420 protein-coding genes, 1 tRNA gene, 1 other RNA gene, 6 pseudogenes, 1 riboswitch and 2 other annotated features (1 of these 431 only partly in view) are annotated in these 461,373 nt (G+C 44.6%); of the genes and pseudogenes, 160 read left to right on the forward strand and 268 right to left on the reverse strand.

What is annotated here, in order from left to right; all coding sequences use genetic code 11:
* Positions 1 to 549: 549 nt before the first annotated feature.
* The 3 genes from clpB to rluD all read right to left on the reverse strand — a co-directional run bounded on the left by clpB (position 550) and on the right by rluD (position 4,975).
* Complete coding sequence (clpB, locus tag R7Z78_RS12040) at positions 550 to 3,123, reverse strand: ATP-dependent chaperone ClpB (RefSeq protein ID WP_104975872.1); 2,574 nt, start codon at positions 3,121 to 3,123, stop codon at positions 550 to 552.
* Positions 3,124 to 3,267: 144 nt separating this feature from the next.
* Positions 3,268 to 3,996 (reverse strand): peptidoglycan editing factor PgeF, encoded by a 729-nt coding sequence (gene pgeF / locus R7Z78_RS12045; protein WP_005381874.1) that lies wholly within the window; start codon positions 3,994 to 3,996, stop codon positions 3,268 to 3,270.
* A gap of 1 nt (position 3,997) precedes the next feature.
* Positions 3,998 to 4,975 carry a 23S rRNA pseudouridine(1911/1915/1917) synthase RluD gene (rluD, locus tag R7Z78_RS12050; RefSeq protein ID WP_005381875.1) on the reverse strand — a complete coding sequence of 326 codons (978 nt, stop codon included), beginning with the start codon at positions 4,973 to 4,975 and terminating at the stop codon, positions 3,998 to 4,000.
* Positions 4,976 to 5,111: 136 nt separating this feature from the next.
* On the opposite strand from rluD, the gene bamD reads away from it, so the two are divergent.
* From bamD to yjjX, 5 genes are all read left to right on the forward strand, one after another.
* Complete coding sequence (gene bamD / locus R7Z78_RS12055; RefSeq protein ID WP_169644206.1) at positions 5,112 to 5,840, forward strand: outer membrane protein assembly factor BamD; 729 nt, start codon at positions 5,112 to 5,114, stop codon at positions 5,838 to 5,840.
* Between the two features lie 148 nt (positions 5,841 to 5,988).
* Positions 5,989 to 7,470: a lytic transglycosylase F gene (locus tag R7Z78_RS12060; protein ID WP_309473959.1), complete on the forward strand. Its 1,482-nt coding sequence runs from the start codon at positions 5,989 to 5,991 to the stop codon at positions 7,468 to 7,470.
* A gap of 325 nt (positions 7,471 to 7,795) precedes the next feature.
* Positions 7,796 to 8,122, forward strand: coding sequence for a ribosome hibernation-promoting factor, HPF/YfiA family (gene hpf / locus R7Z78_RS12065; protein ID WP_005381889.1), 327 nt, complete (start codon positions 7,796 to 7,798; stop codon positions 8,120 to 8,122).
* 108 nt (positions 8,123 to 8,230) lie between these two features.
* Positions 8,231 to 8,352 (forward strand) — a sequence feature (Phe leader region).
* Positions 8,353 to 8,364: 12 nt separating this feature from the next.
* On the forward strand, positions 8,365 to 9,543 hold the full coding sequence (gene pheA / locus R7Z78_RS12070) for a prephenate dehydratase (protein ID WP_086046542.1): 1,179 nt from the start codon (positions 8,365 to 8,367) through the stop codon (positions 9,541 to 9,543).
* A 24-nt stretch (positions 9,544 to 9,567) separates the two neighbouring features.
* The gene (yjjX, locus tag R7Z78_RS12075; protein WP_025768441.1) at positions 9,568 to 10,101 is read left to right on the forward strand and encodes an inosine/xanthosine triphosphatase; all 534 of its coding nucleotides are present in this window, start codon (positions 9,568 to 9,570) and stop codon (positions 10,099 to 10,101) included.
* A 110-nt stretch (positions 10,102 to 10,211) separates the two neighbouring features.
* Here the strand turns inward: yjjX and trpR are convergent, their stop codons facing one another.
* The gene (trpR, locus tag R7Z78_RS12080; RefSeq protein WP_005381892.1) at positions 10,212 to 10,520 is read right to left on the reverse strand and encodes a trp operon repressor; all 309 of its coding nucleotides are present in this window, start codon (positions 10,518 to 10,520) and stop codon (positions 10,212 to 10,214) included.
* A 13-nt stretch (positions 10,521 to 10,533) separates the two neighbouring features.
* Positions 10,534 to 12,480, reverse strand: coding sequence for a murein transglycosylase (gene sltY, locus R7Z78_RS12085; RefSeq protein WP_042521869.1), 1,947 nt, complete (start codon positions 12,478 to 12,480; stop codon positions 10,534 to 10,536).
* Between the two features lie 364 nt (positions 12,481 to 12,844).
* On the opposite strand from sltY, the gene ettA reads away from it, so the two are divergent.
* From ettA to R7Z78_RS12100, 3 genes are all read left to right on the forward strand, one after another.
* Complete coding sequence (gene ettA, locus R7Z78_RS12090; protein WP_005381894.1) at positions 12,845 to 14,512, forward strand: energy-dependent translational throttle protein EttA; 1,668 nt, start codon at positions 12,845 to 12,847, stop codon at positions 14,510 to 14,512.
* Positions 14,513 to 14,742: 230 nt separating this feature from the next.
* Entirely contained in the window at positions 14,743 to 15,102 is a 360-nt protein-coding gene (locus tag R7Z78_RS12095) for a PilZ domain-containing protein (protein ID WP_065274196.1), read from the forward strand.
* Between the two features lie 39 nt (positions 15,103 to 15,141).
* Positions 15,142 to 16,143, forward strand: coding sequence for a M23 family metallopeptidase (locus R7Z78_RS12100; protein ID WP_005381900.1), 1,002 nt, complete (start codon positions 15,142 to 15,144; stop codon positions 16,141 to 16,143).
* Positions 16,144 to 16,220: 77 nt separating this feature from the next.
* On the opposite strand, the gene tyrA is transcribed toward R7Z78_RS12100, so the two are convergent.
* The 3 genes from tyrA to nagZ all read right to left on the reverse strand — a co-directional run bounded on the left by tyrA (position 16,221) and on the right by nagZ (position 19,637).
* The gene (tyrA, locus tag R7Z78_RS12105) at positions 16,221 to 17,348 is read right to left on the reverse strand and encodes a bifunctional chorismate mutase/prephenate dehydrogenase (RefSeq protein WP_005381901.1); all 1,128 of its coding nucleotides are present in this window, start codon (positions 17,346 to 17,348) and stop codon (positions 16,221 to 16,223) included.
* Between the two features lie 21 nt (positions 17,349 to 17,369).
* A complete protein-coding gene (locus tag R7Z78_RS12110; RefSeq protein WP_005381904.1) occupies positions 17,370 to 18,446 on the reverse strand; it encodes a 3-deoxy-7-phosphoheptulonate synthase in 1,077 nt (358 codons plus the stop codon).
* Between the two features lie 207 nt (positions 18,447 to 18,653).
* A complete protein-coding gene (nagZ, locus tag R7Z78_RS12115) occupies positions 18,654 to 19,637 on the reverse strand; it encodes a beta-N-acetylhexosaminidase (RefSeq protein ID WP_104975871.1) in 984 nt (327 codons plus the stop codon).
* 99 nt (positions 19,638 to 19,736) lie between these two features.
* Between nagZ and R7Z78_RS12120 the strand changes: the two genes are divergently transcribed.
* Positions 19,737 to 20,849, forward strand: a complete 1,113-nt coding sequence (locus R7Z78_RS12120) for an anhydro-N-acetylmuramic acid kinase (RefSeq protein ID WP_104975870.1) — start codon at positions 19,737 to 19,739, stop codon at positions 20,847 to 20,849.
* 36 nt (positions 20,850 to 20,885) lie between these two features.
* Positions 20,886 to 21,815 carry an N-acetylmuramic acid 6-phosphate etherase gene (murQ, locus tag R7Z78_RS12125; protein ID WP_169644213.1) on the forward strand — a complete coding sequence of 310 codons (930 nt, stop codon included), beginning with the start codon at positions 20,886 to 20,888 and terminating at the stop codon, positions 21,813 to 21,815.
* Between the two features lie 51 nt (positions 21,816 to 21,866).
* Here the strand turns inward: murQ and R7Z78_RS12130 are convergent, their stop codons facing one another.
* Entirely contained in the window at positions 21,867 to 22,139 is a 273-nt protein-coding gene (locus R7Z78_RS12130) for a hypothetical protein (RefSeq protein ID WP_005381911.1), read from the reverse strand.
* Positions 22,140 to 22,253: 114 nt separating this feature from the next.
* On the reverse strand, positions 22,254 to 22,595 hold the full coding sequence (locus R7Z78_RS12135; RefSeq protein WP_005381912.1) for a DUF2799 domain-containing protein: 342 nt from the start codon (positions 22,593 to 22,595) through the stop codon (positions 22,254 to 22,256).
* A gap of 280 nt (positions 22,596 to 22,875) precedes the next feature.
* On the opposite strand from R7Z78_RS12135, the gene R7Z78_RS12140 reads away from it, so the two are divergent.
* The 4 genes from R7Z78_RS12140 to R7Z78_RS12155 all read left to right on the forward strand — a co-directional run bounded on the left by R7Z78_RS12140 (position 22,876) and on the right by R7Z78_RS12155 (position 27,529).
* Positions 22,876 to 24,360: a carbon starvation protein A gene (locus R7Z78_RS12140; protein WP_005381914.1), complete on the forward strand. Its 1,485-nt coding sequence runs from the start codon at positions 22,876 to 22,878 to the stop codon at positions 24,358 to 24,360.
* Positions 24,361 to 24,553: 193 nt separating this feature from the next.
* Positions 24,554 to 26,224, forward strand: coding sequence for a sensor histidine kinase (locus R7Z78_RS12145; RefSeq protein WP_104975869.1), 1,671 nt, complete (start codon positions 24,554 to 24,556; stop codon positions 26,222 to 26,224).
* A gap of 31 nt (positions 26,225 to 26,255) precedes the next feature.
* Positions 26,256 to 26,984 (forward strand): two-component system response regulator BtsR, encoded by a 729-nt coding sequence (gene btsR / locus R7Z78_RS12150; RefSeq protein ID WP_005381917.1) that lies wholly within the window; start codon positions 26,256 to 26,258, stop codon positions 26,982 to 26,984.
* 74 nt (positions 26,985 to 27,058) lie between these two features.
* The gene (locus R7Z78_RS12155; RefSeq protein ID WP_017821496.1) at positions 27,059 to 27,529 is read left to right on the forward strand and encodes a low molecular weight phosphatase family protein; all 471 of its coding nucleotides are present in this window, start codon (positions 27,059 to 27,061) and stop codon (positions 27,527 to 27,529) included.
* A gap of 46 nt (positions 27,530 to 27,575) precedes the next feature.
* Here the strand turns inward: R7Z78_RS12155 and ispH are convergent, their stop codons facing one another.
* From ispH to murJ, 6 genes are all read right to left on the reverse strand, one after another.
* Positions 27,576 to 28,541, reverse strand: a complete 966-nt coding sequence (gene ispH / locus R7Z78_RS12160) for a 4-hydroxy-3-methylbut-2-enyl diphosphate reductase (RefSeq protein ID WP_017636164.1) — start codon at positions 28,539 to 28,541, stop codon at positions 27,576 to 27,578.
* 24 nt (positions 28,542 to 28,565) lie between these two features.
* Entirely contained in the window at positions 28,566 to 28,997 is a 432-nt protein-coding gene (gene fkpB / locus R7Z78_RS12165) for an FKBP-type peptidyl-prolyl cis-trans isomerase (protein WP_005381922.1), read from the reverse strand.
* Between the two features lie 144 nt (positions 28,998 to 29,141).
* Positions 29,142 to 29,648 (reverse strand): signal peptidase II, encoded by a 507-nt coding sequence (gene lspA, locus R7Z78_RS12170; RefSeq protein ID WP_005385948.1) that lies wholly within the window; start codon positions 29,646 to 29,648, stop codon positions 29,142 to 29,144.
* Positions 29,649 to 29,721: 73 nt separating this feature from the next.
* Positions 29,722 to 32,550 (reverse strand): isoleucine--tRNA ligase, encoded by a 2,829-nt coding sequence (gene ileS / locus R7Z78_RS12175; RefSeq protein ID WP_017821497.1) that lies wholly within the window; start codon positions 32,548 to 32,550, stop codon positions 29,722 to 29,724.
* 64 nt (positions 32,551 to 32,614) lie between these two features.
* Positions 32,615 to 33,550 carry a bifunctional riboflavin kinase/FAD synthetase gene (ribF, locus tag R7Z78_RS12180; protein WP_005381933.1) on the reverse strand — a complete coding sequence of 312 codons (936 nt, stop codon included), beginning with the start codon at positions 33,548 to 33,550 and terminating at the stop codon, positions 32,615 to 32,617.
* A 69-nt stretch (positions 33,551 to 33,619) separates the two neighbouring features.
* Positions 33,620 to 35,182 (reverse strand): murein biosynthesis integral membrane protein MurJ, encoded by a 1,563-nt coding sequence (gene murJ, locus R7Z78_RS12185; RefSeq protein WP_104975868.1) that lies wholly within the window; start codon positions 35,180 to 35,182, stop codon positions 33,620 to 33,622.
* 305 nt (positions 35,183 to 35,487) lie between these two features.
* Between murJ and rpsT the strand changes: the two genes are divergently transcribed.
* Entirely contained in the window at positions 35,488 to 35,748 is a 261-nt protein-coding gene (gene rpsT / locus R7Z78_RS12190) for a 30S ribosomal protein S20 (protein WP_005381938.1), read from the forward strand.
* A 304-nt stretch (positions 35,749 to 36,052) separates the two neighbouring features.
* On the opposite strand, the gene R7Z78_RS12195 is transcribed toward rpsT, so the two are convergent.
* Together R7Z78_RS12195 and nhaR are read right to left on the reverse strand one after the other, a co-directional pair.
* Complete coding sequence (locus R7Z78_RS12195; protein ID WP_005381940.1) at positions 36,053 to 36,361, reverse strand: ArsR/SmtB family transcription factor; 309 nt, start codon at positions 36,359 to 36,361, stop codon at positions 36,053 to 36,055.
* A gap of 288 nt (positions 36,362 to 36,649) precedes the next feature.
* Positions 36,650 to 37,540, reverse strand: coding sequence for a transcriptional activator NhaR (nhaR, locus tag R7Z78_RS12200; protein WP_005381942.1), 891 nt, complete (start codon positions 37,538 to 37,540; stop codon positions 36,650 to 36,652).
* A 386-nt stretch (positions 37,541 to 37,926) separates the two neighbouring features.
* On the opposite strand from nhaR, the gene R7Z78_RS12205 reads away from it, so the two are divergent.
* Together R7Z78_RS12205 and R7Z78_RS12210 are read left to right on the forward strand one after the other, a co-directional pair.
* Positions 37,927 to 39,072: a Na/Pi symporter gene (locus R7Z78_RS12205; RefSeq protein WP_025768431.1), complete on the forward strand. Its 1,146-nt coding sequence runs from the start codon at positions 37,927 to 37,929 to the stop codon at positions 39,070 to 39,072.
* 147 nt (positions 39,073 to 39,219) lie between these two features.
* Complete coding sequence (locus R7Z78_RS12210; RefSeq protein ID WP_104975867.1) at positions 39,220 to 40,362, forward strand: flavohemoglobin expression-modulating QEGLA motif protein; 1,143 nt, start codon at positions 39,220 to 39,222, stop codon at positions 40,360 to 40,362.
* Positions 40,363 to 40,432: 70 nt separating this feature from the next.
* On the opposite strand, the gene R7Z78_RS12215 is transcribed toward R7Z78_RS12210, so the two are convergent.
* The 5 genes from R7Z78_RS12215 to rppH form a co-directional block, all read right to left on the reverse strand.
* On the reverse strand, positions 40,433 to 41,284 hold the full coding sequence (locus tag R7Z78_RS12215) for a thymidylate synthase (protein WP_104975866.1): 852 nt from the start codon (positions 41,282 to 41,284) through the stop codon (positions 40,433 to 40,435).
* 9 nt (positions 41,285 to 41,293) lie between these two features.
* Positions 41,294 to 42,115, reverse strand: a complete 822-nt coding sequence (gene lgt, locus R7Z78_RS12220) for a prolipoprotein diacylglyceryl transferase (protein ID WP_005381948.1) — start codon at positions 42,113 to 42,115, stop codon at positions 41,294 to 41,296.
* An 87-nt stretch (positions 42,116 to 42,202) separates the two neighbouring features.
* Positions 42,203 to 42,994 carry a sulfite exporter TauE/SafE family protein gene (locus R7Z78_RS12225; protein ID WP_005385965.1) on the reverse strand — a complete coding sequence of 264 codons (792 nt, stop codon included), beginning with the start codon at positions 42,992 to 42,994 and terminating at the stop codon, positions 42,203 to 42,205.
* Between the two features lie 6 nt (positions 42,995 to 43,000).
* Positions 43,001 to 45,247, reverse strand: a complete 2,247-nt coding sequence (gene ptsP, locus R7Z78_RS12230; RefSeq protein WP_104975865.1) for a phosphoenolpyruvate--protein phosphotransferase — start codon at positions 45,245 to 45,247, stop codon at positions 43,001 to 43,003.
* A gap of 2 nt (positions 45,248 to 45,249) precedes the next feature.
* Positions 45,250 to 45,771, reverse strand: coding sequence for an RNA pyrophosphohydrolase (gene rppH, locus R7Z78_RS12235; protein ID WP_005381953.1), 522 nt, complete (start codon positions 45,769 to 45,771; stop codon positions 45,250 to 45,252).
* Positions 45,772 to 46,389: 618 nt separating this feature from the next.
* On the opposite strand from rppH, the gene mutH reads away from it, so the two are divergent.
* The gene (gene mutH, locus R7Z78_RS12240; protein WP_017821501.1) at positions 46,390 to 47,070 is read left to right on the forward strand and encodes a DNA mismatch repair endonuclease MutH; all 681 of its coding nucleotides are present in this window, start codon (positions 46,390 to 46,392) and stop codon (positions 47,068 to 47,070) included.
* 15 nt (positions 47,071 to 47,085) lie between these two features.
* On the opposite strand, the gene R7Z78_RS12245 is transcribed toward mutH, so the two are convergent.
* Positions 47,086 to 47,397 carry a DUF6482 family protein gene (locus R7Z78_RS12245; RefSeq protein ID WP_005381772.1) on the reverse strand — a complete coding sequence of 104 codons (312 nt, stop codon included), beginning with the start codon at positions 47,395 to 47,397 and terminating at the stop codon, positions 47,086 to 47,088.
* A gap of 154 nt (positions 47,398 to 47,551) precedes the next feature.
* Between R7Z78_RS12245 and R7Z78_RS12250 the strand changes: the two genes are divergently transcribed.
* Positions 47,552 to 48,586 (forward strand): NADP(H)-dependent aldo-keto reductase, encoded by a 1,035-nt coding sequence (locus R7Z78_RS12250; RefSeq protein ID WP_005381774.1) that lies wholly within the window; start codon positions 47,552 to 47,554, stop codon positions 48,584 to 48,586.
* A gap of 131 nt (positions 48,587 to 48,717) precedes the next feature.
* On the opposite strand, the gene R7Z78_RS12255 is transcribed toward R7Z78_RS12250, so the two are convergent.
* From R7Z78_RS12255 to xerD, 7 genes are all read right to left on the reverse strand, one after another.
* Positions 48,718 to 48,969: a hypothetical protein gene (locus tag R7Z78_RS12255; RefSeq protein WP_005381776.1), complete on the reverse strand. Its 252-nt coding sequence runs from the start codon at positions 48,967 to 48,969 to the stop codon at positions 48,718 to 48,720.
* Positions 48,970 to 49,497: 528 nt separating this feature from the next.
* Complete coding sequence (vpsR, locus tag R7Z78_RS12260; RefSeq protein ID WP_017635067.1) at positions 49,498 to 50,832, reverse strand: cyclic-di-GMP-binding transcriptional regulator VpsR; 1,335 nt, start codon at positions 50,830 to 50,832, stop codon at positions 49,498 to 49,500.
* A 243-nt stretch (positions 50,833 to 51,075) separates the two neighbouring features.
* The gene (gene lysS / locus R7Z78_RS12265) at positions 51,076 to 52,593 is read right to left on the reverse strand and encodes a lysine--tRNA ligase (protein WP_005382861.1); all 1,518 of its coding nucleotides are present in this window, start codon (positions 52,591 to 52,593) and stop codon (positions 51,076 to 51,078) included.
* Positions 52,594 to 52,627: 34 nt separating this feature from the next.
* Positions 52,628 to 53,726 (reverse strand): peptide chain release factor 2 gene (gene prfB, locus R7Z78_RS12270; protein ID WP_100068604.1). Its coding sequence is split into 2 segments (ribosomal slippage): positions 52,628 to 53,650 and positions 53,652 to 53,726, totalling 1,098 coding nucleotides; the frame shifts between segments, so codons are not numbered across the junction.
* A gap of 173 nt (positions 53,727 to 53,899) precedes the next feature.
* Positions 53,900 to 55,639, reverse strand: coding sequence for a single-stranded-DNA-specific exonuclease RecJ (recJ, locus tag R7Z78_RS12275; protein WP_104975864.1), 1,740 nt, complete (start codon positions 55,637 to 55,639; stop codon positions 53,900 to 53,902).
* A 43-nt stretch (positions 55,640 to 55,682) separates the two neighbouring features.
* Positions 55,683 to 56,471, reverse strand: a complete 789-nt coding sequence (dsbC, locus tag R7Z78_RS12280; protein ID WP_005381786.1) for a bifunctional protein-disulfide isomerase/oxidoreductase DsbC — start codon at positions 56,469 to 56,471, stop codon at positions 55,683 to 55,685.
* A 59-nt stretch (positions 56,472 to 56,530) separates the two neighbouring features.
* Positions 56,531 to 57,448, reverse strand: a complete 918-nt coding sequence (gene xerD, locus R7Z78_RS12285) for a site-specific tyrosine recombinase XerD (RefSeq protein ID WP_005381788.1) — start codon at positions 57,446 to 57,448, stop codon at positions 56,531 to 56,533.
* Between the two features lie 157 nt (positions 57,449 to 57,605).
* Between xerD and fldB the strand changes: the two genes are divergently transcribed.
* Positions 57,606 to 58,124, forward strand: a complete 519-nt coding sequence (gene fldB / locus R7Z78_RS12290) for a flavodoxin FldB (RefSeq protein ID WP_005381790.1) — start codon at positions 57,606 to 57,608, stop codon at positions 58,122 to 58,124.
* Between the two features lie 85 nt (positions 58,125 to 58,209).
* Here the strand turns inward: fldB and brnQ are convergent, their stop codons facing one another.
* Positions 58,210 to 59,520: a branched-chain amino acid transport system II carrier protein gene (gene brnQ, locus R7Z78_RS12295; RefSeq protein ID WP_104975863.1), complete on the reverse strand. Its 1,311-nt coding sequence runs from the start codon at positions 59,518 to 59,520 to the stop codon at positions 58,210 to 58,212.
* A 330-nt stretch (positions 59,521 to 59,850) separates the two neighbouring features.
* On the opposite strand from brnQ, the gene R7Z78_RS12300 reads away from it, so the two are divergent.
* Positions 59,851 to 60,570 carry a tRNA1(Val) (adenine(37)-N6)-methyltransferase gene (locus R7Z78_RS12300; RefSeq protein ID WP_104975862.1) on the forward strand — a complete coding sequence of 240 codons (720 nt, stop codon included), beginning with the start codon at positions 59,851 to 59,853 and terminating at the stop codon, positions 60,568 to 60,570.
* 107 nt (positions 60,571 to 60,677) lie between these two features.
* Positions 60,678 to 61,901 carry an ATP-dependent RNA helicase SrmB gene (gene srmB / locus R7Z78_RS12305; RefSeq protein ID WP_005381797.1) on the forward strand — a complete coding sequence of 408 codons (1,224 nt, stop codon included), beginning with the start codon at positions 60,678 to 60,680 and terminating at the stop codon, positions 61,899 to 61,901.
* 109 nt (positions 61,902 to 62,010) lie between these two features.
* Here srmB and yaaA read toward each other — a convergent pair whose 3' ends face one another.
* Both yaaA and R7Z78_RS12315 read right to left on the reverse strand, forming a co-directional pair.
* On the reverse strand, positions 62,011 to 62,787 hold the full coding sequence (gene yaaA / locus R7Z78_RS12310) for a peroxide stress protein YaaA (RefSeq protein WP_005382848.1): 777 nt from the start codon (positions 62,785 to 62,787) through the stop codon (positions 62,011 to 62,013).
* Positions 62,788 to 62,897: 110 nt separating this feature from the next.
* The gene (locus R7Z78_RS12315; RefSeq protein ID WP_005381800.1) at positions 62,898 to 64,331 is read right to left on the reverse strand and encodes an alanine/glycine:cation symporter family protein; all 1,434 of its coding nucleotides are present in this window, start codon (positions 64,329 to 64,331) and stop codon (positions 62,898 to 62,900) included.
* A 721-nt stretch (positions 64,332 to 65,052) separates the two neighbouring features.
* Here R7Z78_RS12315 and R7Z78_RS12320 point away from each other — a divergent pair.
* Positions 65,053 to 65,238 (forward strand): DUF3545 family protein, encoded by a 186-nt coding sequence (locus tag R7Z78_RS12320; RefSeq protein ID WP_005381805.1) that lies wholly within the window; start codon positions 65,053 to 65,055, stop codon positions 65,236 to 65,238.
* A 236-nt stretch (positions 65,239 to 65,474) separates the two neighbouring features.
* On the opposite strand, the gene R7Z78_RS12325 is transcribed toward R7Z78_RS12320, so the two are convergent.
* The 3 genes from R7Z78_RS12325 to nfo form a co-directional block, all read right to left on the reverse strand.
* Positions 65,475 to 66,026 (reverse strand): hemerythrin domain-containing protein, encoded by a 552-nt coding sequence (locus tag R7Z78_RS12325; protein ID WP_169644218.1) that lies wholly within the window; start codon positions 66,024 to 66,026, stop codon positions 65,475 to 65,477.
* 113 nt (positions 66,027 to 66,139) lie between these two features.
* Positions 66,140 to 66,820 (reverse strand): uracil-DNA glycosylase, encoded by a 681-nt coding sequence (gene ung, locus R7Z78_RS12330; RefSeq protein ID WP_005382846.1) that lies wholly within the window; start codon positions 66,818 to 66,820, stop codon positions 66,140 to 66,142.
* A 289-nt stretch (positions 66,821 to 67,109) separates the two neighbouring features.
* A complete protein-coding gene (gene nfo / locus R7Z78_RS12335; protein ID WP_017821508.1) occupies positions 67,110 to 67,994 on the reverse strand; it encodes a deoxyribonuclease IV in 885 nt (294 codons plus the stop codon).
* Between the two features lie 326 nt (positions 67,995 to 68,320).
* Between nfo and grcA the strand changes: the two genes are divergently transcribed.
* Positions 68,321 to 68,698 carry an autonomous glycyl radical cofactor GrcA gene (gene grcA / locus R7Z78_RS12340; protein ID WP_005381814.1) on the forward strand — a complete coding sequence of 126 codons (378 nt, stop codon included), beginning with the start codon at positions 68,321 to 68,323 and terminating at the stop codon, positions 68,696 to 68,698.
* A gap of 111 nt (positions 68,699 to 68,809) precedes the next feature.
* Here the strand turns inward: grcA and R7Z78_RS12345 are convergent, their stop codons facing one another.
* The 5 genes from R7Z78_RS12345 to thrL all read right to left on the reverse strand — a co-directional run bounded on the left by R7Z78_RS12345 (position 68,810) and on the right by thrL (position 74,508).
* Positions 68,810 to 69,469 carry an NADPH-dependent FMN reductase gene (locus R7Z78_RS12345; protein ID WP_053350217.1) on the reverse strand — a complete coding sequence of 220 codons (660 nt, stop codon included), beginning with the start codon at positions 69,467 to 69,469 and terminating at the stop codon, positions 68,810 to 68,812.
* 139 nt (positions 69,470 to 69,608) lie between these two features.
* A complete protein-coding gene (gene thrC / locus R7Z78_RS12350; protein ID WP_104975859.1) occupies positions 69,609 to 70,889 on the reverse strand; it encodes a threonine synthase in 1,281 nt (426 codons plus the stop codon).
* Positions 70,886 to 71,842, reverse strand: a complete 957-nt coding sequence (gene thrB / locus R7Z78_RS12355; RefSeq protein ID WP_017635074.1) for a homoserine kinase — start codon at positions 71,840 to 71,842, stop codon at positions 70,886 to 70,888. The genes thrC and thrB overlap by 4 nt, the downstream gene beginning before the upstream one ends.
* A gap of 20 nt (positions 71,843 to 71,862) precedes the next feature.
* A complete protein-coding gene (gene thrA, locus R7Z78_RS12360; protein WP_104975858.1) occupies positions 71,863 to 74,322 on the reverse strand; it encodes a bifunctional aspartate kinase/homoserine dehydrogenase I in 2,460 nt (819 codons plus the stop codon).
* A gap of 53 nt (positions 74,323 to 74,375) precedes the next feature.
* Positions 74,376 to 74,495 (reverse strand) — a sequence feature (Thr leader region).
* Entirely contained in the window at positions 74,431 to 74,508 is a 78-nt protein-coding gene (gene thrL, locus R7Z78_RS12365) for a thr operon leader peptide (protein ID WP_074192076.1), read from the reverse strand. It overlaps the preceding feature by 65 nt.
* Before the next feature lie 423 nt (positions 74,509 to 74,931).
* Between thrL and R7Z78_RS12370 the strand changes: the two genes are divergently transcribed.
* Entirely contained in the window at positions 74,932 to 75,402 is a 471-nt protein-coding gene (locus R7Z78_RS12370) for a hypothetical protein (RefSeq protein WP_047102035.1), read from the forward strand.
* On the opposite strand, the gene R7Z78_RS12375 is transcribed toward R7Z78_RS12370, so the two are convergent.
* Both R7Z78_RS12375 and R7Z78_RS12380 read right to left on the reverse strand, forming a co-directional pair.
* Positions 75,399 to 75,881, reverse strand: a complete 483-nt coding sequence (locus R7Z78_RS12375; protein ID WP_005381822.1) for a putative 4-hydroxy-4-methyl-2-oxoglutarate aldolase — start codon at positions 75,879 to 75,881, stop codon at positions 75,399 to 75,401. The genes R7Z78_RS12370 and R7Z78_RS12375 overlap by 4 nt on opposite strands.
* Before the next feature lie 64 nt (positions 75,882 to 75,945).
* A complete protein-coding gene (locus R7Z78_RS12380) occupies positions 75,946 to 76,353 on the reverse strand; it encodes a DUF3293 domain-containing protein (protein WP_053306886.1) in 408 nt (135 codons plus the stop codon).
* A 361-nt stretch (positions 76,354 to 76,714) separates the two neighbouring features.
* On the opposite strand from R7Z78_RS12380, the gene arcA reads away from it, so the two are divergent.
* Entirely contained in the window at positions 76,715 to 77,431 is a 717-nt protein-coding gene (gene arcA / locus R7Z78_RS12385) for a two-component system response regulator ArcA (RefSeq protein ID WP_005381824.1), read from the forward strand.
* Between the two features lie 85 nt (positions 77,432 to 77,516).
* Here arcA and R7Z78_RS12390 read toward each other — a convergent pair whose 3' ends face one another.
* The 4 genes from R7Z78_RS12390 to R7Z78_RS12405 form a co-directional block, all read right to left on the reverse strand.
* Entirely contained in the window at positions 77,517 to 77,966 is a 450-nt protein-coding gene (locus R7Z78_RS12390; protein ID WP_005381825.1) for a hypothetical protein, read from the reverse strand.
* 1 nt (position 77,967) lies between these two features.
* Positions 77,968 to 80,322, reverse strand: a complete 2,355-nt coding sequence (gene arcB, locus R7Z78_RS12395; RefSeq protein WP_053306885.1) for an aerobic respiration two-component sensor histidine kinase ArcB — start codon at positions 80,320 to 80,322, stop codon at positions 77,968 to 77,970.
* Positions 80,323 to 80,559: 237 nt separating this feature from the next.
* Entirely contained in the window at positions 80,560 to 82,305 is a 1,746-nt protein-coding gene (locus tag R7Z78_RS12400) for a GGDEF domain-containing protein (RefSeq protein ID WP_033906101.1), read from the reverse strand.
* Positions 82,306 to 82,340: 35 nt separating this feature from the next.
* Positions 82,341 to 83,300, reverse strand: coding sequence for a TIGR01212 family radical SAM protein (locus tag R7Z78_RS12405; protein ID WP_017633631.1), 960 nt, complete (start codon positions 83,298 to 83,300; stop codon positions 82,341 to 82,343).
* A gap of 550 nt (positions 83,301 to 83,850) precedes the next feature.
* Here R7Z78_RS12405 and gltB (R7Z78_RS12410) point away from each other — a divergent pair.
* The 10 genes from gltB (R7Z78_RS12410) to R7Z78_RS12455 all read left to right on the forward strand — a co-directional run bounded on the left by gltB (R7Z78_RS12410) (position 83,851) and on the right by R7Z78_RS12455 (position 100,953).
* A complete protein-coding gene (gene gltB, locus R7Z78_RS12410) occupies positions 83,851 to 88,401 on the forward strand; it encodes a glutamate synthase large subunit (protein WP_104975857.1) in 4,551 nt (1,516 codons plus the stop codon).
* The gene (locus R7Z78_RS12415) at positions 88,401 to 89,870 is read left to right on the forward strand and encodes a glutamate synthase subunit beta (RefSeq protein WP_104975856.1); all 1,470 of its coding nucleotides are present in this window, start codon (positions 88,401 to 88,403) and stop codon (positions 89,868 to 89,870) included. Before gltB (R7Z78_RS12410) ends, R7Z78_RS12415 begins: the two co-directional genes overlap by 1 nt.
* 448 nt (positions 89,871 to 90,318) lie before the next feature.
* Positions 90,319 to 94,782 carry a glutamate synthase large subunit gene (gene gltB / locus R7Z78_RS12420; protein WP_033906097.1) on the forward strand — a complete coding sequence of 1,488 codons (4,464 nt, stop codon included), beginning with the start codon at positions 90,319 to 90,321 and terminating at the stop codon, positions 94,780 to 94,782.
* Positions 94,783 to 94,802: 20 nt separating this feature from the next.
* Entirely contained in the window at positions 94,803 to 96,215 is a 1,413-nt protein-coding gene (locus tag R7Z78_RS12425; protein WP_053304346.1) for an FAD-dependent oxidoreductase, read from the forward strand.
* 91 nt (positions 96,216 to 96,306) lie between these two features.
* Positions 96,307 to 96,735, forward strand: coding sequence for a DUF1499 domain-containing protein (locus tag R7Z78_RS12430; protein WP_047102022.1), 429 nt, complete (start codon positions 96,307 to 96,309; stop codon positions 96,733 to 96,735).
* Between the two features lie 63 nt (positions 96,736 to 96,798).
* A complete protein-coding gene (gene mtnN, locus R7Z78_RS12435; protein WP_005381837.1) occupies positions 96,799 to 97,494 on the forward strand; it encodes a 5'-methylthioadenosine/S-adenosylhomocysteine nucleosidase in 696 nt (231 codons plus the stop codon).
* 11 nt (positions 97,495 to 97,505) lie between these two features.
* Positions 97,506 to 98,459, forward strand: a complete 954-nt coding sequence (locus R7Z78_RS12440; protein ID WP_104975855.1) for a cobalamin biosynthesis family protein — start codon at positions 97,506 to 97,508, stop codon at positions 98,457 to 98,459.
* Positions 98,459 to 99,280 (forward strand): vitamin B12 ABC transporter substrate-binding protein BtuF, encoded by an 822-nt coding sequence (gene btuF / locus R7Z78_RS12445; protein ID WP_169644355.1) that lies wholly within the window; start codon positions 98,459 to 98,461, stop codon positions 99,278 to 99,280. Before R7Z78_RS12440 ends, btuF begins: the two co-directional genes overlap by 1 nt.
* Positions 99,281 to 99,349: 69 nt before the next feature.
* Complete coding sequence (locus R7Z78_RS12450) at positions 99,350 to 99,970, forward strand: TRIC cation channel family protein (RefSeq protein WP_005387377.1); 621 nt, start codon at positions 99,350 to 99,352, stop codon at positions 99,968 to 99,970.
* A 128-nt stretch (positions 99,971 to 100,098) separates the two neighbouring features.
* A complete protein-coding gene (locus R7Z78_RS12455; RefSeq protein ID WP_064353625.1) occupies positions 100,099 to 100,953 on the forward strand; it encodes a LysR family transcriptional regulator in 855 nt (284 codons plus the stop codon).
* Here R7Z78_RS12455 and R7Z78_RS12460 read toward each other — a convergent pair.
* On the reverse strand, positions 100,895 to 101,674 hold the full coding sequence (locus tag R7Z78_RS12460) for a TSUP family transporter (protein WP_005381847.1): 780 nt from the start codon (positions 101,672 to 101,674) through the stop codon (positions 100,895 to 100,897). The genes R7Z78_RS12455 and R7Z78_RS12460 overlap by 59 nt on opposite strands.
* Before the next feature lie 249 nt (positions 101,675 to 101,923).
* Between R7Z78_RS12460 and R7Z78_RS12465 the strand changes: the two genes are divergently transcribed.
* Positions 101,924 to 102,838, forward strand: a complete 915-nt coding sequence (locus R7Z78_RS12465; protein ID WP_104975853.1) for a hypothetical protein — start codon at positions 101,924 to 101,926, stop codon at positions 102,836 to 102,838.
* Entirely contained in the window at positions 102,828 to 103,247 is a 420-nt protein-coding gene (locus tag R7Z78_RS12470; protein ID WP_169644219.1) for a hypothetical protein, read from the forward strand. The genes R7Z78_RS12465 and R7Z78_RS12470 overlap by 11 nt, the downstream gene beginning before the upstream one ends.
* 75 nt (positions 103,248 to 103,322) lie before the next feature.
* Here R7Z78_RS12470 and carB read toward each other — a convergent pair whose 3' ends face one another.
* From carB to secA, 5 genes are all read right to left on the reverse strand, one after another.
* Positions 103,323 to 106,556, reverse strand: coding sequence for a carbamoyl-phosphate synthase large subunit (carB, locus tag R7Z78_RS12475; protein WP_104975852.1), 3,234 nt, complete (start codon positions 106,554 to 106,556; stop codon positions 103,323 to 103,325).
* 16 nt (positions 106,557 to 106,572) lie between these two features.
* Complete coding sequence (carA, locus tag R7Z78_RS12480) at positions 106,573 to 107,712, reverse strand: glutamine-hydrolyzing carbamoyl-phosphate synthase small subunit (RefSeq protein ID WP_017821483.1); 1,140 nt, start codon at positions 107,710 to 107,712, stop codon at positions 106,573 to 106,575.
* Positions 107,713 to 108,193: 481 nt separating this feature from the next.
* Complete coding sequence (gene dapB, locus R7Z78_RS12485; RefSeq protein WP_005381860.1) at positions 108,194 to 109,003, reverse strand: 4-hydroxy-tetrahydrodipicolinate reductase; 810 nt, start codon at positions 109,001 to 109,003, stop codon at positions 108,194 to 108,196.
* Between the two features lie 110 nt (positions 109,004 to 109,113).
* Positions 109,114 to 109,512 (reverse strand): 8-oxo-dGTP diphosphatase MutT, encoded by a 399-nt coding sequence (gene mutT, locus R7Z78_RS12490; RefSeq protein WP_005387387.1) that lies wholly within the window; start codon positions 109,510 to 109,512, stop codon positions 109,114 to 109,116.
* 155 nt (positions 109,513 to 109,667) lie between these two features.
* Positions 109,668 to 112,397: a preprotein translocase subunit SecA gene (gene secA, locus R7Z78_RS12495; RefSeq protein WP_047102008.1), complete on the reverse strand. Its 2,730-nt coding sequence runs from the start codon at positions 112,395 to 112,397 to the stop codon at positions 109,668 to 109,670.
* A 407-nt stretch (positions 112,398 to 112,804) separates the two neighbouring features.
* Here secA and R7Z78_RS12500 point away from each other — a divergent pair, with 407 nt between their 5' ends.
* On the forward strand, positions 112,805 to 113,263 hold the full coding sequence (locus R7Z78_RS12500) for a DUF721 domain-containing protein (RefSeq protein ID WP_033906094.1): 459 nt from the start codon (positions 112,805 to 112,807) through the stop codon (positions 113,261 to 113,263).
* A gap of 113 nt (positions 113,264 to 113,376) precedes the next feature.
* Here R7Z78_RS12500 and lpxC read toward each other — a convergent pair whose 3' ends face one another.
* The 16 genes from lpxC to rsmI all read right to left on the reverse strand — a co-directional run bounded on the left by lpxC (position 113,377) and on the right by rsmI (position 131,685).
* Positions 113,377 to 114,294, reverse strand: coding sequence for a UDP-3-O-acyl-N-acetylglucosamine deacetylase (gene lpxC, locus R7Z78_RS12505; RefSeq protein ID WP_005381871.1), 918 nt, complete (start codon positions 114,292 to 114,294; stop codon positions 113,377 to 113,379).
* A 101-nt stretch (positions 114,295 to 114,395) separates the two neighbouring features.
* The gene (ftsZ, locus tag R7Z78_RS12510) at positions 114,396 to 115,634 is read right to left on the reverse strand and encodes a cell division protein FtsZ (RefSeq protein ID WP_017633617.1); all 1,239 of its coding nucleotides are present in this window, start codon (positions 115,632 to 115,634) and stop codon (positions 114,396 to 114,398) included.
* 30 nt (positions 115,635 to 115,664) lie between these two features.
* Complete coding sequence (gene ftsA / locus R7Z78_RS12515; RefSeq protein ID WP_005372946.1) at positions 115,665 to 116,927, reverse strand: cell division protein FtsA; 1,263 nt, start codon at positions 116,925 to 116,927, stop codon at positions 115,665 to 115,667.
* Entirely contained in the window at positions 116,920 to 117,702 is a 783-nt protein-coding gene (locus R7Z78_RS12520; protein WP_005387393.1) for a cell division protein FtsQ/DivIB, read from the reverse strand. Before R7Z78_RS12520 ends, ftsA begins: the two co-directional genes overlap by 8 nt.
* 192 nt (positions 117,703 to 117,894) lie before the next feature.
* Positions 117,895 to 119,352, reverse strand: a complete 1,458-nt coding sequence (murC, locus tag R7Z78_RS12525; protein WP_085569655.1) for a UDP-N-acetylmuramate--L-alanine ligase — start codon at positions 119,350 to 119,352, stop codon at positions 117,895 to 117,897.
* A gap of 23 nt (positions 119,353 to 119,375) precedes the next feature.
* Complete coding sequence (gene murG / locus R7Z78_RS12530; RefSeq protein WP_012842153.1) at positions 119,376 to 120,443, reverse strand: undecaprenyldiphospho-muramoylpentapeptide beta-N-acetylglucosaminyltransferase; 1,068 nt, start codon at positions 120,441 to 120,443, stop codon at positions 119,376 to 119,378.
* Positions 120,430 to 121,626: a cell division protein FtsW gene (gene ftsW, locus R7Z78_RS12535; protein ID WP_005396444.1), complete on the reverse strand. Its 1,197-nt coding sequence runs from the start codon at positions 121,624 to 121,626 to the stop codon at positions 120,430 to 120,432. The genes murG and ftsW overlap by 14 nt, the downstream gene beginning before the upstream one ends.
* An 18-nt stretch (positions 121,627 to 121,644) precedes the next feature.
* Positions 121,645 to 122,958, reverse strand: coding sequence for a UDP-N-acetylmuramoyl-L-alanine--D-glutamate ligase (gene murD, locus R7Z78_RS12540; RefSeq protein WP_104975850.1), 1,314 nt, complete (start codon positions 122,956 to 122,958; stop codon positions 121,645 to 121,647).
* Between the two features lie 39 nt (positions 122,959 to 122,997).
* Positions 122,998 to 124,080: a phospho-N-acetylmuramoyl-pentapeptide-transferase gene (gene mraY / locus R7Z78_RS12545; RefSeq protein WP_005372931.1), complete on the reverse strand. Its 1,083-nt coding sequence runs from the start codon at positions 124,078 to 124,080 to the stop codon at positions 122,998 to 123,000.
* Positions 124,080 to 125,444 carry a UDP-N-acetylmuramoyl-tripeptide--D-alanyl-D-alanine ligase gene (locus tag R7Z78_RS12550; RefSeq protein ID WP_005372928.1) on the reverse strand — a complete coding sequence of 455 codons (1,365 nt, stop codon included), beginning with the start codon at positions 125,442 to 125,444 and terminating at the stop codon, positions 124,080 to 124,082. The genes mraY and R7Z78_RS12550 overlap by 1 nt, the downstream gene beginning before the upstream one ends.
* On the reverse strand, positions 125,441 to 126,922 hold the full coding sequence (gene murE / locus R7Z78_RS12555; RefSeq protein WP_104975849.1) for a UDP-N-acetylmuramoyl-L-alanyl-D-glutamate--2,6-diaminopimelate ligase: 1,482 nt from the start codon (positions 126,920 to 126,922) through the stop codon (positions 125,441 to 125,443). Before murE ends, R7Z78_RS12550 begins: the two co-directional genes overlap by 4 nt.
* 62 nt (positions 126,923 to 126,984) lie before the next feature.
* On the reverse strand, positions 126,985 to 128,778 hold the full coding sequence (locus R7Z78_RS12560; RefSeq protein WP_086046525.1) for a penicillin-binding transpeptidase domain-containing protein: 1,794 nt from the start codon (positions 128,776 to 128,778) through the stop codon (positions 126,985 to 126,987).
* A complete protein-coding gene (ftsL, locus tag R7Z78_RS12565) occupies positions 128,775 to 129,092 on the reverse strand; it encodes a cell division protein FtsL (RefSeq protein ID WP_005372920.1) in 318 nt (105 codons plus the stop codon). The genes R7Z78_RS12560 and ftsL overlap by 4 nt, the downstream gene beginning before the upstream one ends.
* Positions 129,093 to 129,097: 5 nt before the next feature.
* Positions 129,098 to 130,048 carry a 16S rRNA (cytosine(1402)-N(4))-methyltransferase RsmH gene (rsmH, locus tag R7Z78_RS12570; protein ID WP_017633610.1) on the reverse strand — a complete coding sequence of 317 codons (951 nt, stop codon included), beginning with the start codon at positions 130,046 to 130,048 and terminating at the stop codon, positions 129,098 to 129,100.
* 175 nt (positions 130,049 to 130,223) lie between these two features.
* Positions 130,224 to 130,654: RNase P RNA component class A (gene rnpB, locus R7Z78_RS12575), an RNA gene on the reverse strand.
* Between the two features lie 167 nt (positions 130,655 to 130,821).
* The gene (gene rsmI / locus R7Z78_RS12580; protein WP_005372907.1) at positions 130,822 to 131,685 is read right to left on the reverse strand and encodes a 16S rRNA (cytidine(1402)-2'-O)-methyltransferase; all 864 of its coding nucleotides are present in this window, start codon (positions 131,683 to 131,685) and stop codon (positions 130,822 to 130,824) included.
* A gap of 68 nt (positions 131,686 to 131,753) precedes the next feature.
* On the opposite strand from rsmI, the gene R7Z78_RS12585 reads away from it, so the two are divergent.
* From R7Z78_RS12585 to R7Z78_RS12600, 4 genes are read left to right on the forward strand one after another with little or no spacing between them, the layout of a single operon-like run.
* Positions 131,754 to 133,565: a penicillin-binding protein activator gene (locus R7Z78_RS12585; RefSeq protein ID WP_005372905.1), complete on the forward strand. Its 1,812-nt coding sequence runs from the start codon at positions 131,754 to 131,756 to the stop codon at positions 133,563 to 133,565.
* Positions 133,552 to 133,920, forward strand: a complete 369-nt coding sequence (locus R7Z78_RS12590) for a YraN family protein (protein WP_005372903.1) — start codon at positions 133,552 to 133,554, stop codon at positions 133,918 to 133,920. Before R7Z78_RS12585 ends, R7Z78_RS12590 begins: the two co-directional genes overlap by 14 nt.
* 3 nt (positions 133,921 to 133,923) lie before the next feature.
* A complete protein-coding gene (locus R7Z78_RS12595) occupies positions 133,924 to 134,514 on the forward strand; it encodes a phosphoheptose isomerase (protein ID WP_005372901.1) in 591 nt (196 codons plus the stop codon).
* Positions 134,515 to 134,535: 21 nt separating this feature from the next.
* Positions 134,536 to 135,204 carry a BON domain-containing protein gene (locus R7Z78_RS12600; protein ID WP_005387407.1) on the forward strand — a complete coding sequence of 223 codons (669 nt, stop codon included), beginning with the start codon at positions 134,536 to 134,538 and terminating at the stop codon, positions 135,202 to 135,204.
* Positions 135,205 to 135,275: 71 nt separating this feature from the next.
* On the opposite strand, the gene sspB is transcribed toward R7Z78_RS12600, so the two are convergent.
* The 8 genes from sspB to zapE form a co-directional block, all read right to left on the reverse strand.
* Positions 135,276 to 135,761, reverse strand: coding sequence for a ClpXP protease specificity-enhancing factor (gene sspB / locus R7Z78_RS12605; RefSeq protein ID WP_005387408.1), 486 nt, complete (start codon positions 135,759 to 135,761; stop codon positions 135,276 to 135,278).
* A gap of 17 nt (positions 135,762 to 135,778) precedes the next feature.
* A complete protein-coding gene (sspA, locus tag R7Z78_RS12610; RefSeq protein WP_005372897.1) occupies positions 135,779 to 136,414 on the reverse strand; it encodes a stringent starvation protein SspA in 636 nt (211 codons plus the stop codon).
* Between the two features lie 96 nt (positions 136,415 to 136,510).
* Positions 136,511 to 137,248: a cytochrome c1 gene (locus R7Z78_RS12615; RefSeq protein WP_005372881.1), complete on the reverse strand. Its 738-nt coding sequence runs from the start codon at positions 137,246 to 137,248 to the stop codon at positions 136,511 to 136,513.
* Positions 137,245 to 138,510: a cytochrome b gene (locus tag R7Z78_RS12620; RefSeq protein WP_005372880.1), complete on the reverse strand. Its 1,266-nt coding sequence runs from the start codon at positions 138,508 to 138,510 to the stop codon at positions 137,245 to 137,247. The genes R7Z78_RS12615 and R7Z78_RS12620 overlap by 4 nt, the downstream gene beginning before the upstream one ends.
* A complete protein-coding gene (petA, locus tag R7Z78_RS12625) occupies positions 138,510 to 139,100 on the reverse strand; it encodes a ubiquinol-cytochrome c reductase iron-sulfur subunit (RefSeq protein WP_005372877.1) in 591 nt (196 codons plus the stop codon). Before petA ends, R7Z78_RS12620 begins: the two co-directional genes overlap by 1 nt.
* Positions 139,101 to 139,773: 673 nt before the next feature.
* On the reverse strand, positions 139,774 to 140,166 hold the full coding sequence (gene rpsI, locus R7Z78_RS12630; RefSeq protein ID WP_005372876.1) for a 30S ribosomal protein S9: 393 nt from the start codon (positions 140,164 to 140,166) through the stop codon (positions 139,774 to 139,776).
* 15 nt (positions 140,167 to 140,181) lie between these two features.
* Positions 140,182 to 140,610: a 50S ribosomal protein L13 gene (rplM, locus tag R7Z78_RS12635; RefSeq protein ID WP_005372872.1), complete on the reverse strand. Its 429-nt coding sequence runs from the start codon at positions 140,608 to 140,610 to the stop codon at positions 140,182 to 140,184.
* Positions 140,611 to 140,860: 250 nt separating this feature from the next.
* Complete coding sequence (zapE, locus tag R7Z78_RS12640) at positions 140,861 to 141,964, reverse strand: cell division protein ZapE (protein WP_104975847.1); 1,104 nt, start codon at positions 141,962 to 141,964, stop codon at positions 140,861 to 140,863.
* A gap of 195 nt (positions 141,965 to 142,159) precedes the next feature.
* Here zapE and zapG point away from each other — a divergent pair, with 195 nt between their 5' ends.
* The 3 genes from zapG (at position 142,160) to degS (ending at position 145,426) form a co-directional block, all read left to right on the forward strand.
* Positions 142,160 to 142,603 carry a Z-ring associated protein ZapG gene (zapG, locus tag R7Z78_RS12645; protein ID WP_005379861.1) on the forward strand — a complete coding sequence of 148 codons (444 nt, stop codon included), beginning with the start codon at positions 142,160 to 142,162 and terminating at the stop codon, positions 142,601 to 142,603.
* Between the two features lie 200 nt (positions 142,604 to 142,803).
* On the forward strand, positions 142,804 to 144,171 hold the full coding sequence (locus R7Z78_RS12650; protein WP_025768400.1) for a Do family serine endopeptidase: 1,368 nt from the start codon (positions 142,804 to 142,806) through the stop codon (positions 144,169 to 144,171).
* Between the two features lie 190 nt (positions 144,172 to 144,361).
* Complete coding sequence (gene degS, locus R7Z78_RS12655) at positions 144,362 to 145,426, forward strand: outer membrane-stress sensor serine endopeptidase DegS (protein ID WP_017633606.1); 1,065 nt, start codon at positions 144,362 to 144,364, stop codon at positions 145,424 to 145,426.
* A gap of 37 nt (positions 145,427 to 145,463) precedes the next feature.
* Here degS and parC read toward each other — a convergent pair whose 3' ends face one another.
* The 6 genes from parC to nudF form a co-directional block, all read right to left on the reverse strand.
* Positions 145,464 to 147,749, reverse strand: a complete 2,286-nt coding sequence (gene parC, locus R7Z78_RS12660) for a DNA topoisomerase IV subunit A (RefSeq protein ID WP_017633605.1) — start codon at positions 147,747 to 147,749, stop codon at positions 145,464 to 145,466.
* Between the two features lie 3 nt (positions 147,750 to 147,752).
* Entirely contained in the window at positions 147,753 to 149,633 is a 1,881-nt protein-coding gene (gene parE / locus R7Z78_RS12665; RefSeq protein ID WP_005387417.1) for a DNA topoisomerase IV subunit B, read from the reverse strand.
* A 249-nt stretch (positions 149,634 to 149,882) separates the two neighbouring features.
* On the reverse strand, positions 149,883 to 150,467 hold the full coding sequence (gene yqiA, locus R7Z78_RS12670) for an esterase YqiA (RefSeq protein WP_104975846.1): 585 nt from the start codon (positions 150,465 to 150,467) through the stop codon (positions 149,883 to 149,885).
* 47 nt (positions 150,468 to 150,514) lie between these two features.
* Positions 150,515 to 151,321 carry a 3',5'-cyclic-AMP phosphodiesterase gene (gene cpdA / locus R7Z78_RS12675; protein WP_005387419.1) on the reverse strand — a complete coding sequence of 269 codons (807 nt, stop codon included), beginning with the start codon at positions 151,319 to 151,321 and terminating at the stop codon, positions 150,515 to 150,517.
* Positions 151,322 to 151,382: 61 nt separating this feature from the next.
* Positions 151,383 to 151,826, reverse strand: a complete 444-nt coding sequence (locus R7Z78_RS12680; RefSeq protein WP_017633603.1) for a DUF1249 family protein — start codon at positions 151,824 to 151,826, stop codon at positions 151,383 to 151,385.
* On the reverse strand, positions 151,826 to 152,473 hold the full coding sequence (gene nudF / locus R7Z78_RS12685; RefSeq protein WP_104975845.1) for an ADP-ribose diphosphatase: 648 nt from the start codon (positions 152,471 to 152,473) through the stop codon (positions 151,826 to 151,828). The genes R7Z78_RS12680 and nudF overlap by 1 nt, the downstream gene beginning before the upstream one ends.
* Positions 152,474 to 152,702: 229 nt before the next feature.
* On the opposite strand from nudF, the gene tolC reads away from it, so the two are divergent.
* Positions 152,703 to 154,031, forward strand: a complete 1,329-nt coding sequence (gene tolC, locus R7Z78_RS12690; RefSeq protein WP_005379884.1) for an outer membrane channel protein TolC — start codon at positions 152,703 to 152,705, stop codon at positions 154,029 to 154,031.
* A 178-nt stretch (positions 154,032 to 154,209) separates the two neighbouring features.
* On the opposite strand, the gene hldE is transcribed toward tolC, so the two are convergent.
* The 3 genes from hldE to R7Z78_RS12705 form a co-directional block, all read right to left on the reverse strand.
* Positions 154,210 to 155,640 carry a bifunctional D-glycero-beta-D-manno-heptose-7-phosphate kinase/D-glycero-beta-D-manno-heptose 1-phosphate adenylyltransferase HldE gene (gene hldE / locus R7Z78_RS12695; RefSeq protein WP_017633601.1) on the reverse strand — a complete coding sequence of 477 codons (1,431 nt, stop codon included), beginning with the start codon at positions 155,638 to 155,640 and terminating at the stop codon, positions 154,210 to 154,212.
* Between the two features lie 67 nt (positions 155,641 to 155,707).
* A complete protein-coding gene (gene glnE / locus R7Z78_RS12700) occupies positions 155,708 to 158,551 on the reverse strand; it encodes a bifunctional [glutamate--ammonia ligase]-adenylyl-L-tyrosine phosphorylase/[glutamate--ammonia-ligase] adenylyltransferase (protein WP_064368976.1) in 2,844 nt (947 codons plus the stop codon).
* A 113-nt stretch (positions 158,552 to 158,664) separates the two neighbouring features.
* The gene (locus R7Z78_RS12705; protein WP_005379890.1) at positions 158,665 to 159,921 is read right to left on the reverse strand and encodes a methyl-accepting chemotaxis protein; all 1,257 of its coding nucleotides are present in this window, start codon (positions 159,919 to 159,921) and stop codon (positions 158,665 to 158,667) included.
* Positions 159,922 to 160,026: 105 nt separating this feature from the next.
* Between R7Z78_RS12705 and R7Z78_RS12710 the strand changes: the two genes are divergently transcribed.
* Complete coding sequence (locus R7Z78_RS12710) at positions 160,027 to 160,800, forward strand: potassium channel family protein (protein WP_025768395.1); 774 nt, start codon at positions 160,027 to 160,029, stop codon at positions 160,798 to 160,800.
* A 41-nt stretch (positions 160,801 to 160,841) separates the two neighbouring features.
* Here the strand turns inward: R7Z78_RS12710 and R7Z78_RS12715 are convergent, their stop codons facing one another.
* On the reverse strand, positions 160,842 to 162,374 hold the full coding sequence (locus tag R7Z78_RS12715; protein WP_104975843.1) for an inorganic triphosphatase: 1,533 nt from the start codon (positions 162,372 to 162,374) through the stop codon (positions 160,842 to 160,844).
* Between the two features lie 212 nt (positions 162,375 to 162,586).
* Here R7Z78_RS12715 and R7Z78_RS12720 point away from each other — a divergent pair, with 212 nt between their 5' ends.
* The 3 genes from R7Z78_RS12720 to R7Z78_RS12730 all read left to right on the forward strand — a co-directional run bounded on the left by R7Z78_RS12720 (position 162,587) and on the right by R7Z78_RS12730 (position 165,448).
* Entirely contained in the window at positions 162,587 to 163,267 is a 681-nt protein-coding gene (locus R7Z78_RS12720; protein WP_005379896.1) for a TIGR00153 family protein, read from the forward strand.
* 131 nt (positions 163,268 to 163,398) lie between these two features.
* Complete coding sequence (locus R7Z78_RS12725) at positions 163,399 to 164,658, forward strand: inorganic phosphate transporter (RefSeq protein ID WP_005379898.1); 1,260 nt, start codon at positions 163,399 to 163,401, stop codon at positions 164,656 to 164,658.
* A 178-nt stretch (positions 164,659 to 164,836) separates the two neighbouring features.
* Positions 164,837 to 165,448 carry a TIGR04211 family SH3 domain-containing protein gene (locus R7Z78_RS12730; RefSeq protein ID WP_005379900.1) on the forward strand — a complete coding sequence of 204 codons (612 nt, stop codon included), beginning with the start codon at positions 164,837 to 164,839 and terminating at the stop codon, positions 165,446 to 165,448.
* Between the two features lie 87 nt (positions 165,449 to 165,535).
* Here the strand turns inward: R7Z78_RS12730 and ggt are convergent, their stop codons facing one another.
* The 3 genes from ggt to R7Z78_RS12745 all read right to left on the reverse strand — a co-directional run bounded on the left by ggt (position 165,536) and on the right by R7Z78_RS12745 (position 169,842).
* A complete protein-coding gene (gene ggt, locus R7Z78_RS12735) occupies positions 165,536 to 167,266 on the reverse strand; it encodes a gamma-glutamyltransferase (protein ID WP_169644221.1) in 1,731 nt (576 codons plus the stop codon).
* Between the two features lie 273 nt (positions 167,267 to 167,539).
* Entirely contained in the window at positions 167,540 to 168,226 is a 687-nt protein-coding gene (locus tag R7Z78_RS12740; protein WP_104975841.1) for a general secretion pathway protein GspB, read from the reverse strand.
* Positions 168,226 to 169,842, reverse strand: a complete 1,617-nt coding sequence (locus R7Z78_RS12745; protein WP_104975840.1) for an ExeA family protein — start codon at positions 169,840 to 169,842, stop codon at positions 168,226 to 168,228. The genes R7Z78_RS12740 and R7Z78_RS12745 overlap by 1 nt, the downstream gene beginning before the upstream one ends.
* A gap of 138 nt (positions 169,843 to 169,980) precedes the next feature.
* Here R7Z78_RS12745 and R7Z78_RS12750 point away from each other — a divergent pair, with 138 nt between their 5' ends.
* On the forward strand, positions 169,981 to 171,201 hold the full coding sequence (locus R7Z78_RS12750) for a multifunctional CCA addition/repair protein (RefSeq protein WP_005379907.1): 1,221 nt from the start codon (positions 169,981 to 169,983) through the stop codon (positions 171,199 to 171,201).
* Between the two features lie 52 nt (positions 171,202 to 171,253).
* Here the strand turns inward: R7Z78_RS12750 and R7Z78_RS12755 are convergent, their stop codons facing one another.
* From R7Z78_RS12755 to folB, 3 genes are read right to left on the reverse strand one after another with little or no spacing between them, the layout of a single operon-like run.
* Positions 171,254 to 172,057 (reverse strand): undecaprenyl-diphosphate phosphatase, encoded by an 804-nt coding sequence (locus R7Z78_RS12755; protein WP_017820255.1) that lies wholly within the window; start codon positions 172,055 to 172,057, stop codon positions 171,254 to 171,256.
* A gap of 14 nt (positions 172,058 to 172,071) precedes the next feature.
* The gene (folK, locus tag R7Z78_RS12760; protein WP_005387457.1) at positions 172,072 to 172,554 is read right to left on the reverse strand and encodes a 2-amino-4-hydroxy-6-hydroxymethyldihydropteridine diphosphokinase; all 483 of its coding nucleotides are present in this window, start codon (positions 172,552 to 172,554) and stop codon (positions 172,072 to 172,074) included.
* A complete protein-coding gene (gene folB, locus R7Z78_RS12765; RefSeq protein ID WP_005379859.1) occupies positions 172,551 to 172,910 on the reverse strand; it encodes a bifunctional dihydroneopterin aldolase/7,8-dihydroneopterin epimerase in 360 nt (119 codons plus the stop codon). Before folB ends, folK begins: the two co-directional genes overlap by 4 nt.
* A gap of 250 nt (positions 172,911 to 173,160) precedes the next feature.
* Between folB and plsY the strand changes: the two genes are divergently transcribed.
* On the forward strand, positions 173,161 to 173,772 hold the full coding sequence (plsY, locus tag R7Z78_RS12770; RefSeq protein ID WP_005379857.1) for a glycerol-3-phosphate 1-O-acyltransferase PlsY: 612 nt from the start codon (positions 173,161 to 173,163) through the stop codon (positions 173,770 to 173,772).
* A 34-nt stretch (positions 173,773 to 173,806) separates the two neighbouring features.
* Here the strand turns inward: plsY and R7Z78_RS12775 are convergent, their stop codons facing one another.
* On the reverse strand, positions 173,807 to 174,622 hold the full coding sequence (locus tag R7Z78_RS12775; RefSeq protein ID WP_005379855.1) for an alpha/beta fold hydrolase: 816 nt from the start codon (positions 174,620 to 174,622) through the stop codon (positions 173,807 to 173,809).
* Positions 174,623 to 174,798: 176 nt separating this feature from the next.
* A complete protein-coding gene (tsaD, locus tag R7Z78_RS12780) occupies positions 174,799 to 175,815 on the reverse strand; it encodes a tRNA (adenosine(37)-N6)-threonylcarbamoyltransferase complex transferase subunit TsaD (protein ID WP_005379854.1) in 1,017 nt (338 codons plus the stop codon).
* Positions 175,816 to 176,045: 230 nt separating this feature from the next.
* Here tsaD and rpsU point away from each other — a divergent pair, with 230 nt between their 5' ends.
* The 6 genes from rpsU (at position 176,046) to R7Z78_RS12810 (ending at position 181,893) form a co-directional block, all read left to right on the forward strand.
* Complete coding sequence (rpsU, locus tag R7Z78_RS12785) at positions 176,046 to 176,261, forward strand: 30S ribosomal protein S21 (RefSeq protein ID WP_001145625.1); 216 nt, start codon at positions 176,046 to 176,048, stop codon at positions 176,259 to 176,261.
* 27 nt (positions 176,262 to 176,288) lie between these two features.
* Positions 176,289 to 176,732, forward strand: coding sequence for a GatB/YqeY domain-containing protein (locus R7Z78_RS12790; RefSeq protein ID WP_005379720.1), 444 nt, complete (start codon positions 176,289 to 176,291; stop codon positions 176,730 to 176,732).
* 149 nt (positions 176,733 to 176,881) lie between these two features.
* A complete protein-coding gene (gene dnaG / locus R7Z78_RS12795; RefSeq protein ID WP_104975839.1) occupies positions 176,882 to 178,648 on the forward strand; it encodes a DNA primase in 1,767 nt (588 codons plus the stop codon).
* 99 nt (positions 178,649 to 178,747) lie between these two features.
* On the forward strand, positions 178,748 to 180,610 hold the full coding sequence (gene rpoD / locus R7Z78_RS12800; protein WP_005395986.1) for an RNA polymerase sigma factor RpoD: 1,863 nt from the start codon (positions 178,748 to 178,750) through the stop codon (positions 180,608 to 180,610).
* Between the two features lie 155 nt (positions 180,611 to 180,765).
* A tRNA-Ile gene (locus R7Z78_RS12805) sits at positions 180,766 to 180,841 on the forward strand.
* 248 nt (positions 180,842 to 181,089) lie between these two features.
* On the forward strand, positions 181,090 to 181,893 hold the full coding sequence (locus R7Z78_RS12810; RefSeq protein WP_017633488.1) for a MetQ/NlpA family ABC transporter substrate-binding protein: 804 nt from the start codon (positions 181,090 to 181,092) through the stop codon (positions 181,891 to 181,893).
* 95 nt (positions 181,894 to 181,988) lie between these two features.
* On the opposite strand, the gene R7Z78_RS12815 is transcribed toward R7Z78_RS12810, so the two are convergent.
* Together R7Z78_RS12815 and R7Z78_RS12820 are read right to left on the reverse strand one after the other, a co-directional pair.
* Positions 181,989 to 182,264, reverse strand: coding sequence for a hypothetical protein (locus R7Z78_RS12815; RefSeq protein WP_005383040.1), 276 nt, complete (start codon positions 182,262 to 182,264; stop codon positions 181,989 to 181,991).
* 223 nt (positions 182,265 to 182,487) lie between these two features.
* Positions 182,488 to 183,207 (reverse strand): SIMPL domain-containing protein, encoded by a 720-nt coding sequence (locus R7Z78_RS12820; RefSeq protein WP_005379714.1) that lies wholly within the window; start codon positions 183,205 to 183,207, stop codon positions 182,488 to 182,490.
* Between the two features lie 233 nt (positions 183,208 to 183,440).
* Between R7Z78_RS12820 and R7Z78_RS12825 the strand changes: the two genes are divergently transcribed.
* The 5 genes from R7Z78_RS12825 (at position 183,441) to dhaR (ending at position 191,700) form a co-directional block, all read left to right on the forward strand.
* Positions 183,441 to 185,204: a lysophospholipid acyltransferase family protein gene (locus tag R7Z78_RS12825; RefSeq protein WP_017820256.1), complete on the forward strand. Its 1,764-nt coding sequence runs from the start codon at positions 183,441 to 183,443 to the stop codon at positions 185,202 to 185,204.
* Between the two features lie 595 nt (positions 185,205 to 185,799).
* Complete coding sequence (locus R7Z78_RS12830) at positions 185,800 to 187,752, forward strand: PTS mannitol transporter subunit IICBA (protein ID WP_005379710.1); 1,953 nt, start codon at positions 185,800 to 185,802, stop codon at positions 187,750 to 187,752.
* 111 nt (positions 187,753 to 187,863) lie between these two features.
* Positions 187,864 to 189,012, forward strand: coding sequence for a mannitol-1-phosphate 5-dehydrogenase (locus tag R7Z78_RS12835; protein ID WP_062730758.1), 1,149 nt, complete (start codon positions 187,864 to 187,866; stop codon positions 189,010 to 189,012).
* Between the two features lie 86 nt (positions 189,013 to 189,098).
* Positions 189,099 to 189,629, forward strand: a complete 531-nt coding sequence (locus tag R7Z78_RS12840; RefSeq protein WP_054701003.1) for an MltR family transcriptional regulator — start codon at positions 189,099 to 189,101, stop codon at positions 189,627 to 189,629.
* 145 nt (positions 189,630 to 189,774) lie between these two features.
* Complete coding sequence (dhaR, locus tag R7Z78_RS12845; protein ID WP_053306862.1) at positions 189,775 to 191,700, forward strand: dihydroxyacetone kinase operon transcriptional regulator DhaR; 1,926 nt, start codon at positions 189,775 to 189,777, stop codon at positions 191,698 to 191,700.
* A gap of 80 nt (positions 191,701 to 191,780) precedes the next feature.
* Here dhaR and ptsP (R7Z78_RS12850) read toward each other — a convergent pair whose 3' ends face one another.
* Genes ptsP (R7Z78_RS12850) through dhaK form a run of 3 tightly spaced genes read right to left on the reverse strand, consistent with a single transcriptional unit; the run spans position 191,781 to position 195,891 of the window.
* The gene (gene ptsP, locus R7Z78_RS12850) at positions 191,781 to 194,180 is read right to left on the reverse strand and encodes a phosphoenolpyruvate--protein phosphotransferase (RefSeq protein ID WP_169644222.1); all 2,400 of its coding nucleotides are present in this window, start codon (positions 194,178 to 194,180) and stop codon (positions 191,781 to 191,783) included.
* Between the two features lies 1 nt (position 194,181).
* On the reverse strand, positions 194,182 to 194,817 hold the full coding sequence (dhaL, locus tag R7Z78_RS12855; protein WP_005379705.1) for a dihydroxyacetone kinase subunit DhaL: 636 nt from the start codon (positions 194,815 to 194,817) through the stop codon (positions 194,182 to 194,184).
* A gap of 15 nt (positions 194,818 to 194,832) precedes the next feature.
* A complete protein-coding gene (dhaK, locus tag R7Z78_RS12860) occupies positions 194,833 to 195,891 on the reverse strand; it encodes a dihydroxyacetone kinase subunit DhaK (protein WP_054574262.1) in 1,059 nt (352 codons plus the stop codon).
* Positions 195,892 to 196,244: 353 nt separating this feature from the next.
* Here dhaK and R7Z78_RS12865 point away from each other — a divergent pair, with 353 nt between their 5' ends.
* Entirely contained in the window at positions 196,245 to 197,327 is a 1,083-nt protein-coding gene (locus tag R7Z78_RS12865) for a glycerol dehydrogenase (RefSeq protein ID WP_005379703.1), read from the forward strand.
* Between the two features lie 82 nt (positions 197,328 to 197,409).
* On the opposite strand, the gene glmS is transcribed toward R7Z78_RS12865, so the two are convergent.
* Positions 197,410 to 199,242, reverse strand: a complete 1,833-nt coding sequence (gene glmS / locus R7Z78_RS12870; protein WP_033906046.1) for a glutamine--fructose-6-phosphate transaminase (isomerizing) — start codon at positions 199,240 to 199,242, stop codon at positions 197,410 to 197,412.
* A gap of 110 nt (positions 199,243 to 199,352) precedes the next feature.
* A complete protein-coding gene (locus R7Z78_RS12875; RefSeq protein WP_005379701.1) occupies positions 199,353 to 200,114 on the reverse strand; it encodes a DeoR/GlpR family DNA-binding transcription regulator in 762 nt (253 codons plus the stop codon).
* A gap of 433 nt (positions 200,115 to 200,547) precedes the next feature.
* On the opposite strand from R7Z78_RS12875, the gene pykF reads away from it, so the two are divergent.
* Together pykF and R7Z78_RS12885 are read left to right on the forward strand one after the other, a co-directional pair.
* Positions 200,548 to 201,960 (forward strand): pyruvate kinase PykF, encoded by a 1,413-nt coding sequence (gene pykF, locus R7Z78_RS12880; protein WP_005392243.1) that lies wholly within the window; start codon positions 200,548 to 200,550, stop codon positions 201,958 to 201,960.
* Positions 201,961 to 202,117: 157 nt separating this feature from the next.
* A complete protein-coding gene (locus tag R7Z78_RS12885; protein WP_080659233.1) occupies positions 202,118 to 202,804 on the forward strand; it encodes a GntR family transcriptional regulator in 687 nt (228 codons plus the stop codon).
* Between the two features lie 54 nt (positions 202,805 to 202,858).
* On the opposite strand, the gene R7Z78_RS12890 is transcribed toward R7Z78_RS12885, so the two are convergent.
* The 8 genes from R7Z78_RS12890 to R7Z78_RS12925 all read right to left on the reverse strand — a co-directional run bounded on the left by R7Z78_RS12890 (position 202,859) and on the right by R7Z78_RS12925 (position 213,684).
* On the reverse strand, positions 202,859 to 204,739 hold the full coding sequence (locus tag R7Z78_RS12890) for a GGDEF domain-containing protein (RefSeq protein WP_005379698.1): 1,881 nt from the start codon (positions 204,737 to 204,739) through the stop codon (positions 202,859 to 202,861).
* 110 nt (positions 204,740 to 204,849) lie between these two features.
* On the reverse strand, positions 204,850 to 205,344 hold the full coding sequence (ilvN, locus tag R7Z78_RS12895) for an acetolactate synthase small subunit (RefSeq protein WP_005379697.1): 495 nt from the start codon (positions 205,342 to 205,344) through the stop codon (positions 204,850 to 204,852).
* 1 nt (position 205,345) lies between these two features.
* The gene (locus R7Z78_RS12900) at positions 205,346 to 207,070 is read right to left on the reverse strand and encodes an acetolactate synthase 3 large subunit (RefSeq protein WP_005379695.1); all 1,725 of its coding nucleotides are present in this window, start codon (positions 207,068 to 207,070) and stop codon (positions 205,346 to 205,348) included.
* A 449-nt stretch (positions 207,071 to 207,519) separates the two neighbouring features.
* On the reverse strand, positions 207,520 to 209,328 hold the full coding sequence (locus tag R7Z78_RS12905) for an AMP-dependent synthetase/ligase (RefSeq protein ID WP_005379694.1): 1,809 nt from the start codon (positions 209,326 to 209,328) through the stop codon (positions 207,520 to 207,522).
* A 293-nt stretch (positions 209,329 to 209,621) separates the two neighbouring features.
* Complete coding sequence (calR, locus tag R7Z78_RS12910; RefSeq protein ID WP_005379693.1) at positions 209,622 to 210,581, reverse strand: LysR family transcriptional regulator CalR; 960 nt, start codon at positions 210,579 to 210,581, stop codon at positions 209,622 to 209,624.
* A gap of 555 nt (positions 210,582 to 211,136) precedes the next feature.
* The gene (locus R7Z78_RS12915) at positions 211,137 to 212,183 is read right to left on the reverse strand and encodes an MJ1255/VC2487 family glycosyltransferase (RefSeq protein ID WP_047101943.1); all 1,047 of its coding nucleotides are present in this window, start codon (positions 212,181 to 212,183) and stop codon (positions 211,137 to 211,139) included.
* A gap of 3 nt (positions 212,184 to 212,186) precedes the next feature.
* Positions 212,187 to 212,735: a phosphatase PAP2 family protein gene (locus tag R7Z78_RS12920; protein WP_017820266.1), complete on the reverse strand. Its 549-nt coding sequence runs from the start codon at positions 212,733 to 212,735 to the stop codon at positions 212,187 to 212,189.
* A 151-nt stretch (positions 212,736 to 212,886) separates the two neighbouring features.
* Positions 212,887 to 213,684, reverse strand: a complete 798-nt coding sequence (locus tag R7Z78_RS12925; RefSeq protein WP_169644223.1) for an SH3 domain-containing protein — start codon at positions 213,682 to 213,684, stop codon at positions 212,887 to 212,889.
* 517 nt (positions 213,685 to 214,201) lie between these two features.
* Here R7Z78_RS12925 and leuA point away from each other — a divergent pair.
* The 5 genes from leuA to R7Z78_RS12950 all read left to right on the forward strand — a co-directional run bounded on the left by leuA (position 214,202) and on the right by R7Z78_RS12950 (position 220,250).
* Positions 214,202 to 215,749, forward strand: coding sequence for a 2-isopropylmalate synthase (leuA, locus tag R7Z78_RS12930; RefSeq protein WP_005379685.1), 1,548 nt, complete (start codon positions 214,202 to 214,204; stop codon positions 215,747 to 215,749).
* Positions 215,750 to 215,831: 82 nt separating this feature from the next.
* The gene (leuB, locus tag R7Z78_RS12935; RefSeq protein WP_017820268.1) at positions 215,832 to 216,923 is read left to right on the forward strand and encodes a 3-isopropylmalate dehydrogenase; all 1,092 of its coding nucleotides are present in this window, start codon (positions 215,832 to 215,834) and stop codon (positions 216,921 to 216,923) included.
* 194 nt (positions 216,924 to 217,117) lie between these two features.
* Positions 217,118 to 218,518 carry a 3-isopropylmalate dehydratase large subunit gene (gene leuC / locus R7Z78_RS12940; RefSeq protein WP_169644224.1) on the forward strand — a complete coding sequence of 467 codons (1,401 nt, stop codon included), beginning with the start codon at positions 217,118 to 217,120 and terminating at the stop codon, positions 218,516 to 218,518.
* Positions 218,519 to 218,529: 11 nt separating this feature from the next.
* Positions 218,530 to 219,132, forward strand: coding sequence for a 3-isopropylmalate dehydratase small subunit (leuD, locus tag R7Z78_RS12945; protein WP_005383071.1), 603 nt, complete (start codon positions 218,530 to 218,532; stop codon positions 219,130 to 219,132).
* Between the two features lie 335 nt (positions 219,133 to 219,467).
* Complete coding sequence (locus R7Z78_RS12950; RefSeq protein ID WP_169644225.1) at positions 219,468 to 220,250, forward strand: DUF547 domain-containing protein; 783 nt, start codon at positions 219,468 to 219,470, stop codon at positions 220,248 to 220,250.
* Between the two features lie 142 nt (positions 220,251 to 220,392).
* On the opposite strand, the gene djlA is transcribed toward R7Z78_RS12950, so the two are convergent.
* Positions 220,393 to 221,247 (reverse strand): co-chaperone DjlA, encoded by an 855-nt coding sequence (gene djlA, locus R7Z78_RS12955; protein WP_005383076.1) that lies wholly within the window; start codon positions 221,245 to 221,247, stop codon positions 220,393 to 220,395.
* A gap of 266 nt (positions 221,248 to 221,513) precedes the next feature.
* On the opposite strand from djlA, the gene lptD reads away from it, so the two are divergent.
* The 6 genes from lptD to apaH all read left to right on the forward strand — a co-directional run bounded on the left by lptD (position 221,514) and on the right by apaH (position 228,274).
* Positions 221,514 to 223,859: an LPS assembly protein LptD gene (gene lptD, locus R7Z78_RS12960; protein ID WP_017633466.1), complete on the forward strand. Its 2,346-nt coding sequence runs from the start codon at positions 221,514 to 221,516 to the stop codon at positions 223,857 to 223,859.
* Between the two features lie 59 nt (positions 223,860 to 223,918).
* Complete coding sequence (surA, locus tag R7Z78_RS12965) at positions 223,919 to 225,202, forward strand: peptidylprolyl isomerase SurA (RefSeq protein WP_005379672.1); 1,284 nt, start codon at positions 223,919 to 223,921, stop codon at positions 225,200 to 225,202.
* The gene (gene pdxA, locus R7Z78_RS12970) at positions 225,192 to 226,190 is read left to right on the forward strand and encodes a 4-hydroxythreonine-4-phosphate dehydrogenase PdxA (protein WP_005383085.1); all 999 of its coding nucleotides are present in this window, start codon (positions 225,192 to 225,194) and stop codon (positions 226,188 to 226,190) included. The genes surA and pdxA overlap by 11 nt, the downstream gene beginning before the upstream one ends.
* Positions 226,187 to 226,996 (forward strand): 16S rRNA (adenine(1518)-N(6)/adenine(1519)-N(6))-dimethyltransferase RsmA, encoded by an 810-nt coding sequence (gene rsmA, locus R7Z78_RS12975; protein WP_005379669.1) that lies wholly within the window; start codon positions 226,187 to 226,189, stop codon positions 226,994 to 226,996. Before pdxA ends, rsmA begins: the two co-directional genes overlap by 4 nt.
* A 75-nt stretch (positions 226,997 to 227,071) precedes the next feature.
* A complete protein-coding gene (gene apaG / locus R7Z78_RS12980; RefSeq protein WP_005379668.1) occupies positions 227,072 to 227,452 on the forward strand; it encodes a Co2+/Mg2+ efflux protein ApaG in 381 nt (126 codons plus the stop codon).
* A 15-nt stretch (positions 227,453 to 227,467) separates the two neighbouring features.
* On the forward strand, positions 227,468 to 228,274 hold the full coding sequence (gene apaH, locus R7Z78_RS12985) for a bis(5'-nucleosyl)-tetraphosphatase (symmetrical) ApaH (protein ID WP_169644226.1): 807 nt from the start codon (positions 227,468 to 227,470) through the stop codon (positions 228,272 to 228,274).
* 257 nt (positions 228,275 to 228,531) lie between these two features.
* On the opposite strand, the gene folA is transcribed toward apaH, so the two are convergent.
* The 6 genes from folA to rplU form a co-directional block, all read right to left on the reverse strand.
* Positions 228,532 to 229,011 carry a type 3 dihydrofolate reductase gene (folA, locus tag R7Z78_RS12990; RefSeq protein WP_005379666.1) on the reverse strand — a complete coding sequence of 160 codons (480 nt, stop codon included), beginning with the start codon at positions 229,009 to 229,011 and terminating at the stop codon, positions 228,532 to 228,534.
* Positions 229,012 to 229,020: 9 nt separating this feature from the next.
* Positions 229,021 to 229,494: a threonine/serine exporter family protein gene (locus R7Z78_RS12995; protein ID WP_005379665.1), complete on the reverse strand. Its 474-nt coding sequence runs from the start codon at positions 229,492 to 229,494 to the stop codon at positions 229,021 to 229,023.
* Positions 229,494 to 230,294, reverse strand: a complete 801-nt coding sequence (locus R7Z78_RS13000; RefSeq protein ID WP_005379664.1) for a threonine/serine exporter family protein — start codon at positions 230,292 to 230,294, stop codon at positions 229,494 to 229,496. Before R7Z78_RS13000 ends, R7Z78_RS12995 begins: the two co-directional genes overlap by 1 nt.
* A 195-nt stretch (positions 230,295 to 230,489) precedes the next feature.
* Positions 230,490 to 231,665, reverse strand: coding sequence for an Obg family GTPase CgtA (gene cgtA, locus R7Z78_RS13005; protein ID WP_005383091.1), 1,176 nt, complete (start codon positions 231,663 to 231,665; stop codon positions 230,490 to 230,492).
* A 212-nt stretch (positions 231,666 to 231,877) separates the two neighbouring features.
* Positions 231,878 to 232,135 (reverse strand): 50S ribosomal protein L27, encoded by a 258-nt coding sequence (gene rpmA, locus R7Z78_RS13010; protein ID WP_005383095.1) that lies wholly within the window; start codon positions 232,133 to 232,135, stop codon positions 231,878 to 231,880.
* Positions 232,136 to 232,155: 20 nt separating this feature from the next.
* Complete coding sequence (gene rplU / locus R7Z78_RS13015; RefSeq protein WP_005383096.1) at positions 232,156 to 232,467, reverse strand: 50S ribosomal protein L21; 312 nt, start codon at positions 232,465 to 232,467, stop codon at positions 232,156 to 232,158.
* 256 nt (positions 232,468 to 232,723) lie between these two features.
* On the opposite strand from rplU, the gene ispB reads away from it, so the two are divergent.
* The gene (gene ispB / locus R7Z78_RS13020; protein WP_005383097.1) at positions 232,724 to 233,695 is read left to right on the forward strand and encodes an octaprenyl diphosphate synthase; all 972 of its coding nucleotides are present in this window, start codon (positions 232,724 to 232,726) and stop codon (positions 233,693 to 233,695) included.
* 93 nt (positions 233,696 to 233,788) lie between these two features.
* Here the strand turns inward: ispB and R7Z78_RS13025 are convergent, their stop codons facing one another.
* Entirely contained in the window at positions 233,789 to 233,980 is a 192-nt protein-coding gene (locus R7Z78_RS13025; protein WP_005379661.1) for a hypothetical protein, read from the reverse strand.
* A 113-nt stretch (positions 233,981 to 234,093) separates the two neighbouring features.
* Positions 234,094 to 235,029 (reverse strand): malate dehydrogenase, encoded by a 936-nt coding sequence (mdh, locus tag R7Z78_RS13030; RefSeq protein WP_005379660.1) that lies wholly within the window; start codon positions 235,027 to 235,029, stop codon positions 234,094 to 234,096.
* A 359-nt stretch (positions 235,030 to 235,388) separates the two neighbouring features.
* Between mdh and argR the strand changes: the two genes are divergently transcribed.
* The 4 genes from argR to R7Z78_RS13050 all read left to right on the forward strand — a co-directional run bounded on the left by argR (position 235,389) and on the right by R7Z78_RS13050 (position 240,587).
* Positions 235,389 to 235,859, forward strand: a complete 471-nt coding sequence (argR, locus tag R7Z78_RS13035) for a transcriptional regulator ArgR (protein WP_005379659.1) — start codon at positions 235,389 to 235,391, stop codon at positions 235,857 to 235,859.
* Between the two features lie 405 nt (positions 235,860 to 236,264).
* Positions 236,265 to 237,233, forward strand: coding sequence for a TAXI family TRAP transporter solute-binding subunit (locus R7Z78_RS13040; RefSeq protein ID WP_064376671.1), 969 nt, complete (start codon positions 236,265 to 236,267; stop codon positions 237,231 to 237,233).
* A 291-nt stretch (positions 237,234 to 237,524) separates the two neighbouring features.
* A complete protein-coding gene (locus R7Z78_RS13045; RefSeq protein WP_017820274.1) occupies positions 237,525 to 240,104 on the forward strand; it encodes a TRAP transporter permease in 2,580 nt (859 codons plus the stop codon).
* Positions 240,105 to 240,149: 45 nt separating this feature from the next.
* The gene (locus tag R7Z78_RS13050) at positions 240,150 to 240,587 is read left to right on the forward strand and encodes a universal stress protein (RefSeq protein WP_005379654.1); all 438 of its coding nucleotides are present in this window, start codon (positions 240,150 to 240,152) and stop codon (positions 240,585 to 240,587) included.
* Between the two features lie 63 nt (positions 240,588 to 240,650).
* On the opposite strand, the gene R7Z78_RS13055 is transcribed toward R7Z78_RS13050, so the two are convergent.
* Positions 240,651 to 241,727: an alkene reductase gene (locus R7Z78_RS13055; RefSeq protein WP_017633459.1), complete on the reverse strand. Its 1,077-nt coding sequence runs from the start codon at positions 241,725 to 241,727 to the stop codon at positions 240,651 to 240,653.
* A 92-nt stretch (positions 241,728 to 241,819) separates the two neighbouring features.
* On the opposite strand from R7Z78_RS13055, the gene R7Z78_RS13060 reads away from it, so the two are divergent.
* Entirely contained in the window at positions 241,820 to 242,767 is a 948-nt protein-coding gene (locus tag R7Z78_RS13060) for a LysR family transcriptional regulator (protein ID WP_017633458.1), read from the forward strand.
* An 18-nt stretch (positions 242,768 to 242,785) separates the two neighbouring features.
* Here R7Z78_RS13060 and thiQ read toward each other — a convergent pair whose 3' ends face one another.
* The 5 genes from thiQ to mpl form a co-directional block, all read right to left on the reverse strand.
* Positions 242,786 to 243,490, reverse strand: a complete 705-nt coding sequence (thiQ, locus tag R7Z78_RS13065; RefSeq protein WP_005379648.1) for a thiamine ABC transporter ATP-binding protein — start codon at positions 243,488 to 243,490, stop codon at positions 242,786 to 242,788.
* Entirely contained in the window at positions 243,490 to 245,076 is a 1,587-nt protein-coding gene (thiP, locus tag R7Z78_RS13070; protein ID WP_169644227.1) for a thiamine/thiamine pyrophosphate ABC transporter permease ThiP, read from the reverse strand. Before thiP ends, thiQ begins: the two co-directional genes overlap by 1 nt.
* 41 nt (positions 245,077 to 245,117) lie before the next feature.
* Entirely contained in the window at positions 245,118 to 246,110 is a 993-nt protein-coding gene (thiB, locus tag R7Z78_RS13075) for a thiamine ABC transporter substrate binding subunit (RefSeq protein WP_017633456.1), read from the reverse strand.
* Between the two features lie 72 nt (positions 246,111 to 246,182).
* A riboswitch (TPP riboswitch) is annotated at positions 246,183 to 246,319 on the reverse strand.
* A 37-nt stretch (positions 246,320 to 246,356) separates the two neighbouring features.
* Complete coding sequence (locus tag R7Z78_RS13080; protein ID WP_033906022.1) at positions 246,357 to 246,995, reverse strand: flavin prenyltransferase UbiX; 639 nt, start codon at positions 246,993 to 246,995, stop codon at positions 246,357 to 246,359.
* Positions 246,996 to 247,000: 5 nt separating this feature from the next.
* Positions 247,001 to 248,359, reverse strand: coding sequence for a UDP-N-acetylmuramate:L-alanyl-gamma-D-glutamyl-meso-diaminopimelate ligase (mpl, locus tag R7Z78_RS13085; RefSeq protein ID WP_104975823.1), 1,359 nt, complete (start codon positions 248,357 to 248,359; stop codon positions 247,001 to 247,003).
* A gap of 312 nt (positions 248,360 to 248,671) precedes the next feature.
* Between mpl and fbp the strand changes: the two genes are divergently transcribed.
* Positions 248,672 to 249,688 carry a class 1 fructose-bisphosphatase gene (fbp, locus tag R7Z78_RS13090; RefSeq protein WP_005383114.1) on the forward strand — a complete coding sequence of 339 codons (1,017 nt, stop codon included), beginning with the start codon at positions 248,672 to 248,674 and terminating at the stop codon, positions 249,686 to 249,688.
* 127 nt (positions 249,689 to 249,815) lie between these two features.
* Positions 249,816 to 250,346, forward strand: a complete 531-nt coding sequence (gene ppa / locus R7Z78_RS13095; protein WP_064376668.1) for an inorganic diphosphatase — start codon at positions 249,816 to 249,818, stop codon at positions 250,344 to 250,346.
* A gap of 173 nt (positions 250,347 to 250,519) precedes the next feature.
* Here ppa and R7Z78_RS13100 read toward each other — a convergent pair whose 3' ends face one another.
* The 11 genes and pseudogenes from R7Z78_RS13100 to R7Z78_RS13150 all read right to left on the reverse strand — a co-directional run bounded on the left by R7Z78_RS13100 (position 250,520) and on the right by R7Z78_RS13150 (position 265,659).
* Entirely contained in the window at positions 250,520 to 251,194 is a 675-nt protein-coding gene (locus tag R7Z78_RS13100; protein ID WP_213911464.1) for a hypothetical protein, read from the reverse strand.
* Positions 251,195 to 251,542: 348 nt separating this feature from the next.
* Positions 251,543 to 251,923: a hypothetical protein gene (locus R7Z78_RS13105; RefSeq protein ID WP_064376666.1), complete on the reverse strand. Its 381-nt coding sequence runs from the start codon at positions 251,921 to 251,923 to the stop codon at positions 251,543 to 251,545.
* Positions 251,920 to 253,101: a methyl-accepting chemotaxis protein gene (locus R7Z78_RS13110; RefSeq protein WP_064376665.1), complete on the reverse strand. Its 1,182-nt coding sequence runs from the start codon at positions 253,099 to 253,101 to the stop codon at positions 251,920 to 251,922. Before R7Z78_RS13110 ends, R7Z78_RS13105 begins: the two co-directional genes overlap by 4 nt.
* Positions 253,102 to 253,118: 17 nt before the next feature.
* The gene (locus R7Z78_RS13115) at positions 253,119 to 254,396 is read right to left on the reverse strand and encodes an OmpP1/FadL family transporter (RefSeq protein ID WP_081107497.1); all 1,278 of its coding nucleotides are present in this window, start codon (positions 254,394 to 254,396) and stop codon (positions 253,119 to 253,121) included.
* An 11-nt stretch (positions 254,397 to 254,407) separates the two neighbouring features.
* Positions 254,408 to 254,623: a hypothetical protein gene (locus R7Z78_RS13120; protein WP_104975818.1), complete on the reverse strand. Its 216-nt coding sequence runs from the start codon at positions 254,621 to 254,623 to the stop codon at positions 254,408 to 254,410.
* A 657-nt stretch (positions 254,624 to 255,280) separates the two neighbouring features.
* Positions 255,281 to 257,134: a methyl-accepting chemotaxis protein gene (locus tag R7Z78_RS13125; RefSeq protein WP_140367202.1), complete on the reverse strand. Its 1,854-nt coding sequence runs from the start codon at positions 257,132 to 257,134 to the stop codon at positions 255,281 to 255,283.
* Positions 257,135 to 258,230: 1,096 nt separating this feature from the next.
* A pseudogene (locus tag R7Z78_RS13130) lies at positions 258,231 to 258,392 on the reverse strand (transposase); the annotation flags it as partial.
* Between the two features lie 989 nt (positions 258,393 to 259,381).
* The gene (locus R7Z78_RS13135) at positions 259,382 to 259,744 is read right to left on the reverse strand and encodes a DUF2799 domain-containing protein (protein WP_169644228.1); all 363 of its coding nucleotides are present in this window, start codon (positions 259,742 to 259,744) and stop codon (positions 259,382 to 259,384) included.
* 49 nt (positions 259,745 to 259,793) lie between these two features.
* Positions 259,794 to 260,141, reverse strand: a complete 348-nt coding sequence (locus R7Z78_RS13140; protein ID WP_017633453.1) for a gamma-glutamylcyclotransferase — start codon at positions 260,139 to 260,141, stop codon at positions 259,794 to 259,796.
* A 44-nt stretch (positions 260,142 to 260,185) separates the two neighbouring features.
* Positions 260,186 to 263,950: a translocation/assembly module TamB domain-containing protein gene (locus tag R7Z78_RS13145; protein ID WP_169644230.1), complete on the reverse strand. Its 3,765-nt coding sequence runs from the start codon at positions 263,948 to 263,950 to the stop codon at positions 260,186 to 260,188.
* Complete coding sequence (locus R7Z78_RS13150) at positions 263,947 to 265,659, reverse strand: autotransporter assembly complex protein TamA (RefSeq protein ID WP_065274120.1); 1,713 nt, start codon at positions 265,657 to 265,659, stop codon at positions 263,947 to 263,949. Before R7Z78_RS13150 ends, R7Z78_RS13145 begins: the two co-directional genes overlap by 4 nt.
* A 167-nt stretch (positions 265,660 to 265,826) precedes the next feature.
* Between R7Z78_RS13150 and msrA the strand changes: the two genes are divergently transcribed.
* On the forward strand, positions 265,827 to 266,465 hold the full coding sequence (gene msrA / locus R7Z78_RS13155; RefSeq protein ID WP_017633451.1) for a peptide-methionine (S)-S-oxide reductase MsrA: 639 nt from the start codon (positions 265,827 to 265,829) through the stop codon (positions 266,463 to 266,465).
* A gap of 70 nt (positions 266,466 to 266,535) precedes the next feature.
* Here the strand turns inward: msrA and R7Z78_RS13160 are convergent, their stop codons facing one another.
* Complete coding sequence (locus R7Z78_RS13160) at positions 266,536 to 266,736, reverse strand: DUF1107 domain-containing protein (protein ID WP_005379612.1); 201 nt, start codon at positions 266,734 to 266,736, stop codon at positions 266,536 to 266,538.
* 215 nt (positions 266,737 to 266,951) lie between these two features.
* On the opposite strand from R7Z78_RS13160, the gene R7Z78_RS13165 reads away from it, so the two are divergent.
* The 7 genes from R7Z78_RS13165 to R7Z78_RS13195 all read left to right on the forward strand — a co-directional run bounded on the left by R7Z78_RS13165 (position 266,952) and on the right by R7Z78_RS13195 (position 272,573).
* Entirely contained in the window at positions 266,952 to 267,503 is a 552-nt protein-coding gene (locus R7Z78_RS13165; protein ID WP_005383122.1) for a YtfJ family protein, read from the forward strand.
* 227 nt (positions 267,504 to 267,730) lie between these two features.
* Complete coding sequence (locus R7Z78_RS13170; protein ID WP_005379608.1) at positions 267,731 to 268,030, forward strand: DUF2607 family protein; 300 nt, start codon at positions 267,731 to 267,733, stop codon at positions 268,028 to 268,030.
* 134 nt (positions 268,031 to 268,164) lie between these two features.
* Complete coding sequence (gene zrgA, locus R7Z78_RS13175; RefSeq protein ID WP_169644232.1) at positions 268,165 to 268,809, forward strand: zinc uptake protein ZrgA; 645 nt, start codon at positions 268,165 to 268,167, stop codon at positions 268,807 to 268,809.
* Between the two features lie 52 nt (positions 268,810 to 268,861).
* Positions 268,862 to 269,590, forward strand: coding sequence for an ABC transporter ATP-binding protein (locus tag R7Z78_RS13180; RefSeq protein ID WP_042522447.1), 729 nt, complete (start codon positions 268,862 to 268,864; stop codon positions 269,588 to 269,590).
* Positions 269,587 to 270,846, forward strand: a complete 1,260-nt coding sequence (locus R7Z78_RS13185; RefSeq protein WP_053306844.1) for an ABC transporter permease — start codon at positions 269,587 to 269,589, stop codon at positions 270,844 to 270,846. Before R7Z78_RS13180 ends, R7Z78_RS13185 begins: the two co-directional genes overlap by 4 nt.
* Before the next feature lie 4 nt (positions 270,847 to 270,850).
* The gene (locus tag R7Z78_RS13190; protein ID WP_115385702.1) at positions 270,851 to 271,345 is read left to right on the forward strand and encodes a DUF3299 domain-containing protein; all 495 of its coding nucleotides are present in this window, start codon (positions 270,851 to 270,853) and stop codon (positions 271,343 to 271,345) included.
* Positions 271,346 to 271,667: 322 nt separating this feature from the next.
* Positions 271,668 to 272,573 carry a TIGR03899 family protein gene (locus R7Z78_RS13195; RefSeq protein ID WP_104975809.1) on the forward strand — a complete coding sequence of 302 codons (906 nt, stop codon included), beginning with the start codon at positions 271,668 to 271,670 and terminating at the stop codon, positions 272,571 to 272,573.
* An 89-nt stretch (positions 272,574 to 272,662) separates the two neighbouring features.
* On the opposite strand, the gene cysC is transcribed toward R7Z78_RS13195, so the two are convergent.
* From cysC to cobA, 5 genes are all read right to left on the reverse strand, one after another.
* Positions 272,663 to 273,280, reverse strand: a complete 618-nt coding sequence (gene cysC / locus R7Z78_RS13200; RefSeq protein ID WP_104975808.1) for an adenylyl-sulfate kinase — start codon at positions 273,278 to 273,280, stop codon at positions 272,663 to 272,665.
* 24 nt (positions 273,281 to 273,304) lie between these two features.
* Positions 273,305 to 275,029 (reverse strand): SLC13 family permease, encoded by a 1,725-nt coding sequence (locus R7Z78_RS13205; RefSeq protein ID WP_115385701.1) that lies wholly within the window; start codon positions 275,027 to 275,029, stop codon positions 273,305 to 273,307.
* Between the two features lie 251 nt (positions 275,030 to 275,280).
* Positions 275,281 to 276,711 carry a sulfate adenylyltransferase subunit CysN gene (gene cysN / locus R7Z78_RS13210; protein WP_017633444.1) on the reverse strand — a complete coding sequence of 477 codons (1,431 nt, stop codon included), beginning with the start codon at positions 276,709 to 276,711 and terminating at the stop codon, positions 275,281 to 275,283.
* An 18-nt stretch (positions 276,712 to 276,729) separates the two neighbouring features.
* Positions 276,730 to 277,638, reverse strand: coding sequence for a sulfate adenylyltransferase subunit CysD (cysD, locus tag R7Z78_RS13215; RefSeq protein WP_005379592.1), 909 nt, complete (start codon positions 277,636 to 277,638; stop codon positions 276,730 to 276,732).
* 59 nt (positions 277,639 to 277,697) lie between these two features.
* Positions 277,698 to 278,573, reverse strand: coding sequence for a uroporphyrinogen-III C-methyltransferase (cobA, locus tag R7Z78_RS13220; protein ID WP_031780800.1), 876 nt, complete (start codon positions 278,571 to 278,573; stop codon positions 277,698 to 277,700).
* A gap of 275 nt (positions 278,574 to 278,848) precedes the next feature.
* Between cobA and cpdB the strand changes: the two genes are divergently transcribed.
* Positions 278,849 to 280,810: a 2',3'-cyclic-nucleotide 2'-phosphodiesterase gene (cpdB, locus tag R7Z78_RS13225; protein WP_169644234.1), complete on the forward strand. Its 1,962-nt coding sequence runs from the start codon at positions 278,849 to 278,851 to the stop codon at positions 280,808 to 280,810.
* 97 nt (positions 280,811 to 280,907) lie between these two features.
* Positions 280,908 to 281,486: a Crp/Fnr family transcriptional regulator gene (locus R7Z78_RS13230; RefSeq protein WP_169644236.1), complete on the forward strand. Its 579-nt coding sequence runs from the start codon at positions 280,908 to 280,910 to the stop codon at positions 281,484 to 281,486.
* A gap of 54 nt (positions 281,487 to 281,540) precedes the next feature.
* On the opposite strand, the gene dbpA is transcribed toward R7Z78_RS13230, so the two are convergent.
* On the reverse strand, positions 281,541 to 282,920 hold the full coding sequence (dbpA, locus tag R7Z78_RS13235; protein ID WP_005379583.1) for an ATP-dependent RNA helicase DbpA: 1,380 nt from the start codon (positions 282,918 to 282,920) through the stop codon (positions 281,541 to 281,543).
* Positions 282,921 to 283,062: 142 nt separating this feature from the next.
* Between dbpA and R7Z78_RS13240 the strand changes: the two genes are divergently transcribed.
* On the forward strand, positions 283,063 to 283,524 hold the full coding sequence (locus tag R7Z78_RS13240; protein WP_017820295.1) for a GNAT family N-acetyltransferase: 462 nt from the start codon (positions 283,063 to 283,065) through the stop codon (positions 283,522 to 283,524).
* A gap of 91 nt (positions 283,525 to 283,615) precedes the next feature.
* Here R7Z78_RS13240 and R7Z78_RS13245 read toward each other — a convergent pair whose 3' ends face one another.
* Positions 283,616 to 284,212 carry a LysM-like peptidoglycan-binding domain-containing protein gene (locus tag R7Z78_RS13245; protein ID WP_017820296.1) on the reverse strand — a complete coding sequence of 199 codons (597 nt, stop codon included), beginning with the start codon at positions 284,210 to 284,212 and terminating at the stop codon, positions 283,616 to 283,618.
* 232 nt (positions 284,213 to 284,444) lie between these two features.
* Here R7Z78_RS13245 and R7Z78_RS13250 point away from each other — a divergent pair, with 232 nt between their 5' ends.
* Both R7Z78_RS13250 and R7Z78_RS13255 read left to right on the forward strand, forming a co-directional pair.
* Positions 284,445 to 285,065 (forward strand): FKBP-type peptidyl-prolyl cis-trans isomerase, encoded by a 621-nt coding sequence (locus R7Z78_RS13250; protein ID WP_005383137.1) that lies wholly within the window; start codon positions 284,445 to 284,447, stop codon positions 285,063 to 285,065.
* 153 nt (positions 285,066 to 285,218) lie between these two features.
* Positions 285,219 to 285,698 (forward strand): DUF2780 domain-containing protein, encoded by a 480-nt coding sequence (locus R7Z78_RS13255; RefSeq protein WP_017820297.1) that lies wholly within the window; start codon positions 285,219 to 285,221, stop codon positions 285,696 to 285,698.
* Between the two features lie 135 nt (positions 285,699 to 285,833).
* Here the strand turns inward: R7Z78_RS13255 and rplQ are convergent, their stop codons facing one another.
* The 29 genes from rplQ to rpmE form a co-directional block, all read right to left on the reverse strand.
* Positions 285,834 to 286,214, reverse strand: coding sequence for a 50S ribosomal protein L17 (rplQ, locus tag R7Z78_RS13260; protein ID WP_005383141.1), 381 nt, complete (start codon positions 286,212 to 286,214; stop codon positions 285,834 to 285,836).
* 26 nt (positions 286,215 to 286,240) lie between these two features.
* Positions 286,241 to 287,233 carry a DNA-directed RNA polymerase subunit alpha gene (locus tag R7Z78_RS13265; protein WP_005383143.1) on the reverse strand — a complete coding sequence of 331 codons (993 nt, stop codon included), beginning with the start codon at positions 287,231 to 287,233 and terminating at the stop codon, positions 286,241 to 286,243.
* Between the two features lie 24 nt (positions 287,234 to 287,257).
* A complete protein-coding gene (gene rpsD, locus R7Z78_RS13270) occupies positions 287,258 to 287,878 on the reverse strand; it encodes a 30S ribosomal protein S4 (protein WP_005383146.1) in 621 nt (206 codons plus the stop codon).
* 27 nt (positions 287,879 to 287,905) lie between these two features.
* The gene (rpsK, locus tag R7Z78_RS13275; RefSeq protein ID WP_001118870.1) at positions 287,906 to 288,295 is read right to left on the reverse strand and encodes a 30S ribosomal protein S11; all 390 of its coding nucleotides are present in this window, start codon (positions 288,293 to 288,295) and stop codon (positions 287,906 to 287,908) included.
* An 18-nt stretch (positions 288,296 to 288,313) separates the two neighbouring features.
* Entirely contained in the window at positions 288,314 to 288,670 is a 357-nt protein-coding gene (gene rpsM / locus R7Z78_RS13280; RefSeq protein ID WP_005383154.1) for a 30S ribosomal protein S13, read from the reverse strand.
* 149 nt (positions 288,671 to 288,819) lie between these two features.
* Positions 288,820 to 288,933, reverse strand: coding sequence for a 50S ribosomal protein L36 (rpmJ, locus tag R7Z78_RS13285; protein WP_000868186.1), 114 nt, complete (start codon positions 288,931 to 288,933; stop codon positions 288,820 to 288,822).
* Between the two features lie 38 nt (positions 288,934 to 288,971).
* Positions 288,972 to 290,306 carry a preprotein translocase subunit SecY gene (gene secY, locus R7Z78_RS13290; RefSeq protein ID WP_005379562.1) on the reverse strand — a complete coding sequence of 445 codons (1,335 nt, stop codon included), beginning with the start codon at positions 290,304 to 290,306 and terminating at the stop codon, positions 288,972 to 288,974.
* Positions 290,307 to 290,326: 20 nt separating this feature from the next.
* The gene (gene rplO, locus R7Z78_RS13295; RefSeq protein WP_005383155.1) at positions 290,327 to 290,761 is read right to left on the reverse strand and encodes a 50S ribosomal protein L15; all 435 of its coding nucleotides are present in this window, start codon (positions 290,759 to 290,761) and stop codon (positions 290,327 to 290,329) included.
* A 5-nt stretch (positions 290,762 to 290,766) separates the two neighbouring features.
* On the reverse strand, positions 290,767 to 290,943 hold the full coding sequence (rpmD, locus tag R7Z78_RS13300; protein WP_005379565.1) for a 50S ribosomal protein L30: 177 nt from the start codon (positions 290,941 to 290,943) through the stop codon (positions 290,767 to 290,769).
* 7 nt (positions 290,944 to 290,950) lie between these two features.
* Entirely contained in the window at positions 290,951 to 291,454 is a 504-nt protein-coding gene (rpsE, locus tag R7Z78_RS13305; RefSeq protein ID WP_004745894.1) for a 30S ribosomal protein S5, read from the reverse strand.
* A gap of 14 nt (positions 291,455 to 291,468) precedes the next feature.
* Complete coding sequence (rplR, locus tag R7Z78_RS13310; RefSeq protein WP_005379568.1) at positions 291,469 to 291,822, reverse strand: 50S ribosomal protein L18; 354 nt, start codon at positions 291,820 to 291,822, stop codon at positions 291,469 to 291,471.
* A gap of 9 nt (positions 291,823 to 291,831) precedes the next feature.
* A complete protein-coding gene (gene rplF, locus R7Z78_RS13315) occupies positions 291,832 to 292,365 on the reverse strand; it encodes a 50S ribosomal protein L6 (RefSeq protein WP_005379570.1) in 534 nt (177 codons plus the stop codon).
* A gap of 13 nt (positions 292,366 to 292,378) precedes the next feature.
* Entirely contained in the window at positions 292,379 to 292,771 is a 393-nt protein-coding gene (rpsH, locus tag R7Z78_RS13320; RefSeq protein WP_005379572.1) for a 30S ribosomal protein S8, read from the reverse strand.
* Between the two features lie 29 nt (positions 292,772 to 292,800).
* Positions 292,801 to 293,106: a 30S ribosomal protein S14 gene (rpsN, locus tag R7Z78_RS13325; protein ID WP_004410442.1), complete on the reverse strand. Its 306-nt coding sequence runs from the start codon at positions 293,104 to 293,106 to the stop codon at positions 292,801 to 292,803.
* 17 nt (positions 293,107 to 293,123) lie between these two features.
* A complete protein-coding gene (gene rplE, locus R7Z78_RS13330) occupies positions 293,124 to 293,663 on the reverse strand; it encodes a 50S ribosomal protein L5 (protein WP_005379573.1) in 540 nt (179 codons plus the stop codon).
* A 23-nt stretch (positions 293,664 to 293,686) separates the two neighbouring features.
* Complete coding sequence (gene rplX / locus R7Z78_RS13335) at positions 293,687 to 294,004, reverse strand: 50S ribosomal protein L24 (protein ID WP_005379574.1); 318 nt, start codon at positions 294,002 to 294,004, stop codon at positions 293,687 to 293,689.
* A 13-nt stretch (positions 294,005 to 294,017) separates the two neighbouring features.
* Positions 294,018 to 294,389 carry a 50S ribosomal protein L14 gene (rplN, locus tag R7Z78_RS13340; RefSeq protein ID WP_004410450.1) on the reverse strand — a complete coding sequence of 124 codons (372 nt, stop codon included), beginning with the start codon at positions 294,387 to 294,389 and terminating at the stop codon, positions 294,018 to 294,020.
* Between the two features lie 162 nt (positions 294,390 to 294,551).
* Positions 294,552 to 294,806: a 30S ribosomal protein S17 gene (rpsQ, locus tag R7Z78_RS13345; RefSeq protein ID WP_005379575.1), complete on the reverse strand. Its 255-nt coding sequence runs from the start codon at positions 294,804 to 294,806 to the stop codon at positions 294,552 to 294,554.
* Entirely contained in the window at positions 294,806 to 294,997 is a 192-nt protein-coding gene (gene rpmC, locus R7Z78_RS13350) for a 50S ribosomal protein L29 (protein ID WP_005379576.1), read from the reverse strand. The genes rpsQ and rpmC overlap by 1 nt, the downstream gene beginning before the upstream one ends.
* The gene (gene rplP / locus R7Z78_RS13355; RefSeq protein ID WP_005379577.1) at positions 294,997 to 295,407 is read right to left on the reverse strand and encodes a 50S ribosomal protein L16; all 411 of its coding nucleotides are present in this window, start codon (positions 295,405 to 295,407) and stop codon (positions 294,997 to 294,999) included. The genes rpmC and rplP overlap by 1 nt, the downstream gene beginning before the upstream one ends.
* Before the next feature lie 11 nt (positions 295,408 to 295,418).
* Positions 295,419 to 296,117 (reverse strand): 30S ribosomal protein S3, encoded by a 699-nt coding sequence (gene rpsC, locus R7Z78_RS13360; RefSeq protein WP_005383161.1) that lies wholly within the window; start codon positions 296,115 to 296,117, stop codon positions 295,419 to 295,421.
* A gap of 18 nt (positions 296,118 to 296,135) precedes the next feature.
* On the reverse strand, positions 296,136 to 296,468 hold the full coding sequence (gene rplV, locus R7Z78_RS13365) for a 50S ribosomal protein L22 (protein WP_005383164.1): 333 nt from the start codon (positions 296,466 to 296,468) through the stop codon (positions 296,136 to 296,138).
* A 10-nt stretch (positions 296,469 to 296,478) separates the two neighbouring features.
* Positions 296,479 to 296,757, reverse strand: a complete 279-nt coding sequence (rpsS, locus tag R7Z78_RS13370) for a 30S ribosomal protein S19 (protein ID WP_004394525.1) — start codon at positions 296,755 to 296,757, stop codon at positions 296,479 to 296,481.
* Positions 296,758 to 296,778: 21 nt separating this feature from the next.
* Positions 296,779 to 297,603, reverse strand: a complete 825-nt coding sequence (gene rplB / locus R7Z78_RS13375) for a 50S ribosomal protein L2 (protein ID WP_005383168.1) — start codon at positions 297,601 to 297,603, stop codon at positions 296,779 to 296,781.
* 15 nt (positions 297,604 to 297,618) lie between these two features.
* Positions 297,619 to 297,921, reverse strand: coding sequence for a 50S ribosomal protein L23 (gene rplW / locus R7Z78_RS13380; RefSeq protein WP_004398471.1), 303 nt, complete (start codon positions 297,919 to 297,921; stop codon positions 297,619 to 297,621).
* Positions 297,918 to 298,520, reverse strand: a complete 603-nt coding sequence (gene rplD, locus R7Z78_RS13385) for a 50S ribosomal protein L4 (RefSeq protein ID WP_005379556.1) — start codon at positions 298,518 to 298,520, stop codon at positions 297,918 to 297,920. Before rplD ends, rplW begins: the two co-directional genes overlap by 4 nt.
* Before the next feature lie 17 nt (positions 298,521 to 298,537).
* Positions 298,538 to 299,167, reverse strand: coding sequence for a 50S ribosomal protein L3 (gene rplC, locus R7Z78_RS13390; RefSeq protein ID WP_005379555.1), 630 nt, complete (start codon positions 299,165 to 299,167; stop codon positions 298,538 to 298,540).
* Between the two features lie 14 nt (positions 299,168 to 299,181).
* Positions 299,182 to 299,493 carry a 30S ribosomal protein S10 gene (gene rpsJ, locus R7Z78_RS13395; RefSeq protein WP_004410492.1) on the reverse strand — a complete coding sequence of 104 codons (312 nt, stop codon included), beginning with the start codon at positions 299,491 to 299,493 and terminating at the stop codon, positions 299,182 to 299,184.
* A gap of 456 nt (positions 299,494 to 299,949) precedes the next feature.
* The gene (rpmE, locus tag R7Z78_RS13400) at positions 299,950 to 300,171 is read right to left on the reverse strand and encodes a 50S ribosomal protein L31 (RefSeq protein ID WP_005379546.1); all 222 of its coding nucleotides are present in this window, start codon (positions 300,169 to 300,171) and stop codon (positions 299,950 to 299,952) included.
* 296 nt (positions 300,172 to 300,467) lie between these two features.
* Here rpmE and priA point away from each other — a divergent pair, with 296 nt between their 5' ends.
* The 5 genes from priA (at position 300,468) to hslU (ending at position 306,796) form a co-directional block, all read left to right on the forward strand.
* Entirely contained in the window at positions 300,468 to 302,672 is a 2,205-nt protein-coding gene (gene priA, locus R7Z78_RS13405; protein ID WP_169644238.1) for a primosomal protein N', read from the forward strand.
* Between the two features lie 302 nt (positions 302,673 to 302,974).
* On the forward strand, positions 302,975 to 304,003 hold the full coding sequence (gene cytR, locus R7Z78_RS13410; RefSeq protein ID WP_257978021.1) for a DNA-binding transcriptional regulator CytR: 1,029 nt from the start codon (positions 302,975 to 302,977) through the stop codon (positions 304,001 to 304,003).
* 222 nt (positions 304,004 to 304,225) lie between these two features.
* Positions 304,226 to 304,774 (forward strand): cell division protein FtsN, encoded by a 549-nt coding sequence (gene ftsN, locus R7Z78_RS13415; protein WP_025998522.1) that lies wholly within the window; start codon positions 304,226 to 304,228, stop codon positions 304,772 to 304,774.
* A 115-nt stretch (positions 304,775 to 304,889) separates the two neighbouring features.
* Positions 304,890 to 305,441, forward strand: coding sequence for an ATP-dependent protease subunit HslV (gene hslV, locus R7Z78_RS13420; protein WP_005383176.1), 552 nt, complete (start codon positions 304,890 to 304,892; stop codon positions 305,439 to 305,441).
* A gap of 23 nt (positions 305,442 to 305,464) precedes the next feature.
* Entirely contained in the window at positions 305,465 to 306,796 is a 1,332-nt protein-coding gene (gene hslU / locus R7Z78_RS13425; protein ID WP_017633435.1) for an HslU--HslV peptidase ATPase subunit, read from the forward strand.
* 163 nt (positions 306,797 to 306,959) lie between these two features.
* On the opposite strand, the gene R7Z78_RS13430 is transcribed toward hslU, so the two are convergent.
* Positions 306,960 to 307,184: a hypothetical protein gene (locus R7Z78_RS13430; protein WP_064353571.1), complete on the reverse strand. Its 225-nt coding sequence runs from the start codon at positions 307,182 to 307,184 to the stop codon at positions 306,960 to 306,962.
* A 403-nt stretch (positions 307,185 to 307,587) separates the two neighbouring features.
* Here R7Z78_RS13430 and radC (R7Z78_RS13435) point away from each other — a divergent pair, with 403 nt between their 5' ends.
* The 4 genes from radC (R7Z78_RS13435) (at position 307,588) to R7Z78_RS13450 (ending at position 310,585) form a co-directional block, all read left to right on the forward strand.
* Complete coding sequence (gene radC, locus R7Z78_RS13435) at positions 307,588 to 308,061, forward strand: RadC family protein (protein WP_064353570.1); 474 nt, start codon at positions 307,588 to 307,590, stop codon at positions 308,059 to 308,061.
* Positions 308,058 to 308,489: a DUF2787 family protein gene (locus R7Z78_RS13440; RefSeq protein WP_017633432.1), complete on the forward strand. Its 432-nt coding sequence runs from the start codon at positions 308,058 to 308,060 to the stop codon at positions 308,487 to 308,489. Before radC (R7Z78_RS13435) ends, R7Z78_RS13440 begins: the two co-directional genes overlap by 4 nt.
* A 114-nt stretch (positions 308,490 to 308,603) precedes the next feature.
* Positions 308,604 to 309,428, forward strand: coding sequence for a helix-turn-helix transcriptional regulator (locus tag R7Z78_RS13445; RefSeq protein ID WP_169644356.1), 825 nt, complete (start codon positions 308,604 to 308,606; stop codon positions 309,426 to 309,428).
* Entirely contained in the window at positions 309,425 to 310,585 is a 1,161-nt protein-coding gene (locus tag R7Z78_RS13450) for a hypothetical protein (protein WP_169644240.1), read from the forward strand. Before R7Z78_RS13445 ends, R7Z78_RS13450 begins: the two co-directional genes overlap by 4 nt.
* A gap of 375 nt (positions 310,586 to 310,960) precedes the next feature.
* Here the strand turns inward: R7Z78_RS13450 and R7Z78_RS13455 are convergent, their stop codons facing one another.
* Positions 310,961 to 311,617, reverse strand: coding sequence for an inovirus Gp2 family protein (locus tag R7Z78_RS13455; protein WP_169644243.1), 657 nt, complete (start codon positions 311,615 to 311,617; stop codon positions 310,961 to 310,963).
* A 416-nt stretch (positions 311,618 to 312,033) separates the two neighbouring features.
* On the opposite strand from R7Z78_RS13455, the gene R7Z78_RS13460 reads away from it, so the two are divergent.
* The 3 genes from R7Z78_RS13460 to rraA all read left to right on the forward strand — a co-directional run bounded on the left by R7Z78_RS13460 (position 312,034) and on the right by rraA (position 314,466).
* Complete coding sequence (locus R7Z78_RS13460) at positions 312,034 to 312,837, forward strand: hypothetical protein (RefSeq protein WP_169644245.1); 804 nt, start codon at positions 312,034 to 312,036, stop codon at positions 312,835 to 312,837.
* 128 nt (positions 312,838 to 312,965) lie between these two features.
* The gene (locus R7Z78_RS13465; protein WP_169644247.1) at positions 312,966 to 313,883 is read left to right on the forward strand and encodes a 1,4-dihydroxy-2-naphthoate polyprenyltransferase; all 918 of its coding nucleotides are present in this window, start codon (positions 312,966 to 312,968) and stop codon (positions 313,881 to 313,883) included.
* Between the two features lie 76 nt (positions 313,884 to 313,959).
* A complete protein-coding gene (gene rraA, locus R7Z78_RS13470; RefSeq protein WP_005379537.1) occupies positions 313,960 to 314,466 on the forward strand; it encodes a ribonuclease E activity regulator RraA in 507 nt (168 codons plus the stop codon).
* Between the two features lie 135 nt (positions 314,467 to 314,601).
* Here rraA and zapB read toward each other — a convergent pair whose 3' ends face one another.
* A complete protein-coding gene (gene zapB / locus R7Z78_RS13475) occupies positions 314,602 to 314,844 on the reverse strand; it encodes a cell division protein ZapB (RefSeq protein ID WP_005379536.1) in 243 nt (80 codons plus the stop codon).
* 348 nt (positions 314,845 to 315,192) lie between these two features.
* Between zapB and glpX the strand changes: the two genes are divergently transcribed.
* The 3 genes from glpX to R7Z78_RS13490 all read left to right on the forward strand — a co-directional run bounded on the left by glpX (position 315,193) and on the right by R7Z78_RS13490 (position 317,547).
* Entirely contained in the window at positions 315,193 to 316,200 is a 1,008-nt protein-coding gene (gene glpX, locus R7Z78_RS13480; protein WP_169644249.1) for a class II fructose-bisphosphatase, read from the forward strand.
* A 215-nt stretch (positions 316,201 to 316,415) separates the two neighbouring features.
* The gene (locus tag R7Z78_RS13485; protein WP_140362769.1) at positions 316,416 to 317,036 is read left to right on the forward strand and encodes a helix-turn-helix transcriptional regulator; all 621 of its coding nucleotides are present in this window, start codon (positions 316,416 to 316,418) and stop codon (positions 317,034 to 317,036) included.
* A gap of 160 nt (positions 317,037 to 317,196) precedes the next feature.
* Positions 317,197 to 317,547, forward strand: coding sequence for a DUF3135 domain-containing protein (locus tag R7Z78_RS13490; protein WP_104975797.1), 351 nt, complete (start codon positions 317,197 to 317,199; stop codon positions 317,545 to 317,547).
* 56 nt (positions 317,548 to 317,603) lie between these two features.
* Here R7Z78_RS13490 and R7Z78_RS13495 read toward each other — a convergent pair whose 3' ends face one another.
* Both R7Z78_RS13495 and R7Z78_RS13500 read right to left on the reverse strand, forming a co-directional pair.
* Positions 317,604 to 318,026, reverse strand: coding sequence for a DUF805 domain-containing protein (locus tag R7Z78_RS13495; protein WP_169644251.1), 423 nt, complete (start codon positions 318,024 to 318,026; stop codon positions 317,604 to 317,606).
* Between the two features lie 161 nt (positions 318,027 to 318,187).
* Entirely contained in the window at positions 318,188 to 318,535 is a 348-nt protein-coding gene (locus R7Z78_RS13500; protein WP_169644253.1) for a 5-carboxymethyl-2-hydroxymuconate Delta-isomerase, read from the reverse strand.
* Positions 318,536 to 318,805: 270 nt separating this feature from the next.
* Between R7Z78_RS13500 and tpiA the strand changes: the two genes are divergently transcribed.
* Together tpiA and R7Z78_RS13510 are read left to right on the forward strand one after the other, a co-directional pair.
* On the forward strand, positions 318,806 to 319,576 hold the full coding sequence (gene tpiA, locus R7Z78_RS13505; protein WP_017635987.1) for a triose-phosphate isomerase: 771 nt from the start codon (positions 318,806 to 318,808) through the stop codon (positions 319,574 to 319,576).
* Positions 319,577 to 319,964: 388 nt separating this feature from the next.
* A complete protein-coding gene (locus R7Z78_RS13510; protein WP_169644255.1) occupies positions 319,965 to 321,314 on the forward strand; it encodes an MBL fold metallo-hydrolase RNA specificity domain-containing protein in 1,350 nt (449 codons plus the stop codon).
* Positions 321,315 to 321,467: 153 nt separating this feature from the next.
* Here the strand turns inward: R7Z78_RS13510 and galU are convergent, their stop codons facing one another.
* From galU to R7Z78_RS13615, 22 genes and pseudogenes are all read right to left on the reverse strand, one after another.
* Positions 321,468 to 322,346, reverse strand: a complete 879-nt coding sequence (gene galU / locus R7Z78_RS13515) for a UTP--glucose-1-phosphate uridylyltransferase GalU (protein ID WP_169644256.1) — start codon at positions 322,344 to 322,346, stop codon at positions 321,468 to 321,470.
* Positions 322,347 to 322,400: 54 nt separating this feature from the next.
* A complete protein-coding gene (locus tag R7Z78_RS13520; RefSeq protein WP_169644257.1) occupies positions 322,401 to 323,405 on the reverse strand; it encodes an NAD-dependent epimerase in 1,005 nt (334 codons plus the stop codon).
* 66 nt (positions 323,406 to 323,471) lie between these two features.
* A complete protein-coding gene (locus R7Z78_RS13525) occupies positions 323,472 to 324,638 on the reverse strand; it encodes a nucleotide sugar dehydrogenase (protein WP_169644259.1) in 1,167 nt (388 codons plus the stop codon).
* Between the two features lie 459 nt (positions 324,639 to 325,097).
* Positions 325,098 to 325,421, reverse strand: coding sequence for a nucleotidyltransferase family protein (locus tag R7Z78_RS13530; protein WP_169644261.1), 324 nt, complete (start codon positions 325,419 to 325,421; stop codon positions 325,098 to 325,100).
* Entirely contained in the window at positions 325,414 to 325,821 is a 408-nt protein-coding gene (locus R7Z78_RS13535; RefSeq protein WP_169644263.1) for an HI0074 family nucleotidyltransferase substrate-binding subunit, read from the reverse strand. The genes R7Z78_RS13530 and R7Z78_RS13535 overlap by 8 nt, the downstream gene beginning before the upstream one ends.
* Positions 325,822 to 325,959: 138 nt before the next feature.
* Positions 325,960 to 327,909 carry a polysaccharide biosynthesis protein gene (locus R7Z78_RS13540; RefSeq protein WP_169644265.1) on the reverse strand — a complete coding sequence of 650 codons (1,950 nt, stop codon included), beginning with the start codon at positions 327,907 to 327,909 and terminating at the stop codon, positions 325,960 to 325,962.
* A 116-nt stretch (positions 327,910 to 328,025) separates the two neighbouring features.
* Complete coding sequence (locus R7Z78_RS13545; RefSeq protein ID WP_169644267.1) at positions 328,026 to 329,201, reverse strand: DegT/DnrJ/EryC1/StrS family aminotransferase; 1,176 nt, start codon at positions 329,199 to 329,201, stop codon at positions 328,026 to 328,028.
* Positions 329,202 to 329,206: 5 nt separating this feature from the next.
* Entirely contained in the window at positions 329,207 to 329,836 is a 630-nt protein-coding gene (locus tag R7Z78_RS13550; RefSeq protein ID WP_169644269.1) for an acetyltransferase, read from the reverse strand.
* The gene (locus R7Z78_RS13555; protein WP_169644271.1) at positions 329,833 to 330,444 is read right to left on the reverse strand and encodes a sugar transferase; all 612 of its coding nucleotides are present in this window, start codon (positions 330,442 to 330,444) and stop codon (positions 329,833 to 329,835) included. Before R7Z78_RS13555 ends, R7Z78_RS13550 begins: the two co-directional genes overlap by 4 nt.
* Positions 330,441 to 331,649 carry a glycosyltransferase family 4 protein gene (locus R7Z78_RS13560; protein WP_169644272.1) on the reverse strand — a complete coding sequence of 403 codons (1,209 nt, stop codon included), beginning with the start codon at positions 331,647 to 331,649 and terminating at the stop codon, positions 330,441 to 330,443. The genes R7Z78_RS13555 and R7Z78_RS13560 overlap by 4 nt, the downstream gene beginning before the upstream one ends.
* Positions 331,650 to 331,702: 53 nt before the next feature.
* The gene (wecB, locus tag R7Z78_RS13565) at positions 331,703 to 332,833 is read right to left on the reverse strand and encodes a non-hydrolyzing UDP-N-acetylglucosamine 2-epimerase (protein ID WP_169644274.1); all 1,131 of its coding nucleotides are present in this window, start codon (positions 332,831 to 332,833) and stop codon (positions 331,703 to 331,705) included.
* Positions 332,834 to 332,853: 20 nt separating this feature from the next.
* Positions 332,854 to 333,957 carry a UDP-2-acetamido-2,6-beta-L-arabino-hexul-4-ose reductase gene (gene wbjC, locus R7Z78_RS13570; protein ID WP_169644276.1) on the reverse strand — a complete coding sequence of 368 codons (1,104 nt, stop codon included), beginning with the start codon at positions 333,955 to 333,957 and terminating at the stop codon, positions 332,854 to 332,856.
* Positions 333,958 to 334,995 carry a polysaccharide biosynthesis protein gene (locus R7Z78_RS13575; RefSeq protein WP_169644278.1) on the reverse strand — a complete coding sequence of 346 codons (1,038 nt, stop codon included), beginning with the start codon at positions 334,993 to 334,995 and terminating at the stop codon, positions 333,958 to 333,960.
* A gap of 24 nt (positions 334,996 to 335,019) precedes the next feature.
* A complete protein-coding gene (locus R7Z78_RS13580; protein ID WP_169644280.1) occupies positions 335,020 to 336,138 on the reverse strand; it encodes a hypothetical protein in 1,119 nt (372 codons plus the stop codon).
* Positions 336,138 to 336,899, reverse strand: a complete 762-nt coding sequence (locus R7Z78_RS13585) for a glycosyltransferase family 2 protein (protein ID WP_169644282.1) — start codon at positions 336,897 to 336,899, stop codon at positions 336,138 to 336,140. Before R7Z78_RS13585 ends, R7Z78_RS13580 begins: the two co-directional genes overlap by 1 nt.
* 22 nt (positions 336,900 to 336,921) lie before the next feature.
* Positions 336,922 to 337,977: a glycosyltransferase gene (locus R7Z78_RS13590; RefSeq protein WP_169644284.1), complete on the reverse strand. Its 1,056-nt coding sequence runs from the start codon at positions 337,975 to 337,977 to the stop codon at positions 336,922 to 336,924.
* Positions 337,978 to 337,979: 2 nt separating this feature from the next.
* The gene (locus R7Z78_RS13595) at positions 337,980 to 338,450 is read right to left on the reverse strand and encodes a serine O-acetyltransferase (RefSeq protein ID WP_169644286.1); all 471 of its coding nucleotides are present in this window, start codon (positions 338,448 to 338,450) and stop codon (positions 337,980 to 337,982) included.
* Positions 338,447 to 339,748 carry a lipopolysaccharide biosynthesis protein gene (locus R7Z78_RS13600; RefSeq protein WP_169644288.1) on the reverse strand — a complete coding sequence of 434 codons (1,302 nt, stop codon included), beginning with the start codon at positions 339,746 to 339,748 and terminating at the stop codon, positions 338,447 to 338,449. Before R7Z78_RS13600 ends, R7Z78_RS13595 begins: the two co-directional genes overlap by 4 nt.
* Before the next feature lie 49 nt (positions 339,749 to 339,797).
* Entirely contained in the window at positions 339,798 to 340,763 is a 966-nt protein-coding gene (locus R7Z78_RS13605; protein ID WP_169644290.1) for a Wzz/FepE/Etk N-terminal domain-containing protein, read from the reverse strand.
* A gap of 305 nt (positions 340,764 to 341,068) precedes the next feature.
* A pseudogene (locus tag R7Z78_RS25035) lies at positions 341,069 to 342,166 on the reverse strand (SLBB domain-containing protein); the annotation flags it as partial.
* Between the two features lie 107 nt (positions 342,167 to 342,273).
* Positions 342,274 to 343,729, reverse strand: a pseudogene (locus R7Z78_RS25040) (SLBB domain-containing protein); the annotation flags it as partial.
* A gap of 66 nt (positions 343,730 to 343,795) precedes the next feature.
* Positions 343,796 to 344,311, reverse strand: a complete 516-nt coding sequence (locus tag R7Z78_RS13615) for a porin family protein (protein WP_169644293.1) — start codon at positions 344,309 to 344,311, stop codon at positions 343,796 to 343,798.
* 656 nt (positions 344,312 to 344,967) lie between these two features.
* Here R7Z78_RS13615 and R7Z78_RS13620 point away from each other — a divergent pair.
* From R7Z78_RS13620 to waaA, 8 genes are all read left to right on the forward strand, one after another.
* Complete coding sequence (locus R7Z78_RS13620; protein ID WP_136976555.1) at positions 344,968 to 345,192, forward strand: hypothetical protein; 225 nt, start codon at positions 344,968 to 344,970, stop codon at positions 345,190 to 345,192.
* A gap of 73 nt (positions 345,193 to 345,265) precedes the next feature.
* Entirely contained in the window at positions 345,266 to 345,940 is a 675-nt protein-coding gene (locus R7Z78_RS13625) for a YjbF family lipoprotein (protein ID WP_169644357.1), read from the forward strand.
* Positions 345,937 to 346,698 carry a capsule biosynthesis GfcC family protein gene (locus R7Z78_RS13630; RefSeq protein WP_169644296.1) on the forward strand — a complete coding sequence of 254 codons (762 nt, stop codon included), beginning with the start codon at positions 345,937 to 345,939 and terminating at the stop codon, positions 346,696 to 346,698. Before R7Z78_RS13625 ends, R7Z78_RS13630 begins: the two co-directional genes overlap by 4 nt.
* 2 nt (positions 346,699 to 346,700) lie before the next feature.
* Positions 346,701 to 348,899 carry a YjbH domain-containing protein gene (locus R7Z78_RS13635; protein ID WP_169644297.1) on the forward strand — a complete coding sequence of 733 codons (2,199 nt, stop codon included), beginning with the start codon at positions 346,701 to 346,703 and terminating at the stop codon, positions 348,897 to 348,899.
* 141 nt (positions 348,900 to 349,040) lie between these two features.
* Entirely contained in the window at positions 349,041 to 349,982 is a 942-nt protein-coding gene (gene rfaD, locus R7Z78_RS13640) for an ADP-glyceromanno-heptose 6-epimerase (RefSeq protein WP_169644298.1), read from the forward strand.
* Positions 349,983 to 350,108: 126 nt separating this feature from the next.
* Positions 350,109 to 351,098, forward strand: coding sequence for a lauroyl-Kdo(2)-lipid IV(A) myristoyltransferase (gene lpxM / locus R7Z78_RS13645; protein ID WP_169644300.1), 990 nt, complete (start codon positions 350,109 to 350,111; stop codon positions 351,096 to 351,098).
* On the forward strand, positions 351,095 to 352,153 hold the full coding sequence (gene waaF / locus R7Z78_RS13650) for a lipopolysaccharide heptosyltransferase II (protein ID WP_169644301.1): 1,059 nt from the start codon (positions 351,095 to 351,097) through the stop codon (positions 352,151 to 352,153). The genes lpxM and waaF overlap by 4 nt, the downstream gene beginning before the upstream one ends.
* Positions 352,147 to 353,412, forward strand: coding sequence for a lipid IV(A) 3-deoxy-D-manno-octulosonic acid transferase (gene waaA / locus R7Z78_RS13655; protein ID WP_169644302.1), 1,266 nt, complete (start codon positions 352,147 to 352,149; stop codon positions 353,410 to 353,412). Before waaF ends, waaA begins: the two co-directional genes overlap by 7 nt.
* A gap of 49 nt (positions 353,413 to 353,461) precedes the next feature.
* Here the strand turns inward: waaA and rffA are convergent, their stop codons facing one another.
* The 8 genes from rffA to R7Z78_RS13695 form a co-directional block, all read right to left on the reverse strand.
* A complete protein-coding gene (rffA, locus tag R7Z78_RS13660; protein WP_169644303.1) occupies positions 353,462 to 354,604 on the reverse strand; it encodes a dTDP-4-amino-4,6-dideoxygalactose transaminase in 1,143 nt (380 codons plus the stop codon).
* A 111-nt stretch (positions 354,605 to 354,715) separates the two neighbouring features.
* Positions 354,716 to 355,189: an acyltransferase gene (locus R7Z78_RS13665; RefSeq protein ID WP_169644305.1), complete on the reverse strand. Its 474-nt coding sequence runs from the start codon at positions 355,187 to 355,189 to the stop codon at positions 354,716 to 354,718.
* A gap of 83 nt (positions 355,190 to 355,272) precedes the next feature.
* Positions 355,273 to 356,460, reverse strand: a complete 1,188-nt coding sequence (locus R7Z78_RS13670; RefSeq protein WP_169644306.1) for an ATP-grasp domain-containing protein — start codon at positions 356,458 to 356,460, stop codon at positions 355,273 to 355,275.
* A gap of 28 nt (positions 356,461 to 356,488) precedes the next feature.
* Positions 356,489 to 357,529: a TDP-N-acetylfucosamine:lipid II N-acetylfucosaminyltransferase gene (locus R7Z78_RS13675; protein WP_169644307.1), complete on the reverse strand. Its 1,041-nt coding sequence runs from the start codon at positions 357,527 to 357,529 to the stop codon at positions 356,489 to 356,491.
* Positions 357,530 to 358,402: a glucose-1-phosphate thymidylyltransferase RfbA gene (gene rfbA / locus R7Z78_RS13680; RefSeq protein WP_169644308.1), complete on the reverse strand. Its 873-nt coding sequence runs from the start codon at positions 358,400 to 358,402 to the stop codon at positions 357,530 to 357,532. It lies immediately after the preceding gene.
* A 20-nt stretch (positions 358,403 to 358,422) separates the two neighbouring features.
* A complete protein-coding gene (rfbB, locus tag R7Z78_RS13685) occupies positions 358,423 to 359,481 on the reverse strand; it encodes a dTDP-glucose 4,6-dehydratase (RefSeq protein WP_169644309.1) in 1,059 nt (352 codons plus the stop codon).
* Between the two features lie 159 nt (positions 359,482 to 359,640).
* A complete protein-coding gene (locus tag R7Z78_RS13690) occupies positions 359,641 to 360,348 on the reverse strand; it encodes a 3-deoxy-D-manno-octulosonic acid kinase (protein WP_169644310.1) in 708 nt (235 codons plus the stop codon).
* A 5-nt stretch (positions 360,349 to 360,353) separates the two neighbouring features.
* Positions 360,354 to 360,749 carry a diacylglycerol kinase gene (locus tag R7Z78_RS13695; RefSeq protein WP_169644311.1) on the reverse strand — a complete coding sequence of 132 codons (396 nt, stop codon included), beginning with the start codon at positions 360,747 to 360,749 and terminating at the stop codon, positions 360,354 to 360,356.
* Between the two features lie 177 nt (positions 360,750 to 360,926).
* On the opposite strand from R7Z78_RS13695, the gene R7Z78_RS13700 reads away from it, so the two are divergent.
* A complete protein-coding gene (locus R7Z78_RS13700) occupies positions 360,927 to 362,051 on the forward strand; it encodes a glycosyltransferase family 4 protein (protein WP_169644312.1) in 1,125 nt (374 codons plus the stop codon).
* A 59-nt stretch (positions 362,052 to 362,110) separates the two neighbouring features.
* Here R7Z78_RS13700 and R7Z78_RS13705 read toward each other — a convergent pair whose 3' ends face one another.
* Positions 362,111 to 363,157 carry a glycosyltransferase family 9 protein gene (locus R7Z78_RS13705; RefSeq protein ID WP_169644313.1) on the reverse strand — a complete coding sequence of 349 codons (1,047 nt, stop codon included), beginning with the start codon at positions 363,155 to 363,157 and terminating at the stop codon, positions 362,111 to 362,113.
* Between the two features lie 28 nt (positions 363,158 to 363,185).
* Positions 363,186 to 364,100 carry a glycosyl transferase family 90 gene (locus R7Z78_RS13710; protein ID WP_169644314.1) on the reverse strand — a complete coding sequence of 305 codons (915 nt, stop codon included), beginning with the start codon at positions 364,098 to 364,100 and terminating at the stop codon, positions 363,186 to 363,188.
* A gap of 122 nt (positions 364,101 to 364,222) precedes the next feature.
* On the opposite strand from R7Z78_RS13710, the gene coaD reads away from it, so the two are divergent.
* The 3 genes from coaD to R7Z78_RS13725 are packed head-to-tail and all read left to right on the forward strand — an operon-like array spanning position 364,223 to position 366,516.
* A complete protein-coding gene (coaD, locus tag R7Z78_RS13715) occupies positions 364,223 to 364,723 on the forward strand; it encodes a pantetheine-phosphate adenylyltransferase (RefSeq protein WP_169644316.1) in 501 nt (166 codons plus the stop codon).
* Positions 364,724 to 364,750: 27 nt separating this feature from the next.
* Positions 364,751 to 365,731 carry a glycosyltransferase gene (locus R7Z78_RS13720; RefSeq protein ID WP_169644317.1) on the forward strand — a complete coding sequence of 327 codons (981 nt, stop codon included), beginning with the start codon at positions 364,751 to 364,753 and terminating at the stop codon, positions 365,729 to 365,731.
* Between the two features lie 20 nt (positions 365,732 to 365,751).
* The gene (locus tag R7Z78_RS13725; protein WP_169644318.1) at positions 365,752 to 366,516 is read left to right on the forward strand and encodes a glycosyltransferase family 25 protein; all 765 of its coding nucleotides are present in this window, start codon (positions 365,752 to 365,754) and stop codon (positions 366,514 to 366,516) included.
* A gap of 6 nt (positions 366,517 to 366,522) precedes the next feature.
* On the opposite strand, the gene mutM is transcribed toward R7Z78_RS13725, so the two are convergent.
* The 6 genes from mutM to R7Z78_RS13755 all read right to left on the reverse strand — a co-directional run bounded on the left by mutM (position 366,523) and on the right by R7Z78_RS13755 (position 371,371).
* Positions 366,523 to 367,332, reverse strand: coding sequence for a bifunctional DNA-formamidopyrimidine glycosylase/DNA-(apurinic or apyrimidinic site) lyase (gene mutM, locus R7Z78_RS13730; protein ID WP_169644319.1), 810 nt, complete (start codon positions 367,330 to 367,332; stop codon positions 366,523 to 366,525).
* Positions 367,333 to 367,434: 102 nt separating this feature from the next.
* Positions 367,435 to 367,911 carry a hypothetical protein gene (locus tag R7Z78_RS13735; protein WP_025998646.1) on the reverse strand — a complete coding sequence of 159 codons (477 nt, stop codon included), beginning with the start codon at positions 367,909 to 367,911 and terminating at the stop codon, positions 367,435 to 367,437.
* 274 nt (positions 367,912 to 368,185) lie between these two features.
* The gene (rpmG, locus tag R7Z78_RS13740; protein WP_004410866.1) at positions 368,186 to 368,356 is read right to left on the reverse strand and encodes a 50S ribosomal protein L33; all 171 of its coding nucleotides are present in this window, start codon (positions 368,354 to 368,356) and stop codon (positions 368,186 to 368,188) included.
* 13 nt (positions 368,357 to 368,369) lie between these two features.
* Positions 368,370 to 368,606, reverse strand: coding sequence for a 50S ribosomal protein L28 (gene rpmB / locus R7Z78_RS13745; RefSeq protein ID WP_005384783.1), 237 nt, complete (start codon positions 368,604 to 368,606; stop codon positions 368,370 to 368,372).
* Between the two features lie 302 nt (positions 368,607 to 368,908).
* A complete protein-coding gene (gene radC, locus R7Z78_RS13750) occupies positions 368,909 to 369,583 on the reverse strand; it encodes a RadC family protein (RefSeq protein ID WP_169644320.1) in 675 nt (224 codons plus the stop codon).
* 114 nt (positions 369,584 to 369,697) lie between these two features.
* A complete protein-coding gene (locus R7Z78_RS13755; protein WP_169644359.1) occupies positions 369,698 to 371,371 on the reverse strand; it encodes a methyl-accepting chemotaxis protein in 1,674 nt (557 codons plus the stop codon).
* A gap of 193 nt (positions 371,372 to 371,564) precedes the next feature.
* Between R7Z78_RS13755 and coaBC the strand changes: the two genes are divergently transcribed.
* The 3 genes from coaBC to R7Z78_RS13770 all read left to right on the forward strand — a co-directional run bounded on the left by coaBC (position 371,565) and on the right by R7Z78_RS13770 (position 374,483).
* The gene (coaBC, locus tag R7Z78_RS13760) at positions 371,565 to 372,764 is read left to right on the forward strand and encodes a bifunctional phosphopantothenoylcysteine decarboxylase/phosphopantothenate--cysteine ligase CoaBC (RefSeq protein ID WP_169644322.1); all 1,200 of its coding nucleotides are present in this window, start codon (positions 371,565 to 371,567) and stop codon (positions 372,762 to 372,764) included.
* 171 nt (positions 372,765 to 372,935) lie between these two features.
* Positions 372,936 to 373,526, forward strand: a complete 591-nt coding sequence (slmA, locus tag R7Z78_RS13765; protein WP_005379386.1) for a nucleoid occlusion factor SlmA — start codon at positions 372,936 to 372,938, stop codon at positions 373,524 to 373,526.
* 6 nt (positions 373,527 to 373,532) lie between these two features.
* Complete coding sequence (locus tag R7Z78_RS13770) at positions 373,533 to 374,483, forward strand: Kdo(2)-lipid IV(A) acyltransferase (protein ID WP_169644323.1); 951 nt, start codon at positions 373,533 to 373,535, stop codon at positions 374,481 to 374,483.
* 84 nt (positions 374,484 to 374,567) lie between these two features.
* On the opposite strand, the gene pyrE is transcribed toward R7Z78_RS13770, so the two are convergent.
* Together pyrE and rph are read right to left on the reverse strand one after the other, a co-directional pair.
* Complete coding sequence (pyrE, locus tag R7Z78_RS13775; RefSeq protein WP_026000307.1) at positions 374,568 to 375,209, reverse strand: orotate phosphoribosyltransferase; 642 nt, start codon at positions 375,207 to 375,209, stop codon at positions 374,568 to 374,570.
* Between the two features lie 104 nt (positions 375,210 to 375,313).
* A complete protein-coding gene (rph, locus tag R7Z78_RS13780) occupies positions 375,314 to 376,030 on the reverse strand; it encodes a ribonuclease PH (RefSeq protein ID WP_031780917.1) in 717 nt (238 codons plus the stop codon).
* A 184-nt stretch (positions 376,031 to 376,214) separates the two neighbouring features.
* Here rph and R7Z78_RS13785 point away from each other — a divergent pair, with 184 nt between their 5' ends.
* Together R7Z78_RS13785 and R7Z78_RS13790 are read left to right on the forward strand one after the other, a co-directional pair.
* Positions 376,215 to 377,081, forward strand: coding sequence for a YicC/YloC family endoribonuclease (locus R7Z78_RS13785; RefSeq protein ID WP_005384776.1), 867 nt, complete (start codon positions 376,215 to 376,217; stop codon positions 377,079 to 377,081).
* A gap of 170 nt (positions 377,082 to 377,251) precedes the next feature.
* Positions 377,252 to 378,474, forward strand: a pseudogene (locus R7Z78_RS13790) (tyrosine-type recombinase/integrase).
* A gap of 35 nt (positions 378,475 to 378,509) precedes the next feature.
* Here R7Z78_RS13790 and R7Z78_RS13795 read toward each other — a convergent pair.
* From R7Z78_RS13795 to R7Z78_RS13825, 7 genes and pseudogenes are all read right to left on the reverse strand, one after another.
* Positions 378,510 to 378,865 (reverse strand): annotated as a pseudogene (locus R7Z78_RS13795) (transposase); the annotation flags it as partial.
* Between the two features lie 72 nt (positions 378,866 to 378,937).
* A pseudogene (locus tag R7Z78_RS13800) lies at positions 378,938 to 379,105 on the reverse strand (IS256 family transposase); the annotation flags it as partial.
* Between the two features lie 201 nt (positions 379,106 to 379,306).
* Positions 379,307 to 380,467 carry a galactokinase gene (gene galK, locus R7Z78_RS13805; protein WP_169644324.1) on the reverse strand — a complete coding sequence of 387 codons (1,161 nt, stop codon included), beginning with the start codon at positions 380,465 to 380,467 and terminating at the stop codon, positions 379,307 to 379,309.
* A 112-nt stretch (positions 380,468 to 380,579) separates the two neighbouring features.
* A complete protein-coding gene (locus R7Z78_RS13810; protein ID WP_140367271.1) occupies positions 380,580 to 381,632 on the reverse strand; it encodes a UDP-glucose--hexose-1-phosphate uridylyltransferase in 1,053 nt (350 codons plus the stop codon).
* 83 nt (positions 381,633 to 381,715) lie between these two features.
* Positions 381,716 to 382,726: a UDP-glucose 4-epimerase GalE gene (gene galE, locus R7Z78_RS13815; RefSeq protein ID WP_169644325.1), complete on the reverse strand. Its 1,011-nt coding sequence runs from the start codon at positions 382,724 to 382,726 to the stop codon at positions 381,716 to 381,718.
* Positions 382,727 to 382,855: 129 nt separating this feature from the next.
* A complete protein-coding gene (locus tag R7Z78_RS13820; protein WP_140367273.1) occupies positions 382,856 to 384,577 on the reverse strand; it encodes a solute:sodium symporter family transporter in 1,722 nt (573 codons plus the stop codon).
* Positions 384,578 to 384,707: 130 nt separating this feature from the next.
* Positions 384,708 to 386,810 carry an alpha-galactosidase gene (locus tag R7Z78_RS13825; RefSeq protein ID WP_169644327.1) on the reverse strand — a complete coding sequence of 701 codons (2,103 nt, stop codon included), beginning with the start codon at positions 386,808 to 386,810 and terminating at the stop codon, positions 384,708 to 384,710.
* 231 nt (positions 386,811 to 387,041) lie between these two features.
* Between R7Z78_RS13825 and R7Z78_RS13830 the strand changes: the two genes are divergently transcribed.
* A complete protein-coding gene (locus tag R7Z78_RS13830) occupies positions 387,042 to 388,103 on the forward strand; it encodes a LacI family DNA-binding transcriptional regulator (RefSeq protein WP_064377016.1) in 1,062 nt (353 codons plus the stop codon).
* A 1,091-nt stretch (positions 388,104 to 389,194) separates the two neighbouring features.
* Here R7Z78_RS13830 and map read toward each other — a convergent pair.
* The 6 genes from map to R7Z78_RS13860 form a co-directional block, all read right to left on the reverse strand.
* Positions 389,195 to 389,980, reverse strand: coding sequence for a type I methionyl aminopeptidase (map, locus tag R7Z78_RS13835; protein ID WP_169644328.1), 786 nt, complete (start codon positions 389,978 to 389,980; stop codon positions 389,195 to 389,197).
* Positions 389,973 to 390,197: a ParD-like family protein gene (locus R7Z78_RS13840; RefSeq protein WP_047101829.1), complete on the reverse strand. Its 225-nt coding sequence runs from the start codon at positions 390,195 to 390,197 to the stop codon at positions 389,973 to 389,975. The genes map and R7Z78_RS13840 overlap by 8 nt, the downstream gene beginning before the upstream one ends.
* Positions 390,198 to 390,441: 244 nt before the next feature.
* The gene (locus R7Z78_RS13845) at positions 390,442 to 390,708 is read right to left on the reverse strand and encodes a hypothetical protein (protein ID WP_005477168.1); all 267 of its coding nucleotides are present in this window, start codon (positions 390,706 to 390,708) and stop codon (positions 390,442 to 390,444) included.
* A 91-nt stretch (positions 390,709 to 390,799) separates the two neighbouring features.
* Positions 390,800 to 391,054 (reverse strand): bacteriocin immunity protein, encoded by a 255-nt coding sequence (locus R7Z78_RS13850; protein ID WP_169644329.1) that lies wholly within the window; start codon positions 391,052 to 391,054, stop codon positions 390,800 to 390,802.
* Positions 391,055 to 391,056: 2 nt separating this feature from the next.
* Positions 391,057 to 393,663: an S-type pyocin domain-containing protein gene (locus R7Z78_RS13855; RefSeq protein WP_411977550.1), complete on the reverse strand. Its 2,607-nt coding sequence runs from the start codon at positions 393,661 to 393,663 to the stop codon at positions 391,057 to 391,059.
* 613 nt (positions 393,664 to 394,276) lie between these two features.
* The gene (locus R7Z78_RS13860; RefSeq protein WP_014204414.1) at positions 394,277 to 395,182 is read right to left on the reverse strand and encodes a LysR family transcriptional regulator; all 906 of its coding nucleotides are present in this window, start codon (positions 395,180 to 395,182) and stop codon (positions 394,277 to 394,279) included.
* A gap of 179 nt (positions 395,183 to 395,361) precedes the next feature.
* Here R7Z78_RS13860 and R7Z78_RS13865 point away from each other — a divergent pair, with 179 nt between their 5' ends.
* Positions 395,362 to 396,018 (forward strand): LysE family translocator, encoded by a 657-nt coding sequence (locus R7Z78_RS13865; protein ID WP_169644330.1) that lies wholly within the window; start codon positions 395,362 to 395,364, stop codon positions 396,016 to 396,018.
* A 325-nt stretch (positions 396,019 to 396,343) separates the two neighbouring features.
* Positions 396,344 to 397,494, forward strand: a protein-coding gene (locus R7Z78_RS13870; protein ID WP_169644332.1) for an IS3 family transposase whose coding sequence is annotated in 2 segments (ribosomal slippage) — positions 396,344 to 396,587 and positions 396,587 to 397,494 — 1,152 coding nt in all. Because the reading frame shifts where the segments join, the coding sequence is not laid out codon by codon here.
* 69 nt (positions 397,495 to 397,563) lie between these two features.
* Here the strand turns inward: R7Z78_RS13870 and R7Z78_RS25045 are convergent.
* From R7Z78_RS25045 to R7Z78_RS13895, 6 genes are all read right to left on the reverse strand, one after another.
* On the reverse strand, positions 397,564 to 397,842 hold the full coding sequence (locus R7Z78_RS25045) for a YkgJ family cysteine cluster protein (RefSeq protein WP_169644333.1): 279 nt from the start codon (positions 397,840 to 397,842) through the stop codon (positions 397,564 to 397,566).
* On the reverse strand, positions 397,839 to 399,545 hold the full coding sequence (locus R7Z78_RS13875; RefSeq protein ID WP_169644334.1) for an ATPase: 1,707 nt from the start codon (positions 399,543 to 399,545) through the stop codon (positions 397,839 to 397,841). Before R7Z78_RS13875 ends, R7Z78_RS25045 begins: the two co-directional genes overlap by 4 nt.
* A gap of 61 nt (positions 399,546 to 399,606) precedes the next feature.
* Positions 399,607 to 400,671 (reverse strand): hypothetical protein, encoded by a 1,065-nt coding sequence (locus R7Z78_RS13880; protein WP_033905929.1) that lies wholly within the window; start codon positions 400,669 to 400,671, stop codon positions 399,607 to 399,609.
* Positions 400,672 to 400,673: 2 nt separating this feature from the next.
* Positions 400,674 to 401,066 (reverse strand): TerB family tellurite resistance protein, encoded by a 393-nt coding sequence (locus R7Z78_RS13885; protein ID WP_033905926.1) that lies wholly within the window; start codon positions 401,064 to 401,066, stop codon positions 400,674 to 400,676.
* A complete protein-coding gene (locus R7Z78_RS13890) occupies positions 401,047 to 402,033 on the reverse strand; it encodes a helix-turn-helix transcriptional regulator (RefSeq protein WP_081886403.1) in 987 nt (328 codons plus the stop codon). Before R7Z78_RS13890 ends, R7Z78_RS13885 begins: the two co-directional genes overlap by 20 nt.
* A gap of 336 nt (positions 402,034 to 402,369) precedes the next feature.
* Positions 402,370 to 402,699 (reverse strand): hypothetical protein, encoded by a 330-nt coding sequence (locus tag R7Z78_RS13895; protein WP_140367307.1) that lies wholly within the window; start codon positions 402,697 to 402,699, stop codon positions 402,370 to 402,372.
* A 409-nt stretch (positions 402,700 to 403,108) separates the two neighbouring features.
* Here R7Z78_RS13895 and R7Z78_RS13900 point away from each other — a divergent pair, with 409 nt between their 5' ends.
* On the forward strand, positions 403,109 to 403,798 hold the full coding sequence (locus R7Z78_RS13900; RefSeq protein ID WP_140367308.1) for a GGDEF domain-containing protein: 690 nt from the start codon (positions 403,109 to 403,111) through the stop codon (positions 403,796 to 403,798).
* Between the two features lie 155 nt (positions 403,799 to 403,953).
* Here R7Z78_RS13900 and R7Z78_RS13905 read toward each other — a convergent pair whose 3' ends face one another.
* From R7Z78_RS13905 to R7Z78_RS13930, 6 genes are all read right to left on the reverse strand, one after another.
* Positions 403,954 to 404,379: a phosphate-starvation-inducible protein PsiE gene (locus R7Z78_RS13905; protein ID WP_047103769.1), complete on the reverse strand. Its 426-nt coding sequence runs from the start codon at positions 404,377 to 404,379 to the stop codon at positions 403,954 to 403,956.
* Between the two features lie 168 nt (positions 404,380 to 404,547).
* Positions 404,548 to 405,387: an ABC transporter ATP-binding protein gene (locus R7Z78_RS13910; protein WP_005379372.1), complete on the reverse strand. Its 840-nt coding sequence runs from the start codon at positions 405,385 to 405,387 to the stop codon at positions 404,548 to 404,550.
* Between the two features lie 35 nt (positions 405,388 to 405,422).
* Positions 405,423 to 406,280, reverse strand: a complete 858-nt coding sequence (locus R7Z78_RS13915) for an ABC transporter ATP-binding protein (RefSeq protein ID WP_005379371.1) — start codon at positions 406,278 to 406,280, stop codon at positions 405,423 to 405,425.
* 9 nt (positions 406,281 to 406,289) lie between these two features.
* Positions 406,290 to 408,116, reverse strand: a complete 1,827-nt coding sequence (locus R7Z78_RS13920) for an extracellular solute-binding protein (RefSeq protein ID WP_169644335.1) — start codon at positions 408,114 to 408,116, stop codon at positions 406,290 to 406,292.
* A gap of 37 nt (positions 408,117 to 408,153) precedes the next feature.
* Complete coding sequence (locus tag R7Z78_RS13925; protein ID WP_005379369.1) at positions 408,154 to 409,197, reverse strand: ABC transporter permease; 1,044 nt, start codon at positions 409,195 to 409,197, stop codon at positions 408,154 to 408,156.
* A gap of 1 nt (position 409,198) precedes the next feature.
* Entirely contained in the window at positions 409,199 to 410,224 is a 1,026-nt protein-coding gene (locus R7Z78_RS13930) for an ABC transporter permease subunit (RefSeq protein ID WP_005384771.1), read from the reverse strand.
* An 817-nt stretch (positions 410,225 to 411,041) separates the two neighbouring features.
* Between R7Z78_RS13930 and R7Z78_RS13935 the strand changes: the two genes are divergently transcribed.
* The 13 genes from R7Z78_RS13935 (at position 411,042) to R7Z78_RS13995 (ending at position 427,055) form a co-directional block, all read left to right on the forward strand.
* Entirely contained in the window at positions 411,042 to 413,642 is a 2,601-nt protein-coding gene (locus tag R7Z78_RS13935) for a TonB-dependent receptor plug domain-containing protein (RefSeq protein ID WP_047103765.1), read from the forward strand.
* 65 nt (positions 413,643 to 413,707) lie between these two features.
* Positions 413,708 to 414,472: a DUF3450 domain-containing protein gene (locus R7Z78_RS13940; protein WP_005379365.1), complete on the forward strand. Its 765-nt coding sequence runs from the start codon at positions 413,708 to 413,710 to the stop codon at positions 414,470 to 414,472.
* 3 nt (positions 414,473 to 414,475) lie between these two features.
* Positions 414,476 to 415,837, forward strand: a complete 1,362-nt coding sequence (locus tag R7Z78_RS13945) for a MotA/TolQ/ExbB proton channel family protein (protein WP_005384750.1) — start codon at positions 414,476 to 414,478, stop codon at positions 415,835 to 415,837.
* Positions 415,838 to 415,846: 9 nt separating this feature from the next.
* Complete coding sequence (locus R7Z78_RS13950) at positions 415,847 to 416,374, forward strand: MotA/TolQ/ExbB proton channel family protein (protein WP_005379363.1); 528 nt, start codon at positions 415,847 to 415,849, stop codon at positions 416,372 to 416,374.
* 25 nt (positions 416,375 to 416,399) lie between these two features.
* Complete coding sequence (locus R7Z78_RS13955; RefSeq protein ID WP_005379359.1) at positions 416,400 to 416,807, forward strand: ExbD/TolR family protein; 408 nt, start codon at positions 416,400 to 416,402, stop codon at positions 416,805 to 416,807.
* Positions 416,808 to 416,811: 4 nt separating this feature from the next.
* Positions 416,812 to 417,444: an energy transducer TonB gene (locus R7Z78_RS13960; RefSeq protein WP_005379353.1), complete on the forward strand. Its 633-nt coding sequence runs from the start codon at positions 416,812 to 416,814 to the stop codon at positions 417,442 to 417,444.
* A gap of 9 nt (positions 417,445 to 417,453) precedes the next feature.
* A complete protein-coding gene (locus R7Z78_RS13965; RefSeq protein WP_169644337.1) occupies positions 417,454 to 418,677 on the forward strand; it encodes a tetratricopeptide repeat protein in 1,224 nt (407 codons plus the stop codon).
* A 448-nt stretch (positions 418,678 to 419,125) separates the two neighbouring features.
* On the forward strand, positions 419,126 to 419,749 hold the full coding sequence (gmk, locus tag R7Z78_RS13970) for a guanylate kinase (RefSeq protein ID WP_005379347.1): 624 nt from the start codon (positions 419,126 to 419,128) through the stop codon (positions 419,747 to 419,749).
* Positions 419,750 to 419,930: 181 nt separating this feature from the next.
* Positions 419,931 to 420,203 (forward strand): DNA-directed RNA polymerase subunit omega, encoded by a 273-nt coding sequence (gene rpoZ, locus R7Z78_RS13975; protein WP_005379346.1) that lies wholly within the window; start codon positions 419,931 to 419,933, stop codon positions 420,201 to 420,203.
* 39 nt (positions 420,204 to 420,242) lie between these two features.
* Positions 420,243 to 422,363, forward strand: a complete 2,121-nt coding sequence (gene spoT / locus R7Z78_RS13980) for a bifunctional GTP diphosphokinase/guanosine-3',5'-bis pyrophosphate 3'-pyrophosphohydrolase (RefSeq protein WP_005379340.1) — start codon at positions 420,243 to 420,245, stop codon at positions 422,361 to 422,363.
* Between the two features lie 52 nt (positions 422,364 to 422,415).
* Entirely contained in the window at positions 422,416 to 423,099 is a 684-nt protein-coding gene (gene trmH, locus R7Z78_RS13985) for a tRNA (guanosine(18)-2'-O)-methyltransferase TrmH (protein WP_017820702.1), read from the forward strand.
* A gap of 253 nt (positions 423,100 to 423,352) precedes the next feature.
* A complete protein-coding gene (gene recG / locus R7Z78_RS13990; RefSeq protein ID WP_169644338.1) occupies positions 423,353 to 425,434 on the forward strand; it encodes an ATP-dependent DNA helicase RecG in 2,082 nt (693 codons plus the stop codon).
* 232 nt (positions 425,435 to 425,666) lie between these two features.
* Positions 425,667 to 427,055: a uracil-xanthine permease family protein gene (locus R7Z78_RS13995; protein WP_005379335.1), complete on the forward strand. Its 1,389-nt coding sequence runs from the start codon at positions 425,667 to 425,669 to the stop codon at positions 427,053 to 427,055.
* A gap of 72 nt (positions 427,056 to 427,127) precedes the next feature.
* Here the strand turns inward: R7Z78_RS13995 and envZ are convergent, their stop codons facing one another.
* The 5 genes from envZ to R7Z78_RS14020 all read right to left on the reverse strand — a co-directional run bounded on the left by envZ (position 427,128) and on the right by R7Z78_RS14020 (position 432,362).
* The gene (envZ, locus tag R7Z78_RS14000) at positions 427,128 to 428,420 is read right to left on the reverse strand and encodes a two-component system sensor histidine kinase EnvZ (RefSeq protein ID WP_017820700.1); all 1,293 of its coding nucleotides are present in this window, start codon (positions 428,418 to 428,420) and stop codon (positions 427,128 to 427,130) included.
* 102 nt (positions 428,421 to 428,522) lie between these two features.
* Positions 428,523 to 429,242 carry a two-component system response regulator OmpR gene (ompR, locus tag R7Z78_RS14005; protein ID WP_005379333.1) on the reverse strand — a complete coding sequence of 240 codons (720 nt, stop codon included), beginning with the start codon at positions 429,240 to 429,242 and terminating at the stop codon, positions 428,523 to 428,525.
* A gap of 129 nt (positions 429,243 to 429,371) precedes the next feature.
* Positions 429,372 to 429,767 carry a DUF1090 domain-containing protein gene (locus tag R7Z78_RS14010; RefSeq protein ID WP_017635004.1) on the reverse strand — a complete coding sequence of 132 codons (396 nt, stop codon included), beginning with the start codon at positions 429,765 to 429,767 and terminating at the stop codon, positions 429,372 to 429,374.
* 105 nt (positions 429,768 to 429,872) lie between these two features.
* Positions 429,873 to 430,364 (reverse strand): transcription elongation factor GreB, encoded by a 492-nt coding sequence (gene greB / locus R7Z78_RS14015; protein ID WP_005379321.1) that lies wholly within the window; start codon positions 430,362 to 430,364, stop codon positions 429,873 to 429,875.
* 117 nt (positions 430,365 to 430,481) lie between these two features.
* A complete protein-coding gene (locus R7Z78_RS14020) occupies positions 430,482 to 432,362 on the reverse strand; it encodes an ATP-dependent zinc protease (protein WP_155396187.1) in 1,881 nt (626 codons plus the stop codon).
* A gap of 229 nt (positions 432,363 to 432,591) precedes the next feature.
* On the opposite strand from R7Z78_RS14020, the gene R7Z78_RS14025 reads away from it, so the two are divergent.
* Complete coding sequence (locus tag R7Z78_RS14025) at positions 432,592 to 434,913, forward strand: Tex family protein (protein WP_169644339.1); 2,322 nt, start codon at positions 432,592 to 432,594, stop codon at positions 434,911 to 434,913.
* Positions 434,914 to 435,017: 104 nt separating this feature from the next.
* Here the strand turns inward: R7Z78_RS14025 and R7Z78_RS14030 are convergent, their stop codons facing one another.
* Positions 435,018 to 435,482 (reverse strand): hypothetical protein, encoded by a 465-nt coding sequence (locus R7Z78_RS14030; RefSeq protein ID WP_005379316.1) that lies wholly within the window; start codon positions 435,480 to 435,482, stop codon positions 435,018 to 435,020.
* A gap of 124 nt (positions 435,483 to 435,606) precedes the next feature.
* Positions 435,607 to 436,374 carry a pimeloyl-ACP methyl ester esterase BioH gene (gene bioH, locus R7Z78_RS14035; RefSeq protein WP_005384724.1) on the reverse strand — a complete coding sequence of 256 codons (768 nt, stop codon included), beginning with the start codon at positions 436,372 to 436,374 and terminating at the stop codon, positions 435,607 to 435,609.
* A gap of 84 nt (positions 436,375 to 436,458) precedes the next feature.
* On the opposite strand from bioH, the gene R7Z78_RS14040 reads away from it, so the two are divergent.
* The 4 genes from R7Z78_RS14040 to cysQ all read left to right on the forward strand — a co-directional run bounded on the left by R7Z78_RS14040 (position 436,459) and on the right by cysQ (position 439,484).
* Positions 436,459 to 437,184, forward strand: coding sequence for an amidophosphoribosyltransferase (locus R7Z78_RS14040; RefSeq protein ID WP_025998648.1), 726 nt, complete (start codon positions 436,459 to 436,461; stop codon positions 437,182 to 437,184).
* 97 nt (positions 437,185 to 437,281) lie between these two features.
* On the forward strand, positions 437,282 to 437,866 hold the full coding sequence (gene nfuA / locus R7Z78_RS14045; RefSeq protein ID WP_005379313.1) for a Fe-S biogenesis protein NfuA: 585 nt from the start codon (positions 437,282 to 437,284) through the stop codon (positions 437,864 to 437,866).
* A gap of 176 nt (positions 437,867 to 438,042) precedes the next feature.
* On the forward strand, positions 438,043 to 438,612 hold the full coding sequence (gene nudE, locus R7Z78_RS14050) for an ADP compounds hydrolase NudE (protein ID WP_005379309.1): 570 nt from the start codon (positions 438,043 to 438,045) through the stop codon (positions 438,610 to 438,612).
* A gap of 44 nt (positions 438,613 to 438,656) precedes the next feature.
* A complete protein-coding gene (gene cysQ / locus R7Z78_RS14055) occupies positions 438,657 to 439,484 on the forward strand; it encodes a 3'(2'),5'-bisphosphate nucleotidase CysQ (protein ID WP_005379308.1) in 828 nt (275 codons plus the stop codon).
* A gap of 292 nt (positions 439,485 to 439,776) precedes the next feature.
* On the opposite strand, the gene R7Z78_RS14060 is transcribed toward cysQ, so the two are convergent.
* Genes R7Z78_RS14060 through gspC form a run of 12 tightly spaced genes read right to left on the reverse strand, consistent with a single transcriptional unit; the run spans position 439,777 to position 451,085 of the window.
* Positions 439,777 to 440,538: a type II secretion system protein N gene (locus R7Z78_RS14060; protein ID WP_062730773.1), complete on the reverse strand. Its 762-nt coding sequence runs from the start codon at positions 440,536 to 440,538 to the stop codon at positions 439,777 to 439,779.
* A gap of 1 nt (position 440,539) precedes the next feature.
* Positions 440,540 to 441,031: a type II secretion system protein M gene (locus tag R7Z78_RS14065; protein ID WP_005383002.1), complete on the reverse strand. Its 492-nt coding sequence runs from the start codon at positions 441,029 to 441,031 to the stop codon at positions 440,540 to 440,542.
* Positions 441,032 to 441,038: 7 nt separating this feature from the next.
* On the reverse strand, positions 441,039 to 442,241 hold the full coding sequence (gene gspL, locus R7Z78_RS14070; protein ID WP_033905912.1) for a type II secretion system protein GspL: 1,203 nt from the start codon (positions 442,239 to 442,241) through the stop codon (positions 441,039 to 441,041).
* Positions 442,210 to 443,220 carry a type II secretion system minor pseudopilin GspK gene (gspK, locus tag R7Z78_RS14075; protein ID WP_005379302.1) on the reverse strand — a complete coding sequence of 337 codons (1,011 nt, stop codon included), beginning with the start codon at positions 443,218 to 443,220 and terminating at the stop codon, positions 442,210 to 442,212. Before gspK ends, gspL begins: the two co-directional genes overlap by 32 nt.
* On the reverse strand, positions 443,213 to 443,890 hold the full coding sequence (gene gspJ / locus R7Z78_RS14080) for a type II secretion system minor pseudopilin GspJ (protein WP_054574181.1): 678 nt from the start codon (positions 443,888 to 443,890) through the stop codon (positions 443,213 to 443,215). Before gspJ ends, gspK begins: the two co-directional genes overlap by 8 nt.
* Entirely contained in the window at positions 443,877 to 444,266 is a 390-nt protein-coding gene (gene gspI, locus R7Z78_RS14085) for a type II secretion system minor pseudopilin GspI (protein WP_169644340.1), read from the reverse strand. The genes gspJ and gspI overlap by 14 nt, the downstream gene beginning before the upstream one ends.
* Positions 444,253 to 444,852 (reverse strand): prepilin-type N-terminal cleavage/methylation domain-containing protein, encoded by a 600-nt coding sequence (locus R7Z78_RS14090; protein WP_017635010.1) that lies wholly within the window; start codon positions 444,850 to 444,852, stop codon positions 444,253 to 444,255. The genes gspI and R7Z78_RS14090 overlap by 14 nt, the downstream gene beginning before the upstream one ends.
* Positions 444,853 to 444,881: 29 nt before the next feature.
* The gene (gene gspG / locus R7Z78_RS14095; protein ID WP_005379298.1) at positions 444,882 to 445,325 is read right to left on the reverse strand and encodes a type II secretion system major pseudopilin GspG; all 444 of its coding nucleotides are present in this window, start codon (positions 445,323 to 445,325) and stop codon (positions 444,882 to 444,884) included.
* 59 nt (positions 445,326 to 445,384) lie between these two features.
* Positions 445,385 to 446,602 (reverse strand): type II secretion system inner membrane protein GspF, encoded by a 1,218-nt coding sequence (gene gspF, locus R7Z78_RS14100; protein ID WP_053303407.1) that lies wholly within the window; start codon positions 446,600 to 446,602, stop codon positions 445,385 to 445,387.
* On the reverse strand, positions 446,602 to 448,104 hold the full coding sequence (gspE, locus tag R7Z78_RS14105; protein WP_005379296.1) for a type II secretion system ATPase GspE: 1,503 nt from the start codon (positions 448,102 to 448,104) through the stop codon (positions 446,602 to 446,604). The genes gspF and gspE overlap by 1 nt, the downstream gene beginning before the upstream one ends.
* Positions 448,104 to 450,122 carry a type II secretion system secretin GspD gene (gene gspD, locus R7Z78_RS14110; protein WP_005379295.1) on the reverse strand — a complete coding sequence of 673 codons (2,019 nt, stop codon included), beginning with the start codon at positions 450,120 to 450,122 and terminating at the stop codon, positions 448,104 to 448,106. The genes gspE and gspD overlap by 1 nt, the downstream gene beginning before the upstream one ends.
* Positions 450,123 to 450,158: 36 nt before the next feature.
* On the reverse strand, positions 450,159 to 451,085 hold the full coding sequence (gene gspC, locus R7Z78_RS14115; RefSeq protein WP_053303408.1) for a type II secretion system protein GspC: 927 nt from the start codon (positions 451,083 to 451,085) through the stop codon (positions 450,159 to 450,161).
* A 253-nt stretch (positions 451,086 to 451,338) separates the two neighbouring features.
* On the opposite strand from gspC, the gene hslR reads away from it, so the two are divergent.
* The 4 genes from hslR (at position 451,339) to R7Z78_RS14135 (ending at position 456,905) form a co-directional block, all read left to right on the forward strand.
* Positions 451,339 to 451,725 carry a ribosome-associated heat shock protein Hsp15 gene (hslR, locus tag R7Z78_RS14120; protein WP_005379292.1) on the forward strand — a complete coding sequence of 129 codons (387 nt, stop codon included), beginning with the start codon at positions 451,339 to 451,341 and terminating at the stop codon, positions 451,723 to 451,725.
* A gap of 31 nt (positions 451,726 to 451,756) precedes the next feature.
* Positions 451,757 to 452,632 (forward strand): Hsp33 family molecular chaperone HslO, encoded by an 876-nt coding sequence (hslO, locus tag R7Z78_RS14125; RefSeq protein ID WP_005379290.1) that lies wholly within the window; start codon positions 451,757 to 451,759, stop codon positions 452,630 to 452,632.
* Between the two features lie 336 nt (positions 452,633 to 452,968).
* Positions 452,969 to 454,597: a phosphoenolpyruvate carboxykinase (ATP) gene (gene pckA / locus R7Z78_RS14130; protein ID WP_005379288.1), complete on the forward strand. Its 1,629-nt coding sequence runs from the start codon at positions 452,969 to 452,971 to the stop codon at positions 454,595 to 454,597.
* A 190-nt stretch (positions 454,598 to 454,787) separates the two neighbouring features.
* Complete coding sequence (locus R7Z78_RS14135) at positions 454,788 to 456,905, forward strand: AsmA family protein (RefSeq protein ID WP_169644341.1); 2,118 nt, start codon at positions 454,788 to 454,790, stop codon at positions 456,903 to 456,905.
* On the opposite strand, the gene R7Z78_RS14140 is transcribed toward R7Z78_RS14135, so the two are convergent.
* The 3 genes from R7Z78_RS14140 to R7Z78_RS14150 all read right to left on the reverse strand — a co-directional run bounded on the left by R7Z78_RS14140 (position 456,891) and on the right by R7Z78_RS14150 (position 459,265).
* Positions 456,891 to 457,808, reverse strand: coding sequence for a bifunctional GNAT family N-acetyltransferase/hotdog fold thioesterase (locus R7Z78_RS14140; protein ID WP_005379283.1), 918 nt, complete (start codon positions 457,806 to 457,808; stop codon positions 456,891 to 456,893). The genes R7Z78_RS14135 and R7Z78_RS14140 overlap by 15 nt on opposite strands.
* 106 nt (positions 457,809 to 457,914) lie before the next feature.
* Positions 457,915 to 458,349, reverse strand: a complete 435-nt coding sequence (dtd, locus tag R7Z78_RS14145; protein ID WP_005379282.1) for a D-aminoacyl-tRNA deacylase — start codon at positions 458,347 to 458,349, stop codon at positions 457,915 to 457,917.
* Positions 458,321 to 459,265 (reverse strand): virulence factor BrkB family protein, encoded by a 945-nt coding sequence (locus tag R7Z78_RS14150; protein ID WP_005379281.1) that lies wholly within the window; start codon positions 459,263 to 459,265, stop codon positions 458,321 to 458,323. Before R7Z78_RS14150 ends, dtd begins: the two co-directional genes overlap by 29 nt.
* Positions 459,266 to 459,299: 34 nt before the next feature.
* Between R7Z78_RS14150 and R7Z78_RS14155 the strand changes: the two genes are divergently transcribed.
* The gene (locus R7Z78_RS14155; protein WP_005382972.1) at positions 459,300 to 459,941 is read left to right on the forward strand and encodes a DUF2959 domain-containing protein; all 642 of its coding nucleotides are present in this window, start codon (positions 459,300 to 459,302) and stop codon (positions 459,939 to 459,941) included.
* 31 nt (positions 459,942 to 459,972) lie between these two features.
* Here the strand turns inward: R7Z78_RS14155 and R7Z78_RS14160 are convergent, their stop codons facing one another.
* Both R7Z78_RS14160 and typA read right to left on the reverse strand, forming a co-directional pair.
* On the reverse strand, positions 459,973 to 460,515 hold the full coding sequence (locus R7Z78_RS14160; RefSeq protein WP_031779018.1) for an AAA family ATPase: 543 nt from the start codon (positions 460,513 to 460,515) through the stop codon (positions 459,973 to 459,975).
* A 72-nt stretch (positions 460,516 to 460,587) separates the two neighbouring features.
* Positions 460,588 to 461,373, reverse strand: partial view of a translational GTPase TypA gene (gene typA / locus R7Z78_RS14165; protein WP_005379276.1) — the end only. The gene runs 1,044 nt beyond the window's last position; 786 of the gene's 1,830 nt are visible here — the last part of the coding sequence; the start codon falls outside the window, past its right edge; the stop codon is at positions 460,588 to 460,590.

The raw sequence follows: 461,373 nt of genomic DNA on the forward strand, positions 1-461,373 counted from the left end.
GCCGCCAGCGTTCAATCTGAGCCATGATCAAACTCTTCAATTTAAGATTTTGTTCGGCTCAATGAATACTGAACATTACATAAAGTAATGTTTGAATTGACTGTGCTGAATCCGAAGATTCAATGGTCACTTCGTTTCATTGAAACCTAATTTGATACCGAAGTATCTAATTGGATTATCATCAACGAGTGCCCACACAGATTGATAGGTCTATATTTTTAAAGAGCACACTTCGAAGTTCTCTTCAAAGTGGACGGCTATTTTAGCTAGATAACTTATCGTGTCAAACACTTTTTTAAGTTATTTATCTGCGAGTTAATTTTAACTCACTAACCGTAGTTGTTTAGGTTCCGCTTCACTTGCTTTCCCGTGACAACGGAGGCGCATTATAGGGAGTTCATTAAAGAACACAAGTGCATTTTTTAAAAAAACTCACCTTTTTAGTTTATTCGTATAGAAAACAGACAAAAGACTCTAAAAAACTATAGAAAAGGGGCCAAACGGCCCCTTTAGTGTGATTTTTATCTCAATTTTACTGTATCCATACAATTATTGATGAGCACAAATTTGGTCATTAATAACAATTAGCTGCACTGTCTTGTCTGGAACGATTTCACCAGAAAGAATTGATTTGGCTAACGGGTTCTCGACATTCTGCTGAATTGCACGTTTTAAAGGACGCGCACCATACACAGGATCGAAACCAACTTGAGCGATCAAATCGAGTGCTTTGTCGGAAACTTCTAGTTGATAGCCTTTCTCCTCTAGTCGTTTCGCCAAACGTTCCAATTGAATAGAAGCAATGGACTTAATGTGCTCTTGACCAAGTGGATGGAACACCACGATTTCGTCAACACGGTTCAAGAACTCTGGGCGGAAGTGTTTGCTAACCACATCCATCACTTCACTCTTGATACCTTGATAGTCTAATGTTGCGAAATTCTCTTGGATACGAGATGAACCCAAGTTAGATGTCATGATCACAACCGTATTACGGAAGTCAACAGTACGACCTTGACCATCCGTTAAACGCCCATCATCGAGAACTTGCAGCAGAATGTTAAATACATCCGGATGCGCTTTCTCTACTTCGTCTAACAAAATTACCGAATACGGCTTGCGACGAACCGCTTCAGTTAAGTAACCACCCTCTTCATATCCGACATAGCCTGGAGGCGCACCCACCAACCTTGCCACTGAGTGTTTCTCCATGAACTCAGACATATCGATACGGACCATCGCATCTTCACTGTCGAACATAAAGCTCGCAAGTGTCTTACAAAGCTCTGTTTTACCCACACCAGTTGGACCTAAGAATAAGAAGGAGCCAATTGGTCGGTTTGGATCAGAAAGCCCAGCTCGACTACGACGAATGGCATTCGATACAACAGAGACCGCTTCGCTTTGCCCTACCACACGATTATGCAGCACGTCTTCCATACGAAGTAGTTTCTCTTTTTCCGCTTCTAGCATCTTGGATACCGGAATGCCGGTTTGCTTAGAAAGTACTTCTGCAATCTCGTTGTCGGTTACTTTATTACGCAATAGCGTCATTTCCTGCATTTCAGCTTGGGTTGCAAGATCTAACTGCTTCTCAAGTTCAGGAATACGACCATATTGAAGCTCCGACATACGGTTTAGATCGCCAGCACGGCGAGCAAACTCCATGTCCATACGAGCTTGTTCAAGCTCAGACTTAATATGTTGAGTGCCAGAAAGAGCTGCTTTTTCTGTATTCCAAACCTCTTCTAGTTCAGCGTACTCACGTTCTTTTTCATTGAGTTCTTCATTAAGCGCTTTCAAACGCTTTTCACTCGCTTCATCGTGCTCGTTACTTAGTGCTTGTTGCTCAATTTTGAGTTGGATGATTTTACGCTCAAGCTTATCCAAGGACTCTGGCTTAGAGTCAATTTGTAAACGAATGCTTGAAGCCGCTTCGTCAATCAAGTCAATCGCTTTATCCGGCAACTGACGGTCGGAGACATAGCGATGTGACAAACTCGCCGCAGCAACAATCGCTGGGTCGGTAATTTCGACGTGATGATGAAGCTCATAACGCTCCTTCAAGCCACGTAAAATCGCCACGGTATCCTCAACGGTCGGCTCATCCACCAGCACTTTTTGGAAACGACGTTCTAATGCTGCATCTTTTTCGATGTACTGACGATATTCATCCAATGTTGTTGCGCCAACACAGTGCAGCTCACCACGAGCTAATGCCGGTTTTAGCATGTTGCCCGCATCCATTGAGCCTTCACCTTTACCAGCACCGACCATAGTGTGTAGTTCATCAATGAAGAGGATGACGTTGCCTTCTTCTTTAGCAAGTTCATTCAATACTGATTTTAAACGCTCTTCAAATTCCCCACGGTATTTCGCGCCAGCAACCAGTGCGCCCATATCCAGTGATAGCACACGGCGACCACGCAGACCTTCAGGTACTTCATTGTTAACTATGCGCTGCGCTAAGCCTTCAACAATTGCTGTCTTACCTACGCCTGGTTCACCGATAATCACAGGGTTGTTTTTAGTACGACGCTGCAATACCTGGATAGTACGACGGATTTCATCATCACGGCCGATAACCGGATCCAATTTACCTTGCTCTGCACGTTCGGTAAGGTCTATGGTGAACTTTTCCAATGCTTGACGAAGCTCTTCTGCATTCGGATCATTGACCTTTTGACCACCTCTGATCTTTTCGATTGCCTGGCTGACTTTTTGCTCTGTTAAGCCGATCTCTTTGAGCAATTGCCCCAATGGTCCGCGATCTTCTAAAGCGGCAAGCAGGAAGACTTCAGACGAGATATAGGAGTCTTGACGCTTTTGCGCCACTTTGTCACACAGGTTAAACAATGTGCCCATCGAGCTAGAGAGCTGAACATCCCCACCGATGCCACTGACTTTTGGTAATCGATCTAACATTTCACTCAATTTAGAGCGTAAATGCGTTACGTCCACATCCAGCATAGTAAGCAATGGACGAATTGGACTGCCATTTTGATCAAGCAAAGCCACCATGAGGTGAACTGGCTCGATATATTGATGATCGCGCCCTAACGCTAGTGATTGAGCATCAGAGATAGCGATTTGAAACTTACTTGTGAATCGATCAAGACGCATATCTACCTTCCTAACCTCAACTAAAGGAAATTCTTTTGACAGTTAGAAAGATGGATACTCGGGTGGGGAATTTCAAGGGAGTGAATGAATAAAGATAGCTTTGCAAAAATAGTAGTATGCATCTTAGCACTTTGGTGCTTATAGCTAGTCTTCGATCCAAATAAAGGTTGCTTGTCGACCAGTCTTACCATCACGGCGATAAGAGTAAAAAGAGGCTTTATCTTGGTAAGTACAAAGTCCAGAATCAAACACTTGTGTCACACCAGCCCGGTTTAGACGTTGCGTTGCCAGCACCGACATGTCAGCAAACCATTTACCGTCGATATCGCGTGGAGCAAATGCTTGATTCGCCTGTGAATCAAAATCAACAAAAGCTTGCAGAACATCTTCACCCACTTCGAAGGCTTGAGGGCCAATGGCGGGGCCAAGCCACGCTATCACTTCACCAGAAAACAACGCTAACGCATTTTCGACAATGCCATTTGCTAAGCCGCGCCAACCTGCGTGAACAGCGGCTACTTGCGTACCTTGTGTATTAGTCAATAATACAGGTAAACAATCGGCGGTCATCGCTGAACAAACAACATGGCTTGAAGAAGTAAATACACCATCCGCATCAAGCACCTGTGTTGTTGGTTCATTTGCTTGAGCCACAACGGTTGAATGCGTTTGGTTTAACCAGATTGGCGCATTTGGCATGCTTGCCTGTTGCGCCAACCAAGCTCGGTTCTTCTCTACTAAAGACAAATCATCCCCAACGTGAGTACCTAAATTTAGCCCTTGGTAAGGGCCTGTCGAAAATCCGCCTATGCGTGTTGAGGCGAAAGCTTTGACATTTTTAGGCGCTGGCCAATTCGGAATGATCGTCTTCATATTAGAATTCTTCCGGTAAGCCGTGCTCTTCTGTATCTTGACGAAGCGCTTCAGTCATCACAACCATGTCATCAGGCACTGGAGCATGAAACTCAAGAACTTCGCCCGTAATTGGGTGCTCAAAGCGCAGCATTACTGCGTGCAATGCTTGGCGATCGAAACCCCGGATCATTGCCGTTAGCTCTTCAGACGCACCTGTCGGGATGCGAGCACGTCCACCATATGCAATATCACCGAGCAACGGATGCTGAAGGTAAGACATGTGCACACGAATCTGGTGCGTACGACCCGTTTCTAGACGCAAGCGAATACGCGTGTGTTCGCGGAAGCGTTCAGCAACACGGTAGTGCGTTACTGCTGGTTTGCCCATTGGTGCTACCGCCATAAGCGTGCGCTTAGTAGAGTGACGACCAATCGGTTGATCCACTTTACCGCCCGCAGTCATACGACCAATAGCGATCGCTTCGTACTCACGAGTAATATTACGTTTTTGCAGTGCGCGAACCAGACGAGTTTGTGCAGGAACGGTTTTCGCCACCACCATCAAACCCGTTGTGTCTTTATCCAAACGGTGCACGATACCTGCACGAGGTACTTCTGCAATATCAGGGTAATGATGCAACAACGCATTAAGCACAGTGCCATCAGGCGTACCAGCGCCCGGATGAACCACAAAGTCACGAGGTTTGTTGATAACGATAATATCTTCATCTTCATAGACGATATCTAGCGGGATATCTTGCGCTTCCCAGCGTTCTTCATCTTCTAACTCGGCTTGCAATGTAATTTCCTCGCCACCCATTACTTTGGTACGAGGTTTAGTGACAACTTCACCATCAACTTGAACTTTCCCATCAAGCAGCCACTCTTTTAGGCGCGAGCGAGAGAAGTCCGCGAATAATTCGGCGATAGCTTGGTCTAAACGTTGACCTAACTGGCTATCTTTTACGGTATTTGTTAATACAATCTGCTGAGCCATATCGAACTTTTTTAAAAACTGTGAGACTAATGCTCACGACTGTGAAAAAATAGACTATTACGTCATTGTATCTGTTACTGGAAAGAAAGTAACGGCAGCTTAAGAAATATTTAGATTCAAGGAACAGACTCCTGATATGAAACGTCAGACTTTAACAGGCCTTTTAGCGGTATCCCTTCTGTTTGGATGTGCAAGCAAAGAAGAAATCGTTCCTGATGTGCCGCCTTCGGAACTGTATGCAGACGCACAGATTTCTCTTCAAAGTGGTAATTGGCTTTCTGCAATTGAGAAACTGGAAGCATTAGACTCACGTTACCCATTCGGTGCCTACTCAGAACAGGTGCAGCTTGACCTAATCTATGCGTACTACAAAAACGACGACCTTGCTTTGGGCTTGGCAACCATTTCTCGCTTTATGCGTTTAAACCCAACCCATGAAAAGATGGATTGGGTGCTGTACATGCGAGGTCTAAACCACATGGCGCAAGATCGTAACTTTATGCATGATTTATTCAGCGTAGATCGAAGCGATCGCGATCCTGAACCGGTAAAAAAAGCGTTTGATGACTTCAAAAAACTACTTCAACGTTACCCGAATAGCCCATATGCAGAAGATTCACAAAAACGTATGGTCGCGCTGAAAAACCGTCTAGCGAACTATGATTTAGCGACTGCTGACTTCTACCTTCGCCGTGAAGCTTGGGTCGCTGCTATTAATCGCAGCCAAGAGCTACAAAAAGCGTATCCAGACACAGAAGCTGCACGTAAGTCACTGACTATCCAGCTAGAGGCCTACAAGCAACTTGGTTTGGAAGACGCCGTAGCAAGAACTGAAAAGCTTATAGAGCTCAACCCTGTGAAGTAATTGAACTTGCTTTAAACTGAACCGCCACCGTTTTTACCGTGGCGGTTTTTTATTACTCTCAATAGTGTATTCAGCCCTTTCTTGATGATCTTCCTAGCTCCACATATGCTTAAAGTTCTCCTCCCCCCTTTATAAAAAGGATGTGAACGTGACGATATCTAAGCTTTGCGCAGTTATGCTGCTCCTATTGTCTGCTTCCGTTTGCGCACTGCAAATCTCGCCGCTCAAACAGCCTCCTTATACTGGGGACCTCGATGTCATCAAGGAGAAGAATGTACTGCGCGTCTTAGTTTCTGCTGATTTAGGCTTTTACTACATTGAGGGCGGCACACCAAAAGGCATAGGCGCGGAATTGCTGGCGCATTTCGAAAAAGACCTTCGTAAACTCAAACCAAAGCTTAACGTACAAATTATTCCTGTTGCCCGCGACCAGCTACTGCCAGCCTTAGAAAACGGTTCAGGTGACTTAGTTGTCGCCAACCTGACTATTACCGACACGCGCAAACAGAAAGTGGAGTTCAGTTCACCCATTCTCACTGACATTCAAGAGTGGGTAGTGACAAACAAAAGCACACCAACGATGACGAAAATCGAACAACTGAGCGGCAAAGAGATTTGGGTGCGCGCCAGCTCTAGCTACTTTGAAAGCATTCAGACACTAAATAAGAAACTAAACAAAAAAGGCTTACCGCCTGTTATCGTGCACTTTATTGAAGAAACACTTCAAGATTATGAGCTGGTCGGAATGCTCAACAATGGTTACGTCAAAGCCATTGTTCTCGATAGCCATAAAGCCAAGCTTTGGCTGAAAGTGATGGATGATATTCGGGTTCACAAAAAAATCCCTATCCGCAAAAATGGCAAAATTGCTTGGGCAATGCGAGAAAATAGTCCCAAATTAAAAGCCGTCGTGAATAAGTTCATCCAGAAGTCTCGCTCTGGGACACTACTCGGTAACGTTATTTACGGTAAATACATCGATAACACGGGATGGTTGAACAGAGCTCTTAACCCTAAGAAAATTGCTCAACTAGAAAAACTCGCAGCGCTATTTTCACGCTATGGTGAGAAATACGATATCGACTATTTACTGATCGCTGCAATCGCTTACAAGGAATCAGGATTTAATAACGACCTAGTTGGAAGCCGAGGTGCCGTTGGCATAATGCAAGTCCTACCCAGCACCGCTCAAGATCCGAATATCAATATCAAAAATGTTCGACAATTAGAAAACAACATTCATGCTGGAGTGAAATACTTAGCTTTTTTGCGTAAGCAGTACTTCAGTGATCCTGATATTACTGCACAAAATAAACTCTACTTTACATTGGCGGCTTACAATGCGGGCCCCGGCAATGTAGAGCGTATTCGTAAGCGTGCAGCCCAACAAGGTTACGATCCTAATGTTTGGTTTAATAACGTGGAAGTCGTTATGCGGAAAAGTTTAAGCTCAACGGTTGGGTACGTCACAAGCATTAATCGCTACTACATAATATACAAACAACTAGAAAGTTTGGACCAAGTCAAAAGTCTAGAAAGGGTTTCACTAGCCCCAAAAGACCCCATTTTCATGATACCGCTACGAAAAGTCAGCCAAATGCCAGACAGTAAAAAGCCGCTTGTACAGTAAGCGGCTTTTTAAATGGATTCATTGGAAAGACTCAGTGATCGTCATCACACCTTACGTGTAGTTAAATTTTAACCACCTCAAATATTAGGCCGTAAAACTTCCCTAAAAACGAGGCCGTTTTCAGCTGAGTACTCTATTCAATCTACGGATTTACTAACCGATAACAAGCAATTTCACGATAAATCTCAGAAGTTCTTGAGTGAGATCACATTCATTTTTCATCATAAAAAACCCGAGCAAAATAATGATCTGAATCACATTTTTTTATGCTTAAAGCGGTAATCTGAACTCAACCCATGAGGGATGCAACAGAGGAAAAACACTTATGACAATGAATATCACTGGCAAAAACATCGAAATCACCTCTGCAATCCGAGCTCATATTGAGAGCAAATTTAAAAAACTGGAGAAATGGCAAGTAGACCTAATTGGTTGCCAAGCAACTTTCAGTGAGGAACCAAACAAACAGAAGAAATTCGAAGCGGTTATCAAAGTTCCTAAAGGCCAGCTCATTGCCTCAGCAACTCACGAAGATCTTTACGCAGCTATCAACGAAGTGGAGCAAAAACTAGAACGACAATTGAACAAGCTGACCCACAAACCTGAAGCTCGACGTGCAAGTAAGCCTGAGCTAGTGGAAGAAGAAGAGTAAACTGAACAGATTGAGGAAATAGCGCCGAAAGGCGCTATTTTTTTGCTTGACGCTCTCCCCAGCCTTGCTTATTGTGTTTAAACACTCATAAATTAAGCACTATTTATGCATTTAACCTCACTGTTTATTTTTGACTTCTTTTTCCTCCCATAGTTGGAGGGGCGAACTCGTTTGTGAAAGAAAAGTCAAAAACAAACAGAAAGCCTCCCAAATCGGGAGGCTTTTTTATAAGGAAAGAATTGATGACTGACCAACCTATTTCCCTCGAAGAAATTCGTTTACGCTTGAATGAGTTGGATGACCAACTTCTCAGCTTATTGTCTGAGCGCCGTAAACTCAGCATTGAAGTAGCCAAAAGCAAAGTACAAACCTCAAAGCCTGTTCGCGACGCCGTCCGTGAACAGCAATTATTGGTCAAGCTGATTTCTAATGGCCAAGATAAATACGAACTTGACGCGCAGTACATCACCAAACTTTTCCATACCATCATTGAAGACTCAGTTCTGCTTCAACAAAGTTATCTGCAAAATCTCGTTAACCCACAGCAAAGCCGTAAGCCACTTGCTCGCGTCGCTTTTTTAGGAGCCAAAGGCTCTTATTCGCACTTGGCAAGTCGCGAATACTTCAGTCGTAAAAATACGGAGCTTATCGAGCTCAACTGCGAGCACTTTAAAGAAGTGACTCAAACGGTTGAATCTGGCCATGCTGATTATGGCGTTCTGCCAATCGAAAACACCAGCTCAGGCTCTATTAATGAAGTGTATGACTTACTACAACACACGACGCTTTACATCGTTGGAGAGCTAACTCAACCAATCGAACACTGCTTGGTTGCGAAAAAAGACATTCGTCTGGAAGATATTAAAACGCTGTATTCTCACCCTCAGCCACACCAACAGTGCAGTGAGTTTTTAAGCCGTATGAAAGGGGTAAAGCTGGAATCCTGCGCGAGCACAGCAGATGCAATGCAGCAAGTCCAAGAGATGGATCGTGATGATGTGGCTGCAATTGGTAATGCATCAAGCGGTAAGCTATATGGCTTGCAAGCAATTCAAGGCAACATCGCAAACCAAACCGAAAACCATACTCGCTTTATCGTGGTTGCTCGTAAACCGGTTGAAGTTTCTACTCAGATTCCAGCAAAAACCACATTGATCATGTCGACCTCCCAAGAGGCAGGCTCATTGGTTGAAACACTATTAGTGCTGCAACGTTACGGCATCAATATGACCAAGCTGGAATCACGCCCAATTATGGGGAACCCGTGGGAAGAGATGTTCTACGTAGACTTGACATCACATCTTGCTTCGACAGAAATGCAACAGGCACTTGAAGAGCTAACAAAAATCACTAAGCACTTGAAAGTATTAGGCTGTTACCCGAGTGAGAACGTAAAGCCTACGCAAGTAAAATTGAGTTAATAGACACCAGTGAGTAAAAAGATCATGGCAACCCAAAAAGTCGTAATCGCATCGCTAAACCCAGCCAAAATTAATGCAGTTCAAAGTGCATTTCGTAATGCATTTCCGCATCAAGAGTTCAACTTCGTTGGCATCAGTGTACCGAGTGAGGTCGCAGATCAGCCCATGACGAATGAAGAAACTCATCGTGGTGCGCTAAACCGCGTTAAAAACGCAAAAGTAGAGATGCCAAACGCGGATTACTATGTCGGTCTCGAAGCGGGAATTGAAGCAAACGTGACGTTTGCTTGGATGGTGGTTGAGTCAGAGACTCACCGCGGTGAATCTCGTTCTGCAAGCTTAATGTTGCCGCCAAAAGTCTTGGAAAAACTCAAGGATGCGAATGAGTTGGGAGATGTAATGGACAAAGTGTTTGGTACTGATAACATCAAACAGAAAGGTGGCGCTATTAGCCTACTAACCCAAAACCAGCTAACTCGAAGCTCGGTCTATCACCAAGCCTTGATTCTGGCTTTGATTCCATTCACAAACCCTGAGCACTTTCCTTCAAATTTATAACACTCAGCCTATTCTCTAGATACGCAAAAGGGCGGATATTTCCGCCCTTTGTAATACGTTATCTTAGTCAATTGTAACACCAAGGCCTAAAAGCAAATTGGATATACTGTCTACTTAGATACCGCAACTTGTTCTAACAAGACTTTCAACTTGTCTTTTTCTTCATCAGATTTCGACTTTAGTTCGTTAGAGCCACGAGTAATGGTGGCAATGCCCACACCAAGCATCTGACTGATCTGACGTTGAGATAATTCTCCTTTAAGAAGTTCGTTAATTATATTAACGCGTGATATTAATGACTCTCTCTCATCACGTGACATCAGCATAGTTAACAGCATGTCATCTTGCTGGGTGCCCATACTTGTTCGAATTAGCTCAATAATCTGTTGCCAGTCTTTGTACTCGGGTTCGTGCGACATCAAGTTACCTCACTCAATACTTGGTATTGATCTCATGTTGATTCAAGAACGCGCCATCGATACCCAAAAGATCACGATAGTATGTTTCAAACATCAAGATGTTTTGTACATAACCGCGCGTCTCTTTAAATGGAATTGCCTCAATAAAGGCATAAGCATCCACTTTTCCTTGGGTACGCTCTCGCCACGTTTTTACTCTGTTAGGACCTGCATTATAAGCAGCAAGAGCAAAAATACGATTATTATCGTAATCCTCTAATAAACCTTGCAAATAATGGCTACCAATTTCGATATTTTTTCCTACATTGTAGAGATCCTGCGTACCTTGATAACTCAACTTATATTTACGTGCCGTGTACTTCGCCGTCGCAGGCATGATCTGCATAAGACCACGAGCGCCAACTGGAGAGCGGGCTTCAACATCTAACGCACTTTCCTGTCGAGCGAGAGACATCATCGTGACGGGATCAATGTTGTGCTTTTTCGCATAAAAGTTAAACCACCAGCGGTGTGCTATTGGGAACCTAAGTTCGATATTATCCCACATCTGCGCTTGAATACTCGCGGTCACCGTTAGGTGATGCCAACGTTTAAATGATGCATAAGCCGCCAACATCGCCTTTTCATCTTTTCCTACGCGGCGCAGTAAGTGTGCCCATTCACTCTTCGCTGCTGCGATTTTATCCGTCGCGATCAACTCTTCGATACGAGCTAACGAGTCTTGATAGGGTTGAACAACTTTCTTATCCAACTTAACCGTATGCGTTGGGTATTTGATTGATTGTCCGATTGCATTGGCGGCAGCCACACTGTAGAAGTTTCGTTGCCCAAGCAGAGTTGCTAAACGCTGTTTCCCCGCGATGTCATCACCTAACGCTATTTCACTTCTTCCAAGCCAATATTGCCAGCGTAGCGTGGCTTGTTCTTCTTTATTTAGAACAGCAATCCACTCTTGTACGCCTTTCCAATCTGCATTTTGAATCGCTAAGCGGATGCGCGTTTCAATCAACGGTAAGTACTGACTGGTTTTCGTTTTATCATCGCGCCATTTAGCTAATGACTCAGACTCCGTACGAGTCAATCGAAATGCAATATAGTCGGCAAGTTCTTGCGCTTTTTCTGGAGAAAACTTCTGTCCTTTAATGACGGCATCGTACGCACCTTGTGCTTGGCTAGTGTTCATACGAGCCAACTTTTCTAACGCATATTCACTTTGCGCTCGATTAAAATCATTCGCAGGTTTTTTCTTCGCGAATTCCGCAACACTTGAAGGATTATCAAACAACGCTTTCATTTCTTTGGCTTGTTGCTTTGCCTGCGCTGATTTAGGCAGTTTGAGCAAGTAACTCATCAAACCGCCATTACGAGCATCAAACGCCAGTAACATACGCTGTAGAATCAGTTCATCGGTACGCTCACCCGCCTTGTCCCATGCCGCAAATAATGGGTCACACTCATCAGCAATGCTGATGCCACGTAACCACATATGTTCAGCCCCTTTAAATGCCGCGACTTTCTTGCCTTGCTTTAACTGGGCGACGTAGAAAATACATTGGTAACGCTCACCACTAGGAATGACTTTTTGAAACTCAGTAATAGTTTTCCAATCTTTTTGCTTATAAAGATGATTGAGGTATGGAGCGCGAACTCGACGAGAAAATGGAAAAGACTCGTGCTCAGAAATAAACTCGTTTACCTGTTGTGGTGACTTTTCCGGTAACTGTCTAATAAAAGTGCGGTAATCCACATAAGGCGTTAGTGGATAGTCAGAAATTTTAGGACGAATCGAAAGGTATCCATCGATGTCATTTTTATCTAATAAATCTTGAGCTTGCTCATATACTTCGCGCTGCTTTTCCAAACTCAGCGCGGCATTAGCACTCAAACTCATAGCACACAACGCGGCGGCGCAGCATACGTTTTTAGCCAATTCAGATACGTTGAATCTCATTTGTGTCATTTTCCCCAGACATATACTGCCCTAAAGCCTAGTTTTGTTAGAGTTCATGTGATGTTAAGGCAATTTTCACACATGCATCTATTTACACAGAATGCAGATGTCCATGTAAAGCAACTTAGTGTATTAAAAATTGTACTCGTCAAACTTTTAAGACGATGGAGACAAAGCGTTTCTAACTCGCATAGAAAACACTTCGTCATTCTTAACGAATAACAAAAGTGTATACCCTAACCGTGTAAGTTTCCGGTCAGCTCAAAATAAGAAATCCATTCGTTAGGGAAATTCTTGCAATGCGGTAACAAAAACAAAGCAGTTGGTATAAAATGATGGGTTTGAATGACAGTTAATTTAGGAACGATCGGCAATGGCTGAATACGTATATACCATGTCGCGGGTGAGCAAAATTGTGCCACCTAAGCGTCAAATTCTTAAAGACATCTCTCTGAGCTTCTTCCCTGGTGCGAAAATCGGTGTTTTAGGTCTGAACGGTGCAGGTAAATCCACACTGCTACGTATCATGGCAGGTATCGACACGGATATCGACGGTGAAGCGCGTCCACAACCTGGTCTAAACGTAGGTTACCTACCTCAGGAACCAGTATTAGACGAATCAAAAACCGTTCGTGAAGTTGTTGAAGAAGCGGTTGCTGACGTTGCTGACGCTCTGAAACGTTTGGACGCAGTCTACGCAGCTTACGCTGAACCAGATGCAGACTTCGACGCACTTGCAAAAGAGCAAGGCGAGCTAGAAGCCCTTATCCAAGCGAAAGATGGTCATAACCTAGAAAATGCGCTTGAGCGTGCAGCAAACGCACTACGTTTACCTGAATGGGACCAAAAAATTGCGCACCTATCAGGTGGTGAACGCCGCCGTGTGGCTATTTGTCGCTTGCTACTTTCTAAGCCAGACATGCTATTGCTTGATGAACCTACCAACCACCTAGATGCAGAATCAGTTGCTTGGCTAGAGCGCTTCTTAGTGGATTACACAGGTACCGTAGTGGCCATCACCCACGACCGTTACTTCCTAGATAACGCTGCGGGCTGGATCTTAGAACTGGACCGTGGTGAAGGTATCCCATGGGAAGGCAACTACACCTCATGGCTGGAGCAAAAAGACGCTCGTCTACAACAAGAAGCCTCCCAAGAGAGTGCTCGCCAAAAGACTATCGAGAAAGAGCTTGAGTGGGTACGTAAAAACCCTAAAGGTCGTCAAGCGAAGTCAAAAGCACGTATGGCTCGCTTTGAAGAACTGCAAAGCTCTGATCACCAAAAACGTAATGAAACCAATGAACTATTTATCCCACCAGGTGAGCGTCTAGGTGATAAGGTTATTGAAGTGAAGAACCTGACCAAGTCATTTGACGGTCGAGTTCTGATTGATGACCTGTCATTCAGCATCCCTAAAGGTGCAATTGTTGGTATCATCGGTGCTAACGGCGCAGGTAAATCGACGCTATTCAAGATGTTAAGTGGTACTGAACAACCAGACTCGGGCACAATTGAGATGGGCGATACAGTAAAACTGGCATCGGTCGATCAGTTCCGTGACAGCATGGACGATTCTAAAACCGTATTCCAAGAGATCTCTGAAGGTGCTGATATCATTAAGATCAACAACTTCGAAATCCCAGCTCGTGCATACTGTTCACGCTTTAACTTTAAAGGCAGTGACCAACAAAAGATTATTGGTGAACTATCGGGTGGTGAGCGTAACCGTGTCCACCTTGCGAAGCTGCTTAAAGCGGGCGGTAACGTGTTGCTACTCGACGAACCAACCAATGACCTTGACGTTGAAACACTGCGTGCTCTAGAAGAAGCGTTACTAGAGTTCCCTGGTTGTGCAATGGTTATCTCGCACGACCGTTGGTTCCTTGACCGTATCGCTACCCACATCATTGACTACCGTGACGAAGGCCAAGTTAACTTCTACGAAGGTAACTACACAGAGTACATGGATTGGTTGAAGAAAACATTGGGTCCTGAAGCCGCAGAACCACACCGTATCAAATACAAGCGTATTGCGAAGTAATCGCAACCCACAAAGTTTGATTGTAATTTGTACAAAGGCCGCTATCATAGCGGCCTTTGTTTTCTTTGTTATAAAAAGAGCTCATTAGCCCGTCTCGTTCGTTAAGAACATGACATAGCACTTACGTCACTCTGTAGCGACTTCGACACTTTTCAAACAACAATCGAACATTTTTTGTTCGTATTGATATACTATTCAATTCTGTTTGACGACCTGACGAGAATATTCATATGACAGAGAGACGACGCTTTTCACGTATTCTCCATCAAGCTCCAGCTAAGATAGAACAACGTGACTTGGCAATTGAAGCTAGGATTCAAGATCTTTCCTTGCATGGTTTACTCATGAAAGTGGAAGAGACTGAGGCTTTGGATCCAACCCTTCCAGTCCATGTGACTTTTTCATTTGATCAATCCGAACAAGTGATTACGTTAAAAGCGCAAATTGTGAATGTCTCTAAGTGTGAGGTTAGGTTGAAGATCGCTAAGATAGACATCGAAAGCATTAGCCAACTAAAACGATTTATAGAATTGAATGTAGGCAATAACGACCTTCTGAATCGAGAGTTAGAGCACCTCTCTGGTTTTTAGGAGAAAAATAAATGAACGCCTATTTAAGTAACAATAACTATGTCTAAAAAAATCATCATGCAGATCCCGACGAAAGACGGCGATCAGCAGTTCTATTTGGGCCGCAGTTCGGTCCTAGCAGTATTTGCTTCAGTATTGGCATTACCCGCCGTCGTTGGTGGCGCGTGGTACCTTAATCAGCAGCAGATGCACAATAAAGACGAACTAACACAAATCATCGCCAAACTGGAAAGTGAAAAGGCCGAAGTGACGGCTCTTTACGAAGAGCAGCTTGATACCAATCATTCGCTTTCCCAATCTTTGACGGACAAAAACAATCAAATTCAGCTATTGGGCAAACGGGTATTCGACGTTGAATCGGTTTTAGGTCTCGCAGACGAAGAGTTGATGATCGATGAGAACAGCATGGGGTTAGAGGAGCGAATTGACGCAGCCGCTATCGATTCTGCTGTTCGCGCGACGATGTTCCGTTTGATACCAAATGACAGTCCAGTCACATACCAACGTATTTCTTCTTCTTACGGCAGTCGTATTAATCCGATTTCAGGTAAGAGGCATGTTCATACTGGTATCGATCTGACTTGTAAAAGAGGAGAAGAGATCCTGGCACCGGCTGACGGTGTGGTGGAAACCGTTCGCCCGAGCAATCGTGGTTATGGTAACTATGTCACCATTCGTCACTCATTTGGCTTTATGAGCTCCTTTGCTCATCTACAACGCTTCAAAGTGAAAAGCGGTCAGTTTGTTAGTAAAGGCGACATCATTGCTCAATGCGGTAACTCTGGCAACTCCACAGGGCCACACTTGCACTATGAAGTACGCTTCCTCGGACGAGCACTCAACCCTCAATACTTAATGGAGTGGACACCAGAAAACTTCAATGACGTCTTTGAAAAAGAGAAAAAAGTGAAATGGGGACCTTTGGTTCAATTGATTGATAACGTTGTACGCCTACAAGTCAATTTAACCAATTCACCCTATCGCGATACCAGTATCAACACAGTATCAAGTGAAGATACGAGTAATACTGCGACGAACTGATTTGTCCATCAACACGAAAAAGAGCAGCTTACGCTGCTCTTTTTGTTTCGGACTCTGCACAGCTAAATGACCCGTGATTAGCCGCGATGAATATTATCATTCGCCTGTTTGAGTAAGTTTTGGCTCTCATTCATAAATTGTTGAGAATAAGTACCAAACCAATCACTCACCTGCTTAAAGCTTTCGATGAATCGCGCTTTGTCTCTGCTATCCAGAATCGCTACCGCATCACCTAAACGCTGATGGAATCGCTTGATCATATCGATATTCTCTTGAGAAGAGAAAATGATATCACCGTACAAGTTCGGATCCTGACCAAACAGTCGTCCCACCATCGCCAATTCAAGGCGGTAGATTGGCGAGCTTAACTTCAACAACTGATCGATGTTCGGGTTCTCTTTGCTAAGGTGCATACCGTAAGCAAACGAAGTGAAGTGGCGCAACGCCTGAATCAACGTCATGCCATGATCGTGCTCTTGTGCATCGATTTGGCACAAGCTTGCGCCCCAAATTCCAAACTGTTGCAATAGCCATTGGTAATGCTCGTGACCACGACCATCACAGTACACAATAACCTGCTTGGCAAGGCTCGGAACATCTGGGCCAAACATTGGGTGTAAACCAACTACAGGACCTTGGTGCACATTCAACATTGCTTGCAGAGGCTTCGACTTGATAGAAGTCAGGTCACACAGAATGCAGTCTTGCGGCAAGTTCCCCAGTTTTTCGATCACCCCTTCCGTTAGATGAATCGGCACCGTGACCACGACTAAACCCGCGTTGTCTAGAATCTCATCCGCATGATCCCAGTCTTTACTGCCGAGAACTTTGACCTGGTAGCCCGACAATTTGAACATACGCCCAAACAGGCCACCCAATTGACCATTACCACCAATAATAACAACTGAGCGTAAATCAGGGTTCAAACACTTAAAACCGGAATCTTTCTCGCTGGCATAAGACTCACGCATTGTTCGACGCAGAATATCTTCAATAAGCTGTGGAGGAATTCCCATTTTTTCAGCTTCAGCGCGACGAGAAGCTAACATCGCCGCTTCGCGGTCTGGAGCATAAATTGGCAAACCATGTTCGCTTTTTACTTCCCCAACTTTCTCTACGAGCGCTAAACGCTGAGCCAATAGCTCCAACATTTGCTTGTCGACTGCATCAATCTGATCGCGTAATGCGTTAAGTTCAACTGCCATTGATGTTCCTTAAATCCTGTATTAATTAGCCTTTAGACGATTTTCTAAGAAAGGCACTAGCTCTTCATGTGCATGACGTAATAGTGCCTCAGTTGAATCCCAATTGATACATGCGTCAGTGATAGATACACCGTATTTCATCTCTTCAAGAGCTAAGTCAGAAGATTGATTTCCTTCATTGATATGGCTTTCAATCATAAGACCGATAATAGATTTATTGCCTTCACGGATTTGATGAATCACATCCTCCGCGACTAATGGCTGGCGACGGTAATCTTTACGTGAGTTGGCGTGACTGCAATCCACCATTAATGAAGCATCAAGACCAGATTTCGCCATCTCTTGCTCACACTCAGTGACTGATACCGAATCGTAGTTAGTTTGCTTGCCGCCACGTAAGATCACATGTCCATTAGCATTGCCCTGGGTGGTCAACAGTGCGACTTGTCCCTCACGGTTAATTCCCATAAAACGGTGGCTAGAGGACGCAGCTTGCATCGCGTTAATTGCGGTTGCCAAACTGCCATCGGTGCCATTCTTAAAACCGATTGGCATAGACAGGCCGCTTGCCATTTCACGGTGAGTTTGTGACTCCGTCGTACGAGCACCGATGGCTGCCCAGCTAAAAGTATCCGCCAAGTATTGTGGGCTAATTGGGTCTAGAGCCTCAGTCGCGAGCGGGATTTCCATCTCTGCCAACTCCACCAGAAGTTCGCGTCCAACATGCAGACCGTGTTCAATATCGAAACTGCCGTCTAGGTGTGGGTCATTGATCAGGCCTTTCCAGCCGACCGTGGTGCGCGGCTTCTCAAAGTAAACACGCATAACAATATACAGTTGGTCACTTAGTTGTTCAGAGAGTGCTTTAAGTCGCTTTGCGTAATCCTTCGCCGCTTCTACGTCGTGGATAGAACATGGACCGCATACAACAAGCAGGCGGTGATCCTTCTTGTGAATAATATTAGCGATAGTTTGACGAGACTCTTGAATAAAGCGACGTGCTTTTTCACTCAAAGGAAGCTTGGTTTTTAGTTCCTCCGGAGTAATAAGAACCTGTTCTTCGATAATATTAATATTGCTCAACTCACTTTTCTGCATAACTCTAACCTGTATATTTATTTTTACACCCAACCAAACCTTTGGTGAGACAACTAAGCTTTAACGACAAGATAACAGGCTAAAAAAGAAAAACAAGCGTACAGAATAAAAAACATTTAGTGTAAACTTAATCTTACAGTCAAATAAAAAGCCAAAGTATAATTAACTTTGGCTTCTCATCTCTGTTTTGAATCTTTTACAAGAGGTTTAGCTAGTCAAGCGTTTCATCGCTTCACTCGCCGCTTTCCACTCTTGAGATAGCTTAAGTTCGCTTGGAGAAAATGACTGTTTTTTCAGTAATCCATCCGCGAGTGGCACGGTTGAAACCGGTAAGTTGTCTAATACCTCAACGTGCGCTTCTCGTTTATTACACATTAACAACATATCGCAACCAGCTCTCAATGCTTGAGCACCTCGCTCGGCTGAGCTGCCCATAATCGCAGCGCCTTCCATGGTCAAGTCATCCGAAAAAACCAAACCTTTAAAACCCAATTGCTGACGCAGGACCTGTTTTAACCAGTATTCAGAACCGCTGGCTGGTTGAGCATCATAATGTGGGAAAATCACGTGAGCAGGCATCATGGCATCTAAAATACCGGCATCAATTTGCGCTTTGAAGATCGCCATATCTTGTTCAAAAATATCACTGCGCTCATCGTATGGTGTTTCTAGATGTGAGTCTGCAATCACGCCACCATGTCCAGGGAAGTGCTTGCCTGTCGTTGCCATGCCAACACTCTTCATTCCCTGCATATATGCAGTGCTATAGCGAAGAATGGTATCGGCATCTTCACCGAATGCGCGGTTACCGATCGCTTTACATTGATGGCCTTGGTCAAGTACCGGGGCAAAGCTTAAATCAATATCATGGGCAATCAGCTCTGCTGCCATTAACCAACCGCCCATACGAGCAAGCTCTTCACCATTTTGATGTTTAGCGTACTCATCAGCAGCAGGAATTAATGAGAAACCTTCACGAAAGCGCTGCACTCGGCCGCCTTCTTGATCCACACCGATCAAAAACGGGCGCTTAGCCGCCTTTCGGATGGATTGAGTAAGTGCTTGAAGCTGTTCGCTATCATGATAGTTGCGAGCAAATAGAATTAAGCCACCAACCGTAGGATGCTCCAAGATTTCTTTGTCTTCAGCGGTCAGTTCATACCCCGCAACGTCAACCCATAACGGTCCCATGTTTTCTCCTCAAAATCGGCTGAATATCTCGTATTCGATGAGGTTATTCGCTTCAGATTTGCTTTACAATAAGTGAATGAAGAATTGACGAGATCGGCTATGAAATTTAACGAACTGTACATTGGTGTGATGTCTGGAACGAGTATGGATGGCGTTGATACCGCTCTAGTTGAAATAAGCGATGAGCATGTTCGCCTGATTGCGCACGACGACTACCCAATGCCCGCAGCGCTAAAAGACATGCTGTTATCTGTTTGTACCGGTCAAGCAACAAATTTAAAAACCATAGGTGAACTTGACCACCAGCTCGGCCACCTATTTGCAGATGCCGTGTTACAGCTGCTCAATAAGTCTGGTTACGTCGCAGAGCAAATTCGTGCGATTGGTAATCACGGTCAAACAGTGTTCCATCAGCCTACCGGAAACTTGCCGTTTACCACTCAATTGGGCGATGCCAACATTATCGCGGTCAAGACAGGCATTGATACGGTAGCGGATTTTCGTCGTAAAGACATGGCGCTAGGTGGACAAGGTGCCCCACTCGTCCCTGCTTTCCATAAAAGCATTTTTGCGATGCAGGATTCCACAACTGTGGTGCTTAACATTGGAGGCATTGCCAATATCTCTGTACTGCATCCAGAACAACCAGTCATTGGCTATGACACAGGCCCGGGCAATATGTTGATGGACGCATGGTGTGCGCTGCATAAAGGGCAAAGCTTCGACGAAGATGCACAATTTGCACTTAAAGGAACGGTAAACGCTACTTTGTTGACTCAATTACTCAAAGAAGCTTACCTCGCCATGCCAGCCCCTAAAAGTACCGGACGAGAACTGTTCAATATTGACTGGCTGCATCAACAACTGGCCCATCACAATTTACCAATCGAAGACGTACAACGTACACTTTGCGAGTATTCTGCAATTACCATTGCCAACGAAGTCGACAAGTTTTCTCATGGCATCACACCTCAACTATTGGTCTGTGGCGGTGGAGCAAGAAACCCACTTTTGATGCAGCGACTAGCTAAGTTATTGCCACAATGGAGCGTTGCGACAACGGCAGAAAAAGGCGTTGATGGCGACTACATGGAAGCAATGGCGTTTGCTTGGCTTGCGCAGCGCCATATTCACGACCTCCCTAGCAACTTACCGGAAGTTACGGGGGCAAGTCGTCTCGCTTCACTGGGTGTACTCTATTCAAAAAATTAAGGGCAATAGATCCTAAACAAAAAGGCTTAATTCATTATGACGAACGATGCACTTATCGCAGCTTTATCCCATCTGGTATCTGAAGGGCGAAACCCAGACACCATGGACATCGACTTGCTGCCTTCTCTCGATATTGTTCAACGCATCAACCAACAGGACAAACTCGTTCCTCTTGCCGTTGAAAAAGTGTTGCCTGAGATCGCTGAAGCCGTTGATAAGATCACGGAAGCATTTAAGGTCGGAGGTCGGTTGTTTTACATCGGTGCGGGTACCAGTGGTCGACTTGGCGTTTTGGACGCTTCAGAATGCCCACCAACTTTTGGCACAGATCCAGAGATGGTCGTTGGTATTATTGCCGGTGGAAAAGAGGCAATGTTCCGTGCAAAAGAAGGGGCGGAGGACGACCCTACATTAGGCGAGCAAGATCTTAAAGAGAATACGCTAACACAACGCGATGTCGTCGTTGGTATTGCGGCAAGTGGACGAACACCTTACGTGATTGGTGGCTTAGAGTATGCGAACGAGCTTGGTGCCACCACTGTAGCACTATCTTGTAACCCTGACTCTCCGATTGCAGATATTGCTGATATTGCGATTAGCCCCGTTGTTGGACCTGAAGCGTTAACGGGATCCACTCGCTTAAAATCAGGGACAGCACAAAAACTCGTACTGAACATGCTCACTACCGCAAGCATGATTCGCCTAGGCAAAAGTTATCAGAACTTAATGGTAGATGTGAAAGCGACGAATGCAAAGCTAGTTGCAAGAGCGGCTCGTATTGTTATGCAAGCAACAGATTGTACTAACCAAGAGGCTAAAACGGCGCTCAAAGAAACGGACTACGACGCCAAGTTAGCGATTTTGATGATTTTAACCGGGCTGGATAGAGAAAGCGCGACTGAGCAACTGAACGCCAAGCAAGGATATTTAAGAAAAGTCGTGATCGTGCAAACTAATCAATCTTAATCAATAAAGCGCCTCACTTATTTAAAAGTCAGGCGCCTTTTATGGCTTAATTTAGTAGTTCAATCGTTCAATGTGAGTAATACCGACTTTACCTTCAAGGTCACTGAACATATGAACCATTGCTGGGTATGGTTGTGCTCCAGGGTAGACAACTTCTGCATTACAGAAAAACGCATAGTTTTGTCCGGCTACGACTTGAGTAGCCACAACCAAAGGGGAGTATTTGACACCGACAAACCCCTCGATACCTTTAGCAAATACTTCTTTATTCTCTGCTGTGAGTTCATGAAATGGACTCCAGCCACCAGCCATTTGCGTTGACATAATGTGATTCCTTTTTTTCTGTGCTCACTATCAAGCAATATGAACATAGTTTAATAAGGAAGATTTTGCCACATTTATGTGATGCAGACAGTGTAACAACGGCTTTATTGACTATTAATTTGAGTATTCATTCCAACCACGTTGCCATTCCATGCGGAATTTTTGCGCTTGCTCAGTACCTTCACAAACCCCTTCGTAATACTGACCAGATAACCCCATTTGATACGCAAAAGCAGGATTACAGTACTCACGTAAACCTTCTAAATAACCTTGGTCGTAGTCACTTTGCTTAACACTACCCAACTCACGAAGCTCGCTCATCGTGCGCGATGTGTGTCCGGTTATGCCATCTTGATATCCGATCTGATGCCAATCTCCCGACTTGGCAAGATCTGCTGTCGTTGCTGTGCATCCTGCAAGTAAAGCCAGTGCCAGACCTACCGTTACCTTTTTCATGGTTCTTCCTTAAGTAATTGTTTTCAAAAATAAGCTTACCACTAATTATTGGCGCTTGCCGCTGAGCTTGCAGATTTAACCACTGATGACTCAAATCAGCCGCTCAAGACTGTCATCAACCTTTCGCCATTTTTAAAAACCGCTCAAGCAGCATATCGACCACTCAGTGCTCTATTCGACCACTCATCTACTAACCGAATGCATTTAACACAAGCGACGCATAACATGCATCCTGAGATTAAAAAATTACCCTACCCAACTAAGACCAAGGACAATTGCTATGATGTGGTTTCTAACCTGTGTCGCAGCCCTAATCGGCGGATACTTCATCTACGGCGCTTTCGTCGAGAAGATTTTCGGCATCAATGAAAAACGCCAAACGCCAGCTCACACCAAATCGGACGGTGTTGACTTCGTTCCAATGTCAACAAAGAAAGTTTACCTAGTTCAACTACTTAACATCGCAGGTGTTGGTCCAATTTTTGGCCCGATCATGGGGGCACTATACGGTCCTGCGGCGATGCTTTGGATTGTAGTCGGTTGTATTTTTGCTGGTGCAGTACACGATTACTTCTCAGGCATGCTTTCAGTGCGTAACGGCGGTGCATCTGTACCTACCATTACAGGTCGCTACCTAGGTAATGGCGCAAAACACTTTATGAATATTTTTGCCATTGTCCTATTGCTTCTAGTTGGCGTAGTGTTCGTTTCAGCCCCTGCTGGCATGATTACTAACCTCATCAATGATCAAACAAGCTTGAGCGTAAGCATGACTACAATGGTTATTGCTATCTTTGCTTACTACATCATTGCGACGATTGTTCCTGTCGATAAAATCATTGGTCGTTTCTACCCACTGTTTGGCGCCCTACTTATCTTTATGTCTGTTGGCCTAATGACAGCCGTTGCTTTCTCTAGCGAACACACAGTAATGGGTGACTTCCAAGTTTCGGACATGTTCTCTAACCTCAACCCAAATGACATGCCGTTATGGCCTGCATTGTTCATCACTATCGCATGTGGCGCTATCTCTGGCTTCCACGCAACTCAGTCTCCACTGATGGCGCGTTGTATGGAAAATGAGAAAAACGGTCGCTTCGTATTCTACGGTGCAATGATTGGTGAAGGTGTTATCGCGCTAATTTGGTGTGCTATCGCTCTGTCTTTCTTCGGCTCTCTAGACGCTCTATCAGAAGCTGTGAAAAACGGTGGCCCTGGTAACGTGGTATACAGCGCATCATTTGGTCTGCTAGGTGTGTTCGGTGGTATCCTTGCGTTCCTGGGGGTGGTTATCCTACCAATTACGTCTGGCGATACAGCGTTCCGTTCAAGCCGCTTGATCCTTGCTGAATACTTCAACATGGAACAAAAAACGCTACGTAACCGTCTACTGATGGCACTTCCACTGTTCGTTATCGGCGGTATCTTAACTCAAGTAGACTTCGGCATTATCTGGCGCTACTTCGGTTTTGCAAACCAAACAACAGCGGTAATGATGCTTTGGACTGCGTCCGCTTACCTTCTGCGTCACAACAAGCTGCACTGGATTACCACTATCCCAGCTATCTTCATGACCACGGTATGTGTCACGTTCATCTTAAACAACAGCTCGCTAGGTTTTGGTCTGCCAATGCAACTATCAACTATCGTAGGTATTGTGTTTGCCCTAGCTGTGACAGGTTACGTTATCAAAACCTCTAAGGGTAAAGGTGAAACTGAACTGGCTGACGAAGAGAAACCACAAGCCGTATCAGAAACAGCGTAATACTCGTCACATCTGAGTGACTAAGATAGGAGCCTGCCAATTGCAGGCTCTTTTTGTTTTATACCCAAGTCACTTTAAGGTTCAGAAAGCACAGCGCAGCATCATTTACTTAGCTGTTCTTATCTATCTGAGCCAAGCATCTTGAGGTTACTTAGGTATACAATAACAACATTGATTCTAGGTTAGGTTCACTATGGAACTGGTCATCTCCCTTTTACAACAGATGTGTGTGTACTTAGTTTTGGCTTACATGCTAAGTAAAACGCCAATCATCTTACCTTTGCTGAGTATTTCTTCGCGCTTAAGCCACCGCCTAATTTGTTACGTACTCTTCTCTGGCTTTTGTATTCTCGGCACCTATTTCGGTCTGCACATCAACGATGCTATTGCCAATACTCGTGCGATCGGCGCAGTTATGGGCGGGCTGTTTGGTGGACCTGTTGTAGGTTTCGCCGTCGGATTTACTGGTGGCATCCATCGATACTCTCTTGGTGGCTTTACTGACCTAGCCTGCGCAATTTCAACCACCGCCGAGGGCGTAATTGGTGGCTTACTCCACGTTTACCTTATCAAGCGAAATAAAGGCGCATTGCTGTTTAATCCAAGCGTCGTATTCAGCGTCACGTTTGTTGCAGAAGTGGTGCAAATGATTTTGCTGCTCGCCGTCGCGAAACCTTTTGATCAAGCCTATGAACTGGTGTCCGCTATTGCAGCGCCTATGATCATCGCGAATTCATTTGGTGCGGCGTTGTTCATGAGTATCCTGCAAGACAGAAAAGCAATCTTTGAAAAGTTTTCTGCGACGTTTTCGCGTCGAGCGCTCACCATTGCTGATCGCTCAGTGGGAATTCTAAGCAACGGCTTCAACACCGAAAACGCAGAGAAAATCGCGCGTATTATTTACGAAGAAACCAAAGTGGGCGCTGTCGCGATTACTGACCAAGAAAAAATCTTGGCGTTTGTGGGTATTGGCGATGATCACCATAAACCAAACACGCCGATTTCATCGCAAAGCACATTAGACTCCATGGAGAAAAACGACATCATTTATCTTGATGGCGCGGAGCGTCCATACCAATGCTCCATTGCAAAAGATTGCAAGCTCGGATCTGCGCTGATCATCCCACTGCGTGCAGGGAAAGAGGTCATTGGTACCATAAAGCTGTATGAACCGAAGCGTAAATTGTTCTCGACGGCCAACATGTCGATGGCGGAAGGAATAGCCCAGCTTCTATCTAGCCAAATCCTTTATGGCGATTACCAACAACAACAAGCCTTACTCGCCCAAGCAGAAATAAAATTGCTTCACGCTCAGGTGAATCCACACTTTTTGTTTAATGCACTCAATACTATTAGTGCGATTACTCGTCGTGACCCTGACAAAGCGCGCGAGCTAATCCAAAATTTATCGCACTTCTTCCGCAGCAATTTAAAGCAGAACATTAATACCGTGACGTTAAAGGAAGAGCTTGCACATGTGAACTCGTACTTGAGCATCGAAAAAGCGCGTTTTACGGACCGCTTAGAGGTTGAAATCGATATTCAACCTGAATTGCTGGACATCAAATTACCAAGCTTTACACTCCAGCCTTTGGTTGAGAATGCCATTAAGCATGGCATTTCAAACATGCTTGAAGGTGGTAAAGTTCATATCTACAGCGAAGCACACCCACAAGGTCACTTGATTATCGTCGAAGACAACGCAGGCAGTTTTGAACCGCCAAAAGAAAACCACTCAGGGCTAGGTTTAGAAATTGTCGACAAACGTCTCACTAATCAATTTGGACGTGATGCAGCGCTAAAAATCACGTGCGAGCCACATCAATTTACTAAAATGAGCTTTATCATTCCCCCAAAATCATAAAAGCACGCTGAAGCAATAAAGGTAATGTTGGATGTTAACCGCACTCGTCATTGATGATGAACAGTTTGCTCGTGAAGAGCTAGCAGAGTTACTGGATGAAACAGGCCAAGTTGAGGTCGTGGGCGATGCCTCAAACGCAATCCTTGGCCTAAAAAAAATCAATGAACTCAAGCCTGATGTGGTGTTTCTCGATATCCAAATGCCTCAAGTCACGGGGATTGAATTACTAGGGATGCTTGATCCAGAAACCATGCCTTATGTGGTTTTTGTCACGGCTTATGATCAGTATGCGATTCAAGCATTTGAAGACAATGCCTTTGATTACTTGCTCAAACCTGTCGACCCATGCCGGTTAACTAAAACGGTCAAACGACTAAACAAAGTCATTAGCCAATCCGCCCTAACGCAACAACTGTCTGCTATTACACCTGACACGTTGGATCAGATACCGTGCATCGGACACAACCGCATCGTTATCATGGCCACCGACACGGTGGAATGTGCTTACAGTGATATCAGCGGCGTGCATGTACGCTCCACCAGCCAAACCGCGAGCACCCAACTGACATTAAAAACGTTGGAAGAGAAAACCCCTCTAGTCCGCTGCCATCGTCAATACTTAGTCAGTATTAAAGCAATTAGCGAAATCAAGTTACTGGAAAATGGGTTAGCGGAAATCATCACCAAAACAGGCTTTGAGATACCAGTAAGCCGCCGCTACTTAAAGGTGCTCAAAGAGATGCTCGGCATTAGCCACTAACACAAAAACTTCACACATCATCGCTGAGTTTCCGCTAGCGTATAAATAGGACGCTCTGAAAAGACGAGGCGACGATGTATAAAGTATTATTCATATGTAAGCACAACGCTGGACGAAGCGTCCTCGCGGAGTCAATCGCAACCAATATCCTGCCAGCAGATTTTAGTGTCACCAGTGGAGGCTCACATCCCACAGGCAAGGTGCACCCATTGGTGCAAAAATACTTAGATGACCACCAACTCCCCATTCCGCATATCCACACGCATTCATGGGAGGAGCGAACTCAGTTTCTTCCCGACATCGTTATTATTCTCTGTGATTCTTTACATCAAGAAACCGCTCCTCAGTGGCTTGCAGGTGGTGTTCGAGTAAACTGGCAAGTTGATGCTTTTCCGACCGATGGTTCTGATGAAGACATGTACGCACATTGCGAAAAGGTTGCTCAGTCGCTTGAGCGAAGAATCACGAAGATGTCTGATATGATTATCGATGGTTTAGGAAAAGACCAAATTCGTGATTACCTAAATGAGTTAAGAGAGATGTAAAAAAGGCGACCCACAGGTCGCCTTTTGAATATTCGATAAATGGAGACTAATCCACTTGCTTGATTTGCAGTTCTTTAGGTACTTCAAAGAACATATTCTCTTCACGGCCAAGTACTTCATCAACCGCTTCGGCACCGACGAGTTCTTTGATTCGCTCTAGAATCTGATTAACGAGCTCTTCCGGAGCAGATGCTCCCGCAGTCACGCCGACCTTTGTTTTGCCTTCGAACCACTCAGGTTTGATATCTTCCGGACAGTCGGTTAAGTAGCCAGGTGTCCCTAGCTTTTCAGCTAGCTCTTTAAGACGTGTAGAGTTTGATGAGTTTTTAGAACCCACCACAACCATCACATCTACGTCACCAGCTAATTCACGTACGGCATCTTGGCGGTTTTGTGTCGCGTAACAGATATCGTCTTTACGTGGACCTTGGATATCTGGGAACACGCGGCGTAGCTCTTCGATAACATCGGCAGTTTCATCGACAGAAAGCGTCGTTTGGCTTACGTAATGAAGATCGGATGGATCTTTCACAATCGCCTTCAGTTTCTCGACATCGGCTGGAGTTTCAACCAAGTACATACCACCGGTTTCACTGGCGTATTGCCCCATCGTACCTTCGACTTCAGGGTGACCTGCGTGACCAATCAGAACCACTTCCATATTACGACGGCTCGCACGCGCCACTTCCATATGCACTTTGGTTACTAAAGGACACGTTGCGTCAAATACGGTCAAATCACGCAGCTTGGCTTCCTGACGAACCGCCTGCGATACACCATGAGCAGAAAAAATCACAATGTTGTTGTCTGGCACTTCATGCAGCTCTTCAACGAAGATAGCACCACGCTGTTTTAGACCTTCAACCACAAAACGGTTATGCACCACTTCATGACGCACATAAATCGGTGGCTGATACATCTCTAGCGCACGCTCTACGATGCTAATCGCGCGGTCAACACCAGCACAGAAACCACGTGGGTTAGCTAACAGGATTTTCATTTCATTGCTCATGGAAGTTATCTTTTATTTGGTTCGCTATTCTACTGACAAAATTTCAACTTCGAAAGTCACGTCTTGTCCCGCTAGAGGATGGTTGAAGTCCACAGTGACTGAATCGCCTGCAATCTCTGTAATAATGCCCGGGATTTCCATGCCATCAGGGCCACTGAAGGCCATGATTGTACCAACTTCCACTTCTGCATCACCTACAAATTTAGTGCGATCCATATAGTGAATATGATCAGGGTTTGGCATACCAAACGCGTCTTCTGCCTTTAGCTCAATCGCTTTTTGTGCGCCTGTTTCGAGGCCTATCAAGCACTGCTCAAAGTTTTCACTCAAGCTGCCATCACCCATAACAAATTTCGCTGGTTTACCCATGTTATGAGTACTATCTGCAACCGATCCGTCTTTCATTTTAATCGTAAAGTGAAGGGTTACTACCGATTCATTGGTTATTGTTGTCACGTTAATGCTTCCTTGTTCTTGGGTTATTACGCTGTCAGCTTGGTCTTTTTATACATTGATATGCTGATTGGCGCTCCAACATAATAAAAAGCGTCGCTCGAATCAACGGACGACGCTTAGGGTTATTCGATATACCGCAAAAGATTACTTGTCAGCGTCTTTTTTACGGAAGCCATCCAGAATAATCATTGCCGCACCAATACAGATCGCCATGTCAGCAAGGTTGAATGCTGGCCAGTGGTAGTTACCCCAGAAGAAGTCTAGGTAATCAACAACAAAGCCATGAACGACGCGGTCAAACACGTTGCCCACTGCACCACCAATAATCAGTGCATAAGCAATGTTGTTCCATTTTTCTTTTGCTGGAAGCTTACTCATCCAGTAGGTCAAAAGACCCGTAACAACAAACGCGATACCTGTAAATAACCAGCGCTGCCAACCAGCTTGATCGCTCAAGAAGCTGAAAGCGGCACCGTAGTTATGAACGTAAAGTAGGTTGAAGAATGGCAACACCTCAATTCGGTTTGCCCATCCGTAGCCCATGTTGTCCATCACCACCAATTTGATGCCAATATCTGCAATAAATACCAGAATTGCTAACCACAGCCAGCGAACTCCAGATTGCTTTAACGTCAGTGCTTTTTCACTCATTACTTTACCTACAAACAGCCCCAGTAAATACTGGGGCTGTTAATTTAAAAAAAAGTTCAGTCGTTCTAGGCAATTACGCGAATTTACGTACTTCACCTTCGCCGTCTACGTTAGACACACAACGACCACAGATTTTCTCGTGACCTTCAATTGTGCCTACGTCTGGCGTGTGGTGCCAACAACGATCACACTTCTCGCCTTCAGCTGCTGCTACTTCAACAAATAAGCCTTCGATATCTGTGGCTTGTGCTGCATCCGTCTTCTCACCTAGAGGCTTAACTTTCGCCGCAGAGGTTAGTAGAACAAAGCGCAGTTCATCTTCAAGTTTGTTGATCTTCGCCGCTAGTGCGTCATCAGCAAATAGAGTCACTTCAGCTTGTAGTGCACCACCAATGGTTTTCTCTTTACGCGCATCTTCTAGAAGTTTGTTTACCGCACCACGAACCGCTTGGATCTCAGACCAGAATTCGTTGTTCAGCTCTTCACCTTCAGCAAGACCGAATAGACCGTCGAACCACTCACCAGTGAATACGAACTTGTCGCGTTGACCTGGCATTTCGTTCCAGATTTCATCTGCAGTGAACGACATGATTGGCGCCATCCAACGAACTAGCGCTTCTACGATGTAGTAAAGTGCAGTCTGACAGCTACGTTGAGCGTTGCCGCCACGTTTTGCTGTGTACTGACGGTCTTTAATTACGTCTAAGTAGAAAGAGCCCATTTCGATTGAACAGAATTGCATTAGACGCTGAGTTACACCGTGTGTGTTGTACTCTTCGTATGCTTTAACAATCTCTTCTTGTGCTGCTAGTGCACGACCAACCGCCCAGCGATCTAGCGCAACCATCTCTTCAACAGGAACGATGTCTGTTTCAGGGTTGAAGCCGCTCAAGTTAGCTAGGAAGAAACGCGCTGTGTTACGGATACGACGGTACGCATCTGCGCTGCGTTTTAGGATTTCATCAGAAACCGCAACTTCACCAGTGTAGTCTGTAGAAGCAACCCATAGACGAAGAATGTCAGCACCTAGCTTGTTGGTTACGTCTTTTGGCGCAACCACGTTACCGATAGATTTAGACATCTTACGACCCTGACCGTCAACCACGAAACCGTGTGTCAGTACTTGTTTGTAAGGTGCTTCGTCTTTCATCGCAATAGATGAAATTAAAGAAGATTGGAACCAACCGCGGTGTTGGTCAGAACCTTCTAGGTATAGGTCTGCACTGTTGCCGTTGTACTCTTCACGAGCATCAACAACAGAGAAGTGAGTGACACCTGAATCGAACCATACGTCTAGCGTATCTAGCACTTTTTCGTATTGGTCAGCGTCAGCACCTAGTAGTTCAGCGGCATCTACATCCCACCATGCTTGGATGCCTTTCTCTTCAACCAGCTTAGCGACTTTCTCGATCAGCTCTAGCGTGTTTGGATGAAGTTCTGCTGTTTCTTTATGAACAAACAGAGCAATTGGCACACCCCAAGTACGTTGACGAGAGATACACCACTCAGGGCGACCTTCGATCATACCTTCGATGCGGCTTTGACCCCACTCAGGCATCCACTCTACATTCTTGATTGACTCTAATGCTTTAGCACGTAGGCCAGCTTGGTCCATAGAAACGAACCATTGAGGTGTAGCACGGAAAATGATTGGGGTCTTATGACGCCAACAGTGTGGGTAGCTGTGCTCGTAAGCGTGGTGGTGTAGTAGTGCACCTTTTTCTTTTAGTACTTCTACTACTGCATCGTTCGCTTTAAATACGTGCTGACCAGCAAATAGCTCTGTATCTGGTAGGTAAACACCGTTTGAGCCAACTGGGTTTGCTACTTCTAGGTTGTACTTGTTACCAACCGCGAAGTCTTCTTGACCGTGACCAGGAGCAGTGTGAACAACACCAGTACCTGAATCAGTCGTAACGTGATCACCAAGGATCGCCGGTACAGTGAAATCGTAGAATGGGTGTTGGAATTGAGAAAGCTCTAGGTCCGCACCTTTAGCAAAGCCAAGGTTGTGGAAGTGCTCGATACCCGCACGGTCCATTACGTCTTTCGCTAGCTCAGCAGCAACGATGATACGCTCAGCGTTGTCGCCTTCTGTTTGGATAAGCACGTACTCTAGATCATCACGTAGACATACTGCGCGGTTTGCAGGCAGTGTCCAAGGTGTTGTTGTCCAGATAACGATAGATACGTCACCGTGACCTTCATGACCTTCTGTCAGTTCAAATTTAGATAGCAGTGCCGCTTCGTCAGCCGCTTTAAAACGAACGTCGATAGATGGCGATACTTTATCTTTGTATTCTACTTCCGCTTCAGCAAGAGCAGAACCACAGTCTGTACACCAGTGAACAGGTTTGAAACCTTTTAGCAGGTGACCATTGCTTGCGATCTTACCAAGAGCACGAATAATGTTCGCTTCAGTTGCGAAATCCATAGTGCGGTATGGCTTGTCCCACTCACCCATGATACCAAGGCGTTTGAAGCTCTCTTTCTGACCTTCAACCTGACCTGCTGCGTATTCACGACATTTCTCGCGGAATTCCGCTGCTGTCACTTTTTGGCCTGGCTTACCTACTTTCTTCTCTACCATTAATTCGATTGGTAGACCGTGGCAGTCCCAGCCTGGGATGTAAGGTGCGTCAAAACCTGAAAGTGTTTTGGATTTAATAATAATGTCTTTAAGAATCTTGTTTAGTGCGTGACCAATATGAATGTCACCATTTGCGTAAGGAGGGCCATCGTGCAATACGAATGACTTTTTGCCTTTCTTAGCTTTACGGATTTCACCGTAAAGATCTTCTTTGTACCAACGCTTAAGCATTTCTGGCTCACGATTGGCCAGGTTGCCGCGCATTGGAAACCCTGTTTCAGGTAAGTTCAGGGTATCTTTATACTCACTCATCGATTCTTAATTCCGTTATATTGGGCGAAAATTAGACATTATGTTGAACGGTGGAATAAACCGCTCAACGCTTAAGCTGACGCAGCCACACCCTTGCTGCTTCAGCATCCAATTCGATTTGTTGTTTAAGTGCTTCAAACGACTCAAACTTTTGCTCATCTCGAAGTTTATGCAAAAGTTCCACTTCTAGTTGCTTGCCATATAAATTGGCATGAAAGTCGAATAAGTGCACTTCTAACTGTTGGCGAACACCATTGACGGTTGGTCTTTGACCAATATTAGCAACACCACCAACTGGCTTATTTCCTAAGCCAAGCGCTTGAACAACATAGACTCCGGAAACCGGAGAAACACAGCGTTTCAAAGGAATATTTGCAGTAGGGAACCCAATGGTTCGACCTAGCTTTCTTCCGTGAGAAACACGACCGCTGATGCTGTAGTTTCTTCCCAGCATCTGTTGCGCGGAATGCAAATCGTCACGCGCCAGCGCTTGCCGGATAGCCGTACTGCTGACACGTAATTGTTGTAAACAAAAGCTCTGGGTACTTACGACATCAAAGCCGTATTTTTCCCCTGCTTCCTGCAGCATTGCAAAGTTACCTGTACGGCCTTTGCCAAAGCAGAAATCATCACCAACGACAAGAAACTTAACACCCAAACGCTCGACCAACAAGTCACGGATAAACTCTTCCGCGGTTAAACTTGCAAAATGGCGATTGAAATTGACACACAGTAAGCGGTCAATATCGAGCTTACTCAATTGCACGAACTTATCGCGTAATCGCGTCAACCTTGCAGGTGCCTTGTCTTTGGCAAACAGCTCCATCGGCTGAGGTTCAAAGGTCATCACAACAGAAGGCAAGGATAGCCTGTCCGCTTGCTCAGACACTTGCTGCAATACTTGTTGATGGCCTTTATGGACACCATCGAAATTGCCAATAGTCAGCACACAACCATGATGTCGCGGGTTGATATTGTGAATGCCTCTAATCAGTTCCATTGGATACTGCTTTCTGCCTCTGTTTTACTTTACACTGTGTGAAACTGACGGATTATATACTAATCACCCTCAGTCTGTCCCAGCTTTTAGGTCTTTTAAACGCGCACCAGTTAAAAATAGAACCACTAGGTAAACCACGGCTCCTAAACCGATCAACATCCCTAGCACCGCGCTTCGGTGAGCAAAGCTCCAGCCCAGCCATACTGACATATCTTCCAGTTGCCATAAGATTGCCGCCACCATCGCCGCGCCAGCAATAGCTAAACGTATAATAAAGAAGACGGTTCGCTTAGTGATTTGGTATACCTCTGCGATGTGCAGGCCACGATACAGCAGTGCCATATTCACAAATGCCGATAGTGCCGTCGCGATAGCCAAGCCAACGTAGCCATAGAAGTACGCAAAAATTGCATTAAATACCATGTTGGTCACCATCGCAATGATGCCGTATTTCACTGGCGTTTTAGTGTCTTGACGCGAGTAATAACCCGGAGCGAGCACTTTAATCAGCATAAAGTTCAACAAGCCTGAAGCGTAAGCAAAGAGTGACAATGATGCTTGATGTACGTCTTGTGGCGAAAACTCACCTCGCATGAATAACACCATCAACATAGGTTTTGCCAGTACCATCAAACCAAGCATTGCAGGAAGGCCAAGTAAGATCACCATGCGCACCCCCCAGTCCATGGTTTGTGCGAATCCTTCATTTTGTGCGTCAACATGTTTGCGTGATAATGCTGGTAAAATCACCGTTGCAATAGCAATACCAAACAGACCTAACGGGAATTCCAACAAGCGATCTGAATAGTACAACCAACTGATCGAACCGGTTTGCAGAAAGCTGGCAATAAAAGTATCAAACAACAAGTTGATTTGGCTTACCGACACACCGAACAAAGCAGGAATCATTAAGGTTCGGATCTTCACCACGCCCGGAGCGCGCCAGCCCCATTTCGGCTTAACCATAACCCCCGCTTTAATAAGGAAAGGGATTTGAAATAAGAACTGAACCAAACCACCAAGGAAAACACCGATGGCAAGACCAATCTCTGGCTGTGACATCTGCGGCGAGATAAACCATGCTGCCAAAATGATCATTACGTTGAGGAAGACGGGAGTAAACGAAGAAACCGCAAACTTACCTAGTGTATTGAGAATGGCTCCCGATAGGGCAACAAAAGTGATGAACCATAAATAAGGAAAGGTAATCTTGAGCATCACGCTAGCAAGTTCGAACTTCTCAGCCGCGGGACCACCATGCATCCAGTCTAGGAACCAACCAAAACCAAACAGTGCAGTCACCACTCCGGAACCTAGAACACCTAAGATGGTAACAATTGAGACTATCACCCCTAATGTACCCGCCGCACGAGCAATGAGCTCCCGAGTTTTATCCATGTCGCCTTGAGCATGGCTTTCCGTTAAAACAGGTACAAACGCTTGGGAAAAAGCACCTTCAGCAAACAAACGTCGTAAAAAATTAGGAATTTTATTGGCGAAGAAAAAGACGTCTGCGCTTGCTCCTGCCCCCATTAAATTTGCCACTACAACATCACGAACTAGGCCAAGAACGCGGGAAATAAATGTCATAGCACTGACGATCATGCCAGACTTGAGTAGTCGTTTACTCACTGTAACCTCGGAATATCACCATAAGACAGCTAACCCTATACTGTTTCTCTGACAGGTGCTGCAAATAGACGTCAAAAATCTATCCGCGGGTTGTAAGGAATAAGTGTGCCTTTCGCGGATAATTATTAGCATTGGTATAAAAATGCTGTTAGAATCCCCGCCATCTTAACCGCGATAACCTCTCTTACCAAAATTTGTTTTGGCTTAGATCGGTTTTTGCACAAATCATTTGACATTTAAGCGCAAATGAGGGATATTCCTCGCCCTTAAATTGTCACAGAACTAAGTTTTTGGGAGTTAGACCCTTGGCAAATAGTAAATCTGCTAAGAAGCGCGCTATCCAAGCTGAGAAACGTCGTCAGCACAATGCTAGCCGTCGCTCAATGATGCGTACTTACATGAAGAAAACTGTTGCTGCTATCGAAGCAGGCGACAAAGAAGCTGCAACTGCTGCATTCGCTGTAGTTACACCTATCCTAGACCGCATGGCAACTAAAGGCCTTATTCACAAGAATAAAGCAGCTCGCCATAAGTCTCGTTTCGCTGCACAAATCAAAGCTCTTTAATAGAGTCCTGATTTTACAGTGAAGAAAAAACCGACCTTGTGTCGGTTTTTTTATATCTACAAAGTTTTCTTAATAAAAAAAGCTGGCAATGCCAGCTTTTCTTTTTCTGAATGTCCCATTTAAAGACATCAGCTTATTCATTACCCATATAACGCTCAAACTAGAAAGCACTAATAAAACACTTGAGAACAAAGCAAATTGGTCGATGAGTAGTACCCTATCATCAAAATTTTAGCGCCACTCTCAAATATTCCAACAAGTTAGATTCACACTCTAAGATGAGCAGTATATTAGGACTATTTAATTAATGTTGAGCACTCTCAGCACAATAAAGACTATGCAGTGTTTTTATTAACGCTTTCACTTCATCACTCTTTAATGTGTAGTACACCGTCTGTGCTTCTTTCCTTGTCGTGACTAACTCATCACGGCGAAGCCAAGCAAGATGCTGAGATAATGCCGACTGGCTTAGCTCTAACTTTGCACACAGCTCTCCCACGGACAGCTCTTGGTTATGCAGCATACAAAGGATTTGTAGGCGTCTCTCGTTTGCCATCGCTTTGAGCAACACGACGGCTTTTGCGGAGTTCTGCTCCATTTCTTGTAGATTCATGTGTTGGACCTCTAGCTACAACTTACTTATTCCAACCCTGGCCAGCTTGTTGTGTTGCACTGATTTATATATCTAAGAAAATCAAGATACACTTCCAGAGTCTTCATTATTAGAACCTCTAATTTAGTTGTTAGTGATACACCAATATTATCCACCAAGGATTTTAATTGGTGCGCCATCAATAATTAATAGTTTTGCTCACTAAAACAAGTATCTTGCTTACTTAGATATTATTTAGAATTATATTTTTATTGATAGTAATCTATTTATTTACGCAACGATACGGGTTTACTCAAACATTTGACTGAAATCAGCATCACAAACATTTTTTACCGCGGGGTGTTGGATCATTCGTTCCGCAAAAATCACGTAGTACTCTTCTTTTAGCCCATCGACATGGCCAATTAGCTGTAAATTTCGGTCGTCTTCAATCTCCGACATGTATACGGTCGGTGCCAAGAAAATCACATCATCGTGGTACCGAGCAAAAGCTTTCATCAACGCAACATCATCAAACTCCCCCAGCACATTGGGTTGAAGACCTTGACGATCAAACCATTGAATAACTTTACGCCCCATAGCCGTTCGGCTCGCGGGAATCAGAAGTTTTTTTTGTTCCAAGATCTCAGGGAATCGCACATTTTCAATTTCAGAAGAAGCAAAAAAGCTCATGCTACTTTCACCTAACTTTTTGCTATAAAGGCCAGGACTTTGAGTAGAATCAACGGGACAATCCGAAAGGATCATATCTAGCTTGTGCTGAGAAAGGCGTTCAAGTAGCAGTTCGTGGGTCGATTCATAACAGCGTAAATGAATACTGTTATCTTCCGGGACGGTCGTCATCAGTACTTTACTGACCAAGCGTTTAGATAATGCATCGGCTACACCAACTTCAAATAGAATGTTCGAGTGCTGGCTGTAATTGACGATATCTAACATCTCATAGCTCAAACCGAACATCCGGTCGGCGTACTTAAACACAAGCTGACCTAACTCAGTGGGCTCAACTGTACGACCATTGCGCTTGGTTAACTTTCCTTTCATGCGCTCTTCAAGCGCTTTAATCTGTCCTGTCACGGTTTGCGGTGTCAGGAAGAGCGCGTCAGCCGCCTTAGTTACAGAGCCCTGTTTGCACACCATCCAGAAATAATAGAGATGGTTGTAGTTTAGATGTGACATGATCGAGTCCCGAAAAGAAAGTGATACTTTTTATACCAAATGTGACAGAGACAAACAATAAACTCGACAAAACCATACAATACCTTACAAAAGCATAAGTTTTACCGAAAGTATAAAGTCAACACTGTCATAAAAGTTGAACTGAGGCGCATTTTCTCTACAAAAAAAACGCAAAAACCAAACAAAACTAAATCAAAATTTAACCATTAAAATCAACAAGTTAAAAATTAATTTTCTTCCTCTTTTACGCCATTATCAAAAAGAACAATAAAAATCTCTCACAGCAAGAAATCTGTAATATTACTGAAATATTTGTTCTCTAACATCGCCCGCAGATTCAACTACAGACCGAAAAATGAACTGAAAGGTCAACGGAGAAAATTATGATGAACCAAGCTACTTCAACAGTGGCACCAATTTCGAGCACAGCTCGTTGGTTACGCTGGGCTAACTTGGCATTCATGTTATATCTGCTTCTTCTAGCAGTATCTATGGTTGGTAGTGGCTTTAAATGGGCAACTGGCGATCAAGCTAAGGTGCTATTTGAATTTGCCGCACACCCAGTTGCAGGTCTAATGATCGGCTTGGTGGCAACAGCCTTAATTCAGTCTTCAAGTACTGTAACGTCTATTATCGTAGGCTTGGTTGCAGGTGGCTTACCTGTAGAAACCGCTATCCCTATGGTGATGGGTGCTAACATTGGTACCACAGTGACCAATACGCTTGTGTCTCTTGGCCACGTGCGCTGTAAAGAAGAGTTCAAACGTGCATTTGCAAGTGCAACCATTCATGACTTCTTCAACTTGCTTGCTGTCGCTATTTTCCTTCCGTTGGAAATGATGTTCGGCATTTTAGAGAAAGTTTCTCACTGGCTTGTTTCTCCACTGCTTGCTACTGGTGATATGAGCATTAAAGGCTTCAACTTTATTAAACCAATTACAAAGCCAGTCGTAGGCGCAATTAAAGAGCCACTTTCTACCTTCGGTGATACTGTTGGCGGCGTCATGCTTATTGCTTTGGGTATTGCGACTATCTTCGTTGCAATCACAGTGATGGGTAAATTGATGAAGAGCCTAATGGTTGGTCGCGCACGTGAAATTTTGAAAAACGCCATCGGTCGTGGTCCTATTCACGGCATCGTATCAGGCTCAATCGTGACCGTTCTAGTACAATCTTCCTCAACCACGACAAGTTTAATGGTTCCGTTGGTTGGTACTGGCGTGTTGAAAGTACGAGATATCTACCCTTTCACTCTGGGTGCTAACATTGGTACTTGTATTACGGCACTACTAGCAGCGACAGCGGTATCTGGAGAGTTCGCAGTATTCGCACTACAAATCGCTCTAGTCCACTTAGTATTTAACATCATGGCGACGCTGTTTATCTTTGGAATTCCATTCCTACGTGAGATTCCGGTTAAAGGCGCTGAGATGATTTCTGAAATGGCTATTAAGAATAAAGCAGTTGTTGGTGGTTACCTAATGTCAGTATTCGTTATTCTACCAGGTGCAATTCTAGCCCTAACAACGTAACAACAACGACATACCATCGCTTATTGTTTAGGCTCCACATCGTGGAGCCTTTTTTATGATAATTAAACTGTTCAAATCGATTGTCCGGTGATAATTTGAGCCACATCAGCATGCTTATGCTGAGCTATCTCATTTGGAGTCGACAACATGACGCAGCTTAATGACGCTATTTCTGATCAGCTACTCGCAATAGACGAAAACCTAACCCAACTGGTTGCTGATATTGATATCCTCAGTAGCGTGAATCCTCTTAATTATGCTCAAGAAAGAGAACGTTTCATTAAAAACAAATATTCTCAAGAGCCTAATTTTCAATATTCAATTACTAACGTAGATACCCACAGCGCAAAGCGACGTCTATATGAGCTACCTCTAGAAAACATTCAAGACCCCCAATTGCAGAGGCTGTACGCAGATGTAATTCAGTCTTATGCAGATAAACTGGATCAAGTGAATACCATAGGCACGCAAGAGTTTCTTTATAACTCCTTACGCTATTATGGGGAACCGAGCGCCAAAGATATTGCCAACGCCCATTTCATATTGCACCTTCCTACAGAAGAAGAAAAAGAACCTCAGCACGATAGCCGTGCAATAGCACGTTTCATGCAAAATTTTGCTCAACGCAATGGGTATGAATGTGAAATACAGGTGTTGGACGGGATGTTAGCAAACGCACTAGTTTCAGGATCTCGAGTCAAAATTAACCACGCGGCGTACATCACCACTGATGAGCTGGAGGCTCTTGCACATCATGAAATGGGAGTACATCTCCTGACTACGCTTAACGGTCGTCAACAACCGCTAAAAGTCCTGAGCTTAGGTTGTCCTGCCAATACCAACACTCAAGAAGGGCTGGCTATATTATGTGAGTATCTGTCAGGACATTTCAGTATCAAGCGCCTAAGAACCTTAGCCTTACGAGTTCTGGCAGTAGAGTCGATGATCAAGGATCGCGATTTCCGCCATACGTTCATGCTATTAAAAGAACAGTATAAAGCTTCTGATCTTCAAGCATTTACAACGACTGCCCGAGTCTATCGAGGTGGAGGTTTAACGAAGGATTACTTGTATCTTAGAGGATTCCGAGAGGTGCTCAATGCCTATGATAAATTGGGCGATGACTTTTCACTATTGTTGTGCGGGAAAACAGAGCTGAAGTACTTTGAGCTTATCCGTTCATTAGTGAGTAAAGAAATATTCACTCAACCTAAGTTTATTAGCCCGGCACTGTCCACACCGATGCAGACCAACCCAATTCACCGTTATATTGTCAGTGCACTAAAATAATACCTTCTAAGTACAAAAAAGAAAAAAGCTCCATTCGGAGCTTTTTCTATATCTTGAAGAACGATACTCGTTACACTGAGAATGGGTAACGAATAGGATCGTGATGCTCGTACCCTTCAACCCAAAAGTCATCCAGTGTGACCCATGTTTCCAAATCTTCTAGAGATTTAATCTCTGGGTTGATATGGAACGTCGGCGCTTTTAATGGCCCACGCTTCAACTGAACATCGCGCATCAGTTCAAGCTGGTCTTCATAAATGTGAGCATTCACAATCTTATGAAATGCCTGACCAGGTTTCTTGCCCGTAATTTGCGCCATAATCGCCAAGAACACGTAAACTTGAACCATATTGAAGTTTAAGCCAAGCGGTACATCACACGAACGCTGAGTACTATTCAGGTAAAGCGTATCATCCAGCAATGAAAAATGGTGACTGTACATACAAGGACGCAAGCACCCCATGTGGAACTCACCCGGGTTGTAGAAGTTCAAGATTTCACCGCGATCATCAACGCCACGCGTTAAGTCATCCACTATCTTACGTAGCTGGTCAACATGACCACCATCAGGTTTCGCCCAGGCGCGCCCTTGAACCCCATAGACACGGCCCATGTCGTCTTCACCTTTACGGTATGGGTTATTCAACCAGGCATCATTTAGGTTGGCATTGGCATCCCAGGTTTTCGTGCCCAGCTTACGAAAATCTTCCGCATTATCGTAACCACGAATGTACCCTAGTAGCTCTGCAACAGCTGCTTTCCAAAAACTTTTACGTGTGGTGACCAACGGAAATTGATTGTTCGCAACATCGTAGGTTAAATCCGCGTTGATTACGGTCAGGCAGCGCTTGCCTGTACGCTCATTTTCAACCCAAACACCTTGGTCAACGATGCGTTGACACAAATCTAAATACTGTTTCACACCAATACCTTACTTCGTCTTTTGTGGTAATTCGTCTTTGTAATGACCACGTTTGTATGCCCAAACCATCATGAGGACACCGATAACCACCATTGGCAGAGATAAAATCTGTCCCATGGAAATAAAGCCACCGAATAAACCCAAATGAGCGTCTGGTTCGCGCACGTATTCTACTAGGAAACGGAAGGTTCCGTAACCCGCAAGAAAGAGTCCTGAAACAGAACCTAGAGGACGAGGTTTCTTGATGAACCAATTCAAAATGAAGAAAAGGACGATGCCTTCAAGCGCCATTTCATAAAGCTGTGATGGATGACGTGGCAGTGGACCGCCATTTGGGAAAACGATCGCCCAAGGCACATCCGTTACTCGGCCCCACAACTCGCTGTTCATGAAGTTACCTAAACGCCCCATACCCAAACCAAATGGCACAAGCGGCGCGATAAAGTCAGCAACACCGAAGAAAGTTCGCCCGTTTTTGTGTGCATACCAGAACATCGCAGTAATCACACCCAGTAAGCCCCCGTGGAAAGACATACCACCAGTCCACACTTTAAATAGATACAAAGGGTCAGCCAGGAAGAGCTCAAAATTGTAGAAAAGCACGTAGCCTACACGGCCACCAATCACCACGCCAAGGAAGCCTGCGAACAACAAATCAGAAACCTGCTCTCGTGTCCAACCACTTCCAGGCTTATCCGCACGTCGGTTCGCTAACCATAGAGCAAACATAAAGCCAACAAGGTACATCAAACCGTACCAACGAACCGAAACAGGACCAATAGAGATTAAAACCGGATCAATATTGGGAAATTCAATATATCCCTGAGACATAAATCATTCTCTTCTTATCACAACAAAATAAATATACCCAAGTAACCTCTAGATGCTTGGTTCAGCGAGAATGACTTGGGTACAAACTTAGAGCAGCATGGTCGCTGCAACAAACATTAAGAACACCGCGAATATCTTTTTTAATACCGCTGTTGGAAGGTTAGTTGCGAGCTTCGCACCCACTTTTGTTGTGAGCATCGAGGCCATAGCAATCGCTAATAAAGCGGGAAGATAAACATAGCCAATACTGTATGAAGGTAAGCCTTCCACTTTATAGCCATGTAAGATGAAGCCGATCATACCAGAAATAGCAATCACGCAACCACAAACGGAGGATGAGCCCACCGCTTTACGCATCTCTATCCCATGTTTATTTAAAAATGGTACCGACAGTGAGCCACCACCAATACCAGCAAGGCTTGATACGACACCAATTCCCGTGCCGTAAACTACAGTCACAGGGCTGCTCGGCATAGGTTTACTGCTCGTAACTTTAATGGAACGAAACATTTGTACTGACAGGCAAAGAACAATGACACCAAACACTTTCGGCAAATAGTGTGTAGGGATCCACTCAGCAATATTGGCACCAACAAAGCCACCAATGACCACACCAGGCATCAACCATTTTACGACAAACATATCGACATTGCCGAGCTTAAGGTGATTCATCGCCGATGAGCCAGACGTGACAATAATACTCGCTAACGAAGTGGCTAAGGCCATGTGCATACTCATTTCTGGAGAGATCCCAGCAAGAGGAAGCAAATACAACAAGGCAGGAACAACAATCAAACCACCACCGATACCGAGTAACCCCGCCATCACACCCACAAAAGCGCCTAGCGCCAACAATAACAAAAATAAAGAGACGGTCACGATTTCCTACTTTTTACCTGCACGGATAAAGCCCGCAAAGCCCTGTTGAATGAAGAAGTCATGCATCATTTGATGAATGTCCTCCCCATAGGACTTTGTCATTGCTTGCTCCGCTAATTTTTCTAATTCTTCTTGTTGGCTATGACGAATCAAATATTTCACCTTAGCCACATTGGAGGTGTTCATACTCAAACTGGTATACCCTAACCCAAGTAAGAGAAGAGCGCCAAATGGATCACCCGCTAGCTCACCACAAATACACACGGGCACCTGATATTTATCACACACCTCATGGATTTGCTTAAGCGCTAACAGTACCGCAGGATGCATAGATTCATAGACATCCGCTACGCGCGAATTGTTCCTATCTACCGCTAATAAATACTGAGTTAAATCGTTTGTCCCGACAGAAACAAAATCAACACGGTGAGCGATCGTTGGCAACAGATACACCATCGATGGTACTTCAATCATGACCCCAATTTGTGGGAATTGAATTCTATCATCAAGCAAAACGGCTTCGCTGTGAGCTTGATTAATCAAGCTAATGGCATCGTCTAGCTCTTTTACCCCTGACACCATTGGCAATAAGATACTTAAGTTTCCGCTTTCTGCACTCGCTCTTAACATTGCACGCAGCTGGATCAAGAAAATGTCTGGATGATCCAATGTAAAACGAATGCCACGCCAGCCTAGAAACGGATTATCTTCTTCGATGGGCAAATACGGCAAAGGTTTGTCACCACCAATATCCAAAGTACGCATCACTACTCGTTGATTCGGATAGCTGTTAAGTATTGCTTGGTATTGATGATACTGTTCATCTTCCGAAGGAAAGTGATGCTGAAGTAAAAATGCAATCTCAGTTCGGTACAACCCAACACCATCAACACCTGTGTTGATGGCAATATTACTGTCTGCACTGAGTCCCGCATTCAGCATAATTTCGATATGGTGATTATCTTGCGTAACCGCAGGGAGTGCGAGGTCCTTGTTTACCATGGCAAACAGTTCAGACTCTTCGCTTACTAAGCTGCGATACTCTCGCAACAACTGGCGGTTTGGCTCTAAGAAGATCTCACCCGTATAGCCGTCGACTATCCCGAGTTTGCCATTCACCACATCCGGATTAATGTTGGCGCCCATGACTGCAGGGACCCCAAGAGCTCGAGATAAAATGGCAGCGTGAGAGTTTGCGCCTCCCTCTAATGATACGACGGCTAACAAAAACTCTTTAGGTACAGAAGCGAGCAAGGTGGCAGTGAGTTCGTTCGCCACCAAAATAATGGGACGATCAATTGCAGAATTTTCTTGCTCACTGTTGTGCAGAAAATAGAGCAGCCTTTGCCCTAACTCTCGGATATCTTGCGCTCTTTCACGCATGTATACATCCGACATTCTTGCAAATCGATTCGAGTATGACTCTACAACTTGGCGTAACGCCCAGTCTGCCCTGTCTCCTTTTTCAATCTGCTTCTTCAAATCACCGCGAAGCATCGGATCATTCAGTAAGTGAGTAAACAGATCGAAGATCGCCAGCGCATCTTTGTTGATTTCACTGTCCAGTTTTTTCCGCATGCGGCGAAAGTCATTTAACGCTCGCTCTATGGCCACCAGTAGTGTCTCGTGCTCGCGTTCCTTATCTAACGTGGACGAAGGGAAAATATCCGATAAACTCGGCTGGGTATTGTCGAACCAAAACTCTCCAATCGCGACACCAGTAGACGCAGGCAAACCTTTTAATACCGTGGGTTTAGATGCTAACTGCCAATGCCCAAGATTCTGCGCATGTGCAATGAGCACCGCTAACTGAGCGGATAAGGTAACAAGAAACGATTCTTCCATTTCACTAAACAAGCGCGGCGTTTTTTGTTGGATCACCAACACACCTAAAACTTGTTTACGATGAATGATTGGAGTAGCTAAAAAAGAGTGGTAAATCTGTTCGCCGAGTTGAGGAAAGAATTTGAACTCGGGGTGTTTTGAGGCTTCGGCAAGGTTAAGGGGTTCAGCGCTTCGTTTTACCAACCCAACCAAGCCTTCATTGAAGTTGATATGAATACTATCACCTTCAAAAATAAGGCCTTGAGTTGCCATTAACTCAAGGCGCTGCATTTCTTCATTAGCAAGATAGATAGTACAGCACTCAGTACTAAGGGCAGCACAAGTCTCTTTCACCAATATATCGAGTGCCAGATGCACATCATCGACCCTGGAGACTTTCTCAACTATTTCCCTTAGCTGACTGAGCATGATTATCCTCTACGTTGCTTTTTTCTTTTCCCTTTCGCTTTTCTCTCTCGAAAAGGCATGGCTAAGGATGCAAATTCTTTCATCGCTCGTCGATAAACATCTCGCTTGAAAGAAACAACTTGCCTAACTGGATACCAGTAACTTACCCAGCGCCAACCATCAAATTCAGGGGATTTTCCGCGTTGCATATTAATGCGAGACTCATCGCATTCTAATCTCAGCAGAAACCATTTCTGTTTTTGGCCGATACAAACAGGCTTGGAGTCCCAACGCACCAATCGCTTTGGTAGCTTATATCTTAACCAATGACGACTTGTTGCAATGATCTTAACGTCTTTTTTCGTTAAACCGACTTCTTCGTATAACTCCCTGAACATGGCTTGTTCAGGGGTTTCACCTTCGTCAATCCCACCTTGTGGAAATTGCCATGAGTGTTGCCCGTATCGTTTAGCCCAGAAGACCTGACCATGGTTATTACATATCACAATACCAACATTAAGTCGGTAACCATCGCCATCTATCACTGGCTAACCTCTATGAATAAATTTTTTATTACCGTGATTTTTCCACATATCCCCATTACTAGCAAACTTACTGATGTGATATGAGCAAGATTTATTACCTTTTCAGCATTTTTGGATATCTTTTAATCAAACCATACCTTATCAACACAAGAGTGAGACATTGCCCACATTTATTCACCTTTTCTGTGAATAACTTTGTGAAGAATTCAATTCAAATGAGTAATTCAGTTCAATCCCATCAAATGAAAAACAAATGAATAAACAAAAAAACAAACATAAAGCATTGATAAAAAAGTATTTATTTTTAAAAATAACGATAATTCGATCTTCAATTTCTTGATGATCTTTTCACCAAACTCAGATCGGTCAAAGATCCACCAACAGGCTATTTATCCACACTTACCTGCTATTCGTTTAGATGATTACAACAAAATCAACCCCAAAAATGCATTTTAACCCCTGTTTATTCATACAGACCTCGTCAGGATCTTATCAATACCTCCTCCACCTGTGGATAAGTTATGAATTGATCGTTCTTACACCGCCTCGGTGAAATCTTAAACAGTAGATTTGGTCGGAGTTTGATAAACTATATTTTTGTAATACCACCTTGTAACTATGAAACCAGAACCACAAACAGAAGCAGAGCTATTGGAACGAGCGCATGATATGGCAGGACTCAGTTTTGCTGAGTTGGCCGCCGAGGCGAATATGATTGTTCCTGAAAACTTAAAACGTGATAAAGGTTGGGTGGGTCAATTACTCGAATGGCACTTGGGCGCTCCAGCTGGCAGTAAACCTCAACAAGATTTCGCAAAACTAGGGATCGAGTTGAAAAGTATTCCGATCAGTTACTCTGGCAAACCTTTAGAAACAACCTTTGTTTCTGTGGCCCCCCTCACTGGTGTTCATGGTCTTACATGGGAAACAAGTCATGTTCGAAACAAGCTATCTCGTGTGCTTTGGGTACCCGTAGAAGGAGAACGAGAAATCCCACTCGCTGAAAGACGTGTGGGCAGTCCACTCATTTGGTCACCAGATGAAGAAGAAGAACGGATTTTGCGAAATGACTGGGAAGAGTTAATGGAGATGATCGTCTTGGGAAGATTTGATCAAATTTCCGCCAGACACGGAGAAGCGCTGCATCTTCGCCCTAAAGCCGCAAATGCAAAAGCGCTCACCGAAGCATATAACTCAAATGGTAAGCCGATGAAAACTCTGCCCCGAGGCTTTTACCTTAGAACACAGTTTACTGAACAGATCTTACTCAAGCACTACATTAACACTCAACCAGAATAAAACTATATCAGCTATTTAGTGCGTCACGAGCGATAACTCAATATCGCAGTACGAGGCTGCCTCTTCAGTGCCACATTCGTCATACGCATTACGCAGCCTTAAATACGCTTTATCGACCCCTAGCCTCAATAATTCTTCTTTTACTAAGTCTAGAGAGCCAAAATGTATCGGGTCTTCACCGTCTTTAATCGGCTCAAGTTGATGCTTGTACTCCACAGCTAAAAGATAGTCAGAGACATCAGAACACCCAATCACAAATACTTTGGGAGTTTTATAAGTATCTTTATGTGGACCATGTAGCCACATGTCCAATTGATGCTTCTGCATAACATACCTCCTTCACACGATTATTTAAGTGTAGTTAGGCTAACTGTAGCTTTCGAGTTTGCTCTCCCTTTATACGTAAATCATTTGCGATTGCGGCTAAAAATCCCCTATATTGGAGTCACTTATTTAGTCGGTAACTCTTCAAGGACGTGATATGCAATACACAAAACTACCGCACTCATCACTTGAGATCAGTAAAATCTGCCTCGGCACTATGACGTTTGGCGAGCAAAACACAGAAAAGGACGCCTTTGAACAGCTCGACTTTGCCCTCGATCATGGGGTGAACTTCATCGATACCGCAGAGATGTACCCTGTACCGCCAAACTCGGAAACACAAGGGCTCACCGAGCAATACATCGGTAATTGGTTAGCAAAAAGCGGCAAAAGAGAGAAAGTAGTACTGGCAACAAAAGTGGCAGGCCCTCGCAATGTTCCTCACATTAGAGACAACATGAGCCTTAATCGTCGCCACATCCATACAGCAATTGATGACAGCCTTAATCGTCTACAAACCGATTATGTCGATTTGTACCAACTACATTGGCCGCAGCGTCAAACCAACTGCTTTGGTCAACTCAACTACCCATACCCTGACAAACAAGAAGAAGTCACGTTAATTGAAACGTTGGAAGCGCTTACTGAATTAGTGAATGCAGGTAAAGTGCGCTATATCGGCGTATCCAACGAGACGCCGTGGGGTGTGATGTCGCTATTGCGTTTGGCAGAAAAACACGATTTGCCAAGAATTGTCTCCATTCAAAACCCATATAACTTATTGAACCGCAGCTTCGAAGTTGGCTTGTCTGAAATCAGCCATTACGAAGGCGTTCAGTTACTTGCCTACTCTCCTTTGGCATTTGGCTGCCTGAGTGGTAAATACCTAAACGGGGCAAAACCTGAAGGCGCTCGATGCACTAAGTGGGAGCGTTTTGCGCGCTACTTCACTCCGCAAGGTGTTAAAGCGACCGAAGCTTACGTCAATTTAGCTCAAGAGCATGGTCTAAACCCTGCACAAATGGCGCTCGCGTTTGTCAATCAGCGTCCATTTGTTGCTTCTAACATTATCGGAGCAACAAACCTAGACCAATTAAAAGCCAATATCGACAGTATTGATTTGCAACTTAGCGACGAACTACTTACTGAAATTCAAGCAATAGGTACAACTTACTCGAATCCTTGCCCTTAACAGTACCACCTTCAAACGAAAACAGCTGGTCTTCAAGATCAGCTGTTTATCCAATGAAGTCATACTTCATATAAAAAGTTAAGCGTGTTGAATGACTCGTTAGCAACTCAGTCAGCCCAACACGCTAACGATTACGTCATTATTCGCGACGTTAAGACTCGACGAAGGTGACGAACTCGACGTTCAACTTTTACTGCATCCGGAACATTGGCACGTGTAGAACGACCATCGCGATCTAAACCAATATCTCTCAATAGATGAACATTCGTCCATGGAATATCATGAGCAGTTCGGCGTATGGTGCGCTGCCATTGCTTTTCTTCGCGTTTAAGGTCTGCTTTCAATAGCAAAGTGGCCAATTGTAGGTAAATAGAGTGACGCATAATATTTTCTCCGATTATCGATGTATTCGACTGGGAAAAATAGTGCGTAAAATGAACAGAAATATTCTGTTGATACTAAGCCGCTACTTTTCCGCAGCCTAGTAATAAATATGATAGGTTACGGATTAATTTTTATCTTGTGAGCCAGTGGTATTGGTATCATCCGATTTAAGGGTTATCGGAGCGATAGGCATACGATCAGCGCAAGCAGTGGTGTTAACAACGTAATGTTTCATCTTGCGCCTCCTAGCTAAAAATTAATCCGTTTATGAAAGGTATAACTCATTGAGTTACGGTTAAATTGTAAGCTTTGATGGATATATATCAAACATTTTTTGCCTTTTTGATTAAAAACAAATCAATACACCGCAATTTAGTTTCATATACTTTTACGTATAACATATTCACCTGAGGAATATATAAATTTGCGGATTTTATAAATCAAACCAAACAAAAATAAAAAGAGCGGCTCTGTGGCCACTCTCTTTTATTGTATTTATTCGCCTATTTAACACAGGGAAAGGCCAACTACATGGCTTGTTCGGAAATCAAGTTATGTTTATTAAGTAGTCGATACATGGTTGCACGCGAAACTCCGAGCTCTTTCGCCGCATTTGAAACTTGACCAGAATGAGATTCCAAAACAACCAGCAACGCATCACGTTCACTCTTCTCTCGGATTGATTTCAAGCTGCGCTTTGAGTCATTACGTTGAGGTAAATCTAAGTGATGCTCTTCAATCATTACGCTGTCGGACATTAATACCGCTCGCTTCACTTGGTTCATCAGCTCACGCACATTTCCAGGCCAGAAATAACGTGTCAGTGCCTTGAATGCATCCTCAGAAAAGCTTTTTGCTTGCGAGTTGTACTCTTTTGAGAACTCTTGTAAGTAGAAACGAGCCAGCAATGCGATGTCACTCGCACGTTCTTTCAAGCTAGGGACATTGATGCGCAGAACGTTGATGTAATGGTAAAGCTCTTCATTGAAGTCACCGTCAATCAAAGCTTTTTCAACATCCGACGAGTTAGCAGCAAGAATACGCACGTTAACCGCTTTTACGCCATCTTTAGTATCAATGGTGCCTTCTTGCAAGAATCTCAGCAGATTCATTTGCTGCTCTTTTGAAATGGTAAGAATGTCGTTAAACAACACGGTGCCACCATCTGCTTGTTCAAGCAGGCATGCTTCCATATCTTCATCGGCGTTAATACCAAATACTTCAGCTTGGAAACGTTGTTCATTGAGTGCGCGACAGTTAATTGCCATAAACGGTTTATGAGAGCGTGAAGAGACTTTATGGATGGCCCTAGCAACCGCCTCTTTACCAGTCCCACTTTCCCCAGAAATCAGAATGCTGACGTCCGTTGGACCAATGCGCTTCACTTGATCGCGTAAACGTTTCATCGGGATAGATTCACCGATCAAACCCATATCTAAACTGCTACCAAAACTAGGCCAAACTTTTTTCTCCAACTTAAGCATGCCAAGCTGGTGACCTATTGTGCTTAATAACTGTGCATCTGGGATCGGCGCTGTGAAAAAATCGATACAAAAGTTAACAATGAACTGGCATATGGTGTCAGTGCCAAGCTGAGATTCACGAATAAACGCTAACCAACGTACGTGTTTGTGAGAGCTGACTAAGTTCGCCAAGCCATTCAAGCTGAACTCGTCATGGCTGAGATCAACAATACCGATACATGGACCAATATCTTCTAACAGCGTATTAGCTTTGCGTAAATCACCTACTTGGTGACACTTCCAGCCCACTTGCTCCAGTACCGATAACCAAGGCTCATAAGTACCGCCAACTACCACAAGCGATCCCGGGATGGAATCCATCTTAAACTGCCCAGCCATTCTCTAACCCTTTTTCATTGTTAATAGAAATTTTGTGCCACAAACTTATCTTTGCGAGCGGGTAACATTATCGAGACTCCGCCCCCTCACGTCTGTCTCAGTATTAAGACTATGCAATAGATTGAGATTTGGCGAATGTTTATTTGCATATCCCATTAAAAGGCAAGTGCAACAACTTGAATTACCTTAACTAAAAGGCAAAAAAAACCACCCGAAGGTGGTTTTTTTACTCATCCTATCGAATTACGCTTGCGGGCGCATTGCAGGGAATAAGATCACGTCACGGATAGTGTGCGTGTTAGTCAGTAGCATAACCAAACGGTCGATACCGATACCTTGGCCTGCTGTTGGCGGTAGGCCGTGCTCTAGAGCAGTGATGTAGTCTGCATCGTAGAACATTGCTTCGTCGTCACCAGACTCTTTCGCTTCAACCTGTGCTTTAAAGCGTGCATCTTGGTCTTCAGCATCGTTAAGCTCTGAGAAACCGTTCGCTACTTCACGGCCACCGATAAAGAACTCAAAGCGGTCTGTAAAGAACGGGTTATCGTCGCTACGACGAGCCAACGGAGAAATATCTGCTGGGTAACCAGTGATGAACGTAGGCTGCATTAGCTTAGGTTCTGCTGTTTCACCAAAGATCTCTTCAAGAAGCTGACCACATGTCCAGAAAGGTTCTACTTCAACGTGAACAGATTTCGCGATAGAAACCATTAGATCACGGTTTTGTAGGTCTTCTTCTGTTAGCGCTTGGATTTGCGCGTGGTCTGGGTTGTAGTGCTTGATTGCTTCGAACATGCTCATACGAGTGTAAGTACCACCAAACTCAACCGTTTCATCACCGTAAGGCATTGACGTTGAACCTAGAACTTCTTGCGCCACTGAGCTTAGTAGTTCTTCAGTTAGGTCCATCAGATCTTTGTAGTCTGCGTACGCCATGTAGAATTCCATCATTGTGAATTCTGGGTTGTGGCGTGGAGAAAGGCCTTCGTTACGGAAGTTACGGTTGATTTCGAATACGCGATCAAAACCACCAACAACTAGACGCTTCAGGTATAGCTCTGGCGCGATACGTAGGTACATTGGCATGTCTAGTGCGTTGTGGTGCGTGATAAATGGACGCGCACTCGCACCGCCAGGGATAACATGCATCATTGGCGTTTCAACTTCCATGAACTGCTTAGAGATCATGAAGTTGCGGATTGCAGACATTACTTTAGAACGTACTACAAACGCTTGACGAGAGTCTTCGTTAACGATCAGGTCAACGTAACGTTGGCGGTAACGCATCTCTTGGTCAGTTAGACCGTGGAACTTCTCTGGAAGTGGACGTAGTGCTTTGGTTAGCAACTCGTACTCTTCCATGTTCACGTATAGGTCACCTTTACCAGACTTATGAAGTGCACCTTTAACACCGATGATGTCACCGATATCTAGACCTTGGTATTTTTCTTTAAGTACTTTTTGAACCGCTTTGTCAGCATAAGCTTGGATACGGCCAGAAGTTTCTTGAATTACCAAGAATGGACCACGTTTAGCCATGATACGGCCTGCGATTGCTACTACGTGGTTAAGCTCTTCTAGCTCTTCCTTCGTCTTTTCACCGAACTCTTTCTGAAGGTCGCCCGCTAGTGCGTCACGACGGAAGTCGTTTGGATGGCCGTTCGCTTTGCAGCTCTTTCGGATTGCATCCAGTTTAGCGCGGCGTTCAGCAATCAGCTTATTTTCTTCTAGTACAGTTTCGTTTTGAACAGCATCAGTCATTTTCGATGTATCCTGTTTTTGTCGGTGAAAAGCTTTATAGACCTGATTTCAGGCTAGCTTCAATAAATTTGTCCAGATCGCCATCAAGAACCGCTTGAGTATTACGGTTTTCAATGCCCGTACGGAGGTCCTTAATACGTGAGTCATCCAATACGTAAGAACGGATCTGGCTACCCCAGCCAATGTCAGACTTAGCGTCTTCATTAGCTTGTTTTTCCGCATTTTGCTTTTGCAATTCAAGCTCAAATAGCTTCGCTCGAAGCTGTTTCATTGCCTGATCTTTGTTCTTATGTTGAGAACGGTCATTCTGACACTGAACCACTGTGTTCGTAGGTACGTGCGTAATACGTACCGCAGATTCTGTGGTGTTTACGTGCTGACCACCTGCGCCTGACGCACGGTAAACGTCAATACGTAGGTCGGAAGGATTAATGTCGATGTCGATGTTTTCATCAATCTCTGGATAGATGAACGCAGAAGCAAATGACGTATGGCGACGACCGCCTGAATCGAACGGAGATTTACGAACAAGACGATGAACGCCCGTTTCAGTACGTAACCAACCGTACGCATATTCACCAGAGATGCGAACTGTTGCCGACTTAAGACCCGCGACTTCACCTTCAGAGACTTCAATCACTTCAGCTTTGAAGCCCTTCGCTTCTGCCCAACGTAGGTACATACGCAGCAGCATGTTAGTCCAGTCTTGTGCTTCTGTACCACCAGAGCCAGCTTGCAAATCGATGTAACAATCAGAGCTATCGTGGTCGCCAGAGAACATACGACGGAATTCAAGCTTTTCTAGCTTCTCTTCCAACTCAGCAAGTTCTGGTTCAATTTCGTCAAATGTTTCTTGATCTTCTTCTTCTACAGCCAGCTCAAGAAGACCTTCTACATCTTCCACACCTTGCTCTAGTTGATCAATGGTTTCAACAACCGCTTCTAGTGATGCACGCTCTTTACCCAGTGCTTGCGCACGCTCAGGTTCGTTCCATACATCTGGTTGTTCAAGTTCTGCGTTGACTTCTTCTAGACGCTCTTTCTTCGCGTCATAGTCAAAGATACCCCCTCAGGACATTTGTGCGCTGAGACACGTCCTGCAGACGGTTTTTAATTGGATTGATTTCAAACATGTTTACTCAACATTTTAGAATAGAATTTAACCGAGAAATTCTACTGAAAAATGTGACCGAGATACAGGAAAATTTCGGATGAGAAATCAGATTGCGGTGAGAGAGAGCACGGTCATAAAATTTTACGCCCACTTAGGGGCAACCGTACTCTATAAGAAAGGTTGATCTAGGTATTACTTAGCTTCGATATGGTCGATCATCAATTGCAATGATTGATTACCACGAAATTCATTCACATCCAGCTTATACGCGAGATGTACTGTTTTAACCGATGCATCTGGCCATCGACGTAGATCAACATTGAATGCAATACCGTCGATCATCACATTGGTAGGGTGACCTTTATAAAGCGGCTCTAACATCAATTTAAGATGCTTCTCACCCACCAGCTTTTGATGCAGTACTTTAAACTCACCATCAAAGATTGGCTCTGGGAAAGCTTGTCCAAAAGGGCCACCCGATCGCAGCTGTTCAGCAACATGCATAGAGAACTCTTCCGGCTTAAGTTCGCCATCGGACATGATCACGCCTTTTAGCGCCGCTTCATCGAGTTCCTTTTTTACCACTTCATCAAACAAACGACTGAAACGCTCAAAATCCTGCTCTTTAATCGTTAAGCCTGCTGCCATGGCGTGTCCACCAAACTTGATGATCAAACCCGGGTTTTGCGTGTCGATGAAATCCAACGCATCGCGCATGTGTAGCCCCGGAATAGAACGACACGAGCCTTTAATCGTCCCTTCTCCGCCATCAGCAAATGCAATGACTGGACGGTGAAACTTCTCTTTAATACGCGAAGCCAAAATACCAATCACACCTTGATGCCAATCACGTTGGAACAAGGCTAGGCCATAAGGAAGCTCATTGCCTTCACCAAACTGAAGGCGCTCACAGAAAGCCATCGCTTCTTGCTTCATGCCTTCTTCAATCTCTTTACGAGTTTGGTTCAAGCCATCCAATTCACTTGCCATGCGACGAGCAGCGTGGATGTTGTTACACATCAATAGTTCAACACCGAAAGACATGTCATCAAGACGACCTGCAGCGTTAATACGTGGACCTAAAGCAAAGCCAAAATCGGACGCAACTAAACGACGCGCATCGCGCTTCGCGACCTCAATTAATGCCTGGATGCCGGGACGCGCTTTGCCCGCACGAATACGTTGCAAGCCTTGGTGTACAAGAATGCGGTTGTTTTCATCCAATGGAACGACGTCGGCGACGGTACCCAGTGCAACAAGGTCAATCAGTTCCATCAACTTGGGCTCTTGCATCCCCTGTTCTGCAAACCAATTGTGTTTTCGCATATGAACGCATAGTGCCATCATGAGATAAAACGCGACCCCTACACCCGCAAGCGCTTTAGATGGAAAGCTACAGCTCTCAAGGTTTGGGTTCACCATTGCATCCACATCAGGCAACACTTGTCCTGGCAAGTGGTGATCGGTAACAAGCACGGTAATGCCATTTTCTTTTGCGTAACGCACGCCTTCGATTGATGAGACGCCGTTATCCACCGTCATGATCATCTCAGCGCCAAGCTCTAAGGCTTGGTCAACGACTTCTGGGCTTAACCCATAACCGTCTTCAAAACGATTTGGCACTAGGTAATCCACATTGTGACTACCAAGCATGCGCAGCGCGAGTACTGATAATGCTGAGCTTGTCGCGCCATCAGCGTCAAAATCACCGACAACGATGATGCGTTTTTGTTCTTTTATCCCCTGAAACAAAAGATCGACAGCTTGCTCAATCCCCCCGAGTTTTTGATATGAATGCAACCCACGGGCCGACGTTTCTAATTGTGAAAGATCCGTTATCCCACGGTTGATGTAGATACGTTTAAGAATCGGAGGAATGGAATCAGGAAGAAGGGAAAGATCAGGTTCAGGACGTCGTTGAATTTCTATCATGCTTAAAAGAGCCGACAACTTTGCCGACTCTGCTCCTAATGGATTATAGTTGCTTTAAACGTTTCAATAGCTCTGCAGGTGGTAGGTAGCCACCAACCATTTCGCCATTCGGTAAGAAGATTGCTGGCGTACCAGAAATACCCAACTGGCGACCTAGATTGTAATGCGCCTGGATGGTTTCTTTACACTGTTTCAGGTCTTTCGCAGGGTTATCAAATGTACGATTCACTTTCGCGTTGTGCATTGCCGACGCCGGATCTTCAGCACACCAAATCGTTGCCATTTGTTCTGCCACAGGGCCAGTTGCACCTTGGCGAGGGTAAGCCATGTAACGCACTGTAATACCTAGATCATTATAGCCTTGCATTTGGCTATGCAGACGCACACAGTAACCACATGTGATATCGGTGAATACGGTCACAACGTACTTTTCATCGTCGGCTTTGTATTCGATCATGCTATCGGAGAACTGCGCAATTTTCTCGGCGTTAAGCGGCGCTTGACGCTCTGCTATGACATCTTTGTAACTGCCATCATCATTAATGGCATAAAGCGTACCGGCGATAAAATGGCTACCATCATTTGAAGCAAACAGGATCCCGCCATTGGTTTGAATTTCCAATAAGCCAGCGACGTCTGATGGTTGAATATCAACGATAGATAAACCAAGCTTTGAGAACTTAGTTTTTAATGCTGCTTCATCAAAGCCGCTTTGTGCAGCTGGCGCCACTTGTTGCGCAGGAGTCTCCGTTTGAGCCTGACTTTCTTCTGCACCACAAGCGGTAACAAAAAATGGTAAAGTCAGCAGAGTTAGTCGGCGTAATACGCTCATGAAATTCACCTTAATGTAAAATCGTTTTTCCAAGAGGACATGGATGAATCTAACCATTGTTATGCTCTTGGGTGGTGTTGACTGTGGATCTGCTTCAATCGTTCAGTCGCCACGTGAGTATAAATTTGCGTGGTCGATAAGTCACTATGTCCTAAAAGCATCTGTACGACCCTGAGATCTGCGCCATAGTTCAATAAATGCGTGGCAAAGGCATGACGCAGTACGTGCGGCGACAGCTGATCAGTATCAATCCCTGCTATCAAAGCATAGTACTTAATACGGTGCCAAAACGTCTGACGAGTCATTTGTCTTGCGCGTTTACTAGGAAAAACAATATCAGATGATGTATCACCAAGTAACGCAGGACGCCCTTGTTGAATGAACGTCTCGATCCAATCGACCGCATTTTCCCCCATAGGAACCAGGCGTTCTTTACCACCTTTACCAGTCACGCGCACCACCCCTTGGCGCAAGCTAACATTTTCCATGGTCAAACTGACGAGCTCTGTCACACGCAATCCTGTTGCGTAGAGTAGCTCTAGCATCGCTTTATCGCGCAATTCTATAGGGTCATTCGGGTCTGGCGCTTCGAGCAACGCGTCCACTTGTTCTTCACTAATATCTTTGGGTAAACGTTGTGGCAGTTTAGGACTAACCAAGAGCGCACTCGGGTCATCAGCGCGCACCTTCTCACGATGCAGGTATTGGAATAAACGGCGAATCGCCGACAACATACGCGCACGAGACGTCTGTTTGTAATCTAAATCTACAAGGTGGCTTTGATATTCTTGCAAGCCAGACAAACTGATAAAATCAAGACGGTATCGATGTTTCTCCATCCACACGAGCAGCTTCATTAAATCGTTTCGGTAGGAAGCCAACGTGTTCTCTGATAGGCCACGCTCCATCCACATCGCATCTAAGAATTGCTCAACAAGCGAAAAGTCTTGTTGATTGACAGGCTGTTGTGCCGTCATGAATGCTTCCTTATCTGTTTATATTTACAGTATTTAGATTAAAGCACCTGTCAATCCAATACCATAAAAAATCATCCCACATAGGATATTCGCTGCAATCTTCCTCAATTTATGGTTAGAATCTTCCACAACAGCAACACAAATAACGACGAATATAATGAAAATCGGACTCTTTTACGGCTCAACGACCTGCTACACCGAAATGGCAGCAGAGAAAATTCGTACCCTTATTGGTGAAGACCTTGTCGACATTCACAATGTGAAAGAGACACCGTTATCACTAATGGCGGACTACGACTTATTACTCCTTGGCATCTCAACTTGGGATTTTGGTGAAATTCAAGAAGATTGGAACGCGATTTGGCAAGACATCGCGACCACGCCACTGAAAGGCAAAGTTGTAGCGCTGTTTGGTCTGGGTGACCAAGAAGGTTACGGAGAGTGGTATTTAGATGCGATGGGCTTACTTCACGATGAATTGCAAGCCACAGGCGCAACCTTTATCGGTTACTGGCCAAATGAAGGCTACGAATTTGAAGCATCGAAAGCATTGATCGAAGATGGCAGCAAGTTTGTTGGACTTGCGTTAGATGAAGACTCACAGTACGAACTGAGTGATGAACGCATCGAAAAATGGTGTGAACAAGTTCTTGTGGAATTCCACGACACGCTTTAATAGCGCAAACACGTCATCATTAAAAAGTAAAAAGCCCGATGAAGTAATTCATCGGGCTTTTTATTATCTTGATAACGCGAAGTGATTACGCGGTTTCTTGTGCTAGCTCTGGGCGAGGTTTCGCGATGAAGAACATGCACACGATAGCCGCAAATGTTGGAAGCACCCAACCCATGCCGACTTCGAATAGTGGCAACATGTTAAACGCAGAAACATCAATACCCGATACTTTTGCCGCATCAACCAACGCAAACAGCAGAGATACAAGCAGTACTGCACGGTAAGCAAAGCGTGGATTCGGCAGTTTGCTGCGCACAAATGTTAGTGCAACCAACGCAATCGCCACAGGGTACAGCGCAAACAATACTGGCACTGACAGAGAAATCAGCTGCGCAAGACCAACGTTTGCAACCAATGCACAAACAGAACCATTAATCAGTACCCATTGCTTGTATGACAGTGGTGTTTTCGAGCTGAAGAAATCTGAACACGCAGAAATCAAGCCAATCGCGGTTGTCAGACACGCTAGCAATACGATGACAGACAGAACGATTTGACCGTATGGACCAAACAACGCTTGAACGTATTGGCTAAGCACTAGGCCACCATTATCAGCACCAGCAGCAACCGTTGCACTCGTCGCACCTAAGTAAAATAGTGAGATGTAAACAAACGCAAGACCAGCAGCAGCAATACAACCTGCATAGATCAGATATTTAGTAGTTGCAGAGCGCTCAGTAATGCCTTTACCGCGCAGTGCATCAACCATCAGCATACCAAACATCAATGACGCGAACGTATCCATTGTGTTGTAGCCTTCTAAGAAGCCTTTGGTCAGAGGCTGCGTTAGGTATTCACCGTGCGCGCCTATCATATCGCCCTGAGGATCAAGGAAGACAGCGACAGCAAGAATGATCAAACCAACAAACAATGCTGGTGTCAGTACTTTACCGATAAGATCGATCAAACGGCCTTGGAACCATGAGAACATCATCGCTGTGATAAAAAAGATCACTGAGAACGCTGTCAGATGCGTTTGTGATGCCTCAAGGAAGAAAGGTTTCACCGCCATCTCGTAAGCCACTAGGCCAGTACGAGGCGCTGCAAACGCAGGACCAATGATGATGAAAATCAGTGCAGCCATAAGAACTGCCGCTTTTTTCGGAAGATCTTGCGTCAAGTGATCCCAAGAACCACCAGCAACAGCAATAGCAACGATAGTAATAAGAGGTAGACCTACCGCTGTTAGCAAGAAACCAAACATAGCTGGCATTAAGTTTTCACCCGCTAACTGACCCGCTAGAGGTGGAAAGATAATATTGCCCGCACCTAAAAAGAACGCAAATAGCATAAAGCCTACTGCGATAATATCTGTTAGTTTTAACGTCTGCTTCACAGATAACCCTTGTCTTTTAATTAATGAATGTTGTGTATGCTTAGACCACTTTTTGTATACCTAAAGTCAATAAGTACACGTGGTTCAATCTATAAAATTTTCGCCGCATAATGACGAAAGACTCATCATTTGGCAACCTTTAAGAAAAAAACACCATATTAATTTAGTTTTCAAACTTAAAAGCAGTGGATATAACCAGATCCAAATGACAGACCAGTTCTTTATCTCGTTCAATTAACAATACAATTTAATAACCAACAAAACAACAATCTATACAATTAATAAACAATAGAGCAATCCACTTAATTATTGAGCAAATATAAAACAATCATGAAGAACAAAAAACTGAAAACTAAAGGCTTCAATTTTAAGCAATTTTGTATTGAGGGTGGCGAGAGTGGTATGCCAGTCAGCACAGATGGGGTAATGCTTGGTGCTTGGATTCAAAGCCCTAACGACGCTAAAATTCTCGATATTGGCACTGGCACTGGCCTGCTTGCCCTGATGTGTGCTCAACGCTTTACAGAAGCTCAAATAACCGCGGTCGATATCGAATTAACAGCCGTTGCTGCCGCGCAAAAAAATATGGCCCAGTCTCCTTGGTCAGATCGTGTAAGTGTGCATCACACCGACATACTGCACTTTACGCCGACACATCCATTCCAACGCATCATTTGTAACCCGCCCTACTTCAACAGCGGCGAGCAATCGAAACACAGTCAACGTGCAACCGCGAGGCACACTGATACGCTAGGCCATAACGCATTGCTGCAGCGTTGCTATCATTTGCTTGATGACGAAGGGAGGGCTAGCTTTGTGTTGCCAATCACCGAAGGCGAGCAGTTCATTGAGCTAGCATTAAACCAAGGTTGGTATCTATCGAGGATCTGTCGTGTGCAACCATCAGAAAAGAAACCAGTACACAGACTGTTATTTGAACTGTCAAAACGACCTTGCGATTCGCAAACGTCACATTTAATTATTCGTTCAAATGACGGCTATAGTGATGATTTCATCCAGTTAACTCGCGAGTTTTATCTTAAGATGTGAAATAACATGTGATCCTTATCACCAATCACTTTATAATGTGCGACCTTTTTGTATTCTATGCTGTTGTGGCGAACCATTAACCAAGCTTTGCTTGTGGAGAACTCATTGTGATCAGAACCTTTGCTGAACTTGATCTAGACCAAAACCTACTTGAAGCCATTGAAGAGATGGGTTACGAACGCCCAACAAAAATTCAGGCAGAAGCGATTCCACAAGCGTTGGATGGTCGTGACATTCTAGCGTCAGCGCCAACAGGAACTGGTAAAACGGCCGCCTTCGTCCTGCCAGCATTGCAATACTTGCAAGACTTCCCTCGTCGTAAGCCTGGGCCTGCGCGTATTTTGATCCTAACGCCTACTCGCGAACTGGCGATGCAAATTGCCGATCAAGCACGTGCTTTGGCAAAAAATACCAAACTCAACATTTTCACCATCACTGGTGGTGTTCAGTACCAAGAGCACGCCGACATCCTTGCAACAACGCAAGACATTGTGGTTGCGACACCTGGCCGTTTAAAAGAATACATTGATGCAGAACGTTTTGATTGTCGTGCAATCGAATGGTTAATCCTTGATGAAGCAGACCGTATGCTAGATATGGGTTTTGCTCCTACTGTCGATCGTCTATCTAACGAATGTCGCTGGCGTAAGCAAACCCTTCTGTTCTCAGCAACGTTAGAAGGGAAAGGCGTAGAAGGCTTTACCGCTGATCTGTTGAATGACCCAGCAGAGATCGATGCAAAATCACCTCTGCGTGAGCGTAAGAAAATTGCTCAGTGGTATCACCGAGCTGATGATGCAGAACACAAACTGGAATTACTAAAACACATTATTACTCAGCAGGCTGAACGCACTATCGTCTTTTTAAAGACTCGTGAGCGTTTGGCTGAGCTACGAGCGCAGCTTGAAAGCGCACAGATTCCATGTTCTTGGATTCAAGGTGAAATGCCGCAAGATCGTCGTAACAATGCGATTTCTCGCTTCCGCGATGGTACTGTGAACGTGCTGCTCGCGACGGACGTTGCTGCGCGCGGTATCGATCTTCCGGATGTATCACACGTTATCAACTACGACATGCCACGCACGGCTGATGTTTACCTTCATCGTATCGGCCGTACTGCTCGCGCAGGTAAGAAAGGTAACGCTATCTCAATCGTAGAAGCACACGACCAACCAATGATGGATCGCGTTGCACGTTACGTGAAAGAAGACATCAAAGAGCGTTTCGTGAAAGAGATGCGTCCTAAACACAAAAAGCCTGTGTTTAAGAAGAAAAAGAAAAAAGACGACAAGAAAAAAGTAGCGAAAAAGAAAACCGCTAAGAAGAAGTAATCTTGTTGGGGCCAAGTAGCTCAAGCTAGAAAATAACAAAGGGTTGGCAATGCCAACCCTTTTTCGTTTGTGCTGATAGAGATTAACGTAGACTACGTCTCAATCAGCTTTATTTTTGCTCTTCGCGTTTAAATACTAACTCTGTTGGCGTCGATTCATCTTCCACAAAGTAGTAACCCGCCGTATCAAACTTAGTCAGGTCTGCAACGCTCTCAACACGGTTTTCAATGATGTAACGCGCCATCATACCGCGCGCTTTCTTCGCGTAAAAACTGATGACCTTGTATTGACCATTCTTACAATCTTTGAATACTGGCGTGATCACTTGCGCATCTAAATTCTTTGGCTTAACCGCTTTAAAGTATTCATTTGATGCAAGGTTGATAAGGACATTATCACCTTGAGCAGAAATCGCTTCGTTAAGCTTGTCCGTAATTACATTGCCCCAAAACTGGTACAAGTTCGTACCCTTGTCGTTTGCAAGCTTGGTACCCATTTCAAGACGGTATGGCTGCATCAAATCAAGTGGTTTTAGTAAACCATAAAGACCCGATAGCATACGCAGATGATCTTGAGCATATTCGAAGTCCGCTTCAGATAAACTTTCGGCGTCTAGCCCTGTGTAAACGTCACCTTTAAATGCAAGAATGGCTTGTCGTGAGTTTTCCGTGGTAAACGTTTCACTCCACTCTTGGAATCGGCCCACATTTAAATCGGCAATCTTGTCGCTCACTTTCATTAAAGAGGCAACATCAGCAGGAGTCAGTTTGCGGCAAACATCGATAAGCTCTTTTGAGTATTCGACCAACTCAGGTTGAGTAAATTTTTCTGTCGCTAACGGAGACTCGTAATCAAGAGTCTTCGCTGGAGAAACTACGATAAGCATGACTTTCCCTTCTCTAATTTTGTTTTTAATAGGGTACAAAAAAAGCCATGCATTGTCTGCATGGCTTTTTACATCGTACTAATAGCTTTCAACTATGAGTGATAGCTCACTTAGTCTTTTTTATCGTTGTACCAAATGCCTTCTTCAAGCTGAGATTTCAGCTCCGGGAAGTCATTCGCATCAAATGTTGGCACTTTGCCTTCACCAAGCTGGCGGTTGTAATCTTTTGCCAGTTTAATCACGATGCCAGATAGCAAGATGATCGCCACTAAGTTGACTATCGCCATCAGACCCATAGAGACGTCAGCAAGCGACCATACGACTGGTAACGAAGCTAGTGCACCAAACATCACCATACCAAGAACAATAACGCGGAAAATGCTTAAGCCCGCTTTATGATTGTGCTCTAGGAAGATTAAGTTCGTTTCAGCATACGAGTAGTTTGCAATGATTGAAGTAAACGCAAAGAAGAAGATTGCCACAGCAACAAAGATGCCGCCCCAATCGCCAACTTGTGAGCTCAATGCACGCTGAGTTAGCTCGATACCCGTCACTTCTGTTGCTTGACCGACATACTCACCAGACATCAGGATGATAGCCACTGTTGCAGAACAGATAACGATCGTATCCATGAACACGCCTAGCATCTGTACGTAACCTTGAGACGCTGGGTGTGGTGGGTAAGGTGTTGCTGAAGCTGCCGCGTTAGGTGCAGAACCCATACCTGCTTCATTCGAGAATAGACCTCGCTTGATACCGTTAATCATTGCCTGTGCAATTGCGTAGCCAAGACCACCTGCTGCTGCTTCTTGCAGACCAAATGCACTCTTAAAGATAAGCATCAATACATCAGGTAATTTCTCTAGGTTAGAGAACATGATGAACAGCGCTAGGGCTAGATAAAGTAGTGCCATGATCGGAACGATCATCTCAGCAACTCTTGCGATACGCTTGATGCCACCGAAAATAACAATTGCAGACAGTAGAACAACGGCAATACCGACATACAGGTTATTCCAACCAAATGCGTTGCTCATTGCATTGGCAATTGAGTTAGCTTGTACGGCGTTGAATACCAAACCAAAAGCGATGATTAGGAAAACTGAGAACAACACGCCCATCCAACGCATGCCCAAGCCTTTTTCCATGTAGTAGGCAGGGCCACCACGGTAGTTGCCATCATCATCTTTGGTTTTGTATAGCTGCGCCAGTGTGCTCTCAGCAAACGATGTTGCCATACCAAGCATTGCAATCAGCCACATCCAGAAGATCGCACCAGGACCACCCGCAGTCAATGCCACTGCAACGCCCGCCATGTTACCTGTACCAACACGTGCAGCAAGACTAGTACAAAGCGCTTGGAAAGAAGAAATACCAGCTTTGTCTGCTTTACGGCTGTTCTTAAGAACAGAGAACATGTGGCCGAAATGGCGGAACTGAATGAACCCTAATCGAACGGTGAAGTAAATACCAACACCAACAAGAAGATAAACCAGAATCGAGCCCCAGAGGAGATCGTTCATCAAATTGATTAAGTCTGTCATGTGTACCTCAAAGTGAGTTGCGCCAGTCTATGCGTCCTAGCCATCCACCAAATTGCCTGCTAAGTGTCAAAGTGTGCTTAGCTTTTTAAGTAATGTTTATGGGCAATCTAGAATCGTAAACGTCGCTTCATGCATCCATTTTACGTACCAGCGTATTTTTTGACGGGCGGATAATGCAACCTAGGAGCGCAAAAATCAATATGCAACAACAAGAATAACATTGTTATTTTTCACTATAAAGTCACCAAAAAATAACATAAATAGAAGACTTAACACTCAAACTGCGCAACATTTCAATTACCAAACGCCAACATAAATAATTATTCTTCATTAAATGGAATGGCAAACCGTATAAACAAGAACAAGCTAGTATTCACAAGGTGTTACATAAATTTACGCTAGTGACTTACCATCTAATTGAACACTATTTCATCAAACTGATTTTATGCAACTTTAACCTTTGCGCAGTGCACCCATTCATCAAATCGAATTAACATAGAAAATCTCTCTATTTAATCGTTTTCTTGAGATCGTTTGTGCATTTTTTATCCACATAGTTGCAATAAAAAGTGTGATTTTGAGAATATTTTTGCACGAAAATGTCATGCTACCGACACAAATGCGAAATATATCATGGTTATTCTCACGGCTATTGTGGTACTTAAAAAACTCCACAAGGACTGGTTACAACAGTTTAGCTTAAGAAAGGTAAAGGTGGCTTATGGAAGGCTTTCAACTAGATGACATTTTTAATCTGGATACTACCTCAACAACCAAATCTCGTGCCAAACCAGTAAAGCGAAAGTGGCGTGAAATAGAAGAGATGAACGACAGACGCAATTTGCTTAAAGAGCTGCGCGAACTTGATGTCTGTACCGATTATAACTTGGAAGACATTAAACTCTAATTCAAACAAAAGGCACCTTACGGGTGCCTTTTGTTTTTTGTTTACAGTGACCGTAAACACCGTGAGTTTATGTACCAAGGTTTAAGTATGAATACCATTATTACTCAATGAGAATCTTCCGTACTTTTTGCCGAGAAATATGCACACGAAATTTTCGTTTGATTCCCAATAAATAAGAAGTGTATCTCACAAACCCGAGAGACGACTTTCGCTCGCTCAGGTTTCATCATTCAGTCTTAAACATACTCAGTATCACTTTGACGAACACGTTCGGCCAACTGCTTATAACGATCAGCAATCGTGTCACCAAATACAGGGTCATCCTCACTGACGCTCCATAAGCTCTCGACATGCTGCCAATCTTCTGTGGTAAATAACTCTTCAATGAGAGGCAAAATTTTTCGCTCTTCTAGCTCCAAGTGGCGCCTTTGCGATTCAATGAAATCTTCTAGGTGAGCGACGAACATGTCTTGTGGCACAACAGCATCCTGAAGGATCATCTCTATCACGGATGAAAACTCTCTGGTTTTACTCGCTAACTCTAGATGTTCTTTCTCTAAATTTTCCATGGTTTGTTGCTTACCATAGTGTTCAAGAAAGTGGTGATAGAGGATATCTTCTTTCGGGTGGTGTACTTTCTCCGAATGATTAGAGAGGTAATCAACAATCTCGCTTACTAACGTATAGTTGATTACACGTTCTTTTTTTATCTCATTAAGCTTATGGCGCAGTATCGCCAACAGACGAACCATATAACCATGTTCGCGTCGAATTCTTTCGATCATCATAGCGTCTCTCCTTAACACCTACTTTTAGTAAGTGTACATGAGAAATTTACTATCAGCCTCGAGCGTGCTCAAAAAAACAGCGATCATAGCATCCATGATCGCTGTCTCTTCATTTATACAGTTAATGGCAAATGCCAGTTAATTGGTGCTTTTTCTTGTGATGTAAGCAACTGGTTTGCTTGAGAGAAATGCTTACAACCGAAAAAGCCTCGATGTGCAGAAAGTGGCGATGGGTGTGGGGCAGCTAACACATGGTGCTTGTTGCGATCGATAAAGCGCCCTTTCTTCTGCGCGTGTGACCCCCACAGCAAGAACACTACACCTTCTTGATGCTGATTAATGGCTTCAATCACTCGGTCAGTAAACGTTTCCCAACCTGTCTTTGAATGTGAATGCGCTTTACCTTGCTCCACCGTTAATACCGTATTGAGTAACAATACGCCTTGTTCAGCCCAGCTTTGCAAAAAACCATGCTGAGGGATTTGGAAACCTTCAATATCTTGCGCCAGCTCTTTATACATATTAACCAGTGACGGTGGCGTTTTAATGCCAGGAAGTACAGAGAAACACAGGCCATGCGCCTGATTTGGGCCGTGGTATGGGTCTTGTCCTAGAATCACGACCTTAACGTCTTTGAACTCGGTAAAACGAAACGCGTTAAAGACATCTTTTGCGGGAGGAAAAATAGCTTTGCCTGCGGCGCGTTCGGCTTCAACAAAATTCAAGGTGTCTACAAAGTAGCTCTGCTTTTTCTCTTCGCCGATCACATCGTGCCAAGTGGGTGACTGATTCATGGAAAGTTCCTGTCCTAAATTTTGCTTCTATTCTAACGAGCGAAACTCAAACAAACAAAAACTTACCACGAACTTGAGACAAGTAATAAAAGACTAATGCTTCTGTGGCGTTCGAAAATGCCCCTGTCCGGTAATGTGACGATTAGGCATCGGTAAGCGAAGCACACGACGAGTGTAAGTATAAGGAGTAAAAGAGAATGGTCGAGACATGTTGGCATCCTTCTTTGCTAATTCAGAGATTGATGTTCAATGACTAAGAAAGAAAGGTGCCAACTTTGTGGTTACGCCATTAACTGTCAATGGCCGCTAAATGGAATTGACGCAACGTGTTGATCTCTTGCTGCCAAATATCTGGATCAATTGTTTCCAAAATCAGAGGGATACCATCAAAACGAGGGTCTTTCGCGATGTACTCAAAGCAATCCCACCCGATCTCTCCTTTACCTAGAGAATGGTGGCGATCTACTTTGCTGGCAAACTCTACTTTTGAATCATTTAGATGCATTGCTCTTAAATAGTGCATACCTACGATACGGTCGAACTCTGCAAAGGTGCGCTCGCAATCTTCTTTTGTACGTAAGTCATAACCAGCCGTAAAGGTATGGCAGGTATCAATACAAACGCCGACACGATCTTTATCTTCCACTTGCTCGATGATTTCAGCAAGGTGCTCAAACTTCCAGCCTAAGTTAGTGCCTTGACCTGCCGTATTCTCGATAACAGCGATCACATTCGGCACCGCTTTATGCGCAAGATTGATCGACTCGGCGATCGTCGCGAGACACTCCTGTTCAGAGACTTTCTTTAGGTGACTGCCCGGATGGAAGTTAAGCAAAGTCAACCCTAACTGATTACAACGCTCCATTTCATCAATAAATGCCGCGCGGGATTTATTCAGCTTTTCTTCTTCCGGCGCACCCAAGTTAATCAGATAAGAATCATGGGGAAGAATATGCTCTGCTCCGAAACCCAGCATTTTACAGTTCGCTTTAAACGCACTGATGGTTTTTGCTTCTAAAGGCTTCGCCACCCACTGGCGTTGGTTTTTTGTAAATAGTGCGAAGGCATTCGCGCCAATTTCACGAGCTCTCAACGGAGCTTGATCGACCCCACCAGCAGCAGAGACATGTGCACCAATGAGTTTATTCCCAAGCTTGTTTTTCATGTTTGTCATTTAATCACTTTAGACTTTCAGTATTGCTACCTAAATACAGATAGTTGCGTTAACCAGTTTAAACTTTAATCTCAATTTGTAGTAAATTTACAACAAAACCAGTTATTAAATATTTTTTATATTCTCAAATAAATTGTAATTAGTTTGTTTTCAAAGGTTTTATTGATTTAACTCAATAAAATCACCTTAATAAAAATAATGTTTTTGGTTGTTTTTTGACTTAAATCAATATTAAAATAGTGGATATTAGCTATATAATACTCAGCTCAACGAAAATTCGAAAATTAACACCAATAATCACCACGTAAGTGGTCTAGGAGATAGTGATGATCCAAGGTATCCAAATTACAAAAGCGGCAAACGACGACCTACTAAACTCTATCTGGCTATTAGATAGCGAAAAAAATGAAGCTCGCTGTGTTGCTGCAACTGCTGGCTACGAAGCAGACCAAGTTATAGCAATCAGCGACCTAGGTGAATACGAAAGCCGTGAAGTTGCAATCGAAACTGCTCCTCGTATCGAAGGCGGCCAACACCTAAACGTGAACGTGCTTAAACGCGAAACACTAGAAGATGCAGTTGCACACCCAGAGAAATACCCACAACTAACTATTCGTGTTTCTGGTTACGCAGTACGTTTTAACTCGCTAACTCCAGAGCAACAACGTGATGTAATCGCTCGTACTTTTACTGAGACTCTATAATCTCTCAGTAAACTAGCTCGCTAGAATTTAAAAAGCTTGGTCTGCAATGACCAAGCTTTTTTTGTTTCAGAATCCTTCTAAACCCTTTCTATAATGGAAAGCAACTCGCCTCTAAGGTGCATTTCTTTGCGAAGGATCTTTCTGAAACGCTTGCGCTAAAGAGGTTGGATCACGCCTATCTCTTTGCAGTGACGCCCCTTCAGCCCACCAAATCAATTGATGCATAGTGCGATTCATATAGTTATCCCACTGCGTCTGCTCCGACTCATCCTCAGCAACGCCCTGTTCATCAAACACTTCTTGCGCTTTCGGAATGTGGATCATCGCAGAGACAGGTAGACATCCAAGTTCAGATAAGAAGGTACGCATAGAAACGGCAGCTCTAACACCACCCCATTGTCCGGCAGAATAGGTCACGATAGCACTCGGCTTGTAAGAAAACAGCGAACTGCCGAAATGGTTAAGCGTGTTCGCCAGAGCAGGACTCATCGAATGGTTATATTCCGGGCTAACCATCACATACCCATCCGCATGTTTGATTTTGTCTGCCAGCTCACTTAGGTTCTGCGGAACTTTAGAGCGGTGATAAGCAAACTCGGGCTTAAACACATCACCAAAGTCGTAATTCAAAGGGTCGATGATTTCGACCGTATGTTGCGAATGTTGACTCGCGATGAGTTTTTCACACGCTTTACTGACTCGCATTCCTAAACGGGCTGGTCGTGGTGGCGTGCTGTCTCTCACTGAGCCAAGAAAAATCAAAAAATGCATGCTTCTCTTTCCATCTCATTTAGTTAAGTTCGTTTCTCAATCATAAAGAGAGTCAAAACTTACCGACAATAAAAAAGGTGAATGATTACTCATTCACCTCTCGTTATTTCTGTTTTTGATACTTACTATACTTTGAAGCTTACTGCACGCGGCGCAGTACTTGTTTCAATGCGTCAAAGTCTGCGTCGAGATCTTCCGATAGCAGCTCCATCGCAGCGTGCTTCGCTAGTGGCGCAGGAAGCTCGATATCGGATTCTAGAATATCATCCACCACTTCTTTGAACTTCGCAGGGTGAGCAGTACATAGGAACAGACCGGTTTCACCGTCTTGCAGCTGTTCTTCAAGCACTCGGTAAGCAATAGCACCGTGCGGTTCACACAGGTAACCCATGGCGTATAGATCTTTTACTGACTGTGCGCTTTGCTCATCAGATACTGCACCTTTACCTAGCGTCTCCAAGCCCCACTCTTTCACACGGCATAGCTCTTCGATACGAGGCCAGTTGTTTGGTTGGCTCACGTCCATCGCGTTCGATGTTGTTGCGACTGTTGGTTTTGGCTCCCACTTACCTGTTTCTAGGTAGCGTGGCACAGTGTCATTGGCATTCGTTGCAGCGATAAAGCGTTTGATAGGCAAGCCCAGCGCTTTTGCCAGTAGACCAGCAGTTAGGTTACCAAAGTTACCACTTGGTACTGATACCACTAGGTTTTCACGCTCTTGCTTGCTCATTTGCGCAGCTGCTTCAAAGTAGTAACAGATTTGCGCCATCAAACGGCTGATGTTGATTGAGTTTGCAGAGTTCAGACCGATCTCTTCACGCAGTGCAGAATCATCAAAAGCTTGCTTAACCAGTGCCTGACACGCATCAAAATCGCCATCGATCGCGACAGTATGGATGTTCTTGCCAAGCGTACAGAATAGCTTCTCTTGCAGTGGACTGATCTTGCCTTTCGGGTAAAGAATCACAACGTTGATGTCTTCCATACCGTAGAAAGCATGCGCAACGGCTGCGCCAGTATCGCCAGAAGTTGCAGTCAGAATGGTGATCTTGCCGCCGTCCGAAACCGCAGCAAGAGATTGCGCCATAAAGCGACCACCAAAGTCTTTAAATGCAAGCGTTGGACCATGGAACAGTTCCAGAGCGTAAACACCGTCTTTGACCTGATTAATTGGCGCAGGGAATTGGAATGCAGCATCAACCAATGCGTTAACTTGCTCTTCCGCTAGTTCATCACCAATCAGCGCTGATAGGATTTTCGTACTACGAGAGACAAAGTCTTCTGCAAGCAGCGCATCGATATCTTCAAATTTTGGTAATTCCGATGGAAAAAATAGACCTTGGTTACGGCCTAACCCTTGGCGAACGGCTTGGCCAAAGGAAACTTGTTCATCATTTTCTTTTATATTGTAAAGCTTCATAGCTCACTTCCTGTTACTTTCGAACCCTGCTTATCTAGACGACAAACGTGGACGAATCCTTCTTCGTTTTGTACGTAGTTTTGTTCTAACCAGCGAGCAACTCGCTCAGCGACATCTTTCTCTTTGCAAATACTGAACAGTGTCGGACCACTGCCAGAAATACCGGTTGCCAATGCACCCGCAGACGCTGCGTATTGACGTGCATTCGCAAAACCTGGAAGCAGTTTCTCACGATACGGTTCTGCGATCACGTCTTTGATCATTTTTGCAGCAAGTTCTGGCTGACCAGAATGACACGCATGAATAAAGCCCGCAAGGTGGCGACCATGAGCAATGATATCTTGTCGGCGGTATTGAGATGGTAGGATCTCACGCGCTTCCGCCGTTGATACCTTGATACCCGGATACGCCATCACCCAGTACCAATCATCAAAGCAAGGCACTTCTTGACTGATGATACCCAACTCTTCAAGCATCAGTTGCACACCACCAAGGTAACATGGCGCAACGTTGTCGTAGTGAATACCACCAGAGATCTTGCCTTCCATCTCTCCCATCAGCGCCAATAATTCTGTCTCGTTAAGTGGCTGTCCATGGAATCGGTTCAATGCATCTAATGCAGCGACGATAGAACATGCACTTGAGCCTAAACCAGAGCCAATTGGCATGTTCTTTTCTAGCGTCATCTCAAGTGGTTTTAGCTCAACGCCTTTTTTGTCTAACTCACGAGCAAACACGAGCCAACAGTCGTAGACGATGTTCTCTTTTGGTTCAGTTGGCAATTTCTCAACAAAATCACCCGCCGTTTTAAGGCTGAACGGATCAGCCCCAGATTTCACCAATACACGGTCACCCAATAGTGTGCCATCCACTGGAGACACGGCCGCCCCCAGCACATCAAAGCCAACGCTTACATTACCAATTGATGCTGGGGCATAAACCACTACATCCATATCACTTGAACTCATTATTGTTATACCCCTAGTTTCCAACCTAAAGTACGCATCACGTCAGAAAATACACCCGCAGCCGTTACTTCGGTGCCTGCACCATAGCCACGTAACACTAGTGGGATTGGCTGATAGTAACGGCTGTAAAATGCCAGTGCGTTTTCACCGTCCTTGATTTTATACATTGGATCGTTTTCATCCACCGCTGCGATGCTTACTGTGCACTTGCCCTCATTAATTTCACCAACGTAGCGCAGTACTTTGCCCTCTTCCGCTGCCTTTGCAGATAATTCTTTAAAGTAGGCGTCTGCTTCAGGTAAACGCGCCATAAATTCATCAACGCTACCAGAATCATCAAAACCTGGTGGCAGTGCTTGATCAACCACAACGTCTTCTAGTTCTAGAGACATGCCTGCTTCACGAGCTAGGATCAGAAGCTTACGCGCGACATCCATACCAGAAAGATCATCACGAGGATCCGGTTCAGTAAAACCACTTTCTTTTGCGATATTAGTTGCTTCACTTAGGCTCATACCTTCATCTAACTTACCGAAGATGTATGACAGAGAGCCAGAAAGAATACCGCTGAAGCGCTCTAGCTCATCACCCGCTGAGATTAGGTTTTGCAGGTTTTCGATTACCGGTAGACCCGCCCCCACAGTTGTTTCGTACATCAGCTTGCGACGAGAGCTGCGCGCAACATCGCGAAGCTGATGGTAGTAAGCCATGCTTGCTGTGTTTGCTTTTTTATTTGGTGTAACGACATGGAAACCAGCAGCTAAGAAATCAGCGTATTGATTCGCGATATCTTCACTTGATGTACAGTCAACCAATACTGGGTTGATGATGTGATTACGTTGAACCAAAGAAATCAAACGCGCTAGGCTGAACTCTTCTGTCGCAGCCGACATACGATCACGCCAATGATCGAGTGGCAGACCTTCACTATCAAGCAGAAGACCTTTGCTGTTTGCCAAGCCACACACGCGGATAACGATGCCTTTTTCCGCAAGCTTCGCCTGTTGACGCTCGATCTGATCCACCAGCTCACCACCAACGCCGCCAATACCAACCACGAATACGTCTAAGAAGTGCTTAGAGTTGAATAGGTTCTCGTGACACGCTTTGATCGCTTCAGAGATTTTATCTTCAGGAATCACGGCTGAGATTGCACGCTCAGATGAGCCCTGTGCGATGGCTACAATGTTTACGTTCACTTCAGCAAGAGATGAGAAGAAGCGAGATGCAACACCGCGCGATGTACGCATGCCGTCACCAACCAACGTTATGATTGAAACATTATCAATAAACTCGACCGGCTCTAATAAGCTATCTTTCAGTTCCAACTCAAACGCATCGGCCAGTACTTGTTGCGCTTTTGCTTTATCTTCTGCCTCAATACAGAAGCTAATGCTGTACTCAGAAGAAGACTGAGTAATAAGAACAATAGACACACCAGCGGAAGACATTGCGCCAAATACGCGGCTTGCCATGCCAACCATACCCTTCATACCTGGGCCGGAGACGTTAACCATGGTTAGGTCGTTTAGCGTCGTGATACCTTTGATCGCCAGATTGTCTTCACCAGTGTCTTGCCCAATCAGAGTTCCTGCACCTTGTGGGTTAAAGCTGTTTTTGATCAGACATGGGATGTGGAACTGCGCGATAGGAGCAATGGTCTTCGGATGCAAAACGGAAGCACCGAAGTAAGAAAGCTCCATTGCTTCTTGGTAGCTAAGAGATTTAAGTAAGCGAGCATCTTCCACTAAACGAGGGTCGCAGTTGTATACACCGTCTACGTCAGTCCAGATCTCACAACAATCTGCGCGCAGACACGCCGCAAGAACCGCCGCTGAGTAGTCTGAACCATTACGACCTAGTGTAACTAGTTCACCTTTCTCGTTACCGGCAGTAAAACCAGGCATGATGTTCACATGACCTTGAGGAAGAGGATTCTGGCGGAAGTTCTGAGTCGAAACTTCAACATCGACCATGGCCTCTAGGTGATCGCCTTTTGCGTATAGATACTCGACTGGGTCGATAAGATGCGCAGGTTGGCCTTTCGCTTCAAGCACTGCCTTCATCAATTGAATTGAAACGCGTTCGCCTTTGCTGATGATGCGTGCATTGACGTTATTTGGGCACATGCCAAGAAGGTTGATGCCATGAACGAACTGGCGTAATTGAGAGAGAGAAGTTTTCACTTGGTTATCGAAAGCTGAACCATCGATATTGGGTAGTACTGCTTGGATTTGAGTGAAGAGCGTTTTAAACGACTCCTCCAACTCTTTGATTTGTAGTTCTGCTTCACCATTGCGCAATGCGCCTTCAATGACCGCAACCAATTTGTTTGTTGTTTTACCAGGAGCGGAAAGAACAACCGCTACTTCTTCTTGTTGAGCGTTATTGGCAATAATGTCTGCCGCTCTCAAAAAGCGATCTGCATCAGCTAGTGATGATCCGCCAAACTTCAATACTCGCATCCCTTCCTCCGGTATATCTTCTTAAATTTGTCTAAATTCTGGATAAAAAAGCATAAAAAAAGGCCTGTATCTTGTTGGATACAGGCCTTTTTTGTGAATTTCTTTCGCTCAGCAGCCTGCCCCAACATGTGTCGTGTCGGTAATAATAATGGTCGTGGTCATTACTACTAGGCTGTTAGATGGCATAAATAAATATTCAACGTTAATTGTGTTTGCTTAACTCTACGTTTACCGAGTTTCTGATACATAGTCAACAAAAAATTGTTTGTTTTTCCATCTTTCAGAGATTTCTGCTAAGCAATGTCATTGATATTTATAGTTAATTACACATTATTGATCATTTGGAAATCTACAGTTAGTTTTTGTAAAGGACTTAACTATCATCACCAGTTCGGTTTTTTATCTAATAACTAGTCTAATCTTTGCCATAAAACGTACGATCAAATAATTCGAGAGGGTTGTGACACATAACAACAACTTAACTGTGACTTATGTTCATAGGATCGAATTATTTAGAAAATAGGTGAGCTAGCTTTCATATTCTATGCTTTAATAGTGAGAAGCTTTGGGCGCATACTAATAAAAAAGTTGACACAAGGAGTGGTGAACATGAAAAGATGGCTTTTTCTGTTGCTGTTTTTTGTGCCTGGTGTTTGTCTAGCCAACGAGCTTCCGCCGCTTCCAGGTAAAACATCCCCTTCTCCTCATAAACTATTCATTTCCAGCGACAGTTATCAGTCTGACAGTTTTGATGTTTGGAATATCGATACGGGTTACGCCTACGAACTTTTTGATTCGGTAGACGTTTATGTCGGTGCGCGAGTCAATAACTCTCCTACCCAAAATCAAAGTGGTTTTTTGAGTGGGATCAGCTATCACTTTAATGATCGTGTCACGCTGAAAAGTACAGTTCGCTCTTACAAGAACGAAACAGCGGAAGGTATTCGCCAAGACGACAGCAGCCTCGCGGCTGAAGTATCAAGTCGCGTAAAAATTACCGATAAACTGGATCTTCACGCGACTCTTGATTACCAAGATTGGCAACAAGGCTTTGAGGTTGGTTTAGGCTTTCGTTTTTAGAAGTCCAGCTTTTGCTTAGAAATCAATACACCGTTCCAGTCCGCGTAAACGTAGTGCTTAGGTTGAACGATTTGGTTTTGCATCGTTAAGGTTACGTTTACCTCTCCTATCCCGCGTTTCTCTGTTTTAAACGGGTTAGTTCCAAGAGCTTGAACGCCAATGTCCATTTGAGATATTTGTGCTACGTCGCGTATTGCACCATAGACAATGATGCCTTCCCACCCATTTTCTATTCCGAGTATCGCTAATTGATCGCCGAGTAATGCTCTCTGACACGATCCATGCCCGTCAACAATCAATACTTTACCCGTTCCATCTTCGCCCAGTACTTCACGCACTTTCGAGTTATCGTGATAGCAGCGCACCGTAACGATTTCACCGTAAAAAGCGCTACGTTGACCAAAGTTCTGCAATGGTAAAGTAAGCAAGCTCACTTGGTCTTCAAATTGGTCACAAATATCGGGTGTAATGTCTCTCATATTTCCTCCGTGAATTTTCTCACCCAAGCGATGCTTCAGTGAGCAGTATCCTTTTCTATACCTTCTATACGAGCCGAGGTTTAATGGAGCCTAACGTATGAAAAACTTTCGGCTGCGAGCACGCAATAAGATAAAGTTGGTCATTAATGACGTAATAAATCGCGTTTTGTTGAAAGTCATTCGCCAATTCAACGGCTACCTCTGGCGACAACTCGACGGCAAAGCTTTCCTCATACCATGTAAAAGCGCTATCACCTACCGTGACAGGCGCGTAATTAACGTGCTGTAGCTGTTTTTCTAACGCGTGATTGTTTATGCTGTTCTCTTCTTTGGACCTCAAGTTACTGTATGGGTTCCAAGCGGTTATCACAGCATAGTTTGAAACACGCCACTCGGCTTCGAATCTGAAAAAAGATTCTGAATAAGCATTCCATAACGATGCGTCTATGTTCGTATTACTTTTTTCTATCATAAGTCTTAAACGATTAATAACAGTTACATTTCATCAATTGATATAAATCAACAAACTGAATGGAATTAACATTTGAGCATTGTTAGCATGCTGTTAACAATATAAAATCCGCTCAATATCTTAGGGTGTTTACGTTTCAGGCCCCACTGAAAGCAGGAAATGAAAGGTAAACAAGCCCTTTAGAATAAACGTCGCCATTGGATACTGGTGAGTTGGCAAAATTCCATGGAGGGCGGATAACTGAAAGAAGTGTTTTTTTGATCAACTTGATTTATTATCAAAATCACATTACCTGTATGTTATATTTTTGCCTAGAATTTATTCTATTAGCACAATTTTGTCACAAATTTAGGTACCGCCAATGCAAACCCCGCAGATTCTTATCGTTGAAGATGAGCAAGTAACTCGTAACACTCTTAAGAGTATTTTTGAAGCAGAGGGATACGCTGTTTTTGAAGCCAGTGACGGTGAAGAGATGCACCAAGTGTTGTCTGATAACTCAGTCAACTTGGTTATTATGGACATTAATCTTCCAGGCAAGAATGGCCTTCTACTAGCGCGTGAACTACGCGAGCAAGCGAACATTGCTTTAATGTTCCTGACAGGCCGTGACAATGAAGTAGACAAGATCCTAGGTCTTGAGATTGGTGCAGATGACTACATCACTAAACCATTCAATCCACGTGAGCTAACTATTCGTGCACGTAACCTACTTAGTCGCTCAATGAGCTCTAACGCGGTGCAAGAAGAGAAGCGCTCGGTAGAAAAGTATGAATTCAACGGTTGGGTACTAGACATCAACAGCCGCTCTCTAGTAAGCCCTGCTGGTGATAGCTACAAGCTACCTCGCTCTGAGTTCCGCGCACTACTGCACTTCTGTGAGAACCCGGGTAAGATTCAAACTCGTGCCGATCTTCTTAAGAAGATGACTGGTCGTGAACTTAAGCCACACGACCGTACTGTAGACGTAACGATTCGTCGTATCCGTAAGCACTTTGAGTCTGTTTCAGGTACGCCAGAAATCATCGCCACTATCCACGGCGAAGGTTACCGCTTCTGTGGCGATCTAGAAGACTAGATTTAACCGCTAATATCCGAAGGGCTTGCTCATTGAGCAAGCCCTTTTTGTTTTAGGTCTAACGACTAATGCAACATCATTGCGGTTAATAAACCTTGTTAATCTTCACGTACTTTTCGACTAACCAACGCTGTTTACCCGCATCGTCTAGAAGCACTGCGATATCAACCGATTTTTCTGTGTTCACATCAATGTGAGACGAGAACGCCACCTCCCATCGGCTTTCACTGTGCGTTCGAGTATCTAAAGACGCACTGTCCACCAACCACTCTTTTTGCCCCTGTTTAATAATAAGAGCTTCTGCCGTTAGATTTGCAGGAAGTAACTGATCTCCTTCGAGGTAAAGTGCACCTTGAATACTTTGCTCTTCCACGTCCCCAATATTCGGCATGAGGTTAACCCATAAATTACTTTTGAGCTCAACATTAACCTCATTAATCGTAATCTGACTGTTTTGTTGCCAATTCACATTTGGAACGGAACTACAGCCTGCCATCAATGCCATGGCTAATGCCAATGGTGCGATTCTTTTCATGTTATTTCCTTTGTTCCAACCAACTTTTGAGGACTTGAATATCGTTTTGGTATTCATTTTTGATCTCTTCAACCCAGTCTGAAATGTTTTCCCACCATGCTGGCATATCAGGCGATTGCGCTTTTTGCGCCACACTTTGGATACGTTTCAGGCCAATTGAACCTGCAGCACCTTTGATTTTATGCGCTTCAGAAACAATCCCATCTTGATCTTTCGCTGTCATGTTCGAATCTAAGACATCGATATAGTCTGGCATCATATCTTCAAACATTTTTATGCTGTCGTAGACAGGTGTTGCACCAACAATGTCGACGTAAGACTCTAACATATCCATATCGAGCAAATGTGTCTCAATCACAGGAGAAGGCACTGGCTCTTCCACTGTTTCGGGACCGCTCACTACTTCCTTAGGTTGTTCTAACTGGTGAGCGAAGAATTTATCAATCACTGACTGAATGGCATTCACTGCCAGCGGCTTACTGATCGCATCATCCATGCCGTTATCTAAGTATTCACGACGATCTTTCATTACATTAGCAGTTAAGGCGACCAATGGAGGAAGATTGTTATAATGCTCGCGGTAATAATTGGCGACATCAAAGCCCGTCATATCAGGCAGTTGGATATCCAACAACGCTAAGTCGTATTTTTCTGGCACAAAGTTCACTAACGCTTCTTGGCCCGTCATTGCCACGGTGACAGAGTGCCCTAGGCTCTCAAGTAACGATTTAGCCACAGTTACGTTAAGCTCGATGTCTTCGACCATAAATATGTTGAGGCGCACATTGTCGCGTTTCGCATCAATGACTGGCTCAGCTAGTTCAACAATCGGAACGTGGATCGATACAGTAAAAGTGCTACCAAAGCCTTCCTCACTGGTAACCGTAATGTCACCATCCATCATATTGATCAGTTGTTTAGATACCGCCAAACCAATACCTGTACCGACCGCATGCAGGTTGTCCTTGCCTGATTTCACTTGGTAGTACATCGCAAAGATCTTATCTAGCTCTTCGTCTGGAATACCAATACCTGTGTCTTCCACTTCCATAATAATGGTCGCAAAATCGTCTTCGACATCCGCGCTCACTGTCATCACAACGCCACCTTCCTTGGTGAACTTCATTGCGTTGCTGACCAAGTTCCAAATCACCTGACGTAGACGGGTTGCATCCACTTCAATTGCTTTTGGCAAGTCGCTTAAACGTTCTAAGTCAAAGCGTAACCCTTTTTGTTCCGCCATCAGAGCTGAGATACTCTCAATCTCTGCGACGAAGTCTTCGAAGTTAAGTGGCGCAGGTAATAGTTCTAACTTACGGCGATCAAATTTATCCATATCGATAATATCGTTGAAGATGTTACCTAGAGTAATCGCACTCACATTGATGGTCTGCATGTGTTTACGCTGCTCTTCTGTCAACGGACTATCTAGAAGCATACGACTTAAGCCTACAATGCCATTCAGCGGCGTTCGCAGCTCATGACTGATGGTTGAGATGAAGGTAGTTTTGTCGCGGCTTGCTTTCTCTAACGACTCTTCATGGCGCTTACGTTCAGTGATATCACGACCGAACCCAACGAGACCAAGGTGGCGGCCATCTTTGCTGTAAAATGGCACTTTACGCAGCTCAAAGTAATGCTTGCGACCATCTGGGTATTCGAGCCATTGCTCGTAAGTAATTGCTTGATTATCGGCAAAAACCTTTTGGTCAGTATCAACGATATGCTCGGCGATTTCTTTGCTATACACATCCCAAGGGCTTAATCCGACTAACTGGTGCTCTTTCTTGCCCGTTAGCTCTTCCATCGCGCGGTTACAGCCAGAGAAAACACCATCCGCATTGCGGTAGTAAATTAAGTCTGGTGAGGCATCAATAAATGAACGCAGTAATGCGGTACGTTCTGCCAACTCTAATTGAGTACGTTCGCGTTGGAACACCTCATTTTCGAGGTCTTGCATCGCCTCTTCACGTGCTTCTTCCGCTTTAATACGCTCTTCAATTTCTTGGTTAAGCTTTTCAATGTTTTGTTGAAGTTGGTAATTCAGCTCTTGATCTCGCGAACGCATGTCCTTCAGTTTGGACACCAGCTTAGTTAAACGCTGGCGAGACTCTTCTAGTTGATCGACAACCACAGAGAGGAAGTAAACCGCCCAAGGGGTGATCAATAGACCAAAAAACACCGAACGGACAATGTCGATATCATCTACTCGCCCTTTGAGAGCTAAAGTAATCCCTACCTGCACCACAACAGCTAATGCCACCAGCGCAAGGGCTAGCAAAATAGAGAAGCGAACAATCCCCAGTTTGACTAGCAAGTCGACATAATACTGGGCGAGATTTTTCATGGGTTTCATTAACTACTCCATGGTGGTGGCTAGATAGCGCCATTCGATGATGAAAAACAGGTAAATGCACTCGACCTAACGCAATTTAGGTCTGTTTGATTAGTGAAAAACACACGGTGCGATCTGCTCTTGTGATACGAGATAAAAAGATAAACCAACGAGCGCACAGGCTTGTGTAAGTTTAACGTGTTTAATACGGTGATTTAAACAATCAGCTATCAACTTAGAGCAAGCGGTCACAAAGCGTTAGCAAGAACTGGGGTGAATACAAGTGCGATTACGTCCATCAGCTTTAGCTTGATATAACGCACTGTCAGCCATAGCGATGCCCATTTCGGGTTCATCACCATGCTGAGGAATGTAAGAGACTAGACCGATACTGACGGTAAGGCGTTCAGATGCTTCTGAACTGTCGTGTTCCATATCAAGCTGTAGAATTTTCTCATGAATACGCTGTGCTACGTTGCGCGCACCTTCCGTGGTGGTATTCGGCAAGATAAAACCAAACTCCTCGCCACCATAACGCGCAACACAATCCGAAGAACGATTGATGACTTGTGTAAACACGGTAGCAACACTGACTAACGCTTCATCACCTTGTTGGTGACCGTAACAGTCGTTGTAATCTTTGAAAAAGTCGATGTCACATAACATGATGGTGAGCGGCAGCTTTTCTCTAGCATGGTGGTACCACAATACCTGCAGTTGTTCATCGAAACGGCGTCGGTTCGATACTTGAGTTAAGCTATCCATAAAGCTCAATTTTTCTAACTCTAGGTTGGCTTTTTCCAACTTTTGTTCTGCAAGATAACGCTCAGAAATATCACGCGCCATGATCAGCACACCATTCGTTCCTGATGCTTTATCTTTAAAAGGCGATTTCACCACATCAAACCACGTACTTTTACCATCACTACTCACGACTTTATCTATGTATCGAACTGGCTCTAACTGGCGTAATGCTTCTAAGTCACTGTCTGCTAAGCGCGCGTACATCTCTTTAGGAATCACGTCTTGGAGGCGCTTACCTATCAAATCAGAAATTTTTGAAATTCCTAACGCCTTAACAAAAGGCTGATTACACGCTTGATAGACCATGTTCTCATTGAAAATACCAATAGAGTCCGGACTGGCATCCAGAATCGTTTGTAAGATAGTATCTCTTTGCGCTAGCGCCACCTCTGTATCTTTGCGACGCTCCATTTCATCTCGCAGATTCTGTTGCATCTTGTGCCATTCAGTCACGTCATGACTAATAGACAGCGTACCGATAAGCTCACCACTCGGCGAAACAAGAGAGTTTTGATTGACTTCCAGTAAGCAACTTCGACCTTGTGGATCCGTTGTCCATTTACGTTCGCTTTTTCTGGTCATCTCACCCAAGGTCTTGGATGCGCAAGCTTCTTCCCTTCGCCCTTGCCAGAATTGATCAAATGCTCGATTGGTCGTTAACAGATTGCCTTGGCGGTCTTGGGTACAAATCAGCTCTGAAAGTGAGTCTAATGCCGAACGTGCGATGATTAATTGTGCAAGTTCTTGTTGCTGCTCTTGGTGAGTGGCTTGATATGGCTGAGCATAAAGAATCCAAACTCGATGATTGCGCAATAAACTCTTTCTGCCTGACAGCTCCACTTTAATAGATTCACTATCAGATAGTCGCCAGTCAAAAGCCTGCTGACGAAAATGACGACTAGAGAAGCGATCGAGAAACTGCTCAAGCTCATGAATATCGAATAAAGCAGGATACAAATACCCCGTTCCCAAAGAGCGAATGCCTAATAACTGCATCGCAGCCTGGTTAGATAGCAAGAGCTGAGCATGGCTAGTGTCCACCACTATGACTGGATAGGGAGAATCCGTTACTAGTTGCTTAAGTGACGTCTGAAAGTGCAAATAGATCAGTGCTAACGCGCACACGCCTGCGATTAACAACAAGACGACATAGCCATAACCGCCTTGACCACCCCAAAGCCAATTGAGTAACTGATCCATCGTTTAAACCTTCAAAGAACACTGGTTAAAATATATCAGTTATTTATTGAGCGATCTGCTATTAATTCCGGTTTAGTATAGATAAAGGTATTCCCCGTAAGACTCCCTTGAGCACCATGAGCACTGAGATCTCGACCAATTTCCGTCATCGCTAGCCAACGGTTTTCACACCACAGAGGCGATAATAACGTGGGCCTCCTGGCTGCTGATGAAACGCGATGATAAATCACATCTGGTGGTGTCATACGAATCATTTCACTGGCGATCGCAACATATTCTTCTAATTCAGGGGCTTCTAGCTTTCCAGCACGCCAAGCTTTCGCCATGGTGCTACCTTCGACAATATGCAAGCCATGTAACTTGATGCCATCCGTTCCCACGGCCAACACTTTTTGCAGCGTTTCAATATTTTCGGCGCGGGTTTCTTTGGGTAAACCCACAATTAAGTGAGTACAAACCTTGATTCCGAGTGTTCGAGCACGCTTAGTGATTTCGGCATAACACTCAAAGTCATGACCACGATTGATACGTTTGAGGGTGTCGTTGTTGGCGGTTTGAAGACCTAGTTCTAGCCAAATTTCATAACCTTGCTGTACATAGCCCGACAGTAAATCCAATACCGCATCAGGGACGCAATCAGGACGCGTCCCCACACAAAGACCAACCATGTCTGCAGCCTTTAGTGCTTCCTCATACATGTTTTTGAGAACTTGTACTTCTGCATAGGTACTGGTGTAGGCCTGAAAATAAGCGAGATACTTCTTCGCTCTGTGAATTTCACCTGCGCGATCTTTTAACTGTTCGTGAATGCTTTTTATCTGGACTTCTTCATCTGCAAACGAAGCCACATTGCAAAATGTACATCCTCCCCGCCCAATCGTGCCATCGCGGTTAGGGCAACTAAATCCACCGTGCAATGTTAACTTATGAACCTTTTCACCGTATCGACGCTGAAGATCTTGGCCGATTGTATTGACCAACTCATGTAACTGCATAAATTCTCACCAACAATAAATCGTAATCAATCTCACTACGATCTGTGTAAATAAATTACATCCCTGCAAGAAAAAACACACAATATTAATCAATTCAAACACCCATCATGCAGGTCAAAATCAATAAACTTGCATAATTAAAGACAAAAAACGTTCATGTTGCGTAAATGTTAAACTAAAAATGCATAATTAAACGAAAAATTGGGTCACAACGCCGACTTTTTCATTGCATTCTGAAGTGACAAAATTGTAGGATACTTACACAACCCCGTTATTTTTGTGACTTTTATTACAAAGCACACTGCGGGATTTGTCGGTGTTATCCCACTCCTACCTATATAAATCACTAGATAGTGATAATAAATAAAGGGATACCACCAAGGATTGTTTTTCTCGCAAAACTTTTCCTGCGAGATACGGAAAGGAATCAAGACCGGTCAACCTAGATCGGTGGCGATAATAAATATAAAGGACAAGACGTAATCAATAGTCTAGGTAGTATTTGCTGCCCGGTACTTTTGCGTCGACATTGAACTGGAAGGATGTATCTATGGTAGATAGAGAGCAAAATCCACAGGGTCTGTACACTCCGGAACTGGAGCATGACGCTTGTGGTATCGGTTTTGTTGCTCACCTTAAAAACCGTAAATCTCATGAAGTAGTGACTCAAGCATTGGATATGCTGGCTCGCATGGAACACCGTGGTGGTCAAGGTTGTGACCCATGCAGCGGTGACGGTGCGGGTATCTTGTTACAAAAACCTCATGAATTCCTATTAGAAGAAGCCGTTAAGCTAGGCATTAAACTGCCTTCGTTTGAAAAGTATGGTGTTGGTGTCGTTCTTTTCCCGAAAGACGAATACAAACGCGAACAATGCCGTGACATTCTAGAACGCAACGCACAGCGTCTAGACCTTGAAGTTATCGGCTACCGCGTATTACCAACCGACAACTCCATGATTGGTGCCGACCCTCTAAGCACAGAGCCTCAATTTGAGCATGTGTTTATCTCCGGCGGCCCTGGCATCACGCCTGAAGAGCTAGAACGCAAACTGTACGTACTTCGTAATTACACCGTACGCGTTTGCCTAGAAAGCGTTTCGAACATTGGTGACGACTTCTACATTAACTCCATGTCTTACAAGACATTAGTGTACAAAGGTCAGTTAACGACTGAGCAAGTACCTCAGTACTTCCTCGATCTGCAAAACCCGACCATGGTGACTGCACTGGCACTGGTACACTCTCGTTTCTCTACCAACACCTTCCCGAAATGGCGTCTTGCACAGCCTTTCCGTTACATTGCCCACAACGGCGAAATCAATACAGTTCGCGGTAACTTGAACTGGATGAAAGCCCGTGAAGCAATCCTAGAATCAGACCTGTTCACTCAGGCTGAAATCGACATGCTTCTTCCAATCTGTCAGGAAGGCAGCTCGGATTCATCTAACTTCGATATGGCACTTGAGCTCCTAGTTCTTTCTGGTCGCAGCCTGCCACACGCATTGATGATGATGATCCCGGAAGCATGGCAAGAAAACAAAAACATGGATCCTAAACGTCGCGCGTTCTATCAGTACCACGCGAACATCATGGAACCATGGGATGGTCCTGCTTCAGTATGTTTTACTGATGGTGTTCAAGTTGGTGCGACACTAGACCGTAACGGTTTGCGCCCTTCTCGCTACACAGTTACCAAAGATAACTTCCTAGTGATGGCATCTGAATCTGGTGTTGTGGATATTGAACCAGAGAACGTAGAGTTCCGTGGTCGTCTACAACCGGGTCGTATCTTCGTTGCAGACCTAGAGCAAGGTCGCATCATCTCCGATGAAGAAGTGAAAGACACCATCGCAACGGCACAGCCTTACGAGAAATGGGTAGAAGAAAACCTACTGAGCTTGAAGAAGCTGCCAGATGCGAGCAACCAGTTCAGCCAACCTAAGCCAGAACACCTTCTACACCGCCAACAAGCGTTTGGCGTAAGCACTGAAGAAGTGAACGAAATCATCGTTCCAATGGCGAATGATGCGAAAGAGCCATTATCAGCAATGGGTGCCGACTGGCCTCTTGCGGTTCTATCTCATCAGTCTCAACATCTTTCAAACTACTTCAAGCAGCTGTTCGCACAGGTAACTAACCCACCGATCGACCCGATCCGTGAGCGTATGGTTATGTCGCTGAACACTTACTTGGGTAAAGACCAAAACCTTCTGACTGAAACACCACTTCACTGTCAGAAAGTAGAATTGGAATCGCCTGTTCTAGCCAACTCTGAGCTTGAAAAACTGCGTGCGATCGATAACGAGCACCTACAAGCGAAAACGTTGGATATCGTATTCCAAGCTAGTGAAGATCAAGGCAAACTTGAGCGTGCATTAAAACGTATCTGCCAATACGCAGAAGACGCGGTTATCGATGGTTATTCAATCATCCTACTCACTGACCGCGCAGTGAATTCAAACCACGCGGCGATCCCAGCAATGCTGGCAGTTGGCGCAGTGCACCACCACTTGATCCGTAAAGGTCTACGTGCGAAGTGTGACATCGTGGTTGAAACTGGTGACGCGCGTGAAACGCACCACTTTGCAACGCTACTTGGTTACGGTGCGAATGCGGTTAACCCTTACCTAGTGATTGAAACCATCATTGAAATTCAACGTACGAAGAAGTTGGATCCAGAAGCGAACCCTCGTGATCTGTTCAACAACTACCGTAAAGCGATCAATGGCGGTCTTCTGAAGATCTTCTCGAAGATGGGTATCTCAACGCTACAGTCGTACCATGGTGCGCAAATCTTCGAAGCCTTGGGCATCCATAAATCCGTGGTAGACAAATACTTCACAGGTACAGTTTCTCGTATCCAAGGTCTAACCCTTGATGATATCGCCAAAGAAGTGCTGATCCGTCACCGCATCGGTTACCCACAACGCGAAATCCCAATTCAAATGCTGGATGTTGGTGGTGTTTACCAATGGAAACAGCGTGGTGAGAAGCACCTATTCAACCCAGAAACCATTTCTCTACTGCAAGAGTCTACGCGCAACAAGAACTACGATCAGTTCAAGCAGTACGCGACAGCCGTAGATAAACAAGGTGACAACGCAGTAACTCTGCGTAGCCAGCTAGAATTCATTAAGAACCCAGCAGGTTCTATCTCTATCGACGAAGTCGAACCAATTGAAAGCATCGTGAAACGCTTCGCGACGGGCGCTATGTCATTCGGTTCTATTTCTTACGAAGCACACTCCACACTAGCTGTTGCGATGAACCGTCTTGGCGCGAAATCGAACTCTGGTGAAGGTGGTGAAGACCCAATGCGTTTCGAGCGCAAAGAGAACGGCGATTGGGAACGCTCTGCAATCAAGCAGGTGGCTTCAGGTCGTTTCGGCGTAACCTCTTACTACCTAACTAACGCTGAAGAGCTGCAAATCAAAATGGCTCAAGGTGCGAAGCCAGGTGAAGGTGGTCAGCTACCAGGCGATAAAGTAGATGACTGGATCGGTGCAACGCGTCACTCGACTCCGGGCGTTGGCCTTATCTCGCCACCACCACACCACGATATCTACTCAATCGAAGATTTGGCTCAGCTTATCTACGACTTGAAGAACGCGAACCGCGCAGGCCGTGTAAACGTGAAGCTGGTATCAGAAGCAGGCGTAGGTACGATCGCTTCTGGTGTAGCGAAAGCGAAAGCGGACGTTGTACTAATCGCAGGTTTCGACGGCGGTACAGGTGCATCACCAATGTCTTCAATCCGCCATACCGGTCTTCCTTGGGAACTTGGCTTGGCAGAAACGCACCAAACGCTACTGAAGAACGGTCTACGTAACCGTATCGTGGTTCAAGCTGATGGTCAGATGAAGACACCTCGCGACCTTGCAGTGGCAACACTACTTGGTGCAGAAGAATGGGGCGTAGCAACCGCAGCATTAGTGGTTGAAGGTTGTATCATGATGCGTAAGTGTCATAAGAACACTTGTCCTGTTGGTATCGCGACTCAGAACAAGACGCTTCGCGAGCGCTTTGATGGCCGCGTAGAAGACGTCGTTACCTTCTTCCAATACATGGCACAAGGTCTACGTGAAATCATGGCTGAGCTTGGCTTCCGCACTATCGATGAAATGGTCGGTCAAGGTCAGAAACTGAAGATCCGCCAAGACATTTCTCACTGGAAATACAAGAACCTAGATCTGTCTCCTGTTCTCCACGTTGAGCAACCACGTGAAGCTGATGGTGTATTCAACCAAGCTCAACAGAACCACAACCTAGAAGAAGTGCTAGACCGTAAGCTGATTCAAGCAGCGATTCCTGCACTAGAGAAAGGCGAAGCGGTGAATGCCGAGTTCCCTATCGTCAACACGGACCGCTCTGCAGGTACCATGTTGTCGAACGAAATCTCGAAAGTGTACAAAGATGCAGGTCTACCTCAGCCAATGAACGTGAAGTTCAAAGGTTCTGCAGGTCAGTCATTCGGCGCATTCCTAGCTAAGGGCGTGAAGTTCGAAGTGGAAGGCGACGCGAACGACTACTGGGGTAAAGGCTTATCCGGCGGTACTTTAGTACTTTATCCAGATGCGAAATCAAGCATTGTCGCGGAAGACAACATCGTGGTTGGTAACGTGTGCTTCTACGGTGCAACTTCGGGTGAGTCTTTCATTCGTGGTATGGCTGGTGAACGTTTCTGTGTTCGTAACTCAGGCGCGAAAGTAGTAGTAGAAGGCGTCGGTGACCACGGTTGTGAATACATGACTGGCGGTGCAGCCATCATCCTTGGGTCAACAGGTCGTAACTTTGCCGCAGGTATGAGTGGTGGCGTGGCTTACGTATGGGATAAATCAGGTGACTTTGAGTCAAAACTGAACCCAGAGTTAGTAGACCTAGATCCAATCGAGCAAGAAGACAGAGATCTATTACTCGACATGCTAACTAAGCATGTTCAATTCACAGGAAGTGAAGTCGCTCAGTCTTTCCTAGACAACTTTGAAGCAAGCCTAGCCTCTATGGTTAAGGTAATGCCGCGTGACTACAAAGCGGTTCTTCAAAAGCGTAAAGCTGAAGCACAGTCTCAAGGAAACGAAACTCAAGTGGAGGCCGTATAATGGGTAAGCCTACTGGATTTTTAGAGCATGGTCGTGAACTACCACAGAAGATCGACCCAGCTGAACGCATCAAGAACAACAAAGAGTTCGTTCTGAACGAGGAGTTTGGTGACAAGATCAATACTCAGGCTTCTCGTTGTATGGATTGTGGTGTGCCGTTTTGTCATAACGGCTGCCCTATCGGTAACATCATCCCAGAGTTTAACGATGCGGTTTATCGTGATAGCTGGGAAGAAGCTTGGAACATTCTAAGCTCAACCAATAACTTCCCAGAGTTCACTGGTCGTGTTTGCCCTGCTCCGTGTGAAAGTGCTTGTGTACTTGGCATCAACCAAGACCCAATCACTATCTGTAATATCGAGAAAACCATCGTAGAAACGGCGTATCGTGAAGGGTACGCCAAACCAAAAACACCACGCTCTCGCACTGGCAAAACCGTTGCGATCATTGGTTCAGGTCCTGCTGGCCTTGCGGCAGCAGAGCAGCTAAACAGCGCTGGTCATACTGTGACGGTATTCGAGCGAGACGAGAAAGTGGGCGGTCTGCTACGTTTTGGTATCCCAGACTTTAAACTGAGCATGGAAGTCATTGATCGCAAGATCAATCTAATGGCAGAAGCTGGCATTGAGTTTAAAGTAAACCAACACGTCGGTGTTGATGTAAATGCTCAACAATTGCGTCAAGAGTTCGATGTGGTTCTACTAACCGGTGGCTCAACGGTTCCACGTGATTTGCCCGTTCCGGGTCGTGAACTAAAAGGCGTTCACTTCGCGATGGAATTCCTAGGTCAAAATAACCGCCGTGCCAACGACATGGATCTTAAGGGTGAAGAACTTCACGCCGCGGGTAAACACGTTGTCGTTATCGGTGGTGGTGATACGGGTTCTGACTGTGTAGGTACATCAAACCGCCACGGTGCAGCAAGCATCACTCAGGTTGAAATCATGCCGATTCCACCAGAGAAACGTCCTGCCAATATGCCATGGCCACAGTACCCGATGATCCTACGTACTTCGACGTCTCATGAAGAAGGCGTTGATCGTCACTGGAATATCCTAACCAAAGAGTTCATCGGCAATGACAAAGGTGAAGTTACCGGTCTTCGTTTAGCTGATATCGTTTGGCAAGATGCGAAACCAGGCGAGCGTCCAAGCTTCAAAGAAGTAGAAGGCAGCGAGCGTGTGATTCCATGTGATATGGCATTTCTAGCGATGGGATTCCTACACCCTGAACCAACAGGCGTACTTGCTCAACTGGATATCGCGCTAGATGATCGTGGTAACGTAGCAACTCAAGATTTTGCTACTAACCAAGAAGGCGTATTTGCTGCTGGTGATATGCGAACAGGCCAATCTTTGGTGGTTCGTTGTATCAATGAAGGCCGCGAATGTGCCCGTGCTATCGATGATTATCTAATGGGTGGCACAAACCTAGAAGCAAAAGCAGATTCACTGATGCTTTCTGCTTAACGAAGCAGTCACGCTTCTCTCTTTCAATTGCCTAATAGCCATCAGCAATATCGATGGCTATCGGTGAAGAAAGAAAACAATTCCTTCCAATCTTTCTATTTTGACCAGCATTTTATGCTGGTCTTTTTTATCTCCCACAGAATCAAATGTTACTTTTTTGTAACAATTAATTTTCTATCTATTTGAAATTATTAAACTATTTTAGCTTATTAAATGGTAAATCGTATATTCACGTGATGATCCACTAATAACTTGACCTTTTTTACAATAAGCTATAGCTTGTGAAGTTGATGAAAATAAAACACTCAAAAAATGTTAAATATTTCACAACTTTTACTGAATAATTATACATAAAGCTATAAAGATGACGCATAGTTAGTCATCGATATCAACGTAAGCAGTGTTGATATATCTGTCGGGATGACGGATAAGCAAAGGGAGAATTGCAATGGCTCTTTATGATCCAAGTCTTGAGAAAGACAACTGTGGATTTGGCTTGATCGCGCATATGGAAGGCGAACAAAGCCACAAGCTGGTACGTACAGCAATTTCTGCACTTGACCGCATGACTCACCGTGGTGGTATCGCCGCCGATGGTAAAACTGGTGATGGTTGTGGTCTTCTATTACAAAAGCCCGATTCCTATTTACGTCTTATTGCCGAAGAAAATGGTTTCAACCTTGGCAAGCAATACGCCGTAGGGATGATTTTCTTCAACCAAGATCCAGTCAAAGCTCAACTCGCTAAAGACATCGTCAACAAAGAACTGGCGCAAGAGACGCTAACTGTGGCTGGTTGGCGTGAAGTACCAACTAATTCAGAAGTACTCGGTCCAATTGCGGCCAACTCGCTTCCAAATATTCAGCAAGTCTTTATCTCTGCACCGGCAGGTTGGCGCGAGCGTGACATTGAACGTCGCCTCTACATCGCACGCCGTCGCATCGAGAAACAAATCACCGAAGATCCGGATTTCTACATCTGTAGCTTGTCGACTCAAGTTTTGGTGTACAAAGGCCTATGCATGCCTGCGGACTTACCGCGCTTTTATCTTGATCTTGCCGATCTACGTATGGAATCTGCTATCTGTCTGTTCCACCAGCGTTTTTCTACCAACACTCAACCGCGTTGGCCATTAGCTCAACCGTTCCGCTACCTTGCTCATAATGGTGAGATCAATACCATTGAAGGTAACCGACAATGGGCACGCGCTCGTGCTTATAAGTTCTCGTCACCACTGCTGCCTGACCTACAAACTGCAGCACCGTTTGTGAACGAGACAGGCTCAGACTCGTCTAGCTTAGATAATATGCTAGATCTCTTTTTAGCTGGCGGCATGGATATCTTCCGTGCCATGCGTATGCTCGTACCGCCAGCATGGCAAAACCACCCGGATATGGATCCGGATTTGCGTGCGTTTTACGATTTCAACTCCAAACACATGGAACCATGGGATGGCCCAGCAGGTATCGTACTGTCCGATGGTCGTTATGCTGCTTGTAACCTAGACCGAAACGGTCTACGTCCTGCGCGTTATGTAATTACCAAAGACAAGCTGATCACTCTGGCATCTGAGGTAGGGATTTGGAATTACGCCCCAGATGAAGTTGCCAAAAAAGGTCGTGTAGGTCCGGGGGAATTGCTCGTCATCGACACTCGTAAAGGTAAGCTTTGGCAGTCTAGCGAGATCGATAATGACCTGAAATCTCGTCACCCTTATCGCGAATGGATGGAGAACAACGTTCGCAAACTAACACCGTTCTCTCAGCTGCCTGAAGATCAAGTAGGTGAGCGCAGCTTTGATGAAGACTTGCTTAAGACTTATCAAAAGCAGTTTGCCATGAGCAATGAAGAAGTCGATCAAGTATTGCGTGTCCTCGGTGATATGGGGCAAGAAGCCGTCGGTTCGATGGGTGATGACACCCCGATGGCGGTTCTTTCTTCGAAAGAGCGCTTGGTGACTGATTACTTCCGTCAGAAGTTCGCGCAGGTCACCAACCCACCAATCGATCCGCTGCGTGAGAAACACGTCATGTCGCTAGCGACCAGCATCGGCCAGGAGATGAACGTCTTCTGTGAAACCGATGGCCACGCGCATCGTGTAACCTTTGATTCTCCAGTACTGCTCTATTCAGACATGCAGCAACTACTAGAGCTGAGTGACGATCATTACCGTAATACCATTCTCGATATCAACTACGACCCACAACAAAAAGATCTTAAACAAGCCATTAATGATCTGTGTGAGCAAGCAGAGCAAGTCGTTCGTGAAGGCACGGTTTTAGTGGTTCTTTCGGACAGAGCCTTGGTCAAAGGTAAGTTACCAATTCCGGCAGCAATGGCAGTCGGCGCCGTTCAAACTCGTCTGATTGACGCGAACTTACGTTGCGATGCCAACATTGTTGTTGAGACCGCAACAGCTCGTGACCCACACCAATTTGCTGTCTTGCTTGGCTTTGGTGCTACTGCGGTTTACCCATACCTTGCTTATGAAGCTTTAGGTAAACTGATTGATGATAAAGCACTAGAGAAAGACTACCGCGATGTGATGCAAAACTACCAATACGGCATCAACAAAGGCCTGTACAAGATCATGTCGAAAATGGGGATCTCAACCATCGCCTCTTACCGCTGCTCACAACTGTTTGAAGCAGTTGGCTTGAGCCAAGATGTGGTCGATCTGTGTTTTAAAGGCGTCACAACTCGAATTGAAGGCGCGAATTTTGACGACTTCCAGCAAGATCTTACAAACTTATCTCGTAAAGCATGGGCGAAACGCAAATCGATTGATCATGGCGGCTTGTTAAAGTACGTCCATGGAGGTGAATATCATGCTTACAACCCGGATGTCGTCGGCACGCTGCAACAGGCCGTTAAATCTGGCGAAAGTAACGACTATCAGAGCTTTGCTAAGCAGGTAAACCAACGCCCTGTTGCCATGCTGCGTGACTTAATGTCGCTGAAAAAATCAGACTCACCGCTGCCACTTGAGCAAATAGAACCACGCACTGAACTGTTCAAACGCTTTGACTCAGCGGCAATGTCCATTGGCGCACTTAGCCCAGAAGCGCATGAAGCACTTGCAACGGCGATGAACCGTCTTGGTGGTTACTCTAACTCGGGTGAAGGCGGTGAAGATCCTCGCCGTTTCGGTACTGAGCGTAACTCACGTATCAAACAGATTGCTTCTGGCCGATTTGGTGTAACGCCGCATTACCTGACTAATGCGGATGTACTGCAAATCAAGGTGGCACAAGGTGCGAAACCGGGTGAAGGTGGACAGCTACCAGGACACAAAGTCACCGCAGAAATCGCAAAACTGCGTTATTCGGTACAAGGCGTGACTCTGATCTCCCCTCCTCCGCATCACGATATCTATTCGATTGAAGATTTGGCCCAGCTGATCTTCGACCTTAAACAAGTCAACCCGAATGCGCTGGTTTCGGTAAAACTCGTCTCCGAGCCAGGTGTCGGCACCATCGCAACGGGTGTAGCCAAGGCTTACGCTGATCTTATTACCATTTCGGGTTACGACGGTGGTACCGCAGCAAGCCCATTAACTTCGGTAAAATACGCTGGTAGCCCTTGGGAGTTGGGGTTGGCAGAGACACAACAAGCTCTGGTTGCTAATGGTCTGCGTCATAAGATCCGCCTACAGGTAGACGGTGGTCTAAAGACTGGTTTAGACGTAGTTAAAGCCGCAATTTTAGGTGCAGAAAGCTTCGGTTTTGGTACTGCGCCAATGGTCGCTATGGGTTGTAAGTTCCTACGAATTTGTCACCTCAACAACTGTGCAACTGGGGTTGCGACTCAAGACGAGACACTGCGTAAAGAATACTTCAAAGGTCTACCAGAAATGGTGATGAATTACTTCATCGGCCTGGCAGACGAAGTGCGCGGATTACTCGCCGAACTTGGCGTTGAAAAGCTGACGGACTTGATTGGTCGTACCGATTTACTTGAGGCAGTAGAGGGATTTACAGCGAAACAGACCAAGCTGGATCTATCCAATATTCTAGAAGCTCCAGTATCACCTGAGGGCCATCCGCTATTTTGGACAGAGCCAAACAAACCGTTTGATAAAGCTGAGCTCAACCAAAAGATCGTTGATGATGCCATGCATGCGGTCGAAAACAGTCAATCGGCAAGTTTCTTCTACAATGTCATCAACACTGATCGTTCTGTTGGTGCACGCTTATCTGGCGAAATAGCAAAACGCTATGGCAACCAAGGGTTGGCGGCTTCCCCTATCAAAATCTATCTTGACGGCACCGCAGGCCAGTCCTTTGGTGTTTGGAACGCAGGTGGTGTAGAGCTTTACCTCACGGGCGATGCGAACGACTACGTGGGCAAAGGTATGGCGGGTGGTAAAGTGGTTATCAAACCTCACCTTGGCACTGCATTTAAGTGTAATGAAGCAACCATCATTGGTAACACCTGTCTGTACGGCGCGACCGGCGGTAAACTATTTGCAGCCGGTAAAGCCGGTGAGCGTTTCGGCGTACGAAACTCAGGTACGATAGCCGTCATTGAAGGTGCTGGCGATAACGCTTGTGAGTACATGACTGGCGGTATTGTTGCCATTCTTGGTGCGACAGGTGTGAACTTTGGCGCGGGTATGACTGGAGGCTTTGCCTATGTTCTGGATGAGAACCAAAGCTTTGAAGGTCGAGTTAATACTGAGTCTGTCGAAGCCATCTCATTGTCCGATCTTTACATCCACCAAGAACATTTGCGTGGCCTAATTGCGGAACACCTTGAAGAAACAGGGTCGAGTCATGCTGAAAATATTTTGGCGAACTTTGATGAATGGATTCCAAAGTTCTATTTGGTGAAACCACAAGCGGCAGATCTTCGCACGCTACTTGGTCACCAGAGCCGCAGTGCCGCAGAGCTGCGTGTTCAAGCACAGTAATCATGGAGGATGTTTGAATCATGAGCCAGAACGTTTATCAATTTATCGATGTGCAGCGTGTAGATCCTGCGAAAAAGCCTATCAAAGTTCGTAAGATCGAGTTCGTTGAAATCTATGAACCGTTCACTAAACAACAGGCGACTGCACAAGCGGATCGCTGCTTAGATTGTGGCAACCCATATTGTGAATGGAAATGCCCAGTCCACAACTACATCCCTCAATGGTTAAAACTTGCCAATGAAGGTCGTATTCTTGAAGCGGTTGAACTATCGCATCAAACCAACAGCCTACCGGAAGTATGTGGGCGCGTTTGTCCTCAAGACCGCCTATGTGAAGGTTCATGCACGCTTAATGATGACTTTGGTGCCGTCACCATCGGTAACATAGAAAAGTACATTACCGACAAAGCGTTTGAAATGGGCTGGAAGCCAGATATGTCCAAGGTGGAGTGGACCGATAAAAAGGTCGCAATCATTGGAGCAGGCCCAGCTGGCTTGGCTGCCGCGGATATCCTAGTGCGCAATGGCGTTAAGCCAGTCGTGTTTGACCGCTACCCTGAAATTGGAGGCCTTCTGACCTTCGGTATTCCTTCCTTCAAGCTTGAAAAAGGCGTGATGGAAAACCGCCGCCGTGTGTTCACTGAAATGGGCGTCGAGTTCCGCATGAACATGGAAGTAGGCAAAGATGTCCAAATGCAAGAGCTGCTTGATGAATACGATGCTGTTTTCTTGGGCGTTGGCACCTATAAATACATGCGTGCAGGTCTAGATAATGAAGATGCGCCGGGTGTGTATGACGCGCTGCCATTTTTAGTTTCGAACACCTACAAAGTCATGGGTCTTGAGAGTAACCAACCCTTTATCGATATGGCAGGAAAGAAAGTCGTCGTACTGGGTGGTGGTGATACCGCAATGGACTGCGTTCGTACCTCAATTCGCCAAGGTGCCTCCAACGTAGTTTGTGCTTATCGTCGTGATGAGGCCAACATGCCAGGCTCTCGTCGCGAGGTAAAAAACGCAAAGGAAGAAGGCGTGAAGTTCATGTTCAACCTTCAGCCTTTGGGAGTTGAAGTGGATGCGTCAGGCAAAGTCTCGGGGGTCAAAGTGGTGAAAACCGCACTTGGTGAACCTGATGAAGCGGGTCGCCGACGTCCAGAGCCCGTTGAAGGCAGCGAGCACGTTCTACCAGCAGACGTTGTTATCATGGCGTTTGGTTTCCAGCCGCACAAAATGGACTGGTTAGCACCGTTTGATGTCGATTTGGATCAATGGGGTCGTATCAAAGCCCCAGCGAAGCAAGAGTTCCAGTTCCAGACCAGCAACGAAAAGATCTTCGCGGGTGGCGATGCGGTACGAGGTTCTGATCTTGTCGTAACCGCAATTGATGAAGGACGAAAAGCGGCAGAAGGCATTCTCGATTACCTCGAAGTTTAATCACTGTTAACGTCTCAAAAAGGATCCTACTATTGGATCCTTTTTTCTTTTATTACATATAATTAAATTCCTATGATAAGGGATAAAACCAATGAAAAAAGCCGCTCTCCTTTCCATTACTTTGCTCGGCTTAACCGCTTGTAGCCAAGGAGTCAAAACCATGACGGATCGTTCTCAATCACCTTGTGGTGACAAACCAAACTGCGTCTCCACCCAAGACACGCGAGAAAAATACAACCTAACGCCATTCATCTTAGTGGATTCAGCGAACATCGACGCTATTGAGCAAGTTGCGCTTGAACTGCCAGGCGCGAAAACCGCGGTGAAAGAAAGCAACTACCTTCGTATCGAGTGCACATCTAAAATCATGCGCTTCGTGGATGACCTCGAACTAAAAATAGCAGGAGACCAACTGATTGTGCGCTCGGAATCTCGTGTGGGCTACTCTGACTTTGGCGTAAACAGAAAGCGCGCCGATCAATTACGACAAAAGCTCACTCAAGCTAAGCTCATCAAATAGAAAACTGCCAACGGGGAGTGCTATACTCTCGGCCAACTAAAATATTTACCTAAAGAGAGTGTTATGAAAGTTGGTATCATCGGTGCGATGGAACAAGAAGTGACCATCCTGAAGCAAGCAATTACAAACTGCAAAACTGTAAATAAAGCAGGTTGTACGTTTTTCTCTGGTCAAATTAACGATGTCGAAGTCGTCGTACTACAATCGGGCATCGGTAAAGTTGCAGCGGCAGTGGGCACGACAATCCTTCTTGATGAATACCAACCAGACGTTGTGATTAACACAGGCTCTGCTGGCGGTTTCGATTCAAGCTTAAACCTTGGCGATGTAGTTATCTCTACAGAAGTTCGTCATCACGATGCAGACGTAACCGCTTTTGGTTATGAAATTGGCCAAATGGCCGGTCAACCAGCTGCATTCAAAGCGGATGACAAGCTAATGGACTTAGCAGAAAAAGCCCTAGCACAAATGGAAAACACTCATGCGGTTCGCGGCCTAATTTGTACTGGCGATGCGTTTGTTTGTACTGCTGAGCGTCAAGAGTTTATTCGTAAACACTTTCCGTCTGTTATCGCTGTAGAAATGGAAGCATCTGCTATCGCTCAAACTTGTCACCAATTCAACACACCGTTTGTTGTTGTGCGTGCAATCTCTGATGTCGCTGATAAAGAATCACCAATGAGCTTTGATGAGTTCCTACCTCTAGCAGCAAAAAGCTCTTCCGAAATGGTATTCAAAATGCTGGAACTCATTAAGTAAACGACTCATTCATGGAAGAAGTTTTTCAGTCATTTTATGCCAACGGTGCGCTCCTTATAATGTGGGGCGCACTGCTCTTGCACCTTCTAGTGCCAATCCCCCATTCAGCGCACCCCATCACTTTATGGCGAAAGCTAGCAGAACAGCTAGCCAACAAAGTGAACAATAATCACAATTACTCACAGAGTGTAATCTCAGGCAGTCTTGCACTAGGCTTGATGCTGTTTCCTTGTTTGATATTACTGATTGCAGTAAAGCCATTTGTTTGGCAAATCCCTTTATATGAACTGGTTCTATTGATCCTTGCGCTAGACTGGCGCAACAGCGAAACGTTAACGAAACAGCTCGTAACTAGTATGTCTTCGGAAGACAAAGCTCAGTGTCGAGCATTACTGAGACCATATCTTAATCGCGATACTGGTAGCCTCTCGATCGTTGGCATAGGTAAAGCTGGCTCAGAAACCCTGATTATGGCATACAGCCGCAACGTGATCGGTGTGCTATTTTGGTACGCACTAACAGGTGGTATTGGTGCGTTAATGTATCGACTCACAACAGAATTAGCGCGAGTGTGGTCCCCTAGCCGACGCCAATATTTGCCCTTTGGTAAACCTGTGATTCAATTGGTTGCTACTCTGGATATTATTCCACTTCGTCTCTTTGCCATACTTTTAGCTGCCGGAAAGAATACAAGTAATGTGCTCTCTGGAATACAACAGCAAGCGAAGTCTTGGCCCTTACCAGGACCTAGTTGGGTGTTATGTACTATCGGACACAAACTACAACTGTCTTTATGCGGCCCTGCTATCTATCAAGGTGTGCGTGCAGAGCGCGCAAAAATCGGTGGGCGCATTGCGCCATCGGCTATTCACCTTTCACAAATACATACGCTGCTCGTTTGGCGCGTCCTGGCTTGGGTCGCAATCCAAAGTTTGCTTTTAGGAATAATTTATCAAGGATTATGATGAATAAATTATGCTTCGCATTAACGCTATTTGTTTCGACAGCGACCTTCGCTCAACCCGCTCAACGCATTATAAGTTTAGCTCCACATGCCACCGAAATTGCCTTTGCAGCAGGGCTAGGAGAGCAGCTTGTTGCTGTCAGCGAAATGAGCGATTATCCAGAACAGGCAAAGCAGCTAGAAAGAGTCTCAAATTATCAAGGAATTAAATTAGAGCGCCTTATTGCTCTTCAGCCGGACTTAGTGATTGCTTGGCCAGCCGGAAACCCCGCTAAAGAGTTGGAGAAAATTAAACAGTTCGGTATTCCTATCTATTACTCCACTACAGGTTCATTAGAAGATATCGCCAATAATATTGAGCAACTCAGCCAATACAGCGAAACTCCACAAGTAGGAAAAAAGGCCGCTGAAGATTTTAGAACGCAGCTGAGTACACTAAAAGAACAGTACAACACGAACGAGAAAGTTAGTTACTTTTATCAGTTGAGTGAAAAGCCTATCATCACTGTCGCTGGAAAGAACTGGCCAAGTGAAGTCTTTACTTTTTGCGGTGGTGAGAACATTTTCGCCGCATCCAGCGCGCCTTATCCTCAAGTTAGCATCGAGCAAGTCATTACTCGCCAGCCAGAGGTTATTTTTACTTCTCGTCACGCAATGAGTAACGATGGTATGTGGGCTGAGTGGAGTAATGAGCTTCTTGCTCTTAAAAACAAACACATCTGGTCCCTAAACTCTGATTGGATTAACCGTCCGACACCACGCACATTGAACGCGATCAAGGAAGTGTGTGAGCACTTTAAAAGCGTTCGTCAAAAACGCTAACGATTTCGTGGCAAATACCGTACAATTTCCGCCCATTTTTTCTCACACTATTTAAAGGTACTAAGTAACATGGACTCCATGCTGCTTTATATGATCGATTTGTTCGGTACCGCTGTTTTCGCTATCTCTGGCGTATTACTGGCGGGCCGTTTAAAAATGGATCCATTCGGCGTTATCGTGCTCGGCAGTGTGACTGCTATAGGTGGCGGAACAATCCGAGACATGGCGCTTGGTGCCACTCCCGTATTTTGGATAACAGATACGACTTACTTATGGGTGATATTTGTTACGTGTCTACTAACCATGCTTGTTATTCGAAGACCCAAGCGACTCTCATGGTGGGTATTACCCGTTTGTGATGCCATCGGTCTCGCTGTATTTGTGGGAATAGGAGTAGAAAAGGCACTCGCCTACAATGCATCTGGGATGGTCGCGGTGATAATGGGGGTTATTACTGGCTGTGGCGGTGGCATTATACGAGACGTGCTGGCTCGCGAAGTTCCTATGGTATTAAGAAGTGAAGTCTATGCTACGGCATGTATTATTGGCGGCATCTTCCATACGATGGCGGTAAACATGGGTTATGACCACTCAACGGCTTTACTCGCTGGTGTAATCTCAACGCTCATTATACGTCTCGGTGCGATTCGTTGGCATCTATCCCTGCCAACTTTCGCCATTAACCGTTAAACACCAACAACATCACTCATTATGGAGTCGACCAAGTGTCGGCTCCTCTCATTTATGCTCATTTGATTCGCCAATTCTTGGGCAATTCGCTAAATTATCTCAACCATTCCTAACTTTCATTAATCATTATGTTGCTTGAAGGTATTGAAACGTTACTTGTCCTCAGTAAAGAAAAAACCATGAGCCGCACAGGCAGTCAACTCTATATTAGTCAATCTGCCGTGAGTAAACGTATTTCAAATCTAGAGAAGAAGTTAGGAAAAAAATTGATAGAGCCAAATGGTCGGCACATAAAGCTGACCTCCGATGGCCTTGCCCTCATAAACACAATAGAACCCACGTTCAATGAGTTAAGAGGAAAAATCCACGATCAACAACAAATAGAAGATACTTCTTTAATCAAAATGGACTGCTCTGAAACCTTAGTGGCGGGATACCTCAGCATGATCATGGCAGAACACTTTGCCCATGATCAGTACATACGAATATCGACCAATCATACGCCACGCATTATTGAGAATGTGAAATCAGGCAAAGCAACATTGGGATTTTGCGCTGGCTATCTACCACCTCATCATGGATTAATGAGCCTTCACCTCGCCGATGAACCTTTCTCAATTGTCAGTCGACATTCACTTTCACAACTACCTAAAGCTATTTTGACCAATGACCTAACTAACCCTGCCAACACATATCAACAAGCTATTTTATCCAAACACGGAATCGAACCTTTGATGGAAATGGATTCGTATACTGCGGCAGCACAACTGGCTTTGGGAGGTATGGCTCCCGCTTTAATCCCTAAATCTATCCTAACGACACTTAATATCACATCTAAGTTCTGCTATGACTTTGAAGAGCTAGATCAGTTAGTTCGACCAATACATATCTGCTTACGTCACAGCACATATCGTAGCGAACGAGTTAAAGCACTGACAGAATCCATTGCTGATGTTGTTGCCAAAGAAGTTTCGTTGCCATAAGCATCGACATCACTATAACTAGAGGACGAATCCATTTTTGTCCTTTACTTACCACGACCTTCGCTCCTAACTGAGCACCAAGAAAACCGCCAACAGCCATGGTTAAGCCAAGCTTCCACACGGGCAACCCAGCGAAGATAAAAAAGAGTAGTGCCGCAATGTTTGACGTGAAATTGAGGATTTTGGTTCTAGCTGTGGCTTCGACCAAAGAAAAGTGACCTAGTGCAACAAAACAAACAGTAAAAATAGATCCAGTCCCAGGGCCAAAAAAGCCATCATAGAAACCGATCCCGCCACCAATGCATAGCGCAAACATCGCTTCAGATAACTTTGGTTCTCCATCGATTTTTCGCGTACTTGGCGCGAGTAAAAAATAGAGGGAAATGGCTATCAAAAGAACAGGGATCAAACTGGTGAGTACGCTAGCATCAATAAACTGCACAGCCTCGGCACCGATTGCAGCGCCTATAAAAGTGCAGAGTATCGCAAAACGCATTTCCTTTAAGCTAACAATACCGTTACGCACGAAATACCAGCTAGCAGAGAAACTGCCAAACGAACTTTGTAACTTATTGGTTGCTAGAGCTTGAGTCGGACTCAACCCCGCAGCCAAAAGCGCAGGGAGCGTAATGAGCCCTCCCCCACCAGCCATCGCATCAATAAAGCCTGCGGCAGTCGCAACCAAAAATAAGGCCAACAAAATCTCAACCGTGATTTCCACTACACTTCCTTTTTGAAGAGGTATCAAAGAGGAAGAAACGGTAGCACTTATTCACAAAACTACCAATGGAAAGTCAAGACACCAATCTATTCCTAATTTTCATCAGTCAATAAATCTAGAGAATGATACATTAAAAATATCAATTACATCCAAATATAGAGCCTCACCTCAAGAGCCTCTTAATATTCTGATAGAAAAAGAAAATGCTGTCTTAATAGGAAATATTTAATCTGATAAAAAACGAAAATAATGGAAGCCTTACTAACTCGACCATCAATAAAAGAGCAGCAATTACGCTTAAAAATCGAACAGATAGTGAATGTTAATCAGCTATTCAGCGTTATTGACTCTAAACCAGAGACTAGCGGTGCGGGTGTAATTTATATTGATAACAAATTCACCGTTGTACGCTTAAGAGATTTTAAATCCACATGCCATATCAATCCTACCTTTATCATTCTACGAGAACCGATAAAATTACAATCATCTCAAGAATTTGCAAAAAAAATAAAACAGGAAGAGTCAAAATCAAGATTCAATCAAGAGCTTCTATCAGCGAGCATTAGCTGTATTGGTGCAGCGATTGGCTGGATTGGGGTAGTTGGTTCGGGGCTAACAATACCAGTAAGTGGTCCTGTGGGCGTAACTATGTCCTATATCTCACACGCCGCTACTGTTGCTGCCACAGCTCAATGTGCTATTGGAGTAGCAAGAACCCGTATGGTATCTAAATCACCAGACAAATTATCGGATATAGACAGTAATGAGTGGTATCAAAATACAACTAAAGCTTTAGATTACATCTCCTTAGCTGGAGCGGGCGCTAGTGGATATCAAACGATAAAAATGGTTCAATCTCTTAAGCAAACCACTAAGAAAGGCGTTCCCGAGATTCTAAAAGGCTTAAACAGACAAGAAAGAACAAGATTAACTAAAGAAATCATCCGTAAAAACCTTCCGAGCATTTCGAATAAAGCTCGTAAACAGCTAATGTTGTCAGGAGAAATTCCTAAGAGGTATTCACAAGCAACAATATCCGCATCCATTTCTCATCAGCTTCTAGATGCAATTGGAGGCTCAATTAGCATAGTAGGAAGCGGTTATTCGGGAGAGTTAAGAAATCTTGCAATTGGAATCTATGAGGAATTGAAAGTTGAATACTAAATCAATTAGCATAGCAAACATCTCACTAAGTATATGTTTATACTTGGCATTGACTATTGGTCTGGCTATTAGCTTGAGCATTTGGAATGACTGGTTTTCTTTCACTCAACACATTGCTCTAGATACTTACCTTCTTACATTGGGAGCTATTACGGTTGTTGTTGTATGCATTCCAAATATTCTGACAATAAGCAAAGGATTAAGTATTGCTGCAAAAATAAACTTACTTACTATCTCTTTTATCATTCTCACTTGCAGCATTAATTTTGTTGCAGCAAGTGGTAGTACTATTTCTTCATCTTTGGGTACATTGCTTGCCATCATTAGCTTAATGATCTTCAAAAGCGAAGCATACCAATCGTTCCTAGCACACTTTAATGCTCTTCATTTTAGAAAAACCTCGATATAAAAAAGCCCGCTCAAATGAGCGGGCAATGAGGTTGTCATGTAAGCCCTGATTAATGAGCTTACTGATTTTTATCTGTTACGCGTCTAGACTCGCTTTCACTTTAGCGTGTAACTCTTGAACCGAAGTTACTGACGCTTTTGCGTCTGCAGTATGAGACATACATGTTGCGAACGCTGCATTCAGTGTCGTTGTGTAGTTCACTTTTTCTGCCAGTGCACCACGTCGTAGAACTTTCGAATCTTCAATCGCTTGACGACCAGCAGCCGTGTTTACGATGTAGGTGTATTCGTTGTTCTTGATGCGGTCAAGAATGTGTGGACGACCTTCGTGTACTTTGTTTACCAAACGTGGGTTAATACCCGCTTCGCCCAGAATTACAGCAGTACCGTGTGTCGCATCCAACTGGTAACCCAGTTTCACTAACTTAGAAGCTAGGTCAACAACACGCTCTTTATCACCTTCACGTACAGACAGTAGCGCACGACCACCTTCAGGATAAACCGCACCACAACCTAGCTCTGCTTTCGCGTAAGCTTCTGCGAACGTTGCACCCACACCCATTACTTCACCTGTTGAGCGCATTTCAGGGCCCAATAGAGGGTCAACCCCAGGGAATTTGTTGAACGGCAGAACCACTTCTTTCACTGAGTAGTAAGGAGGGATAATCTCTTTAGTAAAGCCTTGTGACTCTAGAGATTGACCCGCCATTACACGTGCAGCGATTTTCGCTAGAGGAGCGCCTGTCGCTTTCGATACGAATGGTACCGTACGAGCAGCACGAGGGTTCACTTCAATTAGATAAACGTCGTTATCTTTCACAGCAAACTGCGTGTTCATCAAACCGCGTACACCGAGTTCGAATGCTAACTTCTCAACTTGCTCACGCATCTTGTCTTGAATTTCCTGACTTAGCGTGTATGCAGGCAGTGAACATGCAGAGTCACCAGAGTGAACACCCGCTTGTTCGATGTGCTCCATGATACCGCCGATAACGACGCGTTCACCGTCACAGATAGCATCAATATCAACTTCGGTTGCATCATCCAAGAAACGGTCTAGCAGAACTGGAGACTCGTTCGATACGCTTACTGCTTCGTTGAAGTAGCGACGCAGGTCTTGCTCGTCGTATACGATTTCCATCGCACGACCACCGAGTACATAAGATGGACGAACAACTAATGGGAAGCCAATTTCTTTCGATTTCTCAACCGCTTGCTCCATCGTTGTTACTGTCGCGTTTTCTGGCTGAAGTAGACCTAAACGGTCAACAGCGGCTTGGAAGCGTTCGCGGTCTTCCGCACGGTCGATAGCATCTGGGCTAGTACCAATGATTGGCACACCAGCCGCTTCTAGAGCACGAGCCAGTTTAAGTGGCGTTTGACCACCGTACTGAACAATCACACCTTTTGGTTTTTCAACGCGAGCGATAGACAGTACATCTTCCAGAGTTACTGGCTCGAAGTACAGACGATCAGACGTATCGTAGTCAGTAGATACCGTTTCTGGGTTACAGTTAACCATAATGGTTTCGTAACCGTCTTCACGCAGCGCAAGTGATGCATGAACACAACAGTAATCGAATTCGATACCTTGGCCGATACGGTTTGGACCGCCACCAAGAACCATGATCTTATCTTTGTCTGTTGGGTTTGCTTCACATTCTTCATCGTAAGATGAGTACATGTAAGCCGTGTCAGAAGAAAACTCTGCTGCACATGTATCCACACGTTTGTAAACCGGATGAATATCAAACTGCTCACGAGCACGGCGAATTTCACTTTCAGCGACACCAAGCAATTTAGACAAGCGAGCATCAGAGAAGCCTTTGCGTTTCATCTGACGAAGCACTTCTTTGGTCAAACCTGCGTAGCCGCCCGCCTTGACTTGTTCTTCGAGTTTTACAATTTCTTCGATTTGAACCAGGAACCAGCGGTCGATTTGAGTCAAGTTGAACACACCGTCGACTGACATACCCGCTCGGAATGCATCGGCGATGTACCAGATACGCTCTGCACCTGCTTCTTTAAGTTCGTGACGAATCTTAGTCAGTGCATCTGGCGCTTCCAGATCGACCATCTCATCAAAACCAGTTGCGCCAACTTCTAGGCCACGCAGTGCTTTGTGAAGAGATTCTTGTTGGTTACGACCAATCGCCATTACCTCACCAACCGATTTCATCTGAGTTGTCAGACGATCGTTTGCACCAGCAAATTTCTCGAAGTTAAAGCGAGGGATCTTAGTTACGACGTAGTCGATAGTTGGTTCAAATGACGCAGGTGTTGCACCACCTGTGATGTCGTTTTGTAGTTCGTCTAGCGTAAAGCCAACAGCCAGTTTCGCGGCAATTTTCGCGATTGGGAAGCCTGTTGCTTTTGATGCTAGCGCAGAAGAGCGAGATACACGCGGGTTCATCTCGATGATGACCATTCGACCATCTTTCGGGTTGATACCAAACTGTACGTTTGAACCACCTGTTTCAACACCAATCTCACGTAGAACGGATAGCGATGCATTACGCATAAGCTGGTATTCTTTGTCAGTCAGTGTTTGTGCTGGAGCAACCGTGATTGAGTCACCCGTATGGATGCCCATTGGGTCAAAGTTCTCGATTGAACATACGATGATACAGTTGTCCGCTTTGTCACGAACGACTTCCATTTCGTACTCTTTCCAACCGATGAGTGACTCATCGATAAGAAGTTCGTTGGTCGGAGATAAGTCCAGACCGCGACGACAGATTTCTTCGAACTCTTCTTTGTTGTACGCGATACCACCACCAGTGCCACCCATGGTGAACGATGGACGAATGATACAAGGGAAGCCAACCATATCTAAAACTTTGTAAGCTTCTTCCATGCTCTTCGCTGTATCTGCGCGAGGACACTCAAGGCCGATAGACTTCATCGCTTTATCAAAACGAGAACGGTCTTCCGCTTTGTCGATTGCATCAGCCGTTGCACCAATCATCTCTACGCCAAACTCTGCGAGAACGCCGTGCTTCTCTAAATCTAACGCACAGTTAAGTGCTGTCTGACCACCCATAGTTGGCAGAACTGCATCAGGACGTTCTTTCTCGATGATCTTGCGTACAACTTCCCACTGAATCGGCTCGATGTAAGTCGCATCTGCCATCTCTGGGTCAGTCATGATGGTTGCTGGGTTAGAGTTAACCAGGATAACTCGGTAGCCTTCTTCACGAAGAGCTTTACACGCTTGTGCGCCAGAGTAGTCAAACTCACATGCCTGACCGATAACAATCGGACCAGCACCAAGAATTAGAATACTTTGAATGTCAGTACGTTTTGGCATTATCTACTACTCCGAATTAAGCGCTGTGTTTTTTGATTAGTTCGATAAAGTGGTCAAATAGCGGTGCCGCGTCATGTGGACCAGGGCTCGCTTCTGGGTGACCTTGGAAGCTAAATGCTGGCTTGTCTGTGCGGTGGATACCTTGCAAAGAGCCATCAAATAGCGATACGTGAGTAGCACGTAAGTTTTCCGGTAATGTTGCTTCATCTGCCGCAAAGCCGTGGTTTTGCGAAGTGATCATCACAACGTTACGCTCTAAATCTTTTACTGGGTGGTTTGCACCGTGGTGACCAAACTTCATTTTCACCGTTTGCGCACCTGATGCTAGCGCCAGAATTTGGTGACCTAGACAAATACCAAAAATTGGCAGGCCTTTTTCTAGGAACACTTTGGTTGCTTCAATCGCGTAAGTACATGGTTCTGGGTCACCTGGGCCGTTCGATAAGAATACGCCATCTGGATTTAGTGCCAGAACTTCTTCCGCTGACGTTTCTGCAGGTACAACCGTTAAGCGGCAGCCGCGGTCAACCAACATTCGTAAGATGTTGCGTTTTGCGCCAAAGTCGTAAGCGACAACGTGGTATGGCAGCTCGCTGTCATCTTTCGCCTCTGGAAGTCCACCTTCAAGCGTCCACGAACCTTGCTTCCATTGATACGCTTCTTTTGTTGTAACTTCTTTCGCAAGGTCCATTCCTTTTAAGCCTGGGAATTCTTTTGCTTTCGCTAGTGCCAAAGCTTCGTCTAGGTTGTTGCCCGCAACAATACAGCCGTTTTGAGCACCTTTTTCACGCAGGATACGAGTGAGCTTACGAGTATCGATATCAGCGATGCCAACGATATTTTGAGACTTAAGATAATCAGAGAGGGATTGTTCGTTACGGAAGTTAGAAGCGATTAGAGGAAGATCGCGAATCACAAGGCCTTGTGCATGAATGGAAGAGGATTCTTCATCTTCGGAAGTGGTTCCGGTATTGCCAATATGAGGATAAGTGAGAGTGACGATTTGCTGAGAATAGGAAGGATCAGTGAGGATTTCTTGATACCCCGTCATCGAGGTATTAAAAACGACTTCACCAACGGAAAGACCATCTGCCCCTATGGACACTCCGCGGAACACTGTCCCATCTTCTAGGACCAACAGTGCTAATTTACCCAAGACAACCTCCAGAATAAAAATGCAAAAAAAATAAATCAAACTGCAAACATGCCTTCCTTTACCTATAAAATCTACATAAATAGGTATTTCAGACAAATTGGCGGTATTCTAAAGTTGGACTCGAAACCTGTCAACCTACAATCAAAAATAAATGATTAATTTCTAGCGAGTAAGGTCATTTTGAATCAATAAGGCCCAAAAAGATAACTTTTACATGCTATTACATAGAGAGGCATAGAGGTTTAATGAATTTTACAAATTTGAACTTTTTAGAGATCACAAAAAAGTATGAGTTTTTCACGCAAACGTTCACTCGACAAAAAAGACATTAGTTTTTAGACATCAAAACCCAAAACACCCACAAAACAACCAAAACAACAACAAAAGTAAGCACCAAAATACTTTCTGTTAGAATCATTTCATTTACAAATAATTCTATAGATATAAAAAAGCCGGCTACCGCCGGCGAATAATTATGTATTTAGAGTTCATTCAATCCCAAAACATCTGTCATGGTATAAAAGCCCGCTGGTTTGGCACTCAACCAAACAGCGGCCTTGACGGCGCCATTAGCAAACGTCATACGATCGGTCGCTTTGTGCGTTATCTCCACTCGTTCCCCGATATCAGCAAACATGGCTGTGTGCTCACCGACGATATCGCCAGCGCGAATTGTAGCAAAGCCGATCTCATCTTTAGTACGTTCACCTGTGATACCTTCTCGCGCATAGACAGCTACATCATTCAGCTTGTTGCCCATCGCACCAGCAATGGCTTCGCCCATCCCGATAGCGGTACCAGAAGGAGCATCAACTTTATGACGATGATGTGCTTCGACAATCTCAACATCGCAGTAGTCGCCCATCACTTTGGCTGCTTTCTCAAGAAGCTTAAATACTAGGTTCACACCAACAGAGTAGTTAGGAGCCATGACAACAGGCACTTGCTTAGCGGCTTCGTCAATCAGTTCACGCTCTGCATCACTGAAACCAGTCGTCCCAATCACAATACTCTTTCCATGCTTCTTACACAGTTCAAGATTCGCCAACGTACTTACTGGGGCAGTAAAATCGATGATTACATCAAAATTATCGACGTCTTTAGCAAGATCATCCGTTAAGAACACATCGAATTTGCCTTCACCACAAAGTTCACCGATATCGACACCGACAAGTGAGGACTCAGGTCGTTCTGATCCCGCGCTCACTGTCGCCTCTGGGTTAAGGTGTGAAGCTTTAACCAAATTACGGCCCATTCGGCCTGCTGCTCCTGCGATTGCAATACGAACCATTGCGCTTTCTCTCCTTCTCTGGATAACGAGGTTTGCTCTCGTTCTCTCGTTTCGCTTAATCTGTTTAAACTAACAACATACCGTGGTTACCACAAGCAAGTTCATCAGGCTTAAGCGAACTCTTTTACGACACGCTCCAAGATAGGCACGTTCGCTTCAGGAAAGGCATAGTTACCCAATTCTCTTATCTCAACCCAGCGACCTTCTTGACCTTCTCGGCCGTAAGGCTCATTACTGAACTTAGATACCGTAATAAAATCAAACTTAAGTGATTTGTCTGGATAGTCATATTCCAAATGCTCGAAAAGGGCTTGCTCAGTAACTTCAATTCCTACTTCTTCTTCAAGTTCTCTTGCTAGAGCATGTTCAATACTTTCTCCTGACTCGACTTTCCCGCCGGGAAACTCCCAAAACCCGCCTTTATGCTTGTCGTCTGGACGCTTTGTAATAAAAATTTTTGATTTGTCTTGGTTAAAAATAATAGCCGCGACTATGTGAATTCTTTTCATAGGGGTTCCTAACTCTCAAGCCGTTACACTTCAACGGTCTTTGCATCTCTAAAACTATCCGATGCTATCAAAACTTATGAAATTCGACAGCCACAGAATTTGCTTAAAAAAAGAGCCGCCTAGGCGACTCTTTAAAAAATTATCTGACTAATACGTTAGTCGATCTTGCCGTGGCACTGTTTATACTTCTTACCACTACCACAAGGGCAAGGCTCATTGCGACCTACTTTACGTTCATCACGTACCATTGGCTGACTTGAGCCTTCTTCAGATTCTTCACCTTCAGAAAGAGGGTTTTGTGCTGCTGCGTGTTGCGCTTGAGCACGACGAGCGGCCTCTTCAGCTTGCGCACGACGTTGCTCTTCCATACGTTCAACTTCTTCTTGTTGCTGGACTCGAACGCGAGATAGAACAGTAATCACATCAGTTTTCAGCGCTTCTAGTAGACCTTCAAACAGTTCAAACGATTCACGCTTGTATTCCTGTTTCGGGTTCTTCTGCGCATAGCCGCGTAAGTGAATACCCTGACGCAAGTGATCCATTGCTGCCAAGTGCTCTTTCCAAAGCGTATCCAGAGTTTGAAGCATAACCGATTTCTCGAAGTTACGAAGCACTTGCGCACCCACCACTTCCTCTTTCTCTTTATACACTTCAACGGCTAGATTGATGATCTTCTCGCGTAGCGCCTCTTCGTAAAGCTTATCGTCTTCTTCAAGCCATTGCTTCACTGGCGCATCAAGATCGAAGTCTGCTTTCAAGCGCTCTTGCAGACCTTCAACGTCCCACATATCTTCTAGTGATTGTGGCGGGATGTACTCATCAATAACCGCTGTTAGCACATCTTCACGGTTTTGCTCGATCATACCGCTGATGTCTTCAACGTTCATCAATTCGTCGCGCAGCTCGTAGACAACCTTACGCTGATCGTTCGCCACATCATCGTATTCTAGTAGCTGCTTACGGATATCAAAGTTACGACCTTCCACTTTACGCTGTGCTTTTTCAATTGAGCGAGAAAGCATTTTCGATTCAATTGCTTCACCTTCTTCCATACCACTTTGGATAAGGCTCGCCATACGATCAGAAGTGAAAATACGTAACAAAGAGTCTTCCATAGATAGGTAGAAGCGAGATGAACCCGCATCTCCTTGACGACCAGAACGACCACGTAGCTGGTTATCAATACGGCGAGATTCGTGGCGCTCAGTACCAATGATGTGTAGACCACCAGCATCTAGTACTTGATCATGTACCACTTTCCACTCTGCTTTAATCGCATCGATTTGTTCTTGAGTTGGGTTCTCCAAAGCTTCCACTTTTGATTGCCAACTACCGCCAAGCACAATGTCCGTACCACGACCGGCCATGTTGGTCGCGATAGTTACCGCACCAGGCATACCCGCTTCAGCAACAATTTCCGCTTCCTTTTCATGGAATTTCGCATTCAGTACGTTGTGTTTGATCTTCGCTTTCTTCAATGCGTTAGAAAGAAGTTCTGATTTTTCAATCGATACTGTACCAACCAATGTTGGCTGACCTTTCGCAACGCGCTCTTTGATATCTTCAATGATTGCAGCAAACTTCTCAGCTTCGGTACGGTACACCACATCCGGCATATCGTTACGAATCATTGGTTTGTTGGTTGGGATAACCACCGTTTCCAAGCCATAAATAGATTGGAACTCAAACGCTTCAGTATCCGCAGTACCTGTCATACCAGACAGTTTTTCGTATAAGCGGAAGTAGTTCTGGAAGGTAATCGAAGCCAAAGTTTGGTTTTCGTTTTGAATCTTAACGCCTTCTTTCGCTTCTACTGCTTGGTGAAGACCTTCAGACCAACGACGACCTGGCATTGTACGACCAGTATGTTCATCAACAATTACTACTTCACCTTCGTCAGTAACGATGTAATCAACGTTGCGCTCAAACAACACATGAGCACGCAAAGCGGCATTCACGTGATGTAACATGCTGATGTTAGTCGGAGAGTAAAGTGTGTCACCCTCTTCCATAAGACCATTTTTCACCAACAGTTCTTCAACGTACTCTTGGCCCGTTTCTGTGAGGTATACTTGCTTTGATTTCTCATCAACAGTGTAGTGACCATCACCACGATATTCTTCAGAGTCTTCTTTGTCTTGCTTTTTAAGATGCGGGATCAAAAGGTTGATTCGGGTGTATAGCTCAGAGCTATCTTCAGCAGGACCAGAAATGATCAAAGGAGTACGAGCTTCATCAATTAGGATTGAGTCCACCTCATCGACAACTGCAAAGAAGCGATCACGCTGTACACGGTCTTCGCTACGGAAGGCCATATTGTCACGAAGGTAGTCAAAACCAAATTCATTGTTCGTTCCGTACAAGATGTCAGCTTGGTACGCTTCTTTTTTCTCTTGAGGAGGCATGTTTGGCACGTTTACGCCAACAGTCATACCTAAAAATTCAAATAGAGGGCGGTTTGTCTCTGCATCACGTTTAGCTAGATAATCGTTCACTGTTACAATATGAACGCCTTTACCAGCTAGGGCATTTAGGTAAGCAGGAAGCGTTGCCGTCAGCGTTTTACCTTCACCCGTACGCATTTCCGCGATTTGACCCGCATTTAGAACCATACCGCCGATAAGCTGGACGTCGAAGTGGCGCATACCGTAGACACGCTTAGATGCTTCACGAACCGTAGCAAAAGCTTCTGGAAGTAGTTTATCAAGAGTTTCACCCTTCTCTAGGCGCTCACGGAATTCAACCGTCTTTGCTTTTAACTCTTCATCACTTAGAGCCTCGAATGTTGGCTCATAGTTATTAATTTCTTTTACAATTTTTCTAAGGCGGCGCAGTGTTCGGTCGTTGCGACTGCCAATCACTTTTGTCAGTAGCTTAGTTATCATTTTTCGTGAATCTCTCTTTATTCAGACCGTTCCCGATCTACTCATAATGCCTTCAGTCTCTGCCAGTTTGGAACTAAGAATACTGAGATAAATCATTTATCAAAGATATTGAGTTCAAACATCCATATTTCAAGGCTAAGTTTTGAAACAATGTGGCTTAGTGTAAGGATTTTTAATCGATACAACCATAAATAGACGTATTTGTTTGAAGCACTCTGAAGTTTTTACTTAAAGTGGTGACTGATTAGCCGATATTGCATACCGCAATATGTGTAATCCATCCAGAGCAAACTTTGCTTTTTACCTTGCTACATTGTAAAACTGAAGCTAAAGACGTTAATGTAAACTATACCTTGATAGAAAGCTGCTCTAGAATAGCTATATCTCAACAAAATTAGATTTTACCTATGCGTGATCACCGTCCAACCTCGACTGAAGATGTTATTGCTGAGTCACAGTTCAAGCAGATTCAAGAACATGCTGGAGAAATCTTACAGCTTAACCAAGCTTTGCAAGAGGTCTTACCCACGGGGACGGCCGATCATTGCCGAGTAGCGAATGTTCGTAACGGCCATCTATTGATCGATGTCTCTAGTGCCGCGATCAAAATGAAGATCGATTACGATCGCCTCATGATCCTAAATAAACTTCGTACTCAAGGCTTTGCCAAGCTGATGAGCGTTGAAGTGAGGATCAATCCTTCACTATATCGAAACCGCTTTCAACAAGACGACAGACCTAAGCGTCCACCACTAACAGAATCTGCAGCAAAGTCATTAATGACGATTGCCGACATGGCGCCACCGAAAATTCAAGAGCGTTTAAAACGATTAGCCGATATGGCAGAAAAGGAAGATCGTAAGTGAACGTTATTTCAATATGCTGAAAGCTTGAATGTTATTGATAAATCCAGGATTAAAGCCAAATAGCAAAAAACCAGGCATAAGCCTGGTTTTTTATTAATTCTAATGCCAAGTCTTTACGCAAGCACCATATTTGGTTCTGCGAATGCTACTGGTGAGCCGACTTCTTCTTCGAATGTAGTCCACTCCCACGCTTCCTGATCTGCAAGAACAGCACGTAACAGTTGGTTATTTAAACCGTGGCCAGATTTAAAGGCACGGAATTCACCAATGATTGGGTGGCCACACATGTAAAGGTCACCAATCGCATCCAACACTTTGTGAGTCACAAACTCATTTTCAAAGCGTAGACCTTCTTCATTAAGAATACGGTAATCATCCAAAACGATAGCATTGTCAAAACTACCACCCAAAACTAGGTTTTGAGATTGTAGATATTCGATATCACGCATAAAGCCAAACGTACGTGCTCGAGAAATCTCACGAACAAAGCCTTTTGACGAGAAATCAAACAGCAAACGTTGCTCGTCTGATTCAATCGCTGGGTGATTAAACTCAATTTCGAAGTCCATACGGAAGCCGTTAAATGGTACAAATTCTGCCCATTTATCACCATCTTCAAAACGAACTGGCTTTTTGATACGGATGAAGCGTTTTGGCGCATTTTGCGTTTCGATACCTGCTTGTTGTAGCAAGTATACAAATGGGCTTGCACTACCATCCATGATCGGAATTTCAGGTGCGTCTACTTCGACAACAATGTTATCGATGCCCATACCAGCAAGTGCCGCATTCAAGTGCTCAACAGTTGAAATACGCACACCTTCATCGTTTACCAATGCAGTACAAAGCATGGTGTCACGAACCGAAGCTGGATCAGCTGGAAAATCTACAGGTGGATTTACATCTGTACGACGGTAAATGATACCTGTATTTGCAGCAGCCGGGCGCAGAGTAAGTGTGACTTTACGACCAGAGTGGAGACCCACACCAGTTGTTTTCACTATTTCTTTCAGAGTACGTTGTCTGATCATCTGCTTGCCTCTCAAAAATTTGCTACAAAACACGGCCGTCTGTAACGTCGACCGTGAATGCTACCATAATTTTGAGCCATGTCAAATTTATGGGTTAAAGATTAATCAGCCTGACGACGCAAAAATGCCGGTATATCTAAATAACCACTTTCCTTTTCTTGCTTTGGAGCCGCAGAACTTTGGCTCGACGAAGCTGGAGAAGAAGGAGCAGTGTTTGTCGGCTGAGGAGTTACCTGTGGCTTCTCTTGCACTTGATTATTCTGCAAAGTCTGTGCCGGTTTTTCTTCAGCTTGCGTTGCCGCTGCTTGTTGCTGTGGTTGAGCTTGCGGCGTCGGTGCCACTTTAGCTTTACCACCCGCAACTAGCGTGATATCTGGCTTTTTCTCATTACCAATACCTGTCGCTACAACTGTTACGCGGATTTCGTCAGTCATATCAGGGTCTAGAGAAGTACCGATAACAACAGTCGCATTGTCAGAAGCGAATGCCTTCACTGTATTACCAACCGTCTCAAACTCGTCAAGACGCATATCCAGACCAGCAGTAATATTGACAAGAACACCACGAGCGCCCGCTAGATCGATGTCTTCCAGAAGTGGGCTAGAAATTGCCATTTCAGCCGCTTCTTCAGCACGGTCTTCACCTTTGGCGATGCCGCTACCCATCATTGCGTGACCCATTTCAGACATTACTGTTCTTACGTCCGCAAAGTCGACGTTGATCATGCCAGGGCGAGTAATTAGCTCAGCAATACCTTGAACGGCATTCTTAAGAACATCGTTAGCGCTTGCAAAAGCTTCTAGTAGTGTTACACCACGACCAAGTACTTTAAGTAGCTTTTCGTTTGGAATCGTGATCAAAGAGTCAACATGCTTAGAGAGCTCATCGATACCTTGCTCAGCAAATGCCAAACGCTTTTTACCTTCAAAACTAAACGGTTTAGTTACTACCGCTACTGTTAGAATGCCAAGCTCTTTAGCCACTTCAGCAATAACAGGCGCTGCACCAGTACCGGTACCGCCACCCATACCAGCTGCGATAAACACCATATCGGCGCCAGTCAGGGAATCTTTAATTCGATCTCTGTCTTCGAGAGCTGCGTCACGGCCAACCTGTGGATTAGCACCTGCACCCAGACCTTTAGTGATATCACCACCGATCTGAATAACATTGCCAACGCTTGTCTTACGAAGTGCTTGCGCATCAGTGTTGACGCTGATGAATTCCACACCTTCGATGGATTCACGCACCATGTGTTCAACGGCGTTACCACCGCCGCCACCAACCCCAACGACCTTGATTACTGCATCGTCAGACATTTCCATCATCGGTTCAAACATGTGTTGTCTCCGTTTATCCTGCAACTCAGGTTAAAACTCTTTTTGTATCCAGTTACGCAATTTATCGAAAAAGCCAGTTACAGATGAGCGTTTAGGTTCATTATAATCGCTATCGTCGCTAGACTGCATGTCTCTTGCGTAATGAAGTAATCCAACTGCCGTAGAATGGTACGGCTCTTTTACATAGTCAGTTAATCCGCTGACTTCGAGCGGTTTGCCGACCCTTACTTGATTGCGGAATACGCGTTCCGCACATTCTACCACTCCGTCCATTTGCGCAGCACCGCCGGTGAGTACAACTCCCGCAGCCAGATGGTGCTTGATACCCTCTTCGCGCAATTTTGCTTGTACAGAGTCGATAGTTTGGTTAACCAGTCCCATAAGCTCAGAGTAGCGTGGCTCAATCACTTCTGACAACGTTTGACGTTGCAGGCTACGTGATGGTCGTCCACCTACGCTTGGTACATTAACCGTGTCATCCTTACTGACCAGTTCACTCAAAGCACAGCCATATTTGACTTTTATTTCTTCAGCATCGCTCACTGGCGTACCAAAAGCAAAAGCAATATCACTGGTTACAGCATTTCCTGCGTACGAAAATACTTCTGTGTGACGTAACGCACCGCCAGTCCAGATGGCCACATCCATCGTGCCGGCGCCAATATCAACCACACAAACTCCAAGCTCTCTTTCATCCTCGGTGATTACTGCATTGCTAGCAGCAAGCCCAGAAAATACGAGTTGTTCTACTTTAAGGCCGCAGCGTTCTACCGCCTTAATAATGTTGCGTGCCATGTCATTATGGCATGAGATAAGGTGGACACTCACTTCCATTCTTACCCCAGATAAACCAAGCGGATTTTTGATTCCTTCTTGGTAATCAATGGTGAACTCTTGCGGGATCACATGAAGAATTCGCTGTTCATCACCGATTTTAATCGATTTTGCGGTATGGATAGCGCGATCCATGTCTTCTTGAGACACCTCTTCATCAGAAATCGTGCCCATACCTTTTTCAATTCGGCTTGCGATATGCTTACCAGACAACGAAATGAAGACTCGGCTGATCTGGCACTCTGCCATTAATTCAGCTTGATCAATTGCACGTTGTACTGATTTTACAACCGACTCCAAATCATTCACGCCACCCTTATCCATGCCGCGTGAGGGGCTACTACCTGCGCCAATAATATTAATTTGACCGTCTGGTAAAACCTCACCCACTAGAGCCGATACGGTTGCAGTGCCTATATCAAGACCAACAATAATGTTGTCATCAGCGGCCTTAGTCATCTGTACTCTCTTCTAACTCTTGTTCAGGAAACCAACCAACTGCGGCTCCTGTATCGTACCTAAGATCGATATAACTGATTCTTTGCGTGTCACTGCCAAGCTTGTTATAGAGCTTAAAAAAGCGCTCTATACGCTCAAGAAGAGACTCTTTACCGAGCTCTAATCGAATACCGTTATCAAGGATGATTTGCCAAGCTCGTCGCTCGTTTAATACCAGAGACGATATCGCTAAACCCAATTGCTGAAACTTAGGACTCAAATCACGGTAAGTCTGTAAGACTTCCGGTCCGCTATCTTTGGGTCCGTACAGCTTCACTTTTTCTTCTTGCAACAGAGCAACATCTCCATCAAAAACGAACCCGTTTTTATCTAACAGTTCGTTGCCATTCCAAATGGCTTCTGGTTGATGCTCCGTCAAAAAAACTTTTACTGTATCCGGCCACTGCTTTCGGATTGCGGCATGCGCTACCCATGGCAGAGCTTCGACACTTTGCTGTAATACATCAATATCCTGAGACATAAATGTACCGATGTGATCAATTCGACTAAATGCAGCCTGCACATCGTCAGCTTGGACATACTCCAGTTTCCCCTGAAGTACTATTTTGGAGAGAGGTAACCTTTGGTCATCCCACATCCAACTGATCGCCGCGTACAAAACAGAACTAATTAAAGTCACAACCACAACGAAAAATAACGCACCCAAGATTTTTTCTTGGCGACCACGGTTGTTACCCGTGTTTGGTCGCTCGTCATTCAGTGCAATATTCAACAACGTCTTCGTTTCCTGACTTTTGTCGTGTACTTTTTACCCATATAATTACGCAGAGGTAAAAGTCTTGACTTTAACCTTGGGATTATACTGAGCTCTTGTAAACTATCAAACACTGATAGCAATAAATCACAATGATATTGACGCAAAATCGAGATCTGAGTCTTTATCTGTCCTTCGCGTCAACAATATGTGTCAGCCAAGCATCTTGTTTATATTCAATTTAAGACCTGCCAGCTGTTTCGCCACTTTACCAATATCACCCGCACCTTGCGTTAAGATTAGGTCGCCGTCTTGTATAACGTTAGCTAAAACTGAAGGTAATTGCTCGATTTCTGGAACAAAAATCGGATCTACCTTGCCTCGGCTGCGAATTGTGCGACATAAAGCGCGCCCATCAGCCCCTGCAATCGGCTTTTCACCCGCTGCGTAAACATCCAGCATGATCAATACATCTACCTGTTCAAGCACATTCGCGAAATCATCGTATAAATCACGAGTACGGCTATAACGGTGCGGTTGGAAAATCATCACCAAACGCTTGTCTTGCCAACCACTGCGTGCTGCATTAATGGTTACATCCACTTCTGTGGGATGATGGCCGTAATCATCAACAAGCATTGCATGGCCGTTGCCAGTATCAAACTCGCCAAGGTGATCAAAACGTCTTCCCGTACCTTGCGTACCAGCCATTGCCTTTAGGATCGCATCGTCTTCAATGTCATCTTCAGTAGCAACCGCAATCGCAGCAGACGCATTCAATGCATTGTGACGACCTGGAATATTCAGCGTGATATCTAAGTTAGCTCGCCCTTTACGTACTACCGTAAATTTGCCTTGCTGCCCCTCTTGACGATAATCTTCAATACGTACGTCGGCATCTTCAGAAAAACCGTAAGTTATCACTTGACGACTAATACGTGGGATTAACTCTCGAACCACAGGATCGTCAATGCAAACAATTGCTTGGCCGTAAAACGGTAGATTATGAAGGAAATCGATGAAGGTTTGCTTTAAGGTTTCAAAGTCACCACCATAGGTATCCATATGATCGGCTTCGATATTGGTAACAATGCTCACCATTGGTTGCAAGTGCAGGAATGACGCGTCACTTTCATCTGCCTCTGCAATTAGAATACGACTCGAGCCTAGACGCGCATTTGTACCTGCGCTTTTCACCAAACCGCCATTCACAAACGTTGGATCAAGACCGGCTTCAGAATAGATTTGAGTAACAAGAGCGGTCGTCGTGGTTTTACCGTGTGTACCCGCAACGGCAATACCGTGACGGAATCGCATCAATTCAGCCAACATCTCTGCGCGGCGTACAATAGGGATGCGTAATTCACGTGCCGCTATCACTTCTGGGTTTTCTTCGTTGATCGCCGTTGACACAACAACCACACTGGCTTTTTCTACATTACTGGCTTGATGACCAATAAATACCGTCGCACCTTTTGATACCAAACGCTCTGTCACAGCGTTCTCTGATAGATCAGAACCTGTGATTTGGTAGCCTTCGTTCAACAGCACTTCTGCAATGCCGCTCATGCCCGCACCACCAATACCGATGAAGTGGATGGATTTCACGCGGCGCATCTCTGGCACCATTGCGCGAATCTGAGCTAAGTCTTGTGTATGTTGGATTGTCATCAATTCTATTCTCAATAATTCGGTTAACGCTTTTCGGTCAAAGCGACAATGGCTTGTGCGACAACTCGGTCAGCATTCAATTTTGCAGCGCCACGCGCTTGCTCAGCCATTGTAAGTAAAGCTTGGCGATCCAATTGTTGGATCTGCTGAGTCAAAGACTCAACGGTTAAATCTGGTTGTTCAATCATTTTCGCTGCGCCGCATTCTACTAGATGATCGGCATTCAGTGCTTGTTGGCGATCTTTATGCATAAAAGGAACAAAGATAGCCCCTACGCCTGCCGCTGATACTTCAGAAACGGTTAACGCCCCTGAACGACAAACTAAAAGATCAGCCCATGCATAAGCCTCTGCTACGTCGTCAATGAACTCTGTGACTTCTGCATTTACCACACCATTAGCTTGGTATGCGGCGTTCACTTCTTCGGCGGAACCTTTGCCAGCTTGATGACGAATACAGTAATCACCGCCCAGCTTTGCCATCACTTCTGGCACAGTTTGGTTAAGAATGCGTGCACCTTGGCTACCGCCCATCACCAAAATACGAATTGGGCCTTGGCGATCTTGCATTCGCTCTGCAGGTGCTTCTAATCTTGTTAGGTCTTCACGCACAGGGTTACCAACTACCTCAGCAGCAGGGAACGCGCCAGGAAAGGCCTGAAAGACTTTCTTAGCAATTTTTGATAGCCATTGGTTTGTCAAACCCGCAACCGCGTTTTGTTCGTGCAGAACAACAGGAATACCGCTCAACCAAGCCGCAATACCACCGGGACCACTCACATACCCCCCCATACCTAACACGGCATCGGGCTTCCAATGCTTCATGTGCGCGCGAGCTTGCATGATGGCATTAATAATTTGAAATGGAGCTGCAAGCAGACGCTTTACGCCTTGACCTCGTAACCCTTTCACTTTGATAAAATCGATTTCAATGCCATGTTTTGGCACCAAATCCGCTTCCATTCGATCCGCCGTGCCTAACCAACGGATCTCCCAGCCTTGCTCTTGCAGCTGTTTTGCTACAGCTAACCCTGGGAATACGTGACCACCAGTACCACCAGCCATCACCATCAAACGTTTATTTTGTTTCATTAGTTTGTTGTTCTGATTGTTGTTGCTCGCGTTTCAAGCGGCATTCGTAATCGATACGCAGCAATATGGACACTGCGACGGACATAATAATCAGACTGGAACCACCATAACTGATTAGCGGGAGTGTTAAACCTTTGGTTGGTACGATACCGGCTGCAGCACCAACGTTAACCAACGTCTGGAACGCAAACCAAATACCGATACCGAAAGCCAGATAACCGCCGAACATTTCGCCTTCTTCAAACGCACGCTTGCCTATGTAAACCGCTTTTAACACTAAGCTAAAAATCAACATTAAGACCAACACAACGCCAACAAAACCAAGCTCTTCAGCAAGTACGGCAAACACAAAGTCGGTATGCGCTTCCGGTAGATATTCCAGTTTTTGAATTGAATTACCGAGACCTTGACCGAACCATTCACCACGACCAAACGCCATCAAAGACTGAGTCAACTGATAGCCACTGCCAAATGGGTCTTCCCACGGGTCAAGGAAGGAGGTTACTCGTCGCATACGGTATGGTTCGACTAAAATCAAACCTACCACAGCGCCGATACCTGCCACCATCAACGCGAGAAACTGAGTCAGTTTTGCGCCTGCGATAAACAGCATGCCAAACAGTGTTACTAGCATCACGACGACCGTACCCAAGTCTGGCTGACCAAGCAGTAATACTGCGAAGAAGGCAAACACCATGATTGGCTTCATAAAGCCACCAAAGAAGGTTTGTCGTACTTCGTCTTGCTTTCGAACTAAGTAACCAGACATGAAGATAAACAGCGATAGCTTCGCGACCTCTGCTGGCTGAAGGTTAAACAGCCCAAGGGGAATCCAACGAGACGCACCATTAACCGACTTACCCGCCAAGAGCACGATGATCAACAGTGCAAAAGAAGCCCAAAGTAAGTAGTGGCTTTTCTTAAACCACTCTTGCAAAGGCACTTGCAAAATAACAGCGGATGTCCCTAGCGCCAGCACAAGAAACGTCGCGTGACGAAACATAAAGTGAAACGGCTGTTCGGTTAATCGTGAGCTGATCGGAAATGATGCAGAGGTTACCATCACCAAACCAGTCAACATCAAACCCAGTGCAATCCACACTAACTGACGATCAAACATCGCCTCTGGGGCTGGATGCTTGAGCCAATTGCCAATACTGCGTTTAACGTTACCTAAACCCACGAAGTGTGTAACCTTTAATTATGCATATTTCTGAGCAAGAGCAGCGAAAGCATCACCTCTTGCCATAAAGTTGTCGAATTGATCAAAGCTAGCACATGCAGGAGACAGCATCACCATATCACCTGGTTTTAACTGCGAAGATACTTGTTGAATCACATCTTCCATGGTGTCGAAACGTATTGCAGATTCATGTAGTGGCATAAATTCATCGCCATCAACGCCAAAGCAACACAGCTGCAAGTTAAGCGTTGCGAAGATCGGTTTTAATGGCGAGAAGTCAGCACCTTTGCCAACACCACCAACGAGCAAGTAGAGCTTACCTGTCGACTCCAAACCAGATAGCGCAGCCATAGTGCTCGCAATGTTAGTTGCTTTAGAGTCATTCACCCATTTTACGCCTTGATTATCCGCAACCACCTGGCATCGGTGTGTCAGTCCCGTGTAATTTTTAAGTGCATTCAATGCGTTGTGATAATCAACGCCCGCAGCCTTTAAGAGCGCTAAAACGACCAATGCATTGGATAAGTTGTGTTTACCAACCAACTTAAGCTCATCACTTGCGACGACTCGTTGACCGTGATCGAGTAGCCAAGTGCGATTGCCATCCACCTCGAGACCAAAGTCCTGATTGTCGCTGCCAAATGTCACCAATGGCACCTCTGCATCTGGGAAGGTTTCTTTATCATCACGGTTCACTACCGCGAGATCAGCATGATCAAAAATACGCAACTTGGCTTGTCGATAGTCAGACATGCCTTGATAACGGTCCATATGATCTTCAGAAAGATTCAGAAACGCAGCGGCTTTGAGCTTTAAGCTTGACGTTGTTTCCAACTGGAAGCTTGAGAGTTCAAGCACATATAGGTCTGCGTCATGTTCTAGTAAATCCAAGGCAGGAACGCCGATATTGCCACCAACGCCAACATCCAAACCCGCGGCCTTGGCCATCACGCCAGTGAGATCGGTGACTGTGCTCTTACCGTTTGAGCCCGTAATCGCAATCACCGGTTTCTGCACCGCCCAGGCGAATAACTCAATATCACCAACTACTGTCGTGCCTTTTGCTAATACGGCTTGGATCTCTGGTGTCGCTAGCGCAATACCAGGGTTGGTCACGATAAGATCAGCGTCAGAAAGCCAGTCTGTATTCCAACCACCACTATGCAGTTGAACACTTTCCGGCAAGCGCTCTGCACCTGGAGGGTTTACACGAGTATCAATGACTTTGACCACAAGTTGTGGCTGATTTTTTCTTAGGTGTTTAACGACAGAGAGCCCGGTAATACCGAGCCCTACGACGACAACACTATATATGTTTTGCCAACGTTCCATATTTGATCACACTGTAAATCTTGTTCTTGGAAAGCGCGATTAACGCACTTTCAATGTCGCAAGACCAATCAGAACAAGAACCATAGAAATAATCCAGAAGCGCACGATTACGCGAGGTTCTGGCCAACCTTTCAATTCGTAGTGGTGGTGAATTGGTGCCATACGAAAAATGCGCTGACCACGCAGTTTGTATGAACCCACCTGTAGAATTACCGACAGCGTTTCCATCACAAACACACCGCCCATGATCACCAACACCAACTCTTGACGAACGAGAACAGCAATAGTGCCTAACGCGCCGCCAAGCGCTAGTGAGCCGACATCACCCATGAACACTTGTGCTGGATACGTGTTAAACCACAAGAAACCAAGGCCTGCACCGACGATTGCTGTACATACGACAACCAACTCAGAAGCATGTGGTAAGTATGGAATATGAAGGTATTCAGAGAAGTTAACGTTACCGGTCGCCCATGCAATAACCGCGAAGCCTGCTGCAACAAGAACCGTTGGCATGATTGCCAAACCGTCTAGACCATCAGTCAGGTTAACCGCGTTACTTGTACCTACAATGACAAAGTAAGTCAGAATGATATACATCAAACCAAGCTGCGGCATGATGTCTTTAAAGAATGGCACCACTAGCTGAGTTGCTGCTGTGTCTTTACCGTAAGCATACAATGCGAAAGCGACGACAAACGCGATCAACGACTGCCAGAAGTACTTCCAACGCGCGATCAAGCCATCGGTATTTTTGCGTACCACTTTACGATAATCATCAACAAATCCGACCGCACCGTAGCCAAGTAAGACTGTCAGTACCGCCCATACGTAAGGGTTGGATAAGTCTGTCCATAGCAAAATCGTGATTGAGATGGCCGCTAAGATCATGATACCGCCCATTGTTGGGGTACCACGCTTACTAAAGTGAGATTCAGGACCTTCGTTACGCACTACCTGACCAATTTGCAGCATTTGCAAACGCTTGATCATGATTGGTCCCATCCATAATGACAGACCTAGAGCGGTTAATACGCTTAGGATTGCTCGAAAAGACAAGTATTCAAACAATCGGAAAAAAGACAGGTATGGCTGTAGCAGCTCGGCAAGCCAAATAATCATTAATAATACTCCTTCAAAGCAGCAGCGACTTCAAACATACGTGCACCATTCGCTCCTTTCACCAATATCGTATGGTTTTCAGGAACGGCTTGGTCTAGATGCTGCTTGATGTATTCAATCATCTCTTGGTGCGTCTCAAAATGAATGCCTTGGCAAAGATCACTGATCACCTTGGCGTCTGCACCATATGTGAGAACATGTTCAAATTTTTGTGGGGCAGCATGTTCCCCGACTTGACGATGAAGTGCAAGACTTTCCTCGCCCAATTCCGCCATATTACCTAAAATCAGCCAGCGTTGACCTGGGAAAGCGGCCAATAAATCAACTGCCGCTTTCATGGCTGGCACGCTCGCGTTGTAGCTGTCGTCAATCAATTTTATCTTTTCGCTCAGCGCTTCAACCTCGACGCGACCTTTCACTTTGTTCAAATGTTTAAGGCCAGCGCGAACCTCTTCTAATGTGGCGCCCATTTGTAACGCAATAATAGAAGCAGCGATCGCATTCGCAACGTTGTGTTGACCTATAATACCCAGAGACAGTTCAATTTCTTGTGAGCTTGCTGCGATATGTAAGTCAAAGCTTGCTTCACCTGCGGCGTTCAATACGATGTTAGAAGCGAAGAAGTCTGCATCAGTATTACTTTGTGAAAAAGTAATGACTTTCTTATCTGCTAACACTTCATCCCACTTGGCTTCACCATTGCTGTCTAGGTTAACAATCGCAATACCACCAGCTGAAAGGCCTTGGTAGATTTCACCTTTGGCTTGTTTCACGCCATCGATAGAACCAAAGCCTTCAAGGTGAGCGGCGGCTACATTGTTCACTAACGCGATATCTGGTTTTACTAACTGAGTCGTGTAAGCAATTTCACCTATATGATTAGCACCAAGCTCAATCACGGCATAATCATCATCCTGCTGTGAGCGCAATAATGTCAACGGAACACCAATATCATTATTGAAGTTACCCGCCGTGAATAACACTTTGCCTTTCAATTGCAGGATACTCGCAACCATTTCTTTTACGGTCGTTTTACCGCAACTTCCGGTGATGGCAACGGTAGGTGTTTTGCATGCTTGATGCACCCAAGAAGCAAACTCACCCAATGCAAGTTTGGTATCCGACACCACAATTTGCGGCACATTCACATCTAAGCGTTTTTCTACGAGTAAAGCACCGGCACCTGCATCTACCGCTTGTTGGCAAAAGTTGTGCGCATCAAAGCGCTCCCCAACTAACGCGACGAATAAAGCCCCACGCTCAATCGTTCGTGTATCAGTAGAAACCGCGTCGATAAGTAGCTCGTCGCCGAATCGCTCACCACGAGTGATGTCTGCAATTTGAGATAACGTTACTTTGATCATGAGGTCAATCCTAAAAGTTGCATTGCGGACTCGCGGTCGGAGTAATGAATCGTTTCGCCATTACGAATCTGATAATCTTCATGGCCCTTTCCAGCTAACAAGATAATGTCGTTTGGCGAAGCATTTTCAATGGCATAAGACAGCGCTTTGAAGCGGTCATGCTGAACAATCGCTTCAGCAGGTTTTGACAGCCCAGCTAACATATCTTTCACAATCTGAACCGGATCTTCGCTGCGTGGGTTATCGTCAGTCAACACCACTCTGTCGCCCAGACGCTCTGCAATTTCCGCCATCATTGGACGCTTACCTGCATCGCGATCGCCACCGCAGCCAAAAATAGCCCACAGCTGGCCTTCACAATGAACTCGTAAAGCTTGCAGCGCTTTTTCTAAAGCATCAGGAGTATGAGCATAATCGACCACGACTTTGGCACGATCCTCAGTTTGGAATAACTCCATTCGGCCGAGTACGGGTTGCAGTTGACCTGCAGTTTCGAGTAACGCTTGTTTCTCTTTACCTAAGCTTAATAAGGTCGCAAAAGCGAGCATTAAGTTGGTTGCATTAAACTCACCAATCAATGGCGCGTGCAATTCACCTGAGCCAAATTTACCATCGAACTTAATAGTAATCCCTGACTCTGCGTAACTGACTTCCGTCGCCCAAATTGCGCTTTCAAATTCAGTGTACGGCTTGAGCGAGACAGCGATCGCATTACTTAACTGCGACGCCCATTGATGACCGACTTCATCATCAACATTGATAATGGCACGTTCACATTGGTGTTGCGTGAACAACCCAAGCTTTGCATTGGCATACGCTTCCATCGTGCCATGATAATCTAAGTGGTCACGACTTAAGTTAGTAAACACGCCCGCCGCAAATGATAATGCTTTGACACGACCTTGCGTCAGGCCATGAGAAGATACTTCTAGCGCGGTGTATGTGGCTTGTTGATTTGCGAGAGAGGAGAGCGTTTTCTGAATTTCAACGGCATTCCCCGTTGTATTCGCAGCTTGTTGCAAGTTATTGAGGAAGCCATTTCCTGTTGTTCCCATTACCGCCGCTTTATGGTCAAGCAGTTCTAGCCATTGCGCTATTAACTGGGTAATGGTGGTTTTGCCGTTGGTGCCGGTGACACCAATCAAATCCATATCAGGGTAAGCATAGATCTTTCCAGCAATTGCGGATAAACGTTGGTCCAACCTATCAATGTAAATGACGGGAACATCATCAATGATTTCCACCGTACCATGTGTTTTGACATCGCAGGCTTGCGCCAGGGCTGCATTTGCACCTTGCTCAATTGCAGAGGCAATGAATTTACGCCCATCCACAACATGGCCAATCACTGCTACAAACGTGGTTCCAGGTTGAACTCTTCGGCTGTCGAGCTCCAATTCAGAAACAAGAACGGACGATAAGCTAGGGCAATCCACCCAAGGGGAAAGCAGCACGTCCATACTGATGGCTTTAGTCATATTTGTTCTCCGAGCTTTGGCTCAGGTTTTCTTAATTTTGTTTGCTCAGTAAACCACAGGGCTTACTGTTGGAATTTGTTTTCGTCAGGTGCAACATTGAGTATTTGTAGCGCGCCTTTCATGATTTCAGAGAAGACAGGAGACGCTACCGAACCACCATAGTAGTCATCGCCTTGAGGCTCATTTACGATCACTACTAAAGCAATTCGCGGATCGCTAACCGGAGCAAGCCCAGCCGTGTAGGTGATGTACTCATCGCTGTACCCACCGGCAGAAGCTTTACGTGATGTACCTGTTTTCGCTCCCACTCGATAACCAGGAACTGCCGCTCTGCGAGCCGAGCCCCCTTTTTGAGTTACGGTTTCCAACATGTCTAATACTTGACGCGCATACTTCGCACTCACCACTTGGCGTGACATGTCATGATCATTGCTTTCGATAATATGAATAGGCTCGTATTTGCCAAGGTTTCCAAGCGTCGCATAAGCATGGGCTAGCTGGATTGGTGTAATTGATAGACCATAACCAAACGCAATCGTGGCGCGCTCGATTGGCGACCAACGAGTTCGTGTAGGAAAAATACCCGTCACTTCCCCAACTAGGTTTAGGCCAGAAAGCTCACCAAAACCCACTGAACTGTACAACCCTAGGAGCGCCTCTACCGGCATTTGCATTGCTAGCTTCGTCACACCGATATTACTCGACTTTTTAAGGATCGTGGTCAAGCTCGCTTTGCCTACGCGAGAGACATCTCTGACTCGACTACCACCTAAACGTAGGACACCATTACCGGTATCTACGATGGTATCTTTATCGGCTATCCCATTTTCTAAGGCGGCTAAAATAACGAAAGGCTTAATGGTCGAACCGGGCTCCATTGAGTCCGTGATCACTCGGTTACGCATTTGATAGCTTTGCCAATCGCTACGATTGTTAGGGTTGTAAGAAGGAGCATTAACCATGGCCAATACGGCGCCCGTTTTTACATCCAACATGACAACAGAACCTGAAGTGGCGCGGTGGTCCGCAACGGCTTGCTTAATCGCACGATACGCAATCGCCTGTAGACGCTGATCGATAGTTAACTGAAGTGATTTACCTTCTTGCTTGTCTTGCCAAGCAATGTTTTCCACAACACGACCATAACGGTCTTTACGAATAGTTTTCTTACCCGCCGCGCCAGTGAGCCACTCATCGTAGCTACGCTCCACACCTTCTAGGCCATGCCCGTCAATGCCTGTCACACCGACTAAGTGAGCACTAACCTCACCTGCAGGATAATAACGACGAGATTCCGACTTAAGGCCAACACCTGGCAGCTTTAACTCACGAATATAGTTCGCCATGGCCGGACTGACCTGGCGCTGCAAGTAGATAAAGCGGCGTTTTTCATTGCGCTTGATTTTGTCTATTAACCCTTGTCGGTCAATACCAAGAACATCCGCTAATGCATGCCAACTTTTGGTCTGGCTTAACGCGTTTTCTTTAAATATCGTGGCAGGATCTGCCCAAACCGCCTCAACCGGTACACTGACAGCAAGCGGCTCACCATTTCGATCCGAAATAATACCGCGAGCAGAAGGAATGGATTTAACACGAACCGAACGTAGGTCACCTTGTTTAATCAGGTTATCTGGCTCAATGATTTGGATGTAGGCTACGCGTGCCACCAAAAGGGCAAATGCACAAAAAACAAAAAACAGTAATAGATGGAAGCGCCAACGAATCAAGAAAGATTCTTCGACCGCCACTTTCACTGCTTTGTTATCGGTTTTCTTATCCCCCGTAGCCGCTTTCTCTTTTGCTACAGGTTTACGCTTATTGGCTTGTTTCGTGTTGGATTTTTTTCTAATCATTTGAGCGTGACAACCACTTCTTTATCGCCATCAGGTCGTTTCATTTCAAGTTCTTTTTTGGCAAGGTCTTGAACACGACTGTGTTCCGCGAGGGCAGTTTCTTCCAACATTAAGTTACGCCATTCGCTATCTAATCGTTCTCGTTCAACCAACGTATGGTCTTTCTCGGTGATCGCTTGACGCGCATGGTGGGTAGCAAATACCACTCCCATTGCCGATGCCACGATCAATAGCAACAACAGTAATGGCCAGCGACCAACAGTGAGGAGATCCGTTGCAATCAACTTAGCAAGATTAGGAGTGGATTTCGTCATAATAATTAAAGCTTTTCTGCAATTCTTAACACAGAGCTGCGCGAACGAGGGTTCATTTCAATTTCTTGTTTGCTTGGTTTAATCGCTTTGCTCACCGCTTTCATATTCGCACTACCAAGAGCACGAATTTGCTCTTCCGTCATTGGAATACCGTGTGGCACTTCAGGCCCTTTGCTCTCTTTACGGATAAAACGTTTGACCATACGGTCTTCCAGAGAGTGGAAGCTAATCACAGATAAACGGCCTTCAGGAGCAAGAATGCTCGCCGCGCCTTTAAGTGCCGTATCAATTTCTTCTAACTCACTGTTGATGTAAATACGAAAAGCCTGGAAAGCACGAGTCGCAGGGTGTTTTTTCTCTTTAAAACTTTTCGGTGCGGCATCTGAAATCAATTTTGCCAGCTGACCAGTGCGAACCATTGGCTCATTTTCTTCATCTTCACGGTAGGCAACAATCGCTTTTGCAATACGGCGCGCATGTTTATCTTCCCCGAACTCGCGAATGACCCAAGTGATATCATCGAGGTCTGCTTCCATCAACCATTGAGATACTGGAATACCTGATGTCGGGTCCATACGCATATCTAGCGGACCATCTTTCATAAAGCTAAAGCCACGCTCTGCGTCGTCTAACTGAGGAGAAGAAACGCCTAAATCCAGAAGAACACCATCCACTTTTCCAACTAGCCCATACTCTTCAGCATACTCAGCAATACCAGAAAATGGACCATGAATAATGGTGAAGCGAGGGTCATTGATTTTGCCTGCCTCAGCGATCGCTTGAGGGTCACGGTCGATACTGTACAGTCGGCCATTTTCACCGAGTTTAGATAGAATTGTCCGGCTGTGACCGCCACGGCCAAATGTTCCATCAATATAGACGCCGTCTGGTTTGATAGCTAAGCCATCAATGGATTCATTTAATAACACGGAAATATGTTGGAAGGTTTCGGTCATAGCTTTCTCGTTGAATGATCTTGAAGCGATTCTTTAGTGTACTGATTTCCTACATCATCGCCACCACAAGTCTAAAGTTAGACGTGATTTACGCCAAGTTTATTGGTAATGACATAGTTTGCGTCAATTAAATGCAAAAAACCCATCACTACCGAAGTAGAGATGGGTCTCGAATAGGTGGAGCCGACACATAAGCCGGGTTCTGTTCCGCTTGCGCGGCGGTAGCCATTCGTCTAGGCCAGCAATCACTCACTGGCTCGAGCAACCTACCCGCCTCCTTACGCGAGCAACGCAATGTGGAGGCCTATTTGGTCTTGCTTCAGGTGGAGTTTACCCTGCTACGAACTATTGCTAGTCGTCCGGTGCGCTCTTACCGCACCCTTTCACCCTTACCTGTACCCTTACGGGCCATCGGCGGTCTTCTCTCTGCTGCACTTGTCGTAGGCTTGCGCCCCCCAGGCGTTACCTGGCACCTTGCTCTATGAAGCCCGGACTTTCCTCCCCTTTGTCAGTCTCCCGAAGGACGTCAACGTCAGTCTCCCAAAGGGACTTCGACGTCAGTCTCCCGAAGGACATCAACAAAGCAGCGACTACCCAGTCAGCTCCGAGGGCGGATTGTATAGAGTTCTCACTTCAGAGTCTAGTTAGATCACAGATATGATGAAATGAATGCACTAAGTGATGACTTTTTAGTCAGCGCGCCAAAAATAGATAATAAAAAGGCCGATTCCTAAACATCAGCCCTCATTGACCATTTATCTCGCTAGCGGCACTTAGTCTAAGTTTTCTAAGCCCCATTTATATAGCGCATTCTTCTTCAAGTTATGTATTTCTGCCACCAAAGCAGCTGCTTTTTTCAAAGGCAGCTCTTTGGTCAAAATGCCTAACGTGCGTAAAGCATCTTCAGGTAGTGAGTCGTCTGTTGTTTCACGATGGCCATGTACCAACAATACCATTTCACCACGCTGTTGGTTATCGTCACTTTTCACCCATTCAATCAGCTCACCTAACGGCATGCCTTGAATGGTTTCAAAGGTTTTTGTTAGCTCTCTTGCCAACACAACTTCTCTATCTGGGCCAAGAACGTCTAACATGTCTTGTAGAGAGTCTAAAATACGGTGCGGTGACTCGTAAAAAATACACGTACGCTCTACCGAAGCAATCTCTAGGAATTTATCCTTACGACCTTTGCTTTTCGGTGGTAAAAAACCTTCGAAGCTAAAGCGATCAGATGGCAAGCCAGAGGCACTTAACGCCGTAATGACCGCACAGGCACCTGGAAGAGGCACAACTCTAACGCCCGCTTGACGACATTTTGTCACCAAATGGTATCCTGGGTCGCTGATAAGTGGCGTACCAGCGTCAGAAACTAAGGCGATAGACTGACCGGAAAGCAGCTTTTCTACCAAAACTTGTGCTTTTTGCTGCTCATTGTGGTCATGTAGAGCAAAAGTTTTGGTTTGAATATTGAAGTGAGACAGTAATTTGCCCGTATGTCGAGTATCCTCAGCGGCAATGATGTCCACAGTCGACAGAATTTCGATAGCACGTTGGGTGATATCCGCTAAATTTCCGATTGGAGTCGGTACGATATAGAGAGTTGGCCCCTCATTCGGCAACTTATTTTTATCTGTCATTTGTTTACCATCACTTCAACGATTAATATAGAGACAATTTTGTACAAAATTATAGAGAACTCACGGCAATGATTAACCATAAGAGACTCAGTGTACCACGCATACTTACTCCTGTTGCACTAGCAATTACGCTCGCCGCCTGTTCTTCAGGTCCAAGACAGCCTGATGGCGTTGATGTAACACTTGAGCCTACTCAGTCTGTTCAGAACTATATGATCCAAGCTGATAGCACGGAAGGCAGTTTACAAAATGACTGGTTGATCATGGCAACCAAAGCCGCGATTCAAGCAAACCAGTTTGATCAAGCAGAAATGTTGATCAAGCGCCTGGCTCGTCAACAGTTAACCGAAGTTCAGCAAGCAGAGTGGCAACTAGCGCGTGCGACCATACAGCAAAAACAGGGTAATTACTCTCAGTTGCTGCAATTGTTGAATTTTAAACCTTGGTGGAAGTTACCAAATGAGCAATGGAAAGACTATTACTTGATGCGTGCCGACGCTTATCAAGGTCTTAACCAAGCGTTTGAGGCAAACCGCCAACTGGTTGCATTTGGCCAATATGCATCGTCCGCGGAGCAGAGAGAGATTTCTAGCCGTATTTGGATGAACTTTGGCAGCTATTCCGAGTACGAACTGACCTCATTAGAAACAGAGCCAAATGAAGATGTTTTGGATGGTTGGCTACAACTCGCTATTTATGCGAAAACGTTGTCGGGCAACTTATCTCAACTAAAAAATACCCTAGAACGCTGGTTAAACGAGAACCCATCGCACCCAGCCGCTATCTACACACCAGAAGAGATTCAAAACATTCTCTCTCTAGACATCGTTAAACCAAACAACACCGCTTTGTTACTGCCGCTTACTGGTAAATTCTCGCCACAAGCGCAATTAATTCGTGATGGTTTTGTGTTTGCGATGATGAATGATCGTAACCGTGATCCAAGCGCTACCCTCACGGTAATAGACACTAATGCGTATAACGCCGACCAAATTAAACAACGTTTGATCAATGAAAACATCGACTTTGTTGTTGGTCCCCTAGAAAAAGAAAACGTTGAGCTATTGCACACAACCATGGATGGCTCAGAAAATGGTCCTACGATTCCAGCCCTTGCGCTAAATATTCCCGAAGATGTGCAACCAGATAGCAATATTTGCTACTTGGCATTATCACCAGAACAAGAAGCCGCACAGGCAGCGAAACACTTGTTCAGCGAAGGCTATAACTTCCCTCTGATCCTGGCACCAAAGGGCAGCTTTGGTGAGCGCGTAACTGAAGCGTTCAACAAAGAATGGCGCAAGTACAGCTCTAATAAAGTCGCAGCAAGTTATTTTGGCGACAAGCGCCAACTTCAAAAAGACATCAATGAAGTATTTGGTCTGCAAGAAAGCAAACAACGTATTGCTCAGATGCAATCACTAATGCGTATCAAGCTTGAAACACAGCCACGTAGCCGTCGTGATGTCGATGCGGTTTATATTGTTGCTAGAAGCACGGAACTGACTTTGATCAAGCCATTTATTGAGGTAGCGATTAACCCAGACGCCAAAGCTCCTCAAATTTTCTCTAGCTCGCGTAGCAACAGTGGCGGCGCGACTTACGAAGATCTAACAGGCATCATCTACAGCGATATCCCATTACTGATTGACCCAGACCCTAGCGTGACCGCTGAAATGAACGAGCTGTGGTCAGAGCAATCTAACATGGAAAAACGTTTGAAAGCACTGGGTATGGATGCGTATAAATTGATTGGGGAGCTGCCACAAATGAAGGTCGTTCCGGGCTACTCAGTTGGCGGCCAAACCGGTATTTTAAGTATCGACAATAATTGTGTTGTACAGCGTGAGCTAAGCTGGGCTGAGCGTGGGGCTCTTTAGTAAGCGCCAAATCGGAAATCAATATGAAGCTCTGGCGAAGCAGTATTTACAACGCCAGGGCTTAAACTTTATTGAACAAAATTTTCTGACTAAGGTCGGTGAGATTGATTTAATCTTCCAACAAGGTGAAACTATTGTGTTTGTTGAAGTCAAATACCGTAAGAACAATCACTTTGGCTCGGCAGCAGAAATGGTGACGCACGCTAAAATGCGCAAGCTAGTCAAAACCGCACAAGTTTGGCTTAGCCAACAAAAGCGCTTAAAACACAATATCGATTATCGATTTGATGTCATCGCCATTCATGATAATGGGCGAGATATCAACTGGATAGAAAACGCAATCTCTGAAGGATAAGCGATGCTAGACAGCATTAAAGACAGCTTTACAGAAAGTATTCAAATTCAAATCGCAGCAGCAGAGGCGCTGCCTGATGCCATTACTCATGCAGCTCAAGCGATGGTGTCGAGCCTGCTTAATGGCAATAAAATTTTATGTTGTGGTAATGGCGGCAGTGCTTCAAACGCTCAACAATTTGTTTCTTGTCTTTTAAACCGTTTTGAAACTGAGCGCCCTAGCCTACCAGCAATGGCCTTAACCGCCGATAATACCACCCTAACCGCAGTGGCCAACGATTACCACTACCAGGAAATCTTCTCAAAACAGGTACGAGCGTTTGGTCAACCAGGCGACATTTTGCTTGCCATGTCGACTAGCGGTAACAGTAAAAATATTATCAAAGCGATGGAAGCAGCCGTAACTCGAGACATGACGATTATCGCGCTAACAGGAAAAGATGGCGGAGAGATGGCAGGACTGCTCGGTGAGAACGACGTCGAAATTCGTATTCCATCACACCGCACTGCACGTATTCACGAAGTACATATGGTAACACTCCATTGCCTTTGTGATCTTATTGACCAAGTGCTTTTCCCTGCTCACGAAGAGTAACCAAGACTGAGAGTCAGAATTATGATACGTAGCCTTGTTATCTTATTAACAGCATTGAGTTTAAGTGGTTGCGCAGGTTTGTTTATCGCAGGTGCAGCAACCACAGCGAATATTGTCACGGACACACGCACGACAAAACAAATCTGGCAGGACAATAACATCGAATTCGAAGTTGCGGCGATCGGCAATAAAGCACCGTTTAAAGGTGAAGTTCGTGTCGTTGCCAGTTCATATAATGGGACTGTAGTCCTTATGGGACAAGCTCCGACACAAGACCTTATCCTTGCTTTAGAGCGAAGGGCTCGAGAAGTTAGTGGTGTAAAAGTCATACACAATCAAATCAAACAAAAAGAGCCACTCACTGTTACCCAGATTAGCAATGACAGCTGGATCACAACCAAAGTAAAGTCAGCTTTGCTTACTGATTCTGAGCTTAATGGTGTTAAGGTTAAAGTGATCACCGAAGATGGCGACGTTTTTCTGTTTGGTTATGTCACGCCAGAGCAAGGCGATCGAGCGACAGAAATCGCGCGTAATATCTCAGGCGTAAAACAAGTCATTAAAGGGTTCCAATACGGCGAAATGGAGCCTGTTGAAGTAGACTTACCGAGTGACGGTGTACAAACAATAGAAAGTGAGGCAAGTACAGAAAGTGAAAAGAACGTCGAAGTCTTTACGATTAGTGAGTAATTTCCAAAGTCTGGCTTGAAATCATCTTCAACAAGTTAAAAAGAAAAAAGCAGCGTAACGCTGCTTTTTTATTATTTAATCACTCTTAAGCTTGGTTTGCCTTTTGGTCGAGGAGCATCGTCCTCTTCGGCATCTGAATCAGAAACTAACTCAGAAGGCTCATCGCTAACCGTTGTGAACGATGGGGATGATTCTTCCTCGGTCATCGCTTCTTCTTCGATGTGAGTGTACGCTTCTTCTGGTTCAAACATAGTACCAGCACCATTCTCACGTGCATAAATAGCTTGAACAGCATACACAGGCACGATCACTGAGTGCGGACGACCGCTAAAGCGAGCATGGAAGGTAATCGCATCATTACCTAACTCAAGATTACCCACTGCACGTGGCGCAATATTCAAAATAATTTGACCATCTTGAATAAATTCAACCGGGACACGCACCCCTGGCATTGTTGCATCCACAACCAAGTGAGGAGTCAAGTCATTGTCTACTAACCAGTCGTAAAATGCGCGAAGCATATACGGGCGGCGAGCAGTCATTTTTGCAATATCCATAACGTGTTTTAAATCGCTTAGCGAACTAGGCGCATTTCACGTTCAGCTTCAGTCAAAGAAGCAAGGAACGAATCACGTTCAAATACGCGGTTCATGTATACCTTGATTTCTTTTGAACCAGGGCCAACAAGATCGATACCAAGTTGAGGCAAACGCCACAATAGTGGAGCTAGGTAACAATCGATCAAGCTGAATTCTTCGCTCATGAAGTACTCATATTCAGCAAAAATTGGCGCTAACGTCAGAAGATCATTACGCAGCTTTGTGCGTGCTTTTTCTGATTCTTCCGCATTACCTTTCATCACTTTTTCAGCGAGTGAATACCAGTTGCGTTCGATACGGTACATCATCAAGCGGCTGTTGCCACGAGCAACAGGGTAAACCGGCATTAGAGGTGGATGAGGGAAACGCTCGTCCAAGTACTCCATGATGATTTTTGAATCGTAAAGAGCTAGCTCACGGTCAACAAGAGTTGGCACTGATTTATATGGGTTTAGCTCAACAAGCTCAGCAGGAAGGTTTGCTTCGTCAACAAGCTCAACTTCAACACTTACGCCTTTTTCAGCTAGTACAATGCGAACCTGATGGCTATACAAATCTGATGCACTTGAGAAAAGAGTCATCACAGAACGTTTATTGGCAGCTACAGCCATGGAGCCCTCCAGTACACTTACAAATAAAAACAATGGAGGCTAAGCCTCCATTGTACATCAATTAAAATTGGGAATTAGCACGGTATTTTAGCACAATTAATGCACATCGCGCCAATACTCTTTCTTGAGCATCACAACAACGATGGTTAGAAGCACTAAGAAGCCCATTACCCACCAGCCTAAAGCATGACGCTCAAGCTGCACTGGGTCACCTGAATAAACTAAGAAGTTAACGAGATCGCCAACCGCTTTGTCATATTCGCCTTCACTCAGCTCACCCGTGCCATCGGTTTCAGTACCAACAACAACTTGTACTTCTTCGCCATCTACGATTTTCGTATCGTAAATCGGCGTCGGGATGCCCTGTAGCTCTTCAAGTACATGCGGCATACCAACACTCGGGAAGACGATGTTGTTCACGCCGAATGGACGAGATGGATCAACATAGAAAGAGCGTAAGTAAGTGTATAACCAATCAGCACCACGAACTCGTGCAACCAACGTAAGATCTGGTGGTGGAGCACCAAACCAGTTTGCCGCTTGCTTCGGTGGCATAGCATTGACCATTAGATCACCGATTTTCGCTTCAGGATTGAAAATCAGGTTTTCTTTCATTAAGTCTGTTGGAATTTCCAAGTCTGTTGCTACACGCTCGTAACGCTGGTATTGCGTAGAGTGACAAGCAAAACAGTAGTTCATGAACAACTTCGCGCCGTTTTGTAGCGAAGCTTTATCCGTAAGGTCAACATTCGCTTTATCCAGCGGAACATTGGCCCCAGCTGCCATCGCTAGTGATGGCAACATAGCAAATAGAATTACAATCCACTTCTTCATTTGAATGTCACCCTCTCTGGTAATGGTTTGGTTGCTTCATTTTTGCTGTAGAAGAACAGCAACACAAAGAACATGAAGTAACACAAGCTAAAGATCTGAGATAGTAGTGTGTACGTTGGTGTCGCAGGTAACGCACCTAAAATGCCCAGAGCGATAAAGGCGATAGTGAACTGTACAATATTCAATAGATGAAGTTTGCTACGGTAACGGTATGAACGAACTTTACAACGATCCAACCAAGGTAGAACAAACAGCACTGCAATTGACGCGCCCATTAGGATAACACCTAATAGTTTGTCTGGAACCGCACGTAAGATTGCGTAGAACGGCGTGAAGTACCATACCGGAGCAATATGCTCTGGTGTCTTCAGTGGGTTTGCAGCTTCAAAGTTAGGCGGCTCAAGGAAGTACCCACCCATTTCTGGGTTAAAGAACAGCACGTAACAGAAGAAGAACAAGAAACCAGCGACACCGACCAAGTCCTTAACCGTGCCGTACGGATGGAAAGGAATCGAATCAATGATGTCATATTTCTTCGTATAGTAATCGTGGAACTTGAATTGCGTTTTGTAATCGTCGCCCATTGAGCCTTTTGGCAGCTTAGTTTCGATACCATCCGGGTTGTTTGAGCCTACTTCGTGCAGCGCCAATACGTGCAGAACAACAAGAAGAAGCAAAACAATAGGCAGGGCAATAACGTGTAGTGCGAAGAAACGGTTTAGCGTTGCACCAGAGATGATGTAGTCACCACGAATCCAAAGCGTTAGGTCATCACCGATAACAGGAATAGCACCAAACAGGGAAATGATTACCTGTGCACCCCAGTATGACATCTGACCCCATGGAAGTAGGTAACCCATGAACGCTTCAGCCATGAGAACAAGAAAGATCAACATACCGAAGATCCACAATAGTTCACGAGGTTTTTGGTATGAACCGTAGATCAAACCACGGAACATGTGAAGATACACAACAACGAAAAACGCTGACGCGCCAGTGGAATGCATGTAACGCAGAAGCCAACCGTACTCTACATCACGCATAATGTATTCGATAGACGCAAATGCACCGTCACCTGAAGGAACATAGTTCATCGTTAGCCAAATACCCGTTAGGATTTGGTTAACAAGAACCAGCATCGCCAGAGAACCGAAAAGGTACCAAAAGTTGAAGTTCTTAGGCATTGGGTATTCAGACAAATGCTTTTTATAAGCATTCATTGCAGGAATACGCTTTTCAACCCAATCTAACATTGCTTGCATTATGCATCTCCCTCATCAACACCCACAATGAGCTTGGTATCGCTCAAATACATGTGCTTAGGAACGACAAGGTTCAACGGAGCAGGTACTCCTTGGAACACTCGACCAGCCATGTCGAACTTAGAACCATGACAAGGACAGAAGAAGCCAGATCTTACGCCCTGCACCTGCTCTGAGAAAGAGTCAGGTAGATAGGTTGGTGAACAACCTAAGTGGGTACAGAAACCAACTGCGACGAAAAACTCTTCCTTAATCGAACGAAACTCATTCTGAGCGTACTCAGGCTGCTGCTCCATTTCAGATTGTGGATCGCGAAGCTTATCACCGATCGATTTTAAGTTATCCAGAACGCTTTGAGTGCGGCGAACAATCCATACAGGTTTTCCCTGCCACTCAACACGAACCAGCTGACCTGGTTCAATTTTACTTATATCCACTTCCACCGGTGCGCCCGCCGCTTTGGCTTTAGCACTCGGATTCCATGATTTGATAAAAGGCACGGCGACGGCGACTGCCCCTAACCCACCAACAACTGCCGTTGTAGCGGTTAGAAAACGCCTGCGACCGTTATTTAAAGGCGCGTTGCTCATCCAAACATTCTCCCATTTGCTCCCTTTGGATCGTTATTATTCCGCTTATAAGAGCATGGCTAACAAATAATGAATTTAGTTCTATTTATTGGAGGGAAATGATAAAGAAAACCCTACTTTTTGACAAGATAAAGCTACCTTTTTGTAACATTTGTGAGGCAAATCGCTCGCGTCGTCACAAAAGCGGCAGAATTATAAAAAATTGATGTGATTTGTAACAAGAAAGCACCACATAGAAGCCCCGCTGAAAGCAGATAAAACCTTTTATCTTGGTAGTTTTCAGTTAATTACACAGAGAAATATTTCGTATTACGCGTTCAGCTTACTGTGTTTATATTTTCAATTTTGTAGCACGCAGAATGCTCAAAAAGGAGCGTAAGTCATTTTAAAACATGTTACAGGAAGAATAAGATACAAAGACATTCTTGCTGATGAATACATCTATGCTGCATCGCAAGAGAAAGCGTGGTGAGTCGCGATTAAATAAGGCACAGATATAAAACGGCACTGGCAACCTTTCGACGAAGAGGACGAATAAGAAGGCCTGCTCGGAGTGTGATGATAAGTGAAGGCTGTTCGTTGCTTTAAATACAAAAAAGCCCGGCATAGAGCCGAGCTTTTGGTACACAGTTTCCAGAGTAACTCTGAAAGCATAATTCCCGATAAGAGGAAATTAACGCTTAGAGAACTGTGGACGACGACGTGCTTTACGTAGACCAACTTTCTTACGTTCAACGCAACGAGCGTCACGAGTAACGTAGCCAGCTGCGCGTAGAGCAGGACGTAGAGACTCATCGTATTCCATAAGCGCGCGAGTGATACCGTGACGGATAGCACCAGCTTGACCAGAAATACCGCCGCCTTTAACTGTTACGTAAAGGTCTAGCTTTTCAGTTAGTTCAACTAGCTCTAGAGGTTGTTGTACAACCATACGTGCTGTTGGACGACCGAAGTATTCGTCAAGGTTACGCTTGTTTACTACAATGTTACCGCTGCCTGGTTTAATGAAAACACGTGCAGCTGAGCTTTTGCGACGGCCAGTGCCGTAGTATTGATTCTCTGCCATTTTCGAAATCCCCAATTAGATGTCTAGTACTTGTGGTTGTTGAGCAACATGGTTGTGCTCAGCGCCCGCGTAAACTTTTAGCTTACGGTACATAGCACGGCCTAGAGGACCACGTGGAAGCATGCCTTTAACTGCAAGCTCAAGAGCCATCTCAGGTTTACGATCGATCAACTTTTCAAAAGTGATAGATTTTAGACCACCTGGGAATTCAGAGTGACGGTAGTACACTTTGTTCTTAGCTTTGTTACCAGTTACAGCAACTTTCTCAGCGTTGATAACGATGATGTAATCACCAGTGTCAACGTGAGGAGTGTATTCAGCTTTATGTTTGCCACGTAGGCGAGATGCAATTTCACTTGCTAGACGGCCAAGAGTTTTACCTTCAGCGTCTACAACGTACCAGTCGCGTTTTACAGTTTCTGGTTTAGCAACGAAAGTTTTCATGCTAACAATAACCCGTTAATTAAATTTTAAACTTTAAAGGAACACCCAATAGTGCTCCCACACTGTCTAAGAGCCCAGTCATCACCCCTTCGAGTCGTTGGTACTCTCGACCTTCAATTTCGAAATAACTTCGATAATCAGGTCTGCAGTAACGGTGGGTCGCAGGATTATAGAGAAGAGCGAAGAAAAAATCACCTTTTTTTGCGCCAAATCACTAATTTTTTCTTCACTTTTTAAGAACCCATTGGATCTAGGCCAAATGTTCACGCGCGAGATACTCATGACTTTGCATCTCAGTAAGCCGAGACAAACAGCGCTTAAATTCGAACTCTAACTGCCCGTCAGTATATAAATCGGCCATTGGCACTTCAGCAGAAATAATCAACTTAACATTGCGCTCGTAAAACTCATCGACCAGCGCGATAAAGCGTCTCGCCGCATCATCTATTTTTCGGTTCATTTGTTGAACATCTGCCAGTAATACCGTGTGGTAAATACGAGACAATTCAATGTAGTCATTTTGACTGCGAGCAGTTTGACACAACTGAGCAAACGACGCATGCAGCACCCCGTCGCTTGCTTCAATCACCGCTAGTTGACGGTGGTTAACTTCGATTTGATGAGCAACAAACTGACGCTCTCCAGTCAGCTGCTGATAATATTTGTTAAGGTTTATGCTAGCCTGCTCATCAAGCGGGTAATGGTATATTTCAGCCTGTTCTAACGTTCTTAAGCGATAATCAACGCCACTATCGACATTCAACACTTCACAACGTGCCAAAATCATATCGATCGCGGGCAAAAAGCGCGCTCTTTGCAAACCGTTACGATATAAGTTCTGCGGCTCAATGTTTGAAGTCGCGACTAGGATCATCTGCCGCTTGAACATTTCTTGAAGTAGCGTTGCAAGGAGCATCGCATCAGTAATGTCGGAAACAAAAAATTCATCAAAACAAACCACATCTGCTTCTTCTTTAAATTTATCCGCCACTTTTGATAGAGGATTTTCGACATCACCTAACAGCTTCAACTCATCATGTACTCGATACATAAATCGATGGAAGTGGACGCGCATTTTTCTTTGGGTCGGTAAAGCATCAAAAAATGCGTCCATAAGGTAGGTTTTACCGCGACCTACCCCACCCCAAAAGTAAAGGCCTTTTGGTGGTTCAGGCTTGTCGATTTTTTTCCCCATTAGCTTTTGCCATTTGGAAAGCTGAGGCACAGGCGCTGACTGAAATTCAACGATAGCATGGTAAAGCTTGTCTAATGCAACGACCGCTTGATACTGAGCTTCATCACGCTGAAATCCGTGTTCTGCTATGTCTTTTTGATATTGTTGTAGTGGTGTCATCGTATTAAGTCGTATAGAGGTATAGAGAAAAGGGTTACCTCGGGGTCAACTTTGAGAATAGAGAGAAGTAGTTATCAGTCCCCGAAGACATACTGCTATTTTTCTTTATCGGCTGTTCAAGCCATAGTAACATGGACGAGCACCGCGTGTAACTAAGTAGTAAAAGACTTGTTAAAACAACTATAAGGAGCAGTTATGCCTTGGATTTATGCCATTGTGGGTTTGCTGGTCGGTACAATCGTAGGCGTAGTCATTAGTAGACTAACCACCCCTGAATACAAGAAACAAAAGTCTGTGCAGAAAGAACTTGAAGCGGCCAAGTTTGAATTAGAGCAACAACGTCAAGAGCTCGTCGATCATTTTGCACAAACCGCAGAAATGTTGGACACCCTAGGTAAAGATTACACCAAGCTATACCAACATATGGCCAAGACCTCTTCTGAGCTTTTGCCAAACTTACCAGAACAAGACAACCCGTTTGATAAGAAAACGGCAATGTCGTCTGAAACCATTGCAGAAGATCAACCAGAGTTTAACGAACAACCAAAAGACTACGCTAATGGCGCCACCGGTCTTTTGAAGGATCAAGAGAAAGAAATCATTAATGCTCCCGAAGCGGTAACCGCAAAAGCATCATAATCCTCTCTTACTTCTATCTAGGGCCGATACATTTGTATCGGCCCTTTTTTGAACTTTTTCACCTCACCTTCGCTCTAACTTGGATGTGCACTGCCTCCCCTTTTGATTGTCCGAACTAGACCCTATATTAGTTATTAACAAAGTGAACTAACCGTTCGGATATTTCTTTTTGGCAGACATGTTTCAAGAGGAGTTATTGGATGAAAAAACCACTGCTTGCGCTCACCGTTCTATCTCTGAGTTTGGGGTCGATTATTGCCCCAGTTCAAGCCACTGCCGCATTACCTTTGAATGTGGATGGCCAACAGTTACCTAGCTTGGCACCAATGCTTGAGAAGGTGACCCCAGCTGTTGTGAGTATTGCTGTAGAAGGTAAACAAGTACAAACCAGTCGCATTCCCGAGCAATTTCAATTTTTCTTTGGCCCAGACTTTCCTATGGAACAAAGGCGAGAGCGCCCGTTCAGAGGTTTAGGGTCTGGTGTCATTATTGATGCGAAGAAAGGCCATATTGTCACTAACTACCATGTGATCAAGGGGGCAGATGAGATTCGAGTTCGCCTCTTTGACGGGCGCGAGTATGACGCTACGCTCGTTGGCGGTGATGAAATGGCCGATGTTGCGTTACTTAAATTAGAGAAAGCGAAAAACTTAACGCAGATTAAAGTCGCGGATTCCGACAAACTGCGTGTCGGTGACTTTACGGTTGCGATTGGTAACCCATTTGGACTCGGTCAAACTGTGACTTCGGGTATTGTTTCAGCCCTTGGTCGTAGTGGCTTAAACGTTGAAAACTTCGAAAACTTCATCCAAACCGATGCCGCAATTAACAGCGGTAACTCTGGTGGTGCATTGGTCAACCTTAATGGTGAGCTGATCGGTATTAATACTGCGATTTTAGGCCCTAACGGCGGTAATGTGGGTATTGGCTTTGCGATTCCATCAAACATGATGAAAAACCTCACTGATCAAATTCTAGAGTTTGGTGAAGTCAAACGCGGCATGTTGGGTGTGCAAGGTGGCGAAGTAACCTCTGAGCTAGCTGATGCATTGGGTTACGAGTCGAGTAAAGGGGCCTTTATTGGTCAAGTCGTACCGGACAGCGCAGCCGATAAAGCAGGGTTAAAAGCCGGTGACGTAATTGTATCGGTGAACGGCAAAGCGATTAATACTTTCTCAGAGCTCCGCGCAAAAGTGGCAACACTGGGCGCAGGTAAAGAAATCACATTAGGTGTGGTTCGAGATGGTAAGAATAAAACCTTTGATGTAACGCTTGGCGAATCTACGAATATGAAAGCTAAAGCGGAGACATTACATGAGGGACTCAAAGGTGCGGAATTAAGCAATACAACACCAAGTGATGTAATCCAAGGTGTTAAAGTATCGAGCGTTGCAGATAACTCTCCGGCTGCTCAATATCAATTACAACAAGGTGACATTATTATCGGTGTGAACCGTCAACGAGTGAAAAACCTTGCCGAGCTTCGTACAATCGTAGAGAAACACAAAGGTGTACTGGCTCTTAATATTCAACGTGGTGAACGTACTATTTATCTTGTCATTCGTTAACCACTTTCAAAGTGATAGAAAATAAGGTTTTCGATGCATAATGCTGAGTGATAAGGCTCGATCACTTTTCCTTATCGCTCAATAACTAATGAAAAGGGCAGCGCGATGACGTGCTGCCCTTTTGTTATTTTTCAATGTAATGCTATTCTTCATCTTCGATGCCATTTTGGCGCTCACGCATGGAGAGGATATGCTCAGCTTTTTATTACGTTCTGTCTTTTTAGGCTTGGCTACTGCCGCAGTGGTATTACTGGCGGTTCCATCTTTGCGCAACAACGTAATTCCTGCCGCGCTTGATCCTCAACCTGTTAATATCGCATCAGTCGAGTTGACGTTTAATCAAGCGGTCCGAAGAGCAGCGCCTGCAGTGGTAAACATCTACAGTCGTAAGTATGTTGAGAATGATCGCAGTAAACTCTCGACTCAAGGCCTGGGGTCAGGTGTCATTGTTAGTGAGAAAGGCTACATCATTACTAACTATCATGTGGTTGCTCAAGCTGATCAAATTGTTGTGGCATTACAAGACGGCAGAGCCGCAGCGGCTCAGCTCGTAGGGACAGACAAACGTACTGATATAGCCGTGCTGCGTGTCGAAGGTTCGAATTTGCCCGTAATCCCTCTGAACTCTAATTACAAACCACAAGTGGGCGACGTAGTACTAGCCATCGGTAACCCATACAACCTTGGACAAACCACAACGTTCGGCATTATTTCTGCCACAGGTCGTTCATCTATTAGCGACGGTCGTCAAGCATTCATTCAAACCGATGCCGCCATCAATGAAGGTAACTCTGGTGGAGCCCTAGTGAACACACAAGGCGAGCTCGTCGGCATTAACACCGCCTCTTTTCAGCAAGCGACAGACTTAGAAACTTACGGTATTTCTTTTGCGATCCCTGCGCCGCTAGCGAGTAAGATCATGCAGAAAATCATCGCTGATGGCCGCGTGATTCGTGGTTATATTGGAATCGACGGCCAAGACATTAATGCGGTCACTGCTCGCCTACTTGGAAATGAACACATAGGTGGTATTGTCGTACTTGGTATTGATCCAAATGGTCCAGCCAATGCGGCAGGCTTCCAAAAGCAGGACATCATTATCAGCATTGATGGCAATAAAGTGCAAGGGCGTCAGAGCGTTATGGATATCGTCACCGATTTACGTCCTGGCACCACCGTGGACGTCGGTATCATTCGCAAAGGAAAAGAGATGACCTTGAAAGTCACCATTGCCGAAGACAAGCAAGAAGCATAAAAAATCCCAGCCATTGGCTGGGATTTTTATTTGTGCGTTACTCGCTATCGCTCGGTGTTTCCGTCGTATCGGAATCATCTAGCTCAACTTCAATGCGAGTGACTCGCTGCAAACCTCTCGGTAATAACCCACCTCGGCGACCACGTTCGCCACGGAAGTTATCAAGATCAGACGGTTTAAGACCCAACTTTCGCTTACCCGCGTACAGCGTTAACGATGCACCTTTTGGTAAAGACATTAAGTGAGATAGTACTTCTTCTCGCTCTTTTGCTTTAGCAGCAGGAATGTTGATGATCTTATTCCCTTTACCTTTCGCCAGTTGTGGCAAGTCTTTGATTGGGAACAGCAGCATGCGACCTTGGTTAGTGATTGCTAAGATTTCATCAGAGTCTAAATCTTCAATCTCTTTTGGCGTCATGATCTCAGAGTTGGCAGGTAAAGTGACGAGCGCTTTACCACTGCGGTTTTTAGACAGCAAGTCCGCACCTTTACATACAAAGCCGTAACCTGCATCTGAACCCACCAGCCACAGCTGATCTTCTTCACTCATGATGACTTGGCGAATACTGCTACCAGCCGTAATATTCAAGCGACCGGTAATCGGCTCACCTTGACTACGAGCAGAAGGCAGTGAGTGCGATTCCAGAGAGTAACTTCGACCGTCACTACCTAGGAATACCGCAGGCTGATTACTCTTACCTCGAGCATGCGCTAAATACTTATCACCCGACTTATAGTTTAAGCCTTCGGCATCCACGTCATGGCCTTTCGCGTGACGAATCCAACCTTTCTCAGAAAGCACAACCGTGATTGGCTCACTTGGTACGAGGTCACGTTCAGTCAGCGCTTTTGCTTCTGCACGCTCAACCATTGGAGAACGACGGTCATCACCGTATTTCTCTGCATCTGCTTTGATTTCTTTTTTCAGTAGTGTGTTCAGACGACGCTCAGAACCGAGTAGCTGTTCTAGCTTCTCACGCTCTTTCTCTAGCTCGTCTTGCTCACCACGGATCTTCATCTCTTCTAGTTTTGCTAGATGACGAAGTTTGGTATCTAAAATTGCATCCGCTTGGATATCGGTAATACCAAAGCGTTCCATCAGCACCGCTTTTGGATCGTCTTCAGTACGGATGATCTCAATCACTTCATCTAGGTTGAGGTAAGCAACCAACAAACCTTCCAAGATGTGTAGACGAGCCATGACTTTGTCTAGGCGGTGTTGTAAACGACGACGCACAGTCGTACGACGAAACTCGATCCACTCAGACAGAATTTGCACCAGACCTTTAACTTGAGGACGGTTATCCAAACCAATCATGTTCAAGTTAACGCGGTAACTGCGCTCAAGATCCGTTGATGCGAACAAATGGTTCATCAACAAGTCACAATCGACGCGGTTTGACTTAGGCACGACAACAATACGCGTAGGGTTCTCGTGATCCGATTCGTCACGAAGATCGTCAACCATTGGCAGCTTCTTCGCACGCATCTGGTTAGCGATTTGCTCAAGCAGTTTGGCACCCGATACTTGGTGAGGCAAAGAAGTGATAACAATATCAGAACCTTCTTTATGCCAAACCGCGCGCATTTTGATGCTGCCACGACCGTTGCGGTAAATCTTCTCGATATCCGCTTGCGGCGAGATAATTTCTGCTTCTGTTGGGTAATCTGGACCTTTGACATACTGCATCACGTCCGGCAGTTCTGCTTTCGGGTTGTCGATCAAATGAATAGTCGCATCTGCGATTTCACGAACGTTGTGCGGTGGGATGTCTGTTGCCATACCAACGGCAATGCCGGTTACACCGTTAAGCAGGATGTGAGGCAGACGTGCTGGCAACATTTGTGGCTCTTTCATTGTGCCATCAAAGTTAGGTTGCCATTCAACCGTGCCCTGGCCAAGTTCGCCAAGCAATACTTCAGCAAACTTAGACAGTTTTGCTTCGGTATAACGCATTGCCGCAAATGATTTCGGATCATCTGGCGCACCCCAGTTACCTTGACCATCCACTAATGGATAGCGGTAAGAGAATGGCTGAGCCATCAATACCATCGCTTCGTAACACGCTGAATCACCGTGCGGATGGTATTTACCTAGCACGTCACCAACGGTACGTGCAGATTTTTTGTATTTTGCTGATGCAGAGAGACCAAGCTCTGACATCGCATAAATGATGCGTCGTTGAACCGGCTTTAAGCCATCACCAATGTATGGCAAGGCGCGGTCCATGATTACGTACATCGAGTAGTTCAGATAAGCGTCTTCAGTGAACTTGCGCATTGGCAATTGTTCGACGCCATCGTAGGTAATTTCTGTAGACATCCGTTACACCTCTGCCAAGTCGCCGTTGTTTTGTAGCCAAGAACGACGGTCATCTGCACGCTTTTTACCTAGCAGCATGTCCATCATTTCCATGGTCGCCGTAGAGTCGTCAATGGTTAACTGCACTAAGCGACGCGTGTTCGGATCCATGGTGGTTTCACGCAACTGAAGTGGGTTCATCTCACCCAGACCTTTGAATCGTTGCACGTTGATTTTGGCTTTCTTCTTCGACAAGCGCTCTAAAATGCCATCTTTTTCATCGTCATCGAGGGCGTAGAACACTTCTTTCCCGCAGTCGATTCGATACAGAGGCGGCATCGCCACATAGATATGACCCGCTTCCACTAGTGCGCGGAAGTGACGAGTAAATAGAGCACAAAGCAGCGTTGCGATGTGAAGACCATCCGAGTCCGCATCGGCAAGGATACAGATCTTACCGTAACGAAGACTCTCGAGGTTGTCGCTATCTGGGTCAATACCCAAAGCAACAGAGATATCGTGTACTTCTTGAGACGCAAGAACTTGATCGGCAGAGACTTCCCACGTGTTCAAGATCTTACCACGCAGTGGCATCACAGCTTGGAATTCACGGTCACGTGCCTGTTTTGCCGAGCCACCCGCAGAGTCACCCTCCACAAAGAAGATTTCCGTGCGACTTAAGTCCTGTGCAGAACAGTCGGTCAACTTACCTGGCAGTGCCGGGCCGGACGCTACTTTCTTACGTACGACTTTTTTCGCCGCTCTCATACGACGGTGCGCGTTAGCGATACAGACTTCTGCCAATTGCTCTGCGAGCTGAGGCTTTTCGTTCAACCAAAGACTGAACGCATCTTTTACAACGCCAGAGACAAATGCCGCGGTTTGACGAGAAGAGAGACGTTCCTTGGTCTGGCCTGCAAATTGTGGATCTTGAATTTTAACCGACAGCACGTAAGAACAGCGGTCGAAAACGTCATCACCCGTTAGCTTCACACCACGAGGTAATAGATTACGGAACTCACAGAATTCGCGCATCGCTTCCAACAAGCCTTGGCGTAAACCATTAACGTGCGTACCACCTTGAGCGGTTGGGATCAGGTTAACGTAGCTTTCGGTGATCATCTCACCGCCTTCTGGCTGCCAAATTACCGCCCAGTTTGCCGCTTCAGTATCCGCCAAGAACTCACCAGTAAATGGTTCTTCAGGAATAACTGGATAGCCTTTTACACCTTCCGCAAGATAGTCTTTAAGACCGTCTTCGTAGTACCACTTATAGTCTTTGCCATTAACTTTGTCGGTTAATGTGATTTCTAAGCCCGGGCACAAAACCGCTTTTGCGCGGAGGTTGTTGACTAGGCGCGTCACAGAGAAGTTAGCCGAATCGAAGTACTTCGCATCAGGCCAGAAATGCACGCTGGTACCGCGATTGCGACGACCACATGTGCCAGTTACGGTCAGATCAGACACTTTCTCGCCGTGTTCAAATGCAATTTCATACACTTGACCATCACGACGAACTGTTACTTCAACGCGTTTTGACAACGCGTTTACTACAGATATACCTACCCCGTGCAAACCACCAGAGAATTGGTAGTTTTTGTTAGAGAACTTACCACCCGCATGTAGCTTACATAGAATTAGCTCTACGCCTGATACTTTCTCTTCTGGGTGGATATCAACAGGCATGCCTCGACCATCATCGATCACTTCGAGTGATTGGTCAGCATGTAGGATGACTTGTACTTTTGAGGCATGTCCGGCTAGCGCTTCATCGACACTGTTGTCGATAACTTCTTGGCCCAAATGGTTTGGGCGCGCTGTATCCGTATACATCCCTGGTCGGCGACGTACTGGCTCTAAGCCATTCAGTACTTCAATGGCACCAGCATTATATTGTTCAGTCATAATACGGAATTATTCTCAAAGTTTACTTGTTGCCTGAGTATCACCAATGGGCGTACCCATACTCAGGAAACGAAAAAGCCACCCTGTTCACATCACTAAGAGTTTGTAAACATGATGCATAACAAAGTAGCCAGGGTCCTCGACCCTTAAGATCTTTTGGCAAAACATAGTCGGAAAGCATACCGCCCATGTCAAGAAACGGTTGGATATATCAATAAAAACTATGAGCCTTTTCCAATCGCTTTCGAATTACAGTTCTAGAAATTCGATAATCTGTGCAGGATAACGCTCAAAGCCTACAAAACTGTGATCACCGCCTTGTTCTACTGTTTGCTTAGCGTCTGCAAACTTATCTACCGCTTGTCGATAGTCTAAAACCTCATCTTCTGTTTGTTGCAATAACCAAAAAGAATGTGGCGACGCGATGCTTTGTACATCAAGAGCTTTTAACTCGTCAATATGACAAGCTTCAAGTGTATAGGTTTCATGCGTATATGGGTTAGTTTGCTTACCCAAATAATCTACTAGCAACTCATAAGGCTTGACTGCGGGGTTGACCACTACCGCTTTAAACCCAAACTTGTCATTTAGCCACGTTGACATAAAACCGCCTAATGAGCTGCCCACTAGACCAATTTTATAGTCGTCTTTATATTGCTCGATAATATCCGACAACATTTTCGCCGCTTGCTGAGGATAACAAGGTAACTGGGGAACAATCACCTTAATATCAGGCCTATGTTGCTCGCAGTAGGCTCTCATCACATTCGCTTTCATGGAGAGTGGAGAGCTATTAAAGCCATGGATATAGAGAAGAAGTGAAGGTTTACTCATAGATATCTCGCACAAAAAAGCGAGCCCGAACAGAGAGCTCGGGCGCGTTAGTAGCCGTTAGAAGAGAAGTCTGGTTGGAACTGGCCATCAGGAAGCCGACCTACTTGGGTCGTAATATCGCCACAAGCGTGTAGTTGCAGCTCCCGCCAACCAGGCGAAGTGGTATCAAGGGCAAAATCATCCGAGTTAGGCTTAAACTGAACACAAGTTGAGGGTGTTGCCATCACTCGAATACCCTTGTGAAGCACATTCATATCTTGATGAACATGGCCACAGAGAATGCCTTTCACGTTATCAAAACGCTCGACAACCTGCCAAAACGCTTCGGCATCTTTTAAAGTATGTTGATCAAGCCACGCGCTTCCCACCAGTAACGGGTGATGATGCAACAAAACAAGTGTGTGTCTTTCTGGGTGTTCGGCTAGCTTTTCTTCGAGTAGCGTTAATTGCTGATCACTCAAGCGCCCATGAGGAACGCCAACCACTTGCGAGTCTAAAAGAATTAACTGCCAATGCTCGCCAAGCAATACATGCTCTGCGGCTTTGATTTGTGGCGAAGGCAAAACACTGCCCATATTAGGCTTGTAATCATGATTACCAGGTAGCCAAAAACAGTCTTTCTCTAGCGGTTCAATGCCGTTGGCAAAGCGCTGATAAGATTCTGCACTATGGTCTTGGGAAATATCCCCCGTCGCCAAGATGTAATCAAACGCCACGTTGCGGCGTAAAACATCAGCAACAACAGCATTGAAGCTATCGACTGTTTTTACGCTTAGCAAACTTCCCTCATCGGCAGCAAACAGATGAGTATCCGTAATTTGTAAAAGTTTGATGCTGTCACTAGATGATTGCAAAATGAAAACCTGATTCGTCCACTATATCGTTATTTGTTATTTTCCTTTAGTGACGTGACGATCAATTGAAGGCAAGTGGTGTTCTACTGATACCACTTCGTAAACAAAACGTCAGCCATTCACCGAGGAATGTGTTTAATTGATGCTTTTCATCTTTCTGCATCAGTTGGTCATTGGGATAATCATACTTAGCTTTTATGCGAGAGAACTCTCCGCTTGAGCATACTTCGGCTACTCTCGCATCATGATAAAGCCTGACAGACATCGTCGGTAAAGGAAACACTGGCGTTTCATCACTCTGACATATCTCAACAACTGTGGTGTATTTTGTGATTTCATTCACGGTCAATTGGTAAACCATGTTCGCCGCTTGGTAGCAACGTACATCCCCAACTTCAGCAGAAGCAGGCAATAAGGCATTCAATTTAGCGTAGTTGGTCTCATAGGTTCTCATAAGACCAGCTAAATCAACATGATATTGTTGTTTTTCAGCCAATTGTGCCATTACTCACTCTCCACCGTTTGGGATTGTCCCCATTCTGACTTTAACTCTTGATGGTGTAATTGCAGCCATTGCAACGCAATAATCGACGCACCATTTTCAAATTTCCCGTCCTTCACCCATTGATACGCCGTTTCACGACTCATGACATGAACTCGGATATCTTCATTCTCATAGTCTAAACCATGAATGCCGTGCGCTTTAGACGCATCCACTTCACCAACAAAGACGTCTAGCTTTTCCGAGCAACCACCAGCCGAAGGATAATAAGAAGTGACAGGTATAACGCGCCCCACCTGAATCCCCGCTTCTTCGACAGCCTCTCGACGAATTACGGCTTCAGCTGATTCATCGCGGTCAATCATACCGGCGACAATTTCTAGCTGCCAAGGGTGTTCATGTTCCAACGCGCCAATACGAATCTGTTCAATGATTACGACCTGGTCCGTCTTTGGATCATAAGGAAGCATCGCTGCTGCGTGACCACGCTCGAACATTTCTCGTTCGACAACTCCACTCCAACCACCAGCAAATAGCCTATGCTGAAAGCGGTATTTCACCATTTTGAAAAAACCTTCAAATAAGGTTTCTTTCGAGATGACTTTTACATCTCGCGAAGTAAAATCTTGTTGTTTGTCACGCTGTTGCATTCAACACCTCTCTGAGTGAATCCTGTAGTTTACTCATTGTTATTCGCTTGCTCAAAGGACTTGGCTCAACTTTTTGTATAATAGTTACAAATTAATTTAAGTCTTCGCTAAAAATTTATTGCACAAGCGGATAATTACGTGTAAAAAAGTGCAAACTTTAGAGTAAATATCGTGCAAATTGAGTTAAACTACTGAGAATTAACCAATCTATGGACCGCGGGAATAGAAAATGAAAAAATTGCTTCCACTATTTATCAGTGCAGCGCTAGGTAGCATGAGTACGTCTGCGTTCGCAGACTCTTTGGCTGAAATCTACGACTTGGCAAAACAAAATGATCCACAATTGCTCAGTGTAGCAGCACAACGTGACCAAGCTTTCGAAGCAATCACCTCAAGCCGTAGTGCTCTATTACCACAGATCAACCTTACTGCGGGTTACAATTTAACTCGTGGTGATACTGAATACGATTCAAATCTAATTAGTGACGTATCAAACGATGGCAACGCGCTAACCGCTGGCGTTAGCTTTTCACAAGCACTTTACAACCGCGCATCTTGGATCTCTCTAGATACTGCTGAGAAAAGTGCTCGCCAAGCAGACGCAACTTACGCAGCGACGCAACAGGCACTGATTCTTCGCGTGTCACAAGCGTATTTTGAAGTTCTACGCGCACAAGATAATCTTGTTTTCGTACGTGCAGAAAAAGCCGCGGTTGGCCGTCAACTTGAGCAAACTAAACAGCGTTTTGAAGTAGGTTTGTCTGCAATCACTGACGTGCATGACGCACAAGCTCAGTACGACCAAGTGCTAGCGGACGAAGTGTTGGCAGAAAACGCGCTAACTAATAGCTACGAGTCACTGCGTGAAATTACAGGCCAAGAGCACAAAGATCTCAACATTTTGGACACTGGCCGCTTCACTGCTAGCCCATCGACCGTACCAGCTGAATCGCTCATTGATGAAGCAAAAACCAAAAACCTGACCTTGCTATCATCACGTATTCTTCAAGACATTGCGCGTGACAATATTTCACTAGCAAGCTCTGGCCACCTACCAACGCTCTCTCTAGACGGTGGTTACAACTACGGTGATACTTCTCATAGCTCTCGTGACAACACGACAGACAACTTCAATATTGGTGTGAACCTTGCTGTACCGCTATACACAGGTGGTAACGTAACCTCTCAAACCAAACAAGCTGAATACGCGTACGTGGCAGCAAGCGAAGATCTTGAAGCACAGTACCGTAGCGTAGTCAAAGATGTTCGCGCACAAAACAACAACATTAACGCCTCTATCGGCGCATTACGTGCGTATGAGCAAGCGGTTATTTCTGCACGCTCTGCACTAGAAGCAACAGAAGCTGGCTTTGATGTAGGTACTCGTACTATCGTTGATGTACTGGACGCGACTCGTCGTCTATACGATGCGAACAAAAACCTATCGAACGCTCGTTACGACTACATTTTAAGTGTTCTTCAGCTACGCCAAGCAGTTGGTACGCTAAGCGAACAAGACATCTTGGACGTTGATGCAGGTTTGAAAGCGGCAAAATAACCGCGAACTGAATACTTCAGGTCTTAATAAATAAAAAACGCCAGTTGAGTTATCAGCTGGCGTTTTTTATTACTTGTAGTTCAGAGCTTAAAAGTGCCTCTGAACTACAAGTATCAAAAAGGCCGCACTTAGCGACCTTTATGAGCAAATAGCATTTCAATGCTAACAAACAGCAGCCTTAGCCCTTACCGCCTTTGATTGCATTAATGATTTCACTGGTCGAGCAGCCATCTTCAAAGTTCAATACACGAACTTCACCACCCGCCGCAATGACTTCTTTACCACCAGCAATCTCTTCTGGTTTGTAGTCACCGCCTTTTACTAGCAAGCTTGGTAGAACTTCTGAGATCAAACGCTGCGGCGTATCTTCACTAAATGGTACAACCCAATCCACAGCGCCCAAACCTGCCAACACCGCCATGCGGCGATCGGTTGGGTTTACCGGACGACCAGGGCCTTTAAGGCGTTTTACTGACTCATCGGTATTTACCGCAACGATTAGGCGATCGCCCAGTTCAGCAGCATGGTTTAAGTAAGACACATGGCCAGCGTGTAGAATATCAAAGCAGCCATTTGTCATAACGACTTTCTCGCCACGAGCACGTGCTTTTTTCACAGCTTCGATCAGTGCTTTTTCTGAAATAACACCGTAATCCGTGTCTTGGCTGCCATGTACCGCTTCTGCTAATTCAATCTCAGAAAGCGTTGACGTGCCTAGTTTTCCAACCACAACACCTGCCGCTGCGTTTGCTAGTGCACACGCTTCTTCAAATGATTTGCCTGCGGCAACAGACGCTGCCAATACAGAGATAACCGTGTCGCCTGCACCTGTCACGTCGTACACTTCTTTCGCTTGAGTTGGAAGGTGGAACGGTTCCTGGCCACGACGAATCAAGGTCATTCCGTTTTCGCTGCGTGTCACTAAAAGCGCTTCAAATTCAAACTCTTCAACCAAAGCCAGTGCTTTCTCTACTAGCTCTTGGTCAGATTTCACTTTACCTACAACGTCTTCGAACTCTTTCATGTTTGGCGTAAGAAGTGTTGCGCCACGGTAGCGTTCAAAATCCGCACCTTTCGGGTCAATGAAAACCGGAATATTTGCTGCGCGCGCTTTTTGAATGTATGCCTGAACATGCTCTAACGAACCTTTTGCGTAGTCAGACATAATCACGGCTTTAACGTTTGGCAGTGCGGCATCCATACGTGATAGCACAGGTGCAGAATCTGTGTTTTCAAACTTGTCTTCGAAGTCGAGACGAATAAGCTGTTGTCCACGGCTCATTACGCGAAGCTTCGTAATCGTTGGGTAATCAGGCAGTGCAACGAAATCGCACTTCACATTGAGTGAGCTCAGCGTCTCCGTCAGCACTTTTGCAGGCTCATCTTCCCCAGTTAGACCAACAATGTGAGCATGGCCACCTAGTGATGCGATGTTCATCGCAACGTTCGCAGCACCACCAGGACGCTCTTCATTGTTTTCTACTTTTACAACAGGAACCGGCGCTTCAGGAGAAATGCGCCCGGTTGGGCCATACCAGTAACGATCTAGCATGACATCACCGATGATGAGCACACCAGCGCTGTTGTAATCAGGTAGAATTGGTTTCATTGTTGGTCTCCAAAAATTAAATCGAAGTGAGTTTATCACAGCCCTTATCGAGGCTAAATATATGGTCTTAACTGAACCACTGATTCCAAGCCTGTTTTACCCACTCCCTTTCGGCAACAAACTTATCTTCCACCACATCAGCGTCTAAATTGAGTAGATTTCGGCGGTGTATTTCGTTGCGCATTGTCGTGTAAGCACGTATCAACTGCATTGCTTGGTCTTCGTCCATAACATCTTGCGCAATGAGCGTTTCAAAGATGCGCACATTATCACACCAACGCGTCAATTTCGGCTTATCGTGACTATAGTTGAGCACTAGGTACTGAGCGAGAAATTCGATATCGGTAATCCCACCTACATCTTGCTTGAGCATAAAGCGGCCTGGCTTTTTCCCCCCAAGATGACCGCGCATTTTTTCTCTCATTTCGACAACGTCTTTTTTCAGTTCAGCTTGATCGCGTGCTTTGCACAACACATCATGCCGCGTATTGTGAAATGCAATTGCCAGTGGTTCATCACCATAAATCATGCGCGCGCGGACAAGTGCTTGATGTTCCCATGTCCACGCGTCTTGATGTTGGTAGTCGTCGAACGCGTCTGTTGGGCTAACCAACAAACCCGATGCACCGGACGGACGCAATCGGGTATCGACCTCGTATAAAATACCGGAAGCGGTGCGAGTGGAGAAAATATGAATGATACGCTGTGCTAAACGAAGGTAGAACTGACGACCATCAATCTCTTTCTTGCCGTCAGTGTAGACATTGACGGGGCAGTCATGCATGAAGACAATATCCAAATCGGAGTTATAGCCGAGCTCCCACCCTCCGACTTTACCATAGCCAATTACAGCAAAGCCTTTACCTTCACGATCTTTCACATGCGTTGGCTCGCCGTACTTTTCAGACACTTGCAACCAAGCCTGACTGATCACCGCATCAACGATAGCTTCCGCTAAATAAGTTAAATGGTCACTCACTTTCATCACTGGCAATGCGCCAGCAATATCTGCCGCTGCAATACGCAAAATACAAATTTGCTTAAACTGACGCAACGCTTCCATTTGCTGTTCCATATCATCTTCAGGAATACGCGCCAAATAATCACGTAGCTCTGTACGGTAACTGTCTAATGGAATGGGATTGTACAGCTGCGCAGGGTCGATCAACTCATCAAGCAAGATAGGATAACGAGACAGCTGCTCTGAAATCATTGGGCTTGCGGTACACAAACGTACGAGCTGCACCAGAGCCGCTGGATGCTCATCCAATAATTCCAAGTAAGTCGTGCGAGTGCAGATGTTGTGTAGCAAGTGAAGTACACGAGATAAACCAAACTGTGCATCAGGATGGGCAAAGACCGCATCAAACACTTTCGGCATCAAACGATTGAGCACTTCGCGTCCACGTGGGCCTAACGTTTTTTTGGCCAGATCGGTTTTAAAGTTGATGATGGTTTTCGCGCATGAAGCAAAGTCTTCAATCTGAATATCCTGCTGCAAGATATGCTCAAGAACATCTTGTTTGTCGGCCATATCCCATAGCTCATGAAAATGACGAGCAACGGTAGTCCCCTCGTCTTCTTCATCATCACCAATTAGTGATTCAAAAACTTGGTGAACATTTGCCATATGCTGCTGGGTTTGCTCAATCAATTGCTCCCAACAGCTCATTTTCATCGCGGTGGCGAGCTTTAAGCGTTCGGTTTCGCAATCAGGCAGCGTCTGGGTTTGCTTATCCGCCATTGCTTGCAACAAGTTTTCTAATTGACGCAAGTACTTGTATGCGGCTTCTAGATCGCTGACTTCTTGTGGAGTAAGCAATGCCAGTTCTTCAATGCCTTGCAGCGTTTCCAACAGCCCTCGATTACGTAAAGAAGGTTCTCGACCACCTCGAATCAATTGAAAAACTTGAGCGATAAATTCAATTTCTCGAATGCCACCCGCACCTAGCTTAATGTTGTTATTCAACCCTCGGCGGCGAACCTCGCTACTGATCATCGACTTCATTCGACGCAAAGATTGAATCGCACTGAAATCAATATAACGACGAAAAACAAAAGGGCGCAGCATTTGGCGTAGCTCTTGATACTGCGGGTACATCTCACATCCCATCACCCGAGCTTTGATCATCGCGTAACGTTCCCAATCTCGCCCCTGCTCTTGGTAATAATCTTCAAGTGCGGCATAGCTCATTACCAAGGGGCCACTTTCTCCAAATGGGCGAAGTCGCATGTCGACGCGGTAGCAAAAACCATCGAAGGTTTGTTGGTCGAGCGCTTTGATGATGCGTTGACCAAGACGAGTAAAGAACTGGGCATTGGCAATGCTGCGGCGTGCGCCTTGGGTTTCGCCATTCTCTGGATACGTGAAAATTAGATCAATATCGGAAGAAAAGTTTAGCTCGCCACCACCCAGTTTCCCCATGCCGATAATTAACATCGGCTGCACTTCACCGTCCTCACTTGTTGGCGTGCCCCACTCCTGACAACACACTTGATATTGCCATTGATAGGTTTCAAAAATCATCGCTTCTGCCAACTCAGATAAGTGGCTTAAAGACGTCTCTAGAGACCATGCATGCGTGAAATCCTTCCACGCAATGTACACCATTTCTCGATTGCGAAACTGACGCAATACGCGATGACCAGACATCTCATCAGGACATTGTTCCAACAGTTCAGCAAGGCGTGAGCGGTAAGACTCCTGACGACTTGGCTGCGCTAACATACTTGGCAACTCACGGGCTAGGACTTCATCGCGATGAATGGCTTCAGTTATAAACTGGCTTAAGCCCGCCACATAACGAAATTGCTGCGCAACCTCATCGGGCCAAAGGGGAAAATAACCTGCGTCTTGGGCGTTTTGTACGGCAGATTCAGCGATAGAAATCAGTGGCGAAGGCAGCTGCATTTTTCTTCCTTGTTTGAAAAGCACGGTAACTCATTCTTTATACCAGACTGAAAGCAAATAAAAACGCCCACAAAAGGTTTGTGGGCGTTTTATCAAAAGTTCGGGATCGAATATTAAACTTGGAAAGATTTGATCTTCTTGTCTAGCTCACCTGCATTATTTTGCATCATTTCAGAGGTTTCTAGCAGCTCGGTAACAACAACAACTGAGGCTTCAACCAACTCACGTACATTGGTGAGGTTTTGGCTCATCTCTTCTGCAACACTGCTTTGCTGACCAGACGCCGTCGCGATCTGGAAGTTCATGTCATTGATTTGCGTCACTTGCCCAACAATACCATCGAGCTCAGATCCAGCATTAGAAACCAGCTCGTTTCCATCTGCCGCTTCTACAACGCTTTTTTCCATGAGTTCTACCGCAGATTCAGCACTGGTTTGCAGCTGTGCGATCATCTCTTGAATTTCTACCGTCGCTTGTTGTGTACGTTGGGCAAGGTTACGAACTTCATCTGCAACCACAGCAAAACCCCGCCCAGCCTCGCCAGCTCGCGCCGCTTCAATCGCCGCATTCAGTGCAAGCAGGTTGGTTTGTTCAGAAATGCCTTGAATCGTCCCTACAACGCTACCAATGGCTTCAACACGTTCTTCAACTTGGTTAACCGCTTGTGCCGATGAAGCGATATCCGACGAAAGTTCACTCATTTTCGCCATTGTACTTTGCAAGAACTGCTGACCAGAAATTGCTTGTGCGGAAGCTTGCTCTGTTAGAGAAGATGCCGTCTGGGCATGTTCCGCAACCGTTTGGACCGTCGACGACATTTCACTCATCGCCGTAGCAAGTTGATCAATTTCGTTAAACTCTTCTTGCGCCGATTCCTTCGTTTCCGACATGCTCAGCGTCATGACTTCGGTGAGCGTTGATAATTCATCAGACGCATTAATTTGCATTTGAATAACATCGTGCAATTGTCGACGTGTCTTTTCTAATTCACGTGCCACGTCTCCGTATTCATCTTTACAATCCATACCAAATGGAACAGAGAGGTTCTTGCTCGCCATCAGTTTGATCGCGTCGCTCAGATACTGTGTTTGACGCAACATCACTCTAGCCGCCGCTAATAAGAGCACGACAAAAACCACAATCAATAAGGCGGTTTGCCAAGCAACTTGCGTTAAATATGCTTCATAATGCTGTTGGGCAACTTGCGCGTTTTGTGTCGCCGCTAAAAGTGAGTCGTAAAAAGTGTTTGCGTCCCACAGTTGTTTTGCCACGATCAGGACAGTACTGAAGACCATCAACATGACCATTTTAGGCACCAGTCGAATGTCGGATATGACCCTTTCCCATGGCTTAAATGCCAGCTTTTCCATTGTCAGTTCTCCACCGAGTCTTATATAGTCTTTATCTATAATCTTTATATTACTTATAGTTATGTTCGCGCTTTGCGTGGTTACGCGATTTATTTTGAGCTTCGTATGAAAAACAATGATATCAAAGACAGCACACGACCGATGGGCCTGTTGTCACTAATATTGTCTTTTATGGCACTATTTGTGATCTCTGGCTTGTTGTTTTTCCCGATCGATCACGAAACCCGTCAAGTTCTTATCGGTCTGGATTTCATAATCTGTAGTATTTTTCTACTACAGCTCACCATTGATTTGATCCGGTCCACAGATCGCTGGTTATTCCTTAAACGTCATTGGATAGATTTCGTGGCGAGCATCCCATTGATAGAGCCCCTGCGCTTTGCTCGTATTTTTCATATTATGCGAGTGGTATTAGTACTGCGTTCGTCAAAGTTCATTTTGCATCAGCTCAAAGAAAACCGCCGCGAAACCACGGTCGCCTCTATACTGCTATTGATGGTTATCCTCATAACACTCGGTTCTAGTGCAATGCTGTTTATCGAAGCGAAAAACCCAGAAGCGAATATTCGTACTGGCGCCGATGCTTTGTGGTGGGTATTTGTAACAATCTCAACGGTTGGTTACGGCGATCATTATCCAGTGACCTCCATAGGAAAGTTTTTGGCTGTCATCATCATTGTTTGCGGGGTGGGTATCTTTGGTATGATCTCGGGTCTTATCACCTCTATCCTTACTGCCCCAACGAAACAACAGACGCACAGTTCAATCAATAAAGAACGTATGCTCGAGCAGCTCCTAACCCAACAAGCGCAAATACTAGAACGACTCGATTTCATGGAAAAAGAGCTACAACAACGTAAAACAGAGACAAAAAAATAGGACCATGCGGTCCTATTTTTTTGTCGTTACCACCAGAACGATCATTCACGCCAATAAGGCTGTACTTCCACACTGATCGCTCGGGTTTGATCCATTGCATGCAAAATTGAGCGCTCTTGACGGTGCAACCAGCGTTCTAACTGCTCTTTTTCTGCGTCTTCCAGCATATCAACCAACGGGAGCAAGTGGTTCAGCATTAGCAGATCATCGATACCATGCACCAGATCCGCCCATGGTAAACGGAAGCTGTTACGCTCATCCGAGTTATACAAACTCGCGAAACCAATGCCGGTATAGAGATTACGCAATAAGCGATAACGCTGATCAACGTACTCTTGCGCCGTCAAATCGCGCTCTGCTGGGAAAGCTTCCATTAGCTCAGCCCAAGTGCGATCGAGCTGAGTAACTGAAAACGGCATGATGTTACTTGCCATTTTTTCACGTGCTTTTTCATCAAGAAATGGCTGCCAACCGCGCGCCAAGATCCAGCGGCTTAGATCCAGCAGTAACCCTGTGTAACGCGCGGAATTGAGCAACCCTAGCACTTCTTCACGGCTTGGCAACTCTTGTAACTGCTGAGTCAACTCAGATACTAAGAACTTACGCGCATCCAACTTGCGCAGCACATTGCCTTTGTCATCTAAAAGCTCTTCAAGGTGTGCATGCTCATCCAACCAACTCAGTTCTTCTTCCAACCATTTAAGCTCTTGGCGCAGAATCGCGCTCGCGCGACGAGGGACAATCCCGCCAAAAATAGTCAATGTTTGACGAATGAAACGAATGGCATTATTGATTTCACGCAGTGCTTCCACGCTGTCACGCTCAGCATAAATTTGCTCGTGATAATGCCAATGAGACAAAGCGTGCTCTAAAGAGTTGATCAAGCAAAATTCAACGGTATCCGTCGGACTACTGTCCACAAGTGCCAATGATTTTACTTCATCACCCGCATAACCACTTGCAAGTCGATAACCTTTCGCCGCTTTGCTCAAGTTACCCAAGCGCATACCGCCTTGCTCGCAAAAGCTGCGTGCCAGCGTGAATAAAGCTTCGGTTTGGCCTGACTTAAGTTCCAGTTCAACTTCGCAAATCGGCTCTTGCTTCTCTTCTTCGTCTTCACCTTTGGCTACAACTAAGCCTTGGTCAAAGGCAACTTCAATCTGACTGCCATCGGGCATGCCAATCAGCCATTGTTCACGTGTGAAGTTGGTCGAGAATAATGGCATAAGCTCGGATTGCAGCGTTTCTGCATCTTTACCTGGAGGCCAAATATCTAGAGGATGAAGCGACAGATTAGGCTCGTCGCTAGTGTGCTCAGCATTGTATTCTGGTCTTTGATGTAAGCCTGCGACGACGCGTCCTGCTGTCTTTACGGTTTGGACGAATACATCATCAAAACGGCGAATTCTTAAACCAATGTCGTGCTTTCGAAGCCATTTATCGGCAGTATCAAAATAGGTGTTACCCAAGTCACGACAACTATGCTGAAGTACTTTTGTCTCAGAAATTTTTTCTTTTAAAGTTTCTGAAAATTCAGGAGAAACAAAAAACTTCAGTTCTATTTCGGTTTCCATAGCTATACCTTTCAAAGCAGATAGAAACAGGATATTGCGTAATTTCTCACACGGCAAGAGAGAAATATCGCCGGAATGATGATCTAAAACAGTTTTAATGAGCGATTTAATGCGTTAACATGCGCGCCTTTATAGCCATCGTTCAACATTTCGCCAAGCACTCAGAAATGGTGTATGTTTTTTTAAGGTTATAGTTATTAGGTTGAATGACCATGCCAGTAAATACAATTATGGGGTTATTTGCAAAGTCCCCAATTAAGCCTTTGCAACGCCACGTTGTGTGTGTCAACGAATGTTGTTCACACTTGGTGAAATTCTTTGAAGTATCTTCAAAGGGTGATTGGGAAAAAGCAGCAGAAATCCGTGCACAAATTTCTCACCTAGAGAAAGAAGCGGATGTGCTGAAACGTGAAATCCGTCTAAAACTGCCTCGCGGTTTGTTCATGCCAGTCGACCGTACTGACATGCTTGAGCTTTTGACTCAACAGGACAAACTTGCAAACCTGGCAAAAGACATTGCTGGCCGTGTATATGGTCGTCAACTTGTCATCCCTGAGGCTCTCCAACCAAACTTCCTCGCTTACGTTCAACGTTGTCTTGATGCTGCCGATCAGGCGCAAAAGGTAATCAATGAACTTGATGAATTGCTAGAAACCGGCTTCAAAGGCCGTGAAGTGACGCTCGTCGCTGAAATGATTCATCAATTAGACGTTATCGAAGATGATACCGATGCCATGCAGATTGAACTTCGCCAACAGTTGATGGTGATTGAAGCTGACATGAACCCTATCGATGTCATGTTCCTATACAAGATTCTTGAATGGGTAGGTGGTATTGCCGACCAAGCGCAGCGCGTAGGTGCTCGTTTGGAAGTCATGCTATCTCGATCTTAAAACATAAAGTTAACGACATAACGAAGAGCATAATTAACACGTGTCATAGGGACGATGACTATTTTCATCGTCTTATGGTTTGGCGCGCGTAAAATTTTGTTCCGCTTGTTATAAAACAACTAGGTATTACGATGGATATCCTTGCGAACTACGGCACTGTCCTGATTATTGTTGCAGCGATTTTTGGTTTCATGATGGCGATTGGTATTGGCGCGAACGACGTTGCTAATGCGATGGGTACATCTGTAGGTTCAAAAGCGCTAACTGTAAAACAAGCTATCATCATTGCGATGATCTTCGAATTTGCAGGTGCTTACCTTGCAGGCGGTGAAGTAACCGACACTATCCGTAAAGGTGTAATCGAAACTTCTTTATTTGCTAGTCAACCAGATGTTCTTGTCTACGGCATGATGTCTGCGCTTTTAGCAGCAGGTACATGGCTGCTTCTTGCTTCTTACATGGGCTGGCCAGTATCAACGACTCACTCAATCATCGGTGCAATCATTGGTTTTGCATGCGTATCAGTAGGTACTGAAGCGGTTGACTGGGGCAGCGTTCAAGGCATTGTTGGTAGCTGGATTATTACGCCAGTGATTTCAGGTTTCTTTGCTTACGTTATCTTTGTCAGCGCACAGCGCCTGATTTTTGATACTGAGAACCCTCTGTTTAACGCGAAACGTTTTGTACCTGTTTACATGTTCATCACAACAATGGTGATTGCACTTGTAACCATCAAAAAAGGTCTAAAACACGTTGGTCTTCACCTGACCAATGGTGAAGCCTGGATGTGGGCAGCAGCAGTTTCAGCACTTGTGATGATTGGCGGCTACGTATACATCCAGAAAAAATTCGCTAATCGCGAAGAAGACCGCAGCTTTTCTGGCGTGGAAGGTATCTTCAGCGTTCTGATGGTTATCACCGCTTGTGCGATGGCATTTGCACACGGTTCAAACGACGTTGCAAACGCCATTGGTCCACTGTCTGCTGTCGTATCGACTGTTGAACACATGGGCGAAATCAGCACGAAAAGCACCATCGCTTGGTGGATTCTACCTCTTGGTGGTATTGGTATCGTGGTCGGTCTTGCAACACTAGGTCACAAAGTAATGGCAACCGTTGGTACAGGCATCACTGAGCTAACGCCTAGCCGCGGTTTTGCAGCACAGCTAGCAACAGCATGTACGGTAGTTCTAGCGTCTGGTACAGGCCTGCCAATTTCAACCACTCAAACATTGGTTGGTGCGGTTCTCGGTGTTGGCTTTGCTCGTGGTATCGCAGCACTGAACCTAGGCGTAGTTCGTAACATCGTGGCATCATGGATCGTTACACTACCAGCGGGTGCGTTATTGGCCGTAGTATTCTTCTACGGACTTCAAGCGATGTTCGCTTAAGACACTCGTCAATAGAATGTAAGCGCTTTGTCATTATTGACTCAAACGCACAGAAAGGGAGGCTTTGCCTCCCTTCTTTGTTGCACCGAAGTTTGAAACTGCATACTATTCGTCTATTTCCGGCTCCAATCATTCGGTGCCAACGCTGTCTCCAAGAAAAATCGTTAAGGGATTTACTGTGAAAAAACTAATCATCACGGTTTTGTTTACTTTGCTAGCAGCGCCAGCGGCCCTAGCAGCAGACCGTTATATTTCTGATGACCTCTTCACTTTTATGCACTCAGGTCCAAATAACACCTACCGTATTATTGGTAGTGTTAACGCCGGTTCTAAAGTACAACTGATTAAAACCAACCGAGATACTGGCTACACGCAAGTTCGTGATGACCGTGGTCGCACTGGTTGGGTACAAAGCAAGTTTGTGACAAACCAAGAGAGCATGGCAATTCGCCTTCCTCGCATTGAGAAAGAGCTAGCCGAAGTAAAAGAGCAGCTTGCTAATGCTCGTCAAACTTCTGATGCAGAGAAAGCAGGTCTTGTTACCTCTCTCGAAACACGTAACCAACAAATTTCAGATCTAGAAAACAAATACTCTGAGATCAGTGATCAGCTTACTTCTGTTGAAACAGAAAACCGCGAGCTACGCGCAAAGCTGGATACACAAAAAGATGACATGCTGCTTAAGTACTTCACTTATGGCGGCGGTGTTGCAGGTTTAGGTTTACTATTTGGTTTGATTCTTCCGCATGTCATGCCTCGTAGAAAGCGCTCTCCTGCGGGTTGGGCATAAACCTCACGCTTTTATCTTTAAAAAGAACGCAAAAGCCAGTCGATATCGACTGGCTTTTTAGTTTGCTTCGTTTGACAGAAGTGAGTATTACTCCCCCATTGAACTAGAGGCTCGACGACGATCCGTTGCGCCATAAAGCTTGCCATCTTTTAGCTCAATTGCATTCAAACCGCTTACCACTGGAATAACGTGCACTGGGTAGCCAAGCTCCATAAACTCAGGCACCAACATTTCTGCGAACGTTTTCTTTTCCACCAGCAAACCAGTCGGGTCATAAGACTTGGTGCGGTCTATCTTAGTGCCATACTGGATGTTTGGTAAGTCAATAGCCTCTTGCGCTGATAAATTCCAATCCAGCACCCCAACCACGGTTTTGAGTACATACCCCGGGATTTGTGAACTACCTGGTGACCCAACCACCAAACGCAAGTTATCATCACTGTCCATCACCATTAATGGCGTAATAGCCGAACGTGGACGCTTGCCCGCTTCAATTGAGTTTTGCGTAGGCTTGCCGTTAACCGTTGGCTGAGGTGAGAAGTTAGCCATCTGCGCGTTCAAGATAACGCCATCGACCATCACACCCGAGCCCATACCCGTTCCTACCGTGCTGGTCATAGCAATTGCATTTCCATCTCTATCGACGATAGAAATATGCCCTGTATCTTTGCTCTCGAAGCCTTTATATTGCGCATACTGAGTTTGCGTTATCTGCCCTGCTTTTGGATCCTCTTCTGAAGTGCCATTACCAGGGATTAAATCACGTCTCTGATCTAGATAGGCTTTAGACAACAACTGTTCAACTGGCGCTTCCACATAATCCGGATCTCCGGCATACGCAATACGATCGGCTTTTGCAATTCGCATCGCTTCAGTCATGAGACGCCAAGGTTCCACATCCGTTTTCGCCATATGGGCAATGTCATAGGGTGCAAGCAGTTCAAGACTCTGAGCGACCATCACACCGCCCGAAGCTGGGTAACCAAAAGAGACGATTTTATTCCCACGGTAGTCGCTCTCAATGATGTCACGCTGCTTCACTTGGTAATGCTTAAAATCTTCTAAAGACAACTTCTCGTGTTGGTCGTCAATACGACTATTAACCGTCTCTACGATGTGCTGACCAAGCTCACCACCATAAAGGTAACGATCGCCTTGTTGCGCGATCTTCCTCAGCGTCTCAGCCATCTTAGGGTTCTTCATCAAGGTTCCCGTCGGCTTAATATCGTCCCCTTGCCAATACAAGGCTTTCACTTCCGGATCTTGCTCAAGTCGGCTTTGCTCTCTTACTACGATGTCGTAGGTGTAGCTGTTCATCGCGTACCCATTGCTCGCCAATGTAATCGCCGGCTTAATCAGCTCTGCCCATGGCAACTTGCCGTATTGTTCATGAGTGGTGTAAAGCAACCGCAACGTGCCCGGAACCGCAACAGAACGAGGGCCTAATATTTCGTTGCGACTGAGTACTTCCCCATTCTCAACAAACATTTCAGGGTTCGCGCTAGAAGGCGCTTCATCTCGACCATCAAGGGCCAGAAATTTTTTCTCGTCATGTTGATAAAACAGCGCGAAAGTCCCGCCGCCAATTCCGGTCATATCTGGCTCAACGACAGACATCACCATCTGCATCGCGACCATAGCATCAACAGCGTTACCGCCTTCTTTCAATATTGAGTAACCGGTACTGCTCACGTAAGGATTCGTCGCACTGACCATGAAATCTTGCCCGCGACTATCTGGTGTAACTGGGAATGGGTCTGGCTTTGCTGCATAGCTTGTCGATGCAACAATACTTAAAGAAAAAATCAGAATACGCATGTGTCTCTGTTTAGACTCCTATTATGTGATGGGGTCTAACGTGGACCAAGTCATTACTCCGAAGTTCGTGAAGATGGTGTCTTTTTACACAACGCTGACTGGAATCGCGCTATCAATAGATGAATGATATTGGTGCTATTTAAACGACTGAGAAAAGCTATATTTTGCTTGTTTGAGTATCTAAAAATCATCACCAGAATAGATGCAAAAGATGCTCTGAAAAATAAAAAGCCAGCGATGTGATTTCGCTGGCTTGATGTGTTTCTACAAGAGTTACCCTTTCCACTCATACAACGCTGGTATACGAATTTTCTCCCCTTGGAACTCAACAATCACAGCTTGCGGTTGTATTTCTCTTAGAGTGACCTGATCATCAACGACATCCCCTTGATGATACTCAACATTGTTAATTTTCACCCAACGGCGATTTTCATCACTAGCGTACATATGGGTTTGCAAATTAAGCGCAGGTAGACGCCCTTGCCACTGGTGAGCGTTGCGCTCTAAATCGTTCACGCGTGCCGTTTGTGATGACGAATTGTCATCATCTCGGGATAAGGCATTTTCGACCTTCCTAGCTAAATCAGGAGATAATGAGGATAAATCCAGATCATCCAAAGACAACCCGAGGTCCTCTTCAGCAGCAGAAGTCGTTTGGGTTGATGCTGAGTTGCGTGTTTCATCTCTGCTTGGTGTATGGCTCGTGTATTCATCGGGGGTGGTAAATGTACCAAAATCACGCGATAGCTCTGCACTTGGCCACTCTCTTGGCAATTGGGCCAACTGGGTGTTCTCTGGATAGTCCAATACTTTGAAAGGTGATACCACTTCGACCTTTTCTATCGGGGACGTTGTATCTACTTCAACACTCGGTGCAAAGAGATCTAAGTACCAAGCGACTCCGATAGCAGAAGCAGTGATTGGCAGCAAGAACAGACCTATATGTTTCACAGCTGACATTATGCGTCCTCCTTCTCGATTCTCGCCAGTTGAGGCGCATCTGGCTGAACATTTTGCTGAAGTCGGTCTAGCGTTCGCTTACCTGCAATACCATCGACACCAATTCCTTGCCAACGTTGAAATAATTCGACTCGCTCTTTCATCGCACCATCAAAAATAGACGTTTCAAGCAGTGGCTCACTCACCGCTTCTGCTAATAATCGGTCTAATACTTCAATCGCAGGGCCTTCCATGTCTAAACGTAATGTTTCATTCAGCGGAGCATGCCACAGTTCGATAATATTGCCCTGCCACAACGGCTTTAGCCACGAAACTGGCAGACGAAGACGCTGCTTACCATTGAGCACTTCAGCTTGGTCATTACCGACGGCATATAGAATGACATACCCAACATCACCTTGATAATTCAACTCCAAGATCACAGGGCGATTTTGTTGCATCAACAGCGGCCAAGTCGCCATTTTACGCTCACAACGCATAGTCGACTGCGGTTCTGACAAACAAAGGTTATCGCGAACCGATGCTTGATACCCCCACAAACGATACAAATCATTTACAGCGAGGTTCGACTGTTTTTGTGTTAACAATAAAGCACGCTGCTCATCCGTTAACTGTTGGCTGACGACGGTTGGTGTTGGCTCTACTCTTGGCTCCGTCACTTGTGTCAACACTGACGTCGCTTGAGCTGGCATATAATTCACGACCGCCCACCCCGTACTTAATGCAGCAATAAGGCCTACCGTGACAGAGCCCCAAGCAGGCCAACGGAAAGTCCGGCGCTCTTTTTTATCTTGCTGATAAATATCTGCCTGAAACTGCATCACCTCTTCACAGGCCTGCTGAACGGTTTGCTTATCCACCACCACATTACCCTGGTGATAACTAATGTTGAGGGATTTGTCACAGATAAGGTTGATGAGCCGCGGTATACCGTGACTGTATTTGGCTATAAGTTTACAAGAAGCACGATTAAACAGTTGCTGGTCGCCACCTGCTGTATGTAGTCGAAATGCGATGTAATCTTCTGTCTCTTTTTCATCCAACGGCAACAGGTGATAACGCCCGGTAATACGCTGGGCAAGTTGGCGTAGTTGTGTTGTTTGTAATAACCGCTGCAATTCAGGCTGCCCGACCAACAACACTTTGAGCAATTTTCTGGTATCGGTTTCCAAGTTGGTCAACAAGCGCAACTGCTCTAGAACGTCGGCAGCAAGGTGTTGAGCCTCATCAATGACCAGTAATGTCTGCCAACCTGAACGATAATTACGCAGCAAATATTGATGGATAACCTGGTTTAGCTGTTTGAGGTTTGCGTCTGGCGGATAGGTGATTTTGAACTCATCACAAATGGCTTCGAGCAAGTCTCTACTCGAAAACGTGGGATTGAGGATAAGACCCGCTTTGGTGTTATCACCCAAATTCGCCAGCATCGCTTTTGCGACAGTCGTTTTGCCTGTACCTACTTCGCCAGTAAGCATAGCAAAACCACCGCCATCGCCTAGCCCGGCTTGGAGATGTGTGATTGCCTCTTTGTGACGTTGGCTTAAATACAAATAACGTGAGTTTGGAACAATCGAAAATGGTTGTTCGACAAACCCAAAAAAGTCCTTATACATTAGGCTCTCCAGCTAAAAAACCACCTGAGAATAGTCAGATATAATATAAACATAGCCGCATCTACTCTCGGGAGTAAAGAAAAGTACCATTGCTTGCTACAATGTCCAACGGCATATCCATAAATTAAGAGGTAATTCGTGCAAGTTTATTTAGTAGGTGGCGCAGTTCGAGATAAATTGCTCGGAATTGATAGTTATGACAACGACTGGGTGGTCGTAGGCGCGACGCCCGAGATGATGCTGTCCCAAGGATACACCGCCGTTGGTAAAGACTTTCCTGTATTTCTGCATCCCAAAAGTAAAGAAGAATATGCCCTTGCACGAACAGAGAGAAAGTCAGGTTCTGGTTACACTGGTTTTGAATGTTTCTTCGATCAAAACGTCACCTTAGAAGAAGATTTGATACGTCGTGATTTAACCATTAACGCGATGGCAATGGAGAGTGATGGCACGATCCATGACCCATATGGTGGCCAGCAAGATCTCAACGATAAACTGCTACGCCATGTATCAGACGCCTTTATTGAAGACCCTCTACGCGTTTTACGTGTCGCTCGCTTCGCAGCGAAGCTTGCTGATCTAAACTTTACGGTTGCCGACGAAACCATGCGGTTAATGCGTCACATGGCAGAGTCCGGAGAGCTGAGCACACTGACTCCCGAGCGTGTTTGGCAAGAATGGCATAAATCTCTCTCTACTCCTCGCCCTGATATTTTCTTATCGGTTCTACGAGACTGTGGTGCATTAACCGTGGTGTTACCTGAAATTGATGCACTATTTGGCGTACCTCAACCTGAGAAGTGGCATCCAGAAATCGATACTGGCATCCATACTTTGATGGTGGCAGAGCAAGCCGCAAAATTGAGTAACTCACTCCCCGTCAGGTTTGCCGCCCAAGTGCATGACTTGGGTAAGGGCGTGACGCCAGAGAGCGAATGGCCAAGCCACAAAATGCATTGCCATACAGGATTAAAACTGATCAAAAAGCTGTGCGAACGTGTCCGGGTACCAAATGAGTTTCGTGATTTAGCCTTGATGGTGTGCGAACAGCACTCCAATATTCATCGCGCGGCTGAACTTAAACCACAAACCATAATTAAAATACTCAATAAACTTGATGTGTGGCGTAAGTCCGAACGTCTGCAAGATATCTTGCTTTGCTGCCAAGCGGATCACGCTGGTCGTAAAGGACTGGAAACGCAACCATATCCACAGGCGGATATTTTTAGGCAAGCCTACCAAGCAGCAGCGGCAGTTGACGTTCAAGCCATTATCAAAGAGGGCTTTAAAGGCCCTGCGATTCGTGACGAGCAAGAAAAACGACGTATTGAAGCAGTGAAAGCAGCACTTAAGAAGTAACGAACAAACAAAAACGCCCGCGGATTTCGCGTGCGTTTTTCGTTAACATCAATTATGCACTTAATAGAAAAGCGAACAAACCGACGCCCAAAATGAGACGGTAAATCACAAACGGTGTCATGCCCATTCGTGAAATCATCTTCAAGAAGAAGTGGATACAGATGTACGCACTGATAAACGATGTGATAATGCCAGTCATTAAGAAACCAACATGGACAGGTTCACCACTGGTTACTAACTTCATGCCTAAGTAGCTACCAGCTAATGTAATGATTGGGATCGACATTAAAAACGAAAATCGGGCAGCCGCTTCTCGAGTAAAGCCAAGGTAAAGCGCTGCTGTGATGGTCGCCCCTGAACGTGAAGTTCCAGGAATCATCGCTAAGGCTTGAGCAATACCGATAAATACAGCTTTCTTCCAACCCGTTTGGTATTCATCGGCAACGAGTTTAGCGTTTTTGTCTACCCACCATAGCAACAGGCCAAATACGATCGTAGTAGTCGCGATGACGTAAGCGCTACGTAGATACACTTCAATGATGTCTTTCATCAATAAGCCGAACACACAAGCTGGAATCGTCGCAATCACGATCATCCAAGCCAATTTAGCTTCTTTACTGCGATCTCCTTTAAAGATCGAAGCAAATAACGCTTGAAACAAAGTGATTACTTCATGACGAAAATAGATCACGACAGCCATTAATGTACCGACGTGAACAGCAACATCAAAGGCTAGACCTTGGTCTTCCCATCCTAAAATAGCGGAAGGCAGGATCAAATGGGCAGAGCTTGAAATAGGCAAAAACTCTGTCAGCCCCTGAATCAGAGCCAAAATAAAGGCTTCAAAATAACTCATGTAAACAACTCAAATTAAAAATGAAAGGAAACGGGTTTGAGCGAATCGACTGGCTGCATAGCATGCCAAATGTCTGCGACTGTGCGTCCATCGCCTGGGATCACTAATTGCGGTTCGAGATCATACAGCGGCTTTGTGACAAAAGGATATTTGTAGATATCACTGCGAGGTAGCTCAGGTTTTTTCTTGGAGACGCGCTCACCGAACAACACTATATCGAGATCCAGTGTTCGATCCTGATACTTTTGCGCGTTTTCTTCGCGTCCCCACTTAAATTCAATCTCGCGTAGTTGATGGCTCAACTCTTCTAATGACAACTCGGTACGCATTGCAACGACAAAGTTGTAGAAATTCTTGCTGCTAAAACCAATAGGTTCGCATTCATATATCGGTGATACGAGGAGATTTTCTCCAAGCCGTTGCAGCTCCTGATACGCAGCAAGCACATGTTGCTCTCTTTCTACGTTCGTCCCAACACCGATATAGGTGGTGATCATGCTCGGCCTCGCTCAATCACCACACCAACAGCACGTGCTTGCGGCACGGCGCCAGGCTTCGCTAGGCGGATTTTCACCCAAGGCACTGAGAAACGCAGCATGATAAGCTCTGCTACTTCTTCAGCCACGCGCTCGACCAGTAAGAAACGACCATTTTCAATGTGGTTAAGTACCGCCTCACTCACCTGCGAATAATCCAGTGCATCTTGCACATCATCACTTTTGCCCGCAGGTTTATTATCGTGTGCCATTTCAATATCTAGAACCAACTTTTGTTTGATTTGTTGCTCCCAGTCGTACACGCCAATTGTGGTGATTACTTCTAACTGTTCAATAAAAACTTTATCCAGAGCCATCTTATGTCCTTCTATTACAGAGGTCGGATACCCGTGAGGGGTAATTTGATCGTAGTATTCTATACCTAAGTAACATTTACTTTGGTCATCACAATGTTACTTAGGTATAAACTGCGAAAGCATCTTTATATACAAGAAATCACATAATGCAAGCTCTATCACAGTGAGGATTTCTGCATTATGTAAATTCGGGGTATGATAGCAACTACGCGGGAACCGAGCATTAAATTCCAATCCATCAAGGACTTCTATGGACGCACTGGCACTGATAATGACAATGGCCGCCTATTTATTAGGTTCGGTTTCCAGTGCGGTTTTGATCTGTCGACTCTTAAAACTGCCAGACCCACGCAGTGTGGGATCTAACAATCCTGGAGCAACGAACGTATTGCGTATTGGCGGACGAGGAGCCGCTGTTTCAGTCTTGTTGTGCGATATGCTCAAAGGCACTATCCCCGTGTGGGGCGGATACTTTCTTGGTATCGACCCTATCATTCTTGGCGTCATCGCCATTGCTGCCTGTCTTGGCCACATGTACCCCATCTTTTTCCACTTTAAAGGCGGAAAAGGTGTCGCAACCGCGCTTGGCGCTATCGCTCCGATTGGTTTGGACTTAACAGGATTGGTGATGTTAACTTGGCTGTCAGTAGCCGCGCTATTCCGCTATTCATCCTTAGCGGCTCTCGTCACGGTTTTGGTCACTCCGTTTTATACTTGGATGTTTAAACCGCAATACACGTTACCTGTTGCTATGCTGTGTTGCTTAATCGTATTTAAGCATCATCAAAATATTCGTCGGCTTTTGTCTGGCGACGAGCCAAAAATCGGCGAGAAGAAACTGACACAAAAAAACTCGGCTTAATGCCGAGTTTTTCGTTTAAAGAGGGATGCATTGGTTACGCATGAACTCGATTCAGGAAGTTCAACAACATTTGGTTGACGAACTCCGGCTGTTCTAAACAACTGATGTGTCCCGCTTGCGGAATTTCTACCAACTCACTGCCCGTGATACAGTCTTTCATTAAATACGATTCGAAAACCGGGCGAGGCTTATCTTCACAGCCCACCGCAATTAACGTCGGCAGAGCGAATTTTTCCGAATCTTCAATCACATCACGGCGACCAAACACCATGCGCCCCATGCGAGCTACTTCCACCGCACGCTCACCGTTCAGCTCTTCTAAACTGCGTTTGAATGAAGCGACAAGTTTAGGGTTATCCTGATTGACGTTGTTGGCAAAGAACAGCGGCACAACGGCTTCAATAATTGGCGCAGGCACTGCTTGGACTTGGCTGATGGTATCAAGCATTGCAAAATACTTTTTATACGTAACTTCTGGCTCCCAGCCAATGAAGGTATCCATCAATACCAGTGACTTAACACGTTGCGGCGCTTGAGCCGTTAGCTCAGCTCCCCACATGCCGCCAACAGATAAGCCCACGATCGAGAATTCTTCGATATCTAAATGATCCATCAATGCCAACATATGTTGTGCATAGTCGGCCAATGACTGTGTCGATGCAGGTGCAGCGTCCGATTCACCATGTGCCCAAAGATCTGGCACAATACAACGGAATGACTGGCTTAAAACCTCAACTTGCGGCGCCCACATTTGGCTATCCCAAAGGTAACTATGACCAAATAGAAGCACTGGGCCCTCACCTTTATCTAGATAAGCAAGTTGCTGACCTTCAATTTCAAACTTATTCATTGTTATATCCATTTCTTATTCTTCCACGTCATCCTAGCACTGAAACAATAGCGAACTGATCGCATCAGTCAGAATGTAAAACGAGGCGGTTCATTGAATAATTAAAAATAAAGGCCTCTGAGGAGCAGAGACCTTTATTACACAGAACCGGTTTCAAACCTACCGCATAAATTTGATTAAGCGACAGGTGTTAGTTGATCAATTGGCCAACGTGGACGAGCCTCTACTGACATATCAGCCACTTCGCCATTCTTCAAGCGCTGCATGCCTGCGTAAGCGATCATCGCACCGTTATCTGTACAGAACTCAGTACGTGGGTAGTAAACTTCGCCGCCAACTTTCTTCGCTAACTTCTCTAACTCAGCTCGCAAACGACGGTTAGCACTCACACCACCAGCAATAACAATGCGTTTCATGCCTGTTTGCTCAAGCGCGCGCTTACATTTAATAGCCAACGTAGCACACACAGCCTCTTCAAATGCCAATGCGATGTCCGCGCGGGTTTGCTCGTCATCACCGTTTGCAGCAATCGTGTTAGCCGTAAAGGTTTTTAGACCAGAGAAACTCATGTCCAAACCTGGCACATTCGTCATTGGGCGCGGGAACTTAAAGCGGCCCGGTGTACCTTTTTCCGCCAGTTTAGATAATAGTGGACCGCCTGGGTAATCCAAACCCATTAGCTTCGCTGTTTTATCAAACGCTTCGCCCGCCGCATCATCAATCGACTCACCTAGAATTTTGTACTCACCGATGCCTCTCACTTCCACCATCATAGAGTGACCGCCCGATACTAATACCGCCACAAACGGGAACGGTGGAGGGTTATCTTCCAACATTGGGGCCAATAGGTGACCTTCCATATGATGAACAGGTACCGCTGGCACTCCCCAAGCATAAGCAATACTGCGACCGATAGTCGCACCCACTAATAGCGCCCCAACAAGACCAGGCCCCGCGGTATACGCGACACCATCGATGTCTTTTGAAGTTAAGTTCGCTTCTTTTAGTGCCTCTTTAATAAGAGGAATGGTTTTCTTTACGTGGTCACGTGAAGCCAACTCAGGCACCACACCGCCGTAATCTGCGTGCAGTTTTACTTGGCTGTATAGCTTGTGTGACAAGAGACCGTTTTCATCGTCATAAATTGCGATGCCAGTCTCGTCACAAGAGGTTTCAATACCAATAATGCGCATGGTTTTCTCAGTATGCTTTCTGTATAGAGGAAATTTGGGCGTCATATTACCTCGCCTTGGTGCTGCAAACAAATTTTGTACAGACAATAATCGACAAAAGGCTTTACAAAGTAGTTGTGATCGGATTAAAATTCCGCACCATTTTTGATCAAGCTGGTAAGAGACCTAACAATTGTGATTTGGTCTGTTGAATACCAGCGTTAACGAATAACCCCTGAGGTGAAAGGCATATGCCAGTAGTTAAAGTACGTGAAAACGAACCGTTCGACGTTGCTCTACGTCGTTTTAAGCGCTCTTGCGAAAAAGCAGGTATCCTTTCTGAAGTGCGTCGTCGTGAGCACTACGAAAAACCAACTACAGTTCGCAAACGCGCTAAAGCAGCAGCTCAAAAGCGTCACGCTAAGAAGCTAGCTCGCGAAAACGCTCGTCGCGTTCGCCTGTACTAATAACTGAGCTCCAAAAGGAATTTAGTTATGGCTCTGATTGATCAACTCAAAGAAGAGCAAAAATTAGCGATGAAAGCCAAGGACAAATTGCGCCTTGGTACTATTCGTTTAGCCCTATCAGCAATCAAGCAACGTGAAGTTGACGAACAGATTACTCTGAACGATGACGACATTCTTGCAGTATTGACCAAGATGGTTAAACAACGTCGCGATTCTGTAGCGCAGTTTGAAGCAGCGGGTCGTCAAGATCTTGCTGATGCGGAACAAGCAGAAATTACCGTTCTTGAGGACTTTATGCCTCAACCACTGACAGACGAAGAAGTAGCGGCTCTCATCGAGAACGCGATTGCTGAATCTGGCGCAGCTGGCATGCAAGACATGGGCAAAGTAATGGGCGTTCTGAAACCGCAAATTCAAGGGCGTGCAGATATGGGTAAAGTAAGCGGTTTAGTTCGCGCTAAATTGGCTTAAGGTACCCCACCCAATTGCAGCAAGCCGTGCTATCCTTTGGAGCGCACGGCTTGTTTGTATCTGGATGGATGGAATGAAATCAATGGGCAATACGCTCATTCTTTTAAGGCATTCACTCCACTCATCATCTTCTTTTTTTGTTAGGTTTTATGGCTGGACACATCCCTCGCAGTTTTATCGATGACCTTCTAGCTCGACTTGATATTGTCGATATCATCGACGCACGTGTGAAACTTAAGAAAAAAGGCAAAAACTACGGCGCATGCTGCCCTTTCCACAACGAAAAGACACCCTCATTCAGTGTCAGTCAAGAAAAGCAGTTCTACCATTGTTTTGGTTGTGGCGCGCATGGAAATGCCATCGATTTTTTGATGGAGTTCGACCGACTAGAATTCGTCGAAGCCATTGAAGAACTCGCTTCATACTTGGGTTTAGATGTTCCTCGCGAACAACGTAGCGGCGGTAATGGTTCGTTTCAATCAGGCCCACAAGCAAGCAGCAGTGAAAAACGTAACCTATACGACTTAATGGGCAGCATTGCTCAATTTTATCGTAACCAACTCAAACAGCCAGCAAGTAAGGTGGCGATTGAGTATCTAAAAGATCGCGGCCTGTCTGGTGAAATCGTCCAGAAGTTTGGCATCGGCTATGTGGCTGATGAATGGGATTTAGTTCGTAAGAACTTTGGCCAGAATAAAGAAAACCAAGACATGCTCGTCACTGGCGGCATGTTGATTGAAAACGATAAAGGCAACCGCTACGACCGATTCCGTGGTCGAGTGATGTTTCCTATTCGAGACAGACGCGGCCGAGTAATAGGCTTTGGTGGTAGAGTATTAGGTGATGGGACACCAAAATATCTCAACTCACCCGAAACCCCGATATTTCATAAAGGTAAAGAGTTGTATGGCCTTTATGAAGTACTACAAGCGTATCGTGAGCCACCACAAATTTTAGTGGTTGAAGGCTATATGGATGTTGTCGCGCTTGCTCAATATGGCGTAGATTATTCCGTTGCCTCATTAGGAACCTCGACAACGGGCGATCACTTGCAGGTGTTATTCAGGCAAACAAGCACCGTCGTGTGTTGTTATGACGGTGACCGCGCAGGCCGTGAAGCCGCGTGGCGTGCCATGGAAAATGCATTGCCTTACCTAACGGATGGTCGCCAGTTAAAATTCATGTTTTTGCCGGATGGAGAAGATCCCGACTCTTATATCCGACAAAACGGAAAACAAGCATTTGAGCAGCAAGTGTCTAATGCGATGCCCTTGTCTGAATTCATGTTCAGCTCATTGACTCAGCAGGTCGATATGAGCACGAAAGAAGGCATGGCAAAACTGAGTACTCTTGCGGTTCCTCTCATTGATAAAGTCCCTGGCGGCACTTTAAGACTATACTTGAGAGAATTGCTTGGCCGCCGTTTGGGTTTGGTTGATGAACGCCAACTACAGCAGCTAATTTCAAAACAAGGTAAAGAGGATAAAAGGCCTCAACCTCATAAAGAAATCAAGCGAACGCCGATGCGAGAAGTGATCGCGTTACTGATTCAAAACCCACAATACGTAAGTATGGTGCCAGATCTAACTAGCGTTAGAGATTTGCCCATTCCTGGTCTAAGTTTATTTGTTGATGTACTTGATAAATGCCAAGCGCATCCCCATATCAACACAGGCCAATTATTAGAGCATTGGCGAAACAGCCAAAATGAGACCCTTCTGTCTCGTCTCGCGAGTTGGGACATTCCACTCGATGAGGACAACCAAGAAGAAATCTTTTTAGACTCACTGGATAAAATTATTGCCCAGTGCGTAGAAAAACAAATTGAAAACCTGCAGGCCAAAGCAAGATGTGTCGGTTTATCAGCCGAAGAGAAAAGGGAGCTGCTAGCACTTATGCTAGATTTAAAAGCGTAACCCTGTTTAATTAGTCAGCAACGATTTAATTTGTTATAGTAAGTGGTTTGCATTTCGCATACTGATTCCTTCACCAGATTACGAAGTTGGATACCGTCTATGGATCACAATCCGCAGTCACAGCTAAAGTCACTTGTTATTAAAGGCAAGGAACAAGGCTATCTGACCTACGCCGAAGTAAATGACCACCTACCTGCTGAAATCGTAGATTCAGAACAGGTAGAAGACATCATTCAGATGATCAACGACATGGGCATTAAGGTAGTAGAAACTGCTCCTGATGCTGATGATTTAGCACTGAACGATGACACAAATATTACCGATGAAGATGCAGCCGAAGCTGCAGCCGCTGCACTTTCTAGCGTAGAGAGTGAGATTGGTCGTACAACAGACCCAGTACGTATGTACATGCGTGAGATGGGTACTGTCGAACTTCTAACTCGCGAAGGCGAAATCGACATCGCAAAACGTATTGAAGAAGGTATTAACCAAGTTCAATCGTCTGTTGCTGAATACCCAGGCACAATTCCGTACATTCTTGAGCAATTTGACAAAGTTCAAGCTGAAGAACTACGTCTTACAGACCTAATTTCAGGTTTTGTAGATCCAGATGCTGACGACACCGCTGCACCAACGGCAACACACATCGGTTCTGAACTGACTGAATCTCAGTTAGAAGAAGAAGACGATGAAGACGTTGATGACGACGAAGATAGCGATGACGATTCAGATGATTCTGAAGAAGATGTAGGTATCGATCCTGAATTAGCGCTAGAGAAATTCAACCAACTACGCAGCACCTATCAAAATCTTCAATTAGCAATCAACGAGTACGGCTATAACAGCCCGAAAGCAACCGTTGCTAATGAAATGATGCTAGACGTATTCCGCGAGTTTCGTCTAACGCCTAAACAGTTTGATCACCTAGTGAATGAACTGCGTACTGCTATGGATCGCGTTCGTACACAAGAGCGTCTGATCATGAAGTCTGTGGTTGAATACGGCAAAATGCCGAAGAAATCATTCATCGCGCTGTTCACTGGTAATGAATCAAGTGAAGCTTGGCTGGATGAAGTTCTTGCTTCAGACAAGCCATACGCTGAAAAGATCAAACGTAACGAAGAAGAAATCCGTCGTTCAATCGCTAAGCTAAAAATGATTGAAGAAGAGACTTCTCTAAACGTACAGAACATTAAAGACATCAGCCGTCGTATGTCTATCGGTGAAGCAAAAGCTCGCCGTGCGAAGAAAGAGATGGTTGAAGCGAACTTGCGTCTTGTAATTTCTATCGCGAAGAAATACACCAACCGTGGCCTACAGTTCTTGGATCTGATCCAGGAAGGTAACATCGGTCTGATGAAAGCGGTAGATAAGTTCGAATATCGTCGTGGTTACAAGTTCTCGACTTACGCAACGTGGTGGATCCGTCAGGCAATCACTCGTTCAATCGCGGACCAAGCACGTACGATTCGTATCCCGGTACACATGATCGAAACGATCAACAAGCTAAACCGTATTTCTCGTCAAATGTTGCAAGAGATGGGTCGCGAGCCACTACCGGAAGAACTGGCAGAGCGCATGCAAATGCCAGAAGACAAGATTCGTAAAGTTCTAAAAATCGCTAAAGAGCCTATCTCAATGGAGACACCAATCGGTGACGACGAAGATTCGCATCTAGGTGATTTTATCGAAGATACAACGCTAGAACTTCCGCTAGATTCTGCAACTGCAACTAGCCTTAAGGTGGCAACAAAAGACGTGCTTGCAGGTCTAACGCCACGTGAAGCGAAAGTACTTCGTATGCGTTTTGGTATTGACATGAACACTGACCATACTCTAGAAGAAGTTGGTAAGCAGTTCGACGTTACTCGTGAGCGTATCCGTCAGATCGAAGCAAAAGCACTACGTAAACTTCGTCACCCAAGCCGCTCAGAGACTCTGCGCAGCTTCCTAGACGAATAATCGCAGCGCATACAAGCTTTTAGAAATCAAAAAAGGTGACTTTAGGTCACCTTTTTTATTATCTACTGTTCTAAGTGGATAAAAACTAAGCGCAATTGCCCTAGTTGGTATCTAGACACCTTGCAACGCTTCCCCTATAATCGTTGTCCTATTAAGGCCCCTTAGCTCAGTGGTTAGAGCAGTCGACTCATAATCGATTGGTCCGCAGTTCAAGTCTGCGAGGGGCCACCATATTTCGAAAGTCGTAGCAGGTTAATACCTACTACGCCTTTTTTGTATCTTATATCTTTGGGTACAGTTGCGGTAACTCGTCACTAACCTCGTAATAGCTTTTCCTCTTCCCCTCTTCTTTAACTATTATCTGGCTCTCTATACGAGCAATAGAAACAAAATGTCTGCTCGTGATTTAAACCATTGACCCTCAGACAACTTCTGATAGGATGGACGTATAGACGTCTAAAACAAAAAATGGAGCTACAATGAAAAGTATTGGTCACTTAAAGAAACTAGCTTTGATTCTCACGGCAGTAGTCGGCTTAAGCGCTTGTGGAGAAAAAGATGACTCTGTCATTAAAGTGGGCGCGACAGTTGGACCACATGCACAAGTAGTCGAGGCGGTAGCGAAGGAGGCAGCAAAGCAAGGTTTGAATGTCGAAGTCATTGAGTTTTCTGACTACGTGACACCTAATGCCGCCCTTAGCGACGGTAGCATCGATATTAACAGCTATCAGCACCAGCCATTTTTAGACAACTTCAACAGTAGCCATAACGCCCAATTAGTATCAATTGGTCAGTCCATTCTTATGCGTATGGGGCTTTATTCCAATAAGTATCGCTCACTGCAAGAGCTTCCAAACAATGCACGTATAGCGCTTCCAAATGACCCTACCAACGGTGGTCGTGGTCTGTTGCTACTCGCCGATGCAGGTTTAATTGAGCTGAAACAGGGTGTTGGCCATAAAGCCGCCCTAACTGATATCACAAAAAACGCAAAATCATTTGAATTTGTCGAGGTAGATGCCGCTCAGCTACCAAGAACATTAGATGATGTGGACGCGGCTGCGATTACAATGAACTACGTAATGTCTTCTGGTTTAGATCCGAAGAAACAAAGTATCTATCTTGAAGCAAAAGACGCCCCATTAGCAGTCATGGTCATCGCCACTCGTGACGCAGACAAAAATAATGAAGCGTATAAAAAGTTCGTTTCTATTTATCAATCTCAAGCGATTCGTGATTATCTCGATCGCACTTTCAAAGGCACAATCGAAGCAGCTTTTTAATCAATAAAGCAGCGAATATTTTACCCCACGAATCAGATAGAGAAGAGGCTAATGTTTTCTCATAGCCTCTTCTTTTCATTACTCACTAAATCGACTCATTGTCGACTTTCAGCCTCTAACTTCATTGCCAAATAAGCTTGGTCAGCAGAAACCAATTCAGGACGGTTAATCAACTTCCAGAGGAAGTATGGTGGGATTAAAAATACGATGAAGTAGAGAGATTCATGGAAGAAAACATCGGCTATCGTTTGCTGATGCTCCCAAAGTGCCGTCAGTGCGAAGAGCTCTAACATCACGCCTAATACGCCAAAGACGACAGAGACAACAATCGCTAAACCCAGTAGTTCTCTAATAAAGTGCTTGTATGCCATGATACTAATTCCTTCTAGCAATAAGTCATACTAACTTACGCTCATAAGAAACAAGTGAGCTTGATTATTATCAAACTCACCTCATCACTGTTAAGAACTTAGTTTTATAAAAAAGTACTTGTATATAGCGTCATCGAAGACTGATTTCCCTATCACAGAGCATAGATACCTCTACAAATAGAAGGTGATGGAACGACCAACTATTGACTATATGAGCGCAACTTTAATCAGATAAGTAATATTGAACCGTCGATACCACTCGTACTTTCTTAATGTAAGGCGTGTTGCTGTCTCGGTCATAAATCGAGAACTGCCCTTGAGTTGCACGTTTGATCTTACCCAGTGAACTCTGTGAGTCTTTCGCAAATTTCTCAGCCACTTCACGCGCATTCTTAGTCGCTTCTTCGATCATGTCTGGCTTCACATCATTCAGCTTAGTAAAGCTGTACTCAACACGATTTGCATAAGGATCTTGGTTAAGCAAAACGCCTTGTTTTCCTAGCTCACCTATTTCATTGATTGCCGCTCGAACAACATCAACACTCTGGCTGTAAACCGTAACGGTTCGCGAGGCCAAATAACGATACTCAATGTCTTGCTCGCTCCCATATTGCTGTGCTTTTCTGTCAATGACCGCTGGGGAAGAAAGGGAAACGCTGGTTTCAGGAAGCCCTTTGGCACTTAGAAAGTCCAAAATCAAACGGGTTTGCTGGTCAATTTCATCAAACATGGCTCCCATATCATTACTCGCTAGAGTAAATTGAATCGGCCAAATCACCGTATCAGCAGGATACTCACGCTCCGACAAACCTTTTACTGTCACGACTCTTTCATAGGCTCGGTATTTCACCGCCGTCTGCTGCATAAAATAGCCAAGGATGCCAAGACCAAGTATCAAACTTAGCCCAATCCAAAGTGCTGCTTTATTGGAAACTCGTTCCATTATTTCCCCCTGATAAATATCAACTTAGCTTAATCTTTGTTCTAGATAAGATAGCCTATCTATTGTTTTAAGAGGGAGACATAACGCGAGTTTTGATTCATAGCACAGTGATATACCGTTTTCTTTAGTCAATAAAGCTTCATTGGTTTGTCACCAAAGGCTCATGCTTTTGCCTCTTAACTGTCATCTGTAATTTCTACTATCCAATCAGCAACTTGTACGCTGAGGTAAATATGGATAGTTCAACCCCTTTTCGTCTCCCTCGTAAAACGCCGTTTGGCATTGGTGAAAACGTTGCTGAATGGGCAACCGGTTTAAACCAGCTTGATAAGTTCTACGCTCAACGCCCCGTTAATGCCGATACCAAAACTTTTCTCCGCTTCACGTTGGATATTTTAGGTATCGATTATCGCATTGCTCATGGTTCACTCGACTCAGTGCCTAAACAAGGTGCTACCGTCATTGTGGCGAACCACCCGCTTGGTTGTGTGGAAGGCGTCATCTTGGCCGAACTCTTGTTGATGGTACGAGACGATATCCAAATTCTAGCCAATCAATACCTGAAAACCGTACCAGAGTTAGATCAGCTCTTCATTGGTGTCGATGTGTTTGAAGGCAAAGACGCCGTCAAATCAAATATGAAGGCCCTCAGAGCGGCTAATAAACACCTCGCAAGTGGCGGCTTATTGCTTGTCTTTCCTGCCGGTGAGGTTTCCCAGTTAGTCGATGCCAAACAGCAACGCTTGGAAGACAAAGCGTGGAGTCGAAGCGTAAGTAGCCTAATTCGCAAAAACAAAGCAACGACAGTTCCAGTATTCATCAGTGGCCAGAACTCGAAACGCTTCTATATGGCAGGGAAAATCCATCCACTTTTGCGTACCCTACTGCTTGGTCGAGAGTTGCTAAACAAACATGCGCAAACCATCGATTTATCTTTTGGCCAAGTGATCAAATTCAAAGAGATCAACACACTTAACGATGATCAAGTGGTGAACTATTTGCGGCTCAACACTTACTTGCTCAATCGTGAAACCCATTCAGTGAAGCCTTCTTCTTCATCAGAAATGCTCTCTCCAATAGCGGCAGGGTTACCCGTAGGCGAATTGCTTGAAGAGCTGAACAACTTACCAAAAGAGTCCAAGCTGCTAACAAGTGGTGAGTTCGATGTTTACTGCACGGAGTCGCAGAGTATCCCTTCCCTACTGCATGAAATTGGTCGCCTACGTGAGCTCAATTTCCGACAAGTTGGCGAAGGGACTGGACTAGCAATAGACATTGACCATTTCGATCATGATTACCTGCATCTGTTTGTGTGGGACAGAGAGAACCAATGCTTGGTGGGCGCGTATCGTTTAGGTCTGGTTGATCAACTGATTGAAAAGCGCGGCGTAGCAGGTCTGTATTCACGAACGTTGTTTAACTATGACCAACGCTTTATCGACCAAATGGGTAAATCCATTGAGATGGGGCGCTCTGTGATTGCACATCAATATCAAAAGAGCATGAGCGCGCTACTGCTACTGTGGAAAGGCATCGCAACGTTCGTTCATCAAAACCCAGATTACACTCACCTATTTGGTCCGGTAAGCATTAGCAACGATTATAGCGATACTGCACGTCAATTACTGGCTCAATCAATGACACTGCACCACTACGACAACAATTGCGCAGAGTACGTCACACCTTCTAACCCACTTCCTGAGCACCACCGTGACTGGAACACCAGCATGCTCACTGCTCTGGGTGATTTACAGCTATTGTCACGTGTCATTGCCAGAATCGATGAAGGGAAAGGAGTGCCCGTTTTGCTGCGTCAGTACTTAAGCCTCAATGGCAAGCTGGTATGCTTCAACGTCGACCCTGCATTCAATAACGCTCTAGATGGATTGATTATGGTGGATTTGCGCGATGTTCAAGAAAAGACGTTGGCAAGGTATATGGGACGCGAGCAAGCTCATGACTACCTCGTCTATCATACTAATAGCAACGATGATTAAGAACAGTGATTAAGTAGAGAGTTGGGAATCACAAGAAGAACCGTGTGGCGACTCTCTTTATTTACCCTTTCATCAACTAATTAGGCGTGCTCCGTGAAGTGCGCCGAAAAGACTCTTATAGATACAATCTATCGAAAGATCTAGATAGCATTTATCTCACCAATTCCGTCACAAACTTTCACAAAAAACAAAAACAGATCCAAGTCACACTTTAAATTCACCACAACTCAACACAAAACGTGACATTGATCATCACAAGTATTTAATTCGAATTTCAAAAAAAATTAAAAGTGATCAAAGTCACAAGGTATTTTAATTTTAAATTTGTCAGAAGATCGGATTGATCACTAAGATTTTTATTGACAGATTTGAAAGTGGCTTTTTGTTATTAAGTTACAAGTTAATAAGTTGAACTTGATCACTTAAAAACCGTTTCTCAGCCTAAGAAATACGGGCGTAGATCACAAAAAACCCGTTGTCAGTTCCAATTGGAAAATGTGTGGTAAATTGATTGGGTACTAAGCAATCAAACAAACGGTTTTGGCGAACCGTTTACTACAACAAGATTCATCAGAACATCGAACGGGGAATTGTTATGATATCACCAGATGCCAAGATCAAGATACAAAATTTTGGTCGTTTTCTGTCAAACATGGTAATGCCAAACATCGGCGCGTTTATCGCGTGGGGCTTTATCACTGCTCTATTTATCCCAACTGGATGGCTACCAAACGAAACGTTAGCCTCTATGGTTGGCCCAATGATTACCTACTTGCTGCCACTACTTATCGGTTACACCGGTGGTAAATTAGTTGGTGGCGATCGTGGTGCGGTAGTCGGTGCAATCACAACAATGGGTGTGATTGTCGGCACAGACATCCCAATGTTTATGGGTGCAATGATGGTCGGCCCAATGGGCGGCTGGGCTATCAAGAAATTCGATAACTACATCGATGGTAAAGTAAAAAGTGGCTTCGAGATGTTGGTTAACAACTTCTCTGCGGGCATCATCGGCATGCTATGTGCGATCCTTGCTTTCATCTTTATCGGTCCATTCGTAAAAATTCTTTCTGGTGGCTTGGCGGCTGGCGTTAACTTCCTAGTTTCTGCTCACCTACTACCACTGACTTCAATCTTCGTTGAACCTGCGAAGATCCTGTTCCTAAACAATGCGATCAACCACGGTATTTTCTCTCCACTGGGTATCCAACAAGCGTCTGAAACAGGTCAGTCGATCTTCTTCCTAATCGAAGCAAACCCAGGTCCTGGTCTAGGTATCCTGCTAGCTTACATGGTGTTTGGTAAAGGTACGGCTCGTCAAACGGCAGGTGGTGCATCAATCATCCACTTCTTCGGCGGTATCCACGAGATTTACTTCCCATACATCCTAATGAACCCTCGCCTAATCCTTGCGGCTATCGCAGGTGGTATGACTGGCGTATTCGTTCTAACTATCTTTAACGCAGGTATTGTTTCTCCAGCATCACCAGGTTCAATCTTTGCAATCTTGTTGATGACTCAGAAAGGCTCAATCGTTGGTGTTCTAGCGTCTATCGCAGCGGCAACAGGTGTGTCATTCGCGGTAGCAGCACTACTAATGAAGACACAAACGTCCACAGAAGAAGACGGTGATGAAGCAGCACTAGAAAAAGCAACATCACAAATGAAAGACATGAAATCTGCATCTAAAAACGATGCGGTGGTAAACAGCCAAAGCAAAGGTGACGTAGACCTAGCGACAGTACAAAGCATCATTGTCGCTTGTGATGCGGGCATGGGCTCAAGTGCAATGGGCGCGAGCATGCTACGCAAAAAGGTTCAAGACGCAGGTCTGAACATCCACGTAACCAACCTTGCCATTAACAGCTTACCAGAGAGTGCAGATATCGTGATTACTCATAAAGACTTAACGGATCGTGCACGTAAGCATGCTCCAAACGCACACCACATTTCATTGACTAACTTCCTAGACAGCGAGATGTACAACCAGCTAGTCACCAAACTACTAGCAGCACAAAACCAATCCGCAGCCAATGACGACCAAATGGTAAAAGTGTCGCTCGTGGCAGCAAACGACGACAACTTCGAGCCACAGCAAACGTCGGTGTTCCAAATCCAGCGTGAAAACATTCACCTAGGTTTGAAAGCTGCCAACAAAGAAGAAGCGATTCGCTTCGCGGGCAACAAGTTGGTCGAACTTGGCTACGCAGAACCAGAATACGTAGACGCGATGTTTGAGCGTGAAGCATTGGTTCCAACTTACCTAGGCGAATCTATCGCAGTGCCTCACGGCACGGTAGAAGCGAAAGACCGCGTGAAGAAAACCGGCATTGTAATCTGCCAATACCCATCGGGTATCCAATTTACTGAAGACGACGATGATGTTGCGAAACTGGTTATCGGCATTGCCGCTAAGAACGATGAGCACATCCAGGTGATTACCACCATTACGAACGCGCTCGATGAGCCGGAGGCAATTGAGAAGCTAACCAGCACCAACGATGTGGAAGAGATTCTAAACATCCTTGGCGGTCAACAAGCGGCTTAATTACCCCTTTAATTTGCTCCTGAGGCAAATGAGGTCAGCTGTCACCCCCTATGCGGTTGGCCTCCCCCTAGTTTCGTAAGTCAACATTTTAGACATTGGTAGGTAAGAATTATGAAAAACGCAGTTCATTTTGGCGCAGGTAACATTGGTCGTGGCTTCATCGGTAAACTATTAGCAGACGCAGAAGTCGAGGTGACATTCGCAGACGTTGACGCTCCACTCGTCGACCAACTGAGTCACAAGCAAGAATACAAAGTAAAAGTGGTCGGTACTGAGTGCCAAATCGACACAGTAACTCACGTCACCGCGGTTAACTCAGCCAGTGAAGATGTCATTGACCGCATTGTAAAAACCGACTTGGTAACAACAGCGGTTGGCCCTAACGTACTGGACATCATTGCAAAAACCATCGCTACCGGCATTGCTAAACGCTTTGCAGCAGGTAACGATAAACCATTGAACATCATAGCGTGTGAAAACATGGTTCGTGGCACCACACACCTAAAAGGTGAAGTGTATAAACACTTGGATGAATCATTGCACGCGAAAGCAGACGAGTTGGTTGGCTTCGTCGACTCCGCAGTGGACCGCATCGTACCACCAGCAGAAGCCGCGAACGATGACCCACTAGAAGTCACGGTAGAGAGTTTTAGTGAATGGATTGTGGATGAGCAGCAATTCAAGGGCGAAATCCCTGACATAGCTGGCATGGAAAGAACCAACAACCTAATGGCATTCGTAGAACGCAAGCTATTCACTCTCAATACAGGCCATTGCATTACCGCTTACCTAGGTTGCTTGAAAGGCCATCGTACCATTCGTGAAGCAATTGAAGACCCAAGCATTCACGCTGAAGTAAAACAGGCGATGCAAGAGAGTGGTGAAGTGCTGATCAAACGTTACGGCTTCGACCGTGACATGCACAACGCCTACATCGAGAAGATTTTAGGACGCTTTGCCAACCCATACTTAGTGGATGAGGTGGATCGCGTAGGTCGTCAACCAATTCGAAAATTGGGTGCAAACGATAGATTAGTGAAGCCTTTACTCGGTACAATTGAGTATGGCACTGAAAATCAAACACTTTTGAAAGGCATTGCCGCTGCGTTGAAGTACACTAACGACACTGACCCACAAGCCGTAGAGCTACAAAACTCATTAAAAGAAGTGGGTGTGAAGAAGACGCTAGCGACATACACAGGTCTTGCAGAAGACAGTGCTGAAGTGGCTCAAATCGAAACACTTTACAACCAACTTTGATTTACCTAGGGGAGCTCGGCTCCCCTTCTATGTCCTTCTCTGCTTGAAGAGTTGGGATAGCTAATAATTAGAAATGTATTCAGTATATGGCAGATAACATCAACGAAACCGAGATCATTGAGCGATTAAACAGCGCCCCATCGGTACGAGGCTTTTTCATTGCAGCAGTCGACGTTTTTAACGATTCGATCGACGGGTTGATGCAAAGAATCTTTCGTAAAGATAACTTCGCTGTTCAATCGGTTGTCGGTCCGCTGCTACAAGACTCTGGACCGCTGGGCGATCTATCTGTTCGTTTGAAGTTATTGTTTGGCTTGGGAGTGCTCCCCGATGACATTTACCACGACATCGAAGACATCATCAAACTCAAAAACCAACTCAATAGTGACGCTTCAGATTACGAATTCACTGACCCGAATATTCTAGAACCAATTAAGAAACTGCACTTGGTGAAGAAAATGGGCATGGTGCAACTGGAAGTCAGCGAACCAGATGACGACATCGACCTTGAGTTTTATCAGCTACAGCTGCAACGTCAACAACAAATCATTAAGTCAGGGCTCTCACTTGCCATTGTCGAGATTTGCAATGAGCTCGGCAAAGACAGCCCTTTTTAATCGAAAAACTGGCAAGGAAGCCTCCTCAACTCGCCCCTCTTTTTGCACATTCTTCTATACAACGTGCGTGAAAGCCATCACAGTCCATATGCCGATGTCTCTGTAACATCAGACCAATCTATCGCTAGTATTGAAACGGGATCGCATGCTTTCAATCGAAGACACTAAAACTAAGTGGGAGTTTTTCCAGAAACACCACTGGGTATCTCCAGAATTTTCCCGCACTCCCGTCCTCGAGTCGTGGGAGCGTTGCATAAAGCAATGCAGCCCTTACACCTGGTCAAAGCCACATATTGCCTCTGGATTTACCTTCTCATCTCTGATGAAACGCAACGAGCACCTCATCGAATGCGCCACGACCGTACTTGAAGACACTTACGACATGCTAGGGGACGAAGACCTGCTATTGATGGTAACCGATGGCAACGGCTGCATTCTATCTGTTGTGGGACATGACTCAATGCGACAAGAGATGCAAGCGCTCGGCATAAAACAAGGCTGTTTTCTCTCCGAAGGAAAGATAGGCACAAATGCAGTCAATCTCTGTATTAGTACTCATATCCCGTGTGAAGTTTTCGCAGCAGAACATTTCAATCGCCACTTACATCCTTATGCCTCTGTAGCGGCGCCTGTTTTCGACCAGTTTGGCAAGTTACGCGGCACAACATGCCTTCTCAAAAAAGCAGAGAGCTATAAGAAAGAAGACTTAGTCATCATCGCGTCGAGCGCGAAAGAAGTCAGCTTGCAAATCCACATTCAGTCGGAACAAGAAAACATGAACCGCCTCACTTGTGCGCATAACGCAACGTTAGAGTGCATGGATGACGGCCTTCTGGCCTGGGATGAAGAAAGCCGTATAACCATGGTAAATCACCAGTCCGAGCGTTTGTTAAACATTGAAGCCAGTCAGGTCTTGGATAAAGAAGTCTTTTCTGTTTTGCGCTTCCCACCGAATGTCCTTACTAGTATTGAGTCAGGTGCGAGCATAAACCGTAAACTCACAACGGTAGAGGTTCGTGGCGAGTTTGTTGAAGCGATCATCACCTTGCGTCCACTCAACGACGGCACACACTTATTGTTCTTGCACCCTATCGATAAAATTCGCGAACTTGCTCAACAACAAATAGGTGGCAGTGCGCGCTATACGTTCAGCACTTTGCCCGTCATTTCACGAAAAATGAAGCATGTCATTACCGTGGCAAAACGGGCCATAAAGTCAAAATCACCGATTCTAATTACAGGTGAAGAAGGCGTAGGAAAAGCCACTCTCGCCATGGCGATTCATAACGAAAGCGCCTACAAAGAAGGACCATTCATTACGCTCAACTGCCGCTCCATCAATACAGAGCAACTGGTCAAAGAAACCCTGGGGTACGACGAAGGGCAAGGCATGCCTTCAAAGTTTGAGCTCGCCCATGGCGGTACGCTCTTTTTAGAAAAGGTGGAATATCTGTCGCCCGATTTACAAGCCGTGCTACTTAAGTTGTTAAAAACTGGGCTCGTCAGCCGCAGCGACAGTTTGCGATTGATCCCCGTAGATTTTCAACTTATTACCAGCACCGCTTCAGAGATCAGCGAGTATGTCACTCAGCGCTCATTTGGTCGGCAACTTTATTATGAAATCTCCTCGAACGAGCTGCATATTCCACCACTACGAAAGCGTAAAGAAGACATTGAATTTCTCGTCCAGCAGCTTATCAGCCATTACGAACGCCGCCACAATGTGACGATCTCGATAGAGCCAGTCGCACTGGAAGCGTTGATGAATTTTCGTTGGTCAGGCAATAACTCCGAATTAAGAAATCGAACTGAGCGAATTTTGCTTAACCGCAGTTCCAACTTAATCAAGCTGAACGATATTCCTGAAGACATTAAACTGAATTCTCGCCATACCGCAGAAAATACGCCAGTAATCACGTTAGAAGAAGCCGAGAGAAGAGCGATTGTTCAGGCTTGGAATCAGTGTGATGGCAAAATGCATGATATGGCGAAAGCATTGCAAATTGGCCGCACGACCTTATGGAGAAAAATTAATAAGTTTGGGCTGCAGGAGCAAATGAAGCTGTATTAAGTCGTGAATTGGCGTTCCTATAACAAAAGTAAAACCGGCGTAAGCACGCCGGTACAGGTGTACTAACGATAAGGTATCGATTAAACATCGACAGACAACTGACGAATCTGCGCTTTTAGTCCCGGTAGCATGCTCGAACTGGCGCTGAATTTTCGCAACCCCACGCGGAGCAATGTTTCTGTGGCATTTGGATCGCCAGCCATCTCACCACACATACTAACCGGTATGCCCGCGCGATCGCCTGCTGCACACGTGAGCTCAATGGCTTTTAGTACCGATGGTTCAAAGTAGTTCACCAATTCAGCAACAGCAGCGTTACCTCGATCGGCGGCCATAACATATTGAGTCAAATCATTGGTGCCAATAGAGAAAAAGTCGACTTCTTGGGCTAACGCATCAGCATTTAATACCGCGGCTGGCACCTCAATCATAATACCAACGGGCAAATGAGTCGCATCCAAGCCGAGTTGGTTTGCTTGATGCGCCAACAGCGCTTTTACTTTTCTCACTTCTTCAACCTGAGCCACCATCGGTATCATCAATTGAATATTCGGTTGCTCGTGAAAGGCTCTCAGAATGGCTCGAAGTTGAGCGGTAAACAATGACTCATGTTGAAGGCACAACCGCACCCCTCTCAAACCTAAAAATGGATTATCTTCCGCTGGCATAGGATAAGCGGCTAAAGGCTTATCACCGCCAACATCTAGACTACGAATCGTAAGTGGCTTATCACCAAGTGCGGCGGCAATATCACGATACACTTGGTATTGCGCTTCCTCAGTTGGCAACTCATCACTGTTTTGAAATAGAAACTCAGTCCGAAATAGACCAACGCCCTCAGCTCCTGATGTTAGTGCATCATCAATATCTTTCGGTCCACCAATATTGGCGAATACTGGAATATGGACACCATCACAGGTGACTGCGGCTTGCTGAGCACTCGCTAATGCACGTTGTCGGATGCTTTGCCACTCAATTTGCTGAGCTTCTAATTCCTGCTGTACGGCATCTGAAGGAGAGAACCATAAATGCCCTCGGAAGCCATCAATAGTCACCACTTGACCAGCACGCACAGCATCAAGGCAGCCCTGAGCTTTAACGATGGCAGGAATCCCCATCGCACGAGCAAGAATCGCACTGTGAGAGGTTTTCCCTCCCTCACTCAAACAGATACCAAGCACTTTCGATTTATCAAGCCCGGCCACATCAGAAGGCATCAGGTCGCGGGCCAACAAAATACTCGGTTCCTGAATGTCGATGGCATTAGGCGTTACGCCTGTCATTTCGACCATAACTTGGCGTGCGATATCATGTACATCTGCTTCGCGTTCCCGCATGTACTGACTTTCTGCCTGGCGAAACTCTTCGGCCAACGTTTGCAGTGATTCTACCCAAGCTTGCTCGGCTATCATGCCCGTTTGAATTCGCGACTCGACCGATGCCCATAATTCTGGGTCACTGAGCATCATGCTATGAGCAGCAAATATTTCCCCTTTCGGCTGCTTCGCTTGCTCCTGCAAATGTTGAACAACCACGCCTATCGCACGCTTAACCCGTTCAATTTCATCTTGTTCACTTTGGAAATCACGTTCAGGCACTGCTGGCATTTCATGAGTAAAAAGGACAGCAGGAGCAGTAGCGATACCGTCATTGACTCGAATACCAACAACAGCACCTTCAATCTGATTTGAGGCCATGCCATCGAGCAGAGTATCTGAACTTTCTTCAGGTTCGATAATGCCTTGCTCAACCGCCTCTTTTTCTCCGAAGTGCTCATAAGCTAAGGCTTCAAATGCCTTGATTGCTTCACTGGATTGAGGTCCAAGTGCGCATAAGGTGATCGTCTCTTGACTACGAACGCCAAGTTTCGCAATGCTGTTCAAGCTTTTCGCGTTCACACGGCGCTCGCCTTTTTTCAACCATAATTGGCAGTCGAAAGGCGCGAGTGCACCAACAATGGCCGCAGCGGGACGAGCATGTAATCCATGCGGATTTTGCACTACCCAATCAAATGTCCGTTCTTGCTCAAAGTTTTCTGATACTGGCGCTATCTCAGCGGATGTTAGTGGCTGATCACCAAGGTGCTCTTGTTTTACGCTTAACGCATTCTGTGCCTCTTCGACTACCGTCGATAAAGGCAGTCCGGCGGCGGCAGCCACCGACGCCGCCATGGTTCCTTCAACAATAGGTGCCGAGATAAGGGTGACATTTTCCCTCACATGATCATCAATCAGATCCAGAGCCATTTCCGTGCTAAGCAACGCGCTGCCAAGATCCATCAACACAACAACCCCTTGTTGATCTTGTACCTGCTCAATCGCTTCCATCACGGCAATGGCATCGGTTCCGATCGGGTTCTCTGAATCATCAATCCCAGCAGCAATCGCAAGCTTGGCTTTGCCTTGCGTCATTTGGGTGGCAAGTTCTGCCACCCCTTCGGCAAGTCGACGACTATGAGATACAACTACAATTCCCACCATCTTAATTACCTGCTATTGCCTGCTGTAGTGCTTTAATCATTAACAAAGAAGAGGTTGCACCGGGATCTTGGTGACCAATACTGCGTTCACCTAAATAGCTTGCTCGCCCTTTTTTCGCCAACATTTCAATCGTGGCAACCGCGTTCGTTTCTGCTAGCTCAACCATTTCATTAAGTAAGTGATCGGCGCTCATGCCATTTTCTAACGACGCCTTCACGCTAACTAAAACGGGTAACCAAACATCACACATGGTTTTATCACCCAGCTCTGCTTTACCACGAGACACCACGCCATCCACACCGCTTTTTAGTGCATCGACCAACTCTTCAAACGTTAGTTGCTCTCGGGTTCCGACAGCGGCAGCCGTGCGAATAAACAGCGTGCCATACAGCGGGCCACTTGCCCCACCGACACTAGAAAGCAAGGTCATGCCCGTATTCTTGAGAATGCTGCCGATATTTTGGTCCGCAAATTGCGGCAGTTTTTCAGCAACTTTTTTAAAGCCACGGTTCATATTGAGACCGTGGTCGGCGTCACCAATATCACGATCAAGGTCGGTCAGAAAATCTTGATTCTCTTGATACGTTTTTGCACATAACTCTAGCCAGTGAACGATATGTTGTTTTTCAATTTGCATGTTTGCTCTCCCCTGTTACCACTTGATCGCGGCCGTATCGACAGGAGCATCAAACAGCTCCAACATCTCTTTGTCTGCCTTCAGCAACGTAATCGAAACGCCTTCCATATCGAGTGACGTACAGAAGTTACCAACCATATTACGCACGATACGGAACCCTGCTTGCTCACAGTTATGAGCCAGACGGCGGTACACTCCGTAAAGCTCTGAAGTTGGCGTACCACCCATACCATTCACCATCACGATGTAGTCGTGTTCAGCGGCGAAAGGCTCAATGCTGGATTCCACTTCATCCCATTCACCTTCGTCACGATTCCAAATACGCAATGTGCGCTGATAAGGCGTGTTTTCAGCAACTTCAGCAAACATCTCATCCACTAACGTATCGGCGTCGGTGTATTTCACTCGCTTGATACCTGGTTCACCATGGATACCAACACCAAACTCAACTTCATCATCTTCCAGAACAAAAGATGGTTTACCCGCCGCTGGTACAACACAAGCATTAAGTGCCACACCAAATGAACGACAGTGATTATTCACGCGACGAGCCAGTGCTTCACATTGCTCCAGCGAATAACCTTTGTTCGCGGCAGCCCCAACTAACTTTTCAACCAATACCGTTCCAGCAACGCCACGGCGACCAGCGGTGTATAGGCTGTCTTTGACTGCAACATCGTCATCCACCAACACCGACCCAACTTTGATACCATCGGTATGAAGCAGCTCCACAGCCGTTTCAAAGTTCAACACGTCTCCGGTGTAGTTTTTAATGATAAACAGCACCCCCTCACCGGTATTCACTTGGTTACCACATTCGTACATTTGATCAGGCGTAGGTGAAGTAAATACCTCTCCTGGGCAGGCGCCTGTCAGCATGCCTTTACCAATAAAACCAGCGTGCAAAGGTTCATGACCACAGCCACCACCAGAAACCAGTGCCACTTGCCCCGGTGTTTCCTCGTGCCACATGTAACGAGGCTCGTAGTTGGCTTTTAGCTCAGGGCGGGACAATGCCAGGCCTTCCATTTGCTGCAATACAACATCATCGACTTGGTTAATTAACTTTTTCATCGTTCTATCTCATTCCATTTATATTTTTATGTAGGGTATGAATTCATCTTAAACAGAGAAAAAGCGTGCTCAACAAAAATCAATCTGTTTCATATTGAAACAAAAACTTCGGCATTATTGTTTCAATATGAAACGAAAAACGACAAATTTTCCTGAATAGTGATCGTCGCCATAAAGCATGCTGATGCTTATTACTTCTGACAGTCGGTTTGACACAGAGGTCATAAAAGCATGGAACAAAACCAGAGATATCCTTCACCACTTACCACACCAAACCTAATATAAACCTTATCCCTACAATGGATATTCATTGCACTCCAAAACACACACAAAAAAGGTTAAAGGTTTGAATTATGGACAAAATTATTATCAGCCCAAGCAAATACGTCCAAGGTGAACAAGTACTTACATCTATCGCTCACTATGTGAAAACATTGGGTGAACGTCCGTTAGTAATTGCCGATGAGTTCGTGACTAACCTGGTTGGTGATGACGTCAAACAAAGTTTTGCTGACGAAAAGCTTCCACTCACTATGAACATTTTTGGTGGCGAATGTTCGCGCGTTGAGATTGAACGCATCACGGACATTTGTGCCACTCAAAAACACGATGTCATTGTCGGTATTGGTGGTGGTAAAACGTTAGATACAGCAAAGGCTGTTGCGTTTTACACCAAAATTCCTGTCGTGGTGGTTCCTACGATTGCCTCGACTGATGCGCCAACCTCAGCGCTTGCGGTGATATACACACCTGAAGGTGAATTTGCAGAATATTTGATGATCCCTAAAAACCCAGACATGGTCATCATGGATACGTCAGTCATCGCCAAAGCCCCTGTTCGCTTACTTGTATCGGGGATGGGCGACGCGCTTTCCACCTACTTTGAAGCTCGTGCCAACATGACTTCTGGTAAGGCAACAATGGCTGGTGGGTTAGCGACGCGTTCAGCACAAGCGCTTGCGAAACTTTGCTATGAAACCTTGCTTGAAGATGGTGTAAAAGCAAAAGCTGCGGTAGAAAATGGTGTGAGCACCAAAGCGGTAGAAAACATTATTGAAGCCAATACATACCTAAGCGGTATCGGTTTTGAAAGCAGTGGTCTAGCGGGTGCTCACGCTATTCATAACGGCCTAACTAAGCTTGAAGAGTGTCATCATCTCTATCATGGTGAGAAAGTCGCGTTCGGCACACTAGTTCAGCTGGTACTAGAAAACGCAGCGATGGAAGAGATTAATACGGTTCTTGCATTCTGCCGCTCTGTAGGTCTACCAACCAACTTATTTGATATGGGCGTTAAAGAGCTTAACCACGCTAAGTTGCGCGAGGTCGCCGAAGCCTCAACGGCCGAGGGAGAAACCATCCACAATATGCCATTCCCAGTGACGGCAGAAAATGTCTACTCTGCAATTCTAACCGCTCACCAGTTGGGTCAATAACTCACCCCCTTAAAGTGGGCTTAAATAAAAAAGCGGCACATACTCTCGCATGTGCCGCTTGGATTTTTGCTGTTAAGCGTAATTACTCAACCGTTACCGCTTTCGCCAGGTTACGTGGTTGGTCTACGTCCGTACCTTTGATCAGTGCTACGTAGTAAGACAGTAACTGCATTGGGATGGTGTAGTAGATCGCCGCCGTGATTTCACTAACGTGAGGCATCGTTATGATCTTCATTGTTTCATCGCCTTCGAAGCCTGCGTCTGCATCTGCGAATACGTATAGAAGGCCGCCACGCGCACGCACTTCTTCAACGTTTGATTTTAGCTTTTCAAGTAGGTCGTTGCTTGGTGCAACCACAACAACTGGCATGTCAGCATCAATTAGAGCCAGAGGACCGTGTTTCAGTTCACCCGCCGCGTACGCTTCTGCGTGGATGTACGAGATCTCTTTCAGTTTTAGAGACGCTTCCATCGCGATTGGGTAGAACTCGCCACGGCCTAGGAACAATGTGTGGTGCTTGTCTGCAAAATCCGTTGCTAGTGCTTCAATTTCTTTCTCGAAAGAAAGTGCCGCGTTGATTTGCTTAGGAAGTGCGTGTAGCGCTTCAACAATCTCTTTTTCTTTCTCTTTGCTGATGCGACCTTGCTCTTTACCCAGTGCCGTTACCAACATAAGTAGTGCAGAAAGTTGAGTCGTGAACGCTTTAGTTGAAGCCACACCGATTTCAACACCAGCGCGAGTCATGAATGCAAAATCTGATTCACGAACCAAAGAGGAACCCGCTACGTTACAGATGGTCATCGCCGCCATGTAACCTTTCTCTTTTGCTAGGCGAAGTGCTGCTAGCGTATCAGCGGTTTCACCAGACTGAGACAACGTGATCAATAGGCTGTTTGGACGAGTCACAAACTTGCGGTAACGGAATTCAGACGCAATTTCTACATCACAGCTAACGCCTGCAATGTCTTCAAACCAGTAACGTGCCGTCATACCTGCGTTGTAAGACGTACCACACGCCACGATTTGTACGTGTTCTACTTTGCTTAGAATGTCTGCCGCGTGCACACCGATCGCGTCTGTCACAACAGAGTCTGCCGTGATACGACCTTCCATTGTGTTGATCAACGCTTTAGGTTGCTCATAGATTTCTTTTTGCATGAAGTGACGGTATTGACCTTTATCACCTGCATCATGCTCTGCATTAGATTCAACTATTTCACGCTCAACTGGCTCACCCGTTGCATCAAACACAGTGACTTCACGGCGAGTAATTTCTGCTACGTCACCTTCTTCTAAGTACATGAAACGGCGCGTAACGTTAAGTAATGCAAGTTGGTCAGACGCTAGGAAGTTTTCACCTACACCAAAACCGATCACGATCGGGCTGCCTGAACGTGCTACTACGATGCGAGATGGGTCTTTGCGATCCAACGCTACCGTGCCGTATGCGCCTTCAAGTTGTTTTGCTGTTTTTTGTACCGCTTCTAATAGCGTTTCTGAAGTACGAAGTTCCCACTCAACCATGTGTGCGATAACTTCTGTATCCGTTTGCGATTCAAACACGTAGCCACGAGATTGAAGCAACTCACGCAGCTCTTCATGGTTTTCGATGATGCCGTTATGGACCACTGCGATATCACCAGACATGTGTGGGTGAGCATTGATTTCAGAAGGTTCACCGTGCGTCGCCCAACGAGTGTGCGCAATACCAGTTCCGCCGATCACTTTTGCTTCTTCTACTGCATCAGCCAATTCTTGTACTTTACCCAAGCGACGAACGCGCGTTAGGTTTGATTCGCCATCAACAACCGCAACGCCAGCAGAGTCGTAACCGCGGTACTCTAAGCGGCGTAGACCTTCAACCAAAATTTCTGCAACATCTCGTTGTGCTACTGCACCTACGATTCCACACATGTGTTTATCTCCGTTTGTAGTTTTGTTCTTCCCTAGCCATGATTTCAAATAGAGGCAGCAAGCAAAGGCCTTTATCCAGAGGGAAGTAAAATATGAAACTGATTACATTATTAGGCGCAAATGACTTTCACGCCATGTTGTTCAATCTGTACTTTATGCTCTGCTTGGATATCTGCATCGGTCACCAACACATCAACTTGATGCCAAGCGAGCTCTAAGTTTGGGATCTTACGGCCGATTTTTTCGGACTCGATCATTACGATCACTTCACGTGACGCTTCTGCCATTACCTTACTTAAGCCAACCAACTCATTAAATGTCGTGGTTCCACGCTCGAGATCGATGCCATCCGCACCGATGAATAGTTGGTCAAAGTCGTAAGCTCGTAATACAGATTCGGCCACTTTGCCTTGAAAGGACTCTGAGTGCGTATCCCAAGTACCACCAGTCATCAGCAGTGTCGGTTCGCTCTCTAATTCATTTAGGGCGTTAGCAACATGCAACGAGTTGGTCATGACCACTAAGCCACGTTTGTCATTCAACTGTTGAATCAGCGCGGCAGTCGTGCTGCCACTGTCGATCACGATGCGATTATGATCGCGAATCAATGATGCAGCTGCTTTTGCTAAGCTTAACTTTCGAGTCGAAACATTAGCGCCCAATTCTTCGTGAATGACTTCCTTTGGGATAGCAATCGCACCGCCATAGCGGCGTAGAAGTTGGCCGTTTTTCTCTAAAGAAGCTAAATCCTTTCTAATCGTGACCTCTGAGGTTTCGAATTTCTGAGCAAGTTCATCAACGCTGACTTCTCCTAGTTCAGAAACCAAGTTAGAAATGGCGTGTCTTCTTAATTGAGTATTTCGTTTCGACATTTAAGTTTTGATTTTAAGTTTCGATGTGAAACTTATTATAGTCAAACCGAAACTTTTAAGTCCATTTATTTCGATCCAAAAAATTAATATTTCTCGATAAAACCTTGTCCTAAGACAATTCTTAAACAGTGATATTGGATTCATTCAGTGGTAGAATTCGCCACCGAAAAGAAAAAAAATTACAGAATTGAAGGCTATTTTTTTGCAACTTTCTGCATATAAAGTGGGATTAGTCACAAAAAGGTAACCAAAATCGCCGATCTTTTAGTCATAAAATGACTAAACTTGGTGAAAGACTTTCAGAATCTGAAGTTCTAATAATGAGACGAAAAATCGGTGGGTGACAGGTACTAAATGTCATCAAAAACGTCCTGACTTCAGAGTAAATAACCGACTTTCAAATTGTAACTATACTTACCGGAGAGTATCTTCCATGAAAAAGACCAAAATCGTATGTACGATTGGCCCTAAAACAGAATCTGTAGAGAAGCTAACTGAACTAGTTAACGCAGGCATGAACGTAATGCGCCTTAACTTCTCTCACGGTGACTACGAAGAACACGGCACTCGTATCGCGAACTTCCGTAAAGTAATGGAAGCTACTGGCAAACCACTAGCAATTCTTCTAGATACTAAAGGTCCAGAAATCCGCACTATCAAGCTAGAAGGCGGTAACGATGTTGATCTAGTAGCAGGTCAAGAATTCACTTTCACAACTGACACTTCAGTTGTAGGTAACAAAGATAAAGTTGCAGTAACTTACGCTGGTTTCGCAGCAGACCTAAACGTAGGTAACACTATCCTAGTAGACGACGGTCTAATCGAGATGGAAGTTATCTCTAAGACTGAAACTGAAGTTAAATGTAAAGTTCTTAACAACGGTGCACTAGGCGAAAACAAAGGTGTTAACCTTCCTGGCGTTTCTGTAAACCTACCTGCACTATCTGAAAAAGATAAGAACGACCTTAAATTTGGTTGTGAGCAAGGCGTTGACTTCGTAGCAGCTTCTTTCATCCGTAAAGCGTCTGACGTTCAAGAAATCCGTGAAGTACTTGCTGCAAACGGCGGCGAGAACATCCACATCATCTCTAAGATCGAAAACCAAGAAGGTGTTGATAACTTCGATGAGATCCTAGAACTTTCTGACGGCATCATGGTTGCTCGTGGCGACCTAGGTGTTGAAATCCCAGCTGAAGAAGTAATCTTCGCTCAGAAAATGATGATCGAGAAGTGTAACCGTGCACGTAAGATGGTTATCACAGCAACTCAAATGCTTGATTCTATGATCAACAACCCACGTCCTACTCGTGCGGAAGCAGGCGACGTTGCTAACGCGGTAATGGACGGTACTGACGCAGTAATGCTTTCTGGTGAAACGGCGAAAGGTAAATACCCTGTTGAAGCGGTAACTATCATGGCTCAAATCGCGAACCGTACTGACTCAGCGCTAAAAGCTGAACTAGGTTCTCGTCTAGACAGCCCACGTCTTCGCATCACTGAAGCAGTATGTAAAGGCGCTGTAGACACAGCTGAGAAACTAGCAGCTCCACTTATCGTTGTTGCAACTGAAGGCGGTAAGTCTGCACGTTCAGTACGTAAGTACTTCCCAACTGCAAACATCCTAGCGCTAACAACTAACAAGAAAACTGCTGCACAGCTAGTTCTAACTAAAGGTGTTACTCCTGTAGTTGTTGATTCAATCGAAAGCACTGACGCATTCTACGTAGCGGGTAAAGAACTTGCTCTAGAATCAGGTCTAGGTAACAAAGGCGATATCGTTGTTATGGTTTCTGGCGCTCTAGTTGCTTCAGGTACTACGAACACAGCTTCTGTACACGTACTATAAGACTGAACTTTTAACACTTCAGTTTCTTGAGAAGGAGGGCTTATGCCCTCCTTTTTTATATGGCTTTCTTGCTCTCATAATAGGCTAATTGTATTATTCACCTCTATCAGAATTTCGTACTGTTTAATTTTATCGTCACGATTAAAGTTTCTATGAGGTGTATGTGTCTAGTCCCACTCTTACCGACAAAGTATTAAGAATGATCCGTCAGGATATTCTCGATGGCGAGCTTAAACCAGGTCAAAAACTCGTGGTTGCCGAACTCAAAGAGAAGTACAACGTAGGAGCGTCACCCATTCGAGAAGCATTGGTGCAATTATCTTGGAGCAAATACGTCAAACTCGAGCCGCAAAAAGGCTGCTGGGTTGCACCTGTATGTAAAGATGAGTTACATGACTTGTACGAAAGCCTGCAAATGGTCTCCGCATGCTTACTCAGTAAGGCAATTATGATTGGCGATGAAAAATGGGAACTGGATGTACTAACTGCTTATCACAAGTTATCCCGAGTAAAACCTGGCGAAAGCTTTTGTTGGAGGGAATGGGAAGAGCGCCAAAATCAGTTTCTTACTGCGCTGTTTGAAGGTGCTGGCTCTGTCAATATGTTTGGGTTTTTCCGCGATCTACTCACGCAAATTAAACGCTACCAATACTTCGCGATGCAGATTTTAGGCACAGGGAACCCTGGGCACTGTAATCTCGATGAGCAAGAAATACTGATGAAGGCATCGCTAGACAAAAAGAGTCAGGATGCTTTAGGTTATCTAGAGCGTTATTTGAGACAGTCAATACAGTGTATCGAAGCCGCCATCGACAACCAATGTCGCATACTGGCTAGCGAATAACGCTCAGACTGAAAAAGCGGGGGCTATCCCCGTTTATTCATTTTTGCAAAAGCGCTAAGCAATATCATCATAACTATGACACAGCGATACGCAGTTACGCCCTGCACTTTTTGACTCATACAAAGCAATATCAGCACATTTATACGTTCTTGTACGATCAGAGGTTAAATCACTATATCCAGCACTGACAGTAATGCCTCTATCACTACGCATTTGAACCGCGACACGTAGCCTGTTCAATACAATTTCAGCCTCTTCTAGTGTTGTATGCGGCATAATCACTGCAAATTCCTCACCACCGACACGAGATACAAAGTCTGTGCTGCGGACTTCTTCTAGGAGGGTTTCTGCGACACTACAAATCACCTTGTCTCCTTCGTCGTGGCCAAGCTCGTCATTAATACGTTTAAAGTGGTCAATATCAAACAACGCCAAACAAGCAGGAGGGCTATCAGGATAGCGTTCAATAATCCCCGCATATTGCGCCAATTGCTCTTCAAATTTTCGGCGGTTCCACAACCCCGTCAAGCCATCTTTTTCGCTTAGGTTTCGTAATTTTTCTTCTAACTCTTTTTGCCCAGAGATATCCACCAGCGACGTAATGTAATAACTCACTTTACCTGATTTGGTTAAATTCGCCTGAATACGCATTATTGCAGTAAAGACTTGATTAAACTTAGTTCGACAACGAATCTCCCCTTCCCATACGTGTTCACTCTTCAGTGTTTTCCAGATACTCAGGTTTGCTTCGAGATCTTCAGGTAAGAGAATTAAATGATGTGCACTCCAACCTTGGGCATGCTTGGTTGAGTAACCCATCATATTTTCAAACTCTTGATTAACCATGATGATTCTATGTGAAGCATCCGAGATCATCACCGCAGTCATACCATCAAGAGCAGCTCGAGCCAACTTCGATTCCATACTATGACGCCGATAATGCAGAGCAAGGGCTGCCGTCGGCAAAGTGAAGCCGAGCACCAAACTTAAAACAAAAAACGCTTCTTGGATTAAGTCATCAATATCCCTCTGAGCTCGGGATAATAACTGCTCATTGGTAAGATCAATAACCAGATGAAGAGGTTCGCTAGAAACAAACTGGATGGTGCGATACGCGACCAAATTCGAACCATTGTAAGCATAGCCCGAATCTTTTGAATTTAAACTACGCCAAATGTTTGGGTACATCCGGCCAAAATTAAATTGAGAGCGAGCGGGAATTATATGGCCATACAAACGAGCTGATTTAGGGCTATCAATGTAAAATCCGTCACTCTTAATCAGCTCAATATGGAAATCAAGCACTGACGAATAGTTGAGTCGAGAGGATAAATAGTCAATATCAACATTAAGCACAAGATACCCTTCGCGCTTTCCGTTAAGCGAAATAGGCATCAAAATACGCAGTGACGGGCTATAGGGATAGACTAACTCGCCATACTCTCGTTCTAAACCTATCCCCCACGAAGCGATTTCGCCATCGTCTAAGTTCTTAGCGAATTGAAAGTAATCTCGCTCTGACTTATTTTGCAATTTGATCGCGGGCAACGCAGCGCCTGTTTCAATCTCATAATTAATCCTCACTTTTTCTCGACCAGAAACATCAAGAAAGCGAATTTGCTTATACAACTTTTGATTGATTGCGACCGAGATCCACATGTCTTCTAAGATGGAACGGTTCACCCGGTTAGGTTGGCGCAGATATTCATACAGACTTTGGCTGTGACCAAGTAGGTCACTGATCGTTTCGATTTGATCCTGAATATTGCTGTATTCACGGCCAGTATAGGCCAATTGATGTAACGCTTCTTGAGCGGTGTTCTCAACATTGTTTTCTAACAACGTCAGATATTTCTGATAGTAGTAAGCGGCAGTGAGTGCACTAAAAAATAGTGCTGTCGCCAATAAGGTGCCGACTCGCTTAGGTACTTTCACACGTCTAATGCCTATCATGCTTACTAAAACGACAATTATATCATTAATTGTTATTTTCTAAACAAAAAAGCCACTTAGATTAAGTGGCTTTTCTATATGCAATCAGAGAGTTAAGGTTTGAGAGCTCGCTCTCCTCGCGCAATGCCAACGACACCACTACGAGCAACTTCGACAACTTCGGTCACTTCGGATATCGCTTGAATGAAGGCATCTAGCTTTTCACTCGTACCCGCAAGTTGTACGGTGTATTGGGAAGCCGTGACATCCACGATCTGGCCACGGAAGATGTCTGCCGTCCGCTTCACTTCTGCTCGCGCAAAACCACTGGCTTTCACTTTCACCATCATCAGTTCACGCTCAATGTGCTCATACTCGGTGACTTCTTGTACTTTCAGCACATCGATCAGTTTGTGTAACTGCTTCTGAATTTGTTCCAACTGCATCTCATCAGATGTAGTGGTAATGTTCATTCGCGACAGGGTTTCATCATCAGTCGGTGATACCGTCAAAGATTCAATGTTGTAACCACGTTGAGAGAACAAACCAACAACACGAGACAACGCACCCGGTTGGTTTTCCAATAGCAATGAAATAATGTGTCTCATATTAAGTTCTCTCCGTTTTGCTTAGCCACATTTTATCCATACCCTCACCTTTGATTTGCATCGGGTATACGTGTTCGGTTTCGTCTACGTTGATGTCCACAAACACCAGACGATCTTTCATATCCAACGCTTTTTGTAGCCCTTCTTCGAGCTGATCAGGCGTTTCGATACGAATACCGACGTGACCATAAGCTTCTGCAATCGCTGCAAAGTCAGGAACAGAACTCATGTAAGAATTAGAGTGACGACCTTGATAAATAATGTCTTGCCACTGTTTTACCATGCCTAAGAATCGGTTGTTCAGGTTGATGATCTTCACTGGAATGTCGTATTGCATGGCTGTAGACAATTCTTGAATGTTCATCTGAATACTGCCGTCACCAGTCACAACCACGACCTCTTCTTGTGGCATGGCAAACTTCACGCCCATACCAGCCGGAAGACCAAATCCCATGGTGCCAAGACCACCAGAGTTTATCCAACGGCGCGGCTTATTGAATGGGTAGTACAGCGCCGCAAACATCTGATGCTGGCCCACATCAGACGCCACATATGCGTCGCCATTAGTTAGCTTGTGCAGCGTTTCAATTACTTGCTGTGGCTTGATTCGTTCTGGAGACGTTTCATAAGACAAGCAGTTGCGGTCACGCCATACTTGAATGTCATCCCACCATGCAGTGATAGCATCTTGATCATTTCCACTACCTTGCTCTGCAAGCAGCCCGAGCATGGTTGTCAGCACTTTTTCCGCAGAACCTACGATCGGCAAATCCACTTTCACGTTTTTCGAGATCGATGACGGGTCGATATCAATATGCATCACTTTTGCGTTTGGGCAGTACTTTTCAAGGTTGTTGGTTGTACGGTCATCAAAACGCACACCGATACCAAAAATAAGATCGGCTTCATGCATTGCCATATTAGCTTCGTAAGTGCCGTGCATACCCAACATGCCCAGTGAGTTTTTATGTGTACCCGGGAATGCCCCCAAGCCCATCAAAGTACTCACAACGGGTAGGTTCAGTTTGTCGGAAAGCTCTAAAATATGTTCATGGGCGCCAGAAATCACCGCACCACCACCGATATAAAGCACTGGTTTTTTCGCTTCTAATAGCGATTTAAGCGCTTTTTTAATCTGGCCTTTATGGCCCGAAGTTGTCGGCTTGTAAGAGCGCATTGAAAGCGTTTCTGGATATTGATAAGGCAGTTTGATTTGCGGGTTCATTACATCTTTTGGCAAATCAATCACAACTGGACCAGGTCGACCTGTAGTCGCGATATAAAACGCTTTTTTGATTGTTTCAGGAATATCTTCCGCTTTTTTTACTAAAAAGCTGTGTTTGACCACTGGGCGGGAGACACCGACGATGTCACACTCTTGGAAAGCATCATTACCAATTAGGCTATTCGGTACGTTACCCGAGATAACGATCATTGGGATAGAGTCCATATACGCTGTTGCAATACCCGTAATGGTATTGGTCGCGCCCGGCCCCGAGCACACAAGTACGACACCCGGTTTACCGGTAGCTCGAGCGTAACCATCTGCCATATGAGTGGCGGCTTGCTCATGCCTTACAAGTACGTGTTTGATTTGATCGGTTTTGGCATGCAGTGCATCGTAGATATCCAAAACAGAGCCACCTGGGTAGCCAAAGATCTGCTCTACGTGCTCTTCTATCAGAGATTGAACCACCATCTCTGCGCCTGACAACATTGCTGTCATAATTGCTCTCCTTAGCCAGTTTCCTCACCGTAAGGTCAACGGATTGGTCTGGTTTTACATAGTCTAGGTCTTATTCGTAGCCTAATCGAAATACTTCCACGTTTTCGGCTATGTCTTGCGTTCGTCATAACATCCCGCAAGGTTACCCAACAAATGTAACGTTTTATTATCAAAGGGTCTAATGAGAGATTGGTCTACTTTTTAAACAAGATACTAGTAATTAGAATGTTAGTAGGAATAGCAGCCACACATCTCCTATTTCACAGTACAACCTAAAAAATTAACGCTCAAAAAAAGAACATTATTTCATAAGCTTTTAGCTACAGGGTGCGAAATAGCGTTATTTGACGAGCAAAACAGAAAAAATCAATACAAACAAAAATCCCCAGTAATGCGCAATCACATCACTGGGGATTTTTTCATCAATATAAAACCTAAGTCAGCTTAAGTTACTTTTTATCCGACTTTTCCTTATACATTTCTTCAATTTCATCTTGGTATTTGTCATTGATGACTTTACGACGAAGTTTTTGAGTTGGCGTTAACTCACCATCATCCATAGAGAAAGCTCTTGGTAACAATTTAAACTTCTTCACTTGTTCAAACTTTGCCAACTCTTTTTGAAGATCGTTCACACGCTTCTCAAGCATTTCGACCACCTGGTGGTGCTTAATCAACTCAACGCGATCGTGATATTTGATATTCAGCTCTTTCGCGTACTCTTCTAGCGAGTCATAACAAGGCACGATAAGCGCAGAAACAAACTTACGAGTATCCGCAATGACTGCGATTTGCTCGATGAAGTGGTCTTTACCAATCGCACCTTCAATCATTTGTGGAGCGATGTATTTACCACCTGAAGTTTTCATCAACTCTTTGATACGATCGGTGATGAACAAGTTGCCATTTTCATCAATGTAACCAGCGTCGCCCGTTTTTAGGAAACCGTGCTCATCAAAGGTCTTTTCCGTCTCTTCTGGCATTTTGTAATAGCCACGCATCACCATTGGACCACGAACCAGAATCTCGTTGTTTTCGCCGATCTTAACCTGTGCGCCAGGCATCGACATACCAATAGAGTCGGGGTTAAAACATTTATCATCCCAACACGATACTGTCGCCGTGGTTTCAGTCATACCGTAGCCCAACTTAACGTTGATACCAATCGCATGGAAGAATCGACCGATGGTTTCATCCAACTTTGCACCGCCACAAGGCATAAAGTTGATTTGCCCGCCAAGTAGCGCACGCAGTTTGCTCAGAACCAACTTATCCGCCAAAGCGTATGACTTACGCAGCAAGAGCGATGGCTGACGTTTTTCTTGATGACAAGCGGCCATTTTTGCGCCCATGTTGACTGCCCAAGTAAACATGATCTTACGGTGAATCGGCGCGCGAGACACTTTCTCGTGAATCGCAGAGAAGATCTTCTCATAGAAACGCGGTACGGCACACATCACGGTAGGTCGCACCTGGCTCAGTGCATCACGTACTTGCATGGTGTCTTGCAAATAGCAGTTGGTCGCCCCTTTGTACAATACATAAAAGGTCCAAGCGCGCTCAAATACGTGTGACAACGGAAGGAAACATAATGACACGTCACTTTGAGAAAGGCTCAAGCGCTGATCGTGTCCTTCCAATTGCGCCGCAATGTTTGCGTAGTCCAACATAACGCCTTTTGGCTGGCCTGTTGTACCCGAGGTGTAGATCAGCGTGAGTAGATCATCTTCTTTTGCCTGATCTAAACGCGCGTCCAATTCAACTTGATATGTAGCGTCGCCTTTGGCAACAAATGCTTGCCAAGAGATAACGAAATCATGATCGCCAAGTTCTATATCATCAGACATCGCAACAATGAGCTCTAACTGTTCGCACTGGTCGAAAATGCTCACTGCTGCATCAAATTGAGGCTGTTCACCAACAAACAGAACTTTGACGTCTGCATTGTTAATGATGTACGCCGACTGGGCGGCAGTATTGGTTGGGTAAATAGGTACTGTCACGCTGCGTAATTGCAGTGCTGCGATATCAGCGATCGTCCATTGCGGCATGTTGTTCGAGAAAATGCCGATCTTATCTTGGACTCCTAATCCCTGAGCCAAAAGTGCAAGTGATAAAGCATCAACTTGCTGACCAAATTGCGTCCACGTAATACCTTGCCACTCCTCACCCACTTTATGCTTGAGTGCAACGCGTGTACCACCGTTCGCAATTTGTTCACGAATACGTTTAACGATATGAAAATCTAACTTGGCCATTCTTTTACTTACCTTTTGGCTTACAGGCGTAAGCTAATTGAGCGAACAAGTGTACTCACGGCTTGCTAAAACGCAACTGACCAGTATCAAACTTATCACTAATAAGAGACAACTATCACTTATACGTCGCGAACGTACCTCAAATTGCTGAATGATTACTCTATTTAACTTACTGTTTAGATTGTTTATTACGAAAACAAAAAGCCCCGAGAGACAAAAATCGCTCGGGGACCAATGAATTGTAAAAATTGATGATTACCAATATGGTCTAATCGAGAAGACCAAACGTCATCTTATTTTGCGGCAACGACTTCACCACAAGTGATCATCAGTTGATCGCGCAGCCAAATGTGGCCTTTATCTTTTTCGCTTGATTCATGCCAGCTTAAGAAGCCGCTGATTTCTTTGTTCGCAAATGGGAAATCAAGAATTTGCAGTTGATCGCTGTTTACCGCATTTTCCGCCATCCAACGTGGTGCAATAGTCACAAGCTCAGATTGACCCACCACGTATAGTAGGTTGCTTAAACTAGAACCTTCATACGCCGCTTGGCAATCCAGTTCACGGTACGCTTGCTCTGAGAAACTACGTTGGCCATGCACTTTCGATAACTTCGCATGCTTTTCGTTAAGCAGTTGCTCAGCCGTCACACCACCTTGAATGCGTGGGTGTGTTTTTGATGCGATAACCACTAATTCATCTTTGAAGATTTCAGTACTTGAGAAACCTTGCTCATCAAAACGAGCGTAGTCGATCACGAAATCAATTTCTTGGTAGCGCATACGCTCAGACAACAAACGGTCAAATTCTGCATCTAGGTGAAGCTGAACGTTTGGTGCTTGTTGATTCACTTTTGCCATGATCTTCGGAGCAAAACGCATGTCACAAGGGCTGCAAATCGCAAGCTTGAATAAGCGAGTCGAAGATTCTGGTTGGAATACAGAGCTAGGAAGTTCATTGCGAATCAGCTGTAGTGCTTGGCGAATAGGGCCAAACAGTTGACGAGCTCGTTGCGTAGGCTGAATACCACGGCCTTGGCGCATGAATAGCTCGTCGTTAAACATCACTTTTAAGCGTGCCACGGCGTTACTTACTGCCGGTTGAGACATGCCTAGGTTATGTGCTGCACGAGTAATATTTTGCTCTTGCATTACAGCATCAAATACAGTCAGTAGGTTTAAATCTACACCACGCAAAGTGCTTTCCATACGGTAGCTAGCAATTGCGCTCATCGCGTCTTTCTTCTCTAACATTGAGTGCGCCTCTTTTGTAATCGTCAACTTTGTTCATTAAATTCATAACGAATAGAATCCCATCTCGCACAAAAGACGGCGGCTGGATTCGAATCATTTTACGAATAGATAACCTAACTTTTTATTATATTTATCGTCCGGATACTTCCGGCTCGAACTGTACTATCAACTAATCGATTGCGGTTTCGCAACTAGATTGATATTTAATCAGTAAATTTTAGCCAATTAGGTATTTATTTGTTAAATAACAAAGACTTGATAAAAACATAAAAAACTATAAAACACGTAAAAATGCATTCTTTGAGGACGTATTTAGCAAATTGATAGGACAGGCGGTCAACACAATCATGCATTTAGCTCAGTTATTAGTTGGAATAAGAACAACAGATGACAGCTATATCTCTGATTGAATTTTGCACTTATCAGTCAAATTATCAGCAAATACACACTGAATAGAAATGAGAGAGGAAGAATAAAAATGCAGCCTTCCAAACAGAAAGGCTGCAACAAAATCGTGTCAAAAATGGAAGGAACAATGTACTTAGAACAACGTACTTAAATGTTCGACACGTAACTTGGAAAATCAACCTGCTCCCACAGCTGTCTGGATAACTCTGCTTTTGAATCCCATGCACCTTGCAGTACCCAATGAACAATAGCCTGAGCAACATCTGGGTATTTCACACTTTCGGCTTGTTGCTCCTTTAGCCACTGGCGTACTGCGGAAATGTCTAAGCTCTCCATCGACATCGCAAGCCCTAAATCTTCTAAGGTCGCAACATTGCTCTGCTGCTCGAATTGACCCGCGAGTGGCTTTAGTAACAATTTTTTCCCCAAAGACAAGGCTTCTGAAGGAAGCTCAAACCCACCATTAGCAATGACACCACTACAGCGATGCAAATGATGCTGGAAGTTGCTGTGGCATAAAGGGCGCAGTTCTATGTTTTCTACCTGCTCACATTCGATCACATCCGGGTGATAACAGATAAACGCTTGTTGATTAAAGTGGAACAATAAGTCTGAGATATCTTCAATCGATTCGAACGGTAGATACACCAACACGAAGTCGTCGTTTTCTGCTTGGCTATCGACGGTATGCACTATTGGTGGTAACAAAGGTTGATCAAAATGATGCCAATGCAAACCAAGGTGATGTTGAGAAGGCGCAAAGTATTCAATGACGGATTTATCTAACCAACTTGCTCCCTTTAGTGGCACCGGATAACGGAAAGCATTTTGGTGGCTGATACCAATAGAAGGCTTATTTTGTTGTCTCGCTGCCCACGCAGTCACAGGTTCGAAATCATTAATGATAAGATCGTAGGACGACAGATCGAGTTGCTTAACTTCTTTGAAAAACTGCACCAAATTGTTATTCAATGCTGTTTTCGCGTAGTTTACAGAGCCTTTTTCGGTAATAAAGGTGAAGCCTCGGCGAGTCTGGTAATCGCCAAATGCTTCCATTGAAAAGTATTTTTCCGGCGCTCGCCCAGAAAACAAAAAGTCGACCTCAACATTGTGCTCTTTAAACGCATGACTCATCGCCCTTGCGCGTGCAATATGTCCGTTTCCTGTCCCTTGAACACCGTACAAGATTTTCATCAATTAGCCTCCTAACATCGCAATCGCTAATCCACCACAAAGACTGCCAAGCAGTGCACCAATGATGACATCGGTAAAAAAGTGCACACCCAATAAGATTCGCGCGGTTCCGATTAAACTTGCCCAAAAGAATGCAGCAACGCCTAGGCTCGGATAGAAATGGTCAATCAGCGTCGCCATGACAAACGCAGCGGCAGTGTGTCCTGAAGGAAGACTGTAGCGATCAGAGGGAGTAATAAAAGCAGGAAGGAGTGCACTAAGCTCCTCAGGGCGACGACGCTTAAAACTATTTTTCAGCGTCCAATAAATTGGTAGCTCGATAGCAAAAGCAAGTAAACCCGCCAGTAAAAACCAGACTCCTTGCTCCTTATCTAAATACCAAGCTAATAAACCCAACACCAAGTAAAGGTGCCCGTCACCACTGTGGGAGACTCCTTTGCTGATATTGGCGACTTTTTGATTAAAACGGTGCTTAAGACAAACACTAGAGAGCGCTAAATCAAACTTAGCGATGGTTGCAATTGGCTGTGTAATTGTCTCTATGGTTCGCATGTGACCTTTCCTTACTTTGACAACGCCTTTGTGTGAAAAGTAGGAGGTTTAGGTGACAACAGCATGACGGGAGTTTGGACAATTAATGACAAAGGCCAAATTAAAGTGTGCCCAACAATTTATCTATTGGGCATAACCATAAAATAGAACACTAAGAAGGGTTTGCTGGTTGCGGTTGAGGGGTATCTATATACCAGACTTTTCTCTTCTTGCGGCAGGCGCGCAAAGAGCCTGTCGTCATGTCACCATCTTTTGTTAGCTCATAGCTCAGTGAGCGGCAAGTATAGTTTCCCGACAGTTCATGCTCTATACTCGTTTGCTCCGTTTTACTCGAGTTAGGCTCTAGTAAAGGGTTAGGCTGTGTAGATAAAATGTCACGATTTATCACATTGCTGCGCGCATAATCCTTATGGACATAACCTTTTATCACTCCTTTCTGTTCAACGAGAAACCAAGGTTGATCAACCACTTTTGCTAGCACATTAAAGACTTCCCCTTTCGATAATACGCCAAGCTTTTCCCCTTCAAGACTCGGTTTGGAGCGTAGGTTTAATGTGGTCTTAGAGCGGTAAGAAACATCCATAAACTCTACTGGGTTTGAGGTATCGACACCTTCAGTGGTTGGTCGGAAAACTTCCGCTTGCTGTTTCTCACTAGGTTGAACACGGATCTTCCACCAAGAATACGTTTCCGTATCTTTACCTTTAAACTTATTTCGGCTGTCAGACTCAAGGGCAACAAGCATCTGATTCAAGAACGATTCGCGTCCCTCATAACTCAAAAATCGATCCATTTGATCATTGATAACCATGACGCTCTGCGAATGATCATTCATAACAACGGGGGAAGCCACTTCCACATAGGTCTGCGATTGAAACAGCTGACAACCCGACAAGCTGACCAGAGTAAATACTATGGCTGAACGTCCAAATTGTTTTGTTAACCTCATTCTTTCCCTAACCCTTATTTCTTTTACCTAGTGCAACTGCACTACTATAAATGGTCATTCAAAACTTTTGCCAAACAATTCGGACCTTTGTGTGACAAGTCGCAATCCCGATGCTTGTTTTGGTAATGAAACGTCGCAAACTTGATGAGAACTTACTTCTTCTAGCACGTTTCTATCGCATCATGTCGTTTCACTTAGTGCATCACTTTTCTCAAGCAAATGAAAAGACTCATCCGATATGAATAAAAAATCGACTTTAGGGTTGACGCGCTTCATGGAGTGCGGTACTAATTTGTTAACTTAATTATGTGGAAAGCTTAACAACTATGTCAGCTCATTTTTCTATCCTGCTTAGCCTCCTCCTGATCGTGACCAGTTCGCGCGGGTAGGCTGTGGAAGAAAAATAACCACACCAATTTCTAAGAACCCGCATGAGAATGCGGGTTTTTTTATATCTAAATACTGGAAGTAAACGATTCACTTGCGCGGAAGTGCAGAAATCAGGAAGGAAGCAAACATGAACGATCAGGTCATTATATTCGACACCACATTGCGTGATGGCGAGCAAGCGTTGTCAGCAAGCTTGACGGTTAAAGAAAAACTGCAGATTGCCTATGCGCTGGAAAGACTCGGCGTTGATGTTATCGAAGCTGGCTTCCCAATCTCTTCACCAGGTGATTTCGAGTCTGTACAAACCATCGCAAAAAACATAAAAAACAGTCGAGTTTGTGCCCTTTCGCGTGCCGTTGCGAAAGACATTGATGCTGCCGCTGAAGCCTTAAAAGTGGCCGACCAATTCCGTATCCACACATTTTTAGCCACTTCCACCATTCACGTAGAAGACAAACTACGCCGCAGCTACGACGATGTACTAGAAATGGCAGTCAACGCCGTTAAACATGCGCGTAACTACACTGATGATGTCGAGTTTTCTTGTGAAGATGCAGGTCGTACTCCTATAGACAACCTATGTCGCATGGTAGAAGCCGCCATCAATGCAGGTGCGAGTACAATCAACATTCCAGATACCGTTGGCTACACGGTACCAAGTGAGTTTGGTGGGATTATTGAAACCCTATTTAACCGCGTTCCGAACATTGATAAAGCGATCATCTCCGTTCACTGTCACGACGATTTGGGGATGTCAGTTGCCAACTCTATTGCCGCCGTTCAAGCTGGCGCACGTCAGATAGAAGGCACGATCAATGGCATTGGAGAGCGAGCGGGTAACTGTTCACTTGAAGAGATCGCAATGATCATCAAGACTCGTCAAGAGTTTTTGGGCGTTCACACTGGCATTAAGCATGATGAAATTCACCGCACCAGTAAGTTGGTTAGCCAGCTATGCAATATGCCTATTCAAAGCAACAAAGCAATTGTGGGTGCAAATGCGTTTAGCCACTCTTCAGGCATCCACCAAGATGGCATGTTGAAGAATAAGAATACCTACGAAATCATGACCCCTGAGTCTATTGGCCTAAAAAACCAAGCTCTGAACTTAACCAGCCGCAGCGGTCGCGCTGCCGTGAAGAGCCATATGGACACCATGGGTTACAACGAAGACGAGTACAACCTAGACGCACTGTATGCGGATTTCTTGAAACTTGCTGACCGCAAAGGCCAAGTGTTCGATTACGACCTAGAAGCCCTAATGCACTTCTCGAACTTGCGTGAAGAAGATGACTTCTACAAATTGAGCTACCTAAGCGTGCAGTCTGGCAGCGTAATGGCTACCACCAGCATCAAAATGCAATGCGGTGATGAAGAAATGTGTGAAGCAGCGGTCGGTAATGGCCCAGTTGATGCGCTATACCAATGTATCTACCGCGTGACAGGCTACGACATCGTTCTGGATAAATTCGACCTAACCGCGAAAGGTGAAGGTGAAGATGGTTTGGGTCAAGCAGACATCATTGCCAACTACAAAGGTCGCAAATACCACGGTACGGGTGTTTCCACCGACATCGTTGAGGCTTCCGGCCAAGCATTATTGCACGTTATTAACAGCATTCATCGTGCAGATAAAATCGAAGAAATGAAGCAGAAAAAGATTGCGACTGTGTAATAACAACCGGGCTACACGGCTCAGGAAAGAACACGCTCGTTGAAATAATTAAGCTCAAAATTAGAAAACTTAAAGGATTAACATGACAGACAAATCGTACAAAATTGCCGTCCTACCCGGTGACGGCATTGGCCCGGAAGTAATGGCGCAGGCACATAAAGTATTGGATGCAATCGAAAAGAAACATGGTATTGCGTTTGAGCGTGACGAGCATGATGTCGGTGGTATCGCGATCGACAACCACGGTTGCCCACTTCCAGAGAGCACAATAAAAGCATGTGAAGAGTCTGATGCAGTCCTATTCGGCTCGGTTGGCGGCCCTAAGTGGGAGCACTTACCACCAAACGACCAACCTGAACGTGGTGCCCTACTTCCACTACGCAAACACTTCCAACTGTTCTGTAACTTACGTCCAGCGCAAATTCACTCAGGTCTTGAAGCTTTCTCACCGCTACGTGCAGACATCTCGGGTCGCGGCTTTGACATCGTGGTAGTCCGTGAACTGACGGGTGGTATCTACTTCGGCCAACCGAAAGGTCGTGAAGGTGAAGGCGCAACAGAAAAAGCATTTGATACTGAGGTGTACCACCGCTTTGAGATCGAACGTATTGCAAAAATCGCTTTTGACTCTGCTCGTCTACGTCGCAAGAAAGTGTGCTCTATCGACAAAGCGAACGTTCTACAAAGCTCTATCTTATGGCGTGAAGTAGTCGAAGAAATCGCAAAAGACTACCCAGATGTCGAGTTGTCACACATGTACATTGATAACGCGACTATGCAGCTTATCAAAGACCCTGCTCAGTTCGACGTAATGCTGTGTTCAAACATCTTCGGCGACATCATTTCTGATGAATGTGCGATGATCACAGGCTCTATGGGTATGTTGCCATCAGCAAGTCTAAACGAAAGCAAATTCGGTCTGTACGAGCCAGCAGGTGGCAGTGCACCAGATATCGCAGGTAAGAACATCGCTAACCCTGTGGCACAAATCCTGTCTGCGGCACTGATGCTACGTTATAGCCTAGGTGAGGAAACGGCGGCACAAGACATCGAAACGGCAGTTTCAAAAGCGCTATCAGCGGGGGAACTAACGGGTGACCTTGCTGGTGACAACCCAGCACTTTCGACGTCTGAGATGGGCGATAAGATCGCTGAGTACGTCTTAAACTCTTAATACAAAACAGATTCATAATAAATACTAAATCCTCGGTCAACCAATGGCTTTCCTCTAAGTCATTGGTGCAATAGCAAGGCAGCAAGCCCATTTATATTAAGGCGTTTAGTTCGCTAAATAAGCTAAATAACTGGATAAACGGGTGTCGCTAACGCAGTTATTGCGGCAACGGCGATGAGGAAAGGAAGCAAACAATGGGCAGAACATTATACGAAAAAGTCTACGACGCACACGTTGCCGTCGAAGCAGAAGGGGAAAACCCAATCTTGTACATCGACCGTCACTTGGTACACGAAGTGACGTCTCCGCAAGCATTTGACGGCTTGCGTGAAAAAGGTCGTAAAGTGCGTCAGGTCAGCAAAACTTTTGCCACCATGGACCACAACGTTTCGACAACCACCAAAGACATCAACGCATCGGGTGAGATGGCTCGTATCCAGATGGAAACGCTATCGAAAAACTGTGAAGAGTTTGGCGTTACGCTTTACGACATCAACCATAAATACCAAGGTATTGTGCATGTTATGGGCCCAGAGCTTGGTATTACCCTACCGGGCATGACCATTGTTTGTGGTGACTCGCACACGGCTACACACGGTGCATTCGGCTCTCTCGCTTTTGGTATTGGTACATCAGAAGTTGAGCACGTATTAGCAACTCAAACGCTAAAACAAGCGCGCGCTAAAACGATGAAGATCGAAGTAAAAGGCAAAGTGGCTCCGGGCATCACGGCTAAAGATATCGTGCTAGCAATCATCGGTGAAACCACAGCTGCTGGCGGTACAGGCTACGTGGTTGAATTCTGTGGTGAGGCGATCACCGACCTTTCAATGGAAGGCCGCATGACCGTATGTAATATGGCAATTGAGCTAGGTGCGAAAGCCGGTTTGATTGCACCAGATGAAACCACGTTCGAATACATCAAAGGCCGTAAATTCTCACCCCAAGGTGCCGACTTTGATGCAGCAGTAGAATACTGGAAAACATTAAAAACGGACGATGATGCTCAGTTTGATGCAGTCGTGACACTAAACGCAGCGGATATCAGACCACAAGTCACTTGGGGTACTAACCCAGGCCAAGTGATCGCAGTAGATCAACCGATCCCAGCACCAGAAAGCTTTGCCGACCCAGTAGAAAAAGCATCGGCAGAAAAAGCATTGGCTTACATGGGTCTGGAGGCAGGCAAGTCATTGTCTGATTACAACGTCGATAAAGTCTTCGTTGGTTCTTGTACTAACTCACGTATCGAAGACATGCGCGCAGCCGCTGAAGTAGCGAAAGGTCGCAAAGTCGCGCCTCACGTTCAAGCGCTGATCGTTCCTGGCTCTGAGCAAGTAAAAGCGCAAGCAGAAGCGGAAGGCTTGGACGTTATCTTTAAAGAAGCGGGCTTTGAGTGGCGCCTACCAGGTTGCTCGATGTGTCTAGCAATGAACAATGACCGTTTGGGCCCACATGAACGTTGTGCGTCTACTTCAAACCGTAACTTTGAAGGCCGCCAAGGTCGTGATGGCCGTACCCACCTAGTGAGCCCTGCGATGGCAGCGGCAGCAGCAATTGCTGGTCACTTTGTAGATATTCGTGAACTAGACTAAGGAGCAAACCAATGTCAGGCTTTAAACAACACACAGGCTTAGTTGTTCCTCTAGATGCAGCGAACGTTGATACTGATGCCATCATTCCAAAGCAGTTCCTACAAAAGGTCTCCCGCCTAGGGTTTGGTAAGCACCTATTCCATGACTGGCGCTTCCTAGACGATGCTGGCGAACAGCCAAATCCAGAGTTCGTGATGAACGCACCTCGCTACCAAGGCGCGTCTATCTTGCTGGCTCGTGAAAACTTCGGCTGTGGCTCATCTCGTGAGCACGCACCGTGGGCACTAGCGGATTACGGCATCAAAGCGATGATCGCACCAAGCTTTGCCGATATTTTTTACGGCAACTCGATCAACAACCAAATGGTGCCAGTTCGTTTGACTGAACAAGAAGTGGATGAAATCTTCCAGTTTGTTGAGGCAAATGAAGGTGCAGAAGTCGAGGTCGACCTAGAAGCGAATGTCGTTCGTGCCAACGGCAAAGAATATGGTTTTGAAATCGATTCGTTCCGTCGTCATTGCTTGCTAAACGGTTTGGACAACATTGGCCTAACCCTTCAACACGAAGATAAGATTGCTGAGTACGAAGCGAATATTCCAAGCTTCTTGCGTTAAGACGCGTTAGTAAATACACAAATCAAGGGCTGGCAATTGTCGGCCCTTGATTTGTTTTGGGTGACTGATCTCATATCGCTTTGCTTACAGAATACCGAACGCCTCTGTTGAAATTCGTCATCCTGAACAGCGACGAAGGAACGTGATTCAGGATCGACTACCAGAGCGCACTGTACAGATTCATACTGTCTTTACTCAAGAGTTTGTGGGTATTAGATTCCTGATATCGCTTATGCTCCTCGGAATGACAGCGAATAAAGGCCACTGATTACTGAAAGAAAACAAGCACTAAACTGGTCTACACTATCAACAATATCTCATTCAAAGGTATCTCTATGAAGCGTCTGTTATTGCTGTTGTGTGCTCTGGTTTCTTTCTCGACATTGTCCGCGCCTAAATCCGACTTATGGCCATATTGGAAACAATCGAATCAAGCCAACCAAACCCAAATTTCTCATCAAGAATGGCAACAACTGCTCGATACTTATTTAGTTGAACAAGGCGAGAATACCTTGTTTCGTTATAGCCAAGTCTCCTCTGTCGATAAAACTAAGCTGAAACAATACATCCAGCGTTTGGCAAAACTAGACCCTCTACAATACAGCCAAGCAGAGCAATATGCCTATTGGGTAAACCTTTACAACGCCATCACGGTAGATCTTATTTTGGATAACTATCCAGTCGAATCAATCACCAAGCTAGGTGGTTTATTTAGCTTTGGTCCTTGGGGAGACGATGTGGTCGTGGTCAATGGGAAGGATCTAACTTTAAACGATATTGAACATCGAATTTTGCGTCCAATTTGGAATGACCCAAGGACGCATTACGCCGTAAATTGTGCAAGTTTGGGATGCCCTAACCTACAAGCTCAAGCATTCACTGCTGACAACACGCAAGCTCTACTGGATAGTGCCGCCAAAACATTTATCAACAGCAGCAAAGGCGTATCTATCCAAGGAAACACGGCGCAGCTGTCTTCTATTTATGATTGGTTTGCAGCGGACTTTGGTGGAGAGAAACAAGTCTTCAACCACATCGCAAAGTATGCTCCGCAATACAAAAACTTCTCTGGCAAAGTGAAATACGAATACGATTGGGACTTGAATCAAGCCAACTAAACTGGGGGGATGTGAGGTCAATTAGCATTAGGGACATAATAGGCCAAAAGATAAAGACACCGGCAACTCAAAGACTAAGACATGAAAAAAAGGGCACTGAGTGCCCTTTTTTACATCCAAATGTTTGATAGAAAACGTCCGACTACTTAAAGCCTTTAACCTTCTTAATAAGATCGTAAGCGTTTTGAATCTCTTGAGATTTCTCTTTCGCGACGTTCATCATCTCTGGTGGTAAACCTTTAGCCATCAATTTGTCCGGGTGATGCTCGTTCATCAGTTTACGATAAGCACGCTTAACGGTTTTACTGTCGGCATCTGAAGACACATCCAGAATTTTGTACGCGTCGGCCAACTGATCCGCTTGTGAAGCTTGTTGCCAGCTACCACCTGAAGATTGGCCTTGATGCTGACCATGAAAACCGCCCTGGCTTTGGAAACGAAATGCGGCTTCTTGCATTTGCAAACGACGCTCTAATTGCTCAGAAGAGAAACCCAAACCACGTGCAATCTTGTGTAGTACATTTCGTTCACTCGGGTGGATCGATCCATCGGCAAAGGCCGCCGAGATTTGCAGCTCTAAGAAAAATTGCAACAAGTCAAAGCGACCAGCTGTCGAAATTTTCACACGAACAAGAACATCTTCTAACGGAAAGTCGCTGTCTTTACCTTCACGAAACGCGTCTTGCGCTGCGCGACGCTGTTCGCCATGCAAATTCATGCGGTCCATCATGGCAGAAGCCAGTTGGATTTCCTCTTTGGTGACTTGGCCTTTCGCTTTTGCCACATGTCCCATTACCGCAAACGCCGCTTTAAAAAACTCTTCCTGGCGTTGAGCTTGACTTGGCCCTTTTCCAAAGCCGCCAGTAGAGAATCCGGCTTGACTCAAGCGACGTGCTTTATCGAATTGATGGCCAATAAATAAGCCAAAGAGTAAACCTAGCGGCCCGCCAAGTAACAAGCCAAAAAAGGCACCCAGAATTTTGCCAAAAATATGCATTATGTGTTCTCTATCAATGAATTTTTATCGACGACGGCGGTCTTATAGTGCCGGATGCAACGATTTCCTTTATGATAATGGAATTAGTTTTATTTCGGCTAGGCCATTTCGCCTGCTTATCTTTGCAGCTATTTTGTCGTCATTATGCCACAGTGAATCAATACGCTGGGATAAATGCGACTATAGTTGATTCATTTGGCTATTACGCTAGGGTACAACAAGCCCTATAGCCATCGAGTAGTAGTGACACAGGAAAGTTCAATTCAATGCAACATTTCTCCCGCACATTTTTAGCGGCCTCTATCAGCACCGCCTTGTTTGTACCCACCACTCAAGCTGAAGCGAATATCCATGATAGTGTGCAGGAAATGCCCGCCACAGATCAATGTTTGGTCGACACAAGTGGCGAGGAGGACGCTCTTAATACCCCAGTAGTGGTAGAAGCTGACACCCTGCAAGCCATCAATGGTGACAAAGCTCAGTACTCAGGTAATGTACAAGTCACCCAAGGCCCGAAGAAAATTACCGCAGATAGCGTAACGCTGCACCAACAAGACAACGTCGTGGTTGCCGAAGGCAACGTGACTTTCAATGACGGCCAAGTCAAAGCTCGATCTGATCGTGTTACTAACGACATTAATCAAGATACGTTTTCACTTGAGAACACCGATTATCAGTTCCTTTGCCAACAAGGCCGAGGCACTGCAGCCTATATCGCTCGCACAGGTCAGTCGGTTTATGAACTCGAAGATGGCTCTATCACATCGTGCCCTCAAGGCGATAATTCATGGCGATTGGTTGCGTCAGGCATCGATGTTGACCAAGATGAAGAGACAGCGACGCTGCACCATCCTCGATTTGAAGTGTTAGATGTGCCTGTTTTCTATGTGCCGTATCTAACCATGCCAATTGGAGATACGCGTAAAACGGGTTTCCTCTTCCCTTCTTTATCGTATGGTTCTAGCGATGGTATGGAAGTCGAGGTGCCATTCTATTGGAACATCGCGCCTCAATATGACATGACGCTCACCACGCTCTATATGCAGCAGCGTGGAACAAAACTCGATACTGATTTCCGCTACCTAACGGATGGTTGGGGGAATGGTGAAATCAAAGGCGAATACCTCAATAGCGATCGCAAATATCAAGACGAGTCTCGTTGGGGCTACCAAGTTAAACACGACGGTATCATCAATAAACAGTGGATAGTCAAAGTCGATTACTCAAAAGTGAGTGATATTGATTACTTCCTCGATCTCGACTCCGACATTGGTAACCGTGAAGATGGTCAACTGGTTCAAGAAGGACAAGTACAATATCGTTCTGACTTCTGGGATGCCTCGTTAACCGTTCGTGACTTCCAAATCTTATTGAAAGAAGAGAACCGCCCTTATCGCCTGCTTCCCCAGTTAGACTTGAACTACTACACGCCGTTGTGGGGAGATTACCTTAACTTTGACGTGAAGAGCCAAGTCAGCCGCTTCGATACGAGCGATGCTGCGCGACCAAATGCGACCCGTGTTCACATTGAACCAGGGCTTACATTACCACTCTCAAACTCATGGGCAACGTGGACAACAGAAGCGCGTGTGCTCTCTACGTATTACTCTCAAGACTTAACGGGTTTGACTGATGTAAACTTGCAAAACCAGTTGGATGATGAAGTTTCTCGTGTTATTCCTGAGTTCCGTACGCATGCGCAACTTTACTTAGAGCGAGATACAAGCTGGATCAAGGGCTACACACAAACACTGGAGCCTCAGCTGCAGTACTTGTACGTACCTGAAGAAGATCAAACCAATATCTACAACTACGATACCACCTTGCTACAAACCGACTACTACGGGCTATTCCGCAGTCGTAAGTACAGTGGCATTGATAAAATCGCCTCGGCGAACCAGTTAAGCTACGGTGCGAGTACTCGCTTCTTTGATGATGACTATAAAGAGCGTCTTAACGTTTCATTTGGTCAGATTTACTACTTCGATAAAAAGACCAAACTGAGCAACAGCCCAAATCTTCCGGATGAGACCACCAATTACTCATCATGGGCGATTGAAGCTGATTTCAACTACAACGATTACTTGTTCTATCACGGTGGAATTCAATACGATATTGATTTGAGCTCCATGCAGTTGGCAAACAGTACCTTGGAATACCAATTCAACGGCGGCTTTATTCAGGGTAACTATCGCTACGTTACGCGTGAATACATCGAAGATACGATCATTCTCGAAAACCTAGACACAATTACTCGTAAAGGTATTTCTCAAGCAGGTATTGTAGCGGCCTACGAGTTCAACCCGAACTGGTCTGCGAGTGGTCAATACTACTACGACCTCAATGAAAATGCGGACCTAGAATGGTTAGCGAGCCTGCGTTACCAATCTGACTGTTGGTACATTGGCGTCACTTACTCAAACCAATTGCTTGGTTGGGAAGACCAAGCTATCGGCAGCACCGGGGCATCACCTGAATACGAAAATAACTTCAGCGTTAACTTCGGTATTCAAGGCTTTGCGACCAACCAGCGTGAAGACACTGCTGTCAAAGAACTGGATGGTTCTGACAACGCGATTAAGTACGGCCGCCCATTCTATCTGAACAATTAATCAAAATAGGCGTCTTAAATGAATAAGACGCCTATTCAAAAATACTGACGGAATTTTAAATGAAAATTTGGAAATCAATCTTATTCACGACCCTACTCTCTTGCGGAGCGGTTGCAGCACCAGTAGAGATCGATAAGGTTGCGGTCATCGTGAATGACGGTGTAGTTCTACAAAGCGACATCGAAACAGCGATGAAAACGCTGCAAGCCAACGCACGTCAAAGTGGAAAGAGCTTACCTTCTACCAGCGTGTTAAAAGAACAAGTCGTTGAAAAACTTATCATTGATACGTTGCAAGGCCAAGAAGCAGACCGTATTGGTGTGCGTATTGACGACAACCGTTTAAACCAAGCGATTGCAGAGATCGCGCGTAATAATGAGCAATCGGTAGAACAACTCGCCGCTTCTGTAGAAAGTGAAGGTTTAAGTTACCCAGAATTCCGCGAACAAATTCGTAAGGAAATCGCCGCATCAGAAGCTCGCAATGCACTGGTTCGTCGCCGTATTAATATCCTTCCAGCAGAGGTCGATAGCCTTGCTGAGCAACTATCACAAGAAACCAATGCGACTGTTCAATACAAAATTGGACACATTCAACTGCGCTTCTCTGACGATAAAGAAAAGTCAGCTGTAGAAGCAGAAGCTAAAGCGCTCGCGAAAAAGCTAAACGAAGGTGCAGACTTTACGGAGATGGCCTACACCTACTCAAAAGGTCCTAAAGCTTTACAGGGTGGTGATTGGGGATGGATGCGTAAAGAAGAGATGCCAACCATCTTTGCTGATCAGATCAAGATGCAAAACAAAGGCAGCATTATTGGTCCATTCCGTAGTGGCGTTGGTTTCCACATCCTAAAAATAGAGGATGTAAAAGGCCTAGAAACGGTTGCGGTAACGGAAGTAAATGCGCGTCATATTTTGATTAAACCAACCGTGATTCTGAGCGACGAAGGGGCGAAGAAGCAACTGAATGAATTTGTACGCCGTATCAAAGCCGGTGAAGCAACGTTCGCTCAATTGGCAACACAATACAGTCAAGATCCTGGCTCGGCAGCACAAGACGGTGAACTAGGTTATCAAACACCAGATCTTTACGTGCCAGAATTCAAGCACCAAGTAGAAACTCTGCCAGTTGGCTCAATCAGCGAACCGTTCAAAACCGTTCACGGCTGGCATATCGTTGAAGTGTTGGATCGTCGCCAAGTTGACCGCACTGACTCAGCGATGAAGAACAAAGCTTACCGTATTCTATTTAATCGTAAATTTAATGAAGAAGCGGGCGCATGGATGCAAGAGCTACGCGCAAGTGCGTTTGTTGAAATCGTGGATGACAACAATGACAACTAATACAATTCGTAGAATTGTCGTAACCGCAGGGGAACCTGCGGGTATCGGCCCAGACTTAGTGCTTGCCCTATCGAAAGAAGATTGGGCGCACCAAATTGTCGTCTGTGCCGATAAGAATATGCTGACGGAGCGAGCCAAGCAGCTTGGCATCGAAGTCCAACTGTCTGATTACAATCCAGAAGAAGCACCTAAAGCACAAAAAGCGGGCACGCTTATCGTTGACCATATCCAAATATCGGAACCTGCGGTCGCAGGCGAGCTCAATGAAGCGAATGGCCACTATGTACTAAAAACGCTAGAAAGAGCGGCTTTAGGCTGTATGAATGATGAATTTGATGCTATTGTCACCGGCCCTGTTCATAAGGGGGTGATTAATCGCGCAGGTGTTGCATTCAGTGGTCATACTGAATTTTTCGCCGAGAAGTCACAAACGCCGCTAGTCGTAATGATGCTAGCAACGGAAGGACTACGCGTGGCGCTGGTTACAACACATATTCCTTTAGCTTATGTGTCCAAAGCTGTCACCGAAGAGCGATTAGAAAAAATCATCGATATTCTTCATAAAGACCTTGTAGAAAAGTTTGCTATCGCACAACCAAACATCTACGTTTGCGGGCTTAACCCTCATGCTGGCGAAGATGGCTGCTTAGGTCGTGAAGAGATCGAAACCATCACTCCGACACTGGAAAAAATTCGACAAGAAAAAGGTATCAACCTGATCGGCCCTCTGCCGGCTGATACCATTTTCAATGAAAAATATTTAAATGATGCTGATGCTGTTTTAGGCATGTACCATGATCAAGTGTTGCCAGTATTAAAATACAAAGGCTTTGGTCGTTCAGTAAACATTACTCTTGGTCTACCTTTTATTAGAACATCGGTGGACCACGGTACTGCATTAGATCTGGCAGGGACAGGTCAAGCGGATACAGGGAGTTTCCGAACAGCGCTCACGCATGCGATAGATTTGGTAGAGAAGAAACAATGAGAAATGATGTCCATTTAGGACACAAAGCGCGTAAACGTTTTGGTCAAAACTTCCTGAACGATCCATACATTATTGATGGAATCGTATCAGCGATTAACCCAAAACCAGGTCAAAACCTGGTTGAAATCGGTCCTGGTCTTGGTGCAATCACTGAGCCAGTAGGTCGTGAAGTAGATAAGTTCACAGTTATCGAATTAGACCGCGATCTGGCGGAACGCCTACGTACTCACCCTGAACTGGCAGATAAGTTGACCATCCATGAGGGTGACGCTATGCGTTTTGACTTCACTCAACTAGTGAAGCCAAACAACAAGCTGCGCATTTTTGGTAACTTGCCATACAACATCTCTACACCATTGATGTTCCACCTTTTTGAGTTCCATAAAGACATTCAAGACATGCACTTTATGCTGCAAAAAGAAGTGGTAAACCGCTTAGCCGCCGGCCCTGGCAGCAAAGCTTACGGCCGCTTAACGGTAATGGCTCAGTACTACTGTAAAGTGGTACCAGTACTGGAAGTACCGCCAACGGCATTCGTTCCACCACCGAAAGTGGACTCTGCCGTTGTTCGTTTAGTGCCTTACGAAGAGCTGCCATGCCCGGCGAAAGATCTGCGTTTGCTCGATCGCGTTTGTCGTGAAGGCTTTAACCAACGTCGTAAAACAGTTCGTAACTGCTACAAATCGTTGTTAAGCACAGAAGTACTAGAAGAGCTAGGTGTTAATCCAAGCATGCGTCCAGAGAACCTGACGCTAGAACAATTCGTCGCAATGGCGAACTGGCTTGCGGATAACCCGCAGCACTAAGAACTCAAACAATGAGCCAAACCCTTGTAGGTTTGGCTTATTATTATTGGGATATTACGTTTCTGAGGAGTGCACATGGACGTCATTCAACCTTGCATCAAAATTCAAGTTCACACCAAATACATCGAAGAACAGTCCAACCCAGAGCTACAACGCTACGTTTTCGCTTATATCATCACCATCAAAAACCTTAGCCAACAAACCGTACAGTTAGTGAGCCGCCGCTGGCTAATCACAGACTCGAATGGCAAGCAAATGACGGTTGAAGGTGACGGAGTGGTAGGCCAGCAGCCCTTTATTCCAAGCAATGATGAATACACGTACAGTAGCGGAACCGCGTTAGAAACCCCTGTCGGCGTTATGCAAGGACACTACAAAATGCTGGATGAGAAAGGGCAAGAGTTCATCACCGAAATCGAACCATTTCGCTTGGCTGTTCCAAATGTTTTAAATTAGTAAATTGGAGATTCAGTGGCTACCTATATTGTTGGTGACATCCAAGGCTGTTTTGATGAATTGCAGCGATTACTAGAAAAAGTATCTTTCTCTGCGAAAAAAGACCAACTTTGGCTTGCTGGTGATTTGGTCGCCAGAGGGCCTAAATCACTAGAAACGTTACGCTTTGTGAAGTCACTTGGCGCAAGCGCAATCGTGGTGCTTGGTAATCACGACCTTCACCTTCTCGCAGTGGCTCACGGGATAAAAAAGGTCAAAGACAAAGATAGAACCGCACCTATTTTCACGGCCCCTGACAAAGAGGAACTACTGACATGGCTAGCTCAGCAACCTCTAATGGCCGAGCATGACGAGTTCGTGATGTGTCACGCTGGCATATCACCGCAGTGGAATCTAAAAACAGCGAGAAAGTGTGCCCGTGAAGTTGAGCGCATCATCCAAAGTGAAGAGCTGCCTTGGCTATTAAAAAACATGTACAGCAATCAACCTGATTCCTGGGATGACTCTCTACAGGGTTTGGACCGATACCGTTATATTATCAATGCTTTTACGCGGATGCGCTTTTGTTTCCCTGATGGTCGTTTGGATATGGATTGTAAATTGCCACCGCAACAAGTTTCCGGTAACGAACTTATTCCATGGTTTGAGGTGCCTAAACGTATCCACTTAAACAAAGCGGTGCTCTTTGGGCACTGGGCTGCACTGCAAGGTTATATGAACAACGAAGTCATCGGGCTAGATACTGGCTGTGTTTGGGGCGGAAGCCTAACCATGATCCGTTGGGAAGATAAGAAAATTTTTACTCAGGATGCGTTAAGTTAAACACTGAATAACAGTCGATAATCCATAGTAGGAGGAATACCTGTCACTTAACACCTCCTGTAGGGTCATTCCAACGAGCCTTAACGAGACTAGGAATCTAATATCCTCGCGCTGCGAATAGATAGAAATACCTTTGACAACAAAGTACTCGTATAGAGGCTCCTGAACCTCGCTCGTTCGTCGCTTTTCAGGATGACGGTAGGTTGGGATGACCGCTCGCTGCTATACGAACGGCATTACCCCGTTTTAATCTCGAATTACTTCTCTAACACCGTAAAACGCATGTTGTAGGCGTTCTTCTCATCGGCTTGATACATTTCTGAGTAAGTTTCCTTAAACTCGTCTCCCCAATCTGGGAACTGAGTATCACCATCAATGGCCGCTTCAATGTGTGTTACATACAGTTTATTGGCCATAGGCAGACAAGTGGTGTAAATCGCACCACCACCAATGATCATCACTTCTTCCACATCACCTGCGACTTCCAGAGCCTGCTCAATCGATGTTACGGTAGTGACACCTTCGATCTTTAGTGTCTCATCACGGCTAATAACAATATTCAAGCGACCAGGTAAAGGGCGACCAATAGACTCATAGGTTTTGCGTCCCATCACAACCGGTTTTCCCATGGTACAACGCTTAAACCAAGCGAAATCGGCGGGAAGATGCCAAGGCATTTGATTGTCTTTGCCAATGATGCGATTGTCGGCCATCGCGGCAATCATACTAATGATCATGTTAGGTCCTTATACAATTGGTCTGCGGCGATAGAATAACAGCCCTGGAACCGCAAGACCAACAGCTAAACCTGCAATAATAAACATGGCCTTAAGAAAGTTTTCCATACAGGTTGCGACAAGCTCGGGTGAGTAGCCAACATGATTGATTTCTACCATAGCGATCATTGCTTTGTACGCAAACACACCCGGCACCATCGGGATCAAAGCAGCCACAGTAAACACTTTTGGATGCGCGAGAAAACGGTGAGACCAGTACACACCAATCATCCCAACTAACGTCGCAGCAAAAAAGGTTGCCCACTCAATAGGAATGCCAAACTGCATCATCAAGTAGCGGCTACCATGACCAATCGCGCCACCAACAGCGCAATACACTAAAGCTCTTTGTGGTACGTTAAAAACCAATGCAAATCCTACAGCGGGAATCGCCGCAAAAAACATGTCATTCAAAAGGCCAAACATCAAATCAAATAAACTCATTAGATAGCCCACCCCCAAATTCCAGTTACACTCATCGCAGCAACGATCCCCAAACATGTCGCCAACGTTAGTAAACTAGCCATCACAAATCGAGCAATCCCCATATTAATGTGGCCTTTCAACATATCTGCGACAGAGTTAATGAGTGGGAAACCAGGTACAAGCATTAATACTGACGATGCCATTGCTACGGTAGGTAGATTACCGATTTGGTAAATTTCCGCCTGTGCTGAAATTAAGGTGGTCACAAAAGCGGTCGCAGCAAAGTTCAATAGAGGGTTGAAATGACGATGACCAATTTCTTGGCGAACGATCATGCCACCAGCTGAAGCTAAAAAGGTCATAATGAATACTCCCCAATCACCACCAGCTAGATGACTGAATGCCGCACAAGACAAGCCAATCATAAACACCACCAACCAGCGGTTATAACGCTCTGGACTGATAGCGTTCAGCTTTTTCTGCGCCATGGTTGAATCGAGCAAACCACGTTCCATCATGATACAGATTCGTTGAATTTGCGTAATAACGCGCATATTGATGCCACGATCAGCGCAGCTTCGGGTGGTGGTGATGCAATGCCCATCCATTACCGTCGTCACAACCAATGCATTAGCTGATAGTGCTACCGCAACTTCATTCACCCCACAAGCAAGGCCAATACGACGCATAATATCGCTCACAAGAGTACTTTCAGCACCATGAGCAAGTAGCATTTGTCCGGCTTGGGCGACAAGACGAGAAATCGATCGTTGAGTAGATACCGCCAACTCTCTAGGCGGTATGGTTTCTAGAGTCATAAATAAGTCTAATTCCTTTTAGGGTGTTACTCATTCATACGCGCGAGGGCCAAACTAACCCTCAAAAAACACGACGTATCGGTTATTGTGCCGTAAATCACATCACCTAAATATGATTTAGATACAAAAAAAGCCGCAATAAATAATTGCGGCTTAATGAATTATAGGCAAACAGGCATTGTTTGACCGTTCTGATTAGTCACGAACGTAGACAACGTGACCGTCATCTTCTTCATCGTCCCAGTCATCCCAATCGTCGTCGTCATCTTCAGTGATAACGTCTTTACCCGCCATCGCATCTTTATGGTAATCATCCCACATGAAGTTAACTTTATCTTCTTCAGCCACTTCTTCCTCTTCGCGAGGTAGGTTATCCATAAAGTCAGCCAGTTTGTAACAAAGCTCTTTAGTACCGTTACGATTGATCGCCGAGATCTTAAAGTACTCGTCTTCCCAACCTAGTGCGTCTAAGATTTCTTGGATCTTCTCATTCGCTTCTTCTTCAGGCATTAGATCAACTTTGTTGAACACTAACCAGCGCGGCTTACTTGCCAGTTTTTCGCTGTATTGTTCTAGTTCATCAATGATCGTCAATGCATTTTGCACCGGATCGGACTGATCAATTGGCATAATATCGATCATGTGCAGCAACACTCGACAACGCTCTAAGTGCTTCAAGAATCGAATACCAAGGCCAGCGCCATCTGCTGCACCCTCGATCAAACCAGGGATGTCTGCAACAACAAAACTTTTCTCTGGTACGACACTTACGACACCCAAGCTTGGGATCAAAGTCGTGAATGGGTAATCAGCGACTTTCGGTTTTGCTGCTGATACTGCGCGGATAAAGGTTGATTTACCAGCATTAGGTAGACCAAGCATACCCACATCAGCAAGAAGCAATAGCTCAAGGCGAATTTCGCGTACTTCACCTTTTGTACCCAATGTTCTCTGACGAGGCGCGCGGTTTACTGAAGATTTGAAACGCGTGTTACCTAGACCGTGCCAACCGCCTTTTGCGATCATCACTTTCTTACCGTGTTCAGCAACTTCCGCCACGATTTCATTTGTGTGGATATCCACAGCGCGCGTACCCACAGGTACACGAAGAACGATGTCTTTACCACGCTTACCTGTACAGTTACCACCGCGACCGTTTTCACCACGCTCAGCTTCGTAGAAGCGCTGGAAACGGTAATCAATCAGGGTATTTAGGTTTTCATCAGCTTGGATATAAACATCACCACCGTCACCGCCATCACCGCCATCAGGGCCACCTTTAGTGATGAATTTTTCACGCCAGAAACTGACAACGCCACTACCGCCATCACCAGCCTGAACTTTTACTACCGCTTCATCTACGAACTTCATCTTTTACTCCGACTACTTCGTGCGTGGATTAAATCTTACTATGTCATCCGACAATTTTAGCAGATGACAGATCTAAGCTCCCAGATTCAAATCGCTTAGGATCTTAGCGAGAAACTTCGATATGTCGACTGCCACAAATAAAAAACCCCGCCGATTCGGCAGGGCTTTTGAATTCAGCTTAAAGCTATTAAGTAATTTGGTTAAAAACCTAATTACTCAGCTTCGATGCTTACAAACTTACGGTTCTTAGGACCTTTCACTTCGAACTTCACTTTACCTTCAGTAAGAGCGAATAGAGTGTGGTCTTTACCGATACCTACGTTGTTACCAGCGTGGAACTTAGTACCACGTTGACGAACGATGATGTTACCTGCAAGTACAGATTCACCACCGAAACGCTTAACACCTAGACGTTTGCTTTCTGAATCGCGGCCGTTACGAGTAGAACCACCAGCTTTTTTGTGTGCCATTGTTAAACTCTCCTAATAGATTAAGCGTTGATACCAGTGATCTTCACTTCAGTGAACCACTGACGGTGACCCTGTTGCTTACGAGAGTGCTTACGACGACGGAACTTAACGATTTTAACTTTATCGCCACGACCGTGTTGCACAACTTCAGCAACAATTTTGCCGCCCTCTACAAGAGGAGCACCAACTTTGATGTCTTCGCCGTTAGCAACAAGAAGAACTTTATCAAATTCTACAGTTGCACCAGTTTCAACGTCTAATTTCTCTAAACGAAGAGTTTGACCTTCGCTTACACGGTGTTGTTTACCACCAGATTGGAAAACAGCGTACATATTTTACTCCGCTTTTTCCGCACAGCCTTTCTTGAGGGTGTGCGCTAAACTAATCATCAATAGGGCGCAGATTCTACAGAATAGATGCTCCTATGACAAGCCATATTTTGAAAAAATTGGCGAAAAGCTAATCGCCAAAGAAAAGTGCGGCAATCATGCCCTTTAGTAATGTATTAATCAACGTTTTTTAGTGTATTATTCGACAATTATATAAATCGAATAAGCCTTGCAGGGTCTAACTTCAGCCGGATATACGATGGATTTTAAAACTATCCAAGCGCTTACTGCCGATGACATGGCAAAAGTGAATGAAACAATTCAAGCCCAACTTAATTCTGATGTCTCTTTAATCAACCAGCTCGGTTTTTATATCGTGAGTGGTGGAGGCAAACGTCTAAGACCGCTTTTAGCGATACTGTCAGCCCGTGCACTTGGTTACCAAGGCAATGGTCATACAATGGCAGCTGCGTTTATTGAGTTCATCCATACAGCGACTTTGCTGCATGATGACGTGGTAGATGAATCAGACATGCGCCGTGGTAAAGCCACTGCGAATGCAGCATTTGGCAATGCGGCTAGCGTATTAGTTGGGGACTTTATCTATACACGCTCATTTCAGATGATGACGGAACTAGGATCCATGAAGATCCTTAAACTAATGAGCAATGCCGTAAACGTGATCGCCGAAGGTGAAGTACAGCAGTTGATGAACTGTAACGACCCTGACACGACAGAAGAAAGCTACATGCAAGTCATCTACTCTAAGACTGCGCGCTTATTTGAATCCGCAACTCAAATCGGTGCAATCTTAAATGATGCTCCTGAGCATGTGGAAATCGCAATGCAAAATTACGGTAAGTATCTAGGCACTGCGTTTCAGCTCATTGATGACGTCATGGATTACACTTCTGATGGCGAAGACATGGGTAAAAATGTGGGTGATGACTTGGCCGAAGGCAAGCCAACTTTACCTCTACTCCATGCTATGCGTAATACCACACCAGAAAACGCCATCATGATTCGTGAAGCGATTGAGAAAGCGAATGGCATGGATCGCTTAGAAGAAATTCTTGCGGTCATGAAAGAAGCAGGCTCTCTGGAATACACAACGCAAAAAGCTCTAGAAGAAGCAGACAAAGCAATCGCAGAACTATCAGTGTTGCCAGAGTCTGAATACAAACAAGCGCTTGTTACTCTGGCTCATGTCGCAGTACAACGCACGAAGTAATCAATAGCTACCCATAACGCAAGACTTATAGCAAAAAGGAAGAGCATGCTCTTCCTTTTTTACGTTTGATACCTAATGACGACGCCGGAGGCGCTAGTAATATCTGTCACTACCGCCATGCAGTTGTGGATCATCTTCTATTTCATCAAAGCTAACGGCGAGCTGCTGTTCAGTCCCTTGTTTGGACAACAATACCGTCTCTGCTTCATGGTCGACCACTAATATCGTACCGACGCCTTGTTGGCACTCAACAACCATGCCTTTACGGATTCGACTCGCTTCCATCATCTTCTCCTTCACTACGTGGTTTTATTCGACCATTTTTACGAAGTTGAGAAATCAAGGATCAAAAAAGCCGATCAAAATGATCGGCTTTCTTCTTATATAGGCTTTCTAGATTACTTTGCGAATTCAACACCAATGTTGATGTCGCCATTTAGTGTTTCTAGCATACCGTCTAATGCAGACTTTTCGTAATCGCTGAGTTTGCCGTAGCTTAGTACTTCTTCAACGCCTTCTTTACCCAGTTTCACAGGTTGCGCGAAGTAAGTCGCGTGTTCGCCGTCGCCTTCAACGTAAGCGCACTCAACTACGCCTTCTTCACCTTGAAGAGCACGAACCAGAGACAGACCAAAGCGACATGCAGCTTGGCCCATTGATAGTGTTGCACTACCACCACCCGCTTTCGCTTCTACAACTTCAGTACCTGCATTTTGAATACGTTTCGTTAATGCTTCTACTTCTTCAGCTGTAAACTCAACACCTTCTACTTGAGACAGTAGAGGTAAGATCGTTACGCCAGAGTGACCACCAATTACTGGCACGCGAACGTCACCTGGATCTTTGTCTTTTAGCTCAGCAACAAACGTTTCTGAACGGATAACATCCAACGTTGTTACACCAAATAGACGACGCTTATCATAGACACCCGCTTTTTTAAGAACTTCAGCAGCAATTGGCACTGTTGTATTTACAGGGTTTGTGATGATACCAACACAAGCTTTCGGACAAACAACCGCGATCTTCTCCGCTAGCGATTTAACGATACCAGCGTTTACATTAAATAGATCCGCACGATCCATACCTGGCTTACGCGCAACACCAGCAGAAATTAGCACAACATCCGCGCCTTCTAGTGCTGGAGTAGGATCTTCACCAGCGTAACCTTTGATAGAAACTGGCGTAGGGATGTGGCTAAGATCAGCGGCCACACCAGGAGTTACTGGAGCAATATCATATAGGGCTAGATCAGAACCAGCAGGAAGACGGTTCTTAAGTAGAAGGGCCAGGGCTTGACCGATGCCACCAGCGGCACCAATAACGGCTACTTTCATGTAGTTCTCCTTGAGAGTATTTCTCTTATAAACGTATTCGTAGGGTAGTTTGTAACCAACTTAAATAAAGCTATCGGAATCACAACTTGATTACAATCAATTAACGCTAGCTTTGCGACCTCGCGCAACTCGCTGTTACCGTGCTACAAATGGGGCTTGGATTATTCTTTTATTCTGTTGAAATGACAAGGAATTCAAGAAAACAGATACAGCCCTACTTCAGCGCGCTAAAGAATTCTATGTGGTATATAGTTTACAGTGACGCATCTAACATAATCCTGGGACTCTTTGGCACCGCCTGAATATATATGCGAGAATATGCAAAATTGCTGACCCGTAATAAGAGATTTGTAATGACTATGCGCAATTCAGAAAAACAAGACAACTTAGTTCGCGCCTTTAAAGCCCTGTTAAAAGAAGAAAGCTTTGGCTCACAGGGCGAGATTGTTGACGCACTCAAACAGCAAGGGTTTGAGAGTATCAACCAATCTAAAGTCTCACGTATGCTGACTAAATTTGGCGCCGTCCGTACGCGCAATGCAAAAATGGAAATGGTTTACTGTCTTCCTGCTGAGCTAGGTGTCCCAACAGTCAGCAGCTCTCTGCGTGAACTGGTACTAGACATCGATCGTAACGCAGCGTTAGTGGTAATTCACACCGGCCCAGGTGCAGCACAGTTGATTGCTCGCTTGCTTGATTCACTCGGTAAATCCGAAGGTATTCTTGGCGTTGTCGCGGGTGACGATACCATTTTCATTACGCCAACCATGGCAATTACGACTGAGCAACTCTTCAAATCAGTGTGCGAGCTGTTCGAATATACTGGTTAAGTTCTATAAAGCTTCAATCAGCTAACTCATTGTGGGTTATAAAAGAAGTCTCATTTTGTAGCCCATAATTTATGTAAATTTTTTGCTTACTCCGCTCATTCTTTAACCACCCATTTTGTGATTAACATCACGCAATTGATCTTTTTCATTTCAGTCACTAAACGTTAATTAAGTAATTGTTATAAAAAGAATTAAATCACAAATTGAATCCTATCTCCTGATACAAAATTCAGACTTATCAACTATAACATTTAACAATTGGATAATTTTCTGCCAATTTTTTGTTATGATTCGCTCGCTTTTTCAAACGATTGGATTGAAAAAGGTGCCGTTTCCAAATAGGAAACTCCAGAAGTGATTTATGGTTATTTCCGGGTAAATAATGAATATAAGGAAGGGAAATTCATGGCATTTAACAAACTTCTCAAAGTAGGCGCTATCGCTGCAGCCGTAATGGGCGCAGGCGCAGTTAACGCTCAAGAGTTTATTACCATCGGTACTGGCTCTGTGACAGGTGTTTACTACCCAACTGGTGGTGCTATCTGTAAGTTGGTAAATAAAGGTCGTAAAGACCACAACATCCGTTGTTCAGTAGAATCGACTGGTGGCTCAATTTACAACGTTAACACTATCCGTGCAGGCGAATTAGATTTTGGTATCGTGCAATCGGATTGGCAGTACCACGGCTACAACGGTACGAGCAAGTTTGAAGAACAAGGCCCGTACAAGAAGCTACGCGCAATGTTCTCTCTTCACACAGAACCTTTCAACATCATTGCGCGTGCAGATTCAGGTATTGAAAACGTCCAAGACCTAGCAGGTAAGCGTGTCAACATCGGTAACCCAGGCTCTGGTGACCGTGCAACGATGGGCGTTGTCATGGAAGCGATGGGTTGGACAAACGACAGCTTCAAATTGGCGTCTGAGCTAAAAGGCTCTGAACGCTCTCAGGCACTTTGTGATAACAAAATTGACGCCTTCATTTACATGGTCGGCCACCCGAACGGTTCAATCAAAGAAGCAACCACATCATGTGATGCGAAGCTAGTTTCAGCAACAGGCCCTAAAATCGATAAAATTGTTGCCGACAACCCATACTACGCCTTTAGCTCAGTACCGGCTGGTATGTACCGCGGTACAGACAAAGACGTAAACAGCTTTGGTGTTGCAGCAACAATGGTAACGACCTCTGATGTTTCAGACGATGTCGCTTACAACGTGGCAAAAGCTGTGTTTGAAAACTTTGATACCTTCAAACGTCTACACCCTGCATTCGCAAACTTGAAGAAAGAAGACATGGTGAAAGCTGGTCTTTCTGTTCCTCTTCACCCAGGTGCAGAAAAATACTACAAAGAAATGGGTCTAATTAAGTAATTTCCTCAGACTCTACATACAGGCAGGAAAGAATATTTTCTGCCTGTTTGAGCATACAGGTTGTAGCACGTTCTAACTGTATGCTTCATTCGCCAGTTTTCTTCTGAAAACTGCGAGCTCATACCCAAGAAAACTTAAACGCCGCCTAACAGAGTATCCAACAATCAACACTTTGAGTTCAGGCAGCAAAATACTCGAAAGCAAACTTCGCTCCATTCACTACACTGATAGAGGCGAAGTGTGGTTCTCGATAAAAATCAGACAGGACCATCAATAATAAGGAAAAAGTACATGGCGACGAATCAAGCTCCGTCACAAGATGTGCAAGAAATGGTGGCTCAGGCAGACACAGGTGCACGTAGCCCTTCGGGAATGCAAGGACGAATCCTTTGGTTTGTTCCTCTGTGTTGGTCACTATTTCAATTATGGTACGCATCCCCGTTACCATTTATTTTCAATTTTGGCGTACTGAACGACACGGAAGCGCGATCTATCCACCTTACTTTCGCGATCTTTTTGGCTTTCACTGCTTATCCAGCGATGAAGAATTCTCCTCGCGATCATATCCCTCTTGTTGATTGGATACTCGCGTTGGCTGGCAGCTTTTCAGCAGCCTATATATACCTTTTTTATACCGAGCTAGCAGGACGCTCAGGCGCACCGACAACGGTTGATATCGTTGTTGCTGTTATCGGTATGCTCCTCCTTTTAGAAGCAACACGCCGAGCACTTGGTCCACCATTAATGGTCGTGGCTGCTGTTTTCCTTACTTACACCTTTGCAGGCCCTTACATGCCTGACGTTATCGCGCATAAAGGGGCAAGCTTGAACAAGGCCATGTCTCACTTATGGCTAACAACTGAAGGCGTATTTGGGGTTGCGCTAGGTGTTTCTACCTCTTTTGTCTTCTTGTTTGTATTGTTTGGAGCAATGCTGGAACGCGCTGGTGCTGGTGCTTACTTCATTAAAGTTGCCTTCTCGTTACTTGGCCATATGAAAGGTGGTCCAGCTAAAGCGGCCGTTGTTGCTTCAGGTTTATCTGGTCTGGTTTCTGGCTCTTCAATCGCAAACGTAGTAACAACTGGCACCTTTACCATTCCACTGATGAAGCGTGTTGGCTTTCCCGGCACAAAAGCGGGTGCGGTAGAGGTAGCGGCTTCAACCAATGGTCAGTTAACACCGCCAATCATGGGTGCAGCAGCATTTTTGATGGTGGAATACGTCGGTATCTCCTACGTTGAGGTGATTAAAGCCGCCCTACTTCCAGCGCTAATCTCTTATATTGCTTTAATTTACATTGTTCACCTTGAAGCGTGTAAAGCAGGCATGACAGGCCTTCCTCGTCGCCACAACCCAACACTAGTACAAAGTCTGCTGTCCTTTACTGGCACAATCTTAGGATTGTGTGTGATCAGCGCATTGGTTTACTACGGAGTGGGTTGGACAAAGGACGTCTTTGGTGATGCCGCGACACCAATTGTTACCGTCGCACTATTAATCGCGTACGTTGGGTTGGTGAAAGTCTCAGCAAATCACGTGCAAGATGGCGCAATTGAGATTGATGCAGAATTAACAGAAGTACCTGATCCCGGCCCAACCGTTAAGTCTGGCTTGCACTATCTACTGCCTATCGTTGTATTGGTTTGGTGTCTAACTGTAGAGCGCTTCTCGCCAGGTCTTTCGGCATTCTGGGCAACGGTGTTCATGATTTTCATTTTGCTGACTCAACGTCCGTTGATTGCACTGCTGTCAAAGCAAGGTGACATGCTTCAGCAAACCAAAGATGGCTTTGTCGATCTTGCCGAGAGCTTAGTTTCTGGTGCGCGCAATATGATTGGTATCGGCGTTGCAACCGCGGCAGCGGGTACCGTTGTTGGTGTTGTTACACTAACGGGTATCGGCCTAGTGATGACCGACTTCGTCGAGTTTATCTCTGGTGGCAGCATCATTCTTATGCTGCTGTTTACCGCCATCATTAGCTTGGTTCTGGGGATGGGTCTGCCAACAACGGCGAACTACATCGTGGTCTCTACGCTAATGGCGCCGGTTATTGTTACGCTCGGCGCAGCGCATGGCTTGATTATTCCGTTGATAGCTGTGCACTTGTTCGTTTTCTACTTTGGTATTTTGGCCGACGATACCCCACCTGTAGGTCTTGCGGCTTTTGCAGCAGCAGCAATTGCGAAATCAGATCCAATTCGTACCGGTATCCAAGGTTTTACTTACGATATTCGAACCGCTATTTTGCCGTTCATGTTTGTGTTCAATACCCAGTTATTGTTAATGGGGATCGACTCTTGGTGGCATTTGGCACTCACGGTCATCTCATCGATCATTGCAATGCTGATATTCTCTGCGGCAACTCAAGGGTGGTGGTTCACGCGTAACAAGTGGTGGGAAACAGTCCTATTATTAGTACTGACGTTTTCGTTTTTCCGTCCAGGTTTTTGGTGGGACATGCTGTACCCAGCGAAAGTTCTTTCTCCTGGCGTTGAGGTAGCTCAAATCACGGAAACACTAAATGTAGGAGAATCATTGGAGTTACGTGTTGCCGGTGAAAACCTTGAGGGCGACTACATTGAGAAAACGGTTCGTCTTCCATTCGAAGACAGTGCGACAACAGCAGACGCACGTATTTCATCTATGGGTCTGATGCTGACCGAAAGTGACAACAAAATGATTGTCGATATGGTTGAATTTGGTAGTCCAGCAGAGTCCGCAGGTATCGACTTTGATTGGGAAATCAAGTGGGTTATCCAGGATGCAGACCGTCCGATGAAAGAGTGGGTGTTTGTACCATGCTTAATGATTTTGCTGGTGCTTGCAATGAACCAAAAACGTCGTGCTCGTAAGGAACAATTGAGCGCATAACCGATTTGGCCCCGAGGATAAAGGGGCCTTAATGAGAGACATTGAATGTACAAACAAATTCTTGTTCCGGTTGATCTAAATGACCAAGGCTTTTCAGACCGAGCGGTTGAACTAGCGGTTTGGCAGGCAAAGCAAGCAAATGCTCAAATCCATCTTCTGACGGTACTACCTGGTATTCACATGTCGATGGTTGCCACATACTTTCCGAAAGATGCTGCGGCCAAAATGAAGCAAGACGTGAAGCAGCAACTAAAAACTTTCGCTAATGAGCATATTGCTGAAGATGTGGTTTACCAAGTGCATGTTGCTGAAGGCAAGGCCTACGCGACCATTCTTGATTATGCAGAACGCTTAGGCGCTGATCTCATCATTATGCCAAGTCACAAGCGCTCTAAAATCAATAAAGTAATGCTTGGCTCCGTCGCGAGTAAGGTTGTGGAATATTCTCCAATCAATGTGATGGTCGTAAAACCGCAAGGCTAAGTAAATACAGAAACGAAAAAGGACGCTAACATTAGCGTCCTTTTTATATTAAACAAGTAAGGGTTATACCATCACTGGGTAATCGGTATAACCTTCTGCTCCACCCAAATAAAAGTGTTCTGGTTTCGCCTCATTAAGAGGTGCATTTTTCTTAAATCGCTCAACTAAATCTGGGTTTGCGATAAAGGGAACGCCAAATGCGACCACATCCACTTTGTTTTCTGCAATTGCTGTTGCCGCTTCTTGTGCACTGTAGCCCACGTTCGCCATTAAGTGACCTTTATAGTTTTCGCGTGCTGGCTTGAGAACATCTGCTTTTTGTACGCCTTTCAGATCCGCACGCATCACGTGCCAATAAGCAAGATCGAAAGAATTAAGTTGCTCTGCTAAGTAACGCACCAAGCCAACTGGATCACTGTCTTTCATGTCATTAAATCCATTTAGCGGAGATGTGCGCAGACCGACTCTTCCAGGTCCCCACACCTCAACGACTTCTTTCACTATCTCAAGTAAAAATCGAGCACGATTTTCAACCGAGCCACCGTATTCATCGGTACGTAAATTTGAACCGTCACGAAGGAAGTTATCAATAAGATAACCATTGGCGCCATGTATCTCGACCCCATCAAAGCCGGCTTTCTTGGCGTTTTCTGCACCTTGTTTAAACGCCGCAACAATGGAAGCTATCTCATCCACTTCGAGTGCTCGTGGTACCGTATATGCTTGCTTACCCGAAGGGGTATGAACTAATTCATCACGAATGGCCAATGCGCTCGCCGCTACAGGTGTTTTTCCTTCATTCAGATCAGGATGACAAGCTCGTCCCGCATGCCAAATTTGCAGTACAATCTTACCGCCTCTCTCATGAACCGCATCCGTTACCTTTTTCCAAGCTGCGATTTGCTCTTCGTTGTAAATGCCCGGCTCTGCCATGAAAGCAGACGTACCTTCCATCACCATGGTGCATTCAGCAATGATAAGTCCGGCACTCGCACGTTGAGCGTAGTATTCAACCATAAGGTCATTAGGAATATGGTCTGCGCCAGCACGAGCTCGCGTTAAAGGCGCCATAATGGCACGGTTATCTAATGCTAATTGACCGAGTTCGATAGGAGAAAATAAGTCTACAGCGTTGGACATGGTGTTTACCTCAAATGACAATAACTTGATGGCTAAGGATGAGGTGCCAGACTATAATCAGATTAATATTGAAACAATATGGATAATTGAAAGTGATTGTTCGCAATTTAGAAACAATTGACTTTAGAACGCTTTCTATCTTTGTCACAAGCTGTCGACTACTGAGCTTAACCAAGTGCGCGCTGGAGTTAAACCTACCAAAATCTACTGTTAGCAAAGCCATAACCAAACTCGAACAACACTTTGAAGCCAAACTGCTAGAGCGCACAACCCGAAAGTTAGTGATCACCGAAGCTGGCCAAATGGTTTTAGAGCGTGCTGCAAGCTTAGTTGAGGAATTCCACTCAATTGGCCATGACGTTCAGGAGATGGAACAACAGATCCAAGGCCGGCTGCGTATTTCCGCGCCACCAGCGTTGGATGCGTATATGGCGGAGCACATCTTTTTGCCATTTTTAAAACAATGGGCAAAAGTACAAATTGCGTTAGAAGCATCGAACGATTTTGTTGATCTGTTTTCACACGGCTTTGATATGGCAATTAGAGTCGGTCAGATAGTTGATGATCGATTAATCGCGAAAAAATTAGGCTATACCACTCGAGTCCTGGCTGCTAGCCCTGAGTATTTAGCTGAGTTCGGCGTACCTGAAACGCCAGAAGACCTGACAAAACATAACTGTTTGAGGTATCAATATGTTTCAGAAATAGGACCTTGGACGCTGATCTCACACGATAATACCGTCAATGTTTCAATAACCAGTAACTTCTCAAGTACAACTGTAGAAGCAATATTGAAAGGCGCACTTAAAGGACTAGGCATCGCGAACTTACCTGTGCAGAACATGACGCAAGAGCTAGAAAGTGGCACCTTAGTCAGAGTGTTACCGCAATGGCACACGGTACCAATGCCTATTTATTTAGTGTATCGTCCTGGAGCAAACCGCCCACGGCGTGTACAAGCAATGATTGACCATATCATGAGCTTAAGATCTCAATTTGAATTTGGCCCTAGGCATGGTTTGTGTTGCGGAGAAGCATAACCTAGCAACTATCAGGCACTAGCATGCTGCTCGGATAAATGCCGCAAGCTTCTCACTAGCATGCTGTTCACTCAATGCAGACATATCACCCGCGGCTTCCACTTTACCATCTGCCACAAACACAAAGTGGCTGGCAATCGCTTTGGCATCGCTTAAATGGTGCGTGACCATCAATACGGTTATTCCCCGCTCTGCTGCGAGTTTTTTTACCAAGCTCAGCATCTCTTCACGCAACACCGGATCAAGCGCCGAGAACGGCTCATCCAACAGCCACATGGGATGAGGCTGAACAAAACAACGCGCTAAGGCAACACGTTGACGCTGGCCACCAGAAAGATGCTCTGGCAAACGGTCGAGGTACTCTGCAACACCAACTTGCTGCGCGGCTTGTTCAATCTGACGATTTTGGTCCACCGTGAGCTTTAGCCCCGGGTGTAAGCCCAAACCGATATTGTCACGCACCGATAAGTGAGCAAACAAATTGTGCTCTTGGAACAACATAGAGAACGGACGCAGATAAGGCTCTTTACGCACAATGGACTCACCATCAACACAAATATCACCACGGTCAGGATGGATGAATCCTGCCACCAACGCCAGCAAGGTTGACTTCCCTGCCCCACTTGGTCCCATCAGCGATACAATCTGTCCTTGCTCAATCGTTAAGTCAAAACGAAACAGTTCACGTTGGTAGGTGTACTGCACATCATCCAACACTAACATTACGCTCTCTCCTTCGTTTTCAATACTTTCTCAATCAAGGCAAAACAGCCCACACTCAACAACAATAAGGTCACCGATACCACCGCAGCCGCGTCCATCTGATAGCTGCCAAGCAGCTGGAATAAATACAGAGGTAAAGTGCGGAACTCTTGTCCGCCAAACAACGCAATAGCACTTAAATCGCCAATCGCAAACATAAAGCTGATCGCAAACGCATGTGCAAACGGCTTGCGTAGCGCCTGCCACTCCACCACTTTAAACCGTTGCCAGCCACGCATGCCTAAGCTGGCACATACATACTGATACTGTTGTTCAATGTGCAGCATTGGCTGCGCTAGCGTTTTGATCACGTAAGGCAAAGCCATCAAACCGTTCACCAAAATCACGACAAAAAATGTCAAGCTAAAAACATCGGTAAATGCGCGCAGTAGTAAGAATAAACCGGTGCTAATCACCAGACCTGGAGTCACCAAAATAATGGTGCCGATTAACTCTATCTGATCGGCTCGCGTGTTTTTGTACTGCAACCGCCAACGGCGACTGGTCAATAGTATGGACACCCCTGCAGCGACCGCAAGCGCGCTAGCGACACAGGCGACTTTGAGAGAGTTCAATAGCGCAGACCAAAAACGCTCATCGGTTAATACTGTCCAAACTTGTTGGTTGATGCCACTCAGTAACACCATCAATAACGGCGGTATTACCAGTAAAAAGGCACCTATGATCCAAAAGCTATCCCAAGCTTTTGACCACCCATGATCCTTCGTTAAATATTGCTGTACCGATGTGCTTCCAGCACTGATAGAAACAGGCCTTGTTAACTTCTGCACTCCAATAGCAAGCAGTCCACATAACAGCATCTGCCACAGCGCCAATAACGCCCCAGCTTGTAAATCAAAATCAAACTTAATCGCTTGGTAAATGGCCAATTCAATGGTGGTGGATTTTGGCCCTCCCCCCAACGCCATTACAGTGGCAAAACTGGTAAAGCACAACATAAACACCAACCCACAAACGTGGGGAAGCTGCTGCCTTAAACGCGGCCATTCTACCCAACGAAACTTATCCCAATGGCTCATCCCAAGATGCGCGCAAAGCTTATGCTGCTCGGCAGGAATAGACTCCAAGGCTTGCAGAAGCAATCGTGCCGCGTAAGGTAAATTAAAGAACACATGGGCGAGTAAAATGCCGTTCAAACCGTAAATAGAGAATGGCAGTTTAGTGTCGAAACTTTGCAACCACTGCGCCAACAAACCACTGTTGCCATAAATCGCTAACAGCCCAAAAACACCAACCAAAACCGGCAAAACCAGTGTCGATGCAAACAGCTTAAGCAGTAATGATTTACCAATAAATTGGCGACGCGAAAGTGCGTGCGCTACTGGAATGGCAAAGCCAACACTGAGCAATGTGGAAAGAAACGCTTGGTAGAAACTGAACTTGGTGACATGTTGATAGTACGGGTCGCCCCATACCACAGACACATCAAGTGAAGGGGCTTGAACAATCAAAGCACCTAGGGCAGAAATAACAAAGGTCGCGATGATCATCGCGACCCCTAAACCTATTTTTGGAACAGAATTCAAAGGTAAAACCTATCTCATTCAGATGAGGATGGAAACGTCAGCTAAAACGTCAATGCGCTTTGCCATTCGCGAATCCAAGACTTACGCATTTTTGCCACTTCATCAGCACTAAAGCTCAACGACTTGCTTGGAACATTCAAGGTTTCAAAACCTTTAGGTAATTCAACGTCAGTGACTGGGTACATCCAGTTACCCGTTGGCATCGCCGATTGGAACTCATCACTTAAAATGAAACTCATAAATTGATCAGCAAGTTCTGAATTTTTTGCCCCTTTCACTTTGGCGGCGACTTCAACTTGCATGTAGTGGCCTTCAGCAAAATTCGCCGTCGCAAACTTCGAGTCGTTTTCCGCAATTAAGTGGTACGCAGGTGAGGTGGTGTAAGAAAGTACTAAATCGGACTCACCATTGAGGAACATAGAATACGCCTCAGACCAACCTTTCGTGACCGTTACGGTTTTGCTCGCTAGCTTCTGCCACGCTTGCGTCACATCGTCGCCATAAATAGATTTCATCCATAGCATCAAGCCTTGGCCCGGCGTTGAAGTCCGTGGATCTTGGTAAATCACTTTCAGATCGTCGCGCGTTTCCACCAGCTCTTTCATGCTTTTCGGCGGATTAGCCAGTTTCTCTTTGTTGTACACAAACGCGAAGTAGCCGTAATCGTACGGTACAAACGTCGTGTCACTCCAACCGTTTGGTAACACTGTGTTAGCCGTATCCACATTGTGCTCGGCAAGCAGACCGGTTTTCTTCGCTTCTGCCATCAGGTTGTTATCCAAACCTAACACGATGTCGGCTTTGCTATTACCGCCTTCAAGACGAAGACGATTCAGGATCGACACACCATCGTCTAATGCCACGAAGTTAACGTCACAGCCACATTTTGCTTCAAAAGCTTGCTCGATTGTAGGACCCGGCCCCCAATCTGCGGCAAAAGAGTCGTAGGTATAGATGGTTAATGTGTTTTCAGCGGCAAACGCTGAAGTAGAAGTGATTGCAGCTAGGGCAATCAGATTTAGAGTGGTTTTCACTGCTCGCTCTCCATGAGTATTTCAGAGAAATAAGTTGAGCGGCACAGGGTTTGAGGCGGCTATTAAGGATTTCCAATATCCAGACTCAATTCCTACGCCAGCATTATCTGGTTCAGGTAATACGGGTCCCTAGTAAAGCACTTAGGTCTCAGCGCCCAAATGCATTGATTGACTCAATGCAAAATGGGTTTGCTCCCCGATGAGTTGGATGGATTGTAAAGGTATTTGAGTGGTTACACAATCAGCTCACGAGCGCTGGTCATAACCCCAACGAGGCACCAAACCTTGCTCAATACCTAAGTGGTCAAGAATTCTCGCCACCATAAAATCCACTAAATCTTCAATACTCTTTGGCTGATGATAGAAGCCTGGAGCTGCTGGCATGATGGTGACGCCCATTTGCGACAGTTTGTGCATGTTCTCCAGATGTAGCGTTGAAAATGGTGTTTCGCGAACCACGAGCAACAGCTGCCCGCGCTCTTTCATTACCACATCAGCGGCCCGCTCGATCAAGTTATCTGACATACCATGCGCAATCGCTGCAACGCTTCCCGCAGAACATGGGCAAACCACCATTTGCTTTGGTGCAGCAGAACCAGACGCAACCGGTGAGAACCAGTCATCTTTACCGCAAACGGTGATGTTATCGGGATTGCAGTTCAGGTGCTCTACTAATGCTTGCTGCGCCGCTTCTGGGCCACTTGGTAGCTTAAGATTATGCTCGGTTGCCATCACAACACGAGCCGCCGAAGAAATCAGAACGTAGACATGATAATCCGCCGCAACCAAGCATTCTAAAAGACGAAGGCCGTAGGGAGCACCAGAAGCACCCGTTAATGCCAACGTGATGGCTTTTTTGTGAGAGGGTTGTGTTTTGTTTTGCATATCAATCAGGCTTTTTGTTTTAACTGCTCAAGAAGTTTTCCGTGAATACCACCAAAGCCACCGTTACTCATGACTAGAATTTGGTCACCTGGTCGCGCACGTTCGACGATCTTGGCTACAAAGTTATCTATATCGGCATCGACAAACGCTGGCTGTTTGCATTGGTCGGCAATGTCTTGCACAGACCACTCGATATTATCTGGCTGGAACAAGAAGACTTCATCTGCACTGTGTAGTGACTCTGCAAGTGTGTTGTTGTGTACACCACGCTTCATGGTGGCAGACCGCGGCTCTAACACAGCAAGGATGCGTTTTTCACCTACCTTGTTACGCAAACCACCGACAGTAAGTTCAATTGCCGTTGGGTGATGCGCAAAATCATCGTAAACCGTCACACCTTGTTCTTCACCTTTCAGCTCTAAACGGCGCTTGGTATTGATGAAACGCCCTAATGCCTGGCAAGCAAGATCCGGAGTGACTCCAACATGTCGTGCAGCAGCGATTGCCATCAGCGCATTATCCACATTGTGGTCACCCACCAAATTCCATTCGACGGTACCAACCTTCTCGCCTTGCAACGCAACGTCAAATTTTGAGCCATCAAGCACTAATTTGTGCGCTTGCCAGTCACCATTCTCACCAGAGAACTGTTTTTCAGTCCAGCAGCCACGCTCTAATACATCCGCTAACGCCTGATCTTTTCTCGGCGCTAAGATCAATCCATTGCCCGGTACAGTTCGCACTAAATGATGGAATTGGCGCTTGATCGCTTCTAGATCATCGAAGATATCAGCATGATCAAACTCAAGGTTATTCATGATTAAAGTGCGAGGATGGTAATGCACAAACTTAGAACGCTTATCGAAAAAAGCACTGTCATATTCGTCCGCTTCAACGACAAAAAACATACTTTCACCCAAACGAGCAGACACTCCGAAGTTACCGAGTACCCCACCGACTAAGAAACCCGGTTGATAACCACAATCTTCAAGTATCCAAGCAAGCATGCTCGACGTGGTCGTTTTCCCATGTGTACCCGATACCGCCAATACCCAACGATCATGCAGCAAAAACTCGTTGAGCCACTGCGGGCCAGAGGTGTAACGCATGTTAGTGTTGAGCACATGCTCGACACAAGGGTTGCCACGGCTCATCGCATTACCAATCACCACAAGATCTGGTTGAGGGTCGAGTTGAGACGGGTCAAAGCCTTCAATAATTTCAATACCTTGAGACTCAAGCAGTGTGCTCATTGGCGGATAAACGTTGGCATCAGAACCAGTGACTTTATGTCCTAATTGGCGCGCTAGAATCGCTGCGCCGCCCATAAATGTGCCACAGATACCCAAGATATGAATGTGCATAAACTAAACCTTGTAATGCGTTTTTTAATGCTTTCATTATCGCGATTACCGCCTGAAAAGCGAGTGACTTTAGCCTTCTTCTTGCAGTCCCTTTCACAAATATGACAAGGTTGAACACAGACTGTACAACCTCTTGCTTACTGATGAATCCCTCAAACAAGTCTACAAATAAATTGAGATCTCAAACAGTTACTTCATTACCATTAAAAAGATCTGCGACTTAAACTTACATCCAGCGCAATCGTTTAACATCCATAAAGAGATGCTCACTTGCGCACTACCCCCAATGAAATGAAAATGTAAGGATTAACCATGTCAGGACTGCGCACCCTAGGCGAGTTCATTGTCGAAAAACAAGCGGATTTCCCCCACGCTAGCGGTGATCTATCATCCCTTTTAGCCTCCATTCGTTTAGCTGCAAAAATCGTTAACCGCGAAATCAACGCAGCGGGTCTCGGTGATATCACTGGTGCTGTAGGCACGGAAAATGTCCAAGGTGAAGATCAGCAAAAGCTCGATGTTTACGCGAACGATAAGTTCAAAGCCGCGCTTGAAGCTCGTGATCAAGTGTGTGGCGTTGCCAGTGAAGAAGAAGACGAAGCAGTTGCGTTCAATAAAGAACTCAACCAAAACGCCAAATATGTAGTACTGATGGACCCACTTGATGGTTCTTCTAACATCGATGTGAACGTCTCTGTTGGTACTATCTTCTCGATTTACCGTCGTGTTTCTCCAATCGGTACTCCACCAACTGAAGAAGACTTCCTACAACCTGGTCACAAACAAGTGGCTGCGGGCTACGTAATTTACGGCTCCTCCACCATGTTGGTATACACAACAGGTAACGGCGTAAACGGCTTTACTTACGACCCATCTATCGGCAGCTTCTGTCTTTCTCATGAAAACATGATGATTCCTGATGATGGTAAGATCTACTCCATCAACGAAGGTAATTACATTCGTTTCCCTCAAGGGGTGAAGAAGTACATCAAGTACTGCCAAGAAAACGTGCCAGAAGACGGTCGCCCATACACTTCTCGCTACATTGGCTCGCTGGTTGCTGATTTCCACCGCAACCTACTGAAAGGCGGTATCTACCTTTACCCAAGCACACAAAGCCACCCACAAGGCAAGCTACGCCTGCTTTACGAATGTAACCCTATGGCATTCCTCATTGAGCAAGCTGGCGGCATTGCATCGGACGGCGTGAATCGCATTATGGACATCAAGCCTACTGAGTTGCACCAGCGTGTACCTTTCTTTGTGGGTTCGAAGAACATGGTTCGCAAAGTTGAAGAGTTCCTTGAACTGCACCGCGACGAAGAATAATTTCAGACCTTTGTCCAACGCGGCAGGTGTTTACCTGCCGCGTTTTTGTCGCTAAAGTGAAACGCGAATTTATCATCAGATGAAGCCGCTTTTGTGTGACTCATCGTTAATGAAAAGGAATATTCTAATGAGCTTAAACCATGTACCAGCAGGCAAGTCGCTGCCTGAAGATATCTATGTCGTTATCGAAATTCCTGCAAATGCAGATCCAATCAAGTACGAAGTAGATAAAGACTCTGGTGCTGTATTTGTCGACCGTTTCATGTCTGCACCAATGTTCTACCCATGCAACTATGGCTATGTGAACAATACCCTGTCTCTTGATGGCGATCCAGTCGACGTATTGGTACCAACACCATACCCACTCATGCCAGGTTCAGTCATTCGCTGCCGTCCTGTTGGCGTTTTGAAGATGACAGATGAATCGGGTGAAGATGCAAAAGTGTTTGCGGTTCCCCACTCAAAAATCTCGAAAGAGTACGAGCACATCCAAGATGTGGACGATATCCCAGAACTACTGAAAGCGCAGATCACGCAATTCTTTGAGCGTTACAAAGAGCTTGAAGCAGGCAAATGGGTGAAAGTGGATGGTTGGGCAGATGTTGCTGCCGCTAAAGCTGAAATCCTAGAATCTTACGAGCGAGCTCAAAATAAATAAGCGCTCCTGATGCTAAAAAATTACAAAGGCTAACTCATACGAGCGGTCCTTGATAAGGGCCGTTTTTTAGATATGACGCCACCAGATGTTTCAGGAGCACTCTCATCCAGAATTACGGATACTTTTCAGGTGTTGGAACTGGCATCTTCAAGTTGAACTGGTATATATAAAAATCATGATGTCACATCAAAGTAAGCATTTAAGCCGTTAATCTTATGAGTTAACTGACAGCGCTTAGCTTTAAATTTATAACTAAGAGTATCGCCGCCAGAAAACGATCTAACAGCAATTAATAGTTTAAATACTGAGCCGTTAAAAAAAGCACCTTGCAAGACTACTTGACCTGATTTTCTTGATGCTTGGTATTTTTGAAGGTGTTGTAGGTTTAAGCTTAAACGGTAGCCACGAACATTTGGTAAAAACACTTCTTCCGTAGATAGAGTCAATGGAAATTCATCGTCAAAGTTACTATCCGTTCGATGTCCGTATCTTTGAGAATGCATTTCAGCAAACAATTGTCCGAATTTGCTTGTAAACAATGACGGGAATTCAATGTTTAAGTTTTGTCCTGCCCTGCAAGCACTGACTGCTTGCATTATGTATTCCGGATCGGCGAACGAACTACCCGCAGTTTCAACAAAGTGAGCAATAATGTGCATTAGCGCTTTTTTGGAAACGCTATTCGTTGCGTTATAAGAATCCCACACCATGGGATCAAAAGCATCGTTAGCAAGCAAAGCAATTTTGCTTACAAGCGATTTATCATAGGATTTCTTCGATGCGTACCGACTATTTACGTAAAAGTAAAAGAAGTCGCGATGTATACTTTGTGGTGCTATATATTTCATATTTATATGTTTTTCTTCATCAATAAATATCGTAAAGGCTAGCTGAAAACTACCCTGTATTTTTAATCCACATTAACGCATTCTCCAATGAGAAATAAGACTACTCGGTTATGTTCATAAAATTCATGCCAATACCCGTGATCATCAAAAATGCTTAAATCAGATTCATGCTAAGCACCAAATAATGGCTTATGTACAAGCTAGTTTGGTATCTCTTATACCGTAGATGGAATGAATAAATTGAATGAGTATAGATAGCGAATATGATATTTTAATTGATGGTTAAATTTTACAAAATTTCGGTTTAATACAAGTTTTAAAAGGAGGAATTAACCCTCCTTTTTATTCTTATTCCTCAATTTGAATAAATGAAGACAAAGAGGAATGAACAGAAACATCTTCAACGTGATCCTGTCCTTTATCTATTACATCAATCTGCACAAGTGAATTACTCAAAGTGCAGAAGTTCATACCAAGAAAGATGCTCTCCCCATTTATTTCACTATTAGTGACAACTTTACCTAAAGGTGCAAGTGGTATGAATTTAGAAATGATAAGTTTTACTAAATGATGATCGAGGTCATACTCGAAATTAACAACTTGAAATTCAAGAGGTTTATATACTAAACGTCCTATTCGTGAGACTTCTGGTTTTAGATCAACAACAACGACAAAATCCAGATTTGACAGCATCGATTCTAGAACTAACCCTAAACCATGAATATTCATACTTGCCCCTTAGTTTTAAAAAATGCTAATTGGTTTGATAATTCGTTCAAACGTACATCTCTAATTTTCATATCGTCTGAAGCTTGATATACATTCTGAATATTTTCTTCAAGCCCACGATTAATCTCGTTAATACGCATGGAGATCTCCTCAGTCACCGTCGATTGCTCTTCGGATGCCGCCGCAACCATAGCATTAATTGAAGTCAGTGTTTCTACCTCTTCAGAGATACTGCTAAATGCATGATTTAGTTCACTAGCAATCTTAATTGACTCGTCATTTAAATTGCTATTTACCGACATAATCTCATCAGCCTCATTGGACTTAACCTGCAAACGAGCAACCACTTCTTGAATATTAACCGTAGACTTTTGTGTCCTTTCAGCGAGCGCGCGGACCTCTTCTGCTACAACAGCAAAGCCGCGCCCATACTCACCAGCCCTAGCCGCTTCAATTGCTGCATTAAGTGCTAATAAATTGGTTTGTTCGGATACTGAAGCAATCATTTCTACTATAGGGTTAATTTCTTCACTATAAGCACGAAGCTCACTGACAATATCAGATGACGAACTCAAAGAACTATTAATCTCTGTTATGATCTGTTGGGCACGGCCTAGGACTGCAACACCACCTTGTATTGCCTCATTCATAGTACTGTTTGCACGCTCAGCATTAACAGCATTATCAGCAACTTCACGAGCAGTAGCGGATAATTCTGCAGCTGCAGTAGCAACTTGTTCAATTTCCAAACGCTCTTGTTCTGAATTGGCAATAAAAGTTCCAACAATGACTTTTGTTCGTTTGTCGCTAGCCAGAATAGCAAGCGTAGTATCTTTTACTGCATCAATTGTTTCCGATATAGTTTCTTTTGACGAATTAAGAATATTAAATATAATATCAAACTCATTAGTGAATTTCGGTAGATCTTGACTAGCGCACAAATCACCACCCTTCATTTCATTGATTTCATTAAGTAAATGACTTATGCATAAAAGTTCTTTTCTTAAAATCCAGAATAAACCACCGCACAAAAAAATAGCTTGCAAAGATGAACTCACAATAGCTCCAATGAGTTCATCAGAGGGAAGATGTTGAGCGATGTAATACATAGCATATTGGACGATTGCAGAGCTAATCACAAAAAGCACTATGAATAATTTGATTATTTTTTTAATCATTTTTCCCCCTACATTGTTTAAAATGCGTAATTCAATACTGCACCAACAAAGTGAACATTCAAATCGTAAACACCATTTAATTGAGTTAAATGGCCATTAGTTAGGTTATCTGGAGCTTGAGTACGAACTGAATTACCATCTAGATGTTCATAGTAGAACTGAGCTTTCATGGCCTCATTAATAAACCAAGTTAAACCTGTTGAGTACTTTGAGATTGGTCCAGTTGGAACGTCCACATTGATTTTCGTAGGATCATCTTGTGGTGACGTCTCGTACGAGTAACCTAGTTCAAATCGCAAGGATTTATTGATCTTAAAATGACCACCGATAGCAGTTGAATATGTATCTTTCCAGCTACGAATAATAGGTGAGTTAGACCCATGGACAATAACATCCGTTTGTTGAACTGCACTTAAATCTTGCCAACCCAAAGTCCACAGTAACGCAACATTATTCTTAACTACGTGATAACCACTAAGTTTTACCTGAGCTGGCATAATTACATTCACTTGAGCAGGAAGTGAACTTTTACCTGAAGGCAACCCTATATAACGTCCTTCAACTTTAAGAGCTAAGTCACCTTCTAATTCATGTTCTATTTGTGAGCGATAGGCAAATCCAATACGGTTAGCATCACTAAACTGGTACATAACACCAATATTCCAACCAAAAGAAATATCGTCGGCAGAAATCTCACCATCTATAACATTGAGTCCGCCGTCGATAGCCGTCGTATTTAATGTTTGATTGATATATGCCATTTCAGCACTTACACCAATACCCAACGATAGTTTGTCATTCACTTTGTAAGCAACGCTTGGGTTTAATTGAGCAGTCAGTAGCAGACCATCTTGTGCCATGATTGAGCCTGAAAATCCGCTACCATAGCCGAAACCAGCCCCTCCAGTGGCCCCCATTGCAATACCGAAGCTAGACTTATCATCTATCTCATTTGTAAAGTAGAAACTGCCGATTGGAAGTAGTTTTTTAAGTGACGTTTCTTTAAAGGAACTTTCGTGCCCACCTACGTTTGATCCCATATCGTAATAAGTACTATCAAGATTAAGCAGGCCTAAGTTGGTCGCAATATGTTTTCCTTTTAAGCGAACCATACTCGCAGGGTTTACAAAAGCAGCTTCAGCGCCTTCAGCTACGGCAGCAGAACCTGCGCCAGCCGTACTTGTGCTCAGTTCGCCAAGCTCAGAGAACATATATCCTCCCGCAAACACTTGCGATGAAAAACCACACAAAATTAACACCACTGCTAAATTTTTACTAACTTCATTTAATAACATAATTATTTAATCTAAATGTTTATATTTAATTTCTGAAAGAAATTTTTTTTCGATGAAGTGGACAGTTTTCTACCACCTTTTTTTAAAAATAATTCTTCCATAAATTTTTTTTCATCTTCATTAACAAAAAACGTGCAGTGAACGTTTAAATTATTCACCAACTCGTTATCGCACATATCGAAGAAACTACCAAAATTACGTACAATAATTGTTTTAGTTGCTTCCATATCAATCACCTATACCTAATTACTTACAGGCAGATCATATAAATTAAGTAACGTTTCCAATTGATTTTTTTGTTCGTACAAATGCTCCATTATCGATTCGTGTATCTCGTTCTCTGAGCTATCAAGGATTCGTCCTAATGCTGATACTGCGCCTGTTAACTCACTAGTTAGTTCGCTGAATTGATGATGCTGTATAAGTTGAGGTAAAGTTTTTCTTAATAATATTAAACTGCAATGTGCATTAAAAATCGAAGCCGCAACCTCTGGCAACAAATCAAAAGTATTTTCACAATGTAGAAAACTCAAATATTCAACGCAATCCTTACAAATGAACATTTTGTCGATTCCTAGCTCAATAATAATACCATCACCCTTACAGAGCTTACATTTATTTACCATTAATCAATTACCCGAAAAATTATTTTTATATATCATATCTACGAAACATTCATAACACTTATGATTATTTCCATGACGTTCAAATAATTTAATTGATTTATAAACCAAATCATCTCAACGCCCTGTAATACTCACAGTTATCCGATTTTAAGTTTTTTTCTAACTCGAAGAATCACATTCATATCGCTTGAAATTTCTTTGCTGGTTAATATTTATCTCAGTTATTTATGATGTTGTATTTCGTTACTTATACTCGCTCTATTCGCTTTTAAAGAACTCTAAAGATTTGTTTAGTTGGTTTATTCTTTCTGAACTTTCAGCACAGGACTTCTCTGTTTCATTGAAAGCGTTCGAATAGCTCTTAACGTTACTGTTGATCCCATTAATCTGCATTGAAATATCTTGTGTTACACATGACTGTTCACTTGATGCTGTAGCTACCATTGAATTGATTTGCGAAATGTTATCTATTTGTACCGTTATTTCTTGGAATGAGGTATTAAGCTCATCACTCGTCTTTGATGATTCATCCATTAAGTGCGAGTTATGCTTCATTAGATTATCGGCAGTTTTCGATTGCTCTTGCAGTTGGTTAATAAAGTCTCTTATTATGTCGGTAGATTCTTGGGTGCGGCTTGCTAATGTTCGAACTTCATCAGCCACTACCGCAAAACCTCGACCTTGTTCACCAGCCCTTGCAGCTTCGATGGCAGCGTTAAGTGCAAGTAGGTTAGTTTGTTCAGACACAGCGCTGATCATTTCAAGTACGGTTCCTATTTCTTCCGAATAACCGCGCAATTGACTAACCACTGCGATACTTTCTGCAATAGAAGAGCGTACTTGTTCATTTGTATCCCTTGCGCGCGTTAATACCATAGAACCACGACTAACAGCATCAAGTGCTTCATTTGTTGCTATCTCTGCATCTGAAGCGTTTTTAGCAACTTCCTCGGCGGTAGCGCTTAACTCTGTTGCTGCGGTTGCAACTTGTTCGACGGCAGAAAGCCCCTCGTTTATTTCTTGGGTAACATTTTGCACAACATTAGAGACATTAGCTTGCTTTGTTAACACATCATTGCAGAGTGATTTAGTATCGCCAATGAACGAGCTCATACTTTGTTGCATGGTTGATAATGAGTTAGATATTAGATTTATCTCATTATTACTCTTTTTGATCTCGAAACTTCCAAATTGTCCATTAGCCATGTCTCCGATGACATCAACAATCTTTGGTAGTTGATTAAGTTGGCGTTTTAGAACTGCCCCAAGCGCAATACAACAAATAGCACCACCAATAAAAATCAAGCCAACGAGCCATGTCATTACCGAATGCATATTTTTGATGCTTTCATCCAATGATGTGAACGCTAGAACGTCAAACTGATCATTGATTTCATCTTTTAGAGCAAGGAATGTTTCTCCGCTTTGGTTGGTATACATCATTGAAGATTTATACCGAATTCCTTTTAACATTGGACGTACGTCGTAGATGGATTTAGCTACCCAAGACGCATCGAGTGCAGTTACAATCGTATTGTCTTTTGTTGTAATAGCATAGCTACCAAAGTCTTTACTAAATAGGTATTTACCTAGGTCAATATCCATAGCGTAAACTCCTACTATTTTCCCTCGTTCTTTTATAGGGGCAGATACTGAGACGATAAAATCACCGGATAAGTTCTCTTGTGGAGGGGTCATGTTAAAAGCCGCTCCGTTGACGATGGGCATGAACCAAGATTTATTAAGGCTGCGTGCGTTGTAGCCTTCGATATGCCCTCCTTCTTGAGCAGAAATGGTCTCACCGTCAGGCTTAGCTACATAAACATCGATAACATAATCTTGTGCTTTTGTTGCTTCTACCAACTGATCAAATAGTTCTTTTTCGTTCACAGATTCATTAAAGATAACTAAACTCGCCATACCGATAGTTTGCGTTTCAAGTCTATAAATAGCTGAGTGATAGTTAGTTTTGATTCTTTCAGAACTAGTTTCTACTTCACTGTTAGAAACTAAAGATTGTTCTGAACTAAGTAATATATAGATGGCACCAGTGGTTATTATCGTTATTAATAATAAAATTGATATATATACGTAATAAATTCTTTTTATCATCGTTACATTCGTCTTAATTATGTTTTTTTTTCAGTCGATGGGGAGTATTTATTTTTTAAATTTAAAGTATCACTTATTCACACTAACTCAACCAATTGCATATTTTTCGATGGATATTTAGCAATAACTTTCGTATAAATCTTTGAGTTCTTTGACTATTTCTTTCATAGGCGCATGTAAATTGGCATCAGATGGAAGTTGAGCAAGCTTTATTTCTAGATTTTCAATATTTCTCCTTAATCTTTTTAACTGAAATGGAAAACTATCGAGTTTACTTATTTCTGGATAAGTTATCTTGAATATTCTCAGGCTCATTTCCGCGTGAAATAAAATCTCAAACTCATCATAATTATGCGTTTGTTCTTGGTTATTATATAACCGATTAATAGATGTTAGGCATTCCTCGCAGATAGTTATTGTTCCTATACGTACATGCTTAACGGATACCAATTGGCATATGTTGCAATGCAAAACAAACCCCTGATTAATATTATTGTTTGTTAATGATAAATTTTATCTTTTTCTGAACCATCATCCGATCAGTTATTCATTTTCATCTGAAACTTAAGCAAAGTACAAGGTCGGAACGAAAATAAACATAATATAAAATTAAGTTTTGTGTACCACTATGGCAAAATTGAACACCCTAGGACGTTAATTCATTTCTTGAAATGTTTTTCTGGTTATTGCTTACGTTATATCAAGTATCGATTGATGAGGTTATAATTTTTACTTAACATATAACAAGCTTGAATATTTGAAAAATATCGAGACTTTTGAATAAAACATATCGGTAATGAATATTCTCGTAAGAACTATAGGTGAGATAGAACCATAGCACTTAAGCCAAGTCGTTTCAGCCGGAGAAATAAAGAAAGACATCGAACAGATTCAGGTAAAAAGCAGATGGCTATCGACGACACAGCTTTAAGAGGAAACTGAAATACATAGTCACTAGGCGCTCCTCACAGTATTACGGCGTAGAATAAACCGGAGGTTTTAGGCTTAGCGAAACTGAAGCCCTCCGCGAGAAGAGTAAATTACCACCTTCTAAAGAAGGTGGCTTTGTGTGAGCCCCCTAAAAGGGGGCCTTTGTTTAGTCCAGCGCCAATTGCTGCTGCTCTACTCGCTCTTGCTTCTCTTGATGTCTTACATATCGGCGTATTATTTCTTCATTGATTCCAACACTATCGACAAAATAGCCTCTTTGCCAAAAGTGATTACCCCAAAGCCTGTTCTTCCTAAGGTGAAGAAACTTGATTGTATCTACTCATGTTATTTGTCCTCTTTGACTTCTGGAAAAATCAAAGATGCATTTAGCATGAGTAGTTTTACAGGCAAATCCGAAGCGGATGATAACCACCTACTGAAGTAGGTGGTTTAGGGCTGAAAATAAAAATGCAAGCATTCTTGAAGTACTGAATGTGTTGAATATTAAAAGAGCAACAGTTGCTCTATTTTTTCTACAAAGCATCCATATTTTCGTTTCTCAGCTGAATGCTAATGTAATCTATTACCCAAAACATAATTCTTTATGGCTAGTCAATTGGGCACAGGAAGTCATAAACAGTCTTAGCTGATAGAAACATGTTTTCATTTATCCTTAAATATTACGATTAAAGATTGAAATTTATTTATCAATCTTTCATATTCTGTTAGATAAATAAGATATTCGGCATTATGTAACTCAAGAAGGCGTGTACAGAGATAAAGAGAGCTTCACTCGTTTAGAGTCTCACACAAAAGCAGGACTCGGTAACCATCTTCGCAGCAAATTTTGAGCATTGTGGCGTCTTGTGCTTGAAACCAGAGTGAGAGGAATAAGATACCTAATTTCAAAGGTCGCTCCTTTTCTGGTTAAGCTATTCTCTTTAGACAGTTAGTTGTTTTGCAAGTATGGCGTAAGTTATCGTGAACTTGCAAATATGCTCGAATACATTGACTCAGTTACGCGCTCCCAAGCTGGGTTTTGAAATAGGTGCCTGAAAAGAAGAAATGCTTACGCTGATATTAGAAGCCTGGATGGACTTCTTGATGACAGATTAATGATACCTACATTCGTATCAAAGGACGATGGAGTCAACTTTATCTAACTATCATTGAGTAAGGTGGGACGTTACATTCTACAAAAACACCCTCCTCCTTAGATCAACGGCTGTTCGTATGAGTAAGACTCACTATCCAGTTATTTCCAGAAACGTCAATTGATAGAAATTAACCCTAAATTTTTCATCTTACCAGCGTAGACTAAATAGATGTGCTTGCTGAAGACATTCGTCCAGCGTCGTAGTCATGTTGAAAGAAGGGGTCAACGTCATCACAAATGCCAAAATACGGACGCCCGATAACACCGAGCATATAAGCACTTTGCTCACAATACTCTTGCTTGCCTTGCTGGTAACCCGCTTGATAAGCCATTATGAGTTCTGACGTCGCATGGTTAACATCATCCAGCTTCGCAATTCGCTCCTCAGATAACTCCCGTAATCCATCTAAAGCTGACTGCTTACCAAACACTTGCCAATCGGTCACATTATTCGAAGTCGGTAGTGTTGTTTGTGCGCATGCAGCAAGAAGCAACGCCATGACTCCAATTACGAATGCTTTCATCGTGACTCCTTAGTGTTTAGCTCGTTGCTATTGATAATGTCAGTATAGCTCACACCTTTTGACACCAATCGCCGGAAGCGATTTCTTCGGTTAATTGCTCAGTATCTTGATATAAGTAGATCCAAGCTTGGCCAAAAGGCGTAACGATGCTCTCTCGGCGATATTCCACTGGCACATCTTCTAACCTATCTAGCTCAGATAAGGTTTCACTGTCAATCAGGTACACCTCACCTTGAATCGAGCGTTGCCCAACAGACAACGCTGGATAAGGACCTAAGTCATACATTGCAAATTGAGCATCCGTTTCATGTAAACCAAGAAACTGCGCCGAGCGCAAATACTGATGGTTGTACTCTCCCTTGCGTAACGTGCCGTAGACAAAAATCAAATGCTGCATAACCACTCCTTAGTCATGACTGTGTATACTTAGGTTAAAGCACTTTAATCGAACTCAAACTGATAGAGTAGGTCAACGGCGCTATCTACACCAGATACCGCTTCTAAATACAAGTCTTGCATCAATCGGTAACGCACAGTGAACTCACCTAGGGAGTTAAAGATGCCGACACCATATTTCACCTGCAAACCTGGCAGAATATAACCACTCACCGTCACTTGCGAATCATCGCCCGAACCAGCAGTGTCCAGCTGTAAATCCTGTACGCCAAAGGCTTCACCGATTTCACCAACCACACGACCACTCTTCGCCAAGCTTAAACCAATTAAGGTAGTCGTCATTGCATTACCACCGGCTTCACCATCAATATCTTGACCACGAAGTAGATAAGAAAGTGCATTGGCTTGGTTCATCGCGGGCTCTGAGAAAATTTCTATACTCGGATCAGATGCTGGGCCCGACACTTGTACCCCCGCAATGACATCATCTTGGGTATTGTCTGGATTACGAATCGCTTTGATAGACAAGTAAGGTTGATCTGGTGGACCATTCATCAGAATCTTACCTTCTTTAATCAATAAGTCCTGACCAAACGAACGATAAGAACCGTCAACAACATTCACTTCACCAACGATGAAAGGACCTTTGTCTTTTTGTGTCACGTTTAGGTTCCCTTTCAACCCACCTTTTAAACCAAAAGCGGCAAGTTGGAAGTCATCACCAATTTTAATGTTGATGTTCGTTTCCACATCAAACGGCATCGCAGCCACATCGTCCACTGGCTGCAAGTTTTTATCGAGAATAACGGTATCACTCGATACGCCTACCGCACTTGGTGGAAGCTCTTCGACGACAATTCTGCCCCATGGCAAATTAATATCACCCTCAATTTTCGCAAGCTGAGGGGTCACATCTATTGTCATGTCAGGCTCCACTTTGATTTTTACCATTGGAGGCAAATCAACATTGAGCTCTTTAGCAAATACACGCGCTTTAGTGCGCCAGTTCTGTAAGTCCTGCCAGTCGGCATCACCGGTAACGTTCAACTCACCATCCGGGGTTAAAATTCCGGCATCCAAGTCCGCTTGATGGCCTTTAAAGTTGATGACGACCTGCCCTGAGTTTATATCTATCGGTGTGACTTCACCCTGTAGCTTCATTTGGTCAATCAAGAACTGACCATTCACCTTCGGATGCATGATGTCACCTGATATCGCTAGGTCAGTATTCATCTTTGCTTTAAACAAGCTGTACTCACCAATCAACGGTGCCAAGAAATCCAAGTGGAACGTAGAGAGTGAAACCTTACCATCAATAGTGGGCTTTTCAGACGAGACATTCAGTAAAGAAACCTTACCAGACAAGTCACCGTTATCTTTCACATCAAATAGCCACTCGGCGTCAAGCTTGTCTTTCGCTAATGCCGCTTTAAAGTTGAAGCTTTCCCAACCGACTTTAATTGGCTGCTCAAGCGCTTGTTCAACTTGGCCTTTTGGCATATTGACACTTAAGGTTACTTCAGGCTTTTTCTCTGGTGCCCATTTAGCAAAAGCCTGTGCATTAACCGAGCCTTGCAGCTTGGTTTCTGGCGGCAGGAATTGCTTGATTTGGTCAAAATCAAAATCATTGATGGCTAGCTTCGCCTGGCCACTCTTACCAACACTAATGTCTTCGGTTAGACATACGCTCGACTCCGCTTGCAACCAACAATGCGCTTGAACGTTCGCGATCTGTTTGTCGATATTGACCTTCACCGCGGTCGATTTTTGCAACGCCCACGGGCCTTGTTGCGAGCTCAGCGTCAAGCGGCGCAGCGCCCCATCCCAAATCATTTCTGGTTTCTGCTGGAATGTCCCTTCAATTTCTAAACTGGTCGACACCAGGTCAGATACTACATCGAGCGTCAGTTGATGCAGTTTTTCATCCCCAGAGACTTCAAGGTCAGCACTATCAACTTTTATGTCGTCATAGATAATGTTGTTCGCAATAAGGCTTATATTCGCTTTTGGTGCTGGCAGAGGCTTCACATCGCCCTTTAAGGTGATCGTTTCTACGTTCGCCTGTTGCTGCCAGTTTATCTGATTTAAAGCGAGATCAAGATTGATGTCTGGTTCTTTCAAGCTACCACGTAGTGCGACTTTACCCTGCATCTTACCTGCAAGGTCCGGAACACTTTTTGCAAAATCAGGGAAGTTAACCTCAACATCCATCAGAATTTGCTTATCTATCTTACCCTTTGCACTGAGTTGGTTTGGACCATGAGAAAGCGCTAAACCCTGAGTGGTAAGTTGGATGTCTTCGCCTTTGCCGTTCTTATCAGACGCTTCAAGTTGCCCTTCAACATTCAGCGGATACCCTCGCAAAATGCCGTCAATATCTAACTTAGGCAAACTGACTTGCCAACCGCCTTGTTCTGTTAACGACCCCGAAGTCGAAAGGTTACCGCTGATATCCCCTTCAGCTTCTTTCCATTGTAAACCTGGTTGAATGTTTTTCAGGTTTAAGTCAGCTTGCCAGTTGATTGGCGCGGCCCAATTGGCCATGACTTTCCCAGAGAGTTCGCCTCCCAGGGTTTTCACTACAAGGCTTTCGAGGTCAATTTGCTCTAACGTACCTTTGCCGTTTAGTGCGACATCAACGGCGGGAATATCTTTGCCTGACGCTTTGGTTTCTAATGCGACTTCGTAGCCATCAAGTGAGCCTTTTGCCGCCAAGCTTGGTACAGAAACCTGGTAATCGCTTTGTCCAAATAGCGGCCATTGCGCCTGTACATTTTTAATCGCGACATCAAACGGTAACTGCGTTTTAAGCGGTTGAATATCACCTTTGATCTCCGCTTGTACAAGCTCAGAAAGCGTAGCATTTAGTGACAAATCACCAACCGAACCCGAGACCGAAAGCGACAGTTTTTGTCCCTTCGCATCCGCTTGCTTCACTAACGCGTCCAGTTGCGCTTTGATAGGGTAATCAGAAGAAAGCGTCACTTGTGTGCTCAACTTGCCTTCCACTTCTGGCATGTCGAGCTCTAATGTTTTGACATCAACACGCTCACCGCCTGCTCTTGCAACCAAACCAAGATGATTGACGATCACTGGCGTTTCACCTGCCAGTTTGAAATTGTGAATATCAAGACGACGCGCTTCCACCGTCAGTGGAATCCATACTTCGGGTAACACAATATCTTGCGGCGTAGCATCGGCCTCTTTCGGCTCTTCAACAACCGCTTCTGGGGCCGCTTCACTTGGTGCGAGCGCAACATTAATGTCTTTCAACGCGGTAGGTGCGATCACCAAACGATCGCCTTGCATCGACAAAGCGGTCGAGAACGTTTGCCAATCAATTTGATTGCCCAGCACATTGACGTTGATGTCATTAAAGCTGACTTTATTAACAAAAATTGGCACTGGCGTACTGATAGAACTCAGTGGTGGTGTTTCCTCTTGCTCCTCGCTTGCTGGCGGTAGCTCTGGCATCTTAAAGTCAAGCCCCTGCAGTCTTAACTCATCGACACAAACCTTAGGGTCAAAGAAACAGCGGAAGTTCACTGCCAAAGCTAAACGCTCGACTTTGGCATCGATATTCAAAGACTCATCGACAAAACTGACGTTATGCAGTTCGAAGCGAGGAAACAATGAACCCTGCACTTTTTCAATCTGCAATTGTGGTAGTGCTTTTTCGGCTCCCCACAAGGCAAATTTGAGGCCTGGGTGGGTAAATAAAACTGTCGCGACAATAATGATGAGCAACAGCAATAGACCAATCAAACTGAGCGACAGCCATTTGGTCCACTTAAACATCATTTTGATCATAGCTCAGGCCCCAATGAGAAGTGGATACGAAACTCTCGTTCTGGTTTTGCATCCAACCCCCATGCAAAATCAAAACTAACAGGGCCCACCGGAGACGCCCAGCGGATACCAACACCAGCACCTGATTTCCAATCTGGTGTTTCATTAAACGCATCACCAATATCGTAAAACGTTGCAGCCCACCAGTTTCCATAAACACGATATTGGTATTCTAATGTACTGCTAACAATGTATTTACCACCCGTCAAAGCACCACTCTCATCCACAGGTGAAATAGATTCATAGCCGTAACCACGAATATTATTGTCACCACCAGCGAAGAAACGCAGCGACGGTGATAGTTTTTCAAGTTCATCGGTAATATTCGCACCACCTTCTAAGCGGAACAAACCACGATGATTCTCTCCAATACCACGAATCCAAGAAGTCGAGCCAATTAAGCGGAGCACTCTAGTTTCAGAAAGCATAGCGGTATCACCATACTCAATAGTGATGCTTTGCTTGTCTCCCCACATTGGCATATTGCCCCCTCGAACCCTAGTCCGAGAAAATGTCGCACCTGGAAGTACGAAGTTGAATTCATCATCTTGTAAACCTTGCGTAAAGCTCTCGTACAAATGACGAACATAAACGGTATTATGCCAACCACCGTCTGCTAACCAATGCCGCTCCACTGCAAGGTTAGACTCGATACTCTGTGTGTCACGGTTGTCTAGGTTTTTAAGCCCATATTGAACTTGATAATAATCGTTAGCGACATCTTCTAAAGGAATTTTGTAAGAAGCAGTCACGGTTTGCTCTGGCTTAGATAGGGATAAAGCGGTGTTGAAACTGTGTCCTCGGGAGCTCACCCAAGGTTTCTTCCACTTCAACGTTCCTCGAACGCCGACATCCGTTGAGTAACCAATACCCGTCTCGATCTGATTCTTCGAAGCAGGAGATAAAGACACTTTAATTGGCAAGTCTCGGCCATCATCAAGCCTATCCAATTCAGGCTCAACAAAAACTGAGGAAAACCACTCCGTATTTGATAGCTTCTGGTTAAACTCGCCCAGCTTCGAAACGTTGTATGGGTCCCCTTCCTTAAAAGGCTGTAGTGATGCGACACGGTCTTCCCAGATGTGGTTGCCAATAAAAGAAACGTCGCCAAAATTGAAACGTATTCCACTGCTGTAGTGCAAACGGACATTAGCTTCGTTCAGATCAGGGATAACCTCTAATCGACTTAGCGTAAACTCACCATTGAAGTAACCACGCTGAAGCGCCAAGTTACGAATTCCTGACTTAAGGCTGTCGTATTGGCCTTGATTCAAAACTTGGCCAACTTTGAGCGGAGAGCTCTCAATAAGTTTTGCAAACTCTTCATCGTCCTTGGCCTCTCCAGTGATGACCACATCCATGACTTTCACTTTCACTGGCAAGCCCGGCTTGATGAGCACAATTAACTCATCATTCGCTTCAGGAATAGAGTATGAAATTTTTGCATGATAATACCCAAGCGCGTTAAGCGCTTCAGTGATACTTTGATCTAATCTCGCTTGAAAACGCAGAGAAGTGGAGTAATCCTTCTCTGGAATAGATGATAGATACGCACTGACATTCTCTTCTAAAGCGCCATCAATGCCTTTCAAAGTCAAAGAAACATCGGCATAGGCACCATGAGAAAAGGCAAACAGGCCAACAATGGTGGGGAGAGCTTTTTTTATCATGCTTTTATGGCTGAATGAGGTTAAGTAAACGTAAATAATGATAACGCCAATTAGATTCTAAGTCTGTAATATTAATAGGTTTAACGCGGTCTATGTCATCACAGCATCAGATACAGACGAAATGAAAAAGTTCGCAAATTTAAGACACGTATTGAAGGACAAATACCATGCTCAACAAACAAACATTGATCAGTATAGAAGATGCCTTGCCAGGTAGAGATCAACCAATGCAGATTGACGATCATCATTTTGTAAATAAATCTAACCTAAAGGCGCCTCTGACGTCACACCAACAGCAGATCTTGCTCGGAATGGGCTGTTTTTGGGGCGCTGAGCGCGTATTTTGGCAACTCGACGGCGTTGTATCTACTTCGGTCGGTTACGCTGGGGGTTACACACCCAATCCCACGTATGAAGAAGTCTGTACGGGTAAAACGGGTCATACAGAAGTCGTTCGAGTCGTTTTCGATGAACGCGTCATCTCATTAGAAAAGCTACTGGCTGTTTTTTGGGAAAAACACGACCCAACTCAGGGAATGCGTCAAGGTAACGACTTAGGTACTCAATATCGTTCTGCAATTTACACTTATTCGACGGAGCAGCTCGAGAGCGCAGAGAAATCGAAACTCTTGTATCAGCAAGCACTGCAAGAAGAGCAGCGCGCGAACATCACCACCGAAATACAACCAGCAGGTCCGTATTACTTTGCGGAAACCTACCACCAGCAATATTTGGCGAAAAACCCTGATGGTTACTGCGGCATCGGAGGAACGGGAGTTTGCTTCCCACCAAGCCTCCAAGGATAAACCTAACCAGCAACAAAAAGAGCGACCGATATGGTCGCTCTTTTCTAAATCTAAGTGGGTACCAAGCTAACTAAGCCGATAATGATGCTATCACTTGGTTGACTTCTTTAAAGATGGTGAGTCTTTTATGATCGTTGACGTCAGGTAGTAACACTTTGCCATTGTCGAACTGAAAACAGCCAACCCCAACAATAAAAAATTGACCTTTGAACAACGTTTTAACAAAACGGGCCACTTGTAATGGTCGATATACAGCAAACTCACGTAGCATAACTCACCTCAATTCCTTTGAGAAAACACGGATTGCTTATTTTTCCTCTGCAATCTTAATGCGCAATTTGCGACGGAACTCATTTTAGCAAATTCTAAATATAACGCAAGATTACACCACTCCATACGTTAAATAAATGTTATCAACGGTCCTACAAATTTCTAGGATCTGGATATATACTGGAAGCTTCCAAACCTCGTACGGAATATAACAATATGAAAACTAAGACTCTCCTACCTCTATTACTGGCCTTAACGCCAAGCTTGACCTTTGCACACAACTTGTCAGTGGGAAAAAGCGTTCCTCCTGTCAATGTTGCCGCTTACGGCGAGATTGTTTTACAAGGCGAAGGCGTTGCATACCAACCCTGGGCAACTCAACATATGCAAGGCAAAGTTCGTGTCATTCAAGCCATTGCAGGCCGTAGCAGTTCAAAAGAGATGAATGCCCCTTTAATGTCAGCAATAACAGCGGCAAATTTTCCACAAGAAAGCTACCAGACGACGACTATCATCAACCAAGATGATGCAATTTGGGGGACAGGCTCTTTCGTGAAGTCTTCAGCTCAAGACAGCAAAAAAGAGTTTCCTTGGTCATCCATGGTTCTTGATGAAAATGGCGTAGTTGCTAATACTTGGGACCTGAAAGAAGAAAGCTCGGCTATTATTGTTCAAGACAAAACGGGCAAAGTTCTGTTTGTCAAAGAGGGCGCACTTGAGCAAGATGAGATAACAAAAGTTATTGAGCTTATTAAACAGAACATCTAGCTTCATTGAATGGCTCCTTGCTCTTGTTGTAAGGAGCTATATGAATTTGATTAGAAGCATGGGCAGTGACAACTCTGCTCTTTATAAGTGCGACACTTCCATCAGAGAGTATTACCAATATTTTTCGGCACGTATGTGTTGAGTTAAATTTTTCTGCTAGCCAACAAAAGAGTGAACTTTTACTCATTATGGGTGTTATATTATAACAGTCGGTAAGAGGAGCTCAGATGTACCACCACCAGCAAAAAACACTAAGATATTGGTATCGCACTGCTTTATTTTTCAGTGTTGCGTTGCTGATCGCTTGGAACTTTGCGGTTGTACTTCATCAAGTTGATCTGACGCCCGACCATCATACCCATCATCATTGCCAATTATTTTCTGGTGTTCAGCACGGTATAGCAAAGGTACAACCTACCCTCTCTACACCGACTTTTACGCGCGCCCAGCATCATCATGTTTTTTTGCATCTCGTGTACGGCGAAGAAGTTCTTGGCGCTGCTCGTGCCCCTCCTTATTTTGCTTAATTTCCAAACTATTCCACACTCAAAATTATTGAGTTCATTTCCGCACCTAGTGTGTCAGGGAACAATAACTTAGTGAAACTCGAATCTGAGCAATACCGCCTTTGGTTAATGCCAGTAAAATTAGGAAAAATACAATGTCATCAAAACACGTTTTAGCCCTTGCTATTGGCCTCACTTTATCGACAGCAGCGAATGCAAACGAATACCGCCAGCATGGTGCTCATGTGCATGGTCACGTCGAGTTTAATATCGCCCAAGATGGCAAAGATCTGTTAGTAGAGATCACAGCTCCTGGAGCTGATGTTGTGGGTTTCGAACATGCTCCAGAAAACGCACAACAAGAGCAAGCGCTTAAACAAGCCGTCGCTACACTCGAAGACAGCAACGCATTGTTCGCTATTAACTCACAAGCTGATTGTAATATTGAAGAAGCTTACGTGAGCCACAACCTAAGCGAAACTCATGAGGAACATGATCATAGTGAGCACGACCATGATGACCATGCACATCACGATCATGAAGGGCACGAACATCATGATCATAATGATAAACATGACCACCATGACGATCATGATGAGGCGCACGATCATGGCAGTCACGGTGAATTTTCGGTGCAATATCGCTTCAATTGCGAACAAGTTAATCAGCTTAGCCAAATCCAAACCGATTGGTTTAACCAATTCCCAACTACAGAGTCCATCAGCGTCAATATATTCACTGATACCATGCAATCAGCAATTAAATTAAGCAAAGATAACACCCAAATCGTAATCAAATAACACGAGTGGCGTGTAAGTACCCACTTACACGCCACAGCTTTGGTGATTTAATATGACTGAAACCACACCAAATGTTGTCGAGCTAGAGGATGCCCAATTTTTCTGGCCCGGTTCAACCAACGCGACCATCCACATCCCCAAATTACACATTACACAAGGCGAACATGTGTTTATCAAAGGTCCAAGTGGCTGCGGTAAATCGACCTTGCTCGCTTTGTTGACGGGGATTAACACATTAACTTCAGGCTCTCTATCTGTACTCGATACTGACCTTGCTAGTTTAAGTGCCAGTCAGAGAGACCGCTTTCGCGCCAATCATATTGGCTACATCTTTCAACAGTTCAATTTATTGCCGTACCTTAACGTACTTGAAAACGTATTATTGCCATGTCAGTTCAGTAAAATACGACGTGACCGTGCCCATTTAGGTGCCTCATCTCAAACGTTAAATGAACAGGCTCAGGCCCTACTAGAACGACTGCACTTGCCAAACGAGCTTCATACACGCCCTGTCTCTGAATTGAGTATTGGTCAACAACAACGTGTGGCTGCGGCTCGAGCTCTGATAGGACATCCAGAGTTAGTGATCGCTGACGAACCAACCTCAGCTTTAGACTATGACAATCGTAAAGCATTTATTGAGCTCCTTATGGAGCAAGCGAATCAAGCCAATGCCACACTGGTATTCGTTAGCCACGACCCAACACTCGAACCCTTATTCGATCGCACGCTCAATCTACCCGACATTAATCAAGTATCTAGCCTAGGAGCCATATCATGAGTGCTGTTGTAAAGCTCGCCTGGAAAAGCTTGATGAACCGCAAAGCGACGGCAATTCTAACCATCATGACCGTTGCGATTTCAGTGGTACTCCTCTTGGGCGTCGAGCGTATCCGAACTCAAGCCAAGGATAGCTTCGCCAATACAATTTCAGGCACAGACCTCATTATTGGTGGACGCTCTGGGCAAGTGAACCTATTGCTCTATTCTGTGTTTCGTATTGGTAATGCGACCAACAACATCGATTGGAAAAGCTACCAAGAGTTTGCCAATCATCGTTCAGTCGATTGGGCTATTCCAATCTCGCTTGGCGACTCGCATAAAGGCTTCCGAGTTATGGGAACCAATCACAGTTACTTTGAGCATTACAAGTTTGGAAGTAAGCAACCACTAACATTTGGCAAGGGTAGAGAATTCAATGGTTTATTTGAAACCGTGCTAGGTTCTGATGTCGCTAAACAACTTGGTTATGATATCGGTAGCGAAATCATCATTGCCCACGGCATTAGCGACGTTGGCTTTAGCCGTCATGACAATCTGCCATTTAAAGTTGTCGGTATCCTTGCTCCTACAGGAACACCAGTCGACAAAACTGTCCATGTATCATTGGAAGCCATCGAAGCCATTCACGTTGGGTGGGAAAGTGGTGCGCGTTTGGGCCCGACACCCAAGGCACAAGATCTCAAAAACAGAGACTTTCAGCCCAAACAAATTACCGCTATGCTCGTTGGTTTGAAATCTCGTATTCAAACTTTCGCCCTGCAAAGACAAATTAACACCTACCCCAAAGAGCCGCTTAGCGCCATTATGCCCGGCGTTGCGTTGCATGAGTTATGGGGAATGATGTCGGTTGCAGAGCAAGCCCTAATGGCAGTATCTGGTTTTGTCGTGATTGCAGGGTTGTTAGGTATGTTAAGCAGTCTATTAACTAGCCTACAGGAACGCCGCCGTGAAATGGCGATTTTGCGTGCCATGGGAGCAAGGCCTCGTCATGTTTTCTCACTCTTAATTAGTGAAGCTAGCTTGCTTACTGCTGCTGGTATTATTACTGGCGTTACTGGGCTGTATGCCATTCTTGCTATCGCGCAGCCGATCATCCAACAGCACTATGGAATACATCTCACCTTAAGCATCTTATCTACTTATGAGTGGATGCTATTAGGTTTCGTACAATGCGCTGGTATTGTGATTGGTTTCATTCCCGCACTCCGCGCCTACCGACAGTCACTGAGTGACGGAATGACAATAAGGATTTAATAAAATGTGGAAAAAAATACTCGCAAGTTGCTTGCTGGTCGTCGCATTCACAGCGCCTGTTATGGCCAGCGAAGAACCATTAAAGCTTGACTGGATTGACCTTGTTCCAGAAAAAGAGCGTAAATTGTTCGACAGTATAGGCATGCCTGCATCTGATCACAGTGGTGGCGCAGCCCAGCAGTCCAAGATTGGTAACGTTCGACCAGAACTGAACGGAAGCCAAGTTAAAATTCCGGGGTTTGTTATCCCACTTGAAGGTGATGCCGATACCGTCACCGAATTTTTATTGGTGCCATATTTTGGAGCTTGTATTCACGTGCCACCACCGCCTCCAAACCAGATCATTTACGTGAAGTTTCCGAAAGGCGCGCCTGTTCAAGAGTTGTGGGATGTCATATATGTGGTTGGAACGTTGAAAACCGAGACGATAAACCACGAACTGGCAGAAACGGCTTACGTTATTGAGGGATCAAAAATAGAAGCCTACGACGATATGTAATTTAAGTCGTCGATAAGCCTCGCTACACCTAAGGCGTCACACTGGCGCCTTTTTTAGCTTTGTGCTACACGATATAACGAGATAAATACGCTAACACGCCCACATAAATAACCAAAAGAAACGCTATCGACAGGTGCTTTTTGAGTTTACCTGCTTCTGAGAACTTCATAGCCCCTCCAAAATAACGATAACAATTTTAACAACTCATTATCATTTTGAATAGCCCTATTCGTTCAAAAACTGAGAACTCCTGTCTGGTCGCTTGGTCAGATAAGGTGTAAATTTAAACGTGCGAACCGCGCAGTTCTTGGTAGGAAAACGAATGGCAGACCCGACAAAGCAACCTGTTGTCATCGAACATCAGTCAGACACAAAAAAAAATACGCAACAAGAAAAGAAACAAGGCTACATAAAAGACAGTGCTAGTAAGGTAAAAACCATAGCCCAAATACACGGTCTTGACGCCTTACTGCAAACCGAACCGCCAGCCAAATCTGCGTTTGAAAGAGCCCAATTGCGAGAGCAAAGACGCCAAGAACAGCGACAAAAAAACTTAGAACAGATTTTAAAATTAGCGCACAGTTCATGCCGAGATGAGACAGCGGGAGAGCCAGACCAAGATTGGTTGCATCGATTTTTTGAGATGGCTCAAGACATCCATAACAGCGCGATGCAAAAGCTATGGGCTCAAGTGATGAAGCGTGAAGTGACCAATCCGGGTTCAACGTCCATGAAAGCGTTGAAAACCCTCAAGGATATGTCACCAAAGGAAGCACAAACTCTGCAAAGAGCCGCCTCTTTAGCGTGCAGTTTTGGAGGGGATCACAGCAGAAAACTGCTGATTGGTTACAAAGCCCAAGGAGGCATATTTAGCTTCGGCAAGCGAGACGTCGCTAACAGCCTAAATATGGGAAGTTTTCAACTGCCGTATTCAAGCTTGTTGCTCTTAATTGAATTAGGGCTGCTGCACAGTGCCGAACTTGAATCTGGCGAAATTAGTATCGAGACACCGTTGGTCCTCACCTACCAAGGTAAAAACTTGTCACTGAACGTAAACAGTAAAGGTGTCCGCCTTTTATATTACCGCTTCACACCCACAGGTAATGAGCTCTGTACCTTACTCGGAAACAAACCACATGCCAAATACTACGATCAAATGCTTGCACTGTTAAATCATAGATTTAGTGTCCATAGTGAAGCTAAAAGTACGGTTCATCATACCGTCTAGCCAGCTTGAGAAGCATTTGACCACCTATGATCCAAATACTTCTCCAGCTGCTCAAAGAGCTTTAGGTCACCTATGATCTAAATGCTTTTTTATCGGATCACACCGCGTTGTTTAAGATCGATTAAGCACAAATCCACCAGCTCATCGACACTCTTTTCTCCCGCGGGCAAATCGATTTCAGGGTTCTCTGGCGCTTGATATTCCGAATCAATACCAGTGAAATTAGGAATCTCTCCCGCACGGGCTTTACGGTATAAACCCTTAGGATCTCGACCTTCGCAAACCTCTAGAGATGCATTGACATACACTTCAATAAACTCGCCTTCTGGCAATAAATCGCGTACTAACTTCCGCTCTGCACGATGCGGTGAAATAAACGCCGACAGAACAATTAAACCCGCATCTGCCATCAACTTCGCCAGTTCACCAATGCGACGAATGTTCTCGCGACGGTCCTGTTCAGAAAAACCTAAATCGCTACACAAACCATGTCGTACATTGTCACCATCCAATAAATAGGTGTGGTAACCCAATGCTGCAAGGCGATTTTCCAACGCCCCTGCTACGGTTGATTTACCCGCTCCAGATAAACCAGTGAACCACAATACGGCAGGTTTTTGCTTCTTTAATTCAGCACGAAGCTGTTTATCAACCGAATGCTGGTGCCAAACAATGTTTTCATCTTTTACCGTCGTTTCGGCAGTCATAACGTATCCTTGTAAATATCGGAATTAAAACGGGAAAAAGACCGGGATCAAAGTAAGTACTAATACAGAGTACACAATCGAAATTGGCACTCCAATTCTCACGTAGTCGGTCAATTTGTAATTTCCTACGCTGTACACCAGCAGGTTAGTTTGGTAACCGTAGGGAGAGATAAAGCTCGCACTCGCGCCGAACAAAACCGCCATGATGAATGGCATCGGATCCACGCCATAACCCACCGCCATGCTATAGCCGATAGGAAAAGAAAGCGCAGCCGCGGCATTGTTTGTCACCAATTCAGTGAGTACCAATGTCATGATATAAGTCGCCACCAAGGCACCAAATACTCCCCAGCCATTAAACGCTTCAATAAACATCACTCCCATTCGTTCTGACAATCCAGAAGAGATCATCAGTTGAGCAATAGACAAAGCGGAACCGACAATCACGACGATATCAATCGGAAAACGGCGGCGCAGTTCTGAAATCTGCACAATACCAAACGCAATAAGCGCGATAAGGTACGTAGCTAGACCTTTAATAATCGGTACTAACTCTAATAGAGCGCATCCAATTACGGCTGCAAAGCCCAGTAATACAATGGAAGACTTATTAGTATCAAGCCGAGCGCTAGAGTCCAAGTCATGCACTAAAACAAACTCTTTACGATGAGCTCGGCGTTCAGACTCAAAACGCTTGCCTGGAACCAGAACTAACGTGTCCCCTGGCGCTAAGGTAATGCTACCCAAGCCACCTTCTAGGCGTTCGTGGCCTCGGCGAATCGCCACAACAACGGCATCGAATCGGTCGCGGAATCGGCTCTCTTTGAGGGTTTTGTAGCAAAACGTCGCCGACGAGCTCACCACAACTTCGATAAAGTTTTGCCCATTTAAGTGCTGCTGACCAAACAACTTGAGGCCCGGAATTTCTTGCAGGGTCGCGACGCTCTCAACATCGCCACAAAATAACAGGCGGTCTTTTGCATTGAGCACAAAATCCGGCCCCACAGAAGAAACAGTAACACCATCGCGCACCACTTCTGCAAGAAACAGTTTGCGCAGCGCACGTAAATTATTCTCGCTGATCGTACGCCCAACTAACGGTGAGCCTGGCTCAACGCGAGACTCAAGAAAGTAAGGTAAATCTTCTTGGTTTTGATCATCATAATTCGGTAGCAAGTAGCTGAGCGGGATAAGAATCAGCATCCCTCCCACCAGCACAGCCAAACCTATCATCGTGGGTGTAAAAAAGCTCAGGCTCGGTAAGCCTGCGTCTTCGACAAAGCTGTTGATGATTAAGTTAGTCGACGTACCAATCAAAGTTAACGTGCCACCAAAAATGGCGGCGTAAGACAAGGGAATAAGTAATTTCGAAGGTGCATGCTGCTGATTACGCTTAATCGCCCCAATCAATGAGACAACCACAGCGGTATTATTCGTAAATGAAGAAAGCAAGGCGGTCGACACACCGAGCTTAGCAATCACGCTGCCTAACTGGCCCTCAGAGATACTTCGGCTCACCCAACTGATCAGCAGTGTTTTTTCTAGAGCACAGGATGCAAGAATCAATAGAACCAGGGTTAACAATGAAGAGTTGGTAAAATTGGATGCGATAGTGGCTGAATCCATCATCCCAGCCATGAATGCAATAAAAGCGGCACCCGCAAAGACATAACTAGGCTTAATTTTCGTGACAAGCAAGCAAGTGATAATGCCAAGCAAAATCGCTAACACAAACCCTTGTTCCCACATAGCCTTTCCTTACCAAATAGCCCTAAAGAGCACAACAACGACTCATTTATCCATGAGACACCGACAAACGAGTAAACAGACAAAAATCAGCGCAAGCGAAAAGAACATCAGAATGCTCGGTTTTCTTGGGCTCCACCGAAGCACTCTGGTATTAGGAGAATACCTAACGACATTTCGCAATTCAGTTAGGTAGCGACGCCCCAAGTACAACAGCAGACAGAGCCTGAAATTATCGTACTTGGGTAAGCCAGTTACTTTTTCAGAAACTGGCTGACGTCTTTTGCTTCCCAGTGTGGGAAGTGTTTACGGACAAGCGCATTAAGCTCAACTTCAAACGCAGAGATGTCCGTCAAATCGCGCTCAACCACGGCGAGGCTCTCTTTAACCATGCCAGCACCAACCGTCACGTTTGTCAGACGATCGATAATGATAAAGCCACCGGTATCTGCACAGTCTTGATAATTGTCCAGCGCGACTGACTCATTAAGAGACCATTCACACAAACCAATACCATTCAATGGCAGCTCTGCCGAGCTATGAGTCGAGAGATTATTAATGTCATATTGATGACGAATCGCTTCAACATGACCTACGGTTTTCTTACCTGCGATTTTGATGTCATAGTCACGACCCGGTTGCAGGGGTTGCTCTGTCATCCACACCACATCGGCAAGCAAATGGTTTGTGGTTTCCACTTGAGCATTATCTAGAACAATTAAGTCGCCACGGCTAATATCGATCTCATCGCTTAGCGTCAGAGTGACAGCTAATCCGGCACGAGCTTCTTCGATATCACCATCAAAGGTCACAATACGAGCCACAGTTGACGTTTTACCCGATGGCAATGCTTTAATGGCATCACCGACTTTGATCGAACCAGAAGAAATGGTCCCCGCAAAACCACGGAAATCGAGGTTAGGACGATTAACGTATTGCACAGGGAAGCGGAATTCACCCGCGCCTTTTTCTTGATCCACATCGACCGTTTCAAGAAGCTCAAGCAATGATGGGCCTTTAAACCAAGTCAGGTTTTGGCCTTTATCCACCACATTGTCCCCTTCAAGCGCTGAGATCGGGATGATTTGAATATCAATATCCCCTGTCAGATTCTCAGAGAACTTCAGATACTCATCGCGGATCTCTTCAAAGCGCTCTTGGGAGTAATCCACTAAGTCCATCTTGTTGATCGCCACAACAAAGTGCTTCAATCCCAATAGGTTGGAAATGAAAGAGTGACGACGAGTTTGATCGAGAATGCCCTTACGTGCATCAACCAGAATCACAGCTAAGTCACATGTCGAGGCACCTGTAGCCATGTTACGTGTGTACTGCTCGTGTCCAGGAGTATCTGCAATGATGAATTTACGTTTCTGCGTCGAGAAATAGCGGTAAGCCACATCAATCGTGATCCCCTGCTCACGCTCAGCTTGTAAGCCATCGACCAACAACGCAAGGTCAGGCTTTTCACCCGTGGTACCCACACGTTGGCTGTCTGAGTGCACTGCCGCTAGCTGATCTTCATAAATTTGTTTTGAGTCATGGAGTAAGCGACCGATTAATGTACTTTTACCGTCATCCACCGAGCCACAAGTCAAGAATCTAAGTAACGACTTGTACTGGTGTTGTGTTAAATAGCCTTCGATACCAAGCTCGGCTAATTGAGCTTCAACTGCACTGTTCATTATCTTTCCTTAGATCCTTTAGAAGTAACCTTGACGTTTCTTAAGCTCCATCGATCCTGACTGATCGTGGTCGATCGCTCGGCCTTGGCGCTCACTCGACGTTGCCACCAGCATCTCTTCGATAATGCCAGTTAAAGTGTTTGCTTCAGACTCGATGGCACCAGTCAATGGATAACAACCAAGGGTACGGAAGCGCACACTCTTCTCTTCAATCACTTCACCCGGTTGAAGCTCCATACGATCATCATCAACCATGATCAGCATGCCATCGCGTTCAACAACTGGGCGTTTGTCCGCGAGGTAAAGCGGCACGATCTCGATGTTTTCTAAATAGATGTATTGCCAGATATCAAGCTCAGTCCAGTTAGACAGCGGGAATACACGAATGCTCTCACCCTTATTAACCTGACCGTTGTACGTCTTCCATAGCTCAGGACGTTGGTTTTTAGGGTCCCATGTATGGTTCTTATCGCGGAATGAATACACGCGCTCTTTCGCCCGTGATTTCTCTTCGTCGCGGCGCGCACCACCAAAGGCAGCATCAAAACCGTACTTGTTCAGCGCTTGTTTTAAGCCTTGAGTCTTCATGATGTCAGTGTGCTTAGAAGAACCATGAACAAACGGACTACAGCCCATGGCTAGACCTTCTGGATTCTTATGTACCAAAAGCTCAAAACCGTATTTGGCCGCGGTGCGATCACGAAATTCAATCATCTCGCGGAACTTCCAATCGGTGTCAACATGCAGCAATGGAAATGGAATCTTACCTGGGTAAAAAGCTTTACGCGCAAGGTGCAGCATCACTGATGAGTCTTTACCAATCGAATACATCATGACTGGGTTATCAAACTCAGCCGCAACTTCACGGATGATGTGGATACTCTCCGCTTCGAGTTGTTTAAGGTGAGTTAAACGTTGTTGGTCCATGTTTTGTATTTCCTTTTTAAGCTTGAAGGCGCATTACGTCTCTAATCTTTGGTCTGAAATTATATGGAGTTGGCAATAGCACTTTTGTTGAATTCAGTACTAGACAAAAACCAGTCTAACTTTTGAGACAGTCGCACTACCTCTCCGACAACAATCAAAGATGGCGACTGTGCTTCCTTCGATAAATCAGAGAGTTGGGAGAGTTCTCCCGTAAATACTTTTTGTTGAATCTGCGTGCCACGCTCAATAATGGCAATCGGAGTCGACGCTGAACGACCATGCTTAATGAGTTGATTCTGAATATAGTGTGATTTCATCAGCCCCATGTAGATCACTAAAGTCTGATTCCCACGCGCCAACGTGGACCAATCCATCTCATCACTTTCTTCTTTCAAGTGGCCAGTCACAAAGATGGCCGATTGCGCATAATCACGATGAGTCAGTGGAATACCAGCATAAGCGGTTGCGCCAGCTGCTGCGGTAATGCCAGGGACAACTTGAAAACGAACGCCGGCATCAGCAAGCACTTCTAACTCTTCACCACCACGACCGAATACAAACGGATCCCCACCTTTAATGCGCACTACTTTGTAGCCCTGCTTGGCAAAATCCACCAAAAGCTGATTCGTCTTCTCCTGCGGCACACTGTGATGCCCAGCTCGCTTCCCAACGCACACTAAAATCGTATCGCTTGGAATCAATGCCATGATTTCTTCAGACACCAAGTAGTCGTACAAAACCACGTCAGCTTGCTGCAAGCAGTTCAGTGCTTTCACCGTCAGAAGTTCAGGATCGCCTGGTCCTGCACCTACTAAGGCAACTTCACCAGGCTGTAGCGATTGCTTTGCAAAACGAGTAACACCAGCGACTGGGTTGTCAGAAACTAACCGGGGCTTTGGTTTAGGAAAAGAAGTGACTGAATCGTTCGTTGCCATGTGCTTGCTCATCGTCCATTGATATCGTTATGCAAGCATTATGGCGGGGCGTTTATATTACCTGAAATTCTAAAATTTCATTTTTTATTCAAAAATCTGCTAAGAAGTTTTTGTTTGGTCTCATTCAAAAGCGTGAAAAAGTCGGCGGTTAATATGAATAAGGTTCAGTAAACTGATTAATGTTCACAGTTTTCTGTATCTTTATCATCGAGTTGCATCTGTGTTTGATACATTACGCAGTACGATTTCCCCTTATCATTGAATTGGAGCACCAAATGAAAGTGGCAGTTCATCCTATTTCCCTCGCAGTATTAAGTGGCATGCTAACGCTTGCTGGCCCAGCAATGGCCGATACCATCAAGCTTCGTATTATCGAAACCACCGACATTCACACCAACGTGATGGATTACGATTACTACAAAGACCAACCATCACAGCAAATCGGTTTAAGTCGCGCAGCGACAATAGTGAAACAAGCTAAGTCCGAGACAGAAAACACGGTACTAGTAGATAACGGTGATTTAATTCAGGGCAGCCCAATGGGCGATTACATGGCGGCGAAAGGGATTAACGCTGGCGATGTGCACCCAGTCTACAAGGCGATGAACCAACTAGACTACGATGTGGGCAACATTGGCAATCATGAGTTCAACTATGGCCTAGACTTTCTACAAAAGACGTTGGCGGGCGCTAACTTCCCTTACATCAACGCAAACGTATTTGTTGAACAAACCGGTGAGCATTACTTCAAACCTTACCTCATTAAAACTCACACCTTTAAAGACACAAACGGCGAAGCGCATCAAATAAAAGTGGGTTACATCGGCTTTGTACCACCACAAATTATGGTCTGGGATAAGAAGAACTTAGAAGGCAAAGTCTTTGCTAAAGACATTAAGGAAACAGCAGAGAAACTGATTCCTCAAATGAAGAAAGAAGGCGCAGACGTGATTGTGGCGATTCCACACTCGGGCATTTCTACTGATCCATACAAACTAGGCGCTGAAAACTCTGTTTACTACCTCACAGAAGTTGAAGGTATTGATGCGATTGCTTTTGGCCACTCTCACGCCGTCTTCCCAGGGAAAGACTTCGCAAACCTACCTGGTGTTGATATAGATAAAGGGACCATCAATGGTGTAACGTCCGTGATGCCGGGCCGCTGGGGAAGTCACGTAGGTGTGATGGATTTGATGCTGAAAGAGAAAGACGGCAGATGGCAAGTCGTCGAAGGCCAAGCAGAAGCACGCCCTATCTTCGATAAAGTAAATAAAAAGTCATTAGCTAAAGCCGATGAAGATATTGTGAAAGCGTTAGAAGAAGATCACAAAGGCACTCGTGAATTTGTAAATCAACCAATCGGCAAAGCAAATGATGTCATGTACAGCTTCTTGGCATTAGTGCAGGACGACCCCACCATTCAAATCGTTAACCTTGCTCAGAAAGACTACGTAGAACGCTTTATTCAAGGCGACCCAGACCTTTCTGACATTCCAGTACTGAGTGCGGCAGCACCATTTAAAGTCGGCGGTCGTAAGAACGATCCGAATAACTTTACAGAAGTAGAATCCGGTCAGCTCACCTTCCGTAATGCGGCCGATCTTTACTTATATCCAAACACCTTGGTTGCGATGAAAGTGAAAGGTAAAGAAGTTCGCGAATGGCTAGAGTGCAGTGCGGGTCAATTCAACCACATCGACATCAACAATCCTGAATCGCAATCTTTGATTGATTGGGATAATTTCCGTACGTACAACTTCGATGTTATTGATGGGGTTAACTACCAAATCGACGTTACCCAACCGCCGAAGTACGATGCGGATTGTAAAGTGATTAATCCAGCTTCTCAGCGCATTGTGAATCTGACGTTCAATGGTAAGCCTGTCAATCCGAAGCAAGATTTCATCATCGCAACCAATAACTACCGTGCTTATAGCAATACTTTCCCTGGTACAGGCCCAGATTTCATTGCATTTGACGCACCAGATGAAAACCGCTCTGTCGTCGCCACTTATATTTCTCGCGTGAGTGAAGAAAAAGGAGAAGTGACACCAAGCGCTGACAACAACTGGTCTTTCGCACCGATTAAGTCCGATAACAAGCTAGATATTCGTTTCGAAACCTCCCCTAGCGATAAAGCGGCGCAGTTCATCAAAGAGAAAGGACAATACCCAATGAAACGCGTGTCAACAGACGACATTGGTTTCGCAATTTATCAAATCGATCTGAATAAATAAGGTTGATTTGACAACAACACTAAGCGGCTCTCATGAGCCGCTTTTTTGTTATCAATAAAACCCGTTAAAATAAAGAAAACCGTTTCTGAGTTATCACATGCACAGCGATCTTTTTTCAGACTTAGTCAAACATGGCTTTTTAGAGACAGAAGCAAACCAACTTATTGAAAATGGTGAGTTGCTCGAACTGCCTACACGCCACATTCTTGATCACCAAGGGGAGTTTAGCTCACACCTTTACTTCATCATTGAGGGGTTATGCCACGCAAGCTATCTTACTGAGCACGGCAAAGAATTCAGTAAAGAATTTTATTGGGAGAAGGACTGGGTTATCGGGTTTGAGAGCATAATAAAGGACCAACCTTCGCCTTACTTATTGGAAACGCTGAGCGCTTGTCAGCTATTTTGCTTGCCAATTGAAACGTTGCATCTCTGGCGAGCAGAAAAGCACGCCATTTACTTAAAGCTACTCGAAAACCAACTGGTTAATAAAGAGAATAAAGAACGCTTTATGTTGCTCTACTCTCCAGAGGAACGATATCAATTATTTTGCGCTCATTACCCAGATTTAAAGCAACGTATTACCGATAGTCAAATTGCGGCCTACCTGGGCATTACGCCAATCAGTTTGAGTCGAATCAAAGCACGCTTAACCAAAGATCACACTCTCAAATAAACTCAAAAAAGAAAAAAGCTCTTCAAACGAAGAGCTTTGTCTCTGCTATTTGAGCTATTTAAGAATTCGCGCCCGGAACTGGCGCCCTTTCATCTTGCCGTTACTAATGGTCTGTAGAGCCTTTTTAGCCACAGACTTTTCGACGGCAACATAAGCGCGCACAGGGAATAGGTGAATCTTTCCGACTTGAGAGCCTGGAATACCATTTTTTCCTGTCAAACAACCTAAAATATCACCCGGTCGTACTTTCTGTTTCTTACCGCCATCAATGTTAATCGTCACCATTTTCGCTTGGTATGGCTGCTGATTTGATTTGGCAGGCAATGTTGCTGGTACCACGTCCATCTCTAGGTATTCTTCAATACGAGCTACACGTAAACCGTCTTTCTCACCAAAAAAGCTAAACGCTAAACCTTTACTACCCGCACGACCTGTACGACCAATACGGTGCACATGAACCTCAGGATCGCGCGATAGCTCAAAGTTAAAGACAGCATCAAGATTATCAACGTCCAAACCACGCGCTGCAACGTCTGTTGCAACAAGGATAGACACACTCTTGTTAGCAAACTGCACCAATGCTTGGTCGCGTTCACGCTGCTCTAAGTCCCCGTGGATATCGATAACGCTGAATCCTTTGTGATGCAACTCATCTGCGACACTTTGCACTTCTTTTTTGGTATTACAAAAAACCACCGCGGACTCTGGCTGGTGAGTCAGCAGCAAATTCGCCAACGCTTCATCACGTGCTTCCGAGCCTTCAACTTTATAGAAGTACTGCGCAATGCTTGAGGTATCATGCGTCGATTCCACCTTAATCACTTCCGGTGTCTGCATTATACGCTGCGCAATTTGCTCAATTTTCTCTGGAAAAGTAGCACTGAAAAGTAGAGTTTGGCGCTGCTTTGGCGCTGCATCGATGATTGCATCTAATGCGTCTTGGAAACCCATGTCCAACATGCGATCAGCTTCATCTAGCACCAAGGTATTCAGTTCGCTAAGATCAATTCGGCCTTTCTCAAGGTGATCCAAAATACGACCAGGAGTACCAACTAGGATATGCGCACCATGCTCTAACGAACCAATTTGTGGCCCCATTGGCATCCCACCGCAGAGAGTAAGCACTTTAATATTATGAATGCCGCGACCTAAAGTACGAATTTCCTTCGCTACTTGATCTGCAAGCTCACGTGTTGGACACAATACTAATGACTGGACACGAAAGCGTTTGACGTTGAGGTTCGATAAAACCCCTAAACCAAATGCAGCGGTTTTACCTGAGCCCGTTTTACCCTGCCCGATGACATCACGATGTTTTAGGATTGCAGGCAAGCTCAAAGCTTGAATTGGCGTCATGTGGGTATAGTTCAGGGAATCAAGTGTGGCGAGTAACGCTGGGTTCAGCCCAACTTGATCGAATGTTTGTTTGCTCACGGGGATATCCTCAGGTGAGATGGAAAGAGGGCACATTATCACCAGATTTGGTGGGAAAACCAGTGCTAATTAACCTTTGTTAATGAGTATGAGCTCAAAACAAAGTAAAGTCAGTCACTCTATTCTCATTACGGATAACAACATGCTCACTTGGATTACTTTGCCCTTTGCTCAGCTAACAACCACACAGCTGTATGAAATGATGAAATTGCGTGTGGATGTATTCGTTGTTGAACAAACCTGCCCTTACCCTGAACTTGATGGTAAGGACACACTGGAAGGCGTTTATCATCTAATAGGCTATCACGGTGATGAACTGGTTGCTTGCGCAAGATTACTGCCCGCAGGCACTACGTATGACAATGTGAGTATTGGTCGAGTGGTGACAAAGCAGACCGCGCGAGGCGGTGGCTTAGGTCATAAGTTATTGGACAAGGCCTTGGCACAATGCGAAACATTATGGCCAGGACAGACAATAGATATAGGTGCTCAAGAACACCTCATCCAGTTTTATGCTAGTCATGGATTCAAGGTTATCTCAGAGTGCTATCTTGAAGATGGTATCCCTCATGTGGATATGCGGAAAGAATCCGTAGCGCTATAAGTTTCAATTCGATTGGTTACTATGAAAACTAATCGAATTAAAAAACTAACTAAAAAGACGCGATATATTCGCGTCTTTTCATTTGAAGCGTTTACTTGTTACGCCCAAAGGTCCCATCCGACAAACGGAAAAACATAACGGACCGCCCGCTTTTTTCCAGCTGTAGCATATCTAACTCGCCTTCGTCACTAAGCTTAAAGCGAATCAACTGTCCCTGCTTTATTTGGCTTAGCGGCTTATCACTGCCTTCTATTTTGACCAGAGCGCTAAGATCCGCCATAGAGAGCTGATTACTTCTGAAAACCTGCGCTAATGTATCACCATTTTTAACCGTGTACTCTTTCCAATCTTCAGATTTCGGTCCAGAGTTCTGAGAGGTTCTCTGCTGGCTTAAACTCTGCGCGTTCAGCTCAATCGCTACGCGTTGATGATCGACCTCAGTCTGCTCAACTGGTTGATCTGTTTTATTTGGCAAAGGAATAACAAGGAGTACCAGAATCAATGGCACTAAGACCATCAAAGCACGCTGATGAAATTTAGGCAGACGCAACCAAAACTGCTTAACAGGCTGTATACGCTCCAACCATTGCTCTTTGTTGAACGGCTGCTTCCAGTCGATAGCAGCGAATTTTTGTTTAACCAATTCGACATAGTCGACTTGCTGCTTTTTCTTTCTGCGACGATTCATTGTAATGAGTCCCTTAATACTTCTACGGCCAGTATAAAAATACCGACGCGGAGAGTATATGTTTTTCACCAAACTAAAATGGAATTGGGATTAAATTAGCAGAAATTTCACTTGGAGTAAGAGATAAGTCACAACCTGGCCGCCTCAATTAAGCATTCAGTCGCAATCATTTAAACCTAAGCTCGAAACTGATATCCTGTTGCCTTTATCACTCCTAATAAGAGCGACATTCATGTCTGAAATTAAATTTGAAACTGCAGAACAAAAAGCAAGCTACGGCATTGGTCTGCAAATGGGTCAGCAACTTGCAGGCTCTGGTCTTGAAGGTCTTAGCGTTGATGCTATCGCAGCGGGTATTGCAACAGCACTAACTGGTGACATGCCATCAATCGAAATTGATGAAATCAACAAAGCACTACAAGAACTTCACACTCGTGCAGAAACAGCCCGCCAAGAAGCAGCAAAAATTGCGGCAGCAGAAGGCGAAGCGTTCCTAAAAGACAACGCTCTACGACCTGAAGTTAATGTTCTAGACTCTGGTCTTCAGTACGAAATCATTTCTGAAGGTACTGGTGCAGTTCCTACAGCAGAAAGCTCAGTTCGCGTTCACTACCACGGTGAGCTAACTGACGGTACTGTATTCGATAGCTCTGTATCTCGCGGTCAACCTGCTGAATTCCCTGTTACAGGTGTAATCAAAGGTTGGGTAGAGGCACTACAACTAATGCCTGTTGGCTCTAAGTGGAAGCTATACGTACCACAAGATCTTGCGTACGGTGAGCGTGGCGCTGGTGCGGCTATCCCTCCATTTGCAGCTTTAGTTTTCGAAGTAGAACTATTAGATATTATCTAATTGAAACCATTTTCAATTATGATTAAATAAAACGGCGCACTAGCGCCGTTTTTTTGTCTAAACTGAATAAACTATCTCACCTCTGAACCTTTCACTCTGATAGCCTTTAAAAATAAAATCACTTTTAAAAAACGCTCAACCTTTGGAGGTACTATGCGTAAAACACTCCTAACTCTAGCACTCCTATCAATCAACATTGGTAGTGCGCACGCATTCTTAGATTCAGTCACTCAAAAAAGTAAAGAAAGTGGCCTGATGGACATGGTCGGCAGCAGCTTGAACACCGAGTCGTCTCCATTAACAGACATGCTAACTAGCCAATTACCAGTATCCACTGAGCAAGCAGCCGGAGGCAGTGGTGCACTACTCGCTTTGGCTCAAAGCCAGCTTTCGCAAGAAAATAGTAGTGAATTACAGTCTTTGATTCCTGGACTTTCAAACTTGCAAGGAGCACAAAGCTTACTAGGAAATATTGAGAATATCAGTGCAGTAAAAAGTGCATTCGATACGTTAGGTTTAGACCCATCTATGATCAGTCAGTTTGCTCCAGTAATCTTGGATTACTTGAACAAGCAAGGCGCTAGCGAAGGGCTTCTAAGTTCGTTGGGCGGGTTGTGGAATACTAGTAAATAAGCGTAAGTGATAATCACTTTTTAAATTGCCAGTCTGCATCGGTTGAAATAAATGCAGGCTGGATATAAAGGTTTACTGAATTACAGATACAAAAAAGCCGAGCTAATGCTCGGCTTTCTCGTTCTTACGAACTGATTACTCAGCAGCTTCTTCAGCAGCTGGGCGATCTACAAGCTCAATGTAAGCCATTGGAGCTTTATCACCAGCACGGAAGCCAGCTTTTAGGATACGAGTGTAACCGCCCTGACGAGCAGCAAAACGTGGACCTAGTTCGTTAAATAGTTTTGCAACTACTTCGTTGTCACGAGTACGTGCAAATGCTAGACGACGGTTAGCAACACTGTCAGTCTTAGCTAGTGTAATCAAAGGCTCAACTACGCGACGTAGCTCTTTTGCTTTTGGCAAAGTAGTCTTGATAACTTCATGACGTACTAGAGAGCTAGCCATGTTGCTGAACATCGCTTTGCGATGTGAGCTGTTGCGGTTGAGTTGACGACCACTCTTACGATGGCGCATGACCTAATCCTTCTAACTAGTATCGATTAATCTTCAGCGATTGATGCAGGTGGCCAGTTTTCTAGGCGCATGCCCAGAGACAGACCACGTGACGCAAGTACGTCTTTAATCTCAGTAAGAGACTTTTTACCAAGGTTAGGCGTTTTAAGTAGCTCAACCTCAGTACGTTGTACTAGATCACCGATGTAGTGAATCGCTTCTGCTTTCAGACAGTTAGCAGAGCGAACTGTTAGTTCAAGATCGTCTACAGGACGCAGTAGGATCGGATCGAATTCTGGCTTCTCTTCCTTCTCCTCAGGAACTCGTACATCACGAAGATCTACGAATGCATCCAATTGTTCAGCTAGGATTGTAGCTGCACGACGGATTGCTTCCTCAGGTTCTAGAGTACCGTTTGTTTCCATATCGATAACAAGCTTGTCTAGATCAGTACGCTGTTCTACACGAGCTGCTTCTACAGCGTAGGCAATTTTGTCTACTGGGCTGTAAGTAGCATCTACTAGTAGGCGACCGATAGGACGCTCGTCTTCTTCGTTATGGATACGCGCAGAAGCTGGAACATAACCACGACCACGTTCAACTTTGATACGCATTGCGATCTCAGCGTTGTCATCCGTTAGGTGACAAATTACGTGTTCAGGGTTAGCGATCTCTACATCACCATCATGGGTGATGTCACCTGCAACCACAGGGCCCGAGCCTGATTTGTTCAAAGTAATGAACACTTCATCTTTGCCTTCGGCAACGCGCACAGCCAAACCTTTAAGGTTTAGAAGAATTTCAAGAATATCTTCTTGAACGCCTTCTTTCGTGCTGTACTCATGAAGTACGCCTTCAATTTCTACTTCTGTTACAGCACAACCTGGCATAGAAGATAGAAGGATGCGGCGAAGTGCATTACCCAGAGTATGACCAAAGCCACGCTCTAATGGCTCAAGAGTTACTTTTGCGTGAGTCGAGCTGATTTGTTCGATGTCAACTAGACGTGGCTTAAGAAATTCTGTTACAGAACCCTGCATTGTGTCCTCTCTTTAGTTTAAACCTTACTTAGAGTAAAGCTCGACGATCAATTGTTCGTTGATGTCAGCTGATAGATCAGAACGCTCAGGCATACGCTTGAATGTACCTTCCATCTTGCCACCATCTACTTCAATCCAAGTTGGTTTTTCACGTTGTTCAGCAACTTCTAGAGCTGCTTTGATACGAGCTTGCTGTTTAGCTTTCTCGCGAATAGAAACAACGTCATTAGCCGCTACTTTGAAAGAAGGAACGTTTACAACTTTACCGTTTACTAGGATAGCTTTGTGGCTAACTAGCTGACGTGCTTCTGCGCGAGTTGCGCCAAAGCCCATGCGGTAAACTACGTTATCAAGACGACCTTCAAGAAGCTGAAGTAGGTTTTCACCAGTGTTGCCTTTTAGGCGAGCAGCTTCTTTGTAGTAGTTACGGAATTGTTTTTCTAAAACGCCGTACATACGACGTACTTTTTGCTTCTCACGAAGCTGAACGCCATACTCAGATAGACGACCGCGACGAGCGCCGTGTACACCTGGTGCGTTATCAATTTTACACTTGGTATCGATCGCGCGAACACCAGACTTAAGGAATAAGTCAGTGCCTTCACGACGGCTAAGCTTCAGCTTAGGACCCAAATATCTTGCCATGATTCTTCTCCAATTGTCCTAGAAACGTTATACGCGACGTTTCTTAGGTGGACGACAACCGTTATGAGGGATTGGTGTAGCATCAACGATGTTTGTGATGCGGAAACCAGCGGCGTTTAGTGCACGAACAGTAGATTCGCGACCTGGACCAGGACCCTTAACCATAACTTCCAAGTTCTTTAGGCCGTATTCTTTAGCCATTTCAGCACAACGCTCAGCAGCAACCTGTGCAGCGAACGGAGTAGACTTACGAGAACCACGGAAACCAGAACCACCTGCAGTAGCCCATGCAAGAGCGTTACCTTGACGGTCAGTAATGGTTACGATTGTGTTATTGAAAGAAGCATGGATGTGCGCAACGCCATCTGCAACTTGCTTGCGTACGCGCTTACGAGCGCGAGTTGGTTGTTTAGCCATTGTACTCTACCTTCCCGATTATTTCTTGATCGGCTTACGCGGACCCTTACGGGTGCGAGCGTTGGTTTTAGTACGCTGTCCACGTAGTGGTAGACTGCGACGATGACGAAGACCACGGTAACAGCCAAGGTCCATAAGACGCTTGATGTTCATAGATACTTCACGACGTAGATCACCTTCTACAGTGTACTTAGCTACACCATCACGCAGTTGATCGATCTGCTCTTCAGTTAGTTCACTGATCTTAACATTTTCAGCAATACCCACTTCAGCTAGGATAGCTTGAGAGCGAGTTTTACCGATGCCGTAGATCGCTGTTAGAGCGATTACTGCATGTTTCTGATCAGGAATGTTAATGCCTGCTATACGGGCCATTATTCACTCCTAAGTGTTTCTATAAAAGAATTAGCCGCAGCAAAGCCCGTTATGGATACGCTGCGGAATACTACTTCTTTTGCACGCAAAAGGTAGGCCGAGGAATATACTCGACCCAACCTTCATTTTCAAGTAAAAATTTCTGCTAATTAGCCTTGGCGCTGTTTGTGCTTTGGCTCACTGCAAATCACGCGAACGACACCGTTACGCTTGATTACTTTACAGTTACGGCAGATTTTTTTAACGGAAGCACGAACTTTCATTGCTAAACTCCGTAAATGAAACTGAGTCTACCGCCGGATTAACGGCCGTAGCCTTTCAGATTCGCTTTCTTCAACACAGAATCATACTGTTGAGACATCAGATGAGTCTGTACCTGTGCCATAAAGTCCATAATTACAACAACTACGATTAGTAGCGATGTACCGCCGAAGTAGAAACGTACGTTCCACGCGACCATCATGAACTCGGGAATCAGACAGATAAAGGTAATGTACAGTGCACCAGCAAGGGTTAGACGTGTCATTACTTTATCAATGTATTTCGCTGTCTGCTCACCTGGGCGGATACCGGGTACGAATGCACCAGACTTCTTCAAGTTATCTGCTGTTTCACGTGGGTTGAAAACCAACGCCGTGTAGAAGAAACAGAAGAAGATAATTGCTGCTGCATAAAGCATTACATACAACGGTTGACCTGGGCTAAGAGCCAAAGACACGTCAGTTAACCAACCGAACGCGCTGCTCTCACCGTTTTGACCAAACCACTGAGCCAATGTTCCTGGGAACAAGATAATACTTGATGCAAAAATCGCTGGAATTACACCTGCCATGTTAATTTTAAGAGGCAAGTGCGAGCTTTGCGCAGCAAATACTTTACGACCTTGTTGACGTTTCGCATAGTTAACGACGATTCGGCGTTGACCACGTTCCATGAAAACAACGAAGTAAATTACTGCAAAAGCTAATACCGCGATTAGCAACAGAAGAAGTACATGCAATTCACCTTGACGCGCTTGCTCGATTGTTTGACCGATTGCAGAAGGCAATCCAGCAACAATACCTGCAAAAATTAGTATCGAAATACCATTACCAATTCCGCGCTCTGTAATTTGTTCACCTAACCACATCAAGAACATGGTACCGGTTACTAAACTTACGGTAGCAATTAGCGTAAACATGGTTTGGTTGATAACAACCAGATTGTCGACCATGTTTGGTAGGCCAGTTGCAATACCTATAGCTTGGAAGGTTGCAAGTACAAGCGTGCCGTAGCGTGTGTATTGGCTTATCTTACGACGGCCTGCTTCACCCTCTTTTTTGAGTTCAGCTAACGCTGGATGAACTACAGTTAGCAATTGGACAACAATAGATGCCGAAATATACGGCATGATGCCCAATGCTAATATAGATGCACGCTCAAGAGCACCACCGGAGAACATGTTAAACATTTCAACGATGGTACCTTTTTGCTGTTCGAACAAATCGGCAAGTACAGCAGCGTCAATACCAGGAATCGGCACAAAAGAGCCGGCTCGGAATACTAAAAGTGCACCAATTACGAATAACAAGCGCGACTTTAGTTCACTTAAGCCGCTCTGAGCACTACGAAAATCTTGTCCTGGTTTCTTAGCCATCTGTACCTCGTTCCTCGAGATTATTCCTCGATTTTACCGCCTGCAGCTTCGATTGCAGCTTTAGCGCCTTTAGTCACACGTAGACCTTTAACAGTCACTGCTTTGTTGATTTCACCAGAAAGAACAACTTTTACAAATTCGATGTTCTTAGTGATGATGTTAGCAGCTTTAAGACTGTTTAGATCAACTACGTCACCAGAAACTTTCGCTAGCTCAGCTAGACGAACTTCAGCAGACACTAGGCTCTTACGAGAAGTGAAACCGAATTTTGGTAGACGTTGTTTCAGAGGCATCTGACCGCCTTCGAAACCTGGACGAACACTGCCGCCAGAACGTGATTTTTGACCTTTGTGACCACGGCCACCAGTTTTACCTAGGCCTGAACCGATACCACGACCTACTCGCTTCGCAGAAGTTTTCGCGCCAGCAGCCGGTGCTAGAGTATTCAAACGCATTCTGATTACTCCTCAACTTTAACCATGTAGTAAACCTTGTTGATCATACCGCGAATACACGGAGTATCTTCAAGTTCTACTGTGTGGTTGATTTTACGAAGACCTAGACCGCGCAAAGTAGCTTTGTGCTTTGGCAGACGACCAATTGAGCTTTTAGTTTGAGTTACTTTAATAGTTGCCATGGTGTTCTTACTCCGAAATAGATTCAACAGTTAGACCACGTTTAGCAGCAACCATTTCTGGTGACTTCATGCTACCTAGTGCATCGATCGTTGCACGAACGATGTTGATAGGGTTCGTAGAACCGTACGCTTTAGATAGTACGTTGTGTACACCAGCAACTTCTAGTACTGCACGCATCGCACCACCTGCGATAACACCAGTACCTTCTGCAGCAGGCTGCATGTAAACTTTAGAGCCCGAATGGCGACCTTTCACTGGGTGGTGAAGAGTGCCTTCGTTTAGAGCGATCGTAGTCATGTTACGACGCGCTTTTTCCATTGCTTTTTGAATCGCTGCAGGTACTTCACGAGCTTTGCCGTAACCGAAACCTACACGACCGTTACCGTCACCAACTACTGTTAGTGCAGTGAAGCTCATGATTCGACCACCTTTAACCGTTTTAGAAACACGGTTAACTGCGATTAGCTTTTCTTGCAAATCATTCGCTTGAACTTGTTGTTCTTTAGCCATCTTCCAACCCTACCTTAGAATTTCAGACCAGCTTCGCGAGCAGATTCTGCTAGCGCCGCTACTCGACCGTGGTATTGGAAACCAGAACGATCAAATGCAACTGCAGTTACGCCCTTCTCTAGAGCGCGCTCAGCAATAGCTTTACCCACTGCTTTAGCTGCATCAACGTTACCAGTGTATTTCACTTGCTCACGGATCGCTTTTTCTACAGTAGAAGCTGCTGCGATAACCTCAGAGCCGTTAGCCGCGATAACCTGTGCGTACACGTGACGAGGAGTACGGTGTACAACTAGGCGAGTCGCACCCAGTTCTGCAATCTTACGACGTGCACGTGTAGCACGACGGATGCGAGATGCTTTCTTATCCATAGTGTTACCTTACTTCTTCTTAGCTTCTTTAGTACGCACATTTTCATCTGCGTAACGAACACCTTTGCCTTTGTATGGCTCAGGCTCACGGTAAGAACGAATGTCAGCCGCAACTTGACCAACTAGTTGCTTGTCAGCACCAGTGATCACGATTTCAGTTTGGCTTGGACATTCAGCTTTAATACCCGCTGGCAACTCGTGCTCAACTGGGTGTGAGAAGCCTAGTGTTAGACCTACAGCGTTGCCTTTGATAGCAGCACGGTAACCTACACCTTTAAGAGTTAGCTTCTTAGTAAAGCCTTCAGTAACACCAACAACCATGTTGTTAACTAGAGCGCGAGCAGTACCTGCTTGAGCCCATGCGTTAGCAACACCTTCTTTAGGACCGAAAGTCAGGTTATTTTCTTCCTGAGCGATTACAACTGCGTTGTTAAGAACGCGAGTTAGTTCGCCTTTCGCACCTTTTACAGTGATTTCTTGGCCGTTTAGTTTCACCTCTACGCCAGCTGGAATAGCGACAGGTGCTTTTGCAACACGAGACATAGTCTACTCCTTATTAAGCTACGTAAGCGATGATTTCACCACCAAGACCTGCTTTACGTGCAGCGCGGTCTGACATAAGACCCTTGGAAGTAGAAACGATAGCAATACCAAGACCACCCATTACAGAAGGAAGTTCATCTTTCTTCTTGTAAACACGTAGACCTGGACGAGAAACACGTTTAAGTTGCTCGATTACTGGTTTAGCTTGGAAGTACTTAAGTGTAACTTCTAGCTCAGGTTTTGCTTCGCCTTCAACAGCGAAGTCAACGATGTAACCTTCAGCTTTTAGTAGTGCAGCAATTGCAACTTTAAGCTTTGAAGAAGGCATTTTTACAGCAACTTTGTTTGCTGCCTGACCGTTACGAACGCGGGTCAGCATATCCGAAATCGGATCTTGCATGCTCATATGATTTACTCCAAATGATTAAGTGGCAATTACCAGCTAGCCTTACGAAGACCCGGAATCTCGCCTTTCATGCAAGCTTCACGAACCTTAATACGGCTTAGACCGAACTTACGTAGGTAACCGTGTGGACGACCAGTTTGGTTGCAACGGTTGCGCTGACGTGATGCACTTGAATCACGTGGAAGAGATTGCAGTGTAAGAACCGCGTTCCAACGATCTTCTTCAGATGCGTTTACATCGCTGATGATAGCTTTTAGCGCTGCACGCTTTTCAGCGAACTTAGCTACTAGCTTCGCACGTTTTGCTTCACGTGCTTTCATTGAATTTTTAGCCATAACAGTAACCCTTCACCTTACTTACGGAATGGGAAGTTAAAGGCAGCCAGCAGAGCACGGCCTTCCTCATCAGTACCAGCAGACGTCGTAATAGTGATGTCTAGACCGCGTACTCGATCAACTTTATCAAAGTCGATTTCCGGGAAGATGATTTGCTCGCGAACGCCCATGCTGTAGTTACCGCGACCGTCAAAAGACTTAGCGCTAACACCACGGAAGTCACGTACACGTGGAAGAGCGATGTTAATTAAACGCTCAAGAAAATCCCACATACGTTCGCCACGCAAGGTTACTTTACAACCGATAGGGTAGCCTTCACGGATTTTGAAACCTGCAACAGATTTGCGCGCTTTTGTGATAAGTGGCTTTTGACCAGAGATCGTTGCCATATCAGACGCTGCATTTTCTAGCAGTTTCTTATCGTTGATTGCTTCACCAACACCCATGTTTAGGGTGATTTTCTCGATTCTAGGGACTTGCATGACGCTTGTGTAACCGAACTGTTTGGTCAGTTCAGCGACTACAGACGACTTGTAGTAATCATGCAGTTTCGCCATAGTAGAACTCCAAATTACTTCTATTAGTTAGAAACGGTTTCGCCGTTAGACTTGAAGAAACGAACTTTTTTGCCGTCTTCAAAACGGAAACCGATACGGTCAGCTTTACCAGTAGCTGCGTTAAAGATAGCCACGTTAGAAACGTCGATAGCTGCTTCTTGCTCTACGATACCGCCTTGGATACCCATAGCTGGAACAGGTTTCTGATGTTTCTTAACTAGGTTGATACCTTCAACGATAACTTTACCAGTTGCTAGAACCTTAGTTACTTTACCTTTCTTGCCTTTGTCTTTACCAGCAAGAACGATTACTTCGTCATTACGACGGATTTTAGCTGCCATTTCTACGTGCTCCTTACAGAACTTCTGGAGCCAGTGAAACGATCTTCATGAACTTATCGCCACGAAGTTCGCGTGTCACAGGACCAAAGATACGTGTACCGATTGGTTGCTCAGTATTGTCGTTTAGCAATACGCAAGCATTTCGGTCGAAGCGAATGACAGAACCGTCAGGACGACGTACGCCTTTACGGGTGCGCACTACCACCGCCTTCAGAACATCACCTTTTTTAACTTTACCGCGAGGGATTGCTTCCTTCACAGTAACTTTGATGACGTCACCGATATGTGCATAACGGCGGTGAGAGCCACCCAGAACCTTAATACACATTACGCTGCGTGCGCCTGAGTTATCAGCTGCGTCCAGCATACTTTGCATTTGGATCATGTTAGTGCTCCGCTAAATATTAATAACTAGACCCATCACGGGTCGGGCTGCCTCTTTAAAAGGGACGCGAATTGTACCACCCTTTTTTGTGATTGGGTAGTCAAAAAATAAACGGCTCCAAAAATATTTTGGAGCCGCTTTAGTTTCATAGAATTAACGAGATTAAATCTTCGCCTTTTCTAGAACTTTTACCAAAGTCCAAGACTTAGTCTTAGACAGTGGACGACACTCTGCGATTTCAACTGTGTCGCCTAGGCCACACTCGTTGTTCTCGTCATGTGCGTGTACTTTAGTCGTACGTTTTACGTATTTACCGTAGATTGGGTGTTTTACGAAACGTTCGATAGCAACAGTGATAGACTTGTCCATCTTGTCGCTAACAACACGACCTTGTTGAGTACGTTTTACTTCGCTCATTATGCGCCTGCCTTCTCAGTCAAAACAGTTTTCACACGTGCGATATCACGGCGTACAGCTTTCAGAGTATGAGTTTGCTGTAGTTGACCAGTCGCAGCTTGCATGCGCAAGTTGAACTGTTCGCGTAGCAAATTCATTAGCTCAGCGTTAAGCTCTTCAACGCTTTTCTCGCGTAGATCTTGTGCTTTCATCACATCACCTGCTTAGTTACAAATGTAGTTTTGAAAGGCAGTTTACGTGCCGCAAGACGGAACGCTTCACGTGCCAATTCTTCAGGTACACCACCCATTTCGTACATAACCTTACCAGGTTGGATTTGGGCTACCCAGTACTCAACGTTACCTTTACCCTTACCTTGACGAACTTCAAGTGGTTTTTCTGTGATTGGTTTGTCTGGGAACACACGGATCCAGATTTTACCTTGACGCTTAACGTGACGTGTCATTGCACGACGTGCCGCTTCGATTTGACGAGCAGTTAGACGACCACGGCCAACAGCTTTAAGACCGAATTCGCCGAAGCTTACATCAGTACCTTTAGCTAGACCACGGTTACGACCAGTCTGAACCTTACGGAACTTAGTACGTTTAGGTTGTAGCATCTGTCGACTCCTTACTTACGGCCTTTACGCTGCTTCTTAGGCTTGTCGCCTTTAGGCTCTACAGCGTTAGCTGCTGGCATACCACCTAGGATTTCACCTTTGAAGATCCAAGTTTTAATGCCGATCACACCGTATTGAGTGTGAGCCGAAGAAGTTGCGTAATCAATGTCAGCACGTAGAGTGTGTAGAGGCACACGGCCTTCACGGTACCACTCTGAACGTGCGATTTCAGCGCCGCCTAGACGACCGCTTACTTCCACTTTGATACCTTTAGCGCCTAGGCGCATAGCGTTTTGTACTGCGCGCTTCATAGCACGACGGAACATAACACGACGCTCTAGCTGAGACGCGATGCTGTCACCAACAAGTTGCGCATCTAGTTCAGGCTTACGTACTTCAGCGATGTTAATTTGCGCTGGTACACCTGCAATTTTAGCTACAGCTGCGCGTAGCTTCTCAACGTCTTCACCTTTCTTACCGATAACAACGCCTGGACGAGCAGTGTGAATAGTCACACGGATGCTCTTAGCAGGACGCTCGATAACGATACGTGATAGAGACGCTTTTTTCAGTTCACTTGTAAGGAACTGACGTACCTTGAAGTCGCCGTCTAGGTTGTCAGCGAAATCTTTGGTGTTAGCAAACCATGTAGCATTCCAAGGCTTAACGATGCCTAGACGAATACCATTTGGATGTACTTTTTGACCCATTGCTTACTCTCCTAGTCTCTAGCGATCTGCTACAACAACAGTGATGTGGCTTGAACGCTTCAAGATACGATCCGCACGACCTTTAGCACGAGGCATAATACGCTTCATGGTTGGGCCTTCATCTACAAAGATTTTTGCGACATTCAGATCGTCAATATCTGCACCTTCGTTGTGCTCCGCGTTAGCGATAGCAGACTCTAGAACTTTCTTAACTAGTGCAGCAGCTTTTTTGTTGCTGAACGTTAGGATTTCTAGAGCTTGGTCAACAGATTTACCACGGATTAGATCCGCAACTAAGCGAGCTTTCTGAGGCGAAATGCGAGCAAAGTTATGTTTAGCAATTGCTTCCATTATCTACTCCTTAGCGCTTCTTAGCTTTCTTATCCGCAGCGTGACCGCGGTAAGTACGTGTTGGTGCGAATTCACCCAGTTTGTGACCGATCATTTCATCAGTTACAAATACTGGTACGTGCTGACGACCATTATGGACAGCGATGGTCAAACCGATCATCGTAGGGATGATCATTGAACGACGGGACCAAGTCTTAATAGGCTTTTTGTCTCCGCTTTCCACCGCTTTCTCTACCTTCTTCAGCAAGTGTAGGTCAATAAAAGGACCTTTCTTGAGAGAACGTGGCATGGCGATTCCTCTTTATATAGATTACTTGTTACGACGACGTACGATGTACTTGTCAGTGCGTTTGTTCTTACGAGTCTTGAAGCCTTTAGTAGGCATACCCCAAGGAGATACTGGGTGACGACCACCAGAAGTACGGCCTTCACCACCACCATGTGGGTGGTCAATCGGGTTCATTACAACACCACGAACCGTTGGACGGATACCGCGATGACGTGATGCACCTGCTTTACCAAGTTCACGTAGCATGTGCTCAGAGTTACCAACTTCACCGATTGTTGCACGGCCTTCAGAAAGAACTTTGCGCATCTCGCCAGAACGTAGACGGATAGTTACGTACGCACCGTCGCGAGCAACGATTTGAGCGTAAGCACCAGCCGAACGAGCTAGCTGACCACCTTTACCAGGCTTAAGTTCAACGTTATGTACTGTTGAACCTACTGGGATATTACGCATTGGTAGAGTGTTACCAGCTTTGATTGGTGCATCAACACCAGACTGAATAACATCACCAGCTACAACACCTTTAGGTGCTAGGATGTAGCGACGCTCACCGTCTTTGTAAAGAACTAGAGCAATGTTTGCGCTACGGTTTGGATCGTATTCAAGACGCTCAACTGTCGCTGGAATACCATCTTTAGTACGTTTGAAGTCAACTACACGGTAGTGGTGCTTGTGACCACCGCCGATGTGACGTACTGTGATACGACCCTTGTTGTTACGACCACCGTTCTTAGAGTTTTTCTCTAGAAGAGGTGCGTATGGCTTGCCCTTGTGTAGGTCAGCGTTAACAACTTTAACAACGTGACGACGACCAGGGGAAGTCGGCTTACATTTAACAATAGCCATTTTTAACTACTCCTGTTATTCCGCGCCGCCAACGAAGTCAAGATCTTGACCTTCTTTCAAAGTAACGTACGCTTTCTTAACGTCGCTGCGGCGACCTTGGCGTAGACCTTGACGTTTGGTCTTACCCTTAGTGATAAGAGTATTTACAGACTTAACTTCAACTTCAAATAGCTTTTCTACAGCTGCTTTGATCTCTTTTTTAGTCGCATCTTTAGCTACTTTGAAAACGATAGTGTTCGCTTTCTCAGCTGCCATAGTTGCTTTTTCAGAGATGTGCGGTGCACGTAGAACTTTTAGGATACGCTCTTCAGTGATCATGCTAGCATTTCCTCTACTTGCTTAACTGCTTCTGCAGTCATTACAACTTTGTCAAACGCGATTAGAGATACTGGATCGATACCAGCAACATCACGTGCGTCAACTTTGTATAGGTTACGAGCAGCTAGGAATAGATTCTCATCTACTTCGCTAGTCACGATTAGAGCGTCAGTTAGCTCAAGCTCTTTAAGCTTAGCAACTAGCTCTTTAGTCTTTGGTGCTTCAACTGAGAAGTTATCAACAACGATTAGACGCTCTTGACGAACAAGCTCAGAAAGAATGCTCTTCATAGCACCACGGTACATTTTTTTGTTTACTTTTTGGCTGTGATCTTGTGGTTTCGCAGCAAAAGTAACACCACCTGTACGCCAGATTGGGCTACGGATTGTACCAGCACGCGCACGGCCAGTACCTTTTTGACGCCATGGCTTAGCGCCACCGCCAGAAACTTCTGAACGTGTTTTTTGAGCACGAGTACCTTGACGAGCACCTGCTGCGTACGCAACAACTACTTGGTGTACAAGAGCTTCGTTAAACTCACGTCCGAAAGTAGTTTCGGAAACAGTTAGTGCATCGGCACCTTTAACCATTAGTTCCATTACTTACTCCTGAGACGTTATGCTTTAACAGCTGGTTTAACGATCACGTTGCCGCCAGTTGCGCCTGGGACTGCACCTTTAATAAGAAGCAGGTTGCGCTCAGCGTCAACACGTACGATCTCTAGGTTTTGAGTCGTTACACGCTCAGCACCCATGTGACCTGCCATTTTCTTGCCTTTAAATACGCGACCTGGAGTCTGACATTGACCGATAGAACCAGGAGCACGGTGAGACAATGAGTTACCGTGAGTCATATCTTGAGTACGGAAGTTCCAACGCTTAACAGCGCCTTGGAAACCTTTACCCTTAGATGTACCAGTAACGTCTACTTTCTTAGTTTCGTTGAATAGTTCAACAGTTAGTTCTGAACCAACTTCGAACTCTTCGCCGTTTTCTAAACGGAATTCCCAAAGACCGCGACCAGCTTCAACGCCAGCTTTAGCAAAGTGACCTGCTTCAGCTTTGTTTACGCGGTTAGCTTTCTTAGAACCAGCTGTAACCTGGATTGCTGCGTAGCCGTCAGTTTCAAGAGTTTTCACTTGAGAAACACGGTTAGCTTCAACCTCAACAACAGTTACTGGGATAGAAACGCCTTCTTCAGTAAATACGCGGGTCATGCCCACTTTACGACCGATTAGACCAATCATACTTCTAATCTCCCTTAACCTAGGCTAATTTGAACGTCAACGCCCGCAGCAAGGTCTAGACGCATTAGAGCATCAACAGTCTTGTCTGTTGGCTCAACGATGTCGATTAGACGCTTGTGAGTACGGATTTCGTACTGGTCACGTGCTTTCTTGTTAACGTGTGGAGAGATAAGAACTGTGAAACGCTCTTTACGAGTTGGCAGTGGGATTGGACCACGAACCTGTGCGCCAGTGCGCTTAGCTGTTTCAACGATTTCCGCTGTAGAAGCATCGATTAGTTTGTAATCGAAAGCTTTTAGGCGGATACGGATACGTTGGTTCTGCATGAGACAGAGCTCCAAATTTAATAAATTACACAAACAATATCGCCACTCAAACTCGTCAAGACGAGAGAATGCCGATTGATTTATGTGAAACCGTAGCATCCAAGATTAGGACGCATTGTCAGTTAATTTTCGATTAACTATCCCTATATGCCAAAGTCACCTTTGAGGATAGTTTTTCCGAAGAAAAGATAGCTAATTGTATTAACCGCGAACATAAGCTGAGTATACATTACCTCACAAATCCTTAGATTTGCTCGCTCCTCACTGCTCATTGGTTCACAACTGGCTTAACCAGTGCGCTGCATTATACAGATCACACTTTAGGTTGCAAGCACTGAGTGAAAAATAATCGGGAATATTCCAAACCCTATACATCCCTCTTCGCTTGGTAACCATTAAAACAAAAAGGACGCCGAAGCGTCCTTTTCTAAACTGTAATCGTAATAGCGGCTGCTATTATTTCTTACCGCTTGATAGTGCACCGAAACGCTTGTTGAAGCGATCAACACGGCCGCCTGTATCAACGATACGTTGCTTACCAGTGTAGAATGGGTGACACTTGTCACATACGTCTAGGTGGATAGACTCTTTACCTAGAGTAGAGTTGAACTCAAAAGAGTTGCCGCAAGAACAAGTCGCTTTTACTGCTTTGTATTCTGGGTGGATACCAGCTTTCATGGGATAACCTCAATAGTAGGCCGTGTCGCTATACGAATCTAAGCCGCACACCACACGCAATTAATAATAAAATGGGATACCGCATCAACTAATTGCCGAAGCCATATCTCAAGGCGCGATATAGTAAAGAATCACATTGCTCGGATCAACACATTTGGCAACTTTTTCGCCACTTTTTTAGCCAGACTAATCATAGAGGCACGATTCACGCTGAATCGCATTGCTTTACTCGAATTTCCATACCGATTTTAATAGACTCTCATTTCCTTTCCCTCTTTTTTAATAGCTAAGAATTTATGCGTCCAACCATTGCTAGAGTGGCATTACCCGTTCCGCTCGACAAACAATTTGATTACGCCATTCCGGGGCACCTGTTTCCGATCATTGGTGGACGCGTTTCCGTACCTTTTGGACGCCAAACGTTAGTTGGCATCGTCACCGCGATGGTTAATCACTCGGACTTTCCCAAAGATCAACTCAAGCCAATCAAAGCAGTTCTTGATTCTCAGCCGATATGGTCTGAAAAGCTTTATTCGTTGCTGACTTGGTGCAGCCAGTTCTACCAATACCCACTTGGAGATACGCTACACAATGCGATGCCAGCAGCTCTACGTAAAGGAAAGCCTGCAGATTTTGCGACGCTACAAGAGTGGCAAATTACCGAATCCGGTAAAGACAAGCTGATGCAAGGGCTTGATCGTCGAGCGGTCAAACAACAGAAGGTCTTGCAAATGTTGGTTAACTGCGCTTTGCCTCACCAGGAATTTGTCGACCAAGAGATAGCCTCAACAGTACTAAAGTCTTTAGAAGAGAAAGGCTGGATTGAACGTATCGAGAAGAAGCCTGCAATCACCCAGTGGGGACAGCACGTTGAATGCGACGTCGAGAAGCCAAAGCTCAACCACGAACAGGCGCTGGCTATTGCGAGTGTAAATAGCCAAACAGGTTTTGCTTGCTATTTATTAGAGGGAGTAACTGGCTCTGGTAAAACAGAAGTTTACTTAAACCTTATCAAGCCAGTTTTAGAGCAAGGGAAACAAGCATTAGTTTTAGTACCTGAGATCGGTCTAACGCCCCAAACCATCAACCGCTTTAAGCATCGATTTAATGTCCCGGTAGACGTGATTCATTCAGGTTTGAATGAAACCGAGCGACTTAACGCTTGGCTTTCTGCCAGGGATAAAGCAGCGGGAATCATCATTGGCACTCGTTCAGCCCTGCTGACACCTTTTGCTGATTTGGGGATTATTATCGTGGATGAAGAGCATGACGCTTCTTATAAGCAACAAGACAGCTTGCGTTACCACGCTCGTGATGTTGCTGTCATGCGCGCCCATAAAGAGCAAGTACCGATTATCCTGGGCTCAGCCACACCTGCACTGGAGACATTGCACAATGCCCTGTCAGGCAAGTATCACCATTTAACACTAACCCGACGAGCTGGCTCTGCCGTACCAACCACCAATAAAGTGTTAGATGTAAAAGGTCAGTATTTAGAAAGTGGCTTATCTGCCCAACTGATTGCCGAGATGCGCAAGCATTTAAAAGCAGGCAATCAAGTGATGTTGTTTCTTAACCGTCGAGGCTTTTCGCCCGCTTTGATGTGCCATGAATGCGGTTGGATTGCAGAATGTAAACGCTGTGATGCGTACTATACGTTCCACCATTACAGCAACGAAATACGCTGCCATCACTGCGGCTCACAACAACCGGTAATTCATCAGTGTCAGGGGTGTGGTTCAACTCAACTGGTTACCGTCGGCGTAGGAACGGAACAACTCGAACAACAATTGGCTCAGTTATTTCCAGAATACAACGCTATTCGCATCGACAGAGACAGCACACGTCGCAAAGGTAGTTTGGAAGATGCCCTTGAATCAATTCGTAAAGGTGAACATCAAATTCTGATTGGCACCCAAATGCTGGCTAAGGGGCACCATTTTCCAAATGTAACGCTCGTTGCTCTTTTGGATGTTGATGGCTCTCTCTATAGTAGCGACTTCCGCGCTTCCGAGAGACTAGCGCAGTTGTTTATTCAGGTCGCAGGTCGTGCCGGCCGCGCAAGTAAACCTGGCGAGGTTATCCTGCAAACCCACCATCCTGAGCACAGCTTGCTGCAGGCCCTGCTTCAAAAAGACTATCGCCACTTTGCTATGACTGCTCTGGAAGAACGCAAACTGGCTCAGCTTCCGCCTTATAGTTTCTTGACTCTGTTCAAAGCAGAGGCAAACCAAAGTGAGGTAGTTGAAGACTTCCTGCGTCAGGTTCGTTTTACGTTAGAGTCACACCCTCTGTTCGATGATTCTTGTATGGTATTAGGCCCAACTCCTTCACCTTTGGCTAAGCGGGCTGGTAAATACCGCTGGCAACTATTACTACAAACTCAACATCGTTCATTGATGCAAAAGTTATTAACCAGTGCCAAACCTGCTATTGAGTTGTTGCCAAATGCTAAGAAAGTACGCTGGAATTTAGACATAGAACCACAAGATCTCAGCTAGCAAACGTTTAACTATGTAATGAATTACCATTTAATGTGACCAAAATCACACCAAGATTGCAATTTTTGTTAAACAGACCGTAACTTTCACTTTAGAAATGAATAGACTATCCAAATTAGAAAAGTCTAAAGTGACTTGTTTGCACAGGCTTAAATTAAAACAATGACTATTCCCATAAATTGATATCGCGGTGAAGAATCCATTTTCCCACTCGTTAACACGAACTGAGCGAAGAGCAAACACAGCTCTAACTCGGTTGATTACTCTGATTTCAAACCGGAATAACGTCACCTTGGCAAAAAATAAATGAGAGGTTAAAAACTATGGCGACAATGAAGGATGTTGCCCAGCTTGCGGGAGTGTCTACGGCTACGGTATCTCGAGCCTTAATGAATCCAGAGAAGGTCTCTTCTTCTACAAGAAAGAGAGTAGAAGAAGCCGTACTTGAAGCGGGTTATTCTCCAAACTCATTAGCGCGTAACTTACGTAGAAACGAATCAAAAACCATTGTTACTATCGTTCCCGACATCTGTGATCCTTATTTTTCTGAAATTATTCGCGGTATTGAAGATGCAGCCATGGAACATGGCTATCTAGTCCTTCTGGGCGATAGCGGACAACAGAAGAAACGCGAAAGCTCTTTCGTTAATCTCGTATTTACTAAGCAGGCAGATGGAATGCTACTGCTTGGTACAGATCTACCATTCGATGTCAGTAAGCCAGAACAAAAGAACTTACCTCCGATGGTAATGGCATGTGAATTTGCGCCTGAACTCGAGCTTCCGACAGTACATATTGATAACCTGACCTCAGCATTTGAAGCGGTGAATTACCTGACCCAATTAGGTCATAAAAGCATTGCTCAAATCTCTGGACCAGATACAGCAATATTGTGTCAGTTCCGCCAACAAGGCTACCAACAAGCCCTGCGCCGTGCCGGCATCAATAAAGATCCACAATATAGTGTCATTACTGAATTCTCTTTTGATGGCGGAGCAAAAGCCGTTCGTAAACTGCTCGAATTGCCAGAGCCACCAACGGCTATTTTCTGTCACTGTGACACAATGGCCATCGGCGCAATTCAAGAAGCGAAAAAGCTTGGCTTACGAGTCCCGCAAGATCTCTCTGTTGTGGGCTTTGATGACATTAACTTCGCTCAGTACTGCGATCCACCGTTGACCACTATCTCTCAGCCTCGCTATGAGATTGGTCGACAAGCAATGCTAATGATGCTCGAGATGTTAAAAGGCCACGACGTGCATTCAGGCTCGCGTCTGCTTGAAACTAATCTCGTCATTCGCGGAAGTGCAGCGCCACCACAGCGCCCTTAACCTAAAGATTAGTATTCATCCCTAAAGCGGTGCTAAGGCGCCGCTTTTTATTTACCCTCCTGCTTTTTGTGTATCCCTGAATAAATATAAGCGAGAACTGAAACACACCCCTATACTAGGGCGTTGTCGCGCTTTAGCTATCAAGATTCTATCAATAGGGTGTTTTCTCAACTCGTTCTGGATTAACATATTTGCAAGAATCCTTGATGACCAGAAATAACCGTGGCAAATAGAGATTATGTAAGACGGGGGCGAGGCGCCCCAAAAAAGTCGACAAAAAAACAGCCGCCGATAAGAAAAAAGCCTTGGCGTAGTGGTCTGCTCGCTATCTTGCTAGTGGGTAGTTTTGGCTATGGTCTTTACCTTTTGAGTAGCGATCCAGAACCTAAACAGCCTGTAGTGAAACAGCCAACAACCACTGTAAGTAAACCAAAACCGAAAAAAGATTTGCCGCCACCACCAGAAGAAAAATGGGAATATGTTGAGTCACTACCGAAACGTGAAGTTGAAGTTGTGGCCAAAGAAATTGAAGTTTCTAAAATTCCTTACATCATGCAGTGTGGCGCGTACAAAACCCAGGCACAAGCAGAAGAGCGCAAGCTTGCAATCGCATTCCAAGGGATGTCGAGCAAGATTCGTAAGAAAGAAGGCAGTTCATGGTATCGCGTGGTACTAGGTCCGTATAAGTTCAAACGTGATGCAGAACGTGACCGTCATAAACTGCAACGCGCGAAAATCGAGCCGTGCGCGATTTGGAAAGAAAATCTTTAAACTCAGGCCCTAGGAGCTAAGATCCTAGGGCCTTTCTTTTTGCCCCCTTGAATCCCCATTTCTCCTCCCCCATATACTGAATTAAATCCAAAGAGAAATAATCAAGAGGTCGACTGTGACTACCATTGTATCTGTACGTCGAAATAATAAAGTCGTCATCGCGGGTGATGGCCAAGTATCTCTAGGCAATACCGTAATGAAAGGTAATGCGCGCAAAGTTCGCCGCCTATACAACAACCAAGTACTAGCGGGCTTTGCAGGCGGTACTGCGGATGCCTTCACCCTTTTTGAGCGCTTCGAAAGCAAACTGCAAATGCACCAAGGTCACCTAACCAAAGCAGCAGTTGAGCTAGCCAAAGACTGGCGTAGCGATCGTGCTCTGCGCAAGCTCGAAGCCTTACTTGCCGTTGCCGACGAAACCGCATCGTTAATCATTACCGGTAATGGTGATGTCGTACAGCCAGAACACGACCTGATTGCGATTGGCTCTGGTGGTGCTTACGCACAAGCAGCAGCAACCGCCCTACTAGAAAACACAGATCTAGATGCTCGTGAGATCGCGGAAAAAGCTCTTAATATCGCGGGTGATATTTGTGTCTTCACTAACCATCACCACACGGTAGAAGAGCTAGACTCAACAGTAGAGCCTGAAAAACCAACCGCGTAATCGTAACGAAGTAAGGAAAGAATATGTCTGAAATGACGCCTCGCGAAATCGTTCATGAATTGAACCGCCACATTATCGGTCAAGAAAAAGCCAAGCGTTCGGTTGCGATTGCACTTCGCAACCGCTGGCGCCGCATGCAGCTTGAAGAAAACTTGCGTGCCGAAGTGACGCCCAAAAACATCTTGATGATTGGTCCTACTGGTGTTGGTAAGACCGAAATCGCACGACGCCTCGCAAAACTGGCAAATGCCCCTTTCATCAAAGTTGAAGCGACAAAATTCACCGAAGTGGGTTACGTTGGTAAAGAAGTTGAAACCATCATCCGTGATCTAACAGATGTCGCGGTAAAAATGACGCATCAACAAGCGATGGAAAAAGTGAAGTTCCGCGCAGAAGAGCAAGCGGAAGAACGTATTCTTGATGCGCTACTGCCACCGGCACGTGATAGCTGGGGTCAAGCAGAGCAAACGGAAGAGTCTTCTAACACTCGCCAGATCTTCCGTAAGAAACTGCGTGAGGGCCAACTAGACGATAAAGAAATTGAACTCGACGTAGCCGCACCACAAATGGGCGTAGAGATCATGGCGCCTCCTGGTATGGAAGAGATGACTAACCAGCTGCAAGGCATGTTCCAAAACCTCGCTGGCGACACTAAGAAAAAACGTAAGCTGAAAATCAAAGACGCAATGAAAGCGTTAGCGGAAGAAGAAGCGGCGAAACTGGTAAACCAAGAAGAGCTAAAAGAAGCAGCGATTTTCAACGTTGAAAACAACGGCATCGTATTTATCGATGAGATCGACAAGATCTGTAAACGCGGTGAGAGCTCAGGCCCAGACGTTTCACGCGAAGGTGTTCAGCGCGACCTACTTCCATTAATTGAAGGCAGCACAGTATCAACCAAGCACGGCATGGTAAAAACAGACCACATTCTGTTCGTTGCATCTGGTGCATTCCAAGTGGCAAAACCGTCTGACTTGATCCCAGAGTTGCAAGGTCGTCTACCAATTCGTGTTGAGCTAGAAGCACTAAGCAGCAACGACTTCAAACGCATTCTAACAGAGCCGAAAGCCTCTCTAACAGAGCAGTACGTTGCGTTGATGAAAACGGAAGATGTGGACATCGAGTTCACAGAAGACGGCATCACGCAAATCGCGGAAGCGGCATGGACGGTCAACGAAAGCACAGAAAACATCGGTGCTCGTCGCTTACACACCGTAATGGAACGCTTGATGGATGAAATCTCTTACGACGCAGCGGAGCAATCTGGCGCTAAATTCGTTATTGATTCCGCTTACGTGAAAGCGCGCCTAGGCGATACGATTGAAGATGAAGATCTAAGCCGATTTATCCTATAAATAGTAAGATTCAATTAGCCTAGTGAATTACATTGTGTAAATGTGCACACTTGGAAACTTTCATTTGGTTAATTTAAGTTCATTCAAGCCATTACCGTCACGCCACTTTTAATAGGGATGACACTGTGTAATGGCTTTCTTTATCTACCTAAGATTTTGTAGCTTATAGTTCGTCACAATGCTCGTTAGGTTTGACAGTAAGGTCTTGCAAAGATGTGGATTGCACTGTTTGGTCAAGCAATGCTGCTGATGTTCCAACCAAAACAGACACAACAACACCACTAGATGTAATAGTTCCTTTCGGACCAAATACTGGCGCAGAAGCGATCACACCTGCAACACTCGCTGTTCCAGTAATAGCCCTACCAAGCGTTTGATACAAAGACATAAAAACTCCATTATTAATAAGTAGAAAAAGGGTTGCCGTCGGCAACCCTTTTTATGGAAAAACAAACTTTGCAACGTCTCGTTATCTAACAAGAGCACCGTATGCATCAAATGATATATATTTATAAATTTCCAACATCCGTACTCTTATTAGGTGAACTTAATTCTATCGTTCACTTCACAACTTTTATCTCTCCATTATTGAACAGTCTCCTAAGTCAAAGTAGGTAACAGCAATTTCAACATAGCCAGAACTAAATAGTCTAAGCTCAAAATTAAATGTTCTCTGAAAACTTACTTAGTTGTTAAACATTTAGAATTCTTTCCAACTTCCCTTGGAATCAATTATTTTCAGATATATGTCCTCTTAGTGAAGTTCCTATCGTTTCACTCTTGGAGGACCTATGCCGACCGATAACCTTCACTACCATAAACAAAAGAAACACCAAGAAAATGAAATCCTAGAGCATGCTGCTGAAATCCTAGCTAACCGCTACGTTCGAGGTAATGCCCTTTGTAACCCTGAAGCAACCAAAGAGTATGTTCGATTCAAACTAGCCAGCGCGGAGCACGAGGTTTTCGCTCTGCTACTACTTGATAACCAGCACCGTGTCATCGAGTTTAAATCACTCTTTAAAGGCACCATTGACTCCGCCAGCGTTTATCCGCGCGAGGTCGTCAAAAGCGTCTTGGAAGTGAATGCAGCGGCAGTCATTCTGGCGCATAACCACCCTTCTGGTGACCCTTCCCCATCTCAAGCGGATAGGCGTATCACACGCAAGCTTATCGACGCTTTAGCGTTAGTGGATGTAAGGGTGCTTGACCATATCGTTGTGGGAGAAAGTAGTGTCTCGTTTGCAGAAAAGGGGTGGATATGATCAACACTATTTATGGTGGTGTTTCTTTAGCGCCACAATTGCGTCAGCAGTTGGAGAAGCTATTGAAGGGGTACTCTTTACCTGACAATGCCAAACAGTTGCTCTTGACTTGCCGCCAATTAAGCTACTACCGCCATGGCCGAGGCATTCACCCTGTTGAAGTGCAGTTCCAACGCACTGCAAATTCAGAGCCCTGGCAGATTGTCTTCTTTATCAGCTTTTCTTACCCATTTGAGAGCGCGCTCAACGTTCAGCCTGAACTGTACTTTCATCTTGCCAAGGGATGGTGTTATCAGCCCGATACAGGGGCGGTAAACCTTGAACATCCAGAAGTAATCGACCTTCTTCAGGTATGGATGAAAACGTTCGCTCGGCATCTTTCAAGCATGGATTTTGACGAAATCGATTTATCCATCGTTGGAAAGTAAGCCTCTGCCCCCTTAATCACGACACTTCATGACGTAGGTGTGACAAATTTCGTCGTATCATTTTTGCTTAAGGCATTGATACGACAAGCTTTGTCGCGCCTTTTTGATATTGTCATACCCAACAAAACGAACCTTGTTGAACTGACCATGACGCCACCTAACCAAACTCAGTATCACCTTGAGCTTATCTTGGCGATTTACAACCTTATTCCTTACAATAAGAAAGTCACCGCCAGGCAAATTCAAGCTCAACTTTCCCCGCTTGGTTTAGAGCGCTCCTTGCGTACTATCCAACGTAATCTGTCCGCTATCTGTGCCATGTTTCCCAATGTAATGGTGGATGATAGAGACAAACCCTTTGGTTACCAAAAAACCGAAACTCTGAAGATGAGCACGACGGCTCACGAAGCGGTATTGATCTATTGGCTCATCGAGTCAACCAAGCATCATCTGCCTAGCAGCCTTGCTCCACTCTTAGATGACCTCCTTTCGAACATAACTCCTGAAGACATCAATAACATTCAAAATCATTGGTCATCCAAAGTTCCTATCACAGCCCCAACCCCATTGAGTAAACACGCTCAAGTCGATATCCAAATTTTTCAGATTGTATGTCTAGCGACACTTCAACAACGTCTTATCTCATTAAAGATAAACAAAGGAGACGGCACTCTACGCCTAACTAACGTTCAACCAATAAGTCTCGTACTCCATCACGGCAGCCCTTATCTGGTTTGGCGTACACACACGCACACCAAGTTGAACACCTTACCTCTTTGCAACATCCAGGAGGCCACGATGTCGAGCTTTCGCTTTGAGCTTCAAACAGATGCGACTCTGCTCTCGTCTGAAGTTAAAGAGCTGTTTGATATCGCTGACTTTCATCTTGAATTAAACAAAATAGCACCCTCTAAAACTTATTATGGAGAAATAGAATGAACCTATCTAAACCCCTACTTACCATCGCTCTCTTTACTATTCCTTTCGCCTTAATCGGATGTGGCGGCTCTTCTGGCGGGCGTGACAATAACGACTCAGGGCAATCATATCAATTTGGTGGTGCAGTACAGAAAGGTCCTCTACAACCTGGTTCAGTCGTCACCGCCTATGAACTTAACCAAGACTTAGAAAAGACCGACATCTCTTACACCACTCAAATAGAGGACTATGAAGGTAATTACAACATGAATGAGCGATTCAATACGCCTTATGTCGAGCTCGTTGCACAGGGGAATTACTTTAATGAGCTGACAGGAAAAAGTGATGAGCAGATGCGCATGAGCGCTTTTGTCGATATGAACGCAACGACACAAGTGAACTTCAATGTTGCTACAGCGGCCATGAAAGCAAGTATCATGGCAAAGGTACAAGCCGGACAGACCTTTGAGGAGGCGGTGCATGAGGCGACCGCTGAGCTGCTAAGCCTTTACAGTTATGATCCTGAGCAATGGGCAGATGGCATTAACTTCTATAACGTCAACCTTTCTAACGCTGGCGATACCAGCACTGTGCTACTCGTGATCTCTGCAAGTACTTTAACTATGGCAACCGAAAACGGACTCACGTTAGAGCAACAAATCGAGAAAATTGGTCAGGTATTGTTAGAGCCTAACTCCGTTCAGTTTGAAGAAATGAAACAAGCTCTGACCAAGTACAGCCTAGCACTGTACAAAACAGCAGCTTACGAGAACACTCAGAAGTACTACGCAGACAACGGTCTAGACTTTGATATTCCACACGTAGATTACTTTATCGACATCGATGGTGACGGCGTGCTACCTAACAAAGACTTGCCTGTATTTGCTTATACTTCAGGTGTATCAATTGCTGCAACTGAAGAGTCTATCGGTCAAGAAGTACCTGCCGGCGTTAGTGCTATCGACTACCAAGGTCGTCCTATGACATTCGAAGTCATTGGTGAATTCAAACACGGCGAAATCGCATCGATTGAATACACTGATAGTGGTGTTAGCATTTGGTACCGTCTAACTGACGTAAACATTGATGCAACTATCGAAGACTGCGTTACGGTTAATACAGTAAAGCCTGCACCTGCTAACTTTCCATGGAAGGCATGTGTAACTCTAACCAAATAGTAATCTTCAGCAGATCGAAAAAATAGGAGGCCTAGCTTCCTATTTTTTTGTCAGACTCCCAATGTCATTATAGAGCACAACGAAGCGTACTCAGAAATAATACATGAATAACTAAGTACGTGAGACGGCATTTACACTGACACAGACGTAGGGGCCTGAGAACGGATACCATTAACACTACTGATGTTATCGAGGCCAATCTACCAACAGTGCATGACCGTACCACCGAATGCTGCGTGCTTATTTAGCATACCCCGAATGGCAAGTTGAACCTAAGAGACCATATGCTTCTCCAGTTATCTCTACACTTATAATCAATCTATAGAGCAATCACGTTTCGAAATACTAAACAGATGAGCAGATTAATATTAGCTATCATCCCTGACTAGTTCCAAAGCAACGTTTTCCTTCACCATAATGCTTCGTTCTATTTTTGGCAAAGTAACTGAGTCTTGTAAAGAGGGCCTGGTATTTGTTCTCGAAGTCGTATTTATTTTGTTCTAAATAATGCGTACCTTTATAAACAAGTTGAACCAACCTATCTGCATTATCAACACACTCTCCAAGTGCGCTATTCCATGCATCCATAATGAGTCTTGCTAAACTTTCTTCATTATCTCTATAACCGCTACTCCAATACCTATCTTTATTAAAAAACAGGACAAGGTGATAGTGGTCATTTGTAGTTTTATTCCTTTCCCTACACCAAACATACCGTAGGTGACATGGATATACCCTTTTACCACTCGCTTTCATTCTTTTTTCTTGCGCTTTTATTTTTGCCTTCAAGGATTCAAAGAATCGTTTAATGATATTTTTTTGATTAAATGTATTGTTCAAAATCTCATCTCTGAAAAGTATGTCTTTTTCACTGTCAGAAACAGGAAGTCTCAGATCCAGTCTTAACGCATGAACTCTCTTATAGTCTTTTAATACTTTAGACATGGTTAATATAATACGATCTAGATAGTGTGTATTGAGTTGATCGACCGGATAAAGAACCTCTAAACCTTTGTAAGTATAAGTCATCATTCATTCTCTTTGGTATTCATCCAAAGATATGAATTACTGTGTTATTTAATACATGGTATTTAAGGAGAGCATATCAATTCTACTAAGGTAGACTGTGTAGGATATGAGTACTTAGTTAAGTTAGTGTGTACGGTTAACTATATATTTAATTATGTATGTATGTATTTATGTATGTATATTAACCATACCAACATATCTAGTAAGCGTTAATTCTAAGCCCCCTGTACAACACATGCGAAAGAGCGACTCTGAAGTTAGCTACAACCATGAATGATTAGTGACAATCAACTTTTAACTTACATCACTGAAAAAACTACATTGTAGTTTTGAAAGATAAAGGTTGAGCAGATTGAAACTACATTGTAGTAAATGTAAGATACTGGCTGATAAAAATTACTATTTAAGAGGGTTTAATTATGGAAGATTACGATGTAATGATTAAAGATGAAAACATGGGAAAGTTCTATACTAACCAGCTATCAACACATGGTATTAGAGCAGTATGGGAAGAATCATTAAGTATTAAAGAAAATGAAAGTATAATAAATGCTGCTCTTAAATCATATTCATTTGAAGATTGCAAAAGGATTGTCGGGAAAATAGAAGAAAAATACAATTCAATTTTATACATAAAAAATGAAATACGAAAAAATGAAAGATTTTGTAATTTTTCATGGTTTTATATTCAAAAAAAACTATCAGGAAAACTATCATTAAATCCAAATGGAAGCAGTTTTAAAGAAAGAGTAGACTGGGTAATATCATATATAAGAAAGGTAAATAGAAGCAAACATAGCCATATTGAACTAGAGAGGGGTATTGTAAGAAAGTGGTATTTATCACTTGATAAAACTGAGATCATTTCATGGTTGAAAGATGATGAAGAAAAAATAAAGTGGGCATGGAGCTACATACTTAAACATGAGCCTTTGGTTATTAAATACATTTGGAATAATAAAAACTCAACGCAAGACCTGAAAGATTTCATTATCGCTTTTTTTGATGCAATTGAAGAGAACAAAAGAGAAATCACTATTAAAAGGATAAAAAAGGCATGGGATCAAAAGAAGTTTAGAGATAAAGTTCAATCTAAAAAGCAATATTGTATAAACTTATCTGAAAGCAGCAATGAAAAACTTAAAGCTATATCAATTTCAAAAAACATGAAAAGAAATAAAGTTATAGAATCACTCATAAATAATGAATACTTAAGGCTATAGGAATCTCGCTGTATTGCTTTTAATACTCATATTAGTTTACTTAATCGTCTCCTATTTGATTTAAGTTAATAGTGTACATAAAAATTTATGTCTATACTGGGCACATTGGTTACTAGCACGAAATTTCCATGAAACAATCTCTACAGATCTGGCTTGAAGCCGCTCGTCCAAAAACATTACCTCTGGCATTGGTCTCTATCTTAACTGGTAGCGTACTCGCCTACTCGGCAGGTCATTTTTCACTGACAATTGCCATCATGGCTTTCGTAACCGCGACATTGCTGCAAATTCTGTCCAACCTGGCAAACGACTATGGCGATGCCGTTCAAGGTACAGATAACGACAAACGCCTCGGTCCATTACGAGCGATGCAGTCTGGCGCGGTAAGTGCGAAACAGATGAAACACGCGATTATCTTTAACATCGTTCTGACCGCAATCTCAGGCTTGGTGTTAGTTTTCTATTCACTAAGTTCACTGGAAAGCATTGTTACTTTTATCGGGCTGGGAATTTTGGCCATTCTCGCCGCCATTGCTTATACCATGGGTAGCAAACCATACGGTTACGTGGGGCTTGGCGATATATCAGTATTCTTGTTTTTTGGTTTACTCGGCGTATCCGGTACCTACTTCTTGCATACTGGTCACGTAGACACCACGCTATTCTTACCTGCTTTAGGCTGCGGTTTACTCGCCGTTGCAGTCCTCAATATCAACAATATGCGTGATATAGAGAACGACCGAGAGTGTGGTAAACGCACGGTGGCGGTACGCTTAGGTCAACGTAAAGCCAAACAGTACCACTTTATTTTACTTGGCGGAGCTATCCTTGCCTTTGCGGCTTACTTGTTAATTCAAGACAAACCCGTTTGGATTAGCTTGCCATTCTTACTTAGTATTTATTTCGTGGCCGATCATGGTAAAGCGGTTTGGCATACACAAAAGCCTGCTCAAATAGCACCAATGATGCCAGTCATCGTGAAATGCTCTCTAGTCACCAACGTTTTGTTTGCAACAATTGTGGTAGCTCAAACTCTAGTAAGTTAAAAAAGGATTGTCATTGCATTGACTTAATGCCTAGATATACTCAAAGACAACCAATTTCTGTTTAGAAAGGTACGCTATGGAATACAATACCTCAGCACTCTGTGATATCTACCTCGATCAGGTAGATGTGGTTGAACCAATGTTCAGTAACTTTGGCGGTCGCGCTTCATTTGCCGGGCAAATCACCACCATCAAGTGTTTTGAAGATAATTCGTTGATCCGCGAGACATTAGAGCAAGATGGACTTGGTCGCGTTTTGTTAATTGACGGTGGCGGTTCCCTACGTAAAGCCCTTATCGATGCAGAAATCGCAACCATTGCGGAAGAAAACGAGTGGGAAGGCATTGTCGTTTACGGCTGTGTTCGTGAAGTAGATGAACTTGAAGATATGAACTTAGGCATTCAAGCCCTCGCCTCTATTCCTGTTGGAGCGACCAGCCAGGGTATTGGCGAATTAGATGTACCAGTCAACTTTGGCGGCGTCAGCTTCTTACCTGAAGATTATATTTATGCCGATAGCACCGGAATTATCCTATCGCCTGAACCATTGAATATTGATTTAGAGCTGGATGAAGAAGCATAGCGAGTCTTAGGTGTCTAAGTTATAGGGTTTTCTCTTAGCTATTAGCACCTAGCCTTGTCTTAACATTTTCTACTTCCCTAAAACACAAACACCCGCTTAACGCGGGTGTTTTTAATTTGGAATGAAGAAGCCGAATTATTCCACTTCGTCCATTTTGCCAAGTAGTGCACGAATGCGCTCTTGCCATTGTGCGTGCTCTTGCTGTGCTTGTTGTGCTTTTTGCTCTAGCTCTTCACGTTGAGAGCGAAGCTCGTTCGCTTCTTCCGCAAGTTTAGCTTTATCTTCTTTCAGCTCTTCGACTTCCATCTGAAGAAGAGTGATTGTGTCAACTGCAGTTTGAATTTTAGATTCTAGTTGTTCTAGTACTTCAAAAGACATCTTGGCCTACCTATGTTATTCCGTTGGGACGATGTGCGAGATTGATGCACACCTAACCTATATAAGGTTCATTCTACTCAGCGTCGCGATGAGAAACACTCACTATATTCGATATTTTGCATCATTCGGTCAAAAAATCAGCGCAATCTCACTAAACGCTGACTTTTCTTGTCGCCGAAGCATTTTTGAGCAAGGATTTTGCGTCTCGCTACGCTGAAAATCGCCCTAAGTATTGATCAAATTCAAGTTAGATAAAGTAAAAGCCTCGCAAAAAGGCAAACGTTTACTCGACCTTGTGATAGAATCGCCGCGCAAATTCTTCTTCCCTCTTGCTTACTTGGAGACATCATGAAACGCGATTTAGCAATGGCATTTTCCCGTGTGACTGAAGGTGCAGCCCTGGCTGGTTACAAATGGCTTGGCCGTGGCGATAAAAACGCAGCCGATGGCGCAGCTGTTGAAGTTATGCGCACGCTACTGAACAAAACAGATATCAGTGGTGAAATTGTCATTGGTGAGGGTGAAATCGATGATGCGCCAATGCTGTACATTGGTGAGCAAGTGGGTATTGGTGGTGATGAAGTAGATATTGCAGTCGACCCGATTGAAGGAACGCGTATGACAGCAATGGGACAATCGAACGCACTAGCCGTACTTGCCGCAGGTGAGAAAGGCAGCTTTCTTAAAGCGCCAGATATGTACATGGAAAAACTGGTTGTTGGTCCTGGTGCAAAAGGCGTAATTGACTTAGAAAAACCGTTAAAAGAAAACCTAGAGAACGTAGCAAAAGCCCTGAACAAGCCACTTGATACCCTAGTCGTTATTACCCTTGCGAAACCTCGCCACGATAACGTTATTGCAGAAATGCAAGCAATGGGCGTGCGTGTCTTTGCGGTGCCTGATGGTGACGTGGCTGCCTCTATTCTGACTTGTATACCAGACAGTGAAGTGGACCTGATGTACTGTATTGGCGGTGCGCCAGAAGGGGTTGTATCAGCAGCAGTAATTCGAGCGCTAGACGGTGACATGCACGGTCGCTTACTTCCTCGTCACGAAGTAAAAGGCGATAGTGAAGAAAACCGCATTTACGGCGCAGATGAACTAAAACGCTGCGATGAAATGGGCGTAAAAGCGAATGTTGTCCTTAAAATGGAAGACATGGCTCGTAGCGACAATGTGGTATTTTCAGCTACAGGCATCACTAAAGGTGACTTGCTGGAAGGTATCTCTCGTCAAGGCAATATTGCAACCACAGAAACGCTGCTCGTGCGCGGTCGATGCCGAACTATTCGCCGCATCAAATCGACTCACTACTTAGATCGTAAAGATCCAGAAGTACGCGATATTATTCTTTAAGCATTTCTCGAGGCTCTCGCTCAGTCTGAGCTTGAGCCTTTCTTTCCGCACAACCGGGCAATAGATTCTGAATCACACTCGTTTCTCACTGTTCAGAGTGTATATATTGGTTCGCATAAAGATAGCACCTACAAAGCCACACTCAAATTAAGTCAACACTTTTCTTTACTAACCCTATCGCGCATAATATCTACTGACGTATAAATGGTGGGTATATGAAGACCGTAGATAGGATATTGCAAATCGTTAAGCGTGATGGTTCCGTCACTGCAAAACAACTCTCCTCTGAGCTAGGTATGACAACCATGGGGGCTCGTCAGCACCTGCAAGGTTTAGAAGATGATGGCATTCTTTCTATCCATGACGTAAAAGTAAAAGTTGGCCGCCCTGCTCGTCATTGGTCTCTCACTCAAAAAGGTCATGAGCAATTTGCTGACCGTCACGGTGAGTTGACCATTCAGTTTATAGAAGCTGTCGAACATATCTTTGGCAAAGATGGACTGGAAAAAGTCACATCAGAAAGGGAAAAACTCACGTTACAAAGTTATCGTCAGCATCTTAAGCAATGCGACTCTCTGCAAAGCAAACTAGAAACACTCGTCACATTAAGAGAGCAAGAAGGCTATATGGCAGAGCTCGAGAAAGATGAGAACGGATTTATCTTGATCGAAAATCACTGTCCGATTTGTAAAGCCGCAACTCGCTGCCCAAGCTTGTGCCAATCAGAATTAAGTGTCTTTCAGTCTTTACTTGGACATGACACCAAAGTAGAGCGTACCGAGCACATCATTAGCGGCCAAAGACGCTGCGTTTACCGCATCCAACAACAGCAGTAACCACCACAACCAAACATCGATATGCCGCACTTATTCAATCTAACGCCTGAAAGCTTCTCTTATAAGTGAGACAGCTGAAGAATTCATCCTCTCTCCTCTTTCTAGTGGTATAGGCTTTTAGTAACTAAAGGCAATTTCTATAAGGATTTGGAGAGCATCGATGTCTACTCTACGTCATATCCCACCCCAAACGCTTCCTCCATTCGATGAAATGGTTCGAATGGCAGAGCGAGACCCAGAAGCTTTTGAGCAATTTCGTCATGAGATGGCGAAAGAGATGATCGAAAGCGCATCAGAAGATATGAAAGAAAGATTGCGGGCTCAACAAAGCCACATTGATAGAGTCATCAGCACGTGTAAAAACCCTCATCACACCAATGTGGTATTGATGAACGAGTTGCGAAAACAGGTCGTAAAGTTCAAAGCAGCGCTAGAAGGGGAAGCGGCACCGACACAAAAAGCGGATGTGGTTAGCTTAAACGCGTTTAAAGATAGGGATGATTTTTACTAAGAGAGGAATAAGACTCTAGAATCCTAGAGCCTTATTCAAAGAACATAGAGCTATACTTACTCCGGCTCAGGGCCATATTGGTTTGGTCCTGATGTCCCCTTTAAGAAACCACATTCAATTAGAATCCATAAACCACAAATCAGAGAAATGGAAGCGACGAACATCTGTGGGGTAGACGGCTCTTGCGCGGCAGGGTTAGTCATTGGCGTGGCAATTCGTCCTATAATCAACGGAATATTCAGTGCTAGCCAATAGATCGATTTGTTGCGGTCGTGCCAACGCTTGGCGGTGATCGTCAAATCAGGGATCAACAGAACCACCAAGAAAATAGGAAGAAGCACATAAGAGAGAGTAGGAAGCAGTTGGCTGATACCGGCACCAAAGCCTAGAATGGACACATAGTAAATTACGTTCCAAATCCAGTAGGTTTTACGGTCTATACGTCCTTGAAAAGAAAACAGTAACTCTTTAGTCGACATCAAATTTACCCCAAAGTAGAAAGGTTATAGATTAGCCGAGTCGATATAGTTTGGAAAGGACACCGATAACTTGGGTGCCCACAACGTCCTTATAACAAGCAGAGCCAGGCTGAGAATTCGTAACAATAACCCCTCGCTATTCTCGGGCAATTCAGCGCAACCTAGTTCACTACCTTTTGGAAGCTATCTATATCCATGTCTCGGATATTGACCGTTAAACTGTGTACGTGACTGGCTTGCTCTTGAAGTGTCGCCATCAAGGCTCGTGACAGTTCTCGCTTTTGTTCTTGGGAGCGGCCAGATAACAAATCAAAGCTGATATGGATAAAGTCGAGGCTATCTCCCTCCTCCCCTATTAACCAATTGTGGCACCGGAGCGTTCTAGATTTCACAGACGCGAGTTCAAAAAGGCCACTATCTAACGCAGCTTTATGTAAGTCTTCCAGCAAACCTTGTACATTGACTCGCTCTTCCACTGAGTTCGAATACTCTAAAACTAAGTTTGGCATTTTGATTCCTTTCTACAACATAATAAATTCAGTGCGTAGTAATACCAATCTAGCCAGCAATTTCCGAGGAATGAACTATCATTCTGTCTACGCGATCACCAATCGATTGCTTTTAACAAAAATAACAGGATCGATGCTTGGTCGAATCAGTGAAGAAAGCCGGACAAGACATGACGCCAATCATGATCTGTTCACATTATTCTGTTATATTCCTACGTAGATTTTTTACATTAATAGACTATTTACATTAAAAATAAGGGAGATATTCCTATGCGTCGTCCTGTAGTGATGGGTAACTGGAAACTAAACGGCAGCAAAGCAATGGTAACTGAGCTGCTAACTGGTCTTAACGCTGAGCTTGAAGGCGTTGAAGGTGTTGACGTAGCAGTAGCTCCACCTGCACTTTACCTAGATCTGGCTGAGCGTCTAATTGTTGAAGGCGGTAACAAGATCATCCTAGGTGCTCAAAACACTGACCTAAATAACAGCGGTGCTTTCACTGGCGACATGTCTCCAGAAATGCTGAAAGACTTCGGTGCTTCTCACATCATCATTGGTCACTCAGAGCGTCGTGAATACCACAACGAATCTGACGAGTTTATCGCTAAGAAATTCAACTTCCTAAAAGAAAACGGTCTAACGCCTGTTTTCTGTATCGGTGAATCTGAAGCTCAAAACGAAGCTGGCGAAACTGAAGCAGTATGTGCACGTCAAATCAACGCAGTTATCGACACTTACGGTGTTGAAGCTCTAAACGGCGCAATCATCGCTTACGAACCAATCTGGGCTATCGGTACTGGTAAAGCAGCAACAGCTGAAGATGCACAACGCATCCACGCTTCTATCCGCGCACTAATCGCAGCGAAAGACGAAGCAGTTGCAGCACAAGTAATCATCCAATACGGCGGTTCTGTTAAGCCAGAAAACGCAGAAGCTTACTTCTCACAACCAGACATCGACGGTGCTCTAGTTGGTGGCGCTTCTCTAGACGCTAAGAGCTTCGTAGCTATCGCTAAAGCAGCGGCAGCAGCTAAAGCTTAATTTCGCTTTTTATTAAGCAGAAATAACAAAGGGATGCATCACGCATCCCTTTTTGTTTACTTACGATCTAGTGAGTTCTGTCATTCCGAGGAGCCTAAGCGACATCAGGAATCTACTAACCGCACGCACCCAAATCAAACCAACAAAACAACAGACATAACCTATAAGAATCCCGTCATTCCGAGGAGCCTAAGCGACATCAGGAATCTACTAACCGCATGCGTTAAACCCAAAGTTAAGTAACGAAAAACACCTTACATCAAAACAAAGAACCTAATCGCACTTCCAGTTATTCCCACTCAATTCCATCCAACCAACGAACTCTATTCACTTACCCTGCCCTCAGATTTAGTATTGACCTATGCTTGTTCAAGGAGGAGCAGTCGACATGACAACACCAATATCAGACATCGCCAGTGTGATTCACCATGATGGGAAACATACCGTCACTGGCTCTTGTCATGAATTGAAACTGCCACACGGCAGCATCTTGATCGATTGCGGACTCTTTCAAGGCAAAGACATCCATTTTGGCAACCGCAGGGCATCATTGGATATTGAGTTTCCGGTTAAACACATCAAAGCACTAGCCCTGACTCACGCTCATATCGATCATATTGGACGCCTACCTTGGTTACTGGCTGCTGGATTTAAAGGTCCCATTTACTGCACCAAAGCAACAGCCGAACTGGTACCGCTCATGCTAGAAGATGGATTAAAACAGCAATTGGGTTTGAACTTCCATCAGCGTCAACAAGTCCTCAATGTCATTAAAAAACAGCTAAAACCCCATGACTACCAACAATGGCTGCCACTTGGTAAACAATGTTACCTGCGCTTTCAGCCTGCGGGGCACATTCTTGGTTCCGCTTACGTGGAATTCAAACTCCCCAATCATGAAATAATCGTGTTTTCCGGCGATCTAGGTCCGTCCAATACCCCGCTCTTACCCGATCCAAAGCCGCCAAAGCGTGCCGACTATTTGTTCATCGAGTCCACATACGGCAACAAAGAGCATGAAGCCATTGCCACTCGAACTGAGCGCTTGAACACCATTATCGATCACGCACTGCAAGACGGTGGTGTTATTCTGATCCCAGCTTTCAGCGTAGGACGTACACAGGAGCTGTTATTCGATATTGAACAGCTGATTCACCAACGCGACTTGTCGTCTTCTTTGCCAATTATCCTAGACTCACCGCTTGCGAAAAGAGTCACGAAGACCTACCGCCGTTTCAAAAAACTGTGGGGAAAAGAAGCAAAACAAAAGCTCAACAATCATCGTCATCCCCTCGCTTTTGAACAATGCATTACCGTGGAAAACCATCGAGAACATCAAGCATTAGTAAATCGACTAGCCTCTACCGATGAGCCTGCGATTGTCGTCGCGGCATCCGGTATGTGCGAAGGAGGAAGAATCGTCAATTACTTAAAAGCACTCTTACCAGACAAAAGAAATGATGTGTTGTTTGCGGGCTATCAAGCGCAAGGAACCTTGGGTCGAGAAATCCAATCAGGCAGCCACTCGGTGGATATCGATAATCAACCAATCGAAGCCAACGCGCAGATCCATACCATCTCTGGATATTCTGCACATGCAGACCAAAGCGATTTATTGAAGTTTGTTACTGGTATTCCAACACAGCCAAAAGTATTGCATTTGATACATGGAGAGAAAGAAGCAAAAAAAGAGTTAGGAGAGAAATTGGAAGCAGAGGGAATTGAGGTGGTTTATTAAACTAATATCAGCCGACATTAGAACGATACAATCTAGTTCTTACTTATTGTTAATGAGTGAAAACAGCATAAGAATTTGAATATCAACGTGCTTTAACTAAGCTTTGTACGTCAGCAAGCCATGTTAAAGCACATTGGTAACGAGACTGAACAACTATGCTGGTTCAGCAACCTTTACGGTTGGTGTTTTAGCAAGCTCATCACTAGACGCTTTTTTATATAGGTTCTCGTAGCAGTAGTTTGTCGCCTCGATGTAACCTTCTACACTACCGCAGTCAAAACGCTGACCTTTAAATTTGTATGCGATAACACAGCCAGATTGCGCTTGTTGCATCAATGCGTCAGTAATTTGGATTTCTCCACCTTTGCCTGGCTCTGTATTTTCGATAAGTTCGAAAATATCTGGAGTTAAGATGTAGCGACCAATAATTGCTAAGTTGCTTGGTGCTGTACCTGGCTCAGGCTTTTCTACCATGCTGTCAATACGGAAGATGTCATCTTTGATAATCTCACCAGCAATCACACCATATTTATGGGTTTCAGTTTCTGGAACTTCTTGAACCGCAACGATAGAGCAACGGAACTGCTTGTACAGCTCAACCATTTGCGCTAATACGCCCTGCTCTTCATTCACACAAAGGTCATCTGCTAGTACAACAGCAAATGGCTCATCACCCACCAACTCACGACCAGTCAAGATAGCATGACCAAGACCTTTCATCTCACGTTGACGGATATATGTGTAACTCGCTGAATCAATCAAAGAACGGATATCGTCCAACAGTGCTTCTTTGCTTGTTCCTGAAATTTGATGTTCCAACTCATAGTTTTTATCGAAGTGGTCCATCAAAGAGTGTTTGCCACGACCAGTGACAATGCACATACCATTCATGCCAGCTTCAATGGCCTCTTCAACACCGTATTCGATCAATGGCTTGTTAACCACTGGCATCATTTCTTTCGGCATGGACTTAGTTGCAGGTAGGAAACGAGTACCGTAACCGGCTGCAGGAAATAGACACTTTTTAATCATTTGAGTATTAACCTAGCTATTCATAAAAAACGAGGCTTTCGCCTCGTTTGGTATTTATTTATTGTAGAAATCTTTATACCAAGACACGAACTCAGCAACGCCCTCTTTGACGGTTACTTGTGGCTTGTAACCTGTTGCAGCAAACAGATCTTCTGTATCTGCGTAGGTTTGATAAACATCGCCTGGCTGCATCTCACGGAAGTTTTTCTTCGCTTCGATACCAAGCTCATCTTCAATCGCTTTAACAAAGTCCATAAGATTGATTGGAGAGCCGTGACCAATGTTGTAAACCGCGTAAGGCGCAGAACTACTTGCCGGAGTCCCCCCCTCAACCCTCCAGCTATCATTGCGAACTGGAAGTACGTCGGCAATACGAACTACACCTTCAACAATATCGTCTACATGGGTGAAATCACGCCACATGTCACCATTGTTATTAATATCGATGGTGTCGCCATCCAGAATCTTCTTGGTAAAGATGAACGGTGCCATATCTGGGCGGCCCCAAGCGCCATAAACGGTAAAGAAACGCAGACCGGTGGTCGGAATATCATAAAGGTGAGAATAGCTGTGAGCCATCAACTCATTGGATTTCTTTGTCGCAGCGTACAAAGAAACAGGATGATCAACTGTATCTGATGTTGCAAATGGCACTTTAGCATTTAATCCGTACACAGAGCTCGATGAGGCATACACCAAATGCTGCACTTGATTCTGGCGACATCCCTCAAGAATATTGAGGTGACCAACCAAGTTTGAATCAGCGTACGCGTGTGGGTTCTCTAATGAGTAGCGAACGCCGGCTTGCGCGGCTAAATGAATGACTCGATCAAACTTTTCTGCAGCAAACAATTGCGCCATCGCTTCGCGATCTGCGATATCCACATTCACAAATTTGAACAATGGATTTTCAATACGGGCTAGCCGTGCGTGTTTTAGGTTCACATCGTAGTAATCGTTCAGGTTATCGATACCAACAACCTCATGACCTGCTGCATTAAGCTTTTCTGCGGTCGCGCTACCAATAAAGCCTGCCGCACCTGTTACTAAATACTTCATTATAAATAAGCCTTTAAAGATAAAGGCCAGTCACTGATGAACTGGCCTTGGTTATTCTAAATAATATTAATCACTACCAAATAAATCGCGAGTGTAAACTTTGTTCGCAACATCGGCGAGCTCTTCAACCATACGGTTAGATACGATCACATCCACCGTTTGTTTAAACTCGTTTAAATCTTTAATAACGCGTGAATTAAAGAACTCTTGCTCTTTAAGTACTGGCTCATACACCACCACTTCAATGCCTTTGGCTTTAATGCGTTTCATGATGCCTTGGATAGAAGAGGCGCGGAAATTGTCTGAACCCGCTTTCATGATTAAGCGGTAAATACCAACCACTTTTGGCTGACGCTTAATAATAGAATCCGCCACAAAATCCTTACGAGTACGGTTCGCATCCACAATCGCACCAATGATGTTGTTTGGCACTTCTTGGTAGTTCGCAAGCAGCTGCTTGGTGTCTTTTGGCAAACAGTAACCACCATAACCAAATGATGGGTTGTTATAATGATTACCGATACGAGGATCTAAGCCAACACCTTCAATGATCTGACGAGCGTCTAAACCGTGTGCTTCGGCGTAGGAGTCTAGCTCATTGAAGTACGCCACACGCATAGCAAGGTAAGTGTTAGAGAACAGTTTAACTGCTTCTGCCTCTGTAGAGTCAGTAAAGAGAACTTGGATATCTTCTTTTACTGCACCTTCTACTAATAAACCTGCAAACATTTCTGCACGCTCACTGCGCTCACCAACGATGACACGTGATGGGTAAAGGTTATCGTATAGCGCTTTACCCTCTCGCAAGAATTCTGGGGAGAAGAGAATATTCTCGCAATTCAACTCTTGTTTGATGCGCGCCGTATAGCCAACTGGTACGGTTGATTTGATCACCATGACTGCATCTGGGTTAATCGCCATCACATCTTTGATGACGGCTTCTACAGAAGAGGTATTAAAATAATTGGTGGTTGGGTCGTAATCGGTTGGTGTCGCAATAACCACATACTCTGCATCACGATAAGCAGATGCTTTATCTGTCGTTGCCACAAAGTTTAATGTTTTATTGGCAAGAAAATACTCGATCTCTGCATCCACAATTGGCGATTGCTTGTTGTTCAGCAATTCGACTTTTTCTGGGATGATATCAACTGCGACCACTTCATGATTTTGGGCTAACAACATAGCGTTAGAAAGCCCTACATAGCCGGTCCCCGCAACTGCGATTTTCATGGGTTAATCCTTCATTTTATTTTTGCTAAAGAATATCAGAATTTGTAGTAAAGATCCTAGGGTCCTAGGGGCCTAGAAAGAGTTTGTTGGAGGTTTGGGTATTTCAATGGGTTTTGAGGAAGTTATTTGAATACAGGACGCTTCGAATACAGAATTGGAATCATCATCACCAACTGTGTCATTCCAGGGAGCCTTGGCGAGACTAGGAATCTATTCCCCGCACACCTTAATCCCAGTTCGTAGCCTTGACGCTTTCAAACTCGGCTCGTAGATTCTGAATCACGTTCGTTCCTCACTGTTCAGAATAACGGCTATTTTCGCGCCCCCTTAAATATGAGGAGGGGCGTCATTCCAACGAGCCTTAGCGAGATTAGGAATCTTATAGCCACAAGCCCGGAAAGTGACTGTTTCCACCTTAGAGAACGTATACATATCGCAATATGTTTATGGCGATTGATGTTATTTAAGTTTTATTCCGTGCGTTTCGATGTGGGCAAGTAGTTCAGTTGATGTGATTTTGTGCTTTACCACCAAATCCACTGTAAATGGCAGTGAAGACTGCTCTAAACGATCTTGTAAACCTGCAAGTACGCTTAACGAAAGATCCCTGCCCTCAAGGGCGATATCAATGTCAGAGTTATCTTTAAAGGTTCCTAACGCTCTAGAGCCAAATACCCAAGCACGGGTGACTAAGTCATGATTGAGCACAATATCTTTAATCAATCGATATTGGTGAGCCTTAAGGCCAATCAACGTTGGGTCAACAAGACAACCGTTATCCACGCTTCACCTCTAGATATTGCGTGATCTGCTCAATCACAGGGGAAAATGACTCAAGGATCAACGCTTGGGCTTCTAGAACATTTTCTTCATCATACGTATGCGATAATAAATTACGTTTGATCAACGCTTCTAGCATAGTTTCACATTGCTCTGAGGAGATATGCTTGGCCTCTAATGCAGTACGAAACACGCTACGTGGTGAGGCGACATCAAAGCCTTCAAACTCAAGTAAGTCCTTTAATGTTTTCCATGTAAGCTCAAAGGAAAACTCAAACGTTTGAACCAGACCTGCAAGTTCCAACTCGCTATAGCTCTCTTGATCACACGCTCTTTTGAGCCTTTGTTGGGCTTTCATTAAGTTCTGTAGCCGTTGCTTCCAGCGTTCTGGATTTACGTTCATAATAACCGCCTAATTGTAGGGAGAGGCCCCGCTTAACATGGGAGTTTAAACTACCTAAACACGAACAAAATGTCATGCTTTCATTAGCTGCGACCTCTCGTATATACAAAAATGGGCACCATGCTAGGTGCCCATCGTTTACTCATTGACTGCTTGATGAATATTTATTACCTCTTCATCAATATGGTTATGCTTCCAAACCAAATCGCCGATGCCATCAGTTGGATTGAAACCTGTTGGTGCGCTTAGTAGCAATGAACGAATTTTTTCATGGTCCATTCCGTGGCAGGCTAAATCAAGTTCATTGATGAGCGATTCATAATCTGACAACGATAAGTGGACTTCATGCGCCGTCATAATACGCTCATGAGCGGTTTGCTTAACGTTATCGCCAATCAGCAACTCTTCATACAACTTCTCACCCGGTCGAAGCCCTGCAAACTGGATTTCAATATCACCATGTGGGTTTTCATGTGATTTAACTTCTAAACCCGAAAGCTGAATAAGATTGCATGCTAGATCGGTAATTTTTACGGATTCGCCCATATCCAGTACAAACACATCCCCACCTTTGCCCATCGCCCCCGCTTGAATCACAAGTTGGGCAGCCTCTGGAATGGTCATAAAGTAACGCGTGATATCTGGATGCGTTACCGTTACTGGGCCACCTGCTGCGATTTGCTTTTTAAATAATGGGATTACAGAACCAGACGAGCCAAGCACGTTACCAAAGCGCACCATGCAAAAACGAGTGCCATTCGCTTTCTCGTTCTCTTGCTCAGCCAAAGCTTGTAAGCCAAGCTCCGCCATTCGCTTCGTTGTGCCCATTACATTGGTTGGGCGCACCGCTTTGTCGGTAGAAATTAGAACAAATGATTCGACGCCTGCTTTAATGGCCGCAGTAGCCGTATAGTAGGTACCGTAAACATTGTTACGCACGCCTTCGATGACATTGTATTCCACCAACGGGACGTGCTTATAAGCGGCAGCATGATACACAGTTTGTACTTTAAACGACGCCATGATGGTTTCTAGACGGTGCTGCCTTTGTACCGAGCCTAGCAGCGGAATAATGTCGCAGCTCAACCCTTTTTGTTGCTTAAGAAGATTAAGTTCACGGTCAATTTGGTACAAGCCGAACTCTGACAGCTCAAACAAAATGATCGCTGTTGGGTTTTGCTCCACAATCTGACGACAAAGTTCAGAACCGATAGAGCCGCCCGCGCCTGTCACCATGACCACTTTATCTTTGATGTTTGCCTCAAGCAGTACTTGCTGCGGCGCAACAGGATCTCGCCCTAGCAAATCTTCAATCGCGACATCTTTGAGCTCATCAATTTTTGCCTTACCAGATACAATATCCGTCATATCTGGCACAGTTAGGACCTCTACAGGTAACTTAGCAAGATCATCCAAAATCAACTTTCTTCGAGATCGCTTCGCGCTGGGTACTGCTAGTAATATTTGTGAGATGTCGTATTTATTGATAACAGGCATGACATCTTCTATTGCAAACACGGGCAAACCTAAAATCATGGTATTGCACAGTGTCGGATCGTCATCAACGAAAGCACGAACGCGATATTCACCGGAGCTTCTTAAAGCCATCGCGAGTTGACGACCACCAGAACCGGCACCGTAAATAAGCACCTCTTTGTTCTGGTTATTCGCATAACTTTGCGCAACAAGGGAACGTACAATTACGCGAGGACCACCGCAAAACAGTGCTAAGAATGCGCCATAAATAATCGGCACCGTCCTTGGGAACGGGTCACTCATGTAAAAGCTCAATGCTGCAACGACGGTAGCAGAGACTACTGCACCAGCGGTGACAACAAACAGCGCTTGAAAGGTCAGATACCGCAGTACAGCACGATAGAGCCCTAACCGCGCAAATACCACCACGGTGATCAGTGTGACAACCACCTGAATTCCCCATACAGTGGGGTAAGTGAAGTAATTGGTTTCGCCTGAGCGCACCAAAATTGCAAGATGAAAAGCAAGAAAAATCAGCACTGTATCAATCAAGACACTGACTATTCGCTTATTTGTTCGAGAAAGCTGCCATAAAAATTGTAGACGTTGCATAGTATTATTAGTTTTAGTAAGTATCAGCGATAGAATATTAAGTTTAGAGCAAAACTATTTAGTAAAGGCTATTTTGGAAAAGAAAAAGGGCTTTGAAAGGGCCCTTTGCATTAATTTTATTTCTGGGCTTGAATTAAGACAGCTCTGATAACTTCACACGTTTTATTCATTTCAGCTTCTGTCAATGTTGGGTGCACCAAAAACATTAAACTGGTTTCACCTAACTCTACTGCATTTTCCAAGCGTTCAAGTGGTCGCCAAGGAGTACCATCAAATGCTTTTTCAAGATATATTTCAGAGCAACTACCTTGATAAGCAGGCACCCCCGCCGCATTGATTTCGTCGATAATACGATCGCGAGACCAATCCGATTTAAGCTGCTCAGGATTAACAAACAAATAATGCTTGTATTCAGCATGCTCACAATAATCTGGCACCGTCACTGTACGAACAGCCGATAAGCCTGCAACGGCTTGATCAATACACTTACCATTCTGTTGACGTTTGACTGTCCAATCAGCCATACGTTTAAGTTGAATACGGCCAATCACACCTTGCAACTCTGTCATTCGCCAGTTAGTACCAAAACTTTCATGCAGCCAACGGAAACCTGCAGCGTGCTCACGGTTATATATTGCATCGTAGCTTTTGCCATGATCTTTGTATGACCACATTGTTGACCATAGCGCTTCGTCATTAGTGGTTACCATACCACCCTCACCACCCGTGGTCATGATCTTATCTTGGCAGAAAGACCAAGCACCAATATGACCAATAGTGCCAACGCTACGACCTTTGTACTTTGCGCCATGTGCCTGAGCACAGTCTTCAATAACATAGAAGCCTCGTTCGTTCGCGAGAGCCATAATTGCATCCATTTCAGCAGGCATGCCTGCCAAGTGAACAACAATAACGGCTTTGGTCTTTTCTGTAACTACTTTAGCAATGGTTTCTGCGGTAATATTTTGGCTATTGAGATCGACATCCGCAAAGACTGGATTAGCACCGGCCGTCACAATTGCAGAAGCAGAAGCCAAAAAAGTGCGCGAAGTAGTGATTACTTCATCGCCCTCACCTACGCCAAATGCTTTTAATGCCACATCTAGCGCAAGCGTACCGTTTCCTAGAGCAATCGCATATTCACAACCAGCCCAAGCTGCGAACTCTTTTTCGAACTCTCGACACTCATTGCCTGTCCAGTAGTTCACTTTGTTTGATAACAATACGCTGCTTATTGCATCTGCCTCTTCTTGTGTATAAGAAGGCCAAGGGGAGAATGAAGTATTTAACACGATTATTATTCCTTACGACTAATAGGGCTTGCTGGTATACCAACAACAGTTTGATTATCTGAAACATCCCTGATTACTGTCGAGCCAGCTGCTACAACAGCATTTGAACCTATTTTTACGAGCTGCTTAATATTGGAACCAATCCCAAGCCAGCTTGCTCTACCAACTTGGACTGCTCCTGCGAGATGACTTCCGGGGCTAATATGTACACCATCTGCAATAACGCAATCATGATCAACAGTAGAAGAAGTATTAATAATACAAGCTTTACCAATACGACTAAATGGATTAACTACTGCACCAGCCATCACGACACTACCATCACCAATACAGGCATAACGACTAATTATGGCGTCGGGGTGAACTAAAGGAATACTATTAGCACCTTTATCTAACAATACGCTATATTTAATCAACCTTATTTCGTTGTCCCCAATAGCAACTACAACGTTGGCATAATTTGAAACATTATCAATTAAAGCATCAGTGTCTCCAACGACCTCCCAGCTTTCAATGCAAGATAAGTCAGGCCACCGGTCATCAAAAAAGTGTACTTCCGTAAAGCCATTTAGTTCTGCAATCTCTGCTACAACTTTGCCATGACCACTGGCTCCTAAAATAGCGCAGCTTTTCATGAATGACTACGATCTTGCTTTTGTGATCCCCTAAACGGCTCGATCGTGACGTGCCCTTCAGCAGAGATCCCCTCTTTTATTAGGACTTTTTTTACTGTTAAGAACAGGACCTTAATATCTAGCCAAAAGGTTCGGTTATCAACATACCAAACGTCTAGGTCAAATTTTTCTTCCCAGCTGATCGCATTTCGACCGTTTATTTGAGCCCAGCCAGTCACTCCGGGACGTGCGTCATGGCGCCTTGCTTGCTCCTTTGAATACAGCGGTAAATACTGCATAAGTAAAGGGCGTGGCCCAACCAAGCTCATATCTCCCTTAAGCACATTCCACAATTCAGGGAGCTCATCGAGACTACTATTTCTCAGTTTGTCACCAAAAGACGTCATGCGCTCAGAATCAGGCAATGGGTTGCCATGCTTATCGACCGCATCCTTCATGGTACGAAACTTCACCATTTGAAAAGGTTTTCCATCAAGTCCGGGCCGAGTTTGACGAAACAAAACTGGTGAACCAAGGTTCTTACGAATCTTCCATGCAACAATCCCGATAATTGGAGAAAGTATTAAAAGTGCAAAAAAAGATACTAAAACATCAAATATTCTTTTCACCGAATCTCCTCAAACACAGAAATGAAGCGCTTTACACCTTTTTTCACTGATAATTTTTGATAATAAAAACTCTTTGCATTATTACCCATTTGTTCAAGCTCAAGAGATGTCTTATCAGCAATCCATGTAATCGCATCAGCCAATGAATCAGGGCTGTTAGGCTCACATGTTACACCTGAACCCGACATTTCAATTAAATCAGCGGCATCGCCTTTCACTCCCATAACAATAGGTTTGCCAATTGCTAAGTTGGCTTGGGTACGGGATGGTATTGTAATTCTAAACAACTCTTCATCATTTAGGTGAACAAGTAAAATATCAGATTCATGCAGCAAACTGCCAACTTGAGACATTGGTACTCGAGGCAGAAAATAGACATTATCTACCCCCTTTTTCTGGCTTCTAGCAATTGCATCAGATTTAGCAACGCCATCACCAACAAAAACAATGTTGACTGCTACCTCCTTTTCCATAAGAAGTTCAGCGGCATCCACAATGGCAGGTAAACCTTGTGCAAAGCCTAAATTACCAGCAAAAACCAAATTTAGTTTTCCATTTGAAGGTAGTTTTACTGAACATTCTTCATAATTGTTTAGAGCCGGTTCGTTACACCAATTGAATATGACTTCAACTTTATTTTCGGGCACCCCTTTTAATAGTAACCGTTCTTTAAAGCCCGGTGATAACACAACAATTTTCGATGCTCGCCGATAAACCATATGGCAAAATCTATCGACAATTTTCAACACTTTTTTATTATTTACCATCCCAGTAGCTGCAAGTGTATCCGGCCATAAATCCTGAATATCCACAACAAAAGGAATGCGCTTGAAAAAAGCTAAAAATGCGGCTGAAAGGCTAGTTGTCAATGGAGGATGGTAACTATAAATCACATCGATGTTTCGTGTCTTTATCAATCCAATAATTGAGGAAGACACAGCAAAAGAAACATAATTAAAAATACGTTTTAAAGCTGATGAATCATGACTTGGGTAGAGAGGCACTCTATGAACAACAATTCCATCTAGTATTTCTTTTTGATAAGGCAAGATCTTATAGCCATCATAAACCTTACCACCAGGATAATTTGGAAAGCCTGTAAGCACTTCAACTTCATGCCCCTCATTACGTAGAGCTTGCGCAAATAACAGCCCTTTAAACGTAGGCTCAGGCTCAAACCACTGCGTTAATAATAATATTTTCATTTTGAATTATCATTTTTTTGGCTTACGTCAACTCGGCGTAAGCCAAAATTTTATTAGTAATCTTTCCAAACGACTCGTTTAACATAATCCGCATATGAATGAATAATGCGAACAACTTTATCTGATACGTTAGGCATGCTGTAGTCATACACTTGGCGTAATAAGCGCTCATCACCACTTGGTTGAGTTTCAAGAATTTGCAATGCTTGCATCACACGCTCTACTCCAAGGCCGACCATCATCACAGACGCTTCTTCCATACCTTCTGGGCGCTCATGCGCTTCGCGCATATTCAAAGCTGGGAAGTTCATGATAGACGATTCTTCGTTAATGGTGCCGCTGTCAGAAAGTACCACTTTGGCATTTTTCTGCAACTGGTTGTAGTCATGAAAACCCAATGGCTTTAGCAATTGAATATTCTGGTGAAACTCAAGTCCTTGAGCTTCAATGCGGTTACGAGTACGAGGGTGCGTAGAAACTATAACGGGGAGGTCATAGTGATTTGCAACCGTATTTAACGTCTCTGCTAACTTTGCTAACTGCTTAGGTGAGTCGACATTTTCTTCTCGGTGGGCACTCACAACAAAGAACTCACCTTTCACCAAACCAAGGCGCTGAAGAACGTCTGAGTTATCGATTTGAGGCATGTAGTGGTTCAACACTTCAAACATTGGACTGCCTGTTTTAATAACGCGATCGGCTGGAAGCCCTTCCGCTAACAAGTAATCACGAGCAATCGTGCTGTAAGTAAGGTTAATGTCTGCGGTATGATCGACAATACGACGGTTGGTCTCTTCAGGGACTCGTTGGTCGAAACAGCGATTGCCCGCCTCCATATGAAAGATAGGCACTTTACGACGTTTCGCAGGAATAGCAGAAATGCAAGAGTTGGTATCACCTAGGACCAGCATAGCTTCCGGCTTTATCTCTTCCAGCACTTCATCCACTTTGATGATGACCTGACCAATCGTCTCAGCCGCGTTCTTGCCTGCTGCGTTAAGAAAGTAATCCGGCTTACGGACCCCTAAGTCGTTAAAGAAGACTTCGTTAAGCTCGAAGTCATAGTTCTGCCCGGTGTGCACTAGAATATGCTCACAATGCTCATCCAATTTTGCCAACACACGGGACAGACGAATAATCTCAGGACGCGTGCCAACCACCGACATGACTTTTAATTTCTTCATTTTTGTTTTCTCTTCAAGGTTTACAGTGGGAACACAAAGGTATCTGGTGCTTCTCGGTCAAAAATCTCATTTGCCCAAAGCATAACGATCATCTCTTCATCACCAATGTTCGTGATATCATGTGACCAGCCTGGCACAGTCTCGACGATTTGAGGAGCACTGCCTTCTGTCTCCAGCTCATAGCGCTCCCCATTCCCAATGTGTTCAAACTTAAAGCGAGCTTTACCCTTTAAGACAAGGAACTTTTCATTCTTGCTATGATGATAATGCCCACCTCGAGTTATTCCAGGGTGCGCGGTAAAGAAAGAAAATTGGCCTGCTTGCTTTGTTTTTAGCATCTCGCTAAACACACCACGCTCATCACCATAACTAGGGATGGTATAGCTAAATTGCTCAGGTGACATATAGCTTAAGTAAGTCGAGTACAATGCACGAACTAATCCTGTACCCACATCTTCCGTAACTAAGTTCTCTCGACTCTCTTTAAACGCTCGCAGTAAATCCGCAACCTCACCAACTGTAGTTGGGTACTCCGGTGAAACGGCTTTGGCCCCGCTCGGCTCTGCACCATCAAGTAAAGCAATTAAGCTACGACAAACGTCATCGATATAAACAAGCGTTACCGGAGCTTTAGGGTCGTTGATAATAATATCTAGGCCATTGAGTGTGTTGTAACAGAAAGTGGCAACAAATGAGTTGTAGTTTGGGCGGCACCATTTCCCAAATACGTTAGGAAAACGGTAGATATAAAATAACGCTCCGCTCTCTTGTCCATATAGCTCAACACTCTGCTCTGCAGAGCGTTTGCTCTGTCCATACGCATTGTCTTGAAGAGCTTGAGTGGAAGAGCTCACCACAAGAGGCGTCTTTCGACCACTGGCTTTCAGTTGCTCCACAACAAAATCCGTAAAATCGGCGTTGCCCTCTTGGAATTCCGCTTCTGTTTTTGGGCGATTAACTCCGGCTAAGTGATAAACAAAGTCAGCTTCTGCTAACGCCTGAGTCGTTTGCTCACTTGTGGTATCACGGTCAATTTCAACAAGGTCTTCATAACCATGTTCGCGAAGCATGACACAAAGGTTTTTTCCAATGAAACCTTTTGCTCCTGTTACAACAATCTTCATTTATACGCCCTCTGGTACGACCAAGCTTCCCGACTCGATATCGACAATGAAGTCAAGCTTACGTAACAGCTCAATCATGCTTTCTACATCCAAACGTTTAGTATTGTGAGAGTTATAATCTTCGACAAGGGATAGATCTTTTTCACCCTCTTCATTGTATTTTGAGTAGTTAAGATCTCGATTGTCTGATGGGATGCGGTAATAGTTGCCTTGATCCTCTGCCACAAACATTTCTTCACGACTACATAGTGCCTCGTAGAGTTTTTCACCATGCCGAGTACCGATAACGTTCACTTGATGGCTCGGCTTATCTGTAATCTGTAGCAATGCTTTTACCAAAACATCGATAGTTGCTGCTGGAGCTTTTTGTACAAAAATATCACCGTTAGTGCCATGTTCAAATGCATGAAGTACTAGATCGACCGCGTCGTTCAACGTCATCATAAATCGCGTCATATCCGGATCTGTAACGGTTAACGGTTGACCATTGATAATTTGACGTAAGAAAAGAGGAATCACTGACCCACGTGATGCCATAACATTGCCATAGCGTGTTGCTGATATAACTGTTTTACTAGGATCTACATTACGTGATTTTGCAACAATGATCTTTTCCATCATCGCTTTTGAAATACCCATAGCATTGATAGGATAAACAGCTTTGTCTGTACTTAAACAGACCACTCGCTTCACTTCATTTTGAATAGCCGCCTCTAGCACATTTTCTGTACCTAAAACGTTAGTTTTTACCGCTTCCATAGGATGAAATTCACAAGAGGGTACTTGCTTAAGTGCTGCTGCGTGATAAATATAGTCGACACCACGCGTTGCATTTAAAATACTCTGGTAATCACGGACATCACCGATATAGAACTTGAGTTTATCACTATTATATTTTTTACGCATATCATCTTGTTTTTTTTCATCACGAGAAAATATACGAATTTCTTTAATATCTGTTCCCAAAAAACGGTCTAATATTGCATTACCAAAGGAACCCGTCCCCCCTGTAATTAATAACACTTGATCCTTGAACATATAAATCACCTAACCTTAATAATCTCAAACATTTCGCATACGCGAATAATAATTGTGGAATAATATAAAAAACATTGTGAACATGAAAGCATTAGGCCCTAACAACAACCCTTTGGTATTTAATATGACAACTATAGACAAAAGTATCACTACTGAAAATAAACTAGTAGAAACACGGACAATCAAGATAGTTATGAATATAAGAAAAAGAAACAAAAGAACCCCTCCCCCTATATTCGCCATTATCACCCAACCAATATCTGACCGATATATGTCTTGACCATGAAATACGTACCTAAAAGGTCCAAAAATATAATCTGATAAAAAATCACCAAGAAAAAAGACATGATCACCAAGTAACGCGCCAATTGTTTGCATTCCTAAGCCATCTAACTCTGCCCCTAACCTTGGAACGTAAGCAGCAAGAACGAAGAAAAGTGAAAGAACCGAAAGAGTTAATATTATAACTTTATTTAAAAAAGAAGTCTTCCCATTTACCAAACCAATAAGCAAGGCGAGTAGAACTAAATTAGAATTAAATAACTGGGTAACAAGTATTATGCCTTTAAATAATAGATTTCTATAGTAGGTCATAACAATAAAAACCATCATAAATGGTGTTGTAAAATTAATTTCATTTGATAAACCAAACCCTCTTGAACCTATATTATAATCACGTAAATTGACAGAGTTAGGTGAACCAATAAAGGAATACAACATAACCTTAACATCCGGATAGACAAATGTCAGAAACCAAAAAATAGTTTGAATTAAAAATCCACCAGAAATTACATAAATAAACTTTCGCTCATCACCTTTAATAAAAAAGCAATTTATAAAGAAAGCAGGAAATACACTTAATAGAAATAGACTAATTATACGAACAGAAAATGCCGCATTGGGAGATATTACTATTATCCCAGAGAATATATCTATACAAAAAACCCACAAGAACATTGCTATTGATGAAAATAATAATTTATACCCTATCGCAGTTTTAAATTGATTTCTTATTTCAGAGTTAATCAGTAAGGCAGCAATGGCTGACAATGAAAAAAATAGCGATAAATAAAAACTGCTACTAACAATAGTTATTCGATAGAATGAAATAAAAAAAATCAAAACAGCCAAATAATTCAACATTATTTTAATACTTTTTGATATAGATATTTGAAATATGGAACAAAAAAAACATATGTTAATATGTACCTTAATGTTCTTAGAGGGTGTAGTCGGTGATGATTTTTCACAATAAACTGTCGCTTCCCTCTCATTTGCTTCTTCCAGTTTGTAGTAATCCTTTCTTCTTCGTGTTCAACAACCAGTATTTTTATATCACCATAATAAGTTCCATCAGTCAGATACGACATTCTCAAAAAAAGATCAGTATCTTGACCTGCTACTAACTCTTTATCCCAACCACCAGATTTTATGTATATTTCTTTTGAAAAAACACAACATGACGTGTTGAAATTTTGCCCATACCGACGTAATTTATATTTTAAATTTTCAACTACAGGACGATTTTCCACTCCGTTATATATAGATGGAAAAACAACCATAGATGGTTTTTCTTTTTGAAGATACTGAAGAAAGCCGGAAAAAGACGAAACAGAAATCTGGTCATCATCATCCAAAAACCAAATATAAGAATAGACACCTCCAAGCTCTGCACCTAAAACTCGGGCACCGGCTCCGCCGGTATTACTTTCATTGAATACTATTCTATATTTATCAAGGTGCGATACTGAACTTCCAAACTCAGCTAATTTTTTCTTATCTAAACTTCTACTATTATCATCTACTATTACGATTTCAAACCTTCCATTAAGATTCATAAATGATTGCGCTAAGTCTATAACGCGATCTGCACGATTATATGTAGGAATAACAATTCTTAACATTTCACTTCATCTTCTATTTTAACTACAAAATACTACGGATTTTATTTACAGAAAAGTCCCATGAGTGCTCTTTCAAGAAAACTTTTGCGTTACTTTTATCCCAATCATTTAGTGAGCTTAGGCTCTCGAAGATATTAGTCATATTTGAATCTACTGTTGCTCCTAGAGCATATTCTTTAACAGCCTTACCAATAAATCCGAAGTCTAAAGCAAGCGTAGGCTTTTGGTTAGTTGCAGCCTCATAGATAGAATAACTAACTGATTGATCATCAAGGCCTCTCCAATAAAAATCTATATATTTAGACACTTCTGAAGCATTATAATCAACAAATTCATCAATTAGAGTTATATTTTCTTGTTTATCTAATTCAATCCTTAACTCATTTTTTCCGCTTAAATAATCCTTAAGATTACCAACCAGAACTATGTGCAAATTAAAGCCAATACTCTTAGCAGCTTCTACTAGTTTCGGAGCATAATTTATATGAACATATTTTTCACCTGAGTTTGTTGGACAAAATCCAATCAGATCTGGTTTAAACCTCTTATTAGTCAAATCATTTATTTTATCAATTAATTTAGAATTATCTAATTCTTTTATATTCCTAAAATTATTATTTCTAACACCAAAATTTATATAGTCTATTTTATACTCAGATCTTGGAAAGTGCTTTATCGCATATGGCACTAAAAGTCTATCCATTACATAAATTCTATAGCTATACTTCTCTAAAAAATACCTAATATACTTAGTTAACAAAGGATAATTTTCATTCGTTTCCTTATTTATATTGTGGCAAAACCAGATTAATTTTATTCTGAATATTCTTACTATAAGTATTGTTAATAACCTAGATAAAAAAAGGATAAGACTATACGAAAATTTTTTATTATCATTCATATATCTTAAGATGACCGCATCAGGTTTTTTTAAACTAAGTATTAAAAATGTTAAGTAAAACGGAAAAAAAACAAAGTGATAAGGACAGGTGATAAATGTCACTCCATATTTTTCACCACATTCTTTCAAACACACTGTTTTATCATCTGGATCAGATATCAATATATTTTTATTCATATCTAATAAGCCTTACTCGGTATAATTTTTGCCGGAACACCTACTACAACACTATTACTTGGAATATTTTTATTAACTACGGAGTTGGCACCAATCACACAATTTTTACCTATCTCGATATCTCCAACTAAAACTGCCCCTGCGTAGATTACAGTATTATCTCCAATCACCGGGTAGTCTTCACCATTTTTCCTACCTATAGTTACATTTTGAAAAATGGTAATATTCTTACCTAGGGTTGCCCCCATTCCTATTACTATTCCTGTAGGATGTCGTAGCGTTAACGTCTCATCGAAATCTGTTTTATGTCCAATGAAAACTCCATATTTGCGTTGTAACCTTCTCGTTACTATTAAAGAAATGTATACTAAGTTCCTTTTCCGACATAAGCAAATTAGTTTTAGATATAAAGCCACACGATTATCTGCTGTAGAAAAAACAAAATTAAAGATAATCTTAATAAAATTAGTCATACTACCTCATTTTTTGACAATATATAGAGAACTAATAATGACGCCGAAAGATAAAACATTGACAAATATGTACTCAATACAATTACAAATATATCACTATTTAGTTCAAGCACTTTCACCAAAAAAAATATAACAATAAGCCCAAAAACTCTAATCGAATGTAATATTAAAAAGTTAACTTGAGAACCCAAAATGTTAATAACTTCCATTAATGGTGCAGAAGTAAATTGAAATAGCATAAATGGAGATAACATAACAGCATACCGGCCAGCCAAACTCCACTGCTCACCAAAAACGAGAATAAATAATGGCTCTATTAACAACATAGCAATGAGGGCAACTGGCAAAGAAAACATTAACAATCTTTTTTGTAAGAAGTGTGTCATTTCTTTTATTTTAGATAGATTGTTTTTCCCTAGACTTGCTATTTCCCCATAGAAAACCCTTGCAATAGCTTTACCAATTAGACCAGCAGGAACTGACAATACCATAATTGCTAAACTTAATTGTCCAGTAATTTCTTTATTATATAGATTAGCAGCCATTATAATGGGAGCTTGAATAGACATAATCATCAATAGCTGAGATGGAAATCTAAACAGAAAAAACTCTTTATAATACTTTAATATGAAAATTTGTTGCTTGCTTGAAATTTTTGAAAAATTAAATCTAAGAGTTTTAAAAAAACCAGATGCGAATGTTAAAATACCAGAAACTTGTCCAGAGATAAACCCGAAAATTAATCCTTCTGGACGAAGAAATAGTAACCCAAGTCCAATCTTTGCTAAGTTACCAATGATAGCTTCGCTCAGGCTTGAATAAGAAATAGTTCTATAATTTCTTTTCCTGGTTGCCCACAAAGTCAAACATTCATACAAAGCTAAAAGTGAGGCACCAATAATTATTAACCACCATTGATAATTTAATAACTCTAGCGAAAATAGCTTGAGAATATTATCTTTGAAAAACAAAAACAATATGAAAATTATGATACTATTGAATAAAATAAGCTTTAAGGAAGCATAAAGTAAGTTAAAGGCCATCGCATCTTTTTTTGGTAAAGGTATTGCTTGTACATACCTAAATGTCATTATTTGCGAGAGAGCTGTCACCAAAGAAATATATAATGCTAATACTCCATACTCTTCAGGGGTATAAATTCGCGTAAGAACCGGTATACTGGCAAAACCGATAATTCTCGCAGTACCCGTACCTAACAGTATACTCATAACCCCTTTTAAAATATGGGAAAATTCACCAGAAACTAGCGTTCTAATTTTGGTTTTAATCTTACTCAAGTATCATCACCTCAATCGTTTATCCTAAGCCATTCATTAATAATGCGGATTATTTTTGTCGACAAGAGAAACGAATCAGTACCGATACTGTACCAAACATCCCACCAAGCAATATACCTAGTACACAAATCAGTGCGCGTTTTGGCCCATCTTTCAACTCTGGTACCACTGCAGGGTCTACTACCTTGAAGATAAATTCTTCTTGTACTTCTGCAAGCATTAAGCTTTTGGTTTGCTCTTCAATCAGCTTATAAAACGTGCTTTGCATGTCAGCAACAGCGGTTTTTTGTAGCTGAGTGTTTAGGTAAGCTAGGTTCTGTGAAGTTTCTGCAATTGTGCGTTCACGCATCACTTTGTTGATGTCTTCAATTAACCAATTGACCCATTGCTGAGCAATATAAGGTGAGTAGCTTTTGACTGATAGCGTGTATAAGCCGCTCTCTTTGTCTTGGCTAACGCTCAACACTTCTTTATTGAATACTTGAAAAGCTTCTTGCGCTGTTGGTGTTGCACCACGCAGACCATTAGGTTCACGCAGCCATTCACCTGTGTTTGGGTTATAAAGCTCTTCATCTAAGATGAGTTTATTATCTGCTAAATCCCAATCCTTGGCTGCCATTAGTGGTACAAGCAAATCATGTTTGTTAATGAATGCTTCAACAAACTGGCGAGACTTCATTACCTGAACGGCTAAATCGGTTTGAGAAGACTCACCAGCACCAAGGTTAACGCCTGCTAGCGCCGCTAGTCCGCCAAGTTGACCTGCCATTTTTGAAAGGCCACCGCCACCTGAACTTTCAGCAGGAGCAAGCAACGCATCTGATTTGTAGATGTTTGGCAGGCTTAGTGCGTAAAGTACCGCGCCGACTGCAAAGACAAATGTGGTTGCTATGATGATCCACTTACCTTTCCACAATGCGCCGAACAGTTCGCGCAAGTCGATTTCATCGTCACCATGGTGTGAGTTGGGCGGATATGGTAGGTAATTTGGGTTGGATTCTTTTTGTGGTTCCATTGGTCTTTAATCCTAAGCTCTGAGGTTCGTTATATTGGACTCAGAGATTGGTGAAGTTTGATAGATTGTTCTCCGACTTTCAAAACATAACCGCGCTGTGACAAGATTCCTAGTCTCGCTTCGGCTCGCTGGAATGACGGGCTACGGCTGAATAATGCCACTATTGGTGTTCAGAGTAGTATTTGCCGTTTTGATTAATAATATTCATAAAATTGAGCTTATGTAACTTCAATCGTTACATAAGCTCTTACTATGATTGTATTTCTAATCTTGTTTTAAGCTGATTGGAATGACCTTATCGTTCCTTACTTCAACGCATTGATCGCTACACCAGTTTGGTAAAGGATCTGCGTTACTGCAGTCCAGGTGCTCAATGCGTCACGGTAGTCAGTATCTATTGGTACAACAATGGTGTCGCCCGCTTTTAGCTCTTCATGATTGTTACCGAACCAGTAACCTGACGTTGGTTTGTATACTGAACCATCTGCGCGCACAACGAAGATACGATCTTCATCTGCTTGTTTTTTCGCACCGCCGGCTTTGTTCAAGTAATCATCCACATCTAGCTTGTTATCGAGTAGATATGTGATAGGAACTTGAACTTCGCCCATGATCGACACCGTGTTTCGGAAGGTCGGTACAAATAGGAAGTCACCATCTTCTAACATAAAGTCCGCAGAACGCTCGTCTTTGAGGATACGATTAAGCTGTACTACCATACGACCAAGAGCTTTGCTACGACTTGCCTCTTCAACAAACTTCAGTGTTTTGTCCGGATCTGAGATTACTGAACCCATATTACTATCAGCACGGAAGGTTTTCTTCGCTGTTTCTGCTCGCATATCTGCAGCGTATTGGTTTAGTAATTTTTGCTCTTGAAGGCGCAGAGCCTCACGCGTAAAGATAGCACCTTTCGGATGAGCAAATTCGGTTAGCCCCCCAGCACGTTCAAGTAATTCACCTAATGTTTCACCTTGGCGAACTGTATATGTACCAGGGAAGCGAACCTCACCTTGCAGTGTTACTGTGCTTTGTACCTTTACATCTGGTTTTTGCAGAATATTGAGCCTATCTCTACCCGCAATAAGCACATCACTGTTTACGTCACCTTGAATCGCTTTACGTAAGTCAATTCGCTCGATATCGATAGAAGCTCTTTCGTCAGAACTTCGAATAACTGTACGGGCAAGCTCTGCGTTAATTGTGAATGCGCCGTAGGTCAAACCGCCCGCAGCCTCAATCAAATCAGAAACTTTCATACGAGGTGTGATTGGGTATCGGCCTGGGTATTTTACTTCACCCGTTATTTCCGCAATCTGTGGAGCAAGCCCTAAACGTGATTGCTGTTGTAACTTAAGCAATACTGGAGCAAGCAACGTAGCTCGCGTATTTTGTTTCAGTTCTTTCAGTTGTTCTGCTGTAACAGGCTTTCCTTGCCACATCATTCGAACATCTTTGCCCGTAACATTGCTTGATGAGATTTCAAGATTTTGCTCTTTCTCTTCTTCTTGGGCTTGCTGTTGTGCTTGCTGTTGTGCTTGCTCTAAGCTTTTCGCCTTATCGTCGGTTTCAAGCAGTGAATCAACACTCTTATTACTCAAACGATTAAATACTAAAACTCGATCTCGCGAGTTTAGCTTCAAGTTGTCAGTGCTAGTTGGAGAAAGAATCGCGTTAGCAAGGTTAACTTGGTAAACCTCGATATCGCGTTGTGGATTAATTTCACGTACAACGACAGCGTAGTTGATATCGGCTGTAGAATTGAAAGATGTATCAACCGATTGGAATAAATCTGCAATTCGCAGACCACTCTTCCACTCAATAAAGCCCGGATGGCGCACATCGCCTTCAATTTGCACATAACGGGTTAGGTCTTCACTCTTCTTCAGTACATTAACAGCATCACCATCTTTGACTTTGGTCTGCTGATCGTGTGACTGACTAAAGTTCAGCGTTAATGCATCGCGCGCACCTTTCGCTGCGTAACGTTTGACTTCAATTTGATCGCTATAAGCGTTAGCAGTAAAGCCCCCTGCCATTTGAATCGCTTGCTTATAGGTTTCACCTGGTTTGATTTCGTAGATTGCGGGACGGTTTACTTCACCATCAATCGAAATCGTGTTACCCAATGCACCGATGAAGACCACATCACCTGGTAATAAGCGGATATCATTGCGAGCATCACCTTTAAGTAACAGATCGTACATATCCAGTTTACGAATTACCTGACCATTACGCTTAAGTTGCACGTTACGCAGGGCACCACTCTCACTAAAGCCACCACTGTAGTAAATCGCTTGAGAGATTGTGGTTAGTGCACTAACTGTGTAAGCCCCTGGTTTGTACGCATCACCCATAACAAAAACTTGCATGGTGCGCATTTCACCTAACGAAATGTCGCTGCGCACACCAATCATTTGCTCTTTTACTCGCTGGTTTAGAGAATCACGCACATCAGAGAATGTCATGCCGGCCACTTGAACAGGACCAAGGGAAGGGAAGTTGATGATGCCTGCACGATTAACACGAAGACGATGCGTTGTGTTTTCTTTACCAAAAAGTTGGATAACGATTTCATCACCAGCTCCTACCGTGTAGTCAGCCGGAACAGGTACGTCACTGATTGGTGCAAATGTCGTAGGTGAACCCGCAAATAAATCTAGACCAAAGCGCTTTAGACCTTGCTCACCTTTTTCTGAGTCTTCTGAGTCGTTAGCTTTTGCCTCAACAGTACTACTAGCAGCCGGGCGTTGCTCAATCACTTGAGGGTTTTGATAACTACTTGGCTGAGAAGAAGCGCCGGAAGGAATAGAGATACCATACTTACTCGCCAATGCTTGTTGCTGGTCAGCTGGCAAGTTCTGAAACATTTGAATTTGTTCTGGGGTTGGAGTCTGCGCATTAGTAAGCGGCGCAAATAGGCTTGCTAGAATGCAAGCACCTATCGAGAAATATCCTTTGAGCATGATAATTCGCTATTTAAAGTCAGGAGTTAAAAATCCTAGCCACAAAACTAGGCGCTAGGTCTTTAATTAAAATCGGTGTTGAAAGCCAAGAGTAAGTGCGTTCAAGCGTGCCTGGTCTTCAGATGTGCTATCAACAAACTCAAAAACAACTGCATTCTGCTTGTCCAAAGCATAATGCATACCTAAGCCAAAGCTAAAGCCTTGGTCTTTATTAGGGCCTACATTTTGTTGGTCGATCTGGACACTAGAATAACCGGCAAGTCCGTAAAGTGCTACACGCTCGGAGACAGGCATATTCAACTTAATAAAACCACTCGCAAGACTATCTAGTGCAAGTCCGCTATCTCGTTGTACAGAAGTTCCGTAACGTGCTTCAAAAGCGAGGTAATCATTGAAGAAGTAACCAGCTTGCGCTTGAAGAAGGAAAGGGTTTCCCTCGGTTACTGGAGAAGAGGAATGATGAAATTCAGCGTTAGAGTAACTTACTAACGCACCAGCATAAAAATCTGCTGAGGCAGAAAATGAGCACAAGCCTAAGCTGATTGCACTCAACGCCCCTAGCCATGGTCGTTTATTAATCACGTAAGTGTTCCTTGGGTGTCGACTGACCGCTGCACATTATGAACGACGCGCGCAGTGAATGTCTGTTAACTTTTGTCAATTTCGCTTGTGCGTTTACACGCTACCGCCCGGCGGCATTACGCGTTAGCCACTGTTCGCTGATTCCCGATTCATTCGGTTTATTGATATAAATATTCTTTTTAAGCCTCACTTTTGCGACTAACCGTTCAAAAAAAACAATCTTTTATAAACGCAACACAAAAGCTGGCAAATTATGCATGTATTAGCGCAAAACGGCAAGGGGGCAAAAACGTCTCAGATTTCCGTTTATGGTTCGTAAATTCTCACAAATGAGAAAAACACTGGCTGCCAGCCTCTTAAAACAGAACACCATTACGGATGCATTGAGTAAAAAATGTGAACGTTTGCGTAAATTCAGAGGTGACCGGAAATAACGCAGTCGAAGACGCATTTTGATTCAGTACAAATATCAAACCTAAGCAGCTCTCTCTTCTCAATTCTCAATTCTCAGTCTTGCAACAATTTTTCTTTAACGTTAGGCAAATTCACATAGGAAACTGTTTACATGCTGATTGTTTTTTAACTAAAATGAACGATGGTATGTTCTAAACAGACCAAACATCGATGTTTTAAAATCTGAAATACAAGGATTAATAATGAAGAACACAGCTCTAGCTATTCTTATGGCTCTAAGCGCATCAACTGCATTTGCAGCTGAAGAAGCAGGTTCTGCTGGTGCAGCATCTGCGTCTGCAACTGGTACAACTGCAGTAGCGGTAGGTGCAGCAGCAGCAGTAACTGTAGTAGCGGTTGCAGCGTCAGACAGCGATTCAACGTCTACTTCTACTTCTACTTCTACTTCTACTTCAGTAACTAAATAATTTTTTAGTTTTGTAGATATTGAAACAATCGCCCTGATCTATTCAGGGCGATTTTATTTGTAATGAGGGAATGATGAACACTCTTCTATCGCAAAAATGGATGCGCTTACTTATTGTCCTACCATTACTGAGCTCAATCTTTGGCTGTACACAAAAATTCAATGACGTATCCGCTACCGTCCAAGAAGCTTATGGTAACTACATCGATGTTGAACTAACGCCAGAAGAAATTGAAGCAGTTCCTTATGCCAGTGCTTACTTAAAAATTGGTAACCAAAAACAGGTTTTTGTAGTGTTAGCTTTCGCCGAACCAAATCCATTAACCGGCAATACACAACTAAAGTGGGTCAGTGCAGACAAAGCAATGGTAGTAACAGAGAACGGACATATTGTTAAAACCATTGGTTTACAAACCACCAATCTAGCGGGTATTTATGGCAACGTTCCTGCCTACTCAGCGCTCTCTGTGCAATATTCTCTTTCTTACGATTGGGCTGACAAATACCGTTATGGGTTCCCGGCTAAAGTCCAACGTTCTCGTCAAGGTAAAGAAACCGTCATAACCCCTATTTCATCTACCTCTACTGATGTTTATACCGAGGTTGTAACGTTTACCAGCTTAGAAAAAAGTGTAGAGAACCAATACTGGGTAAACGGTAAAGGTGAAGTAGTGAAAACACGTCAACACTTAGGTCCAAACATGGTGCCTGTTGAATTGACGATTCTGAAAGGGTACAGCAAATCATGAATAAGCGACTGCTATCTTTATTAAACCTAAGTTTAACGGCAACGATTCTGGCGACACCGACTACCGTTCAAGCTCAAAATCACACCTCACCACCGCTCAATATAGAACTTGTCGGAACGGGCAAAGCATTGCAATTCCAACACGCGGCACGTTTAGAGAGCGTACTTAAGCATGCACAAGAACAACAAATCGCCCTGCAATACCCTTTAGCTGTGACTCTATTTGATAATTCCGAATCAGCAGTGCAAAGAAGTACTGCCTTAAAGAACTCGGTGTTAAACCAAATGATTCAACATAATTTAGTTGCGCACCCATTTTATAAGTTTATCCAGCATAGCCAGTTTGCACCTCGCGTGCTGTCGGCCATTGATGTTGATCACATCCGTCTGGGTAAATTTGATAACCCTCTTTTACAAGGTCAACTTGCGTTAAGTGCACCAAAACGTGAAGAAAAAGTGTTGTATGTAGGTAACTTGGAAAAAGTTTACGCAGTAGAAAACCAAACGGGTATCGCTCTGCATGAACAGGTCGATAATCTACGTTCAGGTGATATTGGTGAGCTCGCCTATCCGCCAATTCTAATTTACCCGGATGGCAAGGTTATTCATCCTCACCATGGCAGTTGGTTAACCACTCAATATTACTTGCCGCCACTTACCATTGTGTATATCCCATTTGATGAGTTCGAAAAATCACAAATGGATAAAGACATTGTCGCTCTGCTTGCACAACGTAAACCAACCTCATCGAAGAACTAGACATGAACCTGATCAGAACCAGTTTATCCCTTTCTTTAATGGGTCCAGCGTTGGTGTGGGCTCAAGACATACCTTTTGAAGTGCCGCCATTGCAACCATCACAAATGGACTTTGGTGGTGTCGGCTTAATGCAGATGCCAACAGGTCGTATGGCGCCTGAAGGCGAGTTTAACTTTGCTGTTACTGGCAGCGATGAGTACCTTTTCTATAACGTCACACTGCAAGTCATGCCCTGGTTAGAAACGACGATTCGCTACACCATGGTGAATGATCTTTTCTATAGTAGCGATCCAAGCTTCTCAGGTGATACCAAATACACTGACAAAGGCATCGATTTTAAAGTTCGACTTTTGCAAGAGTCAGAGTACTTGCCTGAGCTTTCTGTGGGTGTGCGTGACTTTGCAGGTACCGGTCTTTTTGATGGTGAGTTTGTTGCTGCGACAAAGCGTTACTCTAACCCAAACCTTGGTACCTTTGATTTCACTTTAGGTATGGGCTGGGGCTACTTAGGTACGCGCGACAACATCAGCAACCCAGCTTGTAAGCTGTCCGATAGTTTCTGTGAACGCCCTTCAGACTTTAAAGGTAATGGCGGTAGTGTTGATTTTGAACGCTGGTTCAAAGGTCCTGCTGCACTCTTTGGTGGTGTCGAGTATCAAACTTTACATGCACCACTGCGATTTAAGCTTGAATACGACAGCAACGATTACAGCGAAGATTTCCCAGTGGTACGTGGTGGTGTAGACATGACACCTCATACGCCTTGGAACTTTGGTGTTCTATATCGTTTAGGACACATGGCAGATTTGCGCTTGAGCTACGAGCGCGGAGATACGTTAGTTGCTGGCGTTAGTCTTTACACTAACTTCAATGATATGCCATCTTTCTGGCGTGATACACCAACACCAGAAGTTGAAGACAAGCAACCAGAACAACTGTCTGATGTAGATTGGGAACGTGTTACCGAGGAGCTGGATAAAATTGCTGGCTACCAAAATACCCAACTCTATGTTGAAGATAATACCGTTTCGGTTGTTGGCGAGCAGAAAAAGTATCGTGATCGCAAAGAAGCTCATGAAAAAGCGGCGGCGGTCCTTTATAACGAAATGCCAGACAACATTGATACCTTTACTATCAATGAACGCAGTCGTGGTCTGATCGGCGATCAAACGGTTATCTCCAAAGAGAAATACCGTGACTTTGCAGAAGTTAACTACATCAATCCAAATATCGAAGATGCAACATCAACCTCGAGCGATAAACCGCAAGGTAAACCTGCTTACGATGGTTTTGAGCGCTTTGATTGGGGCTTCTCACCAAAACTGGCTCAGACCTTGGGCAACCCAGAAGAGTTCTATCTGTTCAGTGTCGGTTTAAGTGGTAGCGCGTCTTACTGGCTGACAGATAACCTAGAAATTGGTGGCTCGCTATACTGGGATTGGTACAACAACTACGACAAGTTTAACTACGTCACCCCACCAGACGGCACTTCGATTCCTCGTGTACGTACCATGTTCCGTGCTTATCAAAATGAACACGCGGTAACCATGTCCAACCTACAGTTAACTTGGTTCCAAGAGTATTCAGATACCATGGACCAGCAATTCTACGCGGGCTATCTGGAGAGCATGTTTGCCGGAGTCGGTACCGAGTTTCTTTACCGACCACAAGGAGCTAACTGGGCGATTGGCGCTGACGTCAACTTAATTTCTCAACGTGATCCACAAAGTTACTTCGGTGTTTACGATGAGAAATGGCAAAATGTGCCAGAATATGGACGTCCGTTCCAAGTTGTAGATAAAGGCTTTACTGGTTTTGTGTCGGGTTATTACTACCCTCAATGGGATTTCCTACAAGATTTGATGATTCAAGTTGATGTTGGTCAGTTCCTAGCGGGTGATATCGGTACACAAGTGAATGTATCTAAACAGTTCAAGAGTGGTGTCATTGCAGGTGCATTCGCATCAATCAGTGATTTGTCGGCTGACGAATTCGGTGAAGGTAGCTTTACTAAAGGCTTCTACATTTCGATTCCATTCGACATCATGACCGTTAAGCCAAGCAACAACCGTGCGTTCTTTAGCTGGCAACCATTGACTCGCGATGGTGGTCAGAAGCTAGGTCGTAAGTACAGCTTGATTGAGCTGACGGATGAGCGTAATCCTTGGTATCAACGCCCAAATACGTCAAACGCTAAATAACAGCCTACTTGAGGGAGCTTCGGCTCCCTTTTGTTTATTCCTCCCCCAAGTGCTCTATACCTTTCCTTTTCCTTCCAATAGCGCTAATTTCTGTTTCTTGCTAGAATTCCTGAGAAAATTTTAATCTATGGTGGAAGTCTTATGATCATCGTAACTGGTGGTGCTGGCATGATCGGCAGCAACATTGTTAAAGCACTGAACGAAGCAGGTATTAACGATATTCTGGTTGTCGACAACCTAAAAAATGGCAAGAAGTTTAAAAACTTAGTTGATCTTGATATCACAGATTACATGGATCGCGATGACTTCCTTACTCAAATCATGGCAGGTGACGACTTCGGTCCTATCGAAGCCATCTTCCATGAGGGTGCTTGCTCTGCAACGACTGAGTGGGATGGTAAGTACATGATGCTTAACAATTACGAGTACTCTAAAGAGCTGCTTCATTACTGTTTAGATCGCGAGATTCCATTCCTATACGCCTCTTCCGCAGCCACTTACGGCGATACCGATACTTTCGTTGAAGAACGCGAATACGAAGGCGCACTGAATGTATACGGTTACTCGAAACAGCAGTTTGATAACTACGTTCGTCGCCTATGGCAAGACGCTGAAGAACATGGTGAGACCCTTTCTCAAATCACCGGCTTCCGCTACTTCAATGTATATGGCCCACGTGAAGACCACAAAGGTAGCATGGCTTCAGTTGCGTTCCACCTAAACAACCAACTTAACGCAGGTGAAAATCCTAAATTGTTCGCGGGCAGCGAATCATTCAAACGCGACTTCGTTTACGTTGGTGATGTATGCAAAGTAAACCTGTGGTTCTTAGAAAACGGCGTATCAGGCATTTTTAACTGTGGTACTGGCCGTGCTGAATCTTTTGAAGAGGTAGCAAAAGCAGTTATCAAGCATCATGGCAAAGGCCAAATTGAAACCATCCCATTCCCTGAGCACCTAAAAGGCGCTTACCAAGAATTCACACAAGCGGATCTGACCAAACTGCGCACCGCAGGTTGTGATGTTAAATTCAAGACAGTTGCAGAAGGCGTTGCCGAATACTTAACTATCCAAAACAGTTAAGCACCACAAGGTGGTAGAACCATAACCTACCACCTTTACTCAAGTGCAATTGCCTGTATCATTCCTAACTATCTTTTTCTCATTTAAACCACTTCGCCCGTACACGAATAGGTAACTAGACACGCCATGACCATAAAACGTGATGACTTCGATCCTAAAGCATATAACCCTGAGTTTAAGCGCCACTTTCTGTCGCCTAAGTACTGGGGCACGTGGTTAGGTGTTATCTTATTTTTACCATTATCATTAATGCCACTGGGTTTACAAAAGTGGTTGGCGAAAATCATAGCCAAAAAACTGTCTAAATCCCACAAAGGTCCAGCTCATCGAGCGAGGGTTAACTTTGAGCTGTGTTTTCCGGAAAAGTCGTTCCAAGAACGTGAGGTTTTGATAGAAAAAACGCTCTACACAGCGGCCATGTTCTTTTTTCGCTTCGGGTTACTAAGTTTACGCTCACCAAAATGGCTTCAGAACCGTTGCCAAATTCGCGGCCTAGACATTTTACGACAGCACATTGACAACAAAGAAAATGTGATTTTAATGGTTCCCCACTCTTGGGCAATTGATGTTCCTGCTATTTTGCTGGCTTCAATGGGGATGCCGGTTTCTGCAATGGCGAAGAAACAAAAGAATGATGTTGGTGACTGGCTGATGCAAAAGCAAAGAGTTCAATATGGTGGTCGTGTTTATGAACGCTCAGGTGGCATTAAGCCTTTTCTGAAATCCATTCGAGATGGCTATGTAGGGTATTATCTACCCGATCAAGATCACGGCCCAGAGCATAGTGTGTTTGTAGATTTTTTTGCAACACGTAAAGCAACGCTACCTGGTTTAGGCAAAATTGCAAAACTATCACGCTCAAAAGTACTGCCTCTATTTGCGTCGATGAACACTGAAGATGGTACGTTTGATATTGAGATTTTACCGGCGTTTGAGTTGGATAAAGGCGAAGAGCAAGACGCTCGTACCTGTAATGAAGCCATTGAATATTTTGTCAGAGATAAACCAGAACAATATATGTGGGTACTGCAGTTACTGCACTCTCAAGAAGACGGCAATAACTATTACAACCTGTTCAAACCGAGATACAACACTGACTGGCAAATAAGCAAATGAAAAAAATCTTAATTATTGGCCCTTCTTGGGTTGGCGATATGGTAATGTCGCAATCGTTATATGTCGTATTAAAGCAACGCCATCTAGATAGCCAAATTGACGTGATCGCTCCAGGATGGTGTAAACCGATTCTTGAGCGTATGCCAGAAATCCACCAAGCGATTGAAATGCCTATCGGTCATGGTGAGTTTAACTTATTAGGCCGCAGGGAAATTGGTAAATCATTACGTGAAAAGCAATATGACCACGCCTATATCTTGCCTAAATCAGCGAAATCAGCACTGATCCCATGGTTTGCCAACATTCCTCTCCGTACTGGCTGGAAAGGAGAAATGCGCTATGGTTTATTGAATGACTTACGCCCTAACATGAAGTCTTTTCAGTACATGGTAGAGCGCTATGTAGCGTTAGCTTATCCAAAAGCAGAAATGGTGGATTCTAACTCTCTTGGCGGGCTTGAAACCTTACCTCGCCCACGCCTTGCAATCAACGAAGCAGAGCAACAAGCCACGATCAAAAAGTTCAACTTAACGCAAGACCAACCAATCATTGGACTGTGCCCAGGAGCAGAGTTTGGTCCCGCCAAAAAATGGCCCGAAACACACTACGCTGAAGTTGCGACGCAAATGGCTCGATCTGGGCATCAAATTTGGTTGTTTGGTTCTCAAAAAGACTTAGAGACTTGTAACAATATCCGCGCACTTGTTCCGACGCAATTCCATGAGGACATTCACGTTCTAGCAGGCCAAACCAGCTTAATTGAAGCGGTCGACCTACTTGCGGCATGTAAGACTGTTGTCGCGAATGACTCCGGCTTAATGCATGTGGCGGCTGCAGTTGGTTGTAATGTTGTTGCCGTATATGGTTCAACATCACCGAAGTACACCCCCCCACTCGCAGAAAAAGTGGAGATTGTTCATACCGATATTGATTGTCGCCCTTGTTTCCAGCGTGAATGTCAGTACAAACACCTTAAGTGCTTGACAGAACTTTCGCCTAAGCAAGTGCTAGATAGTATCCAAAAACTTGACGCCATTACGATAAGCTCATGTTAGTTCGTATTGTTTATACCTTACTACTCGCCCTAGCGTCACCGCTGCTTTTATTTGGTTTGTACAAGAGCAAACCAAATAAGCCTAAGTTCGGCTCTCGCTGGAAAGAGCACTTTGGCATAACCCCCAAGCTAAAAAGTAACGACAAACCTATTTGGATACATGCCGTATCTGTTGGTGAAAGCATAGCAGCGACACCTTTAATCAAAGCCCTTAAGGAACAAAACCCCGAGCAATCTATTCTAGTTACTACAACAACAAGTACCGGAGCTGAACAGATTGCTAAGTTGGGTGATTTAGTTGAACACCGCTATATGCCAATTGACTTTGGTTTTGCTATCAAAGGTTTTCTTAAAGCAGTACAACCAAAACAAATGTTGATCATCGAGACTGAGCTGTGGCCAAACACGCTTCACAATGTTTATAAAGCGGGTATCCCTATAACAGTCGTGAATGCGCGCCTATCTGAAAAATCGTGTCAGAACTACGCCAAAATACAGCGGCTTTTTAACCAGCTTCATCCATGCCTAACTCAAGTACTCTGCCAAACGGATTCAGATGCAGAGCGCTTCGAACGCTTAGGCGTTGAGAAAAAGAAACTATCCGTTACTGGCTCGATTAAGTTCGATATTCAAATATCAGAGCAAGTGAAACAGCAAGGACAGCAGCTTCGAGCCCAACTTGGAAACGATCGTCCGATTTGGATTGCAGCTAGCACCCACAAAGGCGAGGACGAACAGGTATTAGATGCACATAGACAAGTTTTAAAATCTCATCCAAATGCTTTACTCGTTTTGGTTCCTCGCCATCCAGAACGATTTGATGATGTCTTCACGCTTTGCCAACAGCAAGGCTTTAACACTGTGCGTCGTACTTCAACGCATGCAGTAGAGACGAATACTCAAGTATATCTCGGCGATACTATGGGTGAGATGCTAACGTTGATGGGCGCAGCGGACATCTGCTTTATGGGTGGAAGCCTAGTTGGAAATAAGGTCGGTGGGCATAATGTATTGGAGCCTGCTGCTTTGGGCGTCCCTATTATCAATGGTCCAAGCTTCTTTAACTTTCAAGAGATCGTCGATTCATTTGTTAAAGAGTGTGGATTAATCATTGTTAAAGACAGATCAACTCTCGCTAAAACCATCATTCAGTTAATTGAGATCCCTGAGAAACGTATTGCCTACCATACAGCAGCCAGTAAAATTGTTAATATGAATCAGGGTGCAATAAAAAATACTATCTTAGAAGTGCTTAATTAAAAAAGCGGTCAAAGGCCGCTTTTTACTAATGAGCTATAAACTTTGTAGCTTATTCATTGCTGCAAGCAAAATACGACTCTATTGCTCCAGCAACTGCATCAACTTTGTGCTCTTCCATTCCATACCAAAGTGGTAATCGAATAATTTTTTCACTCTCTTGCGTCGTGAAATTGTCTTCCCCTGAGAAACGACTGAATCGCTCACCAGCAGGTGCACTATGCAATGGAACATAATGGAACACACTAATAATCTCCTTTTGTTTCAGGAAATTAATAAGGTCTATTCTTTCTTCAATGTCCGCTACTTTTATATAGAACATGTGAGCGTTGTGTTGACATCCCTCAGGCATGCTTGGTAGTGCTATTTTGCCTTGTTGAGAAAGCTCAGAAAGCAGTTTGTAGTATCGATTCCAAGAGGCCAATCGGTTTTCATTGATTTTTTCAGCGACTTCCATCTGCCCCCATAAGTAAGCAGCTTGTAGCTCACTTGGTAGCAGGCTACTACCGAGATCGATCCAAGTATACTTATCAACCATTCCACGCTTAAACTTACTACGGTCAGTCCCTTTTTCACGTAAGATCTCAGAACGTTCAACAAATTTAGGATTATTAACGACGAGCAAGCCACCTTCCCCGCCACTTGTATAGTTTTTCGTATCGTGAAAACTGAATGCGCCAATATCACCAATCGTACCAAGAGGACGCCCTTTGTAGCTGGACATAACACCTTGAGCCGCATCTTCAATGACAAACAATTGATGCTTTTGTGCAATTGCCATGATCGTATCCATTTCACAAGCCACGCCAGCATAATGTACAGGTACAATTGCAACCGTTTTATCAGTAATTGCTTGCTCTATGAGCGTTTCATCGATATTCATTGTGTCTGGACGAATATCAACAAATACAATTTTTGCCCCTCTCAGAACAAATGCGTTGGCTGTACTCACGAAGGTATAGCTTGGCATGATGACTTCATCACCCGGTTTAACATCAATAAGCAAAGCGGCCAGCTCTAAAGCATGAGTACAGGAAGGCGTCAATAGACTGCGTTCACAACCTAGGTGATTCTGAAACCATTCATGGCACTTTTTCGTAAACTCTCCATCACCACAAATGGAATGTTTTTGCATCACTTCTTGAATGTACTGGTCTTCGTTACCAGTGTATGGCTTGCGATTAAACTCAATCATCTATCTATCTTTAAAAAATGGGGGGAATTCTTAATACCAAAGCCCGCCTTATGTTATGGCAATTAGCTCTCTATCCAAACACATAAAGCACAGATAATATTACAAAAAATCTTAACATCTGCCTTGCATACCAACTTGCTCTGTTCCATCTAAACCTGAGTTAGGATCATTTTCTTTAATGACTTTAGCAGGCACGCCGCCTACGACCATTCCGTCAGGCACGTCCTTGTTGACAACTGAGCCAGCTGCAACAATACACCCTTTACCAATCTTCACACCAGCTACGATCGATGAGTGTGCTCCAATCCAGCTACCTTTGCCTATAGAAATAGGCTTGTATTGGTAGCCTCCAAACCTCACAGAACCGTCTTTAAAAAGGTGGTTTCCTCCTGTGATTGAAACATAAGGACCAATGACAACCTCATCATCAATTGTTATGTCACCGTCACCAATATAGCAGCAATAGCCAATGTAAACGTTGTTGCCACACTTCAGCGTACTTGGGTTATATATGTTTACCAAACTCGATAGCGCGAGATTGTTACCACACTCACCTAACAGTCTTTTATATATTCGCCCTCTCAATCTAATCCCCCACCCATAGCTAGGAAGAGGGATAAGAAAAAATAATAAAAGACTAGAGAGTAGCTTTTTGTAATTCTTAAACATTAGATCACGTGTACTTTAATTTGCTTGGCTATGTCTTCTGCTAGTGCTTCCGCCTCTAGGTAAGAACTACCAGTCACAATAACCTCTCCAATCCTATCAGGCCCAACTTTGAACTCATTGACGGTATCTCCTGGCTTTTTATCCACCTTAATGCGGATAACACTATGATTTTCTGTGAGTTCAGAAGGTATATCTATCGCAACTAACTGACCACTTTTTGGAGCGCAAAGTAGTCTTGCTGCATTCGCTGTACGCTTTGTATTGGGGTTAAACACAATCGGTTTGCCTAACGCAATATCCAGTAATAAACCGTAGATATCTATACCAAGGTAATTTTCTACATTTTCTGGCAAGCATGTAGCACCCATTCTAGCGCCAATTTCAATAATGTAAGGCTTTCCATCTACTAACATTAAATCTACATTAGAGACGGTGTTATCAATCCCTAAAACTTCAATGGCTCGTTTTATTATATCTTCTGCATCAGACAAAATAGAAGTCGATATTGAGCACGGCACGGAATGTCCGAGAGGTGCGTTATTAGGTGCTGGAGTAACCGTATCATTGTGAAAGATAATATCAATAACAGTACCATCAACTACGATAGCTTGCGCCCCAAACTCAACGCCATCAAGAAACTCTTCCATTACGACCAAAGAATTGCGAGAAACATCCTTAGCCGCTTTCCATAGCCGTTCAAGCTGAACAAGCTCCTCAACCTTGTAAACACCACGACTGCCTGAGCTATCAGAAGCCTTAACCATCAAAGGAAAGCCGATTGAACTAGCAAGTTGTTTTGCTTCTGCGAGATTCGAAGAAATACCAAACTTAGCAGTAGGAACTCCCCCATCCTTAAAAGCTTCTTTCATTAAGCTTTTATCCATGCTCTGAAGAGCACTTTGGTAACTTGTCCCCTTCAAACCCAACTCATCAACAACAAAGCCGATACTAGGTACAGCTACATCTGTTCCGGTCGTAAGTATTGCATCAATGTCATAAAGCTTTGCCGCTTCAAACACACTGTCGATGTCGGTAGTATTGATGTCTAAAAAAATATCACTCTCATCAATTCCAGGGTAATCCCCTCTCGGACTAACAACAATCGTCTTATGTCCTAGCTCTTTGCTCTTTTGGATAAGCGGAAGCTGGTAAATACCAGCACCTAAAATCATTACTTTCTTACACATCTTGTACACTTCTTATCAGCAACACCGATCAATATATAGCTTGGAGGTTCTTAATCAGGCTTTCCTTAGAATAGTATTGCTGTATAGCACGTGCATTTTTCTCACCATCGCTAACAGAAACTTCCAAACTAAACTCATTGATATCATGAACAATTGCTCCTACATTACGAAGAGTTTCAAACGATGAGGTTTCTTTTCTTAAATAAACCGTCTTACCCATACCAAGCAACACTCGAGTGGTACTCATAGCTTGCTGGCGATTGTGGTTGAATACAGCAATATCAACCGTAGTGAGTAGCGACATATATTCATCGTACTTGATGTAATCGAGGATTGGCTCAAATGAACTGCCAAACATCTTATTACCAAGCTCCACCATGGCACTTGCATGCTTCTTAGAACCGTAGTTCAAAGGGCAGATAACACGCACATTTTCATTTACAAATGGCGCAATTTTTGCGAACGCATCTTCATGATTATTGGTTGGATCTGCGGAGTTACCGATAAGAATGTTCAGTTTATTGTCTTTTTTATCCGCAATAGGTATATCGTGATACAGGCTCGCGGGGTACATAAAATAAGGCAAGTGAGGCGCTTTCGTCCCATACCATTTCACAACATTTTCATAATCACCTTTAATGCTGGTAATGATATACCCCATGTCTTTTATCACTTTTTTTCGGAAAAATTCTTTGTATCGACCTCGGCGAGTTAACAAATTCTCATCTCGGCTGTACAAATCCCCTCCCCAAACCGCCCAGTAACATTTTGGTAGTAGAAATCTCAGCACCCATAAAATTTGGGTTATCTTGATTTTAAATAGACCATGAATGATGATCTTCTCTGCCTTGATACTATGCTGGATCAAGTTTTTTAGAAACACCAAGTAGTCTAAGTAATGGTGCTTCTTTTTATCATAAGAAAAGATGTTACTCCTCTCTTTGATAGGGAATTTGTCATGAGTTTTAAACACGAAAAAGACCTGCTCACTCATGTCCAAATTATCTTCAACAAAGTTTATGTAGTCGGCTGTAAACTTATCGTCATTGATGATATTTACAAACTTCATTTAGCTCACCAACGCTTTTAAGTATTGGCCATAAGAGTTTTTCTCTAACCCTTTTGCTAGGTCTAGCAGCTGCTCTCTCGTTAACCAACCATTATTGAAGGCAATCTCTTCCAAACAAGCCACTTTTAAGCCTTGAACATTTTCAATGGTTTCGACAAATGAGGATGCCTCAAGCAAACTTGCATAAGTACCGGTGTCCAGCCAAGCAAAACCGCGGCCGAAGACCTTAACGTTTAAACGACCTCTATCTAAATACATCTGATTCAAAGTCGATATTTCTAGTTCACCTCTTGCTGAAGGCTTAACTTTTTTGGCCAACTCGATCACGTCGTTATCATAAAAATAAAGCCCCGTAACGGCATAGTTGGATTTCGGCTGTTCTGGTTTTTCTTCAATTGACACAGCTAGCATCTGTTCATCAAACTCTACAACGCCAAAACGCTCTGGATCTTTTACTTTGTACCCGAAAACGGTTGCCCCTTCTCCTGCATCGACTGATTCTGCCGCCTTCTGAAGAATTGGTGTAAAGCCTTGCCCGTAAAAAATGTTGTCACCCAAAACCAAGCAAACCGAATCACTTCCGATAAACTCTTCGCCGATGATAAATGCTTGTGCTAATCCCTCTGGTTTTTCTTGAACTGCATAGGTCAAAGCAATACCAAAATCAGATCCATCACCAAGTAAACGCATAAATCCTTCTTGGTCTTCAGGAGTAGTGATAATTAATATTTCTCGAATTCCCGATAACATTAAAACTGATAGCGGGTAATAAATCATTGGTTTGTCATAGACCGGAAGCAGTTGCTTTGAGACCCCACGAGTAATTGGATATAGACGCGTTCCAGATCCACCAGCAAGGATAATGCCTTTCATTTTCTTACCTTATTCTAAAATTATTGACCAAGACGCTCTAAGCTATAAGAACCGTCTAGAACACGTTGCCACCATTCTTTATTCGTCAAATACCATTCAACGGTCTTACGTAAGCCTGTCTCAAAGGTTTCTTCTGGTGTCCATCCCAATTCACGTTCGATTTTAGAAGCATCAATGGCGTATCGAACATCATGCCCTGGACGGTCTTTTACATAAGTAATTAAATCTTGGTAACGCGCAACGCCCTCTGGTTTGTTTAGTACTAGTTCTTCTAGAATTTCACAAATTGACTTAACAACATCGATGTTTGCTTTTTCATTGTGACCACCAATATTGTATGTCTCCCCAATAACGCCTTCTGTCACAACTTTGTAGAGCGCTTTAGCGTGATCTTCTACAAATAACCAATCACGGATCTGCATACCATCACCATATACTGGTAGTGGTGAACCTTTTAATGCATTTAAGATCATTAAAGGAATCAGTTTTTCAGGAAAGTGATATGGTCCATAGTTATTGGAGCAGTTAGTCACAATGGTCGGAAAACCATAAGTTCTTAGCCAAGCGCGAACAAGGTGATCGCTCGACGCTTTCGAGGCAGAATACGGTGAAGATGGTGCGTACGAGGTTTCCTCTGTAAACAAATCATCTGTTCCCTCTAAGTCACCATATACCTCATCTGTTGAGATATGGTGGAAACGAAAGGCCGCTTTGTTAGCGTCATCAAGCTGACTCCAATATCCACGAGCCACTTCTAATAGGGTATAAGTACCAACAATGTTAGTTTCAATAAAAGCAGCAGGGCCATCAATAGAGCGATCGACGTGAGATTCTGCCGCTAAGTGCATAACTGCATCAGGCTGGTGCTCTGAAAACACACGCTCTAGCGCGACACGATCGCAGATATCCACTTGTTCAAAAGCATAGCGCGCGTGACTGGACACCTCGCTAAGAGATTCAAGGTTACCTGCATAGGTTAGTTTGTCTAAGTTAATCACTGAGTCTTGCGTATGATTAATAATATGGCGCACAACAGCAGAGCCAATAAACCCTGCACCACCTGTCACTAAGATTTTCATTTTAAATTCATATCCACATTTACGGGCTACTTGGCATCGGTACTAATTGCACGCGAACACAGAAGATTATTTTAAGTCGAGTTAACATCCTCATTAAACTGAGTGACTACGACAAATTTACCTTAGCCCTTTTTGTTTCACTTAAGACTGTTAAGACTGTTAAGACTGATTGTAACCTAACATCAGAGATTCAAAGTCATCCTCAGACCAATGAATCTCACGTTTAGCGAGTTCTTTTCTAAATGAGCGAAGTAGACGATCTAAGTTTCGCTCTTTCCATTGGCTCCCAGACTGTTGCTTGCACTTGTCAAAATCGATAATCCAGACCTTGCCTTCACTATCAAGCAGGATGTTATGAATATTCAGATCGGTATGATTAACACCAATATCGTGCATTTTACGGACTTCTAGACCAATTTTTTGGTAGTCATCACTGGATAGGCGTTCTACCTGTAATTTATCAACGAGATCGCTTGCCCCAGATATTTTCTCACTCAATAAATCTGCTCGATAAAACAAACCGGCCTGCTCTACTTTAGCGGCAACAGGGCGAGGAACATTAACGCCAGCGCTACGTAATTTTTGAAGCAGAGAGAACTCGGCGTAACTGCGAGTTCTCTCTAAGCCTAGGAACAAATATTGGTCTCGGACAATCTTTCCGAACAAACCACCGCGGTGATAATGGCGTAATGCAGCAATCGTACTTTGGAGCTTGATAAACCACGTAGTGCCTCGCCCACTAGCACTGCCAACGATGGCATTACAACTGCGCCAGTAGTTGATATCAAACAAACTCTCTATGGGCTCAGTAACTAAGCTTTCGTCGTACCATACATGCGTATTATTTTCTTGATAGTGCTTCATCACGCCCCTCAGAAAAAGAGAATATAAGACCATGTAAAGGCAGCAAACAGTAATGCTACAAAGACAGAAGCAGAACCAATATCTTTTGCTCGACCGCTTAATTTATGTCTTTCCACACCAATCCTATCCACAACCGCCTCAATCGCAGAGTTAATCAGTTCAACAATCAACACCAAAACAACAGTACCGAGCATTGTGATACGTTCTATTTGCGAAACGTCTAACCAGCAGAGCAGCAACACAGCGGCAATGAGCAAAGCTAATTCTTGTCGAACCGCAGCTTCATGTTTCAATGCAGCCTTCAAACCTTGAAGTGAATAGATGCTGGCTTTTAAGATCCTTTGAATGCCCGTATTTCCAGGTTTTCCTGAAACGGTTTCTGTTTTCTCGTTGTCCTTATTCACTTGAATTTCTCGTGCTTACATCATAGCGCCATTTTACATTGTTCTATTGGGGGAACAATCCAGTAAGGAGCTTTTGCTGCTCTTCGTCGACGAAAGACCTCGTCAACTGACTTCTTTCAGAAAATGAAGGCTTCAAGTAACATAATAACCAATACCAAACGAATTACTGGATTACTTATGAAGATTGCATTGGTCCATTTAAGACACGCATACTCTGGCGGAGTTGAGCTGTACCTCAATCAAATGGCGAGATACATGGCAGAAAAAGGGGAAGAAGTCACTATCATCTGCCGCTCTCATGCAGATACTCCTCCACACCCTAACGTTAAGTTTGTGAAGTTGCGCGGTTTTAGTATTGGTAAAAGCCATCGCCTTTGGAAGTTTGCGAAAGCGGTAGAAAAGCACGTCAATGAAGCTGACTATGATTTGGTGTACGGCCTAGCTCACGCGTGGACACACGATGTATTGAGAATTGGAGCAGGCACAAGTCTTCATATGGCACGGTCCTTAAATAAGCCAATGCGAATCAAAGATAGAGTGACACATTTGATTGAGCAAAAAGCAATGGCTCCTGGAGCCTACTACCATGTCATTAGTAATTCACATAAGAGTGCTCAGGAAATCCAAGAAGCTCATCACGTACCTAAAGACAAAATCACGGTAATCCACAACTTTGTCGATACGAAGCGCTTTGACGCACAACGAATCGAAAAAGAGGCTTTAGAGCTCAAGCAACAAATGGAGCTTGCTCCTAACAAGCCGATTTTCTTATTTTTAGGCACTGGCTACGAGAGGAAAGGGCTAAAACAAACTCTCACTGCATTTTCCAAACTGAACATTGATGCTCAATTGGTGATTGTTGGTCGAGAGACTCACGAGAGCGAGTACATTAAATTTGCGGAAACCCTTGGGATACAAGACAAATGTAAGTTTATGGGAGAAGACAAACGACCAGAGCTCTACTTTACGCTGGCCGATTGCTATGTGCTACCAACTCTCTATGAACCTTTTGGCTTTACGGTAATCGAATCTCTCGCATGTGGCACACCGTCGATTACCACTGAAAACTGTGGTGCGAAGGAGGTCCTCAATCCAAAAGTGTCGAGCGTCATTGGCTCTGAGGTAAACCCAGATGAACTAGCAAAAGCAATGGCATTCTGGGCTGATAAAAAACGTACGACCAATGTGAGTGAACAATGCAGAGCATTGGCCTTAACAATGGATGTCAACACTGTACTGGAGAAAAACTACCAACAGCTGTTGGCGGTATACAAAATGAAGCAGCAGTCAGCAAACACCTAATTTGGATTTAGCAGACGTACTTGTAAAATCGTATTACTCTCTTAGCCTATTATTGTTGGCTAAGAGAGATTCTCTAACACTTTATCGAGCTTTTCTTGCACCAGCTCTACGGGAATTGCAGCCATTAAGTTATCCCCTTTCGCACGTGTGCCCCACGTGAGTAAGTCTACGGACTTGCCTTTTTGTTCTTCAACATGTTGTTGGTAAACACTCGCAACATTTTCCAAATCGTTATAAGGTCCAGTACGTCTAGGATCACTATGCGCATATAAACCAATCACAGGTGTCATTTGAGTCGTCGCCAAGTGAGCGGGACCGGAGTCAGGGCTAATAACAACCGTGGCTTCACGCAATACAGCGGTCAGTTGCTTTAAGCTTGTGTCACCGACGATATTAGTGACGGGCAGCTCGCACAGTGACTCAATTTTATGTGCCAATTGCTTTTCTCTTTCCGCTGGTGAGCCACATAGGATCACATGAAGTCCCAAAGACGATGCGTAATCGGCGATAGCTGCGTATCGCTCCACTAACCAGTTACGAGAGTCCTTGCTTGCCGCAGCAGAAATCACGACACACTTTCGACCTCGGGTAATACCTTTAGCGTAATCGACTGATTCACTGGGTAATGGGATATTCCACGTTGGCTGGCTGAATGGAACACCAATATACTTAGCAAATTCAGCCATGTTATCTAAGACATGCATTGCCGTTGTATTAGGTAAGTGACGATTAGTGAACCACCACTGCCCTTCTCTTGTTCTATTCTTGCTAAAACCCACTTTGTATTTTGCTTGAATGCCCAAAGACAAAACACTCGCTCTCAAGGCTGCCTGCATGTGCAGCAAAACATCAAATTTAGTGCCCTTTAGCTGTTTCCACACAGCCTTCATCCCTTTAAGGCCTTGTGACTTATCAAAAACAATCACATTAATGTCGGGCAAATCACCAATCAGTTGCGCCTCTATTTTGCCGGTAATCCAAGTTATCTTGGTTTGCGGCCAATGCTTTTGAATAGCTTGAACCACTGCGATCGCGTGGCAAACATCGCCAATGGCCGACAAACGCAATACACACAAATGAGACGGAGGTGAAGTGAATAAACTCATGATAATTTAGGCTTTTGGTTTAAGAGCATTACTGACATAGCTTGAAGTATTTCTCGAGCGTCTTGATACAGATTAAGCTTTCCAATTGTTCATCCTGAAATTGGGCCACATGTCGATGCGCATTTTCAATCATGGTTTCAGCTTTATCTGGGTTTTCAAGGTAATAATTAATTTTCTCGTCAAAGTCAGACCAATCATCTTTCACTTCAACATAATGAACTCCTGGTTGTAGCGTACCTTCCATAAACCACGTTTCAAAACGCATCTTAGGCGTCACTACGACAGAGTTCGAAGACATTGCCCACTTCAAATTAGTTGCAACATCGTTACCTTCAAGACAAATGATAAACTTGTACTTCAATTGATCTTGAATGGACATAAATTCTTTTTGCCATTCTGGGTGCTCTTGAGAAGGGTTGGATTGACCAGCATCCATCATAGGGTTCTCAAACATTGCTTCCATAAATCGAATACGATGAACCCGTTTAACAAAACCACGGAAAACCGCCATATCTTTCTTATCGTGAAAGCCTAATGCGTCGCTTACGAACTGGAAGTGTCTACGCTTGTTGAGTTTGAACAGCACCGAGTTATCGTTATTACCCTTAATCGGCCTAGCCTTATAAAGCGTTGGGCAATCTTCTACGGCGACTTCATCCCCAAAGTAATAACAAAACGGATTAGTATCAGGGAAATAACGGAGGAACTCTTTAAGATCATACGTATATGCACTTTGACCTTTATGTGAGAAACGACTCAAACTGGTCGATTTACTGGAATCCAGCTCGCTCGGAGTATTTATTTTACAATAGTAATCCACTCGCTCTTGGACTAACTCCATTTGACCTTGAAACTTCTTTTCTAGTCTGTTTTTGTTGTAAGCAAAATACGCTTGTGGAGCCATGGCCAACAGTAGGTTTTTTATATAGTAAAAAAGTTTCATTAAAACGTTATGCCCTTATCACACCTATGTTTGTAGATGTTATCTATTCTCGAGTCGATGATGTATCATACTACTACTTTTAAGCGTTTTTTGACACTTTTGACAAACACAACGAGCTGCATATGAAACAACAAGGTCATAGTGCCACACACGTCATTTATCCGGGAACCTTCGACCCTATTACAAACGGCCACCTTAACCTCATTGAGCGCGCAGCCAAAATGTTCGACTCTATCACTATTGGTGTTGCCGCTAGTCCTTCTAAAAAAACGATGTTCACGCTGGAAGAGCGTGTACAGCTAGTAGAGCGCTCTATTAACCACCTTTCAAATGTCAATGTAGAAGGCTTTACTGGTCTACTAGTCGATTTTGCAAAAGCGCAAAACGCGAACATTCTAATTCGAGGCTTAAGAACCACCGTCGATTTCGAATATGAGTTTGGCTTAACCAGTATGTATCGAAAGCTATTGCCGGGCCTAGAAAGTATTTTCCTTACCCCAGATGACGAGTACGCATTCTTATCCTCTACGATTGTGAGAGAGGTGGCTTTACATGGTGGTGAGATTAGCCGATTTGTCCCTGCTCCCGTTGAACTCGCACTTGCTCAAAAAGCCAAGAAATAATTACTCGAACAAAAGAAAAGAATTTCTATGAACGTATTAATTGTGTGTAAAGGTACGCTACCCCCTGTAACTTATGGTGGTACAGAACGCGTTGTTTGGAGCTTAATGAAAGCGCTTCATCAACTGGGTCATAGCGTTTACATTCTTAACCCTGAACCAATGACATGCGATTGGGCGACATGTATTACCCAGCAACCAAACTTATCTATTGATGAACAAATTCCCGACGAGGTTGATGTCGTTCACTTCCATGTCGGTGGTAGTTGCACTAACAAGCCTTATGTCATCACTCGTCACGGTAACAACACCGAGGCCCAAAAAAACGATTCTAATTCAATTTTCGTTTCTCAAAAACACGCTCTGAACCATGGTTGTGAAGCCTTTGTATACAATGGTCTAGATTGGAGTGACTATCATCAACCCAATTTAGAACTGAATAAAAGAGATAACCGCTATCACTTCCTTGGCAAAGCCGCTTGGCGTTTAAAAAATGTGCAAGGCGCAATAGATATTACGAAAAAAGCCAATGTCGCTTTGGATGTTTTAGGTGGACATCGATTGAATTTTAAAATGGGATTTCGCCTCACTTTAGATCGCCATGTTAAATTTCACGGCATGGTTAACAACACAGAGAAGTGTGCAGTACTCGAGCACTCTAAAGGCTTGATCTTTCCTGTTACTTGGGAAGAACCATTTGGCTTAGCCATTACAGAAAGCCTGTTTATGGGTACACCCGTGTTTGCCACACCATATGGTTCACTGCCAGAGTTAATTAACGCACCAGAGTTTGGCTCATTATCAAATATTGAAGATGAACTAGCGGACGCTATTAAACATGGAAGCTACAATCCAAAACTGTGTCACGAATACGCTCGAGACATGTTTGATCACATTTCAATGGCCAAGGCTTACATAGAGAAGTATGAAAAAGTACTCAATGGAGAAGCTCTGAACCAGTTTCTTTCTGAGCCAGTAAAACAAATAAAAAAATTACCTTACTTTAGATAGAACACCAATTTTGAGTCACCATGAAAGCATTTTGTATCACTTTAAAAGGCTGTGAAGACAGGCAAGAGACAACATTAAACACCCTAAAGAGAATCGGTTTAGATTGTGAGGTTTTCTACGGCGTTGATGCACGTAAAGACACTCATCCTTTATTGGACCACTTAGATAACCGCCAGTTTGAATTCAACATGGGACGCCCATGCATCATCGGTGAGGCGGGATGTTATGCGAGCCATTACCTACTCTGGCAAAAATGCGTTGAGCTAAACGAACCTATCATCATTTTTGAAGATGATCTCAGCATTGAAGACGAGTTATTCCTAAACACATTGAAGGCAGTCGCCGAAAATATCGAAAGCTGTGGGTATATTCGTACGGAAAACACTAGTAGTCGCGGCATGTTCTACGATGTGAAACAATATGATTCTCAAAGATTAGTTAAGTATCTAAAAGTACCACAGTGTACAACATCTTATGCTATCAGCCCTTCGGCGGCACGAGCATTTATTGATGCAAGTAAAACGTTCCAATTCCCTGTAGACGTCTTCCTGCGTAATACCTGGTTGCACAAGCAAGCAATGTTTGGAGTAAGGCAGGCTGGCTTACGTGGAGGCAATAAGCCATCTGTCATTGGTAATAGGAAGCGCCAAGGCGATAAAGACTACCTCGTTGCTACAATGAAGCTGCTCAATAAAGCAAAAAGTATGACTCTAAATTTAGTTATGAATGGTCATCACCTCATAAAAATGGGCCGAGAGTACGGTCCAAAGAAGTTTAATAGTTAACACATTCTACTTCTGGCATTCCCCGCAGAAGAAGGTATTGCGTTGGCCTATCTTTTGTTCTTGGAGAGCTTCGCCGCATTCTGGGCATGGCTCTCCGGCTTTTCCGTAAACTAGTAACTCTTGTGCAAAGTAACCCGGCTTTCCATCGGCTTGCGCAAAATCTTTCAGCGTAGTCCCACCTTGCGTAATGGCAATCTCAAGTGTCATTTTGATATTTTCAACAAGTAACCCCCACTCTTGAGAAGTCAACTTACCTGCGGGCCTTGAAGGGTGAATTCGAGATTTAAACAACGACTCATTCGCGTAGATATTTCCGACACCAACTACGACTTTGTTGTCCATGATGAACTGCTTGACGGCGACACGCTTATTTTTAGCTTTCTCCGCTACATATTCCGCATTGAACTCTTCAGTTAAAGGCTCTGGCCCCATGTTTGCTAGCACAGCATGTGACTCGCCAGGAGCACACCACAGCCATGCCCCAAAACGACGCGGATCGTTATAGCGCAGTATTTTTCCACTGCTTAGTTTGAGATCCACATGATCGTGCTTTGCTGGCGGAAAGTCGGCGTCTAGAACACGTAAAGACCCCGACATGCCCAAGTGAACAATGGCTGTACCGGTGTTTGTCTCGATCAGTAAGTATTTCGCACGACGGCTAATCGCACGGATCACCTGCCCTTCCAATTTTTTAAGCTCTGTAGGAATATCCCAGCGCAATTTAGGCGTTCGAAAAGTAAACGACTGGATCGTTTGTCCAACCATGTGGGGGCTAATCCCCATACGGCTGACTTCAACTTCTGGCAACTCAGGCATTAGATTCTCCAATTCACCGGCTAATAGTTCTCGCTGCTAGCATAATCGAAAAGAAAAACGATAAATAGGGAAGCTTATTAGGGGTATAGGCGCAAAAAGGCTCTACTCTGGCATAAGGTAGTTTTCATCGACGGAGATAGCGACCCATTTGTCTTGCCAGGTTTTAAATAGCCAAAAATCAGGTAAACGAAAGAAAGTCACCCGCTGCGGCTCTTCGAGATCCTGATACCAGACTTCTACCGTTTCAGGTACCGCTAGGTTAGGTTTTAAATGGTCGTACTGTTCTGAGGTAAGCTCGGTCCCTTCCAATGATTGCCAGCGTGATACAAGCTCACTGATCGGTGCATCAACTTTGATGTTGGATTGCCACCGTCCATCATGCAGCTCGAACTCCCAGCCACTATAGTACAAAGACTCCACCGTATAGTCGGAGCGAAGTACATTTGGGTAAGGGTCTGCTTGATCTGTTAATAGGTAAGTTTTGATCCACATCGGCGCATTTAAGATCACTATAAACGCGATAATGCCCAGAATAAGAATATTGTTCCATCGGCGGCGACGAGCCGGACTCACACGCATAACTATCTCTACTCTCTTATCGTTATGAGTAAATTACCAAAGAGTATTGAGCTTGACTAGAACGACGGTGTGCAAGTATGTAGAGAAGCGGTGACCAAGCGGTATAGGACGATAAATTAAAAATTCGAATATAGAGTCGGACGAGTAAAGTAACTTCAGCAGTGCTTTATAACCCGATGACGTACTGAACCTTTTCTTCAGCACTTGTATTCACGTAATAAAAAACCCAACTCGAAAGTTGGGTTTTTCAATTCATCAAAGAGACTGAAACCAATTATTTGATTTTTGCTTCTTTGTACATAACGTGCTGGCGAACTACTGGATCAAACTTTTTGATCTCAAATTTGCCTGGCATGTTACGCTTGTTCTTATCAGTTGTGTAGAAGTGGCCTGTACCTGCAGAAGATACTAGACGGATTTTCTCACGAACGCCTTTCTTTGCCATTGCTTATTTCCTCTTAAACGTTTTCGCCACGTGCACGCATGTCTGCAAGAACAGTATCAATACCTTTCTTGTCGATGATGCGCATACCTTTAGCAGATAGACGTAGTTTAACAAAACGTTTTTCGCTCTCTACCCAGAAACGATGAGTTTGTAGGTTCGGCAGAAAACGACGCTTAGTAGCATTTCGTGCGTGTGAACGGTTGTTACCCGTTACTGGACGCTTACCAGTTACTTGGCATACTCGTGACATGAATGTCTTCTCCAAAATCGTTTCAGCTCGATATCAACCTTGGTGGCCGAACCTCTCTATCTCTCGAAAAGAAGTTAGAGGTTAAGAACCGCTATGGAAAATCCATACAAGGCTATCAAAGGTCGCGCATTATACTAACTTGATATGCATTGCTCAAGACCCGAACAGATCCTTTTTACAGGTTTTCGTGATCTTTTTTTAGACAGCAGATTTTTTTAGCAGTCCAAGCTGAATTCAGTTAAAAATTTAGTGGCGTGGATGATAGCAGATTTTTAGCAACTAACAACCTAAAAAACGCACAGTTATATCCAGCCTCTTTCAGCAAAAGAGACACTTTCCCCATCTCCGATGACGAAATGGTCCAAAATACGAATATCCACCAATGCTAATGCGTCGGTGAGACGCCTTGTAATCCTTCTGTCAGCTTGGCTCGGCTCAGCGACGCCTGAAGGATGATTGTGCGCTAGAATCAAAGCCGCCGCGTTATGATGCAGAGCACGCTTGACGACTTCTCTCGGATAAACCGACGCGGCATCCAACGTTCCTTCAAATAAAATTTCATCTTTTATCACTCGGTGCTGGTTATCGAGAAAAAGAATATAAAAAGCCTCTCTTTGCCGATCCCTTAAAATAGAAGACAGATATAACTTAGTTTGGTCGGAGCTGGTTAAGGCGTCACCACGCTTTAGCGTTTCCGCTAAATAGCGCTGCGTCATTTCTAGTACCGCTTGCAATTGAACATACTTGGCTTGCCCCAATCCTTTGTGACGACAAAACTCTTCTTCTGATGCTGAAAATAGTTGTCTGAGCGAACCAAAGTCTTGAATAAGGAAGTCTGCGAGCTCAATCACGTTCATTCCGCGGGTGCCTGTGCGCAAGAAGATGGCCAGTAGCTCAGCATCGGTCAAAGCTTGCGGCCCTCGTTGCAGTAGCTTCTCTCTGGGCATGGACTCATTTGGCAAAGCTTTCAGTATCATCTGATGTCTCTTTATATGGAAAGTGTCCCTATTCCACAAAACAAAAAGCGAAAGTCGAGTATGACTTTCGCTTTCTTCTTGCCATCAGTGCTTTCCATGCAACTTAACAGTTCATCAGAGTTTAAAGTTGCCAACCAAGCCGTGAATTTCTGTTCCAGACTGTGATAGCTGTGTGCTGGTTGACTCGGCATGCTGCAACGTCTCATTAATGTTGTTCACGATCTGTTGAATAGCCACTAAGTTTTGGTTGATGTCTTCTGCAACCGCACTTTGTTCTTCGGCGGCAGACGCGGTTTGAATACCCATATCTCGAATCGTACCGATAGAATTATGAACACCAGAAAGAGATTGCTGAATGAGCGCCGATTCTTCCGCCGTTTTGACACCTCGTTTTTGGCTCACCGACATCGTACTGACCGCTCTTGATACACCATTTTGTAGCTGCTTAAGCATGTCACCAATTTCATGAGTACTATTTTGTGTACGACTGGCTAACGAGCGCACTTCATCCGCAACGACGGCAAACCCTCGACCTTGCTCACCGGCTCTAGCCGCTTCAATCGCCGCATTTAGGGCCAACAAATTCGTTTGCTCGGCTATCTCGCCAATCACATCCAGCACTTTGGTTATTTTTTCAGTCTGTAAACTCAACTCAGAAATTGCATCTGACGTGCTGTCTATCTCCGTCACGAGTTCGGTAATGCCTTCTATTGCTTGCTCGACCTCATGCTGAGCAGCGGTGACTTGACTGTTGGCATCGTCAATTGCCTGCGCGGTCGCATTAGTATTGCTGGCTACTTCTTTGGCAGTCATGCTCATTTGCGTCACTGCCGTCACGACTTTGTCCGTCTCTAAACAGTGATCCTGCATTTGACCGCTCGCTTGGCTGGTCTGAGTGTTCAGGCTTTGGGAAACGGTCTGTACTGTCGTCGCAGAGCGATGAATGTCCTGCATCAGTGGGTGCAGCTTATCCATAAAATCATTAAACGCGGCCGCCACTTCACCGACTTCATCCTGACTTTCGACTTTTAAACGAGCCGTTAAGTCACCGCCGCCTGCGGCAACATCTTTTAATGAAGCCGCGACATGTTGTAATGGCTGAATACCTTTAGACACCACGATACTGGTGAGAACACTGGTAATGATCAATCCAATAGCGGAAATCAACACGGCAGATAACGTATGCTCTTTTAGCTCTTGAGTCTTTAACTCTCTGTGCATCGCAACTTGCTGGTCGATGTCATCAATATAAACGCCAGTACCTAAAACCCAGTCCCATTTCGATAGATATTCTGCATAGCCCAACTTAGGCGCTTGTGCGTCAATGGTCGGTTTGTGCCACGAGAAATAGAGGAACCCATCCCCTTTTTGAGAAGCGTCAATCAAGCCCGCAATAACTGCGACCCCATTTTCATCTTTTAAGTCGTAAAGGTTTTTACCCTCTAATGCAGGTTTGATGGCGTGCAACGTATTCACACCTTGAGAGTCGTAGGCAAAAAAGTAGCCATCGCTTTCAAAGCGCATGGCTTTCAGAATTTCTTTTGCTGCCTCTTTATTACTTCCATTTACATCCGCGTCGTATAACGGTTTTATCGCCGTCACGCCCATCATCATGTAGGCTTGTAACTCTTTCTTTTTCGTTTCGATGAGCTCTTGCCTGTCTCTTGCTAGCTCCGCTTCCAAACTTTTACTGCTGTTGATGTAATACACCACTGAGATCAACGTAGTGATCAACAACAGCGGAATTAGGGTTATCAGCAGCAATTTGTTTCGACTTTTCAACACCATGGTTTCCACTACCTCTTTTTCCTTTCAGACTTGCAAACTCCGCGCAACTTGTCTGTGAGGTAGGCGAGAATTTTCCCTTCCTCGGTCAGATTAATACTCTGGAGTTTGATGTGAATTATCTTCTCGTTATATATGCTCGGGCGGTCAGACTTTGAATTGTGTTAAAATCCGGTCATCAAATTGGAGATCTCACATGCAAACACTAGCAGGAAAGAAAATTCTACTCGGCATCAGTGGCGGTATTGCCGCGTATAAATGTGCGGAGCTAACCCGTCGCCTCATAGAGAGAGGAGCGCAAGTTCAAGTTGTAATGACGAAAGCCGCAAAAGAGTTCATTACCCCTTTAACCATGCAAGCCGTTTCGGGCCGTCCTGTCTCGGACAGTTTACTAGACCCAGCAGCGGAAGCCTCTATGGGCCATATTGAATTGGCCAAATGGGCAGATTTAGTGCTATTAGCGCCCGCGACCGCGGACTTAATCGCGCGCATGTCCGCAGGCATGGGGAACGATTTACTTACCACGCTCGTGCTCGCGACGGATTCCCCTGTTGCTGTTTCTCCTGCGATGAATCAACAGATGTATCGCAATATCGCAACCCAAGAGAACATCGCTACGTTAGCGCGTCGTGGTATGCACATCTGGGGCCCTGCGGCAGGAGAGCAAGCCTGTGGTGATGTGGGACCAGGTCGAATGCTGGAACCAATGCAGCTAGTACATCTATGTGAACAGTTCTTTCAACCAAAATTGCTAGAAGGTAGGTCGATACTCATTACCGCCGGACCAACTCGCGAAGCGATTGATCCAGTGCGCTACATTACGAACCATAGCTCCGGGAAAATGGGCTATGCATTGGCGAGCGCCGCAGCGCAGATGGGAGCAAAAGTCACCCTCGTGAGCGGTCCTGTCAGTTTAAATACGCCCGTAGGTGTTGAGCGCATAAATGTTTCCAGTGCACAAGAGATGCACGAAGCCGTTATGACACATGCAAACCAGCATGATGCCTTTATTAGCTGCGCTGCCGTTGCCGACTACCGCCCACAAACGATCGCGTCTCAAAAGTTGAAAAAGACAGAAGACAACGACGAAATGGTCATTAATATGGTTAAAAATCCTGATATTGTTGCATCTGTGGCAGCAATGACGGAGAGGCGTCCGTTTACCGTCGGTTTTGCGGCTGAAACCAATGATGTAGAGACCTATGCTCGAGGCAAGTTAACAAAGAAAAACCTCGATATGATCTGTGCAAACGACGTTTCGGTTGCAGGGCAAGGATTTAACAGCAACGACAACGCGATTACCCTTTACTGGCCTGAAGGTGAACTTGCGCTCGCTTTAGAATCAAAAGAAGCATTGAGCTTTAAAATTCTCGAAAAAATGCATCAATTGATGTAACTAACGTTTGAAAACCCTGCCAATTTTTTACAAAAGCTGGCATAAATTTGGTACAAAAATGACAACTAAGGGTGTTAAATCTCCCATTCCACCCTTAGTGGTCTAGTTTGAGGCGAAATAGCGTCTTATAATCCCCTCCGCTCAACTTTGTATTTTGAAAGGAAGTAACTAATGGCCGGCAGTAAAAAATCCAACCGTCGTGAAGAGATCTTACAAGCATTGGCAGAAATGCTTGAATCAACAGATGGTGCTTCACGCATTACTACGGCAAAACTGGCCAAGCAAGTCGGCGTTTCAGAAGCCGCTCTGTATCGTCATTTCCCAAGTAAAGCGCGCATGTTCGAAGGATTGATTGAGTTCATTGAAGAAGCCTTGATGACACGTATCAACCGTATTCTAGACGACGAAAAAGATACACTAGAGCGTATTCGTATGGTGATGCACCTTATTTTGGCGTTCTCTGAACGTAACCCAGGTCTGACACGCATTTTGTCGGGTCATGCTCTAATGTTTGAAAATGAACGCCTACGTGAACGCATCAATCAACTCTTTGAGCGTATAGAAACACAATTGCGCCAAATCCTGCGTGAACGTAAGATTCGTGAAGGGAAGTCTTTCCCTGTCGAAGAGCGCATCCTAGCCGCGCAAATTCTGGGACAAGTTGAGGGGAGCCTAAACCGCTTTGTGCGTAGCGACTTTAAATACCAGCCGACTGCAAACTTTGACGAGTACTGGGCGCTTTTGAGTGCACAAATAAAGTAAAAGACTATGAGTAAAGACAAATACACGCAGCCCGAGTTTTCTCTTTCACTTCTTCACCCTCGTAACTGGGGCGTATGGCTTGGTTTTGGTCTGTTGGCCATCCTCGTCAATATTCTTCCTTATCGGCTGCTGCTTTCATTAGGTCGTTCACTCGGTAAACTTGGCATGCGCTACGGTAAAAAGCGTGTCCACGTTGCTCAGCGTAACTTAGAATTGGCCTTTCCAGACAAAACAACTGAAGAGATTCAATATATTGTTGAAGAGAACTTCAAAAATACCGGTATGGCACTGATAGAAACCGGAATCACTTGGTTCTGGCCGACTTGGCGCTTTAAAAACCTGATCGTCGAGAAAGATCTCGGCGCACTGCGTGAAAAAGCCAAAGAAGGTAAAGGCGTCCTACTTTGTTGTGTCCATGCTCTAAATCTAGAGATCACTGCGCGTGCTTTCGCCGTGTTAGGCGTGGCCGGGTACGGCGCGTTTCGTCCGCATAATAATCCTGCTTATAACTTTATCCAGTATTGGGGACGAACACATAACGGCAATAAACTGATTGATCGTAAAGATGTAAAAAAGATGATTCGTGTATTACGCAGTGGTGAGCGTCTGTTCTATTTACCGGATCACGATTACGGTCGCAAAAAATCAGTATTTGTGCCCTTCTTTGCCGTAGACGATGCGTGTACAACAACAGGCACGAGCATTCTGGCGTATACCTCAAAATGTGCGATCATCCCAGGCTCAGGGTTTCGCAATGACGAAGGAAAATACGACATCATCGCCGATAAGTGCATTGAAGCCGACTATCCACAAAAAGACGAAGTCGCCGCTGCCGCTTATATGAACAAGTATGTGGAAGAAGTCATTCTACGCGCTCCAGAGCAATGGATGTGGCTCCATAAACGCTATAAAACCATGCAAGATGAGCATGTCGAGAAAGGCATTCGCTATAAGTAAGTGGTCAAGGCGATGAATCCAAAAACAAAAAAGGGCAGATGAATATCCATCTGCCCTTTTTACTTTTTCAGAAAAAGTAACCAATTAAATGCCGTATTCTGCGCGGTATGCTTTGACTGCTTCTAGATGCTCTTTGTCTGTGCCTTTCTCTTCAAGGAAAGTCACAAGGTCAGTCAGGCTAACGATTGAGATGATTGCACAACCAAAGTCACGCTCCACTTCTTGGATCGCAGACAACTCACCTTTGCCTTTTTCTTGGCGGTCAATCGCAACCAACACACCAGCAAGGTCTGCGCCATTTGCTTGAATGATTTCCATCGATTCACGAATCGCAGTACCTGCTGTGATTACGTCATCCACTAGCATGATGCGACCTTCAAGCGCAGAGCCTACAAGGTTACCGCCTTCGCCGTGATCTTTCGCTTCTTTACGGTTGAAGCAGTAAGGCGTGTCGACGTCATGATGATCCGCCAGCGCGACTGCTGTTGTCGTCGCGATTGGGATACCTTTGTACGCCGGGCCAAACAGCACATCAAACTCAATGCCTGAATCAGCGAGCGCGGCTGCGTAAAAACGACCAAGACGCGCTAGGTCACGACCAGTATTGAAAAGACCAGCGTTAAAGAAGTACGGGCTTTTACGGCCAGATTTCAAAGTAAACTCACCAAACTTAAGAACTTCTTTCTCAAGTGCAAACTCAATAAATTCACGCTGGTATGCTTTCATTATTTTCTCTCTATGTCCTTGGTTTCTTGTGTCTCTTCTCGACAATCATTCATTTCTCTATTGTCGAGATAAAAAAATAGCCCCCATAATGGGAGCTATCTAAATCAATTGGCTAACGCCGCCTTCTGCGCTGCGACAATTTCCGTAATGCCGACTTTCGCCGACTCGAGCAATGCCATCAGCTGTTCGTGACTGAACGGTTCACCTTCTGCGGTGCCCTGAATTTCAATCATCTTGCCTTCTTCGGTCATTACGACGTTCATGTCTGTGTCTGCCGCTGAATCTTCAACGTATTCAAGATCACACAATACTTCATCGCCTAGCAAGCCGACAGAAACTGCCGCTACGTGGCCTTTCATTGGATTCGCTTTTAGCTTGCCGCTATCTACTAGGTGTTGGAATGCATCGGCCATTGCAACACTTGCGCCGCTGATGGATGCAGTACGCGTACCACCGTCAGCTTGGATAACGTCACAGTCAACGGTGATCATGAACTCACCCATGGCTTTTAGATCGACAACTGCACGTAGGCTTCGCGCGATAAGACGCTGAATTTCCATCGTACGGCCGCCTTGCTTTCCACTTGCCGCTTCACGACGAGTACGAGAATGTGTCGCTCGAGGTAGCATGCCGTATTCAGCTGTAACCCAGCCTTTACCTTGACCTTTTAGCCAACGTGGCACAGATTCTTCGACGGTCGCATTACACAACACTTTGGTGTTACCGAACTCAACTAACACTGACCCTTCAGCGTAAGCTGTGTAGTTACGAGTAATTTTGATAGGGCGAACTTGATCCGCCTTGCGATCGTTTGGACGCATGGGCATCTACCTTAAATATGAGGAGAAGACGATTTGGTTGGGCGAAGATTATAACGGAATCGATTCCGGATTCATAGGTTACGCATCTGGCACAACATAAACAATCCATACATGCCGCGCACCTATCGACGCAGCGTGATACACTCTTGAAGTAATTTTCAAAAAATGAAGACAGGAAAATTCGATGATTTACAGTATGACAGCGTATGCACGCAAAGAAGTAAAAGGCGATTGGGGTTCTGCGGTATGGGAAATCCGCAGCGTGAACCAGCGTTATTTAGAAACATACTTCCGCATGCCAGAACAATTTCGCGGATTAGAGCCCGTTTTACGCGAGCGTTTTCGTAAGCGCTTAGCGCGAGGCAAAGTAGAATGTAATCTACGTTTTGAAGCAAACCCTGCCGCAAAAGGTGAGCTTAGCATCAATGAAGCGCTTGCTAGTCAGGTAATTAAAGCCGCTGAACAAGTCATGCACATGACTGGTGAACTGAGCCGAATCAATCCATTTCAAGTCATGCAGTGGCCGGGGGTAATGGAAACGCCAGAGCAAGACATGGATGCGGTAAATAAAGTGCTACTAGAAGCGTTTGATGGCGCAATGGATGAATTTATTGAAGCGCGCGCTCGTGAAGGCGAGAACATGAAGGCGCTGATTGAGCAACGCCTAGAAGCGATCACATCAGAAGTTGTGAAAGTGCGCGCACGCATGCCAGAAATACTAGAGTGGCAACGTGAGCGTCTGTTCTCTAAATTTGAAGATGCGAAAGTAGAACTAGACCCATCTCGCGTTGAGCAAGAGCTTATCCTTCTGGCACAGAAATCAGACGTAGCAGAAGAGCTAGACCGTCTTGATTCTCACGTAAAAGAAACCACGAACATTCTGAAAAAAGGTGGCGCAGTGGGTCGTCGTCTAGATTTCATGATGCAAGAGTTCAACCGTGAATCGAACACGCTAGCGTCGAAATCCATCAGCACCGACATCACCGCATCGGGCGTTGAACTGAAAGTTCTAATTGAACAGATGCGTGAGCAGATCCAAAACATTGAATAATTTCCACACTCTTCCGTATTGTTATTTAAAGCAATAAGTATCAAAAACTTAACTATAATAAGATTCCATACAGGCCCATAGAGAACCACCTTTAACCACCACCAAATGGTGGTTAAAGTGGTGGGTAAAGTAAGGTTCTGCCGATTTAATGGGTGTGGAGTTAGGTTAGGATGTCTCAGTTAACAGTTAAGAAAGTGGAAGCATTAATTAAAACTAGTGGGATAAAACAAAGCGCTATGGTGATGGTAGTGGTTTGTATTTGGTTGTTCCCCATTCTGGCTATCCTAGCTGGATGCTACGTTTCACATCTAACAAAAAGCGCCGCGAAATGACACTCGGCAAAGTCAGTGACATATCTTTGCGTGACGCCCGACTCCTAGCTGCCGAAAAAATGAAACAAGTCCGTGAAGGGTTTGATCCGCTCATACAACGCAAGCGCGCAGAGCAAGAAAAAATAAAAACCGTTAACGACTTATTTTCAGACTGGTACCCATCCCTAGAAAAACGTTTAAAGCACCCTAACATTCCGAAACGTGCCTTCTTAAAAGATATTGCCCCTCATATCGGCGATATCCCTCTCGAGCAAGTCAACGCTCGTGATATTCGCACCACTATTAATGCCATTACTGCTGCTGGGAAACCCGCAATCGCGAATGACGCCCTTAACTATTGTAAACAACTGTTCAACCATGGAATGAAGCTCGACGTCATGCAGGGTAACCCTGCTTCTGCATTTACGGTTCGGGATGCTGGCGGTGTGGAAAAGAGCAGAGATAGAGCCTTAACTACCGAAGAACTCAAGCAGTTTTTTAATACCGCTAAACAAAACCCGATGAGCTTTACCCGTGACAACTATTTAGCATGCGCCTTACTAGTGTGCTTAGGTGTGCGTAAATCCGAGCTGTACGAAGCCAGATGGGAAGAGTTTGATTTAGAAAAAGCAGTGTGGGAACTCCCAAAAGAACGCAGCAAAACCAATGTCGCTCTTACTATCCCTTTAGCGACAACAGTATTAGAGTGGCTTGAAGAACTGAAAGTGAGAAGCTTAGGCTCTGAGTATGTATTCCCTAGTCGCCGATCCAGTAAAAATCCACATATGGGGCCAGATACGCTTAATCGTGCGATTACCAAACTATTCGGGCATGAACCAGGTAAAAAGAAACAGCCGCCGAATCTTATGGGGGATATGCCTCACTTTACCGTTCATGATCTACGCCGTACGTGCCGCACTTTATTGGCACAACAAGGCACTCCCGGCCATGTGGCCGAAAGGTGCTTGAATCACAAGTTAAAAGGTGTTGAAGGGATTTATGACCGACATGATTATTTCGAAGAGCGGAGAGAGGCGTTAAATATGCTAGCCCTGCACATTTCTGAATTTGCAGATCTTTAAACGAGCCTGTAAATAATTCTGTGTAACTGCCGTGGTTACATATAATCTGTCAGTCTATCTTCGAACATAATCATAAAGCGATTCAGGGCTTGTAACCAGTTTCTGATGGGCATCGTCCACTTCTTGGAAGCATCCTGGATCGCTAAGAAGATCACTTTCCTTGCCGATTCATCCGTTGGGAACAGCTTACGTTTTTTATGGCTTTTCTAATCACACAGTTCAATGACTCGATAGCGTTGGTCGTGTAGATCGCTCTCCTGATGTCCTCAGGGTAATTAAACAAGGTATTGAGGTTATCCCAGTGGGCTGTCCAGGAACTGTTGATTTGAGGGTATTTGACGTCCTATTTATCAGAGAACATTTCTAGCGCTAACAAGGCTTCATATTCGGTCTTGGTCTTGGGCTGGAATCGAGTCTGGTACTTACGAACCAACTTGGGTTCAAAGTTCGCATCTTGGTCGCACAGCACATCAATAGGAACCTCGCCATCATCAGTGAGAATCGACTTAGATGAGTAGCCATTACGGGAGTTTGGGCTGAGTTTAGTAGCGTGCTTTTCGTAGCCAAAGTTATCATCAAGATCGGACTCTGATCTTGATTGATTTGGCAGCTTTACGAGAAAAAGCTTCAAGTGCTTTCTTATCCATGTTGTTTATCCTAAGCCTTTTTAAGGCTTAAGCTTAGACAATTACACAGAAATCAGGACAGTCTCCGACTAATTAAAAGTCAACTACGCCAAGTTTCCGTTGCTTGACTCATCTCCTTCTCTGCTATGCCAGCATATTCCATATGCTGGCATAGCAAGCACAAGTAAGATGAGCAGCTCCGTAGCTTATTTTCCTTTAAGGATTCCAGCTCCATCGGTTGCTCTACAGACGTATATATCTTCCTTAAGGCCAGTTGCGGACTCGTATTTATTTTTAACGGCGAGTTTTAGACGCTCAACTAAATGCATAGGAACCAGAGCAACAACACAGCCACCAAAACCACCGCCAGTCATTCGCACACCACCTTGGTCACCAATCGTATCTTTCACAATTTCAACTAAAGTATCGATTTCTTTAACTGTGATTTCAAAGTCATCACGCATTGACGCATGTGACTCCGCCATAAGTTCGCCCATACGCTTTATGTCATGCGCACGAAGTGCTTGCGCTGCTTTAATGGTGCGGTCATTTTCTGTGATCACGTGGCGAGCTCGCTTCGCGACCATGTAATCCAGCTCAGACACTTTTTCATCAAACTGCTCAATAGTAACATCACGTAACGCTGCCACACCAAACGTGCGTGCCGCTTCTTCACATTGCTTACGACGCGTGTTGTATTCGCTGTCTACCAAGCCACGTTTTTTGTTCGAGTTGATTATTACAACCGCTATGTCCTCTGGCATCGGTACCGCTTCAGTTTCTAAACTACGGCAATCCAATAACATTGCGTGATTTTCACGACCTTCTGCCGAAATCATTTGGTCCATGATACCGCAGTTACAACCAACGAACTCATTCTCTGCTTGCTGACCATTTAGGGCTATTTCTGTTTGGCTGATTTCTAGATTAAACAGTACTTTAAATGTTTGCCCTATCACCACTTCCAATGCAGCCGATGAGCTTAAACCTGCTCCTTGCGGAACGTTACCACTAACCGCAATATCCGCTCCAGTAAATTGGTAACCGCGAGAAAGAAGACTTTTCACCACCCCGCGAATATAGTTCGCCCACATTTGGTTAGATTGGAAGACAATCTCTTGACTGATATCGAACTCATCAATTGCATTGCCATAATCCACGGATACCACGCGTACTAGGGTGTCTTCACGTTTCGCCGCAGCGACTATCGTTTGGTAATTGATTGCACATGGCAGCACAAAACCATCGTTGTAGTCAGTATGCTCACCAATGAGGTTTACACGGCCAGGAGCTTGAATAATATGGCTCGGTGCATAGCCCAGCAATTCTTCAAAAGAGTTTTCAACATTTTGGATTAAATCAGACATAGGTGGCTTTCTCTTAAGATATAAATTTGGTGTTGGGGAAGTACTTTGAGCCTCATGTTTCATCGCAAGGTGGCACTCCCCATTTTGTTCGTTATCAATAGTTCTCGAGAGTTTATGACTCTTTATAATGCACATCACTTAAGTCGCGTAAACGTTGTGCAGCCTGTTCCGCGGTTAGGTCTCGTTGACTTTCTGCGAGCATTTCATATCCCACCATGAACTTGCGAACCGTGGCACTACGAAGTAGTGGTGGGTAGAACAGCGCATGTAATTGCCAATGGTCGATATCGGTGCCTTCTTCAAAGAATGGCGCATAGTGCCAACCCATCGAGTAAGGGAAAGAACATTGGAATAAATTGTCGTAACGACTCGTCAGCTTTTTGATAGCAACGGCAAGGTCATCACGTTGCTCATCAGTTAGCTCACTCATGCGGCGTATGTGTACTTTTGGAAGAAGCATGGTTTCGAACGGCCATGCAGCCCAGTACGGTACAACAGCAATCCAATATTCAGTTTCAACCACTGTACGTGAACCGTCTTTGAGTTCAGCTTGCACGTAGTCCACCAGCAAGTTGCTGCCATGTTCTTGGTAATACGCTTTTAAGTTGCGCTCTTTGCGCTCAATTTCGTTTGGCAAGAAGCTGTTCGCCCAGATTTGGCCGTGCGGGTGAGGCTGAGAACAACCCATGGTTTCGCCTTTATTTTCGAATGCTTGAACCCAAATGTAGTCTTTGCCTAACTCTTCGATTTGATCATTCCATGTATCAATCACGCCGCGAATTTTATCAACTGGCAATTCCGGTAAGGTTTTGCTGTGATCAGGCGAGAAACAGATGACGCGGCTCAAACCACGCACACCCTGAGATTTGAATAGCGGATTATCTGACTTAGGTGCATCCGGCGAGTCCACCATCAACGCTGCGAAGTCATTTTGGAATACGTATGTACCTTGGTAATCTGGGTTTACATCCCCAGAAATACGCGCATTAGTTGGACAAAGGAAGCACTTCTCATCGTAACTTGGTTGTTCGTCAATCTCTGGTTTCTCATCAGCCCCACTCCAAGGACGTTTAGCTCGATGTGGAGATACCAAAACCCATTGCCCAGTTAATGGGTTGTAACGGCGATGTGGATGATCTATTGGATTGAATTCAATATTTGACATATTACTTGCTCATCTTTTTTAGTCTGTCTTCGATTTGGCACACACCAAACTCATCAATTTTTTTATAAGAAGTTTCGAGTACATTAATACCCGTCAGGATTACTCGATTGCCAATTCCACGTATCTGCCGTCATTTCAGCAATGCTGCGAGTCGCTTTCCAACCGAGCTCTCTTTGTGCTTTTGTAGTACTGGCCCAACATTCTGCAATATCTCCAGGGCGCCGAGGACAAATCTCGTAAGGGATTGGATGACCACATGCCGTTGAGAACGCTTCGACCATTTCAAGTACGCTCGAACCTTTGCCCGTGCCTAAGTTGTACACATGCAAACCGGCTTTTTCGCCGACCGATTTCAGGGCAGCGATATGACCGTCAGCCAAATCCATCACGTGGATGTAGTCACGCACACCAGTACCATCTGATGTGGAGTAATCACTACCGAATACCGACAGTTTTTCGCGGCGACCAACTGCGACTTGAGCGATGAACGGCATCAAGTTGTTTGGGATCCCCTCAGGGTCTTCGCCCATGGTGCCCGATGGGTGTGCACCAACGGGGTTGAAGTAACGTAACAAAGTCACACTCCAATCCTGTTCAGCTTGAAACAGGTCACTCAAACACTCTTCCACCATGTATTTGCTGCGACCATAGGGGTTAGTGGTTGCACCTGTTGGTGACTCTTCCGTAATAGGCACAACCTTAGGATCACCATAAACCGTTGCAGATGAGCTAAATACAATACTTTTTACACCCGCTTTGCGCATACTGCGCACCAACACTAATGAACCATTAACGTTGTTATCGTAATACTCCAATGGTTTTAAAACGGATTCGCCAACGGCTTTTAGACCAGCAAAATGAATCACAGCTTGAATATCATGTTGATTAAATACTGAGTCTAAAAAGGCTTCATCTCGAATGTCGCCTTGATAGAAAGCTGGTTGCTGCCCTGTTAGTGCCTCTATACGATTTAATACCTCTATTTTGGAATTACATAGGTTGTCTACGATGATTGGTTCCATACCAGCTTTGATCATCTGCACACATGTGTGACTACCGATATACCCCATTCCGCCTGTGACAAGAACTGACATAAATACTTTTCCACCTTTCAACGTAAAAATCTCTAGATCAGGTATACCTGCGTCATGCGCAATATTCGGGCATACCGATCTATCTACTTGCTGTCCGTTTTTAATGATTAAATAATTAGTGTGGTTTGATTACGGCATGTACATATCATTAAGCTTGGTTACCTGTTTGCTTTTCCTACGTTTCAATAAATAGTTAAAGGTCACACCAAGCATTAAGATAACACCGCAAAAACCATACACTTGCATGACCGTTGGGTCGCTTGAAACAAAACCTACGTCCGAAAACATCACATACGCTCCTAACACCATATAGAGAATGACCGCGGACGCTTCAAAGCGGAAAGACCATGGCGTCACGTCGATGCTTTCATTCACTGGCATCACATAATCCGTATCACGTGGCATAAAATGACCAATCGCAAACATCAATAAAGTACAAACTACAAATAAAATCGCTAATTGATGTAAGAAGTGGATTGGGGTGTCAAAGATTAATTGCATCGCAGCATAGGAGCTCACAAATATCGTTAGTGCAACTTTGGCTGCAATAGCTGGTACACGTTTTGAAATGTAACCAACGAACACGATGGTGAAGATAGGCACACTGAAAAAGCCAGCAACCATTTGTAAGTATTGGAATAAACCTTCTGGTGCATATAGGATAAACGGTGCAATGCAAACAGAGATAATGGCAATGATGACTCCAAATAGGCGCCCCTTACCGACTAACTCTTCATCGGATTTATCTTTACCAAATAATGGCTTATAAACGTTCAATGCAAATAGTGTCGTAGAACTGTTTAGCACACCATTAAACGTACTTAATATGGCACCAAACATAACCGCAACAAAGAAGCCAACAAGAGGCTTGGGTAACACTTCGTTCACTAAGCGCGTATACATTGTGTCGGGATTACCTGCATCAGAGCCAAACATGTGGAAGGCAATGATGCCGGGAATGATGAGGAATAATGGAGAGATAACCTTAATTGCACCTGCGAGAATGACACCCTTTTGACCTTCTTTCAGGTTCTTTGCGCCAAGCGCACGCTGAATGATGGATTGGTCGGTGCCCCAATAATACAAGTTCACCAATAATAGGCCCGTGAACAGAGTAGAAAATGGCAGTGGATCCGTTTCTTTACCTACGGATTGCAGCTTCTCTGGTGCGGCAGTGAGCAACACGTCCAAACCTTCTATAAAGTTACCGCCGCCTAATGCCATCAGGCCAAATACAGGAATCATTAGGCCACCAAGAATCAGTCCTACACCATTGAAGGTATCAGCAATAACGACAGCTTTTAGACCACCATAAATAGCGTAAAAGAAACCTAACAAACCTATCGTGGCAGAGATCAATGCGATGGAGCTAAATTCAGAAATACCCAATAAACCTTGTACATCGAAGATTTCGCCTAGTACCACTGCGCCAGCGTAAAGAGTAGTAGGAAGAATGTTGATGACGTATTGACACAAGAACAACAAAGTAACGAACTTCTTCACCGACATGTCATAACGGCTTTCTAAGAAATCTGGAATGGTGGTGATACCTTGCTTGAGGTAACGCGGTACAAGCAGCAGCGCAATGACAACCAGAGTAACGCCAGAGGCAACTTCCCACCCCATTACACTCATATTGTGGGTGTAGGCTTGAGCACTCATACCGACAAAACTGGTTGCACTCAAATTGGTAAGAATTAGCGAGCTGGCAATCAGTCCGCCCGTCAAACTTCGTCCTCCAAGGAAGAAACCATCTTGAGAGGTGTGTTTATCATTTTTAACTTTGCTGTAAGTGAACACCACAACAAAGCCCGTAAACAGCAAAAACGAAAGTAATACTGTAATAGACATTTTGTTTCCTTAACAAGTTAAGCAATTCAACTTGCTTGTTGGTTGTAGGGTGCCCCTCTAGCGAGTATAGGAGTGTTTTATCAGGAGCAACGTAAGTTGAAACTGGTCGCCAGAGGAGGCAGATAGAGATTTAACGTTTTTTGAGGTGAACAATAAGCGCTGATTCGGGATCGAGGATTGGAAGCGTCACCCCAATTTCTTTTAAGTTATCACCACTTAGCGTCAGAGTTTTGTCTAGCCATTTCGGACGCTGTTTCATCAATTGAAAGCTGGTCTGTGGCATTTCCACAATCTTGATTTCGTAACTGGCTTTTTCATCTGCGCAACTCACCCGAAGTGGAGATGGTAGCGCGTAATTTGGCATGGCCAGTTGGCAGACCGTGATCAGCATTTCTTTCCCGTTTTCAACACCATAGATGTTCTGGCTATGATCTGCGGGGTCAATACGGAAAGCACGTCCAGAGTGAAGCAAATCGCGATACTGTTTGTGCAATTGAATATAATGGGCGAAGGCTTGTTTTTCTTCAGCGCTTTCTTTTACTGGATCGAGTTCAACGCCCATGTGACCACTTAACGCCGTCACTCCACGCATATTGATGGCATGACGGCGATTAGTTGAATGACATTCCGCAGGGCCAATGTGTGCACCCATTACTTCAGGCGGAAAGAAATAGCTCATACCACGTTGAATAGCTTGGCGTTCGAGCGCATCATTACAATCAGAAGCCCAGAAGCGATGGGTGCGTTTAAGGATTTCAAAATCAATACGACCACCACCTGAAGAGCAAGACTCAATCTCGACTTCAGGGTGTGCCGCATAAAGTTCATCTAACAGACGATAAAGCGCTTTCGTTTGACCATGTACAGCTGGCTTACCTTGATGACCTGGCTGCACCAGCTCACGGTTCATGTCCCACTTTAGGTACCCAATGTTGTATCGAGTCAGTAAATCATTCAAACGATCAAACAGGTAGTTGAAGCAATCTTTGTTTTGCAAATCCAACACGTATTGCCAACGACCTGAAGGCTGGTGGTAGCCTTGTAGACTCAATACCCAATCGGGGTGTTGGCGATATAGGTTTGAGTCTTGGCTGACCATCTCGGGTTCAACCCAAAGACCAAATTCCATACCTTTGTTGTTTACGTGCTCAATCACTGGTTCAAGACCATTTGGGTACTTCGTTTCATCCAAATACCAGTCACCAAGCGCGGCACGTTCACCATCACGACCAATGAACCAACCATCATCAATAATGAAGCGCTCGACCCCCATCTCAGCGGCTTCGGTTGCCATCTGCATGATGTACTCAGGGTTGTGATCAAAATAGATACCTTCCCATGTGTTTAAGTGAACCGGGCGGGGGTTACCACTTGGAAACTGGATAATATTGGCGCGAACAAACTCATGGAATCGTTGTGAAATACCGTTCAAACCCGAGTTGCTGTATGTTGCATAAAGCCACGGGGATTGGTATGTCTCACCACTTTTTAAACGCTTTTCGCCAGAGAGTAACAACTCGCCGGCTTGAACAAAGCGGCGACCATCACTACGAACATCAGCGCGCAGTTGATGATTACCACTCCAACCAAGGTGAAAGCCCCATACGTGACCCAACTGCTCGCTAAAGCCATTCGTGCCAGCGAACAGACCAGGGAAATTTTCATGAGAGGTTCGGCCACGGCGGTTTTCTTGCATAAAGCCACCATGTTCAAAGCGCAAACGTTGAGTTTGAAATTCATGACACCAACGTCCGTGAAATGTCATTAGTTCGTTGGCATGATTAGGCAACGGTAAAGTGGACGAAAGCTTATCTAAACAATACTCGCTTGACGCGATGTTCTTTATTGAGATGCGTTTTTGCACCACGTCGCTATTGAAGTCAAGGTGCAGCTCAATGACCAACTCAAGCCCAGCGATGTCGTCTTGAAGTATAAATGTTGCACTACCATCATTTTGCTCGATAGATTTGGTTATGAACACGGGCGCCCAATCATCGCCATTTCGGTGTCCTTCAATACCAGGCGCATTAAAGTGACCACTACCAAGCTCTGGACATAGTGATAACGGCACGTCGACATCAAGGCGAGCCTGAGAGATAGGACGCTCGGTCGAGAGGATTAAATCAGGGTCAATCTGAGCAATTTTCGCTCCCCAATGAAGGATTTCAGGAACACGATCTACTTTAATGATCATGCTGTGATTCTTAGATTTTAAGTGAACAAACTTTTGCATACTGCTTCTATGTTTTCGCAAACATTTAATCTATAAGTAATGATGCGCTTATTCAGTTCCATTGCGACAAAAAAGCCTAATTAGTGTGATTAAGATCATTTTAATAGGGTGTTTTTTGTGTAGTCGATCTTGTGTTTCCGAAAACATTTACTCATGTTTTTACGACATCAATCACGAGAACATTTGAATGAACCTGGTAGAATGAATCGAAAATCTGGATAGGAGAATGCAATGGCAGTCACGTTTAAAGATGTTGCGCGGTTAGCTGGGGTCTCAACTCAAACCGTATCCCGCGTAACCAATGGCGCAGATAACGTCGCGGAAGCAACGCGAAAACGAGTCAACGATGCGATAAAAAAGCTTGGCTATGTACCAAACAAAGGTGCACAAATGCTGAGCCGAGCTAAGTCTCGGATCATCGGCATTGTTTCCTTGGATATCTCTCTGCACGGTGTGGCTCTGATTGCCAACGGAATTCGCAACCAAGCGCATGAGATGGGCTACGGGACAGCGTTAACCGTGTTAGCAAACAACTCTATTGATGAATTTCGCGATGCGATTCGAGAGCTTATTGCACAACAAGTCGATGCTATTATTATCAATGCCCCCGTAAATCAAGACATAGCACAGTGTCTGATTGAGCAGTTCAGCCAACTAACATTAGTATTCATTGATGTTCCTGAAGGGACCCCTGTCAATCATGTTAGGTGTGATCATCATACAGGAGCGAACTTGGCGGTATTACATTTGATTGAACAAAAACGCGATTCCTTCGTGTGTATTTCTGGCCCATCTGAATCGACCGCCTCTAAAATTCGTTACGACGCGTGGCAAACACAACTCCAAAAACATGGAGCCAAAGAAGTTGCTTGTTATGAAGGTGATTGGCAAGCAGCTAGTGGCCACAAAGCGATTAAAGACCTTGTGCTAAAAGGTATAGACTTTGATGCGGTATTAGTCGCCAATGATCAAATGGCACTCGGTGTTTTATGCGCTCTGTCAGAAGCAGGCATCAATGTGCCAAAGACGGTTTCTGTCATTGGATTTGATGGTATTCAGGACAGTCAATATTTTTCACCACCTTTAACCACGATCAAACAAGACTTCGACCAATTGGGCCGTAAAGCCGTTAAATTAATGCTCAGCCAAATGGAAAAACCAGAGGGAACAATCTCTGAGGTGCTGCCTGTCAATTTAGTCATCAGACAAAGTACAAGTGAAAAAGCAGATTCTTTATATGACAAACAAGAGGTTCTCGCTTGTCTTGAAAATATTCGTCGCCTACTGCCGTAGATAAAATTTTTATGAAGAACCACCTAGCAGTGTTTTTATGTTGAGAAAAAGCTCGGACAAACGTACAGAGAGCGGACCGAGCCACTAGAGTGGAAGCGCGCCCTCTTGGACAGCTTGCTACCAACCTTATACAGTACCTCGATTGTATCATTATCGTAGACTTACTCTTTTTCAATTTACTCAAATGGTAAGTGCCAACGTTCCTATCTTGCAAGGCTAGCAACTGGATTCATTCTAATGGGTTAATTTAGTGATACTGATTGACTCATCGAATGTGAACAGAGCTTCATTTGATCTCATCTACATTTATTGAGAAATTAATCATACTACTATAACAAGTTGATTTTGTCGGATAAGCAACACCTGTTATCAGATCTCCCTCCTGAGAGCCGTACGTCTAACTTTCACTACATACAGCTCAAAATCCACTAAGCTCCCTATTGACACCCAGTAAATTATAAATCAGTGGTAGCAGGGTCAAACCATGAGTTACAACCAGTTTTTTACCCTTACTTTGATTAAGAAAACCTTCCCCAAAAGGTTCGAACTGGTTTGCTTAAATCTTGATTTTGACATGTTGAATTAATAGGCACTTGAGCAATTTAAAATAGTCAGCTCATGTCTTTGTACGTCGAAGTAGAAAATTCACAGATGACTACCTCAAATACACGCAGATAGACAGTATTGACGTTTATTCAGTGCTAAAGGAAGGAAATCCAGTAATTACTACGACATTTACCACTTTATGTACTAGTCATAACCAGTTTTTTGAAAAGGTTGATTGATCTATCTACAATTGATTTAGAAGTTATGAAACTGAAAGGTTGAGACAATTTTATCAGAGACTTACTTAAGTAGTTAGGCGTGTATCAATTGAAGTAGCGAAACAGTAGAGGTAGATCTTACGTTTTTGGAGTTAAGATTTTCCACACCTCAGGTAATTCACCTTTCACTAAATTAGTAAAATCATTAACACATTTCTGCCCCAAAACGATTTTGAGGCATAGTTATAGTTTGTTGGAGTGCGCCTAGATTGAATTAATATTTCTTATGAATTGCGCCTGTTTTGTCGAAAGCTTCTCTGTCTATTATCACATCGTTTGCAGCTTTTCTTCTTCTCTTAACGTGAGAACCTCATATCCTGTACTGGTGACAAGTACTGTATGTTCAGATTGAGCTGAGAGTTTTTTGTCTCTAGTGACCACCGTCCAACCATCTTTTTTGGTTTTTATCTTAGCAGTACCCTGATTCACCATTGGTTCGATAGTAAAAATCATGCCCTCTTTTAATGTGAGTCCACTATTTGGCTGACCGTAATGAAGTACCTGTGGTTCTTCATGCATTTCACGACCTATTCCATGTCCACAATATTCCCTTACGATACTGTATCCATGGGATTCTGCATGTCGCTGTATCGCATGACCAATGTCACCAAGTTTTACCCCAGGTTTTACTTGCTTAATACCTTCCCACATAGCGTTATAGGTTGTTTTTACCAGTTGAATAGCAAGCGGTGATGCTGAAGGCATTACATACATTTTACTTGAATCGGCAATAAATCCATTCTTTTCTAGAGTAATGTCTAGGTTGATAATATCGCCACTTTTTAAAATCTCAGTCTCTTTAGGAACTCCGTGGCACACAACTTCATTAATCGATGAATTTAGTACATATTGATAATCGTATTGTCCTTTACTTGCAGGTCGAGCATTGAGTTCATTAACAATATACTGTTCAACTTTATTATTAATATCCATCGTAGAGATGCCAGGTTGGACGTATTCGTCGAGCATCTTAAAAACCTGCGCAAGTAACTTGCCGGATTCTCGCATTAACGAAATATCTTCTTCAGACTTAATCATTACTTGACTATGCATCACAATGTTCTTCAGTTGTTGAGATGTTTGTAGCGGAAACATTCGCGGATTGCATCAGATTCGCCATGATTTGATTGAATGAAAGTTGAGGATGTAGCTCAGCCAACATGCCCATTTTGATCCAAAACTCTGCTTGTGAGTTTATTGAACGTGACATGACCGAGCTTGCTTTACGAAGTTCTTCATGCAGTTCTTCTGAAATTTTAACAATACCCATAAATATACGCTTGATATACGAAACATATACGCATTGTATTTTTAGGGATTGTAGTGTCAAATCTGTTGGAGATTATAGGATCTCATGATGGAGTTGATATGTATCCATTGACTAGCTTTTGCCCCATTATAAGACAGAGTAAATACTCATTCATATCCTGTTTATTGGGTTTTGCCTTACTAAAAGTAATCCATTCTTCTAATGCTATTCGTTGTTAATCCTCGTGTTGTATTGCGGGGGGCTCTTAAGTTGTCAACATCGTACACAGAACCACCATGTTGTATTTATTCAACATGGTGCATTTAGAAAGAACGTCTTCCCCCAACGGTATCCTTAAACCTTGCTCGAGGAGCTTTGCCATCCATCGTCCATTTAAGGTTCGCAGGTATAAATTGACTTGAATCGGGAGTTTGCCAACTTGCTTCACCGTTTTTTCTGGCGTCCAATTGATGGTTGGTACGTTATCTTCAATCGCAATGGACAAAATATTGAGTTCATCGAGAGCAGCCATAAGGTTCTGACAAAAGAGGATTTTGAGCGGTTTTTAGAACAGATTGAGTCGTGTGAATAAGAAAAGGCGTCATCGTGACGCCTTTTAGCTTTTACTCTTTGAAGCAAGGAAGTCCCTGACTAGCACGCCAATCTTTCACTATTTTGACTATCCCTTCAGGCGTATCCTCACCCGGGTTCTCTGGGTAGTAAATTAAGTCTGAACCCGCCGGATGCTCCGTAATTAATATGAAGTGTTCAAGCAACTTATCTTGATAATCATCGCTGCCCTTTGATTCAATTATCTCATCTAGTAAGTTTATGAAATCAGCTTCAGTATAAGCACTCAGTGTGTCTTTTAATTCCATCGTTAACTCTTGTGTATATCAATATGGTTACGGGGGGTGTTTACTCTTAAATTGTCAACATCGTATACAGAACCACCATGTTGTATTTCTTCAACATGGTGTAGTTCGAAAGAACGTCTTCCTCCAACGGTATCCTTAAACCTTGCTCGAGGAGCTTTGCCATCCATCATCCGTTTAAGGTTCGCAGGTATAAATTGACTTGATAGAGTAGGATCATTGGCAATCTCGCCCCAGAAGACTCTTCTAAAATCGTCAAAGCTACTGAACTCACTTCCTCTTAGCTTATCAGCAATTTGAGACGGTATTGGAGCTCCTAAATCTTTACCCGCATCAGCTAACCAGATACCCAAGATATCTTCGCCCTTACCAGTAACGACTCCGGGCTTATCTCTCGGGCTTTCTTTGTAAACCACATAGAGCGGAGCAATGCCTGAGCTTTCAGGGAATACCAAGATCGCATCACGCCAGTCTTTCTCTTCAGGCGCAGGCGTAACGGTGACGTTCGCATCGCTATCCGAGTGGATTGGCGTGACCAGTATATCGTCTTTTTCAAACCCATCACTATGATCGGGGGTAGTTTGCCAACTTGCTTCACCGTTTTCTTCTGGAGTCCAATATATGGTTGCTCCGTTCTCTTCAATCGCAACGGACAACTGACCATTGTTCCCTTGTTTCACATATTTGATGGGGATTCGTGTGTCATCTACATGATAGCCCTGTACGTGCGGATAAAACTCACCATCTTGGGGCTCGGTAATGTGGACACGAACGCGGCTTTGCACCGTGGTTACTTGGCGTAAATCTTGGTCTGTGTATTGGGTGTTATCGCCAAATAAGCTTTGCTGCATGGCAAACAAAGCGCCAATACCTTCGACCTGCCAGCGGTAGCCCTCGACGATTTTGTCTTTCAATGTGCCGGCCAGTTTATCTAACTGCATCGCTGCGGTTTGGGTTTGCTGCATTTGCTCTGGGGAACCGGCGACAGCTGCGGAACTGCCCATAGCCATTTGTGCTTGTGTCGCTTGAGTGGCGGGTATGACAGCAGCTGGGTTTGCATTGGCTTGTGCAAAGAAGAATGACCAAGGACCAAAGTTACTTATTGACTCTTGTTGGTCGCCAATTTCAATACATCCCTCTGGTCTGGTGCAGGATTTAGCGAACACGAGCGAGCTTGTGGCGTCTTTTAAATTGAGGATTACCACATCGCCTTCTATGCAATCGGCAGTGTTAATGGCTCTATATTTGGTCAACCCGAGCAATGGATCACTGTGCTGATAATGACTGTTGCGGATGTTGTTGTAAGTTTGTGGGCGCAGCGGCGGAAAGGTATTCTTTTTGTCCGGTGCTTGTTGTTGCTGTTTCTCAGCAACAATAATTTCATCACCTACCGCAAGTGACAGAGGGTCGGCCTCAAACACTGGGTTAAGCAAGAGCAAGGCTTTAGCTCCCATACCATATAGTTCAGCGATGCTTTGCCAGTTTTCCCCTACCGTTACGGTGTGCGTCGCTGCGGTTTGTTCCGCTTGCGTCTCATCGTTGTTACCTTCTGAGCGCGCTTCTTCCGGCTGTTTGACCGCATCAAACAATGCGGGGATATCCAACTTTATCCCGTTTTCACACAGCCAATCTTCACTGAGATTATCGAGCTCTTCACGCGTGATTTGTCGCTCAAGATAAATGATGTATTGATTTTCGATGATTTGATCGGCTAATTTCCAATACACCAAAATAGCGCTTTGGTCTTTAGTAAAACCACGCTCGTCATTGAGCTTGTCCTGTGTCGATTGCGTAGCGTAAAACGCCCATTTTTCTTCCCCAAGAATTTTGTACTCTTGGACAAGTTCACCATCATTAAAGTGGTAGTAATAGCCTTCTGTAGGCAAACCTAAACGTTCACCCAATCGCACTGCAGGGACAACAGGTATAAAACCTTCCTCAGCTTTATGGCTGCCGGCTTTTTGTAATGTGACGGCTTCCAATGGTGTCAGTCCGAGATTGTCATCAGCGATGTGGATATTTAAACGCTTTGGCTCATCAAACACACATAACGCTGTGTAGCGGGTGCCTTGCTCGGTATTGGCTTGCTCCCAACGGGTCACCGCGTTCTCTTTTTCAGTTTTCGCTAAAGCAAAGTCACTGTGCACCATTTTCTTTATGGTGGTATCCGAGCATCCGACTTCGAAGCTGTACTCAAACTCCTTGATTAGTTCCTCTTCACTTTCGGTTGCGATTGGCGGCAACGTGTAAACTTGTTCGGGCGTCGAGGTTTCCAAGATACAAGAGCGGTAACCTCCCGTTGTTCTGGTGGTTTTCGTTATTGCTAACAAATTATTAGCCGCATCATCCGAAAGTTCAGAGATAACCTCAGAATTCAGCCGCCAAGTTTTAGGACCTATTGGGTCGTTGTAACTAAGTAGAGCGGGAATTTGAGGCGTATCACTCACGAGTGCGAGATTACCTTCGTAGAGATGCTGCTTTAGCTGTTCAAAAGTAAGATGTGAAGGAATAGCAGAGGCGATATCCGCTTCCGAAATATTATGGAAGTTGCCCTCTATCAATCCAAATTCATGAGACATTACTTCCGACAGTGGAAGAACTTTATAGGACACACAAATACCTAAAGTGAATACTAGTTATCACGGCAATAAGCAGTAAGCATGCCATTAACTTTCTTCTGCAAAATCAGCTAGGTAGGATGATAGTAGTGTATGCCGATACAATTTTTTGTTTATCGAGCCAAAAAGTTGGGTATAAATCCAAAAAGTTGGTCGGTGTTGGCTGTGGTCTTTGTGTACGGTAGCTGTTTAGCTGAAGCGATACATATGGTGTTTTTACCCGTGAATACATTCGTAGTGGGCACGTTGTGGATGTAATAGTTCTAAGAAGGCTTTGCCCCATTCCTGCTTAGTGCGATTGCTCAGCAGCGGATTACTCTTCTGAGTTTGCCATACGTGAGGTTATCGCAGATACCAGAATGGCGCTGAACGGAATCTCCCAATTTCTGTCAAAACGGTGTGTCCAGCCAGAAATCATCACCTGCATTATTATGCACTTAAATTGAAAGGTGTAACTTGGAGGTGGGCATGAAATGAGCTAGGCTCTTCATACTATTTAGACCTTGGGATTACACAAGATATAGGGTCAGCACTCCATGCACGATATAGTTCAGGACCGAGTTAACAACGTCAGCTAGTTTTGTTAGCTTTCCTAGTCCCCTGTTTATCAATTTAGACAGGTTACCTCGTCAGGCAATGGACCAGGTGCTGAAGACTTGAGCCACTGATAGAGTAAATCGATGTATTGTCTTTTAACTGAACCTTTAGGCCAGACAAGATAATAGCTATCACCAGTCACCACCGCTTGCTTAAATGGCAACGCAAGTAACTCGGTGTCAATCGCTTTCAGACTAAGTAACAAATCTCCAACAGAGATACCATGGCGGCTGATGGCCGCTTGGTTGCCTTGCTCAAGAGTATCGAACACCTTGCCCTTATTAATGTTCAAAGACTTATAATAACCAGTGCGGTCTATCCAACGCCGCCAGTCACGGCGGTCCGAAGTTGGGTGAATTAGCTCACAAGCGCTTAAATCATATTGAGCCTCACTCAGTAACGCTGGTGAACAGACGGGAATCAGCAGCTCTTCAAACAGCGGAAGGCATTCGGTATCTGTACCAAAATTACCCTGTCCCAGCAAGATGGCGCAATCGTAGGGTTCTCGGACAAAATCCACGCTGTCAATATCCATCCATACACTTACAATTTCAATAATTGGTACGGTGTGCTCATCTCGAAAACTCCTCAATGCGTCCAGTAACCAGCTCATGGTCAGTGTGGATGGCGCTTTTAAGCGCAGTTGCCGATTGTTGCGACCAAAGTAGTAACAGGCATTTTCCAGGCTCTGGAAACTTTCCGTCAGTTGACTGGCCAGAGAGTTACCAGCGGGAGTAATTAATACTTTCGGGCCATGTCGTTCAAACAGCTTGCATTCAAACCATTCTTCCAGCGTTCGCACATGGCGACTTACCGCACCAGGTGTAACGTTAAGTATTTCAGCAGCTTTAGAAAAAGATCCTAAGCGGGCAGCTGCTTCAAATGCCCGTAACGCATACAGTGGAGGCAATGTCATGTCTGTATTCCATTGTGAGTATTACTCATAATAATATACAGTTTTTTCCGTTTTTCAGCATTGATTAAGCCTTACATAATAGGATTATTTCGTTAAGTTAAATCGAACTAATGAAATTCGAAAGAATGAGTTTCACTCATCTATAGGCAATCAAGTATCTCCACAGGAAGAAACACACCATGAATCTATCATTACTCGCCACCTACAGCCTCGCTGTTCTACTGCTAATTATCACTCCCGGTCCAGTCGTTGCTCTGCTTATTTCTACAGCAACCCGCGAAGGACAGCGCAAAGCATTTATGACTTTGCTAGGCACCAATGGAGCGTCCTTGCTGTTAATGACGATTGCAGTATTGACTTTAGCTGGTGTAGTACACTTGTCTCCCGTTTATCTATATTTATTGGGCATTGCTGGTTCTTTCTATATTGGCTTCGGCGCGATATCGGAACTACTCACAATAAGGAAGTTACCAAATGTCAATATAGATAATGAATCAACATCAACTCTCAACGAAACCACCAAAAATAGTGGGTTAGTCAGAGGTTTTATTATTGGGGTAGTCAACCCGAAAGATATCTTATTCTTTGTCGCTTTTTTTCCGCAGTTTATTGCAGTGACACACAATTTTTCTACCAGCGTAATAACATTGTCATCTATCTGGGTGCTATTTGATGCAAGCATTCTCTCTCTTTACATTTTGTGCGCTAAATGGTGGTCAAAAGCATTTAACTCGCGCTGGATTGAAGGATTATGTGAGGGGTTCTTATTGGCTGTAGCTGTGGGTGGAGTGTTTTATAATTCTCAACAATTGCTTCTGTTATCGGTACCTAGCTAGCTCAAGTTTGGAAAAAGTTAGTTGTACATGATCGAGTTAATGCATGTTTTTTTGTGAATTCTGCATTAAATTAACCTAGAACCTCAGTTCGAGGATGCACGATTCTGTCCATTTTCTTCCATCTCAGGCACTGCGTTCAGGGGTGCCTGATTGCGTTTTGGGATATCTAAAGTTATTCGATGATAGCTAAATCAGAAGAACCACTGACACGCCTTTGTCCAACTATGAGTTACGATACAAATAGCCCAACAACTCCACCCTAGTGATCTGCCCCAACAGTTTTGGACACTGAGTTAAGTGAGTACAATCACTAACGAGGTGAACAATGACAACTAAGAAAACTAGAATTAAACATTCCCCTGAATTTAAAGCAGAAGCCCTGAAGTTAGCAGATAAAGTGGGAGTAGCTGCGACAGCAAGACAGCTTTCTTTACATGAATCTCAAATCTACGGGTGGCGAAAGAACTCGAAGAAAGACACCAGTATTAGTCAGCGAGAGCAAGAACTAGCCGCAGAGGTTGCCAAGCTCAAAAGGCAGTTGGCTGAGCAAGCAGAAGAGCTAGACATTGTAAAAAAGGCCGCCACCTACTTCGCGAAGAATCTAAAGTAAATTTCTATGAATTTATGCTCGAACACCTGCTGAGCTTCAGTATTGTGCGTATGGCTAAGGTGTTCGGGGTATCCCGAAGTGGGTTTTATTACTGGGTTAAGCATCGCCATAAGGCCATCAAACACGAGGCAATTCGCCAAAAGCTTGATACAAGAGTCAAAGAAGCTTTCGACAACAGTAAAGGCCGAGATGGCTCAAGGCGTATTCAAAAAGAACTGTCTGAGAGCGGTGATAACTACAACGTTAAAATCATTGCTGCCAGTATGAAGCGTCAAGATTTAACGCCGAAAGCTGCACGCAAGTTTAAGTGCACTACGGACATCAAGCATCAAATGCCTGTTGCTCCAAATCTGTTGGCTCAGAACTTTAGCGCATCGGCTCCGAATGAAAAATGGGCTGGAGACATCACCTATATAGCCACAAGCGAAGGCTGGCTGTACTTGGCGGTAATTATTGACCTTTACTCAAGACAAGTAATTGGATGGTCTATGGATACCAGAATGACGGCTACGCTGGTCTGTAATGCGCTATCAATGGCATTGTTCCGTCGCGGATTCCCCGAGCAGGTTATCGTTCATAGTGATCGAGGTAGTCAGTACTGCTCAAAAGATTATCGAGATCTCATAACTGCTTATAACCTCAAGCAAAGTATGAGTAGGAAAGGAAACTGCTGGGACAATGCTTGTGTTGAGAGTTTCTTCCATTCTATGAAAGTGGAAGCAATCCAATATGAGCCGATTATGACGAGAGAGCAGATGCGCCAAACGATCTTCGAGTACATAGAGGTTGATTATAATCGGACGAGAAGGCACAGTGCTCTTGGGTATCTAAGCCCAGTTAACTTTGAACAACAAAATGTCGCTTAATGAAGTGTCCAGTCTGGCTGGAGCAGATCAGCTTGCCATAGATATGCTGTTTTGTAGAACACCTTATGTTTATGAAAATTTATCACGCAAGCTCTCACATATTGATAGGTTTATATCAACAAACGCTTGCCAAGTATAAGTAGAAGCATAATGCCTTCTATACTGTAGCTCCACTCGACAAATATCCGGTCTCGTGTCATATATACGACATTGTTTGTTTTCCACATTGAGATGACGGCAAATGCCGTCACCTCGGTCCAAGTTCTTGGTCTCTGCGGATAAATCAACATTCGCACAACATTTACCGCATGAATAGCAAGGGAAAGGATTTAGGGTAACTTGGTTCATAAACTCATCAACCAAGCTCGAGTACTATCTAGGTTGTTGTCTTCAAAAGGTAACTCTATCTCTCTTCGACTTACTTCTTTCGACAACATCATACTTCTTTCGTATTCACAACTGACAGATTCTAAGTTGTCGACAAGTCCAGCCAGTTCATCAGGTGAAAGATTAAACTCAACTTTGGAAAGCTCAATCAAGTATCGATCAAGTTCAGCATTTACCGTCTGGAAGTACTCCAATGTTCTCTTTTCTACTGACTTAAACTGATCTAGGTAATCCCATACTTTTCGCATTAATTTACTGTGATCTAAAAAGTATGTGATACCAATAGTCATTATGCCCGTAGCCACCGCGCTAACAAACGAGGCTAGTTCAATACCGAGAGGAAATGTCATCAGCGAGGCTAACTGTTGGTTAAGCATCACTCCCATTGCAACCGCAACACCAGTAGATAAAATACGTGTAACTTCTCGCACCAAAGCTCCAGGGCTAAGTCTCTGCGGATTAAAGAACAAGACTTTAGCAGCCGAAACTAGACTTGACCAAGTTTCACGGAGGAGTTTTCCAATCAACTTTTGAGTGGTGAAAAAGATGTTCATTATGGTCGAACTCAAGCTAGACAGGGCACCCGCTAAAGCCCCGTTTTTAAATTCTTCCAGAATATCTTTGAATCGAGTTTTGACCCTATCCCAAATTTTTAGTGCGGTAACCTTTAGCTTATTTAGGAACTTATCAAGTGTGAAGTTTTCTTCTTTATCTTTAAAGATCTGAGGAATTGCATCTTTTATTTCAAACCAAACTTCAGCAAAAACAAGCCCTAATGCCTGTCTAACCCCCATTGCGAAACCAGCTTTACTAGAAGCCATCGCCGTACTCTTAAAAAACTTGCTGCCAGTATAATAAGTAAAATTAATCTGCTTATCGTACTGCTGCCTTGCCTTCTTATCCGCCTCACGCATTTTGTCTTCATCAAGGCTCTCAAGAACAGCAACCTGCTCACTTTGCTTAGTGATTTTATCTGCTAGTTTACGTTTTTCATGCTTTTGCTGTTTAGTTTCCGAGGGCATAGAAGCTAAACGCAGTTTATCTCTTTCAATATTGTTACGCTTGTTCTCAATTGTCCTTGGTACAACGGTTCCTAAGAAATCATCCATAGAATGATCTGACTTGAGGTTGTTGATGTAATAATGTGTCGATTGAAAGTTTGAGTTCTGATTGGCAAGTTCTACGCCGTCTAGCCCTGCAAGCACTCTTCCCGCATCATTATGGACTTCATGCGATGAAATGATGTGGTCTAGTTGGCGTTTTTCATCCTGAGACATAAACTGGTTACGATATTCGTCTGGTAAATTACCATCATGTTGCAGCTTTTTGTCTTCCTTTCCCTTCGCCTTATAATTCTGATGAGAGTGGTAGCGATCTTCTCTTTTGGGTTTGTTCTTTCTATCAGTTACGATACTTCCGTCAGCATGATGTTTAACTGGTTTGTAATCCCCTTTATTCGCATATTCTGCTTGAACACTCTTTGAGACATAGATTTCAGCATCACCTTTTTGGTGCTGGCGAACATTGTGAACGGTTGCAACATCGCCACCTTTTTTGTCTTCAAAAAGTAAAAAGTCCAAACCGAACGTCGTTACTAAACTTTTAGTAACCGTCTTATTTAGTTCATCAACTAACGCAAAATGTTGTGAATTGGTTTCTGACATACCATACAGCTCCATTGAAAAGGGAGAAAAACCTCCCTTTATATCTCTTCGAGAACAATACTTACTTGTGAGTATTACTCGACTTTGCAAGCGTAGCTTTTATTCCAGGCTCATTGATCACTTGCATTCCATCGCTATCAGTTTCAATTTGAACAATGTTTTCATCATTTAATACCACATTACCCTGTGCGTCTTTTTTAGGTTTAAACAGCGGTGTTGTAATGATATCAGTGAGAATAGCGGCAATTTGGTAGCCATTTTGAATTAGACGAATAACGTCATCTTCGAACTTGGAAATGTCAGCTTTGTTCGATAGCAATTTCTCAAAAGCTTTTAGGCTATCAAAGTATTCTTTAAATACTGAATACAGGCGTTCTATCTCTTTGTAAATTCTATCGGCATATAGCTTAGTTTTGGCTAGTTGTTTGCGCCCCTTCTCCATCTTACCTACAGCTTCGTTAACTTCTGCTCGAGTTTTTCTTGCATCGCTTAATGCTTCCTCCGCATGAGAGGCAAAAGCCCACCCAGCAATCGCCATAATAGGAGCAGCAACAACACCACCAAGAACCATCGCACCTCCAGCCATACCAAAGCCACCAGCAGCAAGGGAACCTCCGCCAATAGCGGCCATAGTTGCGTTATATGCAGCAGCGCCAGATAGAGCGGCAATCGGTGTTCCTGTTGAAGCGGCAGCCATAGCCATAACGCCACCGTATACAGCATATGCAGCGGCAGCACCAGCAGCTCCAGCTCCAGCGACCTTACTCATGTAAGCTGTTGTAGATAACGCGAGACCATCTATCTCATCAAGCTTATGCTGAGGGAAGTCAATTTCTAGGTCCTTAGAGTTGGATTGGTTCAATTTAACTAAAAGCTTTTCTGCAATTGTTCTGAACTCTTTAAAATCGTTACCAACTTGTAGTTGAAACTCACCGAGGCTGGTTAAACTTTTATTTGTCTGTTCATTCTGTTTGTCAAAGATAGTTCTCTCTTCATCGTACTTTCTCTTTGCAGACTCAATAATATCGTTTGCTTCAGACTTATCTTGATACCCGTCGTAGCCTTTTTTAGCTCCATAACTTGCTGCTGCAACAGCAGCACCTGCTAAAATAAATGGTAATGGCATGTTTATTTCTCCAAAAATTTTTCTGCTTCGAGCACAAGAGCCATCTGGCGCTGAACCCAATCCTTTAACTCTTCAATGATTGACAAGTCCACATTTAGGCTTTCCGCTACACTTTTTATGAAATTGTCTTCACTTTCTTCAATTACCTGATCCGCGTAAGCAACACCAACTAATTCAATTAGAAACGCCATTTTCTGCGCCTTTTCTGAAAAGATCGCAGAAAGCTTTTTAATATCAAACGCTTTATCTAAATTTGCACTGTTGTTACATTGAGCAGTGATTCCCTCCAAAAGTAGAGTTTCTCGTTCATCAACGTATCCATCAGCTGCAATTAACTCCTTAGAGAAGTAATATAATGCGGCTTGTTGTTCATCATTAAGGTGCTGAATAAACATTGCTATTTCCTTTCTTTTTATAGATGTTACAGACGTCTGTTCCAAAGCTCTTAAGCCACTTATCAAGTAAGAATGAATCAATGACTGTGGCTGACACTCTATAGGCGCTTCCCAACTCTTCTATGATCTGGTCTTCCGATAGTGGTGTCTCAACAAGGTGGTATCCAGCCTGTTTATCGATATCAAACTGAACTCGACACAACTCTCCCTCGCCAAAACCAAACCTTCCGTCAGAATCGTATTTAGCCAACGAAAAGCTCTCCGGTCTCTTGAAGTTAAATGACGAAACTATCGCATCATTTATACGATGAACGGCTAAGCTTCTTTCATTGTTGAAACCGTCAAACCGGCACACTAGATAAAGTCGAACTCCTTGCTGTGCAAGGCCGAGCGGCATAACTGTAGATGTTCTAACTTGCTTATTGGCATTGTGATAGGTTACGGTCAATAAACGATCTTCATACAATGCCTTACTTATATTTTCTAAAACTTTGTTATCAATTTTTGGCGCTAGAAGAGGTTGAGACTCTCGCACTACTTTGATTTTATCTTTCCACACACGATCTTTATGGTTTTTAGGGTCAAACTCGAGGTTATACCTAGCCTCTGTAAAGTGAGGTCTTAGTGACTGCATTACATCTTTTGGTAGCAGTAACTTTAGGTGCTTCTCTGCTAACGCCAAGAGTAAAGATTCATGAGCATTAAGTGAGCTCACTCCTAGTGCGTGACTATTTCTATCAAAACTGTACCCATAAGGCTTAGAGCGAGTATCCCTATCTATGGGAAAGTGTTCACTCAACATCTCTAGATTGCGTTGTATTGTTCTTATATCTCGCGAAATGCCTATTACTTCTAATTGCTCTCGTATTTCTAGAGCCGTTATCTTTCTGTGCTTAGGGATTCGTTTAAGTATTTCAAGCACAAGAACTAATGAGTCTTGTGTACTTTTTCTTTTCGACAAAGCCAAGTTATTCCGTTGTTTAAATCTATCGTGACATTCGTTCCATAAATGAGAACATCGATACTATACATGTGAAACTAATCCATCATGTGACTTAATGCACACAAATTATATTTGATTCCAGCGACAAGTTGTGTCGCACAAATATCAACCAGAAAAAGTTCAAAAAATAACGAATTTTACTTCGGTATACTGATCTCAGAGGTAAGTTAGCGACCGTCAGCTACAAAGTCAGCACGTTATAGGAGAATGAGATCGAAACATCGGAGGAAGGGGCTAAGTTGATGTCGTTATCCCTCCCATAACCTTGTGCTCATGAGAGGGTAGCGAAAAGTAATAATATTATCGCTCTAAATTATCTATAGCTCTAATCAAGCTTTGTGCTTTCCGGTCATTTTCAAAAGCTATTTTTTCTCTAAGATTAAGCAGGGCTTTTTTTGCTGCCTGATCTTTTGCAAATAGATTACCGTCTTGTAATGCAGCAATAGCAAGAGCCCTTTTTAAAGGCGAATTTTTGTCTTGCTGATTATTTCTATCATAGTAATCTCTGACGCGCTCACTTGGTGCTCGATTTACCTTTTCCCATTGTTCTAAGGTTTGAGTTAAAGCTGCGTCACTCACTGCCTTAACTGCCGATTTCCCTGCACTAACCAATGAATCGAAAAATCCCATAATGACTCCTTACCAACTGTTAATTCACGTTGTTTATTTTGTAGTTAAACAATCTATCAATACGACTAAAACAGATAACCTTTAAAAACCATGCTTCTGAGCTCATTGCACTCATAACTGACATACCCTTAATGATCGACTATAAAAGTTATTTTTGAGCACCAATAGGCTACCAATAAAGATTATTAATTTTGCTTACACTTAGATAACTTACATAGATAAGTGAAATACAAATTAATAAAATCAACAATAAAACTCCACTACTAATGCCACTGTCTACGTTTGAATGCGACACATCATGTCGCAGCTAAAATGTTTCCAGCAATAGATTCATTTAATCACCTACTACGACATAACTTGCCGCATTACAAAGTAACCTAATATCAATCAAGATATTGAAGGTAACGATATGTCAAAAAGTAAAGGCAACACTCATTCCCGTAGCATTTCTCTTATTGATGAACAAAACATGTCCCTCCCTAATAATGTTGGACTTAAAAACATACTAAAAAAAATTTCAGACTTAGAGATTGAAAATCAAAAACTTACAAATAGAGTTTTACTCTTAGAGAAGCGTTTAAGTGTTGATTTTTTGACTGGTTTATCTTCTCGTGCTCAAGGCATTACACACATAGAGTCTCTAATTCAAGACAATGATATTGGAACTTTCTCACTGGTATTTATCGATTTAGATCAGTTGAAGAAAATTAACGACTCTGCTGGTCACGTTGTCGGAGATAGAATGATTGAAAGACTAGGTAATATCTTGAAAAAAATGCAACTACCAAAGCAGACGATAGCTAGGTTTGGAGGAGATGAATTCATTGCCATCCTCCCAAACTACGACCACCAAAAAACCACGAGTTGGTGTAACTGCTTACAAAAAAGAACTAAGCTTCAGGAGCCAATACGTATTGATGGACAGCATTTCTACCTTTCTGTTTCAGTTGGATCTTACGTGTACCATAAGGCAAGAGAGCCTGAACATTTAGATGCAAAGCAACTAATAGAGAGAGCAGACAAAGATATGTATAAAAACAAACAAAGTAAAAACGACTCACTCAAAAGTTATATCTATAAAGTACCAATCGGTGGGTAATGTGGTGGTTAAAAAATACAAAATAATGACTTAAATTCAATAAAATATTGATCTAAATGAATTTTAATAAATAAATATTCAGATCCAAAACATTGAATGATCTAAAAGTCATCGAGTATTGAAACAAAAAAGCCCCGCTAATACGGGGCTTTCTTTTATTCGTCTTTTTCCAAGGTTCTGTTATCAACGTAGGGCCAATAATGGTGCCCAATTCTGATCAGCAAAGTAGCCGCAGCCAAAATAAACGCAGCCAGAGATAACCACACAACCAAAACTGCATCCAGTTCTTTCATTCCGAGTGTGATGTAGCGGGCGATGGCCATCATCGCGATGTAGATAGGATAGCGTACCGGAATTTTACCGTTCATCACGAACTGCTGCACCATGGCGAGCACTTCCAGATAGATAAACATCAAAAGAATATCTGTGAGCAAGACACGCTTCTCTACAAATACGTGCACAAACTCTTGCATCATGGCGTACAACGTCGCCAAGGTAATAGAGACTAATAACACCGCCTCCAAAATATGGAAGATTTTCAGGAAAGGTCGACTAAAGGATTTCGGTAAATTCGACGGCATGGTCCATTATCCAAACAAAGAAAATAGGCCTTGAGTTTAGCATGCAACGATCTTCAATCAATCAGAATAAACATCAGTGCGAATCGACTCCAAGTCCTGGCATTTGCTTATAAAAATGCTCCGCTTATTTGGCGGAGCGCTTTTGTGTTATAGGACCTGTGGCATCACTTACGCCACTTGCTGCTTTTTTTCAGCTACGCGCTTTTTCTTCCGATATTTAGGGTGAGTGATCGGAATCGCAGATAGGAGTTTTTTGGTGTATTCGTTTTGCGGGTTTGCATAAATTTCTTTAGCGCTGCCTGCTTCTACCACTTTACCAAAATACATCACGGCAACTTTGTCAGAGACATGTTTCACCACCGAGAGATCGTGAGAGATAAATATGATCGCCAAATTCATTTCTTGTTGCAGTTGTAGCAATAGGTTCAAGATTTGCGCCTGTACCGACACATCTAACGCAGATACCGATTCATCACAAATCAGTAGTTTAGGCTTCAATGCAATCGCGCGAGCAATACCGATACGCTGCCGTTGTCCGCCTGAAAATTCATGTGGATAACGGTTTACTGCCGTTTCTGGTAATCCCACTTTGATTAAAAGCTCTTTTACCCATTGTTTACGCTCTGTTGGCGTGCCAATTTTATGAATAACAAACGGTTCTTCCAGAATCATACCGATGGTATGACGCTGATTGAGTGACTCCATTGGGTCTTGAAAGACGATTTGCATGTCTTTACGCAGCGAGCGCATCTCTTTAACAGACAATTTAGTGATGTCTTTACCTTCAAAGAAAATCTTACCTTCCGTTGGCTCGTATAACTTTAAGATCGTGCGACCAAGGGTGCTTTTACCACAACCTGACTCACCAACTAGCCCCAGTGTTTCACCTTCAGAAACAGACAGTGAAACCCCGTCTACCGCTTTGATGGTGTAGCCTTTCTTGAACAGCCCTTTACCAGAAACAAAGTGCTGCTTAAGATTTTCAATTCTTAATACTTCTTTTGCCATAACATCCTCTTTTATGACTGGTTCACTTTGCCCAGTTAACTGGCAAACATACTGGCATCAATAGGCTTGATATCGATCATCTGCTTTGGCTCATTATCTAAGCTCGGCATCAACCCCATCAAACGCTCTGTATATGGGTGCTGCGGGTTATCAAACAACTCAAAAATTTCTGCTTTTTCGACAATACGTCCGCCATACATCACGGCAACATCATCACACACTTCTGCCACAACCCCGAGATCGTGAGTGATGAAGATCATCGCCATGCCCGTTTCTTCCTGAAGCTCGTTCATCAGTTCAAGGATAGACGCCTGAACCGTAACATCCAACGCTGTAGTCGGTTCATCACAAATCAGAATATCCGGCTTACAGGCCAATGCCATCGCGATCATGACACGCTGGCGCATACCACCAGATAGGTTATGGGGATACTCATTCAATCGCTTCTCTGGCATTGGAATTTTTACTTTTGCCAGCATTTCAATCGAGTACGCCTCCCGCTCCTTTTTGTCGAGCTCAGGTCGATGGAGCTCAAGCACTTCACATATTTGACGACCAATGGTGTGCACTGGGTTGAGCGCAGTCATCGGGTCTTGGAAGATGATCGAAATGCGATCGCCACGCATGGCGTACATCTCTTCCGCAGGCAAATCAACTAGGTTGGTGCCGCGATAATTCACTTCACCTTTAATGATGTTGCCATATGGCTTAGGTAATAGCCCCATGATCGACATTGAGGTTACGCTCTTACCACTACCTGACTCTCCCACCAGGCCGAGTGTACGTCCAGCTCGCACATCAAAGTTCACACCATGCAGAACCTTCACTGGCCCATCATCGGTGGTAAATTCAACTTCGAGATCTTTAACACTTAGGATTACATCGTTTTCCATAACCAATCCTTACAGCTTATAAGTGTCATCTACGACAACGACAGGTTCAAAAGCTTTGTCTGACTTCATCGTTTGTTTCGTTTCTTTTTTGATATCACTATCAATCCAGTAAGTGCCATCGCCTATGATTGCACCACTGAACAGCGCCTCTGTCATGCGATTCATTGGCTTATCTGGAAACTTTAACCAGCGCCAGTGACCATAGCGGACATAAGGAACCATGTAGCCTGGGACGATAACGTGAGCATCAATGATGTCACGCTGAATCTCATGACCTAGCTGGATCTTTTTATCCATATCCATGCCAAAACGATACTCGATGATCTTTTCATCCAGTTCAGGCGTGCTGTAGTTTGTGAAAGAGTTAGTTTGCGGCTTGTTCGCATTGACAGAATGGAAGTACTCCCAATACGTTGGGATCTCAGACGTACCCATATCTAAGAAAGCCAAATCGTGCTTTTTCTCACGTACGTATTTGAACATGGATGAGCCATCAACTAACTTGAGCTCAATATCCAGCCCTGCTAGCTTGGCTTGCTCACGCAAAAATGCAATACGAGGAGTATGAACAGGTGTTCCGTAGGTCAGCTCGAAGCTTAAGCGCTCACCTTTCTCATTGACACGAATACCATCAGAACCAATTTTGTTAAAGCCTGCGGCTTCGAATGCCTCGGCCGCTTTTAAGGGATCAAACTTCGGTGCCTTAGCATCTGGTAGGGTGTATTTACCATGACCATAACCGGTCGGGTTCGGTTTACGGGAGTAGTCGCCACGCATGACATTCTCTATCATGCCATCAAAGTCAATCGCGTAAGTAATGCCCTTGCGAATGTTTAAATCATCCAGCAAAGGCATCGCGGTGTTCATCCATACACCACCAGCCCCAACTGGGAATTGGTTGTAACCCCAGAACTTTTGAATGTATCCCTTTTGGTAAGGTTCCGTATTCGATTTATCATGCCATAAGCTTGGTAAAACAAGACCAAATGCGTCCAGCTTCCCTTTCTCAAAGTGCTTCATCGCGATATCACTGTCGCGAATCACTGTGATGCGGATTTTGTCGACATTATAACGATGTTGATAATACTTATTGCTGTAACCCCACCAGTCTTCACCGACATGTTTGAAGGTAACACTTTTACCTTTTTTAATGTCATCTAGGTAGTATGCACTGGTCGTTGGTTCACTTTTAAAATTGTAGTAGCGGACAAAGTTGTCATGTATACCGTCACCATTTTCATCTTTTGAAGGGTTAGCATAAAAATGTGCGGGACGTGGGCGCAGGGCCCCCATTCGTAACAGCAACTCTTCCGGATTAAACTCTTTCGCCGCCTTAACAGCAAACGTGTGAGTGTCGTACTTGATAACATCCGCAATCGTTTTGTTGTAGTAATCGTTGTACCAAGGCTCCAAGATGTCCTTGGAACGATAAAACTTCAGCATGAACACGAAATCGTCGGCAGTCACAGGTTTGCCGTCCGACCATTTGGCTTCAGGGTTGAGTTTGAAATAGACCGTTTTGTTGTCACCTGCTAACGCCCACTCGTTAGCAAGCTCAGGGATAAACTCTAAAGTATCTGGGTGGCGGACCACCAAGCCTGGTGTTTCATCTAAGATAAAAGAACGTAGCCCTGCATTAGCGTCTGGGCCAACACTACGTAACGTCTGCGGGAAACTTGACATAAAGGTGCGATAAGTCCCTCCACGTTTCGCTTCTGGCGAACCATATTGAGGCTCATCCCAGTTTGTTTGCCAGTTTAAGTCAGTCGGAAGCGTTGCTGACATTGCACCAAAACTCAGGGCGCTCAGCGTGGACGCTAAAAATAATTTCTTCATAAAACTTCCCTTTTTATGTTTTGCTCACAATGCTCGCTTAAACATAGCGTGTGAATTTTTTCGGGTCGAAAGCCGCTCGAATGGCTTCACCAATAAAGGTCACCATTACCAGAACCAGAACAATAGAAGTCACTACTGACGCAACAATCCATGGCGAATCTAAGTTTGACTTACCTTGTTGCAGTAGTTCACCCCAACTTGGCGTTGGTGGCATCAAGCCTAATCCTAGGTAATCGAGAGCAGTCAGTGCTGTGATGTTAGCTGCAATAGTGAAAGGCGCTAGGGTTACAATCATCACCATCGTATTTGGCAAGATGTGATTAAACAAGATACGTCCGGTCGATGCCCCTAAAGCACGAGCCGCCATTACATATTCTCGTGCCGCTTCTTTATAGGTCATGGTCCGCATGTACCATGTCATCCCCATCCAAGTGAAAAGCACGTTAATAGCGACAAAGAGAGCGAACGTCGGCTGAACGATTGAGACAAGAATCATAATGACGTACAAAAACGGGACCATTGACCAGATTTCGATAAGTCGCTGTACAAACAAGTCAAATTTACCGCCCCAAAAACCCATAGCACAACCGACTGCAGTACCGATCGCGTAGGAAATGGCCATCGTAAGCAACGCAAATCCCATCGCCGTTCTGAATCCGTAGACGAGTCGCGCCAAAATATCGCGACCTATCACATCTGTACCTAAATAATGTTTATTTTCGGCACTAGGCGCTGTTGGCGGGAAATCACCACTAAAATCTTGTTCGTATGGGTTCCACGGCACAAGCGGCAAAATAACAAAGTTGTCGCCCCCTTCAGCCTCAAACGCTTTTTGCAGTACACGATAATCGGCTTCACTGGATGACTCTTGGCCGAATTCGCTACCTAAACGTACGTCACTGACAACAGGAAAATAGTAGCTACCATCGTACTTGACGACTAGCGCTTTACTGTTGATCAAAAGTTCGGCGAATAGAGAAAGGATCAACATGATAGAAAGAGCAACAAACGACCAATAGCCTCGTTTGATCTCTTTAAAGTGACGAATTTTCTTTTGAGTTAATGGACTAACTTTAATCATGTTACGCTCCAAACTTCACACGTGGGTCGACTAAAGCAACACAAATATCTGAAATGATGTTACCAATGAGCAGTAACAACGCATTAATGGCGACAATACCCATAACAACAGGGTAATCACGCTCCATGATTGATTCGTAACCCAATAAGCCAATGCCATCAATATTGAAGATAACTTCAATCAGGAAGGCACCGGTCATGAAGAACAACAAAGAGTTACCAAAGTGACTCGCGATCGGAATTAAGCTGTTACGCAACGCGTGCTTACGAACTGCTTTTTTGAAAGGTAATCCTTTCGCAATTGCGGTGCGGATGTAATCTGAGGAAAGGTTTTCCATCAGGTTATTTTTCATTGTCATCGTCAGCGTGGCAAAATCACCAATGAGGTAACAGATCAAAGGCAACACCGCATGCCACATAATGTCTTTAGCGCGTTCAAAGAAGGTTTCGTAATCGTCGAAGTCATCGCCGACAAAGCCTCCCATCGGAAACCATTCCAAGTGATAACTAAATAACGTGATCAGCAATACACCCACCACATAACCTGGTAGCGCGTAGCCTACGAAAATGAGTACTGAAGAGGCGGAATCAAACACAGAACCGTGCTTGAGCGCCTTATAGTAACCAAGAGGAATCGAGATAAAATAACTAATAAAGAAGGTCATGCCGCCATAAAACAACGACACTGGCAAACGCTCTGCGATCATATCCGAGACAGGCTCGTAGTAACGCGTCGACTCGCCAAGATCTAGCATTACCAAACGACTTAACCACTCGACGTACGCTTCCGTTACAGGTTTATCCAGGCCATAAAACGCATTCAGCTCCGCGATTTGATCGTCAGAAAGGGCCGTATTACCACCCGCAGACGTCATTGATGCGGCGCCATCTCCCTGAGACTGCATTTGTGACAACATGCGTTCAACAGGTCCGCCAGGCACGAAACGAGTGATAGCAAAGATGAGAATAGTTATCCCGAGAAACGTTGGGATAACCAACGCCAAACGGCGTAAAAAGTACGACAGCATATACAACTTGCTCCTTGTCTACTGTCCAGTTCAAACGGAGTGAAAGAGGATATTTTCCGCCCAAAATGGTGCATATTTATCTCGTAGTAACTAAAACTGTTGAAGCACACTCCCTGCGCCTCAAGAGCTAGACTTTTCTACTACTGCAATAATTTCAGCGTCATATTTATCTTGAATCCACATCAGCTTCAAGTGTTTGAAACCAAAACATGACAAACTTCCTTCGATGTCGAAAAACAGAAATGTTTTTGTAAAAAATTATAAAAAACCACAAAAATAATTCATACAGAATATCAATCTAGGCTGTTTAGAGCCAAAACCCTACATAAAAATGCACCCTAAACATATAAATAGACACATAATCCAAGGTTATATTTGACCTAAAAATACGAGTGAGCCCTTTAACCGCAATGGGTATCATATTTTGATACCACCTAATAAGTTCGAGCTAACAAAGTATGGATTCGATATAAAACTCATCTCAGAACAATTCACTGGAAAAATATCTTTTTCCAGATTCAATTACCCACTAAAAAACCATAGGCAAGATAAGTCATTAAAGTTTATAAGAAACACAAAATACGGTGTTTTATTGAAATTTAATCTCGATTCATAAACCTTACTCGGTTTTTTATTCCGCCTTTTAAATAAAGTCTAGTTATTTACATCTTTTTTACATTTAAGCATCCCCGTTTACCACTGGTTTGACTTCCTTTTTTCATCTCGGTTATACATTGGCCGAACGTTAACGAAATATTAACGTCACATTTGGCCGCTATGCGGCCTGACATAGGAAATAATAATCGGAGCAACAAGGATGTATAAAAACACAACCGCTTTATCTGTTGCGATAAGCCTTGCTTTGGGGACAGCAGCAGTTGCAGCCCCAGCAACAGCACTGGCAGAAGAGCAGCAAGTTGAAAAACTTCAAAAGATGAAAGTTACTGGTTCGCGTATCTCCACGACGGATATGGAAGGTCCTTCACCAGTTACTGTTATTAATAGTAAAGACATTGAGTCTAAAGGCTTTAACAGCGCGCAAGACGTATTGAACAGTTTGACCCAAAACACAGGTGGTGTAATGGCTCAAACAGACTCTTTCTCGTTTACACCAGCAGCGCAGTCAGTCAACTTACGTGGCCTTGGCGCGTCGCGCACATTGATTCTTATTGATGGCCGTCGTCTTCCTCAATACCCGCTAGCACAAAATGGTACATCTAACTTCCAAGATATCGGCCAAATCCCTGTCGCCGCTATTGAGCGTGTTGAAGTAATGACCGACTCAGGTTCTGCTATCTACGGCTCCGACGCAATCGGTGGTGTCGTAAACTTCATTTTAAAGAAAGACTTTGATGGCGTTTCTGTAAAAGTACGCGCGGGTGACGCGACGGATGGTGGTTACCAAAATGGTCGTTTAGACGTTGTAGCTGGCAAAAACTTTGACGACAAACGTATTCTCTTCGTTGGCCAATTTGCGGGCAACGAAATGCTAAAGCAATCTGACCGAGATGATTGGGCTGGCGATGACGGTTCTAGCCGTTCTCAGCTAAGTGGCTACTCTAGCTACGGTGCAAACTTTGAAGGCGCCAACGGAACACTTCTAACACCAGCTGATGCTGGTTCTTCATGTAAAGAAGTCGTTGGTGATGCCGCGATTGAACGAGCGGATGGAAAGTGTGGTGTTAACCGTTCTGCGTACCGAACATTAAAACCAGAAAACAAACAAGTAGACCTACTTTTACGTGGTGAAATGGACATTAACGACAATGTCACTGCCATGGCAGAAGCCCGTTTTGGCTACAAGTCTACAGAATCTGAATTCGAACCTAACCCTTACAGCGTTGAAGTTGATGCCACTCACTTCCGCGGCGAAGGCGAATACACTCGCCGTATGGTCGAATTTGGACCACGCGAAAGTAACACTGAAGCCGATTCTTTTGGCTTAACCTTAGGCTTGAACGGCCTGCTTGCTGATACGTATGATTGGGACCTATCCGCTGGTTACTCTGAGCAAAGCGTTGAAACAAGCAACCCAGCAATCTTCCTAACTCTCGACCAAGCTGTACAAAATGGTGATGTCGATCTTCTAGGGCCTATCTCTCAAGACGTTGTAGACAAATACAGCGGCACTTCAAGCAAAGAAGCTTACTCAAAGCTTTACTCTGTTAACGGCTCACTGGCTGGTGATTTGGTTGAACTTCCTGCAGGTATGTCTGGCTTTGCTGTTTATGGTGAATGGAACCGTACTGACTACAATGAGACGATTGATGCGACAACAGCAGCTGGTGGTTTCTCTGGTCTAGGTGGAACATCAGGCGGCGGTGACCGCGATCAGATTGGTCTTGGTGTTGAAGCTCTTATTCCTATCATTGAAGATTTAGAAATGACTGTCGCTGGTCGTTACGACCACTACTTCGACGACTCGGCAACTGGCGGCGCATTCACTCCTAAAGTAGCCCTAGCATACCGTCCTACTGACACCCTATTGCTACGTGGTAGCTACGGTCTAGGCTTCCGAGCTCCAGACTTGAAGCGACTATTTGGTGATCAAACTCGAGGCTTTGGTTCTGGTTTTGACCCTGTGCTTTGTGCCAACGCTGGTGGTAGCGGCCCACAAGATAAAGACAAGTACCCAGAGTGTGATACTCAGTACTTCGATACGCTTAATGGCCCTAACTCTGAGCTGAAAGAAGAAACAAGTACAAACATTAACTTGGGCCTAGCGTGGGAGCCTGTGGATGATCTTGGTGTAACTGTTGACTGGTACCACATCAAGATGGAAGACGTCGTAACAGCACCAACTTACCAAGACGTAATTAACGATCCAGGTAAATACCCAGGTACTGAAGTCGTTCGTAACCCAGATGGCACCATCAAGTCGGTATCCTATGGTCCAGTGAACCAGTCGTATGAAGAGCGTTCTGGTATTGACCTAGCGATCAAATACGCATACGACACTAATGAGTTCGGTTCATTTAACACGCGTGTTGCTGTAACGAAGATCTTGATTGCTGAATATCAAGAAAACGACAGCGAGCCTGTAACGGATGAAAGAGATTTCATGCCTGAATACACCGCAACGTTAAATCTTGGCTGGGCATATGAAGATGTCGCTATCAACCTATTTGGTAAATACCGCGACCGTATGTGTTCAAGCTACGCAAACCGTTACTACTTTGATGACTGTGATTCTGCTAAAAAAGCGGGTTACAAAGCAGAAATCGCTAGTATGACAACGTGGAACCTAACGGCTTCTTACCAATTCAACGAGAGTGGTCGTGTAACTCTTGGTGCTATCAACATGTTTGACAAAGTACCGCCTGCAGATCCTCTAAGCGATACCTCTCCATTCTATGCAACTGGGTATGACGATCCAATCGGACGTCAGCTATACGTCGAGGCATCATACGACTTCTAAAAAATATTTGGCGCGGGTTTTCCGCGCCCTTTTCGACTGACTAAAACACTGACAAGGATGCAACCATGAAATTCAAGGAATTTGGTCTCAGTGCCATAGCTGCAGCATTGCTTACTATCAGTAGTAGCTCTATAGCGGCCAACTCTGGTGCTGTCGTTTCCACACAAGCAAAAGCAAATCAATCTTCAGAAGCTTCGCAACAAAAAATCGACAATTATGCCGAAAGTACTGAAGGCATGTTGGCAGAATACAAAGGCTTACTACGTCAAATCGACAGCATGAAAGTCTACAACGAGCAAATTAATCGTATGGTTCAATCACAGCAAGGTGAATTGGACTCATTAAATAACCAAATAGCTCAGATCGATCAAACGGCAACAGAAGTAGTGCCACTAACACTTAAAATGATCGATGCACTCGATGAGTTTGTGACTCTCGATCTGCCTTTCCAGAAAAAAGAACGTAATAAACGTGTCCAAGAACTGCGTCGTCTCATGGATCGCGCCGACGTAACGACTTCTGAGAAATTCCGTAAAGTGATGGAAGCCTACCAAATTGAAGAAGGCTTCTCTCGCTCAATTGAATCTTACAAAGCTAGCCTAGATAGAAATGGGGAAACCGTGACTTACGACTTCCTACGTATTGGTCGCACGGCGCTTTTATTCCAATCTCCAGACGGTGGTGAGACAGGTATGTGGAACCAACAAACACGTCAATGGGAAACATTACCGGAAAGCTACCGCATAGCGGTACAGCAAGGCCTTCGTATCGCGAAGAAGCAAGCGCCACCAGCGCTAATCAAATTGCCTGTATATGCTGGGGAGGAATAAGAGATGAAAGGATTCAAAACTCTAGCCGCTGGTCTACTAGCGAGCTTATTTATGGTTTCAGGCGTACAAGCAGAAACGCCTAAAAACCTATCTGAACTACTCAAAAACGTAAAATCAGAAAGCATCGTTGAGTCAAAAGAGAACAAAGCCCGTGAAGCTGAGTTCAAGAACAACCGAGATAAGCAAGCGGCATTATTGCAACAGGCTCGTGAAGAGCTAGCTTCACAGCAAGCACTGGGCGATCAACTTAAAGCGACATTTGATGAAAACGATAAGCAGCTGACTGAACTAACAGAAACCTTACGTGTTCGCTCTGGTACTTTGGGCGAAATGTTTGGTGTGGTCCGCCAATATGCGGGCGAGTTTAAGGGCTTATTTGCTGCCTCTCAAAACGCTGTTCAGTTCCCAGAGCGTGACGCTCTACTAACGAAACTGGCTGAAAGCAAAGAACTGCCATCAACACAAGAGCTAGAAGCATTCTGGCATACCATTCTTCAACAAGTGGTTGCCTCAGGCGAGACAGCAACAACCCAAGCAACGGTTGTTTATGGCGAAGGTAAAGAAGCGGTTCGCGATGTTACTCTTGTCGGTGAATTTAACGCGATTGCCGATGGTAAGTACGTTACTTATGTACCTCAAACAGGTAAGTTCGAAGAACTCTCTCGACAGCCTCGCACCAATATTACACGTCATGTTGCAGGCTTTGAGTCAGCGTCAAACAGCTATGAGCCACTGTTCATTGACCCATCCCGTGGTGTAATTCTGTCTCTACTTGTACAAAGCCCTACCGTTCAAGAACGTATTGATCAAGGTGGCATTGTAGGTTACGTCATCCTTGGTATGGGTGCAGTTGGCGCTATCATTGCTCTAGTTTGCTTCCTACGCCTTCAAGTGATTGGCGGTAAAATGCGTAAGCAAGCGAAATCAGAAACCGTGATTCCTGGTAACCCTCTGGGTGAAGTTATCCAAGCTTACCAAGAACACAAAGGTGACAACCTTGAAGATCTTGAAGCGAAACTGGACGAAATCATCCTACGTAACGCACCGAGCATTGAACGCTTTATCAGCTCAATCAAACTGTTCGCTTCTGTAGCACCACTTCTAGGTCTACTGGGTACGGTTATGGGTATGATCGGTACGTTCCAAGCAATCACACTATTTGGTACAGGTGATCCTAAGCTAATGGCTGGCGGTATCTCTGAAGCACTTGTTACTACGATGCTTGGTCTGGTTGTCGCAATTCCTCTACTGTTCCTGTACACCATCGTACACAGTAAAGGTCGTCGTTTGGTTCAAACTCTTGAAGAACAGAGTGCAGGCTTCATCGCTCGCTATCAGGAAAAACTACATAAAGCCGAAAGCTAAGGAGGCGTTATGTGGTGGTTAGTTGGAGAACTTGAATCAATTAGGCGCTTCTTGGGAATGGGTGGCGATGTACTCGTCGCCATCTTCATCCTCAGCTTTATGCTTTGGGCAGTATTGTTAGAACGTTGGTTCTATTTTGCTGCCGTCGCTCCAAAAGCCATGAAAAAAGCCGTTGGCTCATGGCAGGGGCGATCAGAGCACCAGAGCTGGAACGCTAAGATGATCCGACAAGAAATTGTTTCTCGTCAGGACATTGAGAATAAAAAGGGCCTGCCAATCGTGAAAGTATTGATTGCGCTTTGTCCCTTACTGGGTTTGCTCGGCACCGTTGTTGGCATGATCCAAGTATTCGACATCTTAGCGGTAACAGGAACAGGAAGCCCTCGAGCAATGGCCTCGGGGATCTCAAAGGCAACAATCCCAACTTTAGCCGGGATGGTGGCTTCTCTATCAGGACTGTTCTTTAGTTCACGTCTTGATCATTTAGCCAAAGTCACAACGCAAAAGCTGGAAGATAAGCTAAAGCATATTGCCTGAGTAAATGGAATTAGAGGTATAGGTCATGAAAAGACGCTATAGCAGTGATAGCAGTGATGAAACCGCTATCGATATGACACCGATGCTCGACATCGTATTCATCATGTTGATCTTCTTTATCGTAACAACATCGTTCGTAAAAGAAGCTGGTCTAGAAGTAAACCGCCCGACGGCAAGCTCTGCGCAAACCGTGAAAAAAGGTAACATCATGGTCGCAGTTGGTGCGGCGGGTGATGTTTGGGTTGATAAACGCCGCATCGAAGTGGACGCGGTTCGCGCGAATATTGAACGTCTTCGTGCAGAAAGCCCTGATGGCGCAGTTGTTATCCAAGCCGACACAGAAGCAAATGCTGGCGTAGTCGTGAAGGTTATGGACCAGATCAAAATGGCAGGTGTAGAAAGCATCTCCATTGCCGCAACCAATAAGGATTAAGCTTATGCGGTATCTGGCCTCAATTGCACTGGCGCTCATTGTCTCCCTCGGGTTGTTCTGGGGGATGGACAAGCTAGTAAACAAAGAGCGCCACGAGTTAGTGTCGAATGATGACCTGCGTATGGTCGAGTTTATTCGCATTAAACCAGACGAAAAAATACAGGAGAAAAAACGCGAACTTCCAAAGCCACCACCGCCTAAGCGTCCGCCGCCGCCGCCAGAAATGAAAGTGACAGCGACAGTAAAACCGGTGATGGAGCAGACCCCAATGGATATGCCAAAGCTTGACCTACCCGTAAATGTTACAGGTGGTTCGGTGCTTGGACATTATAGCCAGGGTGGAGGTGCGCAACTCGCGGGTAGCGGAGGTCCAACACCTCTAGCGACATTCCAACCTCAAATGCCTAGGAAGGCTGCGAAAGCAGGAATAGAAAAAGGGGTCGTCTTATTAGAGTTTACTGTCAACGCACGTGGTGCCGTAGAGGACATCAAAGTTCTTAAAGAGCAACCACGACGCTTAGGCCTCGGTCGAGCGGCAAGAAAAACAGTCTCTAAATGGACATTTAAACCAAAATTGGTTGACGGGAAACCTGTTAGCTCGCGCCTATCGCAAGAAATAGAGTTCTCAACCAATTAAGGAGTCACGATGAAAAGTTTATGGAAAAGCAAAGTGGCTTCTTTAATTCTCTTCGCAGGAGTGGCAATGACCGCTCCTACGATGGCAAAAGAAGCTCCTCAGTTATCAGATCGGACATTTCGAACCGTTAACAAAGTGCAAGAGTTGATCGCAACTGAAAAATATTCAGCAGCGAAAGAAAAACTAGCAAGCGCTTTAGAAAGCACAAGTTCGAAAAAATACGACCGAGCAGTTTTACTTCAGCAGACTGGCTTTTTGTATTCGCTACAAGACAATTATGTGCAAGCAGCAAAATACTTTGCCGAAGCATTACAGCTCGACGCACTTCCCGTTCCTGTTGCTCAACAAGTTCGCTACAGCTTGGCTCAGCTTTACCTAGCTGAAGAAAAGTATACGTTGTCTGTAAAAACGATGAAGGAATGGTTCAAGGTTGCAGAAACAACCAAAGAGAAGCCTCAAGCTCATGCTTATATCACGTTAGCGAGCGCTTATGTTCAGTTGGAAGATTACAAAAATGCAATCCCGCCAACCAAAAAAGCCATCGCGATGAGCAAGAGCCCAAGTGAGTCTTGGTACTTAATTCTCGTTGCATCTCACTACGAGTTAGGCCAGCTGAAAAGCGTTGCCAGTGTACTCAAAACTCTGACTTCAAAGTACCCTCAGAAAAAGCGTTACTGGATGCAACTTTCTGGTGTCTACATGGAGCTAGGTCAAGAGCGCAACTCTCTAGCCACCCTAGAAATGGTTTACAAAATGGGGAAACTAGAAGGAGAGAAGGAATATTTACGCTTTGTAAACTTCTTGGCTTATCAAGGTATTCCATATAAAGCAGCCAAAACTCTTGAAAAGGAAATGGCAGCTGGAAACATTGAAAAGACGAAGGAAAACTATGACCGCCTAGCCAGCTTCTGGCAGCAAGCTAAAGAGCTAGATAAATCAATTCTCGCTTATAAAAAGTCATATAACCTCGCTCCTTCTGCTAAAACGCAAATTCAGATTGCTCGCTTAATGATACAAGACAAGCAGTATTCTGAAGCAACTCGTTTTGTAGAAAGCGCGGCATCCAGTGCCTCTAAAGAGCAAAAGGCAGAACTTGAATACATTCGCGGGATGGCCTATTTCGAGCTTAAGCAGCCACAAAAGGCCTTGCAGGCGATGAAAGGCGCTGCTCAATCGCCAAAATTCAGGTCAACCGTTAGCCCTTGGATAAATTTCCTAGAGTCTCAAGGATAATTCGAAGATTAAGTGTGAGTCAGTCGCACGCCTGGGGAAGTGAAAGCTTCCCCTTTTTTCCGTCTTATCATTATTAACCCCTATTTTTAACCAGAGTCACTCACGCAAGCCAAATCGGGACTCTAAACCTAAAATCAGCACACTAAACGGTTGTAGAAATGGTTTTAATAACAGAGTGCGCGGATGGTAAGTCCTGTATCACGCTCCTTCTTCGCTGTTTAGGAACACTCTGGCGTAAGTAACTATTTCATCAGAGACGATCACAGACAGAAAGATCAACTGGTAACAAAATAGAGATCATGATACTCTTCGCCTCCATTTTTCTGGCGGGATTATCACCAATATCCACCCCTTTGGTGGTTGATTTCTCAATGCCAGTACTATCGTTATAAGAATGTCGAACTTTCCTTCGGCACTCAATCAATCCAATCAAAAGTGGAACAGTACAATGGGCAAAGGTACTCTCTATATCGTATCTGCACCTAGCGGCGCAGGTAAATCTAGCTTGATCTCAGCGATGTTGGAACGCAACCCAACCTACGCAATGAAAGTGTCTGTGTCTCACACCACGCGCAACATGCGACCTGGTGAAGAAAATGGTGTCCACTACCATTTTGTAGCGAAAGATGAGTTTGAAGCCCTGATCGCTAAAGGTGACTTCCTAGAATACGCAGAAGTGTTTGGTAATTATTACGGCACATCTCGTGTATGGATTGAAGAAACACTAAATAAAGGTATCGACGTTTTTCTAGATATCGACTGGCAAGGCGCACGCCAAATCCGTGAACAAATGCCAGAAGCCAAAAGCATCTTCATCCTGCCACCATCAAACGGTGAGTTAGAGCGTCGCTTGAACACTCGTGGTCAAGATAGCGATGAAGTGATCGCAAAGCGTATGGCTGAAGCCAAGTCGGAAATCTCTCATTACAACGAGTACGACTACGTGATCGTAAACGACGATTTTGATACCGCTTTGATGGATTTTAAAGCTATCTTGCGTGCTGAAAGATTGAAGGAAGAAAAGCAAGCTGCTAAATATAAAGGTATGCTTGACGCGTTGTTAGCAGAGTAACTTCAAAAAAGTCACGCTGTAAAACATAAAGAATTTCCCGTTTTTTGCCCAGTGCTAAAAACACAATAAAGTACCTGAGAAAGTCCACAAACGGTGGCTTGTCTAATTGCTAGTAAATAAAGTAGTTAGGTTGTATACTTTCTCGTCATTCTAAAATTTTAGTTAACTATTTGGAGTCCTCATGGCACGCGTAACTGTTCAAGACGCTGTTGAAAAAGTTGGCAACCGTTTCGACCTAGTACTGATTGCGGCTCGCCGCGCTCGTCAAATGCAAACTGGCGGTAAAGATGCACTAGTGCCAGAAGAGAACGATAAGCCAACGGTTATCGCTCTACGCGAAATCGAAGAAGGTTTAATTACTAAAGAAGTTCTAGACGCTCGTGAACGTCAAGAACAGCAAGAGCAAGAAGCGGCAGAGCTAGCGGCAGTAAGCAGCATCGCTCACAACCGTTAATTCTGACTTTAGAATTCAACAACCTCCCGGGCCTATAATTTGTATCTATTCGATAGCCTCAAAGACGTTGCCCAAGAATACCTAACAGAGCCTCAGATTGAGGCTCTGCGTCAATCTTATGTGGTAGCGAGAGATGCCCATGAAGGGCAAACCCGCTCTAGCGGTGAACCATACATCATCCACCCTGTCGCTGTGGCTCGTATCTTGGCCGAAATGCGCCTTGATATCGAAACCCTCCAAGCTGCTTTGCTGCATGACGTCATTGAAGACTGTGATGTAACTAAAGAAGATCTCGAAGAGAAATTCGGCAACACTGTCGCAGAATTGGTTGATGGTGTATCTAAACTGGACAAACTCAAATTCCGCGATAGGAAAGAGGCTCAGGCTGAGAACTTTCGTAAGATGGTTCTGGCCATGGTGCAAGATATCCGCGTCATTCTGATCAAACTGGCTGACCGCACGCACAACATGCGTACGCTTGGCGCGCTTCGACCAGATAAAAAGCGTCGTATTGCTCGTGAAACGTTAGAAATTTACGCGCCCCTCGCTCATCGTCTTGGTATTCACAATATCAAAACCGAACTCGAAGAGTTGGGCTTTGAGGCGCTATATCCCAACCGCTACCGCGTACTAAAAGAAGTGGTTAAAGCCGCACGTGGTAATCGTAAAGAGATGATCCAACGCATTCACAGCGAAATAGAAGGCCGTCTGCAAGATTTTGGCTTGAATGCTCGCGTCGTTGGTCGTGAGAAAAACCTGTTCTCTATCTACAACAAGATGAAAACCAAAGAACAGCGCTTTCACACCATCATGGATATCTATGCGTTCCGAGTCGTTGTTGATACCGCTGATACTTGTTATCGCGTTTTAGGCCAAGTACACAGCTTGTATAAGCCACGTCCTGGTCGCATGAAAGATTACATCGCGGTACCAAAGGCGAACGGCTATCAATCGCTACACACTTCCATGGTTGGCCCACACGGCGTACCTGTTGAAGTTCAGATCCGCACTGAAGATATGGATCAAATGGCGGACAAAGGTGTCGCGGCACACTGGTCTTACAAAGACAAAGGCGACAAGTCTGGTACCACTGCGCAAGTGAAAGCTCAGCGTTGGATGCAAAGCCTGTTAGAGCTACAACAAAGCGCGGGTAACTCATTCGAATTCATTGAAAACGTAAAATCCGATCTTTTCCCAGATGAGATTTACGTCTTCACACCAAAAGGTCGTATCGTTGAACTACCTTTAGGCGCAACGGCTGTCGACTTTGCCTATGCCGTACATACCGATGTAGGCAACTCTTGTGTTGGTGCTCGTGTTGATCGTAACCCTTACCCATTGAGTAAGGCATTGAAAAACGGTCAGACAGTGGAAATTATCAGTGCCCCTGGTGCGCGTCCGAATGCGGCATGGCTGAACTATGTCGTGACTTCTCGTGCCCGCACTAAGATTCGACAAGTACTGAAAACGATGCGTCGTGAAGAGTCGATTACTTTAGGTCGTCGCCTACTTAATCACGCACTTGGCCGTCACTCGATTGATTCAATTTATCCAGAAAATATCCAAGAAGTCTTGAATGATCTTCGCCTAGAAAGCATCGATGATTTATTGGCTGCTATTGGATTGGGTGAGTTGATGAGCATTGTGATCGCACGTCGTCTCCTTGGTGACACCGAAGAGCTCACGACAACAAGTTCAATCCCAACGGACTCGAAGAAGAAGCTTCCGATTCGTGGCGCAGAAGGCTTATTGCTGACGTTTGCAAATTGTTGTCATCCTATCCCAGATGATCACATTATTGCTCACGTATCGCCTGGTCGTGGTTTGGTTGTTCACCGAGAAACATGTCCGAACGTTCGTGGTTATCAGAAAGAGCCAGACCGTTATATGGCTGTCGCTTGGTCTGAAGACTACGATAAAGAGTTCATTGCTGAACTTAAAGTCGACATGCTTAACAACCAAGGTGCTCTTGCAGAACTGACCAACGTGATCTCGAAAACAGGATCAAACATTCATGGCCTTTCAACGGAAGAACGTGATGGTCGTCTATACACTGTGACTGTGCTGTTGACGACGAAAGATCGTGTCCACCTTGCTGGTATCATGCGTAAGATTAAGGCAATGCCTCAAGCAACCCGAGTCAGACGCAGAAAGAACTAACCTCTATCGCCACCTACTCTGTTAGGTGGCGATTTTTTATACCTCAATAAATATGAACCTAGAACGTTACAACCGTATTCACCAAGTCCTAAAAACTCGCCAAACTGATCTGACACTTTGTCTCGAAGAAGTACATAAGCCAAACAACGTCTCTGCTGTGATCCGCACCGCTGACGCGACAGGCTTACACAAAGTTCACGCAATTTGGCCAGACAAAATGCGTACGCTGAGCCATACCTCAGCAGGCGCGCGTAACTGGGTTGAAGTGGATACTCACGATTCGATTGAAACTGCGATTACCGAACTCAAAGCGCAAGGTATGCAGGTTTTGGTGACCAATCTTTCGGACACCGCCGTCGATTTTCGCGAAATCGACTACACCAAACCAACGGCAATCATTTTAGGCAGCGAAAAGGTTGGCGCTTCGGAGCAAGCCAAACAGCTTGCCGATCAAGACATTATTATCCCGATGGTGGGCATGGTGCAGTCACTAAACGTATCGGTTGCCAGTGCCGTAATTTTGTATGAAGCGCAACGTCAACGTGAAGCCGCAGGCATGTACGACCGAGAAGAAAGCGCTCTGCCTAAAGAGACAATCAACCGTATTCTCTTTGAACGTGGTCACCCTGTGCTGGCAAAGGTCGCGAAACGAAAAGGGCTCGTTTACCCACCACTCGATGAAGAAGGTCAAATCATCGCCGATGACGCGTGGTGGCAAGAGATGCAAAGCAAGTAACAGACTTTCGTCATCCTGAACGGCGGCGAAGGAGCGTGGTTCAGGATCTAATTCTCAAATATACAGATGCTGATAGTGTTAACTTCAGCGACATACTTGTTGGAAATAGAATCGTGATGTCGCTAAAGCTCCTCGGAATGATAGGTTATCAGTCAAATCATGACACGAACTAAAGCATGACTATTTTTTCCTGTACAAAAACACAGCTCCATGGTTAACATACTGCTATGTTAACCATTTTCTTGAGCCCTCTATGTCCGCCCAAATGTTATCTGCCGTCCCATTAACCTCCCTTTCTGGAGTTGGCGCGAAAGTCGCAGAAAAACTCGCCAAAGTTGGCTTACATAGCGTTCAAGATTTGCTGTTTCACCTTCCGTTACGCTACGAAGATCGTACTCGTATTTACCCTATTGCCAAACTGCATGCTGGCCTTTGGGCAGCCGTGCAAGGTAAGGTCATGGCAGTCGACACTATCTTCGGTAAGCGCAAAATGCTAACGGTAAAAATCAGCGACGGTAATGGCACTATCACGCTGCGCTTTTTCAACTTTACCGCAGCCATGAAGAACAATTTCACGCAAGGTAAGTTAGTACATGCTTACGGTGAAATTAAGCGCGGTGGCGTGGGCTTGGAAATTGTTCACCCTGACTACAAGTTTTACGTCAGCGAGCAAAAGCCCGATGTAGAACAGAGCTTAACCCCTGTTTATCCCACCACCGATGGTTTACGCCAAATCACATTACGCAACCTTACCGAACAAGCTTTAGCCCTGCTTGATAAAACCGCAGTGCAGGAATTACTTCCAGCGGGGTTGTATGACCATCAAATCACGATGTCGCAAGCGCTGCACACCATTCATCGTCCACCACCAACCATTAATTTAGATGAGTTTGACGAAGGCAAACATCCTGCCCAAATCCGCTTGATCATGGAAGAATTGCTCGCACAAAACTTATCGATGCTAGCGGTGCGTAGCAAAGGTCAGAAGGATTCAGCGCTACCTCTCGGTCCTTGTAATAAACTAAAAACGCAGCTTTTAGCCCAACTGCCTTTCTCTCCTACAAACGCTCAAACCCGAGTAGTACAAGAGATTGAAGCCGATCTAGAAAAACCGCACCCAATGATGCGATTAGTGCAAGGCGATGTTGGTTCGGGGAAAACGTTGGTTGCCGCTTTGGCCGCTGTTAGAGCCATTGAGCATGGCCATCAGGTGGCACTCATGGCGCCAACCGAACTATTGGCCGAGCAACACGCTATCAACTTCGCAAACTGGTTTGAAACCATGGGCATTCAAGTCGGTTGGTTAGCGGGCAAACTCAAAGGTAAGGCAAAGGAAGCCGAGCTGGCTCGTATTGCCAGTGGTGAAGCGCAAATGGTAGTGGGTACTCACGCGCTATTCCAAGAGCACGTTGAATTTCATCACCTTGCTTTGGTCATCATTGATGAACAGCACCGCTTCGGTGTCCATCAGCGATTAGAATTGCGTGAAAAAGGTGCAAAACAAGGCGCCTATCCACATCAGTTGATCATGACGGCGACGCCTATTCCTCGCACCTTAGCCATGACCGCTTACGCCGATCTGGAAACTTCCGTGATTGACGAGTTACCGCCAGGTCGAACACCAATCCAGACTGTCGCGATTCCAGACACCAAACGCAATGATATCGTCGAACGTGTCCGAAATGCCTGCTTAAACGAAGGCAAGCAGGCATATTGGGTGTGTACCCTGATTGATGAGTCGGAAGTATTAGAAGCGCAAGCCGCGGCAGATACCGCAGAAGAGCTTCAACGTAAGCTACCGGACGTAAAAATTGGTCTAGTACACGGACGAATGAAGCCGGCAGAGAAACAAGCGGTGATGCAAGATTTCAAAGACAATAAACTGCATTTGCTGGTCGCAACGACAGTGATTGAAGTTGGTGTGGATGTGCCAAACTCTAGCTTGATGATCATAGAAAACCCTGAACGTCTTGGTTTGGCACAATTACACCAGTTAAGAGGTCGCGTGGGCCGAGGTTCCGTTGCTAGCCATTGTGTGCTGCTGTACCACTCTCCGCTGTCAAAAACCGCGCAAAAACGTCTCGGAGTACTACGTGAAAGTAACGATGGCTTCGTCATTGCGCAGAAAGACCTAGAAATTCGTGGCCCTGGAGAACTATTGGGTACAAAGCAGACAGGTCTTGCTGATTTCAAAATCGCAGACTTAGTTCGAGATCAACGCCTGATTCCCGAAGTTCAGCGTATTGCGCGTCATATTCATGACAATTACCCGACTAACGCAACAGCAATTATCGATCGCTGGTTGGGTGAGCGGGATATTTACTCCAAAGCGTAATGATTGAAAGCGAGCCAAATGGCTCGTTTTTTAATACGCCAAAAACAAAGCAAACGTTTGCTTTTTGAGTAAATCTCTCTATAATCGCGCACAAATTTTTAAGTGTGTTAGATCACACTCCACCAACCTGAGTTGACTCTGATTAACAGCAATCACAGGTAACGACGTCAACTCCACCCTGCTCTCCCATTCAGCGAGAACTAGGGAAATATTGCGACTAGCGAGACAAACAATGACAACTTCAAACCGATCTTCGGAACTGGTCTATCAACTCAACGATCGACCACCTTTGCCTCAAACCATTTTTGCCGCACTTCAGCACTTATTGGCGATGTTCGTCGCGGTTATCACTCCGTCACTGATCATCTGTCAGTCTTTGGGTGTACCTGCAGACCAAACGAACACCATCATCAGCATGTCTTTATTTGCGTCAGGCGTGTCTTCGTTTATTCAAATTCGCACCGTTGGCCCAATTGGCTCTGGTTTGCTCTCTGTTCAAGGCACCAGCTTTAACTTTTTAGGTCCTATTATTGGAGCAGGCCTATCGCTGAAAGCCGGTGGAGCAGACATCAGCACCATGATGGCTGCCATTTTTGGTACGATTTTAGTCGCATCATTTGCAGAAATTTTCCTATCTCGCGTATTGGAGCATGCCCGCCGAATCATCACTCCGCTCGTTTCAGGCATCGTCGTCACTCTTATCGGTCTCACACTGATTCAAGTCGGCTTAGTATCAATGGGCGGTGGCTACGCAGCATTAAATGAAGGAACCTTCGGCAGCTTAGACAAACTTGCTCTGGCTGGGACGGTACTTGGATTAATTGTGATTTTAAACCGCTCGAAAAACCCATACATCCGTGTGGCTTCAATCGTGATTGCGATGCTAGTGGGTTACATCATGGCGTATTTTATGGGGATGGTAGATACTTCTCAGCTAGGCGCAACTGAGATCGTAGCACTGCCCGTACCAATGCAATATGGCTTATCGTTTGACTGGTCTCTGTTCATTCCGCTAGTACTGATTTTCTTTATTACCGCACTAGAGGCCATCGGTGATATTACCGCAACATCTGAAGTGTCTGGTGAGCCAGTAAAAGGCCCAGTGTACATGAAACGCATTAAGGGCGGTGTGTTAGCAGACGGCTTAAACTCCGCAATCGCAGCCGTTTTCAACAGCTTCCCGAACTCAACGTTTAGCCAGAATAACGGCATCATCATGCTAACAGGAGTCGCGAGCCGCTACGTGGGTTACTTTATTTCTGGCATGTTAGTGATTCTTGGCTTGTTCCCAGGTGTCGCTAGCTTTGTTCAGCTGATTCCTGAGCCAGTACTTGGCGGCGCAACGATTGTCATGTTTGGTACGATTGCTGCCGCTGGTGTGCGTATTATCTCTCGTGTTGAGCTCGATCGCCGCGCAATTCTGATCATGGCCTTATCCTTCTCAATGGGACTTGGTATCGCACAAAAACCAGAGATCCTGCAATTTATGCCAGAATTTATTAAGAGTATTTTCTCAACTGGTGTTGCAGCAGGTGGCATCACAGCGATCATTTTAAATCTACTTCTGCCAGAGAAACTGGAAGACGAAGATGAACTTCCTCAGGAAGTGAAAGAGTCTTAAGATTATTGAGAATAAGAAAAGCCCAACCTAATTAGGTTGGGCTTTTTGTTTTAAAGGGTGCGGGCCATCGACTTACTTGGTAGGAAAGCTGATTTGAGCGATTAAACCGCCTTCACTGCGATTACGCATCACCACAGAGCCTGAATGTTGGCTGATTATACGCTTCACAATCGCCAACCCTAGCCCAGTGCCTTCACTACCGCGAGCGGTGTCACCACGCGTAAAGGGTTCAAATAACCTCGCGATTTGAGAATGCTCGATACCCGGTCCGTTGTCCTCTACTGAAATCCACACTAGCTGCTTATCTGCTGTCACACCAGTGCTGATTTTGACCCAGCCATTGCCATAACGTAGCGCATTCACAACTAAGTTACTGATCGCCCGCTTAATCGCAATCGCACTTCCTTTGGCTGGCGGCAAGTTAAGATTAAGATCTGTTTCAATTTCAACCTCATAACCACCTTCAGAACTGGCGACGTCACTGGCAATCGTACTGATATCAACCGCTTCAAACGATTCTTGGTTCACCGGTTTGAGGTAATCCATAAACTGACTGATGATCTCATTACATTCTTCCGTATCGCTAATGATCCCCTCCGCAAGATAGCTGTCCTCAGGAGACATCATTTCTGTCGCTAGGCGAATACGCGTCAGAGGTGTTCGTAAGTCATGGCTAATCCCTGCCATTAATAAGGCTCGGTCTTCTTCTAGCTCTTGAATACCTTTCGACATTTGATTAAAGGCTCGAGTTACAGAGCGAATCTCCGATGCGCCTTTCTCTGCTAAGGGGGGCGGGATCTCACCTCGACCGACGTCTTTCGCGGCTCTCTCTAAAGCCAAAAGTGGACGGTTTTGCAAACGAATAAACAACCAACCACCTGCAATGATCAGCAGCGCCATAATCAAGCTGTTACGAAACAGCGGGGCAAAATCTTCTTCTTGCAGCTCAGATAACGGAATACGAATGATGGAGTTCGGCAACTTTTCGATGTGCATCCACAAAATGTAACTTTCATCGCCAAGCAATAAGCGCACTTCTGTGGGCGAACCCAGCTCTTGGCTCATTTCTTCAGACATCAAATCAATCGACATTGCGTGATGAAATTCAATCGCCTTATCGCTGTCGAGACTATGAACCGTCACCCCTAGTCTTTCTAATAATTGACGCCTTAATGGTGCATCAGACTTTAAAGGTCCTTCATCATCAAGCACTAAATTGAGCTCATGGGCGAGAATTTTATTGAACTGCTGCAAACTCGGCATCAACGCGTAGTTAAAAACGGCGTAGTAAGAGAAAACTTGGCTCGCGAGAAGCAAAGAGATGAACAGCAGAATAGATTGTGTCAATGAACTTCGGATGCGCATGGAACGTTCCTAGTGGTCCTAATCGCGAAATTTCAGCCTTCAAAGGGAAGGTAATGAAGGCTGAAGTTGCTATAGCCAAGTGTTGGCTATGGAGTGAAGAGATTACACCTCTTTGCCGTCTGGGACGAAAACATAACCTAGGCCCCACACGGTTTGAATGTAGCGCGGCTTGCTCGGATCGTCTTCTAACATGCGACGTAAACGTGAGATTTGTACGTCAATAGAACGTTCCATTGCAGAATATTCACGGCCACGCGCCATGTTCATCAATTTGTCTCGTGACATTGGCTCACGTGCATTCATCACGAGCGCCTTTAGAACAGCAAACTCTCCAGAGGTGAGTGGCATTGCCTCATCACCGCGGAACATCTCGCGAGTGCCTAGATTGAGTCGGAATTCCCCGAACTCCACCACTTTTTCTTCCGTGCTTGGTGCACCCGGCAACTCTACGGTTTGGCGGCGTAATACGGCCTTGATGCGAGCCAATAATTCGCGTGGGTTAAACGGTTTTGGCAAATAATCATCCGCCCCTACCTCAAGACCTACGATGCGGTCCACTTCATCACCTTTCGCGGTGAGCATTAAGATTGGCAACATATTGTTCGCGTGGCGTAGACGACGACAAATCGACAAACCGTCTTCACCTGGCAACATTAGGTCTAGCACCATTAAGTGAAAGTTTTCGCGCGTTAGTAGGCGATCCATCTGTTCGCCATTGGCGACACTTCGTACCTGAAAACCTTGCTCAGAAAGGTAACGCTCCAATAGAGCACGTAAACGAGCATCGTCATCAACCACTAAAATTTTATGATTTTCTTGCATTGAAACATCCTTTCAGAAGCGTCTATTGTCGAAAATGTATCACTGTTTTTCCTAACGTGCTCAAGCAAATTGTTACTCTTTTTATCTTAAGCGCTTTAATCTCTCTCTAGCAGGTATTTTCAGCACCTACTATTGACCATAATTCCATTCCAGTTCACGTTTGGCCTCAAGCAGCTCTTGCTGTGCCTCAGCCAGCTTGTGACGTTTTTTCTCAATTTTGTCTGCTTTCCCTGAATGCTGAGCTTCGACTAATTCTTCCTCTCGCTCCTCAACTTCTTTAGTCTTTTCTTCCACTTCTGCTTGCAGCTCTTGGCGCAGCTCACCTTCCGAGCATTCATTCTGGATAGCGGAAAGTGCTTGCTCCAAGCCTTTAATGCGATGCTCATTACCTTGCGCTTTTGCATACTCAAGCTGCTGCTCTACCGCTAACTCTTTAGCGTCACAGCCTTTCACTTCATCTTGAGCAAAAACTGAAAGTGAGAATCCTATTGTTAGTGCAGCACTACACATGACTGCTTTGTTCATTTTACTTCTCCGAGAAAGGCACCATGCCTTTATACCAAATATTCTGACGTTGAGACCCAAGTCACTTCTAGTGAACTTCATGAGACTTGAATCGGTGATAAAGCCTCAGTCTTCCGAGGCCGGTTGAGTGTATTCAATTGAGTTGATGAACCACTCTTTTTCACCTTCTGGGGTGCGTACCGTGAACTCTTCATCCACTTGTTTTTTCAACATCGCTCGCGCCATAGGTGAATCGATAGAGATGTAGTCTTTCGCATCGCCATAAATCTCTTCAGGCCCGACAATACGAAACTTTTTCACTTCTCCTGCCTCATTTTCTATTTCCACCCATGCACCAAAAAAGACTTTGCCTTCTTGTTGCGGAGAATAGTCAACGATCGTGACTTCTGGCAGGAATTTACGAAGGAAGCGGACACGACGGTCGATCTGACGGAGTAAACGTTTATTGAAGGTGTAATCCGCATTTTCTGAGCGATCGCCCAGGCTCGCAGCCCAAGTGACGATCTTGGTGATTTCCGGGCGCTTTTCATTCCAAAGGTAATCATGCTCTTGTTTGAGTTTGTTGTAACCTTCTCGTGTAATCAGCTTAGTTTTCAAATTAACTCCTATCTCAACTAAAAAATGCTGCTCTTTGGCAGCATTAAGGAGATGATATACCCAAAGATCCAATGTTTTTCAGGCTTTGGGTATCAAGGTGATAAGGCGGCCAGAGTGTTACTTTTCGTAATCCGGTTTTTGCGTCACGATGTAATTCGTATCACTCGAAACAACCGCGCCATGTTTTAGGAAGTTTTTACCTAAAATCATGCTGTAATGGAAGCGACCTCGGTCCTGTAAGTTGACTCGGATCTTCTTCTCTAATTCGCCAAGCTTAACATGCATTTCAACCACAGGGCGTACGTTCGCTTTCTCGCCTTTCTTAGCTTTAATACGCATGACATCAACAACAGGCTTGGTAAACGCCTGTTTCATGCCAAGATCGTTCTCATAGGTAAAGCTCACCATGTCTTTGCCGTCTTTCTTAAACTGCTTGATGTTCTTAGCATTGATTGAGCTTACATCTGCACCCGTGTCTAACTTCACAGGGAAAGACATCCCCTCAACTTCAGCCACTTCGATATGGCCAGCTTTGAAAAGTGGCCTTGCATCTAGTAGATGGTCTGCGCGAGTGTTCAGCAACACACCACCCTTGGCTATGTCATGACCAAAGACGAAAAAGGGTTGAGTGTCACCCTCATCAAGCACATCGAGCGCAAACTTCATTGATGTGTCTTTTCTACCGAGAAGAAAGTCTCCTTCGACAACAGGGCGAACCGCGCTGCCAACCTTGAGCTTTTTCAACACTGGTTTGGTAATTTTTTCTTCTTTCCCCTCATCGTTCATTAAATAAAACGTGACGGATTCATCCTTACCTTTTTCTGTTACTTCAAACCCATTTACACGCAGTAATGGCGTTTTCACAGTAAAAGTGGGGTAAGCAGGGACGGTATAACCATCAATGGTGACCTGTTCTTCTGGTGAAACGACAAGAGGTTTTGATTTGAGTGCGCTTTTGAACGTTTTTTCTACGCCACCCAGTAGATTTTCTCTGTCCGTATCAATAACAAAGTGCTGACTCGCGACGTCCCGACCTAAGCGAATTTGCGAACTGAACTTACTGCGATCACGCAGATACACCAACCAACGTTGAGTTTCATTTTCGCCGACTTTGACGGGTAAATAGACTAAAGGACGCTCGCTTTTGGTCGTTTTCAGCATTCGTACCAAGGGTAATGTCATTGGATGACGCTTGCCATTCTCGCCCTCTAACATAAAAGAGACTTCGTTATGCTTTTTGTCTACCTTGATGTCCAGTGCATGGACGTTGGTATAACGGCTAGAAGTTGAAATGCTGATCTTATATGGCACACCTTCGACTTCAACCGTCTCTTTTTTGCCAATCATTTTTGCGCTTGGCTGTTCTTGAAGATAATCGTAACCAGCGAAGACCCATGCGTTCTCATCGAGATAAGTTTTACCAATCAAGATAGGAGAAGAGAATTGCGTACGCTTGGTCAGGTTCACTTCCGTATCAACGGTGTGACCAGCGATTGTCATCGGCATTTTTATTGTCGGGCGTAGGATGGGCTTTTTGCTTGTTCGACTGCGAATCGCGCTCACTCTTTCCAGATCATCGGTAATCTGTATTTCCTTCCCTGTATAAGGGTGAGGAACCGTAAAGCTAACCTTTACTTGATATGGCTTAAAGCTGTCGGCGTCCCACTTTGCCTTCGTACCACCTAAGTCATCGACAATCGCCCAAAGTAACTCGTTATCTTTCAAATCTTGGTAATCTGGGTGTGAGCTACTGACATGGATATTCTCCGCATGCATCGATGTCGTATCTGCACCAGTATCAATCTTGCCAATAAATGGCACCGCTTTTAGTTCCGGAATGTCACTGTAGTAGACGCTCTCCACACGCCCTAGTACCAATTTGTTATCGAGCTGATAAACGGGAGCTTGTGTGGTTCCTGAGATAGACTGCGCCCAACTAAGCGGGGCGGCAAGTAAGGCACTCGTAAGCGCTAACGCCAAAGACATTTTTTTCATCATGATTATCCGTATAAGCCGAGGTACATTTAGTGATATCAACAACCGTGGAATTAGGTTAGTCGATAACTGCGGATATAAGTTCTCAATTTAATTACAGTTTTGACATAAATCTGACTGATGTCCACCAGCGCCCGGTAAATTTTTGCCTCGTTAATTTAAAACATTGCAAATTCTTCGAATGACCCCAATGTTCTATACAACCAAAACCGAATTAAAAGAGAAAACACGGATGAGCCAAGCTATCTGTCGCATGATTGCTCAAGAACTGAATGTTCGCCCAGAGCAAGTCAACGCCGCTGTCACCCTAATTGATGATGGCAACACTGTCCCTTTTATTGCACGTTACCGCAAAGAGGTGACGGGGGGCCTTGATGATACCCAGCTGCGTACTTTGGACAGCCGTCTGTCTTACCTTCGTGAACTGGACGATCGCCGTCAGACCATCCTGAAATCAATCCAAGAGCAAGGCAAACTGACGCCAGAGCTAGAACAAGAGATCGCGCAGGCAGACAGCAAAACTCGTCTTGAAGACTTATACCTACCTTACAAACCCAAGCGTCGTACGAAAGGTCAGATCGCGATTGAGGCTGGTCTTGAGCCGCTCGCAGATCAGCTTTGGAATCACCCACAAACCGAGCCAGAAAGCGAAGCAAGCAAATACCTTGATGCAGACAAAGGCATCGCAGACACCAAAGCTGCATTGGATGGCGCTCGCGCGATCATCATGGAGCGCATCGCAGAAGACGCAAACTTACTGGAAAAAATTCGCAACCACTTAAATCGCAATGCGGAACTGGTCTCACGAGTCGTTGAAGGCAAAGAGCAAGAAGGCGAGAAGTTTAAAGATTACTTCAACCACAACGAGCCCCTAAGCAAAGTGCCATCGCACCGCGCACTGGCGATGCTACGCGGCCGTAACGAAGGCTTCCTGACATTGGCAATGAATGCTGATCCAGAACAGGAAGAAGGCGCTCGTCAGTCTTACTGCGAAACGATTATCGCCGACCATTATGGCGTGACGCTAAGCAGCGCACCGGCGGATACCTGGCGTAAGCAAGTGATCAGCTGGGCATGGCGCATCAAAGTATCAATGCACATGGAAACCGAGCTAATGGGCGCAATGAAAGAGCGCGCTGAAATCGAAGCGATTGAAGTATTCGCCACTAACCTAAAAGACTTGTTGATGGCAGCACCGGCTGGCCCTCGTGCAACACTTGGTCTCGATCCGGGTCTGCGCACGGGCTCTAAAATCGCTATTGTCGATCCGACTGGTAAAGTGCTTGCAACCGAAACCATCTACCCTCACCCGCCACAAAAGCAATACGACAAATCAGCGCAAATCGTTGATCAGTTGGTCCGCAAGTACAACGTGGATTTGATTGCGATCGGTAACGGTACGGCTTCACGTGAAACCGACAGCTTTGTCGCAGACGTCATCAAACGTGGCAACCTGAAAGTTCAGAAGATCATCGTAAGTGAAGCGGGTGCATCGGTTTACTCAGCGTCTGAGCTTGCAGCAAAAGAGTTCCCGAATATGGACGTGTCTCTGCGTGGTGCGGTGTCAATTGCTCGTCGTTTGCAAGATCCATTGGCTGAACTCGTGAAAATTGATCCGAAATCTATTGGTGTGGGTCAATACCAGCACGATGTAAGCCAATCTATGTTGGCAAAACGCCTAGATGCGATTGTGGAAGACTGTGTAAACGCGGTTGGTGTTGATGTGAACACTGCTTCTGCGGCGCTACTGACGCGCGTAGCAGGCTTATCAAGCACCATCGCGCAGAACATTGTCGACTTCCGCGATGAAAACGGTCGCTTCGAAGCACGTACAACCTTGAAGAAAGTATCTCGCTTAGGTCCTAAGGCGTTCGAACAGTGTGCGGGCTTCCTGCGTATTATGGATGGTAAGAACCCACTTGATGCGTCTGCGGTTCACCCAGAAGCGTACCCAGTGGTCAAAGCGATTTCTGAAAAGAACAACAAAGATATCAAAGCGCTAATTGGTGATTCTAGCTTCCTAAAAGGTCTGCATGCGGTCGATTACACCGACGATAACTTCGGCGTTCCAACCATTACAGACATCATCAAAGAGCTGGATAAGCCGGGTCGTGACCCACGTCCAGAATTCAAAACGGCGACGTTTGCAGAAGGTGTAAACTCGGTATCTGACTTGGAACCGGGCATGATTCTAGAAGGCGTGGTGTCTAACGTAGCCAACTTCGGTGCCTTCGTTGATATCGGCGTTCACCAAGATGGTCTTGTGCATATTTCTGCACTGACAGATCGTTATGTGTCTGACCCACGTGAAGTGGTGAAAGCGGGCGACATCGTCAAAGTGAAAGTGATGGAAGTTGACGTGCAGCGTAAACGTATTGGTCTATCGATGCGTATGAACGACGAACCGGGTCAAGACAACCGTAGCCAACGCTCATCAGCAGCGCCGCGTCGTAATGACCAACCGCAGCGTCGTCAGCCTCGCCGTGATGATTCGTCATCGAACAGCGCGATGGGCGGTGCATTTGCTGCAGCGTTTGCTAAAGCGAAAAAGTAATCTTACCTAGGCTTCACCGCTAACGAGCTTTCATAACTAAAAAGAAAACGCTCCAATCAGTCAACCTGCTTGGAGCGTTTTTGTTTGAGTAGGATATTGAGTCGTCATAATACTGCTATCACTTCTGACGGGGTATGGGGAGCGACTGCATGACCATAATGAAACTTGATCACCTTCCTGCGCTTTTCCATTAATCCTTCATTGATCGCAGCATCCAAAATGCGCTTTGGTAAGCGAAAGCGGATCGCGTAGCCTTTCCCCTGGTCTTCACTATACGATTTGAGCGCAAGCAAACTAAAAAGCCGTTCTAGTGTATCTTCCGGCTCTTCTTGATAACGCGTGTCGACTTCCGTTTCCATATCATAATCAGGATGCTCTGAAGGATCCCAAGAAGACTGACGTCGACGCTTGTCATCACCTTTTACTTTTCGCTCTGCATTGGTTTTGGCCAATGCGACCGTTGGCGTTACAGGCTCTCGGACTTTATTGTCGCGAGCTGCTTGTTCCGTCTGCACATTCACGGATGGGGCGATCAGTGGCACACTTACGTTGGTCGGTGACACAATCATTGCGAACCCTCCTCAGAGTCGCCCAACTCGTCAATATGGCTTAGCTTTATTGGCTAATAAAACCTCACCAGCCTTTATATCGACCACTTTTTAAACAACTTGAGGTATTTCCGCTCGTACTTGCTCAATCGTGAGCAAACTCTCGGATTTGAACACAAAATTCGTCATGTTCGGTGATAAAAGGCGCATGAGAGGACTGATTAAAAACAAACTGCTGGGTATGAGGCAACTGTTCACTTAAATCGTTAGCTACTTTAATTGGCACCAACCCATCTAAACGGCCATAAAGACGCAACATTGGAACAGAAAGAGACGTCAACGCATCGCGCAGATCCACATCAGCAAGGATGTTTAGCCCAACCAACAGCGATTCAGGGTTTGGCTGAGGGCGCGATAGTACCGCTTGCTTGAGCTGTTTAACGTCTTTACGCGCTGATGGGCTGCCCATCGCTTGCAACGCCATAAAGCGCTCAATGGTCAGTGAGAAATCTTCTAGCAACTGAGAGGTGAACGCACTCAGTACATTCGGTTGAATGCCACGCCACGGTTTTTCTGCGGCAAATTTAGGTGAGCTGGCAACCGTAATCAACTTAGCCACGCGCTCGGGCATATTTAATGCCACATGCGTCGCCACTAAACCTCCGAGGGACCAACCAAGCCAAATCGCTTTCTCTGGCGCACCTTGCACCACCAAGTTAGCAATATGGTCTAAATCTTCAGCATGAGATTCGGCGCTATGTCCGTACCCCGGAAGGTCAACCACATGAACTCGGAAATAAGGTTGAAGAGACTCGACTGTCTGCTGCCATACCGCACCATTCATGCCCCAACCATGCAGTAACACCAAATCTGGTCCCTGACCAAATGACTGCCAGTGTAATTTCGTGCTCATGCTCTCAATCTCTCCCACTTATTTTATTCCCTACGGCTTCAGCCAAGCGTTAGGCTGAGTAAAATATCACCATGAATAAACGCTATGTTATCTCATCACTGGCAAAACATCATGCATCGCGTATTGAGCAGTCAATGCGGCCTGTGTCGGTTCCCTATTCAAACACCAAGCCACACAAATACTCTGCGCTGGTGCGAGCACTGTTTAAAATACCTAACTCCGGTAAAACGATGTCAACGCTGCGGTTTATCATTACAAAAAGAAGAAATGAGTACGGATAGTATTTGTGGTGAATGTCTTTCAGAGCCACCGCCATGGCAAAGGCTATACACGTTAGGCGATTACGACTTTCCCCTTTCACGGGAAGTACAACGCTTTAAAGATCACGGAGAGTCTTGGCATGTAAAAGCATTAACCGAGCAACTGGCACAGCGCATCACCACGCCAGCTCCAATCATTACCAGTGTGCCATTGCACTGGCAGCGTTACCTGCGCCGGGGTTTTAATCAAAGTGATGTTTTAGCCCGACACCTCGCCAAGCAATTGCAGACTAATTTTGATGCGAAGGTCTTTCGTCGAGTAAAGCTCGCCCAATCACAGCGTGGTAATACCAAAACAAGCCGTGAACAAAACTTAAAAGGCGCGTTTATTCTCAATAAGCAACCTCACTCTTCCCATGTTGCCATCGTCGATGATGTAGTCACCACAGGCAGTACCGTCCGACAATTATGTCATTTACTACTTGAAGTTGGCGTAGAAAGCATCGATATTTACTGCATCTGCAGAACACCTGCTCCTCGTTCTCTCTAGATCGCTTCGCCATGCCTTAGCATCAAAAAGACTAGACCCATACGTCAACAAGAGTAGAATAGCAGCAGTAACCTACAAATTTACTCGGGTATTCGTCGTGTCAAATATTACTATTACAGAAACTGCGCAAACGCATTTCGCTAACCTTTTAGGCCAACAACCTGAAGGCACTAACATTCGTATTTTCGTTGTGAACCCAGGTACACAAAACGCTGAGTGTGGCGTGTCTTACTGCCCACCAGAAGCAGTAGAATCGACCGACACTGAACTCTCTTACAGCGGTTTTTCAGCTTACGTAGATGAGCTGAGCCTGCCATTCCTTGAAGACGCTGAAATCGATTTTGTTACCGATAAAATGGGCTCTCAGCTAACGCTAAAAGCACCTAACGCTAAAATGCGTAAAGTTGCGGACGACGCACCACTGGTTGAGCGCGTTGAGTACGTTATCCAAACTCAAGTGAACCCACAGCTTGCTGGCCACGGTGGTCACGTAAACTTGGTTGAGATCACTGAAGACGGTGTTGCGATTGTTGCATTTGGTGGCGGTTGTAATGGCTGTTCTATGGTTGACGTAACACTAAAAGAAGGCATCGAGAAAGAGCTGCTAAACCAGTTCATTGGTGAACTAACCGCAGTTCGTGATGCTACAGAACATGACCGTGGTGATCACTCTTACTACTAAGAGTAAACACTGTCAGAAAATGGGAGGCTTCGGTCTCCCATTTTTGTATCGATACTGAGGTGATGCTGAGATGCTTAGCTCGACTCGTAAAATCCGCTAGAAACTCAGGCGGAGTTCTCATATATTAAGAATCTTACGCATCTCGTAAACGCCAACGACACCAAGGAGCCAGCGTCATGCCGAAACGAACCCCACCAGAGATACTCTCATGCCAGACGGTTGCAAAATCCAAACTGTTTGCTGTGGAAGCGCTCGACCTTCGTTTTTCCAATGGTGAGCATCGTACTTATGAGCGTATGAAGCCAAGTGGACGAGATGCTGTAATGGTAGTCCCTGTAACAGAACAAGGCGATTTATTACTGGTGCGTGAATACGCCGCTGGAACTGAACGTTACGAGCTAGGTTTCCCAAAAGGGCTGATTGACCCAGGAGAAACACCACACCAAGCTGCGGATCGTGAGTTAAAAGAAGAAATCGGCTTTGGCTGTAATCAGTTAACCCCGTTGAAACAAGTTATCCTCGCGCCATCTTACTTTTCGAGCAAAATGACTCTATTTTTAGGACAGGCGCTTTATCCAGAGAAGCAAGAAGGCGATGAGCCTGAACCACTGGAAATTGTGCGTTGGCCACTTGCGCAAGCCGAAGAGTTATTAACTCACATGGATTTCTGTGAAGCACGAAGCATCACAGCGCTAATGTTGGCACTGAAACACTTACCAAACACCACTCACAAGCATAACCAATAACGGTCATTAGAACCGAATAACACTGTGAGTAAGGACTATCACTTATGCCAATGACAAAAGATCTATCTCACCTACTTCCTCAAGTCATCGAGATTGCCCGCAGTGCTGGGCAAATGATCCTCGAAATATATGAAAAGAAGCAATACGAGGCCTACACCAAAAGTGACGAAACTCCCGTAACAAGTGCAGATATTGCAGCTCACAAGTTCATCACTGAACGCTTGAGTGATCTGACGCCTGACATTCCCGTGTTGTCAGAAGAAGACGCAGACATAAGCTTAGAGCAACGCGCTCAGTGGGAACGTTATTGGTTAGTCGACCCTCTTGATGGTACTCAAGAATTCATCGCTCGCAGTGGTGACTTTGCCACTATTATTGCGTTGGTCGACAACAATCGACCAACCATGGGCGTCGTTTACGGCCCTGTATCTGGCGTGACTTACTACGCTTATAATGGCAAAGGCGCCTGGAAAATTCCCGACATGTCGGACAGCGTCAAAATCCATACACACAAACACGAACAGCCAGAGCAAAGCATCGCAATTGCTATTAGTCGTCGCCAAGACATCAATCGTATTACTAACCGTATGAGCAGCGCCTGGAATTACGACTTAATACCGCTCGGTTCTGCAGCATTGAAAGCATGCCTCGTCGCGGAAGGGGCGGTAGATTGCTATCTCCGACTAGGTCCAACAGGTGAGTGGGACACCGCTGCGACACAATGCATTGTTGAAGAAGCTGGCGGACGTATTCTCAGCACGCAATTAGAACCGCTGTCATATAACGAGCGGGAAACACTAGAAAACCCGAACTTTATTGTTCTTGGTGATGCGGATTTACCTTGGAATGAGATTTTACAACGCAAAGATTAAGCGCCCTATCGGTAAAATTTAGAGCACAAAATTCTAGCAATAGAAAGACCACGAATATCTTCGTGGCCTTTTCTTTTTGCCCTTCTGTACAGCACTTGGAGTATTTGGCCTACTATGTTCCAATTGCCTGTAAAGCTGAACGAAAGAAAATAAATCAATTAAAAATCATGGTTTTAAATTTCCATTCATTCCCAATGTACAGCGAATAGAGGTTTTAGCTTACGATGATCCAAAAGCAAAAAGAGCTGCACAATAGCAGCTCTTTTAAGATATTGGATTTTGTCACGATAGGTTAGAAGCGCCCTTGGTAATTAAACTCATATTGACCTTGAGCATTCGGCTTACCCAGCCATTTCAGTTGCTCCCCCATGCTGGATGGGAACTCTGCACCAGGTTTGAACCACGCTTTGGTTGAGTACCGTTGATTAGGCATCAGTTCAGCGGAAAACGCCGCAGAGACTTGTTTGCTGCTCTGCTCACCAGTTGCCGTCAATACACTATCCTGACAGTTTATATCGGCAATCACAGGACCGAGATCTAAGCTGCCAACGGGGCTTTGAATACCACTGGCATTCCATACTAAAGTGCCTTCACCGTTCTTACACCAAGGCGCAGCATAAGTCGCATGACGAATATTCAGCTCAAGCTGCCCATCAACACCAACAGGCACAGGGAGGCGCGCTTGCTCAACAACTTTTACCGCCGGAATCGAGGCAACTAAGTTTTTGGCATAAGGGCCATCACTTAAGCTATAGCCGACAAAACCGCGCCCACGAACGTCCATTTCACTACCACGACCAAAGCGCACAGCAAACTCAGCTTTACCTGTCAGTAGACTCGACCATTGGAAATCCCAATTAACTTCTCCAAGGTTCTGGCGCTGCCAACGAATACTAGAAGCTTGACCTTGCCATACCGAACCGTTGGCTCCTTGAATGTCCAGGCCTCTCACTGTTGGTGCTTGTTGTAACACCCAAGAGACTGGTAATCCCATTAAAAGACTGACTGAAAAAAAGACGATAAAGATAACAACGTAAAGTACTGCTCGCTTCACCTTAACCTCGCTTAAACTGAAGGCGGTTTACATCGATCATGCCCGCTTGCTCTGTTCGGTCGATATCTAAAAATTCGACTTCAATACCCTGTTGCTCTTTCAAGTAACGTAACCAATCCACTAGTTGATTAAACGCGAGTGGTTTGATCCACACTTGAACGCTCTCATTACGAGGTTGTACTCGAATCAACTCAACTTTATAACGACGAGCTGAAGAAGAAACCAACTGATTCAACGGTTGACTAGAGTAGCTCACACCGCTGCTTTTTCGCAGTGCAGTGATGCCATCCGCTTTATCTTGTACCCAAGCTAGCAACTGCTTTTCACTTTGAATACGTGACTGAGCTAGCTCCGCACGTTGACTCATTGGCTGTAATAAACCCCAATAAATAATACCGATAACGGCAATAGCGCCACATCCCATGACCAAACGCTGCTCACGCTGCGAGATGCTGCTCCACCAAACCTGAGCTTGAGAAATTAAATTTTTCATCATCACCTCACAAACGCTTCAAAACAAAGCTGCCAACCACAACGTTATCGCTACGGTTCAACTGACCTTGCTCAACATTAAACTTCTCTGCCAATTTCACACGAGCCTGCTCAAAAGGTTGGAAGTCTGAACTACGAGCCTGAATACGTACTTCGCCACGTTGTCCGTCGTATTTAAAGCTAGTGATCTCCAAGTCACTGACCTGACCAAGCGTCGCGGGTAATGCCGCCAACCATGACAACATTGCCTGCTGACCACTTCCACCAGATAAGCGGCGCTCTTCATCATCCATTTGTCGTTTGAGGTAACTAACGGTAGGAATGCGTCGTTTATTTGGGAACACCTGGCGGAAAATACGCTCACTCTCCTCACGATACGCTTGAGCTTGTGCTTCGTACTTATGGACCACGAGCAACTGCTGCGCAACCATAACGACGATAAGCACCCCCGCAGCAATGGTGGCTTTTTGCCAGAGCTTCCAGTATTTACCCCAAGAAGATTTCGGCTTGAAGCTCCCAGTCAGCAAATTGACTTTGCTTTCTGTCACCCCCTTCGCCAGTAAAGCCATCGTCATTTCTTCTGGTTGCGGATCCCATATTTCAGGTAACGCAGATTCCGGGACCGAGCTAAAGCAATCGAGCTTCCAACCTTCATGATTTTGTAGATAAGAAGAGAGGTAAAGGTCTAACCAAGAAGCGTCGACAACCGCGCCCTCTGTCGCAGAGTGACGAATTAGCCATTGCTCGCCAATCATTGCAGCACTGCTGTGATCTCCACGAACCGGTAACGCAAGCACATCGGGTAAAATGCGTTTAATGGCGATACCTTGGCTTGAGAAACGTTGCAGTACAGTCTGAATCCAAGCACGTTCAACTGCGCAAATCTGCGCTTTATCCGCTTGTTTACCCAACACGCTAAAGTGCAGGCCATCAACGTCCTGAGCAACTTCGTCTTCCACTAAGTACGGTAACATAGCCTCGAATTGGCGTGTTGCACCAGGTGGTATATCCACTTGCGTCAGGACTACATCATTACTCGCCAACAGCGCCACAACTTGGCGCTGACCAGCATATGAGACCAATTCATCTAAGTGTTCCCACCCGGCGATTTCACCGCTAGCAATCACTTCCTGTTGATCTGTCGACCACACCACCCAAGGAATGGTACTTTGTTGTTCGCTACTCAGCCGAACGGTCAGAAACTCGCTCACTGATCCCTCCAAAACGACGGCGAACTACGGTCACCGTTTCTCTATTTGTACTTTGCAAAAGGCTTCGGATACGTACACGTGATTCATCCACCAACACTTGTGCATCCAATTCAAAAAAGGCGCTATCTACACCCAAATAGCCTTTGGCGTTTTTCTTTACATCTTCACTTAAGCCAGCCATTTCTGACTCTGCTAAAAATTCATCAATGCTATCCCACCCATCAAATGGGCGTTTTTCAATTAGCTGAATCGCATCACTACTGCTTAAGTTTGGTGAGAACATTGCCACCAAAATCGGAGCTTGCTCAACATCAATCGTATTCACGTTTAAACGCCAGTCATCACTTGGCAATGCACAGACCAACGGCTCCAATTTTTGGAAAATTTCACCACTCACCTGATAGACAGCCCGTAACTCGGAAGCATCTGCCATCCAACCATTTGATGCCAAATAGGAAGGTTTCATCGCTTCATATGTGCTGTCTTCAACCCCAGTAGTCGAACGGACAGAGTCATCAGCATCAATGTATTCCCAAGTAGAGTCTGCAATGATTTCTGCTTGATATGGCTCGACATCCAACTCTTCTAATAGGCGCTGCAATACATTCACTAAATATGGTCTTGTAATTTGCTGACCCGTTGGTTGCACACGACTCAATACATTTAGATTAAAGCACGCTTGCTTGTCTCTAATTCGTCCCGCCGCTTGACCATAATCTAACGGATAGACTTGCTCTTTTATCGCCCACGGTTGACTCATATTAATCGTGTCGGTGTCTTTATAACTTTGTTCGATACCCACTTTTGCTAGCGCCTCGACGCCAAGGCTGTACCAGTACGCTTGCTGGTAATTGATTTGATTAGCGCCTCGCTGAAACTGCAAGAACAAACGTTCCGACATGCTGGCGGCAACCGTCGCCATAATCGCCAGCAACATCAACACTATAATCAAAGCAACACCGCGCTGACGGTTAACCATTATTGCTGTCTCCTGAACTTTCCTCTTTCTGACTCAATGTGCCATCAGGAGTGAGATAAGTGCGGGTAATTTCTCCATAGTCTTTGAGAGTTAGAACAACAGAAACCGCTTTCGGCAGCGCTTTTTCTTCAGCCCACTCTTTTTTCCATTGCTTACCATCATAGAAACGCATATCAAATGACTCGACCTGCGTTAGCAATGGAGTAACAGTACCTTGTTGCCCAACCGGCGTATCAGGATAGCGCCACCATACTCGCTGCAGTGTTTCTTCTTTTAAGCGATAGCCAACCTTGGTTACTTCTCCACGAGGGAACTGCTGCTGAGGGTTGTGCCAACCTAAACGGGCAAACATCAGTCCTTTGGTATCGGAGTCCAACAGGTAATCGGACCAAAAAATTAGCCGGCTAGCAGGCTCTTCACCATTAGTACGTGTTTGACGCATCGCCATTTGACGAAAATCGTTATCCATCATCACCATGGCACGCTGAATTTCGTTTAAGCGTTGGGTTCGTTCTTGTGATAGCGCATTGCTACGCTGTACTTGCGATACCACTTGGTACGCAGCGACACTTAAACTGGCAAAGATGGCAATCGATACCAACACTTCAATAAGTGTAAAACCTTTTACCCTTTGGCGCGTATTTGCGCGGGGATGATTATTGCGCCACATAGCTTCGTACCGTTACTACAGGGCTCGCGCTTTTCTCTACCGAGACGCTCACATCAAATGCTTTCAGCAATGGCTGCGTCGTGGCGACTGGCGTGACTTTCCAGAACCAAGTGCGTCCTGCCAGCTCTTCTGTGCCGTTTTTCGCTTTGAGTTCTCCGGTATTCAACATCACATTTGCCATCTGATTATCCACAACCATGGCTGCAAACATTTTTTCTTCTAAATAACTGATTGTATTAATATGCTGGCTCACGGAGCGAATGACACTGATGGCAGCGGTGGCGAAAATTGCCAGTGCGACCAATACTTCCAGTAAGGTCATGCCTCTCATCCGGCGATGACTCAAATTTGGGCGAGCTTGCTTAAAATTGCGCATTCTCATCCTCTTTCACTTCTTCGCCCGGAGCTAATAACAAAATTTGTCCACTTTCTTTGCCAATGACTCGCCAACCGTCATTAAAGGCATCACCATTTTGCGGAAAAAAAGACAGGGTAAATGGCGTGACTTCGGCGCTGGAAAAGATAAACACTTGCGGTGGCTCAATTTTCTTTTCGTCCTCTTCTTCTGCGAACATGTCTTCATCAAAAAGAGAACCTGGTTTGAATAAGCGCTCATCATTATCCCAAGCACCACCGCCGAGTTCGAGTTGTAGCGTAATATCTTCTTCTAGCTTGGTTTTGCTCGGAATCTGCTTTAATTTCAGAGGCTGCCAACCTTCTGAGGTTAAACTCAGTAGAGCGTAGGTCGATTTGGCATCATCCACTCGAACGCCAAAATCTTTACCGCTCAGCACAGCTTCTTCATTGAGCAGCTGTAAACGCTGAAAAAAGCTTTGAGCATACTGTTTGGAAAGATCTTTTTGGCTAGTCGGTAACGTCGAGATCACGGCCACAGCCGTAAGAGATAGCAAAACCAGCACCAATAGAATTTCTATCAATGTAAAACCGTTATGTTTTCGCATTTGTTTCATTAGTGCTGGCTTAGGCTCAATTATTGGAAGTCTTGCATGTTCCAGTTGCCAATATCTGCAGCTGGACCTTCTCCACCCTCTTGGCCATCTGCGCCTAGAGTGAAGATATCGATTGTACCGTTATCACCTGGGCTTAAGTATTGGTACTGGTTGCCCCAAGGGTCATTAGGAAGACGTTTGATGTAACCACCATCACGGTAGTTGCGTGGCTCTGGGTTAGATGGCTTGCTAACCAATGCTTCTAGACCTTGGTCCGTTGTTGGGTAAACGCTGTTATCCAACTTGTACATATCTAGGGCATTTTCCAGCGCTACGATGTCCGTAATCGCTTTTTGTTGGTCAGCCTTCTCTTTGTTACCCAATAGGTTTGGAACAACGAAACTTGCCAAAATACCAAGGATAACGACAACAACCATCACTTCTAAAAGTGTAAAACCCTGTTGTTTACTACGCTTAAACTTCATTTTTTTCTCCGAAAGTTAGATTAAAGCCATGCCGTTAGTAGACACGTCTTAATTCGAAATTATCCGCTCATCAAGTTATTCATTTCTAGCATTGGCATCAAGGTCGCCATCACAATGAACAACACTAATCCAGCCATTAATGCAATCAGCGCAGGAGTAAACACACCCAGAGCAATATTGACTGTTGATTCAAAGTTTTGATCTTGGTTATCGGCTGCCCGCGTCAACATGCTCTCTAATTCACCACTTTGCTCACCACTGGCGATCATGTGTAGCATCATTGGTGGAAACAAGCGAGTTTGGTCCAACGCCTTACGCAAACTAGCGCCCTCTCGGACGTTATCCGCTGCAAGCAAGACTTGCTGCTTCACATAACGGTTAGACATAACATCTACCGCAACGCGCATACCCTCGAGAATTGGAATCGCACTGGAAGTACAGATCGAAAGTGTTCGTGCGAATCGTGCGGTATTCAAACCTCGAGAGATCTTACCTATTAGCGGTAAGCTCAAGATTTTTCTGTCCCAAGCTAAGCGAAAGTCTGGCTTTTGCAACGCCAGTTTGAGGCCATAGAAAAGCGCCACCAGCACAACGAAAATAATCAGCCCCCAATCTTGCACAAACTCACTGGCTGCCAGTAAAAATTGCGTCGATTGAGGTAACTCTTGGCCCATCTGAATGATGGGTTCAATGATTTTAGGAACCACTGTCGCCAATAAGAACGAAACGATGACAACCGCGAATACCACCAAAACTACAGGATAAATCATGGCTTGAAGCAATTTAGATCGCATCTTTTGGCGGTTTTCGACATAGTCTGCCAAACGCTCTAATACGGTATCGAGGTGACCTGATTTTTCGCCCGCCGCAACCATAGAGCGGTACAGTTCATCAAACACGTGTGGGTAATCGGCAAAACTGTCGGCAAGCGGATAACCCTCTGTTACTTTCGAGCGAACCGCAGCCAACATAGAACGAATCCTCGGCTTTTCAGCCTGCTCAGAGACCGCACGCAAACACTCTTCCAAAGGCATTCCTGATTGGACTAGCGTAGACAATTGCCGTGTGATGAGTGCCAGCTCAGATGTCGAGATGCCGCGCTTAAAGCTGACTGAACCTGAAGACTTAGCCGTTTTAGCTTTCGTCTCGACCACTTCAATCGGGATCATCCCTTGCTCTTTGAGTCGCTGGCGCACTTGTCGGGCGTTGTCCCCTTCTATCGTGCCTTTTTTATGCTTGCCTTTTGCATCTAGCGCTTTGTACTCAAATGCCGCCATTAGGTTTCCTTCGTCACTCGCATCACTTCTTCAAGTGACGTAATGCCACGACGCACTTTGCTTAAACCATCGCTGCGAATACTTGGCGTATGGGCGCGAACGGCTCTCTCAATTTCTTGCTCACCAGACTCTCGGTGAATCAACTCTTGTACTTGCTCATCAACCATAATGAGCTCGTGGATACCTGTTCGACCTCGGTAGCCTTTTTGGTTACACGCTTCACAGCCTTTTGCTCGGTGCAGTTCTAACGGTTCATGCGCTTCCATACCAAACAGTTTTTTCTGTTCCGCATCGGCTTCATACGGCTCTTTACAGCTTGGACAAAGCGTTCGAACTAAGCGCTGCGCTAGCACCCCTAATAACGAAGAAGAAATAAGGAATGGCTCAATACCCATATCACGTAGACGCGTAATCGCACCCACTGCGGTGTTGGTGTGGAGAGTAGACATTACCAAGTGACCCGTTAAGGACGCTTGCACTGCAATTTGTGCGGTTTCTAAGTCACGGATCTCACCGACCATCACCACATCCGGGTCCTGACGCAGAATGGCACGCAAACCACGCGCAAACGTCATGTCGACCTTTGGGTTCACCTGAGTTTGACCGATGCCATCAATATCAAATTCGATCGGGTCTTCAACCGTTAAAATGTTGCGTTCGTTGCTATTGATCTCTTGCAAGCCAGCGTACAAGGTGGTTGATTTACCAGAACCTGTCGGGCCCGTCACCAAGATGATACCGTGAGGGCGGCCAATCAAGTGACGGAAGTTGTCATGCACTGAAGGGGTCATGCCCAAACTATGTAAATCAAGACGAGTCGCGTTTTTATCCAACAGACGCATTACCACGCGCTCCCCATGAGAGGACGGCATCGTCGATACACGCACGTCCACCGCACGACCACCGATACGCAACGAAATACGGCCATCTTGAGGCACACGCTTTTCTGCGATATCTAGTTTAGCCATAACCTTCACACGAGAAACCAGCAAAGGCGCTAGCTTACGACTTGGGGTCAGAACTTCACGCAATACGCCATCGACACGGAAACGAATCGAAAGGGTTTTCTCGAACGTCTCAATATGAATATCCGACGCACCTTCTTTGATCGCTTCGCCCAACATGGCGTTGATCAATTTGATGATTGGCGCATCGTCTTCCGATTCTAATAAGTCTTCATCATGCGGCAGTTCTTCAGCCAAAGAGAAGAAATCATCGCTATCAGCACCAATATCTTCCATCAACTGACGCGCTTCAGACGAGTCGCGTTGATATGCTTCAGTCAGCTTTTTGTCAAAGGCTTCTTTATCGATAGGTTGCGGTACGAAGCTTTTCTTTAATACACGACGGACTTCAACCAGAGCCGCAGGGTTAAGCGGCTCGACATAGTAAAGAATAGGTGGACGCTCAGGATGCTCTGTCTCCAGCACCAGTTTAAAGCGGTTGGCAAAACTGAATGGCAGACGACGCATACTTGGCGCTGTGTCTAACATATCAACCATTAGTTGTTTTCCATTTGATCAATAAACGCTTGAATCTCTGTTGGGTGCTGACGCTCCTGGCCAAAGGCAGGCATAACCGGGATCTTCTCGTCTGCCATCAACTTCAACCCTTGATCCGCTTTATAAAGCTGTTCTGCGCGAATAAAGTTGTATTTACGCTGCGTAATACCGTCGGCCGTCACACCATCGCGAATAATCGTCGGCTTGATGAACACCATCAAGTTACGTTTTTCTGTTTGCGTGCTCGTTGACTTGAACAGGTGACCCAGTACCGGAATGTCACCCAATAGCGGCACTTTAGACTCACTTTCAAGTGCGCGTTCATCGACCAAACCACCAAGAACCAACATCTGACCATCTTGGATCATGACAGAGGTGTTTAACTGTCGTTTAGCAAAGCGAACGTCAACCGCACCGTTTGCGCCTAATACGTTGGAAACTTCTTGTTCAATGTTTAACTGTACAGAGTCACCTTCGTTAATTTGTGGCACTACTTTGAGTTTGATACCGACTTCTTTACGGTCAACCGTTTGGAATGGGTTGTCGTTGTTTGAGCCAGCCGTAGAGCCCGTAATAACCGGAACCTCTTCACCCACAATAAATGATGCTTCGCCATTATCCATTACGGTAATACTCGGAGAAGATAGAATGTTTGAGTTGGAGTCAGAAGCAACAGCACTAATTAGCGCTGTCCAGTCACCCATGACAATACTCATTGCCGCACCATTTACTCCGCTAAGCGCTGACGCTAGCGTAGAGTAGTCACCTGATTCAGTAACATCATATGGCGTTCGTTCGCCATTAGAGTTGGTATAGTATTCAGTGCGGGTTTGATCTTTTGCTTCTTCTAGACCAACCATCACCTGACCAATCGGGGCTCCTGAGTTACCGTACTGAATTACAGCACCCGTTTCTAATGAACCCCACTGAACACCTAGGTTAATACCATCACCTTCAGACATTTCGACAATTAACGCTTCAATAAGAACCTGAGCACGACGAATATCGAGTTGAGAAATGACGTCTTGTAATGCCATCATAATATCTGGCGGCGCTGTTAAAACTAACGAGTTAGTTGCAGCGTGAGCAGCAATGACGACCTCACCACGCGATGCACCTGATGTTTTCTGACCAGCTTGCTTTTCAGCTTGCAGGTTATCGGAAACACCTTTCAATACATCCACCAAGTCTTCAGCTTTCGCATTTTTCAGGTACACAACTCGGTTGTTACCTTTTGTCGCCATTTCAACATCAAGTTGACGAATCAAACGTTTCAAGCGGGCTCTTACTTTTGGATCACCAGAAATTAAAATCGCGTTAGTACGTTCATCGGCCACAATTTTAGGTTCAAGGAACTCTGGCGTGCTTTTCTGATTCGCACTTTTATTCAGTGCTTCGACAATGCGTACCATTTCAGCAGCAGATGCATTACGCAGCTCCACCAATTCAATTTCTTTATCGCCGGCTTGGTCAACACGCTTGATGATCTCTGCTAAGCGATTCACTACTGCCGCACGACCAGTAATCAAGATAATATTCGCTGGATCATAATGAACCACGTTACCGGCACCGGCGTTATCAATCAACTGACGAAGTAGAGGAGACAACTCACGGACCGACACATTACGCACCGCGACAACTCGAGTGATAACACTATCGCCTTGCGCGCTACCATCACCTAACACAGGGATTGCTGAGGTTTTTGAGTCTTTTGCTTTGATAACCTTAAGTACCCCATTGTCCATCTCTACGACTGCGTAACCGTATACTTCAAGGACATTAAGGAAAAAGCTGTAATATTGCTCTTCGTTAAGTACGTCATAGCTGCGGACATCGATCTTACCGCGTACTGAAGGATCAACAATGATGGTCTTTTCGAGGTTACGACCCACTATGTTGATGAATTCTTGAATATCAGTGCCTTTAAAGCTCGCACTAAATTCGTTTGCCATTGCACCTGGTACGCAGAGTAAACTTCCTGCTAGTAGCCAAGCACTTTTGCTGAACCAATGTTTCACGTATGTCTCCCTGAACTTACGCCGGTTGCCTAAGTCTTACAATTGGATATAGATATCGTACTGTTGGCCGTCTCGCTCAACAGTTAAATTTAATTCTTGCGGATCGCTCATCACTTGCATCAGTTGTACTGAAGAAGACGGATCACTTAAATCGATCCCGTTCAGTTGAACCGCAATATCACCAGGTTGTAGCCCTACATCATTAAATAATGCGGCATCACGACCAGGTGATACTCGATAACCAACAATGTCTCCGTCTTTTTTGACGGGTGAAATGGTGATGTATTTAAAAACGCTTTGTGGATCTTTCGCAATTTCTTCGCGGATTTGCTCTAATTTCTCTCCAACGTCAGACGTCGCTGCTTCTGCTCGCTGAGCTTGCGCCCTAGCTACCTGCGGCGATTCAGATAGCTTCTTATATTCTATACCTTGCATCATTAAGGTCTCGTCTCGACCTTGGTTATCAATGATGACGCGATCCACCAATACCGCTTTTAGCGTCGCACGTGTCCCTTCGATTTCTTCACCCAAACCGTACGTAGCTTGCTTACCTCGGTTAGCAATAACAGCAAGGCTGGTATTGGCATCACTGCTGGCAACCGCACCGACTAGGGTGAGGTTAAGGCGCGTCTTAGGGGCGTCTTTAACAATAGGCTGTTCTACAACCGCCGCTTTTTGCTCAGTGTATTTACCGAATAGGTTGGCATTCTGAAGGGCATTAAAATCTATCGCGTCGCCTTTATTGCTCGCAGCAACGCTACTCGCCGATGGACGCCATTGCGGCACTTCCGACGATTGAGGTATGGCTAACCACACAATTTTGCCAAGTATCCATCCGGTTATCGCAATAAACAGACAGGTAAGCAACAAGCTAAGTTTGGCTTGAATGGTATAATGATTGGACTTGATCTGAGCCAGTAGCGGTCTGCTTGATAATCCTGCACTTAGCTCTAAACGTTTCACTGAATGGATTCCTTTATTCTAACGTCCGTCATTTAAGCTATAACGATAGCTATCGACTTTAAATTGCTAAATTTGCAATAAAATTATTACTCAACAAAGAGCAGTGAACTATATCACAAGTTGTCTTTCATACCTTTTTCTTATGCAGTTTTTGCCAACTCCCTTGAAAAAAATACGCCTTGACTCCATCTGTAGGTGAATAATCCATCACTCATTGCCGTATTCGGGCAGTGATTAGATAGCGTAGTGTTCTATGAGTTCCCTAAATGAAGCCGTTAGGCTAGATAAATGGCTATGGGCCGCAAGATTTTACAAAACCCGCTCCATCGCGCGTAACATGGTCGATGGCGGTAAAGTCCACTATAATGGCCAACGAAGCAAGCCGAGTAAAATCGTTGAAGTGGGCGCTGAAGTCAGACTTCGTCAAGGCAACGAAGAAAAAATCGTGATCATCGAACAAATCTCAGATCAACGCCGAGGCGCTCCCATCGCACAAACCTTATATCGCGAAACCAATGAGAGTATCGCGAAACGTGAGGAACACGCGACTCAACGTAAGCTTAATGCCCACAACCCAAGTCCGGAACGCCGCCCAGATAAAAAGCAGCGCCGAGACATCATTAAGTTCAAACACCAATAAAAGCCGGAATTACCAACGAGGAAAGCACTCCATGGCAAATAATGTTTTAAACCGCTACCTATTCGAAGATCTTTCAGTACGTGGCGAGTTGGTACAATTGGATGAAGCGTACCAACGTGTTATCTCCAGCAAGGAATATCCGGCAGCAATAGAGAAACTGCTGGGTGAGCTACTCGTTTCAACTACTCTTTTAACTGCCACTCTTAAGTTCGAAGGTTCGATCACCATCCAGCTACAAGGCGACGGTCCTGTGTCTCTTGCCGTTATCAACGGTGACCATAACCAACGTGTTCGTGGCGTAGCTCGCTGGGAAGGCGATGTTGCCGATGACGCAAACATTCACGATCTAATGGGTAAGGGCTACCTTGTGATCACCATCGAACCGAAAAACGGCGAGCGTTACCAAGGCGTCGTTGGATTAGAAGGTGACACTTTAGCAGAAGTGCTAGAAGGCTACTTTGCAAACTCAGAGCAGTTAAAAACGCGCCTATGGATCCGCACTGGTGAGCATGAAGGCAAAGCACACGCAGCAGGTATGTTGATTCAAGTGATCCCTGACGGCACTGGCTCTCCAGATGATTTCGAACATCTAGAGCAGCTCACTGATACAGTAAAAGATGAAGAATTGTTTGGTTTAGAAGCGAACGAGTTATTGTATCGACTATATAACCAAGACAAAGTACGTCTGTACGAGCCGCAACCTGTCGAGTTCCATTGTGGCTGTTCTCGTGAGCGTAGCGGTGCAGCAATCATCACCGTTGAGAAAGCTGAAATTTATGACATTTTGGCAGAAGTTGGATCAGTTTCTTTACATTGTGATTACTGTGGCACAACTTATACGTTCGACGAATCTGAAGTCACTGAACTGTATGCACAAGCTTCTACAGACAAGAAAACCCTGCATTAATTTACATAGCTTATCAAGCACGTAATTTACCCTACAAAAGGCCAGCTTAATGCTGGCCTTTTTGTGATCAACCCCTCGTAATAACTAGCCTCAAGCGTAATAAAACAACTGCTTAATTTTAAACAATTAATAATGATTTTGCCCTAGCGCAAAGGATTGCGTGCACGATAGACTATTCCCACCAATATGTGACGGGTTACCTAAAACCTTATTGAAATCATGGGTAAATTTTGAGCTATCTCCCTGTTTTCTCCCCGCCCCGTTGCTAGCATGGTGAGCAGATTAAAATTAAAACATTCTTACAAAATCCCTACAAAATCCTTATAAGGAGCACCTATGACCGTTATGGAACATACTAAGGCTGCAACACTTGATCTAACCAAGCACGGACTGCATAACGTAAAAGAGGTTATTCGCAACCCAAGCTACGAAATGTTGTTTGAGGAAGAAACGCGTGAAGACCTAACCGGTTATGAGCGCGGCGTGGTTACTGAACTAGGTGCGGTTGCCGTTGACACTGGCATCTTTACTGGTCGCTCACCAAAAGATAAATATATCGTCAAAGACGCTACGACAGAAGAACATATGTGGTGGACGTCTGATCAAGTGAAAAATGATAACAAGCCAATCACTCCTGAAGTGTGGGACGAGCTAAAAGAACTGGTCACAAACCAGCTTTCTAACAAACGCTTGTTTGTTGTTGACGGTTACTGTGGTGCAAACCCAGATACACGTTTGAGCATTCGTGTTATCACAGAAGTCGCATGGCAAGCGCACTTCGTTAAAAACATGTTTATTCGCCCGACAGAAGAAGAGTTAGCGACATTTGAACCAGACTTCGTAGTAATGAATGGCGCAAAATGCACTAATCCAAAATGGGAAGAGCAAGGCCTGAACTCAGAAAACTTCACCGTATTTAACCTAACCGAGCGCATGCAACTTATCGGTGGTACTTGGTACGGCGGTGAAATGAAGAAAGGTATGTTCGCCATGATGAACTACTTCCTTCCACTAAAAGACATCGCATCAATGCACTGTAGCGCTAACATGGGCAAAGATGGCGATGTAGCGGTATTCTTCGGTCTATCTGGTACAGGTAAAACGACCCTGTCGACTGATCCTAAACGTGCGCTAATTGGTGATGATGAGCACGGCTGGGATGATGACGGTGTCTTCAACTTCGAAGGTGGTTGTTACGCAAAAACCATCAAACTTTCGAAAGAAGCAGAGCCGGACATCTACAATGCAATTCGTCGTGATGCACTGCTAGAAAACGTAACAGTACGTGGCGATGGCTCTATCGACTTTGATGATGGTTCGAAAACAGAAAACACACGTGTTTCTTACCCTATCTACCATATCGATAATATCGTTAAGCCAGTATCAAAAGGCGGTCACGCGAATAAAGTGATCTTCCTATCAGCCGATGCATTTGGCGTACTGCCTCCAGTATCTAAATTGACACCCGAGCAAACTAAGTACCACTTCCTGTCTGGCTTTACCGCCAAACTAGCGGGAACAGAGCGCGGTATTACTGAGCCAACACCAACTTTCTCTGCTTGTTTCGGCGCGGCGTTCCTAACGCTTCACCCAACTAAATACGCAGAAGTACTGGTTAAACGCATGGAAGCAGCAGGCGCTGAGGCTTACCTAGTGAATACTGGTTGGAACGGCACTGGCAAACGTATCTCTATTCAAGATACACGCGGAATTATTGATGCCATTCTTGATGGTTCGATTGAAGAAGCACCAACTAAGCACATTCCAATCTTCAACCTTGAAGTACCAACATCACTACCAGGTGTGGATCCTAGCATTCTAGACCCTCGCGACACGTACGTTGACCCACTTCAGTGGGAAAGCAAAGCGAAAGATTTAGCAGCGCGCTTTATCAATAACTTTGATAAGTACACAGACAACGCTGAAGGTAAATCTCTGGTTGCGGCTGGTCCTCAGATTGATTAAATCGAGTAACAGCGACGTCGCGTAAACGCAGTGAAAAGTTGGCATTAACTTATCACCTTTACGTAGGCCAAGTTACAAAAATTGCTTCAAGCCCCTCTTTTGAGGGGCTTTTTATTGAATACCACAGAATATTGATACAAGCTAAAGCCTATCTAGTTTTATTTCATAACACACGTAGGTTCTAGCAAAGATGAAAACAGCGCGTCGAGTTCTACTTCTGTTACTGGTTATCTTAGTTGCCATTCCAGCCGCTACGATTGCGCTGCTAACAACATCTTACGCGGACGCAACCTGGCGCTTGCTGTCAAACACCTTTTCTCTTCCCTTCCGGGCCGAAAGCGTGCGTTATGGCTTTCCCTATCACCTAACTTTACAACGCGTGAACACCAGCGGAGACGATGCGTCTTACATCGAGCAAGTCGATTTATGGATGAATCCCGATGTTTATCGCGATGGTAAATGGATCGTTGATAGTTTATTGATTGATGGTATGAGCTTGCAGTATGGCGCACCAAAGCTCCCACCTTTAGATAACGTTTTATTCCATCAAATCGCGCTCAAAAATATTGATTACGCCGACGAGCAGTTCTCTGCCAATGGCATTGACCTTCAAATTCAATCACCACAATGGAATGGTCAATTAATACCATATGGCGAAGTTCAACTTGCAGCTGACCAACTCTATTGGAATGGCGAAGCCTTTAATCAAGTCTTAGTCGATATAGACTACAAACCGCAAGACAGTACGCTTTATGGCACCTCTTTTAACTGGCGTAACAGTCAAATATCTGGGCAAGGGGAGCAGTATCCTCAAGGCTGGTCTTTAGTAAATGTGACCATCAACAAGCTGAAACTGAGTAATACGCAGCGCCAATCACTGCTTGCAAAACCTTGGCACGATCTACCATTTAACATTAATCATATTAATAGCTTAGATTTGCTTAACGCCGATATTGAATGGGGCGACTGGCACTGGCAGAACTTGGATCTTTCTGTGGAAAACGCCACACTGCCACTGTCTCTCTGGAAGACAAAAGCTCAAGTGTCATTGCAGGCGGATAGCGTTCGATTCCTGCAGCAAACCGCAATAGAGCCACGTTTGAGTGCCGCTATCGAGCCAGGAGTAATCCAGCTCAACGAGCTCAGCTTAGATTGGCAGCAAGGTCGAGTGCAAGTTTCTGGATTGTTCACGCCAACACAATGGAAGCTCAAAGAAGCCTCTATTCAAGGCCTCAAGTGGGCAACACAGCCAGAAGACAACCTAAATTGGTGGCACGCCGCCACCAGCGAGTTAGAGCATGTTGCAATCGAACGACTCGACATTGAGCGCAGCCAAATTATCCAGCTATCTCACGAACCTTATTGGCAACTTTCCGGTTTAAATATCGAAGGGCAACAGCTTGATATTAAACAGTCGGCTCAACGTTGGGGCCTTTGGCAAGGCGAATTGGAAGTCAGCGTTGTCAACGCCAGCTATGACCAAATACTCACGTCTCACGCAGCACTTGCCATGCAAAGCAAAGATGGCTTTTGGCAATTGACTCGCCTTTTTGCGCCACTCGAGCAAGGCTACGTAGAAGGCATCGGACAAATAGATTTGAGTACCCCGAGCCAACCTTGGGCGCTCAACGTCAATGCTGATGGTATTCCCTTATCGCTCTTCCACGATTATTTTTTACCCGACACACTGGCTATTGATGGTTTTTCCGATCTCAGCCTCGATCTACAAGGGTTATCAGGTGATCGCAACATGCTGGCCTACAGCTTATCGGGTGAAGTGGAAGCCAATCTCCGAGATACCCGCTTGAAGTCCCAAGCGGATCATTCGCTCAAAGCCATTACCTTAAGTCCACTGCGTTTAAGCGCGCAACGAGGGGAAGTTGCCATAAAGCCGGTCACCATCTCAGGAAAAGCCATAAGTGGTAAGGTTTGGGGAACATTTGATATGGCCAACAACCCGCTAAGTGGCATTACTTATCAATTGGAAGAGTCGTGCGGAAACATTGAAGGCGATCTACTAAGTGGCGAAACCCACCGTAATGAGTGCGTGAACGCATCAAAACTGGCCGAGCCTACTGATATTGAGACTCCACAGAAAAATGAACCTTCCATCGAGCAGCCAATCGTAATTGATAACATCAATTTGGAGACTCAAGAGGAAGAGCTTTACGAAGAAGTTATCGAAGAAGATGAAGTACCCGACACGAATTCCGCAGCAGAACAAACCCTCTCACCGACAGAGCAAGAAGGTGAAACAGATAAGCGCCCAGCAGATCAGTCGGCGCTTACCCCATCAGCAACTGAGTAACTGCGAGTAGTTCGGTATCAGCATATAGGTACCGACAAAATCAACAGCTGGCGTGTCACCACTATAAATCACTACGTGAATAACGATGCGTGCTTTGCGTCCCGACTCCAATCGGTCTAGGTCACCACTGATCCCATCCAACGAAGTACTCGCCACGGGGTTTTGTTCGACTGGTTGACGATAGCGAATCGAGCTGTCGGCCAACACAATATCACCGTGCAGCCCACGCTCTTTAAGCAGCAGCCACGTCATCCCCCACCCTGTCAGGGTTGCTAAGGTAAAAGCTGACCCAGCGAACATGGTGTTATGCGGATTAAGGTTAGGATTAAGCTGCGCACAGCATTCAAACTGGTAACCCGTGTACTGGTTAATCTTGATCCCCATTTTGTCGCTAATTGGGATTTGTTGCTCCCAGCGCTGTTGAAGCTCAGTACACCATTCAGGGCGACGTAACACATTGGCCATCGGATCCAGTTGCTTCACCATTTGCTGATGGCGCACAGGGCCACGCTCATCGGTCAGCTCACCTCGACGCTCAAAGCCATTTTTTTCATAAAAGGCGATGGCATCTTCACGGGCATTACACACCAAGCGTTTCGCTCCTTCCTGGCGTGCTAACGACTCTAGTGCAACCAAAACCAGCGAACCCATCCCTTTGCTACGGCGATTATTTTTAACCGCCATATAGCGGATCTGGCCATCATTGTCCGGCGTAATGTATAAACGGCCAATCGCCATAGGACGACCTCGACCATCAACAATCATGCGGTGATGACTCATTTCGTCGTATTCATCGCGCTCTGAGCCGATCGGCATACGCCATGGCTCACGAAGCAGTTGCCAGCGAAACTGATAATACTTGTTTATCTGATTATCGGTTTTGGGAGTAATGAGTTTGAACATATCAATCCTTTGAAAGCACAACACTAATCAGTGTCGGAAAAATTACTCCAAGCCAATTCCATGAGCTTGGAGTTAAAGCTTAGACTATGGCGCCTGTGTTACCAGATTAGACCTGCAACCAAAACGTCACAGGACCGTCATTCACCAAAGACACTTTCATATCGGCAGCGAAGCGGCCACGCTGTGTGGGTAAGACTTCTTCACACAAGTCAGAAAAGTAATCATACAAGCGCTCTGCATCAACAGGATGCGCACCGCGAGAAAAGCCAGCTCGCGTGCCTTTTTTTGTATCCGCAGGCAGCGTAAATTGAGAAACCACCAGCACTTTACCTTCCACCTGCTTAACGTTCAGGTTCATCTTGCCTTCGTCATCTTCGAACACACGGTAGGTTGTAACACGCTCCATTAAACGCTTTGCTTTAGCTTCATCGTCGTCCTTCTCTACGCCCAATAAGACCAGCAGACCACGATCAATTTCTCCTACGACTTCACCATCCACGCGGACGGCTGCTTCACTGACTCGTTGAATTAGCGCTATCACTACTCTCGCTTCCTTCATCTGTTAACTGAGATTCAGCGGTCGAGTGTATCATGTCTAAATCTTCACTCCAGTGCTCTCGCTCACCAAGCGCAGCCGTAACTTCCGCCCCCAATAACACGATCATCCAGCATAAATACACCCAAACAAATAAGATAGGAATCGCCGCTAACGCGCCGTAGATGAGCTGATAAGACGGAAACTGAGTGATGTAAAGCGCAAAGCCTTTTTTACTCAACTCGAACAGTATCGCGGCGACTGCTGCCCCCATGGCACCATGAGCGAGGTGTACTTTTTTATTCGGCACTAGAATATACAAGCCAAGAAAAGCAAAAAAGGACAGCAATAACGGTAGCCAACGCAGAAATAAATTAAACGCACCAGATAATGTCTCGTTCTCTAAAATTTGCAGCGAAGTCACGTACGACGTCGCCGCAATACTCGCACCGACCATGATCGGCCCTAACGTGAGTACCATCCAATACATAGAGAATGAAAAGACTAAACGGCGCTTGTCTTTAACTCGCCAAATGTAGTTTAAGTTCTTATCAATGTTGGAAATCAGCATGACCGCTGCGATGAATAAAAACCCACCGCCAACCGCGCTCATTTTGCCCGTATTCGCCACAAATTCCTGTAATGCCGTATGTACAGCTTCTCCAGAAGCTGGCACAAAATTCTCAATAATGTAGCCTTGCAGCACCTCACCAACGTTCGCAAAAACGGGAAATTTCGACAATATTGATAACAATACCGTCAGCATTGGCACGATGGATAACAAGGTAATGTAGGCAAGATAGCCCGCGTTCACATTCACACGGTCATGCGTTAATCGCTTAAGAAGATACTTAAAAAACGCGACGCAACTTGGCAGTAGATTGATTAATCTCGCCTTGTAACTCTCTGATAACTGGTTCATAGTTCATCCCATAATTAGCGCCGAGGACATAAGAATGCCTTATTTATTAGCAATTGTACTATCAATTTTCACTTTAACAGGGTGTCAATCTGCTTATTACTCAGCAATGGAGCAGGTTGGGTATCATAAACGAGATATTATGGTCGACCGCGTCGAAGATGCCAAAGAATCTCAACAAGATGCACAAGAAGAATTCACCAGTGCACTTGAAGCCTTGTCTGCGATCACCAACTTTGATGGTGGTGAGCTAGAAAATGTCTACAACAACATCAATGACAAATACGAAGATAGCGAAAAAGCGGCTCAAGACGTACGTGACCGTATTGCTGCGATTGAAGACGTATCCGGCGCACTGTTTGATGAGTGGCAAGATGAGCTAGAGCTGTACTCGAGTGCGAAACTGCGTCGTTCAAGCGAGCAAAAACTACGTGAAACCAAAGCCTCGTACAAAACCATGCTTAGCGCTATGAAGCGTGCAGAGAAAAAGATGACACCGGTACTGGATACGCTACGTGACAACACGTTGTACTTAAAACACAACCTTAACGCCAGTGCGATTGGTTCTTTGCAAGGTGAGTTCTCTAGCTTAGAGAAAGACATTCAGTTTGCGATCAAACAAATGAACGAAGCGATTGCAGAGTCCGATAAATTCCTACAAAAGCTCAATCAAAAGTAAATGATTTAGACCTCCTCCTAGTGAGGAGGTTTTAGTCGGCGACCTCACCGAGTAAACCGATGACTCTTCGAACAAAGCCTACCCTCTCTGGTACAGTTCCCCATGGCACTTCTACCACTTCATAACCCAACTCAGTATAGACACTCACTAACGACTGATGAATCTCCAATGCTTCTTCAAAGCTGTGCGGACGCACTTCATCTTGTACGTAAATGGATGCTTCAGGTCGACAAGTAAACACCTGACTATGGTACCCAGCGCTTTCGGTTAAGAAAGCTTGGTCAACCTTACAGCCGCCCACTTGTAGGTATGCAATGATGTCGGGGATGGCGCGATCAACAAACGCAACATCATGACAACGCGCATCACTCTTTTGTTTGTCCATCAACCCAAGGCATAACTTGGCAAACTCAGGTAAATTCGTCCACGGCAAAATACCATTTTCTAACTGGCTTTGCTGCTCAATCAAGTCGCGAGACCCTTCAGGAAACGTGGCATAACCACACGCGTCTAGCGCATTCAGCAGTGTTGTTTTTCCCGCACCAGGCCCACCGGTGATAATAATCGGGTTCATATTCAACTCCAGAAAACAAAAAGCCCCGAGCATAACTCGAGGCTTCTTCTTAATTGAATCGCTTAACGAAAATTATTTCGCGCCACGAGAAGCACGCTTACGGTCGCTTTCCGTTAGGAACTTCTTACGGATACGGATGCTTTCAGGCGTTACTTCTACTAGCTCGTCGTCATCGATGAATTCTAGTGCTTGCTCAAGAGTCATCTTGATAGGCGGAGTAAGAACCTGTGCGTCATCGGTACCAGATGCACGAACGTTGGTTAGCTGCTTACCTTTCAGTGCGTTTACCGTTAGGTCGTTGTCACGGCTGTGAATACCGATAACCATACCTTCGTAAACTTCAACACCGTGACCGATAAATAGACGACCACGCTCTTGAAGGTTGAACAGTGCGTTAGTTAGCGCTTTACCCATCGCGTTCGCGATTAGTACACCGTTTACACGTTGACCGATGTTACCGCCTTTGTGAGGGCCGTAGTGATCAAACGTATGGTAAAGAAGACCTGAACCTGAAGTCAGTGTCATGAATTCCGTTTGGAAACCGATCAGACCACGTGATGGCATAACGAAGTCCATACGCACACGACCTTTACCGTCTGGAGACATGTCTTTCAGCTCACCTTTACGTAGGCCGATGTTCTCCATGATGCCGCCTTGGTGCTCTTCCATTACGTCGATCGTTACAGTCTCGAACGGTTCCATCAACTGACCATCTTCTTCTTTGATGATTACTTCTGGACGAGATACCGCAAGCTCGAAGCCTTCACGACGCATGTTTTCGATCAGGATAGAAAGGTGAAGTTCACCACGACCTGATACGCGGAATTTATCTGGATCGTCTGTTTGCTCAACGCGTAG

The organism is Vibrio sp. 1167 (genome assembly GCF_033340375.1).
GTDB classification, from domain to species: Bacteria; Pseudomonadota; Gammaproteobacteria; order Enterobacterales; family Vibrionaceae; genus Vibrio; species Vibrio alginolyticus.

What these genes read in the sequence shown, in the direction of transcription:
- R7Z78_RS12915 (WP_047101943.1), bottom strand. Translation starts at nt 212,183, where the DNA reads ATGAAAATCTTGTACGGTGTTCAAGGGACAGGAAACGGACATATTGCA.
- R7Z78_RS12110 (WP_005381904.1), bottom strand. Translation starts at nt 18,446, where the DNA reads ATGCAGAAAAGTGAGTTGAGCAATATTAATATTATCGAAGAACAGGTT.
- R7Z78_RS12390 (WP_005381825.1), bottom strand. Translation starts at nt 77,966, where the DNA reads ATGAAAAGAATCGCACCATTGGCATTAGCCATGGCATTGATGGCAGGC.
- R7Z78_RS12345 (WP_053350217.1), bottom strand. Translation starts at nt 69,469, where the DNA reads ATGCATTTTTTGATTTTTCTTGGCTCAGTGAGAGACAGCACGCCACCA.
- gspJ (WP_054574181.1), bottom strand. Translation starts at nt 443,890, where the DNA reads ATGTGGCGCAATAATCATCCCCGCGCAAATACGCGCCAAAGGGTAAAA.
- mraY (WP_005372931.1), bottom strand. Translation starts at nt 124,080, where the DNA reads ATGATTATTTGGCTTGCCGAGCTGCTACAGCCATACCTGTCTTTTTTC.
- surA (WP_005379672.1), top strand. Translation starts at nt 223,919, where the DNA reads ATGAAAATTTGGAAATCAATCTTATTCACGACCCTACTCTCTTGCGGA.
- R7Z78_RS13605 (WP_169644290.1), bottom strand. Translation starts at nt 340,763, where the DNA reads ATGGAACCACAAAAAGAATCCAACCCAAATTACCTACCATATCCGCCC.
- R7Z78_RS12465 (WP_104975853.1), top strand. Translation starts at nt 101,924, where the DNA reads ATGGAAGCCTTACTAACTCGACCATCAATAAAAGAGCAGCAATTACGC.
- djlA (WP_005383076.1), bottom strand. Translation starts at nt 221,247, where the DNA reads ATGCATATTTTTGGCAAAATTCTGGGTGCCTTTTTTGGCTTGTTACTT.
- R7Z78_RS12245 (WP_005381772.1), bottom strand. Translation starts at nt 47,397, where the DNA reads ATGCAGAAGCATCAATTGGACATGTGGCTACATGGTCCACATAAAGAT.
- rplR (WP_005379568.1), bottom strand. Translation starts at nt 291,822, where the DNA reads ATGGATAAGAAAGCATCTCGCATCCGTCGTGCTACACGTGCACGTCGT.
- rpmG (WP_004410866.1), bottom strand. Translation starts at nt 368,356, where the DNA reads ATGGCAAAGAAAGGCGTTCGTGAGAAAATCCGTCTAGTATCTTCTGCA.
- R7Z78_RS14010 (WP_017635004.1), bottom strand. Translation starts at nt 429,767, where the DNA reads ATGAACAAAGCAGTCATGTGTAGTGCTGCACTAACAATAGGATTCTCA.
- R7Z78_RS13265 (WP_005383143.1), bottom strand. Translation starts at nt 287,233, where the DNA reads ATGCAGGGTTCTGTAACAGAATTTCTTAAGCCACGTCTAGTTGACATC.
- R7Z78_RS12430 (WP_047102022.1), top strand. Translation starts at nt 96,307, where the DNA reads ATGAAAAAAGCCGCTCTCCTTTCCATTACTTTGCTCGGCTTAACCGCT.
- gspE (WP_005379296.1), bottom strand. Translation starts at nt 448,104, where the DNA reads ATGGTTGATATGTTAGACACAGCGCCAAGTATGCGTCGTCTGCCATTC.
- R7Z78_RS13705 (WP_169644313.1), bottom strand. Translation starts at nt 363,157, where the DNA reads ATGAGTTTATTCACTTCACCTCCGTCTCATTTGTGTGTATTGCGTTTG.
- rpoD (WP_005395986.1), top strand. Translation starts at nt 178,748, where the DNA reads ATGGATCACAATCCGCAGTCACAGCTAAAGTCACTTGTTATTAAAGGC.
- murD (WP_104975850.1), bottom strand. Translation starts at nt 122,958, where the DNA reads ATGGAACGTTGGCAAAACATATATAGTGTTGTCGTCGTAGGGCTCGGT.
- R7Z78_RS12815 (WP_005383040.1), bottom strand. Translation starts at nt 182,264, where the DNA reads ATGGCATACAAGCACTTTATTAGAGAACTACTGGGTTTAGCGATTGTT.
- clpB (WP_104975872.1), bottom strand. Translation starts at nt 3,123, where the DNA reads ATGCGTCTTGATCGATTCACAAGTAAGTTTCAAATCGCTATCTCTGAT.
- ompR (WP_005379333.1), bottom strand. Translation starts at nt 429,242, where the DNA reads ATGCAAGAAAATCATAAAATTTTAGTGGTTGATGACGATGCTCGTTTA.
- pdxA (WP_005383085.1), top strand. Translation starts at nt 225,192, where the DNA reads ATGACAACTAATACAATTCGTAGAATTGTCGTAACCGCAGGGGAACCT.
- rpsH (WP_005379572.1), bottom strand. Translation starts at nt 292,771, where the DNA reads ATGAGCATGCAAGATCCGATTTCGGATATGCTGACCCGCGTTCGTAAC.
- R7Z78_RS13910 (WP_005379372.1), bottom strand. Translation starts at nt 405,387, where the DNA reads ATGGCAAAAGAAGTATTAAGAATTGAAAATCTTAAGCAGCACTTTGTT.
- cgtA (WP_005383091.1), bottom strand. Translation starts at nt 231,665, where the DNA reads ATGAAGTTCGTAGATGAAGCGGTAGTAAAAGTTCAGGCTGGTGATGGC.
- R7Z78_RS12620 (WP_005372880.1), bottom strand. Translation starts at nt 138,510, where the DNA reads ATGCAAGCAATGTTAGATTGGGTTGAAAAGCGTATTCCTGCAATGAAT.
- ribF (WP_005381933.1), bottom strand. Translation starts at nt 33,550, where the DNA reads ATGGAACTGATTAGAGGCATTCACAATATCAACCCGCGACATCATGGT.
- R7Z78_RS13230 (WP_169644236.1), top strand. Translation starts at nt 280,908, where the DNA reads ATGCACAGCGATCTTTTTTCAGACTTAGTCAAACATGGCTTTTTAGAG.
- R7Z78_RS13460 (WP_169644245.1), top strand. Translation starts at nt 312,034, where the DNA reads ATGGAAGATTACGATGTAATGATTAAAGATGAAAACATGGGAAAGTTC.
- wecB (WP_169644274.1), bottom strand. Translation starts at nt 332,833, where the DNA reads ATGAAGAAATTAAAAGTCATGTCGGTGGTTGGCACGCGTCCTGAGATT.
- R7Z78_RS13675 (WP_169644307.1), bottom strand. Translation starts at nt 357,529, where the DNA reads ATGAAGTTTGTAAATATCATCAATGACGATAAGTTTACAGCCGACTAC.
- rplF (WP_005379570.1), bottom strand. Translation starts at nt 292,365, where the DNA reads ATGTCTCGTGTTGCAAAAGCACCTGTCGCTATTCCAGCTGGCGTAGAG.
- rffA (WP_169644303.1), bottom strand. Translation starts at nt 354,604, where the DNA reads ATGATTGAGTTTAATCGCAAGCCATACACTGGTAACGAAGACCAGTAC.
- rplQ (WP_005383141.1), bottom strand. Translation starts at nt 286,214, where the DNA reads ATGCGCCATCGTAAGAGTGGTCGTCAACTCAACCGCAACAGCTCACAT.
- R7Z78_RS25045 (WP_169644333.1), bottom strand. Translation starts at nt 397,842, where the DNA reads ATGAACCAAGTTACCCTAAATCCTTTCCCTTGCTATTCATGCGGTAAA.
- R7Z78_RS13915 (WP_005379371.1), bottom strand. Translation starts at nt 406,280, where the DNA reads ATGGAAAACGATGTAATCCTAAGTGTTAAAGATCTCGAAGTTGAATTT.
- R7Z78_RS12380 (WP_053306886.1), bottom strand. Translation starts at nt 76,353, where the DNA reads ATGATAGAAAAAAGTAATACGAACATAGACGCATCGTTATGGAATGCT.
- rplD (WP_005379556.1), bottom strand. Translation starts at nt 298,520, where the DNA reads ATGGAACTAATGGTTAAAGGTGCCGATGCACTAACTGTTTCCGAAACT.
- R7Z78_RS13670 (WP_169644306.1), bottom strand. Translation starts at nt 356,460, where the DNA reads ATGTGTAAGAAAGTAATGATTTTAGGTGCTGGTATTTACCAGCTTCCG.
- R7Z78_RS13955 (WP_005379359.1), top strand. Translation starts at nt 416,400, where the DNA reads ATGAAAAGACGCTATAGCAGTGATAGCAGTGATGAAACCGCTATCGAT.
- R7Z78_RS13145 (WP_169644230.1), bottom strand. Translation starts at nt 263,950, where the DNA reads ATGATCAAAATGATGTTTAAGTGGACCAAATGGCTGTCGCTCAGTTTG.
- R7Z78_RS13025 (WP_005379661.1), bottom strand. Translation starts at nt 233,980, where the DNA reads ATGGAAGCGAGTCGAATCCGTAAAGGCATGGTTGTTGAGTGCCAACAA.
- cobA (WP_031780800.1), bottom strand. Translation starts at nt 278,573, where the DNA reads ATGGCAACGAACGATTCAGTCACTTCTTTTCCTAAACCAAAGCCCCGG.
- btsR (WP_005381917.1), top strand. Translation starts at nt 26,256, where the DNA reads ATGTTAACCGCACTCGTCATTGATGATGAACAGTTTGCTCGTGAAGAG.
- rplP (WP_005379577.1), bottom strand. Translation starts at nt 295,407, where the DNA reads ATGCTACAACCTAAACGTACTAAGTTCCGTAAGGTTCAGACTGGTCGT.
- R7Z78_RS14140 (WP_005379283.1), bottom strand. Translation starts at nt 457,808, where the DNA reads ATGTTCAAACTCATTACTCCCAAAACCGATAATCAGATAAACAAGTAT.
- parC (WP_017633605.1), bottom strand. Translation starts at nt 147,749, where the DNA reads ATGTCTACAGAAATTACCTACGATGGCGTCGAACAATTGCCAATGCGC.
- folK (WP_005387457.1), bottom strand. Translation starts at nt 172,554, where the DNA reads ATGATCACCACCTATATCGGTGTTGGGACGAACGTAGAAAGAGAGCAA.
- rsmH (WP_017633610.1), bottom strand. Translation starts at nt 130,048, where the DNA reads ATGACCGAAACCTTCCAACATATTTCCGTGTTATTAAATGAATCCATT.
- degS (WP_017633606.1), top strand. Translation starts at nt 144,362, where the DNA reads ATGCTCAGCTTTTTATTACGTTCTGTCTTTTTAGGCTTGGCTACTGCC.
- ileS (WP_017821497.1), bottom strand. Translation starts at nt 32,550, where the DNA reads ATGAGTGAGTATAAAGATACCCTGAACTTACCTGAAACAGGGTTTCCA.
- lptD (WP_017633466.1), top strand. Translation starts at nt 221,514, where the DNA reads ATGCAACATTTCTCCCGCACATTTTTAGCGGCCTCTATCAGCACCGCC.
- R7Z78_RS14040 (WP_025998648.1), top strand. Translation starts at nt 436,459, where the DNA reads ATGTTATCTCATCACTGGCAAAACATCATGCATCGCGTATTGAGCAGT.
- secA (WP_047102008.1), bottom strand. Translation starts at nt 112,397, where the DNA reads ATGATAACTAAGCTACTGACAAAAGTGATTGGCAGTCGCAACGACCGA.
- R7Z78_RS13960 (WP_005379353.1), top strand. Translation starts at nt 416,812, where the DNA reads ATGCGGTATCTGGCCTCAATTGCACTGGCGCTCATTGTCTCCCTCGGG.
- R7Z78_RS13620 (WP_136976555.1), top strand. Translation starts at nt 344,968, where the DNA reads ATGAAGAACACAGCTCTAGCTATTCTTATGGCTCTAAGCGCATCAACT.
- galE (WP_169644325.1), bottom strand. Translation starts at nt 382,726, where the DNA reads ATGTCAGTTCTTGTCACAGGCGGAATGGGGTATATCGGTAGTCACACA.
- cpdB (WP_169644234.1), top strand. Translation starts at nt 278,849, where the DNA reads ATGAAAGTGGCAGTTCATCCTATTTCCCTCGCAGTATTAAGTGGCATG.
- lgt (WP_005381948.1), bottom strand. Translation starts at nt 42,115, where the DNA reads ATGTCTCAGGGATATATTGAATTTCCCAATATTGATCCGGTTTTAATC.
- R7Z78_RS12425 (WP_053304346.1), top strand. Translation starts at nt 94,803, where the DNA reads ATGAGCCAGAACGTTTATCAATTTATCGATGTGCAGCGTGTAGATCCT.
- R7Z78_RS12755 (WP_017820255.1), bottom strand. Translation starts at nt 172,057, where the DNA reads ATGAGTTATTTTGAAGCCTTTATTTTGGCTCTGATTCAGGGGCTGACA.
- pgeF (WP_005381874.1), bottom strand. Translation starts at nt 3,996, where the DNA reads ATGAAGACGATCATTCCGAATTGGCCAGCGCCTAAAAATGTCAAAGCT.
- R7Z78_RS13735 (WP_025998646.1), bottom strand. Translation starts at nt 367,911, where the DNA reads ATGCGTGTGAGTCCGGCTCGTCGCCGCCGATGGAACAATATTCTTATT.
- R7Z78_RS12195 (WP_005381940.1), bottom strand. Translation starts at nt 36,361, where the DNA reads ATGAATCTACAAGAAATGGAGCAGAACTCCGCAAAAGCCGTCGTGTTG.
- R7Z78_RS13900 (WP_140367308.1), top strand. Translation starts at nt 403,109, where the DNA reads ATGTCAAAAAGTAAAGGCAACACTCATTCCCGTAGCATTTCTCTTATT.
- R7Z78_RS12995 (WP_005379665.1), bottom strand. Translation starts at nt 229,494, where the DNA reads ATGAGTTTATTTGATTTGATGTTTGGCCTTTTGAATGACATGTTTTTT.
- R7Z78_RS13105 (WP_064376666.1), bottom strand. Translation starts at nt 251,923, where the DNA reads ATGAATATTCATGGTTTAGGGTTAGTTCTAGAATCGATGCTGTCAAAT.
- R7Z78_RS13040 (WP_064376671.1), top strand. Translation starts at nt 236,265, where the DNA reads ATGGCATTTAACAAACTTCTCAAAGTAGGCGCTATCGCTGCAGCCGTA.
- cysD (WP_005379592.1), bottom strand. Translation starts at nt 277,638, where the DNA reads ATGGACCAACAACGTTTAACTCACCTTAAACAACTCGAAGCGGAGAGT.
- R7Z78_RS13205 (WP_115385701.1), bottom strand. Translation starts at nt 275,029, where the DNA reads ATGTGGGAACAAGGGTTTGTGTTAGCGATTTTGCTTGGCATTATCACT.
- R7Z78_RS13430 (WP_064353571.1), bottom strand. Translation starts at nt 307,184, where the DNA reads ATGTCTTTGTATCAAACGCTTGGTAGGGCTATTACTGGAACAGCGAGT.
- slmA (WP_005379386.1), top strand. Translation starts at nt 372,936, where the DNA reads ATGGCCGGCAGTAAAAAATCCAACCGTCGTGAAGAGATCTTACAAGCA.
- R7Z78_RS12810 (WP_017633488.1), top strand. Translation starts at nt 181,090, where the DNA reads ATGAAAAGTATTGGTCACTTAAAGAAACTAGCTTTGATTCTCACGGCA.
- sltY (WP_042521869.1), bottom strand. Translation starts at nt 12,480, where the DNA reads ATGACACAAATGAGATTCAACGTATCTGAATTGGCTAAAAACGTATGC.
- gmk (WP_005379347.1), top strand. Translation starts at nt 419,126, where the DNA reads ATGGGCAAAGGTACTCTCTATATCGTATCTGCACCTAGCGGCGCAGGT.
- cysN (WP_017633444.1), bottom strand. Translation starts at nt 276,711, where the DNA reads ATGAACAGTGCAGTTGAAGCTCAATTAGCCGAGCTTGGTATCGAAGGC.
- xerD (WP_005381788.1), bottom strand. Translation starts at nt 57,448, where the DNA reads ATGACGGCACAACAGCCTGTCAATCAACAAGACTTTTCGCTTGTTGAG.
- ptsP (WP_104975865.1), bottom strand. Translation starts at nt 45,247, where the DNA reads ATGCTCAGTCAGCTAAGGGAAATAGTTGAGAAAGTCTCCAGGGTCGAT.
- rpsC (WP_005383161.1), bottom strand. Translation starts at nt 296,117, where the DNA reads ATGGGTCAAAAAGTACATCCAAATGGTATTCGTCTAGGCATCGTTAAG.
- rluD (WP_005381875.1), bottom strand. Translation starts at nt 4,975, where the DNA reads ATGGCTCAGCAGATTGTATTAACAAATACCGTAAAAGATAGCCAGTTA.
- gspI (WP_169644340.1), bottom strand. Translation starts at nt 444,266, where the DNA reads ATGCGCAATTTTAAGCAAGCTCGCCCAAATTTGAGTCATCGCCGGATG.
- R7Z78_RS13115 (WP_081107497.1), bottom strand. Translation starts at nt 254,396, where the DNA reads ATGTTATTAAATGAAGTTAGTAAAAATTTAGCAGTGGTGTTAATTTTG.
- R7Z78_RS13840 (WP_047101829.1), bottom strand. Translation starts at nt 390,197, where the DNA reads ATGGGTATTGTTAAAATTTCAGAAGAACTGCATGAAGAACTTCGTAAA.
- R7Z78_RS12325 (WP_169644218.1), bottom strand. Translation starts at nt 66,026, where the DNA reads ATGATGATCGAAAGAATTCGACGCGAACATGGTTATATGGTTCGTCTG.
- coaBC (WP_169644322.1), top strand. Translation starts at nt 371,565, where the DNA reads ATGCAAACACTAGCAGGAAAGAAAATTCTACTCGGCATCAGTGGCGGT.
- R7Z78_RS13120 (WP_104975818.1), bottom strand. Translation starts at nt 254,623, where the DNA reads ATGGAAGCAACTAAAACAATTATTGTACGTAATTTTGGTAGTTTCTTC.
- R7Z78_RS13845 (WP_005477168.1), bottom strand. Translation starts at nt 390,708, where the DNA reads ATGGCTGCTCTCGATGAACTCAATATTTTGTCCATTGCGATTGAAGAT.
- apaG (WP_005379668.1), top strand. Translation starts at nt 227,072, where the DNA reads ATGGACGTCATTCAACCTTGCATCAAAATTCAAGTTCACACCAAATAC.
- R7Z78_RS13995 (WP_005379335.1), top strand. Translation starts at nt 425,667, where the DNA reads ATGACAACTTCAAACCGATCTTCGGAACTGGTCTATCAACTCAACGAT.
- leuD (WP_005383071.1), top strand. Translation starts at nt 218,530, where the DNA reads ATGTCAGGCTTTAAACAACACACAGGCTTAGTTGTTCCTCTAGATGCA.
- dhaR (WP_053306862.1), top strand. Translation starts at nt 189,775, where the DNA reads ATGCTTTCAATCGAAGACACTAAAACTAAGTGGGAGTTTTTCCAGAAA.
- thrB (WP_017635074.1), bottom strand. Translation starts at nt 71,842, where the DNA reads ATGGATGTAGTGGTTTATGCCCCAGCATCAATTGGTAATGTAAGCGTT.
- thrA (WP_104975858.1), bottom strand. Translation starts at nt 74,322, where the DNA reads ATGCGAGTATTGAAGTTTGGCGGATCATCACTAGCTGATGCAGATCGC.
- galU (WP_169644256.1), bottom strand. Translation starts at nt 322,346, where the DNA reads ATGATTAAAAAGTGTCTATTTCCTGCAGCCGGTTACGGTACTCGTTTC.
- ung (WP_005382846.1), bottom strand. Translation starts at nt 66,820, where the DNA reads ATGAATCAGTCACCCACTTGGCACGATGTGATCGGCGAAGAGAAAAAG.
- folA (WP_005379666.1), bottom strand. Translation starts at nt 229,011, where the DNA reads ATGATCATTAGTATGATTGCCGCGATGGCCGACAATCGCATCATTGGC.
- glpX (WP_169644249.1), top strand. Translation starts at nt 315,193, where the DNA reads ATGAAACGCGATTTAGCAATGGCATTTTCCCGTGTGACTGAAGGTGCA.
- R7Z78_RS13170 (WP_005379608.1), top strand. Translation starts at nt 267,731, where the DNA reads ATGTACCACCACCAGCAAAAAACACTAAGATATTGGTATCGCACTGCT.
- R7Z78_RS13580 (WP_169644280.1), bottom strand. Translation starts at nt 336,138, where the DNA reads ATGTTGAATTATTTGGCTGTTTTGATTTTTTTTATTTCATTCTATCGA.
- R7Z78_RS12835 (WP_062730758.1), top strand. Translation starts at nt 187,864, where the DNA reads ATGAAAAACGCAGTTCATTTTGGCGCAGGTAACATTGGTCGTGGCTTC.
- R7Z78_RS12950 (WP_169644225.1), top strand. Translation starts at nt 219,468, where the DNA reads ATGAAGCGTCTGTTATTGCTGTTGTGTGCTCTGGTTTCTTTCTCGACA.
- dnaG (WP_104975839.1), top strand. Translation starts at nt 176,882, where the DNA reads ATGGCTGGACACATCCCTCGCAGTTTTATCGATGACCTTCTAGCTCGA.
- R7Z78_RS12740 (WP_104975841.1), bottom strand. Translation starts at nt 168,226, where the DNA reads ATGTCAGCTGTGAAACATATAGGTCTGTTCTTGCTGCCAATCACTGCT.
- R7Z78_RS13895 (WP_140367307.1), bottom strand. Translation starts at nt 402,699, where the DNA reads ATGGGATTTTTCGATTCATTGGTTAGTGCAGGGAAATCGGCAGTTAAG.
- R7Z78_RS12790 (WP_005379720.1), top strand. Translation starts at nt 176,289, where the DNA reads ATGGCTCTGATTGATCAACTCAAAGAAGAGCAAAAATTAGCGATGAAA.
- R7Z78_RS13525 (WP_169644259.1), bottom strand. Translation starts at nt 324,638, where the DNA reads ATGAAAATCGCAGTTGCGGGGACCGGCTATGTAGGGCTTTCTAACGCT.
- R7Z78_RS12205 (WP_025768431.1), top strand. Translation starts at nt 37,927, where the DNA reads ATGAACCAAGCTACTTCAACAGTGGCACCAATTTCGAGCACAGCTCGT.
- R7Z78_RS13125 (WP_140367202.1), bottom strand. Translation starts at nt 257,134, where the DNA reads ATGATAAAAAGAATTTATTACGTATATATATCAATTTTATTATTAATA.
- arcA (WP_005381824.1), top strand. Translation starts at nt 76,715, where the DNA reads ATGCAAACCCCGCAGATTCTTATCGTTGAAGATGAGCAAGTAACTCGT.
- R7Z78_RS13885 (WP_033905926.1), bottom strand. Translation starts at nt 401,066, where the DNA reads ATGTTTATTCAGCACCTTAATGATGAACAACAAGCCGCATTATATTAC.
- zapB (WP_005379536.1), bottom strand. Translation starts at nt 314,844, where the DNA reads ATGTCTTTTGAAGTACTAGAACAACTAGAATCTAAAATTCAAACTGCA.
- R7Z78_RS12825 (WP_017820256.1), top strand. Translation starts at nt 183,441, where the DNA reads ATGGATAGTTCAACCCCTTTTCGTCTCCCTCGTAAAACGCCGTTTGGC.
- thiQ (WP_005379648.1), bottom strand. Translation starts at nt 243,490, where the DNA reads ATGTTAGTGTTGGATGATGTGCAGTACACCTACCAACGTGAACTGTTT.
- R7Z78_RS14030 (WP_005379316.1), bottom strand. Translation starts at nt 435,482, where the DNA reads ATGATTGTGTCACCGACCAACGTAAGTGTGCCACTGATCGCCCCATCC.
- R7Z78_RS13700 (WP_169644312.1), top strand. Translation starts at nt 360,927, where the DNA reads ATGAAGATTGCATTGGTCCATTTAAGACACGCATACTCTGGCGGAGTT.
- ftsZ (WP_017633617.1), bottom strand. Translation starts at nt 115,634, where the DNA reads ATGTTTGAACCGATGATGGAAATGTCTGACGATGCAGTAATCAAGGTC.
- leuC (WP_169644224.1), top strand. Translation starts at nt 217,118, where the DNA reads ATGGGCAGAACATTATACGAAAAAGTCTACGACGCACACGTTGCCGTC.
- R7Z78_RS13720 (WP_169644317.1), top strand. Translation starts at nt 364,751, where the DNA reads ATGAACGTATTAATTGTGTGTAAAGGTACGCTACCCCCTGTAACTTAT.
- nagZ (WP_104975871.1), bottom strand. Translation starts at nt 19,637, where the DNA reads ATGGGACCGTTATGGGTTGACGTTGCGGGGTATGAACTGACCGCTGAA.
- R7Z78_RS12745 (WP_104975840.1), bottom strand. Translation starts at nt 169,842, where the DNA reads ATGTATAAGGACTTTTTTGGGTTTGTCGAACAACCATTTTCGATTGTT.
- wbjC (WP_169644276.1), bottom strand. Translation starts at nt 333,957, where the DNA reads ATGAAGATTGTTGTAACAGGAGCAAAAGGTTTCATTGGAAAAAACCTT.
- thrC (WP_104975859.1), bottom strand. Translation starts at nt 70,889, where the DNA reads ATGAAGCTTTACAATATAAAAGAAAATGATGAACAAGTTTCCTTTGGC.
- R7Z78_RS12370 (WP_047102035.1), top strand. Translation starts at nt 74,932, where the DNA reads ATGAAAAGATGGCTTTTTCTGTTGCTGTTTTTTGTGCCTGGTGTTTGT.
- nudF (WP_104975845.1), bottom strand. Translation starts at nt 152,473, where the DNA reads ATGCAACAGCGTGACAAACAACAAGATTTTACTTCGCGAGATGTAAAA.
- R7Z78_RS13785 (WP_005384776.1), top strand. Translation starts at nt 376,215, where the DNA reads ATGATTTACAGTATGACAGCGTATGCACGCAAAGAAGTAAAAGGCGAT.
- R7Z78_RS12830 (WP_005379710.1), top strand. Translation starts at nt 185,800, where the DNA reads ATGATATCACCAGATGCCAAGATCAAGATACAAAATTTTGGTCGTTTT.
- waaF (WP_169644301.1), top strand. Translation starts at nt 351,095, where the DNA reads ATGAAAAAAATCTTAATTATTGGCCCTTCTTGGGTTGGCGATATGGTA.
- yjjX (WP_025768441.1), top strand. Translation starts at nt 9,568, where the DNA reads ATGGCAACCCAAAAAGTCGTAATCGCATCGCTAAACCCAGCCAAAATT.
- R7Z78_RS12920 (WP_017820266.1), bottom strand. Translation starts at nt 212,735, where the DNA reads ATGCGAACCATAGAGACAATTACACAGCCAATTGCAACCATCGCTAAG.
- R7Z78_RS13245 (WP_017820296.1), bottom strand. Translation starts at nt 284,212, where the DNA reads ATGAATCGTCGCAGAAAGAAAAAGCAGCAAGTCGACTATGTCGAATTG.
- R7Z78_RS13540 (WP_169644265.1), bottom strand. Translation starts at nt 327,909, where the DNA reads ATGCAACGTCTACAATTTTTATGGCAGCTTTCTCGAACAAATAAGCGA.
- murC (WP_085569655.1), bottom strand. Translation starts at nt 119,352, where the DNA reads ATGACAATCCAACATACACAAGACTTAGCTCAGATTCGCGCAATGGTG.
- R7Z78_RS13455 (WP_169644243.1), bottom strand. Translation starts at nt 311,617, where the DNA reads ATGATGACTTATACTTACAAAGGTTTAGAGGTTCTTTATCCGGTCGAT.
- gspG (WP_005379298.1), bottom strand. Translation starts at nt 445,325, where the DNA reads ATGAAGTTTAAGCGTAGTAAACAACAGGGTTTTACACTTTTAGAAGTG.
- mutT (WP_005387387.1), bottom strand. Translation starts at nt 109,512, where the DNA reads ATGAAAAGAATTCACATAGTCGCGGCTATTATTTTTAACCAAGACAAA.
- hslR (WP_005379292.1), top strand. Translation starts at nt 451,339, where the DNA reads ATGAGTTCCCTAAATGAAGCCGTTAGGCTAGATAAATGGCTATGGGCC.
- R7Z78_RS12840 (WP_054701003.1), top strand. Translation starts at nt 189,099, where the DNA reads ATGGCAGATAACATCAACGAAACCGAGATCATTGAGCGATTAAACAGC.
- nhaR (WP_005381942.1), bottom strand. Translation starts at nt 37,540, where the DNA reads ATGTCACATCTAAACTACAACCATCTCTATTATTTCTGGATGGTGTGC.
- R7Z78_RS12595 (WP_005372901.1), top strand. Translation starts at nt 133,924, where the DNA reads ATGCTAGACAGCATTAAAGACAGCTTTACAGAAAGTATTCAAATTCAA.
- rraA (WP_005379537.1), top strand. Translation starts at nt 313,960, where the DNA reads ATGGAATACAATACCTCAGCACTCTGTGATATCTACCTCGATCAGGTA.
- R7Z78_RS13965 (WP_169644337.1), top strand. Translation starts at nt 417,454, where the DNA reads ATGAAAAGTTTATGGAAAAGCAAAGTGGCTTCTTTAATTCTCTTCGCA.
- recG (WP_169644338.1), top strand. Translation starts at nt 423,353, where the DNA reads ATGTCCGCCCAAATGTTATCTGCCGTCCCATTAACCTCCCTTTCTGGA.
- R7Z78_RS13585 (WP_169644282.1), bottom strand. Translation starts at nt 336,899, where the DNA reads ATGTTAAGAATTGTTATTCCTACATATAATCGTGCAGATCGCGTTATA.
- trpR (WP_005381892.1), bottom strand. Translation starts at nt 10,520, where the DNA reads ATGTCGCACGAACCCGAGTACAAAGACTGGCAACAGATTATTGAGCTA.
- R7Z78_RS12315 (WP_005381800.1), bottom strand. Translation starts at nt 64,331, where the DNA reads ATGACAGACTTAATCAATTTGATGAACGATCTCCTCTGGGGCTCGATT.
- R7Z78_RS12680 (WP_017633603.1), bottom strand. Translation starts at nt 151,826, where the DNA reads ATGGCACAATTGGCTGAAAAACAACAATATCATGTTGATTTAGCTGGT.
- R7Z78_RS12725 (WP_005379898.1), top strand. Translation starts at nt 163,399, where the DNA reads ATGGATATCCTTGCGAACTACGGCACTGTCCTGATTATTGTTGCAGCG.
- R7Z78_RS13440 (WP_017633432.1), top strand. Translation starts at nt 308,058, where the DNA reads ATGATCAACACTATTTATGGTGGTGTTTCTTTAGCGCCACAATTGCGT.
- rpoZ (WP_005379346.1), top strand. Translation starts at nt 419,931, where the DNA reads ATGGCACGCGTAACTGTTCAAGACGCTGTTGAAAAAGTTGGCAACCGT.
- rplB (WP_005383168.1), bottom strand. Translation starts at nt 297,603, where the DNA reads ATGGCTATTGTTAAATGTAAGCCGACTTCCCCTGGTCGTCGTCACGTT.
- R7Z78_RS13255 (WP_017820297.1), top strand. Translation starts at nt 285,219, where the DNA reads ATGCGTAAAACACTCCTAACTCTAGCACTCCTATCAATCAACATTGGT.
- R7Z78_RS13190 (WP_115385702.1), top strand. Translation starts at nt 270,851, where the DNA reads ATGTGGAAAAAAATACTCGCAAGTTGCTTGCTGGTCGTCGCATTCACA.
- R7Z78_RS13625 (WP_169644357.1), top strand. Translation starts at nt 345,266, where the DNA reads ATGAACACTCTTCTATCGCAAAAATGGATGCGCTTACTTATTGTCCTA.
- leuB (WP_017820268.1), top strand. Translation starts at nt 215,832, where the DNA reads ATGACAGACAAATCGTACAAAATTGCCGTCCTACCCGGTGACGGCATT.
- cysC (WP_104975808.1), bottom strand. Translation starts at nt 273,280, where the DNA reads ATGACTGCCGAAACGACGGTAAAAGATGAAAACATTGTTTGGCACCAG.
- rpsM (WP_005383154.1), bottom strand. Translation starts at nt 288,670, where the DNA reads ATGGCCCGTATAGCAGGCATTAACATTCCTGATCAGAAACATGCAGTA.
- R7Z78_RS13050 (WP_005379654.1), top strand. Translation starts at nt 240,150, where the DNA reads ATGTACAAACAAATTCTTGTTCCGGTTGATCTAAATGACCAAGGCTTT.
- rpmB (WP_005384783.1), bottom strand. Translation starts at nt 368,606, where the DNA reads ATGTCACGAGTATGCCAAGTAACTGGTAAGCGTCCAGTAACGGGTAAC.
- R7Z78_RS12405 (WP_017633631.1), bottom strand. Translation starts at nt 83,300, where the DNA reads ATGCAGTTACATGAGTTGGTCAATACAATCGGCCAAGATCTTCAGCGT.
- ptsP (WP_169644222.1), bottom strand. Translation starts at nt 194,180, where the DNA reads ATGGTGGGAATTGTAGTTGTATCTCATAGTCGTCGACTTGCCGAAGGG.
- hpf (WP_005381889.1), top strand. Translation starts at nt 7,796, where the DNA reads ATGACAATGAATATCACTGGCAAAAACATCGAAATCACCTCTGCAATC.
- gspF (WP_053303407.1), bottom strand. Translation starts at nt 446,602, where the DNA reads ATGGCGGCATTTGAGTACAAAGCGCTAGATGCAAAAGGCAAGCATAAA.
- trmH (WP_017820702.1), top strand. Translation starts at nt 422,416, where the DNA reads ATGAACCTAGAACGTTACAACCGTATTCACCAAGTCCTAAAAACTCGC.
- calR (WP_005379693.1), bottom strand. Translation starts at nt 210,581, where the DNA reads ATGTTAGAGAAGAAAGACGCGATGAGCGCAATTGCTAGCTACCGTATG.
- rpmC (WP_005379576.1), bottom strand. Translation starts at nt 294,997, where the DNA reads ATGAAAGCACAAGATCTACGCGAGAAAAGCGTTGAAGAGCTTAACGCT.
- R7Z78_RS12500 (WP_033906094.1), top strand. Translation starts at nt 112,805, where the DNA reads ATGCGTGATCACCGTCCAACCTCGACTGAAGATGTTATTGCTGAGTCA.
- R7Z78_RS13250 (WP_005383137.1), top strand. Translation starts at nt 284,445, where the DNA reads ATGTCTGAAATTAAATTTGAAACTGCAGAACAAAAAGCAAGCTACGGC.
- R7Z78_RS12130 (WP_005381911.1), bottom strand. Translation starts at nt 22,139, where the DNA reads ATGTCAACGCAAATGGCTGGTGGCTGGAGTCCATTTCATGAACTCACA.
- R7Z78_RS13080 (WP_033906022.1), bottom strand. Translation starts at nt 246,995, where the DNA reads ATGCAAAACAAAACACAACCCTCTCACAAAAAAGCCATCACGTTGGCA.
- R7Z78_RS14160 (WP_031779018.1), bottom strand. Translation starts at nt 460,515, where the DNA reads ATGAACCCGATTATTATCACCGGTGGGCCTGGTGCGGGAAAAACAACA.
- R7Z78_RS13055 (WP_017633459.1), bottom strand. Translation starts at nt 241,727, where the DNA reads ATGTCCAACGCTGTAGACTTATTTTCTCCTATCGAACTCGGTCAATTA.
- R7Z78_RS13635 (WP_169644297.1), top strand. Translation starts at nt 346,701, where the DNA reads ATGAACCTGATCAGAACCAGTTTATCCCTTTCTTTAATGGGTCCAGCG.
- radC (WP_064353570.1), top strand. Translation starts at nt 307,588, where the DNA reads ATGCCGACCGATAACCTTCACTACCATAAACAAAAGAAACACCAAGAA.
- R7Z78_RS12650 (WP_025768400.1), top strand. Translation starts at nt 142,804, where the DNA reads ATGAAAAAACCACTGCTTGCGCTCACCGTTCTATCTCTGAGTTTGGGG.
- R7Z78_RS13500 (WP_169644253.1), bottom strand. Translation starts at nt 318,535, where the DNA reads ATGCCAAACTTAGTTTTAGAGTATTCGAACTCAGTGGAAGAGCGAGTC.
- parE (WP_005387417.1), bottom strand. Translation starts at nt 149,633, where the DNA reads ATGACTGAACAATATAATGCTGGTGCCATTGAAGTACTGAATGGCTTA.
- hldE (WP_017633601.1), bottom strand. Translation starts at nt 155,640, where the DNA reads ATGAAACCAATTCTACCTGATTACAACAGCGCTGGTGTGCTCATCATC.
- yqiA (WP_104975846.1), bottom strand. Translation starts at nt 150,467, where the DNA reads ATGAGTAAACCTTCACTTCTTCTCTATATCCATGGCTTTAATAGCTCT.
- coaD (WP_169644316.1), top strand. Translation starts at nt 364,223, where the DNA reads ATGAAACAACAAGGTCATAGTGCCACACACGTCATTTATCCGGGAACC.
- R7Z78_RS12905 (WP_005379694.1), bottom strand. Translation starts at nt 209,328, where the DNA reads ATGGCCAAGTTAGATTTTCATATCGTTAAACGTATTCGTGAACAAATT.
- R7Z78_RS12120 (WP_104975870.1), top strand. Translation starts at nt 19,737, where the DNA reads ATGAAATTTAACGAACTGTACATTGGTGTGATGTCTGGAACGAGTATG.
- R7Z78_RS13185 (WP_053306844.1), top strand. Translation starts at nt 269,587, where the DNA reads ATGAGTGCTGTTGTAAAGCTCGCCTGGAAAAGCTTGATGAACCGCAAA.
- btuF (WP_169644355.1), top strand. Translation starts at nt 98,459, where the DNA reads ATGAATAAATTATGCTTCGCATTAACGCTATTTGTTTCGACAGCGACC.
- pyrE (WP_026000307.1), bottom strand. Translation starts at nt 375,209, where the DNA reads ATGAAAGCATACCAGCGTGAATTTATTGAGTTTGCACTTGAGAAAGAA.
- mutM (WP_169644319.1), bottom strand. Translation starts at nt 367,332, where the DNA reads ATGCCTGAGTTGCCAGAAGTTGAAGTCAGCCGTATGGGGATTAGCCCC.
- ggt (WP_169644221.1), bottom strand. Translation starts at nt 167,266, where the DNA reads ATGCGTATTCTGATTTTTTCTTTAAGTATTGTTGCATCGACAAGCTAT.
- waaA (WP_169644302.1), top strand. Translation starts at nt 352,147, where the DNA reads ATGTTAGTTCGTATTGTTTATACCTTACTACTCGCCCTAGCGTCACCG.
- R7Z78_RS14135 (WP_169644341.1), top strand. Translation starts at nt 454,788, where the DNA reads ATGAAAACAGCGCGTCGAGTTCTACTTCTGTTACTGGTTATCTTAGTT.
- R7Z78_RS13495 (WP_169644251.1), bottom strand. Translation starts at nt 318,026, where the DNA reads ATGTCGACTAAAGAGTTACTGTTTTCTTTTCAAGGACGTATAGACCGT.
- R7Z78_RS13590 (WP_169644284.1), bottom strand. Translation starts at nt 337,977, where the DNA reads ATGAATAAAAATATATTGATATCTGATCCAGATGATAAAACAGTGTGT.
- recJ (WP_104975864.1), bottom strand. Translation starts at nt 55,639, where the DNA reads ATGATAGAAATTCAACGACGTCCTGAACCTGATCTTTCCCTTCTTCCT.
- R7Z78_RS12865 (WP_005379703.1), top strand. Translation starts at nt 196,245, where the DNA reads ATGGACAAAATTATTATCAGCCCAAGCAAATACGTCCAAGGTGAACAA.
- rpsI (WP_005372876.1), bottom strand. Translation starts at nt 140,166, where the DNA reads ATGGCAGAGAATCAATACTACGGCACTGGCCGTCGCAAAAGCTCAGCT.
- rpmD (WP_005379565.1), bottom strand. Translation starts at nt 290,943, where the DNA reads ATGGCAACTATTAAAGTAACTCAAACTAAAAGCTCAATTGGTCGTCTG.
- yaaA (WP_005382848.1), bottom strand. Translation starts at nt 62,787, where the DNA reads ATGCTTATCGTAGTTTCTCCAGCGAAGACTCTTGATTACGAGTCTCCG.
- gltB (WP_104975857.1), top strand. Translation starts at nt 83,851, where the DNA reads ATGGTAGATAGAGAGCAAAATCCACAGGGTCTGTACACTCCGGAACTG.
- R7Z78_RS13160 (WP_005379612.1), bottom strand. Translation starts at nt 266,736, where the DNA reads ATGCTACGTGAGTTTGCTGTATATCGACCATTACAAGTGGCCCGTTTT.
- R7Z78_RS13135 (WP_169644228.1), bottom strand. Translation starts at nt 259,744, where the DNA reads ATGAAAGCATTCGTAATTGGAGTCATGGCGTTGCTTCTTGCTGCATGC.
- R7Z78_RS13930 (WP_005384771.1), bottom strand. Translation starts at nt 410,224, where the DNA reads ATGCTGTCGTACTTTTTACGCCGTTTGGCGTTGGTTATCCCAACGTTT.
- R7Z78_RS12415 (WP_104975856.1), top strand. Translation starts at nt 88,401, where the DNA reads ATGGGTAAGCCTACTGGATTTTTAGAGCATGGTCGTGAACTACCACAG.
- R7Z78_RS13100 (WP_213911464.1), bottom strand. Translation starts at nt 251,194, where the DNA reads ATGAAATATATAGCACCACAAAGTATACATCGCGACTTCTTTTACTTT.
- tsaD (WP_005379854.1), bottom strand. Translation starts at nt 175,815, where the DNA reads ATGCGCATTATTGGTATTGAAACCTCTTGTGACGAGACTGGCATCGCA.
- argR (WP_005379659.1), top strand. Translation starts at nt 235,389, where the DNA reads ATGCGCAATTCAGAAAAACAAGACAACTTAGTTCGCGCCTTTAAAGCC.
- rplU (WP_005383096.1), bottom strand. Translation starts at nt 232,467, where the DNA reads ATGTACGCTGTTTTCCAATCTGGTGGTAAACAACACCGTGTAAGCGAA.
- R7Z78_RS13725 (WP_169644318.1), top strand. Translation starts at nt 365,752, where the DNA reads ATGAAAGCATTTTGTATCACTTTAAAAGGCTGTGAAGACAGGCAAGAG.
- rpsN (WP_004410442.1), bottom strand. Translation starts at nt 293,106, where the DNA reads ATGGCTAAAAATTCAATGAAAGCACGTGAAGCAAAACGTGCGAAGCTA.
- R7Z78_RS13825 (WP_169644327.1), bottom strand. Translation starts at nt 386,810, where the DNA reads ATGCAAAAGTTTGTTCACTTAAAATCTAAGAATCACAGCATGATCATT.
- pykF (WP_005392243.1), top strand. Translation starts at nt 200,548, where the DNA reads ATGAAAAAGACCAAAATCGTATGTACGATTGGCCCTAAAACAGAATCT.
- R7Z78_RS12095 (WP_065274196.1), top strand. Translation starts at nt 14,743, where the DNA reads ATGACAGAGAGACGACGCTTTTCACGTATTCTCCATCAAGCTCCAGCT.
- R7Z78_RS12135 (WP_005381912.1), bottom strand. Translation starts at nt 22,595, where the DNA reads ATGAAAAAGGTAACGGTAGGTCTGGCACTGGCTTTACTTGCAGGATGC.
- rpsU (WP_001145625.1), top strand. Translation starts at nt 176,046, where the DNA reads ATGCCAGTAGTTAAAGTACGTGAAAACGAACCGTTCGACGTTGCTCTA.
- glmS (WP_033906046.1), bottom strand. Translation starts at nt 199,242, where the DNA reads ATGTGTGGAATCGTAGGTGCAGTAGCACAACGAGATGTTGCAGAAATT.
- R7Z78_RS13865 (WP_169644330.1), top strand. Translation starts at nt 395,362, where the DNA reads ATGAATCTATCATTACTCGCCACCTACAGCCTCGCTGTTCTACTGCTA.
- ettA (WP_005381894.1), top strand. Translation starts at nt 12,845, where the DNA reads ATGGCTGAATACGTATATACCATGTCGCGGGTGAGCAAAATTGTGCCA.
- R7Z78_RS13935 (WP_047103765.1), top strand. Translation starts at nt 411,042, where the DNA reads ATGTATAAAAACACAACCGCTTTATCTGTTGCGATAAGCCTTGCTTTG.
- bioH (WP_005384724.1), bottom strand. Translation starts at nt 436,374, where the DNA reads ATGAGCACGAAATTACACTGGCAGTCATTTGGTCAGGGACCAGATTTG.
- R7Z78_RS13905 (WP_047103769.1), bottom strand. Translation starts at nt 404,379, where the DNA reads ATGCCGTCGAATTTACCGAAATCCTTTAGTCGACCTTTCCTGAAAATC.
- R7Z78_RS13000 (WP_005379664.1), bottom strand. Translation starts at nt 230,294, where the DNA reads ATGACTCTAGAAACCATACCGCCTAGAGAGTTGGCGGTATCTACTCAA.
- rplM (WP_005372872.1), bottom strand. Translation starts at nt 140,610, where the DNA reads ATGAAAACTTTCGTTGCTAAACCAGAAACTGTAAAACGCGACTGGTAC.
- rplW (WP_004398471.1), bottom strand. Translation starts at nt 297,921, where the DNA reads ATGATCACTGAAGAGCGTATCCTAAAAGTTCTACGTGCACCGCACATC.
- ppa (WP_064376668.1), top strand. Translation starts at nt 249,816, where the DNA reads ATGAGCTTAAACCATGTACCAGCAGGCAAGTCGCTGCCTGAAGATATC.
- rplV (WP_005383164.1), bottom strand. Translation starts at nt 296,468, where the DNA reads ATGGAAGCAATTGCTAAACATAACTTTGCTCGCATTTCGCCTCAGAAA.
- rplO (WP_005383155.1), bottom strand. Translation starts at nt 290,761, where the DNA reads ATGCGTTTGAATACTCTAGCACCGGCTGCTGGCGCGAAAACTTCTGCG.
- R7Z78_RS13485 (WP_140362769.1), top strand. Translation starts at nt 316,416, where the DNA reads ATGAAGACCGTAGATAGGATATTGCAAATCGTTAAGCGTGATGGTTCC.
- ftsA (WP_005372946.1), bottom strand. Translation starts at nt 116,927, where the DNA reads ATGACTAAGGCCGCTGATGACAACATTATTGTTGGTCTTGATATAGGC.
- R7Z78_RS13450 (WP_169644240.1), top strand. Translation starts at nt 309,425, where the DNA reads ATGAACCTATCTAAACCCCTACTTACCATCGCTCTCTTTACTATTCCT.
- R7Z78_RS12400 (WP_033906101.1), bottom strand. Translation starts at nt 82,305, where the DNA reads ATGGATCAGTTACTCAATTGGCTTTGGGGTGGTCAAGGCGGTTATGGC.
- thrL (WP_074192076.1), bottom strand. Translation starts at nt 74,508, where the DNA reads ATGCCATCTAACAGCCTAGTAGTAATGACCACGACCATTATTATTACC.
- R7Z78_RS13195 (WP_104975809.1), top strand. Translation starts at nt 271,668, where the DNA reads ATGGCAGACCCGACAAAGCAACCTGTTGTCATCGAACATCAGTCAGAC.
- priA (WP_169644238.1), top strand. Translation starts at nt 300,468, where the DNA reads ATGCGTCCAACCATTGCTAGAGTGGCATTACCCGTTCCGCTCGACAAA.
- R7Z78_RS13180 (WP_042522447.1), top strand. Translation starts at nt 268,862, where the DNA reads ATGACTGAAACCACACCAAATGTTGTCGAGCTAGAGGATGCCCAATTT.
- R7Z78_RS12705 (WP_005379890.1), bottom strand. Translation starts at nt 159,921, where the DNA reads ATGGAAAAGCTGGCATTTAAGCCATGGGAAAGGGTCATATCCGACATT.
- R7Z78_RS13925 (WP_005379369.1), bottom strand. Translation starts at nt 409,197, where the DNA reads ATGATTAAAGTTAGTCCATTAACTCAAAAGAAAATTCGTCACTTTAAA.
- R7Z78_RS13950 (WP_005379363.1), top strand. Translation starts at nt 415,847, where the DNA reads ATGTGGTGGTTAGTTGGAGAACTTGAATCAATTAGGCGCTTCTTGGGA.
- R7Z78_RS12450 (WP_005387377.1), top strand. Translation starts at nt 99,350, where the DNA reads ATGGACTCCATGCTGCTTTATATGATCGATTTGTTCGGTACCGCTGTT.
- R7Z78_RS12710 (WP_025768395.1), top strand. Translation starts at nt 160,027, where the DNA reads ATGAAAAACAATGATATCAAAGACAGCACACGACCGATGGGCCTGTTG.
- R7Z78_RS12255 (WP_005381776.1), bottom strand. Translation starts at nt 48,969, where the DNA reads ATGCGTCACTCTATTTACCTACAATTGGCCACTTTGCTATTGAAAGCA.
- plsY (WP_005379857.1), top strand. Translation starts at nt 173,161, where the DNA reads ATGGACGCACTGGCACTGATAATGACAATGGCCGCCTATTTATTAGGT.
- R7Z78_RS13240 (WP_017820295.1), top strand. Translation starts at nt 283,063, where the DNA reads ATGCTCACTTGGATTACTTTGCCCTTTGCTCAGCTAACAACCACACAG.
- secY (WP_005379562.1), bottom strand. Translation starts at nt 290,306, where the DNA reads ATGGCTAAGAAACCAGGACAAGATTTTCGTAGTGCTCAGAGCGGCTTA.
- ftsL (WP_005372920.1), bottom strand. Translation starts at nt 129,092, where the DNA reads ATGACGAAATCCACTCCTAATCTTGCTAAGTTGATTGCAACGGATCTC.
- petA (WP_005372877.1), bottom strand. Translation starts at nt 139,100, where the DNA reads ATGAGCAACGCGCCTTTAAATAACGGTCGCAGGCGTTTTCTAACCGCT.
- R7Z78_RS12250 (WP_005381774.1), top strand. Translation starts at nt 47,552, where the DNA reads ATGCAATACACAAAACTACCGCACTCATCACTTGAGATCAGTAAAATC.
- mpl (WP_104975823.1), bottom strand. Translation starts at nt 248,359, where the DNA reads ATGCACATTCATATCTTGGGTATCTGTGGCACATTTATGGGCGGCGCA.
- R7Z78_RS12550 (WP_005372928.1), bottom strand. Translation starts at nt 125,444, where the DNA reads ATGATCAAAGTAACGTTATCTCAAATTGCAGACATCACTCGTGGTGAG.
- R7Z78_RS13810 (WP_140367271.1), bottom strand. Translation starts at nt 381,632, where the DNA reads ATGTCAAATATTGAATTCAATCCAATAGATCATCCACATCGCCGTTAC.
- mdh (WP_005379660.1), bottom strand. Translation starts at nt 235,029, where the DNA reads ATGAAAGTAGCCGTTATTGGTGCCGCTGGTGGCATCGGTCAAGCCCTG.
- mutH (WP_017821501.1), top strand. Translation starts at nt 46,390, where the DNA reads ATGAAACCAGAACCACAAACAGAAGCAGAGCTATTGGAACGAGCGCAT.
- rpsJ (WP_004410492.1), bottom strand. Translation starts at nt 299,493, where the DNA reads ATGCAGAACCAACGTATCCGTATCCGCCTAAAAGCTTTCGATTACAAA.
- nfo (WP_017821508.1), bottom strand. Translation starts at nt 67,994, where the DNA reads ATGACAAACATGAAAAACAAGCTTGGGAATAAACTCATTGGTGCACAT.
- zrgA (WP_169644232.1), top strand. Translation starts at nt 268,165, where the DNA reads ATGTCATCAAAACACGTTTTAGCCCTTGCTATTGGCCTCACTTTATCG.
- R7Z78_RS13465 (WP_169644247.1), top strand. Translation starts at nt 312,966, where the DNA reads ATGAAACAATCTCTACAGATCTGGCTTGAAGCCGCTCGTCCAAAAACA.
- R7Z78_RS13880 (WP_033905929.1), bottom strand. Translation starts at nt 400,671, where the DNA reads ATGCCATTACCATTTATTTTAGCAGGTGCTGCTGTTGCAGCAGCAAGT.
- carB (WP_104975852.1), bottom strand. Translation starts at nt 106,556, where the DNA reads ATGCCAAAACGTACTGACATTCAAAGTATTCTAATTCTTGGTGCTGGT.
- R7Z78_RS12820 (WP_005379714.1), bottom strand. Translation starts at nt 183,207, where the DNA reads ATGGAACGAGTTTCCAATAAAGCAGCACTTTGGATTGGGCTAAGTTTG.
- rpsS (WP_004394525.1), bottom strand. Translation starts at nt 296,757, where the DNA reads ATGCCACGTTCTCTCAAGAAAGGTCCTTTTATTGACCTACACTTGCTG.
- rpsD (WP_005383146.1), bottom strand. Translation starts at nt 287,878, where the DNA reads ATGGCAAGATATTTGGGTCCTAAGCTGAAGCTTAGCCGTCGTGAAGGC.
- zapG (WP_005379861.1), top strand. Translation starts at nt 142,160, where the DNA reads ATGCCTTGGATTTATGCCATTGTGGGTTTGCTGGTCGGTACAATCGTA.
- dhaL (WP_005379705.1), bottom strand. Translation starts at nt 194,817, where the DNA reads ATGCAAATTGAAAAACAACATATCGTTCACTGGCTAGAGTTATGTGCA.
- R7Z78_RS13830 (WP_064377016.1), top strand. Translation starts at nt 387,042, where the DNA reads ATGGCAGTCACGTTTAAAGATGTTGCGCGGTTAGCTGGGGTCTCAACT.
- R7Z78_RS12145 (WP_104975869.1), top strand. Translation starts at nt 24,554, where the DNA reads ATGGAACTGGTCATCTCCCTTTTACAACAGATGTGTGTGTACTTAGTT.
- R7Z78_RS13710 (WP_169644314.1), bottom strand. Translation starts at nt 364,100, where the DNA reads ATGAAACTTTTTTACTATATAAAAAACCTACTGTTGGCCATGGCTCCA.
- R7Z78_RS13110 (WP_064376665.1), bottom strand. Translation starts at nt 253,101, where the DNA reads ATGATTAAAAAAATAATCAAATTATTCATAGTGCTTTTTGTGATTAGC.
- sspB (WP_005387408.1), bottom strand. Translation starts at nt 135,761, where the DNA reads ATGGATATTGCAAAAATGACTGCTCGCCGCCCGTATATGCTTCGCGCA.
- R7Z78_RS13630 (WP_169644296.1), top strand. Translation starts at nt 345,937, where the DNA reads ATGAATAAGCGACTGCTATCTTTATTAAACCTAAGTTTAACGGCAACG.
- R7Z78_RS12375 (WP_005381822.1), bottom strand. Translation starts at nt 75,881, where the DNA reads ATGAGAGACATTACACCCGATATTTGTGACCAATTTGAAGACCAAGTG.
- R7Z78_RS13550 (WP_169644269.1), bottom strand. Translation starts at nt 329,836, where the DNA reads ATGAAAAGCTGCGCTATTTTAGGAGCCAGTGGTCATGGCAAAGTTGTA.
- rplC (WP_005379555.1), bottom strand. Translation starts at nt 299,167, where the DNA reads ATGATTGGTCTAATCGGTCGTAAAGTGGGCATGACCCGCGTATTTACT.
- R7Z78_RS12900 (WP_005379695.1), bottom strand. Translation starts at nt 207,070, where the DNA reads ATGACAGCAATGTTGTCAGGCGCAGAGATGGTGGTTCAATCTCTGATA.
- murE (WP_104975849.1), bottom strand. Translation starts at nt 126,922, where the DNA reads ATGACTAAAGCCATCAGTATGGACGTGCTGCTTTCCCCTTGGGTGGAT.
- R7Z78_RS13575 (WP_169644278.1), bottom strand. Translation starts at nt 334,995, where the DNA reads ATGTTCAAGGATCAAGTGTTATTAATTACAGGGGGGACGGGTTCCTTT.
- R7Z78_RS13150 (WP_065274120.1), bottom strand. Translation starts at nt 265,659, where the DNA reads ATGATAAAAAAAGCTCTCCCCACCATTGTTGGCCTGTTTGCCTTTTCT.
- R7Z78_RS12155 (WP_017821496.1), top strand. Translation starts at nt 27,059, where the DNA reads ATGTATAAAGTATTATTCATATGTAAGCACAACGCTGGACGAAGCGTC.
- ispB (WP_005383097.1), top strand. Translation starts at nt 232,724, where the DNA reads ATGGATTTTAAAACTATCCAAGCGCTTACTGCCGATGACATGGCAAAA.
- tolC (WP_005379884.1), top strand. Translation starts at nt 152,703, where the DNA reads ATGAAAAAATTGCTTCCACTATTTATCAGTGCAGCGCTAGGTAGCATG.
- ispH (WP_017636164.1), bottom strand. Translation starts at nt 28,541, where the DNA reads ATGAGCAATGAAATGAAAATCCTGTTAGCTAACCCACGTGGTTTCTGT.
- msrA (WP_017633451.1), top strand. Translation starts at nt 265,827, where the DNA reads ATGCTCAACAAACAAACATTGATCAGTATAGAAGATGCCTTGCCAGGT.
- pckA (WP_005379288.1), top strand. Translation starts at nt 452,969, where the DNA reads ATGACCGTTATGGAACATACTAAGGCTGCAACACTTGATCTAACCAAG.
- radC (WP_169644320.1), bottom strand. Translation starts at nt 369,583, where the DNA reads ATGATACTGAAAGCTTTGCCAAATGAGTCCATGCCCAGAGAGAAGCTA.
- rpsK (WP_001118870.1), bottom strand. Translation starts at nt 288,295, where the DNA reads ATGGCTAAACAACCAACTCGCGCTCGTAAGCGCGTACGCAAGCAAGTT.
- arcB (WP_053306885.1), bottom strand. Translation starts at nt 80,322, where the DNA reads ATGAAACCCATGAAAAATCTCGCCCAGTATTATGTCGACTTGCTAGTC.
- R7Z78_RS13045 (WP_017820274.1), top strand. Translation starts at nt 237,525, where the DNA reads ATGGCGACGAATCAAGCTCCGTCACAAGATGTGCAAGAAATGGTGGCT.
- zapE (WP_104975847.1), bottom strand. Translation starts at nt 141,964, where the DNA reads ATGACACCACTACAACAATATCAAAAAGACATAGCAGAACACGGATTT.
- hslO (WP_005379290.1), top strand. Translation starts at nt 451,757, where the DNA reads ATGGCAAATAATGTTTTAAACCGCTACCTATTCGAAGATCTTTCAGTA.
- R7Z78_RS13140 (WP_017633453.1), bottom strand. Translation starts at nt 260,141, where the DNA reads ATGCAGCATTTGATTTTTGTCTACGGCACGTTACGCAAGGGAGAGTAC.
- dsbC (WP_005381786.1), bottom strand. Translation starts at nt 56,471, where the DNA reads ATGAGCGTATTACGCCGACTAACTCTGCTGACTTTACCATTTTTTGTT.
- R7Z78_RS12455 (WP_064353625.1), top strand. Translation starts at nt 100,099, where the DNA reads ATGTTGCTTGAAGGTATTGAAACGTTACTTGTCCTCAGTAAAGAAAAA.
- rplN (WP_004410450.1), bottom strand. Translation starts at nt 294,389, where the DNA reads ATGATCCAAATGCAAAGTATGCTGGACGCAGCTGATAACTCAGGCGCA.
- R7Z78_RS13560 (WP_169644272.1), bottom strand. Translation starts at nt 331,649, where the DNA reads ATGAAAATATTATTATTAACGCAGTGGTTTGAGCCTGAGCCTACGTTT.
- R7Z78_RS14020 (WP_155396187.1), bottom strand. Translation starts at nt 432,362, where the DNA reads ATGATGAAAAAAATGTCTTTGGCGTTAGCGCTTACGAGTGCCTTACTT.
- gspK (WP_005379302.1), bottom strand. Translation starts at nt 443,220, where the DNA reads ATGGTTAACCGTCAGCGCGGTGTTGCTTTGATTATAGTGTTGATGTTG.
- sspA (WP_005372897.1), bottom strand. Translation starts at nt 136,414, where the DNA reads ATGGCTGTAGCTGCCAATAAACGTTCTGTGATGACTCTTTTCTCAAGT.
- lysS (WP_005382861.1), bottom strand. Translation starts at nt 52,593, where the DNA reads ATGACTGATGCTGTTCAAAACGAAACTGTACTAGAAGAAAATAAGCTG.
- R7Z78_RS12140 (WP_005381914.1), top strand. Translation starts at nt 22,876, where the DNA reads ATGATGTGGTTTCTAACCTGTGTCGCAGCCCTAATCGGCGGATACTTC.
- rph (WP_031780917.1), bottom strand. Translation starts at nt 376,030, where the DNA reads ATGCGTCCAAACGATCGCAAGGCGGATCAAGTTCGCCCTATCAAAATT.
- grcA (WP_005381814.1), top strand. Translation starts at nt 68,321, where the DNA reads ATGATCCAAGGTATCCAAATTACAAAAGCGGCAAACGACGACCTACTA.
- dapB (WP_005381860.1), bottom strand. Translation starts at nt 109,003, where the DNA reads ATGGTTCGTATTGCAATCGCAGGAGCAGCAGGCCGAATGGGCCGTAAT.
- R7Z78_RS13510 (WP_169644255.1), top strand. Translation starts at nt 319,965, where the DNA reads ATGACAACACCAATATCAGACATCGCCAGTGTGATTCACCATGATGGG.
- R7Z78_RS12600 (WP_005387407.1), top strand. Translation starts at nt 134,536, where the DNA reads ATGATACGTAGCCTTGTTATCTTATTAACAGCATTGAGTTTAAGTGGT.
- rplX (WP_005379574.1), bottom strand. Translation starts at nt 294,004, where the DNA reads ATGGCAGCTAAAATCCGTCGTAATGACGAAGTAATCGTTCTTGCTGGT.
- R7Z78_RS14090 (WP_017635010.1), bottom strand. Translation starts at nt 444,852, where the DNA reads ATGCGAAAACATAACGGTTTTACATTGATAGAAATTCTATTGGTGCTG.
- R7Z78_RS12100 (WP_005381900.1), top strand. Translation starts at nt 15,142, where the DNA reads ATGTCTAAAAAAATCATCATGCAGATCCCGACGAAAGACGGCGATCAG.
- rsmI (WP_005372907.1), bottom strand. Translation starts at nt 131,685, where the DNA reads ATGACAGATAAAAATAAGTTGCCGAATGAGGGGCCAACTCTCTATATC.
- leuA (WP_005379685.1), top strand. Translation starts at nt 214,202, where the DNA reads ATGAACGATCAGGTCATTATATTCGACACCACATTGCGTGATGGCGAG.
- rplE (WP_005379573.1), bottom strand. Translation starts at nt 293,663, where the DNA reads ATGGCGAAACTGCATGATTACTACAAGTCGTCTGTAGTCGCTGAACTG.
- R7Z78_RS12320 (WP_005381805.1), top strand. Translation starts at nt 65,053, where the DNA reads ATGGAAGGCTTTCAACTAGATGACATTTTTAATCTGGATACTACCTCA.
- R7Z78_RS13820 (WP_140367273.1), bottom strand. Translation starts at nt 384,577, where the DNA reads ATGTCTATTACAGTATTACTTTCGTTTTTGCTGTTTACGGGCTTTGTT.
- dhaK (WP_054574262.1), bottom strand. Translation starts at nt 195,891, where the DNA reads ATGAAAAAGTTAATTAACCAAGTCGATGATGTTGTATTGCAGCAAATG.
- R7Z78_RS13920 (WP_169644335.1), bottom strand. Translation starts at nt 408,116, where the DNA reads ATGAAGAAATTATTTTTAGCGTCCACGCTGAGCGCCCTGAGTTTTGGT.
- rpmJ (WP_000868186.1), bottom strand. Translation starts at nt 288,933, where the DNA reads ATGAAAGTTCGTGCTTCCGTTAAAAAAATCTGCCGTAACTGTAAAGTA.
- R7Z78_RS13945 (WP_005384750.1), top strand. Translation starts at nt 414,476, where the DNA reads ATGAAAGGATTCAAAACTCTAGCCGCTGGTCTACTAGCGAGCTTATTT.
- R7Z78_RS12775 (WP_005379855.1), bottom strand. Translation starts at nt 174,622, where the DNA reads ATGAATAAGTTTGAAATTGAAGGTCAGCAACTTGCTTATCTAGATAAA.
- R7Z78_RS13535 (WP_169644263.1), bottom strand. Translation starts at nt 325,821, where the DNA reads ATGAACGTAAATCCAGAACGCTGGAAGCAACGGCTACAGAACTTAATG.
- R7Z78_RS13490 (WP_104975797.1), top strand. Translation starts at nt 317,197, where the DNA reads ATGTCTACTCTACGTCATATCCCACCCCAAACGCTTCCTCCATTCGAT.
- rsmA (WP_005379669.1), top strand. Translation starts at nt 226,187, where the DNA reads ATGAGAAATGATGTCCATTTAGGACACAAAGCGCGTAAACGTTTTGGT.
- cysQ (WP_005379308.1), top strand. Translation starts at nt 438,657, where the DNA reads ATGCCAATGACAAAAGATCTATCTCACCTACTTCCTCAAGTCATCGAG.
- lspA (WP_005385948.1), bottom strand. Translation starts at nt 29,648, where the DNA reads ATGAGTGAAAAAGCACTGACGTTAAAGCAATCTGGAGTTCGCTGGCTG.
- gltB (WP_033906097.1), top strand. Translation starts at nt 90,319, where the DNA reads ATGGCTCTTTATGATCCAAGTCTTGAGAAAGACAACTGTGGATTTGGC.
- R7Z78_RS13860 (WP_014204414.1), bottom strand. Translation starts at nt 395,182, where the DNA reads ATGACATTGCCTCCACTGTATGCGTTACGGGCATTTGAAGCAGCTGCC.
- nudE (WP_005379309.1), top strand. Translation starts at nt 438,043, where the DNA reads ATGCCGAAACGAACCCCACCAGAGATACTCTCATGCCAGACGGTTGCA.
- R7Z78_RS13875 (WP_169644334.1), bottom strand. Translation starts at nt 399,545, where the DNA reads ATGTCAGAAACCAATTCACAACATTTTGCGTTAGTTGATGAACTAAAT.
- hslU (WP_017633435.1), top strand. Translation starts at nt 305,465, where the DNA reads ATGTCTGAAATGACGCCTCGCGAAATCGTTCATGAATTGAACCGCCAC.
- R7Z78_RS12875 (WP_005379701.1), bottom strand. Translation starts at nt 200,114, where the DNA reads ATGTCGAAACGAAATACTCAATTAAGAAGACACGCCATTTCTAACTTG.
- R7Z78_RS12585 (WP_005372905.1), top strand. Translation starts at nt 131,754, where the DNA reads ATGATTAACCATAAGAGACTCAGTGTACCACGCATACTTACTCCTGTT.
- fldB (WP_005381790.1), top strand. Translation starts at nt 57,606, where the DNA reads ATGAAAATCGGACTCTTTTACGGCTCAACGACCTGCTACACCGAAATG.
- fbp (WP_005383114.1), top strand. Translation starts at nt 248,672, where the DNA reads ATGTCAGGACTGCGCACCCTAGGCGAGTTCATTGTCGAAAAACAAGCG.
- R7Z78_RS13755 (WP_169644359.1), bottom strand. Translation starts at nt 371,371, where the DNA reads ATGGTGTTGAAAAGTCGAAACAAATTGCTGCTGATAACCCTAATTCCG.
- R7Z78_RS12615 (WP_005372881.1), bottom strand. Translation starts at nt 137,248, where the DNA reads ATGAAGAAGTGGATTGTAATTCTATTTGCTATGTTGCCATCACTAGCG.
- R7Z78_RS13595 (WP_169644286.1), bottom strand. Translation starts at nt 338,450, where the DNA reads ATGACTAATTTTATTAAGATTATCTTTAATTTTGTTTTTTCTACAGCA.
- rpsE (WP_004745894.1), bottom strand. Translation starts at nt 291,454, where the DNA reads ATGGCTAAAGAACAACAAGTTCAAGCGAATGATTTGCAAGAAAAGCTA.
- bamD (WP_169644206.1), top strand. Translation starts at nt 5,112, where the DNA reads ATGAAACGTCAGACTTTAACAGGCCTTTTAGCGGTATCCCTTCTGTTT.
- ilvN (WP_005379697.1), bottom strand. Translation starts at nt 205,344, where the DNA reads ATGAGACACATTATTTCATTGCTATTGGAAAACCAACCGGGTGCGTTG.
- R7Z78_RS12300 (WP_104975862.1), top strand. Translation starts at nt 59,851, where the DNA reads ATGAAGAACAAAAAACTGAAAACTAAAGGCTTCAATTTTAAGCAATTT.
- R7Z78_RS13770 (WP_169644323.1), top strand. Translation starts at nt 373,533, where the DNA reads ATGAGTAAAGACAAATACACGCAGCCCGAGTTTTCTCTTTCACTTCTT.
- R7Z78_RS14150 (WP_005379281.1), bottom strand. Translation starts at nt 459,265, where the DNA reads ATGAACCAGTTATCAGAGAGTTACAAGGCGAGATTAATCAATCTACTG.
- R7Z78_RS12720 (WP_005379896.1), top strand. Translation starts at nt 162,587, where the DNA reads ATGCCAGTAAATACAATTATGGGGTTATTTGCAAAGTCCCCAATTAAG.
- R7Z78_RS13165 (WP_005383122.1), top strand. Translation starts at nt 266,952, where the DNA reads ATGAAAACTAAGACTCTCCTACCTCTATTACTGGCCTTAACGCCAAGC.
- lpxC (WP_005381871.1), bottom strand. Translation starts at nt 114,294, where the DNA reads ATGATCAGACAACGTACTCTGAAAGAAATAGTGAAAACAACTGGTGTG.
- R7Z78_RS12925 (WP_169644223.1), bottom strand. Translation starts at nt 213,684, where the DNA reads ATGAGGTTAACAAAACAATTTGGACGTTCAGCCATAGTATTTACTCTG.
- R7Z78_RS14065 (WP_005383002.1), bottom strand. Translation starts at nt 441,031, where the DNA reads ATGAAAAATTTAATTTCTCAAGCTCAGGTTTGGTGGAGCAGCATCTCG.
- folB (WP_005379859.1), bottom strand. Translation starts at nt 172,910, where the DNA reads ATGGCTCTGGATAAAGTTTTTATTGAACAGTTAGAAGTAATCACCACA.
- murQ (WP_169644213.1), top strand. Translation starts at nt 20,886, where the DNA reads ATGACGAACGATGCACTTATCGCAGCTTTATCCCATCTGGTATCTGAA.
- R7Z78_RS13940 (WP_005379365.1), top strand. Translation starts at nt 413,708, where the DNA reads ATGAAATTCAAGGAATTTGGTCTCAGTGCCATAGCTGCAGCATTGCTT.
- rpmA (WP_005383095.1), bottom strand. Translation starts at nt 232,135, where the DNA reads ATGGCACACAAAAAAGCTGGTGGTTCTACTCGTAACGGCCGCGATTCA.
- rpmE (WP_005379546.1), bottom strand. Translation starts at nt 300,171, where the DNA reads ATGAAAGCTGGTATCCACCCAGAATACAAAGCAGTAAAAGCGACTTGT.
- lpxM (WP_169644300.1), top strand. Translation starts at nt 350,109, where the DNA reads ATGACCATAAAACGTGATGACTTCGATCCTAAAGCATATAACCCTGAG.
- R7Z78_RS12210 (WP_104975867.1), top strand. Translation starts at nt 39,220, where the DNA reads ATGACGCAGCTTAATGACGCTATTTCTGATCAGCTACTCGCAATAGAC.
- tpiA (WP_017635987.1), top strand. Translation starts at nt 318,806, where the DNA reads ATGCGTCGTCCTGTAGTGATGGGTAACTGGAAACTAAACGGCAGCAAA.
- rfbA (WP_169644308.1), bottom strand. Translation starts at nt 358,402, where the DNA reads ATGAAAGGCATTATCCTTGCTGGTGGATCTGGAACGCGTCTATATCCA.
- envZ (WP_017820700.1), bottom strand. Translation starts at nt 428,420, where the DNA reads ATGCGCATCCGAAGTTCATTGACACAATCTATTCTGCTGTTCATCTCT.
- R7Z78_RS13850 (WP_169644329.1), bottom strand. Translation starts at nt 391,054, where the DNA reads ATGGAATTAAAAGACACACTGAGTGCTTATACTGAAGCTGATTTCATA.
- rfbB (WP_169644309.1), bottom strand. Translation starts at nt 359,481, where the DNA reads ATGAAAATCTTAGTGACAGGTGGTGCAGGGTTTATTGGCTCTGCTGTT.
- galK (WP_169644324.1), bottom strand. Translation starts at nt 380,467, where the DNA reads ATGTCTGATTTAATCCAAAATGTTGAAAACTCTTTTGAAGAATTGCTG.
- R7Z78_RS14155 (WP_005382972.1), top strand. Translation starts at nt 459,300, where the DNA reads ATGCCTTATTTATTAGCAATTGTACTATCAATTTTCACTTTAACAGGG.
- R7Z78_RS12560 (WP_086046525.1), bottom strand. Translation starts at nt 128,778, where the DNA reads ATGATTAGAAAAAAATCCAACACGAAACAAGCCAATAAGCGTAAACCT.
- pheA (WP_086046542.1), top strand. Translation starts at nt 8,365, where the DNA reads ATGACTGACCAACCTATTTCCCTCGAAGAAATTCGTTTACGCTTGAAT.
- vpsR (WP_017635067.1), bottom strand. Translation starts at nt 50,832, where the DNA reads ATGGCTGGGCAGTTTAAGATGGATTCCATCCCGGGATCGCTTGTGGTA.
- rpsQ (WP_005379575.1), bottom strand. Translation starts at nt 294,806, where the DNA reads ATGAGCGAAGTAAAACGTACTCAACAAGGTCGTGTTGTTAGCGACAAG.
- R7Z78_RS13520 (WP_169644257.1), bottom strand. Translation starts at nt 323,405, where the DNA reads ATGAAGTATTTAGTAACAGGTGCGGCAGGCTTTATTGGTAGCGCGACC.
- R7Z78_RS14025 (WP_169644339.1), top strand. Translation starts at nt 432,592, where the DNA reads ATGAGCCAAGCTATCTGTCGCATGATTGCTCAAGAACTGAATGTTCGC.
- murG (WP_012842153.1), bottom strand. Translation starts at nt 120,443, where the DNA reads ATGAAACAAAATAAACGTTTGATGGTGATGGCTGGTGGTACTGGTGGT.
- rfaD (WP_169644298.1), top strand. Translation starts at nt 349,041, where the DNA reads ATGATCATCGTAACTGGTGGTGCTGGCATGATCGGCAGCAACATTGTT.
- tyrA (WP_005381901.1), bottom strand. Translation starts at nt 17,348, where the DNA reads ATGGCAGTTGAACTTAACGCATTACGCGATCAGATTGATGCAGTCGAC.
- mtnN (WP_005381837.1), top strand. Translation starts at nt 96,799, where the DNA reads ATGAAAGTTGGTATCATCGGTGCGATGGAACAAGAAGTGACCATCCTG.
- glnE (WP_064368976.1), bottom strand. Translation starts at nt 158,551, where the DNA reads ATGCAGCTGCCTTCGCCACTGATTTCTATCGCTGAATCTGCCGTACAA.
- R7Z78_RS12440 (WP_104975855.1), top strand. Translation starts at nt 97,506, where the DNA reads ATGGAAGAAGTTTTTCAGTCATTTTATGCCAACGGTGCGCTCCTTATA.
- R7Z78_RS12715 (WP_104975843.1), bottom strand. Translation starts at nt 162,374, where the DNA reads ATGGAAACCGAAATAGAACTGAAGTTTTTTGTTTCTCCTGAATTTTCA.
- map (WP_169644328.1), bottom strand. Translation starts at nt 389,980, where the DNA reads ATGCATAGTCAAGTAATGATTAAGTCTGAAGAAGATATTTCGTTAATG.